We start from the raw sequence: 442,206 nt of genomic DNA, 5'->3' as shown, positions 1-442,206 counted from the left end.
GGCAGAAGGGTGGGGGTTGGTTGTTGGAGGCCCCCGAGCGGGTCTACACTCCCGAGGACTTCGACGAGAGCGTCAAGGAGATCGCCCGCACCACCCGCACCTTCGTGGAGAAGGAGGTGCTGCCCCTTTTGGAACGCATGGAGCACGGGGAGCTGGAGCTCAACGTGCCCCTCATGCGGAAGGCAGGGGAGCTGGGGCTCCTTGCGATCGATGTGCCCGAGGAGTACGGGGGGCTGGACCTTCCCAAGGTGATCTCCACGGTGGTGGCGGAGGAACTATCGGGCACGGGGGGCTTTTCCGTCACCTACGGGGCCCACACCTCCATCGGCACCCTGCCCCTGGTCTACTTCGGCACCGAGGAGCAGAAGCGGAAGTATCTCCCCAAGCTGGCGAGCGGGGAGTGGATCGCCGCCTACTGCCTCACGGAACCGGGCTCGGGCTCGGATGCCCTGGCGGCCAAGACCCGGGCCACCCTTTCGGCGGACGGCAGGCACTACGTCCTGAACGGGGTCAAGCAGTGGATCTCCAACGCGGGCTTTGCCAACCTCTTCACCGTCTTCGCCAAGGTGGATGGGGAGCACTTCACCGCCTTCCTGGTGGAGCGGGATACTCCCGGGCTTTCCTTCGGCCCTGAGGAGAAGAAGATGGGCATCAAGGCCTCCAGCACCCGCCAGGTGATCCTCGAGGACGTGAAGGTCCCCGTGGAAAACGTCCTGGGGGAGATCGGCAAGGGGCACAAGATCGCCTTCAACGTCCTCAACGTGGGCCGGTACAAGCTGGGGGCGGGGGCGGTGGGCGGGGCCAAGCGGGCCCTGGAGCTTTCCGCCAAGTACGCCAAGGAGCGCCACCAGTTCGGCCGGCCCATCGGGAGCTTCGGCCTGATCCAGCACAAGCTGGGGGAGATGGCGAGCCGCATCTACGCCGCCGAAAGCGCCGTCTACCGCACCGTGGGCCTGATCGACGAGGCCCTTCAGGGCAAGAAGGGGCCTGAAGCGGTGATGGCGGGGATCGAGGAGTATGCGGTGGAGGCCAGCATCATCAAGGTGCTGGGGTCCGAGGTGCTGGACTACGTGGTGGACGAAGGGGTGCAGATCCACGGGGGCTACGGCTACTCCCAGGAGTACCCCATCGAGAGGGCCTACCGGGATGCTCGCATCAACCGCATCTTTGAGGGCACCAACGAGATCAACCGCCTTCTCATCCCCGGGATGCTCCTGAGAAGGGCCCTGAAGGGGCAGCTACCCCTCTTCCAGGCGGCCATGAAGCTTCAGAAGGAGCTTCTGGAGCCGAGCTTTGAGGAGCCCGAGGACCTCGAGGCCCACCAGGTGGCGGGGCTCAAGAAGCTCGCCCTCATGGTGGCGGGCCTTGCGGCCCAGAAGTACGGGCAGAAGGTGGAGGAGGAGCAGGAGGTCCTGGGAGCGGTGGCGGACATCCTGATCGACGCTTACGCCGCTGAAAGCGCCCTCCTGAGGGCCAGGAGGCTTGGAGGGGTTGCGCCTGCCATGGCCCGGCTATACCTGCTCCAGGCCCTGGACCGGGCCCAGGCCTGGGCTCTTTCCGTCCTGCCCCGCTTGGTGGAAGGGGATGAGGCCCGGGTGGTGTACTCCGCAGCCCGGAGGCTCACCAAGCATGAGCCCGTGGACCTGGTGGCCTTGAGGCGGGAGGTGGCGGGGGCGGTCCTCGAGGCGGAGGGCTACCCGATCCCCCGCTGAACCTGGGCGTTTCCCTGCCGGGGCCTGGCCCCGGCAGGGGTTGTTATTGGGTTGCCTCCGCTACCCCGTGGACCTGCTTTGGTTAGGCTACTCCAAGCCAATCCGCCACTTGGGGCCTTCCTTGGTGTCCTCCACGATGATGCCCAGGGATTTGAGCCTTTCCCGAATGAGGTCGCTTTTGGCGTAGTCCTTGGCCCGCCGGGCTTCTTCCCTGAGTTCCAGAAGAAGGGCCACTAACCCCTCCAGAAGGGGCCCGGACACCTTCTCCTCCAGAACCCTTTCGGGGAAGAGGCCCAGGATGCCTTCCCCCAGGGTGTGGAAGACCTGGGCGGTTCGCCTCAGGGTGTCCCTCTTGGCCTCAGGGAGAAGCTTGTTGAGCTCGGGGAGGAAGGTGAAGAAGGCGGCCAGGGCCTCGGGGGTGCTGAGGTCGTCCTCTATGGCCTCCAGGAAATCCTTTTCCAGGGCATCCAAGGCCCTTTCCAGTTCCGGGGTGATCCCAGGGTGCGCCGCATTCAGGCGGGTCCGCACCTCGCGGTAGGCTTGGAGGAGGCGGGCATAGCCTCGCTTGGCCGCCTCGAGGCCCTCCCAGGTGAAGTCCATGGGGCTCCGGTAGTGGGTCTGGAGGAGGTAAAAGCGCAGGGCCATGGGCTCGTGGGCCTTAAGGAGGTCGTGAAGGAGGACCAGGTTCCCCGTGCTCTTGGCCATCTTTTCCCCTTCCAGGAGCACGTGGTTGTGGTGCATCCAGTGGCGGGCGAAGCGGTAGCCTGCAGCCTCTGCCTGGGCGATCTCGCACTCGTGGTGGGGAAACTGGAGGTCTATGCCCCCAGCGTGGATGTCAAACCCTTCCCCCAGGTACTTGAGGCTCATGGCGGTGCACTCGATGTGCCAGCCCGGGTACCCCTCCCCCCAGGGGCTTTTCCAGCGCATGATGTGGCCGGGCTCGGCGGCTTTCCAAAGGGCGAAGTCCAGGGGGTCTTCCTTCTCCTCCCGCACCTCCACCCTGGCCCCGGCTCTAAGCTCCTCCAGGCGCTTTCCCGAAAGCTTCCCGTACTCGGGAAAGGCCCGTACGCGGAAGTAGACGCTACCCTTGCGCTCGTAGGCGAAGCCCAGCTTTAAAAGCCTTTCCGTGAGCTCGATCTGCTCCGGGATGTGGCCGCTGGCTCTGGGGGCGATGGAGGGCCGGAGTACGTTTAGGGCAGTGATGGCGTCAAAGTAGCTCCAGGTGTACTTCTCCGCCACCTCCATGGGTTCGAGCCTTTCCAGCTTGGCCCGGCGCTCAATCTTGTCCTCCCCCTGGTCGGCGTCGTCGGTAAGGTGGCCCACGTCGGTGATGTTGGAGACGAAGCGCACCCGGTAGCCTTGGTGGAGCAGGTAGCGGCGGAGCACGTCGTAAACAATGGGTCCCCGGGCATGGCCCAGGTGGGGGTCGGAGTATACGGTGGGGCCGCAGACATAGATCCCCACGTGCCCCGGGGTGGCGGGGGTGAAGTCCACTTTGCTCCTTTGCAAGGTGTCGTAGATGCGCAGGCCCATATGGGGGATTATAGGCCCATGGCATAATGGCGGGGTATGGGCAGGATCCTGAGGGGCTTGGCAGGGGGTGGCCAGCTTAGGGTGGTGGCCGCGGACACAGGGGATGTGGTGGAGGAAGCCCGGCGCCGCCACGGGCTTTCCCCCACTGCCACCGCCGCCCTGGGCCGGGCCATGACCGGGGCCTTGCTGCTGGCGCAGCTCCTCCTAAAGACGCCCAAGGAGCGGATAACCCTGCGCATCGAGGGCACGGGGCCCTTGGGCGGGCTCGTGGCCGAGGCGGATGCGGCTGGAAACGTCCGGGGGTACGTGCGAAACCCGAGGGCGGAGGTGCCCTTGCGGGAGGATGGGAAGCTCAACGTGGGGGAACTCCTCGGGGCCGGAGTGTTGCGGGTGGACCGGAGCCTTCCGAATGGGGAGGTCTACACCAGCACCGTGCCCCTGGTTTCCGGGGAGATCGCCGAGGATCTCGCCCACTACCTTTGGCAGTCGGAGCAGATTCCCTCCGCCGTCCTCTTAGGGGTGCGGGTCAAGGGAGAAGGGGAGGTGGAGGTGGCGGGGGGTGTGGCCATCCAGGTGATGCCGGACACTCCCGAGGAGGTTCTTTCCCGCCTCGAGGCCAACCTGGCAGGTTTAAGCGGCATCACGCCCCTCTTGCGGGAGGGCTTGGAAGCTGCTTTGGAAAGGCTTCTTGCTGGCCTGGGTTTTGAAAGGACGGACCTCAAGGCCCTGGGCTACCCTTTAAACGAGATCCCCGCCCGCTTCCGCTGCCGTTGCAACCGGGAGAAGGCCCTCGAGGCCCTGGTCTTCTTCACCCCGGAGGAACGGGAGGACATGATCGTGAGGGACGGGGGTGCGGAGGTGGTCTGCCACTGGTGCGGGGAAGTGTACCGCTTCTCCCCGGAGGAGATCCGTTCCCTGGTGGCGGAGGTGCGTTGCCCTGATTGCGGCACCCTTTGGCTGTATCCCAGGGCGGACGGCACCCTTTTCCGGATTGAGGGGGATACCTGCCGTTGCGGGCGTAAGGTGGAAATTCCTTCGGAAAAACGGGCCCGGGCCTGATAAGCTTAGGCCATGTTCAAGACCATCCTCCTGGCTTATGACGGTTCGGACCATGCCAAGCGGGCGGCGAGGATAGCCAAGATGGAAGCCGAGGCCCATGGGGCCAGGCTGGTGGTGGTTCATGTCTATGAGCCTGTCCCCGACTACCTGGGGGAGCCCTTCTTCCAGGAGGCCTTGAAAAGGCGGCTGGAGCGGGCGGAAAAAATCCTGGCGGAGGCCGTGGGCCTCACGGGAGTGCCCCGGGAGGATGCCCTTCTCCTCGAGGGACGCCCTGCGGAGGCCATCCTGGAAGCCGCCATAGGGGAGCAGGCTGACCTCATCGTCATGGGTACCCGGGGCCTGGGGGCGATTGGCAGCCTTTTCCTGGGAAGCCAAAGCCAGAAGGTGTTGGCAGAGGCCCCTTGCCCCGTGCTCCTGGTGCGCTAGCCGGTAGGGGTCTGGAAGGCTTTGGGGGTGGAACGGGGTTAGCTTTGCCTGGAGCCTTGGTGGCCGGCTGGAGGTAGCCCTTTCACCTTCCGTTAGGGGGCTTGGCATTTGCCACCTTTGGGGAGCTGAGGGCGAGCTGGCTTTCCGGTAATCTTAGGGCATGGAGTACGAGACCCTGGCGGTGCTTTCCGGTCTGCCCCAGGACCCCCACGGGGCGGTGGTGCTTCCCATCTACGCGGTGGCCGCCTACGGCTTTAAGACCCTGGAGGAAGGGGCAGAGCGCTTTGCCAGTGGGGAGGGCTACGTTTACGCCCGGCAGAAGGACCCCACCGGCAAGGCCCTGGAGGAGCGGTTAAAGGCCCTGGAAGGGGGCATGGAGGCCTTGGTCTTCGCCTCGGGCCAGGCGGCCACCTTTGCCGCCCTCTTTTCCCTCCTGCGCCCGGGGGATGAGGTGGTGGCGGCCAAGGGGCTTTTCGGCCAGACCATCGGCCTTTTCCAGCAGGTCCTGGCTCCCATGGGCATAAGGGTGCGCTATGTGGAGCCCGAGCCCGACCGGGTACGGGAGGCCCTCACGGAGAGGACCCGGGCCATTTTCGTGGAGACCATGGCCAACCCTGCCCTGGTGGTGCCGGACCTCGAGGGCTTAGCCTCCTTGGCGGAGGAAAAGGCCATTGCCCTGGTGGTGGACAACACCTTTGGCGCTGCGGGTGCCCTGGCCAAGCCCCTCCAGTGGGGGGCCCACGTGGCGGTGGAAAGCCTCACCAAATGGGCAAGCGGCCACGGCTCCGTGCTGGGAGGGGCGGTGGTGGTAAGGGAAAGCCGCATCTGGCAAAACTATCCCCAGTTCCTGGAGAAGGATGCCAGGGGCCAGGTTCCCTGGGAGACTTTGGGACCTCGGTGTTATCCGGAACGGATGCGTACCCTAGGGCTATCCCTTATGGGCATGGCCCTTTCCCCCTTCAACGCCTACCTTCTCTTTCAGGGTTTGGAAACCGTGGCCCTGCGGGTGAGGCGCATGAGCGAAACCGCCTATCGCCTGGCCGAGGTCCTGAAGGGGCACCCGAAGATCCTGTCCCTTCGCTACCCCGGCCTGCCCGAGGATCCGGCCTACCCCATGGCCCGGAAGTACCTGGCCTCGGGGGGGCCCATGCTCACCCTGGACCTGGGAAGCCAGGAGGCAGCCAGCCGTTTCCTGAAGGCCATACCCCTGCCCAAGGCCGCCAACCTGGGGGATGCCCGCACTCTTTTGGTGCATCCCTGGACCACCACCCATAGCCGCCTTTCGGAGGAGGGGAGGCTTCAAGCGGGGGTTACCCCGGGGCTGGTGCGGGTTTCCGTGGGGCTGGAGGATCCCGAGGACCTTGGGGCCTGGTTCCGGGAGGCCTTGGAAGGGGTATAGGGGGGAAGAAAAGCACAAGCGTATGGCATCGTGAAGCTATGCACCAACTCGCCATCCGAAGCCTAGATCCCGCCGGTGGGATTTCCACGGCGGGATCCTATAGGAAACTCCCAGCTTTCAGATCACCCAAAGCCCCTCGCGCATGAGGGGCACGCGGGTACCATCCTGCAAAATCCCATCCACCTGCATCGCCGCAGAGCCGATCATCCAGTCGATGTGCACCAGGCTATCGTTGGCCCCGCGCTTCCGGAACTCCTCTCCGGTGGGGCGCCCCTCCAGGTTCTCCGCATAGGCTTGACCGAAGGCGATGTGGCTGGCGGCGTTCTCGTCAAAAAGGGTGTCGAAGAAGACCAAACCCGTTTGGGCGATGGGGTTGTCGGCGGGTACCAGGGCCACCTCTCCAAGCCTGCGGGCTCCCTCGTCGGTGGCGAGGACCTTGAGGAGGACCTCCTGGCCTTTTTCCGCCCCTACCTCCACCGCATACCCCCCTTCAAACCGGGCCCAGATGCCCTCCACTAACTGCCCTCCCAGGGCCAGGGGCCGGGTTGAGCGCACCACGCCCTCCACCCGCTCCCGGTGGGGGGCAGTGAAGACCTCCTCCGTGGGCAGATTGGGGTTGCAGATGCGTCCCTTTTTGGTGGGGGTGGCCCCGCCTTGCCACAGGTGGCCTTCCGCAAGTCCCACCGTCAGGTCCGTGCCTGGCCCCTGGAAGTGGAGGGCGGTAAAGCGCTTGGCGTTCAGAAAGGCCACCTTTTCGTGAAGGCTTCGGTTGTGGGCCTCCCAGGCGGCCACGGGATCCGGCCCGTCCACCCGGGTGGCCTGGAAGATGGCCTGCCAGAGCCTGGCCACGGCTTCCTCCTCGGGAAGATCCGGGAAGACCGCCCTGGCCCAGCCGGGATGGGCGAAGGGGACGATGGTCCAGTTGGTGGCGAACTCCGTAATGGCCTCGAGGGCCGGCTTGTAGGCTCGGCTCTGGGCCTGCTGGGCCCGTCCGATGCGCTCCGGGGGAAGGCCTTCTAGGGCTCTTGGATCGTTACCGGAAACCGCAAGCCGCGCCGCTCCCTCCCGGAAGGCCTTGGCCATACCCTCGTAAAGCCAGGCCGGGGCCTTGTCCAGGCCCTCCTCCGGAGCCAGGGAAAGGCGCTTCCGGGAAAGGACGTTGTCCCCATAGAGGACCGTGAAGAGGCTCGCCCCGTGCTCGTAGGCCTTTTCCGCCAGGAGGCGCACGAAGTCCACTGCCTCGACGGGCGCGGTGGCGATGACCTCCTGCCCTCGTTCCAGATTGAGCCCCACCCGGATGGCCAGATCCGCCAGCCTTTCTAGGTTCTCCTGAAACGCGCTCACGCCCTCAAGTCTTTTGGTCCAGGGGGTTTCTGTCAAGCCCTGGGGCAGCTTTTGGGCCTTCCCAGGAGGAGGACGACCCCGGCCAGGAGGAGCAGGGGAGGCCGGTAATCCTCGAGGAGGAAAGCCGCCAAAAGGAGGAGGAGGGCCAAGGGATACCGTAGGGGCATGGCCTCATGGTACACCGAGGCGTGGCCAGGGTTGGGACATTCCTCACCCGCCCGGACCTTTATGGTAAGGCGAGGTGAATCCTATGCGCCCCATCACCGTGGACGGCAACGAGGCGGTGGCCCGGGTAGCCTACCGCCTGAGCGAGGTGATCGCCATCTATCCCATTACCCCTTCCAGCCCCATGGCGGAGCTTTCCGACGAGTGGGCGGCCAAGGGGGAGCCCAATCTGTTTGGGTTGGTGCCCCGAGTGGTGGAGATGCAGTCCGAGGGGGGCGCGGCAGGGGCCCTGCACGGAGCCCTCCAGGAGGGTGTGCTGGCCACCACCTTCACCGCCAGCCAGGGCCTCTTGCTCATGATCCCCGACATGTACAAGATCGCCGGCCAGGCCCTTCCAGGGGTCATCCACGTGGCGGCCCGGGCCTTGGCCACCCATGCCCTGTCCATCTTCGGGGATCATCAGGACCTCTATGCGATGCGGCCCACCGGGTGGGCGATCTTGGTGTCGGACTCCGTGCAGGCGGCCCAGGACTTGGCGGGCATCGCCCACATCACCGCCCTGAAGGCAAGCCTGCCCGTGCTTCACGCCATGGATGGCTTCCGCACCTCCCACGAGGTGCAGAAGATCGTGCCCCTTTCCGACCGGGAGCTTAAGGCCCTCTTTCCCTTCGGGGCCCTCGAGGCCTATCGGCGGCGTGCCCTGACCCCCGAGGCCCCGGTGATCCGCGGTACCGCGCAAAACCCCGACCACTACTTCCAGAACCGGGAGGCCATCAACCCCTACTACCTGCGCCTGCCCCAGGTGGTGGCCGAAACCATGGAGCACTTTGCCCAGGTGACGGGGCGCCGCTACGCCCCCTACGAGTACTTCGGCCACCCGGGGGCGGAGCGGGTGGTGGTGGTCATGGGATCGGCCTCCCTGGCGGTGGAGGAGGCGGTGGAGTACTTCCTGAGGCAAGGGGAAAGGGTGGGGATGGTGCGGGTGCGCCTCTACCGCCCCTTCCACGGGGAGGCCTTTCTCGCTTCCTTCCCCCGGAGCGTGAAGAGGGTGGCCGTCCTGGACCGGGGCAAGGAGCCCGGGGCCGTGGGGGAACCCCTCTTCCAGGAGGTGGCGGCGGCTTTTGCCCTTAGGGGTGGGGAGGTTCCGGTTCTGGTGGGAGGGAGGTACGGGCTTTCCTCCAAGGAGTTTACCCCGGCCATGGCCCTGGGGGTTTTTGAGGAACTCAAAAAGGAGAAGCCCCGGCACGGCTTCACCGTGGGGATCGTGGACGATGTGACGGGCACAAGCCTTTCCTACCCCCAGGTGGACTTTGAAGATCCGGCCTCGGTGCGGGCGGTCTTCTTCGCCCTGGGGGCCGATGGCACCGTGAGCGCCAACAAGAACACCATCAAGATCATCGGGGAGGAGACCCCCCTTTACGCCCAAGGGCACTTCGTCTATGACTCCAAGAAGTCGGGCTCCCGCACGGTAAGCCACCTGCGTTTTGGGCCAAATCCCCTCAACAAGCCCTACCTGGTGCAGAAGGCCAGCTTCGTGGGCATCCACCAGTGGAGCTTCTTGGAGCGCCTTCCCATGCTGGAGGTGGCAGAGGAGGGGGCCACGGTCCTCATCAACAGCCCCTACCCCAAGGAGGAGGTTTGGGACCGCTTGCCCAGGCCTGTCCAGGAGGAGATCCTGAGGAAGAACCTCAAGGTTTACGTGGTCAACGCCTACGAGCTGGCCAGGCGGGTGGGCCTTCCCGGGCGTATCAACACCATCATGCAGGCGGCCTTCCTCAAGCTTTCCGGGGTCTTGCCCGAGGAGGAGGCCAAGGCCCGCATCAAGAAGGGCATCGAGAAAAGCTACGGCAAGCGGGGCCGATCGGTGCTGGAAAGGAACTTCCAGGCGGTGGAGCTGGGTTTTGAGGCGGTGGAGCCCCTGCCCATTCCCGGAAGGATCACCTCGGAAAAGGAACGGGTGCCCCCTATGGTGGACCACCCGCCGACCTTTGTGCGGGAGGTGCTGGGGCCCATTGCCCTGGGGCTGGGAGATACCTTGCCGGTTTCCGCCTTTCCCCCGGATGGAACCTACCCCACGGGGACGGCCAGGTACGAGAAGCGGGGCATCGCGGAGTTCATCCCCACCTGGGATCCCCAGGTGTGCGTGCAGTGCGGCAAGTGCGTCTTGGTCTGCCCCCATGCGGTGATCCGGGCCAAGGTGGTGCCGGAGGAGGCCTTGGCCCAGGCTCCCGAAGGTTTCCCCCACCGCAAGGCCATGTGGAAGGAACTCACCGGGGAGTTTACCCTGGCCATCAGCCCCGACGACTGCACGGGTTGCTCCCTTTGCGTGGAGGTCTGCCCCGCCAAGGACAAGCAGAACCCGAGCCGCAAGGCCTTGAACCTGGCACCCCGCCTCGAGGTGCGGGAGGCCATGAACCGGCACTGGGACTTCTTCCTCTCCTTGCCGGAAACCCCCAGGGCCGGCCTTAAGCTCCACACCGTGAAGGATGTGCAGCTTCTGGAGCCTTTGTTCGAGTTCCCCGGGGCCTGCGCGGGGTGCGGGGAAACCCCTTACCTGAGGCTACTAACCCAGCTCTTCGGCGACCGCCTCATCGTGGCCAACGCCACCGGGTGCAGCTCCATCTACGGGGGAAACCTTCCCACGACCCCCTGGAGCAAGAACAAGGAGGGGCGGGGTCCCGCCTGGGCCAACTCCCTTTTCGAGGACAACGCCGAGTTCGGCCTCGGCATGCGCCTGGCCTTGGACAAGAAGGCGGAGTACGCCCGGGAGTTGCTTAAGGATTTCCGTCAGATCCTGGGGGAGGAGCTGGTGGAGAGGCTCCTTGCGGAAACAGGGCCGGAGGGAGTGGAGAAGAGGCGGCAGGATGTGGCCCTCCTAAGGGAAGAGCTCAAGGACCTGGCGGATCCCAGGGCCAAGGACCTCCTGGCGGTGGCGGATGCCCTCATCCCCCATTCCGTGTGGATTGTGGGTGGGGATGGCTGGGCCTACGATATCGGCTACGGGGGCCTGGACCACGTGCTGGCCAGCGGGGCCAACGTGAAGGTTTTGGTCCTGGATACTGAGGTCTACTCCAACACAGGGGGACAGGCCTCCAAGGCCACGGGTCTGGGGGCGGTAGCCAAGTTCGCCGCGGCAGGCAAGCCCACCCCCAAGAAGGACCTGGCCTTCATGGCCATGAGCTACGGGCATGTCTACGTGGCCCAGGTGGCCATGGGGGCCAGCGACGCCCATACCCTGAAGGCCTTCCTCGAGGCGGAGGCCCATAAGGGCCCGGCCCTCATCATCGCCTACAGCCACTGCATCGCCCACGGCATCGACATGGCCAAGGGGATGGAGCACCAGAGGCTGGCGGAGCGCACAGGGTACTGGCCCCTCTTCCGCTACATCCCTGGCCAGGGGCTCATCCTGGACTCCAAGCCCCCCACGCTGCCCCTTAGGGAATACCTCTACGCGGAAAACCGCTACCGGCTTCTCCTCCAGACCCACCCCGAGGGGGCCGAGGCCTTCTTAAAGCTGGCGGAGGAAGCGGTGCGGGAAAGGTGGGAAAGGCTTTCCCGCATGGCCCAAAGGGAAACCGTGCCAAGCTAGAGGAGGGAGGAGGGTATGGACCTCAGCACCACCTACATGGGATTGAAGCTGGAGCACCCCTTGGTGGCCTCGGCCTCACCCCTTACGGAGCGGCTGGACGGGTTTCTCCGCCTGGAGGACGGGGGTGCGGCGGCCATCGTGATGCACTCCCTCTTTGAGGAGCAGGTGACCCTCGAGGAGGAGATGCTGGACCACTACCTGCACTACGGCCACGAAAGCTACGCCGAGGCCCTTTCCTACTTTCCCCGGGCCCACGAGTACCGCCTGACCCCTGAGCGCCACCTGGACCTTCTTGCCCGGGCCAAGGAACGGGTTTCCATCCCCCTCATCGCCAGCTTGAACGGAATCAGCCGGGGGGGCTGGGTGGAGTACGCCAAGCTTCTGGAGGAGGCAGGGGCCGACGCTATAGAGCTTAACCTCTACTACATCCCCACCGACCCTGCCCTTTCCGGGGCGGAGGTGGAGGCCATGTACCTGGATACCATCCGGGCGGTGGTGGAAAGCGTGCAAATCCCTGTGGCGGTCAAGGTGGGGCACGCCTTCACCGCCTTCGCCCACTTTGCCAAACAGGTGGAGGCCACAGGGGCCCGGGCCCTAGTCCTCTTCAACCGTTTCTACCAGCCCGACTTGGACCTGGAGACCCTTTCCGTGGTGCCTACCTTAAGCCTTTCGCGTCCCTACGAGGCCCTTTTGCGCATCCACTGGATCGCCCTCCTCTACGGCTGGGTCGGCCTGGAGCTGGCCTTGACGGGGGGTGTGCATTCGGGGAAGGAGGCGGCCAAGGGGCTTCTGGCCGGGGCCCAGGTGGTGATGATGACCTCGGCCGTCCTGGAAAAGGGGCCCGGGCACTTCCGCACCGTGCTGGAGGAGCTCAAGGCCTTTATGGAGGAAAAGGAGTACGCAAGCGTGGGGGAGATGCGGGGGGTGATGAGCTACCTGAAGGTGGCGGAACCCGCCGCCCTGGAAAGGGCCAACTACCTCAAGGTTCTGGGCTCGTATCGCCTTCTTCCCTGAGGGCGTAAAACCCCTTTCCCAGGGCCACCACCGGGCTTCTGGACCAGCGGGCTAAGGCGGAAAGCCGGATCTTGGCGATCTTTTCCGGCTCCTTCACCTCGGCCCAGAGCCCTGCCTCCTTCAGGCGGCGGCCCACCTCGGTGTAATGAAGGGGCCGGCCCTCCTGTTTCAACATCTCCAACACCGCCTTGCGGAACCGGTCCGGTGGGGGCATGGGCAGGCCCAGTATACCCGTATAGTGAGGGCATGAGGAACCAGGAGCTGGCCCGCCTCTTTGAGGAGATCGGGCTCATGAGCGAGTTCTTGGGGGACAACCCCTTTAGGGTGCGGGCCTATTACCAGGCGGCTCGCACCCTGTACGACCTGGATACCCCCATTGAGGAGGTGGCCAAGGGAGGAAGGGAAGCCCTGCTGGCCCTTCCCGGGATCGGGCCCGATCTGGCGGAAAAGATCTTAGAGTTTCTCAAAACCGGGGAGATTAGAAAGCACCGGGAGCTTTCGGAGCGGGTGCCAAAGGGGGTTTTGGCGGTGATGGAGGTGCCCGGGGTGGGACCCAAGACCGCCCGGCAGCTCTACGACGAGCTGGGCATTGACTCCCTGGAAAGACTAAGGGAAGCCCTGGATAGGGGCGAGCTCCTTCGCCTGAAGGGCTTTGGCCAGAAGAAAGCCGAGCGCATCCGGGAGGGCTTGGCCCTGGTGCAGGTGGCGGGCAAGCGAAGGCCCTTGGGGGCGGTGCTTTCCTTGGCGAGGAACCTCCTCGCTGCCATCCGGGAGCTGCCCGGGGTGGAGAGGGCGGAACTTTGCGGGTCTGCCCGGCGGTATAAGGACACGGTGGGGGACTTGGACTACCTGGTGGCCAGCGAAAGAAGCGAGGAGGTGGTGAGGGCGTTCGTGAAGCTTCCCCAGGTGAAGGAGGTGTACGCCCAGGGCAAGGAGCGGGCCACGGTGTTTTTGAAAAACGGCCTCCAGGTGGATCTGAGGGTGGTGCCGTCCGAGAGTTGGGGCTCCGGGCTCCAGTACCTCACGGGGAGCAAGGAGCACTCCATCCGGCTTCGGAGCCTGGCCCAGGAAAAGGGTTTGAAGCTTTCCGAGTACGGGGTTTTTAGGGGCGAAGAGCGCCTGGCAGGGGAGACGGAGGAAGGGGTTTACGAGGCCCTGGGGCTACCCTTCATTCCCCCTGCCTTGCGGGAGGACCACGGGGAGATCGAGGCAGCCTTGGAGGGAAGGCTTCCCAGGCTTCTCGAGCTTTCCGAGGTGAAGGGGGACTTGCAGGTCCACTCCACGTACTCCGACGGGCAGAATAGCCTCGAGGAGCTCTGGCAGGCGGCCAAGTCCCTCGGTTACGAGTACCTCGGGGTCACCGACCACTCCCCGGCGGTGCGGGTGGCGGGAGGTCCTTCCCCCGAGGAGGCCCTCAAGCGCATAGAGGCCATCCGCCGCTTCAACGAAACCCATGGTCCTCCCTACCTGCTGGCGGGGGCCGAGGTGGACATCCGGCCCGATGGCTCCCTGGATTACCCGGACTGGGTTTTGCGGGAGCTGGATCTGGTGCTCATCTCCATCCACTCAAGTTTTAAGCTTTCCAAGGCCGAGCAGACCAAAAGGATCCTGCGCGCCCTGGAAAACCCCTTCGTGCACGTGCTGGCCCACCCCACGGCCCGGCTCATCGGGAGGCGGGCGCCCGTTGAGGCGGATTGGGAGGCGGTGTTTAAAAAGGCCAAGGAACGGGGCGTGGCGGTGGAGATCGATGGGTATTACGACCGCATGGACCTCCCGGATGATCTGGCCCGCATGGCCTACGGGATGGGCCTATGGATCAGCCTTTCCACCGATGCCCACCAGGTGGAGCACCTGCGCTTCATGGAGCTTGCGGTGGGCACAGCGCAGAGGGCCTGGATAGGGCCCGAGCGGGTGCTCAACGTGCTCTCCTACCCGGAGCTCACCGCCTGGCTTAAAGGCCGGCGAGGCCTTTAGCCTTTAGCAGGATTTCCAGGAACATCTCCCGGGTGAGCCTTCCCGTCTGGGTGTTCTGTCGGGAGACGTGGTAGCTGGCCAGGAGGTGGCGGCCATCCGGCAGGAGGTAGTGGGCCCCGTGGAAAAAGGGATGGGCGGACTTCTTCATGCCGAAGTGGTCCAGGAGGGCCTCGAGGGCGATGCGGCCCAAGGCCAGGTAGACCCTGGCCTCCCGAAGGAGCCCAAGCTCCACCCGGGTCCAGGCGCTACAGGCCAGGAGTTCTTCCCGGGTGGGCTTGTTCTCCGGGGGAGCACACCGCACGGCGGCGGTGAGGTAGGTTCCGTAGAGCCTTAGGTCGTCGTGGGGCTCGCTTTCCGGCTTGCTGGAGAGGCCCGCCTGGTAGAGGAGGGGGTAGAGGAAGGCTCCGGAGGCATCCCCGGTGAAGGGCCGGCCCGTGCGGTTGGAACCATGGGCCCCGGGGGCCAGGCCGAAGAGAACCAGGCGTGCCTGGGGGTCCCCGAAACCGGGGACGGGCCTGGCCCAGTAGGTCCAATCCTGGAAGGCGCGGCGCTTTTTCCGCCCCACCTCCTCCCGGTGGGCCACCAGCCGTGGGCAGCGGGTGCAGGCGGTAAGTTCCCGCTTGAAGGCATCCCATGAGGAAAGATCCATCATCGGCTTATAAGCATAACCCCCGCCCTAGGGCGGGGGTTATGGGGAGGGTTTGAGGCTTACTCGCTACAGTGCCCGGGGCCGATCCTGCCCTCGTTGTACTGGCCCAGGATTCCCGCGTAGGAGCGGGCTTGGTTGGTGAGGCTCTTGCCGAAGTTGTAGCTGGGTGGATAGAGGTTAAAGAATTGGTTTTCTGCCCAGGCAATGGCCGCCTGCACCTCGGGCGGAGCGTAGGCTCCCTTCAGCACGTTCAGCTTGGCGGCGATGTACTGGTGGGCCAGCTGGTAGTAGGGATTGCCGCCAGAGGGCGGGGTCCAGAGAACCTCGTAGTAGTTCTTCTCGGACTGGAAGAAGCGGGAGTCTTCACCGCTAGGAAGGATCTGGTCCCAGGTGGCGTCCCGGTGCTTGGCGGGACCGTATTTGGTGTGGGTCTTCCAGTAACCCTGGGTGAGGGTGCAGCCCGTGGGGCAGGCGGGCACCCTTACCGTAACCGTCCAGCTGGAGGACCTAACGGTGTCGGTGGTGTTGGTGGTGAGGGTGGCGGTGTTGGTGAAGGCGTGGTACATATCCTGGGCCTGGCATGCGTAGGGCCCCACTTCCAGGGTGTAGGTGAAGGTCTTGGGAGCTTCGCCTGCACTCACGGTACCCAGGGGGCCGTACCGGTCATCGGTCACGTTCACCTGGTTGTCCACCAGCGCGGTGGGGTCACCGAAGGTCACCGGGGCGGTGGCGCTTCCGGTGCGCACCCAGTCCTGGCCCTGGCGCACGTAGGTGACGGTGGCGATGTTGGTGCGGTTCGTCTTGTCGGGCAGGCTGGCGCTATAGGTGCAGGTCAGGCTACCGCCTGGGGCCAGGGTATGGGGGAGGGGCCCACAGTTCACGCTGGCGGCGATGTCCGGTGTGACCACATCGGAGACGCTTTGCACCACAAAGGTGATCGGGGTGTTGTTCTCTATGGTGATGGTGCCGCTTACGGCGAAGTCCCGCTCCTCATAGCCCGTGACCCCCACCTGCACCTGGTAGTTCACGGGGAAGACCTGGCCGTCGCTCAGGGTGAGCTCCGTCTGGTCGCCGGTCTTCTGGATCTCCCAGAAGTACTGACGGGTGTAACGGGTTTCGGCCGTCTTGCTTACGCTCAGGCGGTACTGGAAGCAGAAGGTCACGTGGCTGACGTTGGGGATGTTTCCCTTCTGGTTGGGCGGGGCGTGGAGGCCGGTATCGGAGGTGGCGGGGGGATCGTAGCGGTAGACGTTGGCCCCAGGCCCTCCCTTGACGATCACCGCGGTCATGGCCAGGGTGGAGCTCCAGTCCACGTACTTGCCATCGCTGGAGAGAGTCACGGTGATGGTGTTGCCATACGAATCCACGGTGTAGGTGGAGGTGCCACTGGTGGGTGAGTCGACCTTGTAGGCTCCATCAAAGTTCACCCCAGCCTGAGTGCATTCGGCGTCGGCGTTTCCTGATTGCCAGTCGGGGTAGGTGTCCACCGCCCTGTTTACCGCGGTGGCTGGTTTCAGGGTCTGGCCCAACCTCTCTCCAGTCTGTCCTCCACAGGCGGATAGAGCGAGGAGCAAAAGCGTTCCAAGAGGAATGCCAAGTTTTAGCCATGATGGTATAGCCCTCATACAGTCCTCCTTTGAAAACCAAGATAGGGTCCTTCTAATCAGTAAACAACCCACCTTTGCCCTAGGCCCTGTGAAAGAAAAGGTACTAGGTCTTTAGGTAGGGTTTTCCCCTAGGAAAGGAACCGGATCTGGGCCAGCTGGCTCCGCCGCTTCACACCGGCCTTCTGAAAGATGGCCGATAGGTGGGCCTTTACCGTGCGCTCGGAGATGCCGAGTTCTTTGGCGATCTCCTTGTTGCTGAGGCCCATGGCGGCCAGGGCGGCCACCTCCTTTTCCCGCTGGGTAAAGCGGGGGCTAGGTTCCCCTACCAGGCCCGCCAGCATGCGGCGCTCGGCCCAAAGCTCGCCTCGAGCCACGGCGTTTAGGGCCTTGGCGAGGACCTCGAGGCCCTGGTCGGGGTAGAGGTACCCTTTAAACCCTTGCTTGAGGGCCTGGGCCGCTTGCTCCGGGTTCCGGAGGAGCACCACCGCCGGGAGGGGTGGGGGTGGGGGGACTTCCCTTAACGCCTCCGTCAAGCCCACCTGGGCGGTGTAGGGATGTTCCTCCACGTGAAATCCCCGAGTGCGGAGGGCCTCAGCCAGGGCTTCCTGTAGGGAAGCCAGGGAGAGATTGAGCCAGACCCGAACCATGGTCTGGCCTCATTGTAGTCCGGCGGGCAAAACGGAAACCTAAAGGGGTATGTTGTCGTGCTTCTTGAAGGGGCGCTCCTCCTTCTTGTCCCAGAGCATCCTCAGGTGCTGGCAGAGGATGCGGCGGGTGTGGGTGGGGTCTATGACATCGTCAATGTAACCCCGGCCGGCGGCCACCCAGGGGTTGTCAAAGGCCCGGCGGTACTCCTCGATCTTGCGGCGGCGGGTTTCCTCGGGGTTGGGGGAGGACTGGATCTCCCGCCGGTAGATGATGTTGGCGGCTCCCTCGGCCCCCATCACCGCCACCGCCGCCGTGGGCCAGGCCAGGACCACGTCCGCCCCCATGTCCTTGGAGTTCATGGCCAGGTAGGCTCCGCCGTAGGCCTTGCGGGCGATGAGGGTGATCTTGGGCACCGTGGCCTCGGCGTAGGCAAAGAGCATCTTGGCCCCGTGGCGGATGATGCCCCCGTGCTCCTGGGCCACCCCGGGCAGGAACCCGGTGACATCCACCAGGGTGAGGATGGGGATGTTGAAGGCATCCATGGTGCGGATGAAGCGGGCGGCCTTGTCGGAGGCGTTGATGTCCAAGGCCCCGGCCATGAAGCGGGGGTTGTTGGCCACCACCCCCACGGGGTAGCCGCCAAGCCGGCCTAAGCCCACGATGATGTTCCTGGCGAAGCCGGGCTGGATTTCCAAAAACTCCCCGTCGTCCAGGAGGGTCCTGATCACCTGGTGCATGTTGTAAGGCCTTTTGGCATCGGGATGCACGATGTCCAGGATCTCCGGGGTGGGGCGGAGGGGATCGTCCTTGGGTTCCACCACCGGAGGCTTTTCCCGGCTGTTCTGCGGCAGGTAGGTGAGAAGCTTCTTGATGAGGTCCAGTACCTCCTGGTCGTTTTGGCCCTCGAGGTGGGCCACCCCGCTTTTCTCCATGTGCACGTCCGCCCCGCCCAGCTCCTCAAAGCTCACCTCCTCGCGGGTCACGCTCTTGATTACCTCGGGGCCGGTGATGAACATGTAGCTGGTCCCCCGGCTCATGAGGATGAAGTCGGTCATGGCGGGGCTGTAGACCGCTCCTCCGGCGCAGGGCCCCAGGATGGCGGAGATCTGGGGCACCACCCCGGAGTAGATGGCGTTGCGGTAGAAGACCTCCCCGTACCCGGAGAGGCTATCCACCCCCTCCTGGATGCGGGCCCCGGCGGAGTCGTTAAGGCCGATGATGGGAGCCCCCACCTTGGCCGCCAGGTCCATGAGGCTTGCGATCTTGCGCCCATGCATCTTGCCCAAGGAGCCGCCCAGGACGGTGAAGTCCTGGCTGAAGACGAAGACCAGCCGGCCCCCAATGGTGCCGTAGCCGGTCACCACCCCATCCGCCGGAGCCTCAATCCCCTCCATGAGGCCGGTTTCCAGGTGCTCGGCGAAGGGCATGAGTTCCACGAAGCTTCCCGGGTCCAAAAGGTAGTCTATTCGCTCCCGGGCGGTGAGTTTCCCCTGCTGGTGCTGCTTGCGGATGCGTTCCTCTCCCCCGCCGAGGAGGATCCTTTTCCGCCTTTCCTCCAGCTCAGCCAGTAGCTCATCCAGGATAAGCTTGGCGTTATCGGCCATACTGGCCGCATGATATACTAAGAAGCCGGGTTTGCTTCCACGGTAAGGGGGCCCGGCAGAGGAGGTGAGTGGAATGAAGCGCTGGTTAAGCCTGGTCCTGTTGCTGGTGGTGGCACTTCTTGTGGTCTGGGCTGGCTACCAGGGCTATGCCCGCCTCCGGGCCCTCGAGGGCCAGGTGGCCGCCTTGGAGAGCCGGGTGCAGGCCCAGGAGCAAGCCCTGAAGGCCTTGGGCGATCGGGTGGGCAAGTTGGAACAGGAGGTCTTCAAGGCTCCGTCCCCACCTCTTTCCCTCCCTGAGGTGCCAAAGGCCCCAAGCGCCCCCGCCTGGCCCTATGCGGTGGGCGTGGTGGTGGCGGCGGTGCTCCTTTTCTTCCTGTTGCAGCTTCTTCGCGGCAACCGGGGAAAGGAAGGGGCCGAGGGGCAGGGATCACCGGGACAGGAGAACCACGAGGCCTCTCGTATGGAGAACGAAGGAGCTCCGCCCAAGAAGGAGTAGGGATGGACTAAAGCTCCGGGCGGGCAGGGATTTCCCTGCCCGCCCTTTGCCACCAGCCGTAGCTAGTCCTTAAGTTTCTTTACCGCCTGGATCAAGGCGGGAAGCACCTGGTGCACATCCCCCACGATGCCGTAGTCGGCGTGCTTGAAGATGGGGGCCTCGGGGTCCTTGTTCACCGCCACGATGTACTTGCTCTTGTTCATCCCCGCTAGGTGCTGGACCGCCCCGGAAACTCCCAGGGCAATGTACAGGGTGGGTTGCACGGTTTTCCCCGTCTGGCCCACCTGTTCGCTATAGGGACGCCAGCCGGCATCCACCACCGCCCGGGTGGCTCCCACAGCTCCGCCCAGAAGGGCGGCAAGCTCCTCCACCTGCTTGAAGGCCTCGGGGCCACCCATGCCCCGGCCTCCCGTGACCACCACATTTGCCTCGGTGAGGGAGACGCCCTTTTTCTCCTCCTGCACCCTCTCCAGCACCTCCACGGTGGGAACTGGAGGGATGGGAAGCGCCACCACCTGGCCCGCCTGGCCCAGGGGTTCCGCCAGGGGAGTGGTGTTGGGCTTCACCGTTAGGACCACTGGGGGAGCGCTTTTCACCTTCTGGGTCACCCGGTTCAGGTAGGCGTAGCGGGTGGCGTAGACCTCGCCTCCTTCCGCCCAGGACTCCAGGGTGTCCTCCAGGAGCCCAGCCCTTAGGGCATAGGCCACCCGGCCCATGTAGGTGCGGCTTTGCCGGGAAGAAGGGGCGACGATGGCCTTTACCCCGGCCTTGGCGGCTTCCAGGATCCCCGCCGCCCACTTCTCGGCGGTGTAGGGACCGAGCTCCGCCACGTAAAGGGTTTCCACGTAGCCTCGGGCCTCTTCCACGGGGGCTTGGCCCTCCGCCAAAAGCACCCCGGCCACCCCTTCTCCAAAGGCCTCGGCCAGCTTCCGGGCCCGGGTCAGGGCCTCGAGGCTCGCCTTTCTCAGCTTGTTTCCATCGTGGTCCAGAACCACCAGGATCATGGATGCCTCCTCAGATCACCTTGGCTTCCTCGTGGAGAAGCCGCACCAGCTCCTCGGCCGCCGCCACGGGGTCCTTGCCGTCCAGGAGCTTCTGAAGCCGGGTCTTCTCCTGGATGCTCTCCTGGAGGATTTCCACCCGGCTTGCACCCTGAAAGGCCACCTTTTTGATTTCCTTCTTCTTGGCCTTCATGATGCCAGGCAGGGTGGGGTAGCGGGGCTCGTTCAGGCCTTGTTGCGTGGTGAAGACCGCAGGAAGCCGCACCCGTACCCACTCCGCTCCCTCGTCCAGGTCGTGCTTGGCCCTGGCGGTTTCCCCTTCCAGCTCGAGGGCCGTGGTCCAGGCCACCACCGGCACGCCCAGGGCTTCCGCCAAAGCCCCGCCCAGGGCCTGGCTATCCCAGTCCGCCTGTTGCCCGCCCGTGAGGATGAGGGTAGGGGATTCCTCCTTCAGGATGGGGGTCAGGGCTTCGGCCACGGTCACGGGATCGGCATACCCTTCGTAAACCACGTGGATGCCCCGGTCCATCCCCATGGCCAAGGCAGTGCGGATGGCTTCCTCGGCGCGCTCGGGGCCGAAGCCCACCACGATGGCCTCGCCCCCGTGCTTCTCCTTCAGGCGAAGGGCTTCCTCCACCCCGTACTCGTCCATCTGGTCCAGGATCAGGGTGGCCCCGGAAAGGTCCACCCGATCCCCCTGGATCCTCAGCCTGCTTTCCCCGTCCGGTACCTGCCTGATGACCGCCACGAACTTCATCCCTTACCTCCTATTCCGCCAGGAGATGCCTGGCGATGATGAGCCTTTGGATCTCGTTGGTGCCCTCGTAGATCTGGTTGAGCTTCACGTCCCTCAAGAGCTTCTCCACCGGGAACTCCCGCACGTACCCGTAGCCGCCGTGGATCTGGATGGCCTGGTTGGCGGCTTCAAAGGCGATCTCCGAGGCATAGGCCTTGGCGATGGCGCTGGCGTGGGCGTGGGGCAGGCCCTGATCGGCGAGCCAGGCGGCATAGTAGGTGTACATGCGGGCAGTTTCTATGCCGATCATCATGTCCGCCAGCTTGAACTGGATGGCCTGGAAGCCCGCGATGGGCTGGCCGAAGGCTTCCCGTTCCTTGGCGTACTTTTTGGCCTCGTCCAGGGCTCTTCGCGCCACCCCCACGCTTCCCGCCGCCACGGGGATACGGGTTTTGTTGAGGGTGTTCATGGCGATCTTGAACCCCTCGCCTTCCTCCCCCAGGCGGTTTTGCACGGGCACCTTGACCTCCTCAAACACCAGCTCGTAGGTTCCCGAGGCCCTTTGCCCCATCTTCCCGTGGATCTTCACGGCGCTGAAGCCCGGGGTGCCTTTTTCCACCACCAGGGCCACCACCCCCTTGTGGCGTAGCTCGGGGTTCAAGGTGGCGAAGACCACCACCCACTCGGCCTCGCCCCCGTTGGAGATCCACATCTTGGTGCCGTTAAGGATGTAGTAATCCCCCTGGCGCACCGCCCTGGTCTTAAGGGCGGCGGCATCCGAGCCATTTCCCGGTTCGCTGAGGGCGAAGGCGGCCAGGGAGGGTTTCTCGGTAAGGGGTTTGAGGAAGCGGCGCTTTTGCTCCTCGTTCCCGGCCAAAAGCACGGGGGTAATCCCGAGGTCGCTGGCCATGGGGATGGTGTAGATGCCCATGCAGGCGTAGGCCAGCTCTTCCCCCACGATGACCTCGTCCAGCATCTTGAGGCCCATCCCCCCGTACTCCTCGGGGATGATGGCGTTCAGGAGGCCCACCTCGTGGAGCTTTTCTATGACCGGCCAGGGCACCTCTTCCTTCTCATCGTACTCCTGGGCCACGGGGAGGATGACCTCCTTGGCGAAGCGCCGGGCCAGGGCCTGGAGCTGCCGTTGTTCCTCGGTGAGGCTGAAGTCTATGGGCATAACCTCCTCCTTGGCGGCCTGCCAGGGGTGGGGCCTAAGGCCCGCTCTTTGACCCAGTCTAAGATTTTGCCCACCCCCGTGCAACCCCGCCCCCATGCTACCATTGGAGGCAGATGAGAACCTCGGGCCAATTGGAGATCCTCGGACGTTTTCAGCGAGCCTTATTAAGAGACCTGGAGCCTGTGCAAATACTCCGGAACCTCCTCGAGGTGGCCACGGAGGAGGGAGTGGAGCGGGCAGCCCTCTTCCTCTACCACCGGGAAACCCGGGAGCTGGTGGGGGAGGTGGCCTCGGGCCGGGGCCGCCACTACACGGTTTCCGCCATCGCCCTTCCCCTATACGCAAAAGGGCCTGTGCAGGAGGCCTTTTTCGCCGAGGGGCCCGTGCGGCGGGGAGAGGAATGGCTTTTGCCGGTGGTGGGGGAGGAGGCCTCCTACTGCTGGGCCGATCCCGAGGCCCGCTGCACGGTCCGCCCCCGGGCCACCCGGGAGACCCGCTTCCTGGTCTGTCCCAGCTGCGCTTACTTTTCGCCCAAGGGGGTGTTGAGCCTGGAGGGAGTTCCCCAGACCCTGGGGTCTCTTCTGCCCCTTCTGGCCCAGCTCACGGCCCTGGCTTTGAAAAACGGCGAGCTCCTGTCGGAGCGAAACCGGGCTTTGGCGGAGCTTTCCCGTCACGCGGAGGCCCTATCCCACGTGAGCGCCTTGGCCCGGGAGGTGGTCAAGGCCCTGGAGCCCGCTGCCGTGCTGGAAACCCTGGCCCAGGCCCTTTCGGAGCGCTTCGGTTTCTTCCGGGTGACCGTGGCCCTGGTGAAGGGGGAGGAGGGCAAGGACTACCTGGAGGGTTACCTCACGGTGCGGGGAAAAGACGTGTACTGGACGGAGGGCATCAGCCGCATCCGCCTGTCCCTGGCTTCTTCCCCGGATCCCCTGGCCAAGGCGGTGCGGGAACGGAGGACCCTGGTTCTGGCAAGGGAGAGCCTGCCCCCGCATCTGGCCCAGGAGATGGGTCCCAGCGTGGCCTTTGTTCCCATCCTGGCCGAGGAGGAGGCCTTGGGGGCGGTGGCCGTGGACCACGGGCCTGGGGGGCCAGGGGTGAATGAGGCGGAGGTGCGCTACGTGGAACTCCTCACGGGCGTGGCGGGGGTGGCCCTCAGGAATGCCCAGCTTTACCGGGAAAAGAAGGAGCTTTCCCTGGCCTTGGCTGCGGAGCGGGGGCGGCTTTTCCAGGTGCTGGAGGAGCTTCCCGACGGGGTGGTGGTGCTTTTCGGTTCCGAGGGTTTTGCCAACGGGAAGGCCCGCCAGGCGCTTTCCGTGGGGTCCACGGTGTCCCTCGAGGACCTTCCCGCGGCCCTGGAGCCCGCCTTGGAAGGAGGAAGGCTGGAGTTCAGCCTGGGAGGGGCCACGTATAGCGTCCGGGGAAAGCAGGTGGGGGAGATGCGGGTTTTGGTTCTCCACGACATCACCGAGCGCACCCGCATGGAGCGGGCCCTGAGGGAGCAGGTGGCCTTCACCCAGACCTTGGTGGACCTGGCCAAGGAAGCCTTGCGCCAGCCGGGCCTCGCTCCCTTGACCGAGGCCATCGTCAAGCGCCTACAGGCTCTTTTCAGCGCGGATGAGGGGTTGCTCTTGGCGGAGGAGGGGGGTAGCCAAAGGGTGCTTTACAGCACTTGCGCCCTTCCCGGACCCCTTCCCCGGCCCAACCTCCTGGAAAAAGCCTTGATGGAGGGAGAGCCCCTAGGGGCGGAGGTCCTGGAGGCCCAGGACTGCGGGGTGGCGCAGATGCTGGGCCTTAAGAGCGCCTTGGTGGTTCCCTTCCGGGCGGGGGGGTTCCGGGGGGGACTCCTGCTGGGCTTTCGGCGGGAGAGGCGTTTTTCCGAGAGGCTCCTCTCCCGGCTGGTTCAGGTGGGGACCCTGCTGGCTTTGGTGCTGGAAAAGGCTCGCTTTTTGGAACTGGTGGAGGCCGAGGAGGAGCGCCTCAAGGCGCTTTTGGAGCACTCCCAGGACGTGGTCTACGTGCTGGATGGGGAAGGGCTTATCCGTTATGTGAGCGCCAGCGTGCGCCCGGTGCTGGGCTATGACCCCGAGGGGTACAAAAAGGCTCCCTTGAGGGCTCTGGACTTCGTTCACTCCGAGGACCGGGGGTTGGCGGAGGCCTTGTTCCGCGAGCTATTGCGCCACCCGGGGGAGGTCCGCACCGGGGAGTTCCGGGTCCTTCACGCGGACGGCACCCCGATTCCCGTGGAGGCCTGGGGGCGGAACCTCCTGGCTGACCCCCGGGTGCAGGGGGTGGTGGTGGACCTGCACGACCTGCGCCCCAGGCTGGAGGCCGAGCGGCTTAAGGGGGAGTTCATCGCCGCCGTAAGCCACGAGCTCCGCACTCCTTTGGCGGTGATCATGGGCCTGGCCGAGCTTCTTCGGGAGGAGGGGCTTTCCCCCTCGGCCCAGGAGTCGGTGGACCTCATCCTGGAAAGCGCCTTCCGGCTCAAGACCATGGTGGATAACCTCCTGGACACGAGCCGCCTCGAGGCCGGCCGCTTTGAGGTGAGCCGAAGACCCGTGAACCTGAGGCCCCTTCTTCAGGACTTAGCCAAGAGCTTCCAGGGCGTGGCGCGGCTTTCTGGGGTGGAGTTCCAGGTGGCTTTGGAGGAGCTTCCCCTTTTGGAGGCGGACCCCGACCGGGCGGTTCAGGTGGTGGGCAACCTTCTTTCTAATGCCTTCAAGTTCACCCCGCCGGGCGGGCGGGTTTACCTTCGAGCCCGGCAGGAAGGGGACAAGGTGGTCCTGGAGGTGGAGGACACGGGCCCTGGCATCCCCAAGGAGGAGCTTCCCAAGCTCTTCCAGCGCTACGCCCGGGCCAAGAACGCCCAGACCCGGGGGGTTTCGGGCACGGGGCTTGGTCTTTTCATTTCCAAGCACATCGTGGAGGCCCATGGGGGCCGGATTGAGGTGGAAAGCGAGGAGGGAAAAGGAAGCCTCTTTAGGGTTATCCTACCTGTATATGGCCCGCATCCTTCTGGTTGAGGACGAACCCTTGGTGGCCCACATGGTGCGCCGCATTTTGGAGCGGGCTGGGCACCAGGTGGACTGGGCCTCTTCCGGCCAGGCGGCCTTGGAGAAGCCTTCCGAACCCTACGATCTCGTGGTGTGCGATCTGGTGATGCCCGGGGTATCGGGCCTCGAGGTGATCCAGAGGATGCGGGCCTTGGGTCTTTCCACGCCCATTCTGGCCCTTTCCGCCAGCGTTTCCGAGAAAAGCCGGCGGGAGGCCCTCGAGGCGGGGGCGCAAGCCTTCCTGGGCAAACCCTTTGAAACCCAGACCCTGTTGGCCCAGGTGGACCGGCTGTTGGCCCGGGAAGAAGGGTAACGGGCTTTCGGATGACCTGAATAGCCTGGGGCGGGCTGGTGTATACTTATACGCGAAAAGGAGGAAGGTATGAGGCGGAGGCAGTTTCTCAAAGGGGTAGGGGTGGGTTTAGCGGCGAGCCTTTCCTACAGGGCCTTTGCCCAGGCCGCCCCGCAGGTGCGCTGGCGGCTGGTGTCCAGTTATCCCAGGAGCCTGGATACCCTCTATGGCGGTGCCGAGGATTTGGCCAAGCGGGTGGCGGAACTCACCGGCGACCGCTTCCAGATCCGGGTTTACCAGGCGGGGGAGATCGTGCCCGGGGGCCAGGTGCTGGATGCAGTTCAGCAGGGCACGGTGGAGGCGGGCCACACCTATGGTCCTTTTTATGTGGGAAAGAACCCCACCTTGGCCTTTGACGGGGGTGTGCCCTTTGGCATGACCTACCGGCAGCACAACGCCTGGATGCGGTATGGCGGCGGTTTGGACCTCCTGCGCGCGGTCTATGCCGACTTCGGGGTGATCCAGTTCCCTGGCGGAAACACCGGGGCCCAGATGGGAGGATGGTTCCGCAAGGAGATCAAGAGTGTGGCGGACCTTAAGGGCCTAAGGATGCGCATTCCTGGCCTTGGGGGACTGGTGATGGGGCGGCTTGGGGTGGTGCCCCAGACCCTGGCCGCCGGGGACATCTACCCGGCCCTGGAGCGGGGCACCATAGACGCCACCGAGTTCTCAGGCCCCTACGACGACGAGAAGCTGGGCTTTTACAAGGTGGCCCGCTACTACTACTACCCCTCCTTCTGGGAACCCAGCGCCCAGCTTTCCTTCCTGGTTTCCCAAAGGGAGTGGCAGAGGCTTCCCAAGGAATTCCAGGAGGCCTTCCAGGTGGCGGCGGCGGAGGTCAACCTCACCATGATGGCCAAGTACGATGCCCAGAACCCTCCGGCCCTGAACCGCCTTCTCAAGGCGGGGGTGCGCCTGCGCCGCTGGCCGGGGGAGATTATGAAGAAGGCCCTCGAGGAAGCCCGGGCCCTGTACGAGGAACAGGCGGCCAAGGACGCTACCTACCGCAAGGTGTATTCCGCTTACTGGGCCTTCCGCAACGAGCAGTACCGCTGGTTCTCCGTGGCCGAGCTGGGCTATGAGAGCTTCGCCTTCCCCACCGTTTGAGGAAACGTGGGGAAGGTTCTCAATCCAGCTTCTCCAGGCGCACCGCCGCCACCTTGTACTCGGGGATGCGGCTGAAGGGATCCAGGGCGTCCAGGGTGAGGCGGTTGGCGGGGGCTTCGGCGAAGTGGAAGGGAGCGTAGACCACTCCTTCGGGGGTGCGGTCGGTAACCCAGGCCCGGGCCCGAATGCGGCCCCGACGGCTCACCACCTGGATGATCTCCCCATCCCCTATACCCAGTTTCTGGGCGTCCTTGGGGTTCACCTCCACCTTGAGTTCGGGGTAGGCTTCCTTGAGCTGGCTGTTCCTGCTTAGGGTGCCCCCGTGCCAGTGGAAGAGGACCCGGCCGGTGGAAAGGGTAAAGGGGTATTCCTCCGAAGGGGTTTCCGCCGGGGGGGTGAAGTGCACGGGGAAGAAGCGGGCCTTCCCCGAGGGGGTGTTGAAGCGCTCTCGGAAAAGCACCGCCTCGCCGGGATGGTCCTCGTGGGGGTAGGGCCAGCGAACGCCCTCGCTTTCCAGGCGGCGGTACGTGATCCCGCCCATCATCTCCGGAATGGCCCGGCGGACCTCCTCCCAGATGGCCTCGGGGTCGGGGTAGAGGGTCCATGGACGGCCCAAGGCCTGGGCCAAGCGCCTGCCCAGCTCCTGGACGATCCACCAATCGGGCCGGGCCTCTCCTGGAGGGTCCAGCAACTTCCGAATCCTCTGGACCCTGCGGTCGGTGTTGGTGAAGGTTCCGTCCTTTTCCAGGAAACTGGCCGCCGGCAGGACCACATGGGCAAAGGAGGTGGTTTCGTTTTCCAGGATGTCCTGCACCACAAGGAAGGGGAGGGCCTCCAGCTTGGCCTTAAGGTGGTCCTGGTAAGGCTCGCTGGTCACGGGATCCTCCCCGATGAGATAGAGGGCCTCCACCTCGGGGATCCCCTCGAAGACCTCGGTCATGCGCAGGCCCGGCTCGGGGTTCAACTCCACCCCCCAGAGGGCCTCAAAGCGTTTCCTTGCTGCCTGGTCCGACACCTTCAGGTACCCGGGGAGGACATCGGGCAGCGCTCCCATGTCCCCCGCCCCTTGCACGTTGTTCTGGCCTCGCAAGGGGTTGAGGCCCGCTCCCTCCTTACCCACCTTGCCCGTGAGAAGGGCCAGGTTCACCAGGGCCTGGGCGGTGGCGGTTCCTTTGGTGTGCTGGGTGACTCCCATGGCCCAGTAAGCCCCCGCCCTCTTTGTGGTGGCGTAGAGCCGGGCGGCTAGGGCGATTTTCTCCTTTTCCACCCCGGTGATGCGCTCGGCTTCCTCCAAGGTATAGGGCTCCAAGGAGGCCTGCCACTCGGCGAAGCCCTCGGTGCGCTCCTCCACGTACCCTTGGTCCCAGAGGCCTTCCTCGAGGATATAGCGGGCCATGGCGTTCAGGAGGAAAAGATCGGTGCCCGGGCGTACCCGTAGCCACAGGGTGGCGGCCTCGGCCATGCCGGTGTAACGGGGGTCCACCACGATGAGCTTGGCCCCTTGCCGGACCCTTTTTTTGATCATGGCCCCGATCACGGGGTGGGTTTCCGTGGTGTTGGAGCCCACCACCAGGAAGAGATGGGTTTTCCAGATGTCCTCTATGGGATTGGTCATGCTGGCCCCGCCCAGGGAACGGGAAAGGGCCACGGTGGAGGAGGAGTGGCAAAGCCTGGAGCAGTGGTCCACGTGGTTGGTGGAGAGGAGGGCGCGGGCCAGTTTCTGCGTGAGGTAGACCTCCTCGTTGGTGGTCTTGGCGGAGGGGAAGACGGCGAGGGCCTCGGGTCCTCGCCTTTTCAGCACGGCGAGAAGCCTGCTTGCCGTATAGTCCAGGGCCTCGTCCCAGCTAACCCGGCGGAAGGCCTGGCGGCGGTCTTCCCGCACCATGGGGTAGAGGAGGCGCTTTCCCGAGAAGGCGAAGTCCAGGCCGAAGCGGCCTTTCACGCAGAGAGCCCCGTGGTTAGGGGGGATGTCGGGGGCCAGCACCCGGAGGATGCGGCCCCCTTGGATCTCGGGCTCCACCTGGCAACCCACACCGCAGTAAGGGCACGTGGTGCGCATCCTACACCTCCATGCTCAAGGGCCTGAGGGCCCCTGTGGGGCAAACCTGGATGCAGTTGCCGCAGAAGACGCAGGGGGTTTCGGGAAGGGGCCGGTCCAGGGGGGTGGTGGGGTGGGCCATGAGGCCCCTTCCCTCCAGGGTGAGGGCGTACACCCCCATGACCCCGTCCCCGCAGGCATCCACGCAACGGCGGCAGTTCACGCACTTGGCGTAGTCCCTGAGGAAGAAGGGATTGTCCCGGATGGGCTCCCGTTCCCTTCGGGTCAGGGATACGCTGCCCCAACGCTGGGGTTGGCCCTGATGGACCTTCAGGAGCTCTAAAAGGGAGGGAGCCTGGCTCAGGTCCGTGGTCAGGGCCAGCCATTCCAGGAGGGTTCGGCGCAGGATTCGGAGGTCTTCCGTGTCCGTCCTCACCTCCATGCCCTCCTGGGCCTGGGTGGCGCAGGCGGGAAGCAGGCGGCCATCCACCTCCACCAGGCAAAGGCGGCAAAGCCCCCGGGTTTCCGTGTGGGGATGGTAGCACAGGTGGGGAGGATCCGTGATCTCCAGGAGGAGGGTTCCCTCCTGGACCTCCACCTCTTGTCCGTTCACCTTAAGCCGCACCTTCCACCTCCAACAGGCTTTGGTAGGCCCAGTAGGCGGACTGGCCCAGGCCGCACAGGCTTCCCTTGAGAGTTTGTCCCAGGTGGTGAACCAGGTCCCGGTTCCTTTCCCGCCGCCTCACCATCTCCACCTGTACCGCCGTGCCCAAAGGACAGGGGAAGCACTTCCCACAGGACTCCTCCCGGAAAAACTCGGCCAGGCCCAAAAGGACTTCCCATAGGTCCACCTCCTTTCCGAAGGCCACGATGGCGCCGGCTCCCAAGGGAAGCCTACCCTTGTAGCGCAAAGGGAAGGCGAAATCGCGGGTAAATACCCCTGCGGCTCCGCCCAGGAGCACGGCCTTCAGCGCCTCTGGCTCGCCTTCAGCTTTCCGTAAGGCGTCTTCCAAGGATGTTCCCAGGGGGAGCTCGTAAAGCCCCGGCCTGGCCACGTCCCCGGTGATGGAGAAAAGCTTGGGCTCCTTTTCACGCCAGGTTCCCGGGCCCTCCCTCAGGATCAGGGGCAGGTTGGCCAGGGTTTCCACGTTTTGCACCAGGGTGGGCCTTCCCCACAGGCCTTTTTCCACGGGAAAAGGGGGCTTTAAGCGGGGCTCGGCCCTTTTGCCCTCCATGGACTCCAGAAGGGCGGTTTCCTCGCCGCAGATGTAGAGGCCCCCGCTTGTAAAGACCTGGGTGGGAACGGGAAGGAGGCCAGCTTCCTCAAGTTGGTGGATGGCTTTTTCCAGGCCCAGGATGGCGGCTTCGAACTCATCCCGCACGTAGAGGAAGACCTGGCTTGCCCCAACGGCCAGGGCGGCCAAAAGCGTTCCCTCCAGGACCAGGAAGGGATGGCGCTCCAGGAGGAAGCGGTCCTTGAAGTTGCCCGGTTCCGATTCGTCGGCGTTCACCACCAGATACCTGGGGGGTTCCCCCCGGGCCACGGCCCGCATCTTGATGTGGGTGGGAAAGGCGGCTCCTCCCCGGCCCAGGAGTCCAGCCTCCTCCACAGCCTCGAGGATGGCCTCCGGGGCCAGGAGGTTTTTCAGGGCCCTCCGCAAGAACACCAACCCTCCCAGCGCTTCATACTGGTCAAGTTCCAGGATGGGTTCGGGAGGGAGGAGCCGGTTCCCATGCCCTAGGGCGAAGGGGAGGCGAAACTCCTTAAAGGGAATGAGCCGGCCTTCCCATTCCACATAGCGTTTCTCCCCTTCCACCCGCACGTGGATGGGGGAGAGGGCCTCGAGGCCCAAGGGAGGATGGGTTCCGTCGGCTCCCTCTAGGAGGCGGGCGAATCCCCGGGCCCGGGCCACGGGATCGTCCACTAGGAGCCTTCCCTGGGGCAGGCCCCGGTACCGGGGGTAGTAGCGCACCACCCCCCAGGCCTGGGCCAGGGGTATCCCGGCAAGCCGGGCCGCCTCGGCCACCTTCTCCTCGCTTAGGGGAAGGCGGGCATCCAGGAGGGGGAGGAGGCTTGGCTTTTCCATGCCCTTAGCTTACCTGGCCGGGGGCTGGGCCGGTCAAAGGATGCGGAGATGGGGGAAACGGGAGAGGAGGTGGTGTTGGAAACCTTCCATGCGGTCTTCGGGCACCAGGGCCACCACCGCCCCGCCGAACCCTGCTCCCGTGAGCTTGGCCCCATAGGCCCCGGCCCTCAGGGCTTCCTCCACCAGGGTGTCCAGTTCCGGGAGGCTCACCCCATAGTCTTGGGAGAGGGAGCGATGGCTTTGCACCATCAGTTCGCCGAAGGCCCGGGCGTCCCCTCTTCGTAGGGCTTCTACCCCCCTTAGCACCCGGAGGTTCTCTCCCACGATGTGCCGCGCCCTTTTGTCCAAGGGGGAGGGAAGGCTCTCCACCAGGCAAAGGTCCCCGATATCCCTAAGGCTTCGCACCCCAAGCCGCCTGGCTGCCTCCTCCGCTTCCTTGCGCCTTTCGTTGTACCCGGCGCTGGCCAGGCGCCGCTTTAAGCCCAGGTCTAGGACGGCCACCCGGCTCCTTGGAGGAAGGGGTAGGTTCTCGTGTTCCAGGGTCCGGGTGTCCAGGAAAAGGGCCTTGCCCACCTCGCCCAGGCTGGCGGCCATCTGGTCCATGATGCCGCAGCGCACCCCCACGTACTCCACCTCCGCCTTCTGGCCCAGAAGGGCGATTTCCTTGTCGGAAAGGGGCAGGCGGTAGAGGAGGCGCAGGGCCTTTAGCGCCGCCACCTCGAGGGCCGCCGAGCTGGAAAGCCCCGCCCCTATGGGTACCCTGCTCCGCACGTAAAAGCGAGCCCCGGGAACCTCGTACCCCGCCTCCCTCAGGGCCCAGACCACCCCCAGGAGGTAGTCCAGAAAGTCCCCCTGGGCCGGGCTTTCCAAAGGCCGGGCCCTGAGCTCCTTGAGCTCCTCGCTGTAGGCCTCTACCCGGCCCTCCCCTTTGGCGGCCTCCACTTGGGTGAAGTAGGGGAGGGGGGTGGGAAGGACGTAGCCCTCCTGATAGTCGGTGTGCTCCCCCAAGAGATTCACCCGCCCCGGGGCCTGGGCGCTGGCCTCGGGCAGGGTGCCGAAGATTTCTTTAAACCCCATGCCTCCATTATGGGCATAGGGCTTTGAGGTTATGGTTCAGTAGATCCAGATAGGTGGGCACCCTTCGGTCCAGGATGTCGGTATAGAGGACGACGATGCGGGCTCCCAGGGCCTCAGCCAGGGCCTTGAGGGCGATTCCCTGGAACTGCGGCTCCGCCAGGACCAGCTTTACCCCCTCCCGGCGCGCTCGCTCCAGGAGCGTGAGGAAGGTCCGGCTTCCCGCCTCCTGCACCCCCGAGGCGGTGAGGCTACCCACCACCTGGAGGCCGTACCGACGGGCAAAATAGGCGAAGGCATCGTGCTGGGTGACCACCTTGAGGCCCTTTAGGTTGCAGGCTTGGAAGGCCTTATCGCGCCTTTCCACCTCCGCCTTAAAGCGCTTTAGGTTGGCCTGGTAGAAGGCCTTTCCTTTGGGGTCCAGCTGAGAGAGTTCCTGGGCGATGCGCTCGGCATAGCGCAGGGCATAGGTGGGGTCGAGCCACAGGTGGGGGTTGCAGGGGCCGTGGGCGTGCTCCTGTTCCTCCGGGCTTTCCTCTTGGTGTTCCTCCTGGCAGATGAGGCTGGGTTGCCCTTCCGCCAGCTTCACCACCCGGGCGCCTTGGGGGAGGAGGCGTTGCAGCTTGGGCAAGAAGGCCTCGAGGCCCAGGCCATTGGCGAAGAGAAGGCGGCTTCGGGCCAGGTTTTTAGCGGTGCTGGGGGTGGGTTCAAAGGTGTGGGGGTCGGCCCCCGGGGGGACCACGCTTTCTACCTTGACCCGGTTCCCCCCCACCTGGGACACCAGGTCGGCCAGGATGGGGGTGGTGGCTGCCACCTGCACCTGGGCCCAGGCGGGGGAAAGGAGGAGGAGCAATAGGGCTAGCCGTGGCATAAGGTAATGATAAACCATTATCGGTATAGCCGCAAGCCTCCCTGGGCCGCCCACTGGCTTATAAAGGGGCACGGTATACTCAGGGGGAAATGAGCCTAAAAGCCCTCCACAAGAAGCACGTCCTTACCCCCTGGGTGGCCCAGGCTTCCCTTAACCCCCCCTTGGTGGTGCGGGGTGAGGGGGTCTGGCTGTACGACGAGGAGGGGCGGCGCTACCTGGACCTTTCCAGCGGCCTGGTGGCCTTGAACCTGGGCCATGGCCACCCTAGGCTGGTGCGGGCCATTGCCGAGCAGGCGGCCACCCTGGCCTATGCGGCCCCTAGCCTTTTCCACGATAAGCGGGCCCTTCTCGCCAAGGCCTTGTCCGACTTCTCCCCCTGGCCCGAAGGGGCCAGGGTCTTCTTCACCCCCTCAGGGACCGAGGCCAACGAGGACGCCCTGAAATTCGTGCGCCACCTCACCGGCCGCTTCAAGGTCCTTGCCGCCTACCGGTCTTTCCACGGGGCCACCCACGCCTCCGCCAGCCTTACCGGGGAAAACCGCCGCTGGCCCTCCGAGCCGGGCACCACCCCCGGGGTGGTCCACTTCTTCGCCCCCTATCCCTACCGGAGCCCCTTTTACACGGAAGACCCCAGGGAGGAAACCGCCCGGGCCCTGGACCACCTGGAGCGGGTTCTCCTCCACGAGGATCCCAAGCGGGTGGCGGCCATCTTCTTAGAGCCTGTGGTGGGCTCCAATGGCGTCATCGTCTACCCGGAAGGGTACCTCGAGGGGGTGCGGGCCCTTTGCGACCGGCATGGTATCCTTCTGGTCTTTGACGAAGTGATGACCGGCTTCGGGCGCCTGGGGGCAGCCTTTGCCGCCCTGCGGTTTGGCGTGGTCCCGGACCTCATCACCTTCGCCAAGGGGATCACTTCCGCCTACGTGCCCTTAGGAGGGGTGCTCGTACGAGAGACCCTGGCCCGCTACTTTGACGAAAATCCCTTGCCCACAGGGCACACCTACTCTGGTCATCCCTTGGCGGTGGCAGCGGGGCTGGCCTCCCTTGAAGCCTACCGGGAGGAAGGCCTCTTTGAGAGGGTTTTGGCCATGGAGGGTTTCTTCCAGGAAAGCCTGAAGGCCCTAAAGAACCAGCATCCCGTGGTGGGGGATATCCGGGGGCTTGGGGCCTTTTACGCCGTGGAGCTGGTCCGGGACCGGGGCACCAAGGAGCCTCTTTCTCCCTGGCACGCTCCCTTTAGCCCTACCATGCAGGCCCTGCAAAAGGCCTTGTGGCAGGAGGGGGTTTACCTCCTGGCCAAGCACAACATCCTGGTGGTGGCCCCACCCCTCACCATCAGGGAGGAGGAGTTCTTGGAAGGTGTGGAGCGCCTTTCCCGCGCCCTCAGGCAGGTGGAGGTGGAGGCTTTGGGCTAACCTGGAAGGGTGCGGCGGCTGGAGGAGCTTTTCCCTTTCCTGGCCTCCCTCGAGGGGAGGCCTTACCCTTTTTACAAGGATCTAAAGGGAACCTGGAGGGGTGAGGGGTTTGAGCTTCGCTTTGTCCACGTGCAGGGGGATCCCTTCGCCACCCCAAGCGTTGTGGAGGTGCGCTATCCGGCCAGGGCCGTGGAGGGACTTCGGGTCTACCGCCACCCCATGGGCCAGGTGGCGGTGGAGGACTTCCTCCTCAGGGCCCTCAAGGCCCGGTTCCGCCACCTGCCCTTTTTCGGGGGGAGCGGGCACTCGGGGAGGGTCTTTGTAGAGGTGGAAAGCCCCAAGGTGTTGCGGCGGGCTGGGGCCCATCTTGGCCAGGAGGCGCTTTACCTGCGCTTCCGGGTGGGGCTTCCCGCCTCGGGCCGAAGGATTTTGGGTAAGGAGGCGGAGAGGCTTTTCCGGGCCCTGGTGGAGCACCTTCGGGGGTTTCTGTGGGAACTGCATGGGAGGGCCCTGGTGTCCCAGGTCCAGCAGGTGGAGGACTTCGCCTACATTCAGGAGAGCCTTCCCCAAAGGGGCCTGGTGGCCTTCGTGGGGGATGGGGCCATCCTTCCCCGGGAAAGCGGGGTAAGCCAAAAGCCCTTAAGGGGGGCGGTTCCTTTCCAAAGCCCCCCTTCCTTGCGGGTTTCCTTTCGGGTACCCCACAAGGGCGAGGTCGTTGGGATGGGTCTTCCCCAGGGCCTCACCCTCATCACCGGCGGAGGCTTCCATGGGAAAACCACCCTCCTCGAGGCCCTGGTTCACGGGGTCTATCCCCATATTCCCGGGGATGGGCGGGAGTGGGTGGTGACCCATGCCCTGGCCCAGAGGGTTCAGTCGGAGGATGGCCGAAGCGTGAAGGGCGTGGACCTAAGGCCCTTCGTGCACGACCTTCCCCTGGGCCAGGACACCTCTTTCTTCTCCACGGAGGATGCCTCAGGGTCCACCAGCCTGGCGGCCGCCATCCTGGAGGCCCTGGAGCTGGGTGCGCGGGTGCTTCTCCTGGACGAGGACACCTCTGCCACCAACCTCCTGGTGCGGGATGCCCGCATGCAGGCCCTGGTGCAGCGGGAAACCCTCACCCCTCTTCTGGACCGGGTTCAGGACTTTAAGGCCAGGGGGGTGAGCCTGATCCTGGTGGTGGGCGGGGTGGGGGACTACCTGGACCTGGCGGACACGGTCTTGCTTCTGGAGGAGTACCGGCCGAGGGAGGCCACCCTGGAGGCCAAGGCCATCGCCCAAGCCCATCCCACAGGGCGGGCTTTTGGCGAGCCCCGGTATCCCCTTGCCGTGGCTTCCCGGGCCCCCTTGCCCGAAAGCTTTGATCCCAGGCGGGGCAGGAAGGCCCGGGTGAAGGGTCGGGGCCTCAGGGAGCTGGTCTACGGGGAGGAGGTGGTGGACCTATCCGCCCTGGACCTCTTTGAAAACGCCCAGGTGCGGGCCTTGGGGGCATGGTTCCAACGGCTTTGGCGGCAGGCGGACGGCAAGACGCCCTTGCGGAAGCTGGTGGAGGCGGTGCTGGGCGGGGCACAGGATCTTTTTTCCCTGGAAGAGGCCCCCGAGGTGGCGGAGGTGCGCCCTGTGGAGCTAGGAGCGGCGGTGAACCGGCTTCGGGGCTTGGAGGTCAGGCGGGTGGAGGAGTAAGCTTTTAAGCTAAAGGGTAACCGCATCATGGGCCTTGCGCTACAGGAACTCCTCCACCTTCCTGCCCTGTCCCGGGCCCGGGTGCTGGGTGGGGACCTGGCAAGGCAGGTTTCCTGGGTCCATGTGGTTGACCTGCCGGAACCGGCACCCTGGGTGCGCCCGGGCCAGTTGGTCTTGACCACGGGCTACGCCTGGCCCAGGGAAGCAGGGCGCCTCGAGGCCTTCGCCCACACCCTGGCGGAGCGGGAGCCTGCGGGGGTGGCCCTGGCGGTTCCCCAGTTCTTTGAGCGCTTCCCCCCAGTGGCCCTCGAGGTCCTGGCGGGCAAAGGAGTGGCCGTCCTCGAGCTTCCCTGGGAGATACCCTTTGCCCAGGTTACCGAGGAGGTGTTGCGCAGGCTCCTTGCCCGGCAGCTGGAGGTGCGGGAACGGGTGCATCTCCTCCACCGGGCCCTCATGCAGGCGGTGCTGGGGCGGGAGGAGCTGGAAACCCTTTTGGAACGGCTTTCCCAGCTTTTGGGCCGGCCGGTGCGCTATGCCGATGCCCCCTTGGGTTTTTCCGTGCCCGTGCCCCTGGGACGGGAACGGGGTGGGTACCTGGTCCTGGAGGGAGAGGCGGACGAGGTGGAGCGGCAGGCCCTGGAGAACGCCGCCTTGGTGGCCGGGCTTATCGTGGCTCACCAGCGTGCTTTGGCGGAGCAGGAGGCCAGGCTGGGCTACGCCTTCCTGGATGCCCTCCTGGAGGGCCGAAAGGAGGCCTTAACCTGGGAGCGGGCGCGAGCCTTCGGCCTGGACCTGGACGAGCGCTATCGGCTTGGGGTGTTGGTGCTGCCCCTTTCCCTGCCCTTGAGCGAGCGGGATTTCCAGGAAAGGGAAAGGGTTTCGCAAAGGGTACGGGACCTTCTGAAGCGGCAGGGAGCCTCTGCCCTCCTGTCCTTGAGCCTGAACCAGGTGCGCTTTTTGTTGCCGGAGCGCCTGGATCCCCAGGGGTTCCTTAGGGAACTTTCGGGAGCCTGGCCCCTCTACCTCTCTAGGCCCCGGAGACCAGGGGAGCTTAGGGGAGCCCTCGAGGAAGTGGAACGGCTTTTTGCCTTCCAGGAGCCCGGGGTTTACCTGTACGAAACCCACCTGGTTCCCAGGTTTCTCCTCGGGGATGAGGAGGCCCGTGAGGAACTTAGGGCTTGGCTTGCAGCGCTTCGACCCGGGGAGTTGGAGGCCCTCCTGGCCTGGGTGCAGGGGGGCTTTTCCCACAAACGGGCGGCCAGGGCCCTGGGCATCCACCTCAATACCCTTCGCTACCGCCTGCGGCGGATGGAGGAGAAGCTTTCCGTGTCCCTGCAGGACCCTGAGGACCGGTTCCGCCTGGAGCTTGCGGCCCGGATCTTGTTATTGCAGAACAAAAAGAGGTAGCGATACTTGTTCGCCAAGGCCGTAGTTTCCCCTGGTTCCAAGGCCTAACCTCTTAGCTCAAAGGAGGCAAGGTGGCCTTGGTGGATTCGCGGAACCAGACGCTTTGGCAGTTGCGGGAGCGGTATGTCCCCCGGGGGGTGGTCCAGGCCCATCCCGTCTTCGTGGCTCGAGCCGAGGGAAGTCGCATCTGGGATGTGGACGGCAAAGAGTACCTGGACTTCGCCGGGGGCATCGGGGTGATGAACGTGGGGCATGGGCACCCCCGGGTGCTCCAGGCGGTGCGCGCCCAGCTGGAGCGTTTCACCCACGTCTGCTTCCAGGTGACTCCCTACGAAGCCTATGTGCGCCTGGCTGAGCGCCTGGCCAAGCTGGCCCCAGGGGATTTCAGCAAAAAAACCCTCTTCCTCACCACGGGGGCCGAGGCGGTGGAGAATGCGGTCAAGATCGCCCGGGCTTATACAGGCCGTCCGGCGGTGGTGGCCCTTACCCATTCCTTCCACGGGCGCACCTTGCTGGGCATGTCCCTGACCGGGAAGGCCTCCTACTACAAGCAGAACTTCGGTCCCTTTGCCCCGGAGGTCTACCATGCCCCCGCTCCCTACCCCTACCGGGGTGTGTCCGATGAAATGGCCCTGGAGGGTCTTAGGGAACTCTTCCGCACGACGGTGGACCCCGAGCGGGTGGCGGCCTTGGTCGTGGAGCCCGTGCTGGGGGAGGGGGGCTTTATCCCTCTTTCGGAAACCTATCTGCGGGAGATCCGGAAGATCACCGCCTCCCAGGGAATCCTCCTCATTGCCGATGAGATCCAGTCCGGTTTTGGACGCACGGGGAGGATGTGGGCCGTGGAGCATAGCGGCGTGGTCCCCGACCTCATCACCTTTGCCAAGAGCGTGGCGGCAGGACTTCCCCTTTCCGGGGTGGTGGGGAGGGCCGAGGTGATGGATGCTCCCAAGCCCGGCGGCCTGGGGGGAACCTATGCGGGCAATCCCCTGGCCTGTGCCGCTGGGCTGGCGGTCCTGGACATCTTTGAGGAGGAGGGATTGCTGGAAAGAGCAAAGGCCCTGGGAAGGGTGCTTTGGCAGGCGTTGGGACGCTTGAAGGACCGTTTCCCCCAGGTGGGGGAGGTCCGCGGCCTCGGTCCCATGGTGGCCTTGGAGCTGGTGCGGGACCCCAAGACCCGGGAGCCTGCCCCCGATCTGGCCCAGGCAACCCTCGAGGAGGCAAGGCGGAGGGGGCTTATCCTCCTCAAGGCGGGGATGTACGGCAACGTGATCCGGGTGCTAGTGCCCCTGGTGGCCACTGAGGCTGAGGTACACGAGGGGCTGGCTCGCTTGTCTGCGGCTTTGGAGGTTGCGCTAAAGGAGGGATGAGGATGAGGGGATGGAGAGTGTGGATGCAGGGTTTGGCGGTTCTGGCCTTACTGAACCCGGGCTATGCCCAGGTTCCAGCCTCCAAGATGAGGCAGAGCCTGGGAAAGTTGGAAGGGCAACTTAACATCTTGGCTTGGCCTGGCTACATTGAACGGGGTCAGTCGGATCCCAATTACGACTGGGTCACGCCCTTTGAAAAGGCCACGGGATGCAAGGTGAATGTTAAGGTGTTTGCCAGTTCGGACGAGGCGGTGGCCCTCATGAACCAAGGCGGTTACGACCTGGTAACCGCTTCAGGAGATGCCACGCTGAGGCTCATCTACGGTAACAAGGTGCAGCCCGTTAACTACAAGCTTGTGCCCAGCACGGCAAAGCTGGATAAGAGGTTGCGCAATGGGCCTTGGTACGTGGTCAATGGGGTGCCCTATGGGGTGCCTTACCAGTGGGGACCCAACGTGCTGGCCTACAACACAAAGGTCTTCCCCACGCCCCCCACCAGCTGGAAGGTGGTGTTTGAGGAAACCATCCTTCCCGATGGCAAGTCCAATAAAGGGCGGGTCCAGGCTTACTATGGCCCCATCTATGTGGCGGACGCTGCCTTGTACCTCATGAAAACCCGTCCCGATCTAGGGATAAAAGACCCTTACGAGCTGAACGAGAAGCAGTACCAGGCGGTATTGGGGCTCTTGCGGCAGCAACGGAAGATTGTCCAGCGGTACTGGTCGGATGCTAACCAACAGGTACAAGACTTTATCAACGAAGGGGTGGTGGCAGCACCTTCCTGGCCTTTCCAGGTGAACACCCTTAAAGCAGGGAATCACCCGGTTAGCAGCACCATTCCCAAAGAGGGGGCAACTGGGTGGGCGGACACCACCATGATGCACGTGGATGCCAAGAACCCCAACTGTGCTTACAAATGGTTGGAGTGGAGCTTGAACCCCAAGGTGCAGGGAGACATCGCTGCCTGGTTCGGCTCCAACCCGGTGGTACCGGAAGGATGCACCGCGAGTGCGTTGCTGGGTAAGGAGGGGTGCGCTGCTAACGGGTTCAACGACTTTGACAAAATCTATTTCTGGAAGACGCCTGTGGCTAACTGCAAAACCCAGGGACAGTGCGTTCCCTACTCGCGGTGGGTGAAGGACTACATTGCGATCCAGGGGGGTAAGTAGCGGATGCAAACCCGTTCCGCCTCCGCACCGATCTTGCGGGAGAAAAGCCTGGAAGCCGTTCGCCTGGACAAGGTGGGGATGCGGTACGGGCGGGTGGTTGCCCTGGAGAGCATAAGCTTTTCGGTCCAGGAGGGAGAGTTTTTCTCCCTCCTGGGTCCTTCAGGGTCAGGGAAAACCACAACGCTCAGGCTTATCGCCGGTTTTGATCGGCCCAGTTCGGGGAAAGTTTACCTGTTTGGACAGGACGCCACGCGCTTGCCCCCATATCGTCGGGCCGTGAACACCGTCTTTCAGGATTATGCTCTCTTTCCCCACATGAACGTACGGGACAATGTGGCCTATCCTTTGTTGATCCGAAAGGTGCCCCGTACGGAGCGCTACCGCAAAGCTGAGGAGATGCTGGCCCTTGTGAAGCTGGAGGGTTTTGGTGATCGAAGGATTAGCCAGCTCTCCGGAGGGCAGAAGCAGCGGGTAGCCTTGGCCCGTGCGCTTATCTTGAAGCCGCGAGTCCTCCTTTTGGACGAGCCCTTGGGAGCTTTGGACTTGAAGCTACGACAGGAGATGCAGGTGGAGCTAAAGCGCCTGCAACAGCTCCTGGGAATCACCTTTATTTACGTAACCCATGACCAAGGTGAGGCCCTTTCCATGTCAGACCGAGTGGCGGTGTTCTCCAGGGGGCGAATTGAACAGATTGCGCCACCGAAGGAGCTCTACTACCGTCCGCGAACTCAGTTTGTGGCTGAGTTCGTGGGCGGGGCTAACGTTCTTGTGGTGGGAGGGAAGCGATTTGCCCTGCGCCCCGAGCGAATAAGAGTGGTTAGGCCCTCCGAAGGAATCTTGGGCAGGGTGGAAGCAACGAGCTTTGTGGGTTACGGCAACCAGGTGGAGGTTCGTTTGGGCGATGGCACCTTAATTCGTGTGCTGATGGCGGGAGACAGTGTGTTTACACCTGGGGACGAGGTTGGGCTTGCTTGGGACGCCGATGCCCTCTGGCCTCTGGAGGAGTGATGTTAGGCTTGCTGGCCGATAGGCTTTACATGCATCCCAGGCTTCTGCTTTTCGTCCTCTTGGTGCCACCTTTCCTTTGGATTGGGGTGCTTTACCTGGGAAGTTTATTCCTTTTCTTAAGCCACGCTTTTTTTCGGATAGATGATTTCACGGGCCAGATTCAATATAGACCCACCTTGCAGACTCTGGCTGCCGTGCTTACCACGCCGGCCAACTTGGACATCGTGTTGCGCACCTTGGCCATGGCGGTGCTCACCACGTTGGCGTGCATGGTTTTGGCCCTGCCCGTGGCGGTCTACGTAGCTTTTCACACCCAGGGGCTCCAGCGGTTAATCTGGCTCCTCCTGTTTGTTTTACCCCTCTGGTCCAGTTACCTTATTCGAGTGTACTCCGGAAAGCTGATCTTGGCACAAGAGGGCATACTACCTTGGGTTGCCGGGCGCTTGGGCCTCGAGGGGGTGCTCGCTTCCTTCCTAAGTACTCCCCTTCTAGGGGGACCCAGCTTGTCCAGCTCGTACTTCGGCCTGTTGCTGGTGTTCACATATATTTGGCTTCCCTACATGATACTTCCTGTCCAGAACGCTCTGGACCGTGTTCCTAAAAACCTCTTGCAGGCGGCCAGTGACCTTGGGGCAACCCCTTGGCTAGCCTTCCGGACGGTGGTGCTGCCCCTGGCCGTACCCGGTTTGGCGGCCGGATCCATCTTCACCTTTTCCTTGACCTTGGGGGATTACATCATTCCCACCCTTCTCGGACCGCCCGGATACTTTGTGGGGCAGATGGTGTACATCCAGCAGGGTACGGCGGGGGATCTTCCTTTGGCAGCGGCCTTTTCCTTGGTGCCGGTCGCCTTGGTAGCCGTTTACCTGAGGTTGGCCCGCAAACTGGGTGCCTTTGAGAACCTTTAGGAGGGGTGATGGAACGACCGGGATGGCTCCTCAGGATGATGGCCTACGGAGCTTTGTTGTTCCTGCACTTTCCTGTACTGGTGGTGATCCTTTACGCTTTTACCACCGAGGATCGAACCTACCACTTCCCTCCGCCCGGGCTCACCCTGAAGTGGTTTGGGGTGGCTTTTGCGCGTGAAGACATGTGGGCAGCTCTGGGCTTGTCGTTCCGGGTGGCCTTGGTCAGTACGGTCGTCGCTCTTGGACTGGGCCTTTTCCTGGCTTTGGGAATGCGCTTCTTCCGCTTCGCCCTGCAGGATTCGCTGTCGCTTTTAGTTACCTTGCCCATAGCGCTGCCAGGCATCGTGACGGGGATCGCCTTGCTCACCACTTTTCGTCGGTTGGGGGTAGAGCTGGGTTTTTGGACCATTGTGGCAGGCCATGTGACCTTCACCGTGGTGGTGGTCTACAACGCCGCGGTGGCTCGTCTTCGGAGGCTACCGGACAGCTGGATAGAGGCCAGTTTGGACTTGGGAGCGAATCTTCTCCAGACGTTTCGGCATGTTCTCTTGCCTCCCTTGGTGCCCGCCTTGCTCTCCGGGGCGATGCTGGCTTTTGCTTTGTCCTTGGACGAGGTGATCGTTACCACGTTTACGGCTGGGCAGGAGAAGACCCTGCCCATTTGGCTTTTTTCGGAACTGTTCCGTCCGAGAGAACGGCCGCTCACCAACGTGGTGGCCGTCTTGGTGATGGGAATTACCCTGGTTCCCTTGGTGGTTTCACAGTGGCTGGCGTACCGTGACGAGGGACGGGCATAGGAGGTGGGTGATGGTAAGGGAAACGCAGATGCTGATCGCAGGTGAGCTGGTAGCTGGGCAAGGGGACAGCCTCCCGGTGTACGACCCCAGCACCGGCCAGGTAGTGGCGGAGATACCTGAGGCTACCTTTGAACAGGTGCACCAGGCAGTGATGGCTGCTCGCCAGGCCTTTCCCTCCTGGAGCGAGACCACACCCAGGGAACGCTCCTACCTGCTTTTGGAGCTGGCGCGCCGGGTGGAAGAGGAAGCGGAGGCCTTTGCCCGCCTCGAAGCCCTAGATGTGGGGAAGCCCTTTCAGGCGGTTCTGAACGACGAGATTCCTGCTATCGTGGACACCTTCCGCTTCTTTGCGGGGGCTGCCCGGGTGCTGCCGGGGTCAGCGGCGGGGGAGTATCTGCCGGACCATACCAGTCTCATCCGCCGCGACCCCGTTGGGGTGGTGGCCTCCATAGCTCCTTGGAATTACCCCCTGATGATGGCTGCTTGGAAGCTCGGGCCTCTGTTGGCTGCAGGGAATACCGGGGTGCTGAAGCCCTCCGAGATTACTCCTCTCACTACCTTGAAGTTGGCCCGGCTTCTGGCAGAGATTTTCCCCAAGGGGGTGGTCAACGTGGTCCATGGCCGGGGGCCCACGGTGGGCCAGGCCCTTATTGACCATCCTGAGGTGGAGATGATCTCCCTTACAGGCTCCATTTCCACCGGGGAGAAGGTGCTACTTGCAGCCGCTAGGGGTATTAAGCGCACCCATCTAGAGCTGGGGGGAAAGGCGCCGGTGATCGTCTTTGCGGATGCGGACCTCGAGGCAGCGGCGGAGGCTGTGCGGTTCTTCGGCTATTACAACGCTGGCCAAGACTGCACTGCGGCCTGCCGGGTCTACGTAGAGCACCCGGTGTATGAGCGCTTCCTGTCCCTACTATCTGAGAAAGTACAGTCGATCCGGGTAGGAGCTCCCTTTCAGGAAGGGGTGGAGATGGGCCCCCTGGTGTCTCAGGAGCACCGGGAGCGGGTGCGGGGGTTTGTGGAGCGGGCCCTAGCCACGGGCCACGTGGAGGCGGTGGTGGGGGGCAGACCCATGGAGGGGCCTGGCTACTTCTACGAGCCCACAGTGCTGGCCCACGCCAGGCAGGAGGACGAGATCGTCCGCAAGGAGGTTTTCGGGCCTGTGGTTTCGGTGACGCCTTTTTCTGGGGCCGAGGAGGCCATTGCCTTGGCCAACGACTCAGATTATGGCCTAGCCTCCAGCGTTTTTACCCGGGACGTGGGACGGGCCATGCGGGTGGCAGCGCGCTTGCGCTATGGCACCACTTGGGTGAATACCCACTTCATGCTGGTGAACGAGATGCCCCACGGGGGGCTCAGGCGCTCAGGGTACGGCAAGGACATGAGCCTTTATGCCCTCGAGGACTATACCGAGGTGCGGCACGTGATGATTAAGCATGGATAGGGTCCGTATAGAGCGCCTTTTGCGAAGGGAGCAGGAAGTCTTTGTCCGTAGGAACCCCCGCTCCCAAGCGCTAGCCCAAAGGGCCCAAAGCCACCTACCTGGGGGAGTGCCCATGCCCTGGATGACCCGTTATGCCGGGCCTTTCCCCCTCTTCCTCTCCTGGGCCCAGGGGGCTAGGGTCCAAGACGTGGACGGTCACACCTACTTGGATTTTGCCTTAGGCGACACTGGGGCCATGACCGGGCACAGCCCGGGGGCGGTGGTGACGGAACTGCAGGCCCGGCTTTTGCAGGGCCTCACGGCCATGCTTCCCACAGAGGATGCCCTTTGGGTGGCGGAGGAGCTTTCCCAGCGCTTTGGGCTCCCTTTCTGGCAGTTCACTCTTTCTGCTACCGACGCTAACCGCGCTGCTTTGCGCATCGCCCGGGCTGTCACCGGGCGGCCCAAGGTCCTGGTCTTTCACGGGTGCTACCACGGTACCGTGGACGAGGCCTTTGTCGCCCTGGAAGGGGGCATCCCCAGGAGCCGCAAGGGCAACCTGGGCCCGCCAGTGGACCCCTTGCTCACCACCAAGGTGGTGGAGTGGAATGACCCCCAGGCTCTGGAAGGGGCTTTGGCTGAAAAGGACGTCGCTGCGGTGCTTACCGAGCCCGTTCTTACCAATGTGGGCATCGTCCATCCAGCCCCCGGTTTTTTGGAAAGGATTAGGTCTCTCACGCGCAAATACGGGACGCTTCTCGTTCTGGATGAAACACACACCCTGTGCGCCGGGCCTGGCGGCTGCACAGCCCGCTTCCACCTGGAACCCGACCTCCTCACCCTGGGCAAAGCCCTGGGCAGTGGGGTACCTATCGGGGCGTACGGGCTGTCCCGGGAGGTGGCGGAGGCTTATGCTGAGCTCCTCCGGGGTCCTCACGCGGACACTGCCGGGGTGGGGGGTACCCTGGCGGCCAACGCCTTCTCCCTGCGGGCAGCCCGACTCACGTTAGAAAGGGTGCTCACCGAGGAGAGCTTTGCTCGGATGGAGGCGTTAGGGGAGCGTTTTCAGGCAGGAGTGGAGGCGGTGATCCGTCAGGCCGGGTTGCCCTGGCATGTCACCCGCCTCGGGGGGCGGGTGGAGTACCTGTTCCGCCCTGAGGCAGCGGAAAATGGCACCCAGGCTCTTGAGGGACAGGATCCCCTTTTGGACCCCTTCATTCACCTTTTTCTTTTGAACCGGGGGGTGCTCCTGACTCCCTTTCACAACATGGCCCTTATGAGCCCTGCCACCACGGAGGCCATGGTGGACCGCCACACCGCGCTATTTGCTGAGGCGGTGGCATCCCTCTTGGGGGGAGCATGACGGAGGTGCTGGAAAAAGTAGAAGGGCTGCTCCTCCAGGGCCTCCGCAAGCGCTTTGGTGAGCTGGAGGTGCTCAAAGGGATTTCCCTCGAGGTCAAGAAGGGGGAGTTTTTCACCCTTCTCGGACCCTCCGGATGCGGGAAAACCACCCTGCTTCGCCTGGTGGGAGGGTTTGAACTCCCCGATGCGGGGCGGATCGTGCTCTCGGGCAGGGATCTTACAGGCCTTCCCGCCCACAAGCGACCGGTGAACACGGTCTTCCAGAACTACGCCCTTTTCCCCCATCTCACCGTCTACGAGAACGTGGCCTTCGGCTTGCGGAGCCGGCGCTTTCCCGAGGCGGTGATCCGGAGCAAGGTGGAGTACGCCCTGGGGCTTTTGCGCTTGGAGAGCCTGGTCCATCGCTACCCCCATCAGCTTTCAGGAGGGCAGAAGCAACGGGTGGCCTTGGCCCGGGCCCTGGTCAACGAGCCGGAGATTCTGCTCCTGGACGAGCCCATGAGCGCTTTGGATGCCAAGCTCCGGGCCGAGGTGCAGGTGGAGCTGAGAAACCTTCAGAGGCGTCTGGGAGCTACCTTTATCCTGGTCACCCACGACCAGGAGGAGGCCATGGCGGTTTCCGACCGCATCGGGGTCATGGAGGGGGGCGTCCTTTTGCAGGTGGGGACACCCGACGAGGTCTACGAAAGGCCCAGGACCCGGTTCGTGGCGGAGTTTCTGGGGGTGGCGAACCTGATTCCCGCCCGGAAGGTAAGGGAAGGCGCAGAAACCCCTTTGGGTGTTCTTCCCGTGAAGGTGCCCTGGAACGAGGGTTTCTTGGCCCTGCGTCCGGAGCGGCTGGAGATTCACGAGGTCCCTGTTCCTGGAAGCCTGCCCGCAAGGGTAAGGCAGGTGATCTACCGGGGAGCCTACCTCGAGGTGTTTTTGGAAGCACTGGGCCAGGTGCCCTTGCGCGCCCGCAACTCCTTGCGGTTGGAGGTGGGGCAGGAGGTCTTCGTCCGACTTCCCCTGGAGGGGCTGGTGGTGCTGGATGGCTAGGGTGCTGGTGTGGTACGGGGAGCTGGCCACCGCCAGGAGCCTCGTGTGGCGTGGGGTGCTCCTGGTCCTGCCCGGGCTTCTTTGGCTCATGGCCTTTCTGGTGCTTCCTGGGCTGGTGCTCATCCCCTTATCCTTCGCCGAGCGGGGGCCGTATGGGGAGGTGATCTGGACCTTCACCTGGGAAAACTACCGCCGGCTTCTTGGCTTTGGTGTCCTGGGCTTTAGCCTGGACAACCTGCTGGCCCTGGTGCGCACCGTATGGGTGGCCTTGGTGACCACCCTGCTGGCCGCGGTGCTGGCCTATCCCATCGCCTTCTTTATACGGGCCCAGCATCCCCGCCGCCGCTACCTTGTCCTTTCCTTGGTCCTCATTCCCTTCTGGACCAACATTGTGATCCGCACCTACGCCTGGCAGCTTCTCCTGGCCCCGGAGATGCCCTTTGCCCGGATCCTGGCCGCCTTGGGCCTGGTGGAGCCGGGCATGGCCTTGTTCCCCAGTAGCCTCGCCGTTTACCTGGGCATGCTGAGTGCCTTCCTTCCCTTCATGGTCTTGCCCCTTTACTCCAGCGTGGAGCGGATGGACGAGAGCCTCCTCGAGGCGGTCCGGGACCTTTACGGGGGGCCGGTGAGGGTCTTTCTCCACGGCATCCTGCCCCAGACCCTGCCTGGCCTCACCGTGGGGGTTATCCTCACCTTTATCCCCGCCATGGGCATGTTCGTGGTGCCGGACCTCTTGGGTGGGGCCAAGCACCTGCTGGTGGGTAACCTCATCCAGCAGGCCTTTTACACCATGCGGGACTGGCCTTACGGGGCGGCCTTGAGCCTGGTACTCATCCTCCTGACCCTGGTGGCCCTTAGGCTGTACCGCCGCTACGGGAAGGAGGTGGAGCTGGCATGAGGCTTCACTGGCTGACCTCGGCGGTGGCCCTTGGCGCCTTGGCCTTTTTGTACCTGCCCATGCTGGCGGTGGCCCTTTTCTCCTTCAACCGCACCCGGCATGGCCTGGGCTGGGGAGGGTTCACCTGGGACTGGTATGTGAGGCTTTTCCAAAACCCCGCCCTCTTGGAGGCGGCGCAGAACACCCTGGTTCTGGCCCTTCTTTCCACCCTGGTGGCCACGGTCCTGGGAACCCTCTTGGCCCTAGGGCTGGAACGGCATCCCTTCGGCCCTCGAGGGCGTGCCCTTCTGGAAACCACCCTGTACCTTCCCGTGGTCACCCCCGACCTGATCCTGGCGGCCGCCCTGGTGGTGGCCTTTGGCTTCCTGCGGCGGGCCTTCGCCCTCTTTGAGCCCGGCCTTCCCGCCATGGTGGTGGGCCACGCCACCTTTCAAGTGGGGTTTGTGGCCCTGGTGGTGATGAGCCGCCTCAAGAGCCTGCCCAGAGAGCTGGACGAGGCAGCCCGGGATCTCTACGCCACCTACTCCCTCTACCTGCGCCGGGTCCTTCTGCCCTTGCTGGCGCCGGGGATTGTGGCTGGGGCCATGCTGGCCTTTACCCTTTCCCTGGATGATTTCGTCATCAGCTTCTTCACCGCCGGTCCCACAAGCCAGACCCTGCCCCTGGTCATCTACGCCTCGGCCCGCAGGGGGATTACCCCGGAGATCCATGCGGTGTCCACCCTGCTTTTCCTGTTCACGGTGGTGTTGGTGTTGAGCGCAGAGCGCTTCACAAGGAGGTTAGCATGAAGAGGATAGCGGTGTTTTTGGTGACTTGTTTGGCCCTGGGTCTTGCGCAAAAAGGGGAGCTTCGGCTTTTTATCTGGTCCGAGTACATTGACCCCGCCATCCTCCAGGCCTTTACCCAGAAGTACGGTTACCGGGTCCGCATGGACCTCTACGAATCCAACGAGGAGATGATCGCCAAGCTTCAGGCGGGAGGTGTGAGCCAGTACGACATCATCGTTCCCTCGGATTTTTACGTTCCCTCCATCATCCGGTTGGGGCTGGTTCAACCCCTCAACCACGCCAAGATTCCCAACCTGAAGAACCTGGACGATAAGTTCAAGAATCCCCCCTTTGATCCAGGGAACCGCTACTCCGCCGCGTATCAGTGGGGCACCACAGGCCTCATCTTCCGCAAGGACAAGGTGGCCAAGCCCGATTCCTGGGCGGTTCTCTTCAAGGACCCCAAGGCCCCCTTTATCCTCATGGACTCGTCGCGGGAGATGCTGGGCAACGCCCTGCGCTATCTGGGCTACTCGGTCAACACCAAAAATCCCAAGGAGGTACAGGCGGCAGGCCAGCTTCTCCTTCAGGCCAAGAAGAGCCGGTACTTCCTGGGGTTTGAGGGCGGGGTAGGGGGAAAGAACCGGGTGGTGGCGGGAGCGGCCACCTATGCGGTGGTGTACAACGGGGATGCGGTAAAGGCGGCCGACGAAAACCCTGGCAAGGTGGAGTTCACCATTCCCAAAGAAGGCGCCACCTTGTGGGTGGATTCCCTGATGATCCCCGCCAAGGCGCCGAACCCCGAGGCCGCCCATCTGTTCATCAACTTCATTCTGGATGCCAAGGTGGGGGCCCAGCTTTCCAACTTTAACCGCTACGCCACCCCCAACCGGGCAGCCCTCCCGTACATCCGGCCCGAAGACCGGAAGAACACGGCCATTTACCCGAGTCCCGAGGTGATGAAGCGCTTGGAGTTCATCCTGGACTTAGGCAAGGATAACCGCATCTACGACGAGGTGTGGACGGCGGTAAAGAGCCGCTAGGAGACTATGGGATACATCCAACTCAAAACAGCCATTCCCGGTCCCAGGAGCCGGGCCCTAATGGAACGCAGGGCCCAGGCGGTCACCCGGGCTTTGGCCCAGGCCAACCCCATCGCCGTGGCCAAGGCCCATGGAGCCTTGGTGGAGGATGTGGATGGCAACCTCCTCATCGACCTGGCCGGGGGTATCGGGGCTTTGGGCGTGGGCCACACGCCCAAAGCGGTGGTGGAGGCCATAAAGGCCCAGGCGGAGAACCTCATCCACATGTGCGCCATTGTGGCCAACTACGAGCCCTACCTGGCCTTGGCGGAGGCCCTGAATGCCCTTTACCCCGGGCCTGGCCCCGCCAAGACCCTCCTGGCCAACGGGGGGGCGGAGGCGGTGGAGAATGCGGTGAAGCTGGCCCGGGCCTTCACGGGGAGGGCAGGGGTCATGGTGTTTGAGGGAGCCTATCATGGCCGCACCAACCTCACCATGGCCATGACCTCCAAGTACGCCCTCTTTAAGAAGGGCTTTGGCCCTTTTGCCCCGGAGGTGTACCGGTTGCCCGTGCCCAACCTGTACCGCACCCCGCCCGGGATGACCCAGCAAGAGTACTTGGACTGGTCCCTTTGGAACCTGGAGAACGCCTTGGTCGCCCACATCGACGGTTCCGCCCTGGCCGCCATCGTGATTGAGCCGGTGCTGGGCGAGGGAGGCTTCATCCCGGTGCCCCATGCCTTCTTGAGGAAGCTACGGGAAATCGCCGACCGCACGGGGGCCGTGTTGATCGCCGATGAGGTGCAGTCCGGTTCTGGACGGACGGGGCGGATGTGGGCCATCGAGCATAGCGGGGTGGTGCCCGACCTCATCGTTTCCGCCAAGAGCCTGGGGGCTGGGATGCCCATCAGCGCCGTGACGGGCCGGGCGGAGATTCTGGATGCGCCCCACGTGGGCGGGGTGGGAAGCACCTATGGGGGAAATCCCCTGGCGGCGGTGGCGGCCCTCGAGGCCTTAAGGATCCTCAAGTCCCCGGGATTCTTGGCCAGGGCCCAGGATATCGAGGCCAAGGTGCGGGAGATCTTCGAGCCCCTTAAGGAAGAGGTCCCAGCCCTGGGGGATGTCCGGGGGATCGGGGCCATGATGGCCCTGGAGTTCGTGAAGGATCCCAAGACGAAGGAGCCCTGGCCCGAGTTCGTTCTGGACCTGGTGCGGCGGAACGCCGAGAGGGGAGTGATCACCATCCGGGCGGGCCTTTACTCCAACGCCCTCCGCTTCCTGCCACCCCTGGATATTCCTTTGGACATGCTGGAGGAAGGCCTTTCCGTGGTGGCGGAGAACATCCGGGATGTGTATGCAGCCCTTGCCTGAGCCATTGGTGGTTTCCGAGGATGGTCGGTTCGCCGTGGTCCAGTCCCAGCTCTGGATGGCCGAGGCCCTCGAGGCCATCCAGGAAGCCAGCTTCCCCACCCTTTCCAGGGAGGAGCGCATGACCAAGGAACACTACCTTTCCCACATGCGCATCTTCCCGGAGGGGCAGCATGCGGTGGTGGAGCTTCCTGGGGGCAAGGTGGTGGCCTGTTCCACCGATTTCCGCACCCGGGTGGACTTCCACCACTACCAGCACCACTACATTGAGGCCGTGGCCGGGAACTGGCTTACCCGTCATGACCCGGAAGGAGACTGGCTTTACGGGGCGGATATCGGGGTCCTGCCGGAGTACCGGGGTCTGGGCCTTTCCCGGCTTCTTTACCGGGCCCGCCAGAACCTGGTGCGCCGGCTGGGTCTAAAGGGCCATGTGGCGGGGAGCATGCCCAAGGGGTATCACCGCTATGCGTCGGAGATGCCCATAGAGGAGTACGTGCACCGGGTGGTGCGGGGAGAACTCCAGGATCCCGTGCTGTCCGTGCAGCTTCGCCGGGGCTACCGGGTGTACGGCATCATCCCCGACTACCTGGAGGATCCCTCCTGCCTGAACTACGGGGTCTTCGTGGTCTGGCGCAACCCGGAGGTGGGCTGGTGAGGAGGATCCCCGGGCAAGTGTACGTCCCGGATGCCCAGGGGCGCTACCGTCCCTACCGGAGCCTCTGGGTGAGGGAAGGGCGGGTGGCGGGCCTTGAGCCGGGGGCGGGAAGAGGAGAGGCCATCCTTCCGGGGTTTCACGACGCCCACGTGCACATCTGGAAGATCGGCCAGCTTCTCACGGACCTCCTGGACCTGCGGGAGGTGGATTCCCTCGAGGCCCTGGCCGGGCTTCTGCGGGAGCGGGATCGGGTTCTGCCTCCCGGGGCTTGGCTTCTCGGCCGGGGGTGGAACGAGGCCAGGTTGGGTGGGGTGCCCAACAGGGCCTTTCTGGATTCCGTGGTGCCGGGCAGGCCCGTGCTTCTTACCCGGACCTGCGCCCATATCCATGCCCTAAACTCCAAGGCCCTGGCGCTTGCGGGGATTGGCCCGGAAACCCCAAGCCCGCCGGGAGGGGAGATTCGCCATGAGGAGGGGCTTCTTCTGGAAAGGGCCTACGGGCTGGTGGAACGGGTCCTCCCCCGGCGTACCGTGGAGGACTACCGCCGCTATATCCTGGCGGGAAGCCGGTATCTCCTGGCCAGAGGGATCACCTCGGCCCTGGAGGCGGGGGCGGACCCCCTTCTTCTGGAGGCCTACCGGAGCCTGGACCAGGAGGGGCTTCTCCCCTTAAGGGTAAGTGTCCTGGCCATCCTTCGCCCCGACGGGGAGGAGGTCCTTTACCCCCTGCCTGCACTCTACCGTTCGGAGCGGCTTGTGATTGCCGGGGTCAAGCTCTTTGCCGATGGCGGCCTCTCCGGGGCCTCGGCGGCGGTAAGCCGGCCCTACCGGGAGGTGGGGGGGCAGGGGGTTTTGCGCCTTAAGGCGGAGGAGATCTTGGAGCTGGCGCTTCCGGCCCACCGGAAGGGCTTCTTCGTGGCCACCCACGCCATCGGGGATGTGGCCATAAGGGAGGTGCTTGCCGCTTACGCTCGGCTCTACCGGGAGGAGCCCAGGCCCCTTCGGCACCGCATCGAGCACTTCGGCCTGCCGGGGCCGAAGGAGCTTGCCCTGGCCAGAAGCCTGGGCATCTGGGTGGTTCCCCAGCCCATCTTCCTGAAGGAACTCAGGGAGAATTTTGTGAGGTACCTGCCGGAGGTGTTTCTCCCTTGGTGCTATAACTTAAGGCGCATGGAGGAGGCAGGCCTTTCCCTGGCGTTTTCCTCCGATGCCCCGGTGGTGCGGGAGGTTTCCCCTGTGCAGGGAGCGCTTGCAGCCTCCCTGCCCCTGACCGGGAGGGGGCTTCCCTTGATGCGCTCCCTGTTTTACTACACCCGTCCGGAAGCCAGTGGCCTCGAGGCCCTGCGCCTCTGGCCCGGACAGCTAGCGGATCTCGTGGTGTTCTCCGAGAATCCTTTTACCCACCCGGAGGAGGCCCGGGTGGTACGCGTGGAGGTGGATGGTGTGGCGGTCTTTGAAGGTTGACCTTACGGGCAAGCGGGTTTACTGGCAGGAAGTTTCCCCCGAGGAGGTGGCCTATGGCGGCCGCTACCGCACGGGGCGGCTTCTTCTGGAGCGGGAAGCCTACCGCATGGATCCCCTTTCCCCGGAGAACCCCCTGGTGTTCGCCGTGGGTCCCCTGGCGGGAACGGGGTTTTCCAACGCCAACCGCACCAGCGTGGGTACGCGAAGTCCCCTGACCCTGGGCATCAAGGAGGCCAACGGGGGCGGCACCTTCGGTTACGCCCTGGGCCAGATGAAGCTTTCCCACCTGGTCCTCGAGGGGGCAAGCCCCGACTGGGTGGTCCTCCGCATCACCCGGGAGGGCCAGGTCTTCTTTGACCCGGCGGAGGACCTTCTCGGCCTCGGGAACTTTGAGGCGGTGGCCAAGCTCTTTGCCGCCTACGGCAGGAAGATCGCCTTCGCCCTTCTGGGGCCGGTGGGGGAGTATCTGGGCCTCCTTTCCGGCATCGCCTTTTCGGACATCGACGGCAGGCCTTCCCGCCTGGCGGCCCGGGGGGGCGTGGGGGCGGTGATGGGAAGCAAGCGGGTCAAGGCCATCGTGGTGGAGGTGCCGGGGAAGGTGGAGGTCTGGGACAAGCCCAAGGTCACCGGGGCCATCCGCCGCTATGCGGAGCTTTTGCGCCAGGACCCCTTGGTGATGAAGTTCTACAACGCCATCGGCACCATGGGAATGGCGGACTTCCAGAATGCCTTCGGGGGGCTGCCGGTGAGGAACTTTCGCCAGGGCCAGCTGGCCTCCCCGGAGGAGTTCCGCATGGGCGGCCAGTACATCGCTCCCCTTAACAAGGCCCGGGGAGGGAAACACACCCACGCCTGCATGCCTGGATGCGTGATCCAGTGCTCCAACGTCATCGTGGACGAAAAGGGAGAGGAGGTGGTCTCCCCCCTGGAGTACGAGACCATCGGCCTTATGGGCACCAACTGTGGCCTCACCGATCCGGACCAGCTCGCCCGCCTCAATCGCCTGGCCAACGACCTGGGGGTGGACACCATAGAAACCGGGGCCACCTTGGCCCTTTTCATGGAAAAGGGAGAGGCGGACTTCGGGGACTATGCCTTCATGGAGGCCAGGCTCAAAGCCCTCTACACCCCAAGTGAGGAGGCCCGCTTCCTGGCCCAAGGCACCGCCCGGGTGGGGGAGGCGCTTGGGCTTAAGCGGGTTCCCGTCATCAAGCGCCAGGCCATCAGCGCCTACGATCCCAGGGTGGTGGAGGCCACGGGGATCACCATGATGATCACCGCCCAGGGAGCGGACCACACCGCGGGGAATGCCCCGCGCCTGGAAACCCGGGCCATGCCCGTGGAGGAGATCCTCGAGGCCAGTTACCAGGCCCAGGTAAACGCCGCCGCCAACGACGCCCTGGGCCTTTGCGTCTTCGGGGGAAGCGTCACCAACAAGCAGGTGGAGTTCGTGGTGGAAAGCCTAAACGCCGCCCTGGGCACGAGCCTGACCCCTGCCTTCTGGCGTGAGCTTGGGGAGGGCGTTTTGCGCTTGGAACATCGCTTTAACCACCTGGCGGGCTTCACCCACCAGGATGACCGCCTCCCAGGCTTCTTCTATGAGGAACCCCTTCCGCCCAAGGGCTACACCGCCCGCTTCCGCCCCCAGGACCTGGCGCTCCTTTACGAGAGGCTTGACCAGGGGTCGTAAAGCTCAGGCTTTTGGGCGGAGGGGGGAAGGGTTTCCCCTTTAAGGAAGCGGCGGGCGTAGAGCTCCGCAAGCTCGGGGAAGGGTTCGGCGGCCACCTTCTCCAAGGCGTAGACCGTCACCACGTCCGCCAAAGCCCTGAGGGCCTCCTTGGCGTACCAGGGTCCTTCCTCTTGCAGCTTCTTGAGGATCTTGTGCGCCTCGGCCTGGGCCCTTGGGCTTCCCCCTAGCATGGCCAAGAGGGGCTCGTGGGCGCGCTTCTTGAGGATGGCCTCCAGCATGTCCAGGGCCTGGATATTGGCGGGGCCCTCCCAGATGGGGGTGATGAGGGCTTCCCGGTGCCAGCGGGCCACCCCGTACTCCTCCAGGAAGCCTAGGCCCCCGAAGAGTTCCATGGCGAGGGCGGTGATGGCGCTGGCGTGCTCGGCGGTGCGCCCCTTGGCCAGGTGGGAGAGGAGGCGGGCCAGGTGGTAGCCCTCGCTGTAGGGGGGCCGTTCCTCCCAGGCTTGGTCAAAGGCCTGGATGGCCAGAAAGGCCAGGGCGGTGCCTCCCACCTGCCTCAGGCGCATCTCCAGGAGGTCGTGCTGAATGAGGTCGTGCTGGAGGAGGGTCTTCCCGAAGGCTGTCCGCCTCCTCACCCGGAAGAGGGCCTCGAGGTGGGCTTTCTTGGCGATGCCCATGGCGGCGGCCGCATTGGCCAGCCGGCTCACCGTGAGGTTTTCCAGGGTGTAGTAAATCCCTTCCTCCAGCCTGCCGATAGGGTAGGCCAGGCTTCCCTCCAGCTCCACCTCCCCTGAGGGCACAGCCCGGGTGGCCAGCTTTTCCTTAAACCGGCGCACGGTAAAGTTCAGCCTCCCCTCCACCTCCCGGGGCAGGAGGAAGAGGCCAAGGCCCTTGGGGCCGGCCGGGGCTCCCTCCGGCCTGGCGGTGACGATGGCGTAGTCGGCCAGGCCCGCCCCTGAGGCGAAGTACTTGTCCCCCTGGTAAAGGCGGTAGGCGTTTCCCTCCCGCCGGGCCACGGTGCGGTTGGCCCCCAGGTCGCTTCCTCCCTGGATCTCTGTCATCCAGGTGGCGCCGAAGGCCGGGCCGTAAAGGAGCTCCCGCTTCACCCCTTCGTGCTCAGGGGCGTACTTGTGGAGGGCGTAGGCCACCTGGTGGGTGATGGTGAGGATGCAGTAAAGCCCTCCATCCGCCAGGAGGTACCCAAAAGCGTAGTGGAGGGACCAGCCCCGGCCCTCATAGGCGGGGCGGATCATGGGGCGAAGCTTCTCCAAAAGAGCCTTTTGCGCAGGGGAGAGGAGGGCCCGGTCTATACGGTTCCCATCCAGGTCGTGCATCTGCAGGCGGGGCGGGGCATCCTGGTCCACGTGGTGGGCCACCTCCAAAACCTCTTCCCCCACCAGCTTCCCGAAGGCGGAGAGCTCCTCTTGGGGGAGGCCGGGGGCAAAAGTGTCTAATATCGCTTTTAGATCCGGGTCAAGCTTATAGTGATCCTCGCCCTGGCTGTAAAAGCGCGCCCTCATGGTTTCCTCCGAGTCCCAGGCTAATCCCGGGAGGAAGGCGCGTCAAGGTGAGGCGATTCACACTCAAATAGTTTGTTGTGAAATAATATGACCGCATGGTTTGGGAGGTGATGGGCCGAATCTGGCGTTTGCAGCGAGCCTTGCGCGAGGAGATGGAGGAGGGCCTCGAGGCCCTGGACCTTTCCGGCCTGGAGGCCTGGTTGCTCCGGGTGGTGGATACTCACCCGTATCCCTCGGATGCCGCCCGGCACATGGGTCTGCCGCCGCCCACCGTAAGCCATATGCTGAGGAGGCTTGAGGAAAAGAACTTCTTGGAGCGCTCCTTGGACAACAAGGACCTTCGCCGCTTCAGCTTTCGCCTCACGGAAAAGGGAAGGAACGCCTTGCGGCAAGCGGAGGCGCTTATGGAGGCGGCGCTCAGGCGGCGCCTCGCCCGGCTTAAGCCGGAGGAAATCGCGCACTTGTTGGAGTTACTGGGCAGGTTGGAGGAAGCATGAATCCCACACCACAAGAGGTTCGCTTCACCATGATCGGGGTCCTGCTGGGGGTTTTGCTGGCAGCCCTGGACCAGACCATCGTGTCCACCGCCATGCCCCGCATTGTGGGAGAGCTGAGGGGAGCCGAGTACTACGCCTGGGTCACCACCAGCTACCTCCTCACCTCCACGGTTTCCGCTCCCATCTTTGGTAGGCTCACGGAGCTCTTCTCTCGCAAAGGGGTTTTGCTTTGGGCGGTAAGCCTTTTCCTTCTGGGTTCGGCCCTTTCCGGGCTGTCCCAGAACATGACCCAGCTTATCCTCTTCCGGGGGCTACAGGGGGTGGGGGGTGGGGCCCTTTTCGCCCTGGCCCTCACCACCATCGCTGTGCTCTTTCCCCCTCGTCAGCGGGGCAAGCTGGCGGGGGCTTTCGGGGCTATTTTCGGCCTTTCCTCCGCGGTGGGGCCCTGGCTAGGAGGTCTCCTCACCGACCACCTTTCCTGGAGGTGGGTGTTTTACATCAACATGCCCGTGGGGGCGGTGGCGCTGGGGTTCATCCTGCGCTACATGCCCCGGCTTCGGCCTGGAGGGCGGGAACCCTTCGACTTCCTGGGGGCCATGCTCCTCGTCCTCTGGACGGTGCCCCTAATGCTGGCCTTTTCCTGGGGAGGAAGCACGTACCCTTGGGGAAGTCCAGCGATCCTGGGGCTTTTCACCTTGGCTTTCCTAGGGCTTCTCCTTTGGATTTGGGTGGAGATCCGGCTTCCCTACCCGCTGTTTGACCTCTCGGTTTTCCGGGGAAGGGTGTTCAGCCTCTCGGCGGTGGCGGCCTTCTTCTATGGCCCGGCCTTTCTGGGGGCGGTAGCCTTCCTGCCCCTATACCTGCAGGTGGTGAAGGGGGTTTCCGCCAGCCAAAGCGGGATCACCGTCCTGCCCTTGACCCTGGGCGTGGTGGTAGGAAGTTTGGGCGGCGGACAGCTCCTGGCCCGTTTCGGGCGGTACAAGGCCCTCCTCCTCACCAGCGCCGGGTTTCTGTTGGCCCTTTTCCTGGTTCTCCACTTCACCCTCACGGTGGGGACCCCTCTGGCGGAGGTGGTGGGTCTATTCTTCCTGCTGGGCCTTGGCTTGGGTCCAGCCCAGAGCGTCCTCAACATCGTGGCGCAAAGCGGCCTGCCCAGGGAACGCATGGGGAGTGGGACCAGCATGGTCCAGTTCATGCGCCAGATCGGATCCACCATGGGGATTGCCTTGCTGGGGACCATCCTGGCTCAAAGCCTCACGGACCACCTCCAGGGTGCTTTTCCCTCGGGGACCTCCACCCCCGCCCTGAGCCGTGCGGGGGAGGGGATGGCCCTGGACCTGGACCGGGAGTTTGCCCGCCTCGAGGACTTGCTGGTAAGGGCCCTTAAGGGGGAGGAAGGAGCCTACCAGGCCCTGATGGCAGATCCCTTCCTGCCCGGGGATTTCAAGCGGTCCCTGAGGCCCGGGGGCATTCCCACCCAGTTCGCCGAGGTGAGGGAACAGGTGGCCAGGGCCTTGCGGGGGGACGACGGGGCGCGGAAGGCGCTTTTGGCGGATCCCACCTTGCCGCCCGAGATAAAGGTTGTTCTCCTGCCCGGCGGGGTGGCCCAGGGGACTCTCGCCTTGCTGGAGCGGATTTGGTCCGGGGATGTGACGGCCAGGGAAGCCCTTTTCCAGCTGCCCTGGGGGAAAAGCCTCGAGGGATTCCTTGCCGCACCTCCCTCCCCAGCCCTTAGGGCCCGGGTGATGTCCCAGCTTAACACCCTGGAGGAAAGGGTGGTGGCCCAGGCGCAGGCTTTCTTGAAAAGGGCGGAGGCTCAGGCCCTATCCCAAGTGCCTGCCCAGGTGGTGTCCCGCCTCGAGGCGGTTCGGCTTAAGCTTAAGGAAGCCTTGCAGGAGGGCATCGTGGAGGCTCTCCGGCGGATCTTTCTCCTTAGCGCCCTCTTTATTGCCCTTTCCCTCGTGACCCTGGTGTTTCTGCCGGACCTGGAGCTTTCGGGAGGCCTTGGGCCCCGGCCTTCGCTAGAGTGAAGGGGTGGACGGGTTCTACCTGGCCTTTGGCGAGGGGCTTTCCGAGGAAGCCAACCGCATGGCCCAGGCCCTGGCCGGCCTTCTTCTAAAGGCTCCCCCCGAGGGGCTTTGGGAGGCAGTTCCCGCCTACGGCACCCTGTACCTGGAGTACGATGCCAGGCGGCTTTCCCGGAAACGGCTCCTTGGGCTTGTTTCCCGGCTGGCCACCACCTTGGCCGAAACTGGGGAGGAAAGCAGGCTGGTGGAGATCCCCGTGCGCTACGATGGGGAAGATCTCTTGGAGGTGGCCGGGCGCACGGGGCTTCCCCTGGAGGAGGTGAAACGCCTGCACCAGGCACCCCTTTACCGGGTCTATGCCCTGGGGTTTACCCCCGGGTTTCCCTTTTTGGCCCCGGTGGAACCGGCCTTGCGCCTGCCCCGCCGCCCCCACCCTAGGCCCAGGGTGCCGGCCCATGCGGTGGCCATGGCCGGGCCCCAGACGGGCATCTACCCTCTGCCCTCCCCTGGAGGGTGGCATCTTTTGGGCACCGCCTTGGTGGCGGTCTACGATCCCCATCGGGAGGAACCCTTTCTCCTCAGGCCAGGGGACCGGGTGCGCTTCCGGGAAGCTGAGGGTTCCACTCCCCCGGAGCCCAGCCCCTTGGCCCTACTTCCCGAGGAGCCCAGGATTCCTGCCCTGCGGGTGGAGGAGCCGGGTCTACTGGACCTGGTGGTGGATGGGGGAAGGTTCCTGGCGGGCCACCTGGGCTTGGCCCGTTCCGGGCCCTTGGATCCCTACTCCGCCTCCCTGGCCAACCGCCTGGTGGGGAATCCCCCGGGCGCACCCCTTTTGGAGGTGGCCTACCGGGGCCCGGTCCTCACCGCTCTTAGAGATCTTGTGGCGGCGGTGGCGGGGTATGGGCTTACCGCTCTCCTGGAGGGGGAAGAGATCCCGCCGGGCCGGAGCTTTTTCTGGCCTAGGGGCAAAACCCTCTCCTTCCGGCCCAGGGGCCGGGGGGTCAGGGTTTACCTGGCGGTGGCGGGAGCCCTCGAGGGCCGTTCCTTTATGGGTTCCGTGTCCCCGGACCTCCGGGGCAGGATCGGTCGCCCGTTGGTGGCGGGGGATGTCTTGGGTCTGGGGGAGGAAAGGGCGGTACGGCCGGGACTCGCCTTCCGGCAAAGGCCCTTGCCGGAAACCTTTCGCCTCCGTCTCCTTCCCGGGCCCCAGTTTTCCTGGGAGGCCCGTAGGGCCCTGATTTCCGCCTCCTTCCGGGTGGTGCGGGCGGACCGGATGGGCGTGGAACTCGTGGGGCCGGAGGTACCCGGGGGGGAAGGGCTTTCCGAGGCCACACCCTTGGGAGGTATCCAGGTGCCGCCCTCCGGGCGCCCCCTGGTGCTTTTGGTGGACAAGGGAAGCCTTGGGGGCTATGCCAAGCCGGCCAGGGTTCATCCTGGAGATCTCTGGCTTTTCGGTCAGGTGTGGCCGGGAGTGGAGTTAGCGTTCACATGCGACTATCATCGTGAGAGACAGCACATAGTTCCCATCCTGGTCTGGGAAGGTTAGGGGAAGCCTCACACCGCCTCCACCACCATGGCGATTCCCTGACCCACACCGATGCACATAGTAGCCAGACCGAACTGAACTTTTCTGCGCTGCATTTCGTGGAGCAGGGTGGTGAGGATGCGGGCTCCGGAGGCTCCCAGGGGGTGGCCGATGGCAATGGCCCCGCCGTTGGGATTCAGACGGGGGTCCTCCATGTCCAGGCCCCACTCCCTGAGCACGGCGAGGCTCTGGGCGGCGAAGGCTTCGTTGAGTTCAATCAGGCCGATGTCCTTCAGGGTAAGCCCTGCCCGTTCCAAGGCCTTCTTGGTGGCAGGCACTGGCCCGATGCCCATGATCCTGGGGGGAACCCCGGCCACGGCGATGCTCCGCACCCGGGCCAGGGGGTTGAGGCCGTGGGCCTTGGCGTAGGCATCGGAGACCAGGAGGACCGCGGCGGCCCCATCGTTCAGGGGGCTGGAGTTTCCTGCGGTCACCGTGCCCCCTTCCCGGAACACGGGCCTGAGCTGGGCCAGTTTCTCCAGGGAGGTATCCCTCCTTGGCCCCTCATCCACCTCCACCCGGACTTCCTCCTTCCCCCGCTTCACGGGCACGGGGACCACCTCCTTGGCGAAGCGCCCCTCGTCCCAGGCGCGGATGGCCTTTTGATGGGAGAGGAGGGCGAAGCGGTCCTGCTCCTCCCGGGGGATCTGGTACATCTCCGCCAGGTTCTCGGCGGTTTCCCCCATGCTTTCCGTGCCGTAAAGGGCCTGCATTTTGGGGTTAATCAGGCGCCAGCCCAGGGTGGTGTCGTACATCACCTGGTTGCCGGTGGGGAAGGGCCTTTCCGCCTTGGGCACCACAAAGGGAGCCCGGGACATGGACTCCACCCCGCTCCCGATGTAGACCTGGCCTTCCCCTGCCCAGATGGCCCGCACCGCCTGGGCCACGGCCTCCAGACCGGATCCGCAGAGGCGGTTGACCGTGCACCCCGCCACTTCCACGGGGAAACCCGCCAGGAGGAGGGCCATGCGGGCCACGTTGCGGTTGTCTTCTCCGGCTTGGTTGGCGCAGCCGGCGTAGACGTCCTCCACCTCCTCCTTGGGGACCCCGCTTCGTTCCATGAGGGCGGAGAGGGCTAGGGCCAGGAGATCGTCGGGGCGCACACTGGCCAGGGCACCCCCGTGCTTGCCGATGGGGGTTCTGAGTGCTTCCACAATCCAGGCTTCGGGCATGGGACCTCCTTACCGACCGTTCGGTAACAGTGTAGGGGAGGTGGGAGGGAAAGTCAATCGTCTTGCAGAGAGAGGAAAAGCACAAGCTGTTTTAATCGTGAATAGGTACACAAGTAAGGGGGATTACCCACCATAGACCGCCCGTACCTCCTCCACCAGGCTATTCACCTCCTCAACCGGTAACCGGCAGGCTCCCTCCCGGCACAGGTAGGCCCTTCCGGGCTCCCGCCCTAGAAGGCCCGGAAGAGCATCCGCAGGCCCTACTACCAACTGGGTAAGGGGTAGGTAGAGCTCCCGTACCGACTCCAGAATCGGGGAGGGCGTGGGGAGGGCAAGCTCCGTTCCTTCCTTGAGGAGGCGGTGAACCAGGAGCAAGCCAGGTAGGGCGTGGGGATGGCGCTCAAGCCACAGGGCCCCTTCCTCCAAAAGCAACTCGGCCCGCCTGCGGTAGTCCCCGCCAAAGGCGGCCTGCAAGCGCCAGAAGGCCTCGGCCAGGGCGCTTTTGCCAGAGGGAAGGGTGGTTTCCTCCACCTCCTTGGCGGGAAGGGGAAGGGAGTTCAGGGCCGGAGGGGTGCTTGGTCCTTCAAAACCCTCCCCTCGAAAGACCCCCCAGGCTGCCTCCGCCAAGGACCTTGCCTTCTCCAGATAGGGCCACTCGCCGGTGGCGGTGTAAAGCTCCAGTAAGGCCAAGGCGGTAAAGCTTTGGTCTTGGAGGAAAGCCTCTTCCCCTAGGGCCCCAGCCCGCCATACGTGGCGTATAAGGCCATCCTTGCCCATGGTTTCCACCAGGAAGTGGGCCCCGCGCCGGGCCGCCATCAAGTAGCGGTCGTCCCTTAAAAGCCTGCCCGCCTCGGCCAAGGCCCGCACCGCCAAGGCAGACCAGTCAGCTAAGACCTTGTCGTCCAAGTTGGGGGGCATGCGACGTCGCCTTAAGGCAAGAAGCCTAGCCCGGAGGCCCTCCCGCCAGGCTGCAAAGCCTTCCCCCAGCTCCCTCTTTACCTCTTCCTCACCCCAGGCGGTAAGCACGTACCTGGGAGAGTTCCCTCCCTCCAGGGGCGGGGCCTTCCCCAGGGCAAAATAGCGGTGGGCCAGGGGGTAATCCTCCCCCGAGGCTGCCTGCAGCTCGTCCGGGGTCCAGGTGTAGTAGCGTCCTTCCTCCCCCTCGCTTTCCGCATCCAAAGCCGTGTAAAACCCTCCTTGGCCAGGGCTTTGCATGGAAAGAAGCCAGTCCAGGGTTTCCCGGGCCACCCTGAGAAAAAGGGGGTCGGCGAAGACCCGGTAAGCCCCCAGGTAGACCCGGGCCAGGAGGGCGTTGTCGTAAAGCATCTTTTCAAAGTGGGGGAGGTACCAGAAGCGGTCCACGGCGTAACGGTGGAACCCTCCACCGACCTGGTCGTAGACCCCACCCAGGGCCATGGCCCTTAGGGTCTTGTGGAGGATCCCGCGGTCCTCCTCCTTGCCCCGCCAGGCCAAGGCCAGGAGATAAAGGAGGAGGTTACCTTGGGGAAACTTGGGTGCGGGGAGAAGCCCACCCCACTCCGGATCAAAGGATCGGGCAAGAAACGACAAAGCTTTTTCCTCCACATCCTGGGGCACGGGTCCGGGAGGAGGAGTAAGGCTTCGCCAAAGGGCTTGGGAAAGGCGTTCCGCCTCCCTGGTGATGGCCTCCCGTTCCTCCCGCCAGGCCTGGGCTACCGCCAGGAGGACCCGTCTAAAAGAGGGAAGACTTCCGCGGTCTTCCTTGGGGAAATACGTTCCCCCGAAGAAGGGCTTCCCCTCCGGGGTGAGGAAGAGGCTCATGGGCCAGCCCCCCTGGCCGGTGAGGCTGATGAGGGCCTGCATATAGGCGGCGTCCACATCGGGCCGCTCCTCCCGGTCCACCTTCACCGGGATAAAGTGCCGGTTGAGGATCCCCGCCACCTCGGGGTCTTTGAAGGACTCCCGGTGCATCACGTGGCACCAGTGGCAGGCGCTATACCCCACGGAGAGGAAGATGGGTTTATCCTCCTGCAAGGCCGCGCTAAAGGCTTCCTCCCCAAAGGGGTACCAGTCCACGGGGTCTTCCGCATGCTGGAGGAGGTAAGGGCTTCTAGAACCCCTTAGGCGGTTGGCCATGCCCTTAGCCTAGCCGCTCAGGGAAGGATACAAAGGTAGCCACCTCACACGGCGCACCAGGCCCGTGGACTACCTTGGTGAAAGGGCAAAGGCCTCTTAAGATGGAGGCATGCTCCGGGTGCTGGGGGGGCTGGAGTTGGAGGGGCATACCTTCCACCGCTTAAAACCCCTTCTGCTTCTCGCCTATTTAGCCTTGGAGGGGCCCAAGGCCCGCCGGCACCTGGCCCAGCTCTTCTGGCCCCGGGCCCAGGACCCGTTAAACAGTCTCTCCGTGGCCTTGAACCAGCTGAAGCCCACGGGGGCTATAGAGGGGAATGAGATCCTCCGGGCCCGGGTTTCCACGGACCTCGAGGCCCTCCGCCAAGCTCTTAGGGAAGGTCAGTTGGAGGAAGCCCGCCGGCTTTACCGGGGAACCTTCCTGGAGGGGGTGGAGCTTCCCTTGGGAGAGGAACTGGAGGAGTGGGTGTGGAGCACCCGGGAGCGGGTCGCCCTGGAGGTCCACAGGGCCTTTGCCGCCCAGGCCCGGGCTTTTTACCTCCTGGGTCTCCCGGAAAGGGGGAAGGTCCTCCTGGAGGAGGCCCAGGCTCTACCGGGAGTGGCCTTTGCCCTCGAGGGAGCCGAGGAGGAGTTCCATCCGCCATCCCCCTTGCCCAAGGAGGCCCGCAAGGTCTTCTGGGGGCTTTTTTTCCGACCCCGGGAAGCGGTGGAGGCCCTGGGGGTATCCGTGAGTACCCTGGAAAGGATTCAGGAGGCTGGGCTTATCCGAGAGGGAGGGAGGGCCATGCGGCTCGTGGGGTTCCCCCAGGCCTCAAGACCCCTGGATCCCCAGCTTCATCAAAGCTTTCCCCTGGAAGCCCAGGAAGCTGCCCTGGCCCTGGCCCGCCACCTGCCACTTCAGGAAGCCCTTCCCCTTTACCTGGTGTCCCGGCCCCTCTGGGAGGAGGAGGACCGCAAGCGGGCGGGGGTTGCTATCCTGCAGGAAGCCCGCGCCCTCCTTTCGGAAAACCCCGGCTTGGCTTTGGATTTGCTCCACGTGTTACCGGGTGAGCCTGAGGCCCTCCTTCTGAAGGCCAGGGCCCTGGAAAGGCTAGGCCGGTACCGGGAGGCCCTCGAGGCCCTGGAAGCCCTGGAGACCCAGGGTTCTGGATCCACCCACCCCCGCTCCGAAACCGCCGCGGTGCGGGGAGGGATCCTCTTCCGCCTGGGGCAGGTGGAGGAAGCCCTTAAGGAAGCAGCCCTTGCCAGGGAGGGAAGCCCCTGGGCGCAAGGGGAGGCCCTGAACCTCGAGGGCCTCGCCGCCATCAGCCGGGGGGAGTTCGCCAGGGCCGCCGATCTCTTTGCCCGGGCGGCGGTGCGCTTCCTGGCGGCAGGGGAAGTGGCCCGCCAGGTGGACGCCTTGAACAACCGGGCAGTGGCCCTTTTTGAAATGGGAAGCCCTCAGGCGGAGGAAGTCCTCATGGAGGCCCTGGAGGCAGCTGGGGATACCCCCCTCCTCCGGGCCCGGGTGCTCCTCAACCTGGGGGTGGTGCGGGAGCGGCAGGGCCGCCCCGAGGAGGCAGAGGTCCTTTACCAGCAGGCCCTGGGCCTGGCGGAGGAGGCAGGGGTCCTGGAGGCCATGGGCCGGGCCTGGAACAACCTGGGAGCCCTTTACCACCGCCAGGGAAGAAGGGAGGAGGCGGAGGCCGCCTACCAAAAAGCCCTTCGCCTGGCCAAGGAGGGTCGGGACTGGGTGCTCACCGCTGCCGTCTTGGCTAACCTGGCCGAGCTGAGGCAGGATCCCGCCACCCTGGAGGAAGCCATCGCCCTTTTGGAGGAAGCCCAGTACACCGTGCTGGCGGAGCGCTACCGGAAGCACCTCGGGGCGTTCACCCAACGTTAAGGCCCCGTTCAGCCCCCTTGGCCTAAAAGAAAGCTGGCGGCGAAAAAAGGAAGCCGCCAAGGAGGTGAAGGCGATGTTGAGGAAGGCGATGCTGGTTCTCGTTCTTGCCCTGGGCTTCCTGGCACCGGCCCTGGCCTCGGGGGAGAAGGAGGCCTCCCTGGATCGCTACACGGGAGGCTTCTTCCTTTACGGGGTGGAAGGGCCTGAGGAAGCGGCGACGACCTCGTACTACGCGGGAGGTTTCTACGTCTACAGGTACGCGGGAGGTTTCTACCTCTACAGGTACGCGGGAGGCTTCTTCCTGTACTGAACCGTAGCCCTGGTCCCCCTGGGGGCGGGGCCGCCCCCAGGGGGTTCGTTCAGGGTTCGTTAAGCCCCCCTTGGCTACCCTTGCCACAGGAGGTGGGCCAGGTGGCAGGAACCCCCGTTCGGTGGGAACCAGGCATAAACAGGCCGGACACGTCCTGGCAAAAGCCAGGTTGGGCCCTTGGGGTATGCCGCTGAGCCTCCTGGACCTCGAGGGGTTTAACCTCTTCTTAAGCGAGGTGGAGGATGCGCAAAGTGTGGTTGTTGTTGCCCTTGCTCTTGCTGGCCTGTACGCCGCCAGAGCCAAGCCTTTCCCTTTCCCCCAGCCGGGCCCTGGTAGGGGAGGAGGTGGAGGCCAGGCTGAGGGGGATGATGGGCCTCGAGGCCCGGGTGTTCGTGGGCGGGGTGGAGGCTGAGGTCACCCTGCGGGTGGAGGAGCGGGTCCGGTTCCGGGTGCCCGCGGTCCCCGGAGGGCCCAAGCCCGTGCGGGTGGTGGCGGGAAACCGGGAGGCCCGGGGAGAACTTGGAGTCCTGGGCACGGTGGACCGAAACCGCATTCTTCTTAGGCTCCCCATGGGCCGGGATCCCAAGCTGCCCCCGGGGTTCACCCTCATCCGGAAGGATGACCTTTCGGGTTGCGGCTTTGCCCTGGCGGAGTTGGGATATAGCGGGGAGGCTTTGGGGAAAGCCCTCGAGGAACTGGAGGCTTTGGATCCCAGCTACAAGGCCGACCCGGAAAGCCTTTGGAGCCTCGGAGGGATTTCCGGTGGGGAAGCCGTGGGGGCTCCTCTGGCCCACCAGCGAGGACGTACGGGCCAGGGGGTGAAGGTGGCAGTCCTGGACACGGGCGTGGACGCCACCATCCCCCAGCTTCCCGGATATGACTTCGTGGAGGAGGACACCACTCCCCAGGATGCCTTTCCCGGAGGACACGGCACCGGGGTGGCGGGGCTGGTTAAGGAGGTGGCCCCCGATGCCGGGATTATCCCGGTGCGAGTTTGCGACGAAAACGGGGTCTGCCGGGCAAGTCGGGTGGTGCGGGGGGTGTGCTGGGTGGTGCAAAACCGCCACGGTTCCACGGTACTTAACCTGAGCTTGGGCGGGGACACCCCGGTGGAAGCGTTAAACCTGGCCTTGCAGGCAGCCTTGAGCCAGGGTATTCCCGTGGCCGTGGCCGCCGGAAATCAGGGGAACCAGGGAAGTCCGGCCCACTACCCCGCGGCCTTTGACCTGCCGGGGCTGGTGGCAGTAGGGGCCCTGGAGGCCGCGCCGGGAACTCTACCAGGCTGGCAGCCTGCTCCCTACAGCACCCAAGGAACCTACGTGGATATCTCGGCCCCAGGCACGAACTTGAGCTGCCCTCTGCCTGGGGGCGGCACGGGAAACTGCACGGGCACCTCGTTTGCCACACCCCTGGTGGTCGGGGCCATGGCCCTTTGGCTACAGGCGGACCCGAGCCTCACTCCGGCTCAGGTGCAGCAGAAGCTTACCCAGCACGCTAAGCCCCTGCCCTACCCACCCCAGGCCGTGGGAGCGGGGATGTTGGACCTGAGTCAGGCGCCTTAGGGAGCATAGCGACACGCCTGCGGGCAATGGGCCCCGGAGTGTATGTTGTGTTCGCGTTCAGGGTGCGTTAAGATTCCTTGAACTATCCTACTGGCGGAGTCCCCAAGAAAGGAGATTCCAGAGAGGAGTAACCGTGAGGAAGCCAAGCTTTGTGGTTTTTTACATGGCGGCCTTTTTGGTGCTGGCCCCGGCGTTGGTGGCGTGTACCGGTCCTCAGATGGCCTGCAACACTCCTGTATGCCTCGTTGCCCACTGGCCCATGAACGAAACCTCCGGCACCAGCGTGGCGGACGTGGTGGCGAACCCCATCTTTAATGTTGGTACAGCGATACCTGGGCCCATAGCAAGTTTTCCTGGGACAGGAGGGCCGTGGACAGTTACAGGGCATAGCAACGGTGCTCTCTACTTTCCAGGAAATGGAAACGGCTACGTAAAAGTAGCCAGTACTCCCGATCTCAATACGGTCAGCCACTTTGAAGCCTGGGTTGCCCCAGTGCAGTGCGGAGCAGGAGCATATTATCCCATCCTGGACAAGTGGGATGCTGCCACGCAAAACGGCTACACCCTATACCTGGAGGGAGTCGGTCCTGGTCAGGTGCGGGCTGTTCTGAGGATCGGTGCAAACACTTTTATTTCTAACACGCCGTTCCCCGCCAACTTTAACCCCTCCACAAGCACGGGTACTTGGACTCACGTGGCGGTGACCCTGGACGGCCCTTACAGCAACTTTAAGGTTAACGGGAGTCCAGCCGGTACCTTCACAGCGCCTTCCGGAACCATCAATAACAGTGTGGAGCTTTGGATTGGAGCGTTACAGACTGCGCCAACAGGGCTTTATCACTGCGAGATTGCAGTTGATGAAGTAAAAATCGGGAAGCTTAATTCCACGTCCAGTCAGCAGTAGGGGGATGGCATGAGGGTTTTGAAGCACTTGGGTACAGGATTAACGGGAACGGTTCTACTTGTTCTTACGGGGTGCGGCGGCAATCCTTTGGTTCCCCTGACTGTCGATCTTATAGACGGGGTGGGCCAACCCTTGCAGCCCATTGCTGCCGCCTGGCGGCCTGGTCCGCCCCCCTCCACCAGCAACGCACCTTGGATTGCCCTGCCTGTCAACCAGGCTAGCTGGAACCTGCCCCTGCTCAACAGCACGCGCTTCCAGGTTGCCTTCCTTTGCCCCGGGACAGGTGGTAGCCAGTTTTACGTGAGCCTTGACCTGGTCCGCAACGAGCTAGGGTCGCATCTTAGGGTGCGCTGCCCTAGGGTTTACGCCAGTCCGTTTGCGCCTGTGAACGGGAGTATAACGGGAGCCTCCCTTACCGCTGGTTGGGTGGCGGCTGAAGGGACTAGCCAGCCCCTTACCGGCACGAGTTATGGTCCCCTAAACGTGCCCCAAGGAGTTAGGGAGATCGGAGTCTACGGCACCGACACCAGTGGGGTTTCCTACTTCGGCCGGTCTGGCCCTGTTAGCATCACTTCTGGTGGGAACGCAGTGAACGTATCTGTCAGCCCAGTTGCCAGTTCCCTTACCGTTACCGCAACCTTGGGATTCAACTCTGATGCCAGCTTGATCCTAAATAGCTTTGTGCAGCTCCCGATAGTTTCGTGGTTTGCTGGTAACCCGGGGTCCTCTGTCCAAAGCGTCCCGCGTCCTGTCCTTTCTGGTGGGGACTACCTCCAGTTTTGGACGGAACACGTCAGCAGCTGGGCCATATGGCGCTATGACCCAAGCGATCCCGCCGTAGCTCCAGGAGCTTCCCTGAACCTAAGCGTACCAGCCCTTAGCCTGTCTGGGAATCAGAGTCACAGCCCTAACTCCTTACCCACCTTCAGCAACATCGCTTTCTCTGGCTTTTCTCCGGGGCTAAGCTTCCTGGGCTATGCTATCCTTTTAGCAGAACCTGGGGTGCGGTACTGGCGACACTTCGTAAGCCCAGGAGCCCTTGGTACTGCCGCTACCTATTACATAGACGTAGAAAATGCGCCGGGATGTGCAGGGGTCGTGCCTACGCCAGGAAGCACGGTGCAATTGCGAGTAACTGCCTTTGCCGGTAGCCAACCTCCGGCAGCTGGAACCCCAAGCGCGCTCTTAGGCAACCTACTTAGTGCCAAACCTTTACCGAACGAGACCGTCATGGGTCATACTCTCTTCTTGGACAGGGCTTGGCCCGTGCACCTCGAGGTTGCTCCCTGGGCAACCACTTTTACGTGGTAGTCCCTTTCCTTCTTTTTGCCCCCACGGATCAACGGGCCGTGGGGGCTTTGCCAAGTCGTTGGGAGAGCTTGGCGGAACACTCCAAAAAGGGGCTCAGAAAGGAGGAGCCCGCAACCTTAAGGTTGCCAGCAAGGTGCCCTATGGGTACCTTCCTTTGCCTACAATAGGGGCCATGGTGCCTTCGGAAACCCTAAAGGCCTGGCTCCTCGAGGACCTCGGCCATGGGGACCTCACCACCCTCCTCACGGTGCCCGAGGATCTTTGGGGCCGCGCCGTCATCCTGGCCAAGGAGGAAGGGGTCATCGCTGGGCTTCCGGTTGCCAAGGAGGTCTTTTTCCTGGCGGATGCCCGCATTGCCTTCATTGCTTTGGTGGGAGAAGGAGAAAAGGTGGGCCCCGGCCAGGAGGTAGCCCGCCTCGAGGGGCCCTTAAGGGGCATCCTGGCTGGGGAGAGGCTCGCCTTAAACCTCCTACAGCGCCTATCCGGCATCGCCACCTTAACCCGGGCTTACGTGGAGGCCTTGAGGGGCACCAAGGCACAGGTCCTGGATACCCGCAAGACCACTCCGGGCCTCAGGGCCCTGGAGAAGTATGCGGTGCGGGTGGGCGGGGGGAGGAACCACCGTTATGGCCTTTTTGACGGTATTCTCATCAAGGAGAACCACATTCGGGCGGCGGGGGGTGTGGCCGAGGCGGTGAAAAGGGCCAAGGCCGGGGCTCCCCACTACCTCAAGGTGGAGGTGGAGGTGGGAAACCTGGCCGAGCTGGAGGAGGCTTTGGAGGCAGGGGCGGATCTGATTCTTTTGGATAACTTTCCCCTCGAGGAGCTCCGCGAAGCCGTGCGCCGGGTGGGAGGTCGGGTGCCCCTCGAGGCCAGCGGCAACATGACCCTGGAAAGAGCCCGGGCTGCCGCCGAGGCCGGGGTGGACTTTGTGAGCGTGGGGGCCCTGACCCATTCCGCCAAGGCCCTGGACCTTTCCCTCCAGGTGGTGTAGTCATGATGGTATGGTGTGCTAGCATAGGGGTATGGTGCGCACCCAGGTACAGCTCACCGAGGAGCAGGCCCAGCGCCTAAAGGCCCTGGCCCAGGAGGAAGGGGTATCCCTGGCGGAGCTGGTGCGCCGGGCGGTGGAGGGATATCTCCAGGAGAAGGGGAACGGGAGTTTTCCCGAGCGGGCTGAGCGAGCCTTGGCCGTGGTGGGCCGCTTTGCCTCGGGCCTTACGGATGTGAGCCAGGAGCACGACCGCTACCTGGCGATGGATGAGGACCGCCTTGGCCACCTTCGTTGACACCTCGGCCCTTTACGCCCTCCTGGACCGGGACGACGCCCGGCACCCGCAGGCGGCGGAAGGGTTTCGCCGCCTCCTGGCGGCTCGAGAGCGCCTGGTAACCCACAGCTATGTGGTGGTGGAAAGCGTGGCCCTGGTCCAGCGAAGATTGGGCCTCGAGGCGGTGCGGGCCCTTTGCCACGGCCTTTTAGAGGTTATCCATACGGTTCCCGTGGACGAGGACCTGCACCAGGTGGCCCTGACCGCCCTCCTGGCCTCCGGGAGGAGGGACATCAGTCTGGTGGACTGGACCAGCTTTTTCTTCATGCAACGAAGGGGTTTAAGGAAGGCCTTGGCTTTTGACGAACACTTTTGGGAACAGGGCTTCAGCCCAGCGGAAGCGTAAAGCATGGAAAGGGATATTCTCATCCAAGAGGTGCTCCGCCTGAAGGCGGAGCGGCAGGCGGTCATCCTGGCCCACTCTTACCAGCTTCCTGAGGTGCAGGAGGTGGCGGACTTCGTGGGGGACTCCCTGGGCCTAGCCCGGGAGGCCCAAAGAACCAAGGCGAAGGTGATCGTCTTCGCCGGGGTGCACTTTATGGCGGAAACCGCCGCCATCCTGAACCCGGAGAAAACCGTCCTCCTCCCCGACCTGGAAGCGGGCTGCTCCCTGGCGGACAGCATCCGGCCCGAGGACATCCTGGCCTGGAAGCAGGACCATCCCGAGGGGATCGTGGTGGCCTACGTGAACACCAAAGCCGAGGTGAAGGCTCTGGCGGATGTATGCGTCACCAGCGCCAATGCGGTGGAGGTGGTGGCCCGCCTGCCCAAGGACCGGCCCATCTTCTTCGTGCCCGACATGTTCCTGGGTGCCCATGTGGCCAGGGTGACGGGGAGGAAACTGGACCTTTTCCCAGGGGAGTGCCATGTGCATGCGGGAATCCGCGAGGAACACCTGAAGGCCCTTTTGGAGAGGCACCCCGGGGCTGAGTTCATGATCCATCCCGAGTGCGGGTGCGGCAGTAGCTGTCTGTTCCTCAAACCGGACGCCAAGATGCTCTCCACCGAAGGGATGGTGCGTTACGCCAAGAAGGCGGAGGCCAAGGAGTTTGTGGTGGCCACGGAGGTGGGGATCCTCCACCGCCTCTCCAAGGAGGCTCCGGAAAAGACCTTCATCCCGGTGAAGCCGGATGCCATCTGCGAGTACATGAAGCGGATCACCCTGGAGAAGGTTTACCTGTCCCTTAAGGAGATGCGCCACGTGATCCGGGTACCCGAGGAGGTGGCCCAGAAGGCCCGGCGGGCCCTCGAGGCCATGGTGGCCGTGGGCTAAACCCAGGGGCAGAGGGACCCATGGTCACCTTAACCACCGACCTCCTCATCCTGGGTGCGGGCATCGCGGGAGTCTACGCTGCCTTGGCGGCGGAGGAAAAAGGGGCTAAGGTCCTCCTCCTCAGCAAGGATCCCCTTCCCTCGGGTTCCACCCCCTGGGCCCAGGGAGGGGTGGCCTTCCCCTTGGATGAAGGCGACCTGGAAGTCCACCTCCGGGACACCCTTAGGGCCGGTCGGGGTTTGGTGGAGGAGGGTGTGGCCCGCTCCATCCTGGAGGAAGCTCCCCGGCACCTGGAAAGGCTTCTTGCCCTGGGGCTTCCCTTCCACCCCGAGCCCACCCGGGAGGGGGGGCACTCCCGGGCGCGGGTACGGCACCTGGGGGGGGATAGGAGCGGCCTTTTCCTGCTCAAGGGACTTCTCAAGCGGCTTAGGAGCCCGGTCCAGGAGGGTTACATGGCGGTGGCCCTGCTCCTCGGGGAAGGGCGGGTGGCAGGAGCCTTGGTCCTGGGGCCCGAGGGCTTGCAGGTGGTGCGGGCTGGAGCGGTCCTGCTGGCCACGGGGGGTTTGGGGAGGCTTTTCCCCGTGACCACCAACCCTAAAGGGGCCACGGGGGACGGCATGGCCCTGGCCTACCTGGCGGGAGCCACCCTGAGGGATCTGGAATTCATCCAGTTCCATCCCACTGCCCTTCCCGATGGCAGCCTGGTGAGCGAAGCCTGCCGGGGGGAAGGAGCCATCCTGCTCAACGCCCAGGGAGAGCGCTTCATGCCCCGCTACGATCCTTTGGGGGAGCTTGCCCCCCGGGACGTGGTGGCCCGGGCGGTCCACCGGGAGAGGGAAAGGACCGGGGGAGTGTACCTGGACCTGAGGCCCATTCCCCATCTGGAATCCCGTTTTCCCACGGTGGTGGCCGCGGCACGGGCCCTGGGCTTCGACCCGGTCGGTGAGCCTATTCCCGTGGCTCCTGCGGCCCACTACGCCATGGGCGGGGTCAGGACGGATCTTTCGGGCTACACGGGCCTCCCTGGCCTCTACGCCGCCGGGGAGGTGGCCTCCACGGGCTTCCACGGGGCAAACCGCCTGGCTTCCAACAGCCTCCTGGAGGGCCTGGTGATGGGGGAGCGGGCCGCCAAGGCAGCCCTTCAGGACCTAGTCCATCCGAAGAGGGTAGAGCCCTTACCCGTCCTGCTTCTGGATCCGGAACACCTAAAACCCCTACAGGAAAGAATGGGCCAGGCAGCTGGGGTGGTACGTCGGGGACAGGATCTCGCCCAAGCTTTGGCCTGGTTGGAAGGTCTTCCCTTGAAGGAAGCTCTTCCTGAGGACCTCTTTGCTTTCGGGAATCCCCGTGCCTTGCGTGCCTTCGTGGAAGCGGGCCACCTGGCTCTTTTGGCCCAGCTCCTCTTGCGCATGGCCCTTCTGCGGGAGGAAAGCCGGGGGGCCCACTTCCGGGAGGACTTCCCCGAGGAGGCCAAGGAACCCTACCACCTCGAGGTGCGGGGGACACCTGGAGCCGGGAGGGAACGGCCAAGCCTGGCGAGGGTACCGCTGGGCACTTCTCCCGCGCGGTAGCTTTTCCAGGCTGGATGGAGCCAGCCGGAGTATAATGCCCTTGGAGGTCCTTTATGAAAGGTCATCCCGATGTGATTCAAAGCCTTCAGGAAAGGCTTTCCGAGGAACTGGCCGCCATCTTGCAATACATGGTCCATGCGGAGATGGCGGAGAACTGGGGCTTTAAGGCCCTTGCCCGCCACCTCAAAGCCCACGCCATCACCGAGATGCGCCATGCGGAGAGGCACATCGAGCGCATTCTTTTCCTGGAGGGTTTCCCGGAGGTGAGCCGGATCGGGGAGATCCGGATCGGCAAAACGGTGGAGGAAATCCTTTTCCGGGACTACGAAGGGGAACTCCAGGCGGTAAAGGGCTACAACGAAACCATGAACCTGGCCCAAAGCCTGGGGGATAACGGCACCCGGGACATGGTGGCGGAGATCCTCAAGGACGAGGAAAGCCACGTGGACTGGCTGGAGGCCCAGCGGGAACTCCTGAACCAGATGGGGTTGCCCAACTACCTCCAGTACCTGGCCGGGGAAGCGGAATAGGTTCTCGAAGGGTCGAGGCCCACGGGTACCCCAGATCGCCCTCGGCCACGAAACCTCAGCCCACGGGGGCCTTGAGGTTCCTGCGGGCCCAGCGGTCTATGGCGGCGATGACCGCCTCCAGCTCCCGCCCGGCCTCGGTGAGGCTGTACCGGGTGCGGGGGGGCATGAAGGATTCCACCTTCTTTTCCACCACGCCGAGATCCACCAGGTGCTCCAGGCGCTGGGAAAGGGTGGCGGGGTTTACCCCCCCGATGGCCCGGGACAGCTCGTTGAACCCCTTGGGGCCTTCCAGGAGAGCCCTGATGATGTGCAGGGTCCACTTCTCCTGGAGGAGGTTCAAGGCGGCATAGACAGGGCAGAAGGCCGGTTCGTGCTCGGCCATACCCCCATGGTAGCACAGGTTAAGAGGAAGCTCCAAAATGTGTTTGCCCGGAGGGCAAAGCATCCGTGGGCTTTCGGGCCACCAGGGTGAGGATGGTATAGGCGGCCACGGTTTTGCCCTCCTGGTTCACCACCTCCACCGCCCACTCCACCACCCCGGACTTCTCGTCCCTGGGCCGTTTGGCCTTCACCGTGAGCCGGGCTTGCAAGGTATCCCCGATACCCACGGGTTCGGTGAAGCGCAGGCCCTCGAGGCCGTAGTTGGCCAGGACTGGACCCGGGGCCGGATCCACGAAGAGCCCGGCGGCGGCGGAGAGGACGAAGTATCCGTGGGCCACCCGCTTCCCGAAAAGGCTCTTTTGGGCGGCGATCTCGTCGGTGTGGGCGTAGAAGTGGTCCCAGGAAAGGTGGGCGAAGAGGGCGATGTCCGCCTCCGTGACCGTGCGGCGATGGGTCCAGAGGGTTTCCCCAACCTCCAGTTCCTCGTAGTACTTGCGGAAGGGGTGGATGCTGGCGGGTTTTTCCGCTCCCCTGGCGTACTCCCCGGTGAGAGCCTGCAGGGTGTGGGGATCGGCCTGGAGGGCCAGGCGGGCCAGGTGCCGCTTTACGGAAAGAAGCCCTCCCAGCTCCTCCCCACCTCCTGCCCGTCCGGGTCCCCCGTGGAGGAGGCGGGGCAAGGGGGAGCCGTGCCCCGTGGAGCTATGGGCGTTGAAGCGGTTCAGAATGTGGAGCCGGCCCACCTCCCCGGAAAGCCCAAGGAGGTAGAAGCGGGCCTCCTCGGGATCAGGGGTGGCCAGGGTGGCTGCCAGCATCCCTCCTCCCGACCGGGCCAGGCGCAGGGCTTCCTCCCGGTCCCGGTAGGGAAAGAAGGTGGCCACCGGGCCGAAGGGTTCCACCTGGTGGAGGGTTTCCGCCCAGGGATCCTCCGCCAGGAGCAGGGTAGGGGGAAAGAAGGCGCCATCCCGCCTGCCCGGGTGCTGCCAGTACACCCTGGCCCCGGCGGCCAGGAGGGCTTCCACGGTCCTTTCCACCTCCTCCTTTTGCCCTAAGGAGGCCAGGGGCCCCAGGTCCACGCCCTCCTCCCTAGGGTCGCCCAGCTTAAGGCCCTCCAGGTGCTTCCGGGTGGCCTCGAGGAGGGCCTCGAGGCGGCCTTGGGGTACCAGGACCCGGCGGATGGCCGTGCACCGCTGCCCAGTTTTGATGGAAAGCTCCTGGGCGATCTCCCTGGCCAGCCTCTCCACCTCCTCCTCCCCTGCCTTTTCCCCCAGGATGGCGGCGTTTAGGGAGTCGGTTTCCGCATTGAAGAGGACGCCCCGCTCCCAAAAGGCGGGGTGGCGCCATAACCGGTCTGCCGTGGCCTTGGAACCCGTGAAGTAGACGCTATCCCGGTGGTCCAGGGCCTCCAGGGCATCCCCCAGGCTTCCCGCCACGAACTGGAGGCTTCCCTCCGGCAGAAGCCCGGACTCCACCATGAGGCGCACCAACCCCTCGGCCACGTGGGCGGTGGGGGTGGCCGGCTTGGCGAGGGTGGGCACCCCCGCCAGGAAGGCAGGGGCGAACTTCTCCAAAAGGCCCCAGACCGGGAAGTTGAAGGCGTTGATCTGAACCGTGATCCCGCCCTTAGGACCTAAAAGGTGCCTACCCTGGAAGGAAAAGTCCTTGCTTAAGGGAAGGCTTTCCTCCTCAGGAAGGAGGTTTCCCTCGGGAAGCGTCCGGGCCAGGGAGCTGTAGGTGAAGAGTACCCCAATACCCCCGTCCACGTCGTACCAGGTATCCCGACGGGTGCCCCCGGTGGTGGCGTAGAGCCGGTAGAGCTCCTCCTTCCGCTCGGAAAGGTACTGCGCCAGGGCCCGAAGCCTTCGGCCCCGCTCCTGGAAGCCCAGGGCAAGGAGGGCCTTCCCCCCTACCTCCCTTCCCCAGGCCACCGCCTCCTTGAGGGGCAGGCCCTCCGAGGTCACGTGGCCCAGCACCTCGAGGGTGGCGGCATCCTGCACCGGTACCCCTTCTCCTGCGCCCGTCAACCATTGGCCCATGAGGTAGCTTTTTACCTTCAAGGTTCCCTCCTTGAAACCGATCTGTGTTCGCTCCATGTCTTCCAGGAAAAAGGCCCGGTACGCCTTCCTAGTCCCGGGCCTTAGGTTTCCCCGTCAGACGGTCTTAAAGGCCTCAAAAACCTCCCCGCAGGCAGCGCACTGGTAGAGCATCTTGCACAGGGTGGCCCCGAAGGTGTTCTTGAGGACCACCTCCCGGCTTTCGCACCGGGGGCAGGGAGGATCCTTCCCCGCCAGGGGGAGGGGAAGGGGTGGGGCCACGCCGTAACCCAGGAGCTTCCTTCGGGCTTCCTCGTCCATGTCCTCGGTGCTCCAGGGGGTCCTGGCCTCCACCACCTCCACCTCCTTGGCTCCTGCCTCCCGCAGGGCCTTTTCGATCTCCTCGCGGATGAGCCGTAGGGCAGGGCAGCCGGAAAAGGTGGGGCGGAAGCGGACCCTGACCTTTTCCCCTTCCGCTTCCACCCCCAGGACCATCCCCATCTCCACGATGTTGAGGACGGGGATCTCCGGGTCCTTAACCCCTTTTAGGGCTTCCCAGTACCGCTCTACCATGTCTTGGCCTCCGGGTCCCAGCGGGCCACGGACTGCATCTCCGCCAGGAGGGACCAGAGGTACTCCGTGTGCTCCTGGCGGCTTTTGGGCACGTAGCCTCCCTCAGGCGGCCTTAAGCCCGAGCGCACCAGGTGGGCGGTCACCTCCTCCAGGTAGGGGGCCTCGAGGGCCTTGAGATCCGGTACCACCCCTGCCTCCACCAGGGCCTCATCCCCCGGGAGAGGCTGGAAGAGCTGGCGAACGTAGGGGAAGAGGGTTTCCAGGGCCTCCTGCGCCCGGCGGTGGGATTCCTCCGTGCCCTGGCCCAGGCGCTCTACCCAGAGGGAAGAGTGCTTCAGGTGGAACCTTTCCTCCTTCAGGATGCGGCTTGCCGCCTCGGCCAGGGGGGCGTAGGTGCTCCGGGCCGCCTCCTTGAGCCAGAGGTTCTCGTAGGCGTCAAAGAGGTACTGCCGCACCATGGTGAAGGCCCAGTCTCCCTTGGGGAGCTCCACCAGGACGGCGTTTTGGAACTCCAGGGGATCGCGGAAGTAGACCAGGCGGTCGGGGTCGAAGCCGTCCAGCTCCTGCCGGAGCTCCAACCAGACCTTGGCGTGGCCCAGCTCGTCCTGGGCCAGGTTGGCGATGGCGATATCCTCCTCGAGGATGGGGGCATGCCCCACCCACTCGGAAAGCCGCTGGGCCAGGACCACCTCATCGTCGGCCCAGGCGGTGAGCCGGGCCACCAGGGCGTCCTTCAGGTAGGCCTCAAGCATTCTCCACCCCCTTGGCGGTGATGAGCCCGTAGTAGCTTTGCAGGCGGTAGGTCTTCTCCTTGGCCGGGGCAAACCAGCTTTCCACCACTTCCTCCGTGGGCTCGGTCCCCACCACCAAGCGCTCGGGAACCGCCCAGAAGGCCACCCCCTGGGCCTGCAGGAGGGCTTGGGCTACGGCATCCTCCGGGCCTTGCGCCAGGAAGCGGCCCACCAGGTCCCCGTAGACCATGCTCCGGCGGTGGCTCCGCTTGGCGAAGACCCAGTAAGGTTCTTCGCTTCCTCCCTCCCTCCTGGTGGGCTTCAGATCCTTTAGGCCCTCCTGGGAAACGTGAAAGAAGGCCTCGGCCGGGGCCACAAAGAGGGCGTAGGCGGCGGGGCGCCGCACGAACACGTGCCGGGCCACCAAGAGGGCGTGCTCCGGGTCAGCGGCGTGTACCGAACCCACCATCTGCGGGGGGCCATGCTTGGTGTCCTGCTTGATCACCTCAAACCGGGGCCACTCGGTTCCCCACATGGTGCCCTCCTAATCCGCGGCCTGGGCCAGGCGGCGCTTGCCGTAGGCCTCGAGGGCCTCCCGCACCCAGCGTCCCTCCTCGTGGGCCCTCCTCCGGGCCATGAGCCGGTGCCGGTTCATGGGGCCTTCCCCGTTGATCACCTTCCAGAAGTCGTCCCAGGGGATGGGCCCGTGGATCCAGTTACCCGTCTTCTCGTCGTAACGGAGGTCGGGGTCGGGGATGGTGAGCCCAGCGTCCAAGAGTTCGGGGACGTGTTCATTCAGGAACTCCTGGCGCACCTGGTCGTTGGTCTTGGTCTTGATGCCCCACCGCAGAAGGAGGGGGGTGTGGGGGGAGTCGGTGTCGTGGGGCCCGGCCATCATCAGAGTAGGCCACCACCAGCGGTTCAGGGCATCCTGCACCATCTGGCGCTGCTTCTTGGAGCCCCTGGCGTAGAGGAGGACGGCCTCCTTCCCCTGCTTGTGGTGGAAGGTTTCCTCGGCGCAGATGCGCACCATGGCCCGGGAGTAGGGCCCGTAGGAGCACTGGGCCAGCATGGTCTGGTTCTTGATGGCCATCCCGTCCACCAGCCAGCCGATGATGCCCACATCCGCCCAGGTGAGGGTGGGGTAGTTGAAGATGTTGGAGTACTTGGCCTTGCCGGAAAGAAGGGCTTCCACCATCTCCTCCCGGGTGATCCCCAGGGTTTCGGCGGCGTGGTAGAGGTACTGCCCGTGCCCGGCCTCGTCCTGAACCTTGGCCAGCAGGATGAGCTTCCGCCGGATGGAAGGAGCCCGGGTGATCCAGGCACCCTCGGGAAGCATCCCCACCCACTCGCTATGGGCGTGCTGGGAGATCATACGGATGAGCTGGCGCCGGTACTCGGCGGGCATCCAGTCCCCGGGCTCGATCTTCTCGCCCCGGGCGATGCGGGCCTCAAACTCCTCTAGCCTTTCCTGGTAGTCGGGATCCTCTGGGTAGCCGAGCTTAAGCTTAACCATCCTCGCCTCCTTTCTCCTCATTAGCCTCTACGCCCAAAGCCCTCAGGATGAGGGTGGCGTAGGCTTCCGAAAGTTCTTCCAAGGAAAGGGGCCCTTCGAGCCGGTACCACTGGTAGGTCCAGTTCAGGGCGGAAAGGACAAAGAGGGTGGCCAGGCGGAGGTTGTCCACCCGGAAGACCCCTTGTTCCATACCCTCCTGGATCACTGCCTGGACGCCTTCCTCGTAGCGGCGCCTCAAGGCCTTGGCCTCTTCCAGAAGGGGAGGGGAGAGGTGTTTCCACTCGTGGAAGAAGACCGTGGCCCGGGGCAGCTCCTGGGCGATGACCTCGAGGTGGCCCCGTACCAGGCCCTTCAGCTTGGCCACGGGGTCGCCCTTAAGTCCCTCCAGAACTTTAAGGAAGCGCTCGGCGGCCTGGCGCACCACCTCCAGGAGGAGCTCCTCCTTGGAGGTGATGTGGGCGTATAGGCTTCCCCCCTGGAGGTTTAGGTGCTTGGCCAGCTCCCGCATGCTGGTGGCGTGGTAGCCCCGCTGGCTGAAGAGGTGGCCTGCTATGGTGAGGATTTGCTCGCGCCGCTCCATGGCTAACGGTCGTTTGTTAGGGTAGCACACCTGAGGCGAAGGGACAAGTGTCCCGCATCACCTTTTGCGGGTCCCGGTAGATCAAGGGACGCCTAGCCGGCTTCCGAGTCCAAGAAGGCCGTGAAGGTTTCCAGCTTGCTGGGTCCCAGGAAGGCTTCCTTGGGAAGGGTGCCGCTTCGGGCGTGGCCTTCGCGGAACTCCGGGCTTTCCGTCCAGGCCCGGAAGGCGGCCTCGCTTTCCCAGAAGGTCATCACCACATAGGGGTCTCCTGGGTTCTTTGGACGAAGGACCAGGTTCCGGATGAAGCCCGGCATGCGGTCCACCAGGCGGGCCCGGGTGCGGAAGGCCTCCTCGAACTGGTCGGCGTACTCGGGTTTGACGGGGATGCGGTTCATCACCACAAACATGGGTACCTCCGGGAGCCAGTGTACCCGGCTTAAAGCTCGGGCAACCTCGAGGCCGCCTCCCTGAGCCGTTCCCTCGAGGCGTGCAGGTAGATCTGGGTGGTGGCGATGGACTCGTGGCCCAGAAGGTCCTTTACGGCATCCAGCTCCACGCCGTTTTCCACCAGCAGGGTGGCGTAGGCGTGGCGGAGCTTGTGCGGGGTGAAGCGCCTGGGGTCCAGGCCCGCCCTCAGGGCCGCCTCCCGGAACCTGGCCTCCACGTACCGGGCGGAAGGAACCCTGCCCCGGTGCCTTCCCTGAGTGAACGTGAAAATACTCACATTACCCTGGGGTGGCCCCAACTCTAAAAGAACCTCCCGGGCGGTCCTGGAAAGGGGCACCAGCCTTTCCTTGTTCCCCTTGCCCACCACCCGGATGGCCACGGGAACCGAGCCCTCGAGGATCACGTTCCGACCCTTCAGGGAAAGGGCCTCGGAGATGCGAAGCCCCGTGCCGTAGAGGAACCGGGCCAGGCGGCTGAGGAGCCTGGCCTCCTTTTCGGCTTCCAGGGCCTCGAGGAAACGTTTGAGCTCCTCCGGAGCGGGGTGCAAGGGAAGCCTGCGCCCGGCCTTGGGGCGGCCGATGCCCTCCGTGGGATCGGACACGGCTTCTCCCTTGACCTGGGCCAGGTAGCGGTAGTAGCTGCGGAGGGCCGCCAGAAACCCCTGCACCCTCCTTGGGGCCCAGCGCTCCTTGAGGAGGAGCGCCCGGACCGCCTCGGGGCCCGGGGTAAAACCCTCTTCCTGGAGGAAGCGAAACCAGAGGGCCAGGTCCTGAAGGTAGCGGCGCACCCCCCTGGGGGAGTATCCCCGCTCCAAAAGGAGGTATTCGGCATAGGGGGCCAGGGGTTGAAGGGCCTTCTCGGGCTTTTTAATGCCGATGGATTTCCAGATAAGGCTGGGTTCCACGGGGGTAGTATAACACATGCGCGAAATGTACCTTTCGCGAACAAACTAATCAACCTTATCGCCCTGCGAAGTGTCATCCCGGATCACGACCCTGCGTTCCGCAGGAGCCCCATCGGGGTAAACTCCGCCCCCAGCACGGCCTTGGGGTCGGCGCCAATCCACTGCAGGGCCGTGGCGTACACATGGCGGAAGTCTGTTCGGTACTTGAGGGCATTCAGGCTGAGGTCCTCGAGGTCCGGTTCGTCGCCGTAGAGCCCCCCGTTTACCCCGGGCCCCAGGGCCAGCATCAGCCCTCCCTCGCCGTGGTCCGTGCCCAGGGAAGCGTTCTCGGCCACCTGGCGGCCGAACTCGCTGAAGATCAGGATCAGCACGTCCCCGTCCCGTCCTATGGCCCGGAGGTCTTCCCGCAAGGCCGCCAGCCCTTGGGCCAACTGCCCCAGAAGCTCCTCATGGCGGGGTGGCTGGTTGGCATGGGTGTCCCATCCGCCCAGGGTGGTGTAGTAGACGCTGCTCTCCAGGCCCCCTGCGATCATCCGGGCGATGTCCGCCAGGCTCCGGCCGAAGGCGCCCTCCGGGTACTGGGCCCGGTTCTTCACCGCGCGCAGCCGGCCCACGCGGTCTAGCGCCCCCCTGAGGGAAAGCATCGCCCGCCGAACCTCCTCCGCCGTGCCCTGGCGCGGGTGGCGGGCCTCCTCCTCAAAGGCACGCTGGAGGGCCGGGGTGAGCCGGAGGGTGAAGGCATCGATGCTGGCGATGGCCGGGGCGGTGCGCCGCTCGCCCCTGAGGGCCAGGGGGGCAGCACCCCCCAGGAAGGTTTCGCAGAAGGGGTCCTCCTGCCCATCCGCCCAGCGGCCCAGCCAGCCGGTCTGGGCCCGCCGATCAGGGTCAGCGGTGTGCCAGATGGCCGTGGAGATGAAGTGGCTGCGGTTGGGGTTGGGGTACCCCACCTGGGGAATGAGGGCCAGCTCCCCCTTTTCCCACATGGCCATCAGGGGTCGCAAGGCCGGGTGCAGGCCCAACCATTTGCCCCGCACCCCGAGATCCAGCACCTCTTTCCCCTTCAGGGCCAGGTTGGGCCTGAGGCGATGGTAGAGCTCGTTGCGGTAGGGCACCAGGGTGTTGAGCTGGTCGTTGCCCCCGAAGAGGTTGACCACCACCAGGATCCTTCCCCGGGTTTTGGCGGCCAGGGCAGTACGCACCAACAGGGAGGGTGCCCCTTGGCCCAGAGCCAGGGCAAGCAGGGATTTTTGCAAAAACTCGCGCCGATCCATCCTCCACCTCTACAAGAGCTGGGCTTCCGGCTTCACCAGATCCGCCAGCGCCTTTCCGCCTTCCATGAAGACGGAAAGATCCAGGCTCTTCCCCTGGTTTGCCACCGCGGTGATCAGGTTCAGCCGTGCCAAATAGGGCGTTTCCGCCAGCCAGGTGGGGCCCCCCTCCCACCCCGCCACCGTGGGGGGATCGAAGGGTATCTGGCTCATGGCAGCCAGGGCCTGGTACACCCCCTTCCCTAACGAGGAGTCCGCGGGTAATTCCCTGATCCCGGCAGCGTAAAGGAGCCCCACCAGGTATTCCAGAGGGCCTTTGATCAAGCTATTCCGGAACGAAGGATGGTAAAAGGCCTCGTGGGTGAAAAGCCATCGCAGGAAACCCCTCGTTCCTTCCGATCGCAGAACCCTCGCCCCCTCCTCCACCATAGCCTCCGGAGGCTCCGGGGAAAGATAAAACCGGAGAAGCTTCCGGGAGAGGAAGCGGTAGGTCTGAGGGTGGGCAATAAGCACCTCCAGCACCTCTTCCCCACCCTCAACCCTCTGGCCCAGGAAGGTTTTCGGCCCCGGGTCGTGCCAGGCGGGCCGGAAGGTGAACTCCCACGGCACGTTAGCGTCGGCCTCGCGCGGGTTCAGGCCCCCCTTCAGGCGTACAGTCCAGCCGGTAAAGGCCCGGGCCGCCTCTAGGATGTCCGCCTCGGAATAGTGGCCGGGGCCCAGGGTGTAGAGCTCCAGAAGCTCGCGGGCCCAGTTCTGGTTCGGGTGCTCCTTGCGGCTTTCCGCATTGTTCAGATATAGGAGCATGACGGGATCCCGGGCCACCGCCTTAAGGAAGTCGCCAAAAGTCCCGTACCCTAGCCGGCGGAACATCGCAAACTGATTCCAAAAGTCAATGCCCTGGGCCCCCATGGTGGCTTGGAAGGCGGAGGTGAAATGGCCGTGCCAAAAGAGCACAAGCCGTTCCGCAGCCGGGGTGGGGGTGGTGAGCCAGTGCTCGATCCAGAGCAGGCTGATCTCGCGGTGTTGCTGGGCCCGCTGGTTGGGGGCGAAGCGGGTGGCGTAGGGGGGTGCGGGGGCAGGGTCCCTAAGGAGACGATCCACCGCCTCCTCGAGGCCCATGGCCGAAAGCTCCTCCGCCTCCTCCCGGGTCCCCCGGGCCGCTACCCGGCGCAATAGGTGCTGGGCGTCCGATAAGGAGAGGGGCCGGGACATGTTCTGCCTCCTATTGCCTACTTTAACCCTGGCCCCTGAAGGCCAAATGAAAGCGTGTTGGACTGAAGCCAAAGGACGATCCGGGCTTCACTCAGGCATTGCCCCGCAGGGCGCTCCCACGGTTCTTTTTCACGAGCTGATAACGAACGGTCTTCAAACTCCCTTAGTCCCGGGTTCCCTTACCGGGTTCACACCCCGGGTGCCTCGAGGGAAGCCCTGCGTGGTAGGCCTGCTCTCCTGACCGGGAGAGCGCTGGGAATAGGAGTGGCTAGAGGCCCTTTTCCTTCCCTACCCACAGGAGCAGATGGAATCTCTTTCACTGTGGAGAGAGGCGAGGCTCTCATCCTAGTGGGACCCAACGGGGCGGGCAAGACCAGCGTGAAATGTCGTTTGGGGTTGCGATATCCTACCTCCTCATCCGAAGGGCAGCCCTACAAACTCGATGGTATAGATCCGGGCAACCTTCGTAGCCCGCCTCATTTCGCCAGGGGTAGGCGGGCCGGCGGAAGGAGGCAGAACCCTCCACTCCGCCGGCCAGCTTATAGCCCCGCACAAAGCGCTCAAAGCCCCAGTGGGCGATGATTGTCACCCAGCGGCTCCCTCACTCTTTCATGTGGGGCACTCCTTTGGGGGCGGGCTTGGGGGCAGGGCAGTTCCCCAGGTGCTCCTGGTGGGACACGAAGTAGGCATGGATGTCGTAGTGCGGGACCTCGTAGCCCTCATGGCCCTTGGGCAAGAACTCCAGGTCCACATGGTCTACAGCATGGCCCGTCAAGGGCTTCAGCGCCTCGGTCCAGGATTTGCCAGCGGCAAAGTCGGCCTGGGAAACCATGATCTCCACGAACACCACCTTCTCCTTCATGACCCCAAAGATAGGTCCGAAGGGAAGGTTTTGCGGCTGAGCCCAGTGCTCACCCATGCCCGGTACACATGAACCTACCGGAACCGTGCCTTCTGGCAACCCCAGGGCTTTGGCGTGTTCCGCCGGAGGATGCGCCAACACAACCGCCAATACACCCAATAGCCCAACTACCAGTCCGAGAAATCCCATTCTAGCCATCGCTTACCTCCTTACCCAACTGGCAATCCAGCCAGGCAGGGTCAAGTTAGCAAGGGCATAATGACCGAAGCGTGACGGGAACGGGTTCGAGGGGCTTCTGAACGGATTGACTCCTTAGCATCCATGCGTGCCCTTTTGGCAACATATCTGGACCAATACCGCACCCCCTGTGCTCCGATGCGCACTTCAGCCAGGGGTTTGGCCTCCGCCGGGTAAACCGGGCCGCCCCAGCTTTGACCCGCCTCCATTCCCGCTCAAAAGGGTGGCCAGGGTGCATTACACCGATGCCTGCACCCATGGTCGCTCCACCGACGATCAAGTCGCCACCCTCAGAATCTTGTTACGCACTCAACTGCGCCGCAAAGCGCACCGGGGCAACGTCGCGTGTTGGGCAACACTGTTCATCGAATGGCGCCCTGGATTTAGGCCATGCGGGGGACCGTTTGAAGGAGTCACCAACCTAACCTTTGACGTAGGAGAACTTCTCCGCTACCTTCCCATCCCGCACACGAAACACATCCACGCCGCGCAGATACCAGGGCCTTCCTTCTTTTGTCTTTCTGTAAATCCATCGAACAACACAGCGATCAGCGACAGCAAACATCTCTTCAACCTCAAAGCGCGCATCTGGGTTGGCCGCAAAGAATCGCTCCCACACAGATCGGACGGCCGCCTGGCCCTCATAGCGCGCGCCATCCGGGGGCGGGTAGGTGTTTTCGAACACACAGTCCTCGGTCATGGCTGCCATCACCGCATCGACATCGTGCCTGTTAATGGCGTCGTTGAAGCGCCGAACCGCCTCGAGGGTGATCTCGGTCAACGTTTCTTCGGGCGCGTCGGCGGGCATCTTGACGATATTTGCCAGCTCGATCAGCACGTTCGCTTCGTCACCTACTACCCAGGCGTCATGCCCAGGATGCATGATCGCCACGTCCCCCGGACCGAATTCCATCTCGGTACCGTCATCCATCCGGACCCGTTGCCGTCCTGCGAGAAAGATCTTCACATGGAACCGCTGGCAGCTGTTGCCACCCACGACCGGTTTGACGTGCCTGGACCATTGCCAGCCCGGCGCAAGGGTTTCACGGTAGAATGGCAGCCCCCCGACAGTGATCACGTCGATCTTGCCTTTTTCGAACGGCCGCCGGGTTTCATCTGGGGTGTCGAAGCTCTTGCCCGTGATCTTCTCGACTTTCCCTTTCATGTGTGTCTCCTTAAGCTAAACTGGCCCGACAAGTACAGCGATGTGCCGCCTTTTTCTTCCCTCCGTGCCCTACCCAGCGGTCAACCCAGCCGGGTAAAGCTAGCCTAGGTAGCCCAAGATGACTCGAGGATGACAGGTTCAGGAGGACTCGGGGCGGAGACCAAGTCAAGCTCCTCGAGGCTTCCGTGTAAGACTGGGCAGTAGGGAGTGTGTGCTAAGATAACTGCATACCGGGGTAGGAAATGTACAAGTTGCCAGACCAAACCGTGGGCAAGAGGATGATGCTGGAGGTCTCCGGCCCCGTGCTGGGCCTGGGGTTCCGGGTTCCCATGGAGAATCTGGACCGGTACACCAAGAACTACCGGGCGCACAACCCCCAGGAGCCCGCTGCCTTCGGCGAGTTCATCGAGCAGATTCCTCTGGGCGACCCCGTTTCCGGGGTCGGGGTGGTGTTGAGGGATCTGGGCCGGGGACCCCAAGGGGGCCGTACCGTGGAGGCGCTGGTTTACACAGAAAACTCCTTTGAAGGGGCACGGGCCGAGGCCCTCGAGGCCCTCCTCGCCTACGCGGTGACCCGCACCGCCGAGGCCAGCTCCTACCTCCTCATGGAGGTGCTGCCCCACGAAGAGGTGGAGAGGATCCGCTGCCTCTTTCGGGAGGAAAGGGAGGAGGAGCTTATGGACCTCATGGAAGCCCTCTTCCAGAAGCACGGCCTCAGCGTCTAGGCCCAATCCTCTTCAGGCTGCCCAGGGTTAAAGCCCAGCCAGCGGACCACGGAGGTGCAGGCGAAGCTGGCATCTTCCGGGTGGGCCGCTAGGAGGGCATGGGGCTTACCCTCCAGGAAGTGGCGGGCCAGAGCGGTCTTACCGATTCCCACCTCCTCCAGTTCCGGACCACCACCAGGGACTTCAATCGCCCTTCTTGTGCCTCGAGGGCACTTGCCAGCCCCAGCAGCGCGTTCCTGGTCGGCAATAACCCCGAAGTCTCCCCGTGGGGTGATCGCACAAGGGACTCACTCCTGCGGTTAAGCTCCGCCAGGAATGATTGTGGCGCAGGCCCCTCCAGGGACGGATTACCCAGGAGGTAATCCGTTCAGTACCAGAGGTGAGGACGACAAGCCTGAGCTGGCCTACAGCTCAAGTGCGTACGTTTCCGAACCCACGCGTGTCACGGTTTTATGCGTCCTAGAGCCTTCTTCGCAAGCATAATGGCCATATCCTTGTTTTGTACCGAGATCATCAGGAGCCCTCCCTTGAATTTGCAGACGAAAAATCCGTAGGTGGGGGACCAAACGGCCCCATCGCCAAGTCCCTTGATGGTTTCGCTCTTCGGCATGGAGGACCAGGAGTTCCACCGTTCCTGAACGTCGCTCCGAGTGTAACCAATGGTAACGACCGGAATCTTCAAGGTCTCGTTAAGGAATTTCTCCTTAGTAGAGTAGATGCAGTTCCCGTACCCTGGCTGCACCTCCACGGTATCGATCTTTTGTCCGATGATTTCCTCCACCTCCTCCTTGGTCACAAGATCACAGGTATTGCCCCCGCTACCGGCTTTGCCGAAAGGCAAGAGCACCGGGCACAGGGCTACCGCCAAAACGACCACGAGCTTTCCTTTCATGCTTCGCACCTCCCGTTATCCCAGACCGGAGCACGCTCCTAAAAACCCGCACAGTGGTGATCCAAAGCCAGAAAGCCAACGCCTCAGACCTTCCCATCCACCACCCCCTTAGCGGATCCGCCCCATTGCCAGCTTCGCTAGGTACATGGACAGCTCCTTCTGGTTAGCCGTGAACCCATGGTCGATGACGAGGAGCCCGCCCTTGACCCAAACGTAGAGGCGAAAGTGATCCACCCAATAGACCTCCTCGCCCAGGCCACGGAGGGGTTCTACGAAATTAAAGGTCTTGCGCACGTTGCTTTTAACCTCCCGCAATAGTTGCAGGGCTCCCGGGTCCCGCCGGTAGGAAACGGAGACGGGCCACCCACTTAGAAGCACCCGCAGCGCGCCTAAAAAACGCCCTAACCTGCGTCAAATGGTCTTTCCTATGCAGCTTCTTCACCTCCAGAACCAGCGTGCCTCGTGATCCGTCAAAGGTCCGTCAACACCAAGGAGTTGCTTCTTCTGGATCGCCAGAGGGTTTCCAGAACACGCCCCCTCAAGGAAGCGGACAGCCTGACAGGTCCTCGGGGGAACCCGGTGATGGAGCCGTTCTTTGCCGCGAGGCAAGGTACCGGCTACGCCCGTCACCAGGGAGGAGAAAGGAGGCCTTAGCGGAGGCTGGAAAAGCCTCACATGGAGGAGAAGGGCAGAGTACAAAATCGGGGGCGTAAGCCCAGTGACCCTACTTTCTAACTTATGATCGGAGGCAGCTGAGCACTGCCTTCCACGTGCGGCGATTGGATTCCCAGTGGAGCTCCGACTCCACGGCGGAGATGGGCACCCACTTCCAGTCGTCATGCTCCTCAGGGGCAAGACGAATGGCGGTTTCAGAAACCTCCACCCAATACAGATCTTTCCGGATGACCTGATGGGGTAGCTGAAACTCCCAGTGCCCGGGAACCTGGCGGAGATCCTCAGCCCGTACTCTCAGGGATGTTTCCTCATAGATCTCCCGAACGCAAGCTTCGTGCGAGGCTTCACCCTCCTTGATTCCTCCCGTAATAGGTTGCCAGAAGCCGCCTGGGATATCAGGCTCCTCCACCACGTGTAAGAGAAGAACGGCATCCTCTGCACCCACCCTGCGACAAATGATCCAGCACTCTATGCTATGCCGGACGGGTTTGCTCGCCATGTGACTTGCTCCTTCGATAGTATTCTAGCCCAAGCCCCTACCCATTTCCGCCAGAGCCCAGGATGCTGGAACAGGGCTTTGCCCGAGTTCCCCGGTAAACGCTGTTCTGAACTAGCTCCCTTGTGCAAGCGTGCAACCGCGGGCACGGACGACTCCGCGGCACGCTTCGTAATTTCCGACCCGAGCCTTATGTCCTTCTAGCTCTTCCTTCACGATCCCTCGGCCCCCCTTGGGAATCCCCCACCCTGTAGCCTCAGCCCATCCAACCAACCCCCTAGCAGAGGGAGGCAGACGCACTGTCCCTGTGGCCTGAATTTCTCGTTAACCTCGACACTGCCATGGGACAAAAGGGTCAGGTACAAGCCGCTACCAGTGCCCTTCCCCATGGAACTCCCAGCCTCGGTTCACCAGACCTGACTTCAGGCCAAAAGGTCAAGCGCGGGATGTTGAAGGTGCAGGGCCGCCTATCCTTTTTTCAAGGGCCGACCATAATGTGGAGCGCCATGTAGGGATGGAGTTTGCAGTAAACGGAATATTCCCGAGGGAGGGTAAAGGTGTAACGGAAACGCTCACCCGGGGCTAAGACCCCGCTATCGAAGAGGCCCCCGCTCTCCGTGGCGGTATGGGGATACCGGCCCTGATTGGCAAAGACCACGGCGGTTCCCGGAGGAATCCGGAGGGTGTCCGGCCGAAAGGTGAAATCCTTCATCGATACCACCACCTCCCGAGAGGGAGCGGCATGAGGCTCCAAGTCCGCTGAGGGCACCCCTTCCCGGGGAAAGCAGCCTGCCAGAACAAGGGCGAGGCCTAGAACCGCCAACCTCATAAAAAGACCACATCACCCATGAGGGCAGGCCCGAACACGGAGACAAACTGAAGGCTTCCCTGGAACTGGTGGATGGCCCCGGCGGGTACCAGGACCAGGCTCCCCGGTCCTACCTTCTCACGGGTTAACTCCACCTGAGCCACTCCCTCCCCGGCCACCACATAAATCTGCTCATCCTTGGACCGGTGGTAGTGCCAGGGCTGGCCCAGGCGCGTGGCCACCGCCACCACGGTTCCCAGGGGAGCATTGGCCAAGGGAGTGGCAGCAAAAGGGCGGTCCTGCGGGATCTCCGGGGCCCGATATCCCAGAACCAGAGGCGTGCCCTCGTTGGGGCCGGAGCCTGCCTGAACAAAGACCACATCCCCCATGAGCTTTGGGCTGAAACGGGAGAGGATGTCCATCTGCCCCACGAAGGCGTGAGCGGTCATAGGGGGTATCACCACCAGTTGGCCGGGACGAAGGGTGGCCTCCCTGCCTCCCACCACGAGACGTCCCTCCCCCTGGAGCACCAGGGCCACCTCCAGCCTCTCCCGGTGGTAATGGAGGGGTTGTTCCGTGCGGGTGCGGATTAGAACCGAAGTGCCCAAGGGGGTTTCCCCCAAACCCTTGACCACAAAGGGGCGATCCGGGGCAACCGCTACGTCCGCTGCAAGTTCCGGATAACGCCGGAAGATGGGCTCCCCAGTAGCCCGGCCCAGGGCCAGGCCGCGGCCCAGGATCCAAAGCGCCGTGCCGCCCACCACCCTTAACGCTTCCCTTCGCCTCATATCGTAACCTCCCACCTGGGTATATCCCCTATTGGGGTCGCTTGGATTCCTGGCCCCCTACCTGACCCTCACCCGAACCGTGTGGTAGCCGCTCGCCCCCTCGGGCAAGGGTTCCCGGTCCACGGGATCCTGGACCCGTCCACCCACCTCCACCGCCCGCACCTTTAGGGTGTAGTTGCCCTGGAGGGGCCTCCAGGGCAAAGCCCATAGCTGCCAGGCAAACTGGCTGCGGGGTGGCTTGAGCTCGGCCCTTTGCCACGTAAGGCCCCCATCCGTGGAGATCTCTACCCGTTCCAGCGGACGCCCGCCCGCATAGGCCACCCCGGCGACAAGCACCTCTTCCCCTTCCTTCAGTTGCACGCCAGGTCTGGGGACGTCGATCCGGCTTAGGGTGCGGATCACTGCTTCCCGGCTCCAACCCCGCTGGGCCCAGTAGCCCACCTCTTCCCTCTCCAGCACCAGGATACGCGTAAGCCACTTGGGTTGTTTCATCCCATACCGGCCAGGCAGGATCAGGCGCGTCGGGTAGCCATGGCGGGGCTCAAGCTCCTCACCGTTGATGGCGTAGGCGATCAGGGCCTGAGCGGGAAGCTCCGCTAGGGGCAGGGATTCCCGGTACCCATCCGCAGCCTCAAAGACCAGCCATCTGGCCTGAGGCTTCATACCAGCCCTGTCCAGCAGGAACTTTAGGGGCACCCCCGTCCACCGGGCGCAACCGATGAGATCACCCCCAACTGGGTTGGAGATGCAGACCAGGGTGTTCCAAAGGTGGCTGGCAGGCAGGGCCTTTAGCTCCTCCAAGCCGAGCTTAAGGGGCTTTTCCACAAGTCCGCCCACCTCTAGGCTGTAGGGCCTCCCCTTAAGGTTGGGGTCGAAGATGGCGGGATTTTTGGACACGATGTAGAGTTTTCCCTGGGGCGTAACCTCCAGGGAGAGGCCGGGAACCCTGTCCCACGCGATCCTAGAGGGTGTAGCAGACTGGGCCTTGGCCCCTTGTCTCCCGTTCCTGGTAGCCAGCACGCCCAGCACCGCCAAGAGCTTTCGGCGGCTAACCCCTCCCCTGCCCCCTGCGGCTCTAAAGTGGGTTCGGCCTCGCTTCCTCCACCAAAAGAGCGCCAGCAGACCCGTGTAGATCAGTCCGGCAAGCCATCCGCTCAGCAGGAGGTAGAGCACCAGGGCGGTCGGGAGGGCCACAGGGCCCCGAGTCCGCCAAAGCCAGGTCAAGGCCATGTGCAGGAAAAGCCAGAGCCCCACCGTGCCGAAAAAGGCCAGGTTCTTGCCCAACTCCCCGTAGCCGAAGACCCTGTGAGCGAACTGGAACACGCTCGGGACCCCAAGCCAGAAGGTGATCCAGCCGTAGAGGTTGAGCAAGGGATGGCTCAGACCCCACCCCTGGTACAAACCCCAGCCGATGGCCGCCAGTCCTGCTCCCGTCAAGGCACCCCGGACCACGTCCTTCCCAACCATCTTCCGCCCTCCTCCCTCCCCCAAAAAGTTAAAGTTGAGCCCTCCCCACCGATGGGGTGGTGGGTGATGGGCTTCCACCTGGGGGTTCCACGGAAACGCCCAGCCAGCTGCCTTCCGGCAGAGGAACCCCAACCTCCAGCATCCGGCCCGGCGTGGTTCCCAGGCTCTTGCGTCCCTCCCCCTGGATCCACCACGCCTGATACACCCGGCCCGGAGGAGGCGGTTTCTTAAGGTAGAGCACCACTCCCCCGTCCGCAGTGCGCAAGGCCCATCCCGTCTGGTACCCTGCGGGATCCACCAGGGGCATAAGCCTTGCCCCGGGTTGGGAAGAAAGGGCCATGAAACGCCTCCAGGCCAGGATGTCTTGGTACTTGGGATACGCCCAAAGGGCTACCAGACCCAGAAGGGCTCCTCCTAAGACCAGCAGGAAGGCGCGGCGTTGCGCACGGAAACGGGAAGGCAACGATGGTGGAGCGGATGTCCTGAGGCATTCCTTGAGCTCCTGCTCCCATTCCACCGGTACAGGCAAGGGTTCCTGGGACTGGGCCAGGTGGGCGAGGGCCTCGAGGTGGCGCCGGTAGGTCTCGCGGCAAGAAGAGCACCGCCGGATATGAGCCATAAGGTTCTTCCGCTGAGCTTCGGGAAGGGTATCCAGGGCCAGGGCAATCAAGCTATCCGGGTCCGGATGGATCATCTCAACTCCACCTCCAGCTTTTTCAAGGCCCGCCGCAGGCGGCTTTTCACCGTGCCCAGGGGCCAGCCCAGGATCAGGGCCAGATCGCTGTGGCTGTAGCCGTAGAAGTAGGCCAGCTCCAAGAGCCTCCGCTCCTCGCCATCCAGAGCCTCCAGGGCCCTAGCCACCCGGATTCGGTCAAGGTGTTCCTCCGTGCCCACGCTCTCCACAGGAGCATCCCAGTCCTCGAGGGGAAGGGTATCCGGGCGCCGCTTCAGGGCCTTCAGGGCCAAGCGGTGAGCGATGGTGAGGATCCAGGTGCGGGGCGTTCCCAACTCGGGGTCAAAGTACTCGGCCTTGTGCCAGATGCGCAAGAACGTTTCCTGGACGACGTTTTTAGCCTCGTCTTTATCCCTAAGAATCCGCCTGGCCAAAGCATGCACATAAGACGCATGGCGGCGGTACAGGGCCAGCAGGGCCTCCTCGTTCCCCAGGGTCACCTGCCGGAGGAGCTCCGCGTCCTCGGTATCCCTCATCATCTAGGTATACCCCTTCTTTCAGTACCTTGGATGCCGTTCCCACCCTTTTCCGGACAGCGCCTTCCGCTAAATGCCACACCCCTTGCAGCCGGCAGGGGCTTAAGCGTCGCTAGGGTTGCCCCCCTTAGGACTCCAGCCTCACGGCTGGCAGGCGTAGCTTTATACTTCACCTCGTGCCCAGGTTCCTCGGAGAAGACCCGTGGGCGATACACCGCCTCATCAGTGGCTGGAAGACCAGGGCCAGGGCATTTAAACGGGAAGTCAGCGCTCTCTACTTGGCCCTTCACCATCCCCGGCTACCCTGGCATGCTCGTCTCCTGGCCTCTTTGGTGGTGGCTTACGCCCTGAGCCCCATCGACTTGATCCCTGACTTTGTGCCCATTCTAGGCCATCTCGACGACCTTGTGCTGATCCCTCTTGGAGTCGCCCTGCTACTCCACCTTATTCCCGAGGAAATCCTGCGAGAGGCCAGGGAGAAGTCCGAACGGTTAGATTCCCTTCCCCAAAGCCGGCTAGCAGCCACCGTGATTCTAGCCCTTTGGCTTGTCCTTACAGGTTATCTAACCTGGGTGGAGCTCCGTCACCTTCTGTGAATCCCTATTGGCATAGGCCTCCCATCTCCTGACGGGCAGGGATCTACGGGGCCCGGTGACCTTACCGGGTACAGTGAGGCTTTCGCGTGACTGCAAGGTTCTAGCCGGTGTCCCCCTGGGGTCCCGTCGCGATACATCCTGGCCTCCTTTCGGGAGCCGTGGCCGGTACGCGGGGGCGATCCCGCTCCTAATGAATAATCTAGCCTGGATTTCCTCCCTGGAACCCCGGCTCCTCGATTGATGCCTTGGGTACGTCCCCACCTTTCTTGGATGGAGGTGTAGGAAGGTTCGGATATGCAGATTGTTAGCCTAAGGGCGAACAGTCGTCCATTCCTACCACAACATGCAGCATGCTATTCCCGGAATTGCATACCTATCGTTAACGCTACTCGGTTCAATCGGCCATTCCTTAGTTGACATTCTGTGTCTGCACATTTATACTGCCTAGCCAAGGGTGGGCCCACCCGACCGCCATAGGAGGTGAACCATGTTGAGCAACCTCAGGAGGTCACGGCTATGGCTTGTCCTTACAGGACTTACGACCCTTCTGCATGCTTATGCACAGGAAACGGTTAGGGTGGGCGTCCTTCACTCCCTTTCCGGCACCATGGCCATTAGCGAGGTTACCGTGAAGAACGCCACGCTCCTGGCCATTGAGGAGATCAACGCCAAAGGCGGTGTTTTGGGACGCAAGGTTGCGCCGATCGTGGAGGACGGCGCCTCGGATCCTGCCGTTTTCGCCCAGAAGGCCCAAAAGCTCCTGCAACAGGACAAGGTGGCTACCGTTTTCGGAGGCTGGACTTCGGCAAGCCGTAAGGCCATGCTTCCGGTCTTTGAGCGGCTGGGAGGCCTCCTTTGGTATCCAGTTCAGTTCGAGGGCAACGAATGTTCCCCGAACATCATGTACACTGGCGCCCAGCCCAACCAACAGATCCTCCCCGCCCTGGAGTGGGCCTGGAGGAAGGGATACCGGCGCTACTTCCTAGTGGGGTCGGACTATGTCTTTCCGCGCACCGCCAACCTAATCCTGAAAAAGCACATCGAAAGCCGGAAGGGGGAGGTCGTGGGGGAAGAATACGTTCCCCTGGGCGGCACAGACTTCAGCAGCGTGGTAACCAAAATCAAGGCTTCGGGTGCGGACATCGTTCTGAACACCATTAACGGGGATTCCAACGTGGCTTTCTTCAAGCAGATGGCTGCCTCCGGCCTTCCGCCAGCGAAGCTTCCGGTCATGTCCTTCAGCATCGCAGAGCAAGAGGCCAAAGCCATAGGCCCCTCTCTTCTCGAGGGAAGCCTGGCCACGTGGAACTACTTCATGACCTTGGATTCACCGGCGAATAAGCGGTTTCTACAGGCCTACCAGGCCCGGTATGGCAAGGAGGCGGTGGTGACGGATCCCATGGTCCACGGGTACGTGGGGGTCTACCTGTGGAAGGCGGCGGTGGAAAAAGCCGGGTCCTTTGACGTCGACAAGGTCCGCAAGGCGGCTGTTTCCATGGGTTGGGTGGAAACCCCACTGGGGCGTGTGCGCCTGGATGTCAACCAGAGCCTCTACCAAACCGCCTACGTGGGAGAGCTACAGGACAACGGCCAGTTCAAGATTCTCTGGGCCTCCAAGGAACCCATTAAGCCGGAACCCTACGACCCGCTGGCCTTCCCAGGCAAGACCTGCAAGCTCCATTAGGAGGTGAACGACATCATGGGGGAGTGGGCGTTTTTTGCAAACCAAACCTTTAACGGGCTTAGCGTCGCCTCCATTCTAGCCCTGGTGGCGGTGGGTCTGGCCATGAGCTTTGGGCTCCAACGGGTCATCAATATGGCCCATGGGGAATGGCTGATGCTAGGGGGTTATATGGCCTACCTGGCGCACCAGGTCCTGCCCCTCCCCCTTTACCTCCTGGCCGCGTTACCCCTTGGCTTCGTTGTAGGAGCCCTTGCCGCCCTCCTGCTGGAGGTTGCCGTGATACGCCACCTGTATGGGCGGCCCCTGGAGACCCTCCTGGCCACCTGGGGTGTATCCCTCATCCTTCAACAAGCCGCACGGAACGCCTTCGGCCCTGTGGGGGTGGAGGTGGCCGCACCCACTTGGCTGGCTGGAACGATCCACCTAGGCGAGATAAGCCTCCCGTGGGTACGGCTCTTTGTCATCGGTCTGGCCGCGGCTGCCCTCATGGGCCTCGCCGCTTTCCTGCGCCACACCACCCTAGGCCTACAGCTAAGGGCCGTGAGTCAGAACCGGGAAATGGCTGCTTCCCTGGGCATCCACACCCGGGGGGTGGACGCCGTGGCCTTTGCCCTGGGAGGAGGACTGGCAGGACTGGCCGGGGCAGCGCTGGCCTTGATCGCCCCGGTAACCCCCACCGTGGGGCAAAGCTACATTGTGGATGCCTTCCTGGTGGTCATCCTCGGGGGTGTGGGCAGTCTGGGCGGCGCCGCCTTGGCTGCCCTCCTCCTGGGGTTAACCTCGGCCACCTTGCAAGGGCTGACCAGCGTGAGCTTGGCCAAGGTTATCCTCCTTTTCCTCGTGGTCCTCTTCCTACAGCTCAGGCCCCGGGGGCTCCTACCCTCGCGCACGCGGGCCCTCGAGGAGGTGTGACATGCAGAGAAGTCTTGTGGCCCTCCTGCTCATGGCGGTGGTACTTACCGTTTTACCCTTCCTGGTGACCCCTTACGACCTCTCCCTCATGGGCAGATTTCTGGCGGTGGGTTTGGTTGCTCTCGGCCTGGTTTGGGCCTGGGGGTACGCAGGGATCCTAAGCCTGGGCCAGGGCATTTTCTTCGGACTCGGAGGGTACGCCATCGCCATGCACCTGAAACTGAGTGCCCTCTCCCCTGGGGAGCTCCCTGACTTTATGGTCTGGAACGGCATCGAGGCCCTACCCTGGTGGTGGGCTCCCTTCAGGAATCCGGCCTTTGCCATGTCGATGGCTGTCCTGCTGCCTGCCGCCCTAGCCTTTACCCTGGGTATTCTCCTCTTCCGCCGACGGGTAACCGGGGTGTACTTCTCCCTGATCACCCAGGCCCTAGCCCTGGCCTTTTCCACGCTGCTGATAAGCCAGCAGGGTCTGACAGGAGGATTCAACGGCTTAACCAACTTCGCCTCCTTCCTCGGGCAGTCCTTCGCCGACCCCATTTTCCAGCGGGGCCTCTACTGGGCCACGGCCCTCCTGGTCCTGCTAGCTATAGGGAGCTCCCTAGCCCTCCGGTCCACCCACTTTGGCCTGGTACTTCGTGCCCTTCGGGAAGGAGAAAACCGCACCCGCTTCCTGGGTTACGACGTGGCCCTCTACAAGGCGGCGGCCTTTTCCCTGGCAGGCTTTCTAGCGGGTCTTGGGGGAGCCCTCTTCACCCTGCATGCGGGTGTGGTCTCCCCGGCCTTCGTGGGGGTCCAGCCCTCCATCGAATTCGTCATCTGGACGGTCTTGGGGGGTAAGGAGAGCTTCTTCGGAGCGGTGTTGGCCTCCTTGCTAGGAGGATTTGTACGGGATCGGGTAAGCAGCCTCTTCCCCGATCTTTGGCTCTACCTGGTGGGAGGGCTCTTCGTGTTGGTGGTCCTACTTCCGGCCCTCCGGTCCACCTACAGGAAAGGGGCAAAAGGGGTGGAAGGCCATGGAAGACTTCCTCAGGGTAGAAGGGCTTGAGGTAACCTACGAAGGCGGATTTAAAGCCCTGGACGGGGTGGACCTGAAGGTTACGAAGGGAGAGCTTAGGGTCCTCCTCGGTCCCAACGGTGCAGGAAAGACCACCCTTTTGGACGCCATAAGTGGAAGGGTGCGCCCATCCCGCGGACGCATCCTGTTCAGGGGAAAGGAAATCGGGGGAACCCCCGAACACGTCCTGGCCTGGAAGGGAGTGGGACGCAAGTTCCAGAACCCAGGAGTCCTCAACGGGCTTACGGTGTTGGAAAACCTCGTGGTGGCCACCCGCAGGCGAAAAGGGCTCCTCACATCCCTAGGACCAGGCCTTAGCGCCGAGGAATGGGAGGTATTGGAGAGCACCCTAGGGCTCGTGGGGCTACAGGATAAGCGGTACGTGAAGGCTGCCGCCCTCAGCCACGGGGAACGCCAGCGGCTCGAGCTGGCCATGGTGCTCTCCACCGGAGCGGAGCTCCTACTTCTGGACGAACCCACCGCTGGTCTGACCCGGAGCGAAACGGAGGCCGTCGCCGACCTTTTGAACCGCTTAAGGGGTGCAAAAACCGTGGTAGTGGTGGAGCACGACATGAACTTCGTGGGGAAACTCGCAGCAAGCGTTACGGTCCTGCATTTGGGCAAGGTGCTTCGGGAAGGAACCTTTGAGGAAGTGCGCCAGGATCCCGAAGTACGGGCAGTTTACCTGGGGAGGGCCTATGCTTGAAGTCCTGGACGTGGAGACAGGCTACGGCGATGGCCAGGTCCTCTGGGGCGTGAGCCTAGCTGTGGACCGGGCAGAGGCGGTAGCCCTCCTGGGGCGCAATGGGGTGGGGAAAACCACGCTTCTGAAAACCGTTCTCGGCCATCTTCCCCTGAAATCGGGCCGCGTGGTGTACAGGGGTCGGGACATCACCCGCTTAGCCCCCCACCACCGCGCACGGCTGGGTATAGGGTACGTGCCCCAAGGACGGGGTATCTTCCCCTTCCTCACGGTGGAGGAGAACCTTAAGACGGGTTTGGCAGCCCTAGCGGGCCGCCTTCATCCGCGGGCCCAGCGGATACCCGAGGCGGTATTCGAACTATTCCCCATCCTCTGGGAGCTGCGGGCTAAGAGGGCGGGTGCCCTCTCCGGAGGCCAGCAGCAGCAGCTGGCCATCGCCCGGGCCCTCGTGGGCCTTCCCGATCTGCTTCTGCTCGACGAACCCACGGAGGGCATCCAGCCCTCTGTGGTGGAGAAGATCCAGGAGGCTTTGTTCTGGATCCGTAGCGAGCTGCGCATCGCCCTCCTGGTTGTGGAGCAAAACCTGGACTTCGTTTGGGGCTTTGCCCAACGCTTCTACGTCATGGATCGGGGCCAAGTGGTCATGGGTGGCAAGGTCCGGGAGGCCAATCCGGAAACCGTGGCCCAGATGGTGAGCCTCTAGGAGGTGGGAAGATGCGCCTTACCCCACGGGAGATAGATAAGCTCCTGATTTTCCTGGCGGGAGAAGTGGCCCGCCGGCGCCGAGCCCGCGGCTTAAAGCTTAACTACCCCGAGGCGGTGGCCTTGATTACAGCCGAGATCCTGGAGGGAATAAGGGATGGAAAGAGCGTTGCCGAGCTAATGGAGCTTGGGACACAGGTCCTCACGCGCGACGAGGTGATGGAGGGGGTTGCGGAGATGATCCAGGAGATCCAGGTGGAGGGCACTTTTCCGGATGGCACCAAGCTGGTCACCATCCACAACCCCATCCGATAGGAGGCAGAGCAAGGAGGCCCGGGATGCAAGTGGAAAGACGGCTTCTGATTTTCGTAGTCTCTAGCAGGCCAGACCCGCTAGCCCACGCACAGGTAACCAAGCCTTTCCTGAGGAGGTAGCTCGTGGACGCTGGATCGTTCCTTTCCCTCTTAGCCGTGGGGGTGCTTTTAGGCCTGCGCCATGCCTTGGAACCCGACCACGTGGCAGCGGTGGTCAACCTGGTGACCCAGCAAAACAACCCCTGGAAAGCAGCAGGGGTCGGCGCCCTTTGGGGCCTGGGGCACCTCCTGACCCTGGCGGCGGTAGGGGGCGTGATCCTTGCCTTGCACCTGCCCCTACCCCGGGGAATCTCGGCAGCCATGGAGCTCATAGTGGCTCTGGCTCTAGCCTGGCTAGGCCTGGGAACCTTGAGAACCTGGAAGCGGAGCTCCTTTGTGGGTCGTTCTCCAAGAAGCCCCCTACTCTCCCCCACCTTCTGGGGGGTTATCCACGGCCTGTCCGGTTCGGCCGCTTTGGTTCTCCTGGCTTCCAGCCAAATGCCCAGCCCTCTTTGGGCCTTCCTCTATGTGCTCGTCTTCGGCGCAGGTGCCCTGTTGGGAATGTTCCTTATGAGCCTGGCCGTGGGGGCGCCCTTTGTGCTGGTGGCGGGACGGGTCCGGTACCTGCAACGCCTGGCCTCGGTAGGGGTTGCCCTCGGCAGTCTGGCTGTGGCCTCGGCCATCGTGTGGGACTTTTTACGGGGGGGAGCATGATCCCGGGAGAGTACATGTTGGAGGAGACACCCATAGAAATCAACTCAGGCCGCAGGGTTATCCGCATCCTGGTGGCCAACACGGGGGACCGGCCCGTCCAGGTAGGTTCCCATGCCCATTTCTTCGAGGTGAACCGGGCCCTTTGGTTCGATCGGGAGAAAGCCTACGGGTTCCGGCTCAACATCCCTGCTGGCACGGCGGTGTGGTTTGAACCTGGGGAAACGCGAGAAGTGGAGCTGGTCGAATTGGGAGGTAAGCGAACGGTTTTCGGCATGAATGCCCTGGTTACGGGATCGTTGGAGGAAAACCGAGGAGTGGCTCTAAGGAAAGCCCATGAGAGGGGGTTCCTATGAGGCTCCGGAGAGAAGACTATGCCAGGCTTTACGGCCCTACCAAGGGTGACCGCATAAGACTGGGGGATACCAACCTCCTGCTGGAAATCGAGGAGGACCGGACTGTTCCGGGGGAAGAGGTGGTCTTCGGCGGGGGCAAGGTGATTAGGGATGGGATGGGCCAGTCCCAGCTGAGCCGGGAGCAAGGAGCCCTGGATTTGGTGATCACCAACGTGATCGTCCTGGATTACTGGGGCGTGGTCAAAGCGGATGTGGGGATCAAGGATGGCCGCATCGTGGCCCTGGGTAAGGCGGGCAATCCCGATGTCCAGGAGGGCGTAACCCCCGGTCTAGTCATCGGTCCCGGCACCGAGGTGATATCCGGGGAAGGAAAGATCCTCACGGCCGGCGGAATCGACGCCCATATCCACTTCGTCTCCCCTCAACAGGCATGGGAAGCCCTTTACAGCGGCATCACCACGATGATCGGCGGGGGTACCGGTCCTGCGGAGGGGACCAAGGCCACCACCTGCACCCCAGGCCCCTGGAATCTCCACCGCATGCTGGAAGCCCTCGAGGGGCTACCCGTCAACTTCGGGCTCCTGGGTAAAGGCAACGCTTCCCTAGTAGGCGCACTGGAGGAACAGATCCTCGCCGGGGCCATCGGATTGAAGATCCACGAGGACTGGGGCGCCACACCCGCGGTCATCGACGCCGCATTGCGGGTTGCGGACCTCTACGACGTACAGGTGGCCATCCACACCGACACCTTGAACGAAAGCGGCTTTGTCGAAGACACCCTGAGGGCCATCGGCGGCCGCACCATCCACGCTTACCACTCCGAGGGGGCAGGCGGCGGGCATGCTCCGGACATCCTGAAGGTGGTAGGCCACGCCAACGTGCTTCCTTCCAGCACCAACCCCACCATGCCTTACACAGAGAACACCCTGGCGGAGCACCTGGACATGCTGATGGTCTGCCATCACCTCTCCCCCCGGATCCCCGAGGACGTGGCCTTTGCCGAGTCCCGCATACGGCCAGAAACCATGGCGGCCGAGGACGTCCTGCACGACATAGGCGCCATCAGCATGATGTCCAGCGATTCCCAGGCCATGGGGCGTGTGGGGGAAACCATCCTCCGCACCTGGCAAACAGCCCACAAGATGAAGGAGGAACGTGGGCCCTTGCCGGAGGACTCGGAGAGGAACGACAATTTCCGCATCCGGCGCTACCTGGCCAAGTACACCATCAACCCAGCGATCGCTCACGGGATCGCACAGTACGTGGGTTCTGTGGAACCCGGCAAGTACGCCGACCTCGTCCTCTGGGATCCCCGTTTTTTCGGGGTAAAACCCGATCTCGTCATTAAGGCGGGCTTTATTGTGGCCGCCCCTATGGGGGATCCCAACGCCTCCATCCCCACCCCGGAACCGGTTTACTACCGGCCCATGTTCGCCGCCTTTGGCCGGGCCTTGGAAGAGGTGGCCTTCACCTTCGTGTCCAGGGCCTCCTTGGAATCAGGGAACCTGCCGGCACGCCTGCGGCGCAGGCTCCTTCCCGTGGGGGGCGTCCGAAACCTTAGCAAAAGGGACATGCGATTAAACGACGTCCTTCCCTCCATCGAGGTGGATCCGGAAACCTACGAGGTGCGGGTGGACGGCCAACCCATTACCAGCCATCCGGCCGGGCGTCTACCCTTGGCCCAGCGCTACTTTCTCTTTTAGGAGGATGTCATGGAACCGATTCTAATCACAAGGCTACCCGATGCTGGCAACCGTGAGGAAGGCCTTGAAACCGTACCGATTCCCTTGACCGCAGCCGACCGCAGAAGGGTACGCCGCCTCCTGACCGCTCCGGACGGTCAGGCCTTCTACCTCGCCCTGCCGACGGGAACCGTGTTGCGCCCAGGCACCGTGCTCTGGGCTGGTGGGGGCAGAGCGTATATGGTAACGGCGGCGGAAGAGGATCTCCTCCGGGTCAGGCCGCGAACCCTTAGGGAGGCCGCCCAGGTAGGCCACCTCTTGGGCAACCTCCACAGGGACATAGTGGCGGAAGGAAGGTTTATCTACGCCCTCTGGGACGAAGGCCTTTACCATCGGCTTAGGCAAAAGGGCTTTGCGGTCGAGCGGGTCCAAGGGCCATTCGTGGGGAACGCCCCAGGGGAGCACGCCCACTAGGAGGAGGCATGGGGGGAACGCTCTCGCTCCTGCGCTTGCAGCAGATTCTTGACTCCCAGTTCCCCATCGGAGCTTTCGCCCACTCGTGGGGTCTGGAGGCCTACGCTCAAGGGGGAAACCTGTCCCAATGGGCCCTATATGACCTGCTCTATGCCAGCTTAACCCAAGGCAGCGTGGGCCTCGAGGGGGCGGCTTGCGCCCTGGCTCACTCTCTAGCAGAAAGTCCCGGAGGTCTATTGGAGCTTGCGCACCAGTTCGCAGCTTGGACACCCATAGCGGGCCCCAGGGAAACCAGCATGCGGCTAGGTGGACGACTCCTCCGCATTCTCAGCCGCCTCTACGGTTTGGCCTGGCCCTCTTCCGTTCCTCCCCACCAATCCCTGGTCACAGGCTGGGCCCTCGCCCGGTTGGGCTTGCCCCTCTCCCTCGCCTTGCCCCTATACCTGCAAAGCAGCCTGATGGCCTTATTGGCCGCAGCCATACGGAGCATGGCCCTTTCACCCGAAGCCGCCCAAGAAATCCTTACCCAGCTTCAGCCACACATCGCAACCAAGGCCATGGCTATCCTCAAAGACCCTGACGGCCACTTCCACACGGCCACACCGGGTTGGGATTTCTGGGCGGCGGTGCAACCCCATTTGGAAACCCGTCTCTTCTTGTCGTGAGGAGGTGAGATGCGTGCGACCGGTGAAGATTGGCGTCGCTGGCCCTGTGGGATCAGGAAAAACCGCCTTGATCGACCGTTTGTGCAAGGCCATGCGGGACCGTTACTCCCTGGCGGTCATCACCAATGACATCTACACGTACGAGGACGCGGAGTTCCTGGTGCGTTCAGGCGCCCTACCGCCCGAACGCATCAAAGGCGTCCAGACGGGTGGCTGCCCCCACACGGCCATCCGTGAGGACCCCTCCGTCAACCAGGAAGCGGTGGAGGAAATGCTGACCCGCTTCCCCGACCTGGACATTCTGTTCCTGGAATCCGGCGGGGACAACCTCGCCGCCGCCTTCAGCCCCGAGCTTGTGGATGTGTTCATCTATGTGATCGATGTGGCCGGGGGGGATAAGATCCCCCGCAAGGGGGGTCCCGGTATCGTGCGCAGTGACCTCTTGGTCATCAACAAAATCGACCTTGCCCCCTTCGTGGGGGCCGATCTCAGCGTGATGGCACGGGATGCCAAGAGGCAGCGGGGAGAGCGTCCCTTCGTTTTCGCCAACCTCCAAACGGGAAAGGGACTGGATGAAATCCTGGCTTGGATTCGCCGAGAGGTCCTTTTTGAAGAGGCCTGAGCCCAAGAGGGTCCACTCCCTAGAGATCCATCTGGTCTACCGTGGTGGAAGGACCCTGGTGCAACGGGCCCATTCCTCAGGAGCCCTCCGCATCCTCCGCCCCTTCGACCTAGGGGATAGGATCCTTCTTCAGCTCATCACCCTGGGCCCTGGCCTCCTGGACGGCGACCTTTTCCGCATCGAGGTGCACCTGGGGCCAGGAGCTAAGGCGCTTTTGGTGAACCAATCCGCAGGGAAGGTCCATCCAGGACTTACGCGTCAAGAGGTGGTGATCCAAGCCGCCCAGGAAAGCGAATTGGAGTTATACCCGGGGCTCTCCATCCTGTTCCCTCGAGCAGCCCTGGAACAACGAACAAGGGTCTGGCTGGAACCCGGTGCCCGCTTTGGCCTTTTGGAAACCTGGGCCTTGGGCCGGATGGCGAGAGGCGAGGCATGGGACTTCGTCTTCTTAGACACACGCACCGACGTGGACCAAGGCTCCATCCCCCTGTTCCGGGACGCCCTCCTGCTCAGTCCCCTCAACGCCAGCCAGCCTGGGTTCATGGAAGGACGCCCTTACCTGGCGAGCGGGTTCTGGACCTGGCCTGCCCCCGACCCGGGCATGGAACTTGGGGGAACCTGGGCACTGGCCTGGAGTTCCACCGCCCAGGGGCACCTGGTGCTTCGCGGCACAGCCAGCGAAGGCGCGGGCCTACTCGGGGCGCTCACGGACCGTCTCTACGGGTTCCGCCAGAGCTGGGGACTGGTGAGGGTGGACCTTGGCCGGTACTCCAGCGCTTGGGCGGGGTCGGAAGCTACCCCTATCTCGTTCCCGGATCAACCACAAACTTCCTGCGGCAAAACCGGGTGCGAACTCCCATCCCCGAGAGCCCCAAGCCCCCGTTGACAGGGCAAAACAGAGGGTGATATCTTGTCGCGGAACCAGAAGGAGGTTTTGGCATGAAGCGTTGGTTGGTTGGTTTGTTGGTCCTAGCTCTCCTGGCCATGGCCCCATCCTGGGCCCAGCAATCCCGCATGGATCTGGTCAAGTCCCGGGGAAAGCTCATCTGCGGCGTGAACGCCGTACTGCCCGGGTTCGGCTTCCTGGACCAGAAAACCGGCAAGTACACGGGCTTTGACGTGGAGTTTTGCCGGGCGGTGGCCGCCGCCATCTTCGGGGACCCGGACAAGGTGGATTACGTTCCCTTGGACGCCCGCGTCCGCTTCCAGGCGGTGCAGAACGGCGAGGTGGACGTGGCCTTCCGCAACACCACCGTCACCGCCAACCGGGACGGGGCCTTGGGGGTGGACTTCCTCCCCGTCACCTTCTACGACGGCCAGGGCGTCATGGTGCGCAAGGGCCGGGCCAACAGCCTGAGGGAGCTGGAAGGGGCCACCTTCTGTACCACCCAGGGCACCACCAACGAGAAGAACATCTCCGACTACATCCGGGCCAAGCGTTGGCGGAATACCAAGCTGCTCACCTTTGAGGACGGGGCCAAGGTGATGGCCGCTTTCCTCCAGGGCAGGTGCGACGCTTTTACCGCCGACAAGTCGCAGCTGGTGGGGTTCCGGGCCACGGCCCCCAACCCGGAGGAGCTGGTCATCCTTAAGGAAACCATCTCCAAGGAGCCCTTGGCGGGCTTCGTGCGCGAGAACGACTCCCGTTGGCGGGATGCCCTCACCTGGATCGTGTACGCCACCATCCAGGCGGAGGAGTACGGCATCACCAGCAAGAACCTGGATAGCTTCTTGAAATCCGACGTGCCCGAGATCCGGCGGTTCCTGGGCCTCGAGGGGACCTTGGGCCAGGACCTCGGCCTCCCTAAGGACTTCACCGTGCGGGTGATCCGGGCCGTGGGGAACTACGGGGAGATCTACGACCGGTTCTTCGGTGCCAAGAGCCCCTTCCACATACCCCGCACCGGCACCCTGAACGCCCTGCAGCGCTTTGGCGGCCTCATGTACAGCCCTCCCTTCCGCTAAGGCATGCCTCGCCTAAGGGACCTGGTCCTCCAGGCGCTGGTCCTCGGGCTGGTGGCCTGGGGGCTGGCTTATCTGGTGGGGACGGCCAAGGCCCGCATGGCCGCCCAGGGCATCCCCTTCAGCTTCGCCTTCCTCTCCCAGGAGGCGGGCTTCTCCCTCTCCGAGGGGGTCACCTGGTCGCAGGGGGAGGGCCTTAGGCCCTACTACCCCTCGGACACCTACTGGCAGGCCCTGCTGGCGGGCTTTTTCAACACCCTTAGGGTAACGGTTCTGGGGCTTGTGGCCGCAAGCCTCCTGGGCCTCCTGGTGGCCATGGGCCGCTTATCCGGCAACCCTTTGGCTCGGGGGCTGGCCTTCGGCTACGTGGAGCTGGTGCGCAACACCCCGCTTCTCCTCCAGCTTTTCGTGTGGTACTTCGGCGTTCTCCTCAAGCTTCCCCCTTGGGAGAAGGGGCTGGCCCTTGGGGGGGCCTATCTCTCCCAGCGGGGCTTGGTTCTGCCTGAAGTTACCCTGGCCCCCGGGGCCCTTGGGCTCCTCGGGGCGGTCCTCTTGGGGTATGCCCTGCGCAAGGCCGGGAGGTGGGCATGGATCGGGCCCCTCCTGGCCCTTGTTGCGGCCTGGCTGGTTCTGGGGCCGCCCATCCGGCTCCTTCCGGTGGAGGTGGGGCCCTTCGGCCCCAGGGGTGGGACCTCCCTGACCCCGGAGTTCGCCGCCCTCCTCTTTGGCCTCACGGTCTACACCTCGGCCTTCATCGCCGAGGTGATCCGCGGGGCCATCCTGGCGGTGCCTAGGGGGCAGTGGGAGGCGGGTTTAAGCCTGGGGCTTTCCCCGAGGGATACCTTCTTCCTCGTGATCCTCCCCCAGGCGGTGCGCATCGCCGTTCCCCCCCTGGCCAACCAGTACCTGAACCTGGCCAAGAACACCTCCCTGGGGGTAGGGGTGGGGTACCCCGACCTCTTCTCCGTCTACTCCACGGTGGCCAACCAGTCCGGGAGGAGCCTCGAGGCCATCCTCCTGGTCATGGGGGTGTACCTGAGCCTGAGCCTGGGCATTAGCGCCCTGGTCAACGCCTACAACCGCCGCGTGGCCCTGAAGTGGAAGCTATGAGGCTCATCCGCGCCCTTTTCGGTTCCCCCGGCAACGCCCTCCTCACCCTTTTCCTGCTGGCTCTCCTGTACGCCTTGGGCAAGGCCCTCCTCCTTTGGGCCCTGGGGGCCCAGTGGTGGGTGGTGACGGAAAACCTCCGCTACTTCTTCGTGGGCCAGCTACCTACAGAACTCACCTGGAGGGCCTGGGTTACCCTGCTGGCCGGGCTCGTTGCCCTGGTGGGATGGCTGGGAAGGCTGGGGATCCTGCCCCTGCCCAAGGCGGGCTGGGTGCTGGTGGTAGGGATAGGAGCGGGAATTCTGGCCCTGCCCCTCCCCGTAACCCTCTGGAGCGGGCTTTTCCTCTCCCTCCTCCTCTCCCTTAGCGCCATGGCCCTGGCCTTCCCCTTGGGGGTGGCCCTGGCCTTTGCCCGGCAAAGCCGGCTCGTGGGGCTCCGGCTCCTGGCCATCGCCTACATCGAGGCCGTGAGGGGGGTGCCCCTGGTTTCCCTTCTCTTCCTGGCCTTCGTGACCCTTCCCCTCTTCCTTCCCGAGGGCTTCCGGCTTCCCCAGGTGGTCCGGGCCCTTTTGGCCTTTACCCTCTTCGCCGCCGCCTACCTGGCGGAAAACGTGCGGGGCGGTCTGCAAGCGGTGCCCAAGGGGCAGTGGGAGGCGGCCTATAGCCTGGGCTTGAGCCCCTTCCAGGCGGCCCTTTACGTGGTCCTGCCCCAGGCTCTTAGGGCGGTGGTCCCCGCCCTGGTGGGCCAGTTCATCTCCCTCTTCAAGGACACCTCCCTGGTGGCCCTCATCGGCATCCTGGACCTCATGGGGGTGGCCAGGGCGGTGCTGGCCAATCCGAGAAACGTGGGTCTGGAGCGGGAGGTTTACCTCTTTTTGGCGGTGGTCTACCTGGTGGTATCGGGCGCCTTCTCCTACGTGGGAAGGCTGGTGGAACGGCGCATGGGACTCGGCGTGAGGTAGAGGATGGACCCCATCATCCGCATCCACAACCTGCACAAGTGGTTTGGTACCCTGCACGTGCTCAAGGGGATCCATTTGGAGGTGGCCCCTGGGGAGAAGCTGGTGATCATCGGTCCCTCGGGCTCTGGGAAGAGCACCCTGATCCGCTGCATCAACCGCCTGGAGGACTTCCAGGAGGGGGAGGTGGTGGTGGACGGCCACAACGTGAAGGAGGAGCGGGCCCTCAAGGAGGTGCGGCGGGAGGTGGGGATGGTTTTCCAGCAGTTCAACCTCTTCCCCCACATGACGGTGCTGGAGAACATCGCCCTGGCCCCCATGCGGGTGCGGGGCTGGACCCGGGAGCGGGCGGAGCGGAAGGCCTTGGAGCTTTTGGAGCGGGTGGGGATCCTGGACCAGGCGAGGAAGTACCCGGGGCAGTTATCCGGGGGCCAGCAGCAGCGGGTGGCCATAGCCCGGGCCTTGGCCATGGAGCCCAAGGTGATGCTGTTTGACGAGCCCACCAGTGCGTTGGACCCGGAGATGGTGGGGGAGGTGTTGGACGTGATGCGGGACCTGGCCCGAGGGGGTATGACCATGCTGGTGGTAACCCACGAGATGGGGTTTGCCCGGGAGGTGGCGGACCGGGTGATCTTCATGGACGGGGGTCAGATTGTGGAGGAGGGGAGGCCGGAGGAGATCTTTTCCTCCCCCAGGGAGGAGAGGACCCGGGCCTTCCTGCAACGGGTCTTGCACCACTAGAAGGAATGGATGGGCAGAGACGTTTGGAAACGGAACGTTTTCACGGCCTCGAGGTTCAGCGCCAGGGGGAAACGGTTCACCTGAAGAGGGTTTCCGGGCACTCACATGTTCACGCTAACTCTTCCTCAAGGGAACACGCGTGCTCAAGACCCGCTTTCCCCCTGGAAAGCACCGTGAGCTGGATCGCCCCCTGGTGGGAAAGAACACCTCGTTATTCGGGCCGCCACCACGCATCACACTAGACCAAGTCCTTGGGGAACGCGTTCTCCAGATACCCAAGCCCAGAGGAACCCGGTATGCAGCCTCTCACCGATATGGGAAAACATGCCCATGTCCGCTCAACGGCCCCTACCGGTTCCAAGCCCTAGGGGGTTTCCACTTCCTCCGGGGAACCCTGACCCCAAAGGGACTCAGCAGGACACGCCACTTGACACGTTGAAGCACTGACATTCCCATGACCTACTCCCCTTAGGGTGCAAAGGGGAGGTAAGGCTATGAGAAAAACCTTCCGGGTTCTATTGGGACTGGCCTTAGCCTTGGGTTCGGCGTGGGCAGCTAAGCTGGCCGTTTTCCCCTACGACGGGGCGGCCCTGCTGGCTGGCCAACGCTTCGACCTCCGGGTGGAGGCCTCGGAGTTAAACGGTGCGCTAAAGGATTACCACATCACCCTGGATGGGGTACCGCTAACGGGCTTGGAACAGACCTCCCAGGCAACGGGAACGGCCGAGTGGACCCTCCGTGGCCTCTCCTTGCGTCCAGGCAGCCACACCCTCGAGGTGAAGGTCAAGGACGAAGCCGGCGAAACCCAAAGGATCGTGCGTTGGGAGGCAAGGCAGTACCCCCGTCCTCTCCGTCCAGCCAAGAACGTCATCCTCTTTATCGGCGACGGGATGGGCTGGAACACCCTTAACGCCGCCCGCATCATCGCCAAAGGGTACAACCCGGAAAACGGGATGCCTAAGGGATTCCTCGAGATCGAAACCGGCTATGGCGGCATGGCCACGGTGGTGACCAGCAGCCTCGACAGCTTCATTGTCGATTCCGCAAACTCCGCTTCCTCCATCATGTCGGGGCTTAAGCTGCCGGTTAACGCCCTCAACGCCGGCCCGGCCAACCTCAAGGACACCCTGGCCCACCCCCGGGTGGAAACCCTGGCCGAGATGATGAAGCGGGTGCGCGGGGCCAGCCTCGGCGTGGTCACCACCACCTTCGGTACGGACGCCACCCCGGCTGCGGTCAACGCCCACACCCGCCGGCGTAGCGATTACCAGGCCATCGCCGACCAGTACTTCGGGCGCGGGGGGTTCGGCATTCCCCTGGACGTCATGCTCTTCGGGGGTTCCCGCGACTTCATTCCCAAAAGCGCACCGGGCTCCCGCCGCAAGGACGATACCGACTGGATCAGCGAGGCCCAAAAGATGGGCTATACCTTCGTCAGCACCCGCACCGAGCTCCTGGCCGCCAAACCCCAGGGGAAGCTCTTTGGCCTCTTCCACCTGGACAACTTCCCCAGCTATCTGGACCGGGCGGTTTGGAAGCGGCCTGAGATGCTGGGTAGCTTCACCGACATGCCCTACCTGTGGGAAATGACCCAGAAGGCAGTGGAAACCCTCTCCCAAAACCCCAACGGGTTCTTCCTGCTGGTGGAAGCGGGAATGGTGGACAAGTACGAACACCCCCTGGACTGGCAACGGGCCCTGTGGGATGTGCTGGAGCTGGACCGGGCAGTGGCCTGGGCCAAGCAGTACGCTGCCGAGCACCCCGACACCCTGGTCATCGTGACCGCCGACCACGGGCACTCCATCTCCGTCTTCGGCGGCTACGACTACTCCAAGCAGGGTCGCGAGGGTGTCGGGGTCTATCAAAACGCGAAGTTCCCCACCTACGGTGATGGGAAGGACGCCAACGGGTTCCCCCTGCCCGAAACCAGCTGGGGTATTGCGGTGGGCTTTGCCGCCACCCCTGACTACTGCGAAACCTTCCGGGGCCGGGAAGTGTACAAGGACCCCACCATTTCCGACGGCAAGGGCGGTTACGTAGCCAACCCGGAGGTGTGCAAGGAACCCGGCGCCTACCTTCGCACCGGCAACCTCCCCGTCAACTCCAGCCAGGGGGTGCACACCGCCGATCCACTCCCCCTCTTTGCCTTCGGCGCCGGATCCCAGCTCTTCAACGGCCTGATTGACCAAACGGAGATCTTCTTCCGCATGGCCCAGGCCCTGGGTCTCAACCCCTACCTGGGCCGCTAGCCCGTTTTCTAAGGAGGGTCGTACCCCATGAGCCTTCCCCGCCCGACCTCAAACCCCTTGCCCTGGAATCCCGCGATCTGGGTCCTCTTGCTGGGGTTTTGGTTGGGCGGGGGAGGGCTCGCCCAGGTCACCCTGGACTTTGCCGACCTTTACAGCCAGGTGACCGTAAGGGGAATCGAGTTTTCACCCCGGTTGAAAGCCCTTAACGGTCAGCGGGTGAGCATGACGGGCTGGATGGCCCCACCCCTCAAACCCAAGCTGGACTTCTTTGTTCTGACCAAGGTCCCCCTGGCCACCTGCCCCTTCTGCTCCACGGCCGCCGACTGGCCCCCGGATATCGTGCTGGTGATCATGCCTAAAGGTCAGGAGGCCAAGCCCACCACCCGCCGCATCCGGGTAACGGGGCGCCTGGATATCGGGGTTAAGGAGGATCCCCAGACCGGCTTCGTGAGCCTGGTGCGGATCTACGCGGACCGGGTGGAGGAGGTGCCCTGATGGGGGAGGTGCGCCTCAAGGGGGTGGTGGTGCGCTACGGGGAGGAGGTGGCCCTGACGTTGCCGGACCTGGAGCTGGCCGCCGGGGAACAGGTGGTCCTGCTGGGTCCCTCCGGGAGCGGGAAAACCACCCTTTTACACCTCCTCGCTGGCCTGTTGGTGCCCAGCGAGGGAGAGGTCTGGGTTGCCGGGATGAACCTGGCTGCCTTGAACGAATCCCAGCGGGATGCCTATCGGAGAGGAAAGGTGGGCTATCTCTTCCAGGACTTTTACCTGGCCGAAGGCTATACCGTGCTGGAGAACGTGCTCCTGGGGCTGGGCCTTGCGGGCATAAGGGGGAGGGCGGCGGAAAACCGTGCCAAGGAGGTCCTTAAGACCCTGGGTCTGGAACACCGTCTGGGGCACACTCCCAAACGCCTTTCCACTGGGGAGCGGCAACGGGTGGCCCTGGCCCGGGTGGTGGCCCACCGGCCAAGCCTCCTCCTGGCCGATGAGCCCACGGCCCACCTGGATCGTTCCAGGGCAAAGGTGGCCCTGGAGCTCTTGATCCACACGGCCATCGGCCTTAAGGCCACCCTGGTGCTGGCCACCCACGACCCGTGGGTGGTGGGGCATTTCCCCCGCCAGGTGGAGCTTTAGTCTCCCGCTTGGAGGCTTCCATGACCCTGTGGATCGTCGTCAGAAACCTAAGGGTGAGGGCTTTTTCCACTTTCCTCACCCTTGTCGGGATAGCCCTGGCCACGGCCATGGCCTTGGTGGTTCCCCTGGTGCTCCAGTCCCTGGAAAGAGGGGCGGCCAATGCCGCCCAGGTCTTCGACCTCCTCATCGCCGCCAAAGGTAGCTCTACCCAGGCCGTGCTTTCGAGCCTGTATCTCCTGCAGCCCCCCATCGCCAACCTGCCCTACGCCACCTACGAGCGACTGGCCCGTGACCCCAGAGCAAGGCGGGTGGTCCCCCTGGCCTTTGGGGACAGCTATCGAGGCCTTCCCCTCATAGGGACCAGTACCCAGGTCTTTAAGCTCAGGCTTACGCCCACGGATCCCCCGTATTTCCGCCTGAAGCAGGGGCGGCCCTTCCTCCACACGTACGAGGCGGTGCTGGGGGCTAGGGCCGCACGGGAAACGGGCCTGAAGGTGGGCGCCGAGTTTCTGAGCGACCACGGGTTTTTCGCCAGCCAAGCGGAGGCTGCCAGCGCCCTTGCCCACCACCAGGAGGAAAAGTACCGGGTGGTGGGGATCCTCGAGCCCACGGGAGGCCCCTGGGACCGGGCCATCCTGGTGCCCATAGAGGCCTACTGGGAGGTCCACGGGGAAGGAGAGGGGAAGTGGGAAGTTACCGCCGTGCTCTTCACAGGCCGGCGCCTCTCCGATGTGTACCAGGTGGCCCAGGAGGTTAACCGGAGCCCGGAAGCCCAGGCGGTCCTGCCCGGCCAGGTCTTTGCCCAGGTGAGGGAGGCGATGCTCCAGGGGCAGTCCGCCTACGGGGCCTTGTCCCTCCTGGTGCTCTTTCTGGCCGCCCTCCTCATCTGGCAAGGAATCTATGCCCAGGGCCTCGAGCGCCGCCGCCACAATGCCCTCCTGCGGGCCCTGGGGGCACCGCGGGGGCTGGTGTTTTCGGTGTTGCTCTGGGAGACGACCCTCGAGGTGGGGCTCGGGATCCTTCTCGGCGTCCTCTTGGGCTGGGGGCTCGCCGCCGCCGGCTCCGGGGCCTTGGGGGAGCGGCTTGGCTTCTACCTCCCCCCTCCGCAACTTAGCCTGGACCTCCTGGCCCGGGCCTTCGCCCTACTGCCCCTGGGCATACTGGCGGCCCTGCCCCCTGCGTTTCAGGCCATGCGGGAAAGCCCCCTCGAGTACCTCTAGGGAGGAGGATGTCCCTCTCGCTGGCAAACTCCTTGATGGGCCGCCCGTGACCCATATGGAAAGGGATGCTGACCGCGCTCTGACCCAAGGGGCTTACGGTGAACCCATGGACCTGCGCATCGCCATGGGCTTAGAGGAAGCGCTAAGGTTTTCGGCGCCCGAGGATCCCTGGCTGGGCCTCGAGGTTTACCTGGACCCCGCCCTCCTGGAGGAGGACGCCCTCTTCGCCAAACTGGCCACCGACTACGAGGGGATTCTCTCCGTTCACCTCCCCTTCTGGAACCTGGACCTGGTCTCCCCGGACCCGGAGGTGCGCAACCTCACCCTCAGGCGGCTTCTCCTGGGCTTGGACCGGGCGGCGGAGCTCGGGGCGGACCGGGCGGTCTTCCACTCGGGCATCCCCCACGGCCGCACCCTGGAGGAGGCCCTGGACCGAGCGGACCGGCTCATCCAGGCCCTGAAGCCGGTGGTGCGGCGGGCCGGGACCTTGGGGGTGGAGCTGGTCCTGGAGAACACCCACGAGCCGGAGCCCAGGGCCCTGGCACCCATCCTGGAGGCCTACCCCGAGGTGGGATTTTGCTTCGACGCCGCCCATGCCCGGGTTTTCAGCCGGGTGCCGGAACCGGGACCCTGGCTGGCCTTGGAGCCCGACCACCTGCACCTGAACGACACGGACGGCCTCTACGACCGGCACTGGAACCTGGGAACCGGGGTCCTCGGCCACCGGACCTGGCTTGGTCCCTACCTGGACCGCACCCTGGTCCTGGAGGTGCGGGTTGACCCGGCTCCCTCCGTCGCCTTCCTGAGAAGCCTGCGGGAAAGCCTCCCTGACCGAACCCTGACCGGAGGGGCCTAGCCTTATCCCGGACATGGACGCCACCCTCAGCCGGGCCCAGCGCCTCCGAAGACACCTGAGGGGCCAGGGGGAGGCTTCGATCTTCCTGTTGCCCGCCTACGCCCTTTTCCTCCTCTTCCTGGTCCTGCCCCTCCTCGAGGCCCTTTGGCTTTCCCTTCACCAGGAGGATCTCTTCGGCCGTGGACGGGTCTGGACCGGGCTTGCCAACTACCAGGAGGCCCTAAGCCGCCCGGAGTTCTGGAAAAGCGCCTGGCTCACCCTGAAGTTCGCCCTGATCACCGCGCCCCTGGAGCTCCTTCTGGGGCTCCTGGCGGCCCTCCTGGTCTACCGGCCCTACCCGGGGGTGGCCCTCTTCCGCACCCTCTTCTTCCTCACCACGGCGGTGCCCACCGCGGTGGCGGCGGTGGCCTGGGGTTGGTTCCTGCATCCCGTGGGGGGCCTTGCCAACCGCCTCCTGGCCTCCTTGGGCCTGCCGCCTCAGCCCTGGCTCACCAGCCCGGAGCTGGCCCTGCCCACCCTGGCGGTGATCACCGCCTGGGCCGGGGTGGGGTTCACCGCGGTCCTCCTCACCGCAGGCCTGCAGAACATCCCTGCGGAGATCCTGGAGGCGGCGGAGGTGGACGGGGCAGGCCCCTGGACCCGCTTCTGGCGGATCACCCTGCCCCTCCTCTCCCCCACCCTCTTCCTGGTGGGCCTCCTGGTGGTGTTGAAGAGCCTCACCGCCTTTGGCCAGATCCACCTCCTCACCCGCGGGGGGCCGGCGGAAAGCTCCATGGTCTGGATCTACCGCGTGTACCAGGATGCCTTCTTCAACTTCCGGGTGCCCCTGGCCGCCGCCGAGGCCTTGTTGCTCTTCCTGGTGCTTTTGCTCCTGGCGGCCTTGCAGTTTTGGCTTCTCGGTCGGAGGGTGCACTATGGGTAGGCGGCGAAGGCTCTGGCCCACCTACCTCCTGGCCGGGGGGTATGCCCTTCTCCTTCTCCTCCCCCTCCTCACCCTCCTCTCCGCAAGCCTCCGCCCGGAGAGGGACCTCTACGCCCCGGGCCTCCTCCCCCCGCGGCCCAGCCTCGAGGCCTACCAGGAGGCCCTCACCAAGTTCCCCCTGGGGCGGTTCCTATTGAATAGCCTCCTGGTGTCCAGCCTCATCACCCTGGGCGTACTCACCACCAGCCTCCTGGCCACCTACGCCCTCGCCCGGCTCCGCTTCCTTGGAAGGGAGGCCCTCTTCGGGTTGGCGGTGGCCCTCCTTCTGGTGCCTGGGGAGGTCACCTTCCTGCCCCTTTACCTCCTGGTGGACCGCCTGGGCTGGCTGGACTCCTATCTGGCCCTCACGGTTCCCTTCCTGGCAAGCCCCCTGGGGGTTTTTCTCCTCAGGCAGTTCCTGCGCACCATCCCTGAGGACTACTTCGATGCCGCCCGGATCGACGGGGCCAACCACTGGCAGATGCTCCGCCACGTGGCCCTGCCCCTTTCGGCCCCCGCCCTGGGGGCCCTGGCGGCCCTCACCTTCATCGGGGCCTGGAACATGTACCTCTGGCCCCTGGTGGTGACCAAAAGCCGGGAGATGCAAACGGCCCAGATCGCCGTGAACTTCATCCTCAACGAGGAAGTAGCCCGCTGGAACGTGGTGGCCGCTGCGGCGATCCTGGTGCTCCTCCCCAGCCTTTTGGCCTTCCTGCTCGCCCAGCGGGCCTTTGTCCGAGGCATCGCCATGGGCGGGCTGAAGGGATAGGAGGTATAGGTATGCGCATGTGGACGAGACGGGTTTGGGCACAGGCCATCCTCAGCACCCTGCTCCTTTTGGGCGGCGCTCAGGCCCAAAGGGTCACCCTGGAGTTCTGGCACTCCATGGGTGGGGTTCTGGGGGAAGCCACGGAAAAGCTGGTGCAGGACTTCAACAAAAGCCAGGACCGGATTCAGGTGAAAAGCCAGTACGTGGGCAGCTACGATGACGGCATCAACAAGCTTCTCGCCGCCTTGCGCGCGGGCCGGGGTTACCCCCACGTGATCCAGGTCTACGACATCGGGGCCCGGATCATGGCAGACTCTGGGGCGGTGGTGCCCCTCGAGGACCTGGCCCGGAAGAGCGGGTTTGACCTGGGTCGCTTCCTCCCCCAGCCCCGCAACTACTACACGGTGGAGGGGAAGCTCTACGGGCTTCCCTTTAACTCCTCGAACCCCATCCTCTACCTCAACATGGCCGCCTTCCAGGAGGCGGGGATCCCCTTCAAGCCGACCTGGAGCCTTAAGGACCTGGAGGAAGCCGCCCGCAAGCTCACCAAGAAGGACGCCCAGGGCCGTACCGTACGCTACGGGCTTTCCATTCCCATCGATTCCTGGTTCGTGGAGCAGATCTCCTATAACTCCGGGGAATACTTCTGCAACAACGAGAACAGCCGCAAGGCCAGGGCCACCGCGGTCACCTTTGACAACCCGGCCGCCGCGGCCTTCCTGGACATGTACGCCCGTTTGGTGCGGGAGGGGGTGGCCGCCAACACCGGGCGCAACTGGGCCGACTCGCAAAGCCTCTTCGCCCAGGGCCAGGCGGCCATCGCCGCCTACTCCACGGCCAGCCTCACGGGGGTGCTGCGGCAGGTGGGGAACCGCTTTCCCTTGCGCACCGCCTTCTACCCCTTCCTCCGGGAGCGGAATGGGGTAGCCATCGGGGGCGCTGCCCTCTACGTGCTGAAGGGCTTCCCCGAGGAACAGGTCCAGGCGGCCTGGGAGTTCGTGCGCTTCCTCCTGGAGCCGGAAACCCAGGCCCGCTGGCACCTGGCCACCGGTTACTTCCCCATAGTGCGGGGCGTGACCGAGCTTCCCCAGGTACGCCAGGCCCACGTGAAGCAGCCCAACTACACCACCGCCATCCAGCAGCTAGCCACCAGCAAGGTTAACCCCTCCAGCGCCGGTTGCCTGATGGGGGCCTTCCCCGAAATACGCCAGTACGTGCAGACCGCCTGGGAAGAAACCCTGAAGGGGAAGCCTGCCCTCGAGGCCCTGAGGGAGGCCAAGGCCCGGGCTGACCAGGCCCTGGAGCGCTACAACCGGAGCGTGGCCCAACCCTGACCCACCAGGCTCCTCCTTCCCGCTGGGGGTATCCCCCAGCGGTTTTTGCCGTTGATCTTGAGCTGACATTGGCCCCTTAGGGTAGGGGCATGCGGATCCTGGTGACCAACGACGACGGCGTCTTCAGCCCAGGGCTTTGGGCGCTGGCCGAGGCCGCAAGCCCCTTTGGCGAGGTCTTCGTGGTGGCCCCCGACGTGGAGCAGAGCGGGGTGGGCCACGCCATCACCATCGCCCACCCCGTGCGGGCCTTTCCCCATCCCTCCCCCCTGCCCGCTCCCCACTTCCCCTCCTACCGGGTGCGGGGAACCCCCGCCGACTGCGTGGCCCTGGGGCTCCACCTCTTCGGGCCTGTGGATCTGGTCCTTTCCGGCATCAACCTGGGGAGCAACCTGGGCCACGAGATCTGGCACTCGGGCACCGTGGCCGCGGCCAAGCAGGGCCGCCTCTTCGGGATCTCCGCGGCGGCCTTCAGCACCCCCATGAACGGGAGCGGACCGGACTTCGCCGCCTTGCGGCCCTGGGTGGAACGGGTGCTGGAGAACCTTCTCCGGCTGGAAAAGCCCTTTTTGGTCAACATCAACCTGCCTCACCGGCCCAAGGGGTTCCTCTGGACCCGGCAGTCCGTGCGGGCCTATGAGGGGGTGGTGGTGGAAGGGGAAGATCCCATGGGAAGGCCCCTTTACTGGTTCGCCGCCAAACCCCTCAAGGAGGCGGAGGAGGGCACGGACCGCTGGGCGGTGGAGCAGGGGTTTATCGCCGCCACCCCCCTCAGGCTGGACCTCACCGACGAGGCCCGCCTCCAACCGGCCCTGGCCCATGATTAGCGTCCTCATCCCCACCCGGAGCCTGCCGGACTGCCTGCGCCGAGCCCTGGCCTCCCTTTTTCGGCAGACCTTTACCCGCTTTGAGGCGGTGGTGGTGGATGACGGGGAGGGCGAGGGGATGGAAGTGGTGGCTGGCCTGGCAGATCCGCGGCTCCGGGCTCTTCCCAGTCCGGTGATGGGCGGGGTAAAAGCCCGCATGGAGGCCCCGGATCACACTCGTGGGAAAGCAGCAGGCTGCCTGAGCACCGTCCCATGCTCTCGATACGCAACGCCTTGGCCTTTCTCCCGCCCAGCTTGGTCTTCCCGGTCCGCTTCACCCACCCTGCCTTTGGGCTTCCCGCCTCGGAGGGGGTTCATGCTTTAGGATCTCTCCACCAACGGGAAGACCTGAACGCCTTACGGGCTATCGTGCCCTACATCCGGCCTTCTGTGCCCCTATCCGCCGCGCTAAGCCTGCTGATAGCTTGGGTTGTGAAGGGCATCCCCCGCTTTGCCGTCTGCGAAGGGCCGTTGTGGTTCACGCGAAAGTGCACAGCAGGACGGAAGGTGATATGGGCCACTCAAACGCCTGAAAACTGCGATGGTTATCCGTAAATGCTACTAGTAACTGGGTGCGAAACCCTTAACGCCGCCTCAGGAGGCTAAGTCCCACCAAGGCGAGAAGGGTGACGTAGAGAAGGACCGCCGCCACGGCGCTGGCCGCCCGGAAGTCCTCGCGCAGGCTCTGGAAAAGGAGGAGGGGCAGGGTGATGGTGCCAAACCCCGCCACCATGCTGGTGATCTCAAACTCCCCCATGGAGATGGCAAAGGCCACCAGGCTTCCCGAGAGCACGGCGGGCACCAGGTTCGGCACCAGCACGTACCGCAGCCTGGCCCAAAGCCCCGCCCCCGAGGCCCGCGCCGCCTCCATGAGGAGGCCCACCTCGAGGCCCGCCAACCCCGCGTACACCGTGCGGAAGAAGAAGGGAAACCCCAAGGCCGCATGCCCCAGCACCACGATCCACAAGGTTCCCGACAGGGAAAGGGGTGGACGGTTGAAGGCCAGGAGAAACCCCAGGCCCACCACCAGGGGGGGCACCAGAAGGGGCAAAACCTGCAAAAGCCGCCTCAGCCCTTCCCCCGCCCGCCCCGCCCAGGTGTAGGCCGCGTAGGCGGTGGGCACCCCCACCAGGATGTTGATGGCCACGGCCATGAGGGCAATCCGCAGGGAGAGGAGGCCCGCCTCCACGTACCTGGGATCCCTGGCGATCCGGGCATACCAGTCCAGGGTGAATCCCTCGGGAAGCACGTCCAGCCACATGCGGCTGAAGGAGTAGACCACCGGGGCCAGCATGGGCAGGATGAGGTATAGGAGGAGGAAGGCAAAAAATAGCCAGCCCAAAGCCCTCATCGCCGGTACCTCCTTTCCCAAAGGGCGAGCAGATAGAGCCCCACCCCCGTGGAGGCCATGAGGACTACGGACAAGGCGGCAGCCAGGGGCAGGTCAAAGGTGCTCTCCGCCACCAGGCTGTAGATCTGCAAGGAGAGAAGGTTCTTGGCAAAGCCCGTGAGGGCCAGGGCCGTGCCGAAGGCCCCCATCATCCCGGCGAAGACGATGCTGCTCCCCGCCAGGATCCCCGGCATCAGGGCGGGCAGGAGGACCCGTACCCAGGCCTGGAAAGGCGTGGCCCCCGAGGCCCGGGCGGCCTCCATCAGGCTCCGGCCCACGCTCTCCAGGAGGGGCATGAGGGCAAGGGCGAAGAGGGGGATGTTGTAGAAGGGAAACACCGAGAACAACCCTGCCCAGGAGTAGAGGTCAAACCGGGGCCACCCTAAGGAGGCAAAAATCTGGTTCAGCACCCCATTCCTTCCCAGAAGCACGATGAAGCCGAAGGCCACCACCAATCCGGACAGGGAGACGGGGATGGCGTAGAGGCTCATCAAAAACCCCTTCCACCGAAGGGGAAGCTTGCTGGTCCAGTAGGCGAGGAAAAGACCGCCCAGAGCGGCCACCAGGGTGGACAGGGTGGCAAAGACCACCGAGTTCCGCCAGGCCTCCAGGTAGGCGGGAGCCGTGAGGGCCTTGGCGTACCGGGCCAGGGTCAGGCCCTCGGGGGCGGCGAGGCTCCGCTCCACGATGGAAAAGAGGGGATAGGCGAAGAAGAGGAGGAGAAAGAGAAGCCCGGGAAGGAGCAAGAAGCGCTCGCCGCGCACCCGTCACCCCCTAACGGATGGTCTCCCCGTAGTACTTCTGCAGGGCCTCGGAAACCGCCTCCTCTCGCTTGTAGTCCACGAACTTCACCTTGGCGTAGGCGCTCTTAGGCGGGTACTTGGCCGCTATGTCCTTGGGCAGCTCCACGTCGGGACGGATGGGGGACACAAAGGCCTTGGCGAACAGGCTTTGCCCGTACTTGGAGAAGATGAACTCCAGGAAGAGCCTTGCGGTGTTGGGATGTGGGGCATTGCGGGCGGCAACGATCCCTCCCCCGTTGGCCAAGGTGCCGTCCTGGGGGATCACCACCTCCGTGGGGAAGGGGAAGCGCTCCTTCCAGGCCAGAAGGTTGTAGTCGTAGTTGATGAAGATCCCCACCTCGCCCCGCTCAAACTTGGCGGTGGTCACCTTGGCCTCCACCGCCCCGATCACCCCCAGCTTGTGAAGCCTGGCGAAGAAGTCCACCCCCGCCTTGTAGTTGTAGGGATCCCCGCTGAGGGCGTAGGCGGCGCTCATGATGGTGGCTACCCCGGTGCCGGTGGCCCTGGGGTCCATGTACTGGATCAGGCCCTTGTACTCGGGGCTTTCCAGTTCCTTCCAGGTCCTGGGCACCTTCTTGACCAGCCGGGTGTTCACGATCCAACCCAGGGTGCCCTTGTACCCCGTGTACCAGGCGGAGCCATCCTTGCCCACGCCCTTCTGCCCTTCCGGAAGGGCATCCCAGGAGGTGACCTTGTAGGGCAAGGTGAGCCCTTCCTCCGCCAGGGTCATGGCGAAGGCCGGCTTCAGATCGGCCACGTCGTTTTTGCTGGCCTTCTCCTCCCGCATGCGGGCCAAGACCACGGCGCTACCCATGTCGATGTCCTGCTGGCGGATGCCGAAAAGCCGCTGGAACTCGGCGTAGATGCCCCCGTAGTTAGCCCAGTCGTTGGGCATGCCGTAGCTGTTGATGACCCCGCCCTCCGCCCGGGCCTTCTGCGCCAGGTCGCGGATGTAAGGGGTGTCCAGTTCCGGGGGAAGCTGCGCACCCGCCTGGGCCAAGGCCCCACCCTTGAGGGCCAGGGAGCCCAGCACCAGGGCCCCTATACCGGCTAGAATCCAAACCGCTTGCCGCTTCATCCTTCACCTCCCATTGCCTCGGGGACCAGCCCCGTTGAGGCCAACCTGCCGTACACCTCCAGGTATTCCGATGCGTTCCGGGGGGGAAGCTCCACCAGCACCGTGCAGGGTTTCCCGGCAAAGGCCCTTAGGTCCTCCGGGCCTGGGGGCAGGTGCAGGTCGTACCGTCCGTCGTTTGCGTGGGCGTGAACGTGGACCAACCGGGTTCCCAGGACTTTCACGAAGGCCATGGGGTCCTGTCCCGCCATACGGGCGTGGCCCAGGTCCAGGCAGAACTCCAGCTGGGGCACCTGGAGGAAGAAGGCCATCTCCTCCGGGGTCCTGGGAACCTCCTGGGGAGCCGGAAGGTTCTCCAGGGTAAGCCTAAGGCCCAGGTCCGAAGCCAGCAGGGCGAGCTCCGCCAGACCCTCGAGGGCCCTTTCCAGATACTCCCGCCTAAGCTTTTCCTCCTGCTCCCTCAGGGCCTCGTGGGCCGGGGAGAGGCCGGGGGGCGGGTAGTCGGTCCAGGGAAGGTTGCCCGCATGCAGGTTAACCAGAAAGGCCCCCATTTGGGCGGCCCGCTCCAGATCCTCCCGGAGCACCCTTAAGGAGACCTGGCGGATCTCGGGAACCCCAGAGCCGGGATACAGGTCCATGTAACGGGCGTGGAAGGTAAGGGCGTAGCCCATGGACCGAGCCTCCTGCGCGGCGTCGAAGAGCTCCAACGCAGCGGAACCGGGAACCTCTATGAACTGGTAGCGGTTAAGCAAACCCCTGGCGTAGTCCAGGAAGGCCGCAGGATCCTTAGGGGGACGAAAACCCAGCCTCATCGCTCCTCCCGTACAAAGGGGGCCTCCTCGGGAAGCCCCAGGCGGACCCTTTCCCCCAGGGCGGGCACCCTGCCGGGGGGCAGGTCCACCTTCAGCACCAGGCCCTCCACCTCCACCTCCAGGCGCACCAGGCTCCCCAGGTAGGTGGCCAGCACCACCGTGCCCTCCAGGAACCCCCCCTCCTCATCTACCGCCAGGCGGAGCCGCTCGGGTCGCAGGAGCAGGAACCCCGGGCCCTCCCCCTTGACCCGCACGGGCCAGGGCCGGTCCCGGTGGAACAGGCCCTCCCGGGCCTCCCCGGGCACCAGGACCCCGGTTCCCACAAAGGCGGCCACGAAGGGGGTGGCGGGCTCCTCGTAGATCTCCCTGGGGGTCCCCAGGTGCTCCACCCTTCCCTCCCGCATCACCGCAATACGGTCGGAAAGAGCCAGGGCCTCCTCCTGGTCGTGGGTCACGTACAGGGTGGTGAGGCCTGTTTCCCTCTGCAGGCGCTTAAGCTCCCCCCTCAGTTCCTCCCGGATCTTGGCATCCAGAGCCGAGAGGGGCTCGTCCAAAAGGAGTACCTTGGGCTCCCGGGCCAGGGCCCGGGCCAGGGCCACCCGTTGCTGCTGGCCCCCGGAGAGCTCCTTGGGGTAGCGCCCCTCGAGGCCCACCAGGTGGACCATCTCCAGGAGCATCCCCACCTTGCGGCGCACCTCCCTCTCGGGAAGCCCCTTCAGCCTCAAGGGAAAGGCCACGTTCCCGAATACGGTCATGTTGGGAAAGAGAGCGTAGTTCTGGAACACCATGCCGATGGGCCTCCGCTCGGGGGGAAGGCTGTTGACCCGCTCCCCCCCGATGCGCACCTCCCCGGCATCGGGCGCCTCGAACCCCGCCACCAGGCGCAGGGTGGTGGTCTTGCCGCACCCCGAGGGGCCCAGCAGGGTGAAGAACTCCCCCTCCTTAAGCCCCAGGTCCACCCCGTCCACGGCCACCACCTCGCCGTAGCGCTTTCGCACCCCCAAAAGCTCCACCACCGCACACCACCTTCCCAAGGACTTGTCAGCCCCGCGTCAGGAGCCGGTAGTAGGCCGCCACCAGGGCCAGGGTGAGGAGAAGGAGGAGGTAGCCCATGGCGCTGGCCCCGGAGAGGTCCAGGCCCAAAAAGGCCTTGCGGTAGATGTAGTAGCTCACCAGGTCCGTGGCGGAACCGGGCCCCCCGCGGGTCAGCACGTAGACCAGGTCGTAGGTGCGCACCTCCGCCAGGGTCTGCAGGATGAGAAGGACCACCAGCACGGGACGGAGGAGGGGTAGGGTCACCCGCAAAAAGGCCTGCCAGGGGGTGGCCCCGTCCACGTAGGCGGCCTCCAGGGGCTCCTTGGGCAGGCTCCTCAGGCCCGCCAGGAGCACCAGGGCGGCAAAGGACACCTGCTGCCACACGTCCACCAGGGCCAGGGAAAAGAGGGCGTAGCGGGCATCCCCAAAGAAATCCACCTTCCCGAAGAGGTAGGAGAGAATCCCCAGCTCCGGGTGCAGGATCATCTTCCATATGAGCCCCACCCCCACCGGGGCGATGAGCATGGGCAGGCTCACCACGAAGTAGTGAAACCCCTTCCAGGGCAGGTTCTGCTGCAGGAGCACCGCCAGGATCAGGGCCAGCACCAGGGTGAGGCCCACGGTAACAGCCACGTACAAGGCGGTGAGGCCCAGGGCATGGAGGAAATAGGGGTCGCGGAAGGCCTCCTGGTACCGGGCGGGCCCCACCCAGTCGTAGCTTGGCCTGAGGAAGCTGTAGCCGGTCAGGGAGAGGAAGAGGGCGTACAGAAGGGGGAGGCCCACCACCCCACCCAGGACCGCCAGTCCCGGAAGGGCCAGGAACCAGGCCACCCCCCTCTGCCCCATCTCCCGCCTCCTCAGCGGAGAAGCCCCGCCTTCCGCAAGAGCCCCTCGAGGCCCTTGGCCGCATCCTGTAGGGCCTGCTTAACCGCCTTCTGTCCGGCCGCCGCCAGGCTGATCTCCCGGCCCACCACGTCCTCCATCTCCGCCGTGTAGGCGAAGATGGGCACCTTCTTGGCCTTGGCGATGATGGCCTCCGCCTGGCGGTAGTAGGGGTACTTCCTCAGCACCTCCGGATCCTGGAAGGCATCCTTGCGGGTGGGAGCGTGGCCCATCAGGGCACGCTTCTTGACGATCTCCTTGGACTCCACCCAGGAGATGAACTTCCAGGCCGCTTCCTTGTTGCGGCTGTTTTTGGGGATGGCCCAGCCCCACCCCCCGTTCACCCCTGCTCCTCCGGGCATGGGGGCCAGGGCCACCTTGCCCGCCACCTTGGGGCACTGTTTGGCGTCGTCCAGCTGGGGAAGCATCCACCAGTAGGTGACCATGCTGAAGGCCTGGCCCTGGCACATGACCCGGAAGGTGTCGTCCAGGTTGAAGTTCAGGGCCCCCTTGGGCGCCGCCTCCCGGATGTTCCTCACGTACAGGCTCAGGGCCTTCTCCCCCTGGGGGCTATTCAGGGTCACCCGCCAGTTGCGGTCCACGTAATCCCCCCCGGCGGCGAAGAGGTAGTTGGAGAACTCCATGAAGTTGGGGTCCCCCCGCTGCCCCTGCATGGCGGCCCCGGAAACCCCGGCGTTTTTGGCCATGAAGAGGGAGAGGTCCACGTACTCCTCCAGGGTGCGGGGCAGGGCCAAAGGGCGCTTGTACTGGGCCTGGAAGCGGTCCTTGAGGTCCTTGCGCTCCAGCAGGTCCTTGCGGTAGATGAGCCCCATGGCGTAGTTGTACATGGGGATCATGTAGAGCTTCCCCTGGTAGTACCCCACCAGGTCCAGCATGGAGGGGTAGTAGACGGAGAGGTCGAAGCCCGAGGCCTTCACATAAGGCTCCAGGGGCTCAAGCCACCCGGCGGCGGGAAACTCCCCCGCCCAGAGGAAGTCCACCTCCAGGAAGTCGTAGGCGTTTTCCGGGGCCAGGAACTGGGCCACCAGCTTGTCGTGCATGGCCCCGTACTGGACCTTCTCGAACTCCACCCGGATGCCCGTGGCTCGCTCGAACTCGGGGAGGAGCGCCTCGATGATCCGGGTTTCCGGCACGTCCTCCATCAGGGCCCGAAGCACCACCCCCTGGGCCAGGGAGGCCCCAAGCCCGAGAGCCAACCACACCACCAGCCACCTTTTCATGCCAGCCCACCTCCTTCCTTCACTTCACCGCCCCCAGGGTGAGACCCTCCACCAGATACCGGTCCACCATGCGGGCGAGAAGGGCCACAGGAAGAACGGAAAGCACCACCCCCGCCGCCACCTGGGCGAAGAGCACCCCCCGCTGGGTGACGAAGGTGGACAGGGCCACGGGTACCGTCTGGGTGTCCCGGCCCGAAAGGAGTAGGGCGAAGAGGAACTCGTTCCACGAGAGCAAGAAGCCCAGGATGCCGGCGGCAAAGAGCCCGGGGGTGGCCAAGGGCAGCACCACGCGGAAGAACACCTGGAAGGGCGTGGCCCCATCCACGTAGGCCGCCTCCTCCAGCTCCCGGGGAAGGTTCTGGAAAAACCCCAGGAGCAACCAGGCCATGAAGGGAAGGGCGAAGGCCAGGTAGGAGAGCACCAGGGCCCAAAGGGTCCCCGACAGGCCGAAGAGGCGCATGAGGGCGAAGAGGGGCAGGGCCAGGACGATGGGGGGGAGCATCTGGGTGGCCAGCACGGCGAAGCGCAGCCCGTGCCCTCCCACCCGGTAGCGGGCCAGGGCATACCCCAGGCCCGCCGCCAGGGGCAGGCCTAGGAGCACCACGGAGATGGCCACCAGGAAGCTGTTGCGAAAGGCCTTTCCAAAAGGCCCCTCGAGGACATTCCGGAAGTTCTCCAGGGTCCAGGGTCCGAAGGCGGGGGGCAGGGCGTAGGCCAGCCCCTCGGGGAGGAGGGCGCTCCGCAGGGTCCAGAGCAGGGGCAGGAGGAAGAGCAGGCTGAAAAGCCACAGGGCCCCGTGGGCCAGCCACCTCATCCCCCTAGAAGATCCAGGCACCGCCGTTCACCTCCACCGCTTCCCCGGTGATGAAGTCCGAGTCCGGACCCGCCAGGAAGCTCACCACTTTGGCCACGTCCTCGGGCAGCTCCAGCCGGCCCAAGGGGGTCTGGCGGATGTACTCCTGGACCACCTCCTCCGGGGAGATGCCGCGAAGCTGGCTTTCCCAGAGAACCTCCCTCTCCTGCATGGAGGTGCGCACAAACCCCGGGTTGACGGCGTTCACCGTGATCCGGTAGGGGGCGAGCTCCTTGGCCACCGCCTGCACCAGGCCCAAGACGGCGAACTTGCTGGCGGTGTAGTGGGCCAGGAGGGGGGCCGCCTGCCGGGCGGCCATGGAGGCGGTGGCGATGATCTTTCCCCTAAGCTCCCGTCCCGGCATCAAGGGTTGGTGCCCCATGGCCCGGGCAAAGGTCTGCAGGGTGAGGAAGGTGCCCTTGGCGTTCACGGTGAGGTTGAAGTCCCACTCCTCCTCCGTCAGGTCCAGAAAGCGGTTCATGGTGGACACCCCGGCGTTGGCCACCAGGACGTCCAGCCGGCCGTCCTCCCGGAACACCCTGTCCCGGGCGGCCTCCAGGTCCTTCCTCGAGGTCACGTCCAGGGGCAGATAGGGCATCCCCAAGGCCTCCCCCACCGCCTTGGCCCGTTCCCCATCCAGGTCCGTGACCCACACCTTGAAGCCATCCCGGGCCAGCCGCTTGGCGATGGCCTTGCCGATGCCGGTACCCGCACCCGTCACCAGGGCGTTAGGCATACTTACCTCCCAGGCGCGGGTAGAGGTCCTTGAGGCGGCCGTAGAGTTCCCGGTAGACCTCGTAAAGTTCCCGGTAAACAGGGACCCACTCCCCCACGGGCTCCGTCACCTCCTCTACCCTGCGCCTTATATCCCCGTACCCCCAAAGCCCTACGGCCACCCCCGCCAGGAAGGCGGTGCCGAAGGCGCTACCCAGGTTCGCTTCAGAAAGCCTCTCCAGGGGCCTTTCCAGGACGCTGGCCAGGATCCTCCGCCAAAGCCGGCTCCTGGCACCCCCGTCCATGACGAAAAGGCGCTCCACCCGGTGCCCCCTGGCCTCGAGGACCTCCACATGGTGGCGGAAGGCGTAGGCCACCGCCTCCAACAGGGCCCGCCAGAGATGGGCGGGGGTGTGGGTGAGGGTGAGGCCCACCACGGTGCCCCGGGCCTCGGGGTCGTGGATGGGGGTCTTCTCCCCCAGGAAGTAGGGCAGGACCACCAGGCCCTGGGCCCCCGCGGGCACGGCCTCCGCCTCCTGGTCCAGCTGGCCAAACCCCACCCCGGGCCGGAACCCATCCCGGAACCAGCGCAGGAGGCTCCCCGTGGTGGCCATGCACCCATTGATCACGAAAAGCCCCGGGATGTCGTGGAAGTCGATGAAGAGCTCGGGCACGGGGGCGAACCGGTCCACCGCATAGAGGAAGTCCCCCGCCCCTCCCAGCTTGACCACCGCCTCCCCTTCCTCCTTGAGGCCGGAGGCCAGGGCGGCGGCGATGTGGTCGGCGCTCCCGGCGATGACGGGAAGGCCATGGGGAAGGCCCACCTCCTGGGCCACCTGGGCATCCACCTCCCCCACCACCTCCCAGGGCCGCCGCACGGGGCCCAAAAGAGACGCCTCCAAGCCGATGTACTCCAGCACCTCCCCAAGCCAGGCCTCGCTGGAGGGGTTCCAAAGCCCCGACTCCAGGGCCCAGTTGGCCTCCTGGTACCGGGCCCCCGTGAGCCGGAAGGCCATGTGCTCGTAGGACCCCGAGATCCAGGCCACCCCTGCCCAGGCCTCGGGCTCCCGCCTTCTGAGCCAGAGGAGCTTCGGGGCCAGGACCTGCTGGTTCCAGGTGGCCCCGGTGCGGGCGAAGAGCCAATCGTCGCCGAAGCGCTCCCTAAGCTCCCGGATCTCCTCCACGGCCCGGGCGTCGTTCTGCTGGATGGAGGGCCTCAGGGGACGTCCCCGGGCATCGTGGAGCACCAGGGCCGGCACCATGCCGGACATGCCCAGGGCCTTTAAGCCCCGGGGATCCCGGCCCTGGAGCACCTGGCGGACCGTGGCCTTAAGGCCCTGCCACCAGCTCTCCGGGTCCTCCTCGGCGAAGCCGGGATGGGGGGAGTGGAGGGCGTGGGGGTGTTCCGCCTCCGCCAGCACCTCCCCCTCCCCCGACAGGAGGACCGCTTTCACCGAGGTCGTCCCCACATCCACCCCGAGGATCATCACCGCCCCCTTGCCCCCCGCACGATCTCCATGAACTCCCGGGCCCGCTTGGGGTCCACGGGGTTCCAGGTGATCCCCTCCTCCTTGAGGGCCGTGCCCACGATGACCCCATCCGCCACCCTAAGGATCTCCTCCACGGTCTCGTGCCGGACGCCGGTGTTGGCCAGCACCGGCACCTGGGGCAAGGCTTCCTTCACCGCCCGCAGATGCTCCAGGTTCACCCCCTCCCCGGTCATGGGGCCGGAAACCAGGATGGCATCCGCCAGGCTGGAAAACACCGCGCTTTTAGCCCTTTCCACCAGCGAGCGGGAGTCCAGGGGAGAGGCGAACTCAGCGGAAACGTTGTACAGGAGGAAGAGGTCATCCCGCCCGAGCCGCCTCTGGTAGCGCAGGGCCTCCGCTGCCCTTCCCTGCCAGAGGCCCATGTCCGATCCGTAGAGGCCGGTGAAGATCTCCCGTACGAAGCGAGCCCCCGTGGCGGCCGCCAAGGCCATGGTGGCCATGGGGTCCCAGAGCACGTCCACCCCGAAGGGCACCCGGATCTCCTGCTTCAGGCGGCCGATCACGTAGGCCATGGTGGCGGTGCTGGCGGGGTCCACCTGGAGCTCGTAGGGCCGGTCGTTCTCGTTCCCGAACATCACCGCATCCACCCCGGCCTGTTGCAGGGCCAGGAGGTCCTGCCGCGCCGCGCTCACGATCCCCTCCAGGTCCCCGTCGTAAAGGGGAGTGCCCGGAAGGGCCTTGAGGTGCACCATGGCGATGACCGGCTTGTGTCCGAAAAGGGCTTCAAAGCGTTTCACGTACCACCTCCACCGGCACCAGGGCCTCGAGGGTAGGGTCCTCGAGGTCCGTGATCACGAGATGCAGGGCGTTCAGAGGGGCCACGAAGGCGGGGGCCCTTTTCCCCCACTTGCTGCGGTCCGCCAGGAGGACGGTGCGCTGGCTCACCGCCATGGCCTTCCTCTTCACCGCCGCCTCCTCGAAGGTGTGGTTGGTTATGCCCTCGGGATTGAAGGCATCGGCCCCCAGGAAGAAGATGTCCGCCCGCACCTGGCCCAGAAGCTCCTCGGTCCAGGAACCCACCAGGCTGTAGAACCCATTCCGAACCCTTCCGCCCGGGAGCAGGACCTCAGTCTCCCCCTGGGCCAGGGCCTGGGCCAGGGCCACGTCCAGGGCTACAACCCGTAGGGCCCTGCCCGCCAGCAGGCGGGCCAGGGCCAGGGTGGTGGTGCCGGAGTCCAAAATCACCGTGGCCCCATCCGGGACCATGCTGCTCGCCCTGCGGGCAATGGCCTCCTTCTGGCTGGGATTCTGGGTGAGCTTCACGGCGTAGGGGGGCTCCGCCTCGGGGAGAAAGGCCCCGCCGTGGTCCCGCTGCAGGAGGCCCTGCCTGGCCAAGGCGGCCAGATCCCGCCTTACCGTGGCCTCGGAAACCCCCAGGTGCCGGGCCAGGTCCTTGGTGCTCAAACCCCCGTGCTGGCGGAGGAGCTCAAGCAGATTTTGCCGTCTCAAGCTGGCTAGGGGCATCGTTTGCGCGATTTTAAGCGAACCTGCGCGATTATGTCAAGACCTGCCCCGGAGGTTCCCGAAGAACCCCGGGGAGAAACGAGACGAGCTCTCGGGACGCCCGGCTTTTTCCCGAGGCACCCCTAGGTTCGTGTGGAAACCCTAGCCCACCAAGAAAAGGATGGGTGGGGGTTAGGGCCCGCTCCCCTTCCCAAGGGCTTCCCGGTGAATCCGCGTGGCGCCCACCAGGGCGAGGCCTTGAAGCAAGGCCAGCCCCAGAAGCGGGAGGGGGTACCCCACCCGCTCCACGGCCAGGCCAAAGGAGGTCTGAATGGCAAAAATGCCCAAAACCCCCGTGACGTTGACCAGGGCCATGGCACGGCCAGCGGAATCCGCAGCCAGGGAGGCCGTTTGCGCAAGGACCATGGCGTTGAAACCACCCCCCAGGCCCACCAGGGCGTAGGCCAGGGGCAAGGGAGCGCCCAACGCCCAAAGCACCAGGCCCAGGCCGAATAGAGCCACCCCTATTCCCAGGGAGCGCCCAGTACCCAGTGTGCCAGCCAGCACCCCGGCCAGCACCCCTCCGCCAATGGAGGCGGCGTTTAGGACCAGAAGCCACCGACCTACCCAGGGACCCTCGAGGCCCATCTCGTAGGCATAGGCTCCGGCCCACAGGCTCTGCACGGCAAAAAAGCCGCCGATGTAGGCGAAGGCCACCAGGCCCATGGAGGCCACAACCCTGTTTCCCCGCAAGCTGCCCGCACCTCTCCCCAAGGAACCCTCCCCTTGGAAAGCGCGGGAAGCCGTACCCGACGGGCCGCCTCGAGGGCCCCTCCCCAAGCGGTCCTCTCCTGCCAACGGGTCCCGCGGGGCTACCCCCAGGCCCAGAAGGGCCAGGGCCATGGCCAGTAGGGCCAGCAGCAAAAAGGCTCCCCGCCAGCCCAGGTTCTCGCCGGCGTAGGCCAACGGGCTCGTGGCCAGCAACCCACCCAGGCCCCCCAGGGCCACGGTAAACCCGCTCATGGCCCCCATGCGCTGGGGGCTGTGGAGCTGGTACGCCCGGATGGCCCCCACCAGGGCCAGGGCCACACCGGCCCCCATCAGGCCCCGCCCCACCAGCAACAGGGTGAAGCCCCTTCCCAGGGCAAAAAGGAGGGAACCAAGGCCTGCAACAAGGAGAAGGGGGAAAAGCACCCGGCGCGGGCCGTACCGGTCCAGGAGGCCTCCTAGGGGGAGCTGGCCCAGGGCGAAGGCCAGGTAGAAGGAAGCGGTCAGGCCTCCCAGGGCCGCCGGGGAGAGCCCAAGGTCCCGGGCCAGGGGATCCGCCAGCACGGCGTTGGCGGAGCGCAACAGGTAGGAGAGGGCGTAGCCCAGGGCGTAGGGCAAGAGCCTCGCGCCTAGCTGCCCCACAGCACCCGCCGCAAGAAGGGCCAGTAGGCCAGAAGGAGGAGGCCCACCGCCGAGGCCAGGACGAAAGGCCAGATCTCCCGCCAGATCTTCTCGATGGGCAGTCCGCTAATCCGGGCGCTCACGAAGAGGTTCACCGCCACCGGTGGGGTGATCTGCCCGATGGCCATGTTCACGGTCATGACGATGCCCATCCACACCGGATCCCAACCCATGTGGAGCATGACCGGAAGCAGGATGGGCAGGGTCAGGTAGTAGATGCTCACGGCATCCAAAAGCATCCCCAGCACCAGCCAGAAGAGGTTGAGGACGAGCATCAGGGCCAGGGGATTCCCGGCCCACTCCAGAAGGACCTGGGAAGCCCTTCCCACCAGGCCCACGGTGTCCGCAGCCCAGGCGAAGATCCCCGCCCAGGCCACGATGGCCATGACCACGGCGCTGGATACTCCTGCCTCCACCAGGAGAGGAACGAGATGGGCGGGGCGCAGGGTCCGGTAGACGAAGAAGCCCACAAATAGCCCCCAAAACACCCCCACGGCGGCCGCCTCCGTGGGGGTGAAGACCCCACCGTAGATGCCCCCCAGGATGACCAGTGGGGTCAGGAGCCCGGGCACCGCCTCGAGGAAGAGGCGGAACCGGGGCACCTCCACCTTCACCGCTTCTCCCCAGCCCCGGGCCCGGACCACCAGGACCGCAGCCAGACCCAGGAGCCCCCCTATGAGGATTCCCGGAAGGATCCCCGCCCAAAACTGCTGGGCCACCGAGGTGCTGGCCAGGGTGGCGTAGACGATCAGGGCGATGGAAGGAGGGATGATGATGGAGAGCTCCGCCGAGGCGGCCACCAAGCCAGCGGCGAACCCCGGGGCATACCCTTGGCGCACCATCATGGGGATGAGAATCCCACCCAAAGCGGCCACGGTGGCGGGGCCCGAACCGGACACGGCACCCCAGAACATCCCGGCCAGAACCGTGGTTATCGCCGCCCCCGCCCGCCATCCCCCCATGAGGGCCAGCAGAAGGCGCACGATCCTCTCGGCGATGCCGGCCCGGTCCATCACCGCTCCAGCCAGGATGAAGAAGGGGATGGCCAGCAGGGGAAACTTGGCAATGCCCGCCTGGAAGTTGAAGGAAACCACCTGAAGCCCAAGCCCCCCGGCAGCAATCACGCAAACGGCGCTGGCCCCCAGGGCAGCGGCCACGGGGACGCGCAAGAGGAGAAGGGCAAGAAAGAGCCCTATGAGGAGGATCCCGAGCCCCATCCGCCTACCCCCGAAGGCTCCGCCACACCCCCTCTAAGGCGCGAAAGGCCACCCAGAGGGCCAGGAAGGGGGTGGGCAGGGTGTAGACCGCATTGGGCAGGCCCAGGGAGGGGGAGGTGGTCCTGAGGAGGAGGTCGTCCTGGGCCTGCCTCCAGGCCAAAAGGGCCAAGAGCAGGAAGAGGAGCGCAAACACGGCAAAGCCCAGGGCGACGAAACCCCGGCGCCAGGGCGCAGGGAGAACCTCCGTGAGGGCCACAAAGCGGATGTGGGCACCCTCCTGGCCCTCCCGCAAACCGATGGCCACGCCCAGCAGGGTGGCCCAGACAAAGGCGTTCACCAGGAGTTCCTCCGTGAAGGCCAGGGGATAGCGCAGGAAGTAGCGGGTAAGCACGTTGGCGAAGGCCAAGGTGGCCATGCCGCCCAGGAGCAGGGCCAAGAGGGTTTCCTCTACCTTGCGCAGCATCACTTGGCCCGCTTCTTATCCGCCTCCGCCTGGACGATCAGGGTCCCCCCAATCTCCCCCATCCACCGCTGGACCACGCCCGACACCCGCTCCCGGAAGCGGCCGATCTCCAGGGGCGTCAGGACCGTGACCTGCACGCCCTGGGACCGGAGATAGGCCAGCGGATCGGTGATCTCCACCTTCACCCCCAGGGAGGAAAGGTAGCGGAGGGCGGTGCCGTCGTCCATTCCCGCGCGGGCCAGGGCCTTCTGGTAACGGGCCGCCTCGAGGGCAGCCTCCTGGATGGCCTTCTGCACATCGCTGGGGAAGGTGCGCCAGGTCTGGGCGCTGGCGGCGAAGATCAGGGGATCGATCACGTAGTTCCACACCGTGAGGTAGCGCTGCCCAAGCTCCCAGAGCTTGTAGGGAATGATCACCCCCACGATGGGGTTCTCCTGGCCCTCGATGACCCCTTGCTGCAGGGCGGTCAGCACCTCCGCCCAGCTCATGGAGGTGGGGTTAGCCCCAAGGGCACGGAAGGTATCGATGAAGATGGGGGCCCCCACCACCCGGATCTTCAGCCCCTGGAGGTCCTCCGGGGTGCGGACGGGCCGCTTGGAATTGGTGAGCTGCCGGTATCCGTTCTCCCCCCAGGCAAGGGGCTCGGCGCCAAGCTGCCGGAGCCTTTGGAAGATGGCCTTGCCCGCCTGGCCCTCCTCCACCGCGTCCAGCTCCTTGTAGCTGGGGAAGAAGAAGGGCAGGTTGAAGAGGTTCAGCTCCTTCACCTGGGGCGACCAGTTGATGGTGGAGCCGATGGCGAAATCCGCCACGCCGGTGCGCAGAAGCTGGAACTCGTTGGTCTGCTGTCCGGCAAAGAGCTGGCCCGAGAAGTAGACCTTGATGTTGACCCGGCCCCCCGTCTTTTCCTTGACCAGATCGGCGAACCTCTGGGCCCCCATGCCCCAGGCGGTGTTGGGAGCCACCACCACGGAGAGCTTGTACTCGCTCTTGAACTGGGCGAAAGCAAGTCCCAAGAGCACCAGGATGCCGGTCAGGATCCTCTTCATCTCACACCTCCTCGTAGTACCCCAGAATTGCGCCCACGGGGTAGGTTCTGCCTACCTCCGCCAAGGCCTCCCTCAAGACGCCATCCGCCTCCGCCTCCACCTCCACCAGGGCCTTGTCGCTTTCCACCTGAAAGAGGGGTTCCCCACGGCGAAACCGCTCACCCACCTCCTTGAGGAAACCCTGGAAGGTTCCCTCCTGCATGGTGAGGCCGAGCTGGGGCATCAGGATGGGTTTTAGCGCCACTCCAACACCTCCTTTGCCGCTTTGAGGATGTCCTCCACCTGGGGAAGAACCCGGCGCTCCAACGGAGGGCTGAAGGGAATGGGCACATGGGCTGCCCCCACCCGCCCCACGGGGGCCTTGAGCTTTCCCCAAAGCCTTTCCTCCAAGGTGGCGGCGATCTCGGCACCCGGACCCAGGAAGCGCCACCCCTCATGGGCCACCACCGCCCTGCCCGTCCTTTCCACGGAGGCCAGCAGGGTATCCCAGTCCAGGGGATAGAGGGTCTTAAGGTCCACCACCTCCGCTTGCACGCCCTCCCCGGCCAGGAGTTCGGCAGCCTCCAGGGCCTTGTGCAGGGTCAGGGAGTAGCTGATGAGGGTGAGGTCCCTCCCCGGGCGGACCACCTCCGCCCGGCCCAAGGGGACCAGGTACTCCTCCTCGGGGACGGGTCCTTTTCGCGGATAAAGGGCCTTGTGCTCAAGATAGAGCACGGGGTCCTCAGACCGAATGGCGCTTTTTAATAGGCCCTTGGCATCCTTGGGGGTAGCGGGGGCCACCACCTGGAAGCCCGGCAGATGGAGGAAAAGGGCCTCGAGGCTCTTGGAATGATGGGCCCCAGCGGAACGGATGGCCCCATCCGGGGCACGGATCACCAGGGGAACCCGGAGCTTGCCCCCGGACATGTAGCGGATGCTGGCCGCCTGGTTGGCCAGCTCATCCATGGCCAGGAGGAGGAAGTCTGCGAAGTGGATGTCCAAGACGGGCCGGGCACCCACCAGCGCCGCCCCCAGGGCCGCCCCCACCAGGGTGGGCTCGCTGATCGGGGTATCCCGAACCCTTTCCAGGCCGAACCGCTCCGGCAACCCCTTGAACTGCCCGAAAATGCCCCCCTGCTTGGCGATGTCTTCCCCCATGAGAAAGACCCGGGGATCCCGGGCCATCTCCTCCTCCATGGCCTCCCGGGTGGCCTCGGCAAAGGTGATTTCCCTCATCCCTCCCCCCACGGGTAGTCGCTCACCGGCTCGGCGAATAGGTCTGTCAGGGCTTCCTCCGGATCTGGCCATGAGCTGCGCTCCGCAAAGGCGACCGCCTCTTCCAGAAGCTCCTCCTCTTCCCTTTCCAGGTCCTCCAGTTCTTTCTGGGCAACGCCTGAGGCCAGGAGCTTACCCCGGGCGATGGCCAAGGGGTCCCTTCTTCGGGCTTCCTCCACCTCCTGGCGGCTCCGGTACCGCTCGGGATCGCCCACATAATGCCCCTTGAAGCGATAGGTATGCACCTCCAGGAAGGCTGGCCCCCGGCCCATGCGAATGCCGGAGAGGAGTTCGGCCGTAGCCCCATAGACCTCCTCCACGTCGGTACCATCCGCTTCCAGATACGGCACCCCGTAGGCGGCGACCAAGGAGGGAACACGGAAGGCATGGCTCTCCGCAAATTCGGTGGTGGAAGCATACCGGTTGTTTTCCAGAACAAAGAGCACGGGAAGCTTCCACAGGGCCGCCAGGTTCAGTCCCTCGTGGAGCACCCCGCGGCCCAAGGCCCCATCCCCGAAGAAGCAGAAGACCACCCCCTCCCGCCCCAAAACCCGGAGCCCCAGCCCGGCACCCACGGCGATGGGGATACCGCCAGCCACGATGCCGTTGGCCCCCAGCATCCCGCGGTCAGCGTCAAAGAGGTGCATGCTCCCCCCCTTTCCCCGGCAGATCCCCGTCTTACGGCCGAAGAGCTCCGCCATCATGGCCCTCGGTTCGACCCCCACCGCCAGGGCGTGGCCGTGGCCCCGGTGCGTGCTGGTGAGGTAGTCCCCCGGACGGTAGTGGGCCAAGACTCCAGCCGCCACGGCTTCCTGCCCGATGTAGAGGTGGACGAAGCCAGGGATCTTTCCCGCAAGAAAGAGTCGCTCCACCCGCTCCTCGAAGCGGCGGATCCGGTACATGAGCCGGTAGAGGTCAAGGAGCCCCATGGACCTCCTCCCCTGTCACCATTTGCCTGAGATCCTCCCGGCCCGTCCACAGGGCGGTGAGCTTGTCCACGCCGTACGCAAGGGTCATCTCCGCCAGCACCACGTCGTGGCGCACGTACTCCTCCGCCACCAGGACCAGTGCCGGGTCCCTGGTCCGCACCGCCCAGCTCTCCCCTTCCCCAACCAGGTTTCCCACCACCACTTCCTCGTGATCCCGCACCACGACAAAAAGCCGAGCCCGAAGCCTTCCCTCCACCACCCTGGGATCAACGAAGTGGTGGTAGTAGATCTTCCCCAGTTCGGGATCAGCCCGGTTTCCGAAAAGGACAAGGCGGATCCGCACACCACGCCTTCGTGCCTCCAACAGGGCATCCTGAAGAATGTCCAGCTGTTCCTGCCACAGGGAAAGGGTGAGGGCCCGGTAAGCCTGTTCCACCAGGGTCTGGGCCTCGGCCACGGTTCTTTCAGGGCCTCGCACGCGCCAGATGGCCTCGGCGGGACGCTCCGGCCCTATGCGGCTCAGGCTCTCCCTGGCGCGGGCTATCTTCCGCACCAGATCCCTTTCATACCGGGAGAGAAGCTCTTCAGGAGGAACGGCTCCGTAAAAAACCCCTTCCTTATCCTCTGTCCGGTACGCAGCTCCTCGGGCCACCAGGCGCTCCAGGGCCTGGTAGACCATCGAGCGGGGTACCCCACTTTCCTTTGCAACTTCGTACCCTTTCTGCCGCCCGCCCCGAAGGAGGGCAAGATAAGCCTTGGCTTCATACTGGCTGAAGCCTAGGGCTTGCAAATCCGCAATGGCAGGGGTAGCCGTGTCGGTCATGGGCGTAGTTAGTTTCCTAACCTCGTTTTGCCCAGTGTATCCTGCCGCACCATGCATGTCAAGATCGGCTGGCGTGCCTGCCATATCGGCCAGTAGACGTCGATAGAGACGAAAGGGGAATAACAACCTGAGGGCGTGAGCGATCGACATCGCCGCCGAAGGGCCGCGATGGGTTTCGCCTCCTGCACTCGAGAATTCACCGGCGCATACGCTCCGCCAGCTCCTCGCATCGGGAAAGAGAGGGTTCGCGTCCACCGGCCACCCGAAAACGGTCAATACCGGGATGGGATCACCGACCGTCTACCTTTCCCTTTCCCCCGGCAACGTCGAATTCGGCGAGTAAGGCCCGGGCCCAGTATCGGGTATAAAGGGGGGCGCTCCCGGTCATGCAAAGGTTCCTAAGTATGGGCTTGGGTAAAACGGCGTGACGACGTTCAAAAACTTACCGCGAGGTGACGATGGTCCACCTTGCTCCCTATGCCAAAAACCGTCCGCCACCCTAAGCGACCTCATAGTGCCACTTAGTGGTTCCCGAAGCTTAGTTGGGCTTGCACCTCCATACTCTCTACCCCCTCTTCCATCTTCCATGTGAGGCTCTACAAGCCTCCGCTTTGGCACTTCCTTCTGGGGTTAAGCCCACCCCACCCTCGGCTCAAAGCCTCCCTCTGGCCCATACCCGAGGGGTGTGGGCTAGGAAGGCTCGCTTGCCCTTCTCGAGAGGAGCCATGGGGACTCCATTCGCGAAAGATTTTTCACGAACACAGAGCCGGGGTCTAACCCGAGCATCCCCTTTCCCGCCCCCCTTGCCCCCCAGCCACCCCATGACAAGGCCTAACTAAGGAAGATCCTTGCCTGAGCCCCCAGCCTGGTCCTTCCAAAGTGGGGGTGGTATAACCCCCTTGCGTGGTGGCTGCCAAGGGTGCTCTTAACTTTCGCAAGCCCGGCAGGAAAGCAGCAGGTCCCGGCTGTAAGCTTGGGCCGCACTGGCGCTGAACTGGTAGTAAAGGGCCTTGAGCCCGCCCCTCCAGGCGTGCAGATATAGCTCGTTCACGTCCTTGGGTGGAGCCTCGGGGTGGATGACCAGGTTGAGGGACTGACCCTGGTCGATGTACTTCTGTCGGGCGATGGCCAGGTTGACCAGGGTCTTTTGGGAAATCTCGGAAAAGGTCTTGAACACATCCTTTTCCTCACCGGAAAGGAAGTCTAGGTGCTGCACGGAGCCGTTATGCTCCAGGATGCTCCGCCACACTTTTTCCTCGTTCTTTCCCTTTGCTTGGAGAAGCTCCTCCAAAAAGGGATTCTTGAAGGCGATTCGGGCCTTTTGCAGGTCCTTGAGGTAGTAGTTGCTGGTGTAGGGCTCGATGGAGGGGGAAACCTGCCCCAGGATGAAGGAGCTGCTCTTGGTGGGGGCGATGGCCAGGAGGGTGGCGTTCCGCCTTTCCATTAGGTCGGCCAGTTCGTCCTCCGGATGGCGCTTCCTAAGCCAGCGGCTCGCCTCCTCCGCCTTTTCCCGGATGGTCTTGAAGATGAGGTTGTTAAGGAAAAGGGCCTCCGCACTCTCCAGGGGAATCCCCTTGGACTGGAGGTAGCTGTGCCAGCCCAAAACCCCGATCCCGATGGCCCGGTACCGCTTGGCGAAGCGCACCGCCCGCTCCATGTAGGGGATGTCCTCCGCCTTCTCAATGAAGTCGTCCAGCACGGAGTCCAGGAAGATGGTGAGGGTTTCCACGGCGTCCGTGTCCTTCCACTCGTCGAAGTGGAGGAGGTTTAGGGAGGAGAGGCAGCACACGAAGCTTTCCTCGGGGCTCGAGGGGAGCATGATCTCGGTGCAGAGGTTGCTGGCATGAATCGTCTTCCCCAGCTTCTTGAAGACCTCCGGGGCCTGGCAGTTGGCGTTGTCCCAGAAGAAGATGTAGGGGATCCCCACCTCGGCGCGGCTTTTGAGTACCTTAGCCCACCTTTCCCGTTTCTCCCTGTCCCCGGCGATGGCCTCCTCCAGCCAGGCATCCCCCACGGAAACCCCCCAGAAGAGGGACTGGATCTCCCCTCCTTCCCGCTGGATCTTGAGCCACTCCTCGAGGTCCGGGTGCTCGATAGGGAGGTAGGCGGCGCACTGCCCCCGCCGGGTGGAACCCTGGTTGAACACCTCGATCACCCGGTCGAAGAGGGAGGCGAAGGCGTAGGAACCATTGCTTTCCCCGTTGTCCCGGATGGGGGCTCCCCTGGGGCGAAGGGCCCCCAGGTAAACCGAGGTGCCCCCACCCTGTTTGCTCATCATGCCGATCTCCGCCACCGCCCTCAGGATGGAGGCGGTGTCGTCTTCCACGTAGGTGCCGTAGCAGGAGATGGGGAGACCCCGCTTGAGGCCGTAGTTGGCCCAGATGGGGGTGGCGAGGGAGTACCAGCCCCGGGCCACGTACTCCTGGAACTTGCGGGAGAAGCCCTCGATGCGGGTCAGGGCCTCTGCCCGGTCGGCGATTTCCTTCACCCTCTCCTCCACCGTCACCCCAGGGAGAAGGTAGCCCCGGCTCATGTAGAGCCTCGTCCACTCGTTGGCCCAGTACCAGGGCCGGTATTCCCGCTTGGTCTTGGTCATCCTTCCCTCCTAGAAAAGGCTTTCCGGGTCGTAGCTCTGCACCCTGCGGGCGTAGGCCACGCTCCTCTTGTTGAAGAAGTCCACTTCCTTGTCCGCCAAAAGCTCCAGGTCAAACCACTCCGTATCCCTTAGGCACTCCTTCCGCACGGGGAAGGGCGCGGGCAGGCCGTGGAGGGCAAGAACCTGGTTGTACCGCCACTTAAGGAACTCCAGGACCTCCTCTCCCCTCACCGCCTCGGTGTCCCCCCGGGCGAAGATCCACTCCAAAAGGGCCTCCTCCGTGCGAAAGAAGGCCTCTACCCTATCCAGGGCCTCCTTGGTAAAGGAGGGCCCGAAGAGGTCCGGCCGCTCTTCCCTAAGGATCCTGAGGAGCTCTACCCCAAAGAGGCCGTGCAGGTTTTCCTCCTTACTGGTGGCCTCGATGGCGTTGGAGATCCCCTTGAAGCGCCCAAGGCGCTTGTTCAGGGCCATAAGCACGTAGAACTGGGAGAAAAGGGAGGCGTGTTCGGTGAAGGCGGAAAAGAGAAGGAGGGCGAGGGCGTGTCCCCTCAGGTCGCCTCGGAAGGCGGACCCCAGGACCTCGGTTAAGTGGCGGTGCCGTTCCCTTAAGGCGGTCTCCTCCTCCAAGGCCTGGGCAAAGCGGTCCTCGAGGGCCAGGAGATCCAAAAGGTGGGCGTAGGCATTGGCGTGACGCACCTCGCTCTCGGCGAAGGTCATGCCCACCTCGGCCACCTCCGGCTTGGGGAAGACCTCGTAGGTTCGGGCCCAGTAGAGCTTCACGGAAAGCTCCACCTGGGAGATGGCAAGAAGGGAGCGCTCCACCAACGAGCGCACCTCAGGACCCGCCAGGGCGTAGTCCTGGACGTCTGCCGCATAGCTGAACTCCGTGTGGAGCCAGTAGCTGTGCCGGATGGCGTCCCGGTAGGCTAAAAGCCTCGGATACTCGTAGGGACGGTAGTGGGGCCTAGGATCCGTGAGCATGGCTCCCTCCAAAGGCCTTCCGAAGCCTCTTGGCTGCCTCCACCATGTTCTTGAGGTTGGCCAGGGCCTCCTCGGGCTTCCGGGTCTTAAGGCCACAGTCCGGGTTCACCCATAGCCTTTCCGCAGGCAGGTACCGGAGGTAGGCTTGAAGGCGGGTAAGGATTTCCTCCGTCGGAACCTCCAGGGGGGAGTGGACGTCAAAGGCTCCGGGGCCCAGGCCTAGGGAAAGCCCTGTGAGGGTTTGGAGAAAGCTGGGGTCTTGCCTTGCTCCCTCAAGGCTTGCCACATCCGGGTCCATGACCTCCAGGAAGGGGCGCAAGGCGGCGTAATCGGAGTGGCAGAGGTGGAGGTGCACCTGGACCTCCGGCGGAAGCTCCCCCACTACCCGCAGGAAGGCCTCCCCCACCAGGGCCAAATACCCAGGGCGCTCCTTTGCCTTCAAAGGGAGCTTCTCCAGAAGCGCCGGCTCGTCCACCTGCACCACCCGGATTCCGTGGGAAGCCACTTCCTTTACCTCCTCCCGCAGGGCCTCCGCCAGGGCGATTACCGCTTCTTTGAACTCCACCCCCTGGGGTAGGTAGCTCCAGGCAGCCAGGGTGATGGGTCCCGTAAGGATGGCCTTTACTGGCTTAGGGGTGAGGCTTTGGGCGAACAGGGTTTCCCTAAGGACCAAAGGCTCCCTCCGGCGGGGCGGGGCGAAGAGGATGGGTGGGCGCCAGACGCGGCTCCCGTAGGAGAGGACGAAACCCTTCTGGGTGGGATAGAAGCCCTCTAAACGCTCCGCGAAAAACTCCACCATATCGCTGCGCTCGGGCTCTCCGTGGACCAAAACGTCCAGGCCCAGTTGCTCTTGGAGGCGGATGTTTGCCCGGATGGCTTCCTGGATGTGCAGCCAGTAAGCCGTCTGGTCAAGAGCCCTGGAGCGCAATCTTTTCCGGAAGTCGCGAAGCCCCTTGGTTTGGGGGAAGCTTCCTATGGTGGTGGTGGGGAAAGGGGGAAGGGCCAGGTTCTGCTGGGCTTTGGAGCGCTCTTCCCTGGGTGGCCTCGAGGCCGGCACTGGGGAGGGGCGGAAGTCCCAAGGCGGGGGTGGGGTGTACCAGGCCCGGGCTTGTGCGAAGGCAGTTTCCTCCTCAGGCGAGGGCGGCGATTCCTGGGAGGTGGTCCACGTTAAGAGGATGGCCTTCAGCAGGGCAAGCTCCTTAAGCCGCTCTCGGGCAAAGGCCAACCGGCCTGCCAAGGCTCCGGGCAAAGGTTCCGCTACTTCCCACGGCAGGTGGTACAAGGGTGCTTTGGGAGCCACCCACACCTCCTGCCCGGTCTCTGCCAGAGGCGATAGAACCTTCCCAAGGGCAAGGAGGTTGGTGCGCCACACCCCAAGACCCTCCACCACCTCCACCACCAGGGCTGTGCCCTTGGGTACTTGGGGTAAGGAGATCCCTGGGGCCAGGATTACCCCCAAACCGCGAAGGGGAAGGGTGGCCAGGGCCTCAACCACCCTTGGAGCGGGGGGTAGGTAGTAGGGCAGGAGGACCAAGGAAACCTCCTGCGCTAAGGTACCGTAGAAGGCCAGAAGGTGGGGGAGGTTCTCCTCTGCCCCATCCAACCCCAAGGCGGGTTCTTGGAGGAGCACGGTTCTTCCCCTAACCGGCTGGACCAGCTCCACGTAAGCTTCCGTCAGGGCTTCCAGGTGTACTCCCAGGTGATCCGGGGGGTTTTGCGCCATGCGCAGAAGGGTGTAGGGTCCGAGCAGGGTCGGGAGCCCCTCCTTCAAAGCCTGGTTCCGGCCTACGGGATAGGGTAGGCCCCAGCCCGGCTGGGGGGTATACCGGGGCCTTTCTGGCAAGCGTGGAACCAAGTAGTGGTAGTTGGTGCCGAACCACTTTCGGAGGGGCAGAGCTTCCTTGCCCCGGGCCAGGGCGTAGTAGCCCTCCAGGTCCCCGGGATCCAGGGGGTAAAGGCCCAAGGCCACCGCCAGGTCCAGCATGGGGTCATAAAGGCTCAGCTCGCCCGCCGGGTAAAGGTCCACCTGTTCCCGGTAGGTGGCGAGCCTTAGGGCCTCGAGAGCCTCCAGGCCCTCGAGAAAATCCTCCCGCGATATGGAACCTGACCAGAAGCCCTCCAGAAGCCTTTTGTATTCCCGGTTAGGACCGAGCCGTGGAAGACCGTAAGCTAGCGTACGGATCATTCCTTCCCCTCCAGAGGTGGCACGGGAACAGGACGCCCCTCCCCATCCACCGCCACCAGCACGAACCCGCCCTTAGCCGCCAGATAGGCTTCCTTACCTGGCTCAATGGGTTCCACCCACATCTCCACCTCTACCCGCATGGAGGTGCGGCCCACCTCTACCACCCGGGCCACCAGCTCCACAATGGAGCCCAGGGGTACGGGGCGCTTGAAGTCCACCGCATCCGAGTGCACCGTCACCACCTTGCGCCTGGCGTGGCGGGTTGCAGCCACGAAGGCTGCCTGGTCCATCCAGGCCATGGCGGTGCCGCCAAAAAGGGTCCCGTAATGGTTGGTTTCCCCAGGGAAAACTGGGTAGACCATGCGCGTTTCCCTCACCACGGACCTCCAAGGGCCGTCTTTGGGCCCGCAAGAGCTAAACCATCCCTGCTGCCTGCCCAAGGGGAATAACCCCATGCTGGGCAAGAACTTGCCTAAGGTCGCCTGGCCCAAGGTCCCTTGGGCCACCGGGTTTTGGGGGGTTAGGAGTCTAAGGTCCCACAGGCATCACCACCTTCACCCTTGCCTCGAGGGCTACGGGGTAAGGCCGCGAAGCGGGTACTCGGGCTTCCGGACAGAGCCGGTTACCGTTGCGGGACAGCGCCGGACTTTCACCGGACTTCCCCCACCGCCTGCAGGCGTCCAGGCCTGTCGGCCTGGCATCGCAGCCGGGACACCCCAAGTGTTGGGTGTCCTACCCAGGAGGCTACAACTTGTTGGGGAAAGCCGTCAATACCCTGCGCTGGTTTTCCCGGTTGCTCGATCCCAGACTTTTGTGGTACGGTCCATTACAGGGGCTTGAGCCGCCCGAGCACCTCCTGCCAAGGGGCGGTGAAAACGCCCACGGCGTAGTCCCCCACCCCTCCCACGAAAACCAATTCGTCCTCGTGCAGGAAGAGGCCGTTGCCGTACAAGGTAAATGGCCGGTTCCCGTACGTTTCCACAAGACCCTGAGGGGCCAAAAGGTAGGAGGACAGAGCGAGAAGTTCACCGTCGCCGGAAAGCAATGCGAAACCATGACGATAGGACAAGTCCCGGCGGAGGATGCCGTGATAGGCCACCAAATAGGTTCCATCCCCCAAGGGGTAGGCATTGGTGGACCACCCCACCTTAAACTCAAAGGACTCTGGGGCCAGGATAGGTTCCAACTGGTCGATGGAGAGGTTGTTCCAATCCAGCCGCCCCCGCCAACCCAGGTCTGGAACTCCGGCAAGGCTGGGCCTTAGAAGAACGGCATTCCCCTGGAGTAACGTGGCCCCCTTAGCTGGCAGAAGGAGGCCCTTTCCTTCCGGGCCTATTCGCACCAATCCTTTGCGCCGGAGCTTGAGGTCCGGATCGAACTCGGCCAGGGCCAAGGCTGGGAAAAAGACATCCTTGTGGTCGGTGAGGCGGGCTTCACCCACCTTGCCCACGCCGGTATAGAAGAGGAGGAAGCCTGCGCCACAGGTGTGGGCCCGGGGATCCTCGCATCCCCTCGAGGCCTCCCAGACTTCAGTCGGGTAAAGGACGATCTCCACCGGCAAAGGGTCAGGCAGCTGACCGGTGAGCAGGTCTTCCAGGGGAAGGGCCACGTACCCCACGCTGGAGGCGTAGCTGTAGTAATCGAAGATCAGACGTACAAAAAGGTGTACTACTCCGTCCCTGTACACTACCCCGGGGTTAAATACCGCCAGGGGTTTTCCCCTCAAGTGGTTCACCACCTCCACCCGTTCCGGGGAAAGGTAAAAGCGCCGGGCAAACACGTCCTCCGTTTTCTCAACCCGGAAGCCTTGCCTTTGGGCCAAGAACGTTTCCGCCTTGGCCCTCAAGGTTTCCTCCAGCTCGGATATTCCCATGTCCCTATCCTAGCGGGGCAACCTTGGCTTGACGCGGGCCGGGCCCTGGGTTAAGCTGTAGAAAACGTTTACGATGGAAACCAAAAAGAAGCTGACGATAAAAGAGATCGCTAGGTTCGCAAACGTTTCCGTAGGTACCGTAAGCCGAGTCCTCAACGGCCGGCCTGGGGTTAGCCCGGAAACCCGGGCCCGGGTGTTAGAGGTGGTTCGTACCCAGGGTTTCGTTCCCAATGCCGCTGCCAGGGAACTGGTGGGGCAATCCACGGCCGTTGGCCTCCTTCTGGCCCCAGGAGTGCGGCGCTATACACCCTACTTTACCCTCCTGCTGGAAGCCCTCTCCGAGGAGGTGTGGCGCCTGGGTTTGCGGGTGACGGAGGTTGCCACGGATGCCCGCGGCCTACCTTTAGAGAAGACTAGGGCGTACCTCTTACTGGGTGCTCATGACCACGACCCCCGCATCGAGACCCTGCGGAGGAACAACGTACCCTTTGTGCTCATCGGCTGTTATCCCGGAACCTTCTGGGTAGCCCCAGACGATGAGGAGGGGGGCTATAAGGCCACCCGACACCTGTTAGAACTGGGTCACCGGGACATTGCTCTTCTCACGGGGCACTTACATCACCAGGCGGGAAGGGAGCGGCTTCTTGGGTATAAGAGGGCCCTTCTGGAAGCGGGGCTAACTTGGCGCCCGGAGCTGGTTCTGGACGGCAACTTTGATGCCCTCCATGCCTACCGGGTGGTGAGGCGGGCATGGGAAGGGGGCTTGCGCTTCTCGGCTCTTTTTGCCGCCTCCGACGAAATGGCCTTGGGGGCCTGGGCTGCTTTGGAGGATCTGGGCCTTCATGTTCCTGCTGACGTGAGCCTGGTGGGGTACGACGACCTCCCCGAGGTAGGGGAAAGGCTCACCACCATCCACCAGGACATCCCTACCATCGCCCGCGAAGCGGTAAGGCTTCTCCGGGAAGCCCTACAGAGAAAGAGCCCATATGGGAAGCGGGTGCCTGTTCATCTGGTTCCCAGGGGTTCTACGGCGCGAAGGGAGGTGGAATAGGGAAAGGATCTCTCACCCGATCGGCTTCAGGCTATAGGCTTTAGGCAGACTGGTGAAGGAGGAGGAGTATGCTAAGAATTCTGGTTGTCTTTTTAGCCATGCTCGGGCTGGTCTTGGCCCAGACCCAGGTGCGCATCTCTGGCTGGGGCGGTACAGACATCGCTATTGTCAACGGTCTTCTCAAGGAAGTGGTCCAGCCTAAGCTGGACCGGGAAGGGATACGTGTTATCTACCAACCCATCGAAGGCGACTATACGCAGTGGCTTTTCAATGCCCTCTCCGCTGGCACGGCTCCCGACCTCTTCTATGTGGACATCTTCTGGGCGGAAAGCCTTTTTGCCACGGGAAGGGTAGAGCCCCTGGACGCTTACTTTAGTAAACAGGAAGTGGGCGAGTTCCTCCCCAACTTGGTCCAGGCCTTCACGTACCGGGGAAAGCTCTACGGAATCCCCAAGGACTTCAACACCCTGGCCTTGGTCTTCAACAAGGACCTCTTCGACGAGGCCAAGGTCCCCTACCCGAACCAGCAGGATACCTGGGAAACCTTTGAAGCCAAAATCCGTCAGGTGCAGTCGCAGTTGAAGGATGTGGCAGGGATATGCTTGGTGGCGGACTTCGCTCGCTTTGGAGCCTTTGCCTTTGCCACCGGTTGGAAGCCCTTTGACGAGAAAGGACACTCCGTCCTGGACCAGAACTTCCGGCGTGCCTTCGAGTGGTACACCGGCCTCATCCGGCGAGGTGCCGCAAAGTTTGCCCAGGACCTGGGTGAAGGCTGGACCGGGGGATGCTTCGGTAGCGAGAAGGCTGCCACGGCCCTCGAGGGAGCTTGGATCGCAGGATTCCTAAGGGACAAAGCCCCCAACCTGAGGTACGGCACCACCTTCCTGCCCCTGGATCCCGTCACCCGGAAGCGCGGAAACTTCATCTTCACTGTTTCCTGGAGCCTTAACGCGGCCAGCGCCAACAAGGCCGCGGCGGTTAAGGTTTTAAAGGCTCTCACCTCCCCTGAGGCCCAGCAGTGGGTGCTGGAACGTGGTCTCGCCATCCCCAGCCGCCGAGCCTTGGCCAACAATCCCTACTTCCAACGCCCCACCAAGGAGTCGGAACTGAACCGGGTGGTCTTCCAGGGTTCTACTGCGCAAGGAGGGAATGTTTACCCCTTCAGCTTCCGGGGGTTCGGCGGTGACTGGATGAGGCCCATCAACGAGGCGATCCAGGCGGTGATCAGCGGGCAAAAGAGCGTGGATCAAGCCATAAGGGACGCCCAGACCGCATTGGATCGCCTTACGGGCAGAAGGTGATCGTCAAGGGGGGCGGCTTAGCCGCCCCCCTTAAGGGAACCCCTATGCGTTTCAAGGCGCGGACCCTCGAGGGCTTTTACGCCCTTCTCCTCATTTTCCCTTTTGTTTTTACGTTGACGGTCTTCTTCCTCTACGCCTTTCTACGCACTTTATTTTTTAGCTTCTCCGACTACGACCTATTCAACCCACCCCAGTGGGTGGGCCTGAGGAACTATCTACGCCTATTTCAAGATCCCCTTTTCCTGACTGCCCTAAAGCATACCCTGGCTTACAGCGTAATCGTCACCAGCCTTCAAACGGCCCTGGCCCTTCTTCTGGCCGTATCCCTGAATCGACCTTTGAGAGGTGTTACTTTTTTCCGAACCGTTTATTACCTTCCTTCTGTGGTGTCCACCGCTGCAGCAAGTCTTCTCCTCCTTTGGCTATTCCAGCGGACCGGCGTGGTGAACCAGGGGCTGTCCCTGATGCTCAGCTACCTGCCCCACCTCCTAATCGGGGCGGGGCTCTTCGTCCTTTTGCAGGGCCTGCGGGTGTTCTGGCGAAGGCAACAGGGTTTCCCCACCCCCTTCTGGGACCCAGGTCTGGCCCTAGCTTCCCTTGCCTTGGCCCTCCTCGGGATGTACGCCCTGGGGCACTTGGGTTGGCCTCCTACTCGGGAGGTCCAGGTGGACATTCCCTGGTTTACCAGCCGGGCCACCCTCTTAGGTCTCCCCTACCCCCTCTGGGCCATCATTCTCATGAACACCTACACCACCATCCCTACCTTCATGGTCATCTTCCTAGCTGGGCTGAAAGGCATCCCCAGAACCCTTTACGAAGCGGCTGCCCTGGACGGTGCCACTTCTTGGACGATGTTCTGGCGTATCACCTTGCCCCTTCTGAGACCAGTTCTCTTTTTGGTCATCACCCTGGGCCTCATCGGCACCCTGCAGCTCTTTGACCAGGTGCTCTTCGTAGGGGGTGCAGGGGGTGCACCCTTGGAGAGTACCATCACCCTGGCCTACTACGTGTACGGAAACGTCTTCCCCGCCGGGGCCTCGCCCCGGGTAGGCCTGGCCTCGGCTGCCGCCTTGGTCCTGGCGGTGCTTACCCTGGCCATCGTACTTCTTCAACGACGCTTTGGTGTGGGAGAAAGGGGGTGGTCCTAATGGCCCCCTTGCGCATATGGACCAGGCTGGCGTGGGTTTACGGGCTACTGCTGGCCTTTGGAGTATTCTTCATCGGTCCCTTCGTTATGGGCTTCCTGGCCAGCCTCAAGGCTAATCCCCTGGAGTGGCCCTTTACCCTGCGTTTTGCTCAGGTGAATCCTAAAAACTGGACGGCGGCCTGGCAACTCGGTTGGGAGGGCGCAGGAAACCCATGGTTGGGCGGCATGGCCCCGGGCAGGTCGCTCGTGTTCGATGTGGCCTACTTCAGCCCTGGAGGGCAGGAGCCCGAGGTCCTGGCGGTGATTCCTCGCAGAAGGCCGGGAGCCGGCATGGGAGCGGTGTTTGAGACTCCCTATGCTACCGACTATGTGCACCTCGAGGGACCCGAGCTGGTGGAGGTTAGGGCGGCTACCTTGGGGGATCAGGAGGGCACTGTTTTTCGCTATCGGCTGCGCCTGGTTTACCCGGGGAAAGGTCCCTTTCTGGAGCGGGTGCCTCTAGACCTTGAAACGCCTCGCGGAGTGGTCCTGGTGGGCGCAACCCTGGATCCCACCCGGCTGGAGCGGCGGGGACGGGTGGCCAGTTGGGATAACGTTGCTCCTGGGCTTCTGGGCTATGTCTTTCACAACTACGTGCGGGCCTTCCGGGAAACCCGGAGTCTGGAAACAGGAGAAAGCCTCTTCCTCCGCTGGACGTTGAATTCCTTCCTCCTTGCCTCGGTGAAGGTTCTGACCACCTTGGTGTTCGCCTCGATGGCGGGCTACGCCCTGGCCAGGCTGCGATTTCCCGGCAAGCAGGCTCTCTTTTTGTTCATGCTCTTTTCCATGATGGTGCCGGCACAGGTGACCTTTATTTCCAACTACCTGGTCCTGCGGGACGGGATATTCGGCCTTTCTAAGGTTTTTGGCGTGGATACCCTCCTCAACACCTATACCGGTTTGGTCCTATCCGGATTGGTGGGTGCGGGAGCTGTCTTTATCATGAGGCAGTTCTTCGAGTCCATCCCTCGGGAGGTAGAAGAAGCAGCCCTTATTGATGGGGCCACTCCGGTGCAGATCCTGTTCCGCATTGTGTTGCCCATGTCCACTCCCGCTCTGGGAGCTCTGGCGATCCTGACCTTCCAGGGAGCTTGGAACGAGTTCTTCTGGCCTTTTGTGGTCCTCACCAGCCCCCGGGACATCTACACGTTGCCCTTAGGTCTTCTTTCCTTTCGCAACGCCTACGGTCAAGTGGGAGACTGGGGGCTGATCCTGGCAGGGGGGTTCTTCTCCATGATCCCGGTCCTGGTGCTTTTCATGTTCTTCCAGCGCTATTTTGTGGAAGGGCCCAGCCTGGGTGCCCTAAGGGAGTAGCCATGGTGCCTCTTAAGGAGGACGACACCTACCTGGTTTTGAACGAGAGGGGTTTTGCTGAAGAGGAGGCGGAGGGATTCTACCGGCACGACACCCGCTTCCTTTCCCGTTACCGGCTTCTATTGCCGCGAGGTCTAGTGCTCTTGGAAAGCCGCTCCCCAAGACCCGATCACCTGGTTCAGGACTGGGCCCGCTTTCGTGGCGCAGAAGGGGAGCTCTACCTGCGCCGCCTCCTCCGGGTTCACCGGGGGAAGGTGGAGGAGCGGTTAAGCTTCCTAAACCTTTCCCCTGAGCCTGAGGAAGTGCGGGTGGAGGTGCAGGCCCAAGGTGAGTTCTCCGACCTCTTTCAAGCCCGGGGATGGCATCCCAAGGTGGAAAACGGGGTGGGTTTTCTCTACCGAGCCGCAGATGGAGTGGAGCAGCGGGTGGTGTTTGTTCCTGAGGCACCGGAGGGGGGTTTTCGTCTCTACCTACCCCCCAAGGGAGTTGGGGAGGTGGGTTGGGAGGTACGGTTGGAAAGTCCCCTCGAGGCTCCGGGTTCCTTACCTGGGTACGAGGAGTTCCTCGAGGCCTTTCCTCAAGGAGAGGGTTCTTGGGAAGGAGCTTTGCGCCAGGCCCTCTTGGACCTCAGAGCCCTCCTCCTTTCCACCCCCCAGGGGCCTGTGCCTGCTGCCGGAATTCCCTGGTTTGTAGCCCCCTTCGGTCGGGACAGCCTCATCACTGCCTTTATGATCCTTCCCTGGGGAAAGAGAGTGGCCCAGGGGGTTCTCCGCTACCTGGCCGCAAGGCAGGGGGCAGTTTTTGACCCCTGGCGGGAGGAGGAGCCAGGAAAGATCCTGCACGAGGTGCGGGTTGGAGAGCTTTCTCGCACTCACCGGGTGCCTTTTTTCCGGTACTACGGCACGGTGGACGCTACACCCCTCTTCCTCATCCTTCTGGGCCGGTACCTGGATTTGGTAGGAGACCTGGCCCTGATTCAGGAGCTTCGGCCACAGTGGGAGGCTGCCCTAGCCTGGCTGGATCAGGCGGATCTGGATGGGGATGGGCTTTTGGAGTTTCAGCCAAGCGGCACGGGCCTGGCCGTCCAGGCCTGGAAAGATTCCCACGATTCCATGAGCCACCGGGACGGCCGCTTGGCCGAGCCTCCCTTGGCGGTGAGTGAGGTGCAGGGATACGCCTACGCTGCCTACCTGGAAGGAGCAAAGCTCTACCAGGTTCTAGGGGAAAAGGATAGAGCCAAGAGTTTACTGGAGCACGCAGGAAGGCTCTTCCGCCTCATCCAGGAAAAGTTTTGGCTTCCCGAGCTTTCCACCTACGCCCTGGCCTTAGACCGCTATAAAGAGCCCCTTAAGGTCAAGGCTTCCAACGCTGGCCATCTCCTCTGGGCCGGAGCTGTTCCTAGGGAGGTCCTGCCCGAACTGCTGGAAACGTTGTTTTCCGAGGAATTATGGTCAGGTTGGGGGATACGTACCTTGGGTGCCCGGGAGGTGCGTTATAACCCCCTTTCCTACCACAACGGTTCAGTATGGCCCCATGACACGGCGCTTTTGGCGGGGGGATTGTTTCGATATGGTTTCCAGGAAGAGGGCCAGAGGGTGGCCAATGCGCTCTTGGACCTGGCCCTCTCCCAACCCGACATGCGCCTGCCCGAACTGGTAGGGGGTTTTCCCAGAGAGGGAGGCTTGCCTCCGGTTCCTTATCCCGTGGCTTGCAGGCCCCAGGCATGGGATGCGGCGGCGGTGGTGTACCTCTACGCCCTAGAGAAAGGGTGGCGTGAGTGGTAAGGGGCTTGCACACGGAAATTTGTGTATGTATTCACGATTAAAACTGCTCGTGCCCCTTTTCTCCCCAAATCACCACACCAAAGCCAACCCCTCCGCCCGGGGATCCGAGCCCGCCACCAGCACCTCTCCCTGCCGCAGGATCACCTGGCCCCGGCCAAAGTATCCGGGCTCCATTCCGTATTCCACCCGGTGGCCAAGGTCTCGCAGGAGCAAGGCCGTGGCCTGGAGGATTCCCGGCTCCAGCACCACCCGGTCCTCCCCTCCCCTACCCGGCACCACTTGCCACCGTGGCCGGTCCAGCGCCGCCTGGGGGTTCAGGTCAAAGTTCGTCAGGCCCACCACCACCTGCAGGTGTCCCTGAGGTTGCATATAGCCTCCCATCACCCCAAAGGGGCCCAAGGCCTTGCCCTCCCGGGTGAGAAATCCCGGGATGATGGTGTGGTAGGGCCGTTTACCCGGTCCCACCCGGTTGGGGTGGCCCTCTTCCAGGGAAAAGCCTAGGCCCCGGTTTTGCAGGGCGATCCCCGTCCCGGGAACCAGGATCCCCGAGCCGAAGCCCTGGTAGTTGGACTGGATGAGGGAGACCATGAGTTCCCCGTCCGCCGCCGCCAGGTAGACGGTTCCCCCGGGTCTCACCCCGGGCAGGGCCTGGGGCAGGGCTCGTTCCCCGATGAGGTTTCGGCGGGAGGCCACGTATTCGGGGGAGAGCAGGGCCTGGGGAGGCTTCTCCAGGTAGCGGGGGTCGGCCACGTACTGGAAGGCGTCCGCCAGGGCCAGGCGCATGGCCTCGATCTGTAAGTGGTAGCTGAAGGGGTCTTCCGGTCGGAGTTCGAAGCCCTCCAGGATGGCCAGGGCCAGCAGGGTGGCGATTCCCTGTCCGTTGGGGGGAAGTTCGTGGACCGTGAGGCCCCGGTACTCCAGGGAGAGGGGTTTCACCCATTCCGCCTCGTGGGTCTTGAGGTCTTCCAGGGTAAGGAGGCCTCCCGTGGCCTCGCTGAACCCCGCCATGGCCCCCGCCAGGTTTCCCCGGTAGAAGCTCTCCCCGTAGGTTTCAGCGATCTCCCTTAGGGTCTTGGCGTGGCCCGGGCTTCGCCACACCTCCCCGGCCCGGGGGGCTCTTCCCTGGGGGAAGAAGGCCTCCTGGAAGGGCTGGAATTCCGGGCCCTTCAGGGGAAGGTAGATCCCCTCCGCCCTGCGCCAGGCCCGGGCCGTCTCCGGTCCCACCGGGAAGCCCTCCTCCGCGTAGCGGATGGCGGGGGCAAGGACCTCGGGGAATGGGAGCCTGCCGAAGCGTTCGTGCAAAGCGCGCCACCCCGAGACCGCTCCGGGCACCGTCACCGGGAGCCAGCCCCTTTCCGGCATTCCCCCCTCGGGAATCCGCTCGGGGGTCAGGCTTAAGGGGCTTTTTCCGGAAGCGTTCAGCCCGTGGAGCGTGCCGTCCCATACCATGGCAAACAGGTCGCCCCCGATCCCGTTGCTGGTGGGCTCCACCACCGTGAGGGTGGCCGCCATGGCGATGGCCGCATCCACTGCGTTTCCCCCTTTGAGCAGCATCTCCATCCCCGCCAACGCCGCCAGGGGTTGGCTGGTGGCCACCGCACCCCGGCGGCCAAGAACCACGTGCCGGCGGGAAGGGTAGGGGTAGTAGGTGAGGTCCATCACCGTGCACCCCCTCTACTGCCGCGGGTGGACCCAACCCGTATGGGCGCATCCGCCACCCCATCCACCTTGGGGTCCATAGCCGCTCCCCAAAGCCTGCAAGTCAACTCCTGAAACTGATAGTGTTTCCTAAGCAACCGCCCTATCATGTATCGCCTCCTCGTGGCCAGCTGAAGGTCTTGACCCATGAGCGGGGTGGCAAAGAAAGCTATCCAGCCCACGACCTCCTCCATCGGATTGGGGTTCCAAGGGCAGGGCCTGACGGCCCATTGCCCCCCATACGCTCCAACCAGGTGGCCCCCATCCCGCCCTCCTCTTGAAGGACCCGAGGGGTCCTTGTGGCCAGCAGGGCGCCGCCCCCAGATCGAGGATCTCCGTATGCTCTCCCCTTCCCATAGGGAAACCTCTGAATAGCGCACAGGAAAATCCTCTGCCCGCAGGCCAGGCCCCCGGATCCTCACCGCCCCTCTCCACCGATCCCATCACGGTCCTCACCGCACCGAATGTACCCTGGTACGGAGGAAACCTGGGCGTCGACCACCTCCACCCCGTTACCCAGGGCCACCCCGGCCTCAAGGAGGCGGTGGGGCCTGCGGTATCGGGTCCTGGATTCCCTTACCTTACGCAAGCTTCCTCTCCGTCCGTGGGTCAAGGGCATCCCTCAGGGCATCGCCCAGCAGGTTGAACGACAGCACCACCAAAAAGATGGCCAAACCGGGAAAGACCGCCAACCAGGGTGCGCTGTCCAAATAGCCGCGAGCGGCGTTTAGCATCGAGCCCCAGGCCGGCGTGGGAGGCTGAACCCCCAGGCCAAGAAAGGACAGGGTCGCCTCCGCCAAAATGGCGTTCGCTGTGGCCAGGCTTCCCTGCACGATCAACGGGCCCCACAGGTTGGGCAGAATATGCCGAAAGAGGATCCGGGAATGGGGTGCCCCTATGGCCTCTGCCGCGGTCACATAATCCTTTCCCACCTCCGCCAGAACCTGGCCCCGCACCAGCCGGGCTACCGCCGGGGAAGTTACCACGGTAATGGCCAGGATGCTGTTGGAAAGACCCGGCCCCAGGATCGCCGCCAGGGTGATGGCGAGCACCAGAAAGGGGAAGGCCAGGAGCGCATCCACCAACCGCATGAGCACGGAGTCCAACCACCCCCGGAAGTAACCCGCCGCCAACCCCCAAAGACCGCCCACCAGGAGGGCGAGCGCTACTGAGGCTACCCCTACGGTCAGGGACACCCTGCCCCCGTACAGGACCCTGGCCAACACGTCCCTTCCTAGCTCGTCCGTACCAAAGGGGTGGGTAAGGGAAGGCGGGCGCAGGAGGCTGTTGAAGTCGGTGGTTACGGGGGAGTGAGCGCTGAGCCAGGGAGCACCCAGGGAGCCCAGGACAAAGAGCCCCAAGACCAACCCACCCAGTGCCCCGGTGGGATGCCCAAGGAGGCGGCGCCATACCCTACGCGCAACCATGGGTCACCGATACCTGATCCGGGGATCGATCAGGGCATAAAGGACGTCCACCGCGGTATTGACCACGAATACGGCCAGGGCGGATGTCAACACCACTCCCTGCAAAACGGTGAAGTCGCGGGTAAACACGGCGTCCACCACCAAACGTCCAAAGCCCGGTATGGAGAAGATCTGCTCTGTGACCACAGCGCCTCCCAAAAGCCCCCCAAGTTGTAGACCCAGGACCGTCACGATGGGAATGGCTGCGTTGCGGAGCCCATGCTTCAGCACGATGGCCGCGGATGAAACCCCTTTCGCCTTCGCCGTCCGGATGTAGTCCTGAGAAAGCACCTCCAGTAAGCTGTTACGGGTAAACCTCGCGATCGCTCCAGCCAACGCCGTGCCCAATGTGAAGGCCGGCAAGACCATTAGCAGTAAATTGCGCTTAGGGTCGGTCCACAGCTCCACGTATCCCGAGGGCGGCACCCAGCCCAAGCGCAGGCTAAAAAGGTAAATAAGCATGATGCCGAGGAAAAAGTTGGGAACGGAAACGCCCATTAGGGAGGTCGACGTCACCAGGCCGTCGAGCCACGTCCCCCTGCGAACGGCCGCTACCACTCCGCTAGGCAGGCCGATGGCCAGTGCGACCAGCATGGCCAGGGTGGCGAGCTCTATGGTCGTGGGAAGCTTCTCGAGAATCAGCCTCGCCACGGGAGTTCCATCCTTGATGGACCGGCCCAGGTCGCCCTGAAACAGGTTCCACAGCCAGCCGGCATACTGGACGAGGAGAGGTCGATCCAGACCCAGGCTTCTCCGCACCTCCTCCGCCACCTTGGGGTCGGGCTCTTCCCCGAGCAGGAGGCGGACGGGATCACCAGGAAGTATCCGCGTCAGGAAGAACACCACCACCGACACCAGGAACAGGGTGGGCAAAGCTTCCACAAGGCGGCGGAGGAGGTAGGGGATCACTTCAGCTCCGCTCCTACAAACCGAAGAATCCCATCGGGGATCAGGGGAAGACCGCTGAGCCGCTTGGAGGCCCCGATCAGAACCTGGGGGTGATAGACGTAGACGTAGGGAACATCCTCGTGGATGATCCTGAGGGCCTCCGAGTACAGGCTTCTCCGCACCTCCATGACCCGCGTGGCCCGGGCCCGGTTAAGCAGGGCGTCCACCTTGGGGTTACAGTAACCCGCATTGTTCAAGGGGCCGCCGCAGCGCATGAAGTCGTAGATATTCCCGTCCGGATCCGGTCGGCCGCTCCAGCCCAGGAGGGCTGCCTCGTAGTCCTTTTTATCTGTCCGGTCCAGCAGGGTGCCGAACTCCACCTGTTGGATCTGAATGCGAATCCCCGCCTCGGCGGCCATGGCCTGGTAAACCTGGGCCAGCTGGGTCAGGACAGGGCCCGGCGTGGTCAGCAGGGTGAAGGAGAAGCCGCTGGCAAAGCCCGCCTCCTGAAGTTTTTTCCGCGCGAGGTTGATGTCCCGCTTGGGAATCGGGATGCTGGGATCGTAGGCCGGGGAACCGGGAGGAAAGGGCCCGTTGGCCGGGGTGGCCGTGCCCAGGAAAACCACCCGGTCGATGGTCTCGCGGTCGACGGTGGCCGCAAAGGCTTGCCGGAGAGCCTTGTTGTTGAAGGGGGGCCGGGTCACGTTGAGCCAGACGCCCTGGAACCCCAGGCTCGGGAAGGCGAAGAGGTTCAAGTTCGCATCGCCCCGAACCCGTGCCAGATCCTTGGGGGCCACGGGGGTAATCACCGTGACCGCACCCGAAAGCAGGTTGGCCAACCGGACATCGTCGTCAGGGAAAGGCCTGTAGATCAGCTCATCGATCTTCGGGTAGCCCCGCTTCCAGTAGCCCTCGTTCCGCTGGAGAACAATGCGGTCCTGGCGCTTCCGCTCAACAAACCGGAAGGGTCCGGTGCCCACGGGATTGTTGGCCAGGTCCTGGCCGTACCGCTTCGCGGCAGCCGGACTGACCATCATCCCGGCCCGGTCGGTCAAGACGTAAAGGAACGGCGAGAAGGCATCCTTCAGGACAACGCGAACCGTGTACTTGTCGACGACCTGTACCTCCTTTACTGGGGCAAGCTCCCCTTTCCGACGCGAACCCTCGGCGGTAAGCGCGCGGTCAAGGTTGAACTTAACCGCTTCCGCATCGAAGTCCGTGCCATCGTGGAACTTGACCCCCTGGCGGAGCTTGAAGGTGTATACCGTGCCGTTGTTCCCCACCGACCAGTTGGTGGCCAGCATGGGCACGATCTTCAAATCCTGGTCGATGTCGAGGAGCTTGTCGTAGATCTGGTTCAGCACCTGACGGTCCACCAAGGCCGAGGAAAACACGGGATCGAGGTTAGGGGGATCCGCATCCAGGCCCACGGTCACCGTCGTTTTCGCGGTAGCCAAACTTAACAGCGCCACCGCCGCCACTAGCCATGCCCTTCCCATCCTTCATCACCTCCCCGTGGCACGCCAGCTCCCAGAGCCGACGCTTCCACCTCCTTCAGGTGTTGCCTCATCGCCTGGCGGGCCCCATCTGCATCCCCTGAAAGGATGGCCTTTAGCACCCGCCTGTGGCCCTCCAGGCTACGGATCGGGTCGAATGTGGCCTTGATCGCGCGCAGACGGGTTTCCCTGAGCCCCGCATTCAGCGCGGAAACCATCTCCTGAAGAACGCCGTTTCCGGAGGCCACGGCGATGAGTCGGTGAAATTCCAAATCCAGGGCCAGGAAGCCGTGAACGTCCTGGAGGGACGCCTCCTGTTCCGTAAGGATCTCCGCCAGGCGGTCCAGCACATCCTTATCCGCCCGCTTCGCGGCCAGGGCCGCCGCCTCCGGCTCGACGATATAGCGGAATTCGAAGAGGTCGGTAAGGCTCAGGCCTTCCAGGCGGCTGGCCAGCAGGTGCCCTACCGCGGTGGTCGAGGACCTAACCCTTGCGCCACTGCTTGGGTGGATCTCGATAACCCCTCGCGCCTCCAGCAAACGCAGGGCCTCCCGTATGGAAACCCTGCTGACCTTAAACCGGTCGGCAAGAGTCCGCTCTGGGGGCAGGTACGCACCCGGCACCCAAACCCCCTCCTGGATAAGGGTTTCCAGCTCATGGGCAATGAGGTTGGCTAAGCGGGTGCGTCTCATGTGGGTCCTTGGTCTTATGGTTAGACCACTATTGCCAGACAGGCTAGCCGGTTTGAGGTCTCTTGTCAACTACCCCAAAGATCCCCACCTGAGAACGTATCCACTGCGCCAAAGCCGATGGGATCCCCAGGAATGCGAGCACCAATCTAGGTGTCCCGTGAGGCACCACAACGCCACTGGCTTCCCTATGGGATTTTGCAATCACGACATTGTCTCTGGAGGTTTCGGGGCAAAGGAAGCCCGCAAATCATCCGTCCTGGTCAGACCCCGTCCCTAGCGGGAACTTTAGGGCCATAGCTACGGCCTGCCACGCATCGACTTCGCCAGACGCCCAACGTTGGGTTAATACTTGTGCTCTTTTTCCAAAGAGAAGTTTTTCGCTCTAGGCGTATCTTCTTGCATACGTTCGGGCACCTTGCTATTCTGGCCGGCGTATGTGCGGTCGGGACATTAGTCCCCTCAAGGTGCTGAAGCTCCTGCACTTTCATCCGGAGGGGCTACCTCTTGCCGAAATCTCTCGGCAGCTTGGGCTTTCGTCCCGCGTGGTAAGACGCGCCTTAAGGGCCCTCGAGGCGGAGGGATTCACCGCCTTCGACCCCCTGTCCCACCGTTACCTGATTCGCTATCCCCACCCATTCGTGGACATCCCCCAAGCGGTAGACGATCCTCTCTTCTACCAGGAGCTGGTCGACGAAGTTTTCGCCCGGACCCACCTTCGCGCCTACATCCTCAGCGTTAGGCCCTGGGGACTTCACCTCGAGGCCACCGCCGGCCACCAAGGCCAGCGCCTATGGCCCTTCCCCGGGAATCGAAAGCCCGCTACAGCCCATGCCCATGCCTCAGCCGGTGGCCGCGCGATCCTGGCTCACCTGCGGGAGGAGGCGGTCCATGCGCACCTCCATCGCTTTCCTCCAAAAGCCTTCACCCCCCATACTCCCGCCACCGTTCCTCAGGTATTGGAACGCCTGGCTGAGGTTCGCAGCCTGGGCTTTGCCCGGGCGAGGGGCGAGATCATTTCCAACCGGTGTGGCCTTGCGGTACCCCTCCTTACGGGAAACGGCCAGGCCTTTGCAGCCTTAGGACTATCCCTCCCCTTGGGTAGACGCTGCGCGTTAGAAGCCCCTGAGGACCGTTCTGCCTGTCGGCGGTGCTTCGAGCTCGCTCCAGTACTCAGGGAGGTGGTGGCAGAAGTATGGCGATCTTCGGAAGCTTGAAGGACATGTCCTTGCCCGACGTGGTGGGCATGCTAGGGAGACGGAGTGGGGTGCTGGAGGTTTTCGCTCTCCCGGGCCGACGTCAGAGCTTCGCCATCGCCCTTGAAGGGGGGCGTGTGATTTGGGTTAAAGAGGGCACAAAGGTCCTTGATCCGCTGCAAGCCAGATCCGTCTTGCAGGAGCTATTCCGCACACAAGAGGGGGCATTTGAGTTCAGCGCGGGTACGCCTTCCCCGCCACCAGAAGGCCAGGGGCTTGGCTGGCCCCTGGAGCGCCTTCTACTCACCATGACCACCATCGAGGACGAATACCACGCCTACAGCACCTCCCTTCCCGACCCCAAAACCCGCTTCCGGGCAGTGCAAACGGACATCTGGCTGGAAGAGCCGCTTTGGTCCTTCTGGGAGAAGGCCAAGCCTTTCTTGTCCCGAAGCACTGGAGCCTCTGCCGAGGAACTGGCCCAGAGGTTGGGGCTACGGGACAGGGAAGTAGCTTATTACCTTCACAAGCTCCGATTGGCAGGCAAACTCGCTCCTGTACGGGCTTATGAAGAAACACTGAACGAGAGAGCACCGGAAAAGCAAGGCCTGTTTCGACGGCTTCTGGCCTCCCTCTTAGGGAGGACGAGATGAACCAACCCTTAAAGCTCGTGGTCGCTGGGCCGGTGGGGGCAGGAAAGACCACGTTTATCCAGTCTCTGTCCGAGATCCCCGTCGTGGAAACCGACGAGTGGTCCTCTGAGGAGATAGGGAAGGCAAAAACTACCGTCGCCATGGATTATGGCCTCCTCACATTGGATGGGGTACCCATTCACCTGTTTGGCACCCCTGGTCAGGAACGCTTCGACTTCATCTGGGACGTCTTGGTCGAAGGCGCTCTGGGCCTGGTGCTCTTGGTGGCAGGCGACAGGCCCGCGGACTTTCCGAAGGCCCGGTACATCCTGGAGTACCTCACCTCCCGGCACCCTATTCCCTTCGTGGTGGGCGTAACCCGGCAGGATTTGGAGCGCGTGTGGCGGCCCGAGGAGGTGGCGGACTTCTTCGGTCTGCCCACGGAACAGGTGGTGGGCATGAACGCTACCAGCCCCACGAGTGCGACCCTGGCCCTCATTCGCATGCTGGAGCTAGTCACCGGCTCCCGCTGGCAAGGAGTCTGGTGATCCCATGGGGAGGAGTCCGATGAAGGATGCTGGAACCAGGTTTCCAATGGGGAAGGATCCCGCCAAACGCGGTTTTGGATTTGGCCCGACCCGCGGCACGTCCGGTCCGCGGTGAACGGCACAAGGAGGAGGCTATGGGACGACAGGAAGTGCTACAGAGCGTAATCCGAGAGCTAAGGCAGGCTGTTCCCGAGATCACGGGAATCATGGTGGCGTCCACGGATGGCCTTTCCCTTGCAACTGACCTGCCAGAGACAGAAGCAGCCCGCGTGGCCGCCATGGCGGCCACCGCCCTGGGCTTGGGCAAGCGGATTGCGCAAACCGTCGCCTTGGGGAACCTGGAAGAGGCAGTGGTGCGAGGGCGTGACGGCTATCTAGTGGTTTACGCTGCGGGAGACCGGGGCGTGCTCGCCGTGTCCGCCCCCATGGGAGCCAACCTCGGCCTGATCCACTTGGAGGCCCGTCAGGCTGCGGCCCGGATCGCCCGGGCCCTTTCGGAGGAGGTGTAGACCATGACCCAGATGATGCAGTTGGCAAGGGAAGCCCTGGAACAGATGCCCCCACAGACCCGCTTCCGGCCTGAGGACGCCCAAGTCATCCTCCGGCACAAGGACGCACTGCTCTCCTGGTCGGAGGAACTGGTCAAGGGCTTTTACGACACCCTCTTTGCCCATCCGCCCACCAAGAGGATCTTTCGGGATGGTGAGCGCCCGGACAGGGAAGCTACCCTTCGCGCCTGGTGGGAACGTACCGTAAAGGGTCCTCTGGACGAGGGATACTTCGCCTGGATGGCCAAGGTGGGATTGGTGCACGTGGTCCGCGGGGTAGAGAATCCCATGATGCTCGCCATGGCCTCCTTTGTCGCCTCCTTTGTGGAAAAGAAAGCCCATGGCCTTGGCCTCCCCGGGGCCGAAGCACTGGCTGAGGCCTTCTACCGGCTGAGCATGGCGGTGGGTGCGGTGATTACCTACGGCTATGACCGCTATCGCGCCCTCGCCCTTTACAATGTCGCCGGAATGGAACCGACGCTTCTGGAACGACTCACTGTGGAAGAGGCCAAGGGCATCCTGGAAGCCATTCGTAAAGAACAGGCATGAGCTTAGACCTTCTCCCGCGACAGGTCCTGGAGGCCGTGCTAGAGCAACTGGCCGAAAGCGTCCTAATCACCGATGCTTCGGGTCGCATTCTATACGTCAACGAGGCCTTCGAGCGGCTAACCGGGTACCGGCGGGAGGAGGTACTGGGGCAAAATCCTAGATTCCTCAAGTCCGGCAAGCACTCAGAGGAATTCTACCGCCACTTCTGGAACCAGATCCTTACAGGAATTCCCTTCCGTGGGTTCTTCGTCAACCGGAGGAAGGATGGTTCCCTCTACACCGAGGAAAAAGTAGTCACCCCTGTCCGGCAGCCGTCCGGGGAGGTGGCCTACCTCGTAGCAACCAGCCGTGATGTCACCGATGAAATGGCCTTCCGGGCGGAACTTGAGCAACTCGCCACCTACGACTCCTTAACGCGCCTCCTGAACCGTAGGGCCTTCATCGAACGGGTGGAGAGGGATCTGGCCACCCTTAACGAGGGAAGGGCCTTGGCCTACCTTGACCTGGACCGGTTCAAGATGGTCAACGACCTTCTGGGCCACCAGGTAGGGGATTCGATTCTGGCGGAATTAGGACAGCGTCTCCAAGCTGCCCTTCCCCACGCACTTGTTGGCAGAATGGGTGGCGACGAGTTTGCCGCCTGGTATGCTGCTGCGGATGTCAGCGACGCAAAAGAAAAAGGGCGGGTTCTCCTGGATGCCATACGCCTGGAGATTCAGATCCACGGGCAGCCTGTCCATCTTGAGGGAAGCATGGGCGTGGCCTTGTTCCCTGATCACGGAAGCACCTTCAGTGAACTGCTTCGCAGGGCCGACCTGGCCATGTATCGGGCCAAGCTGTTCCGCCTCCCGGGCCCCGAGGTGTTCACGCCCGACCTTGAGGGGCTCACTCCGCAGGCCCTGGCTTACGAGGCAGCATTCCACCGTGCCCTAGCCACAGGTCAGGCCCAACTCGTCTTCCAAAACCTGCTGGACCTAAAGGAAAATACCTACGACAATGCGGAGGTCCTCTTTCGGGTACCCGCATCAGAGGGCCTAATCAACCCTCTGCCCCACCTCGATCTGTCCCGTCGCTCGGTGAACGAGGCCCTTGACCGGTTCGTGGTCAGTCAAACCCGCTGCTTGCAGAGCAGATATCCTCACCTAACCCTCTGGGTCAACGTAACCCCGTGGTCCCTGACAGACCCTGCGTTTCTTGCTCTAGTCCACCACGAGGTGGAGAAAGGTCTCAAGACAGACAGGGTTATCTTCGAACTCAGTGAACGGCTAGCACAATCTCAGCTAAGTCGTATTGCACCGGCCCTTTGGCGATTACGCAACCTGGGGATCAGGCTTGCCCTAGATGATTTCGGGACAGGACAGATTTCGCTGGCCTATTTGAAGAACCTGCCCATTAACTTTCTCAAAATCAGCCGCGAACTCTTCTGGTCCCACCGTAAGGGTGAGCCTCATCCCCCTCCGGTACTACGCCGCGTAGTCGAAATGGCTCATGATCTAGGGCTAAGGGTGGTTCTTGAAGGCGTGGAAACGGAGGAGGACCTACGGGTGGTCCGAGCCATAGATGTGGATCTGGTTCAGGGATACTACCTCCACGTTCCGGATACAAAACCTCTCCAGAGACTTCAGATGGGCAGGCTCCCGATGTAGGGAACCACGCTGGTAATCACGGTTAGGTTCTGACGCTTGCGCTCAACGCGTTTATCTCAGTACAGGATCAGATACGGCACATTCTCACAAAGACCTCTCTTACAGACAATCCAGTGTGGGCTCGCCAGTCGGGAACGCACCCTGCTACGCCCGGTACATCTCCCATAGCATTTCCATGGTGGACAGGCGGCTTTCCGGCAAGAGATCGTAGGCCACGATGTTGTGGGCCCTGAGCAGGGTCTTTTCGCCGATGTCCAGAACCGAAAGGCCGCAGGGATGCACCTCCAGGGCCAGTAACCGCCTCTCCCCGGTGAGGGCGTAGGAAACCAGGGCCCGGATGACCCCGCCATGCCCCACCAGGAGAAGGGTGTCCCAGGAACGGCTCAAAAGCCGCTGGTAAGCAGGGATGACCCGATCAAAAAAGGCTTCGTAGGTTTCCCCGCCGAGAAAGCGCTCGGAGAGCTCGTGCGGGTGGAAGGCCTCCTTGAAGGCCCTCTCCGGGTCGGGAAGGTCCTTGAGGCGGCCCGGGCGGATCTCCTTGAGCTCGGGCCAAGCCTCCACGGGCACGGAGCGGCCTCTAAGGACGATCTCCGCCGTTTCTCTCGTGCGGGGCAAGCCGCTGTGGACCGCAAGATCCAGGGGCACCCCCTTAAGCAGCTCGGCCACCGCCTCCGCCTGCGCCCGTCCCCGCGGGGTGAGCCCCACCCCCTCCGGGGGAACCGGCCGGCCCTCGGGGAAGTAATCCACCTCCCCATGGCGGAGCAGCAGCAAGCGCCGCCTCATGGGTAGCGCTCCAGGTACCGGGGACTCGCCAGGAGGAGCTTCCGCCTCACATGGGCCTTCAGGAAAGCCTGGGTACCTGAGGGAGCCTCCCCATCCCTGATCCTCCGGGCCAGGGCCCTGAGGAGATCCTCCCGGTCACCCGCCATTCCCAGAAGCTCCCTCAGCTCCCTATGGTCCTCCTCCCTGAGGGCCGGCCCCAGGGCCACCTCCCTACGGGCGATGGCCAGGGCGTTGAGGGCCACCAGGGTCTGAAAGCGAAGCCGGGGATCCTGGATCCCTGGCAGGACCTCCCTCTCCAGGAACTCCCCTACGGCTTCAAGGATCTCGTCCAGGGTAGGCCTATCCACCTCTCCCCTCCAGCAGGGCAAGCAGTTCGTACTCCATCTCCGCCGCCAATCGCCCCAGGATGGCCAGCTCCACGCTCCGCTCCACGCCGCTTAGGTGCCTGCGGGCCTGCTTTAAGGCCCCAAGCCCCCAGCGCACGTTGCCCAGCACCTCCCACCAGAAGAGCTCCTCCAGGCTTACATCCCCTCCGGTCAAGGCGTTGTAGGCCTCCAGAAAGGGCTCCACCTCCCCTATCCCGCCGAGCCGTTTGCCATCCTCCCCGAAGCGCCAGGCCCGCACCAGAGGCCAGGCCAGGTCCTCCCTCGGATCACCGATATGGGCGAATTCCCAGTCCAAAACGGCCACCAGCTCCTCCTGGTTCACCATGAGGTTGCCGATGCGGAAATCCCCGTGCACCAGCACCGGGGGTCGGGAACGGGGGGGATGTTCCCTTAACCATCGCAAGGCCCACTCCAGGGCGGGATGGGGTTCCCCAAGCCCGTCCAGATCCCTGTAGGCCATGGACACCGCCGCCTGCCAGGGCTCACCCGGCTCAGGCTCGGGAAGGAAGGCTACCTTGTCCAGGGGGATGCGGTGGATCCTGGCCAGCTCCGCCGCCATGGACTGGGGCAGACGGGCCCGGGCGGCGGCGTACTCGGGGCGGCGCACCACCCGGGCGCCGATGGTCTCGCCCTCCAGCCTTTCCATGAGGAAGGCCTCGCGGCCCTCGAGGTCGGGGACGTAGAGGAGAGGGCGGGGCACCTTGACCCCCTCGGCGTGGACCAGGGACAAGAGCCGGAACTCCGCCTCCAGGGAAAGCGTGCCCTCGTAGATGACCCCTCCCCCAGCCCGGCGCAGGAAGAGGGAATGCACGCCATCCCCCGAGCGGTAGTCCAGGACCCAGGCCTCCTTCGAGGCCCCTCCCGGCACCCGGCGCAAGCCCTGGATCTCTCCAGGGCCATAGAGCTCGGCAAGGGCCTTCTCCAGAGCCTCCCTCATGGCCGCAAGGACTTGAACAGGGCCCTCTTGCCTATGGAGGCCCGGTGGACCTCGCTGGGCCCGTCGTAGATGCGGAAGGGGCGCACCTCCCGGTAAAAGATGGAGAGGGGGATGTCCTCGCTGATCCCGAGCCCCCCGGTGATCTGCACGGCCCGGTCCACGGCCCTCCCCACCGCCTCCGCCACGAACACCTTGGCCATGGAGGCCTCATGCCGGATCCGCTCCCCCCGGTCCAGCTTCCAGGCGGCGTGCCAGACCATGAGCCGGGCAGCGTGGAGCTCCATGTGGCTGTCCGCGATCATGAACTGCACCGCCTGGTGTTCCGCCAGCTTCTTGCCGAAGGAGTCCCGCACGAGGGCGTACTGCTGGGCCAGCTCCGTGGCCCGCACCCCCACCCCCAGCCAGCGCATGCAGTGGGTGAGGCGGGCGGGGTCCAACCTGAGCTCGGCGTACTCGAACCCCTTCCCCACCTCGCCCAAGACGGCGTCCTCCCCCACCTCGCACCCCTCCAGGACCAGCTCCCCGTGGCCCCCCACGGTCCAGTGGTCCATGGTGGGAATGGTGCGCACCAGTTTTAGTCCGGGGTTCTCCCGGTCCACCAGGAACATGGTGGGTCCCTCCTCCGCCCTGGCCAGGACGATGAAAAAGGCCGCCCCCTCGGCCCCCGTGGTGAACCACTTGCGGCCCTCCAGGACAAAGGCGCGCCCCCGGCGCCTGGCCGTGGTCTTCAAGAGGGTGGGATCCGCCCCCGCCCCCATGGGCTCGGTCATGGCGAAGCCGCTGCGCACGGCCCCCTCCACCAGGGGATAGAGGTAGCGGCGGCGTTGCTCCGGGCTGGCCACCTTGTGGAGCAGGTGCATGTTGCCCTCATCGGGGGCCGAGGCGTTTAGGGCCCGGGGGCCCAGGAGGCTCCGCCCCGCCTCCTCCAAGACCACGGCCAGCTGGCGCCAGGAAAGGCCAAGCCCCCCCAGGTCCCGGGGCATGTGGGGGAGGAAGAGGCCCCGGCGCTTGGCCTCCTGCTGGAGCTCCCGGGTTAGGGCCTCCAAGCCCTCAAGGTTGAGGGCCGCCTCCCTCTCCCTGGGGATCACCGCCTCCTCGAGGAACGCCCTCACCCGCTCCCGTAGCGCCTCCGTTTCCCTGTCCAGGCTGAAGTCCATCCCGCACCTCCTTCGGGGCAAAGTGCTTGGTCAGGAAGCGGTGAAAACGGCGGATCATGCGTTCCTGGCGCTCTATGCTGGCCAGCACCTCCCCCGTTTTGGCCCACATGGCCACGAGCTCCTCCTCGGCAAGGGGGATCTCCTCCCGCCGCCAGCCTTCCCGGTAGGTGCCGTCGGGGTGAAAGATCGCCTTCTTGAGGAGCATGATCTTTCGTATCTCCTCCAGGGTGAAACCCAGCTGGTTCAGATCCTGGATGTCCTGGATGAGGTAAAGGGCGAAGCTGGTGTAGAGCTTACGTCCCCCGTGGGTCAGGGCCCCGGGTTCCAGCAGGCCCAGCTGGGCGTAGTGCTGCAGGATGCGCCGGGACACCCCGGTTTCCCTGGCCAGGTCGCTCAGGGTGTACAGGGAGGGCAGGGGTGCCTGGGTCACGCCCCCAGGATAACATACCCATGCGCATGTTGTACATTCTTGTTCACTCTTGACACCCCCTGTACACGCGGGTATAGTTGTGCCAAAGCTGGGAGGAAAAGATGCAAGCCTACTGGGAACCCCACGTGGAAACCCTATCCCGCAAGGAGCTCGAGGCCCTCCAGCTGGAGCGCCTGCGCCAGCAGCTGGCAAGGCTATACCGGGAGAGCTCCTTTTACCGGGAGAAGTGGGCAGGGCTTGACCTGGAGGTCCGCCACCTCGAGGACCTCGCCCGCTTCCCAGTCGTCACCAAGGCGGAGCTAAGGGCGGAGCAACAAGCCTTCCCCCCTCTCGGCCGCTACACCGCGGCGGAGGAGTCCGCCTGGAGGGAGTACCACCCCAGCAGCGGCACCACGGGCTACCCCGTGGGCACGGTCTGGACGCAAAGGGATGTGGAGAACATCACCCGGGTGACGGCCCGCATCCTCTACGGGTACGGCCTCCGGCCCGGCGACACCCTGCTCAACGGCTTCAGCTACGGCCTGTGGGTGGCCGGGCTTTCCGTGCACTATGCCGCCAAGGAACTGGGCCTCTTCGTCCTCCCGGTGGGGGCGGGGTACACGGAGCGCCACCTGGAGCTCATGCGGCGCTTCCGCCCCAAAGCCCTCACCGCCACCCCCTCCTTCGGGCTTTACCTGGGCGAGGCGCTTCGGGAAAAGGGGGTGGAAAGCCCCTTGCAGATAGGGGCCTTCGGCGGGGAGGCGGGAACGGAGAACCCCGCCACCCGCGCCCGGTTACAGGAAACCCTGGGCCTTAAGGCCTACGACTTCTACGGGCTTGCGGAGATGGGGCCCACCTTCGCCGGGGAGTGCGAGGCGCAGGAGGGGCTCCACTTCGCCGAGGACCACTACCTGGTGGAGGTGGTGGACCCGGAGACCCGGGAGCCGGTTCCCGAAGGCGAGGTGGGGGTTTTGGTGCTCACCCACCTCACCCGGGAGGCCACCCCCTTGGTGCGTTACTACACCGGGGATCTGGCCCGCATCACCAGGGAGCGGTGCACCTGCGGCCGCACCCACCTCCGGGCCCTGGGGGGGATCCTGGGCCGGGCCGACGACCTGGTGGTCTACCGGGGGGCGAAGTTCTACCCCTCCCAGGTGGAGGAGGTGGTCCGCTCCTTCCCCGAGCTCAGCAACGAGTACCGCATCGAGGTGATGGAGGAAAACGGGGTGGCCCGCGAGGTGGTGGTGGTGGCGGAGCTGGGGCAACCTGGAGAGGTGCCGGGCCTGGCGGATACCCTGCAAAAAAGGCTCAAGGAGGCCCTGGGTGTGACGCCTAAGGTTCGTCTAGAACAGCCCGGCGCCCTGGAACGGACCGCCTTCAAGGCCAAGCGGGTGGTGCGGCATGCCCGGGCTTAAGGGCCTTCCCGTGCTGGTCATCGGGGCCACCCGCGGTATTGGGCTGGCCATCGCCAGGGAGCTTTCCCGCCGGGAGACCAGGCTGGGCCTTACCGGCCGGGACCCCGACCGGGTGGCCCGGACCGCTTCCGAGCTCGGGGCCTGGGGAAGGGCCCTGGACGTGCGCCACCCGGAGGCCGTGGCCGAGACCGTGGAGCGGTTTGCCAAGGAGGTGGGGCTTTACGGCCTGGTGTACAACGCCGGCGTGAGCCCGGTCTTCACCCGGGCGGAACGCATCGACCTCGAGGTGTGGCAGGAGGTGCTCTCGATTAACCTCACCGGGGCCTTCGTGGCCTGCAAGGCCTTCGCCGGGGCCATCCAAGGCCCGGGGAGCATCGTCTTGGTGGGCTCGGTGCTGAGCCTGAGGGGCGGCGCCAGGCTGGCCGCCTACACCGCCTCCAAGGCCGGGCTTTGGGGCCTGACCCGGGCGCTGGCCCTGGACTGGGCCGACCGGGGCATCCGGGTAAACCTGGTGGCCCCCGGCTGGACGGAAACGGAGATGACCCAGGGCCTGAGGGAGCATCCCAGGATCGGCCAGGACCTGCTCAGGGAGATCCCCCTGGGCCGGATGGCCAAGCCGGAGGAGGTGGCCCGTACCGCGGCCTTCCTCCTGGATCCGGAGAACACGTACCTTACGGGGGGCGTTTACGCCGTGGATGGCGGCGTTAGCGCAAGGTAGGAGGTGAGGCTATGAAAGGCTGGCGTTGGCTGTTGGCGATGGTAGCAGGGTTGAGCCTCGGTATGGCGCAGGGGCAGCAGCCTGTCAAGGTCGGGGCCCTCTTCATCCTGAGCGGCAACTTTGCCGGCTACGGGAAGTCGGGTTCCCAGGGAGCGCAGCTGGCGGTGGATGAGATCAACGCCCGCGGGGGGGTCCTGGGGCGCCCCTTGCAGCTGGTGGTGGTGGACGACCAGGGCAACCCCGAGGTGGGGGTGCGCGAGGCCCGGCGGCTCATCCTCCAGGAAAAGGTGGACTTCCTCTTCGGCATCGACTCCAGCTCGGTTTCCCTGGCGGTGGCCCCCCTCACGGACGAGTACAAGATCCCCCTGGTGGTGACCCATGCGGCCACCCCAACCCTAACGGAGCAGTGCCGTCCCTACGTCTTCCGCACCTCCAATAACGCCCGCATGGACGCCTGGGCCGCCGCCGCCCTGGCCGCCACTTTGCCCGTGAAGCGCTGGGCCAACATCGGCCCCGACTACGAGTTCGGCCGGGTTTCCTGGCAGGACTTCATCACCCGGCTGAAGCAGCTTAGGCCGGACGTGGAGGTGGTGAGCGAGCAGTGGCCGCGGTTCGGCTCCACGGACTACGCCAGCTTCATCACCGCCCTGATGCGGGCCCGCCCCGAAGGGGTGTTCTCCACCCTGTGGGCGGGGGATATGGTCATCTTCGCCCGCCAGGCCAAGGCCTTCGGCTTCTTCAACCAGGTGAAGTACTTTGTGAACCCTGTGGGCGCCGCCCTGGAGGTGCTGGTCCCCCTGGGCAAGGAGGCCCCGGAGAACCTCCTGGTCTCCGCCCGGTACTGGTTCCTCTACCCCAACACGGAACGGAACAAGGCCTTCGTGGAGGCCTACCGCAAGCGGTTTGGGGAGTACCCCAGCTATAACGCCCAGGAGGCCTACGCGGGCATGCACATGCTGGCCGCGGCCATCGCCAAGGCCCGCTCCACCCAGGCGGAGGCGGTACGCAAGGCCTTTGAAGCGGACGGAGGCCTGGCCTACGATGCGCCCGAGGGAAGGAAGCGCATCCGGCCTGAGGACCACCAGGTCTTCGAGGGCCTGGTCTGGGGGTACACCAAGCACACCCCGGACTATCCCTTCGCCATCCTGGACCGGTTACGCATCATCCCCGCTACCAACACGGTGTATCCCACGCAGTGCAAGCGCTAAGCCATGGACCTGGGTTTTCTCTTGCTCCAGCTTCTCACCGGCCTGGCCTACGCCAGCACCCTGTTCCTCCTCTCCGTGGGGCTTTCCCTCATCTTCGGGGCCATGGGCATCGTCAACTTTGCCCATGGCTCCTTCTACATGCTGGGAGCCTATCTGCTCTACGCCTTCACCCGGGGCCAGGCGGAGGGGTTCTGGCAGGGTCTTCTCTGGGTAATGGCCGCGGGTCTGGTCATCGGCGCCCTGGTGGAGCGCCTGCTCATCCGGCCCATCTACCGCAGGCCCGAGGAGTACCAGATCCTGCTCACCTACGCCATCCTTCTCATGCTGGAGGACCTGGTGCGCTTCCTCTTTGGGGCGGGGTACCGCTCCTTCCCCTTCCCCCCCGCCTTCTCCTCTCCCCTGCTCCTCCTGGGCACGGCCTTCCCCAGCTACTACGTGTTCCTCCTGGGCCTGGCCGCGGCCTTCGCCTTCCTCCTTTGGGCCTTCCTCCACCGCACCCGTCTGGGAACCTGGGTGCGGGCGGCCACCCAGGACCGGGAGATGCTGGAGGCGCTGGGCATCAACGTACCCTTGCTCTACACGGCCATCTTCGGCCTAGGCATCGCCATGGCGGCCATAGGGGGAGCGGCCCTCCTTCCCCTGCAGGCCGCCACCCCGGGCATGGCCGTGGATGCGGTGATCAACGCCTTCATCGTGGTGGTCATCGGGGGCTTGGGTAGCGTCTGGGGAGCCCTGCTGGGCGCCGTCCTGATAGGCCTGCTGCAGGCCTTCGGCATCCTCTTTCTCCCCGAGATGGCCATGGTATTTCCCTTCGCCCTCATGGCCCTGGTCCTCCTCCTGCGCCCCTGGGGCCTCCTGGGGCGCCCCCCGGCGGTGAGAACATGAGGCTTGCGCTTCTCTTCCTGGTGCTCCTGGTCCTGGGGCCGGCCCTGGGCGAGTACGGGCTCAAACTGGCCAGCGAGGCCCTGATCCTGGGCCTTTACGCCATGGCCTTCAACCTCCTCTTCCACCAAGCAGGCCTCCTTTCCTTCGGCCAGGCGGCCTTCTTCGGGGTGGGGGCCTACGCCACGGCCCTTCTGGTGAGCCGGGCAGGGTGGTCCTTCCTGGCCACCCTGCCCGTGGCCCTCCTGGCCAGCGCCCTCGCCGCCCTGGTCATCGGCTTTTTCAGCATCCGGCTGAGCCGGATCTACTTCACCATGCTGACCCTGGCCTTCGCCCAGCTCCTCTATGCGGTTGCCCACAAGTGGTACGCCTTCACCGGCGGGGACAACGGGATCACCGACCTGAGGCCCAGCGGCCTGCTGGGGGAGAGCCTGCCCTTCTACTACCTCACCCTGGGGGTCTTCGCCCTGGCGGTGAGCTTTCTTTCCCGCCTGAACCAGTCCCCCTTCGGCTACGCCCTGAGGGGGCTGAGGGACAACCGCGCCCGGGCGGAGTCCGCGGGCATCGACGGCTTCCGGCACCTCCTCCTGGCCTTTGTGGTGTCGGGGGCGATTTCCGGGCTGGCAGGGGCCTTGCAGGGAGCCCTGCAACGCTCGGTGTTTCCCGATTACCTGTTCTGGACGCGTTCCGCCGAGGCCATCATCTCCACCATCCTGGGGGGAAGCGGCACCTTCCTGGGCCCCGCCGTGGGCGGAGCGGTCTTCCTCTTCCTCAGGGTGCTGGTGCAGGCCAAGACGGAGTACTGGCCCTTCTTCCTGGGCCTCCTTCTCCTCCTTATGGTGCTCTTCTTTCCGCGGGGCCTGGCCGGAATCTTCCGCGAGGTGAGCCGGCGCTGGTCGATGGGGGTGCGGGGTGGTGCTGCTAGAGGTTAAGGACATCTACAAGTCCTTCCAGGGGTTCATGGCCCTGGCCTCGGTTTCCCTTTCCGTGGCCGAGGGGAGCTTCCATGCCCTGGTGGGTCCCAACGGGGCCGGGAAGACCACGCTGTTCAACGTGATCACGGGGAGGGTGAGTCCGGACCGGGGCCAGGTGCGCTTCCAGGACCGGGAGATCACCGGATGGCCCACGCCCAGGGTGGCCCGTCTGGGGATCGCCATCTCCTTCCAGCGGGCCCAGCCCTTTGTTTCCATGAGGGTCCTCGAGGCAGTGACCCTGGCGCGCCTGGGCTACGAGGGGAGAACCCTGGTGTGGGGGCGTCCCCTGGCCCGGCACGTAGAGGCCGTGGAAAGGGCCAAGGCGGCCTTGGCCAAGGTGGGCCTGGAGGCGTACGCCGAGAGCCCAGTCGCCCAGCTGCCCCTGGGTGACCTCAAACGCCTGGACGTGGCCATGGCTTTGGTGGCGGAGCCCAAGCTCCTCCTGCTGGACGAACCCCTGGCGGGTCTCTCCCGGGCCGAGCGGGGAAAGATGGTGGCCTTCATCCGGGACCTCCTCCGCCGGGAGGGAGTCACCCTGCTCTTCACCGAGCACGACACCGAGGCCGTGCTGGCCCTTGCTGACCGCATCACCGTCCTGCACCAGGGCCAGGTCCTGGCCGAGGGATCCCCGGAGGAGATCCGCCAGAACACCGCGGTGCGCCAGGCCTTTCTGGGAGGGAATGCATGAGCCTACGCGTGCTGGAGTTACAGGCGGGATATGGGGGCATTCCCGTGCTCCACGGGGTCAGCCTGGAGGTGGGCGAGGGGGAGGTGGTGGCCCTCCTGGGGCGAAACGGTGCGGGAAAGACCACCACCATCAAGGCCATCATGGGGCTGGTCCAGATTCAGGGCGGCAGGATCCTCTATGGGGAGACGGACCTGACCCGGCTCCCCTCCTTCCGACGCGCCCAGTTAGGCCTGGGATACGTTCCGGACGACCGCAGGATCTTCCCCGAGCTCACCGTGCGGGAAAACCTCCTGATCGCCCACCGGCCCGGACCGTGGACCCTGGAACGGGTGTACCGGCTCCTGCCGCGGTTACAGGAGATCGAAAACCGTCGGGGAGGCCTCCTTTCTGGCGGGGAGCAGCAGATGCTCACCATCGCCCGGACCCTGATGGCGAACCCGCGGCTTCTCCTTCTTGACGAGCCCACGGAGGGGCTGGCGCCCCTGATCGTGGAGGAGATCGCCCACCTGGTGGAGGAGTTGAAGCTGGAGGGCATGCCGGTGCTCCTGGCCGAGCAGAATCTCCGCTTCACGGGCCGGGTGGCGGACCGAGGGTACGTGCTGGAAACCGGGGAGGTGCGGGTGGAAGGGAGCATGAAGGAGTTGCTGCGCAAGGATGTGGTTGTGGCCCTCCTCTCCTTGTGAACCACGATCCCTCATTCGATGCACGGCTGGGTAGAGCGCCCTGGTCGGGGCTTAGGTTTCGGAGTAGCTCCCCTACCTTCCCTCGAGGTCAGGCGCCTTCCCCTCGTTATTCCGCTTGTGAATAACCATCACTCAGACCTTGAAATGCCTTCTGCCCCCCTCGTCGACCGGGTGGTGACCGTGCCGCGGTGAATGGGGGCCTGAGGAGTGCTGCCATGGGATTCATTTGGCCAATCTTAAGCAAAGTCCAAGGATTCTTGCCTAGAATGATTCGTATGGATCCCAAGGCGTATCCCACAGGACAGGTAGGACCTCTAGGATCCTTCCCCGCGAACCGGCTAGCCCTTTTTCTCGCCCTCTTAGGAGCGGGGAGCCTTCTTTTCTCCGCCTGCACGGGCCCTGCCGGGAGCCCTCCGCCCCAGGAGGCGATCCTGATCTTGGAGGTGGTGGGAAGCGGCAAGGTGACGGCGGGGAGCCAGGAGTGCCAGGGCGGGAACACCTGCACCTGGACCTTCCCCAAGGGAACCTCCCTGAGCTTGGACCCCCTGCCCGCGGAGGGCTTCTTCTTTGCGGGCTGGCAGAGAGCCTGCAGCGGATTTGCGGAATGCCGCCTCACCCTCGAGGAGAACCTAAGCGCCAGAGCCACCTTCTCCCTCATCGCAGGAGATTTCCAGCTGGGCCAGGTGTCCTCCCCAGTGGTGGTCCCCGCTGGGGGCCAGGTGGAGCTGGCTTTAGCCCTGGAACTGAGCGGGAACCTCTCGGCCCCGCCAGGGGCCTACCGCGTAGACCTCGCGGGACGGCTGGTGGGCACAGGGGTCGACCAGGTTCGCTACCGCTTCCTCCCTGAGCGGTCCCGTTCTGACCGCCTGGTGCTGGAGCTCATGGGGCCGGACCCGGCGGAGGTCTGGACCCTGTTCTCGGCACCCGCCCGGGTTTCCGTGCGGCTTGGCCACCTGGAGCGCACCCTGGACTTCCACCTGGCGGTGGCCCCGTGCCTGGCAGGTTGTGGGAGATAGGCCATGAAGGGAAGCGCTTGGTTGTCGATTGCCCTTTTACTCCTCACGGGATGTGCCCTGAACCCGGGGAGCCCGCGGGAAACCTCGGCCTGGAAACCCGTGTGGCTCATGCTCCCCGACGGGAGCGAGGTGCGGGTGGAGGGACAACGGGTACCCTGGGCACCCCCGGGGTATGTGGTGATCCAGGGGGATATCCTGGTCCCGCAAAGCCCCACCCCGTCCTCCACCCTTGCGCCCCAGGGATTGGCCCAGGAGCCCGTGGTCTGGGGGCGCCTTTGGCCGAACGGAGTGGTTCCTTACGTGATCGATGCGGGGGTAAGTGCAGACCAGAGGATCCGCATCCAGGAGGCCATTGCCCACATCCACGAGAAGACTTCCATCCGCCTGGTGGAGCGCACCGACCAGGCGGACTACGTGCGCTTCATCAGCGATGGCCGACCGGAAAGCTGCTGGTCTTATCTCGGGCGGATCGGAGGACCCCAGGATCTGGACGTCCACTGCGGCCAGAACGGGGTTCCGCCCGTGGGCACCGTGGTGCACGAGATTCTGCACGCCCTGGGATTCCTGCACGAGCAGAGCCGGGCGGACCGGGACGAGTACGTGGAGATCCTCTGGGAAAACATTCAGGAGGAGTACTGGCCCCAGTTTGCCAAGATCGGGGGCAAGGGCAAGCTTTACCAGGCTTACGACTACGATTCCGTCATGCACTACGGGGCCAAGGCCTTCTCGAAGAACGGCAACTACACCATCCTTCCCAAAAACGGGATTCCTCCTGAACGCATCGGTCAGAGGCAGGGCCTAAGCCCTGGGGACATCGAGTCCGTGCGGCTCTACTACACCACCCCCCTGGTCCGGCTCCGGTGGTGGTTCCACCAGACCACCTTCACCACCGGTTACAGCTTTCCCCAGGAGGTCCTCAACGTGGGGGCGGTGGACGCCCCGCTGGAGGGGGTAGTTCTCGAGGGCAGGTGGCTGCAGGGTGCCACGCCCCAGACCGCCGAGATCCCGGCAGGGGGAAGCGCCACGCTTCAGTTCCAGGCCAAGCCCTGCCCCTCCCTGGGCTTCCAGGCGGAAACCGTCGGGCTCAGGGTCCAGGGCGGGGAAACCTACCAGATCACCTACACCCGGGCCTGCTACCGCCATCCCGACGCCCTGACCCTCCTGCGCCTGGAACCTGCGGGACGGGAAACCCTTCTTCTCACCTTTGCCGAATGGACTTGGGCCAAGCGGTACGCCCTCGAGGGCACGGTGGACGGGGCCTCCATCCCCCTCCCCTACAGCGAGCTTTCCAGCCAGCGGGCCCAGCCCCTGTACACGGCCCTCCTGAGGCTGGAGGAAAGGGCGGGCCAGGAGGTGTGCCTGCGGATTACTCCCCTGGACTCCAGCGCCACCAACCCCACCCCCGCCACCGCCTGCGCCCGGGTCCCCGAATAGCGTCCAGCGTCCCGGTCCGGGTGGCCAAAGGAATAAGGACGGGTAGGGAGCCATGAAAGAGCGGGCGATTACGGATTGCTGGATCTTGGCCCTTGCGGTTCTTGCCCTGGCCCCCTTTTCCCTGGGCCAGGCTCCTCCCCTCAAGGAGGCCCAAAAGGCCCTGGGGGGCCAGGTGGAACGGGCCGTCCGCAAGACCATCGGAGCCCAGGTGTACCTGGCCGCCCTCGCCAGGGAGAAGACCGGAGGAACGGGTAGGCTCCACCTCCTCCGCAAAACCCCTACGGGTTACGTGGAGGTTTTCCGCTACCCAAGGCGGATTGGCGAGGAGGAAACCAGCTGGCTCATCGACCTGGGGGCCGGGAAGCAGGGAAAGCAGAGGACCCTGGCTTTCGTGGCCCTCGAGGGCCTCCGGGACCTTCAGCTCCTGGACCTCAACCAGGACGGCCACCCTGAGGTCTACCTGGAAGAGGTGGACTGCGGCAACGCGGGGTGCAGCCACGATTATCTGCTCCACGACGCCCGCTCCAAGAGAACCTGGCGGGTGATGGTCTGGTCGCCCTTTTACCAGCCGAAGCCTCCCAGAATCGCCCTGCCCAAGGACCTTAAGGATCAGGCCATCCGCCACTTCCTGGAAAGGAGGCTTGCTCGCCAGCACGGGATAGGCGCACCGCTTACCCCCGAGCAGGAGTGGTGGACCCGGCACGGGGCTTTCAGCGAGGGGAAACTGAGGCGGATCGAGCTTCACCCCAGGCGCTACACCCCCTGCCCCTACGACCTCACGGGCAGGAGCTATTCCATCGCGGCCAGGGCCAAACTGGGCTCCCTCCAGCTGGCCTCGGTGTTCAAGGGGCCGGTGGTGGCCCTCGAGGGGGAGCGGAACGCCTGCTTCGTGGTGTACGCCCCTCCCACCGCCAACGACTGGGTGCAGGAGATCCGGGTCCTCTCCCCCCGTAGGGCAGCCATGGTGGTCAGGGAGGGCGAGGAGGTGGTCTACTTCGACCCCATCGGCCTGACCCTCTCTAGATAGTGCCCGTAGAGGGCATGGTACCTTTGTCGCCAGGGCTTCCCGGTCTTGTCTTCCCTACCCCGCTATAGGCCTCATGGAACCCACCCCGCTCAAGGTTTTGCGAAGCCGGGCTGAAAAGCCCCCTTGGCATTGGGCCGGTCTTCGCTCTACCCAAAACCGCCGCATGCCGGACTGGGTAACCCTTCACATGCCGGCGGGTTGAGCCACGGCGTCGGAATAACGTTGGCAAAATTTGCTCGGAGACACCTGCTCTTCCTCGTGTCGCCCTAACCCGCCGGGAGTTTACGGAACCGGCCTTTCGCAGTCATCGGTGCACCAGGCTGACCCCCCAGCCCACCTTTCCGGCAGACTCTTCCCAATACCCGTGCCTCGGGTCCGCTCCTCACGGTCATGCCTACCCACCCCTGCCCTCTCTCAGTCCACTTGGGCGCGAGGGACGGTTAATTTCCCTCCTGGTAAGGGACTCGAACACCCCGCAGCTCCTAAGGAGTGCAGCATGAGCCACCAGCACCCCTAATGTTTCAAAGGGTCAACGCGATTCTCAGATTCCCTTTGCTTCCCAGCGCCACAGCAAAGCGGCGATGTCCAAGCAGAACCCGGCCCATCCCGCATTCCCTTGTTCCCCAGGCACAAGGAGCACGCTAGTTAGTTAACCTACCGCCGGTTCTGCGCTCTTCAACGCTCATATTCGCCGAAGACCATGTATCATGGCTCACTCAGCGACGCGCTGGAAATGGCGTACCAAAATCTGGGCGCATTTCGAATTCCCTGAACCTCCGACCGACTACCCCTTCCCTGCCAACCACGTTTACCGCAGCCGGAGCCCTTAGAGCCATCCCTCAACCGGGCTTCCCGTTTGCTCTCCGGCGCCCTGGAAGATGGACACCTGAGAGTTCCCGATAAGGCTTATGGATGGCTCACTTCCGCAAAGGGGCTCCAAAGCAGGCTCACTCCCGTCCGCCTCTTGGGGTTGGTATGATTAGCAGGTAGCGTCAAGCCTCTACCCATGGGAAACGTGCACCACCAAGTTGGTCACACTTCCCAACCGGAGTCTTGACTGGGATACACTGAGAGTGTGGAGGTCCTGGCTCCATACCTTGAAGAAGCGGTGCGGAGGCTTCGGAAAGCCCTAGACCTCGAGGCTGTTTACCTCTTCGGCTCCCATGCCCGGGGTACCGCGGATGCCCGATCCGACCTGGACCTCCTGGTGGTAGCCCGCACTCACCTTCCGCCCCTGAAACGAATCGGACTGGTACTGGAGCTCCTTAAGGACGCTCCATGGCCCGTGGAGGCCCTGGTGCTCACCCCCGAGGAGCTGGTCGAAAGGCAGGAGCTCCCCTTCCTACGGGGGATTCTAAAGGAGGCCGTGCCCCTTTATGAGCGTGGAGAAGAGGCGGCTTGAAGGGGAACGCTGGCTAGTCCAGGCCGAAAACGACCTGGAGGCCGGCAAGGTTCTCCTGGCAGTGGGCAAGCACGCTCAGGCCGCTTTTATGGCCCACCAGGCCGGAGAGAAGGCCCTAAAGGGCCTTTGGTTCGCTCTGGACTTGGATCCCTGGGGGCATAGCCTTGCCCGGCTTGTGCGCAACTTACCCGGGGAGTGGAGGAAGAGGCTCTCGCCCTTCTCTATTTAGCCCAGGCCTTGGAAAAATTCTACACCCCCACCTGAAGCGCCAAGCCTTAAGCCCAGGGGCCCCTCGAGGCTCTAGGAGAACTCCCGTTCAAGCTCCTTCAGCCGCTCGGCAATGCCCGTGTATTCGAGCTCCTCCATGGGCAGCATGGCCGGGCCGTAAAATCCCTGACGGCGCATTTCCTGAGCCTTTTCCACCACCTTGGCCCGCACCGCATCCCAGACCGGATCCGCAAAGAGATCCACGGGCTCAGAGAACCGACCTTCCTTGAGGGAGAAGGCCAGCCCGCACACCATGGGTACGCAGAAAAAGGTGGAAGCGGGAGTATTGGCCTTGACAGGCATGAGGGGCAGGTGGTGGCTTCCCCGTGTATCCCCGGCCACGAAGGGCGCCAGAGCAAAGGGTGGACCAAACTCCTCCGTTGCTGGAAAGATCTTCTGGGTACGGATAATAGCCACGGGATCGTCCTTACCCACGTAGCGCCCGGCAATGTTCCGCAAGCGCGTGGTGCTCACCACCGCGGCTATCTCCCCATAGCGCCGGGACCAAATGGACTCTATCCCAAAGCGGTGGGAGTCCCTAAGTAAGGCGGCTATGTCATAAAGCCTTTCGGGAGCATCCAAAACGATGTAGCTATCCCTCTCCGTCTGGGCTAGGTCCATGATGCGGAAGCGGAAGCCGGGGCGCAGCTCCGAGGAGAGCAGGAGACCAGAGGAGTACATGGGGTCGGCGAAGACCAGGTATAGGGGGAGGTTGAAGGCCCCGGGCTCGGTCTTATCGGCGGCCAGGACCATAAAGGGCTCAGCGGGCCGCTCCTCGAATTCCATCTCCGCCACCTGGGGTCCCAGGCCATGGAGATTACCGGAGAAGGCATCCTTCAAAAGATCCTGCCCAGCCCCGTAAAGACCCTCCTCCTTGGCCACCTGGGTACCTTCCCGGAAGGCTTTCCAGGCCAGCTCGTGGACGGATGCGTTTCGAATGCCGTGGGTATGCGAGAGGAGGAGGACGATGTCGTCCCCGATATGGAACACGTGGGCGTCCAAGAGCAGGCGGCCCACCTCCTCCCGTACCACCTCCTCCACCTTGGCCAGCACCCTGCGGCTGGGTAAGGTGTGGCCTCCGACGGAACCGATGTCGGCCTTGAGGACGCTAAGGGTGATTTTCATAAGCTCCTCCTTCGTGTTCCATACTTCCACACTTATGGCGGGCTTGGCAACCCCCCTACCCCCTGCATAACGCCAATGTGCTTGGAAACGTGGAAGAAAGCACCAAACCACTTGACTATCCTCTCCTCCAGGGGTAGAGTGTACTTACCGACCGGTCGGTGAGATATGGGAACTGCCACACGCGACCGCATCCTGGAAGAAGCCGCCCGGCTTTTCACGGAAAGAGGCTACGAGGCGACCAGCGTCCAAGATCTGGCCGAGGCACTGGGCCTCTCCAAGGCGGCACTCTACCACCACTTCCGGAGCAAGGAGGAGGTTCTCTACGAGATCAGCCTTCAGGCCCTGGAGGGCCTTCGTCGCCAAGGAGAAAGAGCCCTATCCGAACCCGACCCCAAGGTAGCCCTTCTACACTTCATGGAAGGCCATGCCCGCTTCTTTGAAGAGAATCGGCCCTTTTTCGTGGCCATGCTTCAAGGGTTGCAAAGCCTCTCTCCCGAGAAGCGAGCTGTTACCATCGCCCTGCGCGACCGGTACGAGGGCATGCTCCGAAGCATCCTGGAGCGGGGCATGGCACTGGGGGTATTCCGCCCTCTGGATGTGGGCCTCACAGCCCGGGCCATCCTCTCCCTCCTCAACTGGATGATCCGCTGGTTCCGCCCGGGCGGGCCCTTGCGGGCGGAGGAGGTGGCCAGGTTCTACTTTGATCTCATCCTAAAGGGGTTAGAACATGGAGATTCCTGAACACAAGGAGATTCGGCAGCTGGCCAGGCGCTTTCTGGAAGAAGCAGGTCCTGCCTTGGCGGAGTACGAGGCCCAGGAAGCCTTTCCTTGGCCCCTGGTGAGGCGGATGGGGGAGCTGGGCTTCCTGGGGGTGTTCGTGCCCGAGGAGCTGCGAGGGGCTGGCCTGGACTTTTGCGCCTACATCGCCCTTCTGGAGGAGCTTGGAGGATACGCTTCCTTGCGCTCCATCCTTTCCGTGCAGCAAAGCTTGGTCCTCACTCCCCTTCTCGCCTACGGAACGGAGGAGCAAAAAAGGCGGTACGTCCCCCGGCTCGCAAAGGGGGAGATCCTAGGAGCCTACGGCCTCACGGAGCCCGAGGCGGGCTCGGATGCGGGAAGCCTCCGCACCCGGGCCTACCGGGACGGCGATCACTATGTGCTGGAAGGACAGAAGACCTTCATCTCCCACGCCAACGTGGCCCAGGTGTTCCTCATCTTCGCCAAAACCGATCCGGAGAAGGGTAGCAGGGGCATTACCGCCTTCCTGGTGGAACGGGAGGACGGGGTACGCACCACGCCGTTAAAGGGAAAACTGGGGCTTAGGGCTGCGGACACGGGCATGGTCTTTCTGGAGGGGGTGCGCATACCCAAGGACAGGGTTTTGGGAGAGGAGGGACAGGGCTTCAAAATCGCCCTTTCCACCCTGGATACCGGCCGGGTTTCCCTGGCGGCGGGAGCGGTGGGGCTGATGCAACGGGCCTTGGACCTATCCCTACGCTACGCCAAGGAAAGGCACCAGTTCGGACGGCCCATCGCCAGCTTCCAGCTGGTCCAGGCGCATCTGGCCCAGATGAAGCTGGACCTCGAGGCCAGCCGCCTCCTCACCTACCAGGCGGTGGCCAAGAAGCTTAAAGGGGAGCGGTATACCCTCGAGGCCAGCATGGCCAAGCTCTTTGCTTCCGAAGCTGCCAACCGCGTGGCCTACCGGGCTATCCAGGTCCACGGGGGCTACGGCTTCTTCGAGGAGTACGAGGTGGCCCGGCTTTATCGGGACGCCCGCATCCTCACCCTTTACGAGGGAACCAGCGAGGTGCAGACCCTGGTGATCGGGGCCCACCTCACCGGGATCAAAGCTTTTGGAGAAGGCTAGGGAGGTGATTAGGATGCCCATGTACTTTGAGGACTTCCAGGTAGGCCAGCGCTTTACCACCCCGGCCCGCACGGTAACCGAGGCGGACGTGGTGAACTTTGCCGGAGTTTCCGGGGACTACAACCCCATCCACACCGACGCCGAGTTTGCCAAGAACACCCCCTTCGGCCAGCGCATCGCCCATGGGCTTCTGGTCCTTTCCATGCTCACCGGCCTTCGGCAGCGGAGCGGGCACTTTGAGGGCACCATTATCGCCTGGATGGAGATCCGCAACTACAAGTTCCTGAAACCCGTATTTATAGGGGACACCGTGAGGGGGGAAAGCGAGATCCTGGAGAAACATGAAACCAGTAAACCCGACCGGGGTGTGGTGGTGCAGCGGGTACGGGTCCTGAACCAGCGGGACGAGGTAGTTCAAGAAGGAGAATTCGTCACCTTGGTCCGCAGGAAACCCCAGGAATAGCGCATGCAAAGCCCCCTTGCCCGGTGGTTCCAAGCCGAGATCCAGCCCAAGCGCCAGGGAAGGGCTACCGGTGTGGGCGGTTCCCTTGTTAATCGAAGGAGAGTTTGGAGGAGGGGTGTTGCACGGGAGGTTCTACTGGGTGACGTGAACGCCCTGCTGGGGATATGCTGGGGGCAAATAGGAAAGGAGGCGGCATGTTCCCGAGCACCATGATGGAGGAGGAACTCAATCTGTGGGACTTCCTGGAACGGGCGGCAGAGCTTTTTCCCAGGAAGGAAGTGGTATCCCGGCTCCATACAGGGGAGGTCCACCGCATCTCCTACGCCGAGGTTTACCGGCGGGCTAGAAGGCTCATGGGGGGCCTGAGGCGGCTCGGGGTGGAGGTGGGGGACCGGGTGGCCACCTTGGGCTTCAACCACTTCCGCCACCTGGAAACCTACTTCGCCGTGCCGGGAATGGGGGCGGTCCTCCACACCGCAAACCCCCGGCTTTCCCCCAAGGAGATCGCCTACATCCTGAACCATGCGGAGGACAAGGTCCTTCTGTTTGATCCCCAGCTCCTTCCCTTGGTGGAGACCCTGCGCCCGGAGCTTTCCACCGTGCGCCACTTCGTGGTGATGGACGAGAAGGCGCCAGAGGGATACTTGGCCTACGAGGAGGTGTTGGGCGAGGAGGCGGACCCCATCCGGGTACCCGAACGGGCCGCCTGCGGCATGGCCTACACCACGGGGACCACCGGTCTTCCCAAGGGAGTGGTCTACAGCCACCGGGCCTTGGTCCTCCACACCCTGGCGGCGAGCCTCGAGGATGGCACCGCCCTCTCGGAAAAGGACTCGGTCCTCCCAGTGGTACCCATGTTCCACGTGAACGCCTGGTGTCTACCCTATGCCGCCACCCTGGTGGGAGCCAAACAGGTCCTGCCAGGACCCAAGCTAGATCCCGCCTCCTTGGTGGAACTCTTTGACGGAGAAGGAGTGACTTTTACCGCCGGCGTGCCCACGGTGTGGCTGGCCTTGGCGGATTACCTGGAGAACACGGGACACCGCCTTAAGACCCTGCGGCGCCTGGTCGTGGGGGGAAGCGCCGCCCCGAGAAGCCTAGTGGAGCGTTTTGAGCGCATAGGCATAGAGGTGCGGCAGGGCTACGGCCTCACGGAAACTTCTCCGGTGGTGGTGCAGAACTTCGTGAAAAGCCACCTGGAAGGCCTCCCCTGGGAGGAAAGGATCCGCCTCAAGGCCAAGACCGGCCTCCCCACCCCTCTTGTGCGCCTTCGGGTGGCGGACGAGGAAGGCCGCCCGGTGCCCAAGGATGGCAGAACCATGGGGGAGGTCCAGCTCAAGGGACCCTGGATCACCGGAGGGTACTACCGGAACGAGGAGGCTAGCCGTAACGCCCTAACCCCCGACGGATGGTTCCGAACCGGAGACATCGCCGTGTGGGATGAGGAGGGCTACTTGGAGATTAAAGACCGGCTGAAGGACCTCATCAAGTCGGGCGGAGAGTGGATCTCCAGCGTGGATCTGGAAAACACCCTCATGGGACATCCCAAGGTGAAGGAGGCGGCGGTGGTGGCCATTCCCCACCCCAGGTGGCAGGAAAGGCCCTTAGCCGTGGTGGTGCCCAGGGGAGAGAAACCCAGCGAGGAGGAGCTTCGGGAACATCTCTTAAAGGCTGGCTTTGCCAAGTGGCAACTTCCCGATGCCTTCGTCTTCGTGGAGGAAATCCCCCGCACCAGCGCAGGGAAGTTCCTAAAGCGTGCCCTCAGGGAACAGTATAAGGACCTGTTCCACGATTCCTCAGAGGGATAAGGGGGGACTATGTTCCTGGAGCAGTTCCGCCTGAACGGCAAAGTAGCCCTGGTGACGGGGGGATCCCGGGGGCTTGGCCTCGAGGCGGCTCTAGCCCTCAAGGAGGCGGGAGCCAAGGTGGCGGTTCTCGCCCGGAGGGCCAGCTTCTTTGAGGAGGCCAAAAAGCACCTGGGGGAGGCCCTTTACCTGGAAGGGGATGTGCGGGACGAGGAGCGGCTTCTCGAGGTGGTGGACCAGGTGGAGCGGGAACTTGGGCCCCTCACCATCCTGGTGAACGCCGCAGGGATCTCCTGGGGGGCCCCCTCCTGGGAGATGCCCGTGGAAAAGGTGCGGGAGGTCCTCGAGGTCAACCTGGTGGGAGCCTTCCTGGCAAGCCGCGCCGCCGCCCAGCGCATGCGGGAAAGGGGCTACGGCAAGATCATCCACATCGCCTCCGTGGCAGGGCTAAAAGGAGAGTACCCTGAGGTCCTGGACGCCGTGGGCTACTCCGCCTCCAAGGGTGCGCTCATCGCCCTTACCCGGGATTTGGCCGTGAAATGGGGCCGGTTCGGTATTCGGGTGAACGCCTTAGCCCCTGGGTTTTTCCCCACCCGCATGACGGAGAAGGTCCTGCCCAAGGCCGAGGCCTTCCTGAAGGCCACCCTGCCCCTGGGGCGTCCCGGGAAACCCGGGGAGCTGGGAGGAGCAGTGCTTTTCCTGGCAAGCCCCGCCTCCGACTACATCACCGGGGCCATTCTTCCCGTGGACGGCGGGGCTACCGCCCTCTGAACTAGGCGAAGTGGTTCACGGGGCCGTGGCCGTGACCCAAGGAAGGTGCGGTTTCCAAGGCCCGGGTGAGGTAGGCCTTGGCCTCAGCCACGGCTTCCTCCAGGGGCTTTCCCAAAGCCAGGAGGGCAGTGATGGCTGCGGAAAGGGTGCAGCCCGTGCCGTGGGTGTTAAGGGTGGGAATGCGGGGGGCACGGAAAACCTGGATACTTTCCCGAGTAGCTAGAAGGTCCACCGCCTCCTTCCCCTCGAAATGGCCGCCTTTAAGCAGGACCGCCTGGGGGCCGAGGGCCAAAAGTTCCCGGGCCGCCTCCTGGGCTTCCGCCAGGGTCCGGATAGGCCGGGAAAGGAGGGCCTCCGCCTCGAGGCGGTTGGGGGTGACGAGGGTGGCCAGGGGGAAAAGCCTTTCTGTTAGCGCCCGGACCGCTTCGGGGGAAAGGAGGGGATCCCCGCCCTTGGCCACCATCACCGGATCCACCACCAGGGGACGGATCCCATACCGCTTCACCCCCTCGGCCACCGCCTCCACGATGGCCGCGTTGCCCAAAGCCCCTGTCTTGGCAGCATGGATGGGGAGGTCGTCCGCCACGCTTTGGATCTGGGCATAAACCAGGTCAGGAGGTAGGAGTTTTACCCGTTGCACCCCCAGGGTGTTTTGGGCGGTGACCAGGGTAAGGGCGCTTACCCCATAGACTCCGAAGCGGAAAAAAGTCTTGAGATCCGCCTGCACCCCGGCCCCGCCCCCGGAGTCGGAACCGGCGATGGTAAGCGCTACTTGCATGCCTCACCTCGGGCATAATGAGGATATGCGCGCCAAGGTGATGGAGCTGGACGGGCACTTGGCTTTGGTCCTCGAGGGTCATGCCCCCGGGCTAAAGCCGGGCCAGGAGGTGGAGGTGCTGGAGTCGGAAGGAACCTTGCTGGTGGTAGAGCCCGGGACCAGCGTGGAAACCTTGAAGGCCCTGATGGCCTACCTCCAGTCCCTAAAGGAGCGCGAAGCGCTTTACCGACGCCTGGCCGATGCCTAAGCTTCCCCTCTCCTTGGTCCTGGCCATCCACGAGGACCTCCTTCGCCGCTATGGGGGAAGCCCCGGGGTACTGGATCTGGGCAGGCTTGAGGCTGCCTTGGAACGCCCGTGGGCTGGTTTCGCCGGGCAAGAAAGCTTCCCAACCCCCTGGGAAAAGGCCGCAGCTTACCTTACCGGCATAGCCAAAGGCCATCCTTTCGTGGATGGCAACAAGCGGACGGCCTTCGCCGTGGCCGATATCCACCTGCGGCTTTCCGGTTTCCGGCTTACCCTTAGCGACGAGGAGGCCTTCTCCCTGGTGGTGGGGGTTGCCCAGTGCCATCAGGAGGTGGGGGAGGTGGCCGAAGTTTTTCGTCAGCATCTTGACCCCCCGCCCTAGCCCACGGGGTCGTGGACGTAGGGTGCACCTTGAAGCTCCATCCGAGCCTTGCCCCGCAAGACCGCCTCCACCAGGTTCATGGGGCAGAAGGGGCCGCACATGCTGCAGGCCTTGGTCCTCGAGCCCCGCTCCTCCTTGAGGCGGCGGGCCTCCTCAGGATAAAGGCAAAGAGCGAACTGGCCTTCCCAGTCCAGGCGGTAGCGGGCCTCGGACATGCGCCGGTTCCTCTCCAAAGCCCGCGGGTTCCCCCGGGCCACATCGGCAGCGTGGGCCGCGATCTTGAAGGCGATCACCCCTTCCTTCACGTGCTCAGGGGTGGGCAGGCCCAGGTGCTCCGCCGGGGTCAGGTAGCAGAGCATATCCGCCCCCATCCAACCGGCCAAGGCGCCCCCAATGGCCCCGGCGATGTGGTCGAAGCCAGCGGCGGTATCCACGGGAAGCATCCCCAGGATGTAGAAGGGAGCCTGGCCCGTGAGCTTCTTCTGGATCTGCACGTTGGTGGCCACTTCGTTCAAAGGAATGTGGCCCGGTCCTTCCACCATCGCCTGCACCCCTGCCCGGCGGGCCCGCTCCACCAGTTCCCCGATGGTGAGGAGCTCGGCGATCTGGGCCCGGTCGGTGCTGTCCGCCAGGGACCCCGGCCTGAGGCCGTCGCCCAAGGAGAGGGTCATGTCGTAGGTGCGGGCGATGTCCAGGAGGTCGTTAAAGCGGGCGTAAAGGGGGTTCTCCTCTCCCCGGTGGAGCATCCAGGCGGCGAGAAGCCCTCCACCCCGGCTCACAATCCCCGTGGTCCGGGAGGAATTCCGGTAAACCTCCAGGTTCTTCAGGGTAACCCCCACGTGCACGGTGATGTAGTCCACCCCCTGCCGCCCGTGTTCCTCTATGACCTCGAAAAGCTCGTCCGCGGACATGTCGAAGAAGCTCTTCCTCTTGGCGGCGCGGAACTCCGCCTCATAGATGGGCACGGTGCCCAAAGGAACGGTGGCCACCTCGAGGATTCTTTCCCGGATGGCCTTCAAGTCCCCCCCTGTGGAGAGATCCATGATGGTGTCCGCCCCGTACTGAATGGCCACCCTGGCCTTTTCCACCTCCTCCTCGAGGTTGACGTAGTCGTAGGAGGTACCCAGGTTGGCGTTTACCTTCACGCTGAGCCCTTCCCCGATCCCCTTGAAGTCCCGAAGGGTGCGGTGGTTGGGGTTCCTGGGAATCACGATCTGCCCCGACACCACCCCTTCCCGCACAAACTCAGGGGAAACCCCCTCCTTCTCCGCCACGTAAGCCATCTCCTCGGTCACGATGCCCTTCCTTGCCGCTTCCAGCTGGGTCATAGCTACACCCCCAAAAGCTCGAGAATCCTCTTCGCCGTCCACGGGGCCAGGAGGATGCCGTTCCTTCCATGGCCCACCGCAGCCAGCACTCCCCTTTCCACCTCACCCACGAAAAGCTCTCCCACCGGCCTGTACCCCCAAAGGGCCTCCCGGAACCTGGCCCCTGCCAGCAGGGGAAAGCGCTCGTGGGCGTAGTCGGAAAGCCACCTTAGGCCGAATAGATCCACTCCTTGAGCCCATCCCTCTCGCTGGGTGGCCCCCACGTATACCCCACCCTCCCGGGGAAGGAGGTACCCTTCCCCAGCGAAAAGGGGGGCAGGAGGAGCCGGGCCCTCGAGGACCAAGGCCTCCCCCTTCAGGGGCCGGACCCCAAGGCCAAATCGGCTACCCCAGGCGCCCACGGCCAGGAGGACGAACCGGGCCTGGGCGGTAAAGGGCTCCTCCCGCCAGCGCCCTCGCACTCCCCCTTCCTTCACCTCCTCCACCTCGGCTTGAAGGAAAGGGGTTTCCATGACCTCCAGAGCTTTCAGTAAGGCCTTGCGGAGGGCCTTGGGATGGACATACCCCCCAGGGAAGGTACGCGCTCCCCTTCCACCCCGAACCGGGTAGGACAAGGACTCCTGGGCCTCCCAGGCCTCCTTTTCCACCTGGGACAGGGCCGCCACCTGGGTGCCGCTAAACCCCGCCTCCACCTTCCATCCCTTGACGGCAAGCTCCTCGAGGAGGCCTGGATAGTACTCCAGGCCGAAAAGGGCCGCCTCCAAAACCTCCCCGGAAAGCCCCTCGGGATAAGGAGCCAGCATCCCCGCACTGGCCAGGGTAGCCGCTCCCTCCTTACCGGCATCTAGGAGGAGGACGGAAAGCCCCCGCTTCCTGAGCTCGTAGGCGGCGAGGGTTCCGATAATCCCCGCCCCCACCACCGCCACCTCTACCCTCACGGCTTAGGACCTCCCAAAGGGATGCCCTCCATGGGGCTCGAGGGGCTCGCCACCTCCCGGGGTCGCATGGGGCCGGCCAAAAAGGCTTTCCTCCCCGCCTCCACAGCCAAACGAAAGGCCTCAGCCATGGCCACGGGATCTTGGGCCTCGGCAATGGCGGTGTTCACCAGCACGGCGTCCAAACCCATCTCCATCACCTCCGCTGCATGGGAAGGGAGGCCAAGCCCTGCGTCCACCACCACCGGGGGCAGTGAGGTCTTCTCCCGGGCGAAGAGCTCCAAAAGGGCCCGGGTCCTCACCCCCCAGCCGGAGCCGATGGGGGCCGCCAGGGGCATCACCGTAGCCGTGCCCTGCTCCGAAAGCTTCTTGGCCAGGACGAGGTCAGGACCGATGTAGGGCAGGACCAGGAAGCCCTCGTCCATGAGCATCCTCGCCGCCCTCAGGGTTTCCACGGGATCGGGGAGGAGATAGGTGGGGTCAGGGATCACCTCCAGCTTCACCCACCTCTCCCCGGTGAGAACCCGGCCCAGCCGGGCTATCCTCAACGCTTCCTCCGCCGTCCTGGCGCCTGCCGTGTTGGGCAGGGGGCGCACGCCCTCTAAGGCCTCGAGGAGACCCACGTGCCCGGGCATCCTGGCCTCCACCCGGCGGATGGCCACGGTGACCACTTCGGCCCCCGCAGCCCTTATGGCCTCTCGCATCACCCCGAAGTCCCGGAACTTGCCCGAGCCCAGGATAAGACGGCTTTTAAGCTCTATGTCCCCGACCTTCCAGGTGTCCATCTAGCCTCCTTGCATGAGGGTGACCACCTCCACCACATCCCCCTCCTTCAGGACGTGGTGAGGAAGCTCCCGCCCCAGGTAGGCCTCCTCGTTGAGGAGGACCGCCACCCGGGAAAGATCCACGTCCAGCTCCTCCAGAACCTCCCTTAGCGTCTTGCCCTCGAGGGGCTTAGCCTCCCCGTTAAGCCACACCATAAAGCCGCTCCCTGAATGCCTGGGCCGCCCGCTCGGGGTTCTCAGCGTCCAGGATGGCACGGACCACCACAACTCGGCGCGCCCCAGCCTCCGAAACCTCCCCCAGGTTCTCCAGGGTGATGCCGCCGATGGCGTACCAGGGCCTCTCCCCCAGGTTCTCCCGGGCCCAGCGCACATAGCCCAGGCCCGCGGCCCGCCTCCCCGGCTTGGTGGGGGTTTCCCACACAGGGCCTATGGAGAGGTAGTCCACTCCTTCCTCGAGGGCTCTTAGGGCCTGTTCGGGAGCGTGGGTAGAGCGGCCCACCATCCCCTGAAAGAAACGCCGGGCCTCCGCGGGCGTCAGGTCCCCTTGGCCAAGGTGCACCCCATCCGCTCCCAGAAGGGCCGCCAGGTCCGGCCGGTCGTTGAGGAGGAAGGGCACCCCATACCGTCGGGCCAGGGCCAGCATCCTCTCCCCCAGGTCCAGGATGGGCCTCGCCTCCCAGTCCTTGGCCCGAAGCTGCACGACCTCCACCCCACCCGCCAGGGCCCGTTCCGTCCGATCCAGCACCTCCACCATGGACCAACCGGGCCTCGGGGTCACCACCAGATAGAGCCTTCCCAGCAAGCTTTCACCTCCCCAGCGCATGTGCCCTACGGGTAAAGCCTCAAGCGGGTCTCCAGGGCCCACGCGGCCTGGGGAGAAGTCGGTTTGTAAGGGGATTCTTCCGCATAGGCTTCCCTCCGCCGGCATTACCCGGATCAGGTTCTAAGGGTTGCTAGGAGAAACCTAGCTCTCAGCCCCTCCATTGGGGCACCCCTAGCCTGTCCCTTCCACTATAGCATGCGGGGCTCTCGAAAACCCGGCCTGGGGAACAGGGCATATACCCTTGACTTTCACACACTCAATGGTATATCATGCCGGGCAATCCCCCGGGGAGGGGGGAAAGGAGGCGGAATGGCAGGACTCAGCGCGGAGGCCGAAGCCGAAATCCAGTATCTGGAGGCCATGATTTCCCGCCTCGAGGCGGGGGAGGAAGACCCCGAGGACTTCCGGGTCTACCGCCTGAAAAACGGCATCTACGGCATTCGGGGAAGGCCAGAGCACCACATGGTGCGCATCAAACTCCCCGTGGGCCGGGTAAGCCCGGAGGCCCTAAGGGTTCTGGCAGAGGTGGCGGAGCGGTATGCAGAAAACCGTCTGGCCCACGTAACCACCCGGCAGGCGGTGCAGCTTCACCACGTGCACCGAAGGGACGTACCCCACGTCCTCCGGGCTGTAAACGGGGTGGGCCTCACTACCCGCGAGGCCTGCGGCCACTCCATCCGAGCCATCACCTGCTGCCCGTACGCCGGAGTTTCCCCTGAGGAGCCCTTTGACGTGACTCCCTACGCCGAGGCCGCCTACCGCTACTTCCTCCGTCACCCCGTGGGGCAGAACCTGCCCCGCAAATTCAAGATTGCCTTCGAGGGGTGCGCCACAGACCATGCCCGTACCCCCATTCACGACATCGGGGTGGTGGCCGCGGTGGAGGGGGGCAAAAGGGGCTTCCGCCTTTATGTGGGCGGGGGCTTGGGAGCGGCTCCTATGAGCGCGGAACTTTTGGAACCCTTTACCCCAGAGGAGGACCTCCTCCCCACCATGCTGGCCATCATCCGCCTCTTTGACCGCCACGGTAACCGCAAGGTCCTAACCCAAGCCCGGCTCAAGTTTCTGGTAAAGAAGTGGGGAATTGCCGCCTTCCGCGAGGCGGTAAGGGAGGAAAGGCGGATCGTGAAGCTCACCGCAAGCGGTGAGGACCTAAAGGCCTGGCAACCTCCCCAGGACCTCCCACCCCCAAGCCTTCCCTCCCCTCCCAGGAAGCCCTTCTCCTTCGCTCCCGGGTTTGATGCCTGGCGCCGCACCAACCTCTTTCGTCAAAAGCAAGAGGGCTACTACACCGTGGCCCTGCGCCTTCCCCTTGGGGATATCACCTCGGAAGGGCTCAGGGCGCTGGCGGATATCGCCGAAACCTACGCTGGAGAAATAAGGAGTGCCATCAGCCAGAACCTACTCCTTCGCTTCGTGCCCGAGGACGCTTTGGGTGGGCTTTACGAAGCCCTGTTGCGGGTGGGCCTGGCCCATCCTGAGGCCCACACCATCCTGGACATAACCCGCTGCCCTGGAGCTGACACCTGCAACCTGGCCATCACCCGCTCCCGGGGACTGGCGCAGGCCCTGGAAGCGCACCTCCACACCCTTCCTCTGACCCATGATCCAGCGGTGCGGTCCATTAGCATCAAGATCTCCGGTTGCCCCAACTCCTGCGGTCAACACCACATAGCCGATATCGGCCTTTACGGCTCAAGCCGTAAGGTAGGGGAAAACGAAGTTCCTCACTACACCCTCCTCCTGGGGGGGCGCACCCGGGAGGGGGAGGCCCGTTTTGGCCAAGTAGTGGCTCGGATTCCTGCCCGGCGCACTCCTGAGGCGGTGGAAAGGATCCTGAAGCGCTACCAGGAGGAGCGGGAGCAGGGCGAAAGTTTCCAGGCTTATTTGGACCGGGTGGGGGCCGCCTCCTTCAAGCCCCTTCTCGAGGACCTCCAGACTATTCCTTCCTATGAGGAAGCCCCAGAGTACTACCAGGACCTGGGGGCGGAAGGGGAAACCTTCCGGGTGCAGCTAGGCCGTGGGGAGTGCGCGGTGTAAGGGAGGTTGGGGATGCGCATTGCCTATGCCGGTCTCAGGAGGAGGGAAGAGTTCAAATCCCTGGCGACAAAGCTAGGCTTAATCCCCCTCCTTCTCCCTGTTCAGGCCACGGAAAAGGTACCCGCTCCCGAATACCAGGACCATCTCCGGCGGCTGGGAGAAGGCGTGGATCTCTTCGTGGCCACCACCGGGATAGGGGTAAGGGAGCTTTTGGAAGGAGGGCGGGTTTTGGAACTAGACCTGAAGGGGAGCCTGGAGAAAGCCCTCCGCTTGGCCCGGGGGACCAAGGCCGCCCGGGTACTCAGGGACCTAGGGCTTGCCCCTCATGGGGTAGGAGACGGGACCACACCAAGCCTCCTGCCTCTCTTACCCCAAGGACCCGGAGTGGCCGCCGTCCAGCTTTACGGCAAGCCCCTACCCCTCCTGGAACAGGCCTTGGAGGAAAGGGGCTATGCGGTTCTCCCCCTCATGCCTTACCGCCACCTGCCGGACCCTGAGGGGATCCGCCTTCTGGAGGAGACCATTTTGGCCAAAGAGGTGGAAGCGGTAGCCTTTGTAGCCGCCATCCAGGTGGAGTTCCTGTTTGAGGGAGCCCGGAACCCCTCGGAGTTGAGGAGAACCTTCCAGCACGAGGTAAAGGCCCTGGCCGTGGGCCGGGTTACCGCGGATGCCTTAAGGGAGTGGGGGGTGCAGCCCTTCTACGTGGATGAGCAGGAGCGGCTAGGAAGCATGCTCCAGGGCTTCTTACGCCTGTACCGGGGGGTGGCATGACCTACTTTCCCCTCATGCTGAACCTGAGGGACAGGCCGGTTCTCCTAATCGCCGGCGGCCCGGAAACGGGGGCCAAGCTCCAAGCCCTCTTGGAGGCCCAGGCCCAGGTTACCGTCCTGGCTGAGGAGGACCATTGGAATCTGGCGGACTTGGCCAAGGAGGGAAGGATCCGCTGGCTTCCCCGAGGTTATCGGGAAGGGGACCTCGAGGGCTTCTTCCTGGTGGTGAGCCATCCCCGGGACAAGGGGATCCACCCCCAGGTAAAGGCAGAAGCGGAAAGGCGAAGGGTGTTTTTGGTGGCGGTGGACGACCCGGAAAACGCCACCGCCATCCTCCCCGCCGTGGTGCGAAGGGGGGAGTTGGTGGTGGCCCTTTCCACCTCTGGGGCTGCCCCTGCCTTGGCGGTGCGCCTAAAGGAGCGTTTTCTTCGGCTTTTGGGTCCAGAGTACGGGGAACTTGTAGCCTACCTGCGCCACCTTAGGCCACGGATAGCGGAGATCCCCTGCTTCGAAGAGCGCAAGCGGCTTTGGTACCGCCTTGTGGATTTGGCCTTAGAGGAACTTGACCTGGATCCGGAGGCCGGCCTGACCAGGGCCAAGGAAAAGGTGGAGGAAGTGCTTGCGGAGGTTCAGCCATGGACAAGGTAACAAGCGCCAAGGCCCTTATCCGGGACGCCCTAGCGGAAGGCCAAAAGCCCTGCTTCACGTGCAGTTTCCAAGCAGAGGACGTGGTGGTGCTCCATCTCCTCTTGGAGGAGAAACCCGACATCCCCGTCCTCTTCCTGGACACCGGCTACCACTTCCCGGAGGTCTACGCCTACCGGGATGCCCTAAAGGAGAAGCTTGGCTTCCAGCTCATCAACCTCTCCCCAAGCCTTTCCCGGGAGGAGCAGGAACGCCTATACGGGAAGCTCTACGAGACCGACCCCACCCGCTGCTGCCAGATCCGCAAGGTGGACCCGCTATTCCGGGCCCTCGAGGACTACGACACTTGGTTCACAGGGCTTAGACGGGAGCAGTCCCCCACCCGGGCCCACCTGAAGCCAAGGGAGGAAGCCATCCTAGAAAGCGGCCACCGCCTCATCAAGGTGAACCCCCTCTACGATTGGACCCTGAAGGAGGTCTTCGCCTACCTGGCTGTGGCCGATCTTCCCCACCTTCCCCTTTATGACCAAGGCTACCTCTCCATCGGCTGCGCTCCCTGTACGGCCAAGCCCCTAGACCCCAAGGACCCCCGCTCTGGCCGCTGGGCGGGCAAGGGCAAGCTGGAGTGTGGCATCCACCTGCACCCAAAGGAGGAATAGATGGCCTTTCTTCTGGGCTTCCTCATCGCCTTCGCCATCGGGATCACCGGGGTGGGGGCCGGCACCATCACCGCCCCCCTCCTCATCCTGGGCCTGGGCCTTTCCCCGGAGATCGCGGTGGGCACGGCCCTTCTCTTCGGTTTTCTGGTCAAGGTTCCCGCTGGCGCCGTCTACCTCTTTAGGCGCCAGGTGGCGGGTAGGGTGCTGAGCCTCCTCCTTTTGGGGGGGATTCCTGGGGTCCTGCTGGGCAGCCTCCTCCTGGTTCACCTCAAGGGGGCCAAGGACATGGTCCTCCTCCTGGTGGGGCTCACCGTGGTGGTTTCAGCGGGGCTTGGGCTTTACCGGAGCCTGGCCCGGCTAACCCTAAGCCGGGAACGGCCCTGGCTCCTGCCTCCCGCCGCCTTCGGGATTGGCCTCGAGGTGGGCTTCTCCTCGGCAGGAGCAGGGGCCCTGGGCAGCCTCCTCCTGCTCTACGCCACCCGCCTTACTCCCCAGCAGGTGGTGGGCACGGACATCCTCTTCGGCCTGGTCCTCTCCCTGGCGGGGGCTGGGGTGCACCTCCACTTCGGCCAGGTGGACCCAAACCTCCTCCTCTCCCTAAGCCTAGGAGGAATCGTGGGGGCCAGCCTGGGGGCCCTCGTGGCCACCCGCGTGCCCAAGCAGCCCTTCCGGGTAGCCCTCCTACTCTGGCTTCTCTTCATCGGTGCCCAGATGGTCTGGCGGGGGGTGGCCCATGGCTAGGGTCTACCTGGTGGGAGCCGGGCCAGGAGATCCCGACCTCCTCACCCTGAAGGCCTACCGCCTCCTCAGGGAAGCCCCGGTGGTCCTCCACGACCGGCTGGTGGACGGGAAGATCCTGGCCCTAATCCAGGGGAAAAGGGTGGAGGTGGGCAAGGCGGAAGGGGAAAGCGGCAAGCAGGATGACATCCACCGGCTTCTCCTCCACTACGCCCGGACCCACCCCTTCGTGGTCCGGCTCAAGGGAGGGGACCCCTTCGTATTCGGAAGAGGGGGTGAGGAGGTGCTTTTCCTCAGCGCCCATGGGGTGGCGGTGGAGGTAGTACCTGGGGTAAGCAGCGTCCTGGCCACAGGACTTCCCCTCACCCACCGAGGCCTCAGTTCGGGCTTTGCGGTGGTCTCCGGGGTTTTAGAGGGTGGTGGATACCCGGACCTAAGCGCCTCCGCCAAGGTATCCACCCTGGTGGTCCTCATGGGGGTGAGAAGGCGGGCATGGATTGCCCAAGAGCTGATTCGGTTGGGAAGGGATCCCAAGGAACCTTGCCTCTTCGTGGAGAGGGCCACCACCCCCAAGGAAGCGCGGGTGTTAAGCCGGCTGGAAGAGGTGGCGGAGGGGAAGGTGGAGGTGGCCGCCCCAGCGGTCTGGGTGATCGGCAAGGTGGTGGAGGTCTTTGACGTTCTCCAAAAGACGCCCCAGACTTGGGTCCTTGCGGAGGTTTGACCATGGTGGAAACCCTACCCCAGGTGACCATTGGCGAGGACGAGCAGCTGGACCTAGAAAACCTGGCCACGGGAGCCTTCCACCCTGTGCGAGGCTTTATGACTCGGGAGGAAACCCTTTCCGTGGCCCAGGAGATGCGCCTCCCTTCGGGAGAGGTTTGGACGATTCCCATCCTCCTCCAGCTCCAGGAGCGACCCCGGGTGGGCAAGGGGGATCAGGTGGTCCTCGTGCGCCGGGAAAAGCCGGTGGCCCTTCTCCAGGTAGAGGACGCCTACGAGCTGGACTTGAAGACCTTGTCCCGGCAGGTGTTCGGTACGGAGAGCGAGGCCCACCCCGGGGTCAAGAAGCTCCTCGCCAAGGGGCCCTACGCCCTCGGGGGGCGGGTAGAGGTGTTGGCCTGGAGACCCCGGTCTGCACAGCTTGAGAAAACCCCCGAGGAGATGCGGGCTTTCTTCCGGGAAAAGGGCTGGAGTAGGGTGGTGGCCTTTCAAACCCGCAACGCCCCCCACCGGGCCCACGAGTACCTGATCCGGTTGGGACTGGAGCTGGCCGATGGAGTTCTAGTCCATCCCATCCTGGGTGCCAAGAAAGAGGACGACTTCCCCACGGAGGTCATCGTTAAGGCTTACCAAGCCCTCATAGAAGGCTTTTTGCCCCGGGAACGGGTGGCCCTGTTTGGCCTTGCCACCCCGATGCGCTACGCCGGGCCCCGGGAAGCGGTATTCCACGCCCTTGTGCGCAAGAACTTCGGGGCCACCCACTTCCTGGTGGGCCGGGATCATGCAGGGGTAGGAGATTTTTACGATCCTTACGCAGCCCACCGCATCTTTGACCAGCTTCCCCCCTTGGGCATCGAGATCGTGAAGGTGGGCGCGGTCTTTCACTGCCCCATCTGCGGCGGGATCGCCTCGGAAAGAACCTGCCCCGACCACCACCGGGAAAAGCGAACCTCCATCAGCATGACCAGGGTACGGTCCCTCTTAAGGGAGGGCAAAACCCCACCCGCCGAGCTGGTACGCCCGGAACTGGTCCCTATCCTACGGGAAGGGGTTTAGGGACCCTCCGACGGGCCTTCCTCCAAGCCCCTTTGGGCCAGGACCAGGAGCCTGGCCACCGCCTCAAGACGAGTGGGGAGGTAGAGGTGGACAAAGCTCGCCAAAACCCTACCGTCTGTATACCCCTCCACCTCCTCTCCCCCCACCCGCCGCCAGGCGGGGCTTGGGGAGGATTCCATCCGGGCGTAGTGGAACTCGTGCCCCTTGAAGGCCTCTCCCTTTCTGGCTACCGGGTTATCCCTCAAGGCCTCCACCTCCCGGTAGCCCAGGATGGGCCTTTCCGCCATATGGGCCTCCCCCGGAACCAGGCCCACCATGGGGAAGTAATCCTCCCCCACCCAAAGCCCCTGGGACAGGTACATGTACCCCCCGCACTCCGCCACCACCGGGCCAGGGAAAAGACGGATGGCCTCCCGCATGGCCCGGTTTTCCGCAAGCTGCTCTGCGAAAAGCTCGGGGTAGCCTCCTCCGAGGAGGATGGCCTCTGCCTCCGGAAGGGCCGAATCCCCTATGGGGCTAAAGGGGACAAGCTCCGCCCCCATGGCTTCTAGAAGCTCCAGGCTCTCGGGGTAGTAGAAGCGGAAGGCTTGATCCCAGGCGTAGGCCACCCGCACCCAGGCCGGCCTCCCCTCGGGGAGGAAAGGAGGAGCCTCGGGCAGGGGCAAGGCGGAGGTGGCCAGGCGCAAGACCACTTCCAGGTCCACCTGGAAAGCCCGGCGCAAGGCTGCTAAAGGCGGGCGTATCTCCCCGGCGAGGACCAGGCCCAAATGGCGCTCCGGGATCTCCAGAAGGGGGTCTTGCGGAAGCCAGCCCAAAAGGGGCAGGCCCACCTGGCCGAGGGCCTCCCTTAGGAGTTCCGCATGCCGGGGAGAACCCACCCGGTTGGCGAAGACGCCCACCACCTGGACCCCAGGATCAAAGTTCCGGAAGCCCTGCACCAGGGGGACGATGGAACCCGCCATGCCCGAAGCATCCACCACCAAGGCCACGGGGGCTTTGAGGAGCTTGGCCACCTGGGCCGTGGAGCCCACCTGGCCCAAGGGATCCTTGCCATCAAAGAGCCCCATGACCCCCTCCACCAGGGCCAGGTCGGCTCCCTTGGCTCCATGCTGAAAGAGGGAAAGGAGGCCGGTTTCGTCCAGGAAAAAGCCGTCCAGATTGTACACCCTGCGCCCGGAGGCCACCTCGAGGTGGCTGGGATCCACGTAATCCGGCCCCACCTTGAAGGGCTGGACCTTAAGACCCCGCTCCCCAAGAGCCTGGAGGAGGGCCAGGGCCACGGTGGTCTTTCCCGCCCCCGAATGGGGGGCGGCCAGGACCAGCCGGGGAAGCCTCACCATGGCCTTAGCCTGGAGAAAGGCCCGCCAGGAGGCGGGCGGCTTCCTCCTGGGCCCTTTGCAGGAAAACCCCCACCTCCACCCCTTCCGCCTGCGCCAGGGCCTCGAGGTAGGCGTGGAGATAGCCTTCGGAGATCAAGGCCATTACGGTAAAGCCCAGCCGGCGCCAGGCATCCGCCAGGGCCTGGGCTTCCTCCTGGGGAAGGTGCTCTCGGGCCAGGCGGGAGACGGTATCCACCACCCAGTTCCACATAGCGGCCATCATGGCGTTGGTCACCCCCCGGCGTACATGCACCAGCCCCACCAGGGTCTGCCAAGCGAAATACTGGCCGTTAAAGGGGCCCTCCACGGTGCGCAGGTACCAGTCCCTTAGGGTCTTCTCCCGAGCTGGCCTTTCCCCTTCCCGGAAGATGGCCCGGGTGGCGGGGTGGCCGAAGAGGGTGTCGTAGAAGCCCTGGACCACCTGGCCCACCCAGCCCCTCATGAGCTCCTTGTGCCGGGAAAAAGCCCTGGCGTCCTCCAGGGGGCGGAAACGGGCGGAGGGAGGAAGCTGGGACCAGAACTCCTGGGCCAAGGCATAAAAACGGCCAAGGCTCTTATCGGTCATGCGTACCATTCTACCTTCCCTGTGAGGGAATCCACCCATAGCCCAGGGAGGCCAAGCCCTTTAGCCCTAGTGCTCTATCCCCCGTTGCGCTGGCACCCCCTGGTCGAAGGCGTGCTTCACCTTGCGCATCTCGGTCACGGTGTCCGCGAGGTCCAGGAGGGCCTCCGGAGCCAGCCGACCCGTCACCACCACGTGCACGTGGGGGGGCCGTTCCCTCAGGACCCCAAGGAACTCCTCCAGGGGAATCCAGCCGTAACGCACGGGATAGGTGGCTTCATCCAGAACCACCAGGTCCCACTCCCCGGAAAGAAGGGCCGCCCTCGCCCTTTCCCAGCCTTCCCTAGCCAGGGCCGCCGAGTGGTCCAGGTCCCGGCTTTTCCAGGTGAATCCATCCCCCAAGCCCTCCACGGGAATCCCCAGGGCAGAGAAGGCCCGATGTTCCCCAAAGCGGGCCCCTTGGTGCTTGATGAACTGGAAGATCCTCACCCTCAGGCCCCGGCCATGAGCCCGAAGGGCCAGGCCAAAGGCTGCGGTGCTCTTTCCCTTGCCGTCCCCGGTGTAGACCAAAAGGAGGCCCCGCCGTTCCCCGGTGGGCCGGGTGTAGGGCTTCACCCGCTCAGGGTTTGCCATAGGACATAGCCTACCAGGCCCCCAAGTTCCCCCAGGGCGATCATGGCCCCGAGGACATCCCCGTTGATTCCGCCCAGGCGGGCAAGCGCAAAGCGGGCCACCAGGTAGGCGGTGAAGAGGGTCAAAAGGGCGGACCAGGGGTAAAGAAGGGGAAAGGGAAGGGCAAGGAGGAAGGCTCCCCAAACCGGTCCCCCCCGGATGAGTCCAGCCATCCCCTGGTGCAGAAGGGGATACCGGTTCAGAAAGGGCAGGATGGCGAAGCGGGCAAAGCCGGGGAGGAAGAGGAGGAAAAGGGGATCCCGCACCAGGGCCAAAGCCTGCCAGAGCAGGAGGAGGTAGAGCCCTCCTACCCCGAAGGCGAAGGGACCCAGGTGGGGGTCTTTGAGAATGCGAAGCCGCTCTGCCCTGGGCCTCGAGCCCAGGAGGGCATCGGCGGCGTCCAAAAGCCCATCCAGGTGCAAAAACCCCGTGAGGAGGAGAAGGCAGGCGAGCAGCAAGGCGGCCAGGAACCCTTCGGGAAGGGGGAGAAGGGCGAGAAGAGAGAGGGGAAGCCCGAGGGCATAGCCCGCCAGGGGGAAGAAAAGCGTGCTCCGTCGGAAATCCTCCGGGCTGGCCTCCCGGGGAGCCAGGGGAAAGACGGTAAGAAGGCCTAGGGCCAGGCGCAGAAGCCGCAGCATGGGCTTAAGGGCGGTCGGAAACCCCTGCCTCCTCGAAGGTGGCCATGTGCAGGATGCGGGCCGCAGCCCTGAGGAGGGGCATGGCCAGCACTGCCCCCGTCCCTTCCCCCAGGGCCAGGTCCAGGTCCAAAAGAGGTTTCAACCCCAGGGCCTCAAGGATATACCCGTGTCCGGGCTCCCGGCTCTTGTGCCCGGCGAAGAAGTGGTCCTTCACCCGGGGGTTCAGCCTAAAGGCCAAAAGGGCCCCGGCAGAAACGGGAAAGCCGTCCAGGACAAGGGGGAGACCCCTTTCGTACCCCTCCAGGTAGACCCCCGCTATGGCCAAAAGCTCCAGTCCTCCCAGTTCCGCCGCCACCTCCAAGGGGTGCATCCCGGGGCGCAAGCGTTCCAGGGCCTGGGCCACCGCCTCCCGTTTCCGCCTAAGGCCCTCCTCTCCCACCCCGGTGCCCGGGCCCACCACCCTTTCCGGGGAAAGGCCAAGAAGCCCGGCGGTTAGGGCGCTGGCCGCCGTGGTGTTGCCGATGCCCATGTCCCCTGCCGCCAGCACCGTGGCCCCCTGGTCCACGGCCCACCGGGCTGCCTCCCTTCCCGCTTCCAGGGCTTTTTGCGCCTCCTCGAGGGTCATGGCGGGCTCCTTGGCCAGATTCCTGGTCCCCGGTCGCACCTTACGCTTAAGCAATCCGGGGTGGTCGGGAAGCTCGCCCTTTACCCCCACGTCCAACACGTACACCCTAGAGCCAACTGCCTGGGCCAGCTGGTTGATGGCCGCCCCTCCCCGGAGGAAGTTCAGGACCATTTGGTAGGTCACCTCCTGGGGATAAGCGGAAACCCCCTCCGCCACCACCCCGTGGTCGGCGGCAGCCACCACCACCGCCCCCAGGCCCAGTTCCGGTTTCAGCCTTCCCTGGATGGCGGCAAGCCGCACCGCCACCTCCTCCAGGTGGCCCAGGGACCTAGGGGGCTTGGTGAGCCGTTCCATGCGCTCCCTTGCCGCCTGCAGAACCTCCTGGTATCCCATACGGCAGGAGTATAAGCTCTGAGGCATGGAGCTATGGCTGGTGCGCCACGGCGAAACCCTCTGGAACCGCGAACACCGCCTTCTGGGCTGGACCGACCTGCCCCTCACCCCCACGGGGGAGGCCCAGGCCATACGCCTAAGAGGGAAGCTCCCTTCCCTCCCCGCCTATAGCTCGGACCTCCAACGGGCCCTTAGAACCGCCCTTCTGGCAGGCTTCCCCTCCATGCCCACCCCTGCCCTACGGGAGATTCACTTCGGGAGCCTCGAGGGCGCCCTGTGGGAGGAACTGGAGCCCAGGTATAAAGAAGCCCTCCTCCGCTTTGAGGGCTTCCATCCTCCAGGAGGAGAGAACCTCGAGGCTTTTCAGGAAAGGGTTTTCCGCTTTCTGGAAAGCCTCACAGGACCAGCCCTCCTCTTTACCCATGGAGGGGTGATCCGGGCTGTGCTCCGGGCCTTGGGAGCGGATGCCCTCCTCCCCCCTGGCAACGCCGTGGTCCTGGACTGGCCAAGGAGGGTTTTGGACCGCCTGGTTCCCAGCGAAACCCAGCAGTCCGCCCCCTGAACGTCAAAGGACAAGGAAACTTTGGCCGTGGGCTCCGCAGGGCACCCAATGAGCGGGGGTGGGTCCAAAGGCGTTTCCAATCCGTAACGCAACTTACTTTACATCTGCCATTTAGCATTCAAATTGGGTAAGAGGCACGTTTATGGCCCGCCCGCTCGAGGCGATCGAACTGCGCCTCCTGGGGGGCTTTGCAGTCCGGGTGGGCGGGTGCGAGGTGGCCGAAGCGGCCTTTGAACGGCGCAAGGCCCAGAGCCTGCTGAAGCTTTTGTCCCTGCAAAAGGGCTATCGGCTACACAGGGATCAGGTGCTGGAGGCGCTGTGGCCCACGCTTTCTCCCCCTGCTGCCCTGAGCCAGCTCTACAAGGCAGTGCACCAAGCCAGGGCTGCCCTGGCCTCGGCAGGATTAGGCCTCCCACCCGAGGAACTTCTGGCCCTAAAAGGCGAGGTGCTCTCCCTTCAAGCTCCAGGGGGGGTGATAAGCGACCTCGAGGCCTTCGAGGCCCAAGCCAGGATAGCCCTAGCCAGCGGACAGACAACCCAATTGGAGCAGGCCCTGGCCAGCTACGACGAGCTATTGCCCGCCGATCGCTACGAGGACTGGACCCTAGAGCGGCGCGAAGCCCTGCAGGAACTCCAGGTGCGGCTGTCCCTGGCCCTGGGCCAGGCCTGGCTGACCCAGGGCCTGTTGGCAGAAGCCACGGAAGCCTTCCGAACCGTCCTTAAGCTGGACCCCGCCCACGAGGAGGCTTACCGCGGTCTGATGCAGATCTATGCCCTCCAGGGAAGCCGCCTCCAGATGGATCGCCAGTACCACCGGTGCCGGCAAGCCCTGGCGGAGGAGCTGGGCGTGGAGCCTGCCCCGGAAACCGAAGCCCTTTACCGGCGGCTTCTGGCGGCCCCCCTTCCACCCTTGGCCGGCGAGGCCCCGGTTCCCGCCTCTCCCACGTGGCCGTTGGCGGGACGGGAGGAAGAGCTTAGCCAGATGGCCCAGGCCCTCGAGCGCCTGGCCCTGGGCCGGGAGGTGGTGCTGGGCCTGGAGGGCCCCCCGGGTATTGGCAAAACCCGTCTCGCCCAGGAGGTTTTGCGGCTCTCCCGCCAAAGGGGCTACCAAACCTTCCTGGGCACCGCCCACGCCGCCGAGGGCCAGCTTCCCTACGCCCCTTTCGTGGAAGTCCTGCGGCAAGCGTTGCGCACCAACCCCGCCGACTCCGAACTGCTCCCCACCGAACTTCGCGCGCACATCCCCGAACTGCCAGCGGGCGGTGCACCGGTGCTCACCGGCGACCCCCTTGCCGCACAGGGGCTCCTCTTTGCCGCCGTCTGGCGCTTCCTGTCCCGCCGGGCTACCCATAGCCCCTTGGTCCTGGTCCTAGAGGACCTCCATAACAGCGACGAGGGCACCCTGCACCTCTTCCACTATCTCGCCCGCCAGGGCGTGGAAAGTCCCGTCCTGCTCTTGGGCACTTGGCGGAGCGAACCCGAGCCACCCCAGGCCCTAAGGCAACTCATCCATAGCCTCGAGGGCTTAGGTCTGCACAGGCTTTCCCTGGAACCCTTGGCCCAAAGCGCCCACCGGGACCTCCTGGTCAAGCTGCTGGGCGGCGAGGTGGCCCCGGCCCTGGAAGAGGGACTCTACCGTCTCTCCGAAGGCAACCCTCTGTTTGCCCTGGAGGTCACCCGCCAACTCCAGGAGAGCGGCCAGCTGACTCGCACGGACGAGGGTTGGCACTGTACCGGACTGGGTTCCCCTCCCCTACCCCCATCCCTCGCCACGCTGGTCGGTGGCTGGCTCGTGCGCCTTAGCCCGGAGGCCCTTCACCTGCTCCAACTCATAGCGGTGGCCGGGCAGACGGTACCCCTTGCGGTTCTGGAGGCGGCCGTGGGACCCCGCCTAGCGGACACCCTGGAGGAGGCCCTGACGGCGCACCTCCTCCTCGAGGAGGGACTGGGCTACCGCTTCCGCCACGTCCTGTACCGCGAAGCCCTTTACCAAGGGCTTTCGTTGGCCCGACGGAGCATCCTGCACGGGGAGCTAGCCCGGGCCCTCGAGGCCACCTATCCTTCTGATCCCACACCCTACACCGAGGCTCTGGCCCACCACTACCGCCAGGCAGGAAAGACCGAGCAGGCGCTAGGGTACCTGCTTAAGGCGGGCGAGCGGGCCACTGCGGTCTACGACCATGCCGCCGCCCTTGAGCGCTACCGGGAAGCCTTAGGGCTTGGGCTTTCCGGTGAAACTAGAGCGGGGATTTGGGAGCGCATCGGCGATGCCCACCGGGCCACGGGAAACGTGCATCAGGCCCTGGCGGCCTACCGGGAAGCCCTTGAGGCCACCTCCTCTCCAGCCGCCCTTTACCGAAAGCTGGCCCTCTGCGCCATCCTTGCCACCGACATGGTCAGCGCAAAAACTTACCTGCATAAGGCCGAGGCCCACCTTGGCGATACCCCCCTTGAGCGCGCCCAGCTCTTGTTGGTGTGGGCTCTTTACCACTGGCACTGGCACGAGTTCGAGCGAGCCGCCTCGGAGGCCCACGAGGTCCTGAACCTCGCCGAGGCTCAGGGTGCCCAGGTGGAAGCCCAGCAAGCCTGCGAACTGCTTGCCCTTTCCTACCTGCCCCTGGGCCGCTGGGAGGAGGGCTTGCACTACGAGCTCAAGCGTGGGCTGGCCGGCTGGTCGCCGGAAGTGGCCCTCGCCACCGACGCCCACCTGTGCCTATGGGAGTACCACGTCTATGGCGAAGACCCTTACCGGCAGGCCCAGACCTTTGTCCACCAGGTGCAGGAGCACGCCCAAGCCATGGGCAACCTGCGTTGCGTGGCGGTGTGCCACTATGCGCTGGGAAGCATGGAGCTCCTTCGGGCCAACTTCCACCAGGCTGCGCACCACCTAGGACGCGCCCTCGAGTTGCACCAAAGGATCGGTTCCCCAGCGGGCGAGGCCTACACCCGTGCGCGCGAAGCCCTACTCCACACCGCACGGGGTGAGCTGGAAGCCGGGTGGCAAGCGGTACAGCAGGGCCTCGAGGCCGCTCAAGAAGCAGCCGTCCGCGATCACTGTCTGGCGCGCCTCTACGCCGCCGGGCTCTGGAATCGGCTCGCCGCTGGCGACCTGGATGCCCTTCATACGCTAGCCGAAAAGAGCAGGAGCCTCGAGGTTTCCGAGGCGCATTGTCCGGTTTGTAGCGTTCAGCTTTTTCCAGCCCTTGCCGCCTACCACCTGTGCTCGGGGGAGCCGGAAACCGCTTTGAACTACGCCCGCAAGGCCACGGAACTGGCCGCTGCCTTCCAGAACCAGTCTGGCTACGCCCAGGCGCGGTGGATGGAGGGCCAGGTCCTGGCTGCCCAAGGCCAGGCAGAAGAGGCCGAGGTAGCCTTGGCCGAGGCCGCCTCCATTTTCCGCACGCTGGGCCATGCCATCGACCTGATACCCCGCCTCTCGGACTGCTTACCTTCTGGAACTCCATTCCTTATGCCTTGAGGACCCCTATCGTTGGTTTCGCCTTCATGGACACGGGTAGCCAGCCTGACGGAGCCTGGCCAGCTCGAAGTTCCTCGGGCCCAGAAGGCGTATTTCCCCAACCAGCCCCCTTGGGATGCCCGCGGGAAGGTTCTGGGAAGGGGGGTTCCTCCATCCTGAACTTGGGGATAGCAAGGTCCAACCCCACCTAAGGAGGAGGATATGACCGCGCAAAACCGGCTTAACGGCATCGACATCGACGGGCTTGTGGCCACGGTTCAGGCTATCCAGGCTGACCCCAACCTGGCCCGCTTCCGCTTCCGCTCGCACACCGACTGGGTTTCAGGGGGCAACGTCAAGACCCGCATCCAGGGGTTCTATGGAGCAGGGCATGAGGACACCTCGAGGACCGCTCCCTTCACCCTCCAGGGCGACGAGCCCTCCGTCCTGCTTGGAACCGACAAGGGCCCGAATGCGGTGGAGGTGGTGCTGCATGCTCTGGCCTCCTGCCTGGCGGTGGGCTTCATCTACAACGCCGCCGCCAGGGGAATCCGGGTGGATGCCCTGGAGTTCGATATTGAGGGCGACCTGGACCTCCAGGGCTTTCTGGGGCTCTCCGAAAAGGCACGCCCCGGCTACGAGGGCATCAGGGTGCGCTATCGGGTCAAGGCGGATGCCTCCCAGGAGAAGCTCCTGGAGCTGTGCGACTACGTGCAGAAGACCTCACCGGTGCTGGATATCCTTCGCAACCCGGTGCCAGTCAAGGTGAGCCTCGAGGTTTAAAGGGAGGAACGAGAATGAAAAAGCTTGGCCGGATCCTTTGGAGTGCAATTTTCTTCCTGGTGGTCGCCCAGGCACAACAGCTCCCACCAGGACCCCAGGCATTGGCTTCCAACACCTTTGCCGACGCCCACCGCATGCAGTTGGTGCAGTTCTTCCTGGACTTCGCCCCCGGAGCCTGGACGCCCTTACACACCCACGGAGGTGTGGGCTTTATCAGCGTCCTGGAAGGCACCATGACCGTGAAGGAAGCGGGAAAGACCACCGCCTACACGGCCGGGGAAACCTGGATCGAACACCCGGGAACAGCCGCCGAGGTGGGCAACGCCACCCAGGCCAAGGCCCGGCTCTTCGTTTCCTTTCTCCTACCCAAGGGAGCTGCCCTTACCCTTGTCGTGCCCACCGCCACCGCTGGGCAAACCCTTCCCCCCGGACCGACCACCCTCTACCAGAACCGCTTTGAGGAAGTCAATCTTCCCATGCAGTTCGATCTGGTTCAGGTCGTGCTGGAATTCGCACCCGGAACCTGGACTCCCGAGCACACCCATGGCGGCCTGGGTTACGCCACCGTAGTGGAGGGCAGCATTCTGGTGCGAGCGAAGGGAGGGGAAAAAACCTACAGGGCGGGAGAGGGCTGGGTGGAAATCCCCGGGGAGTACGCCGTGGTGGGGAACCCGGGATCCACCAGGGCAGTGGTTGCGGTGACCTTTCTACTTCCCAAGGGAGCTAGCCTCACCATAACCCGCTAGTGGCTCAAACCAAAAGCCCCTGTGGGGACCCATTGCCCCACAGGAGCTTGCTTTTACCGAAGGGATGGCCACCGCGGACCAGGCTCCTTAGGATAGTGGAAGCGCACGTGGGCCCGAGGACGGAGCCTGCCCCATGAGCCTGCTATTGTCCCTCCTGCTAGACGCCCTCCTGGGCGAGCCTCCAAGCCGCATCCACCCTGTGGTCCTCATGGGCCGTTACCTGGCTTGGGCTTGGCCCAGGGTGCGGGGTTTCTGGTCCGGGGCCTTCTACTGGAGCCTCGGGGCTTTCCTCTTCACCTTCCCCGCCCTCCTTCTGGACCTTCTCCTAAAGCCCCTGCCCTGGGGCTGGGTAGCCTTAGGGCTTCTCCTGAAGCCCCTTTTCAGCCTGCGGATGCTTCTGGAGGAGGTGAGGGGGGTGGAGGCCGCCTTGGGAGAGGACCTGGAAGAAGCCAGGGCAAGGCTCTCCCGCATCGTAAGCCGCCCCACCAAGGACCTCTCCCCAGAAGAGGTACGGGAAGCCGCCTTGGAAAGCCTGGCCGAGAACCTCTCGGATAGCCTCCTTGCTCCCCTCCTCTACTACACTCTTTTCGGCCTGGCAGGGGCAGCCCTGTACCGATATGTCAACACCGCCGATGCCATGTGGGGCTATCCCCAGCATAGCCTCCGGGGCACCGTGGCCGCCCGGGCCGACGACCTCCTTAACCTACTTCCCTCCCGTATCGCCGGCCTCCTCGTTTGCCCCCCGAGGCTTTGGCCCCGGCTCTTGAAGGAGGCCCCCAAAACCCCTTCCCCCAACGCCGGCTTCCCCATGGCTGCTTTAGCCTTAAGGCTCGGGGTCCGTTTGCGCAAACGGGGAGCGTACGCTTTAAACGAAGAAGCCCCCTCTCCTACCCACGAAAGCACCCGGAAGGCTTTGTTCCTGGTGGCTACATTAGGTTATGGAGTAGGTCTGGTTCTGGGGTTCCTCACATGGGGACCTCGCTGAAAGAAAACCATCGTAGGATGGACTAGATCGACAACGAAGTACCTCCATAAGCCATCGCAGAAGGCACGGGACGCATCTGGGTTTCACCCCCAGTAGGGTTTACGCTCTCTCGCCCTTGGGCTTTGCCCCGTTCCGGCGGAGCCAGTCCCGATGCAGGACCAAGAGCTCCCACCAGAGGGTCCGCTCCTCGAGGCCATAGACCACCGCTGGGTCCAGGTCCGGTGGCAGGGGAGGGCAGGAAGGGTGCCTCTTGCCCAGGAAGGTGCCATCCCCCGGGGGGTTCCCGGGCAGGAGCAGGAACCCCTCCCCGTCGGTGAGGACGCTGTGGACCAGGCTGGCCTGGTGCCTTTGCAGGAAGGCATAGGGCCGGCAGACGAGTTGGGGCCTTCCCTCGGCCACCGTGGCCAGATAGAGCCAAAGCTTCCCCCTCTGGTCCCGGAGGAACCGGGTTTCCGCCTCCCCCGAAAGCACCAGTTCCCGGTGCAAGCGGCGGGGGCTACGCAAGCTTCCGTTGCGCCCCCGCACGCTGAACCAGTCCAGCTGCCGGTAGGCCAGCTCCTGGCCTTGGTCCTCCTTCTCCCCCTTGCCCCAAACCCTCCATATCTCCCAGAGGCCGCACTCCCCCTGGTACCGCCACAGGGCACTGTCCTTCAGCAAGGGTTTTCCCCGGAAGGCTCCTTTCATCCCAACCGCCTCCTGGCCCCAGGATAGGAGGGAGGTTTTTTCCGTCCGACGGAAGGCTTCCATCTCCTAGCCTGGAGGCATGAAGCGCAGGGCGTGGCTGATCTACCAAGAGGTTTTGGAGGCTGCTCGCCGGCAGGGGCTGGCCCAAGGGGAGGAGCAGGAGGTGGCCCGGGCTCTTCTGGACTTGCCCCGGGAGGCCTTCCTGGCCTTCGCCCGGGCGGTGGGGCTAGAGGCCAAGTACCTCAAGTACGACCTCCTTCCCATAGCCTTCCTCCCAAACCCCTTGCGGCAGGCCCTGGCCAGGGGCCTCCCCTTGCGCGAGGCCCACCGCCTGGCCCGGGCCCTGAAGCGGGGAAAGGTTTCCCCGGAGGACCTGGCCCACCGGCCCCTGGAGGCGTGGGTCGGCCTGGGAAGGAACGGGGAGGACCTGGATCCCAGGGCTCCCGTGTGGCTTTTCCCCCCAGAAACCCGGAAGGAGGCCTTGCCCCAGGGGGTAGCCCGGGCCCTGGTGGGCCTTTACACGGAAAGAGGGGAGCTGGTGGTGGACCCTATGGCCGGCTACGGCACGGTGGTGGAAGCCGCCAGGGCCTTGGGCCGCCGGGCCTGGGGCGGGGACATCGATCCCAAGGGACCCCTGGTGGAACGGGCGGACATCCGGACCCTTCCGGAGCGTTTCCAGGGCGAGGCCGCCCTCCTGGTCCTCCATCCGCCCACCTTTGCCTCCTGGCTGGCCTCGGAAGGACACCGGGAGCCTCCGGAAGAGCGGTATGCGGCCTACATCGAGTACCTGATGGAGCTCCTCCGCCTGAGCCTCGAGGCGGTGCGCCCCGGGGGGAAGCTCGCCCTGGTGGTGCGGCCGAGGAGGGAAGTAACCCGGGGGGAGCGACGAGCGGGCCGGGATTTCTTCCTCTCGCCCTTTGAGCGGGCCCTGGCCGAGGTGGACCCCAGGCTCCGACCCTTTCGCTACCACCTGGCGGTGAGCCGGGATGGGCGGGAGGACTGGCACCTCTTCGTGGGGGAGGTGGAAGGATGAGGTGGGCCTGGGTGGTGGACGACTCCCCAGAGCGGTACGAGGTGCTGGGGCTTTTTCTACGCTCCCGCTGGGGCGTGGGGGCGGTGCGGTTCTCCCCGGAGGTTCCCGAGGACCTCGGAGAGGCCTGGGTGGTCAGCCTGGACTACCACCTGGCGGGATGCACCGCCTTGGAGGCCTTAAAGCGCCTACCCCCGGAAAGGCTTGCGGGCCGGCTTTACGTGGTGCACTCCACGGCGGGCCTCGAGGCCACCCTGCTGGAGGATTGGCTCCGGAAACAGGGCCTCGAGGTCATCCGCTACCCCTACACCCTGATCCGGATGGAAGTCCGGCCCAAGCGCCGCCTCGGGCGCTCCGGGCCGGTACAACTCCCAGGCTAGGAATCCTTTCGCCCCTGGCGGTTGCGGTAGACCTGGCTGGAAAGGAGTTTGCGGGCACGGGCGGGGGAGCGGTCCAGCTCCTCAAGAAGCGCCTCTAGCTCCTCCCCCTCCGTTTCCAGGAGCTGTTGGTACGGGGCGAGCAGGGGCAGGGTTGCGCTTAGGGAGGACCGGGCCGTATGGAAGTCGCCCCGGTACAAAGCCTCCATGGCCTGCTGGCGTGCCCAGGTGGCCTTCAGCTTGGCCATCGCGGCCTCCACCTCGGGCAGGGAGTCCAGGCCTTGGTAAACCTCCTCCTCCAGGGCGGGAAGATGCAGGCTGGCTTCCTCCTGCTGCACCCCACCACCCGGGCTTTCCCAGGTCAGCCTCACCCCAACCCAGGCCTCCCCTCCCGGGGCCTCCACCTCCAGCAAATACTCCAGGGTGCGCCCGCCCACCAGGGGCGGAAGCCGGTACACTCCACCGTCTTCCCGAGCCAGGTCGTGGAGAAGGCGAATCTCTCCCCCGTGGGGCGGGGTAAGCCATAACCTGACCCCCGTGCCCAGGGTGGTGGCCAAGCCGGAAAGCTCCTGGGCAAAGATGCCGGGCAGGTCATCGGGGCTTTCGATGAAGTAGTAGTTCCCCTGCCCGGCCTCGGCCATGGCCATCATCAGGTCCTCGTTGTAGCCCAGGCCCACCCCCAGGGTGCTGGTGCTCACTCCCCTTTGGGATAGGCCCCGCACCTGCTCCGCAATGACGTTGGGGTTGGTTTCCCCCGTATTGGCGAGGCCGTCGGAAAGCACGATCACCCGGTTGAGCCGCTTGGCATCCAGATGGGCGGCCACCTGGGTGGATCCTTCCAGCCAGCCGGCATGCAAGTTAGTGGAGCCTCGAGGCCTCACAGGCCGGAGGCGCCGGAGGATCTCCTCCTTGTTCCCGGCCAGGGTGCTGGGCACCACCACCTCCACCTGGTGGTCATAGATGACCACCGCCACCCGGTCGTGGGGGCGCAGGTTCTCCACGGCGTAGGCCACGGCCTTCTTAGCGAACCTGAGCTTATCGCCGGCCATGGAGCCCGAGCGGTCCAGCACAAAGGCCAGGTTTAAGGGCGGGCGCTCCACCTCCGCCTGAACAGGGGGAATCTTCACCCTTAGGAGCACGGGCATGCGGGTTGGCCCCGTGGCCCGCACCCCGGACTTCAAGGGAAGGAGCTCCAGCTCGGGCCGAGGGTTTGCCTGGGAAACCGCCTTCTTCTTGTTCTTCATCCAGATCACCTCCTTGAGGTCCGGCTGCTGCTTCGGCGGGGGGCTAGTCCTTTTAACCGCCTTCTTACCTCCTCTAAAACCGCCTCCATCTCGCTTTGGGTCCTGGGCAGGTGGAAGTCCTCCCGCACGTGCACCTCGAGGCCCGGGGCAATCTCCAGACGGTGCCAAATCTCCTCTCCTCCGGGTGGCGAGGGAGAGGATTCGGTGGGTGGCACCATGTAAGAGTAGGAGTAACGCTCCCGAAGCTCGGACAAGTAACCCAGGGCGGGATTGGGAGCGAGGATAGCCCCGCCCTCCAAAAGGGCCAGAAGCTCCTGGTCGCTCTTCTGGCGAACCAGGTCCCCCAGGGCGCTTGCCGCATGCCCCTCGGCCATGAGCCGGCGCAGAACCAGAATCTGGAGCAGATGCCGGGGGGTGTAGAGGGCCCTTTTTCCCCTGCGGATGGGCTCGTCCAGCATGCCGAGCCCGGCGTAGTGGCGGACCAGGCGGGGGGTGACCGCACCCCGCACCCGGCGGCTTCCCCTCTCAGGAAGGTAACGGGAAAGGCGGGCGTTGGCCTCCCGCACCAGGCCCTCGAGGTCCCACTCCACCCCCTGCCGCAAAAGCTCCTCCAGGTTCTGCATGTTCTTAGCGTAACATTGACAGCATATTTTGTCAATACCACTCATTATTGTCATCGACGTGCCTTGGACGCGGGTGCCCCTTTCGGAGGAGAAAGGAGTATAACGGGAAAGGAAAGCCGCCATCCACCGAGAGGCGGCGGAAGAGGAGTGCGGCCCTAATCCCACCGAGCCCGACAAGAGGTCTGCGCTCACCGTCCATTTCCCTCCGGGAAAGGAGACCCCCATGGCCCTGACCCGCTTTCCCGAACGCCCGAACCGCCACGACCTCCTGGCCCTTGTCCTAACCCTGGGCCTCCTGGCTCTTTTCCTCGAGGCTTCCCGGGAAACAGTAGGTCCCTTTCACCCAAATCCCATCTCCCTGGATCCTTTAAAGCTACCGGAATACACCCTGCGCACCGCCTTCCGCATGGGGGTAGCCTTCCTGCTTTCCACGCTCTTCACCCTGGTCTACGCTCCCCTGGCGGCCAAGACCCGGCTGGAGCCCTTCCTCATCTCCCTCTTGGACATCCTGCAATCCGTTCCCATCCTGGGCTTCCTGGCCGCCACGGCAGGGGCCTTCGCCGCCTTGTTCCCCGGACGGGCCCTGGGCTACGAGCTTGCGGCCATCTTCGCCGTCTTTACCTCCCAGGCCTGGAACATGGCCTTCAGCTTCTACCAGTCCCTGAAAACCCTTCCCCGGGAACTGGATGAGGCGGCCACCCTGTTTCGCCTCTCCCCCTGGCAACGCTTCTTTCGCCTGGAACTCCCGTTTGCCCTGCCGGGCCTGGTCTGGAACGCCATGATGTCCATGTCGGGGGGATGGTTCTTTGTGGTGGCCTCGGAGGCCATCGCCGTGGGCAAGACCCAGGTGGAGCTTCCCGGCATCGGGTCCTACCTGGCCACCGCCATCGCCCAGGGGGATGGTCGGGCGGTGGTTCTCGCTTCCTTGAGCATGCTGGTGGCCATCCTGGCCTACGACCAACTTCTCTTCCGGCCCCTGGTGGCCTGGAGCCAGCGCTTCAAGTACGAGGAACGGCCTGGGCTCGAGCCAGCAAGAAGCTGGGTTCTGGACCTTCTAAGGCGGACCCACACCCTAAGGGGAATCGCCGAGGCCACCTTTTCCTGGGCCCTCGAGGCCCTCTTTCAGCTGGAACGGAGGCGCCCTCCGCGCCGCCTTATCCTTCCCCAGTGGGTCCTGGTCCTTCCCCTCCTTCTCCTCGGGGGGATTGGGGCCTTTATCCTTTGGCGCCAGCTTCAGCCCCTGGGATGGCTGGAGGTGGCCCGGGTCTTCCTCCTGGGCTTTTTCACCTTCCTCCGGGTCATGGGGGTACTCCTGTTGGCCACCGTCATCTGGGTGCCCGTGGGCATCCTCCTGGGCCTGAGGCCCCGGGTTGCCCAGCGGGTAGAGGCCCTTCTCCAGCTCCTCGCCGCCTTCCCCGTCAACCTGCTCTATCCCCTTTTGGCCCTTTTCCTCCTCCGCCACCACCTTTCCCTGGAAGTGTTCTCCGCCTTTCTCATGGCCCTCGGGACCCAGTGGTATATCCTCTTCAACGCCGTGGCGGGCAGCATGGCCCTGCCCGAGGACTTGAAGGAAGCGGCCCGAAGCTTTGGCCTTAAAGGCCTAACCCTTTGGAGAAGGCTTCTTCTGCCCGGCACCTTCCCCCACATCCTCACGGGCCTCATCACCGCCAGCGGAGGCACCTGGAACGCCGCCATCGTGGCCGAGGTGGTGCAGTGGGGCTCCCTCACCCTCCAGGCCACCGGCCTTGGCAGTTACATCGCCCGCTGGACCCTGGAGGAAGGGCAAGGACCCCATCTCCTCCTGGGCATAGCCGTGATGAGCCTCTACGTGGTGGTCATCAACCGCTTTGTCTGGCGGCGGTTATACCGACTGGCCGAGGAAAGGTTCCGCTTCTAGGGGGAAAGTATGCTGCTCAGCGCCAAGGACATCGTCAAGGCCTTCCGGGCAGGGGAACGGGCCTACCCGGTGCTCTTCGGGGTGAACCTGACCCTGAGGGAGGGCGAGGTGGTGGCCCTCCTGGGGCGCTCGGGAGGGGGGAAAAGCACCCTCCTGCGCATCCTGGCGGGCCTCATCCTCCCCGATGCGGGGGAGGTGCGCTTTAAGGGCAAGCGGGTGGAAGGCCCCGTGGAAGGCATGGCCATGGTCTTCCAGACCTTCGCCCTCTTCCCCTGGCTCACGGTGCTGGACAACGTAGCCCTGGGCCTCGAGGCCCGGGGGATACCCAAGGGAGAGCGCCTAAAACGGGCTCGCGAGGCCATCGCCCTTATCGGCCTAAGGGGGTTTGAGGAGGCTCTTCCCAAGGAGCTTTCCGGGGGGATGCGGCAACGGGTGGGCTTCGCCCGGGCCTTGGTGGTGGAACCCGAGGTCCTTCTCCTGGACGAGGCTTTCTCCGCCCTGGACCCCCTTACTGCCGAGGGGCTTAGGGGGGATTTCCTGGACCTTTGGCTTTCGGGGCGGATCTCCACCAAGGCGGTCCTCATGGTCACCCACAACATCGAGGAGGCGGTGGCCTTGGCCGACCGAGCCCTGATCCTCGAGGGAAGCCCAGCCCGCATTGGGAGGGAAATCCGCATCCCTCTTCCCCATCCCAGGGACCCCAGCGACCCCCAGTTCCGCGCCCTGGTGGACCAAATCTATGAGGCCCTAACCCCTCGGGAGGAGGTGGAAAGGCGTCTGGAGGAGGAGCTTCTCCGCCTGCCCGATGCCCGAGTGGGTGCCCTCATGAGCCTGGCCGAGGCCATCGCCCGCCTGGGGGGGCGGGCCGACCTTCCCCTTCTGGCAGAGGAGGAAGGCCTCGAGGTGGACGACCTCTTCCCCCTCCTGGAGGCCCTCGAGCTATTGGGGTTTGCCCGGGTGGAAAAGGGGGACGTGGAGCTCACCGCAGCGGGCCTGGCTTGGGCGGAGGCCAGCCTCGAGGAGCGCAAGGTGATGTTCGCCGAACACCTCCTTAGGCGGATACCCCTTTTTGCTCGTCTACACCGGGCCCTTTTGGAGCGTAGAAGGGTTCCTGAAGGATGGGTGCTCAACCGACTAAAGGAACACCTGCCGGAACCGGAGGCCAAAAGGGTTCTCTCGGTGCTCCTGGAGTGGGGGCGGTACGCTGGCCTTCTGGCCTACCACGAGGGAAGCCGGATGCTCCACCTGCCCCATCCCTCCAGATAGCCGCACGCCCGCTTGCCTTACCCCAGCGGGCCTGGGTCGGGTGTATATTCCTTTATCGTGGTCCCTTGGGTTTTAGCCTTTGTCCTGATCCTATCCCCCACTGCCTTGGCCTTTCCCCTGGAGAGCCCGGCTTTCCAGCGACTCGTAAAGGACTCCTACGACCAGGTTCCCGGAGCCCCTTCCTTTCTGGATTGGCTGAAGTCCGCCTACCGTAAGGGTTTTGCCAGATCCTCCCCTGGGGGCTACCCTGGGGATCTGGAGGAGGCCCTCCGCCAACTCTCCCACCGCCCTCCCGTAGAAGCCGCCACCTGGGCCTTCCAGGTGGTGAAGCGTCTACTGCCCCGGTTCAGCCTGGAGGAAGGCTACGAGTTCGCCTATGCCACCTTGAAAGGGGAACGGCAGTGCCTGCTCCAGGCCACCCTGGTCCAAGGTCTCTTGGAGAGCATGGGTTTTTCCGCTGGCATCTACATGGTGTGGAAAAACCCTGAGGGCCGGGAGAGCAACCTAGGCCACGCCGTGGCCGTGCTACGGCTTAAGGGAAAGGACTACCTGGTGGACCCCTCGGAACCCATTCCTTTCCCCCGGCACTTGGGGGTCTTCCTCAACACCAAGGAGGGGTACCGGTTTGCCGAACCCATCTACGCCCGGGATGGAGCCATTGTGGCCTACCGCATCCACGGAAGAAGGTGGCTTCCCGATGAGGTTGGGCCTCTGCCCTACGCTTTCGTCCGGAGCCAGTTCTATTACTATCGGGGCGAGCAGGCTCGAGGAGGGGTTCTTAAGCCCCCGAGGACTCCCACAGGCCTCGCCCGCTCCGAGGCTATGCTGGGGAAGGCCGTGGCCCTGGATCCCCGGAATCCCCTTGCCCGGTACCTCCTTGGGCTTACCCTAGCAAAGGAGGGAAGGGGGATAGAGGCCAAGTCCCTACTCCTCGAGGCCCATGCCCTCTACCGGGCCTATGGCCACGTACCCCGTAGCGTGGCCGCTATCCTTAAGGGTCTATGAAACCCCCTGCTTCTCCCCCCGGTTCAGGGCACCCGGAAGACGAGGGGCGCTACCCCTGGTGGAAGGTTCTCTGCCTCACAGGGGTTGACCTCTTCTCCTCCCTGGGCTACCAGCCGGGGATCGCCCTTTTGGCCGCGGGGCTCCTGTCCCCTTTGGCCAACCTGGCCCTGGTCCTCTTCGCCTTCCTGGCGGTCTACCCCGTCTACCGCCGGGTAGCAGAGGAAAGCCCACACGGTGAGGGATCCATCGGGCTTCTCACCCGGTTGATCCCCGGCTGGCGGGGCAAGGTCTTGGTTTTGGTGGTCCTGGGCTTCATGGCCACGGACTTCATGATCACCATCACCCTCTCCGCTGCCGACGCCGCCGTTCACTTCCTGGGCAACCCCCTGGCTCCCTCCTGGCTTCAGGGACACCAGGTGAGCCTCACCCTTCTGCTTATTGGCCTCCTGGGCTTCGTCTTCTACCTGGGGTTCCGGGAGGCCATCGGCCTGGCGGTACCCATCACCCTGGGGTATCTCCTCCTCAACGGAGTAGTCCTCCTCTCCGCCCTGCCCCACGTGCGCCCGGAGCACCTGGAGGACTGGTGGCGGAAGCTCCTTTCCAGCCAGCCCGACCCCCTAGGCCTGGTGCTGGCCACAGCCCTAGCCTTCCCCAAGCTGGCCCTGGGGCTTTCCGGTTACGAAACCGGGGTAGCCGTCATGCCCTTGATCCAGGGTCTGCCCGGGGATACCCCGGAGCGCCCCTGGGGCCGCATCCGGGGAACATACCGCCTCCTCTTCGCCGCAGCCCTCGTCATGGGTATCTTCCTCTTAGGGGCGGGCTTCGCCACCACCCTCCTCATCCCCCAGGAGCTATGGGGCAGCGAGGAGGTTTCCGGCAGGGCAATAAGCTTTCTGGCCCACCGCTACCTGGGGGAAGACTTCGGCACCCTTTACGACCTCCTTTCCATCGTCATCCTCTGGTTCGCTGGGGCCAGCGCCATGGCGGGCCTCCTTACCATCGTCCCCCGCTACCTTCCCCGCTTTGGCATGGCCCCGGAATGGGCTAGGAAACAACGTCCCATGGTCCTTTTCTTCACCGGGGTGGCCTTTGCCCTCACCCTCCTTTTCCAGGCCCGGGTGGAGGCCCAGGCAGCTGCCTACGCCACCGGCGTGCTGGTGGTCATGACCTCCGCTGCCCTTTCGGCGGCCCTGCTGGCGGAGCAGGAGAAGCGTCCCGAAAGCGGGTACTACCGCCTCCTCCTCCCCCTCTTCGCCTACGTGCTTCTGGCCAACGTCCTGGAGCGACCGGATGGGGGGCCTCCCTCCCTTCCGGGCCGGTGAAGATCGCCTCCTTTTTCATTGCGGCCACCCTGATCATCTCCCTGCTCTCCCGGACCCTGCGGGCGTTTGAACTCAGGGTGGAGGGCTTCCAGCTGGACGAGATGGCCGAGCAATTTGTGTCCCAGCTTAAGGCGCAGGAGGCCCCCATCCGCCTGGTGGCCCACCGGCCGGAGCGAGGAGGCCGGGGGGTGTACTGGGAGAAGGAGCGCCGCATCCGCGAGGCCACCCACATCCCGGTGGGGGATCCCATTTACTTCGTGGAGGTCTTTGTGCAGGATCCTTCGGAGTTCACCGCCCAGGCCCGGGTCTGGGGGGTGGACCGCCCTGAGGCCCGCATCTTCCGCATCCTGGGTACAGCGGCACCCAATACCCTGGCTGCTTTTTTGCTCTACCTGAGAAACCGCACCGGCCGACGGCCCCACATTTACTTCGAGTGGTCGGACGAGGGACCCCTGCAGGCTGCCTTAGACTTCCTCCTTTTCGGCGAAGGGGATGTACCCACCCTTACCCATGAGATCCTGCGCCGCACCGAACCCGATCGGAGCCAGCGCCCCTTCGTGCACGTGGGGGGCTAGCGCCGCCAGTGCTTCAGGATTCCCGCTCCCAGGATGGTCATGGGTACCGCCAGGAATATGCCCAGAAAACCGAAGAGCTTGCCGAAGGCGAAGATGGCGAGGAGCACCAGGGCGGGATGAAAGCCCACGGTGCGCCCGTAGATATAGGGAATGAGGACCTTTCCCTCCAAAAGGGCGATGACCCCATAACCCGTAAGCACAAGGAGCGCCGCCAAAGGGCCCTTGGCCGAAAGGGCCACCAATGCCGCCAGGGAAGCGGTGGCGATCCCGCCCACAAAGGGCACCACCTCCAGGACCCCGCCCAGCACCCCCAAGGCGAAGGGGCTGGGAACGCCAAGGACGAAAAGCCATCCCCCAAAGAGGAGGGCAAAGGAGAGGGCGATGAGGAACTGAGCCCGGGCCCAGTAGCCCATGCGCTTCCAGGTATCCTCCAGCACCTCGGTCCAGCCGCTCCCGGGAAGGTACGGTGCCGCCCGGGCCACCAAGTGGGGCTCGAGGGCGATCATCACCGCAAGCACCAGGGCCAAAACCATCTCGGAAACCGTCTCCCCCACCCTGAGGAGAAGATCCCCGGCCACGTGGGCGGAGGAAGCCAGGGAGGAGGCCAGGTCAGGGAGGGAAAGGGCCAGGTTATCCTGAAGCCACTTGAGGACCATGGGCAAGAGTTCCCCCAGGTGGTGGAACTGCAGGATCAGGAGGGGTGCAGCCAGGTAAAACCCCAAGCCCATCACCCCCAGGACCATGAGGTAGGCCAGGAAAACGGCAGAGGGTCGGGGAAGCCTGCGGGCAAAAAGCCCCACCAAGGGATCCAAGGCAGCAGCTAGGGTAAAGGCGAGGAAGACCCAGAGCAAAAGGTTGTAGAGGCGGCCTAAAGCCCAAAGGGCCAGCAGGAAAAGGGCCAGGCTTAAGAACCAGCGGCGGACAGGTGGCGTTTCCATAGGCAACAACCCCCCTTATGCTAGAGCCTGGCACCTCCGGAACAAAGGGCCGACCACCCTATCCCAACCCTCGTCCCAACGGAGATTAAAGGTAGCCCAAAAGGCTTCCCAAAAGCACCAGGAGCACCCAAAAGGTGATAAGAGCAAAAGTCCAATCCCGCTCCTCCAGGTAAAGGCCCAAGGCCAGGGCCACTCGGGCCACGGGGGTCAGGATCAGGAGCAAAAGGCCCAGGTGGATCAACCCAGTGGGGCTCAGACCCCAATGCACGTCCACGCCCTTCAGAGCGCGGTCCAAGAGAATCTCCCTTTGCCCGTCAACCATGAGATACCAAAGCCCCCCCACGCTTACCAGAAGAGCGGCAAGGAGCACCCCCGTGCGCAGGACCCAGGAAAGCCAGCGCTCCATCCGCCTCACTTCCCAACCCCCTGAGCTACCATTTGCAAGCCAAGGGCCGCGATAACCAGGGTAAAGAGGGTTCGCAACCACGAGGTAGAGCTTCGCGGCAAGATCCTTGCTCCCAGGAAGGCGCCAAGGAGTACACCCAGCATCACCGGAAAGCTCACCCTGGGGTCAATGTAACCCTGCCTAAGGTAAATGCCAGCGCTGGCGGCGGCCGTGACTCCGATCATGAAGTTGGAAGTGGTGGTGGAAACCTTATAAGGAAGCCCCATAACCCGGTCCATGGCCAACACCTTGACGGCTCCCGACCCGATGCCAAGGAGTCCGGAGAGAACCCCCGCCAACCCCATAAGGCCCAGGCCCGCCAACAAGCAGCGCACCCCATAGGCCCGCTCCCCCTCAGGGCTGGGAAGGCCTCCTTCCAATCGCAACCTTTTCGCCAGGGGATCCGAGTCCTTGGGATCTATGGGCTGGTCCTCGAGGCGACCTTGGTAGCTTAAGTAGGCGGAGTGAAGTAAGACAAGGCCAAACACCAGGGCCACAAGCCGTTTGGGCAGGACACCGAGTAGGCCTGCACCTAAGAGGGCCCCAAGGGTGGTGGCTAGCTCCAAGAACATACCCAGCCGGAGATTGGTGTACCCTTCCCGTACATAGGCAGCAGCAGCCCCACTGCTGGTGGCGATCACCGACACCAAGGAAGCCCCCAAAGCGTGGTGCAGGTCTACCCGGAAGACCAGCACCAAAAGGGGCACCAACACCACCCCTCCCCCTAGGCCCGTGAGTGCCCCCAGAAACCCCGCCAGGGTACTGCCCAGGAAAACCCCCAGGCTAAACTCCCAAACGCTCATTCCTCTAAACTACTCCCACCGGCCCCGTGAAGGGACCCGCCACCACCAAAACCCCACCCTCTTGGCGCACCGGCAACAAGGGAAGCGGCCTCGGAGGTGGGCCCGCCACCACCCGATCCTGGGCCAGATCGTACTCCCCGCCATGGCAGGGGCATTGGGCTAACTGCTTCTGGGGATGCCACAGGCTCACGATGCAACCCAGGTGGGTGCAAACCGCAGAATAGACCACCACGCCCCCTACGGCATGCTGCCGCACTTCGGGAACCAGGGATGCAGGGTCCAGGCGTACCACCAGGAGAGTGCTTTTGGCATCCCCGTTTCGGATGACCCTGGTCTTGGGATCCATGGGGTAGGCCAGAACGAAGGGCCCACCCAAGGGAAGCCTCCCGGGGTCAATGGGAGTTCCCTCTTTGTGACCTGTTGCGTAGACCAGGATGTCCCCTACCTGAGGCGGAAGCTTATCGGGGGTCTGCGAAGGTTTGGGAATGAGGTCTTTGGCCACCAAGAGTGCCGAGAGTGTGGCGAAACCCATGCTGGTGCCTATCAGGGCCAGGATCAAGCGCCGCTCACGCCTTAGTGTGGGATCCTCCCGTTCCATCTAACCCCTCCGCACTTGGTAGTCCCTTCCTTCCCAACGGTTCTCGTCCGGGTAAAAGAAGGTGAAGTTTACCTCGGAATGATCCTCGAGGTCCAAAAGAACCCCGTAGAGCCCAAACGGCAGGGGTTCCGCCTCTACATCCTCAGGATCCTTCCATCCCTCCCAGCCCAAGTGGAGCCGGAAAGGCTTGCGGCACTCCACCAGAAGGCGTTCCGTGGGGGAAAGGCGAAGAACGGGGACCTCCCGCCGCCAATGGCGCACCTGCGGCGACGACCCCCGCTCGTAGCGCTCCATCACCCGTCCTAGGCGCTCCACGGGACCGGTCCGTTGGTGATAGGCCGTGTAGAGCTTCAAGTACTCCGCATGGGCCCAAAGAAGAGGTTGGGCGCTACCGGTAGGGCGGCCCGGAAGAAGCCCCTTTTCCGGGATAGGATCCGCATCCCATACCTGCTCAGGGATGAGCCTACCACGCCCGGTCCCCCGGGCCATGCTCCTTAGGTAGGGGCACGGGTCTTCCCCGGAAAGTAGTGCGTACATTCCCCGCTCCCCGGTAAGAAGGGGCCAGGCCCGGCCCTGGCCAGTGCCGTCAAAGGCGCTTCCATCCCCATGCTCCCCGTATCCATCCTCCGGGTAGCGACGGTAGAAAATGCCGGTGGGAAGATCCACCCGAAGATGCCTGTCCACCAGGGCCAGGGTAGAAACGATGCGAGGGTCTTGGGGACGTCGCAGACCCAGGCGCACCAGCCACAAAAACTCCAGGCCCAGAAGCTCCGCCACATCCACGGCCACACCAGCTCGGTTGGCCACCTGAACCCGACCCCTGGGACCCAGGGGACCCGAAGGGGATAAGCGAACATAATGGCCCTCCACACCTACCGCCCGGTCCAGCCCCGAACCCTTCACGTAGCACCATTCCTCAATGCGCGCATTCCAACAGTCCGCAAGGGAAAGCGCATACTCCGCCTCCTCCCCCTGCAAAAAGCCGTATAAGGCAGCCCCAGACAGGGCGGCAACGCTTACGGCCAAGGTAAAGGGGGAAAGGCCAGGGCTTTCCTCCCAGCGGTCCTGGGGGCTCACCGGACCCTCCCGGGCCAGAAAGCCCACTGCCCGCCGTACCATCTGGCGGAGAGGGCCGTTTGGGGAAAGTTGCCCCAACTCCCTAAACTTTAGGGCCAGAAGGACGGGCAAAGCGGCTTCATCCATTTGCACGCCCTGCCAGTAGGCCCGGCCATCCGGATAGAAATTCTGCGCCCAGTGGCCATCCTCGGCCTGAACAGCCGCCAGGTAGGTGAGGATCCCTCGAGTCTCGGCGAACTGCCCAAGGGCCAGGTAGGCGAAGGCCACCTCCACCAGGTCCCGGCTCCAAACCAGATGGTAGCCCCCAGGGTCGTCCCGGGTATTGCCCCAGGGCACGGACAAGCTCGCCACCAAGGCCCCGGGGTAGGTGCGGTCCTCGTGCACCTTGAGGACGTGGTAGGAAACCTGTGCCTCCCGTAAGAGTTCCTCATCCTCTCCGGGAAACTGGGGTGGCGCTATCTCGCTCCAGGTGGCAGAGGCTTTTTCCTGGATCGTTTCTATACCTTCCCCCAGGGCAGATCGACCTAGGGTAAGGGCCCCCTCCGGGGTAGTGGCGAAGGCCAAGGCCATAACGCCCTTCTTTCCCTCCAGCTCACCCATGAGGGCCACGTTGCCATCCGCAGCCCTGGCAAAGGTCCAGGTCATAGCCCCGTTTTGGGCAAAATCTTGCCAGCCATCCGAGAAACCCACATAACCTGCGCTTCCCCTAAGGAACGGGCCCAGGAGGGCTAGGGCCTCGGATCCCTTGGCCGCCAGAAGTGCGCCCTCCTTCACCCAGGCGGTGTTCCCATAACCCGTTCCCCCAAGGTGGGGAGCGAGGAGGGGATACAGGCGAAAGCCTTCCCCCTCCAGGGTATAACCGATCAGCAGGACATCCCGTTGGGGATCGGGGACCAGTTCCAGGGTAAGGCGGTACTCCTCGCCCTCGTGTACCACGCGCACCGTGGGGAAGAGGGGCGTGGCCTCGAGGCGATAGCGGTTAACCCGCTTCACCTCCGCCCAGAACCCCCTTTTCGCCACGATGAAGCCCAGGTCCCGCATCTGGGGACGGCCGGTGGCGGGCCAGTAAACCTCGTTGAGGATCCCGCGGCCCAGGGTGTACCAGACCCGGCTTCTCCCAAGGGCCGTGCCTATCCAGTCCTTTGCGCTGCTGGCCCAGGTGGGCGGAATCCCCGGCTTGCCAAAGGCCTCCATGCTCACACCTCTTGATCGGTGAAGATCCACTTCTCTTCGGCCCGAATGCGGTTAGGCGGGAGGTCCTCTCCCCTGGCCACCCGAAGGATGGCCTGCCGTTTGGCCGGACCCAGGGCCAGGAAGAGAACCAGGCGAGTGCCAGAAAGGGCCTTAGGGGTGAGGGTTAGGCGGAGGGAAGGGTATGTGGGCCCCACCGCCACCTCCACCAGGCGGGAGGACCCCAGGGCAGGACTCCCGGGGAAAAGGCTTGCGGTGTGCCCTTCCTCACCCAGCCCCAAAAGGGCAAAATCAAAGGGTAAGAAAGGGCGAATCCGTTCCTCCATCCAGTCCCGAGCCTGCTCAGGGGAAAGCCCCAGGGGAAAGGGAAGGAGGCGCTCCCTTAAAGACCCCAGGGCCTGGCCTACCCGGTAGAGGTTGGTTCCGGGATCCCCCGGTTCCAGCCAGCGCTCGTCCGACAGGAGCAAAACCCCAGGATAGCGGACCCCCTGCCGGGCAAGGGCCCGATACACGGGTAGAGGGGTTTCCCCCCCGGCTAAAACCCCGCAGGAGGCGTAGAGCAAGTTCTCCATAAGCCAGGCAAGGGCTCCCGCCAGGGCCGCCTGCGGGCTAGGGAAGGTTTTAACCCTCATCCTCCCTCCTCACCGCATGGCCGCCAAAGGCCCGGCGCAATAGGGCTAAGAGCCGGAAGCGCAGGCCGGCCCGGCCCTGGCTTTCCCAGCGAACAAACAAGGCCTGGGCCATGGCCGGTAGGGCAACCCCTCGGCGCAGGCCCTCCTCCACCGCCCAGCGCCCCTCGCCCGAATCCTCCACCAACGGGGCTATCCCCTCCAAAGGGCCCTGGACTACCTCGGCTAGCCTGTCCAGAAGGAAGCTCCTCACGATGGTCCCCTGGCGCCAAGCGGAAAGGATGCGGGCTGGATCCAGACCCAACTCCTCCCGGCCAGCATAGAGGAGTTCTGCGCCCTCCGCATAAGCTTCCATAAGGGCGTACTCCACCCCGTTGTGTACCATCTTGGTGTAGTGCCCCGCCCCCAGCGTCCCCGCGTGCACCCACCCTCCCTCCGGGGCCAGGGCTGCCAGGTAGGGTTCAAGCCGGGCCACCCATCTGGCCTCCCCTCCCACCATAAGCCCGTAACCTTCCTTGGCCCCCCAGAGGCCCCCGGAAACCCCCACATCCACGAAGCCCACCCCCTTTTGGGCTAGGGCTTCCCCCCGGCGCTGGCTTTCCCGGTAGAAGGAGTTTCCTCCATCCACCACCAAATCTCCTGGGGAAAGGTGAGGGGTCAAGCCCTCGAGAACGCTGTCCACGGCCCCGGCCGGCACCATGAGCCAGAAGGTCTTGGGCGAAGGAAGTTGCCCCGCAAGGGCCACCAAGCTCGTGGCCAACCCTATACCCTCTTTCCCGGCCCAGGCCTGAGCCTCCAGATCCGGGTCATACCCCACCACCGGCAGACTCCGGGCCCGCCACCTCTTGGCCATGCCCAAACCCATGCGTCCCAGCCCTATCAACCCCAGCATCTTCACCCCCTTAGGGAAACCCAGGCATGGCCAGGCTTCAGGATCCCCATCTGGCCCCTAGGTCCCTCGCTTCCCTGGGGATAGACCTCGGGTTCCCCCTCTTCCCAAGCCTTCAGCACGGGGTCAAGGATGCGCCAGGCCTCCTCCACCTCCTCCTGGGAAGGAAAAGGGGTGAGGTCCCCGGATAAGGCGGCAAGGAGCACTTCCTCGTAGGCGTCGAACTCGGGCTCGGGCCCCAGCCGGAAGGAAAGGGTTTCCGGCTTGCCCCTTCCCAGCAGGGTCAGGTCCAGTCCCACCTCTGGGCTCAGGCGAAGGAGAAGCCCACCCCTTTGGCCCTCGGGGGAGGAATGAAAAGCCAGGAAGATGAAGCCGGACCGCGCCGCTAGGCGCTTGCCGCTCCGCAGGTAGAAAGGTACGCCAAGCCACCTGGGAGCATGGGTAGCAAGCCTTACGGCCACAAAGGTTTCGCGCGGGGAATCCGGGGCCACCCTGGGCTCTTCCAGGTAACCCTGGTACTGGCCGCGGACGGCCAGGCGGGGCTCCGCCGTCTGCACCGACCGCAGGGCCTCCGCCCTCTGGGCGCGAATGGAGGCGGCTTCCAGACGGGAAGGGGGTTCCATGACCACCAGGGCCAGGAGTTGGAGCAGGTGGTTCTGAAGCATGTCCCGTAAAGCCCCGGCCTGCTCGTAATAACGGGCTCTTCCCTCGAGGCCCAAGGTCTCCGCATAGGTGATCTCTACCCAGGCGACTCCCTTCCGCTCCCACAAGGCTTCAAGGGAAGGGTTCCGATAGCGAAGCTCCAGGAGATTGGTCACGGAGGTCTTGCCCAGGAAGTGGTCTACCCTGAGGATCTGGTCTTCCCGAAAGTAGCGTTGGAGAAGCCGGTTCAAGGCCTGTGCGGAAGCCAAGTCGTAGCCGAAGGGTTTTTCCACAGCAATCCGCCTCCAACCCGTGTTTTCCTGGGCCAGATTGAGCTCACCCAAGGCCAACACCGCCTTTGGAAAGAGGCTTGGGGGCAGGGCCAAGTAGAAGAGGGCCGGCCCCTCCAGGTGGCGCAAGGGGGAAAGCCCTTCCGGGGAGATCTCCGCGTTCCGGTAGCAGATAGATCCCTTCAGCCGCTGCCAGGCAGAAAGGTCCAGACCCGGCTTTTCCCGGAGGGCTGCCTCGAGGTGGGCAAGAAGCTCCCCGGTGTCCCAGCTCTCTGCGCCAAACCCCCATATCCTCAGGGGAGGAAGCTGACCCTGCCCTTGGAGCCTCACGAGGGCTGGCACAAGAAGGCGCCGGGCCAGGTCCCCGCTGATCCCCAAGACCACCAAATGGGTAACGGGCCCTCCTGAAGCAGCATGGTCCGCCGAGGCTCTCCCCATCATGGTCTCACCGGCTGAACTTCCTTAACCTCATCCAGCACCTTGGAGGTGTAAACCCCTAGCTCCCCTGAGGGAGGAAGGTGTTCTTGTAAGCGGAAGGTAGGCCGGGGCTGGCTGTCCACATAAGCGGCGATGTCCCGGGCCTCGTCGGGGGATAAGTTGGGGTTACCCAGGGGCATGGCCCCGTGGACGAAGGCGGCCAGATTCTTCCAGTTGGCCATCCCGGCACCGGCGTTGTAGGATTTCGGACCCCAAAGGGGGGGTCCTACTTGTCCCTGGCCCTCAGCCCCATGGCAGACAGCACACTTGGCTTGGTAGAGGCTCTTCCCCCGTTGCGCGTCCGCTCGGGTCCAGTCCACCGAGAGGGGCTTTAAGGCATTGGGTCCGGTGGGGCTTTTGGGGTTCATGTGCAGGGGCATGCCCTGGGAAAGGGAAGCGATGTAGGCCTCGAGGGCCACCAGAACCGGACCCCCTAATGGGGGAAGGGTACCATTGAGGCTCCGCATAAAGCAGTCCCCAATGCGGTTTTGCAGGGTGATGACCGCCTTTTCCCGGGGGGAGTAGGCGGGGAAGGCGGTGGCAGTGCCCACCAACGTGAGCCCCTTGGGATCCGTGCCCCCATTTAGGTGGCAGGAGGTGCAGCTGAGGGCGTTGCCCACATAGGCCTTGCTCAAGGGATGGTCCTTGGTGTTCATGAAGATGTCCTTACCAAGGGCCACGGTCTGGTCTAGACTCTCAGGAAAGTCCTGGGGGAGAGCAGGGATAGAGCCACTGATGTTGGCGGTAGCGGAACCCTTGCTTACCCCCTGTTCACGCAAGGCCAGGTAGTTGAGGGCAAAGTAAAAAGTGGTGCCTGCAAAGGCCACAAGAAGCGCCAGAAGAATGGTCTGGGTAAGGCCTAACGGTTCCTGTTTTCGTCTCATTCTTGACCCCCTTTGGTATAGGGAAGGGGAATGTACTGCACGCTGGGTCGTCGAATCTGGGTCTGGGGGTACAGGCTCATAAGGGCGTACACCTCCCGAGGCATACTGGTGGATACAGGAAGGCCGAGTCCCCTGGCCTCTTCCACCGTGATGGGGTAATCGTGGGTCCAGGTGCCTTGGGAAAGGAGGCGGGCAGTGGTGGCGGCCCTCTCCGGGTCCATGTGCTTTGCCAGAAGCTTTTCTGCCAGTTCCGCCACCTGTTTGATGGCCTTGGCAGCCATGTCTGCCCTGATGAGGGTAGCATCCTCGATCTTATCCAGGGGCTTGCTCTGAACCAGGGCAAGGAGGCTCGCCGCCGGATACTCTCCGATCTGCGGATCCACTGGGCCCAGGACCGCGTTCTCATCCATGATGATTTCATCGGCGGCCAGGGCGATTAACGTTCCCCCAGACATGGCATAGTGGGGAACGAAGACGGTTACCTTGGCCGGGTGTTTCAGGAGAGCCAGGGCAATCTGCTCCGCCGCCAGGACCAACCCCCCGGGGGTGTGGAGAACGAGGTCGATGGGCATACCGGGATCCGTGAGGCGGATGGCCCTTAGCACCTCCTCGGAGTCGTCCACGTCAATGTACCGGGCCACGGGAATCCCGAGAAGATCGATGGCCTCTTGGCGGTGGATCAGGGTGATGACCCGGCTTCCCCGCTTCCTTTCAAGGCTTAGGATCTGCCGGGTGCGGGCGGCCTCGAGGGCCTGGCGCTGGAAATAGGGGCTCAAGAAGGCAAAGACGAGGAAAAGCCAGAAGAAGTTGTTGATCAGGTTACCGAAATCCATCACCTACCCCTTTCCGGCATCACCCGGACCTGCAGGATCCGACCCTGCCGCCAAACCTTTAGGACCACCGTCTCGCCTGGACCCAGGTTGGCCAAGAGGTTCTGCAGGTCCCATGGCTGGTCCAGGGAGTTCCCGTTAGCCTCGAGGATCACGTCGCCGTCCACCCCCACCCGAAGGCCTTGCCCGCTCGCCGGATCGGCCAGCGTAACAAAGCGGCTCGCCCCCTTTAGCCCTGCTAAGGCGGCAGGGGAACCCGGGGCCACCTTCTGAACCAAAAGACCCTGGTCCGGAAAACGGTACTGGGCCCGCAAGGTGGGTGGCAGGGCGCTCAGGGGAAGAACCTCTACCCCTAGCCTCGGCCTCCTGGCCAAGACCTCCCCTTCTGTGACCTGCCTTCCCGCCTTCATGGCGGGTAGCCACTCCTTCACCAAGTTGATGGGGATGGCGAAGCCTACCCCGGAATACTGGGGCGCTCCCACCTGCCCCGTGGGGGAAAGGATTGCGGTATTCACTCCGATCACCTCACCCCGGGAATCCAATAGGGGCCCACCGGAGTTTCCCGGATTGATAGGGGCATCGGTCTGGAGAAGCTTGGGCACCAAGGGATCCACGGCCCCGGGGTTTTGCCGGATGGCGGAGATCACCCCGGTGGTCACGGTAAACTCCAAGCCAAAGGGATTGCCGATAGCGATGGCCTTCTGGCCCACCAAGACCCTGTCTGAGTCCCCAAGGGGCAACACCACAGGGGGCTTGGCATCGGTTTTGAGCAGGGCCAAGTCCAAGGAGGGTACGGAGCCCACCACCCAAGCGGGATACGCCCTGGGATCCCCTTGAAGGCGTACCTGGATGCGTTCCGCCCCCTGCACCACGTGATAGTTAGTGAGGATGTAACCTTTGAGGTCCACAAAGAACCCGGATCCCGTACCCACCTGCGGAGGCTGGAGAAAGGGAGCGAAAAAGGGGGCAAACTGGGGCGGCACGTTGGGGGGCAGGGTTTGTCCGGGAAGGAAGCTTTGCACCAGAACCACCCCCGGGCCGTAGCGGGCAGCGATCTCCACCGTGTTGGCCTCATCCGGAAGAAGCCCTTGCAGGTTTCCGGACGAAGGGGGTGGCGGCGGTGCGCTGCCCTGTCCGTCGGCCCGATCCAGAGCCCACCAAAGCATGCCGCCCGAAAGCGCCACCAGCGCCAGGACCAAGGCTGCGTGCTGCCGGGACATGGGGACCTCACCTAGAAGTAGTAGCGGGGGAAGTCACCAGCCAGCCCACACCGGCCCCCACGATAGGATGGGAAAGCCGTCCGTTGCGATGCCTTGGCCCCAGGGGAAAGATCTCCACGTTGGGCTTCACCGGATTGGGGGCCACGCTAGGGGGACTGGTCAGGCTCACATCCAGGTAGTGGGAATCAGGCGTAATGGCGGGGCCATAGTAGGAAAAGTGGAGAGGCTTGGCAAAGCGCAGGATCCTTTGTCCGGTCTTGAGATCGGTAACCCGCAGGGCAAAGGCAAAGACCACCTTTTCCCCCTGGGGAGCGTAGGCCTGCCAGTAAGCAGGGTCCCCGGTCAGGATTTCCAGCCGCACAGGATCCTGTCCGAAGGCCCCAGAGGGTACCGTGAGAACCAAGCCGCCCAGCCCAAGGCGCATGTAATCCCACGGCTGGACGATAAGGCTTGCCGTCACGGTGGGAAAGCCAAACTGGGCAGGGTCTGGAGGTTGAACCTGGGCCTGGGCCAGAGCCAAAACCAACGTTGCTGCTACCATCCACAACCGCCTGAGCATAACCACCTCACCTCCACCCTTAGCGTGGTCCGCCTGTCTGTAGCCCACCTGAAACCCCGACCTCTACCCTGGAAAGTGTTCCGTGTTAGGTTGAAGCTGTGGGGCGGCGGATGGCCATTGGGTTTTTCGTTTTTCTAATCCTGCTGACAGCCTTGGTAATCAACGCACCTTGGCTTCTCCAACAGGGGTATGCATGGTACTATCGGGGCCGGGTTGGTGCCTTAACACCCTGGGAAGGGTCGTTCCGGCAGAGGCTCCTGGTCTTGGCCCCCCACCCCGATGACGAAACCCTGGCTGCGGGTGGCCTGATCCAGAAGGTACAGGCCTCAGGAGGACAGGTGTTCATCACCTGGATGACCCTGGGGGATGGTTTCCAGTGGGACGCCGCTCTCTTGGACCGTACCCTTAGGCCCAGGCCTGAAGACCTTAGGAAACTGGCGGAAAGGCGCCTTGGGGAAGCCAAGGCGGCGGCCCGCACCTTAGGGGTTCCCGAGAACCACCTCTTCTTCCTAGGGTATCCGGACCGGGGTCTTCTTCACCTGTTCCTGGAAAACTTTTTCACCCCCTACCGCTCCCCCGCCACCCGCCTGGATCGCGTGGCCTACCCCGGCACCGTCTCCCCAGGGGCCCCCTACACGGGGGAGGCCTGGGAAACGGACTTGCGACGTATCCTGGAGCGGGTGGCCCCGGATATCGTGGCGGCGCCCGCCCCCGAGGATGCCCACGTGGACCACCGCGCCACGGCCTACATGGCCTTGAGGCTCCTAGGGGAGCGAGGATGGCTCTCCAGGCTCCGTTTCTACATTGTCCACGGGGGGCTGGAGTGGCCCTTGCCCAAAGGCCTTCACCCCGGGCTCTATCTGGAACCGCCTCCCAGGGGCCGGCACCTCGCCTGGCAGCGCCTGGACCTCACTCGGGAGGAGGAGGCAAGGAAACTGCAAGCCCTTAAAGCCCATCGTAGCCAGATGGAGATTCTCGGGCGCTTCATGGAGGCCTTTGTGCGGAAGAACGAGCTTTTTACTCCCGCCTCCAACCCGCCCATGGCCCCCTAGCGGTTTCGGCTGGAGCGTACCTTCCTAAGGCGCTTAGGCAAGAGGTGATCCCTGGGTACCACGCTGATGGTGCCGTCCACTTCCAACACAGCGCTCAGCACGTCCTCGAGGTGCCCTACTCCGTGCTCGCGAAGGGCAGCCATGAGCTCCTCGAGGTCCACTCCTTCCCGCAACAGGTTGTCGGGGATAGGCTTTCCATCATGGACCAAAAGGGTTGGGTGCCCAAGAAAGCTCCGCCGCAGGGGACTTTGAGAGAGGAGCCGGTCCAAGGCCAGCAGCAGTCCAGCCCCCAGCAACCCACCCACGAGGCTGTTGTCCGGGCCGATCATGGCATTTTGCACCACGTTGGATAGCAGTAAGAGGGTAAGAAGGTCTAAAGGAGTCATCTGGCCTAAGACCCGCTTCCCGCTCAGCCGGAGGTACGCGAGGAGAACCAGGTAAACCACAGCCACGCGCAGAAGGGTGAACAACACCGTGGTGGGGTCTCCCAAAACTTCCCGGACATGCTCGACCATAACACCATGATGAACCCCCCTCTGGGCTCAACCCCCGAAGCGACCCAGGGTCAAGCCCACGAAGAAAACGATCAAACCCCCTCCGAGCACCTGAATCACAGTGCTCCACAAGGAGCTTTTCATATAGCGGTACCGGATCCAGGCGATGGCGAGGAGCTCCACCACCACCACCATGGAGGCCAGGAGGAGGGCCAGCCTGATCTGAGGGATCAGGAAGGGCAGGGTGTGAAACGTACCTCCCAGGAAGGTGGCTAACCCTGTAACACCTCCTCTTAGCAAGGGGTGCCCCCGGCCCGAAAGCTTCCCGTCGTCGGAAACCGCTTCCGCCAGGCCCATGGAAATCCCCGCCCCCAAGGCTGCGGCCATGCCTACCAGAAAGGCACTATGGGGTTGCCCTGTAAGCTCAGCAGCCGCAAACAGAGGAGCCAGCGTAGCCACAGATCCGTCCATTAGGCCAAGAAGGGCGGGTTGAACCACCTGAAGGACCAGATGGCGCTCACTTTGAACCAGGTCGGCCAGCTTCATGGGTACCAGTATAGGGAGTAGGTCAACCAAATACAAGTAGTTATCGTTCGCAATAAGTTATTATCCTCATCTCATGCCTTGTCACCGCCATGCAAGGTTGCCCCCCTAGGGTAAGGGTGTCCGGGCGGAAGGCTCGGAAAAAGGAGGCGAAGATGAAGAGGAACGCAAAGTGGATCCTGTTGGCCCTTGGCAGCTTGGCAAGCGTTATGGCTGTAGCCCAGAAGGGTATGGGTGGGAACTCCTCCAGCCAAGCCGGCGCTCAGTCCCCTAGCTATGTGGGGAGCATCCCTGTGCAGGAGGACGCTACCTCCCAGGCCTACCAGTCCCTGGCCAAGGTCACGGCGGACGAAGCGGTACGGGTGGCTCAAAAAGCCCTGGGCACCCAGGCTTCCCCAACGGCAGTGAAGCTTTCCGTGGAGAACGGCTACTTGGCTTGGGAAGTGGTGATCACTGGCCAGGAGGTAAAGGTGGATGCCGGCAACGGGCAGGTGCTCCACAAGGAAGCTACAGGCTACGAGGAGCACGAGGGCAAGGGAGGTGAGCACGAGGATCAAGGAGGGGAAGAAGGAGAAAGTGAGGAATAAGTAAGCCTTAAACTTATCCTGGCCTCGGGGCCGGTCGGCCCCGAGGCTAGGATTCTGACCGGGAGGACCTGTGAAAATCAGATGGCCCATCCTCCGAGTTTCCGGCACCTTGGCGCTTGTTTGGGCGTGGGGGATTTCCCTCATCGCTCTTCTGGGGTTCCTATCCTTGGCTGAGGACGTTTACGAGAAGGAGGGGTTCCCCTTTGATACGCCCATCCTGCACCAGCTGCATCAGTGGCGGTCACCCACCTTGGACCAATTGGCCATGGCCTTAACCCAGACCGCCTCGGCCAAGGTTATCGGCCCACTAGCATTGGTCCTTGCGGTGGGAGGCTACCTCTGGCGTTGGCCCTGGCCACGGTTTGTCCTGGGTTTCGGAGGAGCAGTGCTTCTCACCCAGGCGGGGAAGCTAGCCTTTGCCCGCGGAAGGCCTCACCTCTTTCCCCAGCTCACGCCTGAGCACGATTTCAGTTTCCCCTCCGGACATAGCGTGGCGTCACTGGCCTTGGTGTTAGGCCTATATTTTCTCCTTCGGCACCGATTCCCTGATAAGGCCGTTTGGGTCTTGGTCCTCGGCTTACCCTGGGCCTTCTTGGTAGGCATCTCACGGCTCTACCTCCAAGTGCACTATCCCTCGGACGTGCTGGCGGGATGGGCCTTAGCCACCTTTTGGACCCTTCTCGTCTGGCTCCAGCCGAATAAGTCCTAAGGGGGTTGGTATGCGGATTCTCCTCGTGGAGGACGACCCAGAGGTGGGAGCCTTGGTAAAGGAAACCCTCGAGGGGGAGCTTCACGCGGTGGACTGGGCTCACGACGGGGAAGAAGCTCTAGGTTTGGCAGAGGCTTTTCCCTACGATCTCCTGGTTCTGGACCTTGGCTTACCCCGGCAGGACGGTATACGGGTACTAAAATACCTGCGCCAGAGGGGTAGCCGTGTGCCCGTGCTGATCCTCACTGCCCGGGATGGAGTGGATGACCGCGTGGAGGGGCTGGAGGCCGGGGCAGACGACTACCTGGTGAAGCCCTTCCACCTGCGGGAACTGCGAGCCCGGGTGCGTGCCCTTCTGCGACGGGCAGCTGGCGAGGCGGCCAACCAGGTGGTGATCGGCCGGCTACGCCTGGACCTATGGGCAAAACGGGCTTTTTGGCTAGGCGAAGAAGTTTCCCTCACCTCCAAGGAGTGGTCGCTTCTGGAGTTCCTGGCCCTAAATCCCGGGCGCTTTTTTCAACGGGAGGATCTTTTAGAGCACCTCTGGCCCGGCGAGGCAAGCGTGGATCCGAGGAGTCTTGACGCCTACATTTCCCGCCTCAGGCGAAAACTTGCCGAAGACGTCATCGAAACCCGTCGGGGTTTGGGCTACCGGTTGGTGGGATGAGCCTCAGGCTTCGCCTAACCCTCTTTGCGGCATTCTTGGTTTCGGCCGTGCTCCTAGTCTCGGGACTTGGTCTCCGTCAGGGGCTTGCCACCCTCTTACGGTCCAACCTAGATCGCTCCCTCCTCGAGGCCCTGGCCCTTGCCCGCCCCTTGGTCAATGAGGAAAATGGGCACCTGCGCCTGGAGCACCCTGGGGAGGAAGACCCCGCTCTTAAGGAGCTCCCGGGAGACTTGGCCATCCTGCTTTACCGTGAGGGAAACCTCGTGGGCACCCTGGGGAAGCTGCCTCCTGCGCCCCCCTCATCCCTCCAGGAAGGATGCTTCTCCCAAAGAGCATGGCGTTTTTGCGGGCTTAAACTTCCGGGTGGCGTGTTATTAGCCGGGCGTCCCCTGGAGGGAATACAGGAAAGCCTGGAGGCTATGGACCGAGTTCTGCGCTGGATTGGTCCGCTGGCATTTACGCTTACCGGTTTGCTGGGATACCTCCTTGTAGGCCGAGCCCTGGCACCCGTGCGCCAACTTACCCTGGCTGCCCACACCAGAGCCCACACCCAGACTTGGGAACCCCTCCCCTTGCCGTCTTCCCAGGATGAGCTCCGTACCCTGGCTGAGGCCTTTAACGCCCTTTTTAGCGCCCTGTTGTCGGCATTGGAAAGGGAACACCGCTTCACTCAAGACGCCGCGCACGAACTCCGTACCCCCCTCACCGTCCTCCTGGGGAGGTTGGAACAGGCCCGGGAGGAAAACCGGGACCCCCGCCTAGAACCCCGTTTAGCCCAGGCCTTAAAGGCAGGGCAAAAGCTTTTGCGATTGGTGGAAGACCTCCTGCACTTGGCAAGGGCCGAAGCAGGCCAGGGCTTCAGGCGAGAGCGGCTAGACCTTAGCGCCGTAATCCAGGAGACCGTGGAGGACATCTCTCCCCTCTTCGCCGCCAGGGGGGTGAGGCTGGAGATGGAGCTACCCCAGGAGCTCCTAATCCTTTGGGGAGACCCGATAGCCCTGGCCATGGCAGTGCGCAATCTCCTCGATAACGCCCTCAAGTTCTCCCCACAGGGAGCCAGGGTAACCCTCTTTCTCCAAAGGCAAGGGGGATATGCCGTGTTGGCCGTGGAGGACGAAGGGCCTGGTTTTCCCGAGGAGGCTTTGCCCTACGTTTTCCAGCGTTTTTACCAGGCTAAAGAGGAACACCGCCTTCAGGGTAGCGGTCTGGGCCTGTCCATTGTAGCCGCGATCGTACGGTGGCATGGGGGGAGCGTTAGCGCCCAAAATACCTCTAGAGGTGCCCGGGTGGCCATAACGCTTCCCCTTGCCAAGGTCTAGGCTCTCCCCCGCAAAGGCGCGGGCTTCAGGTGGGATTCAGTTTCCCGGCCTAAGGTAGGGCTATGATTGACAGCCCAGCGCAGTTGGTGGCCATCCTGGTGGTAGCCCTTCTCCTGTTTGGGCCGAGGAAGTTGCCTGAGCTGGCCCGAGGCCTAGGGCAATCGGTGCGGGAGTTCAAGAAAAGCGTGGAGGGCCTGGCCGAGGAACCCAAAACGGAGAAGGAGGATCCACAAGCGGTTCCCCACGCTCCTCAGCCCAAACCCCCGGTCGAGGGTGAAAGGCCCCCTCGAGGCTAAAGGCGAAGGTATAGCCCCAGCCGGTCCAGAACCCAGAAGACCAGCCACCAGAACAGGATATAGCTGAGGGTGAAAAGGTATCCCCCAGCAGGCCCTCCATGCGCCAAGAAGGTTCCCAGGAGCAAGCTCCAAAACCCCCGGAGCCAGGTGAGCTTGAGGGCCAGGGGGAGGACATAGGCCAAGAGGGGGTTGGCCCCAAACGGGCGCAGGGGCCGGAGGATACCCCGGGGCAGGCGCTTAAGGACCTCCAGGGTCAAGGCCCCCAGGAACAGGGTTGGGAGGAGGTAGGTGGGAGTCCAGTAGGTCTTATCGGGTGGGAGAAAGGGCAGGAAAACTAGTCCCCCAACAAGGCCCAGTACCCCCCACGGCCAGAGGCTTCGCCCTTTCATGAGGGCCTCCCCCAAGCCCGTGGCCAAAAGGACGAAGGCGCCCGTGGGTATGGCGGAAGGAAGCCCCCTTAAGCCCAAGGGCATCAGATAGGTGCGGTTCAGATGGAGGAGCAGGTTTCGGTCCTCGGCAAAGATCCCCGGCCCTACTCCGGGTACGGGAACCAGGAGAATGGCCGCCCCGTAAGCAACCATGAGGAACAGGGCAAGAAGGGTACGGCGGAGGAGAGGAAGATCATAAAGCCAAGCCCCAAGCCAGTAGGCCAGGGCCAGAAGCTGCAGGACGTCCAAGGCAAAGACCCACCGACCCATCTGCAAACTGGTGAGACCCAGGCCTAGGAGGAACAAAAGAACGACCCGGCGAAGAATACGGAGTTCGTAGAGCCACTCGGCCACGCCCCTCCTTAGGGCGCTGGCGCGGCTAAAAGGGATGGCGGCCCCCATAGCCAGGAGGTACCAGGGGAAGACCAGGTCGGCGAGGTAGACGCTTCCGCCGAAGGGGCCGTGTTCCAGGTACGGGGGTGCCCCCGGGGGAAGGTTGTTGACGAAAAGCATGAGGGCCACGGTGAGCCCCCGAAAGGCATCCAGGGCCAGGCTCCGCGCCGAGAGCGTCATCGCTGGGCTAGTACCAGGCCCTCCACCGTACCCAAGGCGAGCCCCTGGGCCCGGGCCTTACGGATGAAGACAGGAAGGACCTTAAGGGTGTTGGCCACGTTGGCGTGAAGAAGAACGATGCCTCCCGGGCGGAGGTGGTCCTCGAGGCGCCTTTCCAGGACGGGGAGGGAAAGCCCCGCATAGTCCCCGGGATCATCGGTCCAGAAAACCGTGGTCAGGCCCAGGTCCCGGGCCACCTGGAGCACCGTGCGGTCGTACCGGCCCCCAGGCGGGCGGAAGTAGCGGGGAGAAACCCTGGTAAGGCGTTCCAGGACCTGGTTGCAAAGGAGAAGCTCTCTCCGGATCTCGCCTGGCTCAAGCCCGGGAAGGCGGACGTGGTGGTAGGTGTGGTTGCCCAGCTCGTGCCCCGCCGCCACCAGATCCCGGATGAAGTAGGGATAGGCTTCGGCGTTCCGCCCGATCACGAAGAAGGTGGCCTTAATCCCTTCCCGCTTGAGCAAATCCAGCAGGAGAGGGGTAAAAAGGGGATGGGGAGCATCGTCAAAGGTAAGGGCCACGTAGGGACGCCCAGGGTTGCCGTGGTAGAGGACACCTCCCCGGTGGCCTACCCGGCTGGCAAGGATTTGCTCGGCCCTCTCCTTGGCCCGGTAGGCCTCGGGGCCCTCGTACCGAGGGCGGTCCTCCAGAATGGCCTCCAAGGGCTTCTCCTGACGGATCCCGGGGTTCAACCAGAGGCGATCGTAGCCGAGGGGCGTCCTTAAAGCCAAAAACTCGGGCGCGCGGGCCTTCGGCACGCTGGCGGTAAAGAGGGGGAGGTCCTTTGGACCCGCGTAGGGAGCGGGGTAGATGGCCAGATCCACCTCGGCCAAGCTTACCCGGGCCTCGAGGGCACCCCTCACCGCCTCCTGGGCCAGGCGAAGAAGATTGGCAGGGGATGCTTCCCTAGGGGCGACCTGAAGGAGGACGTACCCCACCTCCATATAACCGTTGCCCAGGTAGTTTGCCCTCACCACCTGGGGAAGTCGCAGGGTCAAGGAGGGCAAGGGCTCCTGGGGCAGGGGTTTCGGTGGGGCATACCCCTCCACCAAAGGTAAGGGGGCCAAAGCCAGAAGTAAGGCCAGCATGATCTCCACTCTAGCGGATAAGGTCCAGGCCGTCAGGATACCGGAGGAAGCCCGGATCGCTGCCGGGAGTGTCGGTCCTACCGTACTGGAAGACCACCCGGTTTTCCTTGCGATCCACCACCAGAACCCGGTGTCGCCAGTCGTCGGTAAGGACCACAAGTCCATTCCTCAAGCCCAGGGCCACCGAGGGATGGTTGAGGTGCTCCTCCTTCCCCTCTGGGGCGTAGCGCCAGAGGAGGTGCCCCTTAAGGTCCACCTCCACCACGGCCCCTGGGGACCACCAGTCCACCACCAAAACCGTGCCCCAGGGCGTCAGATTGGCGTCGGAAGGGTAGTGCACAGGAAGGGAAATGGTGGCAAGTCGGTGGCCCTGTAGGTCCACCACCGCCAGGTCATGCCCAGCGATCTCCGTGACCAGAAGCCTGTCCTTCCCCAAGGGGAAAGCACCATTGGGCTTATTGAAAAACCCATCGGCGTTGCGGCAGACCCCTGTCCGGCCCAGGACCTTCTGTAGTTTTCCTTCCCGGCTAAAAAGGAGAATGCGGCAGTTTCGGATGTCCGCCAGGGCCAGCAGGCCCGAGGGCAAGGGCACCAGGTCATCGGGATTGTCCAGCTGACCCGGTCCCGCTCCGGGGTGGCCCGGCCGCCCGTAGAGCCAAAGCAATCGTCCCGCTGGATAGCCCACCGCACCCACCACATCCACCTCGGGATCGGTAATGTACGCCACCGACCCCCCGGGGGCCAAGAAGACGTCATCCGTATAGCGGAACGGTCTGGGCAGGGGAATCACCCGAACAAGCCTCCCCTCCCCAGCGAGCTCCACCAAACGGTGGTTGCCCGCATCAGCGATGACCACACCCTTGTCCAAGGGGTCTTTTGCCCAGGCGAGGGACAGCAACCCGAGGAGCGGGAGCAAGGCTATAGGCCTCATGCCCTGAGGAAAAGGCCAAACCCTGAAGTTGGCCTGAAGCAGGGCTCAAGGTAACGCTTGCAGAACTCTGCCGTAGATCACCCCTCTCCCCTCGAACCCTGGTTGCCCCAAATCCTTCCCTGTTGGCTTCTGCCCTCTCATGAACCCAGCGCCTGCTTGAGGAGGTAGAGGTTAAGGCCCAGCACCAGAAAAGTTGCCCCCCATCCCAGGAAACGGAGCCAGGAAGGTCCCAGCAAGGAACCCATCAGGTTGGGGTCCCCGCTGAACCGCATGAGCGGGAAGAGGGTGAAGGGAAGCTGCAGGGAAAGGAGCACCTGGGAGAAGACGATGAGGGCCATGGGGGAGGCGTGGAGGGTGAGGGCCAGGGAGGCTGGGAGTACCGCCAAAATCCGGGTCAGAAGCCGTAGCCGGGCCCGGTTGGCCTTAGCCCCCAGAAAACCCTCCACCACCACCTGCATGGCCAAGGTGCCGGTAACGGTGCTGGAGAGGCCGCTGGCCAGGAGGCCTATGCCGAAGGCGAACGCCGCCAAGGGCCCCAACAGGGGAACCAAAGTGTGGTAGGCCTCTCCAAGGTCCCGGATGACCAAGCCATGGGTGTGAAAAACGCTAGCTGCCACCACCAGGATGGCGGCGTTAACCAGCCAGGCCCCCGACAGGGCCAGCACCGTGTCCAGGAGGAGGAATCGATACACCCGCTTCCTCCCTTCCCCCAACCGGGTCTTCACCTGGGCGGAGTGAAGGAAAAGGTTATGGGGCATCACCGTGGCCCCGAGGATGCCCAAGGCCACATAAAGGGCCCCGGCATCCCCCAAGGCGGCGTTGGGAAGGAAAAGGTGCCGGACTAGTTCCAGGGCCGGGGGTCTAGCCAAGGCTACCTCCACCACATAGGCCAGGCCGATTACGGCTACCAGGGCGGTGATGGCCCACTCCAGGGCCCGGAAACCAAAGCGTTCCAGGTAAAGGATCAGGAACACATCGAGAACCGTAAGCCAGGCGGCCAGGACCAGGGGAAGGCCAAACAGAAGGTTTAAGGCCACCGCCATCCCCATGAACTCGGCCAGGTCCGTGGCCACCATGGCCAGGAAGGCGGTGAGAAAAAGAAAGCGCCCCCAGGCCCCGGGATAGTGCGCCCGCATATGCTCGGCGAGATCCTTCCCCGTGGCCACCCCGAGCCGGGCGGCGATGGCCTGAAAGAGAACAGCCATGGCGCTGGAGAGGGTCACCACGAAGAGGAGTCGGTAGCCATACCGGCTTCCCGCCTCGAGGCTCGTGGCCCAGTTTCCAGGGTCCATATACCCCACGGAAACAAGAAACCCCGGGCCCAGATACCACCACCATGGCCGGGCTTTAGGCGTGCCTAAAAGCCCCATGCCCTAAGGATACACCCAAGACCCCAGTCAGGGGGGTTTCATTTCCCCTTCAGCTCTTGGAGTACCCTGAAATCCTGGAGGTGAAGCATGAGGAAGTTGGGCTTCGCGGCCTTGGTGGTTCTCCTAGGTTTGGCCACGGCACAAAGCGGACAGGCCCTTTACGGACAGTACTGCGCCAGCTGCCACCAAGCCAATGGCCAGGGCCTACCCGGGGCCTTCCCCCCGCTGGCCGGGCATGTGCCCGAGATTCTGGCCAAGAAGGACGGACGGACCTATCTGCTCGATGTGGTGCTGTTTGGCCTGCAGGGGCAGATCAAGGTGAAGGGTCAGACGTACAACGGATCCATGCCCGCCTGGGGGCCCCAGCTCAAGGACGACCTTATCGCCGCCATCCTTAACCACATCACCACCGCCTTCAGCAACAAACCCCCGGCCGGGTTCAAGCCCTACACCGCAGATGAGGTAAAAAAGGAGCGGGCCAGGAAGCTTACGCCACAGAAGGTCTACGCCTTGCGGCAGACTTTGAAGCTCTGATGGGTACGAGGCTTCTCCTGGTGGAGGACGATCCCGACCTGGGAAGGACCGTAACCCAGGCCCTGGAAGAGCATGGCTTCCAGGTGGTCTGGGCCACCTCCCAGGAGGAGGCCTGGGAGGCCTTGTGGGATGTTCCTTTCCAGGCCCTGGTGTTGGATGTGCGCCTTCCCGAAGGGGAAGAGGCGGGATTCCACCTGGCCCGCACCCTGCGGGAGGCGGGCTTCACCCAACCCATCCTCTTCCTGACCGCCAAGGATGCCCTGGACGACCGGCTCCACGGCCTCGAGCTGGGCGAGGACTACCTGACCAAGCCCTTCGCCCTTTCCGAACTGGTTGCCCGCATACGGGCCCTTCTCCGCAGGGGAGAGGTGCGGCCCAGGCGGGTGGAAGTGGGAGAAGTGGTCCTGGAGGTGGAAGCCCGGAGGGTCCTCAAGGGCGGCCTTCCCATTGGCCTCACCGCTAAGGAATACCAGGTGCTGGAACTCCTCGTCCTTAACCGCGGAAGGGTTTTCTCCAAGGATGAGATCCTGGAGCGGATCTGGGGGCCCGGCTACGAGGGGGAGTCCAACCTGGTGGAGGTCTATGTGAAGAACCTGCGCAAGAAGCTGGGCGAGGAGGTCATTGAAACCATCCGGGGCCTAGGCTACCGTGTTCCCGGATGAGCTTGCGCCTCCGCCTTGCCTTGATCACCGCAGCCCTAGCCCTCTCGGGGCTGGGGTTAGGGCTCTGGCTCTCCAGCCTGTTCCTGGTTCGCTTGGCCCTGGCCGAGGTGGACCACGCCCTAAAGCTCCAGGCCAAGGTCCTCCTGGAAACCGTTCGGGAAGAGCCCGACCACCTGGTGCCCCCCGAGGTGGAGCAGGAGGTGCTGGCAGGGGAACTCCCGGGAGCAGCCTGGCTCTACCGCAAGGGAGAACTGGTTTGGTCGGGTGGGCTTTCTGCTCCTCCCCTTTTTCTACGCTCGGTCCAGGGCAAAACCCCCCAAAGCCTGGCTGGTTGGCGCATCTATACCCTCGAGAGCCAAGAGTACCGCTTGGTGGTGGCCCAGCCCCTGGGCGTGGTGGAACACCTGGCCCTCCTTTACCTACGCCTGGGCCTGCCCCTTCTCTTCCTGGTGGGGGTGGTCACCGGGGTGCTGGCCTACTTCCTAGCGGGACTGGCCCTCAGCCCCTTGCGCCGCTTGGCCGACGGGGCCATGCGCTTCCAGGTGGTGGAGCCCCCGGGGGGCCGTGACGAGGTGGCCCGCCTTGCCCAGGCCTTTGCCAAGCTCCTGCGCACCCTTAAGGCGGAACGAGAGCGGGAGCAGGCCTTCCTGGCCTTAGCCAGCCATGAACTGCGCACCCCCATTGCCGCCTTTCGGGTGGGGTTGGAGCGCCTGCTCAAGGCTCCCCACTTGGAACGGGACGCCCTGGCCAAGCTAAAGGTCCAGGCGGAGCGCCTCGAGGCCCTGGCGGAAAACCTCCTCGCCCTCTCCCGAACCCAGTCCCAGGACCTGCGCCTGGTGGAGGTGGACCTCCCCGAGCTGGCGGGTCTGGCCTTCGACCGCTTCCAACCCTTGGCGGTGGCCAGGGGGCGGGAACTTATCCTGGAAACCCAACCGGCCAAAGCCGTGGCCGATCCCCGCCTCTTGGAGAGGGCCTTGAACAACCTGGTTCACAACGCCCTCCTTCACGGCCAAGGTACGGTGTACGTGCGGACGGGGACCACGGATGGGCAGGCTTACCTGGAGGTCCAAGATGAGGGACCGGGACCATCCCCCAGGGCCCGGGAGGGCTTGGGCCTGAGGGTGGTGCGCCAGGTGGCCGAGGCCTTGGGAGCGAATCTCCACCTTGCCCAGGAGGGCGGGTTCCGGATCCGCCTGCTCTTCAGGCCCCCTTCAGCCTCTTCCCCTTCAATGGACCTTGGAGCGTAGGCTCCGGAGGTGAAGGGATGAAACGGATGCTTGGGTTCCTTATGGTTTCGGCTCTGGCCCTGGCAGCGCCCATGGGTGGCGGCCTCAAGGTGTCCAGCGTGTTCCCGCCCAGGGCACTGCCCCCGGGTACGGCCATCGTCCTGGAAGATGCCAAGGGCCTGGCGGTGTGGCAGACGGGCAAGGGCATGTTGCCGAGCGCCGAGGAGCTGGGCAAGGCAGCCTACGTGGTCTTCGCCTTGCCCCACGGGAAGAGCTACCGCTACGCCGTGGTGGGAAAGGCCAGTAGCCTCGAGGCCCTGCGGGTGCACATTGGGAAGAGCACCTACACCCTGGCCATCCTGCTTAAGAACCGCCATGTGGCTATCGGCAAAGACGGCAATTTGGTGACGGTTAAGGTCACCGCACCGGCAGCCCATGCCCCCAAAAAACCTTAAGGGGAGGTATACTAAAGAGGGGGCGATGGAGTCCGCCTGAACCGCCCGAAACGGGCTGATGACTCCTACCGGGAAACCGGTAGGAGTTTTTCTATTAGGAGGTGGCCGTGGCCAAGGAGGAACTTCTAAGATGGATGGGGAGGCCAAGCCTTTTGGGATCGGAGGAAGAGGTCCCCCCGGAGGTTCCCCCGCCTCCTTACTTCCAGGATCTGCTTCTGAACGAGTTGGAGGGGCTCTTCCTTGCTTCCCAGGACGGCTTTGGGCTCCTCAGCTTCTTCCGGAACCTTCCCAATCACAAAACGGCAGTGCTCCACCGCCAGGCGGTATGCCGGGAGCTGGAGGGAAAGGCCTCCTCCTTGCGGGGCTTCCTTCGCTCCATGGAGGAGGTGCGGGGGCGGCTTGGGCTTTCGCAAAAGGCCCGGCACCCCTGGCAAAAAGCCCTCTACCACCTGCAAGCCGTCCGGGCCTACCTTGCGGGGGTGGGGGCCTTGGGCCGGGACTGGTCCCTCCTTCCCCCCCATTCTCCAGGGTTGAGGGCGTACGCCGCCCACCTCGAGGCCTACTTGCAATCCCCTGGCTTCTCCAACCTACGCCGGGAAGCAGAAACCGTCTGGCAGGACCTGCAGGGGCTCCGTTACGTGCTCCATGTGCACGAGGGGCGGCTTACCCTTCGCGCCTACCAGGGGGAAGGGGATTACGGCCGGAGGATAATGGAAACCTTCAGGCCCTTCTTCGGCCCTTCTTCCCCCACCTTCCCAGAGCCCGGGATGGAAGAAGGCCCCATCCTCAACCACATAGAGGAGTGGCTCCTGGACCATCTGGCCCTTCTTTTCCCGGGGCCCTTTGCCCGCCTTCAGTCCTTTTTTGCAACCCATCAGGGGTTTTTGGACCCCGTTCTGGCCCGGCTGGAGCGGGAAGTGCGCTTCTTTCTGGCCTATCTGGACTTTCTTTCCCCCTTGCGTGCCGCGGGGCTTCCCTTTACCTACCCGGAACCTGCGGACACCCCACCCTTTTTCGTGGAGGGAGCCTTCGACCTGGTCCTGGCAGCCAAGCTGGTGGCCGAGGGAAAAGTGCCCATACCCAACGACTTTCGGGTGGAAAGGGAGCACATCCTCGTGATCACCGGGCCCAACCAGGGGGGAAAGACCACCTTTGCCCGTATGGTAGGCCAGGTTCACCACCTCTTCTCCCTGGGTCTTCCGGTGCCCGGAAGACGGGCCCGCCTCCTTCTACCCGACCGGATTCTCAGCCACTTCGAAGTCCGGGAAAACCCCGAGGACCTTAGAAGCAAGCTGGAATCAGACCTGCTGAGGCTAAGGGATATCCTTGAGCAGGCCACGGCTCGTTCCCTCCTCATCCTGAACGAGCCCCTGGCCTCCGCTACCCTCGTGGATGCAAGGATGATAGGCCGCTTTCTGCTGGAAAAGATACGCGACAAGGGGAGCTTGGCCCTGGTGGTCACGTTCTTGGATGAGCTTGCCCGTCTTCCCGGAACCAGGAGCCTGGTGGCAGAAGTGGATCCCAGTGACCCCTCAAGGCGGACGTTCCACATCCGTGAAAAGCCTGCGGAGGGTAAGGCCTACGCCCTGGCCTTGGCGGCCAGACACGGACTGACCTACGAGGCGCTGAAGCGCCGCCTAGGAGGCGGGGCATGAGGGTGGGACTCCTGCACCCGGACGAGGACCTAAGCCTGGCCAAGCCCCTCCCCTACTCCTGGGCCGAGGTGGAACACGACCTCGGGTTGGGAACGGTCCTGGAGGCCATGGCGGAGGGCGACACCTACCTGCTAGACGTAGCCCGCCAGGTCCTGGCCCAGGGATTATCCCAGGAAGCCCGGGTCATCCACCACCGTCAGGAGGTGCTCCGCGAGGCTTTAGAGCATCCCAGGCTCATAGAAGCACTTTACCGCCTGGCCGGGCAAACCCTGCAAGAAAAACGCAAGGAGTCCTGGGGTCTTTTCCGGCGGGATCGCCCCGATCTCTACGGGGGCATCAAGGCGATGGAGGCCCTTCTGAAGGGCTTACGGGGGGTACGGGAGCTCCTGGAATCGGCTCACCTGGCCACGAGGGGCTTTCGGAGTCTCAAGGATCAGCTGGCTGCCCACCTCACCCCGGAGTTTTTCCGGGAAGCGGAAGGGCACCTTCGAGCCCTGCGCTTTCCCCAAGGAATCTGGATGACGGCTTCCTTGGGCCCAGGGGGAAGGAGCCGGGACTACACCCTCTTGCTCCCGAAAAGAAACCCCATCCCCTGGCCCTTCGGCAGCAGGCCGAAGGCCTTCACCCTCACCCTTCACCCCCGGGACGAGGCTGGGGCAAGGATCCTGGGGGAGTTTCGGGAGAGAGGGGTGTTTGCCGCCGCACGCGCCTTGGCGCTGGCGGTGGAAGAAGTCACCCGGTTCTTCGAGGCTCTCCGAGCCGAGGTGGGCTTTCTCCTGGGAGCCATCCGGCTGGCCAACAGGCTTCGGGCACTAGGCCTGCCTTTAGCCTTTCCCGTTCCTGCCGAAGGGGTTCGCCTAGCCTTCCGCAACCTCTACGATGTGGGCCTTGCCCTTCGGCAAGGGTATGCGGTGGGCAACCATCTGGAAGCCCACGGCAAGAACCCGATTCTGATCACTGGGGCAAACCGCGGGGGCAAGACCACCTTTTTGCGTAGCCTAGGCCTAGCCCAAATCATGATGCAGGCCGGGCTTTTCGTGGGAGCCGAGTTCTTTGAAAGCGGGCTGGTGGACGGCCTATTCACGCACTTCAAACGGGAAGAGGACCCATCCCTCGAGGCGGGGAGGTTTGAGGAGGAGCTCAGGCGGCTTAGCGACCTGGTGGACCACCTGACCGCCCGGCCGCTCTTTCTCTTCAACGAGAGCTTCGCGGCCACCAGCGAGCCCGAGGGATCGGAACTGGGGGCACAGGTGATCCAAGCCCTGGTGGAACGGGGGATACGGGTGGTGTTCGTCACCCATTTCTACACCCTGGCGGCAGCTTTCTTAGGCAACGCCAAGGCCCTTTTTCTAAGAGCCGAGCGCCTCCCCGACGGCCGGCGCACCTACCGCCTCAAGGAGGCACCTCCCGAGCCCACCGCCTACGGCCTCGACCTTCTGCGCCGGATCTTCGGCTAGGCAAGGCCTAATTGGCCCCCGCCCAAGAGGAGAGGGCCTTGGCCAGGAGCTGACGGAGTTCCTGAAGATGCTCGGGGAACCCGGCAAGGGCTTCCCCGGGCCGCTCCGCCCTCCGGATTTCCTCCCCTAGGATCCGCTCCACAGCTGCCAGGATGCCGACAAGGCGCAGACGGAGAAAGCGCTCCGGATCAAACCCCTGCGGCCCATCCAGGGAGCGCTTGGCCAGCGTTTCCGCTTCGTAGAGTTCCCTGACCTCCACCCCCAGGCGCCGCCCCACCTCCATCAGATCCAAAAAGGCCTGGAGCACAGCCTGCTCCTTCGGGGGTTCGCCCGGAGCCAAGCGGGCTAAAAGGGCCAGAGCCCCTCCCAGCTCGGCGCGCAGGCCAAAGAGGTGGAACTCCAACACCTGACGGTCCGTTTGGCACTTGAAGAGTTCGTAACGCAACACCGCGTTTTCCTTCAAGGCGGGCGCCGCTTCCTGGCTTAGACGATCGTTTTGCGAGCGCAGAAAGGCGATTTCCTCCTGCGCTTTGGCCAGGCTGGCCCTGAGTTCCTCCACCATGCGGTCGCTTTCCGCATCCTTGGGTTTCGGACGATTCCGGCTGAAAAACCCCATGGTCTCTACCTCCGTATGCGAGCCAGAAGGGCAAGGAGGGCAAGGAGGGCAAAGACCTCGCTGCCGCCTACGAAGGCCATCGCACGAACCGGCGAGGTCTCGTAAAGGAAACCCATGGCCACGCTTCCCAAGAACCAGGCAAAGCCGAAGGCCGTGTCGAAAACCCCGTAGGCAAAGGCCGAACCCCCTAGGTAGCCCACCCCGGCCCGCAGGACGCTTTCCTGCAGCCCCAGAGCCCCTCCCCAAAGGAAGCTGCCCGTCCACCAAAGGGCCGGGTTATTCCCCAGGAGGAGGAGGGGGGCTGCGAGGGCGAAAAGGGGAGCAAAGAACAAGCTTCTTAGGCCCAAGCGGTCAAAAGCCAGGCCACCCAGGAGGGCAAAAAGGGCATCCGCACCCATGGCTAAAGCGTAGAAAAGGGGGATATGTACCGGCCCGGCCCCCAGCTTTTCCAGATGAAAGGCCAGAAGCTGAAAGTGCACGAATCCCAAGGCGAAGAGAGCGCTGTAAAGCAGGTAAAGGGAAAAGCCCGAGGGCAGGGGCTGGACCTGAAGGACCCTCTCCTCCTGGAGCTCGAGGCCGCGCGCCCGAAGGAGGAAGCCTAAGGCCAGGAGGGCGGGAAGAAGAAGGAAGGCAAAACCGAGACGGTAGCCTCCCAGGGCTACCCCCAAGGCCACCAGCAAGGGGCCCAGAAAGGCACCTATCTGGTCCACCGTTTCGTGCAGGCCAAAGACCCTACCGTGACCCACCTCCTTCCCGGCCCTAGCCAGAAGGGCATCGCGGGCAGGAGTGCGCAGACCTTTCCCGAGGCGTTCCAGAAAAAGAAGCAGGCCCGCCCCCACAGGACCTTGGGCCAAGGCCAGAGCCGGCACCGAGAGCAGGTTCACCCCGTAGCCCAGGTAGAGAAGGGGCCAGTGAAACCGAAACCGGTCTGCAAGCCCTCCGGAAACCAAGCGCACCAAGTAGCCTAGAAATTCCCCAAACCCGGCAACAAAGCCTACCAGGGCTGCAGAGGAGCCGAGGGTTTCCAGGAAGGCCCCAGCAATACTGCGCCCTCCCTCGTAGGTAAGATCAGCAAAAAGGCTCACCAAGCCGATGGCCACCACGAAACGCCAGGCGGGGTTCATCTCGCCTCCGGCGAAGATCTGATCACCTCCACCCGCTCCAGGGTGGCCAAGCCCTCCGCCAGCATCCCCTTCAGGACGTTCAGGAAGAAGAGGATCTTCTCCTGCGTATCCACTACCTCCACCATAACCGGCAAGTCCTCGGAACGAATAAATCTAGCGCTGTGGATGCGGGAGTGGACCCCGTATCCCAGAAACCCCTTAAAGGCTGTGGCTCCCGCCAGACCCCGATTCCTGGCTTCCAGGATTATAGCCTGGTAAAGGGGCCGACCCTCGTAGCGATCCGATTCACTCACAAAGATCCTCAAGAGCACGGCTTCCTCATGCCCCCGCATGCTTTCACCCAGCCCGTTCATATAGTCGGCGAAGCTCCGCCCTTTGCTCTTTGCCTAACGGCAAACCCTCCAGGGCCCCGAGAAGCCCCTGAAGGTCGTACTGTACACGGTAAAGTTGCGCACGCCCCTCCTCGTAAAGGACAAAGCTGGCCCTGGGATCCCCGTCCAAGGGTTGACCCGCCGAACCCGGGTTGATGAAGAGCCTGTCGCCGATACGGCGAATAAAGGGAAGGTGGGTGTGCCCGAAAACCACCACCTCAGCTCGCAGACTTTCTGCAGCCTCCATAAGAGCCTCATCCCCAGCCTGGGGATCCAGGCGGTAGTCGTACAGAGGGTCTTGCAGGCTCCCATGTATTAGGGCGAACCGGACACCATTCCCAGCCCAAACCGCATAAAGCGGAAGGCTACGGAGGTAGGCTAAGTCCTCAGGTCTAAGAGCCTTTTTGGTCCACTCCAGGAGAGCGCCGGCCAGGGGTGCTTTCCGAGGTGCAGCCTTGGGATTCCCTCCGAAGGCGACCGCATGATCGTGGTTGCCCCTGACCGCCACGGCCCCTACCCTCCGAAGCCAGGACACCACCCCTCGAGGGCTTGGGCCGTAGTTCACGGCATCACCGGCGAAGAGAACGGCCTCCACCGGGCCCGCCGCCCGCAGAATGGCCTGAAGAGCCCAGGTGTTGCCGTGCAGGTCACTCAAGATTAAGATGCGCATGCTACCTCCTCACGATCCTTTCCTCCGATAGGTCCCAGAAGCCTAGGAGTGCGCCCCACTCCGCCATGGCTCGGGCCCCCTTCTCCCCCTTGGGTCCCTCCGGAAGCAGGGGCAGGAGACCTGCCAAGGGCATGGCGTTCCCCTGGGCTTTCAGGGCTTCCAAGGCCTCCGGCCAGGGTAGGGCCTGCAACAAAAGGAGGAGGAGATCTGGAGGGGGATCCCAGGGAGCCTCCAGCCAGGCCCGGCCCTCCGGGGTTAAGCGGATGTCCATCCCCACCTGCTGGCTTAGCCCCACCTCCTCAGCGAGGAGCAGGGCCTCCATGGGTTCATCCACGGACCTACGCAGAACCTCCAGCACCTGGGGAAGTGGCTGGGGGTGTGGGGACAGGAAAAGTAGGGTACGGTGGAGGTCTTCGGGCCCCACCAAGACTAGCCTTTGGACCACGGCCACCTCCTTCTTCGGGAGTCGGTTTTCGGGGGCACCAAGGGAGGATACCGGGGCTCCTCGCCCTTAAGCACCCGGCGGTAGCGGTCTTGGAGGGAGCGGAGGTCGCGGATCCATGCCTCCTCCGGGGCCCGGGGGAACCAGTAGGGGCAGGGGCAAAGGCACCTCCAGTCCGCCACCGCAGGTTCCCTGGCCCAGGTGAAGGTGAAACGGCAGGCGAATAGAGCCGTTCCTTCCATGCGGAAGGGAACCAGGTACAGGCACGCCTGTGGATGGGCCAAGGCCTCGGGAATCGGGCAACGCCAGCAGTCCTCCGGGGTGATGGGTCGGTCCTCTTCGGCGCTACAGCGGCCCTCCTGACGGTAGGGGCAGGGAGGCAGTTCCATCAGTGCACCACCATCACGGCAGAGGGGGCGTAGCGCAACACCCTCTCCGAGACCGAGCCCAGCATCCAGCGCTGGACCGGGGTTAGGCCCCGCCGCCCCAGTACGATGAGGTCGAAGCCTTCCTCTTCCGCCACCCGCACCAGGGTCTCCGCCGGATGCCCCACCTGGCTTCGGGTTCTCAGGACCACCCCCCGCCGTGCGGCCTCGCGCTGGGCAAAGCGAAAGGCCTCGGCCAAGGGCCCTTTGGCCTCCTCCAGTACCCCTTCCAGCTCGATCCCCAGCTCTGCGAACTCCGGTGGCCGGACCACCGCCAACGCCAATACCTCCCCCCGGAAGGCCTGGGCCAGCTCCAGGGCAGCGATTAAGGCCTTCTTAGCAGGCTCCGATCCATCGTATCCTACCAAAATCCTACGAAACATGCCTTCTCACCTCCTCTTCCCTCAGCCCCAACCTATCCTTCATTCCGCACCTCCTCGAGGCCAATCCGCGCTGCCTGAATGTGATGGTGGGGCAGGAAGAAGCGGTTGGCGATCCAGGTGGGCACCACGGCGCTGGCGATGACCGCAGCCACCAGCAGGGAATACTGGTCTTCACTGATGATTCCATGGGTTAACCCGTAAAGGCTGCTGATGGTGCCGAAGGTGAGCCCTGTGGACATGAGGAGGGTGGTGTAGGCGGCATCCCTTCTCCGGTAGCGAAAGACCAGGGTGATGGGATAGACCCCAAGAACCTTGCTTACCATCTTGGTCAGCAACAAAACGAAAAAACCCCCCAGGCCGAGCAGGAGGGCGGGAAGGCTCACCAGGCTACCCGCCCTGATGAAATAGAAGGGCATGAGAAGCCCCAAGGTAAGGGTACGCAGGCGGCGGATCAACGCGTGGTCCTTGCCCACACTCCCGGCCAAAACCATACCCACCAGGTAGGCGGGAAGCACCGCCTCCGAGCCGCTCCAGGCAGCTAAGGCCCCCAGGGCGAAGAGGGCGAAGAGGAGAAACTTGGCCTCCAGTTCATGGGTGCTGCCGCCGTAGCGAGCGAACAGCCATGGGGTAGCCCGGATGAGCAGGTACAACCCTACCCCAAGGCCTAGGGCAAACACCCAGGTGGCCGTCCCAAAGGGGGCGAATAGGAGGCCCAAGGCCAGAACCGTCCCCAGGTCGTTGACGAAACAAGCGGCTAAAATCACCTTGCCAAAGGGAGTCTGGTTCAGCCCCAGCTCCAGCATCACCGCATAGACCACGGCCACGCTGGTGGTGGACAGGGCCACACCAGCAAGCCAGCTGGCCCGGGGATCCCAGCCCAGGAGGGCATGGGCCACGAAGGCTGACCCAAGAAACGGGGCAAAGAAGCCCGCGAGCCCTATGGCAAAGGCCTCCTTCCAGCTTCGCTTCAGGGTTTCCGGATCCAGCTCAGCCCCAGCCAGAAAGGTGAGGACAACGCTTCCCACCCCTGCCAGAAAGGTTACCCAGGATGCCGTGGTGTGAAGGGCCTCCTTGCCTATAAGGGCTCCTGCGGCTACCCCCACCAGGATCTCCGTTAGGGCCACGGAGACCCGGAACCAGATGGAAAGCAGGGCCGCCACCACCGCCAAGCCCATCCAGATTGCCGCCGCACTCCAGTCCATGGGGTTTCCTCCTTTCCGGGGTAGGAGAAAAGGCCCCTACCCCTTCTGGGTAGGAGCCATCAGCCCGGCTGGGCGGTTTCAGGCGGGCCCCATCGCCTCGAGGACATTATACGGAGGCGAGGCTGAAAGCGAGGTGAAGGAAAGCGAAGAGCCCATACCCCGTGGCAAGACCTACGTTCAGCCGCCCTGGCCAACGGGCTACCGCCAAACCCCCTACCGCCCCAGGTGGACCAGGTACCGGAAGCCCAGGGGGGGTAGGCTCACTTCCTTCCGGTAGGTGCGCCCCTCGAGGGGATCCCGCCAGCCCCCAGGAGGCAAGGGCAAGGTGACGGCCTCCACCCCGTTATTGAAGGCGGCAAGCACCTCCCCTTCTCCCGGCTCACCCCGGAAGAAGGCCAGAAGATGGCCCTCTCCGAAGTAGGTCCGGAACACGGCGCTCCTGAGGGCCGCAAGCTCCCGGCGCAGCCCCGCCAGCTCCTGGTAAAAGGCCAGGGTTTCCCCATGGCATTTCTCCCACTGGAAGGGATACCGGTTGAGCTCGTGAGGGGGGTCGGCCGGCCTTTCCCCGGTGAAACCGCACTCATCCCCCTGGAAGGTTACGGGGAGGCCGGGAAGGGCGTAGAGCATGGCCGCCGCAAGCCGCTGCCGGGCCCTGGCTTCCGGGCTGGGAACGTCCTTCAGGCCCCCGCCCCCAAGCTCGGTAAGGAGGCGGGCCGTATCGTGGGAGGTGATCAAGTTGAAGCCCATCCCGGCCACCGCCTCCGGGTAAAGGGCGTAAACCCGGGCTAGGTCCGCCAAGGCTCGGCGGGCGTTGTACAGGGCTAGGCTTCCCCCCTTAGCAAAGCGGAGGAGGATATCCCGGCCGATGGCGTAGTTCATCAGGGAGTCAAACTCATCCCCCCGAAGCCAGCTAGGATCCCTCTGCCAGATCTCCGCCACCAGGTAGGCGTCGGGCTTGATGGCCTTCAGTTCGGCCCGCATTTCCTTAAAGAAAGCGTGAGGATTTAGCACATCCCCGGGCACATCCACCCGCACCCCGTCAAAGCCGAAGCGTACCCAGTACTTGGCCACCTCGATCAGGTAGCGCTTCACCCCGGGGTTTGCAGTGTTCAGCTTGGGCAGGCTCCCTAACCCCCACCATCCCTCGTAGGCCGATCCGTCACCCGGCACAAAGGGCCACCGCTTGATGAAGTACCAGTTCCAGTAAGGGGAACGGGGACCCCTCTTTACCACATCCTGAAAAGCCCAAAAGCCCAGGCCAGTGTGGTTGGGGACGAAGTCAAAGATCACCCGCATGCCGAGGCGGTGGGCCTCGTCCAGCAGCTTGCGCAAGAGGGACTTGTCGCCGAACTTGGGGGAAACCTTGAGGTAGTCGTGGGTGTCGTAGCCGTGGGCCGACCCGGAATCAAAGATGGGATTCAGGTAGAGGACGCTAACCCCCAGGGCCTTCAGGTAAGGAAGCTTGGCCAGCACCCCGGCAAGATCCCCCCCGAAGTATTGGTGGCAGCAGTGCAGGGGGGAGGGGGGATCGCTCCAGTGGGAAAGATGGGGCTTGGGCCCAGAGGAGCGCTGCCACACCTGGTTAAAGCGGTACTCATCGGTTTCCAGGGCCAGGGCGTCGTTGCTGGAATCCCCGTTGTAGAAGCGCTCGGGGAAGATCTGATAACCCACCCCCTCGCCCACCCAGGCCACCTCGGCGAAGGGCCTTTCGGGAGGGTTAAAGGGGCCGAACACCTCCTCCTTGCCATCCTGGGTCCGCACCAGGATGCGGTAGGCTCCCACGCCTCCAGGTAAGGTCCCACGCCAAACCTCGCTTCCCGGAAAACTCAGCTGCAGGTGCATGGGGAGCCTCTTTCCCTGCACCTCCACCCAGGCGGCCGCCACCGCCCCCTCCCCTGCCCGGAAGCGCACGGAAAGCTTGCCGTCGGCATGGGACACATACTGGGCGTCCAACGGACCATGGGTGAAGTCCAGGGCCACAGGCCCCGCAGGAGGGGTGGGGGCTACCGGGGCCTGGACCACGATCACGGCGTTCTGACCCCCAAAGCCATCGTCCACACACCCTGCCGCCTTCGGGTCCACCATGGGCGTGCCGAAGGTGGGATCGTTGCACATGTCCCTGGGCCACTGGCCGTTGATGAAGAACTTGTACTGGTGCTCCCCTGGATCCAGGTCCACGGTTACCGCCCAGGATCCGTCCTCCTTCCGCATGGGGGTTTCCCCCCAGCTGTTGAAGGAGCCCCGGAGGCTTACCGAGCGCACCTCGAGGCCCGAAGGAGGTGTGTAGCGGAAGGTCACCGGGACCGCCAGGGCCAGGCTAAGCCATACCCACACCGCCAGGATTCTTCCCATATTGCCTCCCTTGCCTACCCGCATAGAAGCGCTTCCATAATACTGCCTCCACCCCGGCAGGCAACCCTCCACCTGGCGTAGCATGAAGCCATGCGCCTCATCGGTGTCGCCACCCAGTACCGCATGGCCGAGGGCCTCCTGGCGAAAAGATTCTGGGGCCTTCTGGAGTTCTATCTGGAAGCCCTCTCCTCCCAGGGCCTGGCCTATGTGCTCCTTCCACCCCAGGGCCCGGAGGCCTTGGAGAGGATCCTCCCCCACCTGGACGGCCTCCTCTTGCCTGGGGGAGGGGATGTGGATCCCCAGCGCTATGGCGAGGAACCCCATCCCAGGCTTGGCGAGGTAAGCCCCGAGCGGGACGAACACGAGCTTTTCCTGGCCCGCTACGCGGCGGAGAAGGGGCTTCCCACCCTGGGGATATGCCGGGGAATCCAGGTGATGAACGTGGCCATGGGGGGAACCCTTTACCAGGACCTCGAGGCCCAGGGCTTCCGGGAGATCCAGCACACCGAAAAAAGTCCCCCTCCTGCCCTGGCCCACGGGATGAAGCTGGTGGCCGAAAGCCCCCTCGCCCGCCTCTTCCCCCCTAGCTTCCGGGTGAACTCCTACCACCACCAGGGAATCAAGGACCTGGGAGAGGGCTTAAAGCCCATCGCCCTGGCCCCGGACGGCCTGGTGGAGGCGGTAGCCCTGGATGGGCATCCCCTTTTCCTGGGGGTCCAGTGGCACCCGGAGCTAATCAAGGAGCACTGGCCCCTTTTTGGCCTTCTGAAGGTCTAGGCCCAGGTGGGTGGGGTACCGGGCGTTTACGATCCGTTTACGGGAATGGGTTAGGGTGGCTACCGGAGGTGAACCATGGCTAAGGAGGTGCGCTTTTCGCGGCTGGTCTGGCTGGCGCTGGGCCTAGCCATCCTGGCATCCTGCCAGCTGAACCCCTCGGGGTCCATTCCCCAGGCAGTCCAGGTGGCGGGGGTGGTGGGGGGCACGGAAACCAAGCCCACCCTTCTGGGGAAGCCCTTGGACCTGCAAGGAACATCCCTGACCAAGGAGGGGGAACCCTATGGCGGCTCGGTCCTGCCGGGTATGGTGGTGGTGGCTCAGGGCACTGACCAAGGAAACACCCTCCGCCTCCAGAGCCTCGAGGTGCAGGTAGAACTCAAAGGCCCCATCGCTGCCCTGGACGTGAACGCCGGAACCCTCACGGTCCTTGGCCAACAGGTCCTCACCGATGCCAACACCCGGATTTATGAAAAGGTGGGGGGTTCCTACCGCACCCTGCTCCTTGCCGATCTCGCAATAGGAGATGTGGTGGAGGTCCAGGGAACCACTACAGAAACCGGCATCCTCGCCACTTATATTGAACGCCACCCCAGGGGAAACAACGAGGTGGAGCTGGAAGGCCGGGCCACCAACCTGGATGAGCCGGCCAAGCACTTCACCCTGAACGGCTACACGGTGGACTACGGCCAAGCCCATGTGGTGGGAACCCCCAGGGAGGGGGCGTGGGTGGAGGTGAAGGGAACCCTTTCCGGTACCCTCATTCAGGCTACAAAGGTGGTGTTCAAGACCTCGGGGAACAACCAGTTCGGAGCCTCGAGGCGGGTGGAGCTGGAAGGACCCATCCTCGGGCTCGATCCCACCCAAAAGACCTTCCAGCTCCTTGGCTACACCGTGGACTATAGCGCCGCCAACGTGGTGGGCACTTTGGTTGACGGGGCCTACGTGGAGGCCAAGGGCCAGGTGGATGCCAACGACCCTACCCTCTTCCACGCCCAACTGGTGAAGGTAAAGTACCCCAAGAGCTACCCGGCCAAGGCGGAGGCCAAGGGAACGGTAAGCGCCATAGATCACCAGGGCAATACCTTCTCCCTGGGGAGCCTTGGCTTCTACGTGGACGCCAACACCGTCCTCAAACGCGATGACCCCGACGGCCCCATCGCCTTCACCGACATCCAGGTGGGGGACTACGTGGAGGTGCAGTACGACCCCACCCGGACCGATGCCGATATGCGCTACTATGCCGTCAAGGTGGAGGTGAAAACCAGCCAGGACGGCGAGGGGATGGAGGAGTGGGAGGGCCCAGTTTCCCACCTGGATGCCACCAGTTACACCTTCCAGCTACTGGGATATACCGTGACCACCACAGAGGCTACCCGCTTTGAGTGGCGCGACCAAGCCTATAGCCGGGCGGACTTCTTCGCCCTCTTGCAGAACGGAGACCGCGTGGAGGTAAAAGGGACTCTTTCGGGAACCACCATCGCCGCGGAGAAGGTGGAGCTTAAGGGCCGCTAGGCATAAGGGCCTGGGGGCGGGGCCAAGGCCCCGCCCCTTGCTTACGCCCCGTTTACGCTTTCCTTCTAACCTCGAGGTGGGAGGTAAGGCGATGTTGCGGGGAATAGCGCTTCTTTTCCTACTGGGATGGGCCGCGGCCGCCACCTACCAGGTGAGCGGGGAGACCCTCTACGAGGCCCGGGCTCCCCTGGGGGCTTTCCGTGGGGTCAACCCTACCCTCGAGGGGCAGGTGGTTTTTAAGCTTACCAAAGGATTCCTACAGGGACGGGTCTGCCTGGATCTTTCCGCCTGGGATTCCACAGAACCCTTACGGGACCGGCATACCCGGGAAATGTTCCAGGTGGACCGGTACCCCCGGGCCTGCCTGAACATTCAGGGCTTTGATCCTGGTCAGAGCCTAGTCCAGGGTACCCTGAGCCTTCACGGCGTGGAGCGCAAGGTAGCGGTTCCCGTCCGCTACACTTTGGAACAAGGGGGGCAAACCCTGCGCTTTGAGGCCGAGTTTGAGCTCCCCCTCAGCGACTATGGGCTCAAGGCCCCCAGCTTCATGGGCATGCGGGTCCAGGACCGGGTGGTGGTCCGGGTCAAGGGCCAGGGGGTGGCAAGGTGAAGCGGCTTTGGCTCCTTCTCCTTTTGGGCTTGGCCCTAGCCAGCGAGGGAGAGCGCTACCTCTATGTGCGCTGGGACGCAGACCAGAACAGGGCCTTCCTCTCGGATGGCTCTCCCCTTCCCCCTGGCCTTGCGGTGGTGCCTGGACAGTACGTGGAGCTGGAGCAGGGACAGATCAAGCCCAAGAGGCAGTGGCAGCCACCCCAGGACCTGGTCAAGGTCTACCTGCCCCGGGAGGTGGGCCGTGTGGTCTTCAGCCACGAACGCCACTTTGCGGCCCTGGGGGCCAAGGGTAGCACCTGCGAAACCTGCCACACCGTCCTGGACGAGAACAAGGTATGGAAGAGCAGGGCCCAGGTCCCAGCCCTCGAGCCCCACGGGGCCACCTCCCTAGGACGGTTCTGCGCCACCTGCCACGACGGTAAAACCCAGCCTGCTGCCCTACGGGGAAGCCAAAGCCCCCTTAAAGACCCCATCTTCACCGCATGGGGCCGCAAAGGCGACGCCTCCTGCTCCCAGTGCCACGCTCCCAAAAGCCACGGCCGGGACTTCACCTCAAGCCACGGGAAGTGGGCCGAGGAAGGAGGGGCCAGGGAGTGCGCCACCTGCCACCGGGGAGTTTCAAGCCTTTCATCTCAAGAGGCCCTGAAGGTCCAGGCCTTCCAGCGGGCCCAGCTGGCCCTGATCCAAAACCCGGAGGACGAAAAGGCCTTTAACGTCACCCTGCCCCCCAACTTCTGCGCCTACTGTCACGGGCTGGACGGAAAAGCCTGGGGCAAGCGAGACTAGGGAGGGAGGTCATGGGCGAAGTGCTGCAAAAGCGATTTCCCGATATGGTGGCCCTTTTCACCGGCTTGGGTTTCCTCACCGTCTTAGCAGAGCTGGTTCTGACGGACCACACGGAGGGTATCCGCATCCTGGCACCCTTAGCCGCCGGGATGGGAGCGGGGGCCATCCTCCTCGGCCTCGGGTTCCCGAGAGGAAGGGTTTGGGCCACGGGGCTTCTCCTCCTGGTGGGGGGCATAGGGCTTTTGGGCCTGGTAGAGCACATGCAGGAAGCCCTGGAGGCCTTCTCCCCTTCCGTGGTCCGGCTGGTGGACAAGGAGGGGTGGGAATACCCCGCCTACCCCGGGCCTTTGAGGGAAGGGGAAAAGGAAGGCTCTCCCCCACCCCTGGCCCCACTAGCCTTGAGTGGGCTTGGGCTTCTTGGAGCCTTAGCCCTTCACGCCCGGAAGCCATGAGGATCTTGGTGGTGGAAGACGAGCTAGGCATTCTGGAGCCCATCCTGGCCCTCTTGCGGCGGGAGCGGTACGAGGCCCTCGGGGCCAGGAACCTGGAAGAAGCCTGGAGCCTCTTGGCCGAGGGGGAACCCGATGTCCTCATCCTGGACATCATGTTGCCCGAGGGGGAGGATGCGGGCTTCCGCTTCGCCGAGGCCCTGCGCCAAGGGGGCTTCCGCGGGGGCATCCTATTCCTCACCGCCAGGGATGCCCTCGAGGACCGAATCCATGGCCTGGAGCTGGGCGGGGACGACTACCTGGTAAAACCCTTCCACCTGGAGGAGCTCCTGGCCCGAATCAAGGCCCTCGCCCGCAGGCATGCCGACTTCAAGGGGCGCATCCTGCGAAGGGGTTCCCTCGAGGTGGACCTGGTGGCCAGGCGGGTGATCCTGGGTGGGAGGGAGGTGACCCTTTCCCCCAAGGCCTTTGCCCTCCTGGAGCTTCTGGCGCAACACCCCGACAGAACTTTTAGCCGCGAGGAACTCCTCGAGCGCCTCTTCCCGGGAGCCGAAACGGATGCGGTGCTCCGGGTGTACGTGCAAAAGCTCCGTCAAAGCCTTGCCCCCTGGGTGGTGGAACGGGTACCCGGGGGCTACCGCCTGGGGAAGCCATGAGCCTGAGGGCGCGCTTAGCCTATGCCTTCTTCCTTTTGGCCGCCGCCATCGGCCTCCTCTCCCTCCTGCTGGGGTACCTGGTCTTTCGTAACCTGGTGGAGCGGGACATCGCCTTGGATCTCTCGGAGGTCACGGGGCGGGTCCTGAAAGCGTTGGAAATCACCGAAACAGGCCCCAGGCTCAGGCAGGGGGATGTCTTCCTGGGAACCCACTACGTCTTCGGCTTCCGTCTTTCCCGGGATGGAGTGCCCGTTCTGGAAGGAGGCTTCGCCCCCAAGGAAGGAGAGGCCTGGCGCACGGCCAAGGTCCCCTGGAAGGAGTACGTGCTGGAGGTCCACCTCCGGGTTGAGGAGTACCGGCGAGCCCTTGGCACCTACCTCAGGGCAAGCCTGAGCCTCCTCTTGCCCCTGCTGCTCCTAGCCGCCCTTCTCGGGTCCTACTTCGCCGGGGTTCTTTCCAGGCCTCTCCAGGAGCTGGCCCAAGCGGTGGAAAGCCTCTCTGCCCTGCGCTTTCCCAAGCCCCTGGCCCCGGTCCGGGAGCGGGAACTCGCCCGGGTCATCCATAGCTTCAACCGCCTGGTGGAAGCGGTGCGGGGAGCGCTGGAACGGGAAAAGCTCCTCACCCGCTACGCATCCCACGAGCTTCGGAGCCCCCTGGCGGTGCTACGGAGCCAGGTGGAGGCACTCAAGGGAGGCCTTCTTCCCCTGGAACAGGTTCTCCCCCACCTGGAAGGCGCCTTGGCCCGCATGGAAGGGACCCTCGAGGGACTCCTGGCCTTGAGCCGGGCGGAGGGGGACCTGGAGGTGGACCTGCTGCCCCTGGAGCTTACGAGCTTTCTGAGGGACTACCTGAAAGGTCAGGCGGGAGTGCGGTTTCGGCGCCTTCCCTCCAAGGAAGGCGGCCCAGGGCCAGGCCAGATGGACCCAGGACCTGCCGAGCAAGCCTGGATCCTGGCCCATCCCCTTCTGCTGGAAAGGATGCTGGATAACCTCTTGGAAAACGCCCTTCGCCACGGGGCACCCCCCGTGGAGATCGGGCTTGGTGGGGGAAAGGAGGAGGTGGTCATAGAGGTGAGGGATCATGGGCCCGGAGTCACGGAAGAAGCCCTGCCCCACCTGACCCGGCCCTTTTTCCGGGAGCGTAAAGAGCGCGAAGGGCTAGGCCTGGGCTTGGCCTTGGTGGAGCAAGGGGTGAAGCGGCTGGGCGGGAAGCTGGAACTGGAAAATGCCCGCCCGGGCTTACGGGTACGCTTGAGGCTTCCGAGGTGGCGCGGTGAAGCGGCGAACCTTTCTCGTTAAGCTCCTCCTCCTGGCCGTGGCCTTCTTGGCCCCGGTGTGGGGAGAAGAGGAGAAGGAAGGGGAGAAAAAGAAGGGCGAGGAGGGGAGAAAGCGCAGGGACGAGGCCAAGGAGGAGAACCGGCCCACCCTCCGTTACTACGGCCAGGTGGAGGGGGTTGAGGAGGACACCCTATGGGTTGGCGGCCGGGCCCTGCGGGTGCGCACCTCCCTTCTTCCCTACTTGGCTCCTGGCATGGTGGTGGAGGTGGGCCCGGAAGGCCTCGCCGTGTTGAGCCCGGCCACCTGGGCCTACTACCAGGGTCCTGGAAACCTGGTGGGCCTGGGCCAGGGACCGGTGCGGGCCTGGTGGGGGGAGGGCGGAGTACTCTGGCGGGTTCTGCCCGGGTATAACGGACAGGCCTCGCTGGTGGCCCGGTACCGGCAAGGAACCTGGCAAGCGGTGCCCAAGGGCCTAAGCCTCCCCCGCCCTCCGCAGGAGGGATGGTGGCTTTTAGCCCTGGAGGGCAAAACAGGAAAGTTGATCCGGCGGCTGGAGTGAAGGGGCTAAGCCTCCTCCCCCTCCCAAAGCCGCTCCCAGGGCTCCCGTGTCCGAAGCACCTCCCACCCCGCCCCGGTCCAAAGGAGCTCCAAGGGCCTTGGAGTGTCCAGGTAGGTAAGGCTCATGCTGGCCCCGTAGGCTCCAGCCTCGAGGATAGCCAAGGCTTCCCCCTCCTGGGGCACGGGCAGGCGCACCTCCCGCTCCAGGATGTCGCCTGCCTCGCAGGCGGGACCCGCCAGGTCAAAAATCCCTTCCTCCCGGCCTTCCCGAGGGTAAAGGGGCAGGATGGGGTGGCGGGCCCCGTAAAGGGCAGGCCGGATGAGACTGGTCATCCCGGCATCCAGGAGCACATACCGCCTGCGGGTTTCCTTCAGGCCCACCACCCTGGACACCAGGACCCCTGCCTCGGCCACCAGGTACCTTCCCGGCTCCAGCCAAACCTGGGCCCCATAAAGCCGGGCCAGGCTCTTCAGGGGTTCTTGGAGAGCCTCCAGGGGGAGGTCCAAGCCGAAGCCCCCTCCCAGGTTCAAGACCGCCACCGGCCCCACCTGGGGATAAAGAGCCTCGAGGACCCCGTAGCCTTCCAGGAAATCCTCCACCCGGCTCAAGGCCGAACCCAGGTGCAAATGGAGGCCCAAAAAGGTTAACCCCTTTTCCCGGATAGTTCTCACCAGCCCCGGCACCGCCTCCGGCAACACCCCAAACTGGCTTTCCCCCCTGCCCGTGGCCAGGTGCCCGTGGGTGTTCACCGGGAGGTCCGGGTTCACCCGCAACAACACCCTGGCCCCGGGAAGGTACCGGGCCACCCGCCCCACATCCCCTTCGGAGTCCAGGACCACAAGGGGTTCCCGCCCCTTTAGGGCGGTAAGGGCCTCCGGGGTCTTAACCGGACCGTTCCACACCACCTGGTCCGGGCCAAAGCCCGACCGGTAGGCCCGGAGCACCTCCCCCAGGGAAACCGCCTCGGCCCCGAGGCCAAGGGCCCTGAGGCGCCGAAGAAGCCCAAGACGGGGGTTGGCCTTCAGTGCGTAGAAAAAACGGGCAAAGGGGAAGGCCTCCCTCAGGCGCGCCAGCTGGGCCCGTACCCGCCCCCAGTCGTAGGCGTAAAAGGGCGTGGGATACCGATCCAGGGCTTCTAGCAAGGCTCTTTGAAAGGTTGGATCCAGCATGCTACCCCTTCAGGCTTCCCAGGGTAAGGCCCTGGATGAAGTAGCGCTGGGCCAGGAGAAAGACCAGGATGGGCGGAATGGTGCCCAGGGTAAGCCCGGCCATGAGTACCGTCCACTCCGTGGAAAACTGCCCCTGGAAGACCGCCAAGCCCACGGTTAGGGGGCGCATCTCCAAGGAGTTGGTGACGATAAGGGGCCAGAGGAAGCTGTTCCAGCCCGCCAAAAAGGTGAAGGTACCCAAGGTGGCCAAGGCGGGGGCTGCCAGGGGCAGGGCCACCTTCCAGTACACCTGCCAGGGAGTAGCCCCGTCCATGATGGCCGCCTCCTCCAGCTCCCTGGGCAGGTGCAGGAAGTGTTGACGCATGAGGAAGATGGCGAAGGCATCGAAGAGGCCGGGAAGAATAAGGGCGTAGTAGGTGTCCACCCAGCCCAGGTTCCGCATGAGGATGAAAAGGGGGATGATGAGCACGTGCACGGGGATCATCAGGGTGGCGAGGAAGAGGAGGAACAAGGCCCCCTGTCCCCTAAAACGGAAGCGGGCGAAGGCATAACCCGCCATGGCCCCGCTGGTCAGGTTCAGGAAAGTGAGGCCCAAGGCCACCACCAAGGAGTTCAGGTACCAGCGGCCGAAGGGCACGCTGGTGAGGACCCGCTGGTAGTTTTCCCAGTGGAGCTCCTTGGGCCAGACCTCCACAGGGAGGTCAAAGACCGCCCCCGGCGCCTTCAGGCTGGTGGAGATCATCCAGAAGAAGGGCACCAGCATGCTCACCCCCCCGACCAGGAGGACCAGGTAGACGAGGGAATCCCAGAGCTTCCCCAAAAGCCTCATGCTTCCTCCACCACCCACCGCTTGCGCAGGGTCCACTGCAGGTAGGTGAGGGCAAACAGGATGAGGAAGAGGACCCAGGCGATGGCCGAAGCATACCCCATCTCGAAGGGAAAGACGCCGAAGGCCTTGCGGTACAGGTAAAGCATCAGCACGTTGGTGGAATCCAAGGGCCCTCCCCCGGTCATGGTGTACACCAGGCCGAACACCTGGAAACCGCCGATCATGGCGAGAAGGGTGTTCAGAAACACCGTGGGGGAAAGGAGGGGCAAAACCACGTAGAAGAAGCGCTGCAGGTTGTTGGCCCCGTCCAGGCTGGCCGCCTCCAGGTATTCCTTGTTGATGTTCTGCAGTCCCGCCAGGAAGATCAGCATCCTTAACCCTACCCCCGCCCACACCGAGGCCAGGATCACCCCCCACATGGCCCAGGCTGGATCGGAAAGCCATCCGGGTCCCTCCCGGGCCAGCCACGCCACCCACGAGGGAGGGGTTAACCCCAAAAGGCCATAGACACCCTCCATCCTCTCCCCCGCCCAGCGCAGGAAGAGGTTCACTGGCCCCACGGTGGGGTTCAGGATCCAGCGCCAAAGGAGGCCCACCGCCACCACGCTGGTCACCGTGGGCAGGAGGTAGAGGGTGCGGATGAACCGCACCCCGGGCCAAGGGCGGTTCAAGCCCAAAGCCAGGAGCAAGGCCAACACGATCTCCAAGGGCACCGCCACCGCCACGTAGAAAAGGGTGTTGAAGAAAGCCTTGTGGAAGACGGGGTCCTCGAGGAGCTGGCGGTAGTTCTCCAAGCCCACCCAGCTCTCCCGGAAGGTGGCCAGGCCAAGGGGTCTTAACCCATCGTAGGCGACGAAGGAAAGGAGGAGGCTGGTGAGGATGGGCCCCAGGTTGAAGGCCAGGAAGCCCACCAAGGAGGGCAGGAGGAAGAGGAGGGGGAATCGGTAGTAGGCACGCATGGGGGCCTCCTGGCCTTAGGGTCTAGCGCTTCTTGCGCTCCGCCTGGACCTCGTCCAGAATCTTCTGCACCTGGGGGGCCACGCCGTCCAGGGCCGCCTTCAGCTCCGCCTTACCCTGCCACACGGGTTCCAAGGCCTTGTTGATGAGTTGCAGGGCCTCGTTCCAGCGCTCGAAGGTTTCCGTGGGCCTTGCCGTGCGGTTTACCGTGAGGAAGTATTGCTGGTTCTTGGGAGGCGGGGGCACGAAGAAGTCCTTGAGGCTTTGGATGCTGCGGTCCACATTCTTCACATCTACCCCCCGGGCGGGGATGATGAGCCCGGTCCTGGTGAAGATGCGGCTGGCCTCAGGGCCAGCCAGGAAGGAAAGGAGCTTCCAAGCGGCCTCCGGGTTCCTGGAACCGGCCGCCATCACCCAGCCGGAGCCGTCTATGTCCACGATGCTTCCTGCCTTGCCCCGGGGAAAGGGCACCACGTCAAAGTCGAACTTGGCCCGGGCCTTAAGGGTGGGTACCCGCCAGCGCCCGTCCACGATCATCCCCGTCTGTCCGTTCAGGAACATGGTGAAGGCCCCGCGGTCCTGGGCCTCCTCGGGAGTGGGGGCCACGTGGTGCTTGTAGCGGAGGTCCAGATAAAACTGCAAGCCCTCCAGGGACGCCGGGCTATTCAGCAGGAACCGGCTGTGGTCAGGGGCATAAAACCGCCCGCCCGCACTCCAGACCCAGGGTTCCCAGAAGAGGTAGAAGGTCTGGAAGGAAACCCCCCACTGGACCCTTTTGCCATCCTTTTCCACGGTGAGGGCCTTGGCGTAGCGGAGGAAATCCTCCCAGGTCCAGTCGGGCTTGGGATCGGGCAGGCCCGCCTTCCGGAGGAGGGTGCGGTTATAGAAGACCACCAGGTTGGACACATCCCGGGGCAGGCCATATTGCTTCCCCTCCCACTGGAAGGCCTTGAGGATGCCCGGGAAGATATCGGCGGTGGGGTACTTGTCCCGCTGGATAAAGGCATCCAGGGGAGCCAGCACGCCCCTCGAGGCCATCCCCGGGAAGTCTATGTTGTTGAGGAAGAAGACATCCGGCGGGGTACCGGCCGCCATCATGGCGGTGATCTTGGCCAGGTACTCCCCGGAGGGGATGTTGATGTACTCCACCTGGATACCCGGGTTCCTCTCCTGGAAGACCTTAAGCACCTCCTGGTATGCCTTGATCTCCTCCTGGCTCCCCCAGCTGGCCAGGACCAGCTTCTGGGCAGACGCAAGCCCTAGGAGCACCGCCAAAACAGCCACAACCCACCTTCTCATGGTTCACCTCCAAAGACCCATTGCCCCGTAGGGGCATACACCCCTGCGAGGGCCTCCAACGCGGCCCGGACCTGGACCGCGCGGTAGCCGTGGGTAGCCAGATAGCCCGTGGGCCTCCCTGGAAGGAAGCGAAGGTCGTCGGGGTTGCCCAAGGCCACCAGGTATAGGGGTTTGCCCAGGGCCAGGAGCTCCTTCACCAAGGTCCTTTGCCCCTCCTTGAAACCGCCAAGCCAGCGGTAGGTAGAGGCCACCAGGCGCTCCGCCTTCCTGGCCTCCGCCAAGGCCTTCTGGATCTCCACCGGGGTGGGATCCTCCGAAAGGATGAGCCCCCGGCTTCCGGGAAGGTACTGGGGGGCAAGGTCCGCCAGGGTGGGCTCCGCTCCGTAGCGGTCGGAGATCCTCAGGCCCAAGACCAAGGTTCCCTGACCGGGTATGGGCAGGGGGCCAAAGCGGTGCACCACGCCCCGCCGGGCCGCCTCGAGGGCCAAAGCCTCCTCCTCCTTCGGGGTGAAAGGGCATTCCCCCTGGCCTGCCTTAAGGCCCTGAGCCCGCCTTCTGGCCTCCTCCGCCCGGGAAAGGGGAATCTCCTGGCCCAGGGCCTTGGAAAGCCGGGCGTGCACCTCCCGGATGGCCGCCTCATCGGGTTCCAGCAGGAGCAAATCAGCCCCGGCCTTCACGGCTAGAACCGCCGCCTCCCCCGCCCCGTAGTGGCGCTTGATGGCCCCCATGGCCATGTCATCGGTAAGGATGGCCCCGGCAAAGCCCATCTCCTTCCGGAGCAAGCCTGTGAGGATTTTGGCCGAAAGGGTGGCGGGGTATTTGGGATCCAAGGCGGGAAAGAGGATGTGGGCGGTCATGAGAGCTGGCATCCCCGCGGCCACGTAGCGGCGGAAGGGAAGGAGCTCCGCCCCCTCCAGGGCCTCCTTGGGCTTATCCACCCGGGGCAGGTCCAGGTGGGAGTCCACCCCCGTGTCCCCATGCCCGGGGAAGTGCTTGCCCACGGGCTTCGCCCCGGAGCGCAAAACCCCCCGGGCAAAGGCCAAGCCCATGCGGGCCACCCGCTCGGGGTCGGCGCCGAAGGAGCGAAGGCCGATGATGGGGTTGTCGGGGTTGGTGTTCACGTCCAGAACCGGCGCCAGGTTCACATCCGCCCCAAGCCGCCGCACCTGGCACCCCAGGGCCCAACCCACCCGCTCCACCAGGCCCTCATCCCCGCTGGCGGAAAGGGCCATGGCCGAGGGGAAGCGCACCACCCCCTCCCGGTAGGAGGTAAAGGGTCCCCCCTCCTGGTCCACCAGGAGAAGAAGGTTGGGATCCAAGGCCCTGAGACGGGCCACCACCCCCTGGGGATCCCGGCGGAGGTTGGAGGGGTAAAGGATGACCCCGGCGGGGCGGATCTCCTTGAGAAGGGCCACCGGCACCTCTTCCCCCTTGAAGCTCACGATGAGAAAGTTGCCCGCCTGGGCCGCCGCCATACCCATTCCCGCCAGGATGGCCAAAAGCCTCACCTCCTCACCTCCGCCAAAGCCCCCCTGACCCCCTTTTCCTCCAGGAGGGCCAGGGCTTCCTCCGCCCCCAGCCCCAAGGCCACCAAGGCCGCCAAGGCGGGGTCCCGGTAGGCTTCCAGAAGCCTCTTCGCTTCCTCCCCGGAAACCCCCGCCATTTCCTTCACCATCTCCGCAGCCCGGGTCCGGAGCTTGGCGTTTTGCACCCGCATGCGAGCCATACGGTTCCCATAAACCCGGCCCAAACGCACCATCACCAGGGTGGAAAAGAGGTTCAGGGCCACCTTCTGGGCCGTGCCTGCCCCCAGGCGGGTGCTCCCGGCGATGGGCTCGGGCCCGGTGTTGAGAAGGATGGGATGGTCCGCCTCCAGAAGGAGGGGAGTTCCCGGGTTGTTGGCCAGGGCCACGGTCAGGGCTCCCTGTTCCTTGGCCCCCCGCAGCACCCCGAGGGTAAAGGGAGTCTGGCCGCTGGCCGCCACCGCCAGGAGGACATCCTGGGGAGCCACACTCCTTCCCAGGGTTAGCCCCCCCTCGAGGTCGTCCTCCGCGCCTTCCACCGCCTCGGAAAAGGCCCTTTCCCCACCGGCCAAGAGGAAGCGCACCCGGCTGAAGCCAAAGGTGGGCAGGAGCTCCACCCCATCCAGCACCGCCAGCCGCCCGCTGGTCCCTGCCCCGGCGTAGGCCAGGTAGCCCCCTGCCCGTAGACGCTCCACCGCGGCCCCGGCGGCTTTCTCCAGGGCAGGAAGGGCCTCCTTAAGGGCGGCCACGGCCCGGAGCTGGGCCTCGTAAAGGGCCTCGAGGACCTCCCCTGCGGGCCAGAGGTCCAGGTCCCGGTAGCGCTGGGCCACGCCTTCCGTCATACCACCTCCGCAGCCAGGGCATTTCCCACCGCCCGGCGCAGGGGGGCCAGGGAGGACCGGTGCCGGGTCGGGTGCACGGCGTTGGTCAAAAGAGCCCAGGCGTACCCCCGCTCCGGGTCCACCCACACCCCCACCCCGGTGAAGCCCGTGTGGCCGAAAGCCTTTTCCGAAGCCAGGCTCCCCCCTTGCCAGCCAGGCCTCTTCCTCTCCCAACCCAAAAGCCTTTCCCCGTGGGGCCTCTGCATTTCCTCCAGGGCTGCCCGGGAAAGCCAGGTGCCCCCCAGGATAGCCGCAAGCTGGTCCAGAACGCCCTCCAGGGTGCCGAAAAACCCTGCATGCCCGGCCGCCCCCCCAAGGGCAAAGGCGTTTTCATCATGCACCTCTCCCCGGAGCACCCGCTTCCTCCAGGGGCAAAGCTCCGTGGCCACGCTCCGCTCCGGAGGCGGGGAGAAGCTAAGGCCAGGGGGTAAAGGGAACGCCCCAAGGGGCTTACCCCTTAGGCGTTCCAGGAGAAGGCCCAGGAGAATGTAGCCGATATCCGAGTACTGAGGTTCGCCCAAGGGCCAGGGGTGCTGGAGCACCCGGGCCTTTAAAACCTCCCCTTCCCCCCAGGTGTACAAAGCCTCCCAGGCGGGGAGGCCCGCTGTATGGGCCAAAAGAGTCCGCACGCTTACCCCCTTAAGGGGATGGTCCTGAAGCCAGAGCATCTCGGGGAGGTGCTGGGAGAGGGGGTCATCCAGATCCAAAAGGCCCTCCTCCACCGCCCTCAGCACCTCCCGCAAGGTGAAAAGCGGTTTGGTAAGGCTCGCCAGGTCAAAGTAGAAACCCTCCTCCAGGGGAACCGGTTCGGGTATCCTTTGGGCCAACCCCAGGTGGAAGACCTCCTTACGGCCATCCGCATGGACTATCCCAAGGGCTGCCCCAGAAACCACACCCCTGGCCACCGCCTCCTCCAAAAGGGCCCTGGCCCGCATGGCCCCAAGTGTATAACGGCCTGCCATTGGTAGGCAAGTGGTAGAATATCGCCATGGCCCACGGCCCCCTTTACCTGGAACTGGCCCGACGGCTCAGGGAGGGCATCCTTCAGGGCAACTTCCAGGACGCCCTCCCCCCGGAACGGGCCTTGTCCGAGGCCTTCGGGGTATCCCGGGATAGCGTGCGCAAGGCCTTGGACCTTCTGGAGGAGGAAGGCTTGGTGGTCCGCCGGCAAGGAAGCGGCACCTTTGTGGCCAAAAGGGCCACCTTCCGCACCCGGCTCAGGGGTTTCAGCGAGGAAATGGAGGCCCTGGGTATGAAGCCCAGCACCAGGATCCTGGGCGTGGAGAAAGGCCCTGCCACCCCAGAGGAGGCCATGGCCCTGGGGCTCTCCCCGGGGGAAGAGGTGCTCCGCCTAGTGCGCCTTAGGCTTGCGGACGGAGAGCCCATGGCCCTGGAACGGGCCACCCTGCCCGCCTGGGCTCTGGATGAGGTCCCCCCAGGTTCCCTCTACCAGGCCCTCGAGGCCAAGGGCTTGAGGCCCGTGCGCGCCCTGCAACGCCTCCGGGCCGTGGCCGCCCGGGAAGAGGCCAGGCTGCTTGGGGTGGAGCCGGGAAGCCCCCTCCTTCACCTGGAGCGGATAAGCTATCTGCAGGACGGAAGGCCCGTAGAACGGGTGAAGAGCTGGTACCGTGCGGACCGGTACGAGCTTTTGGTGGAGCTCTCATGAGGATACTGGGCCTTATGTCGGGAACCAGCGCCGACGGGGTGGACCTGGTCCTGGCGGAGTTCACAGGCTCCCCTCCGGAGGTGGCTCACCGGGTCCTGGCCCATCGGGAGGTGGCCTACCCGGAGGAGCTGCGGATGCGGGTACTCCGGGCCATGCGCCACGCGGACACCCGGGAGATCGCCCTCCTTCACCACGACCTGGGGCGGTTCTATCTGGAGGCTGCGTTCCCCTTCAGGGGAAGTGCTGAGCTGGTGGCCCTTTCGGGCCAGACCATCTGGCATGAGCCGCCCAGGGCCACCTTCCAACTTGGGGAACCCAGCCACCTGGCCCTGGGCCTCGAGGTGCCGGTGGTCTACGGCTTCCGGAGCATGGACCTGGCCGCAGGAGGCCAGGGGGCTCCCCTGGTGGCCTATCCGGACCTCCTTCTTTACGGGGAGGCGGGAAAGCGCAAGGCCGTTCACAACCTCGGGGGAATCTCCAACCTAACCTATTTCCACGGAAAGGATCCCAGCTCCCTGCTGGCCTTTGATACCGGGCCTGGGGTCTGCCTTTTTGATGAGGCTGCTGGTATCCTGGGGCTCACCTGGGAAGAAGCCACGGCCCTGGCGGAGGAAGCCAAGCCCGATGAGGAGGCCCTTAAGACCTGGCTTTCCCATCCCTACTTCCAGGCTCCCCCACCCAAGACCACGGGCCGGGAGGTCTGGCGGCTTGAGCACCTCTCGCCCTTGCCCCAGGATCCCGCCCGCCTTCTCCGTAGCCTCTTGGAACTCACCGCCCGGAGCATCCTCGAGGCTTACCGGCGCTTTGTGGGTCAGGTGGACCAGGTCCTCCTGGCCGGGGGTGGAGCAAGAAACCGGGTTTTGGTGGCGCTTCTTTCCCAACATCTCCCCGTATCCGTGATGGAAAACCCCAAGGTGCGGGAAGCCCTGGCCTTCGCCCTATTGGGCTACCTCCACGCCACAGGTGAGGTGAATGTGCTAGGCCGGGCCACCGGTGGCCGAGACCTTAGGGCCGGGCAACGGGTTGAACCCGGATAAGGAGGCGGTTGTGCTAACAGGCTCCATCCTGACTCCCCAAGGCTTCGTACGGGGCAGGCTCCACTTCGGCGAGCGCATAGAGGCCATAGAGGAGGCTCCCGTGGAGGGCCCCTACATCCTCCCGGGCTTCCTGGACCTCCACGTGCACGGGGGAGGCGGAAGGGAGGTGATGGAGGGCCAGGAGGGAGTCGAAGCCACCTTGCGCTTCCACCTCCAGCACGGCACCACAGGCCTCCTCGCCACCACCGTCACCGCTCCCCTGGCCGACCTGGAAAGAGCCCTCAAAGGAGCGCAGGCGGCCATGGAAGGCCCTTGGGGAAAGGCCCTTCTGGGCGTTCACCTGGAGGGTCCTTTCATCAGCCCAAACCGCCTGGGAGCCCAGCCCCCTTTCCCCCTTCCCCCGGACCGGGAAATAGCCAGCCATCTTCTCTCCCTGGCTCCCGTGCGGGTCATTACCCTGGCCCCCGAGCTTCCCGGGGCCTTAGAACTCATCCGCTTCCTAGCGGAAAAGGGCATCCGGGTCCAACTCGGGCACACGGAAGCCCGCTACGAGGAGGCCCTATCCACCCTGGAGGCGGGGGCGGTGGGCTTCACCCACCTCTATAACGCCATGACCGGCCTGCACCACCGGGCCCCGGGGGTGGTGGGCCTGGCCCTGGAACGGGGGGAATGGGCCGAGATCATCCCCGATGGCCTGCATGTGCACCCGGCCGCCATCCGGCTGGCTTTGAAGACCATTCCCGGGCTGTACTTTGTGAGCGACGCCGTGGCCGCGGCGGGGATGCCGGAGGGCACCTATCCCCTGGGGGCCCATCGGGTGGAGAAGCGAAAGGAGGGGGTGTGGCTGGGGGAGTCCCTGGCGGGGAGCACCCTTACCCTGGACCGGGCCTTAAGGAACCTGGTGGCCTGGGGGGTGCCCCTGGAGGAGGCGGCCAAGCGGCTATCCCTGTACCCGGCCCGGTACCTGGGCCTTTCGGACCGGGGGGAGATCGCCTTGGGGAAGCGGGCGGATCTCGTGGTGCTGGACAAGGCCCTAAGGGTGCTGGAGGTGTACCTGGAAGGGGAACAGCTGGCCTAGTGTCCCCTGGGGTCCAGCACATCCCTAAGCCCATCCCCCAGGAGGTTAAAGGCCAAAACCGTGAGCAGAATCCCCACCGCCGGGGCTGTGGCCGCCCAGGGAGCCTCGGCCATGTAGTTGCGGGTTTCCGCCACCATGGCCCCCCACTCCGGGGTGGGGGGCTGGGCGCCAAAGCCGATAAAGGAAAGTCCCGCAGCGGTCAGAATGGCGGCCCCCACCTCGTAGCTGGCCTGCACCAGCACGGGGGTAAGGGCATTGGGAAGGAGGTGCCGGAAAAGAATCCGGCCTTGGCCTGCCCCCAAGGCCCTGGCTGCCTCCACGAACTCCCGCTCCCGCAAGGCCAGCACCTGGGCCCGCACCAACCTGGCGTAGATGGGCCAGGTAACCAGGGCCACAGCGATGACGGTGTTGGTAAGGTTCGGGCCCAAGGCGGCGGCGATGGCCATGGCCAGAATCAGGGAGGGAAAGGCAAAGAAGATGTCGGTGAGGCGCATGAGGAGGTTGTCCCACACCCCGCCAAGCCCGCCCGCCAAGAGGCCCACGCTCACGCCCAAAAAGCTGGCCAGAAGGACCACCCCGAAGCCCACCCCAAGGCTAATCCTGGTCCCATGAACCACCCGGGCCCAGACATCCCGCCCAAGCTGGTCGGTGCCCAGGGGATGCCCAGGACCCGGGGGCTTTAACCGCTCCAGCAGGTTCTGTTCCAAAGGATCCCCGGCCACCATGGGTCCCAAAAGGGCCACAAGAATGAGAAGAATCAGCAAGGCGAGGCCCAAAACGGCCCCAGGGTTGCGGAAAAACCGGCGCAGGAACTTACGCATACCGGATCCTCGGGTCCAGAAGAGCGTAAAGGAGGTCCACCACCAGGTTCAGCAGCGAGTAGATGACCCCTACCAGGAGGGTCACCCCCATAACCGCAGGAAAGTCTAGGCTGGTGGCCGACTGGGTCACGTAACGGCCTAGGCCGGGCCAGGAAAAGATGGTTTCCGTGAGCACCGCTCCAGACAAAAGCCCACCCATGAGCCCGCCCAGAAGGGTAAGAACGGGCAGGGCAGCGTTTTTCAAGGCGTGGCGGAGCACCACCTGGCGCTCAGAAAGCCCCTTAGCCCAGGCGGTACGCACATAGTCCTGGGAAAGCACCTCCAGCATGGCCGCCCGCACCATGCGGGCCAGCAAGGCGGCCGAGGCGGAGCCCAGGACGAAGGCCGGCAGGAAAAGGTGGGCCAGGGCATCCTGAAAGGCTGCGAAGTCACGGGCCAGGAGGGCGTCCACGGTCACCATGCCCGTAACCGGCGGAGGAGGGATGAGGTAGGGATCCAGCCTTCCTGGACCCGGCAAAACCCCAAGCCTACGGTGCAGGAGATCCAGAAGGAGGATGGCCAGGAAAAAAACAGGGGTGGAGCCGAGGAGAAGGGCCATAAGCCGTACCAGGAGGTCCGGCACCCGGTTCTGCCTTAAGGCCGCCCACACCCCGGCGGGTATACCCAGGAGGATAGCCACCCAAAAGGCGGCCAGGGCCAGCTCCAAGGTGGCGGGGAAAAACTCCCGGAGGTCCTCGGCCACCGGGCGCCCCGTGCGCAGGGAGCGCCCTAGGTCCAGGTGCAAAAGCCGTTGCAGATAGATGCTATACTGAACCAGCAGGGGCTTGTCCAGGCCGTAGCGCTCCCGAAACTCACGGATCTGCTCCTCCCTGGCATTCTCGCCCAAAGCCGCTGCCGCCGGATCTATGGGGATCACCTGGGCGATGAAGAAGGTGATGAAGGTGATGCCCACCCCCACGAAGACCACCATGAAAAGCCGCCTCAGGATGTAAGCGCCCATAGCAGAAGCCCGCAAGCCAGCGCCTGCGGGCCTAACTATACCCCATCCCTTTAGGGTTGCTTGCTCACCTGCCAGAGGGGTACGGACATCATGGGGTTCTTCACAAATCCCTCCACCTTGGCCGAAAGGCCGATGGGCAAGGCAGGCTGGTAGAGGACCACGTAGGGGCCCTCCCGCAGGACCTTTTCCGTGAGCACCTTGTACAGGGCCTTGCGCTTGGTGGGGTCTGCCTCGAGGGCCGCTTGCCGGGCCAGCTTGACCGCCACCTCGTCGTTGTAGCTGTTGCGCCAGGCCAAGGAGCGGGCCCCATAGTCCGCCCAGGGGGTGGCGTTGCCGTCGGGATCGGGGAAGTCCGGGCTCCAACCGGCCAGGACCATCTGATGGTTCTGGGCCCGGTAGATGTTGAGCACTTCAGCATTGGCAATGGCGCGGATCCTGGCCTTCAGGCCTGCCCTGGCCATGTCGGCCTGCAGCTTGGCGGCCACATCCGGGCAAGGTACCCCACCGCCGCAGATCCCGGTGCTGGTAAGAAGTTCAAACTCCAGGCCCTGGGGGTAACCCGCCTCCGCCAGAAGCTTCCTCGCCCGCGCTGGGTCATAGGTGTAGGGAGCGATAGGGTTATATCCCAGAAGGCCCTTGGGGATGAAGGTCTGGATCTTCACGGCATTGCCCTGGAGGAGACCCTGGATGAGCTCATCCTGGTTCACCGCATAGCGCACCGCCTCCCGCACCTTCGGGTTAGCGAAGGGGCTTCCCGGCTTCATGTTCATGCCCAGGTACTGAAGGCGCAGGGTTTCCGCCCGGACCACCTTGAAGCGAGGGTTGTTGGCGATGGCCCGCAAACCCTCCGGGGTGAGGCCCTCGGCGATGTCGATCTCCCCGGACTCCAAGGCCGTGCGGAGAACCGCGGGCTCCTGGATGTAGCGCAGAACCACCCGCTGGACCTTGGGCTTGATGCGGGCGTAGGGGTTGGCCTCGAGGATCACCTGGTTTCCCCGGTCCCAGCGCACCAGGCGGTAAGGGCCGGACCCGGCGGAGTTGTTGGTGAGGAAATCCTTGCCGTAATCGTTCCCCTTAGCGTTTTTCTGGGCCTCCTCCGAGTCCACAATGCCCCCCAGGGTAAAGGTAAGGATGGAGAGGAAGGACTGTGGCGAAGCGGTCTTGGGGATGCGCACCTCCACCGTGTAGGGGTCCAGGGCCTTGGTCGCCCCCGGCTTGAGCTGGGCGATCTCGGTGAACAGGAACGAGCCGGGCCCCTTAAGGGCTAAAGCCCGTTCAAAGCTAAAGACCACGTCCTTGGCTGTGACCTCCCGTCCGGTGGAGAACCTGCTCCCCTTGCGAAGCTTGAAGGTGAGGATCCAGTCGCTGGTGCCCCGCTCCACCTTCCAGCTTTCCGCCAGCCCTGGGCGCAGGGTGGAGAGGTCGTTCCCCTCAAAGCGCACCAGGGTTTCATAGAGGTTATCGGCGATCATCACCCCGCTGAACTCGTAGACCACCTGGGGATCCAGGGTGATCAGGTCCGTCCAATCCCCGCCGTAAACCAGCACCTGGGTCCGGTCCTGGGCCACGGCCAAGCCCAGGAACGCCAAGAACCAAACCGCCCATCGCTTCATACGCTCCTCCTTCCCGTTCAACCTTCAGCCTAAGGGGCCACCAGGCCCTCGTCAACATCCGGACGTAAAATGAAACCCGGAGGAAGCCGTGGACAAAAAACAGAAGGAGCTGGCCCGGAGCTTTTTCTCCCGCCACGCCCAGGGGTATGCCCAAAGCATCAGCCACGCCGGAGGCCGCGATCTCAAGAGGTTGCTGGAGCTTTTAGAACCAAGGTCCTCGGAAAGAGCCCTGGATGTGGCCACGGGTCCCGGCCACACGGCTTTGGCCCTGGCCCCTTTTGTGCGGGAAGTCATCGGGATCGACCTGACCCCAGAAATGGCTATGCCTTTCGCCCAGGCCGCCCGCGAACGGGGCTTGCGCAATGTCCGCTTCCTGGTGGGAGACGCCGAGTCCCTGCCCTTTCCTGAGGGGGAGTTCCATCTGGTCACCACCCGGAGGGCCGCCCATCACTTTCCCCTCATCGCCAGAGCCTTAGCCGAGATGGCCAGGGTGCTGAAGCCAGGAGGCCGTCTGGGAATCGCCGACATGGTGGCCCCGGAAAACCCAGAGGCCGCCCAACTCTTCAACGCCCTCGAGGCAGCCCGGGATAACTCCCATGTGCGGGCGTACACCGTGGAGGAATGGCAGGGGCTCATTAAGGAGGTGGGCTTAAGCCTCCTCCACCTGGAGGCGTTTGAGGAGGAAGTCGCCTGGCCTGAGTGGCTCTATCCCCTGGACCCAAAAGGGTGGGAAGCGAAGCGGGTGGAGGAAGTTCTGGCCCAGGCTTCCCCCGGGACCCGCCCCCTGGTGGTCCGGGAAGGGCCAGGGGACCGCACCCTCATCAAGCGCCGGATGGTCCTGGTGGCCCTGAAGGGCTAGGGCCCAGCTTGGCTAAAGGGGCGGGGTAAACCGCCCGTCCACTGCCGTCCAACCCCCATCCACCAGGAAGAGGGTGCCGGTCACGTAGCTGGAAGCCGGCGAGGCCAGGAACACCACCGCCATGGCCACTTCCTCGGGCTTTCCCCAGCGCAAGAGGGCGGTTTTCTCCGCATAGGCCCGGTACCAATCGGGATGGGCTTTGATGGGAGCGGTGAGGGGAGTTTCTATGGGCCCAGGGGCAATGGCGTTGGCCCGCACCCCATAGGGCCCAAGCTCCGCGGCCAGGGTACGCATGATCTGGAGGATCCCCGCCTTGGTGGCCGCATAAACCCCCTGCCCTGGTTCCACCACCAGGGCCCTTATGGAGGCAAAGGCGATGAGGCTTCCCCCCCTTTGCTCCCGCATCACCCGTCCCCCAGCCCTTAAAAGCCGCAAGGTTCCCTTCAGGTTCAGGTCCACCACCCGGTCGATCTCCTCGTCGGTGTAGTCCAGAAGGGGCTTGCGCACGTTGATGGCCGGGGTGGAAACCAAGGCATCCAGCCGGCCATGGGCCCGGTGCACCCTCTCCACCAACGCCTCGGCCTGGCCCCTGGCCGCCAGGTCGAGGGGGTGGGCCTCCGCCACCCCGCCTTGCCTGCGGATGGCCTCGAGGACCTCCTCCAGACCCTTTTCATCCCGGTCCGCCAGCACCACCTTAGCCCCAAAGGCCGCCAGGGCCTCCGCGGAGGCCCGCCCGATTCCGGAGGCCGCCCCCACCACCAAAGCCACCTGCCCTCCTAGGTCGAAAAGTTGCCGGTAGTTCACCGCCACCTCCTTTCGTTTAGGCCAGCATACCGCGGTATAATCCCCTCGGGAACACCCCATGGAAAAGGCCCTCCTGGCGGCGGAAGCGGTGGACGAGAAGGAAGTGGTGGAGCTCCTAAGAGCCCTGGTGCGGATTCCAAGCCACTATCCCGGACCCGGGGAAGAGGGGGTGGTGGCCTTCCTGGAGGAGTACCTGAGGGAGCGGGGTTTCCGCCCCTTCCGGCAGGAAGCGGCTTTGGGCCGGCCCAATCTGGTGGCGGACCTGGGGGAGGGGGAAGGGGGGTTGATCCTCGAGGGGCACACCGATGTGGTCACCCCCGGCCCAGAAAGCCTATGGCGCTACCCTCCCTACGAAGGGGTGGTGGAGGGAGGCCGGCTGTACGGCCGAGGAGCCTGCGACATGAAGGGAGGCCTCGCCGCCTTGATAGGAGCCCTGCTGGCGGTGAAGCGAGCCCTAAGCCAGCCCCGGCACCCCCTACGCCTCGCCGCTTTGGCCGATGAGGAGGGAATGATGCTGGGGGTGAAGGCCTTCGTGAGAGGAGGGCTGGCGCGAGGCTTCCGCGGTGCCTTGGTGGCCGAGCCTGAGGCCATGGAGATCTGCCTCTGGCAGAAGGGAGCCATGCGCCTATTCCTCCGCTTCCCCGGACGCATGGCCCACGGGGCCATGCCCTACGCCGGGGAAAACCCTATACCCAAGGCGGCTCGCTTCATCCTCGAGCTGGAAGGCCTCCAACGGGAGCTCCAGGAAGTCCATTCCCACCCCTTCCTGGGCCTTCCCTACCTCACCCCCACCCGCATCCTGGCCACCGCCGGGGAGGGGCAGCTCAACGTTATTCCCGCCGAAGCGGAGGTGGCCATGGACGTGCGCACCGTGCCGGGGTTGGACCACGAGGAGTTGGTGGCCAGGATCCAGACCCTGGCGGGAACCCAGGTGGAGGTCCTGGAGGACCGCCCCCCCGTGGAGACCCCCAGGGAGGATCCTTTGGTGCAGGCAGCGGAGGAAGCCCTAAGGCTTCTCGGCCTTCCCGTGCGCCACGGCGGGGTACCCGGGGCCACGGACGGCACCTTCCTCCAGGCATGGGCGGGTCTTCCCGTGGTGGTCATGGGCCCTGGGGGGAAAACCCTGCCCCACCAGGTGGACGAGTGGGTGGACCTGAGGGAGGTTGTCCAGGCAGCCCGGGTTTACGCCGCCTTGGCGGTGCTCTATCTGGGGTAAGTGCCTTTGGGCATAGTATGGGGAAAGGGAGGGAAGACATGAAGAAGCGGTTGGCGTGGTTCCTTCTTTTGGGCCTCAGCTTTGCCCTGGCCCAGCCCAAAGGAGGAGAGCTTAGGGTGGCGATCCTGGCCGAGCCTCCTGTCCTGGATCCCACGGCCTCCACCAGCCAGGAGATTCCCCGCATGCTCTACGACAACGTCCTCCAGGGGCTGGTGAAGTTCAACGAAAAGGGGGAGATCGTCCCCGCCTTGGCCGAGCGCTGGCAAGGAAGCCCTTCCAGCCTCACCTGGACCTTCCACCTGCGCCGGGGGGTTCGTTTCCACAACGGTGCCCCCTTCACCGCCGAGGACGTGGTCTTCAAGTTCAACCGCGCCCGGGATCCCAAGTCTGGCCACACCCACCCCGAGTACTACCAGGACATCCAGAGCGTGGAGGCCAAGGACCCCTACACCGTGGTCTTCCGCCTGCGCCAGCCCAACCAGGACTTCCTCTTCAACCTGGCCCGCCCCGATTCCGTGATCGGCCCCAAGGGCAGGGTGGAGGAACAGAAAACCCAGCCCATTGGAACCGGACCCTTCCGCTTCGTGGCCTGGGAGCGGGGGGTTGGGGTGAGGCTGGAGCGGTTTGAAGGCTACTATGAGCCCGGCCTTCCCTATCTGGACCGGGTCTTCTTCCGTTTCCTGCCGGATCCAAACGCCCAGCTTGCCGCCTTGCGGGCGGGGGACATCCAGGTGATCGGCCTCGGGGTGAGCCCGGAAAACGCCCTGGTGCTAAAGCGGGACCCCAACTTCAAGGTGATCACGGGCTTTACCACCACGGAGATCACCGTGGGCATGAACAACAGCCGCCCCCCCTTCAACGACATCCGGGTGCGGCGGGCCATCCAGCATGCCGTGGACAAAAAGGCCCTGGTGGAGGGGGTGATGCTGGGCTTTGGCACCCCCATCGGCAGCCACCGCTCCCCAGGGGAGAGTTGCTACGAGGATCTTTCCGGCTACTACCCCTACGACCCCGCCAAGGCCCGGGCCCTTTTGCAAGAGGCCGGTTACGGACCCAATAACCCCTTACGCTTCACCTTCACCCTAGCCGCCCCCTACCCCTACGAGAGGCGGCTTGGGGAAGCCATCGCTGCCCAGCTTTCCCAGATCGGGGTCCAAGCGCGGCTGGAGGTGGTGGAATGGGCCACCTGGCTTTCCCGGGTCTTCCGAGGAGCCGACTACCAGATGACCATCATCGGCCACTCCGAGCCTCACGACATCGGCATCTACGCCAACCCCAATTATTACTTTCGCTACGACTCCCCCCGCTTCCGCGACCTCTACACCAGGTACCTGCGCACCCCCGACCCCAAGCGGGCCTGCGAGATCATGAAGGAAATGCAGCGCCTTCTCGCCCAGGATGCGGTGAACCTCTGGGTGATGAACGCCCCCTACATCGCCGCCATGCGCAAGGAGGTCATGGGCTGGTGGCAGAACCAGCCCACCCCGAGCCTCAACGTGACCCGGGTGTACTTGAACCGCTAGATGCGAAGCTTCCTCCTGAGGCGGGTCCTCCTGGCCCTGGCTACCCTGTGGCTGGCCTCCAGCCTGGTCTTCGCCTTCCTCCTCCTCCTCCCAGGGGACCCGGTGCAGGCCATCCTGGGCCTCGAGGCTTCGCCAGCTGCCCGGCAGGCCCTGGAACGCGCCCTTGGCCTGGACAGGCCCCCCTGGGAACGCTATGCGGACTGGCTCACCCGCACCCTCCGCTTAGACCTAGGGGAGTCCATCCGCTACGGAAAGCCCGTGGGCGAACTCCTGGGCGAGCGGATCCCCCTCACCCTGGGCCTCGTCTTCCTGGGGCTTGGCGGCGCCCTTTTCCTGGCCTTACCCCTGGCCCTTCTAGCCCTTAGGTTTCCCCTTTGCGACCTGGCCCTAAGCGGCCTTATGGCCTTTTTGCAATCCGTGCCCACCTTCTTTCTGGGGGTGGTCCTCCTCTACGCCCTGGCGGTGCACCTGCCCCTTTTCCCCGCCAGCGGCTTCCCAGGGTTTTCCCATCCATGGGAAGCCCTCCGCCACCTTTTCCTCCCCGCCCTCACCCTGACCCTTTCCCGGGCAGCCATCCTCTTCCGTATGGCCCGAGGAAGCCTCCTAGAGGTGATGGGCCAGGACTACATCCGCACCGCCCGGGCCAAGGGGGTCCCCGAGACCTGGGTGCTCATCAAGCACGCCCTGAAGCCCGCAAGCCTTCCCCTGATCACCGTGCTGGGCTTGGAGGGAGGGTTCCTCCTTACCGGGGCGGTGGTGGTGGAGGTGGTCTTCGCCCTGCCGGGCATGGGAAGCCTGGCCCTGACGGCCCTCGAGGCCCGCGACTACCCTCTCCTCCAGGGCCTGGTGCTGGTCATGGCCGCCCTCATCGTCCTCTTCAACCTCCTGGTGGACCTCCTCTACGGCCTCTTGGACCCGCGGGTGGCGTATGCGTAGCCCAAGCCTCCTCCTGGGCAGCCTCCTGGTGGGCCTCTTCCTCCTCATGGCCCTAGCCTCCTTCCTCTACCCCGTGGACCCCAACGCCCCCGACTTCCTCCACCGCCTCGCCCCCCCTTCCCCCACCCATCCCTTGGGCACCGACCCCTTGGGCCGGGACCTCCTGGCCCGCCTCCTCCACGGGGCTAGGAATGCCCTACTGGTGGGGGGCATCGCCGTTTCCGTGGGTTTTACCCTGGGCGTGGCCGCAGGCCTTCTTGCGGGATACCTGGGCCGGCACTGGGACGGGGCGTTAAGCCTCCTCATGGAGGCCCTCTATGCTCTTCCGGGCCTGCTCCTTGCCCTTCTTCTCGCCGCCCTCATGGGCCCCGGGATCTACAGCAGCATGCTGGCCGTGGGGCTTTCCATGGTTCCCGCCTTCTTCCGGGTGGCCCGGGCCGGGGCCATGGCCCTTAAGGCCGCCCCCTTTGTGGAAGCTGCTTTGGCCCTGGGAGCCCCTCCGGGCTGGGTGATGCGCCGCCACCTCCTCCCCAACCTCCTGGGACCCCTCCTGGTCCAGGCCAGCCTGGCCTTCGCCGCCGCCCTCCTGGCCGAGGCCGCCCTCTCCTACCTGGGCCTTGGCGTCCAGCCCCCAAACCCAAGCCTCGGCCGGATGCTCCGGGAAGCCCAAAGCTTCCTTCCCCTTTCCCCCTATCCCGCCCTGGTTCCCGGGTTGGCCCTTTCCCTGGCCGTCTTGGGCTTTAACCTCCTGGGAGACGGCCTCCGGGACCGCCTGGACCCCCGGCGTTAGGGGCTTGCATACCTTTGCAGGCCCGTGGTAACTTGCCCCTGACAAAGGAGGAAACCATGTGTGCCCCTCTGGTGATGGAGGAAGTGGCCAAGCAGATTTCCCGCAGGGCCCTGTTGGGCGCGGGCCTGGGGCTTCTTGCTAGCCGGGCCGTGGCCCAGGCACAAGTACAGGGCAAGGCCTTTAGCCGGGCGGTGGACCTCACCCACGAGCTCTCCCCGGAGATCCCCCTCTTCCCCGGGGCTGAACCCATGCGCATCACCACCCTGGTCACGGTACGGCAGAACGGGTACTACGGCAACCGCATCGATTTCTGGGAGCACTCGGGAACCCATATGGACGCCCCCGCCCACTTCGCGGAAGGGGGGCTCACCGCGGAAAAACTGCCCGTGGAAACCCTCATCGCTCCCCTGGCCGTGATCCACATCCACGAGAAGGCCGCCCGCAACCCGGATGCCCAGGTGACCGTGGACGACATCCTGGCCTACGAGCGCCAGCACGGCCGCCTGCCCAAAGGAGCCCTGGTGGCCATGCACTCCGGCTGGGAAGCCCGCTGGCGCGACCCCAAGGCTTTTTTGAACCAGGACGCCACGGGCACCCTTCACTTCCCCGGCTTCTCCCCGGAGGCGGCAGAGTTTCTGGTGCGGGAGCGGGAGATCGTGGGGGTAGGGGTGGATACCCTCTCCCTGGACTTTGGCCCCTCCAAGGACTTCAAGGCCCACGTGACCCTCCTGGGCGCGGGGAAATACGGCCTGGAAAACCTGGCCAACCTGGCCCAGGTGCCTCCCGCCGGGGCCCTCATCTTCGTGGGCGCCCCCAAGCACCGGGGGGCCTCCGGAGGGCCCGTGCGGGCGGTGGCGGTATGGTGATCTCCTGGCTCCGCATCCCTGGGGATGAGGAGTTGAGCCCGGAGGTCCAGGAGCTGTTCGCCCGGTTCCGGGAGAAGACGGGCTTTGTTCCCAATGTGGCCCGGGCCTTTGCCCTGAGCCCCAGGTTTCTCCTCTGGTTCCGGTACTACGACACCCTTATGCGGGGGGAAGGCCTCCTCTCGCGGGAGGAGCGGGAAGCCATGGCCGTGGCCATCAGCGGGGAGAACCGGTGCGAGTACTGCGTGGCCAGCCACAAGCGCTACCTCAAGGACCTCACCGGGGATGGGGTGCTCCCGGAGGTTTTGGCCGCCAACCCCCGCCGCGCGGAGATGCCTAAAAGGATGCGGGCCCTGGTGGAGTTTGCCCTCAAGGTTACGCACCAGCACCAGGCCATGACCGAGGAGGATCTCACCCCCTTGAGGGAAGCGGGTCTCAGCGATGAAGCCATCCTCGAGGCGGCCGAGGTGGCAGCCATGTTCAACTTCACCAACCGCCTGCTCAACGCTTTAGGCATAAAGCCCAACCTCGAGTACTACGCATGAGCTTTCTGGAATTTAAGCAGGTCTCCGTGGCCTTTGGCTCCTATGTGGCCGTGGAAGGAGTAAGCCTCCGCCTGGCCTCAGGGGAGTTTGTGAGCCTGGTGGGCCCCACGGGATGCGGGAAAAGCACCCTCCTGAACGTGGCGGCAGGCCTTCTGGCCCCCACCCAGGGGGAGGTCCTCCTGGAAGGGAAGCCCCTTAGGGGGTTGAACCCGGTGGCGGGCTACCTTTTCCAGCAGGACGCCATCCTGCCCTGGAAGACCGCCCTGGACAACGTGGCCCTGCCCTTGGTCTTCCGGGGCGCGGGCTTGAAAGAGGCTCGGGAAAGGGCCCAGGCCTGGCTGGAGAAGGTGGGGCTGGGGCGGTTTCCCCGCCACTATCCCCACCAGCTTTCCGGGGGGATGCGCAAGCGGGTGGGGCTGGCCCAGGTGCTCATCGCCAACCCCCGGCTCCTCCTCATGGACGAGCCCTTTTCCGCCCTGGACGTGCAGACGCGGCAGCTCATGGAAAACGAGCTCCTCAGGCTCTGGCAGGAGGATCGCAAGACCGTGCTCTTCGTCACCCACGACCTGGAGGAAGCCATTGCCCTTTCCGACCGGGTGGTGGTCATGTCGGCGGGGCCCCGCTCCCGGGTCATCGGGGAGTTCCCCATCCCCCTCCCCCGGCCCAGGGATGTGGCGGAGATCCGGCTCACCCCGGAGTTCTTGCGCCTGCACCGGGAGATCTGGGAGCTCCTAAGGGGGGAGGTGATGCGGGCCCATGCGGGGGCTTAGGCTACGGCTTTGGCAGGTGGGGTTGCTCCTTCTCTTCCTCGCCTGGTGGGAGTGGGCCTCGAGGACCGGCCGCCTGGACCCCTTCTTCTTCTCTCAACCCTCCGAGATCGCCGGGAGGGTCTGGCGCTGGTTCAGCACCGGGGAGATCTACCCGCACCTTTACATCACCACCCTGGAGATGCTCCTGGCCTTTTTCCTCGGAACCCTGCTCGGGGTGGTCCTGGGGCTTTGGCTGGCCCTGGCCCCCAGCGTGGCGGCGGTCTTGGACCCCTACATCAAGGCCCTAAACGCCATCCCTCGGGTAGTCTTGGCTCCCATCTTCACCCTCTGGTTCGGCCTGGGGGTGCTCTCCAAGGTAGCCCTAGGGGTCACCCTGGTCTTCTTTGTGGCCTTCTTCAACACCTACCAGGGGGTTAAGGAGGTAAGCCCTGTGGTCCTGCAAAACGCCAGGCTCTTGGGAGCCAGGCCCGGCCACCTGCTGCGCCATGTATACCTCCCGGCCGCCGCCAGCTGGATCTTCTCCAGCTTAAGGACCTCCATCGGCTTCGCGGTGATCGGGGCCGTGGTGGGGGAGTACCTGGGAAGCGCCGCTGGGCTGGGTTACGTCATCGCCCAGGCGGAAGGGGTCTTTGACACCACCGGGGTCTTCGCCGGCATGGTGGTGCTCATGGTCTTCGTGTTGCTGTTGGATGCCGTGGTGGGCCAAGTGGAAGGGCGTTTAGTCCGTTGGCGCCCTAAAATGGAGGGGGAATAGCGGTCAATAGAGGAAAGGAGGGAATATGAGGAGGCTGGTTGTAGCGCTTTTGGTGTTACTTTTGGCGGCGGGCTTAGCCCAGAAGCGGGTGGTGCTGGGGGTAGGAGGAAAGACGGCCGTGGTCTACCTGCCCCTCACCGTGGTGGAGCGCCTGGGATACTTCAAGGAAGAAGGCCTGGACGTGGTGATCCAGGACCTGCAGGCGGGCTCGAGGGCCCTCCAGGCCCTGGTGGGGGGAAGCGTGGAGGTGGTGATGGGCTACTACGACCACACCATCCAGATGCAGGCCCAAGGCAGGGACATCGTGGCCTTCGTGGAGGTGGGGCGCTATCCGGCCATCGTGCTGGGAGTGCGCTCGGACCTGGCAGACCAGGTGCGGAGCATCGCCGACCTCAAGGGGAGGAAGGTGGGGGTCACCGCTCCGGGAAGCTCCACCCATTTCTTCCTCAACTACCTCCTGGTGAAAAACGGCCTCAAGCCCACGGATGTGTCCGCGATCGGGGTTTCCGTGGGGGCCCAAGCGGTGGCCGCGGTGCAAAACCGCCAGGTGGACGCCATCTCCAATGTGGAACCCGCCATCACCCTTCTGGAGGAAAGGGGCCTCATCAAGGTACTGGCGGACACCCGCTCCACCAAGGGAACCCGGGAGGTTTTGGGTGGGGAGTACCCGGCCGCCGTCCTCTATACCACCCGGGCCTGGTTGGAGCGGAACCCCGACACCGCCCAGCGCCTGGTGAACGCCATGGTGCGGGGTCTGAGGTGGATGCAGGGCAAAACCCCTGAGGAAATCGCTGCCGTCTTACCGGAGGAGTACTTCCTAGGCGACCGGGCCCTGTACCTCAAGGTCCTCAGGAACTCCCTGGAGTCCTTCTCTCCCACGGGGCGCTTCAGCGACACCGCTCCCCTGAGGCCCCTCACGGTGCTTTCCGCCTTTGATCCCAACGTGGCCCGGGCCCGGATCGATCTCAAGCGCACGTACACCAATGAGTTCGTGGACCGGGTGCCCAAGCGGTAACATAATCCTTGGAGGTGCATGGTTATGCGTAAGCTCCTTTCCTGGCTTTTTCTCTTGGCCCTTGTAGCCCAAGCCCAGACCTGGAACATGGCCACCCCGTATCCTCCGGCCAACTTCCACACGCAAAACATTCAGCAGTTTGTAAAGGAGGTGGAGGAGGCCACGGGAGGCCGGCTCAAGATCACCGTCCACCCTGGAGGCTCCCTCTTCCCCCATCCCCAGATCCTGCCCGCGGTGAGGAACGGGCAGGTGCAGATGGGGGAGGTGCTCATGTCCCTTCTCGCCAACGAAAACCCCCTCTTCAACCTGGACTCCATCCCCTTCGTGGCCACCAGCTACGAAGAGGCCCGTCGGCTTTACCAGGCTCAGCGCCCTGAGGTGGAAAAGTGGCTGGCCCAAAGGGGAGTGGTCTTTCTCTACGCCGTTCCCTGGCCGCCTCAAGGGCTCTACACCAAGCGGCCCGTGAATACAGGGGCGGATTTAAAGGGCATGCGGTTCCGGGCCTACAACCCCGCTACCGCCCGGCTGGCGGAGCTACTCGGCATGCACCCGGTTCAGGTGGAGGCCGCAGACATTCCCCAGGCCTTCGCCACGGGGATTGTGGAGGCCATGATCACCTCCCCGGTCACCGGGGTGGACAGCCAGGCCTGGGACTTCGCCCGTTACTTCTACGACGTGAAGGCCTGGATCCCCAAGAACATGGTGGTCGTCGGCCGACGGGCCTTTGAAAGCCTCTCACCCCAGGATCGGGAAGCCCTGTTGCAGGCGGCTAAGCGGGCAGAGGAGCGGGGCTGGCGGCTGAGCCAGGAACAGGAGGAAAAGGCCATGCAAACCCTGGCGAGCCGGGGCATGCAGGTGGTCAAGCCCTCCCCCACCCTCCTGGCCGACCTCAAGAAGGTGGGGCAAACCATGATCCTGGAGTGGCAAAAGCAGGCAGGAGCCACGGGGGTCAAGATCTACCGTCAGTACCTTGGACGATGAACCTCTTGGAGAAGGCCCTCGAGGGCCTCTACCGTCTATCCGAGTTCCTGGCGGCCCTCATGGGCCTTTTCATCCTCCTGGTGATCCTGGCCCAGGTGGCAGGGCGGTACCTGGGCTTCGTGGTGCCCTCCGCCCTAGAGATGGCCGGCTTCGCCACCGCCGGGCTCATCTTCCTGGGCCTTGCTCCCACCCTGAGGGCCGGGGGGCACATCCAGATGCGGCTTCTCTTGCGAAGGCTTCCCCCCAGGACCCGTCGCCCGCTGGAAACCTTCGCCCTGGGGCTCGGATTCCTAACCACCCTTTATGCCTCGGTTCAAGCCTGGCTTAGGGTGGCGGAGAGCTTCCGCTACGGAGACCTGGCCCCAGGGCTTCTCCCCCTTCCCCTCTGGCTACCCCAAAGCTTCCTGGCGGTGGGCCTCAGCATCTTCGCCCTGGCCCTCCTCGAGGCGGGCCTGAAAACCTGGAAGGAGGGAAAGGAATGAGCCTCCTATGGGAAAGCCTTATCCTGGTGGGCCTCCTTTTCCTCCTCCTGGCCCTGGGGGTCTACGTGGGCCTGGCCCTCCTCCTGGTGGGCCTCGCTGGCCTGGCCTTGTTCACCACCGCCCCTCCGGGAGCCAACCTGGCCACCGCCCTATGGTCCGCCACCTCCGGCTGGAGCCTGGCCGCCCTGCCCCTTTTCGTCTGGATGGGGGAGGTTCTCTACCGCTCCCGGCTGGCCCAGGGGCTCTTCCAGGGGCTTAGCCCCCTTCTCTCCCGCCTTCCTGGGGGACTCCTTCATGTAAACGTGGTGGCCAGCGCCCTCTTCGCCGCCGTCATCGGATCCTCCGCTGCCACCACCGCCACCGTGGGCCGGTTTACCCTGCCCGAGCTGTTGCGCCGCGGCTACCCCAAGCCCCTGGCCCTGGGCTCCTTGGCCGGGGCCGGAACCCTAGGCTTCCTCATCCCCCCCAGCGTCATCATGATCGTCTACGGGGTCATGGCCGAGGTTTCCGTAGCCCGGCTTTTCATGGCTGGAGTGGTGCCAGGAGCGGTTTTAACCCTCCTCTTCATGCTCCTGGTGGCCCTTCTGGCCTTCCTCTACCGTCACCAACTACCTCGGGAACCCCGGAAGCCCCTCTGCCAGAGCTTGGTCGGCCTTCTATCCGTTTTCCCCGTGCTTTTCCTCATCCTCCTGGTACTGGGCTCCATCTACCTGGGGGTAGCCACCCCCACGGAGGCGGCGGCCATAGGGGTAGCGGGGTCCCTCCTCCTGGCGGGGCTAAACCGGGAGCTATCCCCCAGGATGTTCTTTGAAAGCTTGATGGGGGCCATACGCACCACCAGCATGATCGGCCTGATCCTGGCAGGAGCCGGGGTTCTGACCCTGGCCATGGGGTTCACCGGCATCCCCAGGGCCTTGGCCACCTGGGCGGTGGAAGCTGGGATCACCCCCGTGGCCCTCATCTTCTTCTTGAGCCTGGTTTACATCGTTCTGGGCTGGTTTCTGGATGGGATCTCCATCGTGGTCCTCACCATCAGCGTGATCCTTCCCGTGGTGAAGGCCATCGGCGTGGACCCCTTGTGGTTCGGCGTGTATCTGGTGATCATGGTGGAACTGGCCCAGATCACTCCCCCCGTGGGCTTCAACCTCTTCGTCATCCAGTCCTTAACCGGGGAGGACCTCTTCCACATCGCTCGCTATGCCCTTCCCTTCATGGGGGTGCTGCTTCTCATGGTGGTCCTCCTCATGCTGTTCCCGGAAATGGCCACGTGGCTACCCCGAACCATGACCGGGGGATAACATGCAGGTCATTCCGTTTGGGGTTAAGCTTTCCCTGTAAGGGGGTGGCCATGTTCATAGACCTCAACGCCGACGCTGGGGAGTCCTATGGAGCCTTCACCTACGGTCACGACCGGGAGATCTTCCCCCTGGTGACCTCGGTGAACCTGGCCTGCGGCTTTCATGGGGGAAGCCCCACCCGCATAAGGGAGGCGGTGGCCCTTGCCAAGGCCCATGGGGTGGCGGTGGGAGCCCACCCGGGCTTCCCCGACCTGGTGGGCTTTGGTCGCAGGGATATGGCCCTGAGCCCCGAGGAAGTCTATGCGGACGTCCTCTACCAGATAGGAGCCCTCTACGCCTTCCTGAAAACGGAAGGGCTAAGCCTTCACCACGTGAAGCCCCACGGGGCCCTCTACCTCAGAGCCTGCCGCGACCGGGAAACCGCCCGGGCCATCGCCGAGGCGGTGAAAGCCTTTGATCCCGAAGTGCCCTTGGTGGTGCTTCCCGGCACGGTGTACGAGGAGGAGGCCCGGAGGGCAGGGCTGAGGGTGGTCCTCGAGGCTTTTCCCGAACGGGCGTATCTGAAAAACGGCCAGCTGGCCCCCCGCTCCCTCCCGGGAAGCTGGATCAGCGATCCCAAGGAGGCAGCCAGGCGGGCCCTCAGGATGGTGCTGGAAGGAAAAGTCGAGGCCCTGGATGGCGGGGAGGTGGAGGTCAAGGCGGAAACCCTTTGCATCCACGGGGACAACCCCAACGCCCCCGAGGTGGCATTGGCGGTGCGCAGGGCGCTGGAGGAAGCAGGGATAGAGGTGAAACCCTTCTAAAAGGCAGTCGGCTCAGCGCCAGACCCCCTTCTCACGGAAAAAGCGTATGGCTCCCTCATGGTAGGGAACCCTTCCTCCCCGGGAACGCACGGCGTTTTCCAGGGTGGTGTCCCGGGCTGGGGCCACCGCCGCATGCAGGGCGGAAAGGTTTTCAAACACAGCTTTGACCATGCCGTAGGCTACGTCCTCGGGAAGGCTAGCCGGGCACACAAAGACGTTCCAAAAGGTAAGGGTTGGCGTATCGTAGCGGGTGTTATACACACTCTTGGGAATAACCCCCGTATCTACCACTCCGGGAAAGCGGCGCATAAGGACCTGAACCGAGGTGCTCTCCTTGGGAAGCGGAACAAGGTACAGGCGCTTTCCTTTCCGGGAAAGGCTTCCCGCAAGCTCCACGATACTCCCCGTAGGGAGCCCACCCGACCAGAAGAAGGCATCTAGGTTGCCCTCGGAAAGCATCTGGGCGCTTTCAGCCACCCGGGTCCTTTCCCATTTGGCAAAGTGCACCCGTGGATCAAACCCTGGAAGGGCAGCGGACATTAGGATCCGGGCCTCGTACTCGATGATACCCCCGGGCACCTCCGTGGAGACCCGCTTCCCCTTCAAATCCTGAAGCACGCGAATCCCGCTACCCTCCGTGGTCACCACGTGGAAGTAGTTGGGGTACATGGTGAAGAGAATCCGCACAGGGGCAGGCTTCCCTTGAAAACGTTCCTCCCCCTGATGGGCCATCAGGGCCGCATCGGGGAGGGCGGTTCCGCAGTAATAGACACCCCTCGAGGCATCCGTGCGATCGCGCAGGAGCATGAGATTCTCTATGGACCCCCCGGACTGCATGGCTTGAGCCTGGACCACCCCCGCTTTGTTGAGGATCTCCGCCACCGCGGTGCCGTAGTAAAAGTAAACCCCTCCCACACCCCCGGTACCGATGAGGACCTGTGGCTTCTGGGCCAAAACCGGGCTCAAGACCCCCAGGACGAGATAGGCGAGCAGGCTTCGCCTCATGGACTACCCCCTGATGCACGTAAGTCTACCAGAAGCCAACTTACGGGAACTCCACACTCTTTCTGGTCCTATTGCGTCATCCTATGCTAACAAAAGCAACCGGCACGAACCGGCCTGAAAGGGAAAAGTCCAGGCCCTGGGACAGATCCCGGCCAGCGCCCTCTGCCGTGTAGCCGAAGTTTGGGCATAGCACCGCATTCTCAGAGGCCACCCCTGCAACCGAAAGCGTCGAACGAGGGCCGTGGTATCCAAACGCCTACCGACTCCCTAGGTTATCCTGCGAGCCCTTCAGTTGATAGATCCGGGAAGGCCTACCCGGTTGGCCATACGAGGAACGAACCTCCACCACCCCCTCCTGGCGGAGTCTTTCCAGGTACCTCCAGGCCGTCACCCGGGAGATTCCGAGGGCCTTGGCCACACCCTCAGCTGTCACAGGCTTCCCCGAAGCAGAGAGTACCTTTAGCACCTCCTCCCGAGTAAGGGGATCTAAGCCCTTATCGAAGCGCCGCCGAGCCAAAATCCGGTCCAGGTCTTGTTGGGACACCTCCCTCTTGGTGTTCAGGGAAACAAAAGCTCGAAAGCGCACCAGAGCCTCCTGGAATCTGCTTCTACTAAAAGGCTTTACCAAATAATCCATGGCCCCGCCCAAAAGGGCTCTTTCCACCGTCGGCACATCCTTGGCGGCGGTGATCACGATTGTATACATCCCCAGGAGCTTGGGCAGTAGATCCAAACCATGACCATCGGGCAGGTAAAGATCTAAAAGAACCAAATCCAGATCTCGAAGAGATTCCAGGGCCTCCAGGGCCTCTCTAAATCCTTGAGCCACATATACCACTTGGATGCCTTCAGCCTCCAAAAAAGCCCGGTGCAAGGAAGCCACCCGACGATCGTCCTCTACGATTAGGCACCGGCCCACAGAGCCTCCGGGAAATGGGCGTAGAATACCGTCCATCCGCCTTCCCTATAGTACCCAAGCCTACCCCCATATGCCTCCACTTGCGAGCGGGTGAGGGCCAGGCCATAACCCCTATCCCTGCCCTTGCCGCTTACCCCTGGCGAGAAGAGAACCTTGCTCAGCCCTGAGGGCACACCAGGGCCGTTGTCCCGAACCTCCAGCCACAACCCCTTATCCTGCCGGAAACGCACCACTACCTTGCCCCCCGGCCGGCTGGAGGCGGCTTCCAAAGCATTCTCTAAGAGGTGGCCCACCGCAGCTACCAACACCTCGGCTAAAGGTGCAAATCGAAAGGGAAGGATCCCTTCCACCTCCAGCTCCACCCCTAGCTCACGGGCCCTGCGGACCTTGCCTAAGAGCAAAGCGGCCACCAGGGGAAGCTCCACATGGGAAAGAAGCGCCTCCAGATGCTCCTCGGCACCCAGTTCCCCCTGAATGAGCCTAAGAGCCTCCTCCACCTTGCCCAGCTCCAGCAAACCTCCCAGCACGTGAAGTGTGTTGCGAAATTCATGGGCTTGCGCCCGCAGTAGATCCAAAGTCCGTCGGCTTTGGGTGAGGGACTCCGCCAAGCGAAGGAGTTCCGCTTGATCCTGAATAACAACCACCTGCCGGGTCCCCCCTCCCAAAATCCGCACCCGTGCCCGGCGGTGGCTAGGAAGCGCCAGGATCGCTTCCCCCACCCCTTGGCGTAGCACCTCCCGGAGGGCAGGCCACACCCTATCCAGGGACAAAGGGGGTATGGCTCCTTTGGGCAGAGCAAGGAGTTCCAAAGCCCGCGGGTTTAAGAGTTCCACCAGATCTTCCCCCAAAACCAGCACCCCCTCGTCCAGGTTGTCCAAGGCTCCACCTAGTACCGATAGGCGTTCGCGCGCGGCACCCACTTGAAGACCTACGGTTCTCCGAATTAGGCCATCTAACCTAAGCCAGGCCCAAACCCCTACAACCACTGTCAAAAAGAAACTGGGCCATCCACTGGGCACAAATGGGCGGGCCCGGCGCTCCACCTCCAAGGCACCCTCCTCCAGGGGTACAGCCACCAGCACACGGATTTCTCCCCCTTTTAGCGCAAACGTCTTGGAGGTTTCCCCAATAAGGGGTAGGTAGCTTTCGGGTTGTTGCGTCACGCGCACGCCCAGGAGGGAAGCATTCTCCTTTCCTTGAAAGTAAGCGGCCAGAGCCTCGGCTTCCTGAAAGAGCAAACTAGCCAGGTATCGATTGGCCTCGAGGGCGGTGTAAGCGGCCAGGAAAATGGCCAACACCACTAAGGGTAGCCCAAGTGCGCGCGCCACAAGGGCATTATTGCCCTAACCGGGGTAGGCTAAGGCTTTCTCTGGGTCGAAGGCCACCTGGATTCGCGGACCAACTAAGGGCTGCTTCCACTGAAAGCGCAGCAAGGTATCCCCTACCCGCAGCCAGTGCTCGCACTGGGCTCCCAGATAAAGGCTATGGGCCAATTCTCCCTCCACGGTGTTCACCTCACCAGGTGCAGCTATCCGCAAGTCCTCCGGACGAAGGACCAGTTTGGCCAACCTGCCTGGGGTCAGGGGAGCCATCACACGGGCACGAACCGGAAACCCTGAGAGCTCAAGGCGGGCAAAGTCGTCCCCCACTTCCAGCACCAAGGCGTCCACCACGTTGGGGTTTCCCAAGAAGTCAGCTACGAAAAGCGTCCTGGGATACCGGTAAAGCTCCTCAGGCGTACCTACCTGCTCGACCAGCCCCTCTCTGAGTAGGGCAATGCGGTCGGCTAGGGCCATGGCTTCTGCCTGATCGTGGGTAACAAAGAGGGCGGCCTTCCCGGTTGCCTTCAAGGTCTGCCGCAACCACACCCGGGCCTGATCCCTTAGCTTGGCGTCCAGGTTGGAGAGAGGCTCGTCTAAGAGGAGAAGGTTGGGGTCATAGGCTAAAGCCCGGGCCAACGAAACCCGCTGTTGCTGCCCCCCGGAAAGCTCCCCTGGGTAGCGCCGTTCCAACCCGGTAAGCCCCAGGCGGTCCAGCAGGGACAATACCCTCTCCCGCACCCTGTCCTCGGGTACCCGGCGAAGGCGCAAGCCGTAGGCCACGTTATCGAATACTGTGCGGTGGGGCCAAAGGGCATAGGACTGGAAGACCAAGCCCAAATTCCGCCTCTCTGGCGGTAAGAAAACCCCCTTTCTTCCATCGAAAAACACCTCGGATCCCAAGGCAATCCGCCCCGAGGTAGGCTGGATCAAACCGGCCACCGCCCGCAGAAGGGTGGTTTTCCCTGAACCCGAAGGCCCTAGAAGGGCCACAATCTCCCCGGGAACCACGCGAAGGGATACCCCCTTTAGAACAAGGTTTCCACCGAGGGAAACCTCCAGGCCCTCCACTTCCAATGGATGGGCAACTCCTTGGGCAATGGGTTTAAATCCGGTCTCGTACATGAACCCGCTCCCCATCTAAAGGCCCTGTGGCCTCACACCGATCCGGCTTGCCAGCAGGAACACCAAGCCCACGATGATCACCTGTATCGTGGCCAAGGCAGCAATGATCTCCACTGCTCCCGTACCCCACAGGGCCACGATTTGGGCCCCTATAACCTCGGTTCCCGAGGTCAGCAAGTATACACCCGTGGAGTACTCACGCACAAACTGAATAAACAAGAGAAACCAGGCAGTAAGAAGCCCCCCCCGCAGAAGGGGTAGAGTCCCGTTCAAGAAAGCCCTGGCAGGCGAAGCCCCCGCCACCCGAGCCGCCTCTTCCATCTCGCGCCCCACCTGCAAAAGGGCAGCGGTGAGGAGTCGCACCCCATAGGGTGTCCAGACCACGGTGTACGCTATGAGCAAACTAAGGAGCGTTTCCCGGATAGGGGCTAAGGGCTTCACAAAGAGAAATACCCATAGAAAAGCCAAGCCCATTACCAGACCAGGCACCGCCCTTGGGATCCCGGAAAGGTAATCCAGGAACCTCCCCCAAGCCTGGCCCCGCTGGATCCCTAAGGCTACGAAGAGATAGAAGACTAGGGATAGCAATCCTCCTACAGAAGCCACCAAAAGGGTGTTGGTCACCGCCCGGCTCAGGTTGGGCAGTGTGAAGATCTCCCTGTAGTGGGCAAGGGTCAGCACCTCGAGGAAATCCACCCCCGGGCCCCAGCTGATGACCAAGCTACGTAACACCACTCCTAGGATAGGCAGCACCACGGCCACAAGGAGGTACAGACTCAGAACACCAGCCCACATCCACCGCAACCTACCCAAGGGAAGGCGTTCCAAACGATGCCCACGGGTCCCCATAGCCACAAAACGGCCCTCCGTTCTCCCCAAAAGGAAGCGCTGTAGAAGAACCAAGAGCAGGGCGATGGAAACGATGGCGATGCTCACCGCCGCCATCAGGTGATAGGCCGAGGAACCGGTGATGGCGGTAAGGCGGTACAGATAGGTGGTAACCACCATGATTCCCTTGGCATCCCCCAGAACGAGAGGAAGGCCAAAGAGCTCAAAACCCAGGAGAAGCATGAGGATGCCACTGTAAATGAGGGCGGGCCGTACCAGGGGTAAGGTAACGGTCATCGCCATCCGAAAAGGCCCTGCACCCGCTACCCGAGCAGCTTCCTCTAAGGAGGCGTCCACGTTCTGAATGGTGCTCGCCACATACAAGTACACGTAAGGTACGTGCGTAAGCCCAGCAATGACCGCAATAGCAGGCACCGTGTAAATGGTCCACGGCACCCCACCAAGGAGAGAAGCCACCCAGCCAGAAACAAACCCCGAAGGCCCAAAAGCCACGATGAACCCAATGCCCAAGATAATGGGCGAAATAAAGATGGGGGCCAGGAGAAGAAGCTCAAACCAGCGGGCAAAGGGGAGGTCCGTCTTAACAACGAGAAAGGCAAATAAGCTCCCTAAGGGAACCGCCAAGGCCACCATGCCCAAGCCAATCATCAAGGAGTTCTTAAGGGCCTCAAAAAAGTAGGGGTCGTGGAAGACATAACGGTAGGCCTCGAGGGTGAAGCGCTTGACCGGCGCGAAGAAAGGAGCACTTAGCAAGCTCTGGTACAAGAGAATCCCGATGGGGGCCAGAACCAATAACCCCACCAGGAAAGCCAGCAAGGGTAAAAGCCAAATCTTCCCCCCCTTTCTGAACTGCCTCCCCCTTGCCTCCATCCCCCCACCCCTACTGACCCTTAACCGCCTGCCGCCAGAAGGTAAGGAAACGGAGCCGTTCAGCCGGATCTAGATTCCTAAGTATGTCCCGCGATACGGGAATGACGAACAACTTATCCTTTCCGCCCACCGCCTGGTAGATGGCCTTAGGTGAGGCTTCTCCCACCACGCTTTCCCGCCGTGCGTGAATAAGAGCGGTGTAGGCCATCAAGTTCTGCCCTCTTAAGGACAAGAGATAGTCCAAGAACAGTTTGGCAGCGTTGGGATGGGCTGCCCTCCTGCTGATAAACGCCACACGCTGAATGGCCACCGTTCCGTCGGTTAGATAGGCAATTCCCAGGTCCTTCACCGTGCGCTGCCGGAGAAGGGCGTAAGAACCAAAAAAGCCATAGGCCATATAGTGCTCGCCAGAGATCACCTTTTCAAAAGCAGCTCCGGTGGAAGAGTAGAGTGCAGCCTGCGCCCTTCCAAAGGCCCGGGCCAACTCCTGGAAGGCCGGAAAGCGGTCGTAGTCAGCTTTAAGGATGGTGAAGCCCACGCCGCTTCGCTCAGGGTCCCACGTGGCCACACGCCCTCGCATACGGAGTTCCTGTATCAATCGGGCCAGGCCCTCACGGGTGGTGGGCACCTCCTCGGGCTTGAGGAACCGCTTGTTGTAAACGATCACCGCCGGTTCCATGGTGGTGCCATAAGCAAGGTTTTCCAGACGAGCATTGCTTGGCCAGTTCTTTGCCTCAGGAGAGTCGTAAGCCAATGCGTAACCTTCGCTGGCCAGCTTCACTTGAAGCTCCATGGCGCTGGACCACAAAAAGTCTGCACTTCGCGCCCCGGCAGCGGTCTCACTGACAAAGCGGTCGTAAATCTGTTGGGTACCCAAGTCGTTGTATTCGACCTGGATGAATGGATAAAGGCTGCGGAAGTCGTTTAAGAGAGCTTGAGCACTGCTTTGGTCGGTGGAGGAGTAGATGATCAGCCTTCCTTCTTTTCGAGCAGCTTCCACAACCGCCGGATCTGAAACGGGCCTGGTCTGCTGCCCCAGTACCGTCACGCCCCCCAAAACCAACAGCCAAAGCAGGAACCTCATCATGTTTCTCCTCCTTTAAGCCTCGTTCGCTTGACACTATACGCCCCGCCAGACATACAAGCAAGTTTTCGTTCGTAAATTGTCCGCACGTGCAGCATCCCACAAGGAAAAGCACCAAATCCCAGCCTTTCTTTCTCCCGCTGAAATGTCCCAAAGCCAAAAGCCCGCCTAAGCCTCCCAAGATCACGGTAAACCCGCCCAAGGCGCCCATGTGAGAGGGCATGCGAGCTGGTAAACCCTTACAGCATCCACTAACGCCAAGGCTACACCGGCTCCCATGAGGGCACGTCCAATCAACAGAAGGGCAAACCCTAGGCCCAGGGCAAAGAGAAGGACACCAAGACCCACAACAAACAGGAGAGAAAGGCTTCCTGCGTGGACCGTACTTGTCCCAGAGCCAGCCCAAGGGAAGCAGACCTAGGGCGAAGGCCAGGTAAAAGGAGGCCGTTAGACTGCTGGGGAGAGCCCGAGGTACCCAGCGAATGGGTCTGCCAAAACGGCATTGGCAGAACGCAACAGGTACGAAAGGGCATAGCCCAGGGCATAAGGCAGTAGCGGGAAGGCTAACCACCCCATAAGACTCGCCGCATGACTGGCCAATAGGCCAAAAGCAAGAGGCCTGCCACCGAAGCCAAGACAAAGGGCCAAACTTTTCAGCAAATTTGCTCGATAGGCAAACCGCTGTTCCGGGCGCTCACGAAGAGGTTAACCGCCACTGGCGGGAGGATACACTCCACTATCCTGAGCTGAAAGATAGGCGAAAGACCCCAACATAAAGACTACTCCACCCCATCCACCCATGTCTGGCCCAAAGTACAAGCCAGCATAAAGCCCCACCGGGCCCCTAGGCCCGGCAACCGGGACTTTCAAGGCAACAATGGCCGACCTAGCTTGCTGAAGGTACGCTACCTGGGTGGTTACAACCTCCTCTTGAGGCTTCGCCCCTGCAGGACCCAGTCCTCGCTCACGCACCTGCGTACCTCGAGGCCCGAAGCCCCGCCTGGGCTGCGGCAAGCCGGGCGGTAAGCACCCTGAAGGGGCTCGCCGAGGTGTAATCCAGGAGGTCGGCCACAAAGGCCACGCTGCGGGCCTCGCCCCCGTGTTCCCCGCAAAGCCCTACCTTAAGCCTGGGGTTAGCCCGCTTTCCTTCCTGCACCGCAAGCCGAAGAAGCCTTCCCACCCCCTTCTCGTCCAGGCGCTCCGTGGGGTCGAAGGGGAAAAGCCCTTCCTCCACATACTGGGGCAGGAACTTCCCGGCATCGTCCCGGGAAAGACCAAAGGCCATCTGGGTGAGGTCGTTGGTGCCAAAGCTGAAAAAGTCCACCAGGGGAGCGATCTCCGAAGCCAGAAGGGCCGCCCTTGGAGTCTCGACCATGGTGCCGAAGGGAATGGGGCCGTACTCCCGGAAAAGCTCCTCCGCCAGGGCCTTGGCCCTTTCCACCTCCTTGGGATCCGCCACCAGGGGAACCATGACCTCAGGGCGGGGATCAAAACCCTCCTCCCTTAGCTCCTTGGCCGCCTCCAGGAGCGCCCGAAGCTGCATGCGGAAGATGCCCGGCCTGAGGAGCAAAAGCCGGATGCCCCGAAAGCCCAGCATGGGGTTCTGCTCCGCCAGGGCCTTGGCCCGCTCCCAAAGGGCCTTGGCCTCCTCGTCCCCGTCCTCCGCCTGCGCCTTCAGTTCCTCGAGGGAGGGCAGGAACTCGTGGAGGGGAGGATCCAGGAGGCGTACGGTTACCGGGAGGCCATCCATGGCCCTGAGGATGCCCTTGAAGTCCTCCTTTTGGAAGACGAAAAGCCGCTCCAAGGCCTCGGCTTCCTCCTCCGGGGTGCGGGCCAGGATCAACCGCCGAACCCAAGGCAGGCGTTCCTCCTGGAAAAACATGTGCTCGGTACGGCAAAGCCCGATCCCCTCGGCGCCGAAAGCCCGGGCCCTTTCGGCGTCCAGGGGGGTATCGGCGTTGGCCCTGACCCCCAGGGAACGGTGGGGCTCCGCCCAGGAAAGAAGCTTATGCAAAAGCTCCTCCCCGGTCGCCTCGGCCAGGGGCACTGCCCCCAGGTAAACCTCCCCGGTGCTCCCGTCCAGGGTAAGCAGCTCCCCCTCCCGGATCTCCAGGCCGTCCACCCAGGCCCGACCTTCCTCGGGAACCACCCTCAAGGCTTCCGCCCCCACCACCGCCGGCACCCCCAGGCCCCGGGCCACCACCGCCGCATGGGAGGTCAAGCCCCCCCGGGCGGTGAGGATTCCTTTGGAAAGGTACATGCCGGTGATGTCCTCGGGGGTGGTTTCCGGGCGCACCAGGATGGTGGGAAGCCCTTGGGCGGCGTAGCGCTCCGCCGCCTCGTTGCTGAAGACCGCATGGCCGAACGCCGCCCCTGGGCTTGCGGGAAGGCCCCGCAGAACAGGTTTGGGAGCCTTCTCCCGGTCCACGGTGGGCTTGAGGAGGCCGGGCAGGGCGTTGGCCTCCACCCGGAGCACGGCCTCCTCCTTGCTGATCAGGCCCTCCTCCGCCATCTCCACGGCGATGCGCACTGCGGCCTGGGCCGTGCGCTTGCCGGAGCGGGTTTGGAGCAGGTAGAGCCTCCCCCGTTCCACAGTGAACTCAAAATCCTGCATGTCGCGGAAGTGGCGCTCCAAGAGGTGGGCCACCCGCTCGATCTCCCCGTAGAGCTCGGGGGCGTACTCCTTGAGGCGGGAAAGGGGCTCGGGGGTGCGGATACCCGCCACCACATCCTCACCCTGGGCGTTCCGCAGGTATTCCCCGTAGAGGCCCTTCTCCCCGGTGGCGGGGTTGCGGGTAAAGCCCACCCCGGTCCCCGAGTCCTCCCCCAGGTTCCCGTAGACCATGGCCTGGACCACCACCGCCGTGCCCAGGTCCTCCGGGATGCCGTAGATGCGGCGGTAGGTTTTGGCCCGGGGATTCAGCCAGCTGCGGAAGACCGCCTCGATGGCCCCTTGCAGCTGAAGCCAGGGGTCCATGGGGAAGGGCGTACCCCGCTCTTGCAGATGGCGCAGGTACTGGAAGGAAAGCGCCTCGAGGTCCTCGGGGGAAAGCTCCGTGTCGCTTTGCACACCCCGCTTCTCCTTCAAGGCGGAGAGCATGCCCTCAAAGACCTCCGCCCTCTCCCCCAAGACCACCTCCCCGTACATGGAAAGGAGCCTTCTGAAGGCATCCCAGGCGAAGCGGGGATTCCCCGTGGCCCGGGCCAGGCTTTCCACTCCTTCCAAGGAGAGGCCCAGGTTGAGGATGGTGTCCATCATCCCGGGCATGGACACCGGGGCCCCGCTGCGCACGGAAACCAAAAGGGGAGGGGTGCTCCCCTCCCCTTTGCCGAAGCGCTTGCCTACTAGGCCCTCGAGGGCCGCCAGCTTGGCCCGGACCTCCTCCCACAGGCCCGGCACCGCCCCCTCCTTGAGGAAGCGGCGGCAAGCCTCCGTGGTGATGACGAGGGCCGGGGGAACGGGAAGCCCCGCCTGGGCCATCTCCACCAGCCCAAACCCCTTGCCGCCCAAGAGATCCCGGGAAAGGCCCCGGGCCTCGGAAAGGAGATACACCTGCGTGTGCGTACCCACGCCCCCAGTTTCCCTCGGGGCATGGAAACGTGGAAAGGTGTAAGGTCCGGAGGTCTACACCGCTTCGTGCCCTACCCACCCTGGCCCGGTTATGGGTAGGCTTTTCCCGTGGACTCGAGGCTCGTGGCCCTCCTCTTCGGCGTGCTCCTCGGAACGGTGAGCGAAAGCAGCCTGGCCCCTGCCCTCCCCCTCCTGGCCCGGATCTACGGGGTAGGTCCGGATACTGCCCAGCAGGCGGTTTCCGCTGGGCTTTTGGGAGCGGCCTTGGCCTATTTGCCCGTGGCCTGGCTGGCCCGCCACCTGGGTGCCGCGCGGCTTTTCCGCCTGGGCCTGATCCTGCACGCGGCCTTGGCCTTGGCCCTAGCCCTGGCCTCGAGCCTTCCCTACCTCATCCTCCTCCGCCTGGCCCAGGGAGTGGCCACCGCCATGGTGGTGGGCCTGGTGCCCGGCCTGGCCACCAGCGCCTTTCCCCAGGCCCGGGGTTACGCCATGGGCATGGTGGCCAGCACCGTGGCCACCGGCACCCTCTTGGGCCCTGCCCTTGGGGGCTTGGCCGCCACCTGGGGCCTTTCCTATGTCTTTCTCCTCCCCCTTCCCGTGGGGCTTCTCGCCCTCTTCCTCTCAGGCAACCTTCCGGAACTTCCCAGGCAGGAAGGCTCTCTAAGGCGCTTGTTCGAGGCCTCTGGGTTCCTTCAGGCCCTCGCGGCCACCTCCCTGTACTTCCTCCACACCCTGGGCACCACCGTGGCCTTGGCCTTCCACCTGGGGGCAGAGGGGTTCTCCCCCAGCGCCATCGGCACCCTTCTCCTCCTCAACCCCTTGCAACTTCTCCTCCTGGGTGCCTGGGCCGGCCGCACCGCAGACCGCCTGGGGTACAACCGCATGGCCCTCCTCGGGGCCTACCTCCTGGTGGCCGCGGGCGTGGGCTTCGCCCTCTTGCCCCTTTGGCATCCCCTCTGGGGCTCGGCCTTGGGGCTCCTCCTCCTGGGGATAGGACGGGCCCTTTTTCAAGCGGCCAACAACGCCCTGGTGCTTTCCCTGGCGCCTGGGGGCCTCGAGGGGCTGGCCTCGGGTGCCCTGTCCGTGGCCCGGGCCCTGGGCCAAGCCCTGGGAAGCGCCCTGGCCGGGGGTTCCCTGGCCTTCTTCTACGCCGTCCTGCCCAACCACCGCCTGGCCTTCGCCGCCACCCTCTTGCTCCTTACAGGCCTCATGGGCCTTTCCGCCTGGCTGGTGCGGGCCAGGGGTTAGGGCCAGGCCACGCTCCGGAGGAGCAAAAGGGGCGTAGCATGTAGCCATGCTGGACGATGCGCTGAGGCCCATCCACGGCGGGCCCGATGGGGGTCCTGAGCCCCTCTACGACTTCTCCACCAACGCCAACGCCCTGGGGCCCAACCCGGTGATCCTGGAGTACCTCAGGCAGGCCGATCCAAGCCGCTACCCGGACCCCCTCTACCATAGAACCCACCGCCTTCTGGCCGAGGCCCACGGGGTTCCGGAAAGCCATGTGGCCGTGGGCACGGGCACCAGCGAACTCATCCACCGCCTGGCCCGCTGGAACCACCTCAGGGGCCCCATCCTCCTCCTCAGGCCCACCTTCAGCGAGTACGCCAGGGCTGCGCGGGCCCTGGATCTGCCCCTTTTTGAGGCGGGAAGCCCGGAGGAGTTCCTGAGGCTTCTACCCCAGAGCTCCTTGGCCTTCCTCTGCGTGCCCAACAACCCCACGGGGGAGGTGTACCCCTTCCTGGAGGAGGCCACACAACGGGCCGGGGGGGCCTTGGTGTTGGATTTGGCCTACTACCCCCTTATGGAAAAGCCGTTTCCCCTGCCCCAAGGCGCTTGGCGCCTGTACAGCCCCAACAAGGCTCACGGCCTCACTGGGATACGGGCCGGGTACCTTTTGGCCCCCATAGACCTCACTCCCTTCCGCCATCTGGCCCCTTCCTGGCCGGTTTCCGTCTACGGGGAGGCCCTCCTCTTAGGCCACCTGGACCCGGAGGCCCAGGGGTGGTTGGAGGAGAGCAAAAAGGAGCTCATCCGCCTGCGCCGTCTCCTGGCCCAGGGCCTACGGGAGCTAGGCCTACCGGTGTGGGAAAGCCCAGCCAACTTCCTCCTGGTGCGGGTGGGGCAGGCCACGGAGGTGGCCAGGAGGCTAAGGGAAAAGGGCATACGGGTAAGGGACGCCACCAGCTTTGGCCTGCCCGAGTGGCTAAGGCTTTCTGCCCAAAGAGAGGAGGCTATAGAGGCCCTCCTGGCAGCCCTCGCCGAGACCCTGGCCGCGAGGACCTGATGGAGGATTGAACCCTGATGAGCGTGGAAAAGGGATGGCTTAAAACACGGCCCTGGTTCCCCTCGCCTAGGGCACCTCGGCCCACTGGGCCAAGCCTGAAGGCCCAGAACGGCTGGGAGGGAACAGAGAAGGCTTGCACGTTGGCCAAGACCCCCTTCGCACCGGTTTCGGAGGTTTAGGGTGAAGGCTAAGGCGCTCGTCATCTGGGGAACGGGAAGCGGGGTGGGGAAAAGCCTCATCACCGCTGGGCTCCTCAGGCACTTTAAGCGCATGGGCCTCCGGGCAGCTCCCTTTAAGGCCCAGAACATGTCCAACCACTCCCGGGTGGTGGCGGGCGGGGAGATGGCCAGCGCCCAGTGGCTCCAGGCGGTGGCGGCAGGGACCGAACCCGACCCCCGCATGAATCCCATCCTCATCAAGCCCATGGGCCTCGAGGGAAGCCAGGTGGTGGTCCTGGGCCGGGTGGACCCCCTTCTTTCCCGGCTTTCCTGGAAGGAGCGAAGACCCCATCTGGAGGCTCCCGTACGGGAAGCCCTGGAGGCCTTGGGGAACGAGTTCGACCTCCTGGTCCTGGAGGGAGCGGGAAGCCCGGTGGAGCGGAACCTTTGGCCGGACCTCCCCAACCTTCAGGTGGCGGAGTGGGCGGGGGCCCAGGCCCTCCTGGTGGCCGACGTGGACCAGGGAGGGTCCCTGGCCGCCCTCTACGGCACCTGGGCCCTGCTGGGGGAGCACCGGGAAAGGCTCCTTGGTCTCATTCTCAACAAGTTCCGGGGGGACATCCGCTTGCTGGAACCCGCTTACCGCCTCCTGGAGGGCTGGACGGGAATCCCGGTCCTGGGCACCCTGCCCATGCTTCCCCTGGAGTTACCCGAGGAGGATGGATTCCGCCACCGCCCGAGCAAGAGCCTGGGCCCAAAGGTGGCCATCCTCCGCTACCCCCATGCCTCCAACCTGGACGAGTTCTGGCCCCTTTCGGAACTGGCCCAGCCTGTGTACGCCCGTACCCCCGAGGAGGCCCAGGGAGCCGAGCTCCTAATCCTCCCGGGAAGCCGCCTGCCCGCCAGGGACCTGGCCTGGCTCCAGGGCTTCCTACCCCTCCTGCGGGCCCACCTCGAGGCGGGAAAACCTGTGCTGGCCATCTGCGGGGGAGCGGAGATGCTGGCCCAGGCCATCCTTGACGAGGAGGGGGTGGAGGCCAAGGGGGTTTTCCCGGGCCTAGGCCTCCTTCCCTTCCAGGTGCGGATGCTCAGGGAGAAAACCGTACGCCCGGCCGGGGTGGTCTTCCGGGAGCTTTCCGGCTTCTGGGCCAGGTTGAACGGCCTGAGGGCCCAGGGTTACGAGATCCACCACGGCCAGGGGATCCCCTTGGTGCACCAGGAAGGGCCCCTTCTCGCCACCTGGCTCCACGGCCTTTTGGAAAACCCTGGGGTGCAGCGGGCCCTCTTCGGCCAGGAGGCCAAGGCCCTGGAGGCAGTCCTGGACCAGCTGGCCGACGCCCTAGAGGAGCACCTGGACCTCGAGCATCTCCACCGCCACCTGGGGCTTAGGCCAAACCCCTCCCCAGCGCCCAGGGGGAAAGAGGACTCCCTTGACCCCCCACCTCCCCCTGGCCTCATCCTCCTCCTGGGCGGGGCCAGGAGCGGGAAAAGCCGCCACGCCCAAAGGCTTGCCGGTCCCTGGGTCTCCCTCATCGCCACCGCGGAGGCCCGGGATGGGGAGATGGCGAACAGGATCGCCCGCCACCGGGCGGAACGTCCCCCCACCTGGGAAACCCTGGAAGAACCCTTGGACCTGGTGGAAGCCCTGCAAAGGGCCCGTTACCCCACGGTGGTGGTGGACTGCGTCACCCTTTGGGTTTCCAACCTTCTGGAAAGGGACCGCGATCCCCTGGCGGAAGCCCGGCGGTTCCTGGAAGCGGTCTCCTCCAGCGGCAAGCGGGTCATCGTCATCTCCAACGAGGTGGGGATGGGGATCGTTCCCGCAAGCCCCCTGGCCCGGCGCTACCGGGACCTCTTGGGAGAGGTGAACGCCCTGCTGGCGAAGGCAGCCCAGGAGGTCTACCTGCTTATTGCGGGTAGACCCCTGAAGCTTTAGGAAAGGTTTTGCCGGGGCCCCCACCTTGGCTTTAGCCAAGGTGGGGCAGTGCTAGACCCTTCCCCTAGCCTCCCACCTCTCCCGCAGCCGGGCGAAGAGGGCCTCCACCTTCTCCTTGGGGAGGATCACCTGTTCCGTGCGCCCCCGGCCAATCAGGTCCCCAAGCTCGTTGTAGGCCTCCATGCTGGCGTAGACCCGGTTCCCCTCCGTGCGCTCGTGATAAGCGACGATCCTCACCCGCATTCCCGGAAGCGCCGAGGCCAGGTGGCGCACCTCCACGTAGCTGCCGATTCCCTCCTCCCCCTCCTCCAGGAAGGGGAGGATGATCTTGCGTCCGGCCAGCTCCATGTGCTTGGCCATCCAGTAGGTGGCGTAAACGGGGTGGACCGGGCCGAGCTCCTCGAAGTTCACGGTCATCTCGGGGGTGACCACGGTCTCAAAAACCGCCTGGAAGCCAGGGGGAATGGAACGCATGGCTACTTCTTGCGCAGGTCCAGAACCCGCCTCAGCTTCCCCCCCTCGCTCCTCGGGGCCTCCCCCGGGGCCAGGAGGGTTACCTTCATGCTCACCCCGATGCTGTCCTTGATCTTGTGGGCCACCTTCTCCCTCAGGGCGTGGAGGCGGTGGTCCGCCTCGATGACCTCATCGGAAAGGGCTTTGCGCCCGATCTCCTGGAAGAAGGCTTCGGAAACCTCCACCTTGAGCTCGGCCTCGTCCAGGGTACCCTCCCGCCGCACCACGATCTGGTAGTAGGGCTCCACCTCGGGTATGCCCGAAAGCACCGCCTCCACCTGCGTGGGGTACACATTGACCCCGCGGATGATGAGCATGTCGTCGGTGCGGCCCAGGATGGGGCCCATGCGCACGTGCGTGCGGCCGCAGGAGCAGGCCTCGTAGGTGAGGAAGGTGAGGTCCCCCGTCCAGTACCGCAAGAGGGGCATGGCCTCCTTGGTGAGGGTGGTGAAAACCAGAACCCCCACCTTGCCCTCGGGAAGGGGCTCGCCGCTATCCGGGTCCACCACCTCGGGCAGGAAGTGATCCTCCCAGATGTGGCTCCCCTGCCGTTCCTCCACGCACTCGTTGGCAACCCCGGGACCGATGATCTCGGAAAGCCCGTAGATGTTGGTGCTCCTCACCCCAAGCCCCTCGTCCACCTGCTTCCTGATGGTCTCGGTCCAGGGCTCAGCGCCCAGCACGGCGTATTCTAGGGAAAGCTCCTCCAGGGAAACCCCCCGCTTCCTGAACTCCTCCGCCAGGGTCTGGGCGTAGGAGGGGGTGCAGGAGATCACCTCCGGGCGGAAGTCCTGAATGAGCATGAGCTGCCGCTCCGTCATGCCGCCGGAAACGGGGACCACTGTCATTCCCAAGGCCTCCGCCCCGCCGTGCAGACCTAAGCCCCCGGTGAAAAGCCCGTAACCATACGCATTGTGGAGCATCATCCCCGGCTTAGCCCCCGCCGCGGCCAGGGAACGGGCCACCACCTCCGCAAAGACCTGGAGGTCGTTTTTGGTGTAGCCCACCACGGTGGGCTTGCCGGTGGTGCCGCTGCTGGCGTGGATGCGCGCCAGCTTTTCCCGGGGCACGGCAAAAAGGCCAAAGGGGTAGTTTTCCCTGAGGTGGTCCTTTTTGGTAAAGGGGAGCTTAGGGAGGTCCTCGAGGGTCCGCACTCCCTTCGGGTCCACCCCTGCCTCGTCCAGAAGCCGCCGGTAGAAGGGCACCCTCTCGTACACGTAGGCCACGATGTTGCTAAGCCTTTCCTCCTGCAAAGCCCTCAGCTTTTCCCTGGGTAGGGTTTCCAATTCCGGTTGGTACATCATCCCTCCTCCTTGTGCCAAGCGTTCTGCCCGGAAGGTAGCCCTTCCCCTGAACCGGGAAAGGCATCCCCTCCCAGGCGAAACACCGTTCCCGTGAATAAGGCCACCAGCTTCCCTTCGGACACCACCTCCACCCGGTAGGTGGCGGTGCGCCGGGAGAGGTTGACCTCCTGGGCCCTCGCCTCCACCCGCGCTCCGGCGGAAAGGGGACGGAAGTAATCCATGCGGCAGGATAGGGCCACGGCGGGCCCCCGGGAGTTGGAGGCCAGGGCGAAGGCGCTATCCGCCAAGGCGTAGAGAAATCCTCCATGCACGGTGCCGTGGAGGTTTAAGTGCGCCTCCCCCACCACCCCGGCCACCACCGCCTCCCCCGGGGCCAGGTGCTGAATCTGAAGGCCCAAGGTCCGCATGAAGGCATCCTCCTGGTGTTCGCCCTGGGAAGCAGCCTGCCCCATTCCCTACCCCTCCTCCAGGTGCTCGCTCGGCGTAACCGCCACGTCCGACTCCTGGGAAAGCCCCAAATAAGCCTCCACCACCCGGTGATCCTGCCGTAGAGCCTCGGCGGGCCCCTCGAGGACCACCTCCCCCGCTTCCAGGACCAGCCCGCGATCGGCCAAGGCCAAGGCCACCTTGGCGTTTTGCTCCACCACCAGGAGGGTGGTCCCCTGGCCCTTAAGCTCCCTCAGGATGCGGTAGATCTCCTGCACCATCAGGGGAGCCAGGCCCAGGGAGGGCTCGTCCAGGAGGAGGAGCCGGGGCCTGGCCATAAGGGCGCGGCCGATGGCCAGCATCTGCTGCTCCCCACCGGAAAGGGTGCCGGCGGGCTGCCTCCTCCTTTCCAAAAGCCTGGGGAAAAGGGTGTAGACCCTTTCCAGGTCCGGCCTCAGGTTCTCCCTGCGGCGAAAACGGGTAAAGCCTCCCAGGAGGAGGTTGTCCTCCACGGAAAGCCCGGGGAAGAGGGCCCGGCCCTCCGGCACCAGCACCAGACCCCGGGAAAGAAGGGCCTCCGGGCTTCGCCCCCGCACCTCCTCCCCGTCCAGGACGACCTTCCCCTCCGCCTGGGCCAGGCCCAAGAGCCCCCTCAGGACACTGGTCTTCCCCGCTCCGTTGGGGCCGATGAGGGTAAGGGCCTCCCCCTCCTTTAGGGAGAAACTCACCTCCCGCACCGCCTCGAGGGGCCCGTAGCGCACGGTGAGACCCTGAACGGAAAGGAGACTCATGCCACCTCCTCCTCTCCCAGGTAGGCCGCCCGCACCAAGGGGTTCCTCTGGACCTCCTTGGGCGTGCCCTCGGCGATCTTCTCCCCGTAGTTCATCACCACCACCCGGTCTGCCAGGCCCATGATGAGGTCCATGTCGTGGTCCACGATGAGCACCGTGTAGCCCTCCCTGGCCAGGGAGCGGAGGAGGGAGGCAAGCTCCCGCTTCTCCTGGGCCCTGAGCCCCGCGGCGGGCTCGTCCAGGAGGAGCACCTCGGCCCCCGAGGCCAGGAGCCGGGCGATCTCCAGCAGGCGCTGCTGGCCCACGGAAAGGCGCTCCGCCTTTTCCAGGGCCAAGGACTCCAGCCCCACCCGCTTCAAGGCCCGGTAGGCGGTGGCCAAGGCCCGCTCCTCCTCCCTGCGGGAAAGGCCCAGCAGCGCCTGGAGAAAGCCCGCCCGGGTACGGCTGTACGTACCCAAAGCGGCGTTTTCCAGCACCGTGAGCTCCAGGAAAAGGTGCGGGTGCTGGAAGGTGCGCCCCAGACCCATGGAGTGGATCCGGTAGGGAGGAAGCCCCGTGATCTCCTTACCGAAAAGATGGACCTGGCCCCGGTCGGGGAGCAAGGCCCCCGCCACCAGGTTGAAGGTGGTGCTCTTCCCCGCCCCGTTGGGGCCGATCAAGGCCAGGATCTCCCCCCGCCTCAGGTCGAACGAAACCCCTGCCACCGCCATCAGTCCCCCGAAGGACTTCTGCAGGCCCTGGACCTCCAGAACCACCTCACCCCGGGGGCCGTCGGGGCTCTTGAGGGAAAGGGGTTCCGCCTTGGGTAGCCCTAGGTCCCGGCTCGGCAGGTACCGCTCCACCATGGGCCAGAGGCCCTTGGGGGCCAGGATGAGGATCAGGGCCAGAATGAGGCCATAGCCGATGGTCTCGTAGTTGCCCTGTTGCCCCAAGAGGAGGGGCAGGAGATCCTTTAACCAGTCCTCGAGGCCGGTGAAAAAGGCCGCCCCCAGCATCACCCCGGGAATGCTCCCCACCCCCCCGGCCACGGCCATCACCAGGTACTTGATGGAAGCCTCCAGGGAAAAGGGCGTGGGGTTGACGAAGCGCAGGAAGTGGGCGTACAGGAAACCCGCCAGGCCGGCTATGACCCCCGAGAGCAAAAAGGCCTTGAGCCTGAGGGCTGCCGGGTCCACGCCGAAGCTGGCCGCCGCCAGGGCATCCCCCCTCAGGGCCAAAAGGGCCCGCCCGATACGGCTTTGGCGCAGGTTGTAAAGGGCCAGGACCAGGAGGACCAGGAGGAAAAGGGTGAGGAAGGCGTAGCGGAAGCCGGTGTCCAGGGAGATGCCGAAGAAGTGGATCGGGGGGAGATCCGTAAGCCCAGTGTGTCCCCCGGTAAGCCCCACCAGGTTCCCCGCCAGGATGTACAGGGCCACCTGCCAGGCGATGGTGGAAAGAGGAAGAAAATGCCCCTTAAGCCGCACCGTCAGGGCACCCAGGAGCAAAGCCAAAAGAAGGGCGGAAAAGAGCCCGGCCCCGAGCCCAAGCCAAGGGGAAAGCCCAGCCTTGACCGTGAGGAGGGCGGTGGCGTAGGCCCCCATGCCCATGAAGGCCGCCTGGGCAAAGCTGGTCATCCCTGCCAGACCCGTGAGCACGTACAGGGAGAGGGCCACCATGGCGGAGAGGGCGAAGAAGTTCAGGAGGGTGAGGTAGTAGGGAAAGGGGGACAGGGCCAGGGGCAACAGGAGCAACAAAAACCAAAGGTAGCGCATCACTCCTCCACCGTTCGCGCCCGCAGGCTCTGGTAGAAGAGAGCGGGCACCAAGAGTAGGAAGACCAAGGCCTCCTTGTAGGCGCTGGCGTAGAAGCTGGTGAAGCTCTCAAAGAAGCCCACAAGGAGGGCTCCCAAAAAGGCCACCGGGTAGCTGGCAAGCCCCCCCAGGATGGCGGCCACGAACCCCTTAAGCCCCAGCATGAAGCCCATGAAGTAGGCGGCGTTGATGAGGGGGGCCAAGAGAAGCCCGGAAAAAGCCGCCAAGAGGCTGGCGATGCCGAAGGCCACCATCCCCGCTTCCTCCGGGCGTATCCCCAAGAGCCTGGCCCCAAGCCGGTTCTCCGCCGCCGCCAACAGCGCCTTTCCGAAAAGGGAGAAACGGAAGAAGAGGTAAAGGGCCATCAGGCTCAAAGCGGCGAAGAGGAGGACCAGAACCCCCTGCCAGGAGAGGCCCACCACCACCTCCCCCGAAAGAAGAGGGGCAGGACGGAACTGCTCGGGACCAAAGAAGACCAGGCCAAGCCCCTGGTAGGCCACGTGAAGGCCCACGGCCATGATGAGGAGCGAAAGCACCGTGGCCCCCCGCATGGGCTGGAAGAAGACCCGGTAGGTGGCCACCCCCAGGTACACCACGAGGAGCACCGCCGCCAGATAGGCCAAGGGAGGAACCTCTTTAGCCAGAAGGAAGAGGAGGAAAAGCCCCACCCCGCCCACAAGGGGCAGAAGGGCTCCCCGGCCCCGGGCCATGAGGGCCCAGGCCCCTCCCAGGACCAGGGCCAGCCACAGGGTGCCGGGGAGCTTGCCCTCGAGGAGCCACACCAGGGAAAGGGGGGCGAACATCAAAAGTTCCCCGATGGGCACCAGGATCACCCGGGTGACGGCAAAGACCAGAACCAGGGACAGGGCCAGAAGGCCGTAGACCACCCCGTTTTGCAATCCGTCCAAAAGGAGGAAGCTGAGGATGGTGGCGTCCATGGCTTAGCGGAAGATGCGTTCCAGCTTCCAGCGGCCGTTCTCCACCCGGACCATCACCGCGGCATCCTCAAAGCGCAGGCCCAGGTGGTCCTCCCGGCTGAAGGTGAAGACCCCGTGGGTGGCCACCAGGTTCCGGGTGGCCTCGATCTCGTCCCGCAAGGCAGCGCGGAAGGCAGCGAGGTCTTTGGCCGGGTCAGCCCGCTTCAAGGCCCGCTCCAGGGCCGGCTTCAGGATCAGCCAGGCATCCCAGGCATGGGCGCCGAAGGTGGAGTAGCTGCCGATGCCGTACTTGGCCTCGTAACGCTGGATGTAGTCCAGGGCTACCCGCTTGCTGGGGAAAGTGCCGGGAAGCTGCTCCGCCACCAGGATGGGCCCGGCCGGGAGGAAGGTGCCCTCCACGTCCTTACCCCCCACCCGGAGGAAGTCGGGGTTGGCCACCCCATGGGTTTGGTAGATGAGGCCGGCATAGGCCCGCTCCTTCAGGGTGCGCTGGGGAAGCACGGCGGGGGTACCGCTGGCCCCGATCAATACCGCGTCGGGCCGCCGGGCGATGATGCGCAGCACCTGGCCGGTCACGGAAGTGTCCGTACGGGCATAACGCTCGCTGGCCACCACCTGCAGGCCCTTGGCCTTGGCCTCGGCCTCGAAGAAGCGGGCCCAGCCCTCCCCGTAGGCATCGTTAAAGCCGATGTAGGCCACGGTCTTGACCCCCCTGGCCACCATGTCCGCCACGATGGCCCGGGCCATGAGCTCCTCCGTCTGGGGGGTCTTGAAGACCCAGTGCCGCTGGGCGTCCACGGGGTAGATGATGTCCTTGCTGGCCGCCAGCGAGATCATGGGCACCTTGGCCTCGGCCACCACGGGGATCATGCCCAGGGAAGCCGGGGTGGTGGTGGTGCCGATGACGGCCACTACCCCCTCCTCCACCAGGCGGCGGGTATTCCGCACCGCCTGGGTGGTATCCGAGGCATCGTCCAGGATCACGAACTGCACCTTGCGCCCAGCCACGCCCCCCGTGCGGTCCAGCATCTCCTGGAGCATGAGGAAGGTGTTCCGCTCGGGAATGCCCAAGGAAGCGGCAGGGCCGGTGGCCGAAACCACCACACCCACCTTGAGTGCCTCCTGGGCCATGGCCGAAAGGCCTAAAACCAACAGGGCTACCAACCAGCGCTTCATCTTCTTCCCCTCCTTCGTCTCTTTCCCACCGCCTATTCCCACCGGGCGAGACCCGGATTGGGTCTAACTAACGATCGTTTGCCTTCCAGTTTAACCAGGGACTTCTGTCCCGTCAAGCTAGGTCACGTGCTCGGGGATGCCGACAAGGGGCGAGGGCCGCGTGGGCAAGGGCTTCCCCTCAAGGTCCACAAGGGCGCTTCCCTCCAGGAACCAGCTCTTTGGGGTCCTGTGCCCCCAGAGGGTCTGCCGCCTGGGGTCGTTCAGGCTCCAGCGCACCGGGGGCAGGTCGGGGTCCACGGTGAGGTAGTCGGAGGTGTAAAGCTCGATGCGGTGCCCGTCCGGGTCCTTGAGGTAGAGGAACATGGCGTTGGAGATCCCGTGCCGCCCGGGCCCCCGTTCGATCTGGTCCGTCCTGCGGGCTCCCGCCAGGATGTCCGCCGCCTTCAGGATGGCCATGGGGTCGGGAAGCCAGTAGGCGAAGTGGTGGAGCCTCGGACCCTCTCCGTTGGTGAAGGCCACGTCGTGGACGTTCCCCTTGCGGTGGAGCCAGCTGGCCCAAAGCCTCCCCTCATCGTCCTCCGTGTACTCGGTGAGGCGGAAGCCCAGCCTCTCCTGGTAATAGCGGGTGGCCCGCTCCACCTCGGGGGAGAAGAGGTTCAGGTGGTCGATGCGCAAAATCCCCGGCCCCCGGTAGAGGTGGTACTCCTGCAACACCCGGGGAAGCTTCTCGGCCCCCGCGTAGAAGACCAGGGGATAGCCGAAGGGGTCCTGAACGCGGAGCATCCTGGGCCTACCCCAGTCCGTTTCCAACCGGTGGGGAAGCCCCTCCTGTTCCGCCCAAGCCTGGGCCTCTTCCATCCCCTTCTCGTCCACCTTGAAGCCCAGGCTCCGCACCGCGGGAAGTTCCGCCTGGGTGAGCTTCAGGCTCCACTCCAGCTCCTCGTAGCCCCGGAGGTAGGCGCTTTTCCCCTCCTTGCGCTCCAGGCGGAAGCCCAAAAGCCCCTCGTAGAACTCCAGGCTTTTCTCCAGGTCCCTCACCCAAAGCTCTATGAACCCCACCCTCACGATGGCCATACCAACCTCCTGTAACCCCGGCCGAAGTACACCAAGGGAAGGCCCGGCTCCCCCAGCTCCACCGCCTCCACCCGGCCCACCACCAGCCGGTGGTCCCCCCCGGGGTAGGCCGCCTCCAGGCGGCAGCGCAGCACCGCCAAGGCCCCTGGCACCCTGGCCTCCACCAACCCCACCCCTTCCTGGGGTTTGCCGGCAAAGTGCTGGGAAACCGCCTCCTGCCCCTCTCTCAAAAAGCTGACGGTGAAGGCCCGGGAGGCCTCCAGAAGGGGCAAAAGCCTCGCCTTCTCATGAATGCCCAGGGCCACCAGGAGAGGCTCGAGGCTCAAGGACATGAAGGCGGTGGCGGTCATGCCCCGCTCCTCCTCCCCCAGCCGGGCGGACACCACGGTCACCCCTGCGGCAAACCGGCTTAGGGCCTCCTTGAAGGCCTCCTTCAAGGCCTCGTCCGGCTTGGGCAAACCCGCAGGCCCCTCGGGGAAGGCACCCGTCACGCCTCCACCTCCGCAAACACGGAAAGCGCCCTCTTCAGGTAGGCGCGGATCCGCTCCTTGTAGGGCTCTTTATCGTAGACGCTAAAGAGGGTCTGGTACATGCGCACCGGATCCCCGAAGAAGAAGCGCTCGTAAAGCTCCTGCCGGGCTCCGAATCCCGAGAGGGTCATGTCCCAGGCCAGGCGGAAGAGGGCCACCCGCTCCTTGGCCTCGAGGGTAGCCCCCTGCAGATACTTTTCCAGCAAGGGGGCCAGGGGGCCCTTGAAGTCCCGCTCCGAGGGCAGGGTGATCAGGCCGCTGGCCCCGATCTGCTCCAGGATCTCCCTAAGCCGGGGGTAGAGCCTGGGGTACAGGTTCCTCGCCCCGTCCAAGGCCCCCCGGTCGGGTACCAGCAGGCCAAAGGCATTCTCCTTGGCCTCCTCCTCCGCCCGGGTCCAGAAGGCCCGCATGGCCTCCAGGTAGACGATGATCTCGGCGATCTTCTCCTGCACGTGGCTGTAGGCGTCGGCCCCGATCCCCTCGGCCATCAAGGCCGCCACCCCCAAAAAGGCCTCGGTCTTGGCGGTCTTCAAGGCCACCACCTGGTGGGCCATGTGGTTCAAGGCCCCCGTGGCGGCGTAGGCGTTGTTGCAGAGCTCCACGTTCCCCAAAATGAAGACCCGCTCCCACGGGACCAACACATCGTCAAAGATCACCAGGCAGTCCACCTCCTCGAGGCGGCTGCTAAGGGGGTAGTCGAAGGGGCTATCCCCTCCCACCAAGGCCTCGCGGCAGACGAAGTGAAGGCCCGGGGTCGAGGTGGGCAGGGCGAAGGCAATGGCGTACTTCTCGTTGCCCGGCCCCTCCTTAAGCAGGGTGGAAGGGAAGATGAGGACCTCGTCCGCCAGGGGAAAGGTGGCGGTCATGCGGGCTCCCCGCACCACGATGCCCTTTTCCGTCTGACGCACCACCCCCACGGGGATGTAGGGGTCGGGCTGGGCCGCGGGGGGCTTGGCCCGGTTCACCTGGGGGTTGGTGAGGGCGTGGGTGGTGGCCAGGTCGTGGTCGCGGAGGTAGCGGTAGTAGGCCCGCACGTTGTCGGCAAACTCCCCAAAGTACTCGGCGCTGGCGGCATAGGCCATGACCACGGCGTTCAGGTAGTCCGGGCTACGGCCCATCATCCCCAGGTTCTGGTCGGCCCAGAGCTTGTAGGCCTGGCCCCGCCGCTTCAGGTCCTCCTTGGTCTTGGGGATGAGGAAGCTCATCCCGTGCCGCTTCCCCTCCTCCTCGTAGGTGAGGGCCTCCCGGTACCGAGGATCGTGCTGCAGGTCATAGAGGGCCGCCATGGTGCGCACGATGCCCCGGAAGACGGGATGGGTGGTGGGGTCCTCTACCTTTTCCCCCTTGTACCAGAGGTTGGGGGGCCGCTCCTTCAAGGCTTCCAGATACTCCGCTCCTGTTCTCGCCATCCTCTCACCTCTTTCCGAACTTGGGCACGTGGGGGGGCCTTAGGGGAAGCCCCACGGCCTTGAGGTCGGTGTAAAACTCAAGAGCATAAAGGCCACCCTCCCGCCGCTCCCCGCTGGCCTTCACCCCGCCAAAGGGGGTGGGCAGGTGGCGCACGTTGTGGCTGTTCAGGTATACGAGGCCCGCCTCTAGCTCCAAGGCCAGGCGATGGGCCCTTTCCAAGTCCCGGGTGAACACGTAGGCCGCAAGGCCATACCGGGTGTCGTTGGCCTTCCTAAGGGCTTCCTCCTCGTCCTTGAAAGGAATGGCCACCAAGACGGGCCCGAAGATCTCCTCCTGGGCGATTTTCATGTGGTTTCCCCCCACGAAGAGGGTGGGCTCCAGGTAGTTCCCCTGGGAAAGATCCTCCCTGCGGAAGGAGGTGGTGGCCCTCCTTCCGCCCACGAGAAGCCTCGCCCCCTCCTTAAGGCCCGCCTCCACATACCCCAAAACCCTCTCCAGGTGCTCGGGGTGGATGAGGGGGCCCACCTCGGTCTCGGGGTCCAGGGGATGGCCCACCCGGATGGCCCGCGCCCTTTCGGCTACCCTCTCCACAAAGGTTTCAAAGATGGACTCCTCCACCAGGAGGCGGGAGCTCGCTGTGCACCGCTCCCCGTTGAAGGAGTAGATCTGGAAGACCACCGCATCCAAAGCCCTTTCCAGATCGGCGTCGGCAAAGACCAGGGCCGGGCTTTTCCCGCCAAGCTCCAGGGAAAGCCGCTTAAGGTGGCGGGCGGCGTTTTGCATCACGATCTTCCCGGTTTCCGTCTCCCCGGTGAGGGTGATGAGGGGAACAAGGGGATGGGCCACCAGGGCAGCCCCCGCCTCCTCGCCGTAGCCCTGGACCAGGTTGAAGACCCCAGGGGGAAGGTCCGCCTCCTGCACGATCTCCGCCAGCTTGCTGGCGGTTAAGGGGCTCCACTCCGCGGGCTTCAGCACCACCGTGTCCCCGAAGGCCAGGGCCGGGGCGATGCGCCAGGTGGAAAGCATCAGGGGAGCGTTCCAGGGAGTGATGATGCCCACCGGCCCAGCCGGGACCCTCAGGCTGTAGTAAAGCCAGTCCTGGTCCACGGGGAAGGTGCGGTCCTCCATGGCGTGCTCGGCGTACTCGGCGTAGAAGGCAAAGTTCTCCGCGGAGCGGGCCACCTGGGCCTTGACAATCCGCAGCACCTGCCCAGCATCCAAGGCCTCCACCACCGCCAGCTCATCCGCATGCTTTTCCAAAAGCTCAGCGATCCTCAGGAGGTAGCGCTTCCTCTCCCGGGCCGGGGTGCGGCTCCACCGCTGGAAGGCCTCGTGGGCCGCCTTGGCCGCCCGGTCCACTTCCCTCTCCCCGCCCCGGGCCGCGTGGGAGAGCACCTCGTTGGTGGAAGGATCCAAGGTGGGAAAGACCTCCCCGCTTTCCGAGGGGCGGAACTCCCCGCCGATGAAGTGGAGGGCCGTCCACCCCTTTAGGGCGTTTCGAATGGCCTCGATCCTTTCCCAGGGAATCCCTGCCACCTGGTCCTGGTACCTCATGCCTCCTCCTCTATGGGGTTTTCCAAAGCGCCAAGCCCTTGGATCTCCAGCCGCATCACATCCCCGGGAAGCACCCGGCTTATGCCCTTGGGCGTCCCGGTGAGGATGACGTCGTAGGGCTCCAGGGTCATGAACTCGGATATGTACTCCAAAAGCTCCGCCACGCTGTAGAGCATCCTCGAGGTGTGCCCTTCCTGACGAAGCTCCCCGTTCACATAGGCCCTTAGGGTGAGGTTCTGAGGATCCTCCACCTCCCCCACCACCAGAAAGGGTCCAAGGGGGCCAAAGGTATCCCATCCCTTGGCCCGGATGGGAGGGCGGAAGGTGTTGGAAACGTAGTCCCGCACCACCAGGTCGTTGGCGATGGTGTATCCCAGGACGTAGTCCAGGGCCTCCTTGGCCTTCACCCTGCGCATGGGCCGGCCCACCACCACCGCCAGCTCCACCTCGTAATGCATGTACTCCGCCCCTTTTGGGTAACGCACCACGCCCTTGTGGGGAAGGAGGCTATTGTTCGGCTTCCAAAAAAGCGCGGGCTCCTCGGGACGGGAAAGGCCCAGCTCCTCGGCATGGTCCGCATAGTTCAGGGCCACCCCGATCACCTTGCCGGGGGTGAAGGGAAGGAGCCAGGTGACCCCCTCGGGATCATGGGCCTCCCCAGCTTCGTCCAGGAGAACGCCCTCCCTATAAACCCCGTGATGGAGCCTTCCCTTAGCCAGGAAACGGCAGAGCTTCATGCCTCCTCCCCGATCAGGCGGTAGCGCCGGGCCATGGCCCTTAGCCTCTCCTCCACCTCGGGGGTGGTGGGACCCAAGGGGAGGCGCCACTCCTTCTCCAAAAGGCCCATCCAGGAGAGCACCGTCTTCAGGGGAATGGGGTTCGTGTCCCAGAAGATGGCCTCGTTGGCCTCGAGGAGGTGATAATGAAGCTCCCTGGCCCCCCGGAAATCCCCCGCCAGGGCCAGCTCCGTGAGCCTCGCCACCTCTTTGGGAAGCCAGTTGGCGGTGGCGGCGATGGTCCCCACCGCTCCCAGGCTCATCATGGGCAGGGTGAGGCTTTCCAAGCCGCAGAACACCAGGAAGTCCTGGCCCACCTCCTGGAAGAGCTGGGAGAGGTACTCCAGGTCCTTGGAGGAGTGCTTGAGCCCCACGATGTTGGGAAAGTCCCGCCTGAGGCGGGCCACGGTCTTGGGGGCGATCTCCACCCCTGCCCGGCCCGGGATGTTGTAGATGAGGATAGGAAAGTCGGGCACCGCCTGGGCCACCTCGGCGAAGTAGCGGTAAAGTCCTTCCTGATTGGGTTTAACGTAGTAGGGGACGATGACCATGGCCCCCTGGGCCCCTGCTTCCCTGGCGAAGCGGGTGAGCTCGAGGGTTTCCTCAAGCCTGAGGGCCCCGGTGCCGGGGATGACGGGAACCCGGCCCGCCGCCTGCTCCAGGGCGACCTCGATCACCCGCTTCCGCTCCTCCAGGGTCTGGGTGCCAGGCTCGCCCGTGGTGCCCCCCACGCTAAGGCCATGGGAGCCCCCCTGGATTACCCGCTCCACCAAACCCCGGAGGGCTTCCTCGTCGATCCGGCCCCGCCGAAAGGGTGTAGGTAAGGGAGGAATGGACCCGCGGAACATGCTGCTCCTTTCGCCCCTTAGGATGACCGTCCCGGGCCGGGAGGGCAACTGTAGGGAGCACAAGATTGCGCCCGTATTTGTTCCTTTATACAAAATGACCCCCCTTGCACCCTGGTCGAGCGGGGTATATTGTGCAAAACAACAATGCCCACGCCAGAGTTTAGCCCAACCTCCGTTACCTTCCTCCATCTGGCCCAGGACCTGGGCCTCGAGGTCCTGGTCCCCTCCCACAGGCCGGTCCTCTACCTCCTGGAGGAGCCGAGACCCCTCCTGCCCCTGGAGGGAGCCCTTCTCCTCACCCGCCCCGAGGGAAACCTCTGGCGCTACCGCACCGCCTCCGGCTTCCTCCTTCCGGCCCCGGACCCGGAACTCCTGGAGTATGCCCGGAAGGAGGGCCTGGGGGTAGCGGTCTACCCTCCTTGGCTGAAGCGGGAGGAACTGGCCAAGGCGGTGGCCCTGCGCCTCTTCCACCTGGGCTCGGGCCTGGGGATGGCCGGGCTTTTGGACCTCCTGTTGAGGCTTCCGGAAAGGCCCTTCCTGGAAGTCCTCTACCAGGCCACAGGCCTGGCCCTGGCCCGGGTAGCCCCCTGGGGAGAGGTGCTGGGATTTGCCGGCCCCGTGCCTCCCCAGCACCCCAAGGAGCCCGGGGAAGGCCGGGGATGGCTTTCCCTGGAGGCAGGGGAGGGCGTTCTGGTGGCCTACGGGGAGGAGGAGGGTCTACGGCAGGCCCGGGGCCTTCTGGAGGTGGCCGCCCGGCTTCTTCGGGTGCGGGCCCTGGAACGCTCCCTGGAAAGGATGCGGGAGGAATCCCTGGGCGGGGCGCTCCTGGAGGGCCTCATCCTGGGGGAAGCGGAACCCGACCGGCTCTTCGCCTTTGGCTTCACCGAGGGGGTGGAGTGGGTCCTGGCCCTGGTGGAACCCAAGGCGGTACCGGGCCGCCACCGGCTGGCGGAGGAGCAGAGGCGGGAAGCCACCCTGGAATTAAGGCGCCGGGCCGGCACCTTCCTGGACCGGCTGGGCGTGCCCTACCTCCTCACCACCCGGGGAAACCGCCTGGCGGCCATGTGGCAGGTGCACAACCCCAGGAAGGAGGCGCAAGACCTCCTTTCTGCCCTGCCCCCGGGGAGCCGGATGGGGTATTCCGCAGTGCACGCCGCTGGCGAGGAGGTGCAAAACGCCTACCGCGAGGCCCTCATCGCCCTCAAGGCGGCCCGGGCGGGGGAGGCCCTTTCCTTCAGCGGCCTGGATCCCGTGGCCTTTGTGCTCCTCCAGCAATCCCCCGAGGACCTGAAGGCCCTGGTGGAGCGCTACCTACCCCTTCCCCCGAAGCTCCTGAAGACCCTCGAGGTGTACATGGCCACGGGCAATGTGGGGGAGGCGGCCTCTTCCCTCCACATCCACCCCAACACCCTGCGCTACCGCCTCAAGCGGATCGAAGCCGCCCTGGGTTCTCTGTCCCGCCCCGAGGTCCTGGCCCAGGTTCACCTGGCCCTCAAGGCCCGAGACCTCCTGATGGGGTAAGATCCCTATATGCCAAAGCCCAGGGTGGTTCTCCTGGTTCTCCTGCTTTTGGGCGGCGTGGGCTTTGCCCAGACCCTCCTGGAGGCCACCGCCGTGGTGGCCTTGGCCTCCAGCCTGGACCCAGCGGTGCGCCTGCCCACGGGAAGCTACAAGGCCAAAAACCCTGAACCCCTCCTCCTTCGCTTTCCCGAGGCCAAGGGGTATGCCCTCGAGGCCTTTGTGGCCAAAGGCATCGCCAGCAGGCTCCACGCTGCTTTCGTCCAGCAGGTCCTCACCAGCTTCGCCGCCGCAGGCTACTTCGTGGAGAGGCAGGAGGAGAAAACCATAGACGGGGAGGTGCGAAGCCTTTACCTCCTCAAGGACAGCCTGGGCCGGTCCGCCATCCTCCTGGTGGTGCGCAAGGGGGAGGAACTGGTCTACGGGTTCGGGAAGAAGCGCTGAACCCGTAGACTCCGCACCGGGCCCGGGCTATCCCAAGCGCCGGAGAAGCGACTCACTTCTCCCAATTCCCCTTACCCCAGCACAAGGGCGCTTTCTTGCGGCAAGCGGGGGGAAGTATGTGTGCTTCTTTTCACGATTAAACCAGCATGTGCCCATATTCTCTGCCACTATCACCCCCAACCTACCTCCCATCCCAGATCTACAGCTCCACCAGATCCACCCTCTCCAGCACCGGCAAGGCCCTAAGGGCCTCCAGGACCTCCAGGTTTGGCTTCTGGTCCACGGTGAGCACAAAGAGGGCCCTTCCCCCCGGCACATCCCGGCCCAGTTGCATCCCGGCAATGTTCACCCCGGCCTCGCCCAGGAGGGTTCCCACCTGGCCCACCACCCCCGGGCGGTCGTAGTTGATGCAGACCAGCATGTACCCTTCCGGCACCACCTCGAGGGCATAGTCGTCAATCCCCACCAGACGGGGCTTACCCGCCATGACCACCCCCCGGGCCCGGCGCTCCTCCTGGTCGGTGGCAAGGCGCACCTCCAGAAGCCTGGTGTACTCCCCCGCCTCCTCCTGCCTGCGGGTGACAAGCCGGATGCCCCGGTCCTTAAGGAGGGGCCTGGCGGAAACCAGGTTCACCATCTCCTCCCCCAGCACCCGGGAGAGGAAGCCCTTGGCCACGGCGCTGGCCACGGGCTCGGGGTCCTTTTCAAACCGGCCCAGGAAGCTTACCTCCAGCACCTCGGGCCGGCCCCGGGTGATCTGGGCAAGAAGCTTCCCTAACGCCTCCCCCAGGGGCAGGAACCCCCTCAGTGCCTCGAGGGCCTCGGGATCAAACCCGGTGTTCAGGGCATAGGAAAGATCCCCCTCCAGGGTGCGCACCACCCGCTCCAAAACCGCCTCTCCCACCCGGTCCTGGGCCTCAAAGGTGTTGGCCCCCAAGTGGGCGGTGAGGACCACCTTCGGGTGGTTAAGAAGCGGGTGGTCCTTGGGGGGAGGCTCCTGGGTAAACACGTCCAGGCCCGCGGCGAACAGGTGGCCCTCTTCCAACACCTCCAACAGGGCCTTCTCGTCCACGATGCCCCCTCTGGCGGCGTTCACCACCACCGCCCCCCGGGGGAGGAGGTAGAGTTCCCTCCGCCCGATCATCCCCCGGGTTTCCTCGGTGAGGGGGGTGTGGACGGTGAGGAAGTGGCTCTGACGGAGGAGGTCGGAAAGGTCCTCCAGGAGCTCCACCCCCAGGCTCTCCGCCCGGGTCCGGGGGATGTAGGGGTCGTAGGCCAAGACCCGCATCTCAAACCCCTTGGCGAAGCGGGCCACCTGGCTTCCGATCCTCCCCAGGCCGACGATGCCCAGGGTTTTCCCCTTAAGCTCCAGGCCCAGGAACTTCCGGTCCCACTCCCCGGCGCGGATCTTGCGGTCGGAAAGGGCGATGCCCCGGGCCGCCGCCAGAAGGAGGCCAAAGGCCAGCTCCGCCGCCGAGCGGGTGTTGGCCTCGGGAACGTTCACCACCAGGATGCCCAGGCGGCTTGCTGCCTCGAGGTCCACGTTGTCCACGCCCACCCCGCCCCGTCCCACCACCTTGAGCCGCTTGCCCCGCTTCAGTAGCTCGGCATCCACCTGGGTTCGGCTCCGGGTGATGAGGGCATCGTAGGCGGGGATGATCTCCAAAAGCTCCTCCCGCCCGATCCCCGGCCGGTAGTCCAAAAGCACCCCTGGGTACTTCACATCCCCAAGCCGCATCTCGTCGGACACCAAGACCCGCCACATATACCCTTGACCCTAGCAGAAAGCCCCTTTAAGAGCAACAAGCCCGCTACACTACACCACAAGCCTGTGGTATCTTGTCCGGGAGCACAAGGAGGAGATATGAAGGTAGCCTTGATCACCGACTCCACCTCTGACCTACCCAGGCCCCTACGGGAACGCCTGGGGGTAAGGGTGGTACCCCTTTACGTGAACCTGGGAGGACGCATCTACAGGGACTGGGAGGAGATCACCCCCGAGGAGATCTTCAAGAAGGTGCGGGAGGGGGAGGCCTTTCCCACCACCAGCCAGCCTTCCCCTGAGGATTTCCAGCGGGCCTACCAGGAGTCCCTGCAGGAGGCCGACCACGTGCTTTCCATCCACATCTCGGCCAAGCTCTCGGGAACGGTGCAGTCCGCCCTTCTCGCGGCGCAAAACTTTCCCGAGCGGATCACCGTCTTTGACAGCCAGGCCGCTTCCTTGGGGATAGGCATGATGGTCCTGCGGGCCCACGAGCTCTTGCAAGCGGGCCAGGCCCTGCCGGAAGTCATCCGCGAGCTTGAGCGCATCCGCCAGGATCACTTCGTGCGCTTCAGCGTGGCCACCCTGGAGTTTTTGAAGCGAGGGGGGCGCATCGGCGGAGCCCAGGCCCTGTTGGGCACCCTCCTGGGCATCAAGCCCATCCTGACCCTGAGGGAAGGCCGGGTGGAGGCGGCAGGCCGGGCCCGGGGGGAAAGGAAAGCCAGGGAGGAGATCCTCAAGGACTTCCAGGCTTGGGCCAGGGGACGGGAGCACATCCGGGCCTTCTTCCTTTATAGCGCTGAGGAAAACGCCGTGAGGGAGCTTAAGGAGATGGTTTTGGCCTCGGGCCTTCCCGTGGAGGAAGCCCTGGTGAGCGAGCTGGGAGCGGTGATCGCCAGCCACACCGGGCCCGGCACCTACGGGTTCTATGCCTACAGCCTCTAATGTAGCCTTCGTGGCCGACTCCACCTTAGGCCTGAGCCCGGAAGGGGCCTTAAAACAGGGTATTCACGTGGTGCCCCAGCAGGTGATCTGGGGGAATAGAACCCTCCGCGACCAGCTGGACATCACCGACGAGGCGGTCCTGGACCTCCTGCGCCGAGGGGAGCGGCTTTCCACCAGCCAGGTGGCCCTCGAGGACCTGCGCTCCACCTACGAAACCCTCCTGCAAACCCACGAGCGGGTGCTTTCCGTCCACGTGTCCGGCCACCTCTCGGGGACCGTGGCCACCGCCATGGCGGTGGCCCGGGGGTTCGGGGAAAGGGTCAAGGTGCTGGATTCCTGGTCCCTGAACGGGGGCCTCCTCTTGGTGCTGGAGGAAGCCCGCCGGCTTCTGGGAAGAGGGGTGGCCTGGGAACACCTGGATGAAGCCCTTGCCCCTTACCGGGAGAGGGTGCGGGGCTATGTCCTCCCCGAAACCCTTATCTACCTGCACCGCTCCGGGCGGATCTCCGGCCTGCAGAGGTTCATGGGCGGGCTTCTCAGCATCCTTCCGGTGCTGGAGGTCAAGGCGGGCCGGGTCCTGGCTGGTCCGCGCGTGCGGAGCTTCAAGGAGGGCCTGCGCAGGCTGGTGGAGCTCTTCCGCCGGGACTTCCCGGATGGGGGACTCGTTTACCTGGCCCATGCGGGCAACCCGGAGGGCGCCAGGACCTTGGGCGAGGCCCTGAGGGCGGAAGGCGTGGAGGTCTTGGGCACCTTGCGGGCAGGGGCTGCGGTGAGCGTCCACGCGGGCCCGGGCACCGTGGCCCTCTTCGCCGGGCCCAGGGGGTGAAGCATGCGGGCAGTGGTGCAACGGGTTTCCGAGGCCTTCGTGGAGGTGGAAGGTGAGGAGGTGGGCAGGATCGGCCTCGGGCTTCTGGTCCTCCTGGGGGTGGGGCACGGGGACACGGTGGAGGACGCCCTTTACCTGGCGCGCAAGATCGTGGCCCTGCGCATCTTCCCCGACGAGGCCGGAAAGATGAACCTCTCCCTCAAGGAGGTGGGCGGGGAGGTGCTCCTCGTGAGCCAGTTCACCCTTTACGCGGACACCCGTAAGGGAAACCGACCCTCCTTTGTCCAGGCGGCCCCGCCCGACCTGGGCAAGCGCCTCTACGAAGCGGCCATAGAGGCCTTCCTGCAACAGGGCGTGCACGTGGAAACCGGGGTCTACGGGGCCCACATGCGGGTGCACCTGGTGAACGATGGCCCCGTGACCCTCATCCTGGACTCGGAGGCAAAAGCGGAGAGGTTCAGGAGCCGCTGATGGGTTGGGGAGTCCCGAAGAGGTACCCCTGGGCGAACCGGTACCCAAGGCGCAACAACCAGGCCCGCTGCGCCTGGGTTTCCACCCCTTCCGCCACCAGCTCCAACCCCAGCTCCCGGGCCAGGCTCAAGGAAGCCCGGAGGACCGCATGGGATTTGGGATTCTCCCCAAGCCCGGCGGTGAAGCTCCGGTCCATCTTGACCATGCGGAAGGGGTATTGGATCAAGGTGTTGAGGGAGGCGTAGCCTTGGCCGAAGTCATCCAGGACCAGCCCGAACCCCATTTCCACCAGCTCCTTTAGCACCTCCTCCACCCCCTGGGCCAGGGCGTACTCGGTGATCTCAAACCGCACCCCCTTGCCCCGCAGGCGGGAGGCCGCCTCCAGGAACCGGGGGTCGCTCAGGGTCTGTGGCGAAAGGTTCACGTGCCAGACGCTACTCTCGGGCAGGTTCTCCACCAGGCGGAGCACGTAAAGGTCCAGCTCCCGGATCAACCCGGTTTCCTCCGCCAGGGGGATGAAGACCCCCGCAGGCCAGAAGCCCCCCTCCCTGGGCCAGCGCACCAGCACCTCCGTGGCCACGGCCTCGAGGGTGGAAAGATCCACGATGGGCTGGCCGAACAGGACCAACCGGCCTTCCCGCAAGGCTTCCTCCAGGGCGGCCAGGACCTCCACCCGCTCCATGTAGGCGGCCTCCAGCTCGCGGTTGAAGTAAGCGATCCCCCGGCCCTTCTTGGCCTCCCGCAGGGCGAGGTCCGCCCGCCTGAGGAGTTCGCCCAGGTTCCGCCCGTCCGTGGGGTAGGCCACCACCCCCACGGAAACCGCCAGCCTGGCCTTTTCCAAGGGGATTGGGGCGCTGGCCTGCAAAGCCCTTGTCAAGCCCTGATAAAACCCCAGGACCTTTCCCGGTTCAAGGGGAAGCACGAAGAGGAACTCGTCATCCCCCAAGCGGTAAAGCTCCCCGCCCTTGGGAAGGAGTTCCTCCCAGGCCCGGGCCGCTGCCGCCAGGAGCATATCCCCCACCTTCCGGCCATGCGCCTGGTTGATTTCCCCGAAGTTGTCCAGGTCTGCCAGCAGCAGCACAAGGGGTTCATCTCCTTCCCGCCAGGCTTCCTCCAAAAATGCGCGGTTGGGCAGGCCGGTAAGGGGATCGTGGTAGCGGAGGTACCGGGCCTGCACCTGGGCCCGCTCCCAGGAGAAAACCATCTCCAGCCAACGGGCCAGGAAACGGAAGGGATCCAGGGCCTCGTCAGGGAACGGAGCCTGGAAGGCATCCAGGTACAGGGCCCCGATCGCCTCCCCCTCTACCTCGAGGCGGGCGTAAAGGGTTTCCTTAAGCTCCCCAAAACGCCCCCTTTGCCTAAGGATCTCCCCCTTTTCCGGGGGCAGGTGCCGGAGGAACTCCCCAAGCACCGCCCCCGACACCCGGCCCTGCGGAGCCTGGGCCTGTAGGGCGTAAACCTCCTCGGGAGCAAGGCGCACCTCCCTTAGCCCGGGGTCATGCCCCGTAAGGGCCACGAAGGAGAAGCTTCCGTCCTGGTTTCGTAAAAGAAGGCTTCCCGCCTCCGCCCCCGGAATGGCTTCCAGGACCTTGTCCAGAAAGTGCTGGAAGAAGGAGCGGCCCATCCCCTCCTGCAAAAAGCGCTCCAGCATCTGGATGAGCACCTGCTGGATGCGGTAAAGGCTCCACTCCCAGGTGATGTCCCGCCCCGTGGAGGCATAGGCCACCATCTGGCCCCGGAGGTCCCGTATGGGGGTTAGGATCTTATCCTCCACCACCAGCCGGCCGTCTTTCCGGCGGTTATAGAAGAGGCTTCGGAATACCTGGCCCCGCCGCAAGGTATCCCAGAGGTGCCGGTAGAAGACCTCCGGGTGCTTTCCTGATTTGAAGATGCGGGGGGTCTGCCCCAAGACCTCATCCAGGGTATAACCCGTGTGGGCCAGCAAGGCGGGGTTGGTGTAGGTGATGCGCCCTTCCAGATCCGTGACGAAGATGGCCTCCGGCACCTGCTCCACCACCTGGGAAAGGAGGTGGGCCTGGGCCTGGGCACGGAAGCGCTCCAGGGCCTTCCCCGCCATATGAGCCAGGTCCTGGAGGAGGGCCACCTCCTCCGGGTCAAAGGCATCCGGCTCGGGAGCGTACACGTTAAGGGCACCAAAAATCCTCTTCCCTATCCACAAAGGGAAAGCGGCGCTGGAGGCGAAGCCAAAGCGCTGGGCCCGAAGGCGCCAGGGTTCGTAGCTTGGGTCCTCACCCACATTCCTCAGCACCTGGGGCTCGCCCAGACGGATGGCCCTTCCCGTGGGACCCTGCCCCTCGGGGGTTTCGTCGTGGCGCACCACCACTTCCTCCAGGTACCCCACTGCCCCCGCCCCCTCCAGAGGGCGCACCCGACCGTCGGGCAGGGCCTCCCCCACCCAGGCCAGGGCGTAGCCTTCCTCCACCAGCAAACCGCACAGGCGCTGGAAATACTCGGCCTCGTCCTGGGCCTCGAGGGCCACCTGGCTGGCCCGGTGCAAAACCCTGGCCGCCCTCTCCGCCCGCTCCCTGAGCACCGCCAGGGCCAGAAGGCCCGCGGCCATCTCCAACGTGGCCCTGGCGGTGGGGGATAGTCTTGCCCCTGGCTCCAGGTACAGGTTCAAAACCCCGAGAACCCGCTCCCCCAGCTTGAGGGGAAGGATGGCATGGCCGTGGGGAGGCATCCCCGGGTAGGTAATCTCGTGGGTCTCATCCACCTCAGACGTCCAAAGGGGCTCCCCCGTGAGCCCCACCCGCCCGCACAGGCACCGGCCCAAGGGCAAGAGGGCACAGGAGGTCTTCAGGGGTTCATCCAGACGGTACTCGGCCACCAGGCGGAGGCTTTCCCCCTGCTTGAGGAAGATGGCCCCCCTGGCCTGCAAGGCAAGCCAAGGAACTTCCAAGAGGGCCTGGAGGAACTCCTGCAACCTCGCCTGTAAGGGAGCTTCCCTTAGGAGGATCCGGGAGAGCTGAAGGGTTACCTGGGTTCGCCTGGGCATGACTTATCACGCATTGTACCCCTCGCCTCTTAAAGGAGACAAAATTCTCCCTACCCAACTTCCTCATGGTCCTCATCCGCCAAGGAGGTACCATGAATCACTCCCAAAAACAGGGAGGAGTGAGCATGCGCAAAGTAGAACCCAAAGACTGGATCCCCCTCATCAAACCCTACGCCAAGCCCAACACCCTAAGAAGCCTGCGCCAGGTGGCGGACACCCTTCTCCCCCTTCTCCTTCTCTTTTACCTGGCCCACAAGGCCCTTTCCGTTTCCCTGGCCCTGACCCTCCTTCTGGACTTCGCAGCCGCCTTGTTCTTGGTCCGCCTGTTCATCCTGCAGCACGACGCCGGACACGGCTCCTTCTTCCCCAGGAAGTGGGCCAACGATCTTCTAGGCTTCTTCACCGGGGTTCTCACCCTGGTTCCCTACCACCACTGGCAGCTATCCCACGCCCGGCACCACGCCACCAGCGGCAACCTGGACAAGCGGGGGGTGGGGGACATCTACACCATGACCCTGGAGGAGTACCTGAAGGCCAGCCCCTGGGAGAGGCTCAAGTACCGCCTTTACCGGAACCCCTGGATCATGTTCTTCCTGGGGCCCATCTACGTCTTCATGCTCTCCTACCGGCTTCCTCTGGGCTACGGCTCGGACAAGCCTTCTGTGCGCAACTCCGTGGCCTTAACCAACCTCTTCCTGGCCCTCTTGCTGGCGGGAATCGTGGTCTTTTTCGGGGTTAAGACCCTCCTCTTCGTCTACCTGCCCATCCAGTACCTGGCCGGCATGATCGGCATCTTCCTCTTCTACGTGCAGCACCAGTTTGAGGATGTCTACTGGGAGCACGACCCCCGCTGGGAGTTCCTGAAGGCGGCCATGGAGGGAAGCACCTACCTGAAGCTCCCCAGGGTGCTCCAGTGGCTCACCGGGAACATCGGCTTCCACCACATCCACCACCTGGCCCCCAAGATCCCCAACTACCTCCTGCCCAAGGTGCAGGAGGAGGTGGACCTGGTGAAGGTGGCCCCCACGGTTACCCTCAAGGATGCCTTCAAGATCGCCTTCGCCGACATGCACCTCTACGATGAGGAAAGCCGGAAGCTGGTGGGCTTTAAGGAGGCCCACCAGCGCCTGCGGGAAACCCAAGGCAAGAAGGCCTACTAAGCGCCCCCTTGGGTTTAAAGGAGCCCTGCAGGGCTCCTTTTTTGTTACTCAAGACCCAAATGCTCCCGAATCCGAATGTCCAAAGCCTCTAGAAGGTCCCCAGGAAGCGTCCCCAGGTGCGCCCTAACCCTTCTGCGGTGAACATGGCGGATGAGCTGGACCTGGGCTTTGCTGTCCCGGTCCAAACCGGTGCGGTCTGCAGGAAGGTATAGCTCAAAGGGATAAATCCGGGAAATGTTGGAAGTTAAGGGCACCACCACCACAACCGGGGAGTAAGCGTTGGCCACATCGTTGGTCACCAGGATGGCGGGCCTCACCTTGGCGGCCTCCCCGGGGCTTCCCGGGTCAAAGTCTACTAGGAGGATGTCGCCCCTTCTCAGCTCCACGAGGTCTCTGCCACGGTTTCCTCCAAGCCGGAGTCCAGGAGGGGATCCTGGAGAAAATCAGCATCCTTGGCTAGGGCGCGGTACCCCTGGGCAAGCTCCACCTCTCTCAAACGCTTCAGGGCCAAGGCGAACACCTCGCTTCTGGTAAGGCCCAGGCGGGTGCGCATCTCCTCCACGTACTGCGCCAGAACAGGATCCAGGCTTATGGTGTAGCGCACATGGGCTTTCACACGTAACATCATACTCCATGTGCGCTTAGTGCTTAAAGTGCCGCACCCCGGTGAACACCATGGCCATGCCCAGCTCGTCTGCCGCCCGGATGGAATCCTCGTCCCGTACGCTTCCCCCGGGCTGGATGATGGCGCTGATGCCGAACTCCCCCGCCAGGCGCACCACGTCATCGAAGGGGAAGAAGGCATCCGAGGCCAATACCGCCCCCCTGGCCTTCTCCTTGGCGGTCTTCAGGGCATGCTTGGCGGAGGCGTAGCGGTTGGTCTGCCCCACCCCAATGCCCAGGGTCTGGCCCCCCTTGGCCACCACGATGGCGTTGGACCGCACGTGCTTCACCACCTTCCAGGCGAAAAGGAGGTCCTGCCACTCCTCCTGGGTGGGGGCCTTTTGCGTGACCACCTTGGGCTCCATGGGATCCAGGGTATCCGCATCCTGGAGAAGCACCCCACCCCTAAGGCGCCTCAAGTCCAGGTAGGCTCCCTGGGCGGGGAAGGGCACCTCGAGGAGCCGGAGGTTCTTCTTGCGGGAAAAGACCGCCAGGGCCTCCGGGGTGAAGCCCGGGGCCAGGACCACCTCCAAAAAGACCTCCCTCATGGCCTCCGCCGTGGGTCCGTCCACCTCCCGGTTAAAGGCCACGATGCCCCCGAAGATGGAAACCGGATCCGCCTCGTAGGCCTTCCGGTACGCCTCCAAAGGACCTTCCCCCAAGGCCACCCCGCAGGGGTTCTGGTGCTTGATGGCCACGCAGGCAGGGCCCTCAAACTCCGAAACCAGGTTCCAGGCGGCCTCGGCGTCCAGGTAGTTGTTGAAGCTCATGGCCTTGCCCTGGAGGACCCGGGCCTCCAAAAGGGGCCCCTTTTCCCCATAAACCCGGTAAAGGGCCGCTTCCTGGTGCGGGTTTTCCCCGTAGCGCAAGGGGCTTTCCCGCCTGAGGACCAAAAACTTCTCAGGGGGGAACTTCTCCCCGGCAAGCCACTCGGCGATGGCGGCGTCGTAACTGGCAGTGTGGGCGAAGGCCTTGCGGGCAAGCTCCCTGCGGAACTCGAGGGAAGGGCCTTCCTCGAGGGCCTGAAGCACCCGAGGGTAGTCCTCAGGGTCGCACACGGGCAGGACCGCCATGTGGTTCTTGGCCGCCGCCCGTAGCATGGCGGGGCCCCCGATGTCGATCTGCTCCAGGGCCTCGGCGAAATCCGCCCCCCTGGCCACCGTCTCCCGGAAGGGGTAGAGGTTCACCGCCAGGACCCCGATCCGCTCAAAGCCCAGGGCCTTGAGCTCCTCCTCCTGGTCGGGCCGGGCGAGAAGCCCCACATGCACCTTGGGGTGGAGGGTCTTGACCCGGCCCTCGAGGACCTCGGGAAAACCCGTGAAGTCCGAGATGTAGGTGACAGGAAGCCCCGCCTCCACCAAGGCCCTGTGGGTGCCCCCGGTGGCCAAGAGCCTATAACCCAGCCTTAAAAGCCCCTGGGCGAAGGGCACGAGCCCCCTCTTGTCGGAAACGGAAAGAAGCGCCCACATAAGGCGCATTCTACCGGCTACACTAAGGGGGATGAGCATCTACGAGGCCATCAAGGAAACCATCAAGGAGGCCATGAAGGCCCGGGACCAGAAGACCCTGGACTTCGCCCGGGTGGTGAAGGCGGAGCTGGACCGAAAAGGGGATGGCAAACCCCTGCCCGATGCCGAGGCGGTGAAGGTCCTCAAGGCCCTGCGCGAGATCGCCCTGGAGCAGGGCAACACCTTTGAGGTGGAGTTCCTGGACCGCTTCCTTCCCAAGGAGATGAGCGAGGAGGAGATCGAGGCCTGGATCCGGGAAAACCTAGACCTGTCCCAGTTCAAGACCCCCCTGGCCGCCATCGGGATGGTGACCAAGGCCCTGGGCCCCAGGGCCCCCGGGGAGAAGGTGCGCCGGGTGATAGAGCGCTTGGCGAGATGAGCCCCTGGAAGCGCCTCGAGCTGGAAGAAATCCTCTCCGAGCCCGTAAGGCTGGTGCGGGAAAGGTTGCGCACCCACACCGGCAAGGAGCTCACCTACATCTACCGCCCGGGGCCGGTGGCGGCGAGCTTCGTCCTTCCCGTGACCGACAAGGCCACCGCCCTCCTCATCCGCCAGTACCGCCACCCCACGGGCAAGTTCCTCCTGGAGATCCCCGCGGGCAAGGTGGATCCCGGGGAAACCCCCTTGGAGGCCGCGCAAAGGGAGCTTCTGGAGGAGGTGGGGGCCGAGGCCAAGCGGTTCTTCCCCCTTCCCCCCTTCCACCCCCAGCCCTCCTTCACCGCGGTGGTCTTCCACCCCTTCCTGGCCCTTCAGGCGGAGGTGGTGGCCAAGCCGGCCCTCGAGGACGGGGAGCTTCTGGAAACCGTGGAACTCCCCCTTCCCGAGGTCTACCGCCTCCTGGAGACCGGGGAGATCCAGGATGCCTCCACCGCCCTCACCCTCTTCTACGCCCGCCCCCACCTGGAAGCCGAAGGCCTCCTGTAATACCCCCCACCCTGCCCTCGCCCGGACGATCCCCTTGGACCCCTATGGGGCACGATGTAGCGGGAAGGGGTATAAAAAGCCGTATCTGGGTGCATAAAACGCGCCTGGGAAAGGGGCCAGGGGCTTGGTAGACTGGCCCCGTATGAAACCCAGCATCCACACTCCGCTTCCCGGTCCCAAGGCCAAGGCCCTCCTGGAAAGGGGTCAGGAGGTCCTCTCCCCTTCCTACATCCGCCCCTACCCCTTTGTCCCCGCCCGGGGGCAGGGCGTGTTCCTGGAGGACGTGGACGGGAACATCTTCCTGGACTTCATGGCGGGGATAGCGGTCAACACCACCGGCTACGCCCACCCCAGGGTGCTGGAAGCCGTGCGGGCCCAGGCGGAGCGCTTCGCCCACGTGTGCTTTTCCGACTTCACCCACGAGCCCACCCTTTCCCTGGCGGAAAGGCTGGTGGGGAGGCTCGGCGGAGGCTATCGGGTCTTCTTCGGCAACTCCGGCACCGAGGGGATCGAGGCCGCCATCAAGCTGGTGCGCCACCACACGGGAAGGCCCTACCTCCTGGCCTTTACCGGGGCCTTCCACGGCAGGAGCCTGGGCGCCCTCTCCCTCACCGCCAGCAAAAGCGCCTACCGCAAGGGCTTCTCCCCTCTCCTTCCCGGGGTGGTGCACGTCCCCTTCCCCAATCCCTTCCGCCCCCCCCTGGGGGCAAGGCCGGAAGAGGTGGGGAAAGCGGTGCTGGAACACCTGGAGCACCTTTTCCGCACCGTGGTGCCCCCGGAGGAGGTGGCCGCCTTCTTCCTGGAGCCCATCCAGGGCGAAGGGGGATATTTGGTGCCTCCGCCGGGATTCATCCCCGAGCTCAAGGCTCTTCTGGAACGCTACGGCATCCTCCTGGTGGCGGATGAGGTGCAGTCGGGCGCTGGCCGCACCGGGCTCTTCTTCGCCCTCGAGCACGAGGGGGTCAAGGCGGACGTCTACGTCCTGGCCAAGGGCCTGGCCTCCGGCTACCCTCTGAGCGCCCTTCTTTTCCGGGAGGAACTCGCAAGCTGGCGTCCCGGGGCCCACGGCACCACCTTTGGCGGCCAGGCGGTGGCCGCCGCCGCCGCCCACGCCACCTTGGACCTCCTGGAGGCGGGTCTCATGGAAAACGCCAGGCGGGTAGGAGCCTACCTCCTCAGGGAGCTCAAGGCCATGCAGGGCCGCTTCCCCTTCCTGGGGGATGTGCGGGGGAGGGGGCTCATGATCGGCCTGGACTTCGGCACCCCAACGGAGGAGCGGCCCGACCTCAGGGACAAGGCGGTGGAGCTGGCCTTCAAGAAGGGGCTTCTCCTCCTCCCCGCCGGGCCTTCTGCCCTCCGCATCGCCCCGCCCCTCATCCTCACGGAACGGGAGGCGGCCCTGGGTCTGGAGATCCTCGAGGAGGTCTTCCAGGCGCTCTAGCGCCCTCCTGCCCCAGGGCAAGGGGTTCAGAAAACCCTTCTCCGGGGCCATGCTGGAAGGGCTACAGGGCGCAATACCCGGCGAAGCGGTTCGCTTAAAAGCCAGGGGGGATGAAAACTGGGCCAGGGAGAACCTCCCTGGCCCCAACCCTTCGGGTTCTATTTGGGTTCTCCGGGCCAGTCCCCCACCACCCCCGGTGCCGCCCACTCCATGGTGAGGAGCTCCTGGAGGGTGGCCTTTTTCCCCGCCGGGATCCGCAACACCCCCTTCCGGTCCTGGATGGGACCCGTGAAGGGGTCAAAGGTGGGCTTGGGGCTCTGCATATCCTTCAGAAGGGCCATGATGCGGTCGTAGACGCTCACCTTCTTCCCGCCCACCGACATCTCCGCCTTCTGCAACAGGGGCACGTGCTTGGGGTTTATGGGCACCCCGTAATCCGCCCCCATCTCCACCGCCTTGTGCTGCAGGAGCCAGAAGTAATCCACATTCTCCAGGTTCTTGGCGGTGTAGACCCCCTCCTTCACCTTCTTGAGGAAGTCAATGTAGATCACCTCCCAGTGGACGATCTGGCCGGAGACCACGTGGTCGGGAGCGAACTTCAGCATGGGGGTGTAGTGGCCGAAGGAGTAGGCCCCCTTCTTGGCCGCCGTCTGGATCACCGTGGGGGTGTCCTCGGTGAAGGCGAAGACGTCCGCCCCTTGGGCCAGAAGGGCCTCCGTGGCCTCCCGGGCCTTGGCCGGGTCGTACCAGGCGTTGATCCAGCGCACCAGCACCTGGGCCTTGGGGTTCACCGCCCTGACCCCCAGGGTGAAGGCGTTGATGTGGCGCTTCACCTCAGGGATGGGGAAGGCGGCCACGTACCCCACCTTGCCCGTCTTGGAAAGGGCCCCGGCAGCCAGGCCGTTCAGGTAGTAGACCTGGTAGAAGTCCGCCATGTAGGTGGCCACGTTGGGAGCCCGCTTGATCCCGGTGGCGTGGGCAAAGATGACGTTCGGGTACTTCTTCGCCCCCTCGAGGACCGCCTCCATGTACCCGAAGCTGGTGGCGAAGATCACCTGGCACCCCTCCTTCACAAACCGGTCGATGACCGGAAGGGCCTGGGCCTCGGGCACGCTTTCCACATACCGGGTTTCCAGCCAGGGAAGGGCGGCCTCCGCCTTCTTCCGCCCTTGATCGTGGGCGTAGGTCCAGCCCGCATCCCCGATGGGCCCCACGTAGATAAAGCAGGCCTTGAGCTTATCCCCTTGGGCCCACGCCAACCCCAACGCCAACAACAACAGACCCAGAATCCTCCTCATCCTTCACCTCCCCCGGTCAAAGGGCTGGCCCAGGGCCTTGGGGGCCCGGGCGCGGCCCGAAAGGGCCAGGACCAGGATAACCAAAAGGTAGGGCATGGCGGCAAAGGCCTCCGACGGTATAGGTACACTGCCCTGCAAACGGAACTGCAGGAAGAACAGGAGGCCAAAAAAGTAAGCCCCCAGCACAGCCCTTAAAGGCTGCCAGCCCGCCAGGATCACGAGGGCGATGGCCACCCAGCCCAGCCCCGAGGTCATGCCGTCCGTCCAGGAGGGGCGGTAGGCAAGGGAAAGGTAGGCCCCAGCCAGGCCGATCATCCCGCCCCCCAGGGCCAAGGCCAGGTACCGCACCCCGTCCACGCTCACCCCGAAGAGATCCGCCGCCTTGGGGTTTTCCCCCACGCTCCTCAGGTAGAGGCCATAGCGGGTGCGGGAAAGGAGGAGGTGGAGGCCCAGGGCCAGGATCAAAGCCAGCCCGGCCAACACCCCTTCCGGCAGGGGGTCGGGCAAGGGGGTTCCCTCGTACCGCTTCCCCAACAGCCCCGAGGCGCCAAGGCCCAAGGCGGCCAGGGCAAGCCCCGCCACGAACTGGTTGGCCCGGAGAAACACGGCGAAGACGCCCAGGAAAAGGCCCAGCAAGGAACCCACCCCAACCCCGCAAAGAACCCCCCAAACCGGCCCGGCCTCGAGGGCCGTGGCAAAGGCAGCCAGGGCGGAAAGCGCCATCACGCCCTCCACCCCCAGGTTCACCACCCCTCCCCGCTCGGAAAGAAGGGCCCCCAGGGAGGCCAAGAGTATGGGCGTCCCGAAAAGTACCGCGCGCACCAGAGCCTCTTCCATCAGCGCCTCCAGACCAAGCGACGTTGGCTCAAGGCCTCGGCCCCGATGAGGCTGAGGAGCAAAAGCCCCGCCACCACGTCCACCACCCGAAAGGGCATGGAAAGGGCGAGCTTTAAGGCATCCCCCCCGGCCAGGATGAGGCCGAGAAGGGGGGCGGTAAAGAGCGCCCAAAGGGGCCTTCCCCGGGCCAGCCAGGCCACCAGGATGGCGGTGAAGCCGTACCCCAGGGAGATCTGGGCGGGCTCCAAAAGCCTCAGGTGGATGCCCGCCACCTCCCCCACCCCCGCCAGGCCCGCAAGGAAACCGGAAAGAAGCGCCGCCAAGAGGATCAGCCTGCCCCCCTTAAGGCCCAGGTACCGGGCAGCCTCCGGGTTTTCCCCCAGGATGCGCCATTCAAAGCCCAAGGGGGTGCGGAAGAGCAGGAGCTGAAGCCCCAAGGCCGCCGCAATCCCAAGAAGCAGGGTGGGCCAGTGCACCAGGGTATCCCCCAGGCGGGGAAGCTGGGCCTCCGGGGGAAACCGGTCCGTGTAGAGGAAGCCGAAGACCATCTGCCCCTTCCAGGGTCCCGCCACCAGGTAGACCACCAGGTAGTAGACCAGGTAGTTCTGCATGAGGGTGGTTAGGATCTCGTTGGCCCCAAAGCGCACCCGAAGCCAGGCGGCAAGCCCACTCCAAACCGCCCCCAGACCACCCCCCAAAAGGAACATGAGGGGCAGGGTCCAGGGTCCGGGAGGCAGGAAAAGGGCCACGTAGGCTCCTCCCACCGCCCCCATGAGAAGCTGCCCCTCCGCCCCGATGTTGAAAAACCCTACCCTAAAGGCCAGGGCCAAGCCTGCCCCGATAAGGAGGAGGGGGATGGTGCGCCGCCCTACCTCGGCCAGGCCCAAGGAATCCCCCAGGGGGGAGAGAAGAAGCCCGTAGGCCTTTAGCGGGGATACCCCATAGAGGAGGAAAAGAAGGCCTAAAAGCAACAAGGCCAGGGCCACGAACAGGCTATAGGCCAAGAACACCTTCCAGGGGCTTGGGCTAGGATCCAGCTCCCACCTCATACCCGCCCCTCCGTCATCATCCGCCCCAGCCGCTCCCGGTCTGCCTCCTCCCGGGGAACGGGCCCCACAAAGCGCCCGTGGTACAGGGCCGCCACCCTATGGGAGAGGGCCAGGATCTCGTCCAGGTCCTCGCTGACCAAAAGCACGGCCGCACCGCTTTGCACAAGCTCCAGGATACGCCCGTGAACCTCCTCGGTGGCCCCCACATCCAGCCCGTAGGTGGGGTGCATGGCCAAGAGAAGGCGAGGCCCCCCCTGGAGCTCCCGGGCCAGGATCACCTTCTGCACGTTTCCTCCCGAGAGGAACCGCACCGGGGTGCGGGGGGAGGGGGTGCGGATGCCGTAGCGCTGGATCAAGCCCTCCGCCTCCATTTCCATGGCCCGGTAATCCAGCAAGCCCCTGCGAACAAAGCGAGGGTAGGTTCTAAGGGCCAGGTTTTCGGCCACACTCATGCCCCCCACCACCCCCATGCTCCGCTCCTCGGGAATATGGGCCACCCCTTGGCGGAAGAGGCCCATGGGGTCCCGGGGCCAGGGCTTGCCAAGGAACCGCACCCGGCCCTGGTGGGGCCTGAGACCCGCCAGGGCCTGCACGAGCTCCGCCTGCCCGCTTCCCGCCACCCCCGCAATCCCCAGCACCTCCCCTGCCCGCAAGGCGAAGGAAACCCCCTGGACGGGGAAACCGTGCCGGGGCACCAGAAGGTCCTCCACCTCGAGGACCACTTCCTCCCGGGGCGGGGGCACCTTGGGGGGCGGGGCCAGGCTCCGGCCCACCATGAGGCGCACCAGGAGGTCCTTGTCCGCCTCCTGGCGCCAAACCTCCCCCACCTTCTCCCCGGCCCTAAGCACGGCAATCCGGTCGGCGATAGCCAGGACTTCCTCCAGCTTGTGGCTGATGAAGATCACCGCCAGGCCCAAGGCCTTGAGGCGCCGGATCTCCTGAAAGAGCCCCTCCACCTCCTTGGGGGTAAGGACGCTGGTGGGCTCGTCCAGGACGAGCACCCGGGGGCGGTTAAGGAGGGCGCGAAGGAGCTCCACTCTTTGCTTCTCCCCTGCGGAAAGGCGGGCCACGGGCGCCTCGAGGTCCACGCCCAAAGGATGCCCTTCTAAAAGCGCCGCAAGCCGCCTCACCAGAGCCCGGCGGGAGAAAGCCAGGGGCAGGTCCAGGCCCAGAGCCAGGTTCTCGGCCACGGTGTGGGCCTCAATGAGCTCCGGATGCTGGGGCACCAAGGCGATGCCCAGCCGCTGGGCGGCCTTGGGGGACGGGATACGTACCTCTTTGCCCTCCAGGAGGATCCGCCCCTCATCCGGGGCATAAAGGCCGTAGAGGATGCTCACCAAGGTGGTCTTCCCCGCCCCGTTTTCCCCCAGAAGGGCCAGGACCTCCCCCCGGGCCACCTCGAGGGTGATCCGGCGGTTGGCCACCACGGAACCAAAGCGCTTGGTGATGTTCTCCAGTTTCAGCATGGACCGGGCCACAAGGGCCGGCCTTGAGGATACCACGCCCCAAAGAGCCGAGGCCTCCCGAGGTCGAGCAGATTGGAGTTAATTGGTCCTGAAGGCTGGGAATCCATAGCCGTCCAACAAAAGGATGAAGGCGGAACCCCCATCCGCTGGCTACAAGCCCGTGCCCGCCATCCAGGGGATCCCGATGTGTTCTGGGAACTCTGCCCATACCCTTGCCGCTATATGGGGACCCAAGACAGGCCCAGCGCCGGTTGGCAAAATCTTCTCATGGTGCTATTCTGAGTAAAGAAGCCGGTTCCCAGACAACTTCTTGCCCATGGTTCCGTTCCGCAACCTTGTAAACAGGAGGTCCCGGGTGAAGACGCCGGTTCAAGTTTTTTTGACCACCGCGCATGCGATGGCATTGGTGGTTATTTTGTTCCTTGAGCTCCCCGCGCCCGCTTACGGCTTCTCCATGGGCTACCACTATGACCTTATTCGTGAGGCAATGCGACAGGAGGGATTCGGGAAAGACGCTTTCAGCATAGCGCTGGCGGCAAACTCCTATACCGACCTCTTCCAAGAGCAGGCTGTGGAATGGGTCATCGACGATGATTTTGCCAGGGCGTCAAAGCAGCTAGTGGACTTCCTCCACTTCGACGGGCTACCTGAAGGGCAGTGGATTGACCGCTATTGGCGACAGCTAATCCACAATACTCATGCGGCGCTCACCGAAAAGGTTCGCGCCCAGGACAGACTGGGTGCGCTGATGGTCATGGGTGTCACGCTCCACGTTGTGCAGGATTTCTATGCTCATTCGAACTGGGTAGAGCTTGATCTCCCTCGGCGCTCCGGTATCAAAGACGCCACCTATTTTGACCTCTCGCCAAAGCAACTAGAACCACTTCTCAGCGGAAGCGTCGTTTGGGGACAGAATGGTCTGTTCACCCACTGGGAGGGAGGGCTTAGCCACGATGCTCTGCACAAGGATCACGCAGGCAAGCCCTATTTTGATCAGGCGTACCGTTGCGCCTATAAAGCGTCCCTGCAGTGGCTACGTCTTATGCGGAAATGGATAGTGGATGATATGAGGAAACCCGATTTCTGGAATAGCCTGCAGGGCTTTCAGTTCACGGGGAATCGAGGACACCTCTACACCCTGACCAACTTTGACGAGGGCACAATACGATGGCTAAGCACCTACGGCGGTGCATGGAAAACCCCGCGACAGTGGGGCGAAAGCGATATATTTGCGGATGATATGCCCAATGTACCGGGTATTGGCATCACGCAGCAGTCCTCAGGCTATCCCTTTCTCGGTAGAGAATGGTTTTCAAACGCTTCTCTAATCGCCCGGGACCTGTTCGAGGTGCGGCTGAAACTCAACGGCACGTATACCCTGATCAAGTTGCTGCGCGTGGAAAATTTAAACGTGGTACACGGTTATGTAGATTCCCTGCTCCCTGTGGATAATGCTGTCATCTCCAATGCCATCTCCTTCCTGGCAAAGTCAACCCAGAGCGACTATTACCGTGTGAAATGGCTGAGAGTGCGCATTCCTGAAGCGATGGATTTAGATACGGGTGCGGGTTGGGACAACGTAAATAACGAGGAGGTGGGGGGAACCAGCGACTATTGGGTGATGTTCATAATAAATGGCGAAACCGAACATCCCTACACGGAAGCAGAGTATGTGGATAGCAGCCACTCCTATCCGGTCTGGGGAGTGATCAAACCCCTCTGGGGTACCCAACCGGTACGCGTGCAAATCCACATGTTCGAAAGCGACCCCACAAACCATAAGGACGAGGAAATGGATATCGCTCCCGGTGACCCCAAGGCGTTTTTGTTGGAGTTCGACCCAGAAACGGGAAGTTACGGATCGCAACTCGGATATCAGATATGGCGGACTCCAGGCGGGGGCTACTTTATTAAAAGCGACGGCACAGGAGACATGCGGGCCCGAATATACGTCAGCGTCTGGATGATGGAAGATTTCCCCCAGCCGCCCTCGTATCCGGTTTTTTATGCCGACAGAAACTATGACGGCCTATTCTTGCCCGTTCTGAACGATCGCGCAAGGCTCGAAGTAAATGGCTTTAACGATAGAGTTTCCTCCCTGTGGATACCACCTTGGGGTTGGTCCCTAGACCTTTACGAACACTCAAATTATCAAGGCAGGGTACTCACCCTAACCCATCCTGAGGCTTATCTGAACAAGATGGGATGGGAGGACAGAATCAGCTCTGTACGTGCCCCCCGACGGCCACAGAATCTGCCCCCGTTTGCTGTCCTGTGGGATGGGAAAGACTTCACGGGAGCAGCGCTTCCACTTCTCCAGTCTTTGCCTAACCTGAGCACCTATGGTTTTTATGCGGAACTTGACGCTTTTAAGTTTAACGACAAAACCTCTTCCATTGAAGTTCCTATTGGATGGACTCTGGAGGTTTACGAACATCCCCATTTCGAGGGAAAATCCACGCAACTGACCGGTAGCGTTGCCGACCTCTCCAGGATAGGTTGGGATAACAGGATATCCTCCGTACGGGTTATCCCATCTGTTGAGCGAAGGGAGGGTTCTGAACGTGAAGCGATACTGGCTGCGTTAGGAGAAGCTTTGAAGCGATTCCCCGACGAGGACCCAGCTGGCTTAGGTTTCAGGTACGAGCGTGCGGACGTGCGTCTGCCCCAGGATATAGATGTCAGGTTAAAGCTGAGGCACCTCATAGAAAAAGACGGATGGGCGTGGGTGGAGGCCCAAGGGGAAAATTATGCCTTCGAGGTTATCGCCCTCTTGCACAAGGAGGGCGAGCAATGGAGGGTAAAGGGCGTCGTTAACCCCGCTTATGTGGCTTGTCCTGAGGAGTCCGTGGATGTGCTTGCTTTTCTGTACAGAAGCTTCCAGGAAAAATTACCCCAGGTTCCTACGGAGATATTTCCCGAGGTACACCCTGAGCGTGAGGCAATCCTGCATACACTTCAGGGCGCAGTGCCCATAGAGAAAGTGGTGTTTCTCGTGAAGGAGTTCTCCCTACATGCAGGCGAGGCTCGGCTGATTGCCTATCCCCGCACCCCAAATGGCTTGGGGCAGTTTGAACCGCTCATCGCAGTGCTAAGGAAGGACAACCAAGGCTGGGAAATCGTGGACGTTCGCACGGGAACCGTCGATCACGGTGAGTAGGTTGAGCTATCGATACCTCCTCCCTCCAAATTATGCTCCTTAGCCGTCCCTCTATAAGGCCTGCGGGAAGGATTTACCGGAGTCACCACCCTGGCGGAACTGGGGTTTGGCGGAAGTGGGGTGGGAGGTAAAAGCGCTCTGGGGCGGCCAGGCTTAGACCATGGAGCGAGTTTCGGTGCGGTTGCCGCACAAAAAGTCCCCGCCCCCCAAGGGGGCGGGTTTCCCCATCCTGGACCTGGCGGGCCCGGAGGGATTCGAACCCCCGACCTACCGCTTAGAAGGCGGCTGCTCTGTCCCCTGAGCTACGGGCCCATAAGCGAAGCCGGGGTGAAACTTCACCCCGGCCATCTGGAGCGGGAGACGGGACTCGAACCCGCGACCCTCGGCTTGGAAGGCCGATGCTCTACCAACTGAGCTACTCCCGCGTGGTCGGGGCGGCCCGATTTGAACGGGCGACCCCCTGCTCCCAAAGCAGGTGCGCTACCGGCCTGCGCTACGCCCCGGGGCCTAAGGCCACCCCAGAGGCCACGATAACACTTGACCTCAAGAGGGTCAAGGCGTGCTACAATGGCCCCATGCGCTTAGGTCCGGTGGAAATCCTCCTCATCCTTCTCGTCATCCTCCTCCTCTTCGGCGCCAAGAAGCTTCCCGAGCTGGCCCGGGGCATTGGCCAGTCGGCCAAGGAGTTCAAAAAGGGCCTCCAGGAGGGCGAGGAGAAGAAGGAAGAGCCTAAGGCCTGAGAACCCCTTCGGGTACCGGCATACCGCCTGGGGCGTAGAGGCGGTAGCCTGTTGGGCGCACGTAGGCCGCCAGGGCCAGGCCATAGCGGCGGGCCAGGCCCACCGCAGGGGCAGTTGCCCCCGTGCGGCTTGCCAGGAGCACCGCTCCCATGCCAATGGCCTTGCCCGCCATCTCCTGGCTCACCCTGCCGGTTACCGCCAAGAGCACGGGAGGCCGCATGTCCTCCAGGAGCATGTACCCTGCCAGGCGGTCCACGGCGTTGTGGCGGCCGATATCCTCGTTGAGGTAGAGAAGCCGTCCGGAAAGGTCAAAGAGGGCCGCTCCATGTATGCCTCGGGTCCGGGCGTAGCGCACCGCATGCTGGCGCAGCTGGGCCATGAGCTCCAGGGGCAGTTCGGGATCCAGGGGTACCTTCGGCAAGGGGGAAAGCCTGGGTTCACCATAGCGTAGCCCCGCAGCGCAACCGCTATCCCGCACCCCCACCCCCTTCTCGGGATCCCCGGGCAGGTCCACGGCCACCACCCCTTCGCCCACTAACCACCGCACCCCCTCGAGGCCCGAAAGCACCCCGCTCAGGAAGAGATGGCCTAGGGCCAGGTAGACCTCATCCCCAGGGGTATAGCTGAAGGAAGCCCAGGGCTTGCCGTTCACCAAGAGGAGGAATCGCTCCTCCTCCGGCAAGGGATAGGCCTCCTCCTGAAAGCGGCCTCCTTCAAACCTCCACATCCTCCTCCTCCGCCAGGGCGTACCAAGCAGCCCGGGCCCTAAGGACAGGTAGATCCAGCTCCGCTTTCAGCCTCAGGTCCTGAACCACAAAGCGCTCCCCGCAGGAACGGCACACATAAACCCGGTAAGGGCCCTCCTCGTAGTACACCAGGTGGTCCGCCCGAGCCTCTCCGCAGTAAGGGCAGGCTAAGCGCAAGGCCCGGAAGCTCGTATCGCAAAAGGCGCAAACGTGAAAGCGACGCCCTTCCGCATCGAGGTATCCCACATCTGGAAAACCTCCACACGCAGGGCAACGCTCCGCCCAATCCTTCCCCGGGAGGCCACCATCCCCCTCTTCCGGCCAGGAGATTAGCCGCAAGGCTTGGTGAAGCCAAAAAGCATAAGCTGGATCCTCCGGAACCTCACCCCTTCGCAAGCGCTTCGCATCCTCCAAGAGCTTGTCTTGGGTAGGAAGCCGTACGCCGGAAAGTAGACCCGGAGCCACCTGCTCCACCGCCTGCTGCACATCCAACAGAGCTTCTTTTAAAGCTTCCGGCCAGGGTTCGCGACGCCTCGCAAGCTGGCTCAACCTACGGTGCACCGCCTCCAGGGTTTCCACGGGCTTACCTCCTTCAGGGTAAAGGGTACCCCCGCCCCTAAAGGGGCGGGGGCTTTAAGGTTACACTTGGCCTGCCATCACCACGAAGTAGCGGAGCAGGAAAGCCCCTACCAGGGTGAGAAGGGCCGCCAGGGCCACGTTCCTCCGCTCCAAGAAGAGGGGCAGACCCCACCCTACCACCACAAACCCCCAGAAGGCCCAAGCCAGAGGACCTACCAGGAGGGCCAAAACGCCAGGAGTCGCAGCCGGATACGTCCAGATGAGGTGCAAGGCCAAGACTGCCCCTTCCACGAGGGCGGAGGCAATGACCAAACGGCTCAGCTTTTCATGGGGATACCAAAGCTGCAAGAGCGCCCCTCCCGCCGTGGCCGCCGAGGCCAAGAAGAGCCAGGGAAGCAGGGGGGAGGCGTTCCAGAAGGGCTTGGCGGTTTGCATCAGGAGCACCGCGGTGTACCCCACCACCAAGGCCACCAGCACCGCCACTCCCTGCTGCACCCCCCTAGAGGTGGGCCTAAGGTAGACCCACAAAAGCCCAGCCCCAGCCAAGACCAAGAACCAACTGCCCAGCCACATGACCGAGGCCGGGTGAAAGCCGTTCAAGAGAAGGTTAAGAAACCGCAAAGGTTGGCCTAGGTCTATGACCAGCAAGCCAGCGCCCACCGCCACCCCTAGGAACGCCCACAGGGCGCTACGACGCACCAAGCCCTGGTCCTTGCCGTAGAAGAGGACGCTGAGCAAGTAAGCCCCCCCTGTGGTTCCCGCCAGGAAGAAGTAAAGGGCAATCCAAAAACCCCAGTGCTCCTCGCCCATAGGGTTAGGAAGGTTTACGGTGATCATTGACCGCCTCCTTTGAGGGCTTCGCGCCGCTCCACGATAAACTTAAGCCCCGCCCCCAGGGCCGCAGCGGCGATGCCAGCAGAGAGCCAGCCCGTGGCCGCCCGCTTCTCCGCCTCCCGGACCGCCTTAGGTAAGTCGTATTGGCTTGGGTGCTCGGTGAGCACATAGAGGACGTGGGTGCCTCCAAGCTCCGCTAGCCCGTAAACATTGGCCCTGGCATAACCCCGCTCCTTGAGCACCCGCACCCTTTCTTCCGCCATAGCCCGGATCTCCTGGTACGTCCCAAAGGTCAGAGCATCGGTGGGGCAGGCCTTGACGCAGGCCGGTTGGTCGCCATTGGAGATGCGGTCGTAGCACATGGTGCACTTGTGGACCACCCCTCGAGCCTCGTCAAAGTGGACCGCCTCATAGGGGCAGGCCTGGACGCAGGAGCGACAGCCGATGCAGGTCTTCTCGTCCACCGTGACCACCCCACCTTCCCGGTGGGCCATGGCCCCGGTGGGGCAGCTCGCCACGCAAGGGGCGTGGGTGCAGTGCATGCAAGACCCGCGGATGAAGTCAAAATAGGGGTCGCCATCCGGCCTCAAGCCCTCGTAGTAGCGCATGGAGATCCAGGTATGGGCCGTAAGCCTGGGGGGGTTGGCATAGCTTCCCCGGTTCTCCGTTTTTTCCGCCTCGAGGTCATTCCACTGCTTGCAGGCCACCTGGCAGGCCTTGCAGCCGATACAACGGCTGGCGTCAAACAAAATGGCATAGTCCTTCGGATTAGGCATCCCCCACCTCCTAGATCTTCTCGATCCTCACCAGGAAGGCTTTGGTCTCCTGGATAAAGGTGTTGGGGTCCAGGGCCTGGGGCGTGAGCTGGTTGGCGGAGTCGCCGGGGTTCCCGCCCTGGTAACCCCAGTGGATCACGATGCCCACCTGGTGCAGGGTCTTGTCCCCCACCTTCACCGGCTGGACCCTGGGGGTGACCAGGGCCACCGCCTTCATCTCGCCGCGGGCGCTTTTGATGCGCACCCACTCCCCGTTCTTGACCCCCAGGTTCTTGGCCAGCTCCACGTCCATCTCCACAAAGGGGTCAGGCTGGAGCTCCAAAAGCCAGGGGACATTGCGGCTCATCATCCCCGTGTGCCAGTGCTCGGTGAGGCGGTAGGTGGTGGCCACGATGGGGTACTCCTCGGGGGTGCCGTAGACGTCCAGGTCGCCCACCCAGACCTTGCACACCGGGTTCTTGTCCTGGCCGGAGATCAGGTTAGCCAGGGCGCTTTCCCAAGGCTCGTAGTGTTCGGGGAAGGGGCCGTCCTTAAGCTGGGCAGCGAAGAGCCTCCCCACCCCCTCGGGAAGCATGATGAAGGGAAGGGCTTTATCGGGCGGGGCTACGCCGTCGGGCACATCCCCCTCCCACTTCTCCTCCTTGGGATTCCAACGCACCAGCCACTTGGCAGGGTTTCTGGGCTGGCCCTTAAGGTCCGTGGAAGCCCGATTGTAGAGGATTCGCCGGTTGGCGGGCCAGGCGTAGGCCCAGTTCTGGAAGAGCCCCAGGCCCAGGGGATGGGTATCCCTGGGATCGCGCCGGGCCATCTTGTTCCCCTCCTCGGTGAAGGCTCCACAGTAAAGCCAGTTGCCGCAGGCGGTGGTGCCGTCGTCCCGGAGGTCGGCGAACTTGGCCATGAGCTTACCGGTGGTGAGGTCGTAGCCGTTGTACTCCTTGGCCACCTCCTCCGCCATATGCTCAGAGTGCTCCCACCAGGAGAGGTTCAGGATGGCTTCCTTGTTGGGCCCACCCTCCTCCGCATAGAGCTTCTTAAGGCGCTGTACCAGCTCGGTGAGGATCCAGAGTTCATCCTTGGCTTCACCCGGAGGATCCAGAGCCTTGTCGTACCACTGGGCCCAGCGGCCGGTATTGGTGATGCTCCCGGACTTCTCCGCCCACACCGCCGAGGGCAGAAGGAAGACCTCGGTCTGGATCTCCTTGGGATTAACCCCGGGCCGCTTCCAGTGGGCAGCGGTTTCGGTTTCCATGGGGTCCACCACCACCAGCCACCTCAAGCTGTCCAGAGCCTTGCGGGCCAGGTTGGCGTTGGCCGCCGAGTTGGCCGGGTTCTGACCAATGGCGATGAGCCCTTCGATCCGCCCGGCCAACATGGCATGGAAAATGGCGTAGTGGGAGTAATCGGCGCTCTTATCCGGAATCCCTCCCTTGTGAGGGGAAAGCTTGGGCAGGTAACCGTAGGCTTCCTTGGGATCCACCTCGGGCCACCAGGCCTTGAGCAGGCTGATGAAGTACTTGGGATAGTTCTGCCACCAGTTGGCGGAAGGCGCGTAGTTGGCCTTGGGTACCCTGGAAGCAATCCACTCCTCCAGGGTGGGCTTGTCCCCGGTGGGCAGGCCCAGGTATCCGGGGAGGTCGTGGTAAAGAAGGGCGAAGTCCGTGCTGCCCTGCACGTTGGAGTGGCCCCGGAGGGCATTCACTCCACCCCCGGGCAGGCCGATGTTGCCCAAAAGAAGCTGCACAATGGCGTAGGTGCGGATGTGCTGGGTACCATAGGTGTGCTGGGTGGCCCCCATGGCGTAGGTGATGGTCCCGGCCCGGTCCGGGCGGCCCGTGGAGGAGTAAAGGTCGTAAATGGCCAAGAGCTTCTCCACGGGGATCCCGGTGATCTTGGACACCACCTCAGGGGTGTAGCGCTCGTACTGCTTCCTCAAAAGCTGGAAGACGCAGTGGGGATCCTGCAGGGTGGGGTCGGTCCTGACCTGGCCGTTTTCATCCACCTGGTAAGCCCAGGTGCTGGTGTCGTAGGTGCGCTTCTCCGGATCGTACCCAGAGAAGAGCCCATCCAGTTCGGTGGCGGTTTTGAACTCGGGGTTCACCAGGAAGGAGGCGTTGGTGTAGTGCTTGACATAGAACTCGTCGTAGCGCTTGTTTTCCAGGATATAGCGTATCATGCCGCCCATGAAGGCGATGTCCGTGCCCGGGCGGATCTGGGCGAAGATATCGGCCTTGGAGGCCGTGCGGTTGAAACGGGGGTCCACCACGATGAGCTTGGCCCCCCACTCCTTGGCCTCTAGGATCCAGCGGAAGGTGAGAGGGTGCTGTTCTGCTGGGTTCCCACCCTGCACCAAGATCACATCGGCATTCTTGAAGTCAATGGGGTGGTTGGTCATGGCCCCACGGCCAAAGCTGGTTCCCAGAGCGGGAACCGTGGAGGAATGGCAGATGCGGGCCTGGTGCTCAATGTAGACGATGCCCAGGGCCCGGAAGAGCTTGCTCATGGCGTAGGCCTCCTCGTTGGAGCCCACGCTGGTGCCCAAAGTGGCGATGGACTCGGTACGCCGCACTACCTGGCCTTGGTCGTCCACCTCCACCCAGCCCCGGTCCCGGGTGTCCTTGATCAAGTGGGCGATCCGGTCCAGGGCCCATTCCCAGTCCTTCTCCTCCCAGCGCTCAGAGCCCGGGGCACGGTAGAGGACCTTGGTGACCCGGTATGGGCTTTGCACAAACCCCCGGGCCGCCTGGCCTTTGGAGCAAAGGGCCCCTTGGTTGATGGGGTGGTCGGGGTCGCCCTCGAGGTTTACTAACCTCCCCCCCTGCACCGCTGCGATCATCCCGCAACCCGTGGCGCAGTAGGGGCAGATAAGGGGTTTTTCCCCGATGGGCTTGCGCAACACAGGCCGGGCACCTTGGGCCATCCCCCGTTCGAGGAAAAGGGCCCCTCCCGTGACCGCGCCCGCCAAGCCGATAAACTTGCGGCGGGTGAGCATTTCTTCACCTCCTTCTCACCCCTTATACCCCCGCCCCGTTAGGCTGTCCAGGGGCAAAAGTCCTTAAGGGGCATCCCTGACGGGATGCCCTTTAAGTGATTTCATTCACTACCAGGTTGGCAATACCCCCTAAAGCCGCTTAAGCACCTCCTCCGCCTCCCTGTAGCCGGGCTTCAGCTTTAAAGCCTCCTGGCACTGGTACCGGGCACCCTCCTTGTCCCCCAGCTTCTCGTTAGCCAGGCAGAGCTGGTATCGGTACTCGGCCCGCTTGGGCTCGAGGCGCACCGCCACCGTAAGGCGGCTTTTGGCCTTCTGGGCATCCCCCAGGGCCAGGTAGATCTGACCCAGGTAGTAGTAGGCCACCGGGAAGCGTAAGGGAGCCAAGGCCACCGCATTCTCCAGGGCCACCCCTGCCTCCTTCTGGCGGCCCAGGACGAAATAGGCCTGGCCCAGGGTGTACCAGCCCTCGGCATCCAAGGGCTTGAGGCGGTGGCCTTCCTCCAAAACCCTCGCCGCCTCCTCCGCCCGGCCCTTCAGCAGGAGGGCCGAGGCATAGCGAACCCTTAGATTCCCATCCTGGGGTGAAAGCTGGACCGCTTTGCCGTACTGCTCCAGGGCCTCATCCAAGCGGCCTGCCGCCAGATAAAGCTCGGCCAAAGCCGCCCTCACCTCTGCGGAATCCTGCAGGCTAAGGGCCTTCTTAAAGGCCTCCTCCGCCTTGTCCACCTGGCCCAGGAAGGCGTAGACCAAACCCCTTTGGGCGTAAAGGGGAGCGTAACGGGGGTTCACCCGCTCGGCATCGCGGAGTACGGTCAGAGCCTGATCCAGATAGCCCTTCCCCTTCTCCCGATCCTCCGAGGCGCGAAAGAGGGCCACGTAGGCCTCGGAGAGGACCATGTACCCCCCGATGTACCGGGGGTTCCTGGCCACCAGCCCCTTGGCGTTCTCTAAGGCGGGGTTAAGGAGCCCCACTTTGAGCTGGGCCCGGGCCAGCCAGTAGAGGACATCCGGGTCCTGGGGTTTCTCCTTCAAGGCCCGCTCAAAGAGCTCCAAGGCCGCCTCGTACCGGCCCAGGGCGTAAAGCTGCACCCCAAGCCGGAAGGCATCCTGCTTCTCCACCTGGTTGGACGGGGGTGGGGGGGTCTGGGCTAGACTGGGTACAGCCAGTAAACCCAAAGCCAAAAGGATCCAGCGCATCTTTATCCTCCTACAGCACAAACCGCGTCAGGTCCGGGGAAGCGAAAACCGCCTCCAGCCTTTGCTCCACGTAGGCCCGGGTGATCTCCACCCGACCCAGGTCCGTCTGGAAGCTGACCTCCTCCAGCACCCGCTCCAAGACCGTGGCCAACCTCCTGGCCCCGATGTCCTCGAGCTCCTGATTGGCCCGGTAGGCCGCTTCAGCAATGGCCTTCAGGGCGTCCTCATGAAAGACGAGTTCCGTGCCGTCTGCCCTCAAAAGCTCCGTGTACTGGCGGATCAAGGAGTTCTCCGGCTCCTTCAGGATGCGGTAAAACTCCTCGGGGCCCAAGGGAGAAAGCTCCACCCGGATGGGGAACCGGCCCTGGAGCTCGGGGATCAGGTCCGAGGGTTTGGCCACATGGAAGGCTCCCGCGGCAATGAAGAGCACGTGCTCGGTGGACACCGGACCGATGCGGGTGGAAACCACCGTGCCCTCCACGATGGGCAGAAGGTCTCGCTGGACCCCCTCGCCGGACACATCCGGCCCCACCGTACCCTCCCGGCGGGCCACCTTGTCGATCTCGTCGATGAAGACGATTCCGTCCTCCTGGGCCCGCCTCCTGGCCTCCTCCTTCAACTCCTCCTTGTCGATGAGGCGCTCGGCGTGCTGGTTCTTGAGGACCTCCCGGGCTTCCTTCACCGTCATGCGCTTGCGCACCGGCCGCTTGGGAAGAAGGCCCTTGAGCATCTCCCCCATGCCGCCAAAGCCCTCACCCCCGAGGACGCCCATGAAGGGCAGGCTCATCTCCTCCTCCACCTGCACCTCCACCGAGAGGCTATCCAGCCGCCCCGCGCGCACCTCGGCCACGGAGGCGCGCAGGAGGGTGGCCAGCTCCTCCTCGGCCAAGGCCAGGGCTTTTTCCTCCACCTTCTTCTTCATTTCCTCCATCACCAGCTGGTAGCTGGCCTCCGCTAGGTCCCGCACGATGGCATCCACATCCCGGCCCACATAGCCTACCTCGGTGAACTTGGTGGCCTCCACCTTGACAAAAGGAGCCCCTGCCAGGCGGGCCAAGCGGCGGGCGATCTCCGTCTTGCCCACCCCCGTGGGCCCGATCATGAGGATGTTCTTGGGGGTCACCTCCCGGGCCACCTCGGGCGGAAGTTTCTTCCGGCGGTACCGGTTTCTTAAGGCCACGGCCACCGCCCGCTTGGCCGCCTCCTGTCCCACGATGTGCTTGGAAAGCTCCCGGACGATCTCCGCAGGCGTGAGGTTCATGCTTCCCCCAGGGTGAGGACCGTCACCTGGCCCGAGGTGTAAAGATCCACCTCAGCCGCAATCCTAAGGGCCTCCTCGGCGATCTCCCGAGCGGAAAGGCTGGAGTGCCGGTAGAGGGCCTTGGCCGCTGCCAAGGCGTAGGGACCCCCAGACCCCACCGCCAAAAGGGGTTCTTCCGGGGTGATGACCTCGCCGCTCCCGGAGAGGAGCACCATCCCCTCCCGGTCGGCGGCGATGATCATGGCCTGAAGGTGGCGCAACACCCGGTCGGTGCGCCAGAGCTTGGCGGTTTCCACCGCCCCCTTGAGCAGGTTGCCCTTGGCCTCCTTGAGCTTCTCCTCAAAGCGTTCCAGGAGGCTCAGGGCATCCGCCACCCCACCGGCAAAACCCACCAGGATGCCTGCCCCCACCTCGAGGCGCCTCACCTTCACCGCCCCCCGCTTGAGAATGGTCTGGCCGAAGGTAACCTGGCCATCCCCGGCCAAGGCGGTGACCCCATCCTTGCGCACGGCCAAGATGGTAGTGCCATGGATCTCCACGAGAGGCACCTTACCCCTAGGGGATGAGAAGGGCGTTAGGCGAGGGTTATGAGGGGAAGGATGCCAGGCCCCTCAGGCGAGCCCAGGCCCCCTCCCGTTCAAAAAGGGGAATACCCTCCTTCAAAGCCGCATGAACCAGGCCATGCCCCTCCGAAAGACCCTTTACCGCTTCCTCCCAGGTATAAGGAAAGACCTCCACCCCCTGGATCCCCTCCGGCCGGTAGAGGACCAGGCGCTCGGGGAAGGGCAGGGGGGAGCTTTCCAAAAGGACAAAGAGGTCCGCGTCGCTCATGGCCGTGGCCTCCCCCCGGGCTAAGGAGCCGAAGAGGACCACCGCCAGGACCTCCGGCCGCTCAGCCAACCTGGCTGTCGCCTGTTCCAACTCCGCACGGCGGGCCTGCGGATCAAAGGTGAAAATCCGCATCACAACACCTCCTCCACAAACCTTAGAACCTTCTCTGCCAAGCGGATGGCCTCCTCCGCTTCCCCACGGGTATAGGCCCTGGCGGCGGGTCCTGCGGGGTGGGCGTCGGGATACCGGGTGGGGATGTAATACTTGTCCAAAACCTTGGCCGCCTCCAAGAGCTCTTCCGGCACCTCTATCTCCCCCGGCAACCCGGCCAGGAGATCCTGGATAGAGTGTCCCCAAGCCACTTGGCCTCGGGCGAGATGGAGCCCTTTCAGCGCTGCTTCCGCAGCCTGCTGGGAAGCAAAGCAAGCCCAGGCGTAGTCCTCGAGGCCCAGGCTTCCTATGGCATGGCGCAGGTTGTACCTGGCTTGCTCCACCCAGTCCCTCGCCCGGTTCACACCCCCATGCTAATCCCTTGCCACCCTCCGCCACAAATCCCTAACTCCCTCTGGCCCTAAACTGGAGGGGTGAAGGCCAAGACCCTCGGCGAACTCCGGCGCACCTATCCCTTGGGTAAGCTTAAGCGCACCGTCAAGGACGAGGCCCGGGAAAACCTTAAGGAAAAGCTCCGCAAAGGAGAGCGGCTTTTCCCGGGCATCCACGGGTACGAGGACACCGTCATCCCCGCCTTGGTCCAGGCTATCCTGGCCAAGCAAAACTTCATCCTCCTGGGCACCCGGGGCCAGGCCAAAAGCCGCATCCTTCGCAGCTTGGTTAACCTTTTGGACGAGGAGATCCCCGCCCTGGCCACCGAACTTAGGGACAACCCCCTAAGACCCATCTCGCCGGAAGGGAAGCGGCTTCTGGAGGAGGCCGGAGACGAGGCTCCCATCGTCTGGATAACCCGGGAGGAGCGCTATGTGGAGAAACTGGCTACCCCCGACACCACCGTGGCCGACCTCCTGGGGGACATGGACCCCATCAAGGCAGCCCGCAAGGGAACGGGGATGGCGGACCTGGAAAGCATCCACTTTGGCCTTCTTCCCCGGGCCAACCGGGGCATCTTTGCGGTGAACGAGCTGGCGGACCTGGCCCCCAAGGTGCAGGTGGCCCTGTTTAACATCCTCGAGGAAGGAGACGTGCAGATAAGGGGCTACCCCATCCGCCTGCCCCTGGATGTCTGGCTGGTGTTCACCGCCAATCCCCAGGACTACACGGCCAGGGGACGGATCGTTACCCCCCTCAAAGACCGCATCGGCAGCGAGATCCGCACCCATTACCCCAAAACCCTCGAGGAGGGCCTTAGGATCAGCGCCCAGGAGGCCTACGTGCCGGAAGAGGTGGTGCTCCCCGAGTGGATCCGCCTTTCCGTGGAAGCGGTGGCCTTCGCCGCCCGGGAGGACCGCCGGGTGGACCAGACGGCCGGCGTTTCCCAGCGCCTTTCCATAAGCCTTCTGGAGGTGGTGGCCGCCAGCGCCGAAAGGCGGGCTCTTCTTCAGGGCACCAGGCCTGTGGCCCGTCCTCTGGATCTCTATGCGGGGCTTCCCGCCATCACCGGCAAGCTGGAGCTGGAGTACGAGGGGGAGCTCCAGGGAGCGGAAAAGGTGGCCCGGGACCTGGTGCAAAGGGCCTTTGGCATGGTCCTCCCCCGCTACCGCCTCAGGACCGATGCCATCGTGGCCTATTTTGAAGAGGGAAACCTCCTCACCCTGCCCGAGGGAAGCGTGGAGGAAGCCCAAAAGGCCATGGAGGAGGTGCCGGGCCTCCTGGAGGCGGCAAGGGCTCTGGCGGAAAGCCAGGAGCCTGAGGTGCTTCTTTCGGCGGCGGAGTTCGTCCTGGAGGGGCTCGTAGGGAGGAGGAAGCTCGCCCGGGGAGAAATGAGCTACCAGGCGGCGGAGAGGACGCGGAGCTATGGCAACTAGCCTGGAGCGGGACAAGGAGGCGGTGCTCCAAGCCCTGGCGCCCTACCTTCAGGGGCGAGGGGTAAAGCTTATCCTCTACGGCTCCCATGCCCGGCAAGAGGCAGAGCGGGGTTCGGACCTGGACCTGGCCCTCCTCGGGCCCAAGCCTCTTGGGGAGCTTCTTCCCCTTCTCAGGGAGGCCCTCGAGGAGGCCCCCGTGCTGAGGCGGGTGGACCTGGTGGACCTAGGGGAGGTGGACCCCGCCTTCCGGGAAAGGGTCCTGAGGGAGGGGGTGGTATGGGCCGAGTTTTAGAACGCCTTGAGGTAGCCAGACGGGCTCTCAGGACGCTGGAGGAGGTAGCCTACCTGGAGGAGCCGAGCCCCCTGGAGCGGGATGCCGCCATCCAGCGGTTTGAGTACACCTTTGAAGCCTTCTGGAAGGCACTCCAAGCCTTCTTGCGGGAAAGGGAGGGTCTGGAGGTGGCAAGCCCCAAGCGGGCCTTCCGCCTGGCCCACGAAACCGGCCTTATGGCGGAGGAAGAAGCCCGCCTGGCCCTGGCCATGGCCGATGACCGCAATTTAACGGTGCACACCTACAACGAGGCCCTGGCCCAAGCCATCTTCCGTAGGCTAAGAAGCTATGCGGAGCTTATGGGCCGGGTGCTGAGGAGGATGGATGAAGGCCATTCGCTATAGCCGCTACGAGGGAAGCCTCGAGGACCTCTCCCCTGAGGAGATCCTGAGCCTCCTCGAGGACTTCCTCCTGGACTCCGGGTTTTCCGATCCCTTCCAGCGCTACGACCCTGACCCCGAGCGCCAGCCCACCCTGGAGGATCTCTACGATGCGCTCCTCGAGGCCCTCCTCAAAAACGAGCTGGTGCCGGAGGACTGGCTTAGGGAAGCCCGCTTCGCCGACCGCAAGGAGGAAACCCGGCTCCATCAGGCCATTACCCGCCTGATGGAAAAGCTCCGTGAAGCCGGGTATATCCGCCTTCCCGGAGAGGATCCCACCAACCCCGCCCGAAGCGGGTACAAGGGCGAGGCAGGTGAGGCCCGCTTTGAGCTCACGGAAAAGGCCTCGGATTTCCTGGGCCTTAAAAGCCTCCGGGAGCTCCTGGGGGCTCTGGGCCGAAACGCTCCTGGGCTCCACCCCACCCCCCACCACGCCCCAGGGGTGGAGAAGACAGGGGAAACCAAGGAGTGGGAGTGGGGAGACCCCTTGGAGCTCAACGTGCCCGAAACCCTCAAAAAGGCTATGGCCAAGGGACTTACGGAACTCTCCCACGGGGACCTGGTCATCGACCTCTCCGAGTACACAGCCAGCATGAGCACCGTGGTCCTCTTAGACTGCTCCCACTCCATGATCCTCTACGGGGAGGACCGCTTCACCCCTGCCAAGAAGGTGGCCCTGGCCTTGGCCCATCTGATCCGCACCCAGTACCCCGGGGACCGTGTGCGCTTCGTCCTCTTCCACGACACCGCCGAGGAGATCCCCCTTTCCCGGCTCCCCCTGGCCCAGGTGGGCCCTTACCACACCAACACCAAGGCGGGGCTGGAGCTGGCCAGGACCCTCTTGAAAAAGATGGGCGGGGAGATGCGGCAGATCATCCTCATCACCGACGGCAAGCCCTCGGCCATCACTCTTCCCAGCGGGGAGATCTACAAAAACGCCTGGGGCCTCGATCCCCTGATCCTGGCGGAAACCCTAAAAGAAGCCACCCTAGCCCGTAAGGAAGGCATCCCCATCCACACCTTCATGCTGGCCCGGGAACCGGAACTCCTGGCCTTCGTGAAGAAGCTTTCCCAGATTACCCGGGGCAAGGCCTACCTCACCCACCCTGGCAACATCGGCCGGTACCTGCTCCTGGACTTCCTGAACAAGAAGGTCCAAAGGAACTGAGCCATGAAGCCCCTCAAGCGCCAGGGAGCCTCTCACCGGAAGGGGAACGGGAAAACCCTCTGGGTTTTCCGCTTGAGCCTTCTTCTGGAAAGGCTCCGTCCTCGTGTTTACCTAAAACCCCCTCCCGCCCTGGTGCAGGAGCTTAAGCAGGTGCACACACCCCTCCGCCTGGACCTCCCCTACTACGCCGCCCATTCAGGCCGGGAGTACGTGTTGATTCCCTGGGATATCTACATGGAGCAGGGGGAGGAAATCCTGAGAAGCCTTTGAGGGGGCTAGGGCATCCTCTTTATTCCAAGACTGAGGCCCATTCCTCACATGCCCTTTGCCCCTGTCATGGCACCCTGAAGGCATGGGCGCGCGGATATCCAGGTGGCTGGCGATCCTGGCCCTCCTGGCCCTACCTGGGGCCCTGGCCCAAGACTGGCGGCTTACCCGCAGCCAAACCCTAACCCAGGCGGGGGCCCGGGAGTGGCGGTACACCCTTGGCCCTTCGGGCAAGGAAGCCCAGGAGCTTTGGCGCAAGCTTTCCAGCCAGTACCAAGACCACCTGCGCGCGGGATACCGGGTGGACCTCGGGGCCTGGCGGGTCTACTTCCTGGGGGGGAAGCTAAGGCTTGAACCCCACTGCCCGGTGGTGAACCCCGCCTGCTTCACCTTTGGGGCCCTTCCTGTGCCCAAGGAACGGCAAGACCGCTTCCTCCTTGAGCTTTCCCAACTCCTGCACCGGGCCCTTGCCCAGGCTCAAACCACGGGGGGCGTGGTCCTCCTCTCGCGGCTATTCCGCCTCGAGGTCCCCCGCGGGGCCAACCCTCCTTATCCCGCAAGCCCCTCAGGCTGGCGGCCCTGAGCGCTCCTCGGCCCCTACGCTAAACTGGGAGCATGACTTTCTTTGGGCAACCAATCGGGGAACATCCTAAAGGTGCGTCTCCCATGGGCAAGGGTCCGGGGGGGTGGGTTCTCTCCTCTCCCCTTTTGCGGGTTTGGGCGTGAGGGTGCTGAGGCTGGGCCTAGTGGCCTACCCCGGCCTCGGGGGTAGCGGCATCGTGGCCACGGAGCTGGCCCACCGCCTGGCCCAGATGGGCCACCGGGTTTACCTTTTCGCCACGGAAAGGCCCTTCCGACTGCCCAAGGATAGCCCTGTGGCCTACATCCCCGTGGACCTGCCCTTTTACCCCGTCTTCCCCGGCCCCCTTTACACCCTCTCCCTGGCCGGGGTGCTGGAGCGGGAGGCCAGGCGGCTCGGCCTGGAGCTGGTTCACACCCACTACGCCATCCCCCACGCCGCCGCCGCCTACCTGGGGCTTGGCGAGGAACTCCCCCTGGTGCATACCCTCCACGGCACCGATGTCTCGGTGCTGGGCATGGACCCGGCCTTCCACGGACCCACCCGGAAGGCCCTCCAAAGAGCCAAGGCCACCACCGCGGTGAGCCGGGCCCTAGCCCAGGAGGCACAAAAGGCCTTTGGGGCTAGCCCCGTGGTCATCCATAATGCCGTGGACCCAGACCGCTTCTACCCCAGGCCGGAGCGCAAGAAGCTCTACGCGGAGGAAGGGGAGTGGCTTTTGGTGCACGCCTCCAACTTCCGCCCCATCAAAAGGGTGCCGGATATCGTGCGGGCCTTCGCCAAGGTGCGGAGGAAGGTGCAGGCCAGGCTCCTTCTTCTGGGGAAGGGACCGGAGGAAGGGGAGGCGAAGCGGGTTGCGGAGGAACTCGGAGTGGAGCGCTGGGTCACCTTCCATCCCCCCACTCCCCATCCCGAGGAGATCCTGGGAGCCGCCGATCTCTTCCTGCTGGCCTCGGAGGAGGAATCCTTCGGGCAGGCGGCCCTGGAGGCCCTGGCCAGCGGGGTTCCCGTGGTGGCCACCGCCGTGGGTGGGGTTCCCGAGCTGGTATGGCCCGAGGTGGGCCGGCTGGTGGAGCTTGGGGACCTGGAAGGCTTCGCCCAGGCGGTGCTGGACCTCCTCGCCCATCCCAAGCTCCCCAGCATGCGCAAGGCCGCCCGGGAGTACGCTATCGCCCGCTTTCACCCCGAAAGGATCACCCAGGCCTACCTGGAGGTGTACCAAAAGGCCCTTGAATCATAGAAACAAAGCCCCGCCGGGTGGCTTGCCCGGCGGGGAGAAAGGGCACCCCGTTTACCCGCTAGAGGCCACCCCTAGGCATGGGCTACCACTTCCTTTTTGGCCCGCGCCCTGGCCCCTTTAGCCTTGGCCTCCCGGGCCCTATGCTCCAAGGCCTTGAGCCCGCCCACCAAGGCCAAGTCCAGGACCTGGTCCAGGTGCTCCACGAAGTGGAAGGTCATGTTCTGACGCAGGGGCTTGGGGATGTCGCTGAGGTCGGCTTCGTTTTGCTTGGGAAGGATCACCTCCCTAATCCCCGCCCGCCTGGCCCCCAGCACCTTCTCCTTGACCCCGCCGATGGGAAGCACCCTGCCCGTGAGGGTGATCTCCCCGGTCATGGCGATGTCGTGGCGGACGGGCACCTCCGTGAGGGCGCTGACCAAGGCGCTCACGATGGCCACCCCGGCCGAAGGCCCTTCCTTGGGAATGGCCCCCGCCGGCACGTGGATGTGGATGTCGGACTCCTCAAAGCGCTTCAAGGGGATGCCGAAGCGCTCGGCGTTCCGCTTGGCGTAGGAAAGCGCCGCCCGGGCGGATTCCTTCATCACATCCCCAAGCTGCCCGGTGAGGATCAGGTTCCCCTTTCCGGGCATCACGGACACCTCCACGAACATGATGTCCCCGCCCACCGGGGTGTAGTACATGCCTGTGGCCACGCCCACCTGGGGCTCGCGAGCCTCGGTTTCCGGCAAGTAGCGGGGCGGGCCCAGGTACTTTTCCAGGTCCTTCTCCGTGATGCGCACCCGTTTCTTGCCCTCTTCCAGGATCTGCCGGGCCGCCTTGCGCAAAAGGGAGCCAATCTCCCGTTCCAGCTGGCGCACCCCAGCCTCCCGGGTGTAATGGGTGATGAGGCGCATGAGGGCTGCCTCCGTGATCACCACCTGGCCCTCGAGGAGGCCGGTTTCCCGCATCTGCCGGGGCAGGAGGTAGCGCTTGGCGATCTCCAGCTTTTCCTGCTCGATGTAGCTGGTGAACTCGATGGCCTCCATCCGGTCCCAGAGGGGAGCGGGGATGTTCTGAGGAAAGTTGGCGGTGCAGATGAACATCACCTCGGAGAGGTCAAAGGGCACCCCCAGGTAGTGGTCCACGAACTCCTTGTTCTGGGCGGGGTCCAGCACCTCCAAGAGGGCCGCCGCGGGGTCCCCCTGGTAGGAGATGCCCAGCTTATCCACCTCATCCAGGAGGAAGACGGGGTTCTTGGTGCCCGCCTGGCGCAGGCCCTGGATGATACGTCCGGGCATGGCCCCGATGTAGGTGCGCCGGTGTCCCCGGATGTCGGATTCATCCCGCACGCCGCCTAAAGAGATCCGCACGTACTTGCGGCCCAAGGCCTCGGCGATGCTCTTGGCGATGGAGGTCTTCCCCACTCCAGGGGGCCCCACGAAGAGGAGGATAGGCCCCTTGTTCACCTCGTCCGGTGGGATTTCCCCCCGCTTGGCCCGCTCCGCCTTGAGCTTCCGCACCGCCAGGTACTCAAGAACCCGATCCTTTACCTTCTCCAAACCGTAGTGATCCCTTTCCAGGATCTCCTTGGCCCGGTTTAGATCCAGGTTGTCCTCGGTGCGGGTGTTCCAGGGCAGGTTCACGATCCAGTCCAGATAGGTGCGAATGACGCTGGCCTCGGCGGAATCGGGGTGCATGCGGGCGAAGCGGTTGAGCTCCCGCTCCACCTCCTGCCGCACCACGGGGGGCAGGTTGAGTTCCTCCACCTTTCTGCGGAACTCCTCCACCTCCTCGGCGCCCTCCTCCCCGTGGAGCTCCCGCTGGATGGCCTTCATCTGCTCCCGCAGGAAGTACTCCCGCTGGTTGCGGTCGATCTCCTCCTTGACCTGTTGCTGGATGCGCCTTTGCGTTTCGATGAGCTCCAACTCCGCCTCGAGGAGAACCAAAACCCGCTTTAGCCTCTCTGCCACATTGGGGGTTTCCAAAACCCTCTGCTTGTCCTCGAGGCGGAAGTCCATGTGGAAGGCAATGTAATCGGCGAGCTGGCTCGGGTCTTCCAGGTTCAAGACGAACTGGGCCACCTCGGGAGCCAGGTACTTGCCTTCCTTAAGGAGGGCCTGGAACTTGTCCTTTACCTCCCGCACCAGGGCCTTGACCAAGGTGGGGTCAGCGGGTTCATCGGAGAGAACCTCCCCCCTGGCCTCGAGGTGGTCCCCCAGGTCCAGCCACTCCCTGACCCGCACCCGGGCAAAGGCCTGCACCAGCACCTGGACGGAGCCGTCCGGGTTCTTGCGCATCTTGAGGATGTTGCAGGCGGTCCCCACCTCGTAGAGGTCCGAGGGCTTGGGGTTTTCCACCTCCTTGTCCTTTTGGCTCACGATAAGTAGCACCCGCTCCCGGGTCAAGGCCTCGTCGATGGCCCGGATGGAAACAGGCCTCCCCGCATCGATGGGCATGACCATGGTGGGGTAGATGACCGACCCCCTCACCGGGCAGACGGGCAAGGTCTCTGGCAGCATGGTTTCCCTCCTTTCTCCCTTCTCGTCCATAGCCTAAGCCTACCTATATCAAGTTTACTGCATCGTTGGTTTTAGCACAAAGCCTCCCGGCCCTGGGGTATGCTGAAGGCCATGCGCCGCCTCGTTTGGCTCCTTCTTCTGGTGCTCTCCTTGGTCCTGGCCCAGAAGAGCGGGGGCGGCGCAGGTGGGCGTCCCTACAGCCCCACCCCACCTCCCATGAGCCCAGGACCAGCCCCGGTCTTCCCAAGCCCGGCCCCCTCCTATCCCTCGTATCCTGGCCCGGTGGTGGTCTACCCCGGGGGAGGGGGAAGCCTAGGCATTGTACCCGTCCTGGTGGTCTTGGGCTTGGTCTTGGTGACCGCCTACATGGTGCGGGGGCTCCGCCAAGCGGGGGAAGGGCCCACCGCCAGCGTGGCCAGGTTGCGCCTGGCCCTCCTGGCCCGCCCCCAGGTGCAAAAGGCGCTAAGGCAACTGGCCGAGGAAGCGGACACCACCTCGGCCAAGGGCCTCGCCGACTTGCTGGACGAGGCGGCCCTCTTGCTCCTCAGGGAGGAGCCCGCCTGGCGCTTTGGGGATTACCAGGTGGCGGCGGGTTCCGAGGAGGAGGTCCTGGCCCGGTTCGACGCCTGGATGCTGGAGGAGCGGAGCAAGTACCAGGAAACCTTCCGCCACTTTGAGGGCAAGAAGCAAGCGCTGGAGGCATACCAGGCCCAGGTGGAGCCCGGCGGGCGCTATCTGGTGGTAAGCCTCCTCCTCGCCGACCGCAGGCTCCTTCCTCCCCAATCGCCTTTGACCCGGTCCCGGGCCAGGCAAGCCCTCATGGATCTGGCGGGATCCAGTTCCTTCACCCTCCTGGCGGCATACCTTTCCTGGACCCCCGAAAGGGAAGGCGAGGCCCTGACGGAGGAAGAGCTCCTTCTCCTCTACCCGGAGCTGGAGAAGCTTTAGGTCCGGCCCAGGCCCGGGTAGAGTATTCCCGTGGTACGGGTTTCTAAGCGCACCGTCACCTTCTTTCCCCCGGCCCAGGCCAGGGCCCTGATAGGGGATTTCACCGACTGGGAAAGGAACCCCATCCCCCTCCAAGGCCCCGTCACCCTGGAGTTTCCGGAAGGGGCTTATGTGGAATACGCCTTCCTGGACGAGCGGGGTAGGCCCTTCCCCGACCCCGAAAACCCTGAGCGAGCGGACAATCCCTGGTGGACCTATCCCCGGGCTGTCCGGCTTCCCGGGCACCGCTTTGAAGCACCTCCCGAGCCCAGGGAAGAACCCAAAGTGGAGCGGCACCGCCTGGGGGAAAGGCGCTTCTACGTGGCCGAAGCCGGGACAAGTCCCAAGGCCACCCTGGTGGCCCAGGATGGGGTGGCCTTCTACCGCACCGCAGGCCTCCACAAGGTGGCTCACGCCCTGATGGAGGCAGGCGAAATCCCCCCGGTGCGCCTGGTTTTTGTGGAACCCATAGACCGGAACCAGGAGTACCGGTTCTCGGAAGCCTACGAGGAGGAGTTCCACCGGGTGCTAGGGGAAGTGGAACGCAGCAAGGGCCCCTTGGGGGAGATCCTCCTGGTGGGGGCTTCCTTAGGAGGCCTTTTCTCCTTGTGGCAGGCCCTGCGCCACCCGAACCGCTTCCCAAAGGTCCTCGCCCTCTCCCCGGCCCTAAAGGCCCACCCAGGGGGCACCGACGCCTACCGGGACCGGGAGTGGCTTTTGGAACGATACGCCGAAGCCCAGGTTCTGCCCCGCATCTATCTTGAGGTGGGTCTTTTAGAATGGCTCTTGGCCCCAGCCCGCCGCTTCGCCGCCCTCCTCGCTGACCGCAAGGTTCCCCACGCCTACCGGGAAAGGGCCTCGGGGCACAACTGGGTAACGTGGAAGCAGGCCCTGGCCCCAGGGCTTCGCTACCTGCTGGGGGAGGCATGAATCCGGAAACCTTTCTGGTGCTCTTTTCCGTGGCGGCCCTCGAGGCCCTCCTATCCGGGGACAACGCCTTGGTCCTGGCGGTGATGGTCAGACCCCTGCCCACCCACCTCCGCCGCAAGGCCCTCTTCTACGGGGTCCTGGGGGCCTACCTGCTAAGGGGCCTGGCCCTTCTTTTCGCCGTGTACGTGATCCGGCTATGGTGGGTCCAGGTGCTGGGAGGGCTTTACCTCCTCTTCCTCATGCTCCAACACTTCCGCGACCATCCGGAGGCCAAGCCCTTGCCCGAGGCCACCGCCCGGGAGTTCTGGCGGGTGGTCCTCCTCATCAACCTGGTGGACTTGGCCTTCGCTGTGGACTCCATCCTGGCGGTGGTGGCCTTTTCCAAGGACCTCCTCCTGGTCTTCCTGGGCGTGGCCCTGGGCATCCTCTTTATCCGCCTGGCCGCGGGCTATGTGGTGGCGGTGATGGAACGCTATCCCAGCCTGGAGAAGGTGGCCTACGCTCTGGTGGGCTGGGCCGGGGTCAAGCTCCTCTTGGAAGGAAGCGCCACCCTGGCGGAACTCCTGCATCGCCCGGAGCTGGCCTGGCACCTGCCGAAACCTGCCTTCTGGGGCGTAACCTTCCTCATCCTCTTGGGGGGAAGCCTTCTGGCTTTGCGCAAGCATGCCTAGGGACTGGGATGCGTTTTACCGCCAAGCCGCCCTGGAGCGGGCCCCCGCCCAGGTGGTGCGGGCCTACGGCCCCTTCGTCCCCAAGGGCCCGGTCCTGGACCTGGCGGGGGGCTTGGGCAGGAACGCCCTTTACTTCTTGGACAGGGGGCATCCCGTGGTCCTGGTGGAAAAAAGCCGCGAGGCCCTAAGAAAGCTTAAAGGCATCCGCGGCTTGACCCTGGTGGAGCTGGACCTCGAGGCCCCCAACGCCCTTGCGCACCTTCCCAAAGGCCCCTTCGCCGCCATTCTCATGAGCTATTACGTAAACCGCCCTCTCCTTAAGGCCCTTCCTCCCCTCTTGGCCCCAGGGGGGCTTCTCCTGGTGGAAGGCTTCAGCCGCCGGGAAGCCGTGCGGCGCAACAGGCCGGAAAGCCCTTTCTACTGGGAGCCCTACGAACTCCTCACCCCTCCCCCAGGCCTCGTGCTGCGGGCCTTCGGGGAGGGGTGGATGGAGGGCTACCGGGTCTTCGCCGTCTATCAAAATCCTAGGCCTTAAGGCCGCGGGCCACCAGCTCGGCGATGTCCAAAACCTCCGGGGGCGTTTCGTCCTGGGCCACCTCCACGTTCATCATGGCCATGCAGAAGGGGCAGCCGGTGGCGATGACCTCCGCCCCCGTGCCCTTAAGCTCCCGGTAGCGGTTTTCCGAAACCCGCATGGCCCCGGGTTCCTCCTCCTTCCAGAACTGGGCTCCACCGGCCCCGCAACAGAAGCTCCGCTCCCGGTTCCTGGGGGGTTCGCTGAGGACAAGGCCCACCCCTTTGAGCACCTCCCGGGGTGCTTCGTACACCCCGTTGTGCCGGCCCAGATAGCAGGGGTCATGGAAGACCACCCGCCGGGTTTCCTCGGAAACCTTAAGCCGGCCCGAGCGCAATAGCTCGGCGATGAACTCCGAGTGGTGGACCACCCGGTACTCCCCGCCAAAGGCCTTGTACTCGTTGCCCAGGGTGTGGAAGCAGTGGGGGCAGGTGGTGACGATGGTCTTGGGAGCCACCTGGTTTAGGGTTTCCACGTTCTCCGTGGCCAGCTGGAAGAACAGGTACTCGTTGCCTGCCCGCCTGGCGGAATCCCCTGTGCACTTCTCCCTCCGGCCCAGGACCGCCCAGTCTACCCCGCTGGCGTTCAGGATCTCCACCATGCTCCTTGCGATCTTCTGGGCCCTGGGGTCGTAGCTGGCTGCACACCCCACCCAGTAGAGGACCTCGGGGTGAGGTTTTTCCTCCACGGTGGGCACGCTAAGCCCCTCAGCCCAGTCCAGGCGCTTATCCTGGCCGATGCCCCAGGGGTTGCCCGAGCGCTCCATGCCGCGGAAGGCGTTGTTGAGCTCCTGGGGGAACTCCCCCTCCATGAGCACCTTGGCCCGGCGCACATCCAGGATGTGAAGCATGGGCTCGTTGCCCACCGGGCAGACCTCCACACAGGCCATGCAGGTGGTGCAGGCCCAAAGGGCCTCCTCGTTCAGGGCGAAGCCCATGAGGGGCCTCGGGCTTTCCTGCCCGCTGGCAAAGGTCGGGAGGATCCCATTCAGTTCGTACCGCTCGGAGATGACGATGGCTGCCGGAGAGAGGGCCTTTCCCGTGGCGTAAGCAGGACAGGCCTCCTGACAGCGGTTGCACATGATGCAGGCATAGGCGTCCAGAAGTCGCTTCCAGGAGAGGTCTTCCAGCTTCTCCGCCCCGAACCTCTCCTCCTCCTTCTCGAAGTCCAGGGGCAAGAGGGCCCCGGGCTTCTCCTGGCGAAAGGCCAGGTTGATGGGGCCCATCATCAGGTGGATGTGCTTGGAGCGGGGGAAGTAGGGAAGAAATAGGAGGATGGAGCCCAAGGCACCCCACCAGAAAAAATGTTCCAACACCACCAGGCTGGAGGGTGAAAGGCCCGCAAGCAGGGTGGCCAGAAAGCTGGCCACCGGCTGGAAGGGGTCGGGCTCTCCTTGGGCCAGGCCCGCTGCCTTGGAAAGCAGGCGGCTTCCCACGTGGAAGGTGATAAAGGCCCCCACGATGGCCGAATCCCGGGGGATTCCCTGGCGTACCCGTTCATGGAGAGGAACCTTGGGATTCCAGGTGAAATCGTGGGGTGCGAGAAGGTAGCGGCGAAGCATGAGCCCCAGGATGCCTACCAGGATGGCGGCGGTGAGGAGATCGGCCACGAGGTTATAGACGTTCCAAAGTCCCCCTTGGGTGTGCAGGGGAAAGTACCCCTCCAGAAGGTCCACCAGGTTGACCAGGAGGTAATAGACAAAGCCGTAGAAGACGAAGGCATGGAGGAGGGAAACCAGAGGCCGCCTCTTGAAAACGGTCTGCTGCGTAAGGGTAAGCCAAAGGGCCCGGCCAATGCGCTCGGGCAGGCGGTCAAAGCGCTCCTCCGGCCGTCCCCTTCGGATGGCCAGATACACGCGGCGAAAGCCCGTGTAGGCGTAGTAAAGGCTTGCCAAAAGGAGCAGGATAAAGAGGATTTTCTCCGGTAGCGTCAGCATGGGTGCAACCTCCTTATACTCGGTAAAAGTTTACCCCATCCCGCCAAGCTGGCAAGGGCGTACAATAAAGCCCCGTGGAAACGGTTGCCTTGGGCGTCCTCCTCTTCTTCGGCCTTTTGAACCTCTGGGTCTTCCACCGCTTCAAGAAGCCCCTCCTGCCCCTGGTGCTGGCCATGTTCGCAGGCTTCTTCACCTTCTTTCTCTCCCCCGTGCTTGGGCTCCTCGTCTTCCTCTTGGGGCAGACCCTGGCCTTTTACGCCGCCGGGAAAAGGTGAAAGCTGAGGAAGGCCACCAAAGCGCCCAGCAACGCTCCCACCAGGACCTCGAGGTAGGTGTGGCCCAAAAGTTCCTTAAGGGGCTCTGGGGCAGGGCCTTTCTCCAGCACCTGTTGCAGTTCCTGAACCAGCTGGTTTAGGAGCTGGGCGTGCAGGCCAGCCGCCCGGCGGATTCCCGTGGCGTCGTACATGACGATGAGGGCGAAGATCGCGGCCACGGCGAACAGGGTGCTGCCAAAACCCTCCTGGAAGCCCACACCCATGGCCAAGGCGCTGACGGTGGCGGAGTGGGAGCTGGGCATCCCCCCGGTTTCCAGGAAGCGCTCCCATTGGAACCGGCCCTCCAGCAGGTAATAGAGGAAAAGCTTCAGGGTCTGGGCCAGGAAGTTGGCCAGGATGGCTGTCCAAAAGACCTGGTTAGCGAGGAGCTCCATGCCGCCTAAGCAACGCCGCCTTCACGGTATTGGCCATCAACATGGCCACGGTCATGGGCCCCACGCCCCCGGGCACGGGGGTGAGGGCGGAGGCCACCTCGGCCACCTCGGGGTGAACATCGCCAAGAAGCTTGCCCTCCACCCGGTTCACCCCCACGTCCACCACGATGGCCCCGGGCCGCACCCACTCCTTTCGCACCAGATGGGGCCGCCCCACCGCCACCACCAGCACCTCCGCCCGCCGGGTCACCTCGGGAAGGTTCCGGGTACGGGAATGGGCCACGGTCACCGTGGCATCCTCCCGCAGGAGGAGGCCTGCCAGGGGCTTCCCCACGATGTTGGACCGGCCCAGGACCACCACCTCCTTGCCCCTTAGCTCCACCCCGTAGTGCTTGAGCAGGCGGACGACACCCAGGGGCGTGCAGGGGAAAAGCCCCTCTCCCCCGCTCCAAAGCTTCCCCACGTTGAGGGGGTGGAAGCCATCCACATCCTTAAGGGGAGAGATGGCCTCCAAAACCCGCTCCGTGCGGATGTGAGCGGGCAAGGGGAGCTGGACCAGGATGCCGTCCACCTCCGGGTCCTGGTTAAGGGCCTCTATGCGCCCGAGAAGGGCTTCCTCCGGGGTATCCGCGGGGAACACCTCCACCTGGCTCAAAAGTCCAAGCTCCCTGGCCCTCTTGTCCTTAAGGCGCACGTAGGACACCGAGGCGGGATCCTCTCCCAGGCGGATCACCCTGAGGGAGGGCACAAAGGGCAGGGAGCTAAGGGTTTCCCTCAGCTCCCGATACACGGTCTCCGCCACCTCATGGCCGGAAAGGGTACGGGCAAGGGTCATCTCAGTCCTCCTTGGGCACCGCCTTCAGCTCACCCCCCTGGATCCGCCGGTACAAGCGGCCCAGCACCCCGTTGACAAACGCTCCCGAGTGCTCTCCCCCGTAGCGGTTGGCGATCTTCACCGCCACCTCGATCAGGGGGGCGAAGGGAGTGGGCTCGTAGAGCATCTCGTAGGCTGCCAGGCGCAACACCGTGAGGTCGGTTTTGGACATCTGGGCGAAGTCCCAGCCCTCCACCGTATCCCGTAGCACCTGGTCCACCTCTTCCGCATGAGCCTTGTATCCCTCCAGCAAGCGCCGGGCAAAGGCCACGCCCTCCTGGTCCAGGGAATCCCCATAGGAGTCCTCCTCGCCCCCCATCTCCTCCAAGGCGTGGCGGAAGGCCTCCTCCAGATCCACCCCCCCCTGGGTATGGGCGAACAAGGCCCGCATGGCCAGTTCCCTGGCTCGCCTAAGCATGGGCCTCCTTCCGGTACTCCACCTGGGCCACGGTGAGGTTCACCGCCTGCACCTTCTCCCCCGTGGCCAGGTAAAGGGCTTCCGCCACGGCTTTTTGCACCGCCTGGGCTGCCTCGGGAATGGAAACCCCGTAGTCCACGGAGAGCACCAGGTCCACCGTGAACCCCTCGGGGGTGCGCTCCACCTTGATGGGCTTCATGCGGCGGAAAACCTCCCCCAGGGAGCGGGGAGCGGTTTCCAAGAGCCGCACCCCCTGAAGGTCGGAAAGGGCATGGGCCACCAGCCCCTCGAGGGCATGGTCGCTGATCTCGTACTCCACCATCACACGCCCAGTCTACATCTCCATCCGCCGGGCCACGAAGTTGGTGTAGACTGCCCCCCGGCGGAAGAAGGCGTTTTGCAGCACCTTCTGGTGAAAGGGGATGGTGGTCTTGAGGCCGGGCCCCTCGATCACCGTTTCGGAAAGCGCCCTTTCCATGCGCTTGATGGCCTCCTCCCGGGTGGGAGCCCAGGCGATGATCTTGGCGATCAAGCTGTCGTAGTGGGGCGGGATCTGGTAGCCCGCATAGAGGTGGCTGTCCACCCGGATCCCTGGCCCCCCAGGGAAAAGCAAGGTTTCCACCTTGCCAATGGAGGGCCTGAAGCCCTTCTCCGGATCCTCGGCGTTGACGCGCACCTCTATGGCGTGCCCCCGCACCTCCACCTCCTCCTGCTTGAGCCAAAGCTTCTCCCCCATGGCGATCCGGAACTGGGCCTGCACCAGGTCAATGCCGGTGATCATCTCGGTCACGGGGTGCTCCACCTGGATGCGGGTGTTCATCTCTATGAAGTAGAAGTTCCCCTCCTTATCCACCAGGAACTCCAGGGTACCCGCGGATACGTACCCCACGTGCCGAGCAAGCCGGGCAGCTGCCTCGGCAATGGCCTTCCGGGTTTCCAAAGGTAGAGTGCTAGGGGCTTCCTCCAAGAGCTTCTGGTGCCGGCGCTGGATGGAGCAGTCCCGCTCCCAAAGGTGGATGACGTTCTCCCCATCCCCCAGGACCTGGATCTCAATGTGCTTCGGCTCTTCGATGTACTTCTCCAGGTAGACGGCCGGGTTGCCAAAGGCAGCCCGGGCCTCCTCCTGGGCCTGCTGGACCGCCCTTTCCAGCTCCTCCTCGGTGTGCACCAACCGCATGCCCCTGCCCCCGCCCCCGGCGGAGGCCTTAAGGATCACGGGATAGCCGATCTCCTGGGCTGCCCGTTTGGCCTCCTCCACGCTGGTAAGCTCATCCGTCCCCGGAACCGTGGGCACCCCGGCCTCCCGCGCCACCTTCCTGGCGGTGGCCTTGTCCCCAAGGGCCCGCATGTTCTCTGGGGTGGGACCGATGAAGGTGATGCCGTGGTCCCGGCACATCTCGGCAAAGGTGGCGTTCTCCGCCAGGAAGCCGTAACCGGGATGGATGGCGTCGGCCCCGGTCACGATGGCCGCGGAAAGCAGGTTGGGGATGTTCAGGTAGCTCTGCCCGGAAGGAGGAGGTCCGATGCAGATGGCCTCGTCCGCCAGGAGCACGGGAAGGCTCTTCTCGTCGGCGGTGGAGTGGGCCACCACGGTCTTGATCCCCAACTCCTTGGCGGCCCGGATAATCCTCAAGGCGATCTCGCCCCGGTTGGCGATTAAGACCTTCTTCATAGCGGCTGGATCAGGAAGAGGGGTTGCCCGTACTCCACGGGTTCCCCGTTCTTCACCAGGATCTTCTTGACGATCCCGGAAACCTCCGACTCAATCTCGTTCATGAGCTTCATCGCCTCAATGATGCAGAGCACCTGTCCCTTTTCCACCCGGTCCCCTTCCTCCACGTAAGGGGGGGCATCCGGGGCCGGTGCCCGGTAGAAGGTACCCACGATGGGGGCCCTCACCTCCACGCAACCCGCGCACTCCTCCTTAGCCTCCTTGGCCCCCTTGGCCTCCTGGGCCTCGAGGCCCGGGGCTCCGGCAGCCGGAGCCAAATCCGCAGGGGCAGGGGCGCCGGGAGCGGTGGGGGTGGGCAGGGAAGGAGGCGGGGCCGGAGGGGTGGTTATCCCTTGCGGCAAGGCCACCACCTGCACCTCGCCTCCTCGGCGCACGGTCAGCTTGTAATCAGGGGTTTCCAGGGTAAGCTCGCTCACCCCGTGCTCCACCAGGGCCTGCAAGATTTGTTTCAGCTCCTTGGGCGTCATGGGTACACCTCGCGGCATAAAGCTTACCCCATGTGCCCACGAAACGGCTTTTGTACCCGGTCAAAATATGCCGGAGGCAAGAGGGGCCTGGGTGAATCCCAGGCCCCTTATCCTGTCTTAGGCCCGGCCCACGTACTGGCCCGTGCGGGTATCCACCTTGATGACCTCGCCGGGCTCCACGAAAAGGGGCACCTGCACCACCGCTCCCGTTTCCAAGGTGGCGGGTTTGCTCCCGCCGGAGACCGTATCCCCCCGCACCCCCGGGGGCGTGTCCACCACCTTGAGTTCCACCACGGTGGGCGGGGTAATCTTCAGGGGGCGCCCCTCGTACATATCCCCCAGAACGGTCATGCCCTCCTTGAGAAACCGGGCAGCCTCCACCTGATCCTTGGGCAGGTGGAACTGCTCGTAGGTCTCCAGATCCATGAAGACCAGGTCGTCCCCTTCCTGGTACAGGTACTGGAGCTCCCGGGTTTCCACGTAGATGTCTTCCAGCTTCTCCCCGGAGTTGAAGGTACGCTCAATGGTAGCCCCCGTTTCCAGGTTCTTGAACTTGGCCACCACCTTGGCCCCACCGCGGCCGATCTTCTGGTGCTGGTATTCCACGCACTCCCAAAGGCCGCCCTCCATCTTCACCTTGGTTCCGGGTCTAAGGTCGGTCACGCTGATCATGCTTCCTCCTGTAGGTCCAGGACCTGGGGCCTAAGCCCTAAGAGGTCAATATACCGGAGGTACTCCTCTTCCCCAAGCTCCCGCCCGGCCAAGGCCACCAAAAGGGCCTCCATGACGTTGGTGCCAAAGCTTCGCCCGTTCAAGCGGGGGGTGGTGGTGATGAGGCGCCTTACCCCCCTCTCCCGTAAAAAGGCCACGTCCTCCTCCGTGGTGGTGTTGGTGAGCACCGTCTTCCCCTGCATCTCGTCGGGCATGTGCCGCTTGATGTAGTGCCAGTCCCCCGCCACCAGGTCCGCCCAGGTGTAGTAGCGGCTTCGCCAGTCCACCGCCCGCTTCTCCTGCTTTTCCCCCGTAGGGTAAAGGAGCTGGAAAGGAAGCTGGGTAAGGACCGGGAGGAGGACGAAGGCCAGTTTCTGCAGGAAGGAGAGGGAGTACAGGGGTATGGGTAAGCCCAGGGCAAAGATGAAGTCCCCGTAAAGGACCTTGGCCCCGGCCTCGTGCAGGGCCTCGGCCAGGCCGAAGCGGTCCACGGCGGAGGGCAAAAGCACCTTCGTACTCTTCCAGTCTATCAGCCCCGCCAGCTGGGCCACCGCCCGACGCTCCAAGGTGTGCTTGAGGCCCGAGCCATCCACCACCGGGGTTTTACGGGCCGCCTCCTTAAGCCTTTTGGCATCCCGGATGGTGTAGCGCCGCCCCCCTGCCCAAAGGTAGAGATCAATGCCCCCGAGGCCGATGGCGTCGACCTTTCCATCCAGCTCAGCAATGAGCCGCAAGGCTTTCTGGAAGTCGCCATCCGTGCCCCGCCTTTCCAAAACCACCTCCTCCCCGAGGAGCTCCACCTGGACCACGGAGTCCCGGCGGCTAGCCCCCAGGGACACGGAAACCACGTGCTTGGCCACGAAGGGCTATTCTAACCGAAGGAGGAAGCCAAGGACCAGCCAAAGGGCAGCCAGCAGGAAGAAGGGCCAGGTGCGCCGCACCCCCAGCAGGCGGGCTAGAAGGCCAAAGACCACACTCCCGAAGGCAAGGGCGAAGAAGAGGGCCTCGAGGTTCTCAAAAAAGGCCTGCATGGCCCAAGGTTACCGCAAGACCCGCCCGAAAAAGGCCAGGACCCTTTGGCGGAACGCCTGGTCCACCGGACCGCGGAAGAGGTGGCCCGCCGGGTAGCTGAAGCACTCCACCAGCTTCCCCAAGGACTTAAGCCTTCGGCAAAGCTCCCATGACCACTCCGGGGGCACCTGGGCGTCCTGGATGCCATGGTGGACGCTGAAGGGCACGGCGACCCTCTCCAGGTAGGTCCAGGCGGAAGCCTCCGCCAGAGTTTTGGGAGGAAGGGTTAGAAGCTCCCGGCCTCGAGTACCCCCCGACCAGTAGCGGATCCGCTCCAGATTCTGCCTCTCGTCCCCGCTCATGCTCCCGTAAAGCACCACACCCTTCAGGCGGGGATCCACCAGGGCCACTACCTGGGCAATCCCCCCACCCATGGAGTGGCCGAAGAGGCCGATGCGCCTCCCATCCGCCTGGGGCAGGACGCCCTTGCGCACCTCGGCCAATAGATTCAACACATCCACCGCGTAGACGTGGCGCAGGCCCATGGCGGGCCTTCCCTCCGAGGGGGGATGGCCCCGGTAGTTGGGGTGGAGGACCAGGTACCCTGCCTCCGCCAGAAAGTCGGCGTAGGGGGCGGTGTAGGCCAGGGTCCGGTAGCGGCTCGGCTCCACATACCCGTGGAGCACCACCACCACGGGAAAAGGACCCTGGCCCAAAGGCAGGTTGGCAAATCCGTACACCCGAAGCCCATCGGAAAGATGGGAGAAAAGCACCCGGGTGAAACGGGGGTTCCTCTCCAAGACCCGTTCCACCCGGAACCCCCCTTCCCCATAAGCCCTCTCCCAGAGGTCGGGCAGGGTGAGGGACTGGGCCAGGCCCACCCACAGGAGGAGCACGCCCAGGAGCCAGGGCATCATCTTCCCAGGCTACGGGCAAGCGGGGGAAGGAAATGTAGCCTACAGGCCCCTGGCCTCGAGCCACCCTGCCTGAAGGCCCTTTAGGCCGATGGCGTGATAGACCAGCTGGGCTGCGGTCATCTCCGCATGGAACTGGCCGTTGGGAGAAAGCTCCACGAAGTCCATGCCCACCACTTCCTTTTCTCGGAAGACCGCCTCCAGGAGGTCCACCACCTGGCGGTAGGAAAGCCCCCCGGGCAAGGGAGTGCCCACGCTGGGCATAACGCTGGGATCCAGGGCGTCAAAGTCCAGGCTGATGTACACCCTCTCCCCCAAGGCCTCGAGGATCTCCCTTAACGGAAGGCCCTCCCGGTGCAGGCGGTGAGCGGGGAAAAGGGCCACCCCCTTCGCCCTGGCCAAGGCCAAGGAATCCTGATCCATGGCCCGGATCCCCACCTGGACCAAGGGGAAACCCTCCCCCAGCAAGCGGTAAAAGGGCGAGGCATGGGAATACACCGAGCCTTGCCACTCGGGGTAAAGGTCGGCGTGCGCATCGATGTGGAGAAGGGAAAACGCCCCCAAGGCCTCCCGGTGAGCCTGGACCAGGGGATGGGTGATGGAATGGTCCCCCCCCAGGGCCACCAGGAACTTGCCCGCCCGAAGATGCGTGAGGGCGGCTTCCCGGATCAGAGCGTGGCTTTCCTCGGCGCTTCCCGCCACCCAGGGCACCGGCTCCGCCGCATGGATGCCCACCTCCTCCGGGGCCACGCCCAGCTCCAACAGAAAGGGCTCCAGCTCCCGGCTGGCCAGCAAGATGGCCTCAGGGCCCCGCCTCGCCCCCGGCAAGAAGGAGAGGGAAAGGTCGTAGGGCACGGGCAGGACCACCACCCGGGCCTCCTCGTAAGGGGTATCGCGCTCGCCAAAGAAAAGACGCATACCCCTAAGAGCCTAGCAGATGGCGCTAGCTTCCGAGAAAGTAAAGCTCAAGAAGCCGGAGAAGGGCCAGGGTGCCCCGCTCAAAATCCCGGATGCGGATGTGCTCGTTGGGGCTATGCACCCGGCTTCCCGGATACCCCACCCCCAATCCCACCGCCGGGGCTCCCAGGTGGTGCAGAAAAGGATGCATGGGACCGGATCCCGCCATGTTGGGGTAAAGCACCGCCTTCGCCCCAAAGGCTTCTTCTAACGCCCTCTGGGCAAGGCCTACGAAGGGATGGGAAAGATCCGAGCGGGCCGGGTGCTCTCCCTTCTCCAGGACCACCACCTCCACGTCGTGGAAGCCCTGGGCCTCGAGGTGCCGCCTCAAAAGCTCTGGGATCTCCTCCGGATCCTGGTCGGGTACCAGGCGGAAGTCCAGCTTGGCAAAGGCCTCCGCCGGCAGCACGGTCTTGGAACCTGGGCCCCCATAGCCCGAGTGGAAGCCGTTTACGTTGACGCAGGGCTCCGCATAAAGGCGCTGGTTGAACTCCAGGTTTCTGGCCCCGCCCAGGAAGTCCCGCACGCCAAAGGCTTCCTTCAGCGCCTCCGATTCATCGGGAATCTCCGCCAGCACCTCCATCTCCTTGGGCGAAAGGGGACGGACCCGGTCGTAAAAACCCGGGATGAGGACCCTTCCCTCCTCATCCCGCAGGCTGGCGATGGCCCGGCTCAAGCGGTAAATGGGGTTTTCCACCACCGCCCCGTAGGAGGAATGCAGGTCAAAGGCAGCGGTGCGCACCCGAAGCTCGAGGGCCACGATGCCCTTAAGGCCCGCATACAGGTAGGGGCGCCCCTTCGCGTCCACCCCCCCTGCCTCCCAGACGATGGCCTCGGACCTCAGGCGGTCCTTTTTGTCCCGGACGTAGTCCGCCAGATGGGGGCTTCCCACCTCCTCCTCCCCCTCCACCACGAACTTCACCCGGGGAAGAAAGCCGTGCTTTTCCCGGAAGAAGCGCAGGGCCATAACCCTGGCCACCAGCTCCCCCTTGTCGTCATGGGTACCCCGGCCATACCAGAGGCCGTCGCGTTCCACCAGGCGAAAGGGCTCGGTTTCCCATAACTCCAAGGGATCGGGGGGCTGAACATCGTAGTGGTTGTAAAACAAAAGGACCCTTTCCCCCTCACCCCCCTCGGCGTAGACCACTGGGGGCCCATAACCCCGATGGAGCTCTGCCTTAAGGCCCAGGTCCTGAAGCACCTCGGCCACCTTGGCCGCACCCTCCTCGAGGGCCCTTCCCTCGGCGCTCACCGTGGGTAAGGCCACCAGCTCCTCCAAAAGCGCCTTGGCCTCTTCCAGGAACGACCTCATGGTAGACTGAGCATACTATGGTGGAACCTTCCCTGGTCCTCTACGGGACCCTATACCAGCGGGCCATGGACGTGCTCCAGGAAACCCTCCAGGAAACCGGGGCCCGCTATGCCCTCTTCATTGACCGCAAGGGATTCGTCCTGGCCCACAAGGAGGCCCTCTGGGCCCCCAAGCCCCCGCCCCTGGACTCCCTGGCCACCCTGGTGGCGGGAAACGCCGCCGCCACCCAAGCCTTGGCCAAGTTGCTGGGAGAGGCACGCTTTCAAGAGGTGGTGCACCAAGGTGAACACATGGGGCTCTATGTGGACGAAGCCGGCGAGGCGGCCCTCCTGGTCCTGGTCTTTGACGAGAACGCTCCCCTGGGCAAGATCAAGCTCCACGGGAAGCGGGCGGCGGAGACCCTGGCCCGCCTGGCCGAGGAAGCCCTGGCCAACCCGCCCAAGCTGAACCTGGACACCCAGTACCGCGAGGAGGCCAAAGCCCTACTGGACGAACTCTTCGGCAACTAGCATGAGCACCATCAACTTCGCTAACCGCGAGATCAACTTCAAAATCGTCTACTATGGCCCGGGGCTCTCCGGGAAAACCACCAATCTTAAGTGGATATACAGCCGCATCCCCGAAGGCCGCAAGGGGGAGATGGTTTCCCTGGCCACCGAGGACGAACGTACCCTTTTTTTTGACTTCCTTCCCCTGGACTTGGGCGAGGTTAAGGGTTTCAAGACCCGCTTCCATCTCTACACCGTGCCAGGGCAGGTCTTTTACAACGCCAGCCGCAAGCTGATCCTGAGGGGTGTGGATGGCATCGTCTTCGTGGCGGACTCCGCCCCCAACCGTCTCCGGGCCAACGCCGAGAGCATGCGCAACATGCGGGAGAACCTGGCGGAATACGGGCTCAAGGTAGAGGACATCCCCGTGGTGCTCCAGGTGAACAAACGGGACCTACCCGACGCCCTGCCCGTGGAGATGATCCAGGCGGTGGTGGACCCCGAAGGGCGCTTTCCCGTCTTTGAAGCCGTGGCCACAGAGGGAAGAGGGGTTTTTGAAACCCTGAAGGAAGTGAGCCGCCAGGTGCTGGCCCGGGTAGGCAGCACCTAAGATCGGTTTATCGGATGCTTTACCCCCTCAGGGTATAAACGTGTGAATATTAGCTTTCCTTCGTTTCCCTCTTCTTCAGGGACAAATGTACTTCACCCTCTTCTCAGCTTTGGGCTAACATAGGCGCCGTATACGGCAACCTGCCGTAAGGGAGGAAGGGTATGGAGGAAAAACCGGTCGGCGCAATGGGAGTGATAGTGGTTCTTACCCTCACCATCCTCGTCTTCTGGCTGGGGGTATACGCCATCTTCTTCTCCAGGGGGTAGGGTATGGTGGACGAGCACAAGGCCCACAAAGCGATTCTGGCTTACGAGAAGGGTTGGCTGGCCTTCTCCTTGGTCATGCTGGTGGTTTTCATCGCCCTCATCGCCTACACCCTGGCCACCCACAGCGCCGGGGTTATCCCTGCGGGCAAGCTGGAGCATGTTGACCCCACGAAGGTGCGCACGGAAGGCCCCTGGGCCGATCCCGCTCAAGCAGTGGTGCAGACCGGCCCCAACCAGTACACGGTTTATGCCCTGGCCTTCGCCTTCGGCTATCAGCCCAACCCCATAGAAGTGCCTAAGGGAGCTGAAATCATCTTCAAAATAACCAGCTCCGACGTCATTCACGGTTTCCACGTGGAGGGCACCGACATCAACGTGGAGGTGCTCCCCGGGGAGGTGTCCACCGTGCGGTACACCTTCAAAAAGGCCGGGGAATACCGGATCATCTGCAACCAGTACTGCGGCATAGGCCACCAGAACATGTTCGGCAAGATTGTGGTAAAGGAGTGAGCTATGGCGGTGCGGATGTCGGACATTGGCCGGGTCTACGAAGCCTATCCGGAGAAGAAGGCCACCCTTTACTTCCTGGTCCTGGGCTTCGTCGCCCTCATCATCGGAAGCCTCTTTGGCCCCTTCCAGGCCCTGAACTACGGGAATGTGGATGCCTATCCTCTTCTTAAGCGCCTCCTCCCCTTCGTGCAGTCCTACTACCAGGGGCTCACCCTGCACGGGGTGCTGAACGCCATCGTCTTCACCCAGCTCTTCGCCCAAGCCAGCATGGTCTACCTGCCCGCCAGGGAGCTGAACCTGCGGCCCAACATGGGCCTCATGTGGCTTTCCTGGTGGATGGCCTTTATTGGGCTCGTGATGGCAGCCCTGCCGCTTCTGGCCAACGAAGCCACGGTCCTCTATACCTTCTACCCACCCCTCAAAGGACACTGGGCCTTCTATCTCGGGGCCAGCATCTTTGTCCTCTCCACCTGGGTTAGCATCTATATCGTCTTGGACCTCTGGCGGCGCTGGAAGGCCCAAAACCCGGGCAAAGTGACCCCCCTGGCCACCTACATGGCGCTGGTCTTCTGGCTCATGTGGTTCATCGCCTCCATCGGCCTGGTGCTGGAGGCGGTGCTTTTCCTCCTGCCCTGGTCCTTTGGCCTCATCAAGGGGGTGGACCCCTTGATCGCCCGCACCCTCTTCTGGTGGACGGGTCACCCCATCGTCTACTTCTGGCTCCTCCCCGCTTACGCGATCATCTACACTGTACTTCCCAAGCAGGCGGGAGGCAAGCTGGTCTCCGACCCCATGGCCCGCCTGGCCTTCCTGCTCTTTCTCCTCCTCTCCACCCCGGTGGGGTTCCACCACCAGTTCGCCGACCCCGGCATCGACCCCACCTGGAAGATGATCCACTCCGTCCTCACCATGTTCGTGGCCGTTCCCAGCCTGATGACCGCCTTTACCATCGCGGCCAGCCTGGAGTTTGCGGGAAGGATGCGGGGGGGTAAGGGTCTCTTCGGCTGGATCAAGGTCCTGCCCTGGGATAACCCTGCCTTCGTAGCCCCGGTGCTGGGCCTCCTTGGCTTCATCCCCGGGGGAGCCGGGGGTATCGTGAATGCCAGCTTCACCCTGGACTACGTGGTCCACAATACGGTTTGGATTCCCGGGCACTTCCACCTCCAGGTGGCCAGCCTGGTGACCCTCACCGGCATGGGCTCCTTATGGTGGCTCATCCCTAACCTCACGGGTAAGCCCATCTCCGACGGGCAAAGGCGGCTCGGCCTGGCGGTGGTCTGGCTTTGGTTCATCGGCATGATGCTCATGGCCCTGGGGCTTCACTGGCAAGGCCTCTTGAACGTGCCCAGGCGGGCTTACATCTCCCAGGTACCAGACGCGTACACCCATGCCGCCCTGCCCATGGTCTTTACCATCCTGGCGGGCATCATCCTGCTGGTGGCCCTCCTCCTTTTCATCTACGGCCTCTTCAGCGTTCTTCTGGGCCGGGAGCGTAGGGCAGAGCTGGCCGAGGCCCCGGTGCCCTTCGCCGAGGTCATCTCTGGCCCCGAGGACCGTCCTTTGGTCCAGGCCATGGACCGCATCGGCTTCTGGTTCCTGGTGGCGGTGATCCTGGTGCTTCTGGCCTACGGCCCCACCCTGGTGCAGCTCTTCAGCAACCTGAACCCGGTGCCAGGGATGCGGCTCTGGTAGAACCTGATTGGGGTCAAGGGCCAGGCAATCCCTGGCCCTTGACCTTTTTCCCATAAAGGAAAAGGCTATGGACGTGGGTTTTATCCCTGGCCGGAGCCTCCCTTGGGTGGTGGGCCTCTCCCTCCTTCCCTTCTTCCTGCAGTTTCTGGGACTGGGCTTGGGGGATAAGCTGGGCCAGGGGCTTTGCGGAAGCGCCCTGGGGATATCCGAAGCCGAGGCCGTCATGTATGGCCTGGTAAACGAGTACTACCTTTACGGCCAGCTCTTCCTGGTCCTCCTGGCCTTGAAGGTAACCTATGCCCTAGCCCTTTGGGTCCTACGCTTCATGTACCCGGATAGGGACCCTTCCTTCGCCTCCCTGGTATGGAAGGTTGGGGTGGGGCTTTCCGGGGTTTTCCTTCTTCTTTTCCTGGTCACCCGCACCCTGCCCTTGCCCTTTTTTACCCCGTTGGGTCCTGCCCTCCTCTCCCCCGCTCCCCTGGACCCCCTTTCCCTCATCATGGTTCTGCCTGAGCCTTTCTTGCTCTGGCTATACATTCGCCACCGCCCATGAAACTTCCTCCCTTGGTTTACCTCTTGGGGCTGGTCAGCTTCCTGATGGATGTGGCCAGCGAGATGGTCTACCCGCTCTTGCCCCTCTTTCTGACCACCCTAGGCGCAGGGGCCGGGGCCATCGGTTTGGTGGAGGGAGTGGCCGAGGCCACCGCCAGCCTCTTCAAGGTGGTGGGGGGAAGGATCTCGGATCGGTTAGGCCGCAGGAAGCCTCTCCTGCTTGCGGGCTATGGCCTTCCCGCCCTCTTAAGACCCATCCTGGCCTTGGCCTCGAGCCCCTGGCACGTCCTCCTCTACCGCTTCCTGGACCGGCTTGGCAAAGGCCTGCGCACCGCACCCCGGGATGCCCTTCTGGCGGAAAGCGTGGACAAAAGCGCCCTGGGACGGGCCTACGGCCTTCACCGGGGCCTGGACACCCTGGGGGCCACCGTGGGGCCCTTTCTGGCCTTCCTTCTCCTGCCCCACGTGGGGGTGCGGGGCGTGTTTTGGCTTTCCGCCATTCCCGCCTTCCTGGCCGTGCTCACGCTCCTTTGGATCCGGGAAGCCAGGAGCGTAAAGGTAGCCACGGACTCCCTTCCACCCCTTCCGCCAGGCTACCTAAGGACCCTACCGACCGCCTACCGGCGCTTCCTCCTTGTTTCCAGCATCTTTGCCCTGGCCCTTTCCTCCAATGCCTTCCTTCTCCTTCGGCTCAAGGACCTAGGCCTCCTGCAGGAGCAAGTCACCCTGGCCTACACCGGCTACAACTTCCTCTATGCCCTTTTGTCCTACCCTCTGGGTGGGCTTGCAGACCGGGTGGGGTTGAGGCGGGTGGTGGCCTTGGGATTTGCCCTTTACGCCACGGTCTACCTGGGTTTCGCCTGGGCTGAGACGGCGTTTTGGGGCGTGGCCCTTCTGCTTCTTTACGCCCTGTACTCGGCGGCCTTTGAAGGGGCAAGCCGGGCCTACCTGGCCACCCTCATACCCCAGGAAGCCAAGGCCACCGCCATCGGCCTCTACCACACGGTGGTGGGGATTCTGCTCCTTCCGGCCAGCTTGATCTTCGGTTTTCTCTGGCAAAGTTATGGGCCTGAGCTGGCCTTCGGCGTGGGGGCGGGTCTGGCCCTTTTGGCTCTCCTGCTTTTCCTGCTTGACGGAAGGAGGGCCAGGCCCTAACCTGGTAGAGGTCCTTTGGGGCCTCGAGGAGGAAGGGGCCAAAAGCGTCTTCCCCCCTGACGGAGGTAGAGATGCCCATCAGCAAAGAGGAAAAGCAAAAGGTCATACAGGAGTTCGCCCGCTTCCCCGGGGATACGGGGAGCACCGAGGTGCAGGTGGCTTTACTCACCTTGCGCATCAACCGGCTTTCCGAGCACCTCAAGGTCCACAAGCACGACCACCATTCCCACCGCGGCCTTCTCATGCTGGTGGGGCAAAGGCGCAGGCTTCTCCGCTACCTGGAGCGGGAAGACCCCGAGCGCTACCAGGCCCTGGTTGAGAAACTGGGCCTTAGGAAGTAAACTGGTAACCAGGTCGGGGGCGGGGCCTTAGGGCTCCGCCTTTCGCTTGAGGAAACTATGCCGGAAGCCACACCCAACACCCCACAGGCCCATAGGTACGAAACCCAGGTGGCTGGCCGCCCCCTGGTGTTGGAGGCAGGGAAATACGCCAAACAGGCCTCGGGCTCGGTCCTGGTGCGCTACGGCGACACCGTGGTCCTGGCCACCGCCCAGGCCTCCGAGGAGCCCATAGAAGCGGACTTCCTTCCCCTCACCGTGGAGTTTGAGGAGCGGCACTATGCCGTGGGCAAGATCCCGGGAAGCTTCATGCGCCGGGAAGGGCGGCCCGGGGAAAAGGCCATCCTCTCCGCCCGCATGACGGACCGACCCATCCGTCCCCTCTTCCCCAAGGGGTTCCGGCACGAGGTCCAGGTGATCGTCACCGTGCTCTCCGCCGACCAGAAGAACCCCCCGGACATCCTGGGGCCCACGGCGGCCAGCGCCGCCCTTATGCTCTCGGACATTCCCTGGGAAGGCCCCGTGGCCGCGGTGCGGGTGGGCCTCATTGGGGGGCAGTTCGTCCTGAACCCCACCCTGCAGGAGCTGGAGGAAAGCGCCCTGGACCTGGTGGTGGCGGGAAGCCGGGACGCCATCCTCATGGTGGAGGCCGGGGCCCAGGAGGTAGATGAGGAAACCCTGGTCCAGGCCCTGGAGTTCGCCCACCGGGAGATGCAGCCCATCCTGGACCTGCAGGAGGAGATGGCCCGGGCCCTGGGCAAGCCCAAGATGGCCTGGACCCCACCGGAGGCCCTCAGCGAGGAGGAGAAGGAAGCCTTCTACCGCTTGGCCGTGGAACGGGGGCTTTCCGCCGTGCTCCAAACCGCCAGCAAGGGGGAGAGGAGCCGGGCCCTCGAGGCCTTTGCCGAGGCCCTGGTGGCCGAGGCTCTGCCCAAGTTGGAGGACGGCACCCCGGACGAGAGCAAGAAACCTCTCTACGAAAGCGCCTTTGACGAGGTGGTGCGCAAAGAGCTCAGGCGCCTCGTGCTGGAGGAAGGCAAGCGGGCGGATGGCCGCACCCCCAAGGACCTCCGGCCCATCTGGATCGAGGTGGACGTCCTGCCCCGCACCCACGGCTCCGCCGTCTTCACCCGGGGGGAGACCCAGGTGCTGGGCACCGTCACCCTGGGCACGGGACGGGACGAGCAGATCATCGACGACCTGGGGATTGACGAAACGGAAAAGTTCCTGGTGCACTACAACTTTCCCCCCTTCTCCACCGGGGAGGTCAAGCGCCTGAGGGGGGTTTCCCGCCGGGAGATAGGCCACGGAAACCTGGCCAAGCGGGCCCTGAAGGCGGTCCTGCCTCCCGAGGAGGCTTTCCCCTACACCATCCGGGTGGTGGGGGATGTCCTGGAGTCCAACGGCAGTAGCTCCATGGCCACGGTCTGTGCGGGATGCCTGGCCCTGATGGACGCGGGTGTTCCCCTCAAGGCCCCGGTGGCCGGGGTGGCCATGGGTCTGGTGTGGGAGGGGGAGCGGGCGGTGATCCTCACCGACATCCTGGGACTGGAGGATGCCCTGGGGGACATGGACTTCAAGGTGGCGGGAACCCGAAGAGGGGTCACCGCCTTGCAGATGGACAACAAGGTGGGTGGGCTTCCCCGGGAGGTGCTGAAGGAAGCCCTCATGCAGGCCCGTGAGGCCCGCATGAAGATCCTGGACCTCATGGAAAGCGTCCTTCCCGCCCCGCGCCCCGAGCTCAAACCCTTCGCTCCCCGCATCCTCTCCCTGAAGGTCCCGGTGGAGAAGATCGGCCTCGTCATCGGGCCCGGGGGGAAGAACGTGCGGGCCCTCGAGGAGCTTGGGGTGGAGGTGGACATCGAGGAGGACGGGACAGTGCGCATCTACTCCAGCGACATGGAGGCGGCCCAGAAGGCCAAGAAGCGCATAGAGGAGCTCACCATGGAGGCCAAGGTGGGCGAGATCTACGAGGGCACCGTCACCAAGATCACCCCCTTTGGGGCCTTCGTGAGCCTGTTCCCCGGCACCGAAGGGCTCCTTCACATCAGCCAGATCGCCCCCGGCCGGGTGGAGCGGGTGGAGGACCACTTGAAGGTGGGGGACGTGATCAAGGTCAAGGTGCACCGCATCGACGAGCGGGGCAAGATCGACCTGATCCGGCCCGAGCTGGAGGGCAAGATCCCCCCCAGGCGGCGCAGCTAGCCCTGGAGGGTTTTCCTTAGGGCTAGATCCCGGCCAGGCCGGGAAGATGGGAGGTTTATGGAAAACCAGGAACGCAAGCCAAGGAAAAGACGGCGCAGAAGGCCATCGGACGCCGCTCCCCCAGGCCTTGGAGAGGGTAAGGACTACGTGGAGATCATTCCCCTAGGGGGGATGGGGGAGATCGGCAAGAACATCACCGTCTTCCGCTTCCGGGACGAGATTTTCGTGCTGGACGGGGGGCTTGCCTTCCCCGACGAGGCCATGCCCGGGGTGGACCTTCTCATCCCCCGGGTGGACTACCTCATCGAAAACCGGCACCTCATCAAGGCGTGGATCCTGACCCACGGGCACGAGGACCACATCGGGGGGCTTCCCTTCATCCTCCCCATGGTCTTCGGGAAGGAAAGCCAGGTGCCCATCTACGGGGCCAAGCTCACCCTGGGCCTCCTTAAGGGGAAGCTGGAGGAGTTCGGTTTGAGGCCGGGGAGCTTCAACCTCAAGGAGATCTCCCCCGACGACCGCATCAGCGTGGGGCGCTACTTCACCCTGGACCTCTTCCGCATGACCCACTCCATCCCCGATAACTCCGGTCTGGTCATCCGCACCCCCGTCGGCACCATCGTGCACACCGGGGACTTCAAGCTGGACGCCACCCCCATAGACGGTAAACTTTCCCACCTGGCCAAGGTGGCCCAGGCGGGGGCGGAAGGGGTCTTGCTCCTCATCGCCGATTCCACCAACTCCGAGCGCCCCGGCTACACCCCGAGCGAGATGGAGATCGCCAAGGAACTGGACCGGGTCATCGGCCGGGCCCCGGGCAGGGTCTTCGTCACCACCTTCGCCAGCCACATCCACCGCATCCAGGCGGTGATCTGGGCGGCGGAGAAGTACGGGCGCAAGGTGGCCATGGAGGGGCGGAGCATGGTGCGGTTCAGCCGCATCGCCATGGAGCTCGGCTACCTCAAGGTGAAGGACCGCCTCTACACCCTGGAGGAGGTCAAGGACCTCCCCGACCACCAGGTGCTGATCCTGGCCACGGGAAGCCAGGGGCAGCCCATGTCCGTCCTCCACCGCCTGGCCTTTGAAGGCCACGCCAAGATGGCCATCAAGCCCGGGGACACGGTGATCCTTTCCAGTAGCCCCATCCCCGGCAACGAGGAGGCGGTGAACCGGGTCATCAACCGGCTCTACGCCCTTGGGGCTTACGTCCTCTACCCCCCTACCTACAAGGTTCACGCCTCGGGGCACGCCTCCCAAGAGGAGCTCAAGCTCATCCTGAACCTCACCACCCCCCGTTTCTTCCTCCCCTGGCACGGGGAGGTGCGCCATCAGACCAACTTCAAGTGGCTGGCGGAGTCCATGAGCCGTCCCCCGGAGAAAACCCTTATCGGGGAGAACGGGGCCATTTACCGCCTAACCCGGGACACCTTTGAGAAGGTGGGCCAGGTGCCCTCCGGGGTCCTCTATGTGGACGGCCTGGGGGTCGGGGACATCACCGAGGAAATCCTGGCCGACCGCCAGCACATGGCCGAGGAGGGAATCGTGGTCATCACCGCCTTAGCGAGCCAGGACCCGGTGGTGGAGGTGGTGTCCCGGGGGTTTGTCAAGGCCGGGGAGCGGCTTTTGGGCGAGGTGAAGCGCATGGCCCTCGAGGCCCTGCAAAACGGGGTGCGGGAAAAGAAGACCCTGGAACGCATCCGGGACGACATCTACTTCCCGGTGAAAAAGTTCCTGAAGAAGGCCACGGGCCGGGATCCCATGATCCTTCCCGTGGTCATCGAGGGGTGAATCATGTACCGAAGCCTTCTTCTTCCCACAGACGGAAGCCCGGCCGCCGAAGCTGGGGTAAAGGAGGGGCTCCGCCTGGCCAAGGCCCTGGGGGCCCGGGTGGCCTTTCTCTACGTGCTGGAGCCCGTAGGGCCCAGGCTTTTCCTGGGCCCGGAAACCCTTCCCTACTACCAGGCCCTGGTGGAGGACATGCGGAAAGAGGGCATGGCCGCCTTGGACCGGGCCACCCGCATGGCGGAGGAGCTCGGGGTGGGATTTGAGGCCCATCTCCTCGAGGGGCGGGCGGCGGAGGTCATCCTTAAGGAGGCGGGAAAGCACGATCTTTTGGTGATGGCCACCCACGGACGGACGGGGTTGGATGCCGTGCTTTTGGGTAGCGTGACCCAGGAGGTGGTCCGCAGAAGCTCCAAACCGGTCCTGGTAGTCCCCTACCGCACCAGCGGAAGCGAAGCCGCCAGCAAGTAAAGGGCCACGATGGCCCAGGAATCGTAGGCCAGGACCCATAGCTTTCTCAGGCTCTGGTACATGAGCCCGGTGAGCACCGTCCCTGCCATACCCAAAAGCACCAGGACGCTGAGCAGATGGCTTCCCCCCACCTGGATCAGCAGGAGGCCAGGGGCTAGAACATCCGCATAGGAGAGCAGAAAGGTGTTAAACATCACGCTCCCCAGCACGTTGCCCAAGGCCAAGTCCACCGCCCCCAGGCGGGCAGCCGCCAGGGTCACCGTGGCCTCAGGCAAGGTGGTGACCAACCCCACCAGGAAGGTGCCCACCCAGGCCTGGCCCAGCCCTGTTTCCCGGGCCAGGGCCTCGGCCAAATCCGGAAGCAAAACCGCCGCCCCCACCAAAACCCCCGCCCCCAGGAGGTAGCGCCCCAAGGCTGTTCTCAAAGGGATATGGGCGTAGGCCTCCTCCTCGAGGACCTCATCGTGGGGGAAACGCCTGGCGTAGCGAAAGGAAAGCCACAGGGCGAAAAGATACAGGGGAAAAAGCCCCAGGGCAAACCATCCGACTCGTTCCAGGCTCCGCTCTGCCAAAAGGCCAAGCCCCGCCACCGCTAAAAGGAGGACCACGAGTCCCAGGCTCAAGGCATGTCCCTGGCTGGCCCGGGCGGTGAGGGGACGGGGATGGACGGCATCCAGCACCGTGAGCAGAAGAAAGTTGACCATGCTGGCCCCAAGGAGGTTCCCCACGGCGATATCGGGGAGGCCCTGAAGGGCAGCGCTGGTGACGTTGAAGAGTTCGGGGAGGCTGGTGGTGATACCCACCAGGAAAAGCCCCATAAAGGTGCGGCCGAGTCCGGTCTTTTCCAATAGCACCTCCCCGTAAAAGGCCACCTGCCGCCCAGCCAGGAGGATGACCAAGGCCACCGCCAAGAAGGCCAGCCAGGTCATAGCTGGGACTGGAGTAGGCGGAGCAGGTCAAACCGGGTGATGATGCCCAGGGGCTTACCCTCCCCATCCACCACGGGAACGTGGTTGATGTCGTAGGCCAGCATGAGCTCCAAGACGCGGGGAAGCGGTTCCTCCGGCCCCACGGCGTGCACGGGGCTGCTCATGATCTCCTCTACCCGGGTACTCCTAGCCTCCGCCAGAATTGCTTCCAAGCCATCGGAACCCAAGAAGCGACCTAGGAGCATGGGCGCCCGAAAGGTGGAAAAGGGCACACCCCGTTCCTTGAGGAAATCGCTTTCCGTCACAATGCCCATCAAGCGGCCCTCTTTGTCCACCACCAGCACGCTCCCGATTCCTTTTCCCAACATCAGCCGGGCCACCTCCGCCAGGGAGGTATCCGGAAGCACACTCACCACTGGGCTGGTCATGGCGTCCTTGGCCTTCATCTCTTAACCTCCTTCCGCCATACTAACCGGTCTATTCCTTCAGCCATGAGCCAGGCAAGGAGAGCCATACCCAAGGCCAGTCCCCAGATCCATGCGGGCACCGGAACAGCTTCCAAGACTCCCGGGGCCAGGGTGCCCAGCAGGAGCTGAATGGCGATGCCCAAAGCCACAGCCCCGTGCAAATACGGGTTGGGCAGGGGCATCAGGTGGGTGTGCCGAGCAGCGTAAGCGAAGAAGAGCTGGCCCAGGGTCATGAAGTGGAAGGTGGCGGTACGCGCCACCTCGGTGGCACTTAAAGCGGCTTGGATCCGTCCCCATCCCGGCAGAAGGGCCAAGAGCAACAAGGCAAAGGCGGCCTTGATGGTTCCCGTGAGGAGGATGAACCGCAATGAGGGGGCGTCCAAAAGGGGGCTGTCCTTGGGCCTGGGCGGCCGCTCCAATACCCCGGGATTACGGTCCAGGGCCAAGGCAAGGGCGGGAAGGCCATCGGTCACCAGGTTGATCCAGAGAATCTGCACCGCGGTGAGGGGAAGAAGCAGGTGCCCAGCCTCGTCCCTGAGGTTGAGGAGGGCGGCAAACACCATACCCAAGGCCACCACCAAGACCTCAGAGAGGTTGGTGGAGAAGAGGAAGCGGATGAACTTCTGGATGTTCTCGTAGATGCTCCGCCCCTCTTCAATGGCCGCCACGATGGTGGCGAAGTTATCATCCATGAGAACCAGGTCCGCCACCTCCCGGGAGACATCCGAGCCCCGTTGGCCCATGGCCACCCCCACGTCCGCCCGCTTGAGGGCCGGGGCATCGTTCACCCCGTCCCCGGTCATGGCCACCACCTCGCCCACTTTTTGGAATGCCTCAACGATGCGCAGCTTGTCCTCGGGCTTAACCCGGGCGATGACATCCACCTCCAGAAGCTCCTCGTCGGAAAGCTCCCTGATCTCCTCCCCGGTGGCCACCACCTCGGCAGGAATGCCCACCTTACGGGCGATAGCCAAGGCAGTGGCCGGGTGATCCCCCGTGACCATCACCACCCTAACCCCCGCCTTCAAAACCTGGGCCACCGCCTCCGGCACCTCCGGGCGGGGAGGATCCAGGAGGAGGACGAAGCCCAAAAAACCTAGCTCCTCTTCCCGCTCCCCCTCGCCATGGGCTAGGGCTAGGACCCGGAAGCCCTCCTCTGCATAGGCCTCTGCCTGTTCCAAAAGGGAAGTTTTGTCAGCTGGGCTTAGGGCAAGGCGGGGGATAAGGGCCTCGGGAGCCCCTTTGAGGAAGCTTCCCTCGGGTGTGGTGACCCGCATGTACTTCCAGGCACTGTCAAAGGGCCTTTCAGAGAGCCTGGGGTGTTCCTGGCGCACTTGCTTCACGTCCAGGTGCCGGGCCGCATAGCGCAAAAGACCGAGCTCCAAGGGGTCCCCTGCGCCGGTTTCCAGGTCCGCATCGTTGCAGAGGACCATGGCGAGAAGGGCCCTTTGGGGGTCCGGCCCCACCACCTTTTGCACCTCCATGCGGTTTTCCGTGAGGGTACCCGTCTTGTCGGTGGCGATAACGGTAACGCTCCCCAAGGCCTCCACCGCCGAAAGGCGCCGAACCACCGCCTTGCGGCGGGCCATGCGCTCCACCCCCAGGGCCAAGGCCAGGGTGAGCACGGCAGGAAGCCCCTCGGGCACCGCCGCCACCGCCAGGGCCACGGCGAAGAGAAGGACCTGGGCGGAAAAGCCCTCCGCCAGAAAACCCAATACCACTAGGGCTGCGGCAAGCCCCATCACCCAGCGGGCCACCCTATGGCCAAAGGCCTCGAGGCGCCGCTCCAGGGGAGTCTTCTCCTCCCGGATCCCCACCAAGAGCCCGGCGATGCGGCCCATGGCGCTCCTTAGGCCGGTACGGCTTACCTCCATTAGGGCCCTTCCCCGCACCAACAGGGTGCCGGAAAAGACCTCGTCCCCTACGCTCTTCTCCACCGGAACGCTTTCCCCGGTGAGGAGGCTTTCGTCCACCAAGACCCCGCTGGCCTCCAGGAGGACGCCATCTGCCGGTATGCGGTCCCCCGCCTCTAGGCGCACCACATCCCCCGGTACGATCTCCCGGCTGGGGAGGTGCTGGAAGCGACCATCTCGGAGGACCCAGGCCATGGGCTCTGCCAGGGCTTTAAGACGCCTAAGGGCCTCCTCGGAGCGCTTCTCCTGCAGGGTACCCAGGGTAGCGTTGAGGATCAGGATGGCCAGAATGGCCAAGGCCTCCAAGGGAAGCCCATGGGCTCCCTCATAGAACCAAAGGCCCAGGTCCGCCGCCAAGGCAAAGAGGAGGATGTAGATGAGAGGGCTTTGAAACTGGCGTAGGAACCGTTGCCAAAGGGGTTCAGAGGGTTTTTCCGGAAGGGCGTTGGGGCCGTATTCTACGAAGCGTTTTTGCGCCTCCTGTGAGGTAAGCCCCCGCATGGGGGCATGATACCTGGAGCGCCGGGGACTTATTGTCCCCCGCCTGGGCCCTGCGGTAAGATGGCGCCATGCTGCAGTACCCGGAGCTACCCCTAGGAAGCCCTTTAATCGACGCCGAGCTTCCCGACCCACGGGGAGGACGGTACCGGCTTTCCCAGTTCCAGGAACCCCTCTTGGCCGCGATCTTTATGTGCAACCACTGCCCCTACGTGAAGGGCTCCATCCAGGAGATCGTGAGCCTGGCGGAGAAGTACCGGGGCCGGGTGGCCTTCGTGGGCATCAACGCCAACGATTACGAACGCTACCCCGACGACGCCCCGGAGAAGATGGTGGAGTTCGCCAAGGAGCACGGCATCTTCTTCCCCTACCTCCTGGATGAGAGCCAGGAGGTGGCCAAGGCCTACAAGGCCTTGCGCACCCCCGAGGTCTTCCTTTTCGACGAAAGGCGCCTCCTCCGCTACCACGGCCGGGTAAACGATAACCCCAAGTTCCCCGAACAGGTCCAGACCCACGACCTCGAGGCCGCCATCGAGGCCCTGCTCAGGGGAGAGGAGCCACCCCTTAAGGAGGCTCCCGCCATCGGCTGCACCATCAAGTGGCGGCCTGGAAACGAGCCCGAGGTCAAAATCGGCTAATCCTTAGACTAGGGCCTTATAGGATGGAGGCGGTTTACCCCGCCCCGCTCGGGGCGGATAGGGAGGATGTGCATGCGCGTATTGGTAACGGGCGGAGCGGGTTTCATCGGTAGCCATATTGCGGAAAGCCTGGTGCGCGAGGGTGTGGAGGTGGCGGTCTTGGACAACCTCTCCACGGGCAGACGGGAAAACGTCCCCAAAGGCATCTACTTCTACAAGGTGGACCTCAGGGACAAGGAAAGCCTGGAAAGAGTCTTTAGGGAGTTCCGCCCCACCCACGTTTCCCACCAGGCGGCCCAGGCCTCGGTGAAGGTAAGCGTGGATAACCCCACCCTGGACTTCGAGGTGAACCTCCTGGGCGGCTTGAACCTCCTCGAGGCCATGCGAAAGTGGGGGGCGGAGAAAATGGTCTTCGCTTCCACCGGGGGAGCCATCTACGGGGAGGTTCCCGAAGGGGAACGGGCCGAGGAAACCTGGCCCCCCAAACCCAAAAGCCCCTACGCCGCCAGCAAGGCCTCCTTTGAGCACTACCTCTCCGCTTACGGGCAAAACTACGGGCTCAAGTGGGTCTCCCTGCGCTACGGCAACGTGTACGGCCCCCGGCAGGACCCCCACGGGGAGGCCGGGGTGGTGGCCATTTTCTCGGAAAGGATCCTCACGGGAGAACCGGTCACCCTTTACGCCAGAAGGACCCCCGGGGATGAGGGCTGCGTGCGGGACTACATCTATGTGGCCGACGTGGTGCGGGCCCACAACCTGGCCCTAAAGGGTCTGGAGGGAATCTACAACGTGGGAACGGGGGAGGGGCACACCACCCAGGAGGTCCTCCTGGCGGTGGCCGAGGCCGCCGGTCGGAGTCCGCAGGTCAACCCAGCCCCCCCGCGTCCCGGTGATCTGGAAAGAAGCGTGCTCTCTCCCTTGAAGCTCATGGCCCACGGCTGGCGGCCCGAGGTGGGTTTCCAGGAGGGCATCCGACTCACCGTGGAATACTTCCGCACCCGTTGACATACCCCCCACCCCTATCTGATGATGGGGGGTATGAGCGTTCGTTTCTTTCATCCCGCCTGGTTCGCCATGGTCATGGGGGGAAGCGGGGTGGCCCTTGTTCTCCACCGCTTTGGCCTCGAGGCCCTGGCCCTGGTGAATTACGGTGTGGTGGCCCTTCTCTTCCTCGCAAGCCTGGGTATATTCCTGGCGAAGCTTTTCGGCCACCGGGACCGGGTCTGGGAAGAGCTCCATCATCCCCTTCTTTCCCAGCTTTACGCTACCTTCCCCCTGGCCTTCTTGCTCTTCAGCCTGGCCACCCACGAGGTTTTGGGGCAAGGGAAGCTCGCTCTGGTCCTCTTCGCCGTGGGCTCACCCCTGGTCCTCCTCCTGAGCCTCCTTCTCAGCTATTTGATCTTCACCCGCATGCGCCTTCCCTTCGAGGCCGCCAACGGCACCTGGTTCATCCCCCCAGTGTCCGCCATCGTGGTGCCCCTGGCGGGAGGCCCCCTCCTGCCCCTTATGGGCCCTTGGGCCAAGGAGGCGTTCTACTGGATGCTCATGTTCCTGGGGCTTGGCCTCATCCTCTTCCTGTGGGTGGGGGCCAACCTCCTGGCCCGACTCTACGCCCATGAACGCCCGGCCCCCGAGCTGGTCCCCAGCTTTTTCATCGGCTTGGCCCCGGTGGGGGTGGGTATCCTCGCTCCCCTCTCCCTCCTTAAGGGCGCCAAGGCCCTGGGCTTGTTCCCAGGAAGCCTCGAGGGCCTATACCTGTTCGGGATCGCCCTTTGGGGCCTGGGTGGGTGGTGGTTTGTCCTGGCCATGGCCCTTTTTCTGGAAAACCTTCTCCTCCATCGGGTGCGGTTAGGGTTCCAGCCCGGGCTATGGGCCTTCGTCTTCCCCATGGCGGCCTTCACCCTGGCCACCAGGGCCCTGGCCGAGGGCCTGTACAGCCTACTCCTGCACCTCCTAGCCCAGGGGCTCTTCCTGGTCCTCCTGGCCTTCTACCTGCCCCTGCTGATCCGTAGCCTTCTCGCCTTCCTCCGTCTGGAAACCCTCAGGCCCTTTGGCCAACAGGCGCCTGGCCAGGCGCACCCGAGCCCTCAGGGCCGCTAAGGCCTTCCGGTCTTCCTTAAGCCGCTTCCTGGCCCGGGCCATCGCCTCCGCCCGGGCCTTGGGCCCCACACCCCCCAGGACCTCCCGGCGGGCGAAAAAGCCCTCGAGGCTCATCCAGGCGATGAGTTCCTCCCGTTCCACCCCCAAGAGCTCGGGCCGAACCCCCGGCAAAGCCCCCTGTACCCGCCGGTACGCCTCGGCAAGGGGTACCCCCTTGCGCACCAAAAGGTCCACCGCCTCCGAGGCCAGGACCTCCGGGGAGAGCTCCTCCAGGAGAAGAGCTGGCTCAAAGTGGCTTTCCTCGAGGGCCACCCGGGTAAGCTCCAACGCCGCCTCGGCGCTTTCCATCAGGGCCGTCAAAGGCTCCAGTACCCCCGTGGAGTGGTCGTTCAAGTCGGTGAAGGGGGTATTGTGGTTCAAGGAAGCCAGCGTACCCATTCCGCCCACCAGCTGGCCCGCATAGATGCGGGCGTGCTCCAGCACCACGGGATTTCGCTTCTGCGGCATGAAGCTGGAACCCTGGGCCAACCCCTCCCCTACCACGAAGGCCCCCCGCTCCGCCAGGGCCAGCAGGTCGGTGAGGAAGCGGGAGAGGCTGGTACCCAGTCCCGCCAGGGCCGAGGCCAGTTCCAGGGCATAATCCCCCGAGGCCACGGCATCCAAGGTGTTCTCCACCGGTCCGGCAAAACCCAAAAGGGCGGCGAGCCGCCGCCGGTCCACAGGATAGGGGTTCCCCGCCAGGGCACTGGCCCCCAAAGGGCAGCGATCCAGAGTGTCCAAAGCCTGTTGCAAACGGCGGTAGTCCCTCTCCAAAAGCGCCCCCACCCCGAGGAGGTAATGGTCCAAGGTGGAGGGCTGGGCGGGCCGATGGTGGGTGCGAAGGACCAGGGGTACCCCGGCGTGGGCCCCGGCAACCTGGAGTACCGCCCCCCGTAGGCGAAGAAAATCCCCCAGCAAAGCCAACACCCGGTCCCTCAGGTAAGCGCGAAAGGCCGTGAGGTCCAGGTCGTTTCGGGATAGCCCCCGGCGTATGGCCCCCGCCACCTCCTCCCCCCAGTGCTCGGCAAGTTGGGAGTAAATGGAGAAGAAGACATCCTCCACCTCCCCCGTAAAGCTGGGCAAAGGAAGGGTACGGAGTTCCTGCAAAGCCGTCACCGCCGTATCGGCTCGAGGAAGGCCCAGGTGGGCAAGCTCCATGGCATAGGCGGTGAGGGCATCAAAGAAATGGGGCACAAGGGCCTCACGGGCAAACCGGTAATGGCGGCCCAAGACAAAGCGGCGGTAAACAGCATGCCAGCGCATGATCCCATCCTAGGACCTAGCGGCCTTTCACCCCCTAAGGAGGCCACCGCCCCCTTAAGGCACCCCCTCCCTTGACGGGAAGCCTCAGGGCTGTAAAATGCTACCAACCGACCGGTTGGCAGGGAACGGCACCGGCATCCCTAAGGTGGAGCAGGCTGCTTTTCCAGCCGTTTAGCTATGGGCAAGGTTCCGGGACTTGCCGAAGGAAGGTGGTCATGGTATCTTTGCACCGAGCACAACCGGAAAGGAGGCGCAACATGAAGCGCAGGGAGTTTTTGAGGAAGCTGGGTGTGGGTACGTTGACGGCCCTGGGCATGCCGTACATCGCTATCGCCCAGGCCAGGCCGGTGAAGCTGGCCGCTCTTCTGCCCTTGACGGGGCCCTTCGCCTTTGCCGGCAACGCAGGCCGGGAGGGGTTCGTGGACGGGGTAGACTACGTCAACGAGGTCCAAGGAGGCATAGGGGGCCGCAAGCTGGAGCTCATCATAGAGGACACGGGGTACGACGTGGCCAAGGGGACCGCCGCCTTCAACCGTGTGATATCCCGGGAGCGTCCTGACGAGCTCCTCTTTGTGTACGGGGACTCCACCGGACTTTCCAAGGCCTTGGCGCCGGAAGTCGCCCGCATGGGCCTTCCCTACTCCGCCACCAGCTTCTCCAGCGAACTGGCGGACCCCAAGACCTACCCCACCATCTTCGTCTTCGGTCCCACCTACAGCGACATGATGGAGGCCCTTCTCAGGCAAATCCGCCTGCAAAAGGGTCGGGCTAAGATCGCCTTGGTCTACTCCAACACCGAGTTCGGGCGCGACCCTATCCCCTACGCCAAGGAAAGGGCCAAGGCCCTCGGCATGGAGGTGGTCCACGAGGAGGTGACGCCCCCGGCCTTTACCGACGCCACCCCCGTGGTCCTGAACCTCCGCCGGGCCAACCCCGACTTCGTGATCCTTCAGGGCTATGCCCTTTCCGCCGAACCCCTGATCCTCCGCACCGCACGGGAGCAGGGCCTAAGGGCCCAGTTCATGGGCACCTACTACTCGGCAGAGCTAGCCCTTATCCAGCGGGCAGGCCCTGCTGCCGAAGGCTTCGCCGTCACCTACCACAACGCCTACTGGTACGACACCCTGGTGCCTGCGGTGGACGAGATGCGGAAATTCCGCCAGAAGAAGGGCCGGGACATCTCCTACCGTCCCACCTACTACATGGGCAGCCTGGCGGTGGTCCTGGCTGTGGCCGAAGCCATGCGCCGGGCGGCGGGAGCAGGCAAGCTCACCCGGGCCGGGGTGGTGGAGTATCTGGAGAAGCTAGGGGACTATAACGGCCTGGGCCTGCAGCGGAGCTACCAGTTTGTGAACCACCGCCTTCCCTACACCAAGCTCTATCGGGCTAGCGTGAAGGACGGCCGTTTCAACGCCATCACCGACTGGATCAAGCTGGCTTAGCCCCGACCTAGCCACCCATGATCCCGGGGGCTTTCCAACACGCCCATGTCTGACCTTCTACCCTATCTGATCGGCGGCCTAGGTAACGGAGCCCTCTACGGCCTTCTAGCCCTGGGCTTCGTCCTGGTCTACCGGGCCACCAGCGTGGTGAACTTCGCCATTGGCGAGTTCCTGCTGGTGGGGGCTTACCTCACCTACACCTTCGCCCTTTTCCTGCCCCTTCCCCTGGCCATGCTGGCCGCCCTACCCGTGGCCTTTCTCTTCGGCCTCCTGGTCGAGCGGGGCTTCGTGCGGCCCCTCTTGGGGCGGAACGTGGTGGCGGTGATCATGGCCACCATCGGGTTGGCCGCAGCCCTAGACGGCGGGGTCCAGCTGGTCTGGGGGCCGGATCTCAAGTACCTAAGCGGGGAACTCCCCCAGCTCGGCTTCCAGTTGGGGGAGGTGTTCGTACCCTCCAGGGCCCTATGGAACCTACTCCTGGCCTTGCCTCTGGGCCTCTTCCTCCTCTGGCTCCTTAGGAGGAGCCGGTACGGGATCCTGGTACGGGCCATTTCCGAAAGGGAGGTGGCCGCCTTGGCCTTGGGGATCCCCACGGCCCGGATCCTGGCCGGAGTCTGGGGGGTCTCGGCCCTCCTGGCCACCCTGGCGGGAGCCCTTTTGGCGGTGGCCAGCGGGGTAGGCCCCAACCTGGTCTTCCTGGGCCTCAAGGTCTTCCCCGTGGCCATCCTGGGCGGGTTGGACTCGGTGGGTGGGGCCCTTTTGGCAGGCTTTATTTTGGGGATCCTCGAGGCCCTTTCCCAACGCTACCTGGAACCCATCCTCCCCGGCTTCACCGAGGCCTTGCCCTTCGTGGTGGTACTCCTGGTGCTTCTGGTGCGCCCCTATGGCCTACTGGGTGAGCGGCAGATTGAGCGGGTGTGATACCCCGTTACCCTGGCTTTGCCAGGAAGGAGGCCCCGATAGAGACCTCCTCCAAGCCTCATGGCCGAGCGAAAAGATATAGAGGGAAATGGCATGGTCCTATCCGTAGAAAACCTCAAGGTGGTCTACCGGGGGGTGATCCTGGCCCTGGACGGGGTGTCCCTGGAGGTAAGGGAGGGGGAAGCCGTGGCCCTCCTCGGACCCAACGGAGCCGGCAAGAGCTCCTTGGTGCGGGCGGTGGCCGGCCTCCTTCCCAAGTTTGAGGGAAGGGTGCTGGATGGGCACGTACGCCTGTTCGGCCAGGAGGCCACCCATCTGGATCCCGTGCGCATCACGGGTCTGGGGCTCACCGCAGTCCTCGAGGGGCGTCCCCTCTTCCGCTATCTGACCCCCGTGGAGAACCTGGTAGCCGCCGGCCACCGCCTCTCTCCCCGGGAGCTCAAGGAGGGCATGGAAGAGGTCTTCGCCCGTTTTCCCCGGCTCTACGAAAGGCGCCACGAGCAGGCCGGCTATCTTTCCGGGGGCGAACAGCAGATGCTCCTCCTGGGCATGGCCCTCCTCACCCGCCCCAAGCTGCTGGTGGTGGACGAGCCTTCCCTGGGCCTAGCCCCCAAGCTGGTGGAAGAGGTGATGCGCACCCTAAACGCCTTGAGGAGGGAGAAAGGCCTAAGCCTCCTCTTGGTGGAGCAGAACGCCCGGGCAGCCCTGGCCATCGTGGATCGGGTTTACGTGCTGGAAAGGGGCCGGGTGGTGTTTGAAGGCGATGCCAAAACCGCCCAGGAGGACCAGGACGTGATGGAGTTCTACCTGGGCAAGGAGGAAGTGGGCTTCCGCCAGGCCAAGCGCTACCGAAGGAGGAAGCGGTGGGTGTGATCCTCGAGGCCAAGAACCTCCACCTCTCCTTCAAAGGGGTAAAGGCCCTAACGGGAGTGGAGTTTAGCGTTGCCGAAGGCGAGTTCTTTGCGGTAATCGGACCCAACGGGGCTGGAAAAACCACGCTTCTCAACGTACTTTCCGGGGTGTATGAGCCCGATAAGGGCGAGGTGATCTTCCTGGGCCAAAGCCTCAGGGGGAAAAGCCCCCAGGAGAGGTCCCGCATGGGTTTGGGGCGTACCTTCCAGGGCCTGGAGATCTTCCGGGGCATGAGCGTTTTGGACAACGTGAAGCTGGGAGCCGAGCTGGCCCTTCCCTCCTATCCTCTCGCCCTACCCCGGGCCGAACGGGAATGGCGGCTCAGGGCCTGGGCCGAGGAGGTTCTGGACTACCTCCACCTCTCCCCCTTCCGCCACGCCCCCGCCGGGATGCTTCCCTACGGCCTGCAGAAGCGGGTGGAGGTGGCCCGGGCCCTGGCCAGCCGGCCCAAGCTCCTCCTCCTGGATGAGCCCATGGCCGGGCTTTCCCTGGAGGAAAAGCAAGACCTCGCCCGCTTCCTCCTGGACGCCCGGGAGGAATGGGGGGTAACCCTCCTCTGGGTGGAACACGACCTGAGGGCGGTCTTGGAGCTCTCCGATAGGGTCCTGGTCCTCTCCTACGGGGAGGTTCTCTACCATGGCCCCCCGCAAGGGGTGCGCCAGGATCCCAAGGTGGCAGAAGCCTACCTGGGGCAGGTTTGAGGCACTATGGAAGGAACGCTTCTTGCTTACCTGTACCACCACGCCAAGGAAAGGCCCCACGCCCCCGCTTTACGGGTGAAGCGGCTTGGGGTCTGGCAGAAAACCTCCTGGAAGGAGCTTTTGGAGCGTACCCTTAGCCTCGCAGGGGGGCTTTGGGCCTTGGGCCTTCGGGAAGGGGAGGTCCTGGCCATCCTGGGGCATAACGCTCCTGAGTGGGTGGAGGCCGAGCTGGCCGCCCAAACCTTAGGAGCCCTTCCCATGGGCATCTACGCGGACGCCATGCCCGAGGAGGTGGGCTACTTCCTGGAGTTCACCGGGGCCAAGGGCATCGTGGTTTCCGACGAGGAGCAGCTGGACAAGGTCTATCCCCACCTGCACCTGGTGGACTTCGTCCTGGTCTGGGAGGAAGCAGGAATGTCCCGCCACTTCCAGGGCAAGGTGCTCCGGTTTAGCCAGGCCTTCGGGGATCCCAAGGTGGGGGAAGAGGCTCTGAAAAAGCGCCGCCCCGAGGACACCGCCCTCCTCGCCCCCACCTCCGGCACCACGGGAAGGAGCAAGCTGGCCATGCTTTCTCACCAGAACCTTCTCGCTGGCCACTTTGCCGTGGGCCAAGCCCTGGGGTTCCAGAAGGGAGCCTGGGTCTTCAGCTATCTACCCCTTCCCTGGATCGGGGAGCAGATGCTCACCGTGGTGCAGGGCTTGGTGGAGGGCTCCACCGTGCACTTTCCCGAGGACCCCACCACCTTAAGGGAGGACCTTAAGGAGGTCCAGCCCGACTTTTTCCTGGCCCCTCCGAGGCTTTGGGAGGATATGGCCAGCCTCATCCAAAGCCGCATGGCGGACGCCGACCTCCTTAAGACTTTCTTTTACCGGGTGGGGATGGGAGCTCTCCTGGAGGGGGCGAGGCGGGAGTTCCGGGGGGAGAGGGTGGGCCTTTGGCTCAACCTCAAGCGGGCCCTCTTCTATCCCCTGATCGCCAGGCCCCTCAGGGCCAGGCTGGGCCTTGCCGCCTGCCGCATCGCCGTCACCGGAGGAGCCCCCTTGGGCCCAGAGGTGTTCACCTTCTTCCGCGCCTTAGGCCTGGACATCCGCCAGGTCTACGGCCAGTCGGAAACCGCCGCCGCCACCACCGCCCACGCCACCGGGGATGCCCCTCCGGAAACCGTGGGCCCCCCTCTCCCCCGTACGGAGGTACGCATCAGCGAGGAAGGAGAGATCCTGGTGAAAGGGCCCCAGGTCTTCCAGGGTTATTTCCGCCAGGAAAAGGCCACCGCGGAAACCTTCACCGAGGAAGGCTTCTTCCGCACCGGGGATGCGGGCTTCTTTGACGAGCGGGGGCATCTGGTGATCCTGGGCCGGGTTAAGGAGGTGGGTGCCCTTGCGGATGGGACCCGCTTTGCCCCACAGTTTCTGGAAAACCGCCTGAAATACTCCCCCTATATCCGCGAGGCCGTGGTGCTGGGGCACGGAAGACCCTTTGTCACCGCCCTCATCGAGCTGGATCCGGAAAACGTGCAGAACTGGGCCAGGAAACGGGGCATCCCGTTTACCACTTATCTGTCCCTCACGGAAAGGCCCGAGGTCAAGGCCTTGATTGCCGAGGAAATCCGCATGGTGAACAAAACCCTCCCCGACAAGCTGAAGATCCAGCGCTTCGCCATCCTCCCCAAGGAGCTCCACCCCGACGACGAGGAGATCACCCGCACCCGCAAGGTCCGGCGCCAGGTGGTGGAGGCCCGCTACGGCCCGGTGATCCAGGCCCTCTACGGGGACGGGGGACGGGTGGAGGTGGTGCTCCCCATCCGCTACCTCGAGGGGGAAGGGAGGCTCGAGGCCACCTTGGAAGTGCAGGAGGTCTAGGATGTACCGCCTTGCCAAACAGCTTACCGACGCCTTTAGCCGCTGCTTTGCCCGTTCGGTGCGGGAAACCTACCGGCAGGATGAAGCCTATGCCAGCACACCCCTGGGGCGTTTGGCCCTGGGGGTTTTCCTGGTTCTCCTCCTTCTTCTTCCCCTCCTCCTTCCCCCCTATCCCATGTACGTGACCACCCTGGTGGCCATCGGGGCCTTAAGCGCCTTGGGGCTCCACCTCCTGGTGGGGGGTGCGGGGCAGATCTCCTTGGGCCACGCCGCCTTCATGGGGGTGGGAGCGTACGCTGCAAGCCACCTTTATGGCCCCTTGGCTCCTGTGGGCATCCTCCTCGGAGGAGGCATTGCCGCCCTTTTGGGTCTCGTGCTGGGCCTTCCCTCCTTGCGTATCAAGGGGGTGTATCTGGCCATCGCCACCCTGGCCTTCCAGTTCCTAGCGGATTACGTCTTCAAAAACTGGGAAGCGGTCACGGGGGGCATACGGGGGCGTACCTTGCCCCCTGCCGAGCTATGCGGCTTCGTCCTGGACACCCCTGGGAGGCTCTGGTACCTGGTGCTCGTGTTCGCCCTACCCCTGTTCTTCTACGGCAAGCGCCTCCTCATGACCCGGGCGGGCCGCGCCTTCATGGCCGTGCGGGATAACGACCTCTCCGCCCGGGTGGCGGGGGTAGACCTGGTACGGGTAAAGCTCTTGGCCTTCGCCCTCTCCGCCTTCTACGCCGGGGTGGCCGGGGGGCTTCTGGCCCAGCTCTACAAGGCGGTAACCCCCGAGTACTTCCCCCTCACGGTGAGCATCCAGTACCTGGCCATGGTCATCGTGGGCGGGGCAGGCACGGTGCTGGGGGCGGTTTTGGGAGCCTTCTTCGTCCTCCTCATCCCCGAGGTCTTAAACAGCCTGGTGGGATCCCTTGGCCCCCAGTACGCCGCCACCCTGGCCGCCTGGCGCAACGTGGTCTTCGGCCTCCTCATCCTGGCCTTTCTGATCCTGGAACCTCTCGGATTGGTGGGCCTTTGGGGAAGGATCCGCAACTACTTCCGCACCTGGCCCCTCCCCTACTGACTAGCGGTGCCAGTCCTTGAGGTGGCGTAAGGCCACGGGCAGGCCAAGCCCCAACCCGAAAAGGAGGTAAGCGGGAGCGGGGTGCAGGACGCTGGCTAGGAAGGGCTGGGCCAAGGCCACGGCCAGGGCCACCCGGTAGGGCTTTCGGAAAAGGGCGAAGAGGGTAGCGAAAAGCAGGAGGGAAAGGAAGAGAAGCCGGGGATCCACGGCAAAGAGCACCCCAGCCCCCACGGCCAAGCCCTTTCCCCCCTTGAAGAGGAGCCAGGGGGAAAAGGCATGCCCCCACACCGCCCCCACGCCCCCGGCAAGGCCACCCAGAGGGCTTCCCCCCACTCCCTCCCCCAGGGCCACCGCCAGGATTCCCTTGAAGAGGTCCAGGAGGAGAACCATGAAACCCGGCACCGGCCCCAGCACCCGGTAGGCGTTCAAGGCCCCGGGGTTGCCCGATCCCTCCTGAAGGAGGTTCCTTCCCCGAAGGGCTCCAAACCAGTAGGCGATGGGCAAGCTTCCCAGGAAGTACCCAAGGAGAAGGGCTACGAACATGGGCTAGGAAAGAACCCTTTCCACCTGGCCTTGGAGCCGCAAGAGAGCCGCCTCGAGGCCCCTTAGCCGTAAGGGGGTGAGGAGTTCCTCTAGCCCCGCTCCCCGGTAGAAGGTGGGGGGCACGGAAAGCACCGCCTCAGGGGGCTCCCCCTCGAGGCCCTCCTTCAGAAGACCCGCAAAGGCCTTCACCGTGGGGGCTTCATCGGGGACGAAGAAGTAAAGCCTAACCCTTCCCCCCTCCACCTCCGCCCTCAGGAAGAAGGGGGTCTGGCATTCATGAACCCGTTCCAGCTCCACCCCAGGAGGCGGGGTGGGCACCTTTTTTGCGTATTCCAGAAGCACCTGGGCCTTGAGCTCCTTGGGCATGGCCCGAATCAGATCCAGGGCTTCCTGAAGCTTCTTGGGCAAGGCCATGGCCTTAGCTTAGCCCACCTTGGGGGCAGTGTGGGTGGGACGGAGCTCTATCTCGCTCACCATAGCCCTTTCCGGCATCTCCGCCGCGAAAAGCACCGCCTGGGCCACATCAAGAGGGGAAAGCTTCCAGGAGGCTCCCGGGGTATTGCCGGCAAAGCCCGTGTCCACCGAGCCTGGCAGGATATTCACCACCCGCACGCCGGCCTCCCGGAGCTCCAGCATGGCCGCCCCCATGAGGCCCAAAAGCCCGAACTTGCTGGCGTTATAGGCAGCCCCGCCCTTGAAGGCATTCTTGCCCGCCAGGCTGACGATGTTCACCACCACCCCCCTCGAGGCCAAGAGGGCTGGCAAAGCTGCCTTGAGGCCCAAAAAGGGCCCCACCAGGTTCACCTCCAAAACCTGGCGGAACTCCTCCTCGCTGAGCTCGGCCACGGGCTTCATCACGCCAATCCCGGCGTTGTTGACCAGGAGGTCCAGCTGGCCGTAAGCCTCCAAGAGGCCCGCCACCGCCTTCTGCCAGTCCGCAAAGGAGCGCACATCCCCGGGCAAGGCCATGGCCCCTTCCCCCAGCTCCGAGGCCAAGGCCTTAAGCCTCCCTTCATCCCGGGCAAAAAGCCCCACCCTGTACCCTTTAGCGTGGAGAAGCCGGGCGATGGCCTCCCCAATCCCCCGGCTCGCCCCCGATACCAAGGCCACCCGCATGCCCTTTAGCTTAGCCCAAAACGCTCCTGGATCCGGGCCAGGATCTCCCTCAACCCCTCCTCCAGCTCCTTAAGCCCTCCTTGGTTCTCCAAAACCCAGGTGGCCCGTTTCCTCTTCTCCTCCTCGGGCATCTGGGCCCTTTCCCGGGCCAGGACCTCCTCCGGCGAAAGCCCGGAGCGCGCCACCACCCGCCTCACCCGTTCCTCCACAGGAGCCGCCACCAAAAGGGTTCCATCCAGACGGGCCTCCCACCCCTTCTCAAAAAGCAGGGGGATTTCCAGGAAGATCAAGGGGGCTTTGATGCGGGCCAGCTCCTCGGCCAAAAGCCTCCGCACCTCGGGGTGGAGGAGGTCCTCGAGGGCCTTAAGCCTTTCCGGGTCGGAAAAGACCAGCTGGGCCAGCGCCCTGCGGTCCAGCTCCCCGCCCGCAAAGGCCTCCGGGAAAAGCCGTTTAAGCTCCGCCTTCTTGTTCTCCCTGGCCCGTGCCGCCAGCTCATCCAGGTCCAAGACCGGGTAGCCCCAGGACCTTAGGAGAGCGGCGACCGTGCTCTTGCCGCTTCCGATGTTCCCGGTGATGCCGATAATGATGGGGTGCTTCGCCCGATCGCCCATAGGGACTTCCCCTTTTATACCCCCAAGGGGGCCATCCCCGTAGGGGGTGCCCTAAGGGACCTCCTTCTCGGGAGGAGGCCGCAGGACCTGGACTTCGTGGCGGAGGACCCAAGGAAGGCGGCACAGGATGCCCAAAGCCACCTAGGGGGCACCCTGTTCCCCTTGGACGAGGAGCGGGACCAGTACCGCCTGGTCACAGGTGGCCTCGTCCTGGACTTCTCCCCCTTGGAGGGGAGCTTGGAGGAAGACCTCCTCAAGCGGGACTTCCGCCTTAACGCTCTTTTCTGGAGGCAAAACCGCATCCTCGGCATCCGTGGAGCGGACGAGGATCTGAACAGGAGGGTGCTGGTTCCCGTACGGGAGGCCAATCTTTACGAGGACCATCTCCGAAGCCTCCGCGCGGTGCGCCTGGCCGCCAGCCTGGGCCTTGGCCTGCCCGGGGAAACCCGAGACGCCCTTTCCCGCCATGCCCGCTTCCTCCAGGCCCACCCCGAGGCCCTTCCTGCCCGGGAACGGGTGAAGGAGGAACTGAGCCGGCTCCTCCTCTCCCCAAGGGCGGCCTGGGGCCTTCACCTGCTGGAGCGCACGGGCCTTTTGGACGTCTACCTTCCCGAGCTCCGTCTCCTGGTGGGTCTTAAGCAGGGGGGCGTCCACCATCTGGATGGCTGGCAGCACACCCTCTCCGTGCTTTTCCACCTGGCCTGGCTTTGGCCCGAGGCCCCCTTGGAGGCCCGGCTGGCCGCCCTTTACCATGACGTGGGCAAGCCCCTGACCCGTCGCTTTGACCCGGAAGCGGGCCGCTTCCGCTTCCTCGGCCATGCGGAGGTAGGGGCCGAGGTGACGGGGGCTTCCCTGGAATGGCTACGGTTTCCAAAGGAAACGGTGGAGAGGGCCAAGGCCCTGGTGCGGCGGCACATGGACCGCCCTCCCGAGGGAAAACCGGCCCTTCGCCGCTTCTACTTCCGCCGCCACGACCACCTTCCCGCCCTTCCCTACCTCATGGCAGCGGACCGCCTGGGCACGAAAGGTGTGGAGAAGGAAGCCTGGGAGGTATTGGAGGCCTACCGGGAAGCCCTCTCCGAGCCCCTCCCCGAACGCCCCCTTCTTTCCGGGGAGGAGGTGATGGCCCTTCTGGACCTCAAGCCCGGTCCCCAGGTGGGAAGAGCACTGGAGGCCCTCCTTCTGGCCCAGGCGGAGGGAAGGGTGCGCACCCGGGAAGAGGCCAGGGCCTTTCTCCTATATTGGAAGGGCGATGGAACGAATACGCCTGCGTGAACCCCAGATCACCCCGGTGGAAGGGGGCTTTCTCCTCAGCGACCCCTACGGGATCTTCCCCAAGCCCGTGGCCCTCACGGAAGGGGGGCTTTTTCTCGTTTCCCTGATGGAGGGAAAAACCCTGGAAGAAGTCCAGGAGGAGGTCTTCAAGGCCCATGGGGTCCTGGTGCCCAGGCAGGAGCTGGAGGACTTGCTCAAGGCCCTGGAGGAGGCGGGGCTTGTGCTTACGGAAACGGTGGAAAGGCGCCTAAGGGAGGAGGAGGAAAGCCTAAGGAAAGAGCGCCCCATGCGCCTGGCAGGGCTTTCCTACCCCCAAGGGGAAAGGGAGGCCCGGGCCTTCCTCGAGGCCTTCCGGGCCAGCTTCCCGGGGCCAAGGCCTCAAGGGGGCCCCTCCATTCTCCTGCTTCCCCACCTGGAGCCGAGCCGGGTGCCCGAGGCCTACGGAGCCGCCCTGGCCGCCTTGGAAGGAACCCCAGAGCCGGAGCGGATCTACCTGGTGGGGGTGGCCCACCGGCCCCTCAAGGAGAAGGCCGCCGGCCTTCCCGTTCCCTTCCAGACCCCCTTTGGCCCTGCGGAGCCCGACCTTGCGGCCCTGCAGGCCCTGGACGCCCTCCTGCCTTACGAGCTTTTCAACACCCCCCTGGCCTTCCGGGAGGAACACAGCCTGGAGCTACCCCTTTTCTTCCTCAAGGGAACCTTCCCCCGGGCCAGGGTCCTTCCCCTCCTGGTCGCCCGGCGAAGCCCCGAGCTGGGGGAAGCCCTGAAGATGGTCCTCAAGGACCACCCCGGCCTTGTGGTCCTAGCGGTGGACCTCTCCCACGTGGGGCCCCGCTTTGGCGACAAGCCCTTCTCCCGCCCCCTGGCGGAGGAGGCCAGGAGACGGGACCTAGGCCTTCTGGAAAGGCTTGCCCAGGGAGAGCCGGAAGCCGCCCTGGCCTTTTTGGGAGGGAATCCCACCCGCGTGGACGCCGTGGAGGTGGTGGCGAGCCTGAGCCCCCTCCTCTCTGGCCGGAAGGGCCAGGTCCTGGCCTACCGCCTGGACCTCGAGGCCCCCACCCTCTCCGCCGTGGGGGCCGGCACCCTGGTTTTCCCCACTCCTCTCGGCTAAACCCCAGGCGATGGCATGCCCTTTCTCGCTATATCATGCCCATAGGGGTTCCAGGAGAAGGCCTGGGCAAGGGAGTTACCGGGGCCCCCACCCTGGCCTCGTCAGGGTGGGATGGCATCAGCGGCGCCTACGCCGCCTCTTGGCCCTGGTTTCCACCGGGCGGTGCATCCCGGCCTTTTCCTCCCTGGGAGCCCACTCACCGAAGTAAACGGTGTTCACCGTGGCCCGCTCGGGCCGGCTGTCGCGGCTTTTATCCGTAGGCGGTCCTACCACCTTGCGCATCTCCTCCTCCTTTGCCTTTCCCTTCTTCACCAGGGTTTTTTCCCTGGAAGCTTCCTTCTTTTCCTCCCCCCGGTAAGGCAGGAGGTCGATCTGCCGGAGCCTCGGGTTGGCGGCGGCGATCACCACCTCCATCTCGTCCCCCAGGCGGATCCTCTTGTCCTTGGGACCCAGAAGGGCCAGGGCCTCCTCGCTGTAGGTGTAAGGGCCCAGGGCCTCGAGGCGCACCAAGCCCTCCACCCCGTTTTTCAGGGTGACGAAGGCGCCAAAGCTGGCCACCCCGGTCACCTTGCCCACGAACCGCTCCCCTAGGTGAAGCTCCGCCCACTTGGCCATGTAGTACTTGGTGAGTTCCCGCTCCGCTGCCTCCGCCTTCCTTTCCATCTCCGAGGCGTGCTCGGCGATGGCGGGAAAGGTTTCCTGCCAGCGGGCCTTCTTGGCTGGGGTAAGGCTCCGCCGAAGGATGGCCTTAAGCACCCGATGCACCACCAGGTCCGGATAGCGGCGGATGGGGCTCGTGAAGTGCAGGTAGTGCTCCATGGCCAGCCCGAAATGCCCGAGGTTCTCCGCAGCGTACCGAGCCAAACGCAACGAGCGCAGGACCAGGTTGGCCACCACGGGCTCCTCCGGCCGGCCCTTGGCCTCGAGGAGAACCCGTTGCAGGGCCTTGGAGGAAAGCTTCTCCGGCAGGGTATACCCCAGCCGGGCCAAAGCCGTGCGGAGCTTCCCGTAGGCTTCCTCCAAGGGCTCCTCGTGTACCCGAAAGAGCCCGGGAAGCCCCTTGTTCACCAGGTGCTCGGCCACCATCCGGTTGGCCAGGAGCATGAGTTCCTCGATGAGGCTTCTCGCCTTGGGCTCCTCCTGGGGGATGAGGTGGAGGGTGCCGTCTTCCACCTCCACCTTCACCTCGGGGAAGGAAAAGTCCAGGGACCCCGCCTCGAGGCGCTTTTGCCTGAGCCTTTGCGTAAGGTCCAGGAGGAGGTTTAGATCCTCGGCCAAGAAGGCGTGCTCCTCAGGCAGGCCAAAGCCCTCGGCGAAGGCCTCCACCTCCGTGTAGGTCATCCGGGCCACACTCCGGATAACCCCCTCGGCAAAGCGCACCCGCTTCACCTCGAGGTCCTCATCCAGCTCCACCAGGACGGAGAGGACCAGCCGGTCCTCGTGAGGCTTCAGGGAGCACACCCCGTTGGAAAGCCTCTCGGGGAGCATGGGCAGAACCCGCCCCGGCAGGTAGACGCTGGTCCCCCTTAGAAAGGCCTCCTGGTCCAGGGCGCTACCCTCTTTGACGTAGTGGGAAACGTCGGCGATGTGCACCCCGATGCGATACCCTTTGGGAAGGCGCTCCACGTGGATGGCGTCGTCAAAGTCCTTGGCGTCCACCCCGTCGATGGTGAAGACCCGAAGGCCCCGGAAGTCTTGCCGCCCTTTCAGCTCCGCCTCGGGGATCTCCAGGGGAATGGCCTCCGCTTCCTTCAGCACCTCCTCCGGAAACTCGGCCCTTAGGCCGTACTTGGCGATCACCGCCTCGGTTTCCGTCTCCGGGGCGTCCCCCTCCCCCAGGTATTCCAAAAACTCCCCGTAAGGGCGCCGGTCGTAGTGCACCTTCACCACGATCCGGCTTCCCCGCTTGAGGCCGTGGAGTCCTTCGGGAAGAAGCCTGAGCTCGGGCAGACCCGGCTCATCCGGTAAGAGGACCGCATACCCCTTGCGGAAATCCAGGGTACCCACCACCCGTTCCCGGGCCCGCTTGAGAATCCGCTCCACCACCCCCCAGGGCTTCCCGTCCCGGCCAGGAGGCATGATGCGGGCCTCCACCAGATCCTCGGGCCAGGCATCCTGGGTGTAGCCGGGCGGGATGAAGAGGTCCTTTTCGGAAAGGCGCACGAAGCCATACCCATCCCGGTGGAGGCTGATGGGTCCCTGCACCCGGGCGGGGAGGAAGTACTGGCTTCCCTTCTTCTCCAGCAACCCTTCCCGCACCAGGGCCTTAAGGTAGGCCTTGGCCTCTCGCTTTTCCAACCCAAAGCGCCTGAGAATCTCCTCCAGGCGGTGGGGCCTGCCGGTCTTTTTGAAAAACTCCAGTAAGGTTTCCCGCATTCTAACCCAAGAGGCCTTCCAGGGCCTTCTCCGTAGCCTTAAGGCTTTCCGAGAAGGCCGAAAGGGCCTCGTCCACGTGCTCTTTGCCAATGATGAGGGGAGGCTCGAGGCGCACCACCTTGGGGTTGTTGAGCCCGAAGGCGGTGATCACCCCCCTTTCCGCCAGCTCCGCCACCACCAAGGCGCCGATGTCGGCATCGGTGAACTCCACGCCCAGCATCAGGCCTCGGCCCCGCACGTCCTCTATAAGGTGAGGATACTGGGCCTTAAGCTCCTTGAGCCCCGCCATCAGGTAGCTCCCCATCTCCAGGGCCCTTTGCGGCAGGTTCTCCTCCAGGGTGACCTCGATGGCTGCCAAGGCCGCCGCCGCCGCCAGGGGGTTACCGCCAAAGGTGGAGGAGTGGAAGAGGGGGTTTTGCTTGAAGATCTCAAAGACCTCCCTCCGGCCCACGCAGGCCCCGATGGGCATCACCCCGCCCCCCAAGGCCTTGGCCAGGGTCATGAGGTCGGGGGCCACCTCCTCCCAGTCCACCCCAAAGAGCTTCCCCGTGCGCCCGAGGCCGGTCTGCACTTCATCGGCGATCATGAGGACGCCCTTTTCCCGGGTAAGCTCCCGCACCCCCTTCAGGTAGCCGTCCGGGGGCACCCGGATTCCCCCTTCCCCTTGGATGGGCTCCACGATCACCGCGGCGGTTTCCTCATCTATGGCTGCTTCCAGGGCCTCGAGGTCCCCATAGGGCACCGCCTTCACCCCGGGAAGAAGGGGCTTGGCCGGATCCTGATACTCGGGCTTGGGGGTAAGGGAAAGGGCCCCCATGGTCTTGCCGTGGAATCCCCCCTGGGTGGTGACGATGCCCGGCTTCCCCGTATAAGCCCGGGCCAGCTTGATGGCCGCCTCCACCGCCTCCGCCCCGGAGTTGCCAAAGAAGACCATTTCCAGGCCTTCGGGCGTTATCTCCGCCAGCCTGGCCGCAAGCCTCGCCGTGGGCTCGGAAATCAGGACCCGCACGGACATGGGCATGCGCTCAAGCTGGGCCTTGACGGCCTCCACCACTTTGGGGTGGCGGTGGCCCAGGTTCAGGGTGCCGTAGAGGCCCAAAAAGTCCAGGTAGCGCTTGCCCGTGGTGTCCCAGACGTAGGGACCTTCGGCATGGGACTCGATCCGGTCCAGACCGGTGAAACGAAGCAACCCTGCCAAGCCGGGATTGATGTGCCGCTCAAAAAGCGTAAAGGGGTCGTGGCTCATGCCCACAATGCTACCCTAAGTGTAGCACACTCAAGGCTTGGTAGATGTCTTCCGGAATGCGGCCAGCCTTCTCCCCCACCTGGCATAGATGCCGGGTAAAGCCCTCCGCCAAGAGCGTCCCCTCCCGCTCCACCCGGTAGCGAAAGAGAAGATCCCGCCGGGAAAGGTGGGCCAGGCGGGTTCGCACCAGGACCTCCTCCCCAAAGCGGGCCGGGGCACGGAAGGTCAGGCCCAGTTCCACCACGGGGAAGAACACCCCCCGGGCCTCCACCTGGTGGTAGGGCAGGCCTGCCTTCTCCAAAAACTCCACCCGGGCCGCCTCCAGGTACACCGCATAGACGGAGTGGTGGACCACCCCCATCTGGTCGGTTTCCGCATAACGCACCTTTATGCGGGTCTCGCTCTCCACGGCACGAACTCCAGACGAGGCAGGTGGCGTAAGCGCACCCTACGGGCGATCTCGGAAAGGAGCCTTCTCTCCGCGTGGCTTAAGGCCAGAAGGGCTTTCTCCTCGTCGCTGAAGGCCTCCACGTACACCGTGAGCACCCGGCCATCGGGGGAAAGTCGCACCGCCTCCACGGTAAGGAGGAAAAGCCTAGGGTCTTCCAGGCCACCAATGGCCTCAGCCAGCGCCCGCTTAAGGCGCTCCTCGAGGTGGGCCCTTCCGTAGCTCACCACCCTCAGATTACTCCCGGTCCAGGCGGGAGACCAAATCGGCCAGCTTCCTCGCCACCTCTTCCGCCCCTTCCTTGGCCTCCACCATAACCCGCACCACGGGCTCGGTCCCCGAGGGGCGCACGTTCACCCGGCCAAAGCTCCCAAGCCTCCCTTCCGCCTCCTCCACCGCCTCCTTCAGCCGGGGGTGGGCCATGATCCTGTTCTTGTCGGAAACCCGCACGTTCAAGAGCACCTGGGGGTACATGGGCAACGCCTCGTACCAATCCGCCAGGTCCCCTCCCAGGACCTTTAGGGCCTTGAGGGTGAGGAGGGCGGTGAGGAGGCCATCCCCCGTGGTGTGGTGCTTGAGGAAGATCACGTGCCCCGAGGGTTCCCCGCCCAGGAAAAGCCCCTTTTCCTTCATCATCTCCAAAACGTACCGGTCCCCCACCGCCGCCCGGTGGAAGGCCAGACCCTTCTCCTTCAGGGCCACCTCCAGGCCCATGTTGCTCATCACCGTTCCCACCACCCCCTTTTCCTGAAAGGCCAGGGCGGTGAGGTAGAGGATATGATCCCCGTGAAAAAGCCGTCCTTTTCGGTCTATGAACTGCACCCTATCCCCATCCCCATCAAAGGCGATGCCCAGGTCCAGATCCAGCTCCGCCACAAAGCGGGCCAGGGCCTCGGGGTGCGTGGAACCGCAGGCCTTGTTGATGTTCCGGCCATCCGGGGTGTTGAAGAAGGCCATCACCTCGGCCCCCGCCCGCTGGAAGAGCCTGGGTCCCAGGCGGTAGGTAGCCCCGTGGGCCAGGTCCAGGCCGATCCTTAGGCCCGAAAGGTCGGGAGCATGGGCCAGGAGGAAGTCCAGGTACATCCTCTCCGCCTCCCGGAAATCCCCCACGGTACCGATGCCCCGCGTGGGATGCTCCTCCTCCAGAAGGGCCTCGATCTCCTCCTCCGCTGGGTCGGGAAGCTTCTCGCCCTCGGGCCCGAAAAACTTGATGCCGTTGTCCTGGTAAGGGTTGTGGCTGGCGGAGATCATGGCCCCGGCGCTGGCCCTAAGGTGCCGCGTGAGATAGGCCACCCCCGGGGTGGGGAGCACCCCCAGGTGTTCCACCCTGACCCCCTGGCTCATGAGCCCCGCCGCCAAGGCGGCCTCCAGAAGATCGCTGGACTCCCGGGTATCCTTGGCCAGGAGGACCACGGGCCTGGGGCTCGCCTTGCGAAGATAGGCCCCCGCCGCCTGGCCAAGCTTAAGGACAAACCCGGGGGTAAGGGGGTGCTTGCCCGCCTCCCCCCGCACCCCGTCGGTGCCGAAGTAACGCCTCATGGGAACGACTATACCCCACGACCCCTAGGCCTTGGCGGAAAGCCAGTCCTCCCCGATGCCCACCTCCACCTCCAAGGGCACCTTGAGGGGCCACACCTCCTCCATGGTCCGCTTGGCCTCCTGGGCGACTTCCTCCGCTTGCTCCTTGGGAGCCTCGAGGACCAGTTCGTCGTGCACCTGCAAAAGCATCCTGGCCCCCAGCTCCTGAAGCCTGGGAAAGAGCTTCACCATGGCCAGTTTCATCAAATCCGCGGCGGTCCCCTGCACCGGCATGTTGAAGGCCATGCGCTCCGCTGCCTCCCGGATGCTCTTCACCCGGGAAGCCAAGTCGGGCACGTAGCGCCGCCGGCCAAAGAGGGTTTCCACATACCCCAGTTCCCGTCCTTCTGCCAAGGTTTTCTCAATCCAGGCCCGCACCTTGGGGTAGCTCTGGAAATACCGCTCGATGAAGGCCACCGCCTCCTCGTAGGGGATGGCCAGCTCTCCCGAAAGCCGGTGGGCGGACATGCCGTAGAGGACGCCGAAGTTGATGGTCTTGGCCGCCCGGCGCATCAGGGAATCCACGGCCTCAGGGGGAACGCCGAACATCCAGCTGGCCGTCTGGGTGTGGATGTCCTGGCCCTCCTGGAAGACCCGGATCAGGTTCTCGTCCCCGGAAAGGTGCGCCAGGACCCTGAGCTCAATCTGGCTGTAGTCCAAAACCACCAGCCTCCACCCCTCCTCGGCCACGAAGGCCCGGCGGATCCGCTGGCCCAAAGGAGTGCGCACGGGGATATTTTGCAGGTTGGGATCCGAGCTGCTCAACCTCCCCGTGGCGGTGGCCGTCTGGTTGAAACGGGTGTGGAGGCGGTTCGTCTTGGGGTGGACCAAGGCGGGCAAGGGATCGATGTAGGTTCCCTTGAGCTTGGAAAGCTCCCGGTACTGGAGGATGCGGTCCACGATGGGATGAGCCTCCCGCAAGGCCTCCAAAACGGCGGCGCTGGTGGAGCGCTTACCCGTCTTCTCCGTCTTGCCGATGGCGGGAAGTCCAAGCTCGTCAAAGAGGACCCTTTCCAGCTGGTCCCGGGAGTTCAGGTTGAAAGGATGCCCGGCCAGGCGGTGAACCTCCTCCTCGAGGCGCCTGAGCTCCGCCTCCACCTCCAGGGAAAGGGCCTTCAAGTAGGCCACATCCAACCGTACCCCCGTGGCCTCCATGTGGGCCAGGACCCGCGAAAGGGGCTTTTCCACCTCCTCGTAAAGCCAAAGAAGCCTCTCCTCCCCCTTAAGCCGCTCCAGAAGGGCGGCGTAAAGCCTTTCGGAAAGCAGCGCCCTTTCCCCCGCCTCCCCGGTCCACTCCCCCCCGTAGCGCCGGGCTACCCCTTCGGGGGCGGTGTTGGAAGGATCCAGGAGGTAGGCGAGGAGCATGGGGTCGTCGCCCGGTGCCAGGGCAATCCCTTCCCTCAGGGCCAGCACCGCCAGGTCCTTGGCCAAAAGCCCCCTCACCTCCCCAAGCCCCTGCAAGGCCTCCAAGGGATCCTCCGCCCGGTAAACCCTTCCCTCCCAGGCGGCGGCCAAGGCGTTAAGCTCCGCCCACATGGGCTCGGGGCGGGAAAGAACGTACCCCACGAAGGCTCCCTCGGGGGGCGGCCAAGGAGCTTCCTCCGCCGCCACCGGGCTTTCCAACAGGCCGAACTCGTGAAGGAGGCTTCCGAACTCCAACCTCTCCAAAAAGGCCTTCAGCCCCTCCCGGTCCGGCTCCCGGCGCTGGGCGAAGTCCACCTGAAGGGGCAAGTCCGTGTGCACCCGGGAAAGCTCCAGGGATAGCTTGAGGTCCTCCATGTGGCTAAGGATCTTCTCCCGCACGGAGGCAGGTTTCACCTGTTCCAGGTGCTTAAGAAGGTTTTCCAGGCTTCCCCACTCCCGGATCAGCTTGGCCGCCGTCTTCTCCCCGATGCCCTTCACGCCGGGGATGTTGTCGGAAGGGTCCCCGGCCAAGGCCCGGTAGTCCACCCACTGGGAAGGCTTAAGCCCATACTTCTCCCAAAGCCACTCCGGGGTGATCAGGTAACCCTCCGGGTGAAGGATGGAGATTCGGTCCGAAAGAAGCTGGTAGAGGTCCCGGTCCGCGGTGAGGATGCGCACCTCGTAGCCTTCCTTTTCCGCCTTCTTGGCCAGGGTAGCCAGGACGTCGTCCGCCTCAAAGCCCGGCACCTCGAGGCGCTCCAAGCCTAAAAGGTCCACCATCTCCTTGATAAGGGCAAGCTGCCGGGGAAAGTCCTCGGGGGTGGGAGCCCGCCCCGCCTTGTAGGCCTCGTAGGTCTGGTGGCGGAAGGAGGGGGCCTTGGCGTCAAACACCACGATCACCACATCCCCGTCTTCCCTTAGCGCCTTCAAAAGGCTCTTGGCAAAGCCGTACACCGCCTGGACCGGCTCCCCGCGGCTGGTGGTGAGGCCCTTCAGGGCAAAAAAGGTACGGTAGGCCAGGTGGTGGCCGTCCACCAGAAGCACCCGGCCCTTGGGCTCAAAGAGGGGCAGCATCGCCCTTATGCTACCCTAGCCTTCCCAGCGCACCTGTCCCCGGGTGAGGTCCCTGAGCTCCTGCAAAAAAGCCTCCTTTTCCTCTGCGGGAAGCCTGAGGTGAAACCGCACCCCCTCCGCCAGGTACTCCTCCAAAGCCGTCCAGGAGCGGGAGGCTAAAAGCCTGTGCACCCGGCCCAGGTGGGGAAAAGGGACCACAAACCGCACCTCCTCCCACTCCGTCAAGGGCACCTTGGAAGCCCGCCTCAGGGCCTCCGCAGCCACCCCCCCGTAGGCCCGGACAAGCCCCCCGGCCCCCAGCTTGATCCCGCCGAAATAGCGCACCACCAAAACCACCACCCTATCCAGCCCTTGGGCCTCAATGGCGTGGAGGATGGGCTTACCCGCCGTGCCCGTGGGCTCGCCGTCGTCAAAAAAGCGGTAGAGGTTGCCCAGCTTGTAGGCGTAGCAGTTGTGGGTGGCCTGGGGTTCCCGCTGGGCTTCCAAAAAGGCCAAGGCTTCCTCCTCCGAGGCTACCGGGGCCGCCTTGGCGATGAAGCGGCTTTTCTGAATGATCTCCTCGTGAACCACCGGGGCCGCCAGGGTGTAGGCCATTCACCCCTCCTCCAGGGCCTGGCGGGCCGCCTCCTCCATGCCCCTGGGGTCCGGGAGAAGGCCGGTCCATATGCGGAAGGCCAAGGCTCCCTGCCAGGCCAGCATGGGAAGCCCGGTCTGCACCTGAAGGCCCCTCTCTCTCGCCTCCCTTAACAACCGGGTCCACAGGGGACGGTAGACCAGGTCCACCACAGCCCCTTCCTTGGGAAAAAACTCAGCCGGCAAGGGAGTAGCCCCTGGGTCCTTAAGCCCCACGCTGGTGGCGTTCACCAGGAGTCTGGCCTCCTTGGCCCGTTCCAAGGGAACCGCCTTCAGCCCAAACTCCTCCGCCAGGGCCAAGGCCCTTTCCCAGGTGCGGTTCCAGATCCAGACCTCGAGGCCCGCCTCCCTTAAGGCCCAGGCCACCGCCCGCCCCGCCCCCCCGGCCCCCAGGACCAAGGCAGGGCCCATGAGGGGAATCCCCTCGGCCCGCAGGGCCTGCAAAAACCCAGGGGCATCGGTGTTGAAGCCGAGAAGCCTCCCCTCCACGGAAAGCACCGTGTTCACCGCCCCAATGGCCCGGGCCTCCGGGGCCACCCAGTCCAAAAGGGGTAAGGCCACTTCCTTAAGGGGGATGGTCAGGTTCACGCCCCGGTATTCCCGGCGCACCTCCTCCAGGCGGTCCTTCAGGGCCTCGAGGGGAGTTTCCAAGGCCTCGTAGCTTCCCTCGAGGCCCAGGGAGCTTAAGGCGTACCGGTGCATGGCCGGGGACAGGGAGTGGGCAATGGGACTGCCCAACACCGCCAGGCGCAGCATGAACTTCAGAATACCCCACCCTACTCCCCCACCCAAGCCGTATAGAATGAGGACGGTGAAAAGGCTCCTTGCCCTATGCTTCCTGCTCTCCCTGGCCCTGGGGAAAACCTACCTCGTCCCCATCCAGGGGGAGATTGACCCCGCCTTGGCAGTCTTTGTGGAGCAGGCCCTGACCCGCGCCGAACGGGAAGGGGCGAGTGGCGTGGTCCTCCTCATCGACACCCCAGGGGGCCGGGTGGACGCCGCCATCCGCATCTCCGACCGGATCCTGCAAACCCCCCTTCCCACCCTGGCGGTGGTGCAGAACGCCTTTTCCGCCGGGGCCTTGATCGCCCTTTCCTGCCGCCAGATCGCCATGCTGCCGGGCTCGGAGATCGGGGCGGCCCTGCCGGTAGTGGCTCTTCCCCTGCAGCAGCCCCAGGCGGCGGACCAGAAGATCATCTCCGCCCTTAAGGGCAAGTTCCGCGCGGTGGCCGAGGCCCGGGGAAGGCCGGTGGAGCTGGCAGAGGCCATGGTGGACCCCCAGGTGGAGATCCCTGGCCTTTCCGCCAAGGGTGAGCCTCTGACCCTTTCTGCGGATAAGGCCGTAGAGGTGAAGGTGGCCGATTTTCTTGCCCCCAGCTTACCGGAAGGCCTGCGACAAGCAGGTTTTTCTACCGAAACGGAGCACCTCGATCCCGGCCCCAGGGTGCGGCTGGCTCGGTTTCTCACTAGCTCCAGCGTGGCTGGAATCTTGCTAGCCCTGGGAGTGCTTCTCCTGATAATCGAGTTCTTCACTCCCGGAACCTTTATCCCCGCTCTCGTGGGCCTCTTGTTATTGGGCCTTTACTTTTTCGGAGGCTATCTGGCTGGTATGTCGGGAGCGCTGGAGATCATTCTCTTTTTTGCAGGTGTACTTCTTCTCCTGGTAGAGGCCTTGCTTCTGCCAGGTTTTGGAATACCAGGCGCTATGGGTATAGCCCTTATCCTGGCTTCTGTATACCTTACCTTTGGAACCCAGAGCCTTGCGGTGGGGGCTTATGCTATTTTGGTATTGGGGCTAGGGTTGTTAATTCTCTTCCGTTTCTTTCCCCAGACGCGTGTAGGCCGCGCGCTAGTCCTGGAAAGTACCATATCAGAAGTGGCTCCGCCCAAAGGAGACTTAGAAGCGTTAATAGGAGCAATTGGTGAAGCTATCACAGATCTCCGTCCGGCTGGAGTAGCCCGGTTCGGCGACCAGCGGGTGGATGTGGTAACGGAAGGGGAGTTCGTGCCCAAGGGGACTTTAGTGCGGATAACAAAGATAGAGGGGCCTAAGGTAGTGGTGCGGGTTTTCAAGGAGGCGTAAAGGAGGCGTAAATGGCAAGCGCATATCTTCTGTTTCTAGCTGGGATTGTTCTCATTTTGGTGTTCATCTTCTTCACTTTTGTTCCCGTTGGCCTTTGGGTAACCGCCTTTTTTGCAGGGGTAAGGGTACCTCTCACGAGCCTGATAGCCATGCGACTACGCCGGGTACCCCCCGCCAAAATCATCCTTCCTATGATCAAAGCTACTAAGGCGGGTATTCCCGTAGAGATCAACCGTCTAGAAGCCCAATACCTTGCAGGAGGCAACGTGGACAGAGTGGTGGATGCCCTGATTGCAGCCGATAAAGCTGGCATTAAGCTTACCTTCGACCGGGCCGCGGCGATAGACCTAGCAGGGAGGGACGTTTTAGAAGCAGTGAGGGTGAGCGTGAACCCTAAGGTCATAACCACTCCTCAGGTGGCGGGTATGGCTAAGGATGGCATCCAACTCTTGGTGACTGCCCGGGTGACGGTCCGCGCCAACATTGACCGGCTGGTAGGAGGGGCTGGAGAAGAAACAGTGCTGGCTCGCGTGGGGGAGGGTATCGTGGCCTCTATCGGCAGCGCCGAGTCCCACAAGGAAGTCCTTGAACAACCGGACCGCATAAGTAAAACCGTGCTAGCTAAGGGCCTAGACGCAGGCACTGCTTTTGAAATCCTTTCCGTCGATATTGCGGAAGTGGATGTAGGTCGCAACATCGGTGCCCAGCTTAGGACAGACCAAGCGGAAGCAGACAAGCGCGTTGCTCAGGCCAAGGCGGAGGAACGCCGGGCCATGGCGGTGGCCGCCGAGCAGGAGAACCGGGCCCTGGTGGAGGCCATGCGGGCCAAGCTGGTGGAGGCCCAGGCCCAGGTGCCCCTGGCCCTGGCGGAGGCCTTGCGCACGGGACGGCTTGGGGTCATGGACTACTACCGCCTGAAGAACATCGAGGCCGACACCGACATGCGGGAGTCCATCAGCCGGGCCGCCAAGCCCGAGGGTGAGGAATGAGCCTAGACGACCTCCTGGGTCTTCTTTTCCTACTCTTCTTCATCCTCATCCCCGCCCTGCAGGGCCTAAGCCGCCGGGGCCAGCCTCCCCCCATCCCCCCGGGATTTCCCAAGGACCTGCCCCTACCGGAACCCCTACCCCGCCCCAAGCCCAAGGCCCGGCCCAAGCCCAAGGTCCCGCCGCCCCCCTCCCTTCCCACACCCAAGAAACCGGAGGCAGAGAGTTTAGAGCGGCCCTCTAGCCCCGAACGGCAACCCTTGGAAGTACGGTTCCGCGAGGTATCCTTGCCGGAGGAAGAGCGAAAGAAGCGCCCGCGGAAAAGGCTGCTCACCACCGACGGCGAGAGCATCCTGAAAGGGGTGATATGGCACGAGATCCTGAAGAAGCCCAAAGGCTGGTGATTCCCCTAAAACCCGAGGAAACCCTGGCCTTTTTGGGCCAGGCGGATCGAAACCTGAAGAAGCTCCGTTCCCTTTTCCGGGAGGCCTTCGGCGACCGGCTCAAGCTCATCATGCGGGGCAACCAGGTGGAGCTGGAGGGCGACCCGGAAGCGGTGGAGGTGGCCGAGCGGGCCGTGCGGGACCTTGTGGCCCTCCTCAGGCAAGGAGCGGAGCTGGACCAGCCCACCCTGGAACAATCCGTCGCCCTGGCTCTGCAGGGGGAGGGCCTGTACCAGGCCACCACCCCGGAAACCGAGCTTGCGCTACCGGGCCGTCTCAGGCCCAAAACCCCAGGGCAAAGGCGGTACGTGGAGGCCATCGCCCACCACGACATTACCTTCGGGGTGGGCCCCGCGGGAACCGGCAAGACCTATTTGGCAGTGGCCATGGCGGTGAGCCACCTCCGGGCCAAAAGGGTTAAGCGCATCATCCTCACCCGGCCGGCGGTGGAGGCGGGGGAAAAGCTGGGGTTTTTGCCAGGGGACATACAGGCCAAGGTGGACCCTTATCTCCGCCCCCTTTACGATGCCCTCTTTGACATGATCGACGCCGAACGCTTTGAGCAGTACCTCCAGTCCGGGATCATCGAGGTGGCCCCCCTGGCCTTCATGCGGGGCCGCACCCTCAACGATGCCTTCATCATCCTGGACGAGGCCCAAAACACCACCCCGGAGCAGATGAAGATGTTCCTCACCCGCATGGGCTTCTCCTCCAAGATGGTCATCACCGGGGACATCACCCAAATCGACCTGCCCAAGCACCAAAAGTCGGGGCTGGTGGAGGCCATCCGCATCCTCAAGGGCATTGAGGGCATCGCCTTCGTGTACTTCAAGGAGTCCGACGTGGTGCGCCATCCCCTGGTGGCCCGCATCATCAAGGCCTACGAGGAAGCCGAGCGTGGTGGAGATCGTAGCCAATAAGCGTCCGCCCCGGGGCCTCATCCCCAGGCTCCGCCGGGCCCTTTCCGCCCTGATGGAGGAACTGGGCGTGGGGGACAAGGCCGTCACGGTCATCCTCACCGGGGACCGCAGGATCAGGGTCCTAAAGCGGGAGTGGTGGGGGGAGGATGAGGCCACGGATGTCCTTTCCTTTCCCCACTACGAACCCGGGGATCCCTTTGTACCCCCCCACCTGGGCGATATCTGGATCAGCCTGGACACTGCCAAGAAGCAGGCGGAGGAAAGAGGGGTTCCCCTCGAGGAGGAGGTGCTTGTCCTGGCGGCCCACGGGCTATGGCATCTTCTCGGCCACGACCACCAACAGGAGGAGGATTGGGAGGGCTTCCGCCGCGTCCAAGAGAGGATCCTCGCCCTCTGAAGGGCGTTTGGCGCTCCTTGGGCTATGCCTGGGAAGGGGTTCTCTACGCCTGGCGGGTGCAGCGGAACTTCCGCCTCGAGGCCTACTTGGCCCTTCTGGCCCTCGGGCTTGCCCTCTGGCTGGAGGTCAACCCGGTGCCGGTGCTGCTCGTTAGCGCCCTGGTGCTTTCCCTGGAACTCATGAACACCGCCCTCGAGGCCCTGGCCGACCTGGTGAGCCCGGTATTCCATCCCCTGGTCAAGCGGGCCAAGGACACGGCGGCGGCAGCGGTTCTTTTGGCGAGCTTCTTCGCCCTCCTGGTGGGCCTTTACCTCCTCCTGCCTCCCCTCCTCGGGCGGTTTGGGCTAAGCTAAGCGTATGGACCACGAGGAAAGGGAGATGATCCTGGAGATCTTTCCAGGCACTCCCCCCGAGCTTCTCCCCATTGGGGAGATTCTTTATTATCGCGACGAGGAAGGCCGGGTGATCATCCAGGAAAAGGGGCCCCCGGAGCTCCGCCTGACCCTGGAACCCCTGCCCGGAACCCTGGGAAGCCCTCAGGTGTGCGAGGCCTGCCACCGCCATCTTTCGGGAAGCGCCTTGGGCTTCTTCCGCCACCCGGTGGGCGGAAGGGAAACCCACCTCCGCTACCTGGTCCTCTGCCTGGACACGGCAGCCTGCGCCAGCCATGCGGAGCCCGAGCGTTTGAGGGAAATCCTCCTTCGCGGTATACTCACCTGAGAAGGAGGCCCTTGGGCCAAGGAGGTCGGCTTTGGCCGACCTTCATGACTTACGAGGTGAGCTATGGCGCGCGAGGTAAAGCTAACCAAAGCCGGTTACGAGCGGCTCATGCAGCAACTTCTGCAGGAAAGGGAACGCCTGCAAGAAGCCACCCGCATCCTGCAGGAGCTCATGGAGTCCTCCGACGACTACGACGATTCGGGGCTGGAGGCGGCCAAACAGGAAAAGGGCCGCATCGAGGCCCGGATCGACAGCCTCGAGGACATCCTCTCCCGGGCGGTGATCATAGAAGGGGCCACCACCGAGGTCATCGGCCTGGGCTCGGTGGTGGAGCTGGAAGACCCCGTCACCGGGGAGCGCCTGGAGGTACAGGTGGTTTCCCCTGCCGAGGCCAGCGTCCTGGAAACCCCCATGAAGATCTCCGATGCCTCCCCCATGGGCAAAGCCCTCCTGGGCCACCGGGAAGGGGATGTGCTCAGCCTGGAAACCCCCAAGGGCAAGAAGGAGTTCCGGGTGGTCTCGGTGCGCGGCTAAACATGAACGAGCAGACGCGGCAACGCCTACTCAACTTGGAAGCCCTGGTGGAGGCGGGTTTTCAACCCTACCCCTACCGGTATTCCAAGACCCACAGCGCAAAGGAAATCCTATCCGCCAAGGAGGGGGCTCCCCCGGAAAGCGAGTGGGAGGAAGAGGTGGCCCTGGCCGGGCGCATCGTGGCCTTGAGGCGCATGGGGAAGGTCACCTTCGCCCACCTCCTGGACGAAAGCGGCAAGATCCAGCTCTATTTTCAAAAGGACCTCACCCCGAGCTACGAGCTTTTGAAGAAGCTGGACGTGGGGGACATCCTGGGGGTCAAGGGCACGGTCTTCACCACCAAGACCGGGGAGGTCACGGTGAAGGTCCTCTCCTGGACCCCCCTGGTGAAAAGCCTCCACCCCCTCCCCGACAAATGGCACGGGATCAAGGACAAGGAGGTGCGCTACCGGCAGCGCTACCTGGACCTCATCGTCAACCCTGAGGTGCGGGAGGTCTTTCGGCGGCGCACCGCCATGGTGCGCTACATCCGCCGCTTCTTTGAGGAGCGGGGGTTTTTGGAGGTGGAAACCCCCATCCTCCAGGCCACCACCGGCGGGGCGGAGGCCAGGCCCTTCAAGACTTATCACAACGCCCTGGACCACGAGTTTTACCTACGCATCTCCCTGGAGCTTTACCTGAAGCGCCTTCTCGTGGGCGGGTTTGAGAAGGTCTTCGAGATCGGGCGGAACTTCCGCAACGAGGGCATCGACCACAACCACAACCCCGAGTTCACCATGCTGGAGGCCTACTGGGCCTACGCCGACTACCAGGACATGGCCAAGCTGGTGGAGGAACTCCTTTCCGGCCTGGTCCTCCACCTCTTCGGCAGCTACCAGGTCCCCTACCAGGGGCGGGTGCTGGACTTTACCCCGCCCTTTAGACGCATCTCCTTCGTGGAGGCTTTGCAGGAGAAAGCCGGCCTGCCCTTTGACCCCTTGGACCTGGAAAGGCTTAGGATCTTCGCCGACGCCCACCACCCCGAGCTCGCTCAGGTTCCCAGTTACAAGCTTCTGGACAAGCTTTTTGGCATCTACGTGGAGCCTGAACTCCAGAACCCCACCTTCGTCTTCGACTTTCCCCTGGCCATCAGCCCCCTGGCCAAGCGGCATAGGGAAAAGCCCGGGCTCACGGAGCGCTGGGACCTCTATGCGGGCGGGATGGAGCTCGCCCCCGCCTACTCCGAGCTCAACGATCCCCTGGACCAGAGGGAACGCTTTTTGGAGCAGGCCAGGCGCAGACGGGAAGGGGACGAGGAGGCCCCCGAGCCCGACGAGGACTTCCTGTTGGCCCTGGAGTACGGCATGCCCCCGGCGGCGGGGCTTGGCCTGGGCCTGGACCGCCTGGCCATGATCCTCACCGACCAGCCCTCCTTGAGGGACGTCCTCCTCTTCCCCTTGCTCAAGCCCAAGCGGGAGCTGGTGGAGGAAGAAGCCTAGGTGGCGGAAAGGGCTGCCCGCCTCAGCCTCCTGGTGGCCCTGTGGGTCCTGGGGTTAAAGGCCTTGGCCTACCTCCTCACCGGCTCGGTGGCCCTTCTCTCCGATGCCCTCGAGTCCACGGTGAACGTGGCCGCGGCGCTTTTGGCCCTCTTCGCCATCCGCTTCGCCCAGCGTCCTCCCGACGAAACCCATCCCTTCGGCCACAGCAAGGCCGAATACTTCTCCGCGGTGCTGGAGGGGGTCCTGGTGGTGCTGGCCGCCCTTCTCATCGCCAAGGAATCCATCCCCCGCCTCCTTCATCCCAGGCCCCTAGGGGACCTGGGACCGGGCCTCTTGGTCAGCCTCCTGGCTTCCCTGATCAACGGCCTTCTCGCCTGGCACCTCCTCCGCCAGGGGAGGCGCTTGCGCTCCCCCGCCCTCACCGCCGACGGCTACCACGTGCTTTCCGACGTGCTCACCTCCGTGGGGGTTCTCGCCGGGGTAAGCCTTGCCTGGGCCACGGGGTTATGGGTGCTGGATCCCTTGCTGGCCCTTTTGGTGGCGGGGAACATCCTCCTCATGGGCTTCCGCCTGGTGCGCCAGTCCGTGGGAGGGCTTATGGATGAGGGACTCTCCCCAGCGGAGGTGGGGCGGATCCGAAAGACTATCGCCGAGGCCTTGGGAGGAAGGGCCCTCGAGGTCCACGACCTCAAAACCCGCAAGGCGGGAAACCGGGCCTTTTTGGAGTTCCACCTGGTGGTGCCGGGGTCCATGACCGTGGAGGAAGCTCACCGGCTCTGCGACGAGCTGGAAAGGGCTTTGGAGGAAAGTTTCCCCGGGCTTGCCGTCACCATCCACGTGGAGCCCGAAAGCGAGCGGAAGCGCTAGAGGATAAGGCTGCCCCCTGGCCACTCGAGAAGGTAGCTTCAGAAAGGTGCTGCCGACAGGCTGGCTTTTCCCCGCCGGCGAAGGAGTCTTCTAACGCTCTTTTCCTTGGGCGCATAAAAGCGTAGAATATGGCCCAAGGGAGGACCCATGCGCAAGAAGCACGACTGGCTCAGGGAAACCTACCAGAAGAGCCTGGAGAAGATGCCCGAGAGGCCTGTGGCCCACCGCACCCTTTCGGACATCGCCCCAGAACCCCTTTACACCCCCGAGGACATCGGGGTCCTGGACCCGGAGTACGAGGAAAAGCGGGGCTACCCCGGGGAGTACCCCTACACCCGCGGGGTCTACGGCTCCATGTACCGGTCCAAGCTCTGGACCATGCGCATGTTCGCCGGCTTCGGCACCGCCGAACAGACCAACGAGCGGTTCAAGAAACTCTTAAAGGCGGGCCAGACCGGCCTCAGCGTGGCCTTTGACCTGCCCACCCTCATGGGCTACGACTCCGATCACCCCCTTTCCAAGGGGGAGGTGGGCAAGTGCGGGGTGGCGGTCTCCAGTCTGGCGGACATGGAGATCCTCTTCGAGGGGATCAACCTCGAGGAGGTCACCACCTCCATGACCATCAACAGCCCCGCCAACGCCATCTGGGCCATGTACCTGGCGGTGGCCAAAAAGAAGGGGTACGACTGGAAGAAGCTTGGGGGCACCATCCAAAACGACATCCTCAAGGAGTTCATCGCCCAGAAGGAGTTCATCTTCCCCCCCGAACCCAGCGTGAAGCTGGTCATCGACACCTTTGAGTGGGGGCCCAAGAACGTTCCCAAGTGGAACTTCATCTCCGTTTCCGGCTACCACATCCGGGAAGCAGGCTCCACCGCCGTGCAGGAGCTGGCCTGGACCCTGGCTGACGGGTTTGAGTACGTGGAGGCCGCCCTCAAGCGGGGCCTGGACATCGACGAGTTCGCCCCCAGGATCAGCTTCTTCTTCGACGTCCACAACGACTTCTTTGAGGAGATCGCCAAGTTCCGCGCCGCCCGGCGCATCTGGGCCAAGGAGATGCGCCACCGCTACGGGGCCAGGAACCCCCAAAGCTGGATGCTCCGCACCCATGCCCAGACTGCCGGGGTTTCCCTCACCGCCCAGCAACCCCTCAACAACATCGCCCGGGTGGCCATCCAGGCCCTGGCCGCCGTTTTGGGGGGTACCAACAGCCTTCACACCGACGCCTACGACGAGGCCCTGGCCCTGCCCACGGAGGAATCCGCCACCATCGCCCTCAGGACCCAGCAGATCATCGCCTACGAAAGCGGGGTCACCCACACCATCGACCCCCTGGCGGGGAGCTACTACGTGGAGTGGCTCACCGACGAAATGGAGCGCCAGGCCATGGCCATCATCGAGGAGATCCGGCGCATGGGGGGCGTGGTGCGGGCCATCGAGGAGGGCTACTTCCTGCGGGAGCTGGCCGAGGCCAGCTACCGCTACCAGCAGGAGGTGGAGCGTAAGGAGAGGATCATCGTGGGGGTGAACGCCTTCACCGACGAGATCCCCTTGAAGGTCCCCATCCAGCTGGTGGACCCCGAGGTGGAGCGGGTCCAGGCGGAGCGCCTGGCCCGGGTGCGCCGGGAACGGGACCCCAAGCGGGTGGAGGAGGCCCTTGCGGGCCTAAGGCGGGCTGCGGTGGAAGGGCAGAACACCATGCACCACTTCGTGGAGTGCGCCCTGGCCTACTGCACCCTGGGGGAGATGATGGACGTCTTGCGGGAGGTCTACGGCACCTACCAGGAGCCAGCTTACGTTTAGGATTAGCGTATGGACAGGCGCATACGGGTGCTTATCGCCAAGCCCGGGCTGGACGGCCACGACCGCGGGGCCAAGGTGGTGGCCCGGGCCTTAAGGGATGCCGGCATGGAGGTGATCTACACGGGGCTCAGGCAGACCCCGGAGATGATCGTGTCCGCGGCCATCCAGGAAGACGTGGACGCCATAGGGCTGTCCATTCTCTCCGGAGCCCACATGCACTACTTCCGGGAAGTGAAGCGGCTTCTCGAGGAGCAAGGAGCCCCGGACATCCTCCTCTTCGGGGGAGGGATTATCCCCGATGAAGATGTGCCCAAGCTGAAGGAGCTGGGGGTGGCGGCGGTGTTCGGTCCTGGAACCAGCACCCAGGATATCGTGGACTTCTTGAAACGGGCGGTGCCGGAGCGCTGGCAGGCCCAGGGCTTAGCATGAAGGCTATCCAGCTTTACTACCCCCCGGAGTGGGCCCACTGCTACGGGTGCGGCTACTTAAACCCCATGGGCCTCCACCTCAAGACCTACTGGAAGGCGGACGAGGGCCAGAGCGAAACCCGTTTCACCCCTAGCCCCCATCACACCGCCATTCCCGGGTTCGTCTACGGGGGGCTTCTCGCCTCCTTGGTGGACTGCCACTCCACCGCCACCGCCGCCGCCGCCAAGGCCCATGCTGAGGGCCTGGATCTGGAAACCCACCCCCTCCGCTTCGTCACCGCCAGCCTCAAGGTGGACTACCTGAAGCCCACCCCTTTGGGGCCCGAGCTGGTCCTGGTGGGCCGGGCCAAGGAGGTGAAGGGGAGGAAGGTGGTGGTGGAAACCGAACTCTACGCCAACGGGGAGGTGACCGTACGGGGGGAGGCGGTCCTGGTGCAGATCACCGAGGGCTTCGGCCAAGGAGATAGCGCTCCAACAGGGCGATAATGCGGGAAAGATCCTCGGCTTTGGGGGAGGCCACCAGGACCAGCTCCAGCCAGGCTTCTTCCAGGATCCTCTTCATCTCCTCCAGCTCCCTTCCCGGGAAGACGGTACCCAGGGCCACGGCCTGGGACCTTTCCCAAAGCTCCTTCTTTGCCCGCTGCAGGTGCCTGATCTCCTGCCTGGCAAAGTAGAGGTCCGCCTCCAGCTGGTGGATACGGTCATGGAGGGGCTTTTCCTCCTGGCGCCTCTGCTCCCTCTCCCGGCGGATCAGCTCCTCCCAATCATCCCAGTGCATGGATTCCAGATTATAGAAAGCCTCTGCATCCCGATGTGATCCATGCACTGGCTCCCAGAACCGGCCCTCTGGACCCTGGCTCAGGCTTTCCTGGCAAAGGAGCGCGCCTCGAGGAGCCGCTCCAGGAGGAAAAGCGCCAGGGCCAAGGCCAGGAGATAGGGGCGCAGGGGCAGGGGGGAGGATCCAGGTTGCCCCAGGTTCTCGAGGGCCAGCAACCGCCCGTGGGAAGCCTCGGCCAGGGTTTTGAGAACTGCCTTCCCATCCCTGGGGGTCCACTCCCCGGGCAAGGGGAAGGCCAGGGGCAAGCGGCGCGGGCCGTCCAGGAGCACCCCGGGAGTCTGGGCCTGGATTTCGTACCGCCCAGGCCCCGTGGGCACCAGGGGCATCTCCTGGCCCCCGCTTAGGAAAAGCGGGCGCTCCAGGTGGCCCAGAACCACCACCCGCACCCCTTTCCCCTCGGGATAGGCGTATAGCGCCAGGGCCTTCTTGCCCCCCATGAGGTAGCGGGCAAGGCCGCCCAGAAAAGAAGCTGCGTCCTTCCAGCCCCGCCAGGAACGGGAAAGATCCGTGGCCAAGGCGGCCACCCGCCCCTCTCCCCTCTCCCCCAGGGCCAGCACCGCTCTGCCGTCGCTTTCCAACACCACCTCCGCCCAGGGCTCGGCCCGGGCTGGAAGGAGAACGGAAAGGGGAGGTGGGGAAAACCCCTGGGCCAGGGGATGGGGCCTGGCCTTGACGGGGAAACGGCCCTCCAGGCCCTCCCCCTGGAAAACCTCCTGCCCTTCCTTCAGGAAAAGCCGGGGAAGCTCCCGGGCGGTGGCCGCCTGGTAGTACCGGCCCCCACCCCTCTCGGCGAGGGCTTTCAGAAAGGCCCGGTCGGCGTCGGCCCCCAGGGCCATGGCGCTCACCTCGAGGCCCGAGGCCTCCGCCAGGGCCAGGATGGGGTCTTGCGGGTCGGAGATGAGGCCATCGCTGAGCACCAGGATCCCCTTGCGCTCCACCGGCACCCCCTGCAAAAGCCGCACCGCCTCCCGGAAGGCGGAGCCTAGGACCGTCCCGCCCCCCGCCCGCACGGACAAGAGGAGGCTTTCTGCCTCCTTCTTCCCCTGCTCCGTCATGGGCCTGGGTGGAAAAAGAACCCGATGGGTGGAGGAAAAGAGCACCACGCCCAGGTAGTCCTCCTCCGCCGCCGACCGCACCAGCTCCAAGGCCCCCGCCACCGCCAGGGAAAGCTTCTCCCCCTCCATGCTTCCCGATACGTCCATCACCAGGACCAAGGCCGCCCCCTTGCGGCCCAAGGGCTTTAGGGGAAGGTCTTCCGGCAAAGCCCGGTCCCAGCCGCCGAAGAAAAGACCCTTGGGGGTGGCGGTGAAAAGAAGGCCGCCGCCTTGGCGGAGGTAGCCCCTCAGGGCCTCCGGGGCCCCCTCGGGAAGGTCCAAGACCCCGAGGCCCACCGCCACCAGGTCGGCCTCGAGGGGCAGGCGGAAAGGGCCTTCCTCCACCTGGAAGCCCTGGGCCTCCAGGTAACGGGCCAAGGCCGGGTCCCCCAGCACCAGGGCCTTGCCGCGGTCGGCAGGTTGGAGGCTCACCTGGGCCTCGCTCCGGCCCCAGGAACCCTCCACCACCGCCCGCACCTCCGCCTTCTCCGTAAGGGAGAAGGTGTACACCAGGCTCTTACGCCCCTCCACCCGAAGGCTTCGTTCCCACGTCCCTGCGGGGCCCTCCACCCTCAGGCGTGCCTCCACGGAGAGGGGTGCCTCGAGGACCACTCCCACCCCCACCGTTTCCCCGTACAGGGGGTAAGGCGGGGGGACCAGCTCCACCGCCACATGGGGCTTGGGGGGAACGTAAACCGCATCCAGGGGAAAGGGAGCTGGCATGGGCTCGAAAAGCCCGTCGGAAACCAGGACCACGCGGCTCGGCCTCAGGGCCTCCGCCTCCTGGAAGGCCGCCTTCAGGTCTGTCCTCTCCCCCAGGTCCAGCCTGCGGGCGGTGGGCGAAGGAAGCCTCGCCGCCCGCTCCGCAAAGGCCACATAGATCCCGTCCCTAGGAAGCCTATCCGCCAAGGCGAAGACGCTTTCCCGGGCAGAGGGCGAGAAGTCCAGAAGGTACACCACCCGCCCCGGCATGGGCCATCTGGGGTCCAGGAAGGCCAAGAAAAGCAGGATGAGGACCCCAACCCTAAGAAGCCGGAGCATAGCCTCATGCTAGAGGCTTTGGGATGGCCTGGGCCATCCAGGGAACCCCATCAGTCCATCCAGTGCCCCAGCTTCTCCTTTTTGGCCTGGAGGTAACGCTCGTTGTGGGGGTTGTCCCCGGCCCGCAGGGGAATCCGCTCCACGATCTCGATGCCGAAACCCGACAGGGCCTTCACCTTGCGGGGGTTATTGGTGAGGAGGCGCATCTTGCGCACCCCAAGGTCGTAGAGGATCTGGGCCCCCACCCCGTAGTCCCGTAGGTCCGGCGGGAACCCCAGGGCCAGGTTGGCCTCCACCGTGTCCAGGCCTTGGTCCTGCAGGTGGTAGGCCCGAATCTTGTTCACAAGGCCGATTCCCCGCCCCTCCTGCCTCAGGTAGACCAAAACCCCTTTCCCCTCCTTGGCGATACGCTCCAGAGCCAGATCCCGCTGGAAGCCGCAGTCGCATCTCAGGGAGTGCAGGGCATCCCCGGTGAGGCACTCGGAGTGCATGCGCACCAGGACGGGTTCCTCAGGATCCCAGCTTCCCATGACCAAGGCGGCGTGCTCCTCTCCCGTGAGGGTATCCCGGTAGCCCAGGATGCGGAACTCGCCAAACCGGGTGGGCAAAAGGGCCTCCGCCTCCCGTTTCACGTAGAGGTCCCCCTTCTCCAGGCGGTAGCGGATGAGGTCGGCGATGGTGCCCACCTTAAGGCCGTGGCGCCCGGCAAACTCCAACAGGTCCGGAAGCCGGGCCATGGTGCCATCCTCCTTGAGGATCTCGATGAGGCTCCCCACCGGCCTAAGCCCCGCCAGGCGCAAAAGGTCCACGGTGGCCTCCGTGTGCCCGGCCCGCCTCAGGACCCCGCCCGGCCTGGCCACCAGGGGGAAGATGTGCCCGGGGCGCCGGAAGTCCTGGGCGGTGGCCTCGGGATCAGCCAGAAGCCTAATGGTGGCCGCCCGCTCAAAGGCGGAGATCCCCGTGGTGGTCCCCCGGGCATCCACGCTCACGGTGAAGCGGGTACCCTGGGGATCCTGGTTCCTCTCCACCATGAGGGGCAGGTCCAGGGCCCTGGCCCGTTCCTCGGTCAAGGCCACGCAAAGGAGCCCCCGGCACTCCCTGAGCATGAAGTTCACCCACTCCGGGGTCACGTGCTCTGCCGCCATGATGAGGTCGCCCTCGTTTTCCCGGTCCTCGTCGTCCACCAGGATCACCGGGCGGCCTTGGCGGAGTTCCTCCATGAGTTCCCTGACGCTGGCCAAACCCTCCATCATTCCCCCTTCACAAGCCGCTCCAGATAGCGGGCGATGAGGTCCACTTCCAGGTTCACCCCATCCCCCACTTTTAGGCTTCCTAAGTTGGTGACCTTAAGGGTGTGGGGGATGAGGGTGACGAAGAAGTCCTGCCCCTTTAGGCCCGCCACCGTGAGGGAAACACCGTTTAGGGCCACGCTTCCCTTCTCGGCAATGTAGCGGGCAAGGTCTTGGGGAGGTCGGAAGAAGTAGTCCTTGGCCCCCGGGGCCTCCCGGATGGCCACCACCTCCGCCACCCCGTCCACATGCCCGGTGACGAAATGCCCCCCAAGCCGGTCCCCCACCTTAAGGGCCCTCTCCAGGTTGGGCCGGTGCCCCACGCGCCAGGTGGGGGCGGTGCGGCGCAGGGTTTCCCGGGCAAGCTCCACCCAAAATCCCCCTTCGTCCACCTCCACTGCGGTGAGGCAGACCCCATCCACCGCCACCGAATCCCCCACCTTTAGGTCAGAAAGCACTTCCCTGGCGGCGATCCTGACCCTGAGGAAAGGACCCTCCCAGACCTCCACAATCTCGCCGGTTTCCTCCACCAATCCCGTGAACATCACCCCTCCGGGTATGCCTCCAGCCAAAGGTCCTCCCCAAGCCATTCTCTTCGGACGAGCCTCAGCCTCCTGGCCTCGGCCATGCGCTCCAGGGCAAACCCCTCCAAGAACCCCCTCCCCTCCCCCAAAACCTTGGGCGCCACGAAGAGGGCCAGCTTGTCCACCAGTCCCCTTTCCCAGAAGGCCCCAGCCAGCCTGGGACCCCCCTCCAGCAGGATCCCGTCCAGTCCCTCCTCCAAGAGAAGGTGCAAGGCCCCCTCGAGGCTCACCCTCCCTCCTTCCCGGGGAAGCTCCACCACCCGGGCACCCGCCTCCTCGAGGGCCCTAAGCCGATCCTTGGGCGCACCTTTGCCCACCAGCACGTACACGCGGGCAGGTTCCCCCCGGGGTCCCTTCTGAAAGATGCGGGCAGTGGGGGGGGTGCGACCTTCCGTGTCCAAGACCACCTTCACCGGGTCCCTGAGGGGTGGGGGCTCCAGCATGAGGGGGAAGGGCCTGAAGTCGGGCTCCCGCACGGTGAGCCAGGGATCGTCCTTGAGGACCGTCCCCACCCCCACCATCACCACGGGAAGCCACTGGCGGTAGGCCTGGGCCACGCGCCGGCTTTCCTCCGAGGACACGTAGCGGGCATCCCCGCTTACGGCAGCCACCTTGCCATCCAAGGTCAAGGCAGCCTTGAGGAGCACGAAGGGCCGGCCCTTTTTCTGCACGTGGAAGAAGACCTCGTTCTGCCCCTGGGCCTCGGCCTCCAGGAGCCCAGCCTCCACCTCCACCCCCCCGGCCCTAAGCCGTTCCAGACCCCCTTGGGCCAAAGGGTTGGGATCCCGGGCCGCCGCCACCACCCGGGCCACCCCCGCCTGCAGAAGGGCCAAGGAGCAAGGAGGGGTGCGGCCAAAGTGGTTGCAAGGCTCCAAGGACACGTAGAGGGTGGCTCCTTGGGCCTCCTCTCCCGCCTGGCGCAAGGCGTACACCTCCGCGTGGACCTCCCCGGCCCTGGGGTGGTACCCCTCCCCCACGATCCGGCCCTCCCGCACCAGCACCGCCCCCACCAAGGGGTTGGGGTGGGTGTGGCCTCGAGCCCTCTCGGCCAGCTGCAACGCCCTACGAAGGAACCTCTCGTCCAGCTCTCGCAAAAGACCTCCTTCTCCCATCCGGACTTTCACCGTCGGCTCCGGAATTCCACCGGATCGGGCCCCAAAGGGGCTTCGCGGGCTTTCACCGCCGGTGGGGACTTCCACCCCGCCCCGAAGGAGGTGCCAGGAGGCACCAAACTTACTTTACAACCGAAGGAAGATCACAAGCTGGGATGGACTACCTTAACACCCTCACCCCGGGCCAGGACCAGAAACTGGGCGTCCAGGGTGAGGAGCGGAACTTCCAAAGACAAACCCGCTACCACGGCATCGGAGAAACCCAAAGGGGAGTCCTGGTACTGGCGCACCCCCGTCCGCCCGCTGGGCAGGACTCACTCCTTCTCCAACCAGGCCTCTGCCGTACGGCTTGTTACCTCGGTATCCTCCCCTATGCCCAAGGACTTAGGGGAAGGGGAAGCCAGGTAGCGCTCCAACGCCTCCCTTACGAGCTCAGCCTGGGAGCGGCCCTCCCGCCGGGCCTTAAGCTCCAGCAGGCGCTTCAAGGACTTGGGCAGGTACAGGGTAGTCTTTTCCATACCGCTATACCCCCATATATAGGGCAAAAACAAAATAGGGACCCTTATGGGCCCCTATTCCCTTTGGTGGAGGTGGGGGGAGTCGAACCCCCGTCCGAAAGTCCCTACGGCAGGCCTCTACGCGCGTAGTCCGCGTTTTGGGTGTCCTCCTGGCTTGGCCCGCGGACGGGCGGCCAGGAGCAAGCCCCGCTTAACTTCGCCTTGGGTTACGGGGCGTAGCCAAGGCTAGCCGGGTTTGTGTCCCCGCGTCGGTGAGCCCCCGGCAGGGCTACCGGGCGAGGTCGCGGTCATTAAGCCGCGAGAGCGTAAGCAGGCTTGTTGGCCTTTATTCTTTTGCGGGTTTTTACGAGGCCACCCGCACCTCGGCGCGCCACCTGCCCTCGGCGACCCCCGTCGAGACCGTTCACCCCCATGTGACTGGCCGGACTCGGACCGGCAACCTTGAGTGTACTAGGCTAAAGGGGTTGTAGTCAAGGGGGTTTTGGGTGTAAACTGAGCCCAGTGCTCCCAAGGGAGGGGGGTGGGTGTAAGCCCACCCTTCCTTTGTGAAGGGAGGTAGGGAGGTGCCTGTGGACCTTTGGCGGTTGGTGGAGGAAGCGGTGGAGCCTCTGGACCTCGAGGTCCTGGAGGTGAAGGAAGCCCCCGGGGAGGTCCTGGTCCGCCTGGAGCGCAAGGACGAAAGGCCCATCCGCGTGGCCGACCTGGAACGGGCCAGCCGGGCCATAGAGGCCGTCTTTGACCGGGAGGACCCCATCCCAGGAAGCTACCGCCTTCTGGTGGAGTCTCCCGGCCCCAAGCGCCCCCTCTTTACCCGCCGCCATTTTGAGCGCTTCCAGGGTCTAAAGGCCAAGGTGCCGGGGCCCGAGGGCTTCACCGGGCGCATCCTTCGGGTGGAAGAGGACGAGGTGGTCTTCCAGGTGGGCCAGGAGGAAAAGCGCCTCAAGATCGGCACCTTCCGCGCCAACCTTGCCGAGTGGCCCGAGGAGCCCAGGTAACAGCCGAGATTCAGGGAGGAGAGATGAACCGGGAATTCATAGACGCCATGCAGCAGCTGGCCTTGGAGCGGGGGGTCACCACCGAGGAGGTCCTCGAGGCCTTCAAGGAAGCCCTGCGCAAGGCCTACATCAAGCGGCAAAAGGGGTACCGCAAGGAGGAAATCGATGCAGGTAAGGGTCCGGAGGTGGACGTCTATATAGACCCCCAGACCGGGCGCATCGAGATGGTGGAGGTCCGCCGCGTGGTGGAGAAGGTGGAGGATCCAGACAAGGAAATCGCCCTCTCCGAGGCCCTCCAGTACGACCCCGAGGTCCAGGTGGGCGACGAGATGGAGTTCCCCATCGACCCCGAGGGCCTCTCCCGCATGGCCATCCAGGACCTGCGCCAGATCCTCACCCAGCGCCTCAAGGAGTCCGAGCGCAACCGCATCTACAACGAGTACAAGGACAAGGAGGGCCAGGTCCTCACCGGGGTGGTGACCCGGGTGGACAACCGGGGCAACGTCTTCGTGGAGCTGGGCCGGGGGGAGGCTTACCTCCCCAAGAGCGAGCAGATCCCCACGGAGCGCTACTACCCCGGGCAACGCCTCAAGGTGTACCTGAAAAAGGTGGACCGATCCGCCAAAGGCCCTTCCCTGATCGTAAGCCGGGCCCACGAGAAGCTTCTGGAGCACCTCTTGAAGCAGGAGGTCCCCGAGATCGCCGAGGGCATCGTGGAGATCAAGGCCATCGCCCGCGAGCCCGGCCGCCGCAGCAAGGTGGCGGTGATGACCCACAACCCCAATGTGGACCCCATCGGGGCCTGCATCGGCCACAAGGGCCAGCGCATCCAGGCGGTTTCCGCCGAGCTGGGCCGGGAGAAGGTGGACATCATCCTCTGGGCCAAGGATCCCAAGGAGTTCATCCGCAACGCCCTCTCCCCCGCCCAGGTGGGTTCCATCGAGCTGGAACCCGATGGGCAGAAGGCCCGGGTCAAGGTGACCAAGGACCAGCACTCCCTGGCCATCGGCACCGGGGGTCAGAACGTGCGCCTGGCCTCCAAGCTCACGGGTTACGAGATCCACTTTGAGGAGGCGGAGATCTCCGACCTGGACGAGGCCATTCGCAAGGCCGCCAAGGAAGAGGCGGAAACCACCAGCCGGGCGAAAGAGGAATTCGAGAAACTCTTCCGGGATCTTTCCGAGTAATGGCGAAGCATGTCCCCATCCGCATGTGCGTGGCGTGCCGCAAAAGGCGGCCCAAGGGGGAGCTTTTGCGGATCCTGCTCATGCCGGAGGGGTTTCGCCTGGACCCCACGGGGAAACTGCCGGGCAGGGGGGCTTATGTCTGCCCCGACAACCCGGAGTGCTGGACGGAAAAAAAGCTGAGGCGCTTTGCCGGGGCCCGGGCCAGAGCCTTGTCGGAAGCGCTTGTCACCCTTTTAGGAGGTACGGATGGCCAAAATACGCATCTACCAGCTGGCTAAAGAGCTGGGTATGACCAACGAGGAGCTCCTGGAGCTCCTGGACCAGATGGGGGTTGCCTACAAGTCCCACGCCTCCACCCTTTCCGAGGAGGATGCGGAGGCGGTGCGGGAGCTGGTAAAAGAGCAACGGGGCCTGCAGGAGAAGCTGGCGGAGGAGGAACGCAGGAAAGCCCTACCCCGAAGGCCTCCCGTGGTGGTGATCATGGGCCACGTGGACCACGGGAAGACCACCCTCCTGGACTACCTGCGGAAAAGCCGCATCGCCGAGAAGGAGGCGGGAGGCATTACCCAGCACGTGGGTGCCTTTGAGGTGAAGACCCCTCAGGGCACGGTGGTCTTCATAGACACCCCGGGACACGAGGCCTTCACCACCATAAGGCAGCGGGGAGCCAAGGTGGCGGACATCGCCGTCATCGTCATCGCCGCCGACGACGGGATTATGCCCCAAACGGATGAGGCCATCGCCCACGCCAAGGCAGCCGGGGCCAAAATCATCTTCGCCCTGAACAAAATGGACCTGCCCCAGGCCGACCCCGACCGGGTCAAGCGCCAGCTGATGGAGCGGGGCTTCGTGCCCGAGGAGTACGGCGGGGATGCCATCGTGGTGCCCATCAGCGCCAAAACGGGCCAAGGGGTGCAGGACCTTTTGGAGATGATCCTCCTCATTGCCGAGCTGGAGGACTACCGGGCCGACCCGAACGCCGAGCCTAAAGGGGTTATCCTCGAGTCCAAGCTGGACAAGCAAGCGGGCATTATCGCCAACATGCTGGTCCAGGAGGGGACCTTCCGGGTGGGGGACTACGTGGTGGCCGGGGAGGTGTACGGCCGCATCCGGGCCATGATGGACGCCGACGGCAACCAGCGCAAGGAAGCGGGCCCGGGAAGCGCCGTGCAGGTTTTGGGCTTCCAGGAGCTTCCCCACGCCGGGGATGTGGTGGAGTGGGTGCCGGACCTCGAGGCCGCCAAGGAGATCACCGAGGAGCGCAAAGAGGAGCGCAAGGCCCGCGAGGAAGCCGAGAAGGAGCGCCGCCCCAGGACCATGGCCGACCTGCTCCGGGCCCTGCAGGAGGAAGGGCAGAAGGAGGTTAACCTCATCCTCCGGGCGGATACCCAGGGCTCCCTGGAGGCCATCCAGCACATCCTGGCCAAGGAGAGCACCGAGGAGGTCAAGATCAACGTCCTCCTGGCCCAGGTGGGGGCCCCCACGGAGTCCGATGTCCTCCTGGCCCAGACGGCCAACGCTGCCATCCTGGCCTTCGGGGTGAACCCCTCCGGTGCGGTGAAGAAGGCGGCGGAAAGCAAGGGGGTTCTCCTCAAAACCTTCCGCATCATCTATGACCTCATCGACGAGGTCCGGTCCATGGTCAAAGGGCAGCGGGAACCCAAGTTCAAGGAGGAGGTCCTGGGCCGGGCCGAGGTACGGGCCATCTTCCGCTTACCCGGGGGCAAACAGGTGGCGGGATGCATGGTCACCCAGGGCAAGGTGGTGCGTAGCGCCGAGGTAAGGGTTTTGCGCAAGGGCGAGGAAATCTGGAAGGGGAAAATGGCCAGCCTCAAGCGCTTCAAGGAGGACGTGCGGGAGGTGGCCCAGGGCTACGAGTGCGGCATCGGCCTCGAGGGGTTCGACGACTTCCAGGAAGGGGACATCATAGAGGTTTTCCAGATGGTGGAGGTGCCGGCGTAGGAGGTTCCTTGCGCTGGATCCGGCGGTCTTTCTCCGGGGCGTGCCCTTCCTTGGGGCACTGGAAGATCCCAGGGAATGCTTGGGGAAGGTTAGGGCTGGCCCTGGCCATCCTGGCCCTGGTCCTCCAGGGCCTACCCCCTTTCCCTACAGGAAAGGGAAAGGCGGAAGCCGGGCTTCACGCCAAGGGACCTGCCTGGGTCCTCAAGGAGGACCGCCAGGGAAACGGGCTTACCTCCCTGGCCCAGGCTCCCACCCGGCCTTCCCATTTTTCCCTCAAGCCCCAGAATAGGAAGGCCAAGCCACCATCACTGGAAGCCTCTTCCCCGTCCCACCTCTACCTCCTTTATGGCCGCCTCCAGATGGATGGGGGCTAGGGCCCGGAATTCTTTCTTCTTGCGCTGGCGCAAGCTCAAAAGACCGTCCGGCGCAGTCTGAGGTTAGGCTCTGGTATACGGCTTTAAGCCCTTCTGCTAGCGAATCGGGCACCTGCGTGCCCCAAAAGGTGAAGAGTATGAACCGCAAGCTTCTCAACGGACTTCTCCTCCTGGGCCTTTTCCTCCTGGCCCTCCTCATGGTCTGGAAGCCCTGGGCCCCCGGGGAACCCAAGGTCAAGCTGGGACTTGACCTTAAAGGAGGTCTTCGCATTGTCCTCGAGGCCGCCGTGGAAAACCCCACCCCCGACGACCTGGAAAAGGCCCGCACCGTGTTGGAAAACCGCATCAACGCCCTGGGGGTGGCGGAACCCTTGATCCAGATCCAGGGGCAAAAGCGCATCGTGGTGGAGTTGCCCGGTCTTTCCCAGGCCGACCAGGACCGGGCCCTTAAGCTCATCGGCCAGCGGGCGGTGCTGGAGTTTCGCATCCTCAAGGAAGGGGCCACCGGCACCACCGTGGCCCAGATCAACCAGGCCCTCAGGGAAAATCCCAGGCTCAAGCGGGAAGACCTGGAAAAGGGCCTCATCAAGCCCGAGGACCTGGGCCCGGCCCTTCTCACGGGAGCGGACCTGGCCGACGCCCGGGCGGTTTTTGACCAGTTCGGCCGTCCCCAGGTGGCCCTCACCTTTACCCCGGAAGGGGCCAAGAAGTTTGAGGAGGTGACCCGGGCCAACGTGGGCAAGCAGCTGGCCATCGTCCTGGATGGCAAGGTCTACACCGCCCCCGTGATCCGCCAGGCCATCACCGGGGGCCAGGCGGTGATCGAGGGGCTATCGGGCCTCGAGGAGGCCAGCGAGATCGCCCTGGTGTTGCGTTCCGGGGCATTGCCCGTTTCCCTGGAAGTGGCGGAGATCCGGGCCATCGGTCCCACCCTGGGTCAGGACGCCATCCAAGCCGGCATCCGCTCGGCCCTCATTGGCACCCTGGCCATCTTCCTCCTCATCTTCGCCTACTACGGCCCAAGCCTAGGTCTGGTGGCTTCCTTGGGCCTCATCTACACCTCCGTGCTCATCCTGGGGCTCCTTTCGGGGCTCGGGGCCACCCTGACCCTCCCCGGCATCGCCGGCTTGGTCCTCACCCTGGGGGCTGCGGTGGACGGGAACGTGCTTTCATTCGAGCGCATCAAGGAGGAGCTCAGGGCTGGGAAGAAGTTCCGCCAGGCCATCCCCGAGGGTTTCAAACACTCCACCCTGACCATCCTGGACGTGAACGCCGCCCACCTGCTGGCGGCCGCCGCCCTTTACCAGTACGCCACCGGGCCCGTTCGGGGATTTGCGGTGGTCTTGGCCATCGGTGTGGTGGCCAGCGTCTTCTCCAACCTGGTTTTCAGCCGCTACCTTCTGGAGCGCATGGCCGAGCGCGGGGAGGTCCGCCCCCCCATGTGGCTGGTGGACCCCAGGTTCAACTTCATGGGCCCGGCCCGGTTCATCACTGTGGCCACCCTACTCCTAGCCGTCCTGGCAGCGGGGGTGGTCTTTACCAAGGGCTTCAACTACTCCATCGACTTCACCGGGGGTACGGCGTACACCCTGCGCACGGGCCCCGAGGTGGGCGTGGACACCCTAAGGCGCTTCCTGGAAGCCAGGGGCTTCCCCGCTAAGGAAGCGGTCATCACCCAGGTGCAGGCTCCCACCGCCGACTTCCGGGAGTTTTCCCTCAAGCTCCCACCTCTTTCCGATGCCAAGCGTCTGGAGCTGGAGCGGCTCTTCACCACGGAGCTAAAAGCCAGCGTCCTCACCTCGGAGACCGTGGGTCCGGCCATCGGTTCCGAACTTCGGCGCAATGCGGTGATGGCGGTCTTGGTGGGCCTTGGCCTCATCCTCCTCTACGTGGCCTTCCGCTTTGACTGGACCTTCGGGGTGGCCAGCGTTATCGCCGTGGCCCATGACGTGGCCATCGTGGCGGGGATGTACAGCCTCTTGGGCCTGGAGTTCTCCATCCCCACCATCGCCGCCCTCCTCACCATCGTGGGCTACTCCATCAACGACTCCATCGTGGTTTCAGACCGCATCCGGGAAAACCAGAAGCTCATGCGGGGCATCCCCTATCGGGAGATGGTGAACCGCTCCATCAACCAGACCCTCTCCCGCACGGTGATGACCAGCCTCACCACCCTCTTACCCATCGTCGCCCTCCTCTTCCTGGGAGGAAGCGTCCTCAGGGACTTCTCCCTGGCCATCTTCGTGGGCATCTTCGTGGGTACTTACAGCTCCATCTACGTGGTGAGCGCCATGGTGGTGTTCTGGAAGGAGTTGCACCAACAGCGGGCAAAGAAATCCGCCTAAGGCCCGCAACAGAAGTGGGCAGGAGACTCACCCCCGGGATCACACTGCTTCCCGGGGGTCGGGTTTAGCCTAAGGGAAAGGAGACCTGGTGGCTCCCTGGCGTAGGCGTTCCTGAGGAGAGAGGATCATGGCCCCAACCTCCTTACGCCCTTGGCTTCTTGTAGCCCCCCTCCTTTGCCCTGGGGCTTTTGGCCAACCCCTGCTGGTGGGCCACGAGCCGGAGGTGCGGTGGCTCTTTGCCCTCGAGCTGATGAGGGCAGCCCTCGAGGCCCACGCCGAAGTCCCTTCCCCCGATTCCCTGCAGGACTTTGAGGAAGGTCTGGACCTGGTAAGGGAGAGCCTCCGCACCCGGTCCCTTCCTTTTTCCTCCCGATGGGAAGGCTTTCTGCAACGGGTGGAGGACCTTTCCCTGGCAGAGCCCAGTAACCTCCGCCTCCTTCTCCGCGAGGCCGAGGATCTCTTTCATCAGATCCAAGCGTCCTTGGTACCCCACCTGGATCCAGCCCTGCGGGCAGGGCTCGCAGTTCAGCTGGCCTTGGGGGATAAGGGGGTGGCAGCCAGCTACCGGGAGGGTTTCCTGGGGAGGAAGGCAGCTTACCGCCTTGGCTTTTTCCTCCTGTGGCAGCTTGAGCTCCGGGTGAGAGAACTCAAGCCCTTCCTTCCCCCCGAAACCTGGTCCAGGATCGCCGAGGCCCTGGCCGCTTTGCGGGAGCTCTACCCCAGTTCGGGTTGGCCCGAGCGGTTCCGGGATCCGGAAAGGGCCAGGGAAGCCGCCCTGGACTTAGCCTTTGCCCTGGAAGCTGGCCTAGGCGTAGACCTTCTCCCCCGGGATCCCCGGCAAGGCCTAGGGTACCTGCGCCGCTTGGCGCAGCTGGCCTGCCAGGCACCGCCAGGGCAGGGAGAAGAAGCCTGGGCAGCGGCGCGCCTCTTCTTCCGGTCCTACCTTCTCCTCCCCCTCGCCGCCAACGCCCCCACCCAGGCCGACGCCCTGGCCCAGGCCCTGGAAGAACCGCCCTCCTGCGATAGGTTCCCTGTTCTTCTCCGAGAAGCGGAAGAGGCCCCTTGGGAGTAAAGCTTCTTTGGACTCATACCACCTCACCTTGACTTTCGCCAAGGTGAGGGCTCCGGAAAACCGTTGCCTGCGCGAGGTTCTGGGACGTCTATGGGGCACGATATAGCGAGAAAAGGTACCTCATGGAGCCCCTGCCTACTCTCCAGACCCAGCATCCTGCTTCAAAACCGGGCTGGTTGGGGGCGCCGGATGGAGGCTCACCCTTCCAAACCCAGCTCCTGCAAAGCCCTTTGCCGGAGGAGAAGGGCTTCCTCTTGGGCAGGCGTGCCGTAAAGCCGCCGCAGAACCTCCTCATCCAGGGGATCCAGGCGCAACGCCAAAAGCCAGTCCTCGAGCCTAGGGCTTTGCAAAAGCTCTCTCCGCCGCTCCTCCAGGTAAGCCCTGGAAACCTCCTCCAGAAAAGGATGGTCCAGCCCCTGGTAGGGTGCAGCGAGGGGTGCCTTGGGATCCTCCAGGTCCAGGTATAGCTCCGGCGCCTGGCGGAAAAGGCTATAGGGCTTCTGGCGCAGGAAGTAGGGCCTGGCCCCTCTGGGCCGGTCGGGCTCCAGGGCGTTGACCACCTCCCACCACAGCACCCGGAACTCCCCAGGGGAAACCGACAGGGCCTCGAGGAGATCCTCCTTCTCCCATTGGGCGGCCACCAGAAGGGCCAAAAGAAGCCGGGCCTTATCCCGGCGGAACCGCACAGGCCGTCCCTCCACCCGCACCTCAAATCCCCCGAGGACCCGTATCTCCACCCGCACCCCGGGATGGTAGGGAACGGGAAGGCGGCCAAGCCGCCAAAGGGCCCGGCGTACCCGGGAAACCGGGGGTGAGAAAAGCGTCCGGTGGGCCAGGAAGGGGTAAACCCGCAAAAGGTCTTCCCATCCATCCCCAAAGGGGTAAGCCTCGGCCAAAGCCTGAAGGAAGGGGTCCAAAAGGGGCAGGGTGGGCAAGGAAAAAACCTCGCCCCGCCGAAGCCAAGCCACCGCCACCATAAGGGTGAGGAAGCCTTCCACCCAAAGATCCCCGGCGGTCCGGGCCAGGCGGACCATTTCCCTGTAGGCCTTCTCATCCCCCAGGGCAGCCAGACCCCCCAGGGCTTCCACCTTAAGCCGCGCTGGACCCCCTTCCGCCATGGCCAAGGCGGCCTGGTAGGCCGCCTTGGCCTCCTCCAAGCGTTCCAAAACCAGAAGGGCATGCCCCCTCCTGGCCTGAGCCAGGCTCATGCCGAAAGGACTCCCCAGCACCTCAGCCTCCCAAAGCCCCCGCTCCGCCCACCGGAGGCCCTCCTCCGCATCCCCTGCCACGCACTCCAAAAGTGACCGGAGAAGGGTACCCTCCCGATGGTTCTGCGGCGGCCGGTGCAGGCCGGGGTCCTCGCTTTCCCTAAGGCGGGCCAGGGCCTCTGCAGGCCTCCCCTGCCTAAGGAGAAGCCTTGACCCGGAGAACCCCAAGGCTTCCGCCTCCGCTACCCGGCCCTCGTTGAGAAGATTCTCCGCCAGGAGAAGCCTGGCTTCCGCTGGAAACAACCTCGAGGCCTCCTCCAGGTAAGGACGTCCTCGAGCAGGTTCCACGGTGTCCAGGAACAGCCGGGCCAGACCCAAGTAGGCCCGGGTCTCCCCCGCCCTAAGGGCCTTCTGGTAAGCGGCCTCCGCTTCCTGGTAGCGCCCAGCCTGGCGCAAGGCCTCAGCCTCCAACAGGTCGAGGGCGCGCCGCCCTTGGCGCAAGGCTTCCGGTAGGTGGGCCAAAAGGCGCAACACGGTGTAGGTGAGACCGCGCGCCAACCAGGAAAATCCCTCCTGCACCAGGAGATCCGCCACGTGGCCGAGTCTTCCCGCCTCCAGGAGGAACCCGGCTGCCCGGATCCCCTCCCCGCGGTCCAAAGCCTCCTCCGCCGCCTTGGTGAGGAGCCCCCGGGCTTCCGCCTCGGGAAGGAGGGTTTTCAAGGCACTGCGCACCAGGGGATGGAACCAGAGCTTGCCCTCCCGCCTCTCCAGAAGCAGGTCTTCGGCATAGGGCAAGAGGGCTTGGCCTTCCGCCTCCGGGACCTCCCCCAAAAGGGCCAGCCTCGAGGCCTCCCGCAGAACTGCCTCGGGAAGGCCATAGGCCAGGTAGGCCAAGAGCCCCTCGGCGCTTTCCAGCGCCAGCTCCGGCTTCAGGCCCCGGCGCATGGCCAACAGGACTACCCGTAGGCCCAGGGGCCACCCCCTCACTAGGGAAAGGGCTCGCTCCACTTCAAAGGCAGGAAGTTCGGGGGCCAACGCCTTGGCAAGCTGGCAGGCCTCCTCGGGATCAAACGCCAGCTCCCGCTCGGAAAGCACCGTGAGGAAGGCAAAAGGTGTGGCCCGTCGTGAAAGGAGCAAGAGCCTTAGGTCGGGAAGCCGGACCAGGCCCTGCACCACCTTGAGCACCCCGGGGCTTTCCGCCCGGTGGACCTCATCCAGCACCAGGAGGTTGAAACCCAAGGGCTCCAGGGCACCCAAAAAGGCCTCCAAGGCCCTGGGCCAAGCCCCTGCCTCCAAAAGCTCCGCCACCCTCTGAAGCTCGGCCCGGCCTTGGTAGGCAGCCAGAAGGTGCCACAGGAAAACCGCAGGGTCCTTGGCCTCCTCCGCCAGGGCCACGTAGACCCCGGAAAACTCCGAGGCCAGGCTGGTCTTCCCGTACCCCGCCCCCGCCGCCAGGACCACCCCGGGGCTCTGGCGAAAGGCTTCCTCCACCAGGCGCCGAGGGCGGTCCCGCCGCACCTCCTTGGCCGTGCGAGGGGGCAGGAGCCTCGAGGCGGGCACCGGGTAGGGCACGGCCCTATCTTCCCCGGGACCCGCTTAAGATGCAAGGGTTCACCCGATAACCTAAACCCTTGGGTGCCCTTCATAGAAACCCACCTCCCACTTCCCAAGGCATGGAAAGGCTCCGGCACCTCTACGCCGAATAGCAGCTTCAAGCTAAGCTGCCGAAACTCCAACAAACGCGCACAACTGGCCCACCTCGGAACCAACCTACCCAACAGGGCAATTGCTGTGAGCTTTGCACTAAACATGGGGTTGCGCACGTGGGGTGCAACGCAAGCACCCACTACGAACCGTAGCTAGGCAGTTTTATTTTTGGGCGACCACCTGGGCCAGAACAATTCGTCCTTCCTCTAAATTGCGGCGCTGATTCCGCGCCATAACCTGAAAATCGGGTCCGAGAAGTACATGGAAACCGAGCGGCGGCAATCCCTCTTTGCGGATCCCTTCTTCTAGAGCGACAAACCAGGCACGTGCGGCCTGGGTTGTATCGGACCAAGCTGCGATGTTAAACCCAGCCTCCATGAGTAAGTTGCGCAATTCATTGGGCGTCAAGAGAAAGCTCGATTCCGGGGTACGCGCCCAGGGGACTGGGAAAATCACTGGGCCAGCATCTCCGGCGAGGACGTCGTAGATCGCGAGCATACCACCCGGCTTGAGAACGCGGTACATCTCCCGGTACAGTTTCGGTTTGTCCGGGATGTTCATGGCAACATGCTCTGTCCATACGATGTCAAACGAAGCGTCCGGAAAAGGCAGACTTGTCGCGTCGCCTTGGCGGTAGCTGACAAGCTCGGAAAGACCCATTAGGTCCGCAAGCATAGCGGCGGTACGACAGTACTCGTCGGTCAGGTCGATGCCAGTAACACGGCACCCGTATTCCCAGGCAAGACACCGCGATGTACCTCCAATTCCGCTTCCTATGTCAAGTACATGTTTCGAGGAGTCGACCCCTGTAGCCTGAGCAAGCTCCAGCGTTGCTGCCCGACCGCGAATGTGAAATTCATCAATGGGTGCCAAGTCTTCTGGCGTGAGTTGCTTCAAATTCTTTCCTGCTTTCTCGAGTGCGGTGAGGACAAGACTGCCCAGATCAGAGCGAGTGTAGTGCGCCTGAACGGACTTGTTGACTTTCCTCGGGATTCTCATAGTCCCCTCCTTCGTTGGACTGCCTCATACTCCGGGCTTCGCTCATGCAGTGAGTAACGGAATGCGTCGGGTCCAAGCACGTGTTTTTCGACGTGCATAAAATTAACTCCTCGCTGAAAGGAATTTCCGAATTCTCAGCCAAGTCTTGTCCCCCTTGCGTCGGGGACGCCGGACAAGGCTCATTCTTGTCGCCTTACGACGTCCGCCAGCTCGATCAACACGTTCAACCACCCAAGCATCATGCCCAGGATGGATGGCCGCCACGTCCGCCGGACCGAATTCCATCTCGGTGCGATCATCCATCCGCACCTGTTGCCGTCCTGCAAGAAAGATCTTCACATGGAACCGCTGGCAGCCATCGTCACCAACGACTGGCCTGGCATGCTTGGACCACTGCCAGCCAAGCTCAAGGGTTTCCCGGTAGACTGTAAATCCCCTGACCGTGAGGACCTCGATCTTAACCTTCTCAAATAGTTGCCGTACCTCGTCTGACGTATCAGAGCTCTTGCCTGTGATCTTTTGGATGTTCCCTGGCACGATTTCGTTCCCTTCTTGAGAGTAGATCTGAATGTTCAACCATTTCCCCTACCCAATCCGATTAGCGTTGTTTCACCTCTCACCTCCTCATCCCAAGGGCGGCCCCACGAACTCGATGCCATAGGTCTGGGCAATCTTCGTAACCCGCTCCATTTCTCCGGGACTAAGTGGACCGGTGGGAGAAGGCAATGCCTCCCGCTCCGCTGGCCGGCTCATGGCCCGCACAAAGCGCTCAAAGTCCCGGTGGGCGGTGACCGTGACCCAGCGGGCCCCCTTGGGGGATTCCACCCGGTAGGTGTGGGGCACCCCCTTGGGGGCCAGGATTTCCTCAAAGGGTAAAACACGCCGGGAGGTATCCCCTACCAAAAAGCGAACCTCGCCTTCCAGGACGATGAAGACCTCGTCCTCGGTGTGGTGGATGTGCAAGGGGGGCGAATCCCGATAGGGAGCCCAGTGCTCCAGGACGGAGAGGCCATCCTGGCCCTCCACCTCCGAAACCCACACCCGCACCAAGGTGTTGAAGAACCAAAGAGCCTGCATACCTCCTCCTTAGGAACAAAAGGGGCGGATAGCCCGCCCCTCGATCAGAGAGCCTGTCTAAATCCTCCTCATGGGCAGTACTTCGTATGGTCCGTGTGGGATACGAAGTAGGCGTGGATGTCGTAGTGGGGAACCTCGTAGCCCTCATGGCCCTTGGGCAGAAACTCTAAATCCACATGGTCGATGGCATACCCCTTTAGGGGCCTCAGTACCTCGGTCCAGGACTTGCCAGCGGCAAAGTCGGCCTGGGAAACCATGATCTCCACGAACACCACCTTCTCCCCCATGACGCCGTAGATGGGGCCAAAGGGAAGGTTCTGGGGCTGAGCCCAGTGCTCGCCCATGCCCGGTACACAGGGGGTAAGCTGGACTGTACCCTCCGGCAACCCCAGGCGTTTGGCCTTTTCCCCAGCCTGCTGGGCCAAAACCCCGACCAAAAACCCCAACGCTACAATCCCTAGTACGAAAACGTCCCGCTTCTTCATCGCGCTCCTCCTGACCCAGCGGTGAACCCAACCAGGTACGGTTAGGCTAGAGGGTCCCGGATGACTGGAGGATGACAGGTTTGGGCGGTTCAGGGCAGGTACATGCCGAAGCCAAGGCCGACCCCCTCGAGGCTTCTGCGGTCTGCAGGGCTTAGGGTTTCCGGGGAAATCCGCTCCAAGAGCGCCTGCGCCACCGGTTCCCCAAGCCGCAAGGCGGCCACCGCCACCTGGACCAGGGCCCGCGGAGCTCCCTCTAGCTCCTCGGCCACGGCTAGGGCTTCCATCAAGGCCTGCCGGGCAGCCTCCTTATCGTCCAAAGCCAGGAGAGCCTGGCAGGTATACGCCAGGCCCAAGCAGGCATAGGCCCGCCCCAGGTGCGCACCCGGACGTTCAGCGAGAAGCTCCAGCGCCAACTGCGGCTCGTGAGCCTCCAGACAAGCCCGGGCCATCACCAACGCCAGGTACTCGCTCACGTCGAAGGGCCCCAGAGCCCGAGTAGCCTGAGCCAGTTCCCAGTGGGCCAGGGGCTCACCCCGCTCCACGTCGGCCCCCACCAGAAAGGCCGCCACCAGGACCCGCCAGTAGGGATCCTGCCCCTGAGCCAGGTGGAAACCCTCTTCCAAAAGGGCGTAGGCCTCCCTAAAACGGCCCCTATGGGCGTAGAGCGCCCCCAGATAGGCCAGGATGCGGATGCGGTGGCGGGCATCGGGATGGTCCAAGGCCAGTTCTGGCTCCAGGAGGTGTATGGCCTCAGCGACCTTACCCAATCCCCACAGGGCCGCAGCGTAGGCGGTTCGGGTCAGGTGCAAAAGCTCCTCGTCCCCCATCTTGTGCGCCAGAAGGTAGGCCTTGCGGGCGTAGCCTGCCGCGCGAAGGGGGTCGCCAATGGCGAGGTAGGCCCTAGCCCGCAGGGCCTCTACCCGCACCCTGAGGGGTAAGGGACCGTCCAGTAGATCCGCCAACAAGGCATCCGCCTCGCCATAGCGCCGCTCCTCACGGCAGATGTCGGCAAGAAGGAGCTGGGCTTCAACCCGTGTAGCTCCCTCCAGATCGCTTTGCTGATCTTGGCTGTGACTAAGAGCCTTCTCCAGCATGGCCCTGGCTTCCGCATAGAGGGCCCGTGCTTGATAATCCCGTCCCGCAGCCAGCCAAAAACGAGCAGCCACCTCTTCCCTGCCCCCCTCCAACCAGTGCTGGGCGATGCGGGCAGGGTGGGCCCCGGCCTCCTCGAGGGCCCGGGCCACCTGGCGGTGCAAGTGGGCTTGCAGGGGAACAGGGATGCGTTCCTTAACCGCTTCCAGGAGGAGGTCGTGGGCGAAGCGCCCTTGCCGCAAGATCTGGGCGGCCTCGAGCTCAGCCCACGGCCCGGCCAGCTCCAGGGGAGCGCACTCAAGAACACCGGCAGCCAACTCCAGGCTCAGGTCTTCCCCTAGGATGGCTGCCACCTGAGCCAGGCGCAGGGCTGCCGGGGAAAGGAGCCCCAAACAGCGCACCACCTGTTCCCTGGCCCGCTGAGAGGTTGGAAGATGACCGGGCGCCTCTGGCCCCTCCCCCAGCTCCCAAAGCACACGCAGGGTTTCCAGAAGGAAAAAGGGAATGCCCCCGGTATAGCGGAAAAGGGCAGGAGCAAGCTCCGTAGGGGATAGGTTTGGAAGATCCAAGGAGGCCAAAAGCGCTTCCACATCACCGGGTTGAAGGGGATGGAGGAGGATCCGCACCGCCAACCCCGCCTGCACCAACCCATCCACAGTAGCCTGCGCTTCAGCTGAAAGCTCCCCCTGGCGGTAGGCGCCGAGGTAGCGGCGAGGGCCGGAAGCATCAAGGGCAAGCTTCGAAAGCATATAGGCCCATGCCTCGGCACTTGCCGCATCCAGGTACTGCAAATCGTCCATCACCAAAACCCCCGCTTGCCTCCGGAGCTCCCCCACCGCCTCGGCCATGGCGGCAAAGAGACGGATGCGGTCGGCAGGATCCCTCCAGGGGAGTGGGTCCAGAGGGAAGAGGTCGGGGAGGATACGGCTTAACTCCCGCCGCACCCAAGAGGGCAAGCGCAGCCCGGGAAACTCCCCAAAAGCTTCCCGCAAAGCCCGGGCGTAAAAGGCGAAGGGCGTGCCCTTATCCCCCGGTAGGCCTGACATCCAGACGTAGGAATCCTTTCGGCTAACAAAGTCCCGCAGAAGCCGCGTCTTGCCTATACCCGGTTCACCTGCAATAAACACCAGCTTCCCCGCTTCCCAGGCTTCCTCTATCTGGGCCAAGGCCTGCTCGCGGCCCACCAGCACCGGGGGTTGCCAAAGGACAAGAGGGATCTCCCGCCTTAGCCGCCCACCTACCCCAGGCAGAACGGCTCCCCGCTCGATGACCTGAACCAGGGCCTGGGTTTCGGGCAAGGGATCCACTCCTAGTTCCCGCTTAAGCCGCTCCCGGCCGTGATGGTAGGCGGACATGGCCGCTCCCCGGTCGCCCCGGAGGTAGTAAAGGCGCATCACCCGGCGAAGGTGCTCCTCCGAGAAGGGGTCCGCCTCCGCAAGGCGCAGGGCCAGGGCTAAAGCCTTGCGAAACTCACCCTCCCCCTCCAGGCGCCTCGCCTCGGATTCCAAAGCCTCCCGCCATAGGCCAGATAGGTGCTCCCGCTCGGCCTGAAGCCAGTCGGCAAAGTCGGGACAGTCGTCGTAATCGTAGCCCCCTATTAACTCGCCCTCGAGGTCCACTGCCTCGGCGTATTTCCCCTGTAGGGTGGACAAGATAAGCCGGGTAACATCGGCTTCCAAGTCCTCCGCAAGCTGGAGGGTTCCTTCACCCCTTACGGCCTCATACCCGCCCACCGCCCTGCGGAGCCTCCGCAGGGACTGGACCAGGTTGTTGCGGGCAGCCCGCTCGTGGGTCTCCGGCCAAAGCAGGCCCGCGAGCTTGGAACGGGGCGTGGGGCCCTCGAGGGCCAAGTACGCCAGCACCCCCGCCACCTTGCGCTCCAAAGGTATCCAAGACTCCCCTAGCCCCAGGGCAGCCCTTCCCAACAAGCGGAGGTGGGACTTGGCCATCTTCCCCCTTGATTCCCCCCAGTATAGACCCGACCCCCTGTGCGTGTAACGCCCGTGTAACATTCGCACCCTAACCTGGTAGCGGATGGTCGTGCACAGCCTGGGGGTTTACCTGCCAGAAAGCCGCGTTACCGCCGAGGAGATTGCAGCCTGGACCCATCTGCCTGCCGAGGTGGTGCGGGAAAAGCTGGGCATCCTGGAAAAACCCGTACCGGGACCCAAGGACCACCCCGCCGACATGGCGCTGTGGGCCGCCCAGGCCGCCTTGGGCGCAGCGAACCTTCCCGGGGAAGCGGTGGACTGGGTGATTTCCATCGTGGAGGAATATAAGGATTACCCTGTCTGGACCACAGCCCCTTACCTGGCCCTGGGCCTTGGGGCCTCGAGGGCCAAGGGGCTGGACCTCAACCAGAAGTGCGCCTCCCTTATGGGGGCTTTGGAGGTGGCCCGGGGGCTTTTCGCCACCCACAAGGAGGTGCAGGTGGTCCTGGTGGCGGGGGGCTACCGCAACGGGGACCTGGTGGACTACCTGGACCCCAACACCCGCTTCCTTTATGACCTGGCCGCAGGGGGCGCTTCCCTGGTCCTCACCCGAAAGGGCCCGGGGTTAAGGCTCCTGGGCCTCGCCCACCGCATGGACCCAACCCTGGCCCTGGCGGTCAAGGTGCCCGTGGGCGGCACCCGCAACCCCTTAACCCCGGGCAACCTCTCGGCGTTCCGCCTGCGCGTGGAGGACCCCGCAGCCATGAAACAGCGGTTGGACGCCACCTCTATTCCCACCTTCCTAGAAGTAATACGGGAAGCCCTCGCAGAAGCAGGGTACACCGAGGCCGATCTGGATTACCTGGCCCTGCTCCACATGAAGCGCTCAGCCCACCGGGCGGTGCTGGAGGGCCTGGGGCTAAGGGAGGAGCAATCCATCTACCTGGAGCGCTTTGGCCACCTGGGCCAGCTGGACCCCATCCTCTCCCTGAAACTGGCCTGGGAGAAGGGGCTTTTGCGGGAGGGAAGCCTGGTGGCCCTGGCCGCGGCGGGCGTGGGCTACTTCTACGGGGCAGCGGTACTCCGCCTGGAAGGGGGGCTTCATGCTTGAGCCCAACTGGCTGGGATGCCTTGCCGCCTACCATCCAAGGCGCCAGGCGGTCTGGTTCCGTGGGGCATGGCTGACCTACGCCGAGCTTTACCAAAGGGCGCAACGGGCCGCCGGAACCCTCCGGGACCTGGGGGTGGGTAAAGGGGACCGGGTGGGCCTTCTCGCCTGGAACCACCCGGCGTACCTGGACCTCCTCTTCGCCGGTCCCCTCCTCGGGCACATCCTTACTCCCTTCAACCACCGCCTCAGCCTTCCCGAGCTCCAGGCCCTTTACGCCTATACCGAGCCCCGGGCGCTCTTCTATGGGGAGGGCTTCCAGGAAATCACCCAGGCCCTGGATCCTAGGGCCCTGCCCCTCGAGGTCCTCCTCGAGGGGGCGGAAATAGAGGAAGCCGCCCGGGTAGGGCTGGAAGACCCCGCCCTCCTCCTCTTCACCGGAGGCACCACCGGCCTACCCAAAGGAGCCCTGATCCCCTACCGCCAGCTCCTGGTTAACGCCGTCCAGACCGCCTTCTCCTGGGGACTTTCCCGGGAAGATCGGTACATCGTG

General features: G+C 64.2%; 438 protein-coding genes, 3 tRNA genes, 1 other RNA gene, 2 pseudogenes and 5 riboswitches (2 of these 449 running past the window's edge). Of the genes and pseudogenes, 230 read left to right on the top strand and 214 right to left on the bottom strand.

Going from position 1 to position 442,206, the window contains the following annotated elements:
- Positions 1-1,712, top strand: partial view of an acyl-CoA dehydrogenase family protein gene (locus KQ693_RS09670; protein WP_267261102.1) — the 3' portion only. Its footprint begins 22 nt before the window's first position; 1,712 of the gene's 1,734 nt are visible here — the last part of the coding sequence; the start codon falls outside the window, past its left edge; it ends in the stop codon at positions 1,710-1,712.
- 87 nt (positions 1,713-1,799) lie between these two features.
- On the opposite strand, the gene cysS is transcribed toward KQ693_RS09670, so the two are convergent.
- Positions 1,800-3,245, bottom strand: a complete 1,446-nt coding sequence (gene cysS / locus KQ693_RS09665) for a cysteine--tRNA ligase (RefSeq protein ID WP_267261101.1) — start codon at positions 3,243-3,245, stop codon at positions 1,800-1,802.
- Between the two features lie 36 nt (positions 3,246-3,281).
- On the opposite strand from cysS, the gene hslO reads away from it, so the two are divergent.
- The 3 genes from hslO to KQ693_RS09650 all read left to right on the top strand — a co-directional run bounded on the left by hslO (position 3,282) and on the right by KQ693_RS09650 (position 6,129).
- The gene (gene hslO / locus KQ693_RS09660) at positions 3,282-4,304 is read left to right on the top strand and encodes an Hsp33 family molecular chaperone HslO (protein WP_267261100.1); all 1,023 of its coding nucleotides are present in this window, start codon (positions 3,282-3,284) and stop codon (positions 4,302-4,304) included.
- A 12-nt stretch (positions 4,305-4,316) separates the two neighbouring features.
- Positions 4,317-4,730, top strand: a complete 414-nt coding sequence (locus tag KQ693_RS09655; RefSeq protein ID WP_219759124.1) for a universal stress protein — start codon at positions 4,317-4,319, stop codon at positions 4,728-4,730.
- 160 nt (positions 4,731-4,890) lie between these two features.
- Positions 4,891-6,129, top strand: coding sequence for an O-acetylhomoserine aminocarboxypropyltransferase/cysteine synthase family protein (locus KQ693_RS09650; RefSeq protein ID WP_267261099.1), 1,239 nt, complete (start codon positions 4,891-4,893; stop codon positions 6,127-6,129).
- 117 nt (positions 6,130-6,246) lie between these two features.
- On the opposite strand, the gene KQ693_RS09645 is transcribed toward KQ693_RS09650, so the two are convergent.
- The gene (locus KQ693_RS09645) at positions 6,247-7,473 is read right to left on the bottom strand and encodes an aminopeptidase (RefSeq protein ID WP_267261098.1); all 1,227 of its coding nucleotides are present in this window, start codon (positions 7,471-7,473) and stop codon (positions 6,247-6,249) included.
- Between the two features lie 32 nt (positions 7,474-7,505).
- Positions 7,506-7,640, bottom strand: a complete 135-nt coding sequence (locus KQ693_RS09640) for a hypothetical protein (protein WP_267261097.1) — start codon at positions 7,638-7,640, stop codon at positions 7,506-7,508.
- A gap of 83 nt (positions 7,641-7,723) precedes the next feature.
- On the opposite strand from KQ693_RS09640, the gene nifJ reads away from it, so the two are divergent.
- Together nifJ and KQ693_RS09630 are read left to right on the top strand one after the other, a co-directional pair.
- Entirely contained in the window at positions 7,724-11,227 is a 3,504-nt protein-coding gene (gene nifJ / locus KQ693_RS09635) for a pyruvate:ferredoxin (flavodoxin) oxidoreductase (RefSeq protein WP_267261096.1), read from the top strand.
- 15 nt (positions 11,228-11,242) lie between these two features.
- Entirely contained in the window at positions 11,243-12,241 is a 999-nt protein-coding gene (locus KQ693_RS09630) for a dihydroorotate dehydrogenase-like protein (RefSeq protein ID WP_267261095.1), read from the top strand.
- Here KQ693_RS09630 and KQ693_RS09625 read toward each other — a convergent pair.
- On the bottom strand, positions 12,207-12,455 hold the full coding sequence (locus KQ693_RS09625) for a hypothetical protein (RefSeq protein ID WP_015717202.1): 249 nt from the start codon (positions 12,453-12,455) through the stop codon (positions 12,207-12,209). The two genes, KQ693_RS09630 and KQ693_RS09625, sit on opposite strands and share 35 nt — an antisense overlap.
- Positions 12,456-12,487: 32 nt before the next feature.
- Between KQ693_RS09625 and polX the strand changes: the two genes are divergently transcribed.
- Positions 12,488-14,215 (top strand): DNA polymerase/3'-5' exonuclease PolX, encoded by a 1,728-nt coding sequence (polX, locus tag KQ693_RS09620; RefSeq protein WP_267261094.1) that lies wholly within the window; start codon positions 12,488-12,490, stop codon positions 14,213-14,215.
- Here the strand turns inward: polX and KQ693_RS09615 are convergent.
- The 4 genes from KQ693_RS09615 to KQ693_RS09600 form a co-directional block, all read right to left on the bottom strand.
- Entirely contained in the window at positions 14,193-14,864 is a 672-nt protein-coding gene (locus KQ693_RS09615; protein WP_267261093.1) for a type-5 uracil-DNA glycosylase, read from the bottom strand. The two genes, polX and KQ693_RS09615, sit on opposite strands and share 23 nt — an antisense overlap.
- Positions 14,865-14,923: 59 nt before the next feature.
- Positions 14,924-16,351, bottom strand: a complete 1,428-nt coding sequence (locus KQ693_RS09610; RefSeq protein WP_267261092.1) for a hypothetical protein — start codon at positions 16,349-16,351, stop codon at positions 14,924-14,926.
- A gap of 248 nt (positions 16,352-16,599) precedes the next feature.
- The gene (locus tag KQ693_RS12930) at positions 16,600-17,118 is read right to left on the bottom strand and encodes a helix-turn-helix transcriptional regulator (RefSeq protein WP_323808499.1); all 519 of its coding nucleotides are present in this window, start codon (positions 17,116-17,118) and stop codon (positions 16,600-16,602) included.
- Between the two features lie 39 nt (positions 17,119-17,157).
- Positions 17,158-18,723: an acyl-CoA carboxylase subunit beta gene (locus KQ693_RS09600; RefSeq protein WP_267261091.1), complete on the bottom strand. Its 1,566-nt coding sequence runs from the start codon at positions 18,721-18,723 to the stop codon at positions 17,158-17,160.
- Between the two features lie 73 nt (positions 18,724-18,796).
- Between KQ693_RS09600 and KQ693_RS09595 the strand changes: the two genes are divergently transcribed.
- On the top strand, positions 18,797-19,219 hold the full coding sequence (locus tag KQ693_RS09595; protein WP_219759134.1) for a hypothetical protein: 423 nt from the start codon (positions 18,797-18,799) through the stop codon (positions 19,217-19,219).
- Positions 19,220-19,281: 62 nt separating this feature from the next.
- Here the strand turns inward: KQ693_RS09595 and KQ693_RS09590 are convergent, their stop codons facing one another.
- The 3 genes from KQ693_RS09590 to KQ693_RS09580 are packed head-to-tail and all read right to left on the bottom strand — an operon-like array spanning position 19,282 to position 22,133.
- On the bottom strand, positions 19,282-20,223 hold the full coding sequence (locus KQ693_RS09590) for an electron transfer flavoprotein subunit alpha/FixB family protein (RefSeq protein ID WP_267261090.1): 942 nt from the start codon (positions 20,221-20,223) through the stop codon (positions 19,282-19,284).
- 10 nt (positions 20,224-20,233) lie between these two features.
- Entirely contained in the window at positions 20,234-20,977 is a 744-nt protein-coding gene (locus KQ693_RS09585; protein WP_267261089.1) for an electron transfer flavoprotein subunit beta/FixA family protein, read from the bottom strand.
- Positions 20,978-20,987: 10 nt separating this feature from the next.
- A complete protein-coding gene (locus KQ693_RS09580; protein ID WP_267261088.1) occupies positions 20,988-22,133 on the bottom strand; it encodes an acyl-CoA dehydrogenase family protein in 1,146 nt (381 codons plus the stop codon).
- Between the two features lie 113 nt (positions 22,134-22,246).
- On the opposite strand from KQ693_RS09580, the gene KQ693_RS09575 reads away from it, so the two are divergent.
- From KQ693_RS09575 to KQ693_RS09565, 3 genes are all read left to right on the top strand, one after another.
- On the top strand, positions 22,247-25,153 hold the full coding sequence (locus KQ693_RS09575) for an ATP-binding protein (protein WP_267261087.1): 2,907 nt from the start codon (positions 22,247-22,249) through the stop codon (positions 25,151-25,153).
- Positions 25,131-25,496, top strand: coding sequence for a response regulator transcription factor (locus KQ693_RS09570; protein WP_267261086.1), 366 nt, complete (start codon positions 25,131-25,133; stop codon positions 25,494-25,496). Before KQ693_RS09575 ends, KQ693_RS09570 begins: the two co-directional genes overlap by 23 nt.
- Positions 25,497-25,565: 69 nt before the next feature.
- On the top strand, positions 25,566-26,642 hold the full coding sequence (locus tag KQ693_RS09565; protein ID WP_038032241.1) for a TRAP transporter substrate-binding protein: 1,077 nt from the start codon (positions 25,566-25,568) through the stop codon (positions 26,640-26,642).
- A gap of 19 nt (positions 26,643-26,661) precedes the next feature.
- Here KQ693_RS09565 and fdhF read toward each other — a convergent pair whose 3' ends face one another.
- Genes fdhF through KQ693_RS09540 form a run of 5 tightly spaced genes read right to left on the bottom strand, consistent with a single transcriptional unit; the run spans position 26,662 to position 32,712 of the window.
- Positions 26,662-28,701 (bottom strand): formate dehydrogenase subunit alpha, encoded by a 2,040-nt coding sequence (gene fdhF, locus KQ693_RS09560; protein WP_267261085.1) that lies wholly within the window; start codon positions 28,699-28,701, stop codon positions 26,662-26,664.
- A gap of 1 nt (position 28,702) precedes the next feature.
- A complete protein-coding gene (locus KQ693_RS09555; RefSeq protein WP_267261084.1) occupies positions 28,703-29,305 on the bottom strand; it encodes a 2Fe-2S iron-sulfur cluster-binding protein in 603 nt (200 codons plus the stop codon).
- Complete coding sequence (locus tag KQ693_RS09550; protein ID WP_267261083.1) at positions 29,295-30,767, bottom strand: NADH-ubiquinone oxidoreductase-F iron-sulfur binding region domain-containing protein; 1,473 nt, start codon at positions 30,765-30,767, stop codon at positions 29,295-29,297. The genes KQ693_RS09555 and KQ693_RS09550 overlap by 11 nt, the downstream gene beginning before the upstream one ends.
- Before the next feature lie 33 nt (positions 30,768-30,800).
- Positions 30,801-31,844, bottom strand: coding sequence for a galactokinase (gene galK / locus KQ693_RS09545; RefSeq protein ID WP_267261082.1), 1,044 nt, complete (start codon positions 31,842-31,844; stop codon positions 30,801-30,803).
- Positions 31,845-31,851: 7 nt separating this feature from the next.
- A complete protein-coding gene (locus KQ693_RS09540; protein ID WP_267261081.1) occupies positions 31,852-32,712 on the bottom strand; it encodes a metal ABC transporter substrate-binding protein in 861 nt (286 codons plus the stop codon).
- Positions 32,713-32,801: 89 nt separating this feature from the next.
- Between KQ693_RS09540 and KQ693_RS09535 the strand changes: the two genes are divergently transcribed.
- From KQ693_RS09535 to KQ693_RS09450, 18 genes are all read left to right on the top strand, one after another.
- Positions 32,802-34,127, top strand: a complete 1,326-nt coding sequence (locus tag KQ693_RS09535; protein ID WP_267261080.1) for an aminotransferase class III-fold pyridoxal phosphate-dependent enzyme — start codon at positions 32,802-32,804, stop codon at positions 34,125-34,127.
- A gap of 9 nt (positions 34,128-34,136) precedes the next feature.
- Entirely contained in the window at positions 34,137-35,807 is a 1,671-nt protein-coding gene (locus KQ693_RS09530; protein ID WP_267261079.1) for an ABC-ATPase domain-containing protein, read from the top strand.
- 27 nt (positions 35,808-35,834) lie between these two features.
- Positions 35,835-37,214, top strand: a complete 1,380-nt coding sequence (locus tag KQ693_RS09525; RefSeq protein ID WP_267261078.1) for a PucR family transcriptional regulator — start codon at positions 35,835-35,837, stop codon at positions 37,212-37,214.
- Positions 37,215-37,285: 71 nt separating this feature from the next.
- The gene (gene gabT, locus KQ693_RS09520) at positions 37,286-38,584 is read left to right on the top strand and encodes a 4-aminobutyrate--2-oxoglutarate transaminase (RefSeq protein WP_267261077.1); all 1,299 of its coding nucleotides are present in this window, start codon (positions 37,286-37,288) and stop codon (positions 38,582-38,584) included.
- Positions 38,585-38,607: 23 nt separating this feature from the next.
- Positions 38,608-39,753 (top strand): ABC transporter substrate-binding protein, encoded by a 1,146-nt coding sequence (locus tag KQ693_RS09515; protein WP_267262377.1) that lies wholly within the window; start codon positions 38,608-38,610, stop codon positions 39,751-39,753.
- Between the two features lie 3 nt (positions 39,754-39,756).
- Complete coding sequence (locus KQ693_RS09510) at positions 39,757-40,761, top strand: ABC transporter ATP-binding protein (RefSeq protein WP_267261076.1); 1,005 nt, start codon at positions 39,757-39,759, stop codon at positions 40,759-40,761.
- Positions 40,761-41,669 (top strand): ABC transporter permease, encoded by a 909-nt coding sequence (locus tag KQ693_RS09505; RefSeq protein ID WP_323808498.1) that lies wholly within the window; start codon positions 40,761-40,763, stop codon positions 41,667-41,669. The genes KQ693_RS09510 and KQ693_RS09505 overlap by 1 nt, the downstream gene beginning before the upstream one ends.
- 8 nt (positions 41,670-41,677) lie before the next feature.
- Positions 41,678-42,466 (top strand): ABC transporter permease, encoded by a 789-nt coding sequence (locus tag KQ693_RS09500; RefSeq protein ID WP_015717179.1) that lies wholly within the window; start codon positions 41,678-41,680, stop codon positions 42,464-42,466.
- 10 nt (positions 42,467-42,476) lie between these two features.
- A complete protein-coding gene (locus tag KQ693_RS09495) occupies positions 42,477-43,910 on the top strand; it encodes a gamma-aminobutyraldehyde dehydrogenase (protein ID WP_267261075.1) in 1,434 nt (477 codons plus the stop codon).
- Positions 43,903-45,252 (top strand): aspartate aminotransferase family protein, encoded by a 1,350-nt coding sequence (locus tag KQ693_RS09490; protein ID WP_267261074.1) that lies wholly within the window; start codon positions 43,903-43,905, stop codon positions 45,250-45,252. The genes KQ693_RS09495 and KQ693_RS09490 overlap by 8 nt, the downstream gene beginning before the upstream one ends.
- Entirely contained in the window at positions 45,249-46,289 is a 1,041-nt protein-coding gene (locus KQ693_RS09485) for an ABC transporter ATP-binding protein (RefSeq protein WP_267261073.1), read from the top strand. The genes KQ693_RS09490 and KQ693_RS09485 overlap by 4 nt, the downstream gene beginning before the upstream one ends.
- The gene (locus KQ693_RS09480) at positions 46,282-47,187 is read left to right on the top strand and encodes an ABC transporter permease (protein ID WP_126170888.1); all 906 of its coding nucleotides are present in this window, start codon (positions 46,282-46,284) and stop codon (positions 47,185-47,187) included. The genes KQ693_RS09485 and KQ693_RS09480 overlap by 8 nt, the downstream gene beginning before the upstream one ends.
- Positions 47,184-47,975 (top strand): ABC transporter permease, encoded by a 792-nt coding sequence (locus KQ693_RS09475; RefSeq protein WP_219759156.1) that lies wholly within the window; start codon positions 47,184-47,186, stop codon positions 47,973-47,975. The genes KQ693_RS09480 and KQ693_RS09475 overlap by 4 nt, the downstream gene beginning before the upstream one ends.
- Positions 47,972-48,997: a polyamine ABC transporter substrate-binding protein gene (locus KQ693_RS09470; RefSeq protein ID WP_267261072.1), complete on the top strand. Its 1,026-nt coding sequence runs from the start codon at positions 47,972-47,974 to the stop codon at positions 48,995-48,997. The genes KQ693_RS09475 and KQ693_RS09470 overlap by 4 nt, the downstream gene beginning before the upstream one ends.
- A 6-nt stretch (positions 48,998-49,003) precedes the next feature.
- Positions 49,004-50,347 carry an aspartate aminotransferase family protein gene (locus KQ693_RS09465; RefSeq protein ID WP_323808497.1) on the top strand — a complete coding sequence of 448 codons (1,344 nt, stop codon included), beginning with the start codon at positions 49,004-49,006 and terminating at the stop codon, positions 50,345-50,347.
- Positions 50,331-50,999 (top strand): GNAT family N-acetyltransferase, encoded by a 669-nt coding sequence (locus KQ693_RS09460; protein WP_267261070.1) that lies wholly within the window; start codon positions 50,331-50,333, stop codon positions 50,997-50,999. Before KQ693_RS09465 ends, KQ693_RS09460 begins: the two co-directional genes overlap by 17 nt.
- On the top strand, positions 50,996-52,462 hold the full coding sequence (locus KQ693_RS09455; protein WP_267261069.1) for an amidohydrolase: 1,467 nt from the start codon (positions 50,996-50,998) through the stop codon (positions 52,460-52,462). Before KQ693_RS09460 ends, KQ693_RS09455 begins: the two co-directional genes overlap by 4 nt.
- On the top strand, positions 52,440-54,152 hold the full coding sequence (locus KQ693_RS09450; RefSeq protein ID WP_323808521.1) for an aldehyde ferredoxin oxidoreductase C-terminal domain-containing protein: 1,713 nt from the start codon (positions 52,440-52,442) through the stop codon (positions 54,150-54,152). Before KQ693_RS09455 ends, KQ693_RS09450 begins: the two co-directional genes overlap by 23 nt.
- Here KQ693_RS09450 and KQ693_RS09445 read toward each other — a convergent pair.
- Positions 54,125-55,672, bottom strand: a complete 1,548-nt coding sequence (locus KQ693_RS09445) for an acyl-CoA dehydrogenase family protein (protein WP_267261067.1) — start codon at positions 55,670-55,672, stop codon at positions 54,125-54,127. The two genes, KQ693_RS09450 and KQ693_RS09445, sit on opposite strands and share 28 nt — an antisense overlap.
- A 95-nt stretch (positions 55,673-55,767) precedes the next feature.
- On the opposite strand from KQ693_RS09445, the gene KQ693_RS09440 reads away from it, so the two are divergent.
- From KQ693_RS09440 to pxpB, 3 genes are read left to right on the top strand one after another with little or no spacing between them, the layout of a single operon-like run.
- Positions 55,768-56,169 carry a MarR family winged helix-turn-helix transcriptional regulator gene (locus tag KQ693_RS09440; protein ID WP_015717167.1) on the top strand — a complete coding sequence of 134 codons (402 nt, stop codon included), beginning with the start codon at positions 55,768-55,770 and terminating at the stop codon, positions 56,167-56,169.
- A complete protein-coding gene (locus KQ693_RS09435; protein WP_267261066.1) occupies positions 56,166-58,199 on the top strand; it encodes an MDR family MFS transporter in 2,034 nt (677 codons plus the stop codon). Before KQ693_RS09440 ends, KQ693_RS09435 begins: the two co-directional genes overlap by 4 nt.
- 4 nt (positions 58,200-58,203) lie before the next feature.
- Positions 58,204-59,742: a 5-oxoprolinase subunit PxpB gene (gene pxpB, locus KQ693_RS09430; RefSeq protein ID WP_267261065.1), complete on the top strand. Its 1,539-nt coding sequence runs from the start codon at positions 58,204-58,206 to the stop codon at positions 59,740-59,742.
- Positions 59,743-59,750: 8 nt separating this feature from the next.
- Here the strand turns inward: pxpB and KQ693_RS09425 are convergent, their stop codons facing one another.
- Positions 59,751-60,953: a thiolase family protein gene (locus KQ693_RS09425; protein ID WP_267261064.1), complete on the bottom strand. Its 1,203-nt coding sequence runs from the start codon at positions 60,951-60,953 to the stop codon at positions 59,751-59,753.
- Between the two features lie 123 nt (positions 60,954-61,076).
- Complete coding sequence (locus KQ693_RS09420; RefSeq protein WP_267261063.1) at positions 61,077-63,068, bottom strand: thioredoxin domain-containing protein; 1,992 nt, start codon at positions 63,066-63,068, stop codon at positions 61,077-61,079.
- Positions 63,069-63,177: 109 nt separating this feature from the next.
- On the opposite strand from KQ693_RS09420, the gene KQ693_RS09415 reads away from it, so the two are divergent.
- From KQ693_RS09415 to bfr, 10 genes are all read left to right on the top strand, one after another.
- Positions 63,178-64,947, top strand: a complete 1,770-nt coding sequence (locus KQ693_RS09415) for a tetratricopeptide repeat protein (protein WP_267261062.1) — start codon at positions 63,178-63,180, stop codon at positions 64,945-64,947.
- Between the two features lie 88 nt (positions 64,948-65,035).
- On the top strand, positions 65,036-65,257 hold the full coding sequence (locus KQ693_RS09410; RefSeq protein WP_267261061.1) for a hypothetical protein: 222 nt from the start codon (positions 65,036-65,038) through the stop codon (positions 65,255-65,257).
- Positions 65,258-65,499: 242 nt separating this feature from the next.
- Positions 65,500-66,819, top strand: coding sequence for a S8 family peptidase (locus KQ693_RS09405; protein ID WP_267261060.1), 1,320 nt, complete (start codon positions 65,500-65,502; stop codon positions 66,817-66,819).
- Between the two features lie 133 nt (positions 66,820-66,952).
- A complete protein-coding gene (locus tag KQ693_RS09400) occupies positions 66,953-67,723 on the top strand; it encodes a LamG-like jellyroll fold domain-containing protein (RefSeq protein ID WP_267261059.1) in 771 nt (256 codons plus the stop codon).
- Positions 67,724-69,206: 1,483 nt separating this feature from the next.
- Positions 69,207-70,028, top strand: coding sequence for a carboxylating nicotinate-nucleotide diphosphorylase (gene nadC, locus KQ693_RS09395; protein ID WP_267261058.1), 822 nt, complete (start codon positions 69,207-69,209; stop codon positions 70,026-70,028).
- Between the two features lie 31 nt (positions 70,029-70,059).
- Positions 70,060-70,323, top strand: a complete 264-nt coding sequence (locus tag KQ693_RS09390; protein ID WP_126164848.1) for a ribbon-helix-helix domain-containing protein — start codon at positions 70,060-70,062, stop codon at positions 70,321-70,323.
- The gene (locus tag KQ693_RS09385; RefSeq protein ID WP_244922447.1) at positions 70,307-70,708 is read left to right on the top strand and encodes a type II toxin-antitoxin system VapC family toxin; all 402 of its coding nucleotides are present in this window, start codon (positions 70,307-70,309) and stop codon (positions 70,706-70,708) included. The genes KQ693_RS09390 and KQ693_RS09385 overlap by 17 nt, the downstream gene beginning before the upstream one ends.
- Positions 70,709-70,711: 3 nt before the next feature.
- The gene (gene nadA / locus KQ693_RS09380; RefSeq protein ID WP_267261057.1) at positions 70,712-71,635 is read left to right on the top strand and encodes a quinolinate synthase NadA; all 924 of its coding nucleotides are present in this window, start codon (positions 70,712-70,714) and stop codon (positions 71,633-71,635) included.
- Positions 71,636-71,655: 20 nt separating this feature from the next.
- Positions 71,656-73,206, top strand: coding sequence for an L-aspartate oxidase (nadB, locus tag KQ693_RS09375; RefSeq protein WP_267261056.1), 1,551 nt, complete (start codon positions 71,656-71,658; stop codon positions 73,204-73,206).
- A 53-nt stretch (positions 73,207-73,259) separates the two neighbouring features.
- Complete coding sequence (bfr, locus tag KQ693_RS09370) at positions 73,260-73,736, top strand: bacterioferritin (protein ID WP_267261055.1); 477 nt, start codon at positions 73,260-73,262, stop codon at positions 73,734-73,736.
- A 55-nt stretch (positions 73,737-73,791) separates the two neighbouring features.
- On the opposite strand, the gene KQ693_RS09365 is transcribed toward bfr, so the two are convergent.
- From KQ693_RS09365 to KQ693_RS09315, 11 genes are all read right to left on the bottom strand, one after another.
- Positions 73,792-74,118, bottom strand: a complete 327-nt coding sequence (locus tag KQ693_RS09365; RefSeq protein ID WP_267261054.1) for a winged helix-turn-helix transcriptional regulator — start codon at positions 74,116-74,118, stop codon at positions 73,792-73,794.
- A 19-nt stretch (positions 74,119-74,137) separates the two neighbouring features.
- On the bottom strand, positions 74,138-76,171 hold the full coding sequence (gene paaZ / locus KQ693_RS09360) for a phenylacetic acid degradation bifunctional protein PaaZ (protein ID WP_267262375.1): 2,034 nt from the start codon (positions 76,169-76,171) through the stop codon (positions 74,138-74,140).
- Between the two features lie 93 nt (positions 76,172-76,264).
- Positions 76,265-76,720 carry a 1,2-phenylacetyl-CoA epoxidase subunit PaaD gene (gene paaD, locus KQ693_RS09355; RefSeq protein ID WP_267261053.1) on the bottom strand — a complete coding sequence of 152 codons (456 nt, stop codon included), beginning with the start codon at positions 76,718-76,720 and terminating at the stop codon, positions 76,265-76,267.
- On the bottom strand, positions 76,714-77,472 hold the full coding sequence (gene paaC / locus KQ693_RS09350) for a 1,2-phenylacetyl-CoA epoxidase subunit PaaC (protein ID WP_267261052.1): 759 nt from the start codon (positions 77,470-77,472) through the stop codon (positions 76,714-76,716). The genes paaD and paaC overlap by 7 nt, the downstream gene beginning before the upstream one ends.
- Positions 77,465-77,986 carry a phenylacetic acid degradation protein gene (locus KQ693_RS09345; protein ID WP_267261051.1) on the bottom strand — a complete coding sequence of 174 codons (522 nt, stop codon included), beginning with the start codon at positions 77,984-77,986 and terminating at the stop codon, positions 77,465-77,467. Before KQ693_RS09345 ends, paaC begins: the two co-directional genes overlap by 8 nt.
- 9 nt (positions 77,987-77,995) lie before the next feature.
- Positions 77,996-78,967 (bottom strand): 1,2-phenylacetyl-CoA epoxidase subunit PaaA, encoded by a 972-nt coding sequence (gene paaA / locus KQ693_RS09340; RefSeq protein WP_015717112.1) that lies wholly within the window; start codon positions 78,965-78,967, stop codon positions 77,996-77,998.
- Positions 78,960-79,547 carry a TetR/AcrR family transcriptional regulator gene (locus KQ693_RS09335; protein ID WP_267261050.1) on the bottom strand — a complete coding sequence of 196 codons (588 nt, stop codon included), beginning with the start codon at positions 79,545-79,547 and terminating at the stop codon, positions 78,960-78,962. The genes paaA and KQ693_RS09335 overlap by 8 nt, the downstream gene beginning before the upstream one ends.
- 92 nt (positions 79,548-79,639) lie before the next feature.
- Positions 79,640-79,954, bottom strand: a complete 315-nt coding sequence (locus tag KQ693_RS09330; RefSeq protein WP_015717110.1) for an antibiotic biosynthesis monooxygenase family protein — start codon at positions 79,952-79,954, stop codon at positions 79,640-79,642.
- A gap of 29 nt (positions 79,955-79,983) precedes the next feature.
- Positions 79,984-80,916 carry a tyrosine-type recombinase/integrase gene (locus KQ693_RS09325; protein ID WP_323808496.1) on the bottom strand — a complete coding sequence of 311 codons (933 nt, stop codon included), beginning with the start codon at positions 80,914-80,916 and terminating at the stop codon, positions 79,984-79,986.
- A gap of 65 nt (positions 80,917-80,981) precedes the next feature.
- Positions 80,982-82,169, bottom strand: coding sequence for a DUF1501 domain-containing protein (locus KQ693_RS09320; protein WP_267261048.1), 1,188 nt, complete (start codon positions 82,167-82,169; stop codon positions 80,982-80,984).
- 9 nt (positions 82,170-82,178) lie between these two features.
- Positions 82,179-83,378: a DUF1800 domain-containing protein gene (locus tag KQ693_RS09315; RefSeq protein ID WP_267261047.1), complete on the bottom strand. Its 1,200-nt coding sequence runs from the start codon at positions 83,376-83,378 to the stop codon at positions 82,179-82,181.
- A 264-nt stretch (positions 83,379-83,642) separates the two neighbouring features.
- Between KQ693_RS09315 and KQ693_RS09310 the strand changes: the two genes are divergently transcribed.
- Positions 83,643-83,960, top strand: a complete 318-nt coding sequence (locus KQ693_RS09310; protein ID WP_308418060.1) for an ATP-binding cassette domain-containing protein — start codon at positions 83,643-83,645, stop codon at positions 83,958-83,960.
- Positions 83,961-83,979: 19 nt separating this feature from the next.
- Here KQ693_RS09310 and KQ693_RS09305 read toward each other — a convergent pair whose 3' ends face one another.
- Together KQ693_RS09305 and KQ693_RS09300 are read right to left on the bottom strand one after the other, a co-directional pair.
- Positions 83,980-84,240, bottom strand: coding sequence for a hypothetical protein (locus KQ693_RS09305; protein WP_240695359.1), 261 nt, complete (start codon positions 84,238-84,240; stop codon positions 83,980-83,982).
- A gap of 658 nt (positions 84,241-84,898) precedes the next feature.
- Complete coding sequence (locus KQ693_RS09300) at positions 84,899-85,642, bottom strand: nuclear transport factor 2 family protein (RefSeq protein WP_267261046.1); 744 nt, start codon at positions 85,640-85,642, stop codon at positions 84,899-84,901.
- Between the two features lie 242 nt (positions 85,643-85,884).
- On the opposite strand from KQ693_RS09300, the gene KQ693_RS09295 reads away from it, so the two are divergent.
- Positions 85,885-86,367 (top strand): hypothetical protein, encoded by a 483-nt coding sequence (locus KQ693_RS09295; protein ID WP_267261045.1) that lies wholly within the window; start codon positions 85,885-85,887, stop codon positions 86,365-86,367.
- Here the strand turns inward: KQ693_RS09295 and KQ693_RS09290 are convergent.
- Positions 86,364-86,519, bottom strand: a complete 156-nt coding sequence (locus tag KQ693_RS09290; RefSeq protein ID WP_267261044.1) for a hypothetical protein — start codon at positions 86,517-86,519, stop codon at positions 86,364-86,366. The two genes, KQ693_RS09295 and KQ693_RS09290, sit on opposite strands and share 4 nt — an antisense overlap.
- 290 nt (positions 86,520-86,809) lie before the next feature.
- Positions 86,810-87,259 carry a hypothetical protein gene (locus tag KQ693_RS09285; RefSeq protein ID WP_267261043.1) on the bottom strand — a complete coding sequence of 150 codons (450 nt, stop codon included), beginning with the start codon at positions 87,257-87,259 and terminating at the stop codon, positions 86,810-86,812.
- Between the two features lie 177 nt (positions 87,260-87,436).
- Here KQ693_RS09285 and KQ693_RS09280 point away from each other — a divergent pair, with 177 nt between their 5' ends.
- Positions 87,437-87,577: a hypothetical protein gene (locus KQ693_RS09280; protein WP_219759183.1), complete on the top strand. Its 141-nt coding sequence runs from the start codon at positions 87,437-87,439 to the stop codon at positions 87,575-87,577.
- Between the two features lie 418 nt (positions 87,578-87,995).
- Here the strand turns inward: KQ693_RS09280 and KQ693_RS13000 are convergent, their stop codons facing one another.
- The 6 genes from KQ693_RS13000 to KQ693_RS09255 all read right to left on the bottom strand — a co-directional run bounded on the left by KQ693_RS13000 (position 87,996) and on the right by KQ693_RS09255 (position 92,702).
- Entirely contained in the window at positions 87,996-88,433 is a 438-nt protein-coding gene (locus KQ693_RS13000; protein WP_416376358.1) for an NUDIX hydrolase, read from the bottom strand.
- Positions 88,434-88,908: 475 nt separating this feature from the next.
- On the bottom strand, positions 88,909-89,142 hold the full coding sequence (locus tag KQ693_RS09275) for a cupredoxin domain-containing protein (RefSeq protein ID WP_267262374.1): 234 nt from the start codon (positions 89,140-89,142) through the stop codon (positions 88,909-88,911).
- 113 nt (positions 89,143-89,255) lie between these two features.
- The gene (locus KQ693_RS09270) at positions 89,256-90,026 is read right to left on the bottom strand and encodes a cupin domain-containing protein (RefSeq protein ID WP_267261042.1); all 771 of its coding nucleotides are present in this window, start codon (positions 90,024-90,026) and stop codon (positions 89,256-89,258) included.
- Between the two features lie 57 nt (positions 90,027-90,083).
- On the bottom strand, positions 90,084-91,493 hold the full coding sequence (locus KQ693_RS09265) for a molybdopterin-dependent oxidoreductase (RefSeq protein ID WP_267261041.1): 1,410 nt from the start codon (positions 91,491-91,493) through the stop codon (positions 90,084-90,086).
- A 28-nt stretch (positions 91,494-91,521) separates the two neighbouring features.
- Complete coding sequence (locus KQ693_RS09260) at positions 91,522-92,187, bottom strand: anti-sigma factor (protein ID WP_135255971.1); 666 nt, start codon at positions 92,185-92,187, stop codon at positions 91,522-91,524.
- Positions 92,184-92,702 carry a sigma-70 family RNA polymerase sigma factor gene (locus KQ693_RS09255; RefSeq protein ID WP_267261040.1) on the bottom strand — a complete coding sequence of 173 codons (519 nt, stop codon included), beginning with the start codon at positions 92,700-92,702 and terminating at the stop codon, positions 92,184-92,186. The genes KQ693_RS09260 and KQ693_RS09255 overlap by 4 nt, the downstream gene beginning before the upstream one ends.
- 176 nt (positions 92,703-92,878) lie before the next feature.
- Here KQ693_RS09255 and KQ693_RS09250 point away from each other — a divergent pair, with 176 nt between their 5' ends.
- The 28 genes from KQ693_RS09250 (at position 92,879) to KQ693_RS09120 (ending at position 117,695) form a co-directional block, all read left to right on the top strand.
- Entirely contained in the window at positions 92,879-93,298 is a 420-nt protein-coding gene (locus KQ693_RS09250; protein ID WP_267261039.1) for a YkvA family protein, read from the top strand.
- A 607-nt stretch (positions 93,299-93,905) separates the two neighbouring features.
- Entirely contained in the window at positions 93,906-94,982 is a 1,077-nt protein-coding gene (gene urtA / locus KQ693_RS09245; protein WP_267261038.1) for an urea ABC transporter substrate-binding protein, read from the top strand.
- Between the two features lie 3 nt (positions 94,983-94,985).
- The gene (urtB, locus tag KQ693_RS09240; RefSeq protein ID WP_219759184.1) at positions 94,986-95,894 is read left to right on the top strand and encodes an urea ABC transporter permease subunit UrtB; all 909 of its coding nucleotides are present in this window, start codon (positions 94,986-94,988) and stop codon (positions 95,892-95,894) included.
- A 1-nt stretch (position 95,895) separates the two neighbouring features.
- Entirely contained in the window at positions 95,896-96,939 is a 1,044-nt protein-coding gene (gene urtC, locus KQ693_RS09235; protein WP_267261037.1) for an urea ABC transporter permease subunit UrtC, read from the top strand.
- The gene (locus KQ693_RS09230) at positions 96,908-97,654 is read left to right on the top strand and encodes an ABC transporter ATP-binding protein (protein ID WP_135255968.1); all 747 of its coding nucleotides are present in this window, start codon (positions 96,908-96,910) and stop codon (positions 97,652-97,654) included. The genes urtC and KQ693_RS09230 overlap by 32 nt, the downstream gene beginning before the upstream one ends.
- Positions 97,647-98,354, top strand: a complete 708-nt coding sequence (gene urtE, locus KQ693_RS09225) for an urea ABC transporter ATP-binding subunit UrtE (protein WP_267261036.1) — start codon at positions 97,647-97,649, stop codon at positions 98,352-98,354. The genes KQ693_RS09230 and urtE overlap by 8 nt, the downstream gene beginning before the upstream one ends.
- Positions 98,355-98,365: 11 nt before the next feature.
- Positions 98,366-98,668 (top strand): urease subunit gamma, encoded by a 303-nt coding sequence (gene ureA / locus KQ693_RS09220; RefSeq protein ID WP_135255966.1) that lies wholly within the window; start codon positions 98,366-98,368, stop codon positions 98,666-98,668.
- A 122-nt stretch (positions 98,669-98,790) separates the two neighbouring features.
- A complete protein-coding gene (locus KQ693_RS09215) occupies positions 98,791-99,420 on the top strand; it encodes a HupE/UreJ family protein (RefSeq protein ID WP_135255965.1) in 630 nt (209 codons plus the stop codon).
- Entirely contained in the window at positions 99,417-99,773 is a 357-nt protein-coding gene (locus KQ693_RS09210; RefSeq protein WP_267261035.1) for an urease subunit beta, read from the top strand. The genes KQ693_RS09215 and KQ693_RS09210 overlap by 4 nt, the downstream gene beginning before the upstream one ends.
- A complete protein-coding gene (ureC, locus tag KQ693_RS09205; RefSeq protein ID WP_267261034.1) occupies positions 99,770-101,476 on the top strand; it encodes an urease subunit alpha in 1,707 nt (568 codons plus the stop codon). Before KQ693_RS09210 ends, ureC begins: the two co-directional genes overlap by 4 nt.
- 9 nt (positions 101,477-101,485) lie before the next feature.
- A complete protein-coding gene (locus KQ693_RS09200) occupies positions 101,486-101,929 on the top strand; it encodes an urease accessory protein UreE (protein WP_267261033.1) in 444 nt (147 codons plus the stop codon).
- Between the two features lie 8 nt (positions 101,930-101,937).
- Positions 101,938-102,594 (top strand): urease accessory protein UreF, encoded by a 657-nt coding sequence (locus KQ693_RS12995; RefSeq protein WP_416376357.1) that lies wholly within the window; start codon positions 101,938-101,940, stop codon positions 102,592-102,594.
- A 4-nt stretch (positions 102,595-102,598) separates the two neighbouring features.
- Positions 102,599-103,216: an urease accessory protein UreG gene (gene ureG / locus KQ693_RS09195; protein ID WP_267261032.1), complete on the top strand. Its 618-nt coding sequence runs from the start codon at positions 102,599-102,601 to the stop codon at positions 103,214-103,216.
- A complete protein-coding gene (locus KQ693_RS09190) occupies positions 103,167-104,102 on the top strand; it encodes an urease accessory protein UreD (protein ID WP_267261031.1) in 936 nt (311 codons plus the stop codon). The genes ureG and KQ693_RS09190 overlap by 50 nt, the downstream gene beginning before the upstream one ends.
- A gap of 53 nt (positions 104,103-104,155) precedes the next feature.
- Complete coding sequence (locus tag KQ693_RS09185) at positions 104,156-105,181, top strand: amino acid ABC transporter substrate-binding protein (RefSeq protein WP_267261030.1); 1,026 nt, start codon at positions 104,156-104,158, stop codon at positions 105,179-105,181.
- A 3-nt stretch (positions 105,182-105,184) separates the two neighbouring features.
- Positions 105,185-106,288 carry an amino acid ABC transporter permease gene (locus KQ693_RS09180; RefSeq protein ID WP_267261029.1) on the top strand — a complete coding sequence of 368 codons (1,104 nt, stop codon included), beginning with the start codon at positions 105,185-105,187 and terminating at the stop codon, positions 106,286-106,288.
- Positions 106,285-107,247, top strand: a complete 963-nt coding sequence (locus KQ693_RS09175; RefSeq protein ID WP_267261028.1) for an amino acid ABC transporter permease — start codon at positions 106,285-106,287, stop codon at positions 107,245-107,247. Before KQ693_RS09180 ends, KQ693_RS09175 begins: the two co-directional genes overlap by 4 nt.
- 3 nt (positions 107,248-107,250) lie before the next feature.
- Positions 107,251-107,985 (top strand): amino acid ABC transporter ATP-binding protein, encoded by a 735-nt coding sequence (locus tag KQ693_RS09170; RefSeq protein ID WP_323808494.1) that lies wholly within the window; start codon positions 107,251-107,253, stop codon positions 107,983-107,985.
- 494 nt (positions 107,986-108,479) lie between these two features.
- Complete coding sequence (locus KQ693_RS09165) at positions 108,480-110,234, top strand: alkaline phosphatase (RefSeq protein ID WP_267261027.1); 1,755 nt, start codon at positions 108,480-108,482, stop codon at positions 110,232-110,234.
- A gap of 27 nt (positions 110,235-110,261) precedes the next feature.
- On the top strand, positions 110,262-110,729 hold the full coding sequence (locus KQ693_RS09160) for a hypothetical protein (protein ID WP_267261026.1): 468 nt from the start codon (positions 110,262-110,264) through the stop codon (positions 110,727-110,729).
- Positions 110,729-111,367 carry an ABC transporter ATP-binding protein gene (locus KQ693_RS09155; protein ID WP_267261025.1) on the top strand — a complete coding sequence of 213 codons (639 nt, stop codon included), beginning with the start codon at positions 110,729-110,731 and terminating at the stop codon, positions 111,365-111,367. The genes KQ693_RS09160 and KQ693_RS09155 overlap by 1 nt, the downstream gene beginning before the upstream one ends.
- A gap of 20 nt (positions 111,368-111,387) precedes the next feature.
- A complete protein-coding gene (locus KQ693_RS09150; RefSeq protein ID WP_267261024.1) occupies positions 111,388-112,587 on the top strand; it encodes an ABC transporter permease in 1,200 nt (399 codons plus the stop codon).
- A 106-nt stretch (positions 112,588-112,693) separates the two neighbouring features.
- A complete protein-coding gene (locus KQ693_RS09145) occupies positions 112,694-113,443 on the top strand; it encodes a TIM barrel protein (protein ID WP_267261023.1) in 750 nt (249 codons plus the stop codon).
- A gap of 13 nt (positions 113,444-113,456) precedes the next feature.
- Positions 113,457-114,365 (top strand): carbohydrate ABC transporter permease, encoded by a 909-nt coding sequence (locus KQ693_RS09140; RefSeq protein ID WP_267261022.1) that lies wholly within the window; start codon positions 113,457-113,459, stop codon positions 114,363-114,365.
- The gene (locus tag KQ693_RS09135; protein ID WP_267261021.1) at positions 114,358-115,173 is read left to right on the top strand and encodes a carbohydrate ABC transporter permease; all 816 of its coding nucleotides are present in this window, start codon (positions 114,358-114,360) and stop codon (positions 115,171-115,173) included. Before KQ693_RS09140 ends, KQ693_RS09135 begins: the two co-directional genes overlap by 8 nt.
- Positions 115,174-115,184: 11 nt before the next feature.
- Positions 115,185-116,507, top strand: coding sequence for an ABC transporter substrate-binding protein (locus KQ693_RS09130; RefSeq protein ID WP_267261020.1), 1,323 nt, complete (start codon positions 115,185-115,187; stop codon positions 116,505-116,507).
- 89 nt (positions 116,508-116,596) lie between these two features.
- Positions 116,597-117,331, top strand: a complete 735-nt coding sequence (gene surE / locus KQ693_RS09125; protein ID WP_135255946.1) for a 5'/3'-nucleotidase SurE — start codon at positions 116,597-116,599, stop codon at positions 117,329-117,331.
- Entirely contained in the window at positions 117,324-117,695 is a 372-nt protein-coding gene (locus KQ693_RS09120) for a glycosyltransferase family 2 protein (protein WP_267261019.1), read from the top strand. Before surE ends, KQ693_RS09120 begins: the two co-directional genes overlap by 8 nt.
- Positions 117,696-117,953: 258 nt before the next feature.
- Here KQ693_RS09120 and KQ693_RS09115 read toward each other — a convergent pair whose 3' ends face one another.
- The 25 genes from KQ693_RS09115 to KQ693_RS08995 all read right to left on the bottom strand — a co-directional run bounded on the left by KQ693_RS09115 (position 117,954) and on the right by KQ693_RS08995 (position 143,984).
- Complete coding sequence (locus KQ693_RS09115; RefSeq protein ID WP_267261018.1) at positions 117,954-118,721, bottom strand: ABC transporter permease; 768 nt, start codon at positions 118,719-118,721, stop codon at positions 117,954-117,956.
- A complete protein-coding gene (locus KQ693_RS09110) occupies positions 118,718-119,524 on the bottom strand; it encodes an ABC transporter permease (protein WP_267261017.1) in 807 nt (268 codons plus the stop codon). Before KQ693_RS09110 ends, KQ693_RS09115 begins: the two co-directional genes overlap by 4 nt.
- A 10-nt stretch (positions 119,525-119,534) precedes the next feature.
- Complete coding sequence (locus KQ693_RS09105; protein WP_135255935.1) at positions 119,535-120,641, bottom strand: extracellular solute-binding protein; 1,107 nt, start codon at positions 120,639-120,641, stop codon at positions 119,535-119,537.
- Positions 120,638-121,450, bottom strand: coding sequence for a sugar phosphate isomerase/epimerase family protein (locus KQ693_RS09100; protein WP_267261016.1), 813 nt, complete (start codon positions 121,448-121,450; stop codon positions 120,638-120,640). The genes KQ693_RS09105 and KQ693_RS09100 overlap by 4 nt, the downstream gene beginning before the upstream one ends.
- Entirely contained in the window at positions 121,447-122,466 is a 1,020-nt protein-coding gene (locus tag KQ693_RS09095) for an ABC transporter ATP-binding protein (RefSeq protein ID WP_267261015.1), read from the bottom strand. The genes KQ693_RS09100 and KQ693_RS09095 overlap by 4 nt, the downstream gene beginning before the upstream one ends.
- A gap of 25 nt (positions 122,467-122,491) precedes the next feature.
- Positions 122,492-123,331, bottom strand: a complete 840-nt coding sequence (locus tag KQ693_RS09090) for a carbohydrate ABC transporter permease (RefSeq protein WP_135255932.1) — start codon at positions 123,329-123,331, stop codon at positions 122,492-122,494.
- An 11-nt stretch (positions 123,332-123,342) separates the two neighbouring features.
- Entirely contained in the window at positions 123,343-124,608 is a 1,266-nt protein-coding gene (locus KQ693_RS09085) for an extracellular solute-binding protein (protein ID WP_267261014.1), read from the bottom strand.
- 19 nt (positions 124,609-124,627) lie between these two features.
- Entirely contained in the window at positions 124,628-125,422 is a 795-nt protein-coding gene (locus tag KQ693_RS09080; protein ID WP_267261013.1) for a carbohydrate ABC transporter permease, read from the bottom strand.
- Positions 125,423-125,426: 4 nt separating this feature from the next.
- Positions 125,427-126,197 carry an SDR family NAD(P)-dependent oxidoreductase gene (locus tag KQ693_RS09075; RefSeq protein WP_267261012.1) on the bottom strand — a complete coding sequence of 257 codons (771 nt, stop codon included), beginning with the start codon at positions 126,195-126,197 and terminating at the stop codon, positions 125,427-125,429.
- Positions 126,190-127,662 (bottom strand): FGGY-family carbohydrate kinase, encoded by a 1,473-nt coding sequence (locus KQ693_RS09070; RefSeq protein WP_267261011.1) that lies wholly within the window; start codon positions 127,660-127,662, stop codon positions 126,190-126,192. Before KQ693_RS09070 ends, KQ693_RS09075 begins: the two co-directional genes overlap by 8 nt.
- Positions 127,662-128,462, bottom strand: coding sequence for a BtpA family protein (locus KQ693_RS09065; RefSeq protein WP_267261010.1), 801 nt, complete (start codon positions 128,460-128,462; stop codon positions 127,662-127,664). The genes KQ693_RS09070 and KQ693_RS09065 overlap by 1 nt, the downstream gene beginning before the upstream one ends.
- Entirely contained in the window at positions 128,449-129,189 is a 741-nt protein-coding gene (locus KQ693_RS09060) for a DeoR/GlpR family DNA-binding transcription regulator (protein ID WP_267261009.1), read from the bottom strand. The genes KQ693_RS09065 and KQ693_RS09060 overlap by 14 nt, the downstream gene beginning before the upstream one ends.
- Positions 129,190-129,360: 171 nt before the next feature.
- Positions 129,361-130,578 (bottom strand): MFS transporter, encoded by a 1,218-nt coding sequence (locus KQ693_RS09055; protein ID WP_267261008.1) that lies wholly within the window; start codon positions 130,576-130,578, stop codon positions 129,361-129,363.
- On the bottom strand, positions 130,566-131,834 hold the full coding sequence (locus KQ693_RS09050; RefSeq protein WP_135255925.1) for a TRAP transporter large permease: 1,269 nt from the start codon (positions 131,832-131,834) through the stop codon (positions 130,566-130,568). Before KQ693_RS09050 ends, KQ693_RS09055 begins: the two co-directional genes overlap by 13 nt.
- Positions 131,835-131,838: 4 nt before the next feature.
- A complete protein-coding gene (locus tag KQ693_RS09045) occupies positions 131,839-132,297 on the bottom strand; it encodes a TRAP transporter small permease (protein ID WP_135255924.1) in 459 nt (152 codons plus the stop codon).
- On the bottom strand, positions 132,297-133,343 hold the full coding sequence (locus tag KQ693_RS09040; protein WP_267261007.1) for a DctP family TRAP transporter solute-binding subunit: 1,047 nt from the start codon (positions 133,341-133,343) through the stop codon (positions 132,297-132,299). Before KQ693_RS09040 ends, KQ693_RS09045 begins: the two co-directional genes overlap by 1 nt.
- 1 nt (position 133,344) lies before the next feature.
- Entirely contained in the window at positions 133,345-133,587 is a 243-nt protein-coding gene (locus KQ693_RS09035) for a lipoyl domain-containing protein (protein WP_028494456.1), read from the bottom strand.
- Positions 133,578-134,558 carry an alpha-ketoacid dehydrogenase subunit beta gene (locus tag KQ693_RS09030; RefSeq protein ID WP_267261006.1) on the bottom strand — a complete coding sequence of 327 codons (981 nt, stop codon included), beginning with the start codon at positions 134,556-134,558 and terminating at the stop codon, positions 133,578-133,580. The genes KQ693_RS09035 and KQ693_RS09030 overlap by 10 nt, the downstream gene beginning before the upstream one ends.
- Positions 134,555-135,526 (bottom strand): thiamine pyrophosphate-dependent dehydrogenase E1 component subunit alpha, encoded by a 972-nt coding sequence (locus KQ693_RS09025; RefSeq protein ID WP_267261005.1) that lies wholly within the window; start codon positions 135,524-135,526, stop codon positions 134,555-134,557. Before KQ693_RS09025 ends, KQ693_RS09030 begins: the two co-directional genes overlap by 4 nt.
- A complete protein-coding gene (locus KQ693_RS09020; RefSeq protein WP_267261004.1) occupies positions 135,513-136,349 on the bottom strand; it encodes a TrmB family transcriptional regulator in 837 nt (278 codons plus the stop codon). The genes KQ693_RS09025 and KQ693_RS09020 overlap by 14 nt, the downstream gene beginning before the upstream one ends.
- Positions 136,350-137,274: 925 nt before the next feature.
- Complete coding sequence (locus KQ693_RS09015; protein ID WP_267261003.1) at positions 137,275-138,945, bottom strand: ribonucleoside-diphosphate reductase subunit alpha; 1,671 nt, start codon at positions 138,943-138,945, stop codon at positions 137,275-137,277.
- Positions 138,946-138,954: 9 nt separating this feature from the next.
- Positions 138,955-139,926, bottom strand: coding sequence for a ribonucleotide-diphosphate reductase subunit beta (locus tag KQ693_RS09010; protein WP_267261002.1), 972 nt, complete (start codon positions 139,924-139,926; stop codon positions 138,955-138,957).
- Entirely contained in the window at positions 139,910-142,111 is a 2,202-nt protein-coding gene (gene metE, locus KQ693_RS09005; protein ID WP_267261001.1) for a 5-methyltetrahydropteroyltriglutamate--homocysteine S-methyltransferase, read from the bottom strand. The genes KQ693_RS09010 and metE overlap by 17 nt, the downstream gene beginning before the upstream one ends.
- Positions 142,108-142,473 carry an acyl-CoA thioesterase gene (locus KQ693_RS09000; RefSeq protein WP_167481970.1) on the bottom strand — a complete coding sequence of 122 codons (366 nt, stop codon included), beginning with the start codon at positions 142,471-142,473 and terminating at the stop codon, positions 142,108-142,110. Before KQ693_RS09000 ends, metE begins: the two co-directional genes overlap by 4 nt.
- Before the next feature lie 212 nt (positions 142,474-142,685).
- A riboswitch (cobalamin riboswitch) is annotated at positions 142,686-142,816 on the bottom strand.
- 121 nt (positions 142,817-142,937) lie between these two features.
- Positions 142,938-143,984, bottom strand: coding sequence for a glycoside hydrolase family 130 protein (locus tag KQ693_RS08995; protein WP_267261000.1), 1,047 nt, complete (start codon positions 143,982-143,984; stop codon positions 142,938-142,940).
- A gap of 73 nt (positions 143,985-144,057) precedes the next feature.
- Here KQ693_RS08995 and KQ693_RS08990 point away from each other — a divergent pair, with 73 nt between their 5' ends.
- The 5 genes from KQ693_RS08990 (at position 144,058) to KQ693_RS08970 (ending at position 150,620) form a co-directional block, all read left to right on the top strand.
- Positions 144,058-145,035, top strand: coding sequence for a LacI family DNA-binding transcriptional regulator (locus KQ693_RS08990; RefSeq protein WP_135255913.1), 978 nt, complete (start codon positions 144,058-144,060; stop codon positions 145,033-145,035).
- 68 nt (positions 145,036-145,103) lie between these two features.
- Entirely contained in the window at positions 145,104-146,336 is a 1,233-nt protein-coding gene (locus KQ693_RS08985) for an extracellular solute-binding protein (protein WP_135255912.1), read from the top strand.
- 44 nt (positions 146,337-146,380) lie between these two features.
- On the top strand, positions 146,381-147,484 hold the full coding sequence (locus KQ693_RS08980) for a carbohydrate ABC transporter permease (protein WP_219759711.1): 1,104 nt from the start codon (positions 146,381-146,383) through the stop codon (positions 147,482-147,484).
- Positions 147,484-148,836 (top strand): carbohydrate ABC transporter permease, encoded by a 1,353-nt coding sequence (locus tag KQ693_RS08975; RefSeq protein WP_135255911.1) that lies wholly within the window; start codon positions 147,484-147,486, stop codon positions 148,834-148,836. The genes KQ693_RS08980 and KQ693_RS08975 overlap by 1 nt, the downstream gene beginning before the upstream one ends.
- Positions 148,837-148,838: 2 nt before the next feature.
- Positions 148,839-150,620 carry a glycogen debranching N-terminal domain-containing protein gene (locus KQ693_RS08970; protein WP_267260999.1) on the top strand — a complete coding sequence of 594 codons (1,782 nt, stop codon included), beginning with the start codon at positions 148,839-148,841 and terminating at the stop codon, positions 150,618-150,620.
- 69 nt (positions 150,621-150,689) lie between these two features.
- On the opposite strand, the gene KQ693_RS08965 is transcribed toward KQ693_RS08970, so the two are convergent.
- From KQ693_RS08965 to KQ693_RS08945, 5 genes are all read right to left on the bottom strand, one after another.
- Positions 150,690-152,279 carry a gamma-glutamyltransferase family protein gene (locus KQ693_RS08965; RefSeq protein WP_267260998.1) on the bottom strand — a complete coding sequence of 530 codons (1,590 nt, stop codon included), beginning with the start codon at positions 152,277-152,279 and terminating at the stop codon, positions 150,690-150,692.
- 620 nt (positions 152,280-152,899) lie between these two features.
- Positions 152,900-153,745, bottom strand: coding sequence for an ABC transporter permease (locus tag KQ693_RS08960; RefSeq protein ID WP_015717098.1), 846 nt, complete (start codon positions 153,743-153,745; stop codon positions 152,900-152,902).
- Between the two features lie 3 nt (positions 153,746-153,748).
- Positions 153,749-154,693, bottom strand: a complete 945-nt coding sequence (locus KQ693_RS08955; RefSeq protein WP_135255908.1) for an ABC transporter permease — start codon at positions 154,691-154,693, stop codon at positions 153,749-153,751.
- Entirely contained in the window at positions 154,690-156,171 is a 1,482-nt protein-coding gene (locus KQ693_RS08950; protein ID WP_267260997.1) for an ABC transporter substrate-binding protein, read from the bottom strand. Before KQ693_RS08950 ends, KQ693_RS08955 begins: the two co-directional genes overlap by 4 nt.
- Entirely contained in the window at positions 156,153-156,860 is a 708-nt protein-coding gene (locus KQ693_RS08945; RefSeq protein WP_267260996.1) for a FadR/GntR family transcriptional regulator, read from the bottom strand. Before KQ693_RS08945 ends, KQ693_RS08950 begins: the two co-directional genes overlap by 19 nt.
- A 434-nt stretch (positions 156,861-157,294) precedes the next feature.
- On the opposite strand from KQ693_RS08945, the gene KQ693_RS12990 reads away from it, so the two are divergent.
- The 6 genes from KQ693_RS12990 (at position 157,295) to KQ693_RS08920 (ending at position 161,976) form a co-directional block, all read left to right on the top strand.
- Positions 157,295-158,074, top strand: a complete 780-nt coding sequence (locus KQ693_RS12990) for an IclR family transcriptional regulator (protein WP_416376356.1) — start codon at positions 157,295-157,297, stop codon at positions 158,072-158,074.
- Positions 158,053-158,706, top strand: coding sequence for a DUF4388 domain-containing protein (locus KQ693_RS08940; RefSeq protein WP_267260995.1), 654 nt, complete (start codon positions 158,053-158,055; stop codon positions 158,704-158,706). Before KQ693_RS12990 ends, KQ693_RS08940 begins: the two co-directional genes overlap by 22 nt.
- Positions 158,703-159,233 (top strand): GTP-binding protein, encoded by a 531-nt coding sequence (locus tag KQ693_RS08935; protein ID WP_267260994.1) that lies wholly within the window; start codon positions 158,703-158,705, stop codon positions 159,231-159,233. The genes KQ693_RS08940 and KQ693_RS08935 overlap by 4 nt, the downstream gene beginning before the upstream one ends.
- A gap of 134 nt (positions 159,234-159,367) precedes the next feature.
- Entirely contained in the window at positions 159,368-159,742 is a 375-nt protein-coding gene (locus KQ693_RS08930; RefSeq protein WP_267260993.1) for a roadblock/LC7 domain-containing protein, read from the top strand.
- Positions 159,743-159,745: 3 nt separating this feature from the next.
- Positions 159,746-160,330: a protoglobin domain-containing protein gene (locus KQ693_RS08925; protein ID WP_267260992.1), complete on the top strand. Its 585-nt coding sequence runs from the start codon at positions 159,746-159,748 to the stop codon at positions 160,328-160,330.
- Positions 160,331-160,365: 35 nt separating this feature from the next.
- Positions 160,366-161,976: a putative bifunctional diguanylate cyclase/phosphodiesterase gene (locus KQ693_RS08920; protein WP_267260991.1), complete on the top strand. Its 1,611-nt coding sequence runs from the start codon at positions 160,366-160,368 to the stop codon at positions 161,974-161,976.
- A 144-nt stretch (positions 161,977-162,120) separates the two neighbouring features.
- Here the strand turns inward: KQ693_RS08920 and KQ693_RS08915 are convergent, their stop codons facing one another.
- Genes KQ693_RS08915 through KQ693_RS08895 form a run of 5 tightly spaced genes read right to left on the bottom strand, consistent with a single transcriptional unit; the run spans position 162,121 to position 165,669 of the window.
- Positions 162,121-162,759 (bottom strand): histidine phosphatase family protein, encoded by a 639-nt coding sequence (locus tag KQ693_RS08915; RefSeq protein WP_267260990.1) that lies wholly within the window; start codon positions 162,757-162,759, stop codon positions 162,121-162,123.
- Positions 162,756-163,106 carry a DUF6285 domain-containing protein gene (locus KQ693_RS08910; RefSeq protein WP_267260989.1) on the bottom strand — a complete coding sequence of 117 codons (351 nt, stop codon included), beginning with the start codon at positions 163,104-163,106 and terminating at the stop codon, positions 162,756-162,758. The genes KQ693_RS08915 and KQ693_RS08910 overlap by 4 nt, the downstream gene beginning before the upstream one ends.
- Positions 163,099-164,082, bottom strand: coding sequence for a phosphotransferase family protein (locus KQ693_RS08905; RefSeq protein ID WP_267260988.1), 984 nt, complete (start codon positions 164,080-164,082; stop codon positions 163,099-163,101). The genes KQ693_RS08910 and KQ693_RS08905 overlap by 8 nt, the downstream gene beginning before the upstream one ends.
- The gene (locus KQ693_RS08900; RefSeq protein ID WP_267260987.1) at positions 164,079-165,239 is read right to left on the bottom strand and encodes an acyl-CoA dehydrogenase family protein; all 1,161 of its coding nucleotides are present in this window, start codon (positions 165,237-165,239) and stop codon (positions 164,079-164,081) included. Before KQ693_RS08900 ends, KQ693_RS08905 begins: the two co-directional genes overlap by 4 nt.
- Complete coding sequence (locus KQ693_RS08895) at positions 165,133-165,669, bottom strand: MerR family transcriptional regulator (protein WP_267260986.1); 537 nt, start codon at positions 165,667-165,669, stop codon at positions 165,133-165,135. Before KQ693_RS08895 ends, KQ693_RS08900 begins: the two co-directional genes overlap by 107 nt.
- 101 nt (positions 165,670-165,770) lie before the next feature.
- Here KQ693_RS08895 and KQ693_RS08890 point away from each other — a divergent pair, with 101 nt between their 5' ends.
- From KQ693_RS08890 to KQ693_RS08835, 12 genes are all read left to right on the top strand, one after another.
- Positions 165,771-167,063, top strand: coding sequence for a phenylacetate--CoA ligase family protein (locus KQ693_RS08890; RefSeq protein WP_267260985.1), 1,293 nt, complete (start codon positions 165,771-165,773; stop codon positions 167,061-167,063).
- Complete coding sequence (locus KQ693_RS08885; RefSeq protein ID WP_267260984.1) at positions 167,050-167,781, top strand: SDR family NAD(P)-dependent oxidoreductase; 732 nt, start codon at positions 167,050-167,052, stop codon at positions 167,779-167,781. The genes KQ693_RS08890 and KQ693_RS08885 overlap by 14 nt, the downstream gene beginning before the upstream one ends.
- A gap of 62 nt (positions 167,782-167,843) precedes the next feature.
- On the top strand, positions 167,844-168,989 hold the full coding sequence (locus tag KQ693_RS08880) for an ABC transporter substrate-binding protein (protein WP_267260983.1): 1,146 nt from the start codon (positions 167,844-167,846) through the stop codon (positions 168,987-168,989).
- A 3-nt stretch (positions 168,990-168,992) separates the two neighbouring features.
- Positions 168,993-169,874, top strand: coding sequence for a branched-chain amino acid ABC transporter permease (locus tag KQ693_RS08875; protein ID WP_126208959.1), 882 nt, complete (start codon positions 168,993-168,995; stop codon positions 169,872-169,874).
- Complete coding sequence (locus KQ693_RS08870) at positions 169,871-170,803, top strand: branched-chain amino acid ABC transporter permease (RefSeq protein WP_267260982.1); 933 nt, start codon at positions 169,871-169,873, stop codon at positions 170,801-170,803. Before KQ693_RS08875 ends, KQ693_RS08870 begins: the two co-directional genes overlap by 4 nt.
- Positions 170,784-171,533 carry an ABC transporter ATP-binding protein gene (locus KQ693_RS08865; RefSeq protein WP_267260981.1) on the top strand — a complete coding sequence of 250 codons (750 nt, stop codon included), beginning with the start codon at positions 170,784-170,786 and terminating at the stop codon, positions 171,531-171,533. Before KQ693_RS08870 ends, KQ693_RS08865 begins: the two co-directional genes overlap by 20 nt.
- Positions 171,530-172,216 (top strand): ABC transporter ATP-binding protein, encoded by a 687-nt coding sequence (locus tag KQ693_RS08860; RefSeq protein ID WP_267260980.1) that lies wholly within the window; start codon positions 171,530-171,532, stop codon positions 172,214-172,216. The genes KQ693_RS08865 and KQ693_RS08860 overlap by 4 nt, the downstream gene beginning before the upstream one ends.
- A gap of 275 nt (positions 172,217-172,491) precedes the next feature.
- The gene (locus tag KQ693_RS08855; RefSeq protein WP_267260979.1) at positions 172,492-173,232 is read left to right on the top strand and encodes a hypothetical protein; all 741 of its coding nucleotides are present in this window, start codon (positions 172,492-172,494) and stop codon (positions 173,230-173,232) included.
- Between the two features lie 3 nt (positions 173,233-173,235).
- On the top strand, positions 173,236-174,666 hold the full coding sequence (locus KQ693_RS08850; protein WP_267260978.1) for a M12 family metallopeptidase: 1,431 nt from the start codon (positions 173,236-173,238) through the stop codon (positions 174,664-174,666).
- Between the two features lie 52 nt (positions 174,667-174,718).
- The gene (locus KQ693_RS08845) at positions 174,719-175,693 is read left to right on the top strand and encodes a hypothetical protein (protein ID WP_267260977.1); all 975 of its coding nucleotides are present in this window, start codon (positions 174,719-174,721) and stop codon (positions 175,691-175,693) included.
- Positions 175,694-176,768: 1,075 nt separating this feature from the next.
- The gene (locus tag KQ693_RS08840; protein ID WP_267260976.1) at positions 176,769-177,095 is read left to right on the top strand and encodes a nucleotidyltransferase domain-containing protein; all 327 of its coding nucleotides are present in this window, start codon (positions 176,769-176,771) and stop codon (positions 177,093-177,095) included.
- Entirely contained in the window at positions 177,070-177,324 is a 255-nt protein-coding gene (locus tag KQ693_RS08835) for a HEPN domain-containing protein (RefSeq protein ID WP_267260975.1), read from the top strand. Before KQ693_RS08840 ends, KQ693_RS08835 begins: the two co-directional genes overlap by 26 nt.
- 71 nt (positions 177,325-177,395) lie before the next feature.
- Here the strand turns inward: KQ693_RS08835 and fbp are convergent, their stop codons facing one another.
- On the bottom strand, positions 177,396-178,487 hold the full coding sequence (fbp, locus tag KQ693_RS08830; protein WP_135255903.1) for a fructose-1,6-bisphosphate aldolase/phosphatase: 1,092 nt from the start codon (positions 178,485-178,487) through the stop codon (positions 177,396-177,398).
- A gap of 165 nt (positions 178,488-178,652) precedes the next feature.
- Between fbp and KQ693_RS08825 the strand changes: the two genes are divergently transcribed.
- From KQ693_RS08825 to KQ693_RS08805, 5 genes are all read left to right on the top strand, one after another.
- On the top strand, positions 178,653-179,228 hold the full coding sequence (locus tag KQ693_RS08825; RefSeq protein WP_267260974.1) for a TetR/AcrR family transcriptional regulator: 576 nt from the start codon (positions 178,653-178,655) through the stop codon (positions 179,226-179,228).
- Positions 179,215-180,357 carry an acyl-CoA dehydrogenase family protein gene (locus tag KQ693_RS08820; RefSeq protein ID WP_267260973.1) on the top strand — a complete coding sequence of 381 codons (1,143 nt, stop codon included), beginning with the start codon at positions 179,215-179,217 and terminating at the stop codon, positions 180,355-180,357. The genes KQ693_RS08825 and KQ693_RS08820 overlap by 14 nt, the downstream gene beginning before the upstream one ends.
- A gap of 13 nt (positions 180,358-180,370) precedes the next feature.
- Complete coding sequence (locus tag KQ693_RS08815; RefSeq protein WP_028492817.1) at positions 180,371-180,820, top strand: MaoC family dehydratase; 450 nt, start codon at positions 180,371-180,373, stop codon at positions 180,818-180,820.
- A 194-nt stretch (positions 180,821-181,014) separates the two neighbouring features.
- On the top strand, positions 181,015-182,628 hold the full coding sequence (locus tag KQ693_RS08810) for a long-chain fatty acid--CoA ligase (protein WP_267260972.1): 1,614 nt from the start codon (positions 181,015-181,017) through the stop codon (positions 182,626-182,628).
- 9 nt (positions 182,629-182,637) lie between these two features.
- Positions 182,638-183,396: an SDR family oxidoreductase gene (locus KQ693_RS08805; protein ID WP_267260971.1), complete on the top strand. Its 759-nt coding sequence runs from the start codon at positions 182,638-182,640 to the stop codon at positions 183,394-183,396.
- Between the two features lies 1 nt (position 183,397).
- Here KQ693_RS08805 and thiD read toward each other — a convergent pair whose 3' ends face one another.
- The gene (gene thiD / locus KQ693_RS08800; RefSeq protein ID WP_135255898.1) at positions 183,398-184,174 is read right to left on the bottom strand and encodes a bifunctional hydroxymethylpyrimidine kinase/phosphomethylpyrimidine kinase; all 777 of its coding nucleotides are present in this window, start codon (positions 184,172-184,174) and stop codon (positions 183,398-183,400) included.
- 25 nt (positions 184,175-184,199) lie between these two features.
- Here thiD and KQ693_RS08795 point away from each other — a divergent pair, with 25 nt between their 5' ends.
- On the top strand, positions 184,200-184,421 hold the full coding sequence (locus tag KQ693_RS08795; protein ID WP_267260970.1) for a hypothetical protein: 222 nt from the start codon (positions 184,200-184,202) through the stop codon (positions 184,419-184,421).
- Positions 184,414-184,800, top strand: a complete 387-nt coding sequence (locus KQ693_RS08790; RefSeq protein ID WP_267260969.1) for a type II toxin-antitoxin system death-on-curing family toxin — start codon at positions 184,414-184,416, stop codon at positions 184,798-184,800. Before KQ693_RS08795 ends, KQ693_RS08790 begins: the two co-directional genes overlap by 8 nt.
- Here the strand turns inward: KQ693_RS08790 and thiC are convergent.
- The 5 genes from thiC to thiE are packed head-to-tail and all read right to left on the bottom strand — an operon-like array spanning position 184,797 to position 188,650.
- The gene (gene thiC, locus KQ693_RS08785; protein ID WP_267260968.1) at positions 184,797-186,128 is read right to left on the bottom strand and encodes a phosphomethylpyrimidine synthase ThiC; all 1,332 of its coding nucleotides are present in this window, start codon (positions 186,126-186,128) and stop codon (positions 184,797-184,799) included. The two genes, KQ693_RS08790 and thiC, sit on opposite strands and share 4 nt — an antisense overlap.
- Positions 186,129-186,130: 2 nt before the next feature.
- Entirely contained in the window at positions 186,131-187,066 is a 936-nt protein-coding gene (locus KQ693_RS08780; RefSeq protein WP_267260967.1) for an NAD(P)/FAD-dependent oxidoreductase, read from the bottom strand.
- Complete coding sequence (locus KQ693_RS08775; RefSeq protein ID WP_267260966.1) at positions 187,063-187,848, bottom strand: thiazole synthase; 786 nt, start codon at positions 187,846-187,848, stop codon at positions 187,063-187,065. Before KQ693_RS08775 ends, KQ693_RS08780 begins: the two co-directional genes overlap by 4 nt.
- On the bottom strand, positions 187,849-188,043 hold the full coding sequence (thiS, locus tag KQ693_RS08770; protein ID WP_019550911.1) for a sulfur carrier protein ThiS: 195 nt from the start codon (positions 188,041-188,043) through the stop codon (positions 187,849-187,851).
- On the bottom strand, positions 188,030-188,650 hold the full coding sequence (gene thiE / locus KQ693_RS08765) for a thiamine phosphate synthase (protein WP_267262372.1): 621 nt from the start codon (positions 188,648-188,650) through the stop codon (positions 188,030-188,032). The genes thiS and thiE overlap by 14 nt, the downstream gene beginning before the upstream one ends.
- A 94-nt stretch (positions 188,651-188,744) precedes the next feature.
- A riboswitch (TPP riboswitch) is annotated at positions 188,745-188,854 on the bottom strand.
- Between the two features lie 126 nt (positions 188,855-188,980).
- Here thiE and KQ693_RS08760 point away from each other — a divergent pair.
- Genes KQ693_RS08760 through sat form a run of 7 tightly spaced genes read left to right on the top strand, consistent with a single transcriptional unit; the run spans position 188,981 to position 195,299 of the window.
- Positions 188,981-190,711, top strand: coding sequence for a nitrite/sulfite reductase (locus tag KQ693_RS08760; protein ID WP_267260965.1), 1,731 nt, complete (start codon positions 188,981-188,983; stop codon positions 190,709-190,711).
- 12 nt (positions 190,712-190,723) lie between these two features.
- The gene (locus KQ693_RS08755; protein ID WP_267260964.1) at positions 190,724-191,482 is read left to right on the top strand and encodes a uroporphyrinogen-III synthase; all 759 of its coding nucleotides are present in this window, start codon (positions 190,724-190,726) and stop codon (positions 191,480-191,482) included.
- Positions 191,479-192,129, top strand: coding sequence for a precorrin-2 dehydrogenase/sirohydrochlorin ferrochelatase family protein (locus KQ693_RS08750; protein WP_028492801.1), 651 nt, complete (start codon positions 191,479-191,481; stop codon positions 192,127-192,129). The genes KQ693_RS08755 and KQ693_RS08750 overlap by 4 nt, the downstream gene beginning before the upstream one ends.
- Positions 192,117-192,785, top strand: a complete 669-nt coding sequence (locus KQ693_RS08745; RefSeq protein ID WP_135255890.1) for a phosphoadenylyl-sulfate reductase — start codon at positions 192,117-192,119, stop codon at positions 192,783-192,785. Before KQ693_RS08750 ends, KQ693_RS08745 begins: the two co-directional genes overlap by 13 nt.
- Positions 192,786-193,526 carry a sulfite exporter TauE/SafE family protein gene (locus KQ693_RS08740; RefSeq protein WP_267260963.1) on the top strand — a complete coding sequence of 247 codons (741 nt, stop codon included), beginning with the start codon at positions 192,786-192,788 and terminating at the stop codon, positions 193,524-193,526.
- On the top strand, positions 193,519-194,244 hold the full coding sequence (cobA, locus tag KQ693_RS08735; RefSeq protein ID WP_267260962.1) for a uroporphyrinogen-III C-methyltransferase: 726 nt from the start codon (positions 193,519-193,521) through the stop codon (positions 194,242-194,244). Before KQ693_RS08740 ends, cobA begins: the two co-directional genes overlap by 8 nt.
- 2 nt (positions 194,245-194,246) lie before the next feature.
- Positions 194,247-195,299, top strand: a complete 1,053-nt coding sequence (gene sat / locus KQ693_RS08730) for a sulfate adenylyltransferase (RefSeq protein ID WP_267260961.1) — start codon at positions 194,247-194,249, stop codon at positions 195,297-195,299.
- Here the strand turns inward: sat and KQ693_RS08725 are convergent.
- The 5 genes from KQ693_RS08725 to cobT all read right to left on the bottom strand — a co-directional run bounded on the left by KQ693_RS08725 (position 195,296) and on the right by cobT (position 199,568).
- On the bottom strand, positions 195,296-196,639 hold the full coding sequence (locus KQ693_RS08725) for a cobyrinic acid a,c-diamide synthase CobB (RefSeq protein WP_267260960.1): 1,344 nt from the start codon (positions 196,637-196,639) through the stop codon (positions 195,296-195,298). The genes sat and KQ693_RS08725 overlap by 4 nt on opposite strands.
- 4 nt (positions 196,640-196,643) lie before the next feature.
- Positions 196,644-197,243, bottom strand: coding sequence for a protoglobin domain-containing protein (locus KQ693_RS08720; protein WP_135255885.1), 600 nt, complete (start codon positions 197,241-197,243; stop codon positions 196,644-196,646).
- Positions 197,244-197,309: 66 nt separating this feature from the next.
- Positions 197,310-197,873 (bottom strand): cob(I)yrinic acid a,c-diamide adenosyltransferase, encoded by a 564-nt coding sequence (gene cobO / locus KQ693_RS08715; protein WP_267260959.1) that lies wholly within the window; start codon positions 197,871-197,873, stop codon positions 197,310-197,312.
- Positions 197,852-198,550: an adenosylcobinamide-GDP ribazoletransferase gene (locus KQ693_RS08710; RefSeq protein WP_267260958.1), complete on the bottom strand. Its 699-nt coding sequence runs from the start codon at positions 198,548-198,550 to the stop codon at positions 197,852-197,854. The genes cobO and KQ693_RS08710 overlap by 22 nt, the downstream gene beginning before the upstream one ends.
- A 4-nt stretch (positions 198,551-198,554) precedes the next feature.
- Positions 198,555-199,568, bottom strand: coding sequence for a nicotinate-nucleotide--dimethylbenzimidazole phosphoribosyltransferase (gene cobT, locus KQ693_RS08705; RefSeq protein WP_267260957.1), 1,014 nt, complete (start codon positions 199,566-199,568; stop codon positions 198,555-198,557).
- A 25-nt stretch (positions 199,569-199,593) separates the two neighbouring features.
- Between cobT and KQ693_RS08700 the strand changes: the two genes are divergently transcribed.
- The 5 genes from KQ693_RS08700 (at position 199,594) to cbiB (ending at position 206,101) form a co-directional block, all read left to right on the top strand.
- Positions 199,594-200,130, top strand: a complete 537-nt coding sequence (locus tag KQ693_RS08700; protein WP_267260956.1) for a histidine phosphatase family protein — start codon at positions 199,594-199,596, stop codon at positions 200,128-200,130.
- Between the two features lie 142 nt (positions 200,131-200,272).
- The gene (locus KQ693_RS08695) at positions 200,273-203,608 is read left to right on the top strand and encodes an ATP-binding protein (protein WP_267260955.1); all 3,336 of its coding nucleotides are present in this window, start codon (positions 200,273-200,275) and stop codon (positions 203,606-203,608) included.
- 201 nt (positions 203,609-203,809) lie between these two features.
- Positions 203,810-204,370 (top strand): OsmC family protein, encoded by a 561-nt coding sequence (locus tag KQ693_RS08690; RefSeq protein WP_267260954.1) that lies wholly within the window; start codon positions 203,810-203,812, stop codon positions 204,368-204,370.
- A gap of 14 nt (positions 204,371-204,384) precedes the next feature.
- Positions 204,385-205,116, top strand: coding sequence for a cupin domain-containing protein (locus KQ693_RS08685; RefSeq protein WP_267260953.1), 732 nt, complete (start codon positions 204,385-204,387; stop codon positions 205,114-205,116).
- A 133-nt stretch (positions 205,117-205,249) separates the two neighbouring features.
- On the top strand, positions 205,250-206,101 hold the full coding sequence (cbiB, locus tag KQ693_RS08680) for an adenosylcobinamide-phosphate synthase CbiB (RefSeq protein WP_267260952.1): 852 nt from the start codon (positions 205,250-205,252) through the stop codon (positions 206,099-206,101).
- A gap of 99 nt (positions 206,102-206,200) precedes the next feature.
- Here cbiB and KQ693_RS08675 read toward each other — a convergent pair whose 3' ends face one another.
- The gene (locus KQ693_RS08675; protein WP_267260951.1) at positions 206,201-206,785 is read right to left on the bottom strand and encodes a hypothetical protein; all 585 of its coding nucleotides are present in this window, start codon (positions 206,783-206,785) and stop codon (positions 206,201-206,203) included.
- A gap of 79 nt (positions 206,786-206,864) precedes the next feature.
- Between KQ693_RS08675 and KQ693_RS08670 the strand changes: the two genes are divergently transcribed.
- Complete coding sequence (locus tag KQ693_RS08670; protein WP_267260950.1) at positions 206,865-207,818, top strand: DNA methyltransferase; 954 nt, start codon at positions 206,865-206,867, stop codon at positions 207,816-207,818.
- Entirely contained in the window at positions 207,815-208,195 is a 381-nt protein-coding gene (locus tag KQ693_RS08665; RefSeq protein ID WP_267260949.1) for a hypothetical protein, read from the top strand. The genes KQ693_RS08670 and KQ693_RS08665 overlap by 4 nt, the downstream gene beginning before the upstream one ends.
- Here KQ693_RS08665 and KQ693_RS08660 read toward each other — a convergent pair.
- The gene (locus tag KQ693_RS08660) at positions 208,192-209,436 is read right to left on the bottom strand and encodes a vWA domain-containing protein (RefSeq protein ID WP_267260948.1); all 1,245 of its coding nucleotides are present in this window, start codon (positions 209,434-209,436) and stop codon (positions 208,192-208,194) included. The two genes, KQ693_RS08665 and KQ693_RS08660, sit on opposite strands and share 4 nt — an antisense overlap.
- 5 nt (positions 209,437-209,441) lie before the next feature.
- Positions 209,442-210,059: a MerR family transcriptional regulator gene (locus KQ693_RS08655; protein WP_267260947.1), complete on the bottom strand. Its 618-nt coding sequence runs from the start codon at positions 210,057-210,059 to the stop codon at positions 209,442-209,444.
- Positions 210,060-210,282: 223 nt separating this feature from the next.
- On the opposite strand from KQ693_RS08655, the gene KQ693_RS08650 reads away from it, so the two are divergent.
- The 5 genes from KQ693_RS08650 to KQ693_RS08630 are packed head-to-tail and all read left to right on the top strand — an operon-like array spanning position 210,283 to position 216,124.
- Positions 210,283-211,956 carry an ABC transporter permease gene (locus KQ693_RS08650; protein ID WP_267260946.1) on the top strand — a complete coding sequence of 558 codons (1,674 nt, stop codon included), beginning with the start codon at positions 210,283-210,285 and terminating at the stop codon, positions 211,954-211,956.
- A 9-nt stretch (positions 211,957-211,965) separates the two neighbouring features.
- Positions 211,966-213,222 carry an ABC transporter ATP-binding protein gene (locus KQ693_RS08645; RefSeq protein WP_267260945.1) on the top strand — a complete coding sequence of 419 codons (1,257 nt, stop codon included), beginning with the start codon at positions 211,966-211,968 and terminating at the stop codon, positions 213,220-213,222.
- Positions 213,223-213,279: 57 nt separating this feature from the next.
- The gene (locus tag KQ693_RS08640; protein WP_267260944.1) at positions 213,280-214,227 is read left to right on the top strand and encodes a tetratricopeptide repeat protein; all 948 of its coding nucleotides are present in this window, start codon (positions 213,280-213,282) and stop codon (positions 214,225-214,227) included.
- Entirely contained in the window at positions 214,224-215,549 is a 1,326-nt protein-coding gene (locus KQ693_RS08635) for an APC family permease (RefSeq protein WP_267260943.1), read from the top strand. Before KQ693_RS08640 ends, KQ693_RS08635 begins: the two co-directional genes overlap by 4 nt.
- Positions 215,546-216,124 (top strand): hypothetical protein, encoded by a 579-nt coding sequence (locus KQ693_RS08630; protein WP_267260942.1) that lies wholly within the window; start codon positions 215,546-215,548, stop codon positions 216,122-216,124. Before KQ693_RS08635 ends, KQ693_RS08630 begins: the two co-directional genes overlap by 4 nt.
- Here the strand turns inward: KQ693_RS08630 and KQ693_RS08625 are convergent.
- The 12 genes from KQ693_RS08625 to KQ693_RS08570 all read right to left on the bottom strand — a co-directional run bounded on the left by KQ693_RS08625 (position 216,121) and on the right by KQ693_RS08570 (position 227,596).
- Positions 216,121-217,062, bottom strand: a complete 942-nt coding sequence (locus KQ693_RS08625) for an AI-2E family transporter (RefSeq protein ID WP_267260941.1) — start codon at positions 217,060-217,062, stop codon at positions 216,121-216,123. The two genes, KQ693_RS08630 and KQ693_RS08625, sit on opposite strands and share 4 nt — an antisense overlap.
- Positions 217,063-217,147: 85 nt before the next feature.
- Complete coding sequence (locus tag KQ693_RS08620; RefSeq protein ID WP_267262371.1) at positions 217,148-217,468, bottom strand: DUF1634 domain-containing protein; 321 nt, start codon at positions 217,466-217,468, stop codon at positions 217,148-217,150.
- Between the two features lie 5 nt (positions 217,469-217,473).
- Positions 217,474-218,310: a sulfite exporter TauE/SafE family protein gene (locus KQ693_RS08615; protein WP_267260940.1), complete on the bottom strand. Its 837-nt coding sequence runs from the start codon at positions 218,308-218,310 to the stop codon at positions 217,474-217,476.
- 4 nt (positions 218,311-218,314) lie between these two features.
- The gene (locus tag KQ693_RS08610) at positions 218,315-218,908 is read right to left on the bottom strand and encodes a QcrA and Rieske domain-containing protein (RefSeq protein WP_267260939.1); all 594 of its coding nucleotides are present in this window, start codon (positions 218,906-218,908) and stop codon (positions 218,315-218,317) included.
- Positions 218,909-221,179 carry a glycoside hydrolase family 15 protein gene (locus KQ693_RS08605; RefSeq protein ID WP_267260938.1) on the bottom strand — a complete coding sequence of 757 codons (2,271 nt, stop codon included), beginning with the start codon at positions 221,177-221,179 and terminating at the stop codon, positions 218,909-218,911.
- Positions 221,180-221,181: 2 nt separating this feature from the next.
- Positions 221,182-221,808 (bottom strand): 6-phosphogluconolactonase, encoded by a 627-nt coding sequence (locus tag KQ693_RS08600; RefSeq protein ID WP_267260937.1) that lies wholly within the window; start codon positions 221,806-221,808, stop codon positions 221,182-221,184.
- On the bottom strand, positions 221,798-222,697 hold the full coding sequence (locus tag KQ693_RS08595; protein ID WP_267260936.1) for an NADP-dependent phosphogluconate dehydrogenase: 900 nt from the start codon (positions 222,695-222,697) through the stop codon (positions 221,798-221,800). Before KQ693_RS08595 ends, KQ693_RS08600 begins: the two co-directional genes overlap by 11 nt.
- Before the next feature lie 2 nt (positions 222,698-222,699).
- The gene (locus KQ693_RS08590) at positions 222,700-224,010 is read right to left on the bottom strand and encodes a glucose-6-phosphate dehydrogenase (NADP(+)) (RefSeq protein ID WP_267262370.1); all 1,311 of its coding nucleotides are present in this window, start codon (positions 224,008-224,010) and stop codon (positions 222,700-222,702) included.
- Positions 224,011-224,063: 53 nt separating this feature from the next.
- On the bottom strand, positions 224,064-224,987 hold the full coding sequence (locus KQ693_RS08585; RefSeq protein ID WP_267260935.1) for a c-type cytochrome: 924 nt from the start codon (positions 224,985-224,987) through the stop codon (positions 224,064-224,066).
- Entirely contained in the window at positions 224,984-225,820 is an 837-nt protein-coding gene (locus KQ693_RS08580) for an SDH family Clp fold serine proteinase (protein WP_267260934.1), read from the bottom strand. Before KQ693_RS08580 ends, KQ693_RS08585 begins: the two co-directional genes overlap by 4 nt.
- Positions 225,820-227,037, bottom strand: a complete 1,218-nt coding sequence (locus tag KQ693_RS08575; RefSeq protein ID WP_267260933.1) for a S1C family serine protease — start codon at positions 227,035-227,037, stop codon at positions 225,820-225,822. Before KQ693_RS08575 ends, KQ693_RS08580 begins: the two co-directional genes overlap by 1 nt.
- A gap of 7 nt (positions 227,038-227,044) precedes the next feature.
- Positions 227,045-227,596, bottom strand: coding sequence for a hypothetical protein (locus KQ693_RS08570; protein ID WP_015717014.1), 552 nt, complete (start codon positions 227,594-227,596; stop codon positions 227,045-227,047).
- Between the two features lie 110 nt (positions 227,597-227,706).
- Here KQ693_RS08570 and KQ693_RS08565 point away from each other — a divergent pair, with 110 nt between their 5' ends.
- Positions 227,707-228,648 (top strand): PIG-L deacetylase family protein, encoded by a 942-nt coding sequence (locus KQ693_RS08565; RefSeq protein ID WP_267262369.1) that lies wholly within the window; start codon positions 227,707-227,709, stop codon positions 228,646-228,648.
- Here the strand turns inward: KQ693_RS08565 and KQ693_RS08560 are convergent.
- Together KQ693_RS08560 and KQ693_RS08555 are read right to left on the bottom strand one after the other, a co-directional pair.
- Positions 228,645-229,163, bottom strand: a complete 519-nt coding sequence (locus KQ693_RS08560; protein WP_135255861.1) for a DUF421 domain-containing protein — start codon at positions 229,161-229,163, stop codon at positions 228,645-228,647. The two genes, KQ693_RS08565 and KQ693_RS08560, sit on opposite strands and share 4 nt — an antisense overlap.
- A gap of 27 nt (positions 229,164-229,190) precedes the next feature.
- Positions 229,191-229,529: a VIT1/CCC1 transporter family protein gene (locus KQ693_RS08555; RefSeq protein WP_252829337.1), complete on the bottom strand. Its 339-nt coding sequence runs from the start codon at positions 229,527-229,529 to the stop codon at positions 229,191-229,193.
- A 449-nt stretch (positions 229,530-229,978) separates the two neighbouring features.
- Here KQ693_RS08555 and KQ693_RS08550 point away from each other — a divergent pair, with 449 nt between their 5' ends.
- From KQ693_RS08550 to KQ693_RS08530, 5 genes are all read left to right on the top strand, one after another.
- On the top strand, positions 229,979-230,272 hold the full coding sequence (locus tag KQ693_RS08550) for a PepSY domain-containing protein (protein WP_267260932.1): 294 nt from the start codon (positions 229,979-229,981) through the stop codon (positions 230,270-230,272).
- Between the two features lie 265 nt (positions 230,273-230,537).
- Positions 230,538-230,981 carry a phosphatase PAP2 family protein gene (locus KQ693_RS08545; protein WP_246584145.1) on the top strand — a complete coding sequence of 148 codons (444 nt, stop codon included), beginning with the start codon at positions 230,538-230,540 and terminating at the stop codon, positions 230,979-230,981.
- A 10-nt stretch (positions 230,982-230,991) separates the two neighbouring features.
- Entirely contained in the window at positions 230,992-231,648 is a 657-nt protein-coding gene (locus KQ693_RS08540) for a response regulator transcription factor (protein WP_135255857.1), read from the top strand.
- A 419-nt stretch (positions 231,649-232,067) separates the two neighbouring features.
- Positions 232,068-232,967 (top strand): sensor histidine kinase, encoded by a 900-nt coding sequence (locus KQ693_RS08535; RefSeq protein WP_267260931.1) that lies wholly within the window; start codon positions 232,068-232,070, stop codon positions 232,965-232,967.
- A 62-nt stretch (positions 232,968-233,029) separates the two neighbouring features.
- Positions 233,030-233,263 (top strand): Sec-independent protein translocase subunit TatA/TatB, encoded by a 234-nt coding sequence (locus tag KQ693_RS08530; protein WP_015717011.1) that lies wholly within the window; start codon positions 233,030-233,032, stop codon positions 233,261-233,263.
- Here KQ693_RS08530 and KQ693_RS08525 read toward each other — a convergent pair.
- The 4 genes from KQ693_RS08525 to KQ693_RS08510 all read right to left on the bottom strand — a co-directional run bounded on the left by KQ693_RS08525 (position 233,260) and on the right by KQ693_RS08510 (position 237,689).
- A complete protein-coding gene (locus KQ693_RS08525) occupies positions 233,260-234,264 on the bottom strand; it encodes a heparan-alpha-glucosaminide N-acetyltransferase domain-containing protein (protein WP_038069173.1) in 1,005 nt (334 codons plus the stop codon). The genes KQ693_RS08530 and KQ693_RS08525 overlap by 4 nt on opposite strands.
- A complete protein-coding gene (locus KQ693_RS08520; RefSeq protein ID WP_267260930.1) occupies positions 234,261-235,388 on the bottom strand; it encodes a polysaccharide deacetylase family protein in 1,128 nt (375 codons plus the stop codon). The genes KQ693_RS08525 and KQ693_RS08520 overlap by 4 nt, the downstream gene beginning before the upstream one ends.
- Positions 235,389-235,398: 10 nt before the next feature.
- Positions 235,399-236,304 (bottom strand): NHL repeat-containing protein, encoded by a 906-nt coding sequence (locus tag KQ693_RS08515; RefSeq protein WP_267260929.1) that lies wholly within the window; start codon positions 236,302-236,304, stop codon positions 235,399-235,401.
- Positions 236,305-236,456: 152 nt separating this feature from the next.
- The gene (locus KQ693_RS08510; protein WP_038069165.1) at positions 236,457-237,689 is read right to left on the bottom strand and encodes an Nramp family divalent metal transporter; all 1,233 of its coding nucleotides are present in this window, start codon (positions 237,687-237,689) and stop codon (positions 236,457-236,459) included.
- An 87-nt stretch (positions 237,690-237,776) separates the two neighbouring features.
- Between KQ693_RS08510 and KQ693_RS08505 the strand changes: the two genes are divergently transcribed.
- The 6 genes from KQ693_RS08505 (at position 237,777) to KQ693_RS08480 (ending at position 243,678) form a co-directional block, all read left to right on the top strand.
- The gene (locus tag KQ693_RS08505; protein ID WP_267260928.1) at positions 237,777-238,223 is read left to right on the top strand and encodes a c-type cytochrome; all 447 of its coding nucleotides are present in this window, start codon (positions 237,777-237,779) and stop codon (positions 238,221-238,223) included.
- Positions 238,223-238,885 carry a response regulator transcription factor gene (locus KQ693_RS08500; RefSeq protein WP_038069155.1) on the top strand — a complete coding sequence of 221 codons (663 nt, stop codon included), beginning with the start codon at positions 238,223-238,225 and terminating at the stop codon, positions 238,883-238,885. Before KQ693_RS08505 ends, KQ693_RS08500 begins: the two co-directional genes overlap by 1 nt.
- The gene (locus KQ693_RS08495) at positions 238,882-240,132 is read left to right on the top strand and encodes a sensor histidine kinase (RefSeq protein ID WP_219758817.1); all 1,251 of its coding nucleotides are present in this window, start codon (positions 238,882-238,884) and stop codon (positions 240,130-240,132) included. The genes KQ693_RS08500 and KQ693_RS08495 overlap by 4 nt, the downstream gene beginning before the upstream one ends.
- A 17-nt stretch (positions 240,133-240,149) precedes the next feature.
- On the top strand, positions 240,150-240,566 hold the full coding sequence (locus KQ693_RS08490) for a hypothetical protein (RefSeq protein WP_038069151.1): 417 nt from the start codon (positions 240,150-240,152) through the stop codon (positions 240,564-240,566).
- Between the two features lie 12 nt (positions 240,567-240,578).
- A riboswitch (Fluoride riboswitch) is annotated at positions 240,579-240,641 on the top strand.
- Between the two features lie 32 nt (positions 240,642-240,673).
- Positions 240,674-242,221, top strand: a complete 1,548-nt coding sequence (locus tag KQ693_RS08485; RefSeq protein ID WP_267260927.1) for a MutS-related protein — start codon at positions 240,674-240,676, stop codon at positions 242,219-242,221.
- Positions 242,218-243,678 carry a MutS-related protein gene (locus tag KQ693_RS08480; RefSeq protein ID WP_267260926.1) on the top strand — a complete coding sequence of 487 codons (1,461 nt, stop codon included), beginning with the start codon at positions 242,218-242,220 and terminating at the stop codon, positions 243,676-243,678. Before KQ693_RS08485 ends, KQ693_RS08480 begins: the two co-directional genes overlap by 4 nt.
- A gap of 7 nt (positions 243,679-243,685) precedes the next feature.
- On the opposite strand, the gene KQ693_RS08475 is transcribed toward KQ693_RS08480, so the two are convergent.
- The 9 genes from KQ693_RS08475 to KQ693_RS08435 all read right to left on the bottom strand — a co-directional run bounded on the left by KQ693_RS08475 (position 243,686) and on the right by KQ693_RS08435 (position 251,263).
- The gene (locus KQ693_RS08475; RefSeq protein ID WP_135255847.1) at positions 243,686-244,294 is read right to left on the bottom strand and encodes a hypothetical protein; all 609 of its coding nucleotides are present in this window, start codon (positions 244,292-244,294) and stop codon (positions 243,686-243,688) included.
- 5 nt (positions 244,295-244,299) lie between these two features.
- A complete protein-coding gene (locus tag KQ693_RS08470) occupies positions 244,300-245,418 on the bottom strand; it encodes an MFS transporter (protein ID WP_267260925.1) in 1,119 nt (372 codons plus the stop codon).
- The gene (locus KQ693_RS08465) at positions 245,415-245,750 is read right to left on the bottom strand and encodes a DUF190 domain-containing protein (protein WP_038071658.1); all 336 of its coding nucleotides are present in this window, start codon (positions 245,748-245,750) and stop codon (positions 245,415-245,417) included. The genes KQ693_RS08470 and KQ693_RS08465 overlap by 4 nt, the downstream gene beginning before the upstream one ends.
- 4 nt (positions 245,751-245,754) lie before the next feature.
- Positions 245,755-246,459, bottom strand: coding sequence for a metallophosphoesterase family protein (locus KQ693_RS08460; RefSeq protein ID WP_267260924.1), 705 nt, complete (start codon positions 246,457-246,459; stop codon positions 245,755-245,757).
- A 1-nt stretch (position 246,460) separates the two neighbouring features.
- Positions 246,461-246,793: a hypothetical protein gene (locus tag KQ693_RS08455; RefSeq protein ID WP_267260923.1), complete on the bottom strand. Its 333-nt coding sequence runs from the start codon at positions 246,791-246,793 to the stop codon at positions 246,461-246,463.
- Between the two features lie 95 nt (positions 246,794-246,888).
- Positions 246,889-247,290, bottom strand: a complete 402-nt coding sequence (locus tag KQ693_RS08450; RefSeq protein WP_015716997.1) for a hypothetical protein — start codon at positions 247,288-247,290, stop codon at positions 246,889-246,891.
- On the bottom strand, positions 247,290-247,709 hold the full coding sequence (locus tag KQ693_RS08445) for a universal stress protein (protein ID WP_015716996.1): 420 nt from the start codon (positions 247,707-247,709) through the stop codon (positions 247,290-247,292). The genes KQ693_RS08450 and KQ693_RS08445 overlap by 1 nt, the downstream gene beginning before the upstream one ends.
- A gap of 32 nt (positions 247,710-247,741) precedes the next feature.
- A complete protein-coding gene (locus tag KQ693_RS08440; RefSeq protein WP_267260922.1) occupies positions 247,742-248,911 on the bottom strand; it encodes a cation:proton antiporter in 1,170 nt (389 codons plus the stop codon).
- 43 nt (positions 248,912-248,954) lie between these two features.
- Positions 248,955-249,017, bottom strand: a riboswitch (Fluoride riboswitch).
- A 107-nt stretch (positions 249,018-249,124) separates the two neighbouring features.
- Positions 249,125-251,263, bottom strand: coding sequence for an alpha-amylase family glycosyl hydrolase (locus tag KQ693_RS08435; RefSeq protein ID WP_267260921.1), 2,139 nt, complete (start codon positions 251,261-251,263; stop codon positions 249,125-249,127).
- 90 nt (positions 251,264-251,353) lie between these two features.
- Here KQ693_RS08435 and KQ693_RS08430 point away from each other — a divergent pair, with 90 nt between their 5' ends.
- The 8 genes from KQ693_RS08430 (at position 251,354) to KQ693_RS08395 (ending at position 257,891) form a co-directional block, all read left to right on the top strand.
- A complete protein-coding gene (locus KQ693_RS08430) occupies positions 251,354-252,040 on the top strand; it encodes a gamma-glutamyl-gamma-aminobutyrate hydrolase family protein (protein WP_267260920.1) in 687 nt (228 codons plus the stop codon).
- Positions 252,041-252,115: 75 nt separating this feature from the next.
- Positions 252,116-253,552 carry a DUF5666 domain-containing protein gene (locus tag KQ693_RS08425; RefSeq protein ID WP_015716992.1) on the top strand — a complete coding sequence of 479 codons (1,437 nt, stop codon included), beginning with the start codon at positions 252,116-252,118 and terminating at the stop codon, positions 253,550-253,552.
- A 91-nt stretch (positions 253,553-253,643) separates the two neighbouring features.
- Entirely contained in the window at positions 253,644-254,162 is a 519-nt protein-coding gene (locus KQ693_RS08420) for a YceI family protein (protein ID WP_015716991.1), read from the top strand.
- On the top strand, positions 254,159-254,950 hold the full coding sequence (locus KQ693_RS08415) for a cytochrome c3 family protein (protein WP_015716990.1): 792 nt from the start codon (positions 254,159-254,161) through the stop codon (positions 254,948-254,950). The genes KQ693_RS08420 and KQ693_RS08415 overlap by 4 nt, the downstream gene beginning before the upstream one ends.
- Before the next feature lie 11 nt (positions 254,951-254,961).
- Positions 254,962-255,402 carry a hypothetical protein gene (locus KQ693_RS08410; RefSeq protein WP_041438249.1) on the top strand — a complete coding sequence of 147 codons (441 nt, stop codon included), beginning with the start codon at positions 254,962-254,964 and terminating at the stop codon, positions 255,400-255,402.
- The gene (locus tag KQ693_RS08405; RefSeq protein WP_015716989.1) at positions 255,399-256,055 is read left to right on the top strand and encodes a response regulator transcription factor; all 657 of its coding nucleotides are present in this window, start codon (positions 255,399-255,401) and stop codon (positions 256,053-256,055) included. Before KQ693_RS08410 ends, KQ693_RS08405 begins: the two co-directional genes overlap by 4 nt.
- Positions 256,052-257,353: a HAMP domain-containing sensor histidine kinase gene (locus KQ693_RS08400; RefSeq protein ID WP_015716988.1), complete on the top strand. Its 1,302-nt coding sequence runs from the start codon at positions 256,052-256,054 to the stop codon at positions 257,351-257,353. Before KQ693_RS08405 ends, KQ693_RS08400 begins: the two co-directional genes overlap by 4 nt.
- A complete protein-coding gene (locus KQ693_RS08395; RefSeq protein WP_267260919.1) occupies positions 257,328-257,891 on the top strand; it encodes a hypothetical protein in 564 nt (187 codons plus the stop codon). The genes KQ693_RS08400 and KQ693_RS08395 overlap by 26 nt, the downstream gene beginning before the upstream one ends.
- A gap of 5 nt (positions 257,892-257,896) precedes the next feature.
- Here KQ693_RS08395 and lysA read toward each other — a convergent pair whose 3' ends face one another.
- From lysA to KQ693_RS08360, 7 genes are read right to left on the bottom strand one after another with little or no spacing between them, the layout of a single operon-like run.
- Positions 257,897-259,060, bottom strand: coding sequence for a diaminopimelate decarboxylase (gene lysA / locus KQ693_RS08390; RefSeq protein ID WP_267260918.1), 1,164 nt, complete (start codon positions 259,058-259,060; stop codon positions 257,897-257,899).
- A 1-nt stretch (position 259,061) separates the two neighbouring features.
- Positions 259,062-259,889, bottom strand: coding sequence for a carbohydrate ABC transporter permease (locus KQ693_RS08385; protein ID WP_135255835.1), 828 nt, complete (start codon positions 259,887-259,889; stop codon positions 259,062-259,064).
- Positions 259,886-260,848, bottom strand: a complete 963-nt coding sequence (locus tag KQ693_RS08380) for a carbohydrate ABC transporter permease (RefSeq protein ID WP_267260917.1) — start codon at positions 260,846-260,848, stop codon at positions 259,886-259,888. The genes KQ693_RS08385 and KQ693_RS08380 overlap by 4 nt, the downstream gene beginning before the upstream one ends.
- 22 nt (positions 260,849-260,870) lie before the next feature.
- Positions 260,871-262,145 (bottom strand): ABC transporter substrate-binding protein, encoded by a 1,275-nt coding sequence (locus KQ693_RS08375; protein ID WP_135255833.1) that lies wholly within the window; start codon positions 262,143-262,145, stop codon positions 260,871-260,873.
- Entirely contained in the window at positions 262,142-263,653 is a 1,512-nt protein-coding gene (locus KQ693_RS08370) for a glycoside hydrolase family 3 N-terminal domain-containing protein (RefSeq protein WP_267260916.1), read from the bottom strand. The genes KQ693_RS08375 and KQ693_RS08370 overlap by 4 nt, the downstream gene beginning before the upstream one ends.
- The gene (locus KQ693_RS08365) at positions 263,650-264,510 is read right to left on the bottom strand and encodes an N-acetylmuramic acid 6-phosphate etherase (protein WP_267260915.1); all 861 of its coding nucleotides are present in this window, start codon (positions 264,508-264,510) and stop codon (positions 263,650-263,652) included. The genes KQ693_RS08370 and KQ693_RS08365 overlap by 4 nt, the downstream gene beginning before the upstream one ends.
- Positions 264,507-265,484, bottom strand: coding sequence for a serine hydrolase domain-containing protein (locus KQ693_RS08360; RefSeq protein WP_267260914.1), 978 nt, complete (start codon positions 265,482-265,484; stop codon positions 264,507-264,509). The genes KQ693_RS08365 and KQ693_RS08360 overlap by 4 nt, the downstream gene beginning before the upstream one ends.
- A 53-nt stretch (positions 265,485-265,537) precedes the next feature.
- On the opposite strand from KQ693_RS08360, the gene KQ693_RS08355 reads away from it, so the two are divergent.
- From KQ693_RS08355 to nagA, 3 genes are read left to right on the top strand one after another with little or no spacing between them, the layout of a single operon-like run.
- Positions 265,538-266,215, top strand: a complete 678-nt coding sequence (locus tag KQ693_RS08355) for a GntR family transcriptional regulator (protein ID WP_015716979.1) — start codon at positions 265,538-265,540, stop codon at positions 266,213-266,215.
- Positions 266,212-267,252: an anhydro-N-acetylmuramic acid kinase gene (locus tag KQ693_RS08350; RefSeq protein WP_267260913.1), complete on the top strand. Its 1,041-nt coding sequence runs from the start codon at positions 266,212-266,214 to the stop codon at positions 267,250-267,252. The genes KQ693_RS08355 and KQ693_RS08350 overlap by 4 nt, the downstream gene beginning before the upstream one ends.
- A gap of 10 nt (positions 267,253-267,262) precedes the next feature.
- Positions 267,263-268,330: an N-acetylglucosamine-6-phosphate deacetylase gene (nagA, locus tag KQ693_RS08345; RefSeq protein WP_267260912.1), complete on the top strand. Its 1,068-nt coding sequence runs from the start codon at positions 267,263-267,265 to the stop codon at positions 268,328-268,330.
- Here nagA and nikC read toward each other — a convergent pair.
- From nikC to KQ693_RS08330, 3 genes are read right to left on the bottom strand one after another with little or no spacing between them, the layout of a single operon-like run.
- Positions 268,327-269,151, bottom strand: a complete 825-nt coding sequence (gene nikC, locus KQ693_RS08340; protein ID WP_038069103.1) for a nickel transporter permease — start codon at positions 269,149-269,151, stop codon at positions 268,327-268,329. The two genes, nagA and nikC, sit on opposite strands and share 4 nt — an antisense overlap.
- On the bottom strand, positions 269,144-270,151 hold the full coding sequence (locus tag KQ693_RS08335) for an ABC transporter permease (protein WP_267260911.1): 1,008 nt from the start codon (positions 270,149-270,151) through the stop codon (positions 269,144-269,146). Before KQ693_RS08335 ends, nikC begins: the two co-directional genes overlap by 8 nt.
- A 50-nt stretch (positions 270,152-270,201) precedes the next feature.
- A complete protein-coding gene (locus tag KQ693_RS08330) occupies positions 270,202-271,764 on the bottom strand; it encodes an ABC transporter substrate-binding protein (RefSeq protein WP_267260910.1) in 1,563 nt (520 codons plus the stop codon).
- Positions 271,765-271,852: 88 nt separating this feature from the next.
- On the opposite strand from KQ693_RS08330, the gene KQ693_RS08325 reads away from it, so the two are divergent.
- Positions 271,853-272,623, top strand: a complete 771-nt coding sequence (locus tag KQ693_RS08325) for a class I SAM-dependent methyltransferase (protein WP_267260909.1) — start codon at positions 271,853-271,855, stop codon at positions 272,621-272,623.
- Between the two features lie 12 nt (positions 272,624-272,635).
- On the opposite strand, the gene KQ693_RS08320 is transcribed toward KQ693_RS08325, so the two are convergent.
- Entirely contained in the window at positions 272,636-273,427 is a 792-nt protein-coding gene (locus tag KQ693_RS08320) for an SDR family NAD(P)-dependent oxidoreductase (RefSeq protein WP_267260908.1), read from the bottom strand.
- 58 nt (positions 273,428-273,485) lie between these two features.
- On the opposite strand from KQ693_RS08320, the gene KQ693_RS08315 reads away from it, so the two are divergent.
- Genes KQ693_RS08315 through KQ693_RS08255 form a run of 13 tightly spaced genes read left to right on the top strand, consistent with a single transcriptional unit; the run spans position 273,486 to position 285,403 of the window.
- Positions 273,486-274,643, top strand: coding sequence for a M20 family metallopeptidase (locus tag KQ693_RS08315; protein ID WP_267260907.1), 1,158 nt, complete (start codon positions 273,486-273,488; stop codon positions 274,641-274,643).
- A gap of 38 nt (positions 274,644-274,681) precedes the next feature.
- On the top strand, positions 274,682-276,166 hold the full coding sequence (locus KQ693_RS08310; protein ID WP_267260906.1) for an ABC transporter substrate-binding protein: 1,485 nt from the start codon (positions 274,682-274,684) through the stop codon (positions 276,164-276,166).
- Entirely contained in the window at positions 276,167-277,102 is a 936-nt protein-coding gene (locus KQ693_RS08305; RefSeq protein WP_267260905.1) for an ABC transporter permease, read from the top strand. It abuts the gene before it with no gap.
- Positions 277,095-277,892 carry an ABC transporter permease gene (locus KQ693_RS08300; RefSeq protein ID WP_267260904.1) on the top strand — a complete coding sequence of 266 codons (798 nt, stop codon included), beginning with the start codon at positions 277,095-277,097 and terminating at the stop codon, positions 277,890-277,892. Before KQ693_RS08305 ends, KQ693_RS08300 begins: the two co-directional genes overlap by 8 nt.
- A 56-nt stretch (positions 277,893-277,948) precedes the next feature.
- Positions 277,949-278,758 (top strand): cyclase family protein, encoded by an 810-nt coding sequence (locus tag KQ693_RS08295; RefSeq protein WP_015716967.1) that lies wholly within the window; start codon positions 277,949-277,951, stop codon positions 278,756-278,758.
- Positions 278,752-279,300 (top strand): peroxidase-related enzyme, encoded by a 549-nt coding sequence (locus tag KQ693_RS08290; protein WP_267260903.1) that lies wholly within the window; start codon positions 278,752-278,754, stop codon positions 279,298-279,300. The genes KQ693_RS08295 and KQ693_RS08290 overlap by 7 nt, the downstream gene beginning before the upstream one ends.
- On the top strand, positions 279,297-280,070 hold the full coding sequence (locus KQ693_RS08285; protein WP_135255820.1) for an ABC transporter ATP-binding protein: 774 nt from the start codon (positions 279,297-279,299) through the stop codon (positions 280,068-280,070). The genes KQ693_RS08290 and KQ693_RS08285 overlap by 4 nt, the downstream gene beginning before the upstream one ends.
- A complete protein-coding gene (locus KQ693_RS08280) occupies positions 280,057-280,824 on the top strand; it encodes an ABC transporter permease (protein ID WP_135255819.1) in 768 nt (255 codons plus the stop codon). The genes KQ693_RS08285 and KQ693_RS08280 overlap by 14 nt, the downstream gene beginning before the upstream one ends.
- Before the next feature lie 25 nt (positions 280,825-280,849).
- Positions 280,850-281,839 carry an ABC transporter substrate-binding protein gene (locus tag KQ693_RS08275; protein ID WP_267260902.1) on the top strand — a complete coding sequence of 330 codons (990 nt, stop codon included), beginning with the start codon at positions 280,850-280,852 and terminating at the stop codon, positions 281,837-281,839.
- 24 nt (positions 281,840-281,863) lie between these two features.
- Positions 281,864-282,820 (top strand): TRAP transporter substrate-binding protein, encoded by a 957-nt coding sequence (locus KQ693_RS08270; RefSeq protein WP_267260901.1) that lies wholly within the window; start codon positions 281,864-281,866, stop codon positions 282,818-282,820.
- Complete coding sequence (locus KQ693_RS08265) at positions 282,817-283,302, top strand: TRAP transporter small permease (protein ID WP_267260900.1); 486 nt, start codon at positions 282,817-282,819, stop codon at positions 283,300-283,302. The genes KQ693_RS08270 and KQ693_RS08265 overlap by 4 nt, the downstream gene beginning before the upstream one ends.
- A complete protein-coding gene (locus tag KQ693_RS08260) occupies positions 283,299-284,600 on the top strand; it encodes a TRAP transporter large permease (RefSeq protein ID WP_267260899.1) in 1,302 nt (433 codons plus the stop codon). Before KQ693_RS08265 ends, KQ693_RS08260 begins: the two co-directional genes overlap by 4 nt.
- A gap of 50 nt (positions 284,601-284,650) precedes the next feature.
- Entirely contained in the window at positions 284,651-285,403 is a 753-nt protein-coding gene (locus tag KQ693_RS08255; protein ID WP_267260898.1) for a LamB/YcsF family protein, read from the top strand.
- 12 nt (positions 285,404-285,415) lie between these two features.
- On the opposite strand, the gene KQ693_RS08250 is transcribed toward KQ693_RS08255, so the two are convergent.
- The 7 genes from KQ693_RS08250 to ppdK all read right to left on the bottom strand — a co-directional run bounded on the left by KQ693_RS08250 (position 285,416) and on the right by ppdK (position 296,145).
- Complete coding sequence (locus KQ693_RS08250; protein WP_267260897.1) at positions 285,416-286,408, bottom strand: TAXI family TRAP transporter solute-binding subunit; 993 nt, start codon at positions 286,406-286,408, stop codon at positions 285,416-285,418.
- A gap of 256 nt (positions 286,409-286,664) precedes the next feature.
- On the bottom strand, positions 286,665-287,267 hold the full coding sequence (locus KQ693_RS08245) for a response regulator (protein WP_267260896.1): 603 nt from the start codon (positions 287,265-287,267) through the stop codon (positions 286,665-286,667).
- 44 nt (positions 287,268-287,311) lie between these two features.
- Positions 287,312-288,655: a sensor histidine kinase gene (locus tag KQ693_RS08240; protein ID WP_267260895.1), complete on the bottom strand. Its 1,344-nt coding sequence runs from the start codon at positions 288,653-288,655 to the stop codon at positions 287,312-287,314.
- Positions 288,656-288,670: 15 nt separating this feature from the next.
- Complete coding sequence (locus KQ693_RS08235; protein WP_267260894.1) at positions 288,671-289,771, bottom strand: ABC transporter ATP-binding protein; 1,101 nt, start codon at positions 289,769-289,771, stop codon at positions 288,671-288,673.
- A gap of 15 nt (positions 289,772-289,786) precedes the next feature.
- Positions 289,787-291,436: an ABC transporter permease gene (locus KQ693_RS08230; RefSeq protein WP_267260893.1), complete on the bottom strand. Its 1,650-nt coding sequence runs from the start codon at positions 291,434-291,436 to the stop codon at positions 289,787-289,789.
- Between the two features lie 64 nt (positions 291,437-291,500).
- On the bottom strand, positions 291,501-292,577 hold the full coding sequence (locus KQ693_RS08225) for an ABC transporter substrate-binding protein (protein WP_267260892.1): 1,077 nt from the start codon (positions 292,575-292,577) through the stop codon (positions 291,501-291,503).
- A 961-nt stretch (positions 292,578-293,538) separates the two neighbouring features.
- The gene (gene ppdK / locus KQ693_RS08220) at positions 293,539-296,145 is read right to left on the bottom strand and encodes a pyruvate, phosphate dikinase (protein ID WP_267260891.1); all 2,607 of its coding nucleotides are present in this window, start codon (positions 296,143-296,145) and stop codon (positions 293,539-293,541) included.
- A gap of 108 nt (positions 296,146-296,253) precedes the next feature.
- On the opposite strand from ppdK, the gene KQ693_RS08215 reads away from it, so the two are divergent.
- The 3 genes from KQ693_RS08215 to KQ693_RS08205 all read left to right on the top strand — a co-directional run bounded on the left by KQ693_RS08215 (position 296,254) and on the right by KQ693_RS08205 (position 300,526).
- Positions 296,254-297,393 carry an MFS transporter gene (locus tag KQ693_RS08215; protein WP_267260890.1) on the top strand — a complete coding sequence of 380 codons (1,140 nt, stop codon included), beginning with the start codon at positions 296,254-296,256 and terminating at the stop codon, positions 297,391-297,393.
- Positions 297,394-297,439: 46 nt separating this feature from the next.
- On the top strand, positions 297,440-298,432 hold the full coding sequence (locus KQ693_RS08210; protein WP_267260889.1) for a pyridoxal phosphate-dependent aminotransferase: 993 nt from the start codon (positions 297,440-297,442) through the stop codon (positions 298,430-298,432).
- Positions 298,433-298,612: 180 nt separating this feature from the next.
- Positions 298,613-300,526: a cobyric acid synthase gene (locus KQ693_RS08205; RefSeq protein ID WP_267260888.1), complete on the top strand. Its 1,914-nt coding sequence runs from the start codon at positions 298,613-298,615 to the stop codon at positions 300,524-300,526.
- Positions 300,527-300,577: 51 nt separating this feature from the next.
- On the opposite strand, the gene KQ693_RS08200 is transcribed toward KQ693_RS08205, so the two are convergent.
- The 13 genes from KQ693_RS08200 to hpaI all read right to left on the bottom strand — a co-directional run bounded on the left by KQ693_RS08200 (position 300,578) and on the right by hpaI (position 313,656).
- Positions 300,578-301,000 (bottom strand): thioesterase family protein, encoded by a 423-nt coding sequence (locus tag KQ693_RS08200; RefSeq protein ID WP_267260887.1) that lies wholly within the window; start codon positions 300,998-301,000, stop codon positions 300,578-300,580.
- 2 nt (positions 301,001-301,002) lie between these two features.
- The gene (locus KQ693_RS08195) at positions 301,003-302,340 is read right to left on the bottom strand and encodes a phenylacetate--CoA ligase family protein (protein ID WP_267260886.1); all 1,338 of its coding nucleotides are present in this window, start codon (positions 302,338-302,340) and stop codon (positions 301,003-301,005) included.
- Complete coding sequence (paaI, locus tag KQ693_RS08190; RefSeq protein WP_135255809.1) at positions 302,340-302,795, bottom strand: hydroxyphenylacetyl-CoA thioesterase PaaI; 456 nt, start codon at positions 302,793-302,795, stop codon at positions 302,340-302,342. Before paaI ends, KQ693_RS08195 begins: the two co-directional genes overlap by 1 nt.
- Positions 302,796-302,798: 3 nt before the next feature.
- A complete protein-coding gene (locus KQ693_RS08185) occupies positions 302,799-303,560 on the bottom strand; it encodes an ABC transporter ATP-binding protein (protein ID WP_135255808.1) in 762 nt (253 codons plus the stop codon).
- Entirely contained in the window at positions 303,557-305,311 is a 1,755-nt protein-coding gene (locus KQ693_RS08180; protein ID WP_267260885.1) for a branched-chain amino acid ABC transporter ATP-binding protein/permease, read from the bottom strand. Before KQ693_RS08180 ends, KQ693_RS08185 begins: the two co-directional genes overlap by 4 nt.
- Positions 305,311-306,288, bottom strand: coding sequence for a branched-chain amino acid ABC transporter permease (locus tag KQ693_RS08175; protein WP_105317267.1), 978 nt, complete (start codon positions 306,286-306,288; stop codon positions 305,311-305,313). Before KQ693_RS08175 ends, KQ693_RS08180 begins: the two co-directional genes overlap by 1 nt.
- A 3-nt stretch (positions 306,289-306,291) precedes the next feature.
- Entirely contained in the window at positions 306,292-307,464 is a 1,173-nt protein-coding gene (locus KQ693_RS08170; RefSeq protein WP_267260884.1) for an ABC transporter substrate-binding protein, read from the bottom strand.
- A gap of 117 nt (positions 307,465-307,581) precedes the next feature.
- On the bottom strand, positions 307,582-308,538 hold the full coding sequence (gene hpaD, locus KQ693_RS08165; protein ID WP_135255806.1) for a 3,4-dihydroxyphenylacetate 2,3-dioxygenase: 957 nt from the start codon (positions 308,536-308,538) through the stop codon (positions 307,582-307,584).
- Complete coding sequence (hpaC, locus tag KQ693_RS08160) at positions 308,526-308,975, bottom strand: 4-hydroxyphenylacetate 3-monooxygenase reductase subunit (RefSeq protein WP_267262368.1); 450 nt, start codon at positions 308,973-308,975, stop codon at positions 308,526-308,528. The genes hpaD and hpaC overlap by 13 nt, the downstream gene beginning before the upstream one ends.
- Before the next feature lie 50 nt (positions 308,976-309,025).
- The gene (gene hpaB / locus KQ693_RS08155; protein ID WP_267260883.1) at positions 309,026-310,477 is read right to left on the bottom strand and encodes a 4-hydroxyphenylacetate 3-monooxygenase, oxygenase component; all 1,452 of its coding nucleotides are present in this window, start codon (positions 310,475-310,477) and stop codon (positions 309,026-309,028) included.
- A 4-nt stretch (positions 310,478-310,481) separates the two neighbouring features.
- Positions 310,482-312,032, bottom strand: coding sequence for a 5-carboxymethyl-2-hydroxymuconate semialdehyde dehydrogenase (gene hpaE, locus KQ693_RS08150; protein WP_267260882.1), 1,551 nt, complete (start codon positions 312,030-312,032; stop codon positions 310,482-310,484).
- Positions 312,029-312,769: a fumarylacetoacetate hydrolase family protein gene (locus KQ693_RS08145; RefSeq protein ID WP_267260881.1), complete on the bottom strand. Its 741-nt coding sequence runs from the start codon at positions 312,767-312,769 to the stop codon at positions 312,029-312,031. Before KQ693_RS08145 ends, hpaE begins: the two co-directional genes overlap by 4 nt.
- Entirely contained in the window at positions 312,766-313,656 is an 891-nt protein-coding gene (gene hpaI, locus KQ693_RS08140; RefSeq protein ID WP_267260880.1) for a 2,4-dihydroxyhept-2-ene-1,7-dioic acid aldolase, read from the bottom strand. Before hpaI ends, KQ693_RS08145 begins: the two co-directional genes overlap by 4 nt.
- A gap of 144 nt (positions 313,657-313,800) precedes the next feature.
- Here hpaI and KQ693_RS08135 point away from each other — a divergent pair, with 144 nt between their 5' ends.
- Both KQ693_RS08135 and KQ693_RS08130 read left to right on the top strand, forming a co-directional pair.
- A complete protein-coding gene (locus KQ693_RS08135; protein WP_267260879.1) occupies positions 313,801-315,177 on the top strand; it encodes a PucR family transcriptional regulator in 1,377 nt (458 codons plus the stop codon).
- A gap of 9 nt (positions 315,178-315,186) precedes the next feature.
- Entirely contained in the window at positions 315,187-315,618 is a 432-nt protein-coding gene (locus KQ693_RS08130) for a hypothetical protein (protein WP_135255800.1), read from the top strand.
- A 199-nt stretch (positions 315,619-315,817) separates the two neighbouring features.
- On the opposite strand, the gene serA is transcribed toward KQ693_RS08130, so the two are convergent.
- Positions 315,818-317,383, bottom strand: coding sequence for a phosphoglycerate dehydrogenase (gene serA / locus KQ693_RS08125; RefSeq protein WP_267260878.1), 1,566 nt, complete (start codon positions 317,381-317,383; stop codon positions 315,818-315,820).
- A 99-nt stretch (positions 317,384-317,482) separates the two neighbouring features.
- Here serA and KQ693_RS08120 point away from each other — a divergent pair, with 99 nt between their 5' ends.
- The 3 genes from KQ693_RS08120 to dtd are packed head-to-tail and all read left to right on the top strand — an operon-like array spanning position 317,483 to position 319,622.
- On the top strand, positions 317,483-318,325 hold the full coding sequence (locus KQ693_RS08120; RefSeq protein WP_267260877.1) for a DegV family protein: 843 nt from the start codon (positions 317,483-317,485) through the stop codon (positions 318,323-318,325).
- Complete coding sequence (locus tag KQ693_RS08115; protein ID WP_267260876.1) at positions 318,309-319,151, top strand: DegV family protein; 843 nt, start codon at positions 318,309-318,311, stop codon at positions 319,149-319,151. The genes KQ693_RS08120 and KQ693_RS08115 overlap by 17 nt, the downstream gene beginning before the upstream one ends.
- A gap of 3 nt (positions 319,152-319,154) precedes the next feature.
- Entirely contained in the window at positions 319,155-319,622 is a 468-nt protein-coding gene (gene dtd / locus KQ693_RS08110; protein ID WP_267260875.1) for a D-aminoacyl-tRNA deacylase, read from the top strand.
- Here the strand turns inward: dtd and KQ693_RS08105 are convergent.
- Entirely contained in the window at positions 319,609-322,638 is a 3,030-nt protein-coding gene (locus KQ693_RS08105; protein WP_267260874.1) for a bifunctional diguanylate cyclase/phosphodiesterase, read from the bottom strand. The two genes, dtd and KQ693_RS08105, sit on opposite strands and share 14 nt — an antisense overlap.
- 125 nt (positions 322,639-322,763) lie before the next feature.
- Here KQ693_RS08105 and KQ693_RS08100 point away from each other — a divergent pair, with 125 nt between their 5' ends.
- Positions 322,764-323,798: a fatty acid desaturase gene (locus KQ693_RS08100; RefSeq protein WP_267260873.1), complete on the top strand. Its 1,035-nt coding sequence runs from the start codon at positions 322,764-322,766 to the stop codon at positions 323,796-323,798.
- A gap of 44 nt (positions 323,799-323,842) precedes the next feature.
- On the opposite strand, the gene KQ693_RS08095 is transcribed toward KQ693_RS08100, so the two are convergent.
- The 3 genes from KQ693_RS08095 to purH are packed head-to-tail and all read right to left on the bottom strand — an operon-like array spanning position 323,843 to position 325,930.
- On the bottom strand, positions 323,843-324,184 hold the full coding sequence (locus tag KQ693_RS08095; protein ID WP_267260872.1) for a type II toxin-antitoxin system PemK/MazF family toxin: 342 nt from the start codon (positions 324,182-324,184) through the stop codon (positions 323,843-323,845).
- Positions 324,175-324,423 (bottom strand): hypothetical protein, encoded by a 249-nt coding sequence (locus KQ693_RS08090; RefSeq protein WP_267262367.1) that lies wholly within the window; start codon positions 324,421-324,423, stop codon positions 324,175-324,177. The genes KQ693_RS08095 and KQ693_RS08090 overlap by 10 nt, the downstream gene beginning before the upstream one ends.
- Before the next feature lie 16 nt (positions 324,424-324,439).
- A complete protein-coding gene (gene purH / locus KQ693_RS08085; RefSeq protein ID WP_267260871.1) occupies positions 324,440-325,930 on the bottom strand; it encodes a bifunctional phosphoribosylaminoimidazolecarboxamide formyltransferase/IMP cyclohydrolase in 1,491 nt (496 codons plus the stop codon).
- 31 nt (positions 325,931-325,961) lie between these two features.
- Between purH and KQ693_RS08080 the strand changes: the two genes are divergently transcribed.
- From KQ693_RS08080 to KQ693_RS08070, 3 genes are all read left to right on the top strand, one after another.
- Complete coding sequence (locus KQ693_RS08080; protein ID WP_267260870.1) at positions 325,962-326,348, top strand: GatB/YqeY domain-containing protein; 387 nt, start codon at positions 325,962-325,964, stop codon at positions 326,346-326,348.
- Complete coding sequence (locus tag KQ693_RS08075; protein WP_267260869.1) at positions 326,345-326,893, top strand: NUDIX hydrolase; 549 nt, start codon at positions 326,345-326,347, stop codon at positions 326,891-326,893. The genes KQ693_RS08080 and KQ693_RS08075 overlap by 4 nt, the downstream gene beginning before the upstream one ends.
- A 142-nt stretch (positions 326,894-327,035) precedes the next feature.
- Positions 327,036-328,334, top strand: a complete 1,299-nt coding sequence (locus KQ693_RS08070) for an acetyl ornithine aminotransferase family protein (RefSeq protein ID WP_267260868.1) — start codon at positions 327,036-327,038, stop codon at positions 328,332-328,334.
- Positions 328,335-328,492: 158 nt separating this feature from the next.
- Here KQ693_RS08070 and KQ693_RS08065 read toward each other — a convergent pair whose 3' ends face one another.
- The 4 genes from KQ693_RS08065 to KQ693_RS08050 are packed head-to-tail and all read right to left on the bottom strand — an operon-like array spanning position 328,493 to position 332,984.
- Entirely contained in the window at positions 328,493-329,632 is a 1,140-nt protein-coding gene (locus KQ693_RS08065; RefSeq protein ID WP_267260867.1) for a BMP family ABC transporter substrate-binding protein, read from the bottom strand.
- Positions 329,633-329,635: 3 nt separating this feature from the next.
- Positions 329,636-330,469, bottom strand: a complete 834-nt coding sequence (locus KQ693_RS08060) for an ABC transporter permease (protein WP_267260866.1) — start codon at positions 330,467-330,469, stop codon at positions 329,636-329,638.
- A complete protein-coding gene (locus tag KQ693_RS08055; protein ID WP_267260865.1) occupies positions 330,469-331,518 on the bottom strand; it encodes an ABC transporter permease in 1,050 nt (349 codons plus the stop codon). The genes KQ693_RS08060 and KQ693_RS08055 overlap by 1 nt, the downstream gene beginning before the upstream one ends.
- Positions 331,515-332,984 carry an ABC transporter ATP-binding protein gene (locus tag KQ693_RS08050; protein WP_267260864.1) on the bottom strand — a complete coding sequence of 490 codons (1,470 nt, stop codon included), beginning with the start codon at positions 332,982-332,984 and terminating at the stop codon, positions 331,515-331,517. The genes KQ693_RS08055 and KQ693_RS08050 overlap by 4 nt, the downstream gene beginning before the upstream one ends.
- Before the next feature lie 355 nt (positions 332,985-333,339).
- On the opposite strand from KQ693_RS08050, the gene KQ693_RS08045 reads away from it, so the two are divergent.
- The gene (locus KQ693_RS08045; protein WP_267260863.1) at positions 333,340-336,144 is read left to right on the top strand and encodes a beta/gamma crystallin-related protein; all 2,805 of its coding nucleotides are present in this window, start codon (positions 333,340-333,342) and stop codon (positions 336,142-336,144) included.
- 236 nt (positions 336,145-336,380) lie between these two features.
- Here the strand turns inward: KQ693_RS08045 and KQ693_RS08040 are convergent.
- The 3 genes from KQ693_RS08040 to KQ693_RS08030 all read right to left on the bottom strand — a co-directional run bounded on the left by KQ693_RS08040 (position 336,381) and on the right by KQ693_RS08030 (position 336,647).
- Positions 336,381-336,456, bottom strand: a tRNA-Arg gene (locus KQ693_RS08040).
- A gap of 37 nt (positions 336,457-336,493) precedes the next feature.
- Positions 336,494-336,569: transfer RNA gene (locus KQ693_RS08035), tRNA-Gly, on the bottom strand.
- 1 nt (position 336,570) lies between these two features.
- Positions 336,571-336,647: transfer RNA gene (locus KQ693_RS08030), tRNA-Pro, on the bottom strand.
- A gap of 72 nt (positions 336,648-336,719) precedes the next feature.
- On the opposite strand from KQ693_RS08030, the gene tatA reads away from it, so the two are divergent.
- A complete protein-coding gene (gene tatA / locus KQ693_RS08025; protein WP_038030191.1) occupies positions 336,720-336,884 on the top strand; it encodes a twin-arginine translocase TatA/TatE family subunit in 165 nt (54 codons plus the stop codon).
- Here the strand turns inward: tatA and KQ693_RS08020 are convergent.
- The 10 genes from KQ693_RS08020 to KQ693_RS07975 form a co-directional block, all read right to left on the bottom strand.
- Complete coding sequence (locus KQ693_RS08020) at positions 336,874-337,611, bottom strand: formate dehydrogenase accessory sulfurtransferase FdhD (RefSeq protein ID WP_135255787.1); 738 nt, start codon at positions 337,609-337,611, stop codon at positions 336,874-336,876. The genes tatA and KQ693_RS08020 overlap by 11 nt on opposite strands.
- Positions 337,598-337,876 carry a hypothetical protein gene (locus KQ693_RS13020; RefSeq protein ID WP_475353406.1) on the bottom strand — a complete coding sequence of 93 codons (279 nt, stop codon included), beginning with the start codon at positions 337,874-337,876 and terminating at the stop codon, positions 337,598-337,600. Before KQ693_RS13020 ends, KQ693_RS08020 begins: the two co-directional genes overlap by 14 nt.
- A 393-nt stretch (positions 337,877-338,269) precedes the next feature.
- A complete protein-coding gene (nrfD, locus tag KQ693_RS08010) occupies positions 338,270-339,046 on the bottom strand; it encodes an NrfD/PsrC family molybdoenzyme membrane anchor subunit (RefSeq protein ID WP_219758800.1) in 777 nt (258 codons plus the stop codon).
- Positions 339,043-339,819, bottom strand: a complete 777-nt coding sequence (locus KQ693_RS08005; protein ID WP_015716906.1) for a 4Fe-4S dicluster domain-containing protein — start codon at positions 339,817-339,819, stop codon at positions 339,043-339,045. The genes nrfD and KQ693_RS08005 overlap by 4 nt, the downstream gene beginning before the upstream one ends.
- Before the next feature lie 10 nt (positions 339,820-339,829).
- Positions 339,830-342,808 (bottom strand): formate dehydrogenase-N subunit alpha, encoded by a 2,979-nt coding sequence (fdnG, locus tag KQ693_RS08000; protein ID WP_267260862.1) that lies wholly within the window; start codon positions 342,806-342,808, stop codon positions 339,830-339,832.
- A 129-nt stretch (positions 342,809-342,937) separates the two neighbouring features.
- Positions 342,938-344,005, bottom strand: a complete 1,068-nt coding sequence (locus tag KQ693_RS07995) for a tetratricopeptide repeat protein (protein ID WP_267260861.1) — start codon at positions 344,003-344,005, stop codon at positions 342,938-342,940.
- Between the two features lie 10 nt (positions 344,006-344,015).
- Positions 344,016-345,266, bottom strand: a complete 1,251-nt coding sequence (gene hslU / locus KQ693_RS07990) for an ATP-dependent protease ATPase subunit HslU (RefSeq protein WP_219758796.1) — start codon at positions 345,264-345,266, stop codon at positions 344,016-344,018.
- A complete protein-coding gene (gene hslV, locus KQ693_RS07985; protein WP_267260860.1) occupies positions 345,263-345,805 on the bottom strand; it encodes an ATP-dependent protease subunit HslV in 543 nt (180 codons plus the stop codon). Before hslV ends, hslU begins: the two co-directional genes overlap by 4 nt.
- Positions 345,806-345,851: 46 nt before the next feature.
- Entirely contained in the window at positions 345,852-346,232 is a 381-nt protein-coding gene (locus tag KQ693_RS07980; RefSeq protein WP_323808493.1) for a nucleotidyltransferase domain-containing protein, read from the bottom strand.
- Positions 346,229-346,612 (bottom strand): HEPN domain-containing protein, encoded by a 384-nt coding sequence (locus KQ693_RS07975; protein ID WP_015716900.1) that lies wholly within the window; start codon positions 346,610-346,612, stop codon positions 346,229-346,231. The genes KQ693_RS07980 and KQ693_RS07975 overlap by 4 nt, the downstream gene beginning before the upstream one ends.
- 69 nt (positions 346,613-346,681) lie before the next feature.
- On the opposite strand from KQ693_RS07975, the gene KQ693_RS07970 reads away from it, so the two are divergent.
- The 7 genes from KQ693_RS07970 (at position 346,682) to bshA (ending at position 352,042) form a co-directional block, all read left to right on the top strand.
- Positions 346,682-348,076 (top strand): sigma 54-interacting transcriptional regulator, encoded by a 1,395-nt coding sequence (locus tag KQ693_RS07970; RefSeq protein WP_267260858.1) that lies wholly within the window; start codon positions 346,682-346,684, stop codon positions 348,074-348,076.
- The gene (locus tag KQ693_RS07965) at positions 348,066-348,368 is read left to right on the top strand and encodes a nucleotidyltransferase family protein (RefSeq protein ID WP_267260857.1); all 303 of its coding nucleotides are present in this window, start codon (positions 348,066-348,068) and stop codon (positions 348,366-348,368) included. Before KQ693_RS07970 ends, KQ693_RS07965 begins: the two co-directional genes overlap by 11 nt.
- Entirely contained in the window at positions 348,353-348,751 is a 399-nt protein-coding gene (locus tag KQ693_RS07960; RefSeq protein WP_267260856.1) for an HI0074 family nucleotidyltransferase substrate-binding subunit, read from the top strand. The genes KQ693_RS07965 and KQ693_RS07960 overlap by 16 nt, the downstream gene beginning before the upstream one ends.
- The gene (locus tag KQ693_RS07955) at positions 348,732-349,955 is read left to right on the top strand and encodes a vWA domain-containing protein (RefSeq protein ID WP_015716896.1); all 1,224 of its coding nucleotides are present in this window, start codon (positions 348,732-348,734) and stop codon (positions 349,953-349,955) included. The genes KQ693_RS07960 and KQ693_RS07955 overlap by 20 nt, the downstream gene beginning before the upstream one ends.
- A 3-nt stretch (positions 349,956-349,958) precedes the next feature.
- Positions 349,959-350,225, top strand: coding sequence for a hypothetical protein (locus KQ693_RS07950; protein ID WP_267260855.1), 267 nt, complete (start codon positions 349,959-349,961; stop codon positions 350,223-350,225).
- Positions 350,226-350,307: 82 nt separating this feature from the next.
- Complete coding sequence (locus KQ693_RS07945) at positions 350,308-350,805, top strand: hypothetical protein (protein WP_105317904.1); 498 nt, start codon at positions 350,308-350,310, stop codon at positions 350,803-350,805.
- Positions 350,806-350,944: 139 nt separating this feature from the next.
- Positions 350,945-352,042 carry an N-acetyl-alpha-D-glucosaminyl L-malate synthase BshA gene (gene bshA / locus KQ693_RS07940; RefSeq protein WP_267260854.1) on the top strand — a complete coding sequence of 366 codons (1,098 nt, stop codon included), beginning with the start codon at positions 350,945-350,947 and terminating at the stop codon, positions 352,040-352,042.
- A 71-nt stretch (positions 352,043-352,113) separates the two neighbouring features.
- Here bshA and lon read toward each other — a convergent pair whose 3' ends face one another.
- Positions 352,114-354,540 (bottom strand): endopeptidase La, encoded by a 2,427-nt coding sequence (gene lon, locus KQ693_RS07935; protein WP_219758824.1) that lies wholly within the window; start codon positions 354,538-354,540, stop codon positions 352,114-352,116.
- 111 nt (positions 354,541-354,651) lie between these two features.
- Here lon and KQ693_RS07930 point away from each other — a divergent pair, with 111 nt between their 5' ends.
- From KQ693_RS07930 to KQ693_RS07915, 4 genes are read left to right on the top strand one after another with little or no spacing between them, the layout of a single operon-like run.
- A complete protein-coding gene (locus KQ693_RS07930; RefSeq protein ID WP_416376355.1) occupies positions 354,652-355,488 on the top strand; it encodes a DUF1517 domain-containing protein in 837 nt (278 codons plus the stop codon).
- A 30-nt stretch (positions 355,489-355,518) separates the two neighbouring features.
- On the top strand, positions 355,519-356,457 hold the full coding sequence (locus tag KQ693_RS07925) for an alpha/beta hydrolase (protein ID WP_219758787.1): 939 nt from the start codon (positions 355,519-355,521) through the stop codon (positions 356,455-356,457).
- Positions 356,454-357,128, top strand: a complete 675-nt coding sequence (locus tag KQ693_RS07920; RefSeq protein ID WP_219758786.1) for a TerC family protein — start codon at positions 356,454-356,456, stop codon at positions 357,126-357,128. The genes KQ693_RS07925 and KQ693_RS07920 overlap by 4 nt, the downstream gene beginning before the upstream one ends.
- Positions 357,121-357,663 (top strand): class I SAM-dependent methyltransferase, encoded by a 543-nt coding sequence (locus KQ693_RS07915; protein WP_267260852.1) that lies wholly within the window; start codon positions 357,121-357,123, stop codon positions 357,661-357,663. Before KQ693_RS07920 ends, KQ693_RS07915 begins: the two co-directional genes overlap by 8 nt.
- Here KQ693_RS07915 and KQ693_RS07910 read toward each other — a convergent pair.
- Positions 357,653-359,638, bottom strand: a complete 1,986-nt coding sequence (locus tag KQ693_RS07910) for a (Fe-S)-binding protein (protein ID WP_267260851.1) — start codon at positions 359,636-359,638, stop codon at positions 357,653-357,655. The two genes, KQ693_RS07915 and KQ693_RS07910, sit on opposite strands and share 11 nt — an antisense overlap.
- A gap of 74 nt (positions 359,639-359,712) precedes the next feature.
- Here KQ693_RS07910 and KQ693_RS07905 point away from each other — a divergent pair, with 74 nt between their 5' ends.
- Positions 359,713-359,913, top strand: a complete 201-nt coding sequence (locus tag KQ693_RS07905; RefSeq protein ID WP_267260850.1) for a hypothetical protein — start codon at positions 359,713-359,715, stop codon at positions 359,911-359,913.
- On the opposite strand, the gene KQ693_RS07900 is transcribed toward KQ693_RS07905, so the two are convergent.
- The 12 genes from KQ693_RS07900 to KQ693_RS07845 form a co-directional block, all read right to left on the bottom strand.
- Complete coding sequence (locus KQ693_RS07900) at positions 359,892-360,347, bottom strand: divergent PAP2 family protein (protein WP_105317911.1); 456 nt, start codon at positions 360,345-360,347, stop codon at positions 359,892-359,894. The two genes, KQ693_RS07905 and KQ693_RS07900, sit on opposite strands and share 22 nt — an antisense overlap.
- On the bottom strand, positions 360,331-361,182 hold the full coding sequence (locus tag KQ693_RS07895; RefSeq protein ID WP_038030181.1) for a bifunctional 5,10-methylenetetrahydrofolate dehydrogenase/5,10-methenyltetrahydrofolate cyclohydrolase: 852 nt from the start codon (positions 361,180-361,182) through the stop codon (positions 360,331-360,333). The genes KQ693_RS07900 and KQ693_RS07895 overlap by 17 nt, the downstream gene beginning before the upstream one ends.
- A 1-nt stretch (position 361,183) precedes the next feature.
- Positions 361,184-361,639 carry a transcription antitermination factor NusB gene (gene nusB / locus KQ693_RS07890; RefSeq protein ID WP_015716883.1) on the bottom strand — a complete coding sequence of 152 codons (456 nt, stop codon included), beginning with the start codon at positions 361,637-361,639 and terminating at the stop codon, positions 361,184-361,186.
- The gene (locus KQ693_RS07885) at positions 361,632-361,961 is read right to left on the bottom strand and encodes an Asp23/Gls24 family envelope stress response protein (protein WP_015716882.1); all 330 of its coding nucleotides are present in this window, start codon (positions 361,959-361,961) and stop codon (positions 361,632-361,634) included. Before KQ693_RS07885 ends, nusB begins: the two co-directional genes overlap by 8 nt.
- 12 nt (positions 361,962-361,973) lie before the next feature.
- Positions 361,974-363,311 (bottom strand): acetyl-CoA carboxylase biotin carboxylase subunit, encoded by a 1,338-nt coding sequence (gene accC, locus KQ693_RS07880; protein ID WP_219758782.1) that lies wholly within the window; start codon positions 363,309-363,311, stop codon positions 361,974-361,976.
- A complete protein-coding gene (gene accB / locus KQ693_RS07875) occupies positions 363,308-363,838 on the bottom strand; it encodes an acetyl-CoA carboxylase biotin carboxyl carrier protein (RefSeq protein ID WP_267260849.1) in 531 nt (176 codons plus the stop codon). The genes accC and accB overlap by 4 nt, the downstream gene beginning before the upstream one ends.
- A gap of 117 nt (positions 363,839-363,955) precedes the next feature.
- Entirely contained in the window at positions 363,956-364,510 is a 555-nt protein-coding gene (gene efp, locus KQ693_RS07870) for an elongation factor P (protein ID WP_015716879.1), read from the bottom strand.
- Complete coding sequence (locus tag KQ693_RS07865; RefSeq protein WP_267260848.1) at positions 364,507-365,409, bottom strand: PHP domain-containing protein; 903 nt, start codon at positions 365,407-365,409, stop codon at positions 364,507-364,509. The genes efp and KQ693_RS07865 overlap by 4 nt, the downstream gene beginning before the upstream one ends.
- Before the next feature lie 6 nt (positions 365,410-365,415).
- Positions 365,416-365,580: a hypothetical protein gene (locus KQ693_RS07860; protein WP_015716877.1), complete on the bottom strand. Its 165-nt coding sequence runs from the start codon at positions 365,578-365,580 to the stop codon at positions 365,416-365,418.
- Between the two features lie 9 nt (positions 365,581-365,589).
- Complete coding sequence (locus KQ693_RS07855) at positions 365,590-366,477, bottom strand: alpha/beta hydrolase family protein (protein WP_416376354.1); 888 nt, start codon at positions 366,475-366,477, stop codon at positions 365,590-365,592.
- A 39-nt stretch (positions 366,478-366,516) separates the two neighbouring features.
- Positions 366,517-367,392, bottom strand: a complete 876-nt coding sequence (speB, locus tag KQ693_RS07850) for an agmatinase (RefSeq protein WP_267260847.1) — start codon at positions 367,390-367,392, stop codon at positions 366,517-366,519.
- 25 nt (positions 367,393-367,417) lie between these two features.
- Entirely contained in the window at positions 367,418-368,743 is a 1,326-nt protein-coding gene (locus tag KQ693_RS07845; RefSeq protein WP_267260846.1) for a M20/M25/M40 family metallo-hydrolase, read from the bottom strand.
- Between the two features lie 17 nt (positions 368,744-368,760).
- Between KQ693_RS07845 and mglB the strand changes: the two genes are divergently transcribed.
- The 11 genes from mglB to KQ693_RS07790 all read left to right on the top strand — a co-directional run bounded on the left by mglB (position 368,761) and on the right by KQ693_RS07790 (position 378,812).
- Positions 368,761-369,252 (top strand): GTPase-activating protein MglB, encoded by a 492-nt coding sequence (mglB, locus tag KQ693_RS07840; RefSeq protein ID WP_038030157.1) that lies wholly within the window; start codon positions 368,761-368,763, stop codon positions 369,250-369,252.
- Position 369,253: 1 nt separating this feature from the next.
- On the top strand, positions 369,254-369,841 hold the full coding sequence (mglA, locus tag KQ693_RS07835) for a GTPase MglA (RefSeq protein ID WP_028493287.1): 588 nt from the start codon (positions 369,254-369,256) through the stop codon (positions 369,839-369,841).
- Positions 369,842-370,002: 161 nt separating this feature from the next.
- A complete protein-coding gene (locus KQ693_RS07830) occupies positions 370,003-370,107 on the top strand; it encodes a cytochrome c oxidase subunit 2A (RefSeq protein WP_219758776.1) in 105 nt (34 codons plus the stop codon).
- Positions 370,108-370,110: 3 nt separating this feature from the next.
- Positions 370,111-370,617 (top strand): cupredoxin domain-containing protein, encoded by a 507-nt coding sequence (locus tag KQ693_RS07825; RefSeq protein WP_267260845.1) that lies wholly within the window; start codon positions 370,111-370,113, stop codon positions 370,615-370,617.
- A 3-nt stretch (positions 370,618-370,620) separates the two neighbouring features.
- Positions 370,621-372,309 (top strand): b(o/a)3-type cytochrome-c oxidase subunit 1, encoded by a 1,689-nt coding sequence (locus tag KQ693_RS07820; RefSeq protein WP_267260844.1) that lies wholly within the window; start codon positions 370,621-370,623, stop codon positions 372,307-372,309.
- A 67-nt stretch (positions 372,310-372,376) separates the two neighbouring features.
- Positions 372,377-372,862 carry a hypothetical protein gene (locus tag KQ693_RS07815; protein ID WP_219758773.1) on the top strand — a complete coding sequence of 162 codons (486 nt, stop codon included), beginning with the start codon at positions 372,377-372,379 and terminating at the stop codon, positions 372,860-372,862.
- On the top strand, positions 372,859-374,016 hold the full coding sequence (locus KQ693_RS07810) for an MFS transporter (RefSeq protein WP_267260843.1): 1,158 nt from the start codon (positions 372,859-372,861) through the stop codon (positions 374,014-374,016). Before KQ693_RS07815 ends, KQ693_RS07810 begins: the two co-directional genes overlap by 4 nt.
- Before the next feature lie 71 nt (positions 374,017-374,087).
- Complete coding sequence (gene rpsO / locus KQ693_RS07805) at positions 374,088-374,357, top strand: 30S ribosomal protein S15 (RefSeq protein WP_028493281.1); 270 nt, start codon at positions 374,088-374,090, stop codon at positions 374,355-374,357.
- A 57-nt stretch (positions 374,358-374,414) separates the two neighbouring features.
- Positions 374,415-376,559 (top strand): polyribonucleotide nucleotidyltransferase, encoded by a 2,145-nt coding sequence (pnp, locus tag KQ693_RS07800; protein WP_267260842.1) that lies wholly within the window; start codon positions 374,415-374,417, stop codon positions 376,557-376,559.
- Between the two features lie 57 nt (positions 376,560-376,616).
- A complete protein-coding gene (locus KQ693_RS07795) occupies positions 376,617-378,347 on the top strand; it encodes a ribonuclease J (RefSeq protein ID WP_267260841.1) in 1,731 nt (576 codons plus the stop codon).
- Positions 378,348-378,350: 3 nt separating this feature from the next.
- A complete protein-coding gene (locus tag KQ693_RS07790) occupies positions 378,351-378,812 on the top strand; it encodes a universal stress protein (RefSeq protein WP_267260840.1) in 462 nt (153 codons plus the stop codon).
- Here KQ693_RS07790 and KQ693_RS07785 read toward each other — a convergent pair.
- The 3 genes from KQ693_RS07785 to KQ693_RS07775 are packed head-to-tail and all read right to left on the bottom strand — an operon-like array spanning position 378,776 to position 382,622.
- Positions 378,776-379,741, bottom strand: a complete 966-nt coding sequence (locus KQ693_RS07785; RefSeq protein WP_267260839.1) for a sodium:calcium antiporter — start codon at positions 379,739-379,741, stop codon at positions 378,776-378,778. The genes KQ693_RS07790 and KQ693_RS07785 overlap by 37 nt on opposite strands.
- On the bottom strand, positions 379,738-380,187 hold the full coding sequence (locus KQ693_RS07780) for a CBS domain-containing protein (protein WP_219758767.1): 450 nt from the start codon (positions 380,185-380,187) through the stop codon (positions 379,738-379,740). Before KQ693_RS07780 ends, KQ693_RS07785 begins: the two co-directional genes overlap by 4 nt.
- Complete coding sequence (locus tag KQ693_RS07775; protein WP_267260838.1) at positions 380,184-382,622, bottom strand: cation-translocating P-type ATPase; 2,439 nt, start codon at positions 382,620-382,622, stop codon at positions 380,184-380,186. Before KQ693_RS07775 ends, KQ693_RS07780 begins: the two co-directional genes overlap by 4 nt.
- A gap of 68 nt (positions 382,623-382,690) precedes the next feature.
- Between KQ693_RS07775 and KQ693_RS07770 the strand changes: the two genes are divergently transcribed.
- The 3 genes and pseudogenes from KQ693_RS07770 to KQ693_RS07760 all read left to right on the top strand — a co-directional run.
- On the top strand, positions 382,691-383,257 hold the full coding sequence (locus tag KQ693_RS07770; RefSeq protein ID WP_267260837.1) for a thioredoxin family protein: 567 nt from the start codon (positions 382,691-382,693) through the stop codon (positions 383,255-383,257).
- A 72-nt stretch (positions 383,258-383,329) separates the two neighbouring features.
- Positions 383,330-384,262, top strand: a complete 933-nt coding sequence (locus KQ693_RS07765; RefSeq protein WP_267260836.1) for an NAD-dependent epimerase/dehydratase family protein — start codon at positions 383,330-383,332, stop codon at positions 384,260-384,262.
- A 21-nt stretch (positions 384,263-384,283) separates the two neighbouring features.
- Positions 384,284-385,207 (top strand): annotated as a pseudogene (locus tag KQ693_RS07760) (SLAC1 family transporter); the annotation flags it as partial.
- Between the two features lie 3 nt (positions 385,208-385,210).
- On the opposite strand, the gene KQ693_RS07755 reads toward KQ693_RS07760, so the two are convergent.
- Complete coding sequence (locus KQ693_RS07755) at positions 385,211-386,659, bottom strand: lyase family protein (protein ID WP_267260835.1); 1,449 nt, start codon at positions 386,657-386,659, stop codon at positions 385,211-385,213.
- 257 nt (positions 386,660-386,916) lie between these two features.
- Between KQ693_RS07755 and KQ693_RS07750 the strand changes: the two genes are divergently transcribed.
- The 7 genes and pseudogenes from KQ693_RS07750 (at position 386,917) to KQ693_RS07725 (ending at position 393,564) form a co-directional block, all read left to right on the top strand.
- Positions 386,917-388,101, top strand: coding sequence for an ABC transporter substrate-binding protein (locus KQ693_RS07750; protein WP_267260834.1), 1,185 nt, complete (start codon positions 386,917-386,919; stop codon positions 388,099-388,101).
- 45 nt (positions 388,102-388,146) lie between these two features.
- Complete coding sequence (locus tag KQ693_RS07745) at positions 388,147-389,022, top strand: branched-chain amino acid ABC transporter permease (RefSeq protein WP_267260833.1); 876 nt, start codon at positions 388,147-388,149, stop codon at positions 389,020-389,022.
- A 93-nt stretch (positions 389,023-389,115) separates the two neighbouring features.
- Entirely contained in the window at positions 389,116-389,895 is a 780-nt protein-coding gene (locus KQ693_RS07740) for an ABC transporter ATP-binding protein (RefSeq protein ID WP_054392365.1), read from the top strand.
- Positions 389,896-389,972: 77 nt separating this feature from the next.
- Positions 389,973-390,353, top strand: a pseudogene (locus tag KQ693_RS12985) (ATP-binding cassette domain-containing protein); the annotation flags it as partial.
- Positions 390,354-390,407: 54 nt separating this feature from the next.
- Positions 390,408-390,635 carry an ABC transporter ATP-binding protein C-terminal domain-containing protein gene (locus KQ693_RS12980; protein ID WP_416376376.1) on the top strand — a complete coding sequence of 76 codons (228 nt, stop codon included), beginning with the start codon at positions 390,408-390,410 and terminating at the stop codon, positions 390,633-390,635.
- Positions 390,636-390,641: 6 nt separating this feature from the next.
- The gene (locus tag KQ693_RS07730) at positions 390,642-392,495 is read left to right on the top strand and encodes an AMP-binding protein (RefSeq protein WP_267260831.1); all 1,854 of its coding nucleotides are present in this window, start codon (positions 390,642-390,644) and stop codon (positions 392,493-392,495) included.
- A gap of 1 nt (position 392,496) precedes the next feature.
- Positions 392,497-393,564, top strand: coding sequence for a branched-chain amino acid ABC transporter permease (locus KQ693_RS07725; RefSeq protein ID WP_267260830.1), 1,068 nt, complete (start codon positions 392,497-392,499; stop codon positions 393,562-393,564).
- On the opposite strand, the gene KQ693_RS07720 is transcribed toward KQ693_RS07725, so the two are convergent.
- From KQ693_RS07720 to coaE, 4 genes are read right to left on the bottom strand one after another with little or no spacing between them, the layout of a single operon-like run.
- Positions 393,565-394,107: a glycerol-3-phosphate acyltransferase gene (locus KQ693_RS07720; RefSeq protein WP_038068900.1), complete on the bottom strand. Its 543-nt coding sequence runs from the start codon at positions 394,105-394,107 to the stop codon at positions 393,565-393,567. It abuts the gene before it with no gap.
- 3 nt (positions 394,108-394,110) lie between these two features.
- Entirely contained in the window at positions 394,111-394,521 is a 411-nt protein-coding gene (locus KQ693_RS07715) for a SufE family protein (RefSeq protein ID WP_267260829.1), read from the bottom strand.
- Between the two features lie 9 nt (positions 394,522-394,530).
- The gene (locus tag KQ693_RS07710) at positions 394,531-395,223 is read right to left on the bottom strand and encodes an SDR family oxidoreductase (RefSeq protein WP_267260828.1); all 693 of its coding nucleotides are present in this window, start codon (positions 395,221-395,223) and stop codon (positions 394,531-394,533) included.
- A 5-nt stretch (positions 395,224-395,228) separates the two neighbouring features.
- Positions 395,229-395,834: a dephospho-CoA kinase gene (gene coaE, locus KQ693_RS07705; protein ID WP_267260827.1), complete on the bottom strand. Its 606-nt coding sequence runs from the start codon at positions 395,832-395,834 to the stop codon at positions 395,229-395,231.
- Here coaE and KQ693_RS07700 point away from each other — a divergent pair.
- Together KQ693_RS07700 and amrB are read left to right on the top strand one after the other, a co-directional pair.
- Complete coding sequence (locus KQ693_RS07700) at positions 395,814-397,109, top strand: HD domain-containing protein (protein ID WP_267260826.1); 1,296 nt, start codon at positions 395,814-395,816, stop codon at positions 397,107-397,109. The genes coaE and KQ693_RS07700 overlap by 21 nt on opposite strands.
- A complete protein-coding gene (amrB, locus tag KQ693_RS07695; protein WP_267260825.1) occupies positions 397,087-398,217 on the top strand; it encodes an AmmeMemoRadiSam system protein B in 1,131 nt (376 codons plus the stop codon). Before KQ693_RS07700 ends, amrB begins: the two co-directional genes overlap by 23 nt.
- 117 nt (positions 398,218-398,334) lie before the next feature.
- Here amrB and rnr read toward each other — a convergent pair whose 3' ends face one another.
- Genes rnr through aroE form a run of 8 tightly spaced genes read right to left on the bottom strand, consistent with a single transcriptional unit; the run spans position 398,335 to position 407,732 of the window.
- Complete coding sequence (gene rnr, locus KQ693_RS07690) at positions 398,335-400,593, bottom strand: ribonuclease R (RefSeq protein ID WP_267260824.1); 2,259 nt, start codon at positions 400,591-400,593, stop codon at positions 398,335-398,337.
- 1 nt (position 400,594) lies between these two features.
- Complete coding sequence (locus KQ693_RS07685) at positions 400,595-401,839, bottom strand: aspartate aminotransferase family protein (protein WP_267260823.1); 1,245 nt, start codon at positions 401,837-401,839, stop codon at positions 400,595-400,597.
- Positions 401,840-401,849: 10 nt separating this feature from the next.
- Positions 401,850-402,248: an acyl-CoA thioesterase gene (locus KQ693_RS07680; protein WP_038068889.1), complete on the bottom strand. Its 399-nt coding sequence runs from the start codon at positions 402,246-402,248 to the stop codon at positions 401,850-401,852.
- Complete coding sequence (locus KQ693_RS07675; RefSeq protein ID WP_015716843.1) at positions 402,227-402,514, bottom strand: ribosome-binding factor A; 288 nt, start codon at positions 402,512-402,514, stop codon at positions 402,227-402,229. Before KQ693_RS07675 ends, KQ693_RS07680 begins: the two co-directional genes overlap by 22 nt.
- Positions 402,515-402,524: 10 nt before the next feature.
- Positions 402,525-403,826 carry a phosphoglucosamine mutase gene (gene glmM / locus KQ693_RS07670; RefSeq protein WP_267260822.1) on the bottom strand — a complete coding sequence of 434 codons (1,302 nt, stop codon included), beginning with the start codon at positions 403,824-403,826 and terminating at the stop codon, positions 402,525-402,527.
- A 24-nt stretch (positions 403,827-403,850) separates the two neighbouring features.
- Entirely contained in the window at positions 403,851-406,352 is a 2,502-nt protein-coding gene (gene polA, locus KQ693_RS07665; RefSeq protein ID WP_267262364.1) for a DNA polymerase I, read from the bottom strand.
- A gap of 6 nt (positions 406,353-406,358) precedes the next feature.
- Positions 406,359-406,937 (bottom strand): IMPACT family protein, encoded by a 579-nt coding sequence (locus tag KQ693_RS07660; protein WP_267260821.1) that lies wholly within the window; start codon positions 406,935-406,937, stop codon positions 406,359-406,361.
- The gene (gene aroE, locus KQ693_RS07655; protein WP_267260820.1) at positions 406,938-407,732 is read right to left on the bottom strand and encodes a shikimate dehydrogenase; all 795 of its coding nucleotides are present in this window, start codon (positions 407,730-407,732) and stop codon (positions 406,938-406,940) included.
- 46 nt (positions 407,733-407,778) lie between these two features.
- Here aroE and KQ693_RS07650 point away from each other — a divergent pair, with 46 nt between their 5' ends.
- The 13 genes from KQ693_RS07650 to KQ693_RS07590 all read left to right on the top strand — a co-directional run bounded on the left by KQ693_RS07650 (position 407,779) and on the right by KQ693_RS07590 (position 418,121).
- Positions 407,779-409,059: an NfeD family protein gene (locus KQ693_RS07650; protein WP_267260819.1), complete on the top strand. Its 1,281-nt coding sequence runs from the start codon at positions 407,779-407,781 to the stop codon at positions 409,057-409,059.
- Between the two features lie 11 nt (positions 409,060-409,070).
- On the top strand, positions 409,071-410,048 hold the full coding sequence (floA, locus tag KQ693_RS07645) for a flotillin-like protein FloA (protein WP_267260818.1): 978 nt from the start codon (positions 409,071-409,073) through the stop codon (positions 410,046-410,048).
- Positions 410,045-410,449 (top strand): hypothetical protein, encoded by a 405-nt coding sequence (locus KQ693_RS07640; protein ID WP_267260817.1) that lies wholly within the window; start codon positions 410,045-410,047, stop codon positions 410,447-410,449. The genes floA and KQ693_RS07640 overlap by 4 nt, the downstream gene beginning before the upstream one ends.
- Positions 410,413-411,408, top strand: coding sequence for a PhoH family protein (locus KQ693_RS07635; RefSeq protein WP_267260816.1), 996 nt, complete (start codon positions 410,413-410,415; stop codon positions 411,406-411,408). The genes KQ693_RS07640 and KQ693_RS07635 overlap by 37 nt, the downstream gene beginning before the upstream one ends.
- Complete coding sequence (gene ybeY, locus KQ693_RS07630) at positions 411,386-411,805, top strand: rRNA maturation RNase YbeY (RefSeq protein ID WP_105317090.1); 420 nt, start codon at positions 411,386-411,388, stop codon at positions 411,803-411,805. Before KQ693_RS07635 ends, ybeY begins: the two co-directional genes overlap by 23 nt.
- The gene (locus KQ693_RS07625; protein ID WP_038030087.1) at positions 411,760-412,158 is read left to right on the top strand and encodes a diacylglycerol kinase family protein; all 399 of its coding nucleotides are present in this window, start codon (positions 411,760-411,762) and stop codon (positions 412,156-412,158) included. The genes ybeY and KQ693_RS07625 overlap by 46 nt, the downstream gene beginning before the upstream one ends.
- 4 nt (positions 412,159-412,162) lie before the next feature.
- Positions 412,163-412,525: a hypothetical protein gene (locus KQ693_RS07620; protein WP_015716832.1), complete on the top strand. Its 363-nt coding sequence runs from the start codon at positions 412,163-412,165 to the stop codon at positions 412,523-412,525.
- Positions 412,526-412,588: 63 nt separating this feature from the next.
- Positions 412,589-413,059 (top strand): GreA/GreB family elongation factor, encoded by a 471-nt coding sequence (locus KQ693_RS07615; protein WP_267260815.1) that lies wholly within the window; start codon positions 412,589-412,591, stop codon positions 413,057-413,059.
- Positions 413,060-413,061: 2 nt separating this feature from the next.
- Complete coding sequence (lysS, locus tag KQ693_RS07610; RefSeq protein WP_267260814.1) at positions 413,062-414,537, top strand: lysine--tRNA ligase; 1,476 nt, start codon at positions 413,062-413,064, stop codon at positions 414,535-414,537.
- A complete protein-coding gene (locus KQ693_RS07605; RefSeq protein WP_267260813.1) occupies positions 414,538-415,404 on the top strand; it encodes a cation diffusion facilitator family transporter in 867 nt (288 codons plus the stop codon).
- A 147-nt stretch (positions 415,405-415,551) separates the two neighbouring features.
- A complete protein-coding gene (locus KQ693_RS07600; protein ID WP_267260812.1) occupies positions 415,552-417,207 on the top strand; it encodes an acyl-CoA mutase large subunit family protein in 1,656 nt (551 codons plus the stop codon).
- A gap of 9 nt (positions 417,208-417,216) precedes the next feature.
- A complete protein-coding gene (locus tag KQ693_RS07595) occupies positions 417,217-417,636 on the top strand; it encodes a cobalamin B12-binding domain-containing protein (RefSeq protein WP_267260811.1) in 420 nt (139 codons plus the stop codon).
- A complete protein-coding gene (locus KQ693_RS07590; RefSeq protein ID WP_054392371.1) occupies positions 417,633-418,121 on the top strand; it encodes a PaaI family thioesterase in 489 nt (162 codons plus the stop codon). The genes KQ693_RS07595 and KQ693_RS07590 overlap by 4 nt, the downstream gene beginning before the upstream one ends.
- On the opposite strand, the gene KQ693_RS07585 is transcribed toward KQ693_RS07590, so the two are convergent.
- The 8 genes from KQ693_RS07585 to ssrA all read right to left on the bottom strand — a co-directional run bounded on the left by KQ693_RS07585 (position 418,075) and on the right by ssrA (position 424,522).
- Positions 418,075-418,413, bottom strand: a complete 339-nt coding sequence (locus KQ693_RS07585) for a hypothetical protein (protein WP_267260810.1) — start codon at positions 418,411-418,413, stop codon at positions 418,075-418,077. The two genes, KQ693_RS07590 and KQ693_RS07585, sit on opposite strands and share 47 nt — an antisense overlap.
- A gap of 80 nt (positions 418,414-418,493) precedes the next feature.
- Complete coding sequence (locus tag KQ693_RS07580) at positions 418,494-420,608, bottom strand: vWA domain-containing protein (RefSeq protein ID WP_267260809.1); 2,115 nt, start codon at positions 420,606-420,608, stop codon at positions 418,494-418,496.
- Between the two features lie 50 nt (positions 420,609-420,658).
- Positions 420,659-421,858 (bottom strand): bifunctional 3,4-dihydroxy-2-butanone-4-phosphate synthase/GTP cyclohydrolase II, encoded by a 1,200-nt coding sequence (locus KQ693_RS07575; protein ID WP_267262363.1) that lies wholly within the window; start codon positions 421,856-421,858, stop codon positions 420,659-420,661.
- A complete protein-coding gene (locus tag KQ693_RS07570) occupies positions 421,858-422,442 on the bottom strand; it encodes a riboflavin synthase (protein ID WP_267260808.1) in 585 nt (194 codons plus the stop codon). The genes KQ693_RS07575 and KQ693_RS07570 overlap by 1 nt, the downstream gene beginning before the upstream one ends.
- The gene (gene ribD / locus KQ693_RS07565; protein WP_267260807.1) at positions 422,442-423,575 is read right to left on the bottom strand and encodes a bifunctional diaminohydroxyphosphoribosylaminopyrimidine deaminase/5-amino-6-(5-phosphoribosylamino)uracil reductase RibD; all 1,134 of its coding nucleotides are present in this window, start codon (positions 423,573-423,575) and stop codon (positions 422,442-422,444) included. The genes KQ693_RS07570 and ribD overlap by 1 nt, the downstream gene beginning before the upstream one ends.
- A 2-nt stretch (positions 423,576-423,577) precedes the next feature.
- A riboswitch (FMN riboswitch) is annotated at positions 423,578-423,698 on the bottom strand.
- 38 nt (positions 423,699-423,736) lie between these two features.
- Positions 423,737-423,883, bottom strand: a complete 147-nt coding sequence (locus KQ693_RS07560) for a hypothetical protein (RefSeq protein WP_267260806.1) — start codon at positions 423,881-423,883, stop codon at positions 423,737-423,739.
- A gap of 24 nt (positions 423,884-423,907) precedes the next feature.
- Positions 423,908-424,111 carry a ribbon-helix-helix domain-containing protein gene (locus KQ693_RS07555; protein ID WP_267260805.1) on the bottom strand — a complete coding sequence of 68 codons (204 nt, stop codon included), beginning with the start codon at positions 424,109-424,111 and terminating at the stop codon, positions 423,908-423,910.
- A gap of 64 nt (positions 424,112-424,175) precedes the next feature.
- Positions 424,176-424,522, bottom strand: a transfer-messenger RNA (tmRNA) gene (ssrA, locus tag KQ693_RS07550).
- A 158-nt stretch (positions 424,523-424,680) separates the two neighbouring features.
- On the opposite strand from ssrA, the gene rimP reads away from it, so the two are divergent.
- From rimP to KQ693_RS07515, 7 genes are all read left to right on the top strand, one after another.
- Positions 424,681-425,106: a ribosome maturation factor RimP gene (rimP, locus tag KQ693_RS07545; protein WP_267260804.1), complete on the top strand. Its 426-nt coding sequence runs from the start codon at positions 424,681-424,683 to the stop codon at positions 425,104-425,106.
- Between the two features lie 23 nt (positions 425,107-425,129).
- Positions 425,130-426,293, top strand: coding sequence for a transcription termination factor NusA (gene nusA / locus KQ693_RS07540; protein ID WP_015716819.1), 1,164 nt, complete (start codon positions 425,130-425,132; stop codon positions 426,291-426,293).
- Positions 426,293-426,571, top strand: a complete 279-nt coding sequence (locus KQ693_RS07535) for a YlxR family protein (RefSeq protein ID WP_015716818.1) — start codon at positions 426,293-426,295, stop codon at positions 426,569-426,571. The genes nusA and KQ693_RS07535 overlap by 1 nt, the downstream gene beginning before the upstream one ends.
- Positions 426,540-428,255 carry a translation initiation factor IF-2 gene (gene infB / locus KQ693_RS07530; RefSeq protein WP_267260803.1) on the top strand — a complete coding sequence of 572 codons (1,716 nt, stop codon included), beginning with the start codon at positions 426,540-426,542 and terminating at the stop codon, positions 428,253-428,255. The genes KQ693_RS07535 and infB overlap by 32 nt, the downstream gene beginning before the upstream one ends.
- Positions 428,256-428,263: 8 nt before the next feature.
- Complete coding sequence (locus KQ693_RS07525) at positions 428,264-428,629, top strand: hypothetical protein (protein WP_267260802.1); 366 nt, start codon at positions 428,264-428,266, stop codon at positions 428,627-428,629.
- A 137-nt stretch (positions 428,630-428,766) separates the two neighbouring features.
- Positions 428,767-430,974, top strand: coding sequence for a protein translocase subunit SecD (gene secD / locus KQ693_RS07520; protein ID WP_267260801.1), 2,208 nt, complete (start codon positions 428,767-428,769; stop codon positions 430,972-430,974).
- 223 nt (positions 430,975-431,197) lie between these two features.
- Entirely contained in the window at positions 431,198-432,046 is an 849-nt protein-coding gene (locus KQ693_RS07515; RefSeq protein ID WP_267260800.1) for a hypothetical protein, read from the top strand.
- Between the two features lie 197 nt (positions 432,047-432,243).
- Here KQ693_RS07515 and KQ693_RS07510 read toward each other — a convergent pair whose 3' ends face one another.
- The 6 genes from KQ693_RS07510 to KQ693_RS07485 form a co-directional block, all read right to left on the bottom strand.
- Positions 432,244-434,826, bottom strand: a complete 2,583-nt coding sequence (locus tag KQ693_RS07510; protein ID WP_267260799.1) for a hypothetical protein — start codon at positions 434,824-434,826, stop codon at positions 432,244-432,246.
- 297 nt (positions 434,827-435,123) lie between these two features.
- Complete coding sequence (locus KQ693_RS07505; protein ID WP_267260798.1) at positions 435,124-435,960, bottom strand: class I SAM-dependent methyltransferase; 837 nt, start codon at positions 435,958-435,960, stop codon at positions 435,124-435,126.
- Between the two features lie 102 nt (positions 435,961-436,062).
- Entirely contained in the window at positions 436,063-436,536 is a 474-nt protein-coding gene (locus tag KQ693_RS07500; protein WP_267260797.1) for a cupin domain-containing protein, read from the bottom strand.
- 48 nt (positions 436,537-436,584) lie between these two features.
- Entirely contained in the window at positions 436,585-437,037 is a 453-nt protein-coding gene (locus KQ693_RS07495; RefSeq protein WP_267260796.1) for a cupin domain-containing protein, read from the bottom strand.
- 68 nt (positions 437,038-437,105) lie between these two features.
- A complete protein-coding gene (locus KQ693_RS07490; RefSeq protein WP_267260795.1) occupies positions 437,106-437,522 on the bottom strand; it encodes a DUF5602 domain-containing protein in 417 nt (138 codons plus the stop codon).
- An 89-nt stretch (positions 437,523-437,611) separates the two neighbouring features.
- A complete protein-coding gene (locus KQ693_RS07485; protein WP_267260794.1) occupies positions 437,612-440,563 on the bottom strand; it encodes an ATP-binding protein in 2,952 nt (983 codons plus the stop codon).
- An 85-nt stretch (positions 440,564-440,648) separates the two neighbouring features.
- On the opposite strand from KQ693_RS07485, the gene KQ693_RS07480 reads away from it, so the two are divergent.
- Positions 440,649-441,656: a 3-oxoacyl-ACP synthase gene (locus tag KQ693_RS07480; RefSeq protein WP_267260793.1), complete on the top strand. Its 1,008-nt coding sequence runs from the start codon at positions 440,649-440,651 to the stop codon at positions 441,654-441,656.
- A protein-coding gene (locus KQ693_RS07475) for a class I adenylate-forming enzyme family protein (protein WP_267260792.1) crosses the window boundary here: on the top strand, positions 441,649-442,206 show its start. 921 nt of this gene lie beyond the right edge of the window; only the first 558 of its 1,479 coding nucleotides appear in the window; it begins with the start codon at positions 441,649-441,651; the stop codon falls past the right edge of the window. Before KQ693_RS07480 ends, KQ693_RS07475 begins: the two co-directional genes overlap by 8 nt.

This window comes from Thermus brevis, from assembly GCF_026427635.1.
Lineage (GTDB): Bacteria > Deinococcota > Deinococci > Deinococcales > Thermaceae > Thermus > Thermus antranikianii.
The sequence above is the reverse complement of the archived record's forward strand: the minus strand, read 5'-3'. Positions and strand labels throughout refer to the sequence as shown.

Bases quoted from the DNA above. Each gene is read 5' to 3' on its own strand.
- cysS (WP_267261101.1), bottom strand. From the start codon at position 3,245: ATGGGCCTGCGCATCTACGACACCTTGCAAAGGAGCAAAGTGGACTTC.
- hslO (WP_267261100.1), top strand. From the start codon at position 3,282: ATGGGCAGGATCCTGAGGGGCTTGGCAGGGGGTGGCCAGCTTAGGGTG.
- KQ693_RS09655 (WP_219759124.1), top strand. From the start codon at position 4,317: ATGTTCAAGACCATCCTCCTGGCTTATGACGGTTCGGACCATGCCAAG.
- KQ693_RS09650 (WP_267261099.1), top strand. From the start codon at position 4,891: ATGGAGTACGAGACCCTGGCGGTGCTTTCCGGTCTGCCCCAGGACCCC.
- KQ693_RS09640 (WP_267261097.1), bottom strand. From the start codon at position 7,640: ATGCCCCTACGGTATCCCTTGGCCCTCCTCCTCCTTTTGGCGGCTTTC.
- nifJ (WP_267261096.1), top strand. From the start codon at position 7,724: ATGCGCCCCATCACCGTGGACGGCAACGAGGCGGTGGCCCGGGTAGCC.
- KQ693_RS09630 (WP_267261095.1), top strand. From the start codon at position 11,243: ATGGACCTCAGCACCACCTACATGGGATTGAAGCTGGAGCACCCCTTG.
- KQ693_RS09625 (WP_015717202.1), bottom strand. From the start codon at position 12,455: ATGCCCCCACCGGACCGGTTCCGCAAGGCGGTGTTGGAGATGTTGAAA.
- polX (WP_267261094.1), top strand. From the start codon at position 12,488: ATGAGGAACCAGGAGCTGGCCCGCCTCTTTGAGGAGATCGGGCTCATG.
- KQ693_RS09615 (WP_267261093.1), bottom strand. From the start codon at position 14,864: ATGGATCTTTCCTCATGGGATGCCTTCAAGCGGGAACTTACCGCCTGC.
- KQ693_RS12930 (WP_323808499.1), bottom strand. From the start codon at position 17,118: ATGGTTCGGGTCTGGCTCAATCTCTCCCTGGCTTCCCTACAGGAAGCC.
- KQ693_RS09600 (WP_267261091.1), bottom strand. From the start codon at position 18,723: ATGGCCGATAACGCCAAGCTTATCCTGGATGAGCTACTGGCTGAGCTG.
- KQ693_RS09595 (WP_219759134.1), top strand. From the start codon at position 18,797: ATGAAGCGCTGGTTAAGCCTGGTCCTGTTGCTGGTGGTGGCACTTCTT.
- KQ693_RS09590 (WP_267261090.1), bottom strand. From the start codon at position 20,223: ATGATCCTGGTGGTTCTGGACCACGATGGAAACAAGCTGAGAAAGGCG.
- KQ693_RS09585 (WP_267261089.1), bottom strand. From the start codon at position 20,977: ATGAAGTTCGTGGCGGTCATCAGGCAGGTACCGGACGGGGAAAGCAGG.
- KQ693_RS09580 (WP_267261088.1), bottom strand. From the start codon at position 22,133: ATGCCCATAGACTTCAGCCTCACCGAGGAACAACGGCAGCTCCAGGCC.
- KQ693_RS09575 (WP_267261087.1), top strand. From the start codon at position 22,247: ATGAGAACCTCGGGCCAATTGGAGATCCTCGGACGTTTTCAGCGAGCC.
- KQ693_RS09570 (WP_267261086.1), top strand. From the start codon at position 25,131: ATGGCCCGCATCCTTCTGGTTGAGGACGAACCCTTGGTGGCCCACATG.
- KQ693_RS09565 (WP_038032241.1), top strand. From the start codon at position 25,566: ATGAGGCGGAGGCAGTTTCTCAAAGGGGTAGGGGTGGGTTTAGCGGCG.
- fdhF (WP_267261085.1), bottom strand. From the start codon at position 28,701: ATGCGCACCACGTGCCCTTACTGCGGTGTGGGTTGCCAGGTGGAGCCC.
- KQ693_RS09550 (WP_267261083.1), bottom strand. From the start codon at position 30,767: ATGGAAAAGCCAAGCCTCCTCCCCCTCCTGGATGCCCGCCTTCCCCTA.
- galK (WP_267261082.1), bottom strand. From the start codon at position 31,844: ATGGGGTTTAAAGAAATCTTCGGCACCCTGCCCGAGGCCAGCGCCCAG.
- KQ693_RS09540 (WP_267261081.1), bottom strand. From the start codon at position 32,712: ATGCCACGGCTAGCCCTATTGCTCCTCCTCCTTTCCCCCGCCTGGGCC.
- KQ693_RS09535 (WP_267261080.1), top strand. From the start codon at position 32,802: ATGAGCCTAAAAGCCCTCCACAAGAAGCACGTCCTTACCCCCTGGGTG.
- KQ693_RS09525 (WP_267261078.1), top strand. From the start codon at position 35,835: ATGGGCCTTGCGCTACAGGAACTCCTCCACCTTCCTGCCCTGTCCCGG.
- KQ693_RS09515 (WP_267262377.1), top strand. From the start codon at position 38,608: ATGCAGGGTTTGGCGGTTCTGGCCTTACTGAACCCGGGCTATGCCCAG.
- KQ693_RS09510 (WP_267261076.1), top strand. From the start codon at position 39,757: ATGCAAACCCGTTCCGCCTCCGCACCGATCTTGCGGGAGAAAAGCCTG.
- KQ693_RS09505 (WP_323808498.1), top strand. From the start codon at position 40,761: ATGTTAGGCTTGCTGGCCGATAGGCTTTACATGCATCCCAGGCTTCTG.
- KQ693_RS09500 (WP_015717179.1), top strand. From the start codon at position 41,678: ATGGAACGACCGGGATGGCTCCTCAGGATGATGGCCTACGGAGCTTTG.
- KQ693_RS09495 (WP_267261075.1), top strand. From the start codon at position 42,477: ATGGTAAGGGAAACGCAGATGCTGATCGCAGGTGAGCTGGTAGCTGGG.
- KQ693_RS09490 (WP_267261074.1), top strand. From the start codon at position 43,903: ATGGATAGGGTCCGTATAGAGCGCCTTTTGCGAAGGGAGCAGGAAGTC.
- KQ693_RS09485 (WP_267261073.1), top strand. From the start codon at position 45,249: ATGACGGAGGTGCTGGAAAAAGTAGAAGGGCTGCTCCTCCAGGGCCTC.
- KQ693_RS09480 (WP_126170888.1), top strand. From the start codon at position 46,282: ATGGCTAGGGTGCTGGTGTGGTACGGGGAGCTGGCCACCGCCAGGAGC.
- KQ693_RS09475 (WP_219759156.1), top strand. From the start codon at position 47,184: ATGAGGCTTCACTGGCTGACCTCGGCGGTGGCCCTTGGCGCCTTGGCC.
- KQ693_RS09470 (WP_267261072.1), top strand. From the start codon at position 47,972: ATGAAGAGGATAGCGGTGTTTTTGGTGACTTGTTTGGCCCTGGGTCTT.
- KQ693_RS09465 (WP_323808497.1), top strand. From the start codon at position 49,004: ATGGGATACATCCAACTCAAAACAGCCATTCCCGGTCCCAGGAGCCGG.
- KQ693_RS09460 (WP_267261070.1), top strand. From the start codon at position 50,331: ATGCAGCCCTTGCCTGAGCCATTGGTGGTTTCCGAGGATGGTCGGTTC.
- KQ693_RS09445 (WP_267261067.1), bottom strand. From the start codon at position 55,672: ATGAGGGCGCGCTTTTACAGCCAGGGCGAGGATCACTATAAGCTTGAC.
- KQ693_RS09440 (WP_015717167.1), top strand. From the start codon at position 55,768: ATGGTTTGGGAGGTGATGGGCCGAATCTGGCGTTTGCAGCGAGCCTTG.
- KQ693_RS09435 (WP_267261066.1), top strand. From the start codon at position 56,166: ATGAATCCCACACCACAAGAGGTTCGCTTCACCATGATCGGGGTCCTG.
- KQ693_RS09425 (WP_267261064.1), bottom strand. From the start codon at position 60,953: ATGCCCGAAGCCTGGATTGTGGAAGCACTCAGAACCCCCATCGGCAAG.
- KQ693_RS09420 (WP_267261063.1), bottom strand. From the start codon at position 63,068: ATGGCCAACCGCCTAAGGGGTTCTAGAAGCCCTTACCTCCTCCAGCAT.
- KQ693_RS09415 (WP_267261062.1), top strand. From the start codon at position 63,178: ATGCTCCGGGTGCTGGGGGGGCTGGAGTTGGAGGGGCATACCTTCCAC.
- KQ693_RS09410 (WP_267261061.1), top strand. From the start codon at position 65,036: ATGCTGGTTCTCGTTCTTGCCCTGGGCTTCCTGGCACCGGCCCTGGCC.
- KQ693_RS09405 (WP_267261060.1), top strand. From the start codon at position 65,500: ATGCGCAAAGTGTGGTTGTTGTTGCCCTTGCTCTTGCTGGCCTGTACG.
- nadC (WP_267261058.1), top strand. From the start codon at position 69,207: ATGGTGCCTTCGGAAACCCTAAAGGCCTGGCTCCTCGAGGACCTCGGC.
- KQ693_RS09390 (WP_126164848.1), top strand. From the start codon at position 70,060: ATGGTGCGCACCCAGGTACAGCTCACCGAGGAGCAGGCCCAGCGCCTA.
- nadA (WP_267261057.1), top strand. From the start codon at position 70,712: ATGGAAAGGGATATTCTCATCCAAGAGGTGCTCCGCCTGAAGGCGGAG.
- nadB (WP_267261056.1), top strand. From the start codon at position 71,656: ATGGTCACCTTAACCACCGACCTCCTCATCCTGGGTGCGGGCATCGCG.
- bfr (WP_267261055.1), top strand. From the start codon at position 73,260: ATGAAAGGTCATCCCGATGTGATTCAAAGCCTTCAGGAAAGGCTTTCC.
- KQ693_RS09365 (WP_267261054.1), bottom strand. From the start codon at position 74,118: ATGGCCGAGCACGAACCGGCCTTCTGCCCTGTCTATGCCGCCTTGAAC.
- paaD (WP_267261053.1), bottom strand. From the start codon at position 76,720: ATGGTAGAGCGGTACTGGGAAGCCCTAAAAGGGGTTAAGGACCCGGAG.
- paaC (WP_267261052.1), bottom strand. From the start codon at position 77,472: ATGCTTGAGGCCTACCTGAAGGACGCCCTGGTGGCCCGGCTCACCGCC.
- KQ693_RS09345 (WP_267261051.1), bottom strand. From the start codon at position 77,986: ATGTGGGGAACCGAGTGGCCCCGGTTTGAGGTGATCAAGCAGGACACC.
- paaA (WP_015717112.1), bottom strand. From the start codon at position 78,967: ATGGTTAAGCTTAAGCTCGGCTACCCAGAGGATCCCGACTACCAGGAA.
- KQ693_RS09335 (WP_267261050.1), bottom strand. From the start codon at position 79,547: ATGGAGCGGCGCGAGCAAATCCTCACCATAGCAGGCCACCTCTTCAGC.
- KQ693_RS09330 (WP_015717110.1), bottom strand. From the start codon at position 79,954: ATGTTTGTGGTGATGAACCGCATCCCCGTCAAACCCGAGTACGCCGAC.
- KQ693_RS09325 (WP_323808496.1), bottom strand. From the start codon at position 80,916: ATGTGTTATACTACCCCCGTGGAACCCAGCCTTATCTGGAAATCCATC.
- KQ693_RS09320 (WP_267261048.1), bottom strand. From the start codon at position 82,169: ATGGATCGGCGCGAGTTTTTGCAAAAATCCCTGCTTGCCCTGGCTCTG.
- KQ693_RS09315 (WP_267261047.1), bottom strand. From the start codon at position 83,378: ATGTCCCGGCCCCTCTCCTTATCGGACGCCCAGCACCTATTGCGCCGG.
- KQ693_RS09305 (WP_240695359.1), bottom strand. From the start codon at position 84,240: ATGAAGGAGAAGGTGGTGTTCGTGGAGATCATGGTTTCCCAGGCCGAC.
- KQ693_RS09300 (WP_267261046.1), bottom strand. From the start codon at position 85,642: ATGAAAGGGAAAGTCGAGAAGATCACGGGCAAGAGCTTCGACACCCCA.
- KQ693_RS09295 (WP_267261045.1), top strand. From the start codon at position 85,885: ATGTACAAGTTGCCAGACCAAACCGTGGGCAAGAGGATGATGCTGGAG.
- KQ693_RS09285 (WP_267261043.1), bottom strand. From the start codon at position 87,259: ATGAAAGGAAAGCTCGTGGTCGTTTTGGCGGTAGCCCTGTGCCCGGTG.
- KQ693_RS09280 (WP_219759183.1), top strand. From the start codon at position 87,437: ATGGTCGATGACGAGGAGCCCGCCCTTGACCCAAACGTAGAGGCGAAA.
- KQ693_RS13000 (WP_416376358.1), bottom strand. From the start codon at position 88,433: ATGGCGAGCAAACCCGTCCGGCATAGCATAGAGTGCTGGATCATTTGT.
- KQ693_RS09275 (WP_267262374.1), bottom strand. From the start codon at position 89,142: ATGAAGGATTTCACCTTTCGGCCGGACACCCTCCGGATTCCTCCGGGA.
- KQ693_RS09270 (WP_267261042.1), bottom strand. From the start codon at position 90,026: ATGAGGCGAAGGGAAGCGTTAAGGGTGGTGGGCGGCACGGCGCTTTGG.
- KQ693_RS09265 (WP_267261041.1), bottom strand. From the start codon at position 91,493: ATGGTTGGGAAGGACGTGGTCCGGGGTGCCTTGACGGGAGCAGGACTG.
- KQ693_RS09260 (WP_135255971.1), bottom strand. From the start codon at position 92,187: ATGATCCATCCGGACCCGGATAGCTTGATTGCCCTGGCCCTGGATACC.
- KQ693_RS09255 (WP_267261040.1), bottom strand. From the start codon at position 92,702: ATGAGGGATACCGAGGACGCGGAGCTCCTCCGGCAGGTGACCCTGGGG.
- urtA (WP_267261038.1), top strand. From the start codon at position 93,906: ATGGCCATTAGCGAGGTTACCGTGAAGAACGCCACGCTCCTGGCCATT.
- urtC (WP_267261037.1), top strand. From the start codon at position 95,896: ATGCAGAGAAGTCTTGTGGCCCTCCTGCTCATGGCGGTGGTACTTACC.
- KQ693_RS09230 (WP_135255968.1), top strand. From the start codon at position 96,908: ATGGAAGACTTCCTCAGGGTAGAAGGGCTTGAGGTAACCTACGAAGGC.
- urtE (WP_267261036.1), top strand. From the start codon at position 97,647: ATGCTTGAAGTCCTGGACGTGGAGACAGGCTACGGCGATGGCCAGGTC.
- ureA (WP_135255966.1), top strand. From the start codon at position 98,366: ATGCGCCTTACCCCACGGGAGATAGATAAGCTCCTGATTTTCCTGGCG.
- KQ693_RS09210 (WP_267261035.1), top strand. From the start codon at position 99,417: ATGATCCCGGGAGAGTACATGTTGGAGGAGACACCCATAGAAATCAAC.
- ureC (WP_267261034.1), top strand. From the start codon at position 99,770: ATGAGGCTCCGGAGAGAAGACTATGCCAGGCTTTACGGCCCTACCAAG.
- KQ693_RS09200 (WP_267261033.1), top strand. From the start codon at position 101,486: ATGGAACCGATTCTAATCACAAGGCTACCCGATGCTGGCAACCGTGAG.
- KQ693_RS12995 (WP_416376357.1), top strand. From the start codon at position 101,938: ATGGGGGGAACGCTCTCGCTCCTGCGCTTGCAGCAGATTCTTGACTCC.
- KQ693_RS09190 (WP_267261031.1), top strand. From the start codon at position 103,167: ATGAAATCCTGGCTTGGATTCGCCGAGAGGTCCTTTTTGAAGAGGCCT.
- KQ693_RS09185 (WP_267261030.1), top strand. From the start codon at position 104,156: ATGAAGCGTTGGTTGGTTGGTTTGTTGGTCCTAGCTCTCCTGGCCATG.
- KQ693_RS09180 (WP_267261029.1), top strand. From the start codon at position 105,185: ATGCCTCGCCTAAGGGACCTGGTCCTCCAGGCGCTGGTCCTCGGGCTG.
- KQ693_RS09175 (WP_267261028.1), top strand. From the start codon at position 106,285: ATGAGGCTCATCCGCGCCCTTTTCGGTTCCCCCGGCAACGCCCTCCTC.
- KQ693_RS09170 (WP_323808494.1), top strand. From the start codon at position 107,251: ATGGACCCCATCATCCGCATCCACAACCTGCACAAGTGGTTTGGTACC.
- KQ693_RS09165 (WP_267261027.1), top strand. From the start codon at position 108,480: ATGAGAAAAACCTTCCGGGTTCTATTGGGACTGGCCTTAGCCTTGGGT.
- KQ693_RS09160 (WP_267261026.1), top strand. From the start codon at position 110,262: ATGAGCCTTCCCCGCCCGACCTCAAACCCCTTGCCCTGGAATCCCGCG.
- KQ693_RS09155 (WP_267261025.1), top strand. From the start codon at position 110,729: ATGGGGGAGGTGCGCCTCAAGGGGGTGGTGGTGCGCTACGGGGAGGAG.
- KQ693_RS09150 (WP_267261024.1), top strand. From the start codon at position 111,388: ATGACCCTGTGGATCGTCGTCAGAAACCTAAGGGTGAGGGCTTTTTCC.
- KQ693_RS09145 (WP_267261023.1), top strand. From the start codon at position 112,694: ATGGACCTGCGCATCGCCATGGGCTTAGAGGAAGCGCTAAGGTTTTCG.
- KQ693_RS09140 (WP_267261022.1), top strand. From the start codon at position 113,457: ATGGACGCCACCCTCAGCCGGGCCCAGCGCCTCCGAAGACACCTGAGG.
- KQ693_RS09135 (WP_267261021.1), top strand. From the start codon at position 114,358: ATGGGTAGGCGGCGAAGGCTCTGGCCCACCTACCTCCTGGCCGGGGGG.
- KQ693_RS09130 (WP_267261020.1), top strand. From the start codon at position 115,185: ATGCGCATGTGGACGAGACGGGTTTGGGCACAGGCCATCCTCAGCACC.
- surE (WP_135255946.1), top strand. From the start codon at position 116,597: ATGCGGATCCTGGTGACCAACGACGACGGCGTCTTCAGCCCAGGGCTT.
- KQ693_RS09120 (WP_267261019.1), top strand. From the start codon at position 117,324: ATGATTAGCGTCCTCATCCCCACCCGGAGCCTGCCGGACTGCCTGCGC.
- KQ693_RS09115 (WP_267261018.1), bottom strand. From the start codon at position 118,721: ATGAGGGCTTTGGGCTGGCTATTTTTTGCCTTCCTCCTCCTATACCTC.
- KQ693_RS09105 (WP_135255935.1), bottom strand. From the start codon at position 120,641: ATGAAGCGGCAAGCGGTTTGGATTCTAGCCGGTATAGGGGCCCTGGTG.
- KQ693_RS09100 (WP_267261016.1), bottom strand. From the start codon at position 121,450: ATGAGGCTGGGTTTTCGTCCCCCTAAGGATCCTGCGGCCTTCCTGGAC.
- KQ693_RS09090 (WP_135255932.1), bottom strand. From the start codon at position 123,331: ATGGGGCAGAGGGGGGTGGCCTGGTTCCTGGCCCTTCCGGGACTGGCG.
- KQ693_RS09085 (WP_267261014.1), bottom strand. From the start codon at position 124,608: ATGAAAAGGTGGCTGGTGGTGTGGTTGGCTCTCGGGCTTGGGGCCTCC.
- KQ693_RS09080 (WP_267261013.1), bottom strand. From the start codon at position 125,422: ATGAGGTGGCTGGCCCACGGGGCCCTGTGGCTTTTCAGCCTGCTCTTC.
- KQ693_RS09075 (WP_267261012.1), bottom strand. From the start codon at position 126,197: ATGCCTAACGCCCTGGTGACGGGTGCGGGTACCGGCATCGGCAAGGCC.
- KQ693_RS09070 (WP_267261011.1), bottom strand. From the start codon at position 127,662: ATGATCCTCGGGGTGGATGTGGGGACGACCTCGGTGAAAGCGGTCCTC.
- KQ693_RS09060 (WP_267261009.1), bottom strand. From the start codon at position 129,189: ATGCCCCTAGCCAGCTTGAGACGGCAAAATCTGCTTGAGCTCCTCCGC.
- KQ693_RS09050 (WP_135255925.1), bottom strand. From the start codon at position 131,834: ATGGGGCTCGGGATCCTCCTCATAGGGCTCTTTCTTGCCCTTCTCCTC.
- KQ693_RS09045 (WP_135255924.1), bottom strand. From the start codon at position 132,297: ATGCTGCGCAAGGTAGAGGAAACCCTCTTGGCCCTGCTCCTGGGCGGC.
- KQ693_RS09040 (WP_267261007.1), bottom strand. From the start codon at position 133,343: ATGAAGAGGATCCTGACCGGCATCCTGGTGCTCTTGGGACTTGCTTTC.
- KQ693_RS09030 (WP_267261006.1), bottom strand. From the start codon at position 134,558: ATGAGGGAAATCACCTTTGCCGAGGCCACCCGGGAGGCCATGGAGGAG.
- KQ693_RS09025 (WP_267261005.1), bottom strand. From the start codon at position 135,526: ATGGGGCTCCTTGACCTCTACCGGCTCATGTACCGGATCCGCCGCTTC.
- KQ693_RS09020 (WP_267261004.1), bottom strand. From the start codon at position 136,349: ATGACCGACACGGCTACCCCTGCCATTGCGGATTTGCAAGCCCTAGGC.
- KQ693_RS09015 (WP_267261003.1), bottom strand. From the start codon at position 138,945: ATGACCAAGACCAAGCGGGAATACCGGCCCTGGTACTGGGCCAACGAG.
- KQ693_RS09010 (WP_267261002.1), bottom strand. From the start codon at position 139,926: ATGCTCACGGATCCTAGGCCCCACTACCGTCCCTACGAGTATCCGAGG.
- metE (WP_267261001.1), bottom strand. From the start codon at position 142,111: ATGATCCGTACGCTAGCTTACGGTCTTCCACGGCTCGGTCCTAACCGG.
- KQ693_RS09000 (WP_167481970.1), bottom strand. From the start codon at position 142,473: ATGGTCTACCCAGTTTTCCCTGGGGAAACCAACCATTACGGGACCCTT.
- KQ693_RS08995 (WP_267261000.1), bottom strand. From the start codon at position 143,984: ATGGGAATATCCGAGCTGGAGGAAACCTTGAGGGCCAAGGCGGAAACG.
- KQ693_RS08990 (WP_135255913.1), top strand. From the start codon at position 144,058: ATGGAAACCAAAAAGAAGCTGACGATAAAAGAGATCGCTAGGTTCGCA.
- KQ693_RS08985 (WP_135255912.1), top strand. From the start codon at position 145,104: ATGCTAAGAATTCTGGTTGTCTTTTTAGCCATGCTCGGGCTGGTCTTG.
- KQ693_RS08980 (WP_219759711.1), top strand. From the start codon at position 146,381: ATGCGTTTCAAGGCGCGGACCCTCGAGGGCTTTTACGCCCTTCTCCTC.
- KQ693_RS08975 (WP_135255911.1), top strand. From the start codon at position 147,484: ATGGCCCCCTTGCGCATATGGACCAGGCTGGCGTGGGTTTACGGGCTA.
- KQ693_RS08970 (WP_267260999.1), top strand. From the start codon at position 148,839: ATGGTGCCTCTTAAGGAGGACGACACCTACCTGGTTTTGAACGAGAGG.
- KQ693_RS08965 (WP_267260998.1), bottom strand. From the start codon at position 152,279: ATGGACCTCACCTACTACCCCTACCCTTCCCGCCGGCACGTGGTTCTT.
- KQ693_RS08960 (WP_015717098.1), bottom strand. From the start codon at position 153,745: ATGGTTGCGCGTAGGGTATGGCGCCGCCTCCTTGGGCATCCCACCGGG.
- KQ693_RS08950 (WP_267260997.1), bottom strand. From the start codon at position 156,171: ATGGGAAGGGCATGGCTAGTGGCGGCGGTGGCGCTGTTAAGTTTGGCT.
- KQ693_RS08945 (WP_267260996.1), bottom strand. From the start codon at position 156,860: ATGAGACGCACCCGCTTAGCCAACCTCATTGCCCATGAGCTGGAAACC.
- KQ693_RS12990 (WP_416376356.1), top strand. From the start codon at position 157,295: ATGTGCGGTCGGGACATTAGTCCCCTCAAGGTGCTGAAGCTCCTGCAC.
- KQ693_RS08940 (WP_267260995.1), top strand. From the start codon at position 158,053: ATGGCGATCTTCGGAAGCTTGAAGGACATGTCCTTGCCCGACGTGGTG.
- KQ693_RS08935 (WP_267260994.1), top strand. From the start codon at position 158,703: ATGAACCAACCCTTAAAGCTCGTGGTCGCTGGGCCGGTGGGGGCAGGA.
- KQ693_RS08930 (WP_267260993.1), top strand. From the start codon at position 159,368: ATGGGACGACAGGAAGTGCTACAGAGCGTAATCCGAGAGCTAAGGCAG.
- KQ693_RS08925 (WP_267260992.1), top strand. From the start codon at position 159,746: ATGACCCAGATGATGCAGTTGGCAAGGGAAGCCCTGGAACAGATGCCC.
- KQ693_RS08915 (WP_267260990.1), bottom strand. From the start codon at position 162,759: ATGAGGCGGCGCTTGCTGCTGCTCCGCCATGGGGAGGTGGATTACTTC.
- KQ693_RS08905 (WP_267260988.1), bottom strand. From the start codon at position 164,082: ATGAGGGAGGCTCTGGAGAAGGCCCTTGCCGAGCTCTATGGCCCTGGA.
- KQ693_RS08900 (WP_267260987.1), bottom strand. From the start codon at position 165,239: ATGGACTTCAGCCTGGACAGGGAAACGGAGGCGCTACGGGAGCGGGTG.
- KQ693_RS08890 (WP_267260985.1), top strand. From the start codon at position 165,771: ATGCAAGCCTACTGGGAACCCCACGTGGAAACCCTATCCCGCAAGGAG.
- KQ693_RS08885 (WP_267260984.1), top strand. From the start codon at position 167,050: ATGCCCGGGCTTAAGGGCCTTCCCGTGCTGGTCATCGGGGCCACCCGC.
- KQ693_RS08880 (WP_267260983.1), top strand. From the start codon at position 167,844: ATGGCGCAGGGGCAGCAGCCTGTCAAGGTCGGGGCCCTCTTCATCCTG.
- KQ693_RS08875 (WP_126208959.1), top strand. From the start codon at position 168,993: ATGGACCTGGGTTTTCTCTTGCTCCAGCTTCTCACCGGCCTGGCCTAC.
- KQ693_RS08870 (WP_267260982.1), top strand. From the start codon at position 169,871: ATGAGGCTTGCGCTTCTCTTCCTGGTGCTCCTGGTCCTGGGGCCGGCC.
- KQ693_RS08860 (WP_267260980.1), top strand. From the start codon at position 171,530: ATGAGCCTACGCGTGCTGGAGTTACAGGCGGGATATGGGGGCATTCCC.
- KQ693_RS08855 (WP_267260979.1), top strand. From the start codon at position 172,492: ATGGATCCCAAGGCGTATCCCACAGGACAGGTAGGACCTCTAGGATCC.
- KQ693_RS08850 (WP_267260978.1), top strand. From the start codon at position 173,236: ATGAAGGGAAGCGCTTGGTTGTCGATTGCCCTTTTACTCCTCACGGGA.
- KQ693_RS08845 (WP_267260977.1), top strand. From the start codon at position 174,719: ATGAAAGAGCGGGCGATTACGGATTGCTGGATCTTGGCCCTTGCGGTT.
- KQ693_RS08835 (WP_267260975.1), top strand. From the start codon at position 177,070: ATGAGCGTGGAGAAGAGGCGGCTTGAAGGGGAACGCTGGCTAGTCCAG.
- fbp (WP_135255903.1), bottom strand. From the start codon at position 178,487: ATGAAAATCACCCTTAGCGTCCTCAAGGCCGACATCGGTTCCGTCGGA.
- KQ693_RS08825 (WP_267260974.1), top strand. From the start codon at position 178,653: ATGGGAACTGCCACACGCGACCGCATCCTGGAAGAAGCCGCCCGGCTT.
- KQ693_RS08820 (WP_267260973.1), top strand. From the start codon at position 179,215: ATGGAGATTCCTGAACACAAGGAGATTCGGCAGCTGGCCAGGCGCTTT.
- KQ693_RS08815 (WP_028492817.1), top strand. From the start codon at position 180,371: ATGCCCATGTACTTTGAGGACTTCCAGGTAGGCCAGCGCTTTACCACC.
- KQ693_RS08810 (WP_267260972.1), top strand. From the start codon at position 181,015: ATGTTCCCGAGCACCATGATGGAGGAGGAACTCAATCTGTGGGACTTC.
- KQ693_RS08805 (WP_267260971.1), top strand. From the start codon at position 182,638: ATGTTCCTGGAGCAGTTCCGCCTGAACGGCAAAGTAGCCCTGGTGACG.
- thiD (WP_135255898.1), bottom strand. From the start codon at position 184,174: ATGCAAGTAGCGCTTACCATCGCCGGTTCCGACTCCGGGGGCGGGGCC.
- KQ693_RS08795 (WP_267260970.1), top strand. From the start codon at position 184,200: ATGCGCGCCAAGGTGATGGAGCTGGACGGGCACTTGGCTTTGGTCCTC.
- KQ693_RS08790 (WP_267260969.1), top strand. From the start codon at position 184,414: ATGCCTAAGCTTCCCCTCTCCTTGGTCCTGGCCATCCACGAGGACCTC.
- thiC (WP_267260968.1), bottom strand. From the start codon at position 186,128: ATGACCCAGCTGGAAGCGGCAAGGAAGGGCATCGTGACCGAGGAGATG.
- KQ693_RS08775 (WP_267260966.1), bottom strand. From the start codon at position 187,848: ATGGACACCTGGAAGGTCGGGGACATAGAGCTTAAAAGCCGTCTTATC.
- thiS (WP_019550911.1), bottom strand. From the start codon at position 188,043: ATGGTGTGGCTTAACGGGGAGGCTAAGCCCCTCGAGGGCAAGACGCTA.
- KQ693_RS08760 (WP_267260965.1), top strand. From the start codon at position 188,981: ATGGCAGGACTCAGCGCGGAGGCCGAAGCCGAAATCCAGTATCTGGAG.
- KQ693_RS08755 (WP_267260964.1), top strand. From the start codon at position 190,724: ATGCGCATTGCCTATGCCGGTCTCAGGAGGAGGGAAGAGTTCAAATCC.
- KQ693_RS08750 (WP_028492801.1), top strand. From the start codon at position 191,479: ATGACCTACTTTCCCCTCATGCTGAACCTGAGGGACAGGCCGGTTCTC.
- KQ693_RS08745 (WP_135255890.1), top strand. From the start codon at position 192,117: ATGGACAAGGTAACAAGCGCCAAGGCCCTTATCCGGGACGCCCTAGCG.
- KQ693_RS08740 (WP_267260963.1), top strand. From the start codon at position 192,786: ATGGCCTTTCTTCTGGGCTTCCTCATCGCCTTCGCCATCGGGATCACC.
- cobA (WP_267260962.1), top strand. From the start codon at position 193,519: ATGGCTAGGGTCTACCTGGTGGGAGCCGGGCCAGGAGATCCCGACCTC.
- sat (WP_267260961.1), top strand. From the start codon at position 194,247: ATGGTGGAAACCCTACCCCAGGTGACCATTGGCGAGGACGAGCAGCTG.
- KQ693_RS08725 (WP_267260960.1), bottom strand. From the start codon at position 196,639: ATGGTGAGGCTTCCCCGGCTGGTCCTGGCCGCCCCCCATTCGGGGGCG.
- KQ693_RS08720 (WP_135255885.1), bottom strand. From the start codon at position 197,243: ATGACCGATAAGAGCCTTGGCCGTTTTTATGCCTTGGCCCAGGAGTTC.
- cobO (WP_267260959.1), bottom strand. From the start codon at position 197,873: ATGGCAAACCCTGAGCGGGTGAAGCCCTACACCCGGCCCACCGGGGAA.
- KQ693_RS08710 (WP_267260958.1), bottom strand. From the start codon at position 198,550: ATGCTGCGGCTTCTGCGCCTGGCCCTAGGCCTTCTTACCGTCTTTCCC.
- cobT (WP_267260957.1), bottom strand. From the start codon at position 199,568: ATGGGATACCAGGAGGTTCTGCAGGCGGCAAGGGAGCGCATGGAACGG.
- KQ693_RS08700 (WP_267260956.1), top strand. From the start codon at position 199,594: ATGGAGCTATGGCTGGTGCGCCACGGCGAAACCCTCTGGAACCGCGAA.
- KQ693_RS08695 (WP_267260955.1), top strand. From the start codon at position 200,273: ATGGCCCGCCCGCTCGAGGCGATCGAACTGCGCCTCCTGGGGGGCTTT.
- KQ693_RS08690 (WP_267260954.1), top strand. From the start codon at position 203,810: ATGACCGCGCAAAACCGGCTTAACGGCATCGACATCGACGGGCTTGTG.
- KQ693_RS08685 (WP_267260953.1), top strand. From the start codon at position 204,385: ATGAAAAAGCTTGGCCGGATCCTTTGGAGTGCAATTTTCTTCCTGGTG.
- cbiB (WP_267260952.1), top strand. From the start codon at position 205,250: ATGAGCCTGCTATTGTCCCTCCTGCTAGACGCCCTCCTGGGCGAGCCT.
- KQ693_RS08675 (WP_267260951.1), bottom strand. From the start codon at position 206,785: ATGAAAGGAGCCTTCCGGGGAAAACCCTTGCTGAAGGACAGTGCCCTG.
- KQ693_RS08670 (WP_267260950.1), top strand. From the start codon at position 206,865: ATGAAGCGCAGGGCGTGGCTGATCTACCAAGAGGTTTTGGAGGCTGCT.
- KQ693_RS08665 (WP_267260949.1), top strand. From the start codon at position 207,815: ATGAGGTGGGCCTGGGTGGTGGACGACTCCCCAGAGCGGTACGAGGTG.
- KQ693_RS08660 (WP_267260948.1), bottom strand. From the start codon at position 209,436: ATGAAGAACAAGAAGAAGGCGGTTTCCCAGGCAAACCCTCGGCCCGAG.
- KQ693_RS08655 (WP_267260947.1), bottom strand. From the start codon at position 210,059: ATGCAGAACCTGGAGGAGCTTTTGCGGCAGGGGGTGGAGTGGGACCTC.
- KQ693_RS08650 (WP_267260946.1), top strand. From the start codon at position 210,283: ATGGCCCTGACCCGCTTTCCCGAACGCCCGAACCGCCACGACCTCCTG.
- KQ693_RS08645 (WP_267260945.1), top strand. From the start codon at position 211,966: ATGCTGCTCAGCGCCAAGGACATCGTCAAGGCCTTCCGGGCAGGGGAA.
- KQ693_RS08635 (WP_267260943.1), top strand. From the start codon at position 214,224: ATGAAACCCCCTGCTTCTCCCCCCGGTTCAGGGCACCCGGAAGACGAG.
- KQ693_RS08625 (WP_267260941.1), bottom strand. From the start codon at position 217,062: ATGGAAACGCCACCTGTCCGCCGCTGGTTCTTAAGCCTGGCCCTTTTC.
- KQ693_RS08620 (WP_267262371.1), bottom strand. From the start codon at position 217,468: ATGGAGCGCTGGCTTTCCTGGGTCCTGCGCACGGGGGTGCTCCTTGCC.
- KQ693_RS08615 (WP_267260940.1), bottom strand. From the start codon at position 218,310: ATGAGCGTTTGGGAGTTTAGCCTGGGGGTTTTCCTGGGCAGTACCCTG.
- KQ693_RS08610 (WP_267260939.1), bottom strand. From the start codon at position 218,908: ATGGAACGGGAGGATCCCACACTAAGGCGTGAGCGGCGCTTGATCCTG.
- KQ693_RS08605 (WP_267260938.1), bottom strand. From the start codon at position 221,179: ATGGAGGCCTTTGGCAAGCCGGGGATTCCGCCCACCTGGGCCAGCAGC.
- KQ693_RS08600 (WP_267260937.1), bottom strand. From the start codon at position 221,808: ATGAGGGTTAAAACCTTCCCTAGCCCGCAGGCGGCCCTGGCGGGAGCC.
- KQ693_RS08595 (WP_267260936.1), bottom strand. From the start codon at position 222,697: ATGCTGGGGTTGATAGGGCTGGGACGCATGGGTTTGGGCATGGCCAAG.
- KQ693_RS08585 (WP_267260935.1), bottom strand. From the start codon at position 224,987: ATGAGACGAAAACAGGAACCGTTAGGCCTTACCCAGACCATTCTTCTG.
- KQ693_RS08580 (WP_267260934.1), bottom strand. From the start codon at position 225,820: ATGGATTTCGGTAACCTGATCAACAACTTCTTCTGGCTTTTCCTCGTC.
- KQ693_RS08575 (WP_267260933.1), bottom strand. From the start codon at position 227,037: ATGTCCCGGCAGCACGCAGCCTTGGTCCTGGCGCTGGTGGCGCTTTCG.
- KQ693_RS08570 (WP_015717014.1), bottom strand. From the start codon at position 227,596: ATGCTCAGGCGGTTGTGGATGGTAGCAGCAACGTTGGTTTTGGCTCTG.
- KQ693_RS08565 (WP_267262369.1), top strand. From the start codon at position 227,707: ATGGCCATTGGGTTTTTCGTTTTTCTAATCCTGCTGACAGCCTTGGTA.
- KQ693_RS08560 (WP_135255861.1), bottom strand. From the start codon at position 229,163: ATGGTCGAGCATGTCCGGGAAGTTTTGGGAGACCCCACCACGGTGTTG.
- KQ693_RS08555 (WP_252829337.1), bottom strand. From the start codon at position 229,529: ATGGCCGCAGCCTTGGGGGCGGGGATTTCCATGGGCCTGGCGGAAGCG.
- KQ693_RS08545 (WP_246584145.1), top strand. From the start codon at position 230,538: ATGGCCTTAACCCAGACCGCCTCGGCCAAGGTTATCGGCCCACTAGCA.
- KQ693_RS08540 (WP_135255857.1), top strand. From the start codon at position 230,992: ATGCGGATTCTCCTCGTGGAGGACGACCCAGAGGTGGGAGCCTTGGTA.
- KQ693_RS08535 (WP_267260931.1), top strand. From the start codon at position 232,068: ATGGACCGAGTTCTGCGCTGGATTGGTCCGCTGGCATTTACGCTTACC.
- KQ693_RS08530 (WP_015717011.1), top strand. From the start codon at position 233,030: ATGATTGACAGCCCAGCGCAGTTGGTGGCCATCCTGGTGGTAGCCCTT.
- KQ693_RS08525 (WP_038069173.1), bottom strand. From the start codon at position 234,264: ATGACGCTCTCGGCGCGGAGCCTGGCCCTGGATGCCTTTCGGGGGCTC.
- KQ693_RS08520 (WP_267260930.1), bottom strand. From the start codon at position 235,388: ATGCTGGCCTTACTTCTGGCTTTGGCCCCCTTACCTTTGGTGGAGGGG.
- KQ693_RS08510 (WP_038069165.1), bottom strand. From the start codon at position 237,689: ATGGGGCTTTTAGGCACGCCTAAAGCCCGGCCATGGTGGTGGTATCTG.
- KQ693_RS08505 (WP_267260928.1), top strand. From the start codon at position 237,777: ATGAGGAAGTTGGGCTTCGCGGCCTTGGTGGTTCTCCTAGGTTTGGCC.
- KQ693_RS08500 (WP_038069155.1), top strand. From the start codon at position 238,223: ATGGGTACGAGGCTTCTCCTGGTGGAGGACGATCCCGACCTGGGAAGG.
- KQ693_RS08495 (WP_219758817.1), top strand. From the start codon at position 238,882: ATGAGCTTGCGCCTCCGCCTTGCCTTGATCACCGCAGCCCTAGCCCTC.
- KQ693_RS08490 (WP_038069151.1), top strand. From the start codon at position 240,150: ATGAAACGGATGCTTGGGTTCCTTATGGTTTCGGCTCTGGCCCTGGCA.
- KQ693_RS08480 (WP_267260926.1), top strand. From the start codon at position 242,218: ATGAGGGTGGGACTCCTGCACCCGGACGAGGACCTAAGCCTGGCCAAG.
- KQ693_RS08475 (WP_135255847.1), bottom strand. From the start codon at position 244,294: ATGGGGTTTTTCAGCCGGAATCGTCCGAAACCCAAGGATGCGGAAAGC.
- KQ693_RS08470 (WP_267260925.1), bottom strand. From the start codon at position 245,418: ATGAACCCCGCCTGGCGTTTCGTGGTGGCCATCGGCTTGGTGAGCCTT.
- KQ693_RS08465 (WP_038071658.1), bottom strand. From the start codon at position 245,750: ATGCGGGGGCATGAGGAAGCCGTGCTCTTGAGGATCTTTGTGAGTGAA.
- KQ693_RS08460 (WP_267260924.1), bottom strand. From the start codon at position 246,459: ATGCGCATCTTAATCTTGAGTGACCTGCACGGCAACACCTGGGCTCTT.
- KQ693_RS08450 (WP_015716997.1), bottom strand. From the start codon at position 247,290: ATGGAACTGCCTCCCTGCCCCTACCGTCAGGAGGGCCGCTGTAGCGCC.
- KQ693_RS08445 (WP_015716996.1), bottom strand. From the start codon at position 247,709: ATGTTTCGTAGGATTTTGGTAGGATACGATGGATCGGAGCCTGCTAAG.
- KQ693_RS08440 (WP_267260922.1), bottom strand. From the start codon at position 248,911: ATGGACTGGAGTGCGGCGGCAATCTGGATGGGCTTGGCGGTGGTGGCG.
- KQ693_RS08435 (WP_267260921.1), bottom strand. From the start codon at position 251,263: ATGGGAAGAATCCTGGCGGTGTGGGTATGGCTTAGCCTGGCCCTGGCG.
- KQ693_RS08430 (WP_267260920.1), top strand. From the start codon at position 251,354: ATGCGCCTCATCGGTGTCGCCACCCAGTACCGCATGGCCGAGGGCCTC.
- KQ693_RS08425 (WP_015716992.1), top strand. From the start codon at position 252,116: ATGGCTAAGGAGGTGCGCTTTTCGCGGCTGGTCTGGCTGGCGCTGGGC.
- KQ693_RS08420 (WP_015716991.1), top strand. From the start codon at position 253,644: ATGTTGCGGGGAATAGCGCTTCTTTTCCTACTGGGATGGGCCGCGGCC.
- KQ693_RS08410 (WP_041438249.1), top strand. From the start codon at position 254,962: ATGGGCGAAGTGCTGCAAAAGCGATTTCCCGATATGGTGGCCCTTTTC.
- KQ693_RS08405 (WP_015716989.1), top strand. From the start codon at position 255,399: ATGAGGATCTTGGTGGTGGAAGACGAGCTAGGCATTCTGGAGCCCATC.
- KQ693_RS08400 (WP_015716988.1), top strand. From the start codon at position 256,052: ATGAGCCTGAGGGCGCGCTTAGCCTATGCCTTCTTCCTTTTGGCCGCC.
- lysA (WP_267260918.1), bottom strand. From the start codon at position 259,060: ATGCTGGATCCAACCTTTCAAAGAGCCTTGCTAGAAGCCCTGGATCGG.
- KQ693_RS08385 (WP_135255835.1), bottom strand. From the start codon at position 259,889: ATGAGGCTTTTGGGGAAGCTCTGGGATTCCCTCGTCTACCTGGTCCTC.
- KQ693_RS08380 (WP_267260917.1), bottom strand. From the start codon at position 260,848: ATGCGTGCCTACTACCGATTCCCCCTCCTCTTCCTCCTGCCCTCCTTG.
- KQ693_RS08375 (WP_135255833.1), bottom strand. From the start codon at position 262,145: ATGAGAAGGTGGGTTGTGGCTGTTTTGGCGGTGCTCCTAGGGCTTGCG.
- KQ693_RS08365 (WP_267260915.1), bottom strand. From the start codon at position 264,510: ATGACGGAAGGCGTGGCCCAGCGCTACCGGGACCTGGACCTCTGGCCC.
- KQ693_RS08360 (WP_267260914.1), bottom strand. From the start codon at position 265,484: ATGCGGGCCAGGGCCCTTTTGGAGGAGGCGGTGGCCAGGGGTGTGGTT.
- KQ693_RS08355 (WP_015716979.1), top strand. From the start codon at position 265,538: ATGGCCCACGGCCCCCTTTACCTGGAACTGGCCCGACGGCTCAGGGAG.
- KQ693_RS08350 (WP_267260913.1), top strand. From the start codon at position 266,212: ATGAGGATACTGGGCCTTATGTCGGGAACCAGCGCCGACGGGGTGGAC.
- nikC (WP_038069103.1), bottom strand. From the start codon at position 269,151: ATGCGTAAGTTCCTGCGCCGGTTTTTCCGCAACCCTGGGGCCGTTTTG.
- KQ693_RS08335 (WP_267260911.1), bottom strand. From the start codon at position 270,151: ATGGGCGCTTACATCCTGAGGCGGCTTTTCATGGTGGTCTTCGTGGGG.
- KQ693_RS08330 (WP_267260910.1), bottom strand. From the start codon at position 271,764: ATGAAGCGATGGGCGGTTTGGTTCTTGGCGTTCCTGGGCTTGGCCGTG.
- KQ693_RS08315 (WP_267260907.1), top strand. From the start codon at position 273,486: ATGGAAAAGGCCCTCCTGGCGGCGGAAGCGGTGGACGAGAAGGAAGTG.
- KQ693_RS08310 (WP_267260906.1), top strand. From the start codon at position 274,682: ATGAAGAAGCGGTTGGCGTGGTTCCTTCTTTTGGGCCTCAGCTTTGCC.
- KQ693_RS08305 (WP_267260905.1), top strand. From the start codon at position 276,167: ATGCGAAGCTTCCTCCTGAGGCGGGTCCTCCTGGCCCTGGCTACCCTG.
- KQ693_RS08300 (WP_267260904.1), top strand. From the start codon at position 277,095: ATGCGTAGCCCAAGCCTCCTCCTGGGCAGCCTCCTGGTGGGCCTCTTC.
- KQ693_RS08295 (WP_015716967.1), top strand. From the start codon at position 277,949: ATGTGTGCCCCTCTGGTGATGGAGGAAGTGGCCAAGCAGATTTCCCGC.
- KQ693_RS08290 (WP_267260903.1), top strand. From the start codon at position 278,752: ATGGTGATCTCCTGGCTCCGCATCCCTGGGGATGAGGAGTTGAGCCCG.
- KQ693_RS08285 (WP_135255820.1), top strand. From the start codon at position 279,297: ATGAGCTTTCTGGAATTTAAGCAGGTCTCCGTGGCCTTTGGCTCCTAT.
- KQ693_RS08280 (WP_135255819.1), top strand. From the start codon at position 280,057: ATGCGGGGGCTTAGGCTACGGCTTTGGCAGGTGGGGTTGCTCCTTCTC.
- KQ693_RS08275 (WP_267260902.1), top strand. From the start codon at position 280,850: ATGAGGAGGCTGGTTGTAGCGCTTTTGGTGTTACTTTTGGCGGCGGGC.
- KQ693_RS08270 (WP_267260901.1), top strand. From the start codon at position 281,864: ATGCGTAAGCTCCTTTCCTGGCTTTTTCTCTTGGCCCTTGTAGCCCAA.
- KQ693_RS08265 (WP_267260900.1), top strand. From the start codon at position 282,817: ATGAACCTCTTGGAGAAGGCCCTCGAGGGCCTCTACCGTCTATCCGAG.
- KQ693_RS08260 (WP_267260899.1), top strand. From the start codon at position 283,299: ATGAGCCTCCTATGGGAAAGCCTTATCCTGGTGGGCCTCCTTTTCCTC.
- KQ693_RS08255 (WP_267260898.1), top strand. From the start codon at position 284,651: ATGTTCATAGACCTCAACGCCGACGCTGGGGAGTCCTATGGAGCCTTC.
- KQ693_RS08250 (WP_267260897.1), bottom strand. From the start codon at position 286,408: ATGAGGCGAAGCCTGCTCGCCTATCTCGTCCTGGGGGTCTTGAGCCCG.
- KQ693_RS08235 (WP_267260894.1), bottom strand. From the start codon at position 289,771: ATGTACGAGACCGGATTTAAACCCATTGCCCAAGGAGTTGCCCATCCA.
- KQ693_RS08225 (WP_267260892.1), bottom strand. From the start codon at position 292,577: ATGATGAGGTTCCTGCTTTGGCTGTTGGTTTTGGGGGGCGTGACGGTA.
- KQ693_RS08210 (WP_267260889.1), top strand. From the start codon at position 297,440: ATGCTGGACGATGCGCTGAGGCCCATCCACGGCGGGCCCGATGGGGGT.
- KQ693_RS08200 (WP_267260887.1), bottom strand. From the start codon at position 301,000: ATGCGTTCCATTCCCCCTGGCTTCCAGGCGGTTTTTGAGACCGTGGTC.
- KQ693_RS08195 (WP_267260886.1), bottom strand. From the start codon at position 302,340: ATGTACCAACCGGAATTGGAAACCCTACCCAGGGAAAAGCTGAGGGCT.
- paaI (WP_135255809.1), bottom strand. From the start codon at position 302,795: ATGGGGCAGGCTGCTTCCCAGGGCGAACACCAGGAGGATGCCTTCATG.
- KQ693_RS08185 (WP_135255808.1), bottom strand. From the start codon at position 303,560: ATGAGTCTCCTTTCCGTTCAGGGTCTCACCGTGCGCTACGGGCCCCTC.
- KQ693_RS08180 (WP_267260885.1), bottom strand. From the start codon at position 305,311: ATGCGCTACCTTTGGTTTTTGTTGCTCCTGTTGCCCCTGGCCCTGTCC.
- KQ693_RS08175 (WP_105317267.1), bottom strand. From the start codon at position 306,288: ATGGACGCCACCATCCTCAGCTTCCTCCTTTTGGACGGATTGCAAAAC.
- KQ693_RS08170 (WP_267260884.1), bottom strand. From the start codon at position 307,464: ATGAAGCGCTGGTTGGTAGCCCTGTTGGTTTTAGGCCTTTCGGCCATG.
- hpaD (WP_135255806.1), bottom strand. From the start codon at position 308,538: ATGGCCATCGTGAGGGTGGGGTTCATAGAGCTTTGGGTGAGGGACCTG.
- hpaB (WP_267260883.1), bottom strand. From the start codon at position 310,477: ATGGCGAGAACAGGAGCGGAGTATCTGGAAGCCTTGAAGGAGCGGCCC.
- hpaE (WP_267260882.1), bottom strand. From the start codon at position 312,032: ATGAGGTACCAGGACCAGGTGGCAGGGATTCCCTGGGAAAGGATCGAG.
- KQ693_RS08145 (WP_267260881.1), bottom strand. From the start codon at position 312,769: ATGAAGCTCTGCCGTTTCCTGGCTAAGGGAAGGCTCCATCACGGGGTT.
- hpaI (WP_267260880.1), bottom strand. From the start codon at position 313,656: ATGTTCCGCGGGTCCATTCCTCCCTTACCTACACCCTTTCGGCGGGGC.
- KQ693_RS08135 (WP_267260879.1), top strand. From the start codon at position 313,801: ATGCCCACGCCAGAGTTTAGCCCAACCTCCGTTACCTTCCTCCATCTG.
- KQ693_RS08130 (WP_135255800.1), top strand. From the start codon at position 315,187: ATGCCAAAGCCCAGGGTGGTTCTCCTGGTTCTCCTGCTTTTGGGCGGC.
- serA (WP_267260878.1), bottom strand. From the start codon at position 317,383: ATGTGGCGGGTCTTGGTGTCCGACGAGATGCGGCTTGGGGATGTGAAG.
- KQ693_RS08120 (WP_267260877.1), top strand. From the start codon at position 317,483: ATGAAGGTAGCCTTGATCACCGACTCCACCTCTGACCTACCCAGGCCC.
- KQ693_RS08115 (WP_267260876.1), top strand. From the start codon at position 318,309: ATGCCTACAGCCTCTAATGTAGCCTTCGTGGCCGACTCCACCTTAGGC.
- dtd (WP_267260875.1), top strand. From the start codon at position 319,155: ATGCGGGCAGTGGTGCAACGGGTTTCCGAGGCCTTCGTGGAGGTGGAA.
- KQ693_RS08105 (WP_267260874.1), bottom strand. From the start codon at position 322,638: ATGCCCAGGCGAACCCAGGTAACCCTTCAGCTCTCCCGGATCCTCCTA.
- KQ693_RS08100 (WP_267260873.1), top strand. From the start codon at position 322,764: ATGCGCAAAGTAGAACCCAAAGACTGGATCCCCCTCATCAAACCCTAC.
- KQ693_RS08090 (WP_267262367.1), bottom strand. From the start codon at position 324,423: ATGTTACGTGTGAAAGCCCATGTGCGCTACACCATAAGCCTGGATCCT.
- purH (WP_267260871.1), bottom strand. From the start codon at position 325,930: ATGTGGGCGCTTCTTTCCGTTTCCGACAAGAGGGGGCTCGTGCCCTTC.
- KQ693_RS08080 (WP_267260870.1), top strand. From the start codon at position 325,962: ATGAGCATCTACGAGGCCATCAAGGAAACCATCAAGGAGGCCATGAAG.
- KQ693_RS08075 (WP_267260869.1), top strand. From the start codon at position 326,345: ATGAGCCCCTGGAAGCGCCTCGAGCTGGAAGAAATCCTCTCCGAGCCC.
- KQ693_RS08070 (WP_267260868.1), top strand. From the start codon at position 327,036: ATGAAACCCAGCATCCACACTCCGCTTCCCGGTCCCAAGGCCAAGGCC.
- KQ693_RS08065 (WP_267260867.1), bottom strand. From the start codon at position 329,632: ATGAGGAGGATTCTGGGTCTGTTGTTGTTGGCGTTGGGGTTGGCGTGG.
- KQ693_RS08060 (WP_267260866.1), bottom strand. From the start codon at position 330,469: ATGGAAGAGGCTCTGGTGCGCGCGGTACTTTTCGGGACGCCCATACTC.
- KQ693_RS08055 (WP_267260865.1), bottom strand. From the start codon at position 331,518: ATGAGGTGGGAGCTGGATCCTAGCCCAAGCCCCTGGAAGGTGTTCTTG.
- KQ693_RS08050 (WP_267260864.1), bottom strand. From the start codon at position 332,984: ATGCTGAAACTGGAGAACATCACCAAGCGCTTTGGTTCCGTGGTGGCC.
- tatA (WP_038030191.1), top strand. From the start codon at position 336,720: ATGCGCTTAGGTCCGGTGGAAATCCTCCTCATCCTTCTCGTCATCCTC.
- KQ693_RS08020 (WP_135255787.1), bottom strand. From the start codon at position 337,611: ATGTGGAGGTTTGAAGGAGGCCGCTTTCAGGAGGAGGCCTATCCCTTG.
- nrfD (WP_219758800.1), bottom strand. From the start codon at position 339,046: ATGATCACCGTAAACCTTCCTAACCCTATGGGCGAGGAGCACTGGGGT.
- KQ693_RS08005 (WP_015716906.1), bottom strand. From the start codon at position 339,819: ATGCCTAATCCGAAGGACTATGCCATTTTGTTTGACGCCAGCCGTTGT.
- fdnG (WP_267260862.1), bottom strand. From the start codon at position 342,808: ATGCTCACCCGCCGCAAGTTTATCGGCTTGGCGGGCGCGGTCACGGGA.
- KQ693_RS07995 (WP_267260861.1), bottom strand. From the start codon at position 344,005: ATGCGCTGGATCCTTTTGGCTTTGGGTTTACTGGCTGTACCCAGTCTA.
- hslU (WP_219758796.1), bottom strand. From the start codon at position 345,266: ATGAACCTCACGCCTGCGGAGATCGTCCGGGAGCTTTCCAAGCACATC.
- KQ693_RS07965 (WP_267260857.1), top strand. From the start codon at position 348,066: ATGGCAACTAGCCTGGAGCGGGACAAGGAGGCGGTGCTCCAAGCCCTG.
- KQ693_RS07960 (WP_267260856.1), top strand. From the start codon at position 348,353: ATGGGCCGAGTTTTAGAACGCCTTGAGGTAGCCAGACGGGCTCTCAGG.
- KQ693_RS07955 (WP_015716896.1), top strand. From the start codon at position 348,732: ATGAAGGCCATTCGCTATAGCCGCTACGAGGGAAGCCTCGAGGACCTC.
- KQ693_RS07950 (WP_267260855.1), top strand. From the start codon at position 349,959: ATGAAGCCCCTCAAGCGCCAGGGAGCCTCTCACCGGAAGGGGAACGGG.
- KQ693_RS07945 (WP_105317904.1), top strand. From the start codon at position 350,308: ATGGGCGCGCGGATATCCAGGTGGCTGGCGATCCTGGCCCTCCTGGCC.
- lon (WP_219758824.1), bottom strand. From the start codon at position 354,540: ATGCTGCCAGAGACCTTGCCCGTCTGCCCGGTGAGGGGGTCGGTCATC.
- KQ693_RS07930 (WP_416376355.1), top strand. From the start codon at position 354,652: ATGCGCCGCCTCGTTTGGCTCCTTCTTCTGGTGCTCTCCTTGGTCCTG.
- KQ693_RS07920 (WP_219758786.1), top strand. From the start codon at position 356,454: ATGAATCCGGAAACCTTTCTGGTGCTCTTTTCCGTGGCGGCCCTCGAG.
- KQ693_RS07915 (WP_267260852.1), top strand. From the start codon at position 357,121: ATGCCTAGGGACTGGGATGCGTTTTACCGCCAAGCCGCCCTGGAGCGG.
- KQ693_RS07910 (WP_267260851.1), bottom strand. From the start codon at position 359,638: ATGCTGACGCTACCGGAGAAAATCCTCTTTATCCTGCTCCTTTTGGCA.
- KQ693_RS07900 (WP_105317911.1), bottom strand. From the start codon at position 360,347: ATGGAGCTCCTCGCTAACCAGGTCTTTTGGACAGCCATCCTGGCCAAC.
- KQ693_RS07895 (WP_038030181.1), bottom strand. From the start codon at position 361,182: ATGACCCTTGCCCGTACCCTTTCCGGCCATGAGGTGGCGGAGACCGTG.
- nusB (WP_015716883.1), bottom strand. From the start codon at position 361,639: ATGCTTAGGCGAGCCAGGGAACTGGCCATGCGGGCCTTGTTCGCCCAT.
- KQ693_RS07885 (WP_015716882.1), bottom strand. From the start codon at position 361,961: ATGGTGGAGTACGAGATCAGCGACCATGCCCTCGAGGGGCTGGTGGCC.
- accC (WP_219758782.1), bottom strand. From the start codon at position 363,311: ATGAAGAAGGTCTTAATCGCCAACCGGGGCGAGATCGCCTTGAGGATT.
- accB (WP_267260849.1), bottom strand. From the start codon at position 363,838: ATGACGCCCAAGGAGCTGAAACAAATCTTGCAGGCCCTGGTGGAGCAC.
- efp (WP_015716879.1), bottom strand. From the start codon at position 364,510: ATGATCAGCGTGACCGACCTTAGACCCGGAACCAAGGTGAAGATGGAG.
- KQ693_RS07860 (WP_015716877.1), bottom strand. From the start codon at position 365,580: ATGCAGGCCTTTTTTGAGAACCTCGAGGCCCTCTTCTTCGCCCTTGCC.
- KQ693_RS07855 (WP_416376354.1), bottom strand. From the start codon at position 366,477: ATGATGCCCTGGCTCCTGGGCGTGCTCCTCCTGTGGGTGGGCCTGGCC.
- speB (WP_267260847.1), bottom strand. From the start codon at position 367,392: ATGCGTCTTTTCTTTGGCGAGCGCGATACCCCTTACGAGGAGGCCCGG.
- KQ693_RS07845 (WP_267260846.1), bottom strand. From the start codon at position 368,743: ATGAGGTCGTTCCTGGAAGAGGCCAAGGCGCTTTTGGAGGAGCTGGTG.
- mglB (WP_038030157.1), top strand. From the start codon at position 368,761: ATGGTGGAACCTTCCCTGGTCCTCTACGGGACCCTATACCAGCGGGCC.
- mglA (WP_028493287.1), top strand. From the start codon at position 369,254: ATGAGCACCATCAACTTCGCTAACCGCGAGATCAACTTCAAAATCGTC.
- KQ693_RS07830 (WP_219758776.1), top strand. From the start codon at position 370,003: ATGGAGGAAAAACCGGTCGGCGCAATGGGAGTGATAGTGGTTCTTACC.
- KQ693_RS07825 (WP_267260845.1), top strand. From the start codon at position 370,111: ATGGTGGACGAGCACAAGGCCCACAAAGCGATTCTGGCTTACGAGAAG.
- KQ693_RS07820 (WP_267260844.1), top strand. From the start codon at position 370,621: ATGGCGGTGCGGATGTCGGACATTGGCCGGGTCTACGAAGCCTATCCG.
- KQ693_RS07815 (WP_219758773.1), top strand. From the start codon at position 372,377: ATGGACGTGGGTTTTATCCCTGGCCGGAGCCTCCCTTGGGTGGTGGGC.
- KQ693_RS07810 (WP_267260843.1), top strand. From the start codon at position 372,859: ATGAAACTTCCTCCCTTGGTTTACCTCTTGGGGCTGGTCAGCTTCCTG.
- rpsO (WP_028493281.1), top strand. From the start codon at position 374,088: ATGCCCATCAGCAAAGAGGAAAAGCAAAAGGTCATACAGGAGTTCGCC.
- pnp (WP_267260842.1), top strand. From the start codon at position 374,415: ATGCCGGAAGCCACACCCAACACCCCACAGGCCCATAGGTACGAAACC.
- KQ693_RS07795 (WP_267260841.1), top strand. From the start codon at position 376,617: ATGGAAAACCAGGAACGCAAGCCAAGGAAAAGACGGCGCAGAAGGCCA.
- KQ693_RS07790 (WP_267260840.1), top strand. From the start codon at position 378,351: ATGTACCGAAGCCTTCTTCTTCCCACAGACGGAAGCCCGGCCGCCGAA.
- KQ693_RS07785 (WP_267260839.1), bottom strand. From the start codon at position 379,741: ATGACCTGGCTGGCCTTCTTGGCGGTGGCCTTGGTCATCCTCCTGGCT.
- KQ693_RS07780 (WP_219758767.1), bottom strand. From the start codon at position 380,187: ATGAAGGCCAAGGACGCCATGACCAGCCCAGTGGTGAGTGTGCTTCCG.
- KQ693_RS07775 (WP_267260838.1), bottom strand. From the start codon at position 382,622: ATGCGGGGGCTTACCTCACAGGAGGCGCAAAAACGCTTCGTAGAATAC.
- KQ693_RS07770 (WP_267260837.1), top strand. From the start codon at position 382,691: ATGCTGCAGTACCCGGAGCTACCCCTAGGAAGCCCTTTAATCGACGCC.
- KQ693_RS07765 (WP_267260836.1), top strand. From the start codon at position 383,330: ATGCGCGTATTGGTAACGGGCGGAGCGGGTTTCATCGGTAGCCATATT.
- KQ693_RS07755 (WP_267260835.1), bottom strand. From the start codon at position 386,659: ATGCGCTGGCATGCTGTTTACCGCCGCTTTGTCTTGGGCCGCCATTAC.
- KQ693_RS07750 (WP_267260834.1), top strand. From the start codon at position 386,917: ATGAAGCGCAGGGAGTTTTTGAGGAAGCTGGGTGTGGGTACGTTGACG.
- KQ693_RS07745 (WP_267260833.1), top strand. From the start codon at position 388,147: ATGTCTGACCTTCTACCCTATCTGATCGGCGGCCTAGGTAACGGAGCC.
- KQ693_RS07740 (WP_054392365.1), top strand. From the start codon at position 389,116: ATGGTCCTATCCGTAGAAAACCTCAAGGTGGTCTACCGGGGGGTGATC.
- KQ693_RS12980 (WP_416376376.1), top strand. From the start codon at position 390,408: ATGGCCGGGCTTTCCCTGGAGGAAAAGCAAGACCTCGCCCGCTTCCTC.
- KQ693_RS07730 (WP_267260831.1), top strand. From the start codon at position 390,642: ATGGAAGGAACGCTTCTTGCTTACCTGTACCACCACGCCAAGGAAAGG.
- KQ693_RS07725 (WP_267260830.1), top strand. From the start codon at position 392,497: ATGTACCGCCTTGCCAAACAGCTTACCGACGCCTTTAGCCGCTGCTTT.
- KQ693_RS07720 (WP_038068900.1), bottom strand. From the start codon at position 394,107: ATGTTCGTAGCCCTTCTCCTTGGGTACTTCCTGGGAAGCTTGCCCATC.
- KQ693_RS07715 (WP_267260829.1), bottom strand. From the start codon at position 394,521: ATGGCCTTGCCCAAGAAGCTTCAGGAAGCCCTGGATCTGATTCGGGCC.
- KQ693_RS07710 (WP_267260828.1), bottom strand. From the start codon at position 395,223: ATGCGGGTGGCCTTGGTATCGGGGGCGAGCCGGGGGATTGGGGAGGCC.
- coaE (WP_267260827.1), bottom strand. From the start codon at position 395,834: ATGGGCGATCGGGCGAAGCACCCCATCATTATCGGCATCACCGGGAAC.
- amrB (WP_267260825.1), top strand. From the start codon at position 397,087: ATGGAACGAATACGCCTGCGTGAACCCCAGATCACCCCGGTGGAAGGG.
- rnr (WP_267260824.1), bottom strand. From the start codon at position 400,593: ATGCGGGAAACCTTACTGGAGTTTTTCAAAAAGACCGGCAGGCCCCAC.
- KQ693_RS07685 (WP_267260823.1), bottom strand. From the start codon at position 401,839: ATGAGCCACGACCCCTTTACGCTTTTTGAGCGGCACATCAATCCCGGC.
- glmM (WP_267260822.1), bottom strand. From the start codon at position 403,826: ATGAGGCGTTACTTCGGCACCGACGGGGTGCGGGGGGAGGCGGGCAAG.
- KQ693_RS07660 (WP_267260821.1), bottom strand. From the start codon at position 406,937: ATGGCCTACACCCTGGCGGCCCCGGTGGTTCACGAGGAGATCATTCAG.
- aroE (WP_267260820.1), bottom strand. From the start codon at position 407,732: ATGCTGCGCCTGGCGGTGTTGGGCAGTCCCATTGCCCACTCCCTGTCC.
- KQ693_RS07650 (WP_267260819.1), top strand. From the start codon at position 407,779: ATGAGGACGGTGAAAAGGCTCCTTGCCCTATGCTTCCTGCTCTCCCTG.
- floA (WP_267260818.1), top strand. From the start codon at position 409,071: ATGGCAAGCGCATATCTTCTGTTTCTAGCTGGGATTGTTCTCATTTTG.
- KQ693_RS07640 (WP_267260817.1), top strand. From the start codon at position 410,045: ATGAGCCTAGACGACCTCCTGGGTCTTCTTTTCCTACTCTTCTTCATC.
- KQ693_RS07635 (WP_267260816.1), top strand. From the start codon at position 410,413: ATGGCACGAGATCCTGAAGAAGCCCAAAGGCTGGTGATTCCCCTAAAA.
- KQ693_RS07620 (WP_015716832.1), top strand. From the start codon at position 412,163: ATGGACCACGAGGAAAGGGAGATGATCCTGGAGATCTTTCCAGGCACT.
- KQ693_RS07615 (WP_267260815.1), top strand. From the start codon at position 412,589: ATGGCGCGCGAGGTAAAGCTAACCAAAGCCGGTTACGAGCGGCTCATG.
- lysS (WP_267260814.1), top strand. From the start codon at position 413,062: ATGAACGAGCAGACGCGGCAACGCCTACTCAACTTGGAAGCCCTGGTG.
- KQ693_RS07600 (WP_267260812.1), top strand. From the start codon at position 415,552: ATGCGCAAGAAGCACGACTGGCTCAGGGAAACCTACCAGAAGAGCCTG.
- KQ693_RS07595 (WP_267260811.1), top strand. From the start codon at position 417,217: ATGGACAGGCGCATACGGGTGCTTATCGCCAAGCCCGGGCTGGACGGC.
- KQ693_RS07590 (WP_054392371.1), top strand. From the start codon at position 417,633: ATGAAGGCTATCCAGCTTTACTACCCCCCGGAGTGGGCCCACTGCTAC.
- KQ693_RS07585 (WP_267260810.1), bottom strand. From the start codon at position 418,413: ATGCACTGGGATGATTGGGAGGAGCTGATCCGCCGGGAGAGGGAGCAG.
- KQ693_RS07580 (WP_267260809.1), bottom strand. From the start codon at position 420,608: ATGCTCCGGCTTCTTAGGGTTGGGGTCCTCATCCTGCTTTTCTTGGCC.
- KQ693_RS07575 (WP_267262363.1), bottom strand. From the start codon at position 421,858: ATGGAGGGTTTGGCCAGCGTCAGGGAACTCATGGAGGAACTCCGCCAA.
- KQ693_RS07570 (WP_267260808.1), bottom strand. From the start codon at position 422,442: ATGTTCACGGGATTGGTGGAGGAAACCGGCGAGATTGTGGAGGTCTGG.
- KQ693_RS07555 (WP_267260805.1), bottom strand. From the start codon at position 424,111: ATGGAAAAGACTACCCTGTACCTGCCCAAGTCCTTGAAGCGCCTGCTG.
- nusA (WP_015716819.1), top strand. From the start codon at position 425,130: ATGAACCGGGAATTCATAGACGCCATGCAGCAGCTGGCCTTGGAGCGG.
- KQ693_RS07535 (WP_015716818.1), top strand. From the start codon at position 426,293: ATGGCGAAGCATGTCCCCATCCGCATGTGCGTGGCGTGCCGCAAAAGG.
- infB (WP_267260803.1), top strand. From the start codon at position 426,540: ATGGCCAAAATACGCATCTACCAGCTGGCTAAAGAGCTGGGTATGACC.
- secD (WP_267260801.1), top strand. From the start codon at position 428,767: ATGAACCGCAAGCTTCTCAACGGACTTCTCCTCCTGGGCCTTTTCCTC.
- KQ693_RS07505 (WP_267260798.1), bottom strand. From the start codon at position 435,960: ATGAGAATCCCGAGGAAAGTCAACAAGTCCGTTCAGGCGCACTACACT.
- KQ693_RS07495 (WP_267260796.1), bottom strand. From the start codon at position 437,037: ATGCAGGCTCTTTGGTTCTTCAACACCTTGGTGCGGGTGTGGGTTTCG.
- KQ693_RS07490 (WP_267260795.1), bottom strand. From the start codon at position 437,522: ATGAAGAAGCGGGACGTTTTCGTACTAGGGATTGTAGCGTTGGGGTTT.
- KQ693_RS07485 (WP_267260794.1), bottom strand. From the start codon at position 440,563: ATGGCCAAGTCCCACCTCCGCTTGTTGGGAAGGGCTGCCCTGGGGCTA.
- KQ693_RS07480 (WP_267260793.1), top strand. From the start codon at position 440,649: ATGGTCGTGCACAGCCTGGGGGTTTACCTGCCAGAAAGCCGCGTTACC.